The organism is Brevibacterium sp. K11IcPPYGO002 (assembly GCF_050920635.1).
In the GTDB taxonomy this organism is placed as follows: Bacteria; Actinomycetota; Actinomycetes; order Actinomycetales; family Brevibacteriaceae; genus Brevibacterium.
Genome location: NZ_CP131929.1, coordinates 3382326 through 3843698, shown reverse-complemented (window position 1 = coordinate 3843698; position 461373 = coordinate 3382326). Strand labels below are relative to the sequence as shown.

The window sequence follows — 461373 nt, the reverse complement described above, 5'->3', positions numbered from 1 at the left end:
GGCACCGTCGTCACCACGTACTACGGCCGCCTGGCCACGCAGTACCCGCGCGCCCGGATCACCTTGGCCGGAATGGTCATCGCGCTCGCCGGCGCGGGACTCACGCTCGTCGATTCGCTCGTGGTGATCATCATCGGCATGTCGCTGCTCACCGCCGGATTCTTCCTCGGCCATACGGGTGCCTCCGCGGCAGCCAGCGCGGCTCGGCCGGGGGTCGACTCGACCCGATCCGCGGCCATCTACCTCACCGTCTACTACCTGGGCACGAGTCTCGGCGCCTGGCTGTCTGCGGTCCTCTTCGCTCACTTCGCCTGGTCCGGGGTCGTCGGCATGTGTGCGGCGTCGCTGATCGCCGTGTCGGTCTTGACGTTGACGGGAGCTCCGATAGGGTTCAGGAAACGCAGCTGATCGCTCGTTCAGCGTCGCCGGGGCCGGCACCGCGGAGCCTGCGGTCGCAGCGTGTTCCGCCTCCGCCGGCTGCTGTCGCGCCGGTCACGTCTTCGAAAGGCCCCTCCATGTCCGAGACCACCAACTCGACCGTCGTCTACTCGATCACCGACGGCGTCGCCCACGTCGAGATCGACCGTGCCGACACACTCAATTCGCTCACCCGCGAGGTCTTCGAAGACCTCGTCGAGGCGGGGCTGGCGCTTACGGGTTCGAGCGAGGTCAAGGCCGTGGTCCTGTCCGGTCGCGGTCGTGCCTTCAGCGCCGGCCTCGACTTCACCGAGCTCGCCCGGATCGCCGAGGCGGGAGCCGCGACCCGCTCATCCGCTGAGGAAGCGGCCGCCGGGGAAGCGGCCGCCGGCGGCGGGGAGTCGGACTCCGTGGCCACCGCCGTCGGTCTCGGGCAGCGACTCGGGTCGGCCCGGGCGCTGGCACAGAAGGCCGTGCACGTGTGGTCGCTCGTCGAGGTTCCGGTCATCGCGGCGGTGCGCGGACCGGCGCTCGGCGGCGGACTGCAGATCGCCCTGGGCGCGGACATGCGGGTGGCCGGACCCGATGCGAAGCTCTCGCTCATGGAACTCAACTGGGGCATCATCCCCGATATGTGCGGCACCCAGCTGCTGCCGCGCCTCGTCGGACCGGCTCAGGCGAAGAAGCTCATCGTCACCGCCGACACGATCGGTGCCGAGGAAGCTCTGCGCATCGGCCTCGTCGACGAGGTCGTCGAGGACCCTCTGGCTCGTGCTCTCGAATTGGCCGAGCAGATCGCCGGCCAGTCTCGGTCGGCGCTGGTGTGGGCGAAGCGTCTCGTCGACCTGTCCTATGACTCCGACCTCAGCACCGGACTCGATGCCGAACAGGAAGCGCTGGCCGAACTGCTGGGCACCGACGAGCAGAAGCAGGTCGTTGCCGCTCGCCTGGCCGCGATGAAGGCTCGCGCGAAGGCATGATGTCGGGAACTCCCGCGTCCTGCTGAGAGCTGCGGGATGCGGGACTCAGACGCGGGCAGCAGGACTCGGGCGAAGAGGCGAACTCAAGAACCGCGGTTGGAGGGGAACTCCGGGCGGACGGGGTCGATGATCCTCTCGGCGGCAACCACCTCGGCGACGGTGGAGAACCCCGCGAGCTCACGCAGCAGCACGAACGTCGGACGCATGAGCTTCAGCCGTCCGGCCCCCTCATCGGTGAGGATCCCGGTCACGGAGCGCCACTCGCTCGTGTGTGCCTCCGTCGTCTGATGCTGGGCGGCGGCGGGCTCGGGAGCCGCGATCGTATAGAAGTACGTGTCGAAGCGCCTGGGCCGACCCACCGGAGTCACCCAGTTCGCCCACGGTCTGAGTCCGGCCGGGTCGAGGACCGCGCCCGTCTCCTCCTCAACCTCACGCACAGCGGTGGCCAGCAGTACGCGCCACCCCTCGGCATCCTCGGCGATGGTCGATGCCGACCATGCGGAGGTGTGCACCTGCGGATCGGGGACGGTGATGGTCGGTGCGATCGTGTGATCGATGGGGTCGACGCGACCGCCGGGGAAGACGACGACGCCGGCGGCGAAATCCATCGTCGACACCCGGTGCTGGACGAACACCTCGAGTCCTCCGTCCCCGTCGCGGAGCATGAGCACGCTGACGGCGGGTTTGATGGGGACCGCCTCGGCGTCGGCGATATCGGGACCGCGGCTCGCGCTGTCGGCGGTATCCGAACGGTCGGAACCCTCGGGGTTGATGTCTCGAATCACGTTCAGCACCTTCGCTCTCAGCAATTGATGTCACCGTCCAGTATGCCCGGGATCGGTCAGGCGGCCGACGGCGGGGTGGGCCGGATGGGCCCGGGGCGGGCAGGATACGATGGGGGACAATCTGACATCCTCCAGCGGAGGCCGAAAACCCAAGCTGTGACGAACAGGGCGGAGCTGAACGGGCACTATATGAGCAGTTTCGGGATCTATCCGTTCTTCACGATCGACCAGGCGTGGCCGAACTGGCTGATCATCATCCTGCTGTTGATCGACCTGATCATCCGCATCATCGCGCTCGGCTGGATTCCGCACAATCGCAGGCCGTCGGTCGCGCTCGGCTGGCTGCTCGCGATCTTCCTCATCCCCTATGTGGGCATCGCGGCGTTCCTGCTGCTGGGTTCGGCGAAGCTGCCGAAGCGACGGCGGGACAAACAGTCGAAGATGAACGATCTCTTCCGCGATCAGACCCGCTACCAGGCGATCGTCGGGCGCAGCGACCATATGCCCGAGCCGCTGCGCACGGCTGCGCAGCTCAACTTCGACCTCGGTGCCCTGCCGATGACGCACGGCAACTCCTTCGACCTCCACGTCGACAACCATGCCTGCATGGAGGCGATGGCCGACGCCGTCGACCGAGCACAGCGATTCGTCCACTTCGAGTTCTACATCGTCGCCATCGATGACACGACGAGGCGGCTGCTCGAATCGCTGTTGAACGCGCACCGGCGCGGCGTGAGTGTGCGGATCCTGATCGATCATGTGGGTTCGCTGGGCTACCCGGGGTATTCGGAACTGGTGAAGAAGCTCGACGGCTCGGGCGTCAGCTGGCGCCGGGCCCTGCCGATTCGACCGTGGAAGGGCGAATACCAGAGGCCCGACCTGCGCAATCACCGCAAGATCCTCGTCGTCGACGGGGAGGTCGCGTTCACCGGTTCGCAGAACATCATCGACCGCACGTACAACAAGGCCCGCAATCGTCGGAAGGGCTTCCACTGGAAGGACCTGTCGGTGGAATGCCGGGGGCCGGTCGTCGAAGAGCTCGATGCCGTGTTCATCGCAGACTGGTATTCGGAGACCGATGAGATCCTCGACGAACCCGACAGCTTCGAACTCGAGGCCCCCGAGTTCGGCGGCATCCAGGCTCAGATCGTGCCGTCCGGCCCGGGTTTCGAAGACGAGAACAATCTGCGCCTGTTCAACCACCTCATCTACAACGCGAATCACCGGGTCGTCGTCTGCTCACCGTATTTCGTGCCCGACGAATCGCTGCTGCACGCGCTGACGACGGAGGCCAGATCCGGGGTCGATGTGCGCCTGTACGTCGGTGAGACGAGCGACCATTGGCTGACCCACAAGGCGCAGCAGTCCTACTATGACGAGCTGGTGCGGGCCGGGGTGCGGATCTTCATGTACCATGCTCCGACGGTGCTGCACTCGAAGTTCCTCATCATCGATGACGACGTCTCGATCATCGGCTCGTCGAATATGGACGAACGGTCCTTCGCGATGAACCTCGAGGTCACCCTCTTCATCGTCAACAAGGAATTCACCCAGCGCATGTATGACCTCGAAGCCGAACGCTACGCGCCGAATTCGGTCGAGCTCAATGCCGAGGAATGGGAGGCGCGACCGCTGCTGAAGAAGTATGTGGAGAACGTGGCCCGCCTGACGAGCTCACTGCTGTAGACGCCGAAGGGCGGCCTGCCGCGGCAGCTAATGGACGCGGGTGGACGCGCTGGTGGACGCGGGTGGAATCCGCGAACGGCACAGAAAAAGGTGAACAGCCCAGTTTCCAACATGGGCTGTTCACCTTTTTCTGGGCTGTTGCCGACTGACTCAGCCAGTCGGGCGCCTCTCAGTCGTCGTCGGCGACTCCGGCCGGGCCTTCGTCGTCGAGGTGACGCTCGGGATCGGCAATCGTGTCCTTGGCCTTCGGTGACGGCGAGTGCTTGGCGGCACCGCCCGATGCCTTCGCGCCGGCCGAATCCTCGTCACCGTCGAATTCGGAGACCGGAGTATTCGTGGCTGCGGCGGCATTGACCTTGTCGGCCGCGGTTTGCACGGCATCGGCGACGGCCGGCGACTTCTCGCGGATCGACTGGTTGGCTTTTTCCACGGTGTCCTGGACGCGCGGGTCGGTCCACAGTTCCTGAGCCTGGGCCTTCAGCCGTTCGTAGCTCTGGCGCCCGGTGCGTGATCCCAGGATGAATCCGACTCCGAGACCGGCCAGGAGAATCAATCTCTTCTTCATGGTCTTGCTCCTCTTCGCAACTCGACGTCACCGTATTCGGCTCTGCTGTGCGACACAGGTCCGGGCAACGATGTGGCCGCGCACGGGCACTGTGCCCTCTGGAACCACCTTATACCGAGTGGGGCCCGTACGGGTATGGATTGCGCCGCCAAAGCGGATTCCCCACGGCCACCGGGCCGGCACGCGGTGTCAGCGGCCAGAAGGCCTGCACGCTGCGTGAGCGGGAGCCGGCCCGGCACGCGGTGATTGCGATTGTGCCCTGTCCGGCTCAGCCGAGACTCGGCTGCTGCTGAGTGATGCAGTGGATTCCGCCGCCGCGGGCGAAGAGTTCGCGAGCATCGACCCCGACGACCTTCCTGCCCGGGTAGACGCGTTCGAGCACGGCAACCGCCTCGGTGTCCATCGGATCATCGAAAGTGCACGCGATGACCCCGCCGTTGGTGACGAGATGATTGACGTACGAGTAGTCGACCCATCCCTCCTCGTCGCGCAGCACCTCGGGAGCCGGGATCGGCACGACCTCGAACGGTGTGCCGTCGGCCGTGGTCTCGGCCGCGAACTGCTCCTTGAGTCCGCGACTGAATTCGTAGTCCGGATGCTCGGGATTGCGCTGATCGTGGACGAGCACGACGCCTGGGCTGGGCATCGCGGCGACGATGTCGACGTGTCCTCGGGTGCCGAAGGTCTGGTTGTCCCGGTGGAGTCCGCGGTCGAGCCAGATGACCTTCTTCGCCCCGATCGTGCGCGCGAATTCGGCCTCCACATCGGCCTCCGTCAGCCCCGGGTTGCGCCCGGGATCGAGTTGGACGCTGCGCGTGGCGAGCACGGTGCCCGCACCGTCGACGTGGATTCCGCCGCCTTCGTTGCGCAGATCCGAGGACACCACGGGAGTCCCGGCGAGGTCCGCGACGAATTTCCCGATGTGCTCGTCGTGATCCCAGCTCGCCCATTCCTGCGCACCCCACCCGTTGAACACCCAGTCCACCGCGCGCAGCGTGCCCGCATCGTCGATGACGAAGCTCGGCCCGATATCGCGCATCCACGCATCGTCGAGGTCGGCGTTGACGATCGTGATCCCATGGGTGATCCCCTCGCCGAGGTGGCGCTTGGCATGATCGGTCTGTGCCCTGGTCACCACGACCGTGACAGGGGTGAATTCGCTGGTGGCGCGGGCGACGGCCGCCCAGGTGGCGCGTGCGGCCTCGGCCTCTGCTTCCGTATCGCCGAGGGCGTAGCCCGACGACGGGAACGCCATCCAGACTCGATCCTGGGCGGCGGTCTCCGCCGGCATGTGCAACGTCATCGTTCGTCCCTTCGCTTGGCCGGTCACTGAGCCCGAGTGTAGCCAGAATCTCGCCGAGGCGGTCGACGGATTTCGTTGTCGACCCGTCCGGCTCTCGGCTCGTTTCCGCTCTCGCGCAACCCACAGTCCGGGGCAGCCATGTCGATTCCGTATAGTCAGGCGGAGAACAGACAAGTCGAACGTGCCAAGGGAGGCATCAGTTGTCAGCAGCGGACGCAGACGCAGCATTCGGTCGGCAGGGGACGGGGCCGCTGGCCGGAACCGTCGTGGCCGACTTCTCGCGAGTCCTCGCCGGCCCCTACGCGACGATGATGCTTGCGGACCTGGGGGCCACGGTCATCAAGGTGGAGGGGGAGACCGGGGACGATACACGTCATTGGGCGCCGCCTCGGCGAGGGGACGATGCGACGTATTTCCTCACGGCGAACCGGAACAAGCACTCCGTCGTCCTCGATTTCAAGGACGAGGACGATCTCGCCTTCGCGCAGCAGCTGGCCGCGCGTGCGGACGTGCTCGTGGAGAACTTCAAGGCCGGGGGGCTGGCGAAGTACGGCCTCGACTATGACACGGTCAGCGCGGTCAATCCCGGAATCGTCTACGCCTCGGTGACGGGTTTCGGCCGCGACAACCCGCAGCCCGGCTACGATCTGCTCATCCAGGGCCTGTCGGGATTCATGTCGGTCACCGGCTCCGAGGAATCGGGCCCGGTCAAGGCCGGAGTCGCCGTCGTCGACGTGATCACGGGGCTGCACACGGCCGTGGGCATCCTCGGTGCGCTCAACCATCGCAAGGACACCGGGGTCGGTCAGCTGGTGGAGACGAATCTGCTGTCCTCGGCGCTGTCAGGTCTGGCGAACCAGACCTCGGCGTATGTGGCCGGCGGCGTGGTTCCGCAGGCGATGGGCAACAAGCATCCGAGCCTCTACCCGTACCAGCCGATGCCCACCGCCGAGGGTCAGATCATCATCGCATGCGGCAACGACAAGCAGTTCGCCCGGCTCGCCGAGGTGCTCGGCCACCCCGAATGGGCTCATGATGAGCGGTTCGCGAACTTCGCCGACCGCAACGTCAACCGCGATGACCTCGAACCCGAGCTCATCGCCGCGCTGAGTGAGAAGACGAATCAGGAATGGTTCGACATCCTCACCGAGGCGGGACTGCCCTGTGCACCGATCAACTCGATCGCCCAGGGCGTGGACCTGGCATCGTCGCTGGGACTCGAACCCGTCGCCGAGGCGGGTCAGGGAGATCGCGTCATCCCCACAGTCCGCAACCCGATTCGGCTGTCCGAGACCCCGCCCAGCTACGAACTGGCCCCGCCGATGCTCGGCGATTCCACCGAAGCGGTCAAGGCGTGGCTGCGGGCCGGCGAATAGGCTGCGGCGCTCTGACGTGGGCCGTCCGCCGTGGGCTTGCGAGGCATGGTGCCTACGACCGCGCACGATGGGGCATCGTGCGTGCGGTGGTCGCGGATGATGGGTCATCGTGCGTCTGATGACCGCGAATGATTCTGCCGGCACCCGGGCGGGCAGCGCCACAGCTGAAGTACGCTATTGACTGTGCGTTGTCACCGAGGGAACTGCGAAACGACCAACGAGGCGCGGCACCTGCAGTGACGACAGTCGTAACCCCAAGAGAATTCCGGAACCGAGATGGACAATGAGCCGACCGAGGTCACGCCTCGGCGACGTTCGGCGGTGAAACGGACCCTGATGGTCATCGCGATGGCGATCACGGGGTTCCATATCTTCGCCAGCTTCCTGTGGATCGCACCTGCGTCGACGATGCGGGAGGTGATTCCCGGTGATCTGCTCTCCAAATACATGATCCCGCTGTGGGGACAGTCGTGGAGCGTGTTCGCCCCCGAACCGATCAACGGAGACTACTACTTCGATGTGCGCGCGGTGATCACAACCGACAGCGGCGAAGAGATCACTCAGTGGGTGCGGGCCACCGACGTCGAACTCGACCACTCCACCTACAAACTCTTCCCGCCGCGGTCGGCGGGACTGGGCATCGGAGTGGCCTCGGACATCAAGGGCTCGTGGGAGGATCTGCCCGACGACCAGAAGGCGATCGTCAAACTCGACTACTTCAAGGGCGATGACTCCGTCGACCGTCTGGAGACGAAGCTGAAGGAGTACGACGACCCGGAGAACGCGATCCCGGCCTACCTGGAGAGCGAACACCTGGCCACGGCCTATGCGACACAGGTGGCGAAGGCCATCTGGGGCGACGATGTCCAGCGCGTCCAATACCAGGCCGCCCGTCAGAACGTCGTGCCTTTCGCCGACCGCAACGACAAAGGCGCGAAACGTCCGAACATCCAGCCCGTGCCCGTGGGCTGGCGCGCCCTCGTCGTCGAAGACCATCAGTCCCAGGAGGTATTCACGAAGTACTTCTGCGCCTCGGACGAAGTGAGGTGCGTCGGTGAACAGTGACAACACGACCCGCAGGGACGATCGTGACGCCCAGGTCACGGACCAGCGGACCGGCACGACCGCCTCGGCGCAGGACCCCGCACCCGAATTCGGGCTCGTCCCGGTGACGACCCTCGTGCGGACGAAGCTCGCGCAGGGGTGGAACTGGCTCGAGGAGATGCTCACCGGCCGCTACCACGCGACCTACGGGCTGGCGGTGACGCGGATCCTCATCGGCCTCACCGGGCTCGGCCTCATCCTCACGAACTTCAGCGCCCGGCACTACGCCTTCGGTGTGGGATCAGCCTGGAACGGCGAGATCGCCGAACCGAAGAGCGACTTCCCGAACATCTGGCTGTTCTCCCTCTTCCATCGGGCGGTGACTGTGCCGCCGCTGTTCACCGCGATGATGATCGGACTCGCGCTGTTGGCGATCGTCATCATCCTCGGCTGGCGCACGCGCATCGTCCTGCCCTTCTACCTCGTGCTGTGGGTGAGCTTCATCGAGCTCAACGACGGGGCGGGGGATCAGGGCGACAACGCCTACCGGATGTTCATGATCGCCCTGCTCTTCGCCGATACGACCCGCCGGTGGTCCCTCGATGCCAGGCGGCGGGCGCGGAACCCGGAGTTTCCGGACAACGACGGCGGTCAGTGGCGCTGGGCGCTCATCATGGCCAACAATCTGGCGATCGTCGTGCTCGCGTTCCAGGTGTGCGCGATCTACATGTCGGGTGGTCTGTACAAGGCCGGAGGTGAAGCCTGGCAGCACGGTTTCGCCGTGTACAACCCGCTGCACACTCAGCAGTTCGGCACGTGGCCGGTGCTGTCGGACCTGATGACGGCGTGGGGGCCGATGGTCGTGGCGATCTCGTGGGGATCGATCCTCTTCCAGTGCGCCTTCCCGTTCATGCTCTTCAACCGCTACACCCGCATCATCGCGCTGCTGGGCATCCTGTCCTTCCATTTGGGCATCGCGCTGCTCATGGGCCTGCCGTGGTTCTCGCTGACGATGATCGCCGTCGATGCGATCTTCATCCGCGACCGTTCGTTCGCGAAAGTCAGCGCCTACCTGCGGCACTGGTGGACGTCATCGGCGCCGCGGGATGCTGGTGGGGCTTCGGGCGCTTCGGCGGGTGGCCGCGGCGGTTCGGCTGGTCGAGTGGCCGGTGGCCGCGGTTCCAAAGACACTGTTGCGAAGGCCGGCGGGAGTGCCAAGTCGAAAGCTTCTGCCGGGCCACGCAAGAAGTAGTCCGTGTGCGCGTCGACGCCGCAGGCAGCCGCGGCAAGTAAGCCGCGCACAGCCTCCAGCCCACGGTGCTCGGCGTCCAGCAGACGCAGAATGGGACATGTTTCTCTGAAACGCTCACCGAAGAAGGTGAGCGATTCGGAAGAACATGTCCCATTCGACTCTGTGCTCCGGTTCAGCGCCCTCGTGCTGTGCCGCCTGAGGGAACTGCGCCGCAACGACTGTCAGCCACTCCTCCTGTCGGCGCAGACATTCGCAGTTCCCGCGTTCGGCTGGCATCGGTAGGCAGAACAGCCCAGTTTGAGTTGGATAGCCCATGTTCAAACATGTGCTTTCCAACTCAGACTGGGCTGAACCCGCGTGACCGGGAGCCTCAGCGCTTGGGGCGCAGCTCCAGGCCGGTGGCCTCGGGATCCTCGGGCAGGTCGACGACCACGGTGTCCCCGTCGACGATGTCGCCGGCCAGCAGCGCGCGGGCCAGTTTGTCGCCGATCTCGCGCTGGACCAGCCTGCGCAGCGGCCGAGCACCGAACGCCGGATCGTAGCCTTCGAGGGCCAACCAGTCCTCGGCGCCCTGAGTGACCTCGAGCGAGACCCGACGGTCGGAGAGCCGGCGGGACATGTGCGCGATCTGCAGATCGACGATCGACGCGAGCTCGGTCTGGCTGAGCGCATCGAAGAGCACGATGTCGTCGAGGCGGTTGAGGAACTCGGGCTTGAACGTCGAATGCACGACATCGAGCACCTTGGACCTCTGCTCCTCGGTCGACAGGCTCTTGTCGACGAGGAACTGCGAGCCGAGGTTCGAGGTCAGGATCAGAATGGTGTTCCTGAAGTCGACCGTGCGTCCCTGACCATCGGTGAGCCGCCCGTCGTCGAGGACCTGCAGCAGGATGTCGAAGACACTGGGGTGCGCCTTCTCCACCTCGTCGAGCAGGACGACGGAGTACGGGCGACGGCGGACCGCCTCGGTGAGTTGGCCGCCCTCGTCGTATCCGACGTAGCCCGGAGGGGCACCGACGAGGCGGGACACGGTGTGCTTCTCACCGTACTCGCTCATATCGATCCTGATCAGGGCCTTCTCGTCGTCGAAGAGGAAGTCCGCGAGAGACTTCGCGAGCTCCGTCTTGCCGACACCCGTGGGGCCGAGGAACAGGAACGAACCGGTCGGGCGATCCGGGTCGGCGACACCGGCACGTGAACGGCGGATGGCATCGGAGACCGCGGCGACGGCGTTCTTCTGCCCGATGAGACGCTCACCGAGGATGCCCTCGGCTCCCAGCAGCTTCTCGACCTCACCCTGGACGAGGCGTCCGGCGGGGATGCCCGTCCACGAGGAGACCACCTCGGCGATGTCATTGCTCGAGACCTTGTCCGAGACCATCTGATCCGATTCCGTTCCCGCCTCGGCCTGGGCTTCGGCGGCTTCGGCCTCGGCGATCTCCTTCTGCACGGCGGGGATCTCGCCGTAGAGCAGACGGGACGCGGTCTCGAGGTCCGTGTCGCGCTGAGCCTTCTCGGCGGCCGAACGCAGCTCGTCGAGCTTCGTCTTCAGCTCACCGACCCGGTTGAGACCGGCACGCTGGGACTCCCAGGTGGCCTCGAGTCCGCGCAGCGCCTCCTCCTTGTCGGCGAGATCGGCACGCAGGGCACTCAACCTCTCGATCGAGGCGGAATCGGTCTCCTTCGCCAGGGCCATGTCCTCCATCTTCAGGCGGTCCACGGCACGGCGGAGCTCATCGATCTCGACCGGAGCCGAATCGATCTCCATCCGCAGGCGGGACGCCGCCTCGTCGACGAGGTCGATGGCCTTGTCCGGCAGCTGCCTGCCGGTGATGTACCGATTCGACATCGTCGCGGCCGCGACCAGGGCGCCGTCGTTGATCGAGACCTTGTGATGGGCTTCGTAGCGTTCCTTGAGCCCGCGCAGGATGGCGATCGTGTCCTCGACGCTGGGCTCACCGACGAACACCTGCTGGAACCGCCGCTCGAGGGCGGGATCCTTCTCGATGTTCTCGCGGTATTCGTCGAGCGTGGTGGCACCGATCATCCGCAGCTCACCGCGGGCGAGCATCGGCTTGAGCATATTGCCTGCGTCCATCGAGGAGTCCCCGCCGGCACCGGCACCGACGATCGTATGGAGCTCGTCGATGAAGGTGATGATCCGGCCGTCGGCGTTCTTGATCTCCTCGAGCACGGCCTTGAAACGCTCCTCGAACTCGCCGCGGTACTTCGCGCCGGCGACCATGGCAGACAGATCGAGGCTGATGAGCGTCTTGTCGCGCAGCGATTCGGGCACGTCACCGGCCACGATGCGCTGGGCCAGGCCTTCGACGACGGAAGTCTTGCCGACGCCGGGCTCACCGATGAGGACGGGGTTGTTCTTCGTCCGGCGGGAGAGCACCTGCACGACTCGGCGGACTTCCTTATCGCGGCCGATCACCGGGTCGAGCTTGCCTTCCCGGGCGACGGCGGTGAGGTCGATGCCGAACTTCTCCAGCGACTGCATCGTCTCCTCGGGGTTCTCCGAGGTGACCTTCTTTCCGGCGCGCAGCTCGGGCAGGGCCGCGAGCAGTGCTTCCCTGTTCGCTCCATTCGCGCGCAGTGCCTCACCGGCACCGTCCTTGCCGGCCGCGGCGGCCAGCAGCAGGTGCTCGGTCGAGACGAACTGATCGCCGAGTGCCGTCATCTCCTCCTGTGCGAGGTTCATCATCTCCAGGCCGGCGCGGGAGAGCCCCGGCTGGCTGACGGTGGAACCGCTGACGGTGGGGAATCCGCTGATCACGGATTCGATGGACCGCAGCACGGTCTGCGGGTCGGCACCGACCTTCGTCAGCAGGGTCGCGGCGAGCGAATCGGGCTGGCCGAGCAGGGCCGCGACGAGGTGGGCCGGTTCGATCTGGTTGTTCTTCCGGGCGACGACGTCATTGACCGCGGCCTGCAGCGCCTCCCGGGACTTGGTTGTCATCTGTGCGTCCATGTACGCAACTCCTTCTTGAATTCTGTGCTGATTTCAGCTCGCGAAAAGAACAACACCGACAAAGTTGAGTCTATTCCGCTCAACTTTGAAAATCGATAGGAAGTTCGCCGAGGCGGCCCGTCCGGATGCGGGTCAACGCCCGGATGCGTGGCGCCACCGGTCAGGGACCGGCCCGGAAACCCAACCGGGCCCGTTCCTACCGGGACCGGCCCGTTCCTACCGGGTGATGACGGACTGCAGGTCGAAGCGGTGGAGCACCTTGTCCGCAACCTCCGGATCGGTGCCGCGCTCACGACGGGCCTTGAGCACCTCGGCGCGGGCGGACTGCATGGCCTTCTTCTGCACGGCCAGCATCTGCTCCCGGTGTTCCTTGAACGCCATCGCCTGCTCCGAACTCGCCTGGTCATCGGTGGTTCCGCTGAGCTGATCGTGCAGGACTTTGAACCTCGCGCGCAGTGGTTCGATGATGTCGTCGGGCAGGCTGTCATCGTTCTTGATCTCGCGCATCGCGGCCTTGTAGGCGCGCAGTGCGATGTCCCTGGTCGCCTGATGTTCCTTCTCCGCTTCGTCGTCGATGCCGAGGACAGCGACGACTGTCGGAAAGCTCAGGCCCGCCAGCACCAGAGTGACCAGCAGGACCACCGCCGCCGCGACGACGACATAGGACCGCCCCGGGAAAGGGGCTCCGGAGGCCGTCGTAGCCGGGATCGACAGGGCGAGTGCCACGGTGGCCAGGCCGCGCATCCCGCCCCAGGTCATCAGTGTGGCATCGCGGACGCTCAAGGGTGCGGCGTCGGGATCCTCCTCGCGTCTCTTGCGTTCGATGAGTGTGCCCAGCAGCAGCCACACGAAGCGGACGGCGACGACCACGACGGCGATGAAGCCGCCGACGAGCAGCGCTCGCCCGAGGTCGGCATGCTCGGATTCGACGATGAGGCGCAGGTCGAGGCCGATGAGTCCGAAGGCGATTCCCGTAATGAGCATCTCGAGGACCTGCCACGTCGAATTCTGTGTCACCCGCTCCGCCGAGTTGCCCGCGACATCGCGGCGCCGCACCTCGAGGGCCGCAACGACGACGGCGATGACCCCGCTGGCGTGGAAGTGCTCGGCGACGAGGTAGACGCCGAAGGGCAGGACGAGCATCAGGGAGGACCGAGCGATCGTGTGATCGATCTTCTCCATCACCCACCAGGCGGCGAAGGACAGGACCAGACCGACGAGGATCGCCACGACGGCGGAGACGACGAACGACACGGCCAGATCGGCAAAGTCCACCTCGGTGCCGGCCAACACCGCGGCCATTGCGGTCTGGAAGATGACCAGGGAGGCGGCATCGTTGAACAGGCCCTCGCTCTGCAGGGTCGACATGATGCGGCGGGGGATGGACACGGTGCTGGCCACGGCTTCGACGGCGACGGGGTCGGGCGGGGCGAGCATCGCGCCGAGCGCGATGGCTGCGGCGATCGTGATTCCGGGGATGAGGAAGACCGCGGACCCGGCTACGGCGGCCACGGTCACCCCGACCAGGGCCACGGACATGCCGAGGATCGTGCGCCACCGGATCGCGAACAGCGCCCACGATGTCTTCTGAGCGGCGGCGAAGAGCAGGGGCGGCAGGAACAGGGGGAGGACGAGCTCCGGATCGATGGCCACCTCGGCGAAAGTGGGGATGAACGCGCCGGCGATGCCGATGAGGACCATGAGCGCCGGCCACGGAAGCTTGAGCTTCTGCCCCAGACCGACCACCACCGAGGTGGCGGCACCGAATCCGATGATCATCAGCAGTGTGGTCATGCCAGTCCTTCCGTGCCGCTCCCCTCGGGGCGGATGGGTCCGGAGGCGGGCGGAAATCGTCGGCGCAGATTCCGCGCCGGACCCGGCGGCCTTTGGCAGAATGAGGCTATGTCGGAATCAATTGTATTCGGCCACCTCGACGACGGGGTCGCGGCCGTGACGATCAATCGGCCATCCACGCGCAACGCGCTGTCGCTCGAGGTGATGGAATCCCTCATCGACACCCTCACCGAGGTGGCCGACCGCACCGATGTGCGCGCAGTCATCTTGTCGACCGCCGGTCATGTTTTCAGTTCCGGTCATGACCTCACCGAGATCCGCGGGGCGGATCTGGAGACGCAGCAGGTCACGTTCGATGCCTGTGCACGGCTGATGCAGCTCATCCGATCCATCCCGCAGCCGGTGATCGCGCAGGTCCAGGGCGTGGCCACGGCGGCCGGCTGCCAGTTGGCGGCGACCTGCGATCTGGCCGTCGCCGCCGAATCCGCCAGGTTCGCGACCCCCGGGGTGAAGATCGGGCTGTTCTGTTCGACTCCGATGGTGGCGCTCTCCCGTGCGGTGCCGGCGAAGCAGGCGATGCGGATGCTGCTGACCGGTGATTTCGTGACCGCTGACGATGCGCTGACGTTCGGTCTCGTCTCGGATGTCGTCGCCGATGCCGATCTGGAGTCGGCCACCTTGGAATTGGCTCGCAAGGTCGCGTCCGCCTCGTCGGCTACAGTTGCCCTAGGAAAGGCTGCGTTCTACGAACAGCGGGAACTGCCTGTGGCCGATGCCTATGCGCGGATGTCGCAGGTGATGGCGGACAACGCCGTCGCAGCCGATGCGCAGGAGGGGATCGATGCCTTCCTGAACAAGAGGGAACCGCAGTGGCAGCACCGCCGCTGAGGCGGAGGGTGTGACGATGAGAAGAGGACCGTCGTGTCGGTGATAGTGACCGGAGCCAGCGGCTTCATCGGTGGTGCCATTGCAAGGGCGCTCGCCGATCGGGACGAAACGGTCTATGCCCTGTGCCGGAGGGACCCCGAGATCCCCGGGGTGAACTTCCAGCACTGGGACATCACGGAACCCGCTCCCGCGTCGGTGACCTCGTTGGCCAAGAGCGTGACTTCGGTCTTCCACTGTGCCGGAATCTCTTCGGTCAGCGCCGATGACGACGATCTCTACGCCGTGAAGGTGACGGGCACGCGTCATGTCCTCGACGCCTTCCCGGTCGCCCGGATCGTCCACCTGTCCTCGACGACGGTGTACTCCGAGACCGAACCCCACACCGAGCTGTGGGAGGAAGCTGGGCCGAAGGACCCCAGCGAATTCGCCGACGCCTACTCCCGCACTCACGCTCTCGCCGAGCAGCTTGTCATGAGGATCCGCCCTGATGCCGCGATTCTGCGGCCCGCGTCGGTCTACGGTCCGGGGGAGACGATGCTCATGCCGTTCCTGTCGAGGCTGGCGAAGAAGGGTGTGCTGCGGCTGCCCGGCGGCGGTCGGCAGAAGCTCACCCTGACGCATGTCGACAATGTGGTGCGGGCCGCTCTCGCCTGCCTCGACGTGCCGTCGGCGGCGGGACCCTTCAATATCGGCGACCCGATTCCGTACCGGCTCAAAGAGGCGATAGTCACGCACTTCGCGCGGATGGGCTACGACCAGGTCGTCATCGAAGGCGTGGCGAAGGACAAGGCGCTGGTCGCGGCGAAGCTCGGACTCAAGATCAAGGGCGTGTTCAAGCGCGGGGACCGAGCGAAGCTCTTCCTCGTCAAGTACCTGCAGTCGGACCGGACCTACAACCTGTCGCGGCAGCAGCGGGTGCTCGGCATCTCCACCACGCAGCACCTCATTCCGTCCCGCCTGCAGTAGTCAGATGACCACTCCGCCGCCGGACCCGGCGGCTGAGACGCTCACCGCTTCAGCCCGTGCTGGGCGGCGACGATCTTCGATACGAGTTCGCGGGGAAGTGCACGCTGGAGCAGGAACGGCAGCGGCGCTCTGCTGCCGACGGCGTAGAACTCCCGCGGCCTCGGAGCGATGATCGCATCGACGATCGTGGCCGCGACCTTCTCGGCCGGAATGCCGCCGCGTTCGTTGGCGTCGAGGTGCTCGAGCATCGTCGTCACGTCCTGCGTATAGGGCGAACCCTCGTCGAGGTACTTCGTCCGCCGCAGCCCGATGCCCGTGGCGATCGATCCCGGTTCGACGGTGCTCACCCATACGCCGAAGGGTGAGAGCTCCTGCCGAGCCGCCGTGGCGAACGCGCGCAGAGCCGCCTTCGCCGCAGAATACGAACTGCGGTGGGCCAAAGGGAAGCTGGCGAGCATCGATCCGACCATGATGATGCGGCCCGCCCGCCGCGCACGCATCCCGGGCAGGACGAGTTGGCTCAGTCGAACGGGTCCGAACACGTTCGTGCGGAAGAGCCGTTCGATCGCCTCGGCCGGCAGCTCTTCGAACGGACCCGACTGGCTCTCCCCGGCGTTGTTGATGAGCACATCGATGCTCTCGAGCAGACCGAGCTCGTCGAGTTCTCCGGCCAAGCGGTCCGGACCGTCCGGCTCGGCGAGATCGAGCCGAAGATAACGGACGCCGGGGATCCGATCGGCAGGGGAGATGCGGTCCGGGTTCCGGCTGGTCGTCAGCACTGTGCAGCCTTTCGCCGTGAGCGTCTCGGCGACGGCTCGACCGATTCCCGAAGTGCCGCCGGTGACTAAGACTGTGAGGGCTGAACGCGCGCTGCCGGTCACGAGTGCGCTGCTTCGCCTCGTGCAGACCCGCTTTCCGGCCGCCCAGATGTCACCGCACGACTCGCCTCTGCGGCAGCGCGCCCGGCACGCAGGCCGGAGAAGATGCACCCGCCGAGGAACGTTCCCTCGAGCGCGTTGTACCCGTGCATTCCGCCGCCCCCGAACCCGGTGACCTCCCCGGCCGCGTACAGGCCCGGGATCGGCTCGCCGGATCCCGTCAGCACCTGCCCGTCGAGGTTCGTCTCCAGCCCGCCGAGGGTCTTGCGTGAGAGCAGGCTCAGGCGCACCGCGATGAGCGGGCCGTGCGTCGGGTCGAGGATCTTGTGCGGCTTGACCGCGCGCACGATCTTGTCGCCCAGGTAGGACCGGGCATTGTGGATGGCCTGGACCTGCGCGTCTTTCGAAAACGCATGCTCGGTCTGCCGGTCTCGCTGCCGGATCTGCTCAACGAGGTGGTCGTGATCGATGACCGGTCCGCGGGAGCGTTCGTTCATTCCCGCGACCAGTTCCTCGGTGGTGTCTGCCACGACGAAGTCGGAGCCGTACTTCTTGAAGGCTTCGATCGGTCCCGGAGCGTCGGAGGAGCGCACCCGATCGAGCGTGATCCGGATGTCCTTCTCCGTGAGGTCCGGGTTCTGCTCCGAACCGGAGAGCGCGAACTCCTTGCGGATGATCGACTCGTTGAGCACGAACCACGAATAGTCGTGCCCGGTCTCCAGGATCGTGCGCATCGTCCGATTCGTATCGAAGCCGGGATAGTTCGGCGCCGGGAACCGGTTGCCCTCGGCGTCGAACCACATCGACGACGGACCGGGAATGATCCGGATCCCGTGCCCCGGCCAGATCGGATTCCAGTTCTCGATTCCCTCCGTGTACGCCCAGATCCGGTCCCGGTTGATGAGGCTGGCACCGGCATCCTCGGCGATCTGCAGCATCCGCCCATCCACATGAGCGGGCACTCCGGCGAGCATCGTGTCCGGGAACTCGCCGAGGCGGTCGACCGGCCAGTACTTCCTCATCAGTTCGAAATTGTGTCCGATGCCGCCGGTGGTGACGATGACGGCGGGAGCCCGGAATTCGAAGTCGGTGAGTTCCTCGCGGTTCGATTCGACTCCGCGGGCCGTGTGGCTGGGCGCGAGTGAGTGCCCGCGGACGCCGACGACGGCCCCATCCTCGGTGATGAGCTCGTCGACGCGATGACGGAAGGCGAACCCGACGAGCCCGTCCGCCTCCGCGGTCTCGACGGGTTCGCGGAAGACCCGGACCACCTCGGGGCCGGTGCCCCAGGTGAGGTGGAAGCGCGGCACGGAATTGCCGTGCTCACCCGCACCGGAACCTCCCCGTTCGGCCCACCCGACGATCGGCGTCAGCCGCAGGCCCAGGTCACGCAGGTACTGGCGCTTCTCCCCGGCGGCGAACTCGAGGTAGGCCTCCGCCCACTTCCGGGGCCAATGATCCTCGTCCCGGTCGAAGCCCGCCGAGGTGGCCCAGTCGTCCTTCGCGAGCTCGAGCGAATCGTGGATGCGCAACCGCCGCTGCTCGGGGGAGTCGATGAGGAAGAGCCCGCCGAGGGACCAGAACGCCTGCCCGCCGAGGTTCGCACGGTTCTCCTGGTCGAGGATGAGCACGCGCTTGCCGGCCTGCGTGAGTTCATGGGCGGCGACGAGTCCGGCGAGTCCGGCCCCGACGACGATCGCATCGGGGGATGTGCGGCTGTCTGTGTCCATCATCGACTCCTCTGTCGTCTCCGCCGGTGTGTGAACCGACGTTAAGTGGGTTCAGATTGTCCGAAATGGGCCGGAATCTGACAATCTGGACCCACTTACCTACCAGTAGGTTTCAGTATTGCAGATTTTCCCGGCGAGAAGAGGTGCAGGCTGTCCGAAGTCGGGCGCAATCGTCGCGTGCCGCGACGGACAGCATGTCGCCTGTCGCACTCAACGGCGAATTGGGACGTGGGCCACCGGTCGGAATGCGTCAGCCTTCGAGGGTGCGCCCCAGCCAGTCGGCGGCTGCGGCGAAGGACTCGTCCGTCGTCGTCGGGTCGACCGGCACCACGGCTCCGTCGGAGCTCGGGTAGCTGCCGAGGAAGTGCAGTGTGAGAGCCGCCCGGTGAACGCCCTGCAGAGCCTCGGCCATCCGTGCTTCATGAATGTGCCCGAGCAGATCGATCGAGAACTGGTAGAGGCCCAACCCGTCACCGGTGGGACGGGACTCGATGCGGGACATATTCACCCCGCGGCTGGAGAACTGTTCGAGCAGTTCGAGCAGCGAACCCGCCCGGTCCGAGCGCAGGGCCGCGACGATGGTCGTCTTATCGGCGCCGGTCGGAGCGGGCAGAGGGCCCGGGCGGGTGACCACGACGAATCGGGTGACGGCATCTTTGCGGTCGCCGATGTCCTCGGCGACGACCTCGAGTCCATAGCGATGGGCGGCCAGCGCCGGGCAGACCGCGGCCATATGGTCACCGGCATCATTGGCCAGATCCCGGGCGGCCGCGGCAGTCGAGGACGTCGGCAGGTAGACGGCTTCGGGGAAGTTCTCGTTCATGAACGCCCGGACCTGCGCTTCGCCGTGCGGATGCGAACCGAAGGAGGAGATCTCCTCCCTGGTGGTGCCGGGTTTGACGGCGAGGACGAAGCGGACGGGCACGACCACCTCGGCGATGATCTGCAGACGCCCGTTCTCGGTGAGCGCATCGATCGTGGCGGGCACCCCGCCTTCCAGCGAGTTCTCGATCGGCACGACAGCGGCATCGCAGTCACCCTCGAGCACCGCATCGAGTGCCGAGGGGGCGTTGCGCATCGGATGCGTCGTGGCCTCGGCGCGCAGGTTCCGGGAGTCGAGGAAGCTGAGCAGGGCAGCCTCGGTGAAGGTGGCCTCCGGGCCGAGATAGGCGAAACGGTTGAGGCTCACTTGCCGGACTCCTTGTGTGGATCGGAGGAATTCTGGGTGGATTCGGAAGACCCGGAATCGGCTGACCCTGCGCCGCCGGCTGACCCCGAGCCGCCGGCTGGTACCCCGCCTTTCCGCTTCGCGCGGAGGCGGCGGACGAAAAGTGCACGGGCGACGTCGCGGTACTGCGCGGCTCGGTGCAGCTGCGCCTTGAGATCGCGCCCGGTGACGCGGTGGTGGAGGTCGCATTCGACCTCTTCGACGCGCAGACCGGCGCCCACGACGTCGATGGTCATGGCCGCCTCGACGCCCCATCCGGCGGCGAAGGGAAGGGCCGCGTCGAAGGCCTCCCTCGACAGGCAGCGCATTCCCGACAGCGGCTGGGTGGCGTCGAATCCGGAGAGTTCGGCGATGCCCTTCTTCGCCAGTCCGACGACGAAGCCGAAGCCTCCGCCCTTGCGTTTCTGGGCGGGCAGGATCGCGATCGTCATGTCCGCCCGACCGGCGAGCACGGGCTCGGCCAGGGGGGCGGTGTTGATGGCGGAGTCCTCGAGGTCGCCGTCGATGAACAGCAGCGCACGGTGGTGCGGGTCGACGCCCGGGTCCGCATCGGAGATCTCCCGATTGCGCACAGCGAAGGCCCCGGTCATCATGGCCGCGGCCTTGCCCTTGTTCTTCGGGTGGGTGATGACCTCGGCGCCGGCCCGGCGGGCCCGAGTCCCCGTGTCATCGGCCGATCCGTCGTCGACGACGAGGACCATGTCGACCCCGGGGATCCGCTTGGCCGCGGTGACGGTGGCAGCGATCCGCTGGGATTCGTTCATCGCGGGGATGATGGCGGCGACCGCCTCGGGGGAGGGGTGCGGCTGTGCGCTCATGTCGGTTCTCCTGTCCGTCACCGGCACCGAGGCGGGGCACCGTTTCCGGGGCCCGCCTCGGTGATGGGGGTGGTGACGGATATCAGTGGATGGTCAGCTGGCGGGACACGATGCCCGAGCGGACGCGGCGGGCCTCGGTGCTCATCGGCTCGGTCGTGTTCAGGGCGTCGTCGAGACGTTTGCCGAACGCGGTGATGGGCTCTTCGACGTCGTCGACCTGAGTGCCGAACTCGAGTTCCCAGACGGGGACGATGATGCCGTGGGCGCGGAAGTAGCCGAGGAAGGTGCCGATTCCGCCGAGGTCGTTGGCGTTCTCGGCCTGCAGGCGGGCCATCGCATCGACGACGCGGTCTTCGCCTTCGGGGCGGGCCCAGCGGACGTAGGTGCGGCCGGACATCTCGGTCCAATAGGCGGAGTCGACGGAGGCGAGCTTCTCGGTCGGGGCCACGGAGTCGTTGGCCTGCTGGAGGGCGGCGGCGACGTCGGCATCGGATTCGGCTTCGGGCAGGGCCCAGTAGTCGAAGTTCTCGAGCACGCGGACGTCGAACGGATGGGAGGTGTCCAGGATGTCCTGCAGGCGGGGGCCCTCACCGGGTTCGGTCGTCGCTTCGATGGAGGTGCCGGGTTCGGCGGCGACGGCTGCCAGGAGGCCGCGGGCGACATCGCGCGAGGCGTCGGTCGAGGACACAGGCACCTGCATTCCGGCCAGGATCTCACCGTCGTCGCGGCGCCAGGCCTGCCATGCGGCGGGCAGCAGGGACGTGATGGTCACCTCGTGGCCGCCGAATTCCTCGGTGAGCTTCGCGGTTGCGGTGGCCGCGGGTACGAGCTCACGCAGGCAGATGAGGTCGGCCTCGAACGGCAGGTCCGCGAACGGACGTGCGACGAATGCCGTGGCCTGCGCCCTGGCGAGGCGTTTGGCGATGAGTTCTTCCTTGGAGCGCTTCGACTTCTTTCCCATGGGACGCAAGTCTAGTCGGTGCAGTGGATGCTGGGCTGAAGGGTCCGCAGGCGGGTCTGTGGCGGCGGGATCAGGGCACGTCGAACGCGACTGAGCACAGTCTGTCCGAGCTGATGCGCGGCCGTTCAGCCCTCGTGGCCGACGGGGATGAAGTAGCGCGTGGTGTTCGACTCGTCCATCCGCACCTGCAGCTTGTCGCCGGGATGGGGGAAGGCCGAGCGCTCCGGATTGTCGGGAGTCAGCCCGAGCGTCTCGAGCCGGATGATGCCGTGGCGGCCCACCTCGTCGGCGGCGAGGACATAGGAATGGTTGAGTTCGCGGATCGTGACCTCGATGGCCGCATCGGTCGGTTCGTCCGCCTCGGCGAAGGCTCGCGGCGGCGCGGAATTGCCCATGCCCAGATACGCGCCGACGTCATCGGCGATCAAGCCGGCCACGGAATCGGCCTGCGCCATGAGCCCGGCGAGGATGACCGACAGCCGCTCCTGCTGGGCATCGGATTTCAGGGCCTGGCCGGGTTTGAACAGGTGCTCCTCGGCCAGCACGCACCACGCGTCCTGCATGATCGTGCGCAGCTGGAGTTCGACGAGGACGGAGGGTTCGGAGTCGAAAGGAACCTCGACGATGAGGTGGCGGCCGCGGTATCCCGAGGGTTTCGGGGTCGCGGAGTAGTCGCGCACCTCGGCGATGGAGAGGTTGGTGTCGTCACTCACCTCGGTGAGCAGGTCCCACAGGGCGGACTGTTCGCGTTCGGTGCGGCAGATGACACGGGCGCCGACGACATCGATGACCTGGTTCTCGACCTCGACGGATTCGTGGATCTCGTCATTGGCATCGGCGAGCTTGCGGCGCAGCTTCTCGCCCGTGCGCAGCCGATCCTTGATCCGACCGTCGACGACGCGGATTGGGTCCCCGGAGAGCAGTGCGGACGGAGCCCGGACGGACTCGACCCAGTCGTTGACCGTCTCGAGGGCGGCCCTCCAGGTGGACTCACGCCGGTCGTAGGCTTCGTCGACCAATTCACGGACAGTTGCTGACATCCTCGTCACCTTCCTAGCTCCTGATTCAACTTCACCAGAAGAGAGGGGAGATGTCTATGGCTTCGACGCTGAAGTTGCGCCGGGGTGCCGAAAGGTGAGACAGCAGTCCGAAATCACCGAGGCGGGAAGTCTCAGACGTCGAAGTCGACGATGACGGGAGCGTGGTCGGACGCGCCCTTGCCCTTGCGTTCCTCACGGTCGATCTCGCCTGCGGTCGCGGTCTTCGCCAGCGCCTGCGAGGCGAGCTGGAAGTCGATGCGCATGCCCTGCTTCTTCGGGAACCGCAGCTTCTGGTAGTCCCAGAAGGTGTAGACGCCGGGTCCGGGCGTGAACTGGCGGGTGACCTCGGTCAGGCCCGCGTCGAGCAGATCGTCGAAAGCGGCGCGTTCGGCTTCGGAGACGTGGGTGGCGCCGTCGAATTCGGCCATGTCCCAGACGTCCTCGTCGAGCGGAGCGACGTTGAAGTCACCGCAGAGGACGAGCTTCTTCTCCGGTTCGGCGCTCAGCTGGGCGGCGATATCGGCCGTCAGCGCCTTGTACCAGTCCAGCTTGTAGCCGTAGTGGGGGTGGTCGAGTTCGCGACCGTTGGGCACATAGAGCGAATAGACGCGCACATCGTTGCAGGTCACCGACAGTGCCCGGGCTTCGACGACGGGTTCTTCCGAGCCGAAGGCGGGGATGTCCTGGAAGCCGATCTCGGGATCGGACAGTCCTACACGGGAGGCGATGGCCACGCCGTTCCACTGGTTGAGGCCATGGAAACTGACCTCGTAGCCGCGTTCGGTGAACAGCTCCTCGGGGAACTGCGAGTCCTTGCACTTGAGTTCCTGGATGGCCAGGACATCGACATCCGAACGATCCAGCCAGGCCCCGATGCGGTCGTGGCGGGCACGGATCGAGTTCACATTCCACGTAGCGATTCTCACCCTCCCACCCTAAGCCGTCCGCGCCGGAGGTGAAAGCGGGGTGTCGACGGCTCGGGTGTCGACGGCTCGATAGGATGGGGACCATGCCTGACGCTCCCAACGAACACCTCGGCCACGACGGTGCCGCCTACCCGGATTCCTACTATGTGCGGCTGTCCGAGGACCGCCTCGTCTCGACTCTGCACAGCCAGGGCGCTTGGCAGCCCGGCGAGCAGCACCTCGCCCCCGCCTCGGGGATGGTGCTCGCCGAGATCGAACGTCGTCTGCCCAGCGACAAGCTCATCTCCCGGGTGACGTTCGACGTCCTCGGCGTCATCCACTCCGGTGAGTTCACCATCGACGTCGACGTCATCCGTCCGGGCCGGACCATCGAACTGATCGAGGCACGGATGCGCCACGGTGAGCGCACCAGCGTGACCGCTCGGGTGTGGCGACTGCAGGCCTCCGACACCGAGGCGGTCGCCGGCGACGAATGGTCGGCAATGCCGCCCGTGTCCGAAGTGCCCGAGATCCCTTTCACCAACCGTTGGGGCGGCGGCTACATCGCGTCGCTCGAGGGACATCAGGGAGCGGACGCCCATCCTGGTCGCGCCCAGTCCTGGGTGCGCAGCCCCTATCCTCTCGTCGACGGTGAGGCCGATCCGTCGACCGCGGCTTTCGTGAAGTTCGTCGACACCGCCAACGGTCTGGCCGTGCGCGAGGATCCGAAGACGACGTTCTTCCCGAACGTCGACCTCTCCATCCACCTCACCCGCGTGCCCGAGGCCGGCTGGGTCGGCTTCGACACCAAGGTGGCCTTCGGGCCGACCGGCTTGGGGCAGACGACGAGCGTGCTCAGCGACGCAGGCGGTCCCATCGGCACAGCCGTGCAGTCCCTGACCGTCCGCCGAGGTCAAGGCGCGGTATGAGTCCGCGGCCGCGGGCCCTCATCACCGGGGCGAGCTCCGGGCTGGGACGCGGCTATGCCCGCACCCTGGCCGCCGAGGGCTACGACCTCGTCCTCGTCGCCCGGAACGAGGCCCGGCTGAATGAGCTGGCCGAGCAGCTGCGAACCACGCAGAATATCCACGCCGAGGCGGCCGTGGCCGATCTGTCGACCCGTGACGGTATCGACGCGGTCAACGAGATCATCGCGACGCAGCCGATCGACGTGCTCATCAACAACGCCGGCTTCGGGCTGCGCGGGACGCTGTTGGATGCCGATGCTGCTGAGCTCGATGCGCTCGATCGGGTGCTGACCGGGGCAGTGAGGCAGCTGTCGCTGGCGGCGGCTCGGCGCATGCAGGCCCGCGGTCGCGGAGGAATCATCAACGTCTCCTCGCTGGCGGCGGTGACGACGATGGGACAGTACGCGGCCTCGAAGGTCTCGACCCTCGTCTTCACCGAGGCGCTCGCCGGAGAGCTCAGGGACTCCCCGGTGACGGTGACCGCCGTCCTGCCCGGTTTCATCCGGACGGAGTTCCACAGCCGCCTCGGCGTGGAGCGTCCCGGACCCGGTCTGATCTGGCTCAGCGTCGATCAGGTGGTGCGGGAGTCGCTGCGTGATGCGCGGGCGGGAAAGGTCGTCTCGATTCCCGGGTGGGGGTATCGTCTGGCTGCGCTCGTCGCCCCTGCGGTGCCGCGTCCCCTCATGCGCTGGGGATCGACCGGATTCTCCTTCGCCCGCACCCGCAGAATGTGACCTATATGCAATTTTCGGCAAGCGCGGCACAACTGAGTTGAGGATTGAACTACCTTGATCCGGGCCTGTGACCAGGTGTTTTATTCTGATCACTTATATGCTATGGAGCCCGACAGGATTCAAGACAGAGCGTGAGATTCTTTACAAGCGATACGAAAGTGTGGTCAAATTAATGTGTTCGCCCGGTGGGGATCGGGTGGACATAACGGACGTATGGGGATGCGTCCGGGTACTCGAGGGGAGTGCTGCGAGGACCCCGGGATGTCGCGATTACGCGCCCCGGGGTTCTTGTCATTCACAGCAACTTTCAGTGATCACCGACGTGCGGACTGCACCAGCGGGTCAAAAGTGTGGATGCAGTGATCTAGATCAGCACATATGCACTTCCGACCAGCTGATGCGGCGCGGCCGGCCAGTTCATGCGGCGCGGCCGACCAGCTGATGCGGCGCGGCCGGCCGGTTCATGCGGCGCTATTGGACAGCGAGACTACTGCACGCTGACGCTGCGCTGGCGGCGCGAGCGCGTGCGGGCGATGCCGACTTCGAGGGCCACCGCGCTCAGCGGGGCACCGAGTGCCACCGAGGCATTGCCGGCGGCGCGCTCGGCGACTTCGGCGATGACGGCATCGATGTCGGCGCGCTCATCGGCGTCGACATGGATGAGCAGCTCCGGACGTCGCGCGGTGCCCCGCAGAATCACCTGGGCTTCCGAGACTCCGTCGGTGGTTTCGAGGTCGGCGGCGACCGCCTCGGCGATGACTTCGGCATGCACCGTGGTCAGTCCCGTCCGCGCGTCGGCCTGCATCCGGAAGGGCTTCGCGAAGTCCTTGCGCGGGATCTGCACGCTCAGCCAGCGGAACCCGATGATCGCGAAGATGAGGGCCGCGACCACGGCGATCAGCGCCGCATAGGGCAGCGCCAGCACCGAGGCGACCGGACCGAGATCCGCTCCCGCCTCCAGGGCAGGGTCGATCGAGCCGGTGAAGCCGAAGCCGGCGGCAAGCACCGCCAGCCCGAGGCACAAGGCGATGAGGCCGATGATGATCAGTCCGGTTCGGTTGGCAGCGGCGGCCGTGCGTCTCATGACTGACTCCTTCTGGCCTGGACCTTCACCGTGGGGGTGCGGTCGAACGAGATCGAGGCGAAGCGGTCCGTCACGGCGGCTTCGACCTCGGCGCGGATCGGCTCACAGTCACGGATCGGCGTCGAGAAGGTCACGATCGTCGATGTCGCGTTCGACGAGGCCTTGACCCCGCTGACGCCGTCGACCCCATCGGCGGCCGCGGCCGCGATCTGCGACAGCGCCGAAGTGGGCATGGCGACGTCGAAGGCGCCGATGTGTTCAGCGCCTTGAGCACGAACACCGAGGATGCGACGTGTCCCGGGGGAGACGCCGAGGATGAGGGCGATGAGTCCGAGCAGTGCCAGGACGATGCCGACTGCGATGACGACCGCGGAATTCCAGTGCAGGTTCCCGGCCGCCTCGGCGACGGTTGTCCCGGTCGTCCCGGTCAGCGCGGCGGCCACGGAGCCGGTTGCGATGAATGCGGCGATGCCGGCCCAGCCGAGCCCCACGGCCAGCAGCAGCAGAATGAGTGCGACGATGACGGCCGGGCCGATGCGGGAGGGCCGCTTGCGCAGCAGGCGTGTGCTCATTGCAGGCGATTCCTTCCTCGATTCGCACCGGAGGATTCCGGGGCGAGCCACCGCACGTCGATGTCGACCTGACGGACGGTGACGCCGGTGAGACGTTCGACTTGGGTGCTCAGCGTGGAGCGGACGTGTTCGGTCGCCTCGGCGATGGGGGTGGGGTAGGCCAGGCCCAGCCGGACGGCGAGCGTGCAGCTGCGCCCCGACAGGGTGACATCCACGGACGGGCGGGTGTCCAAGCTGGAACTCGCACCGATGCCGAAGAGGCCCGAGCTCGTGCCGCCGACGCCGGGCAGGTCTTTCAGCACCTGCCCGGCGGTTCGCTCCACGACCTTGTCCGCGATCGTCAGGCCGCCTCGGCGAGCGGGAGCGTCGTCGAGTATCGGGGCCACGGCACTACCTCCGCGTGGTCGAGCGTGAGCTCAGTGCGCTCAGGTCGAGCCGCCCGTCGAGGACGAGGCCGACGACCAGGCCGAGTCCGCCGCAGATGGCGACGACGAGGAACGCGAGGAAGCCGCCGAAGTAGGCGACGATTCCCAGCGTCAGGCCGACGATGAGTCCGATGAGAGTTTTCGACATGGCATTCCTTCTGCCGAGGTGGTGCTGCGGATGAGGGTCAGTTGAGTTCCGGAGTGTCCTTGGCCGGTGCCTCGTCGTCGTCCTCGGGCAGGTGGACGTCGGTGACGTCGATGTTGACCTCGACGACCTGGAGCCCGGTGCCCTGTTCGACGGCGCGGATGACGTTGCGGCGGATCGCCTCGGCGACCTCGACGATGGAGGTGCCGTACTCGACGACGATGGTGAGGTCGATGGCGGTCTGCTTCTCGCCCTTCTCCACGGACACTCCGCCGGAGACGTTGGTCTGCGAACCGGGGATGCGGTCGGTCAGCGTATCGAAGGCACGGCGTGCGGCATTGCCCATTCCATAGACGCCGGGGACCTCGCGGGCGGCGATTCCGGTGAGCTTGGCGACGACGTTCTCGGCGATGGTGGTGGTGCCCATCTCGGTGACGAGCGGACTGCGCACGTCATCGTTCTGGGTGGTCGGGGCCTTCTGGGTCGAATCGGTCTGCTTGGGTTCCGGCATCGTTCTTCCTTTTCGTCGGAGGGGTGTGCGGTTCGCAAGTCCTTCGTGTGAAGGATGCTTACACAGGTACAGACGCAGGCCCGGACGAATCCTCACGCGGTGTTTCGAAGAAAATTTGTCGCCGAGGCAAATTCCTCGCCGAGGCGGATTCCTCGCCGAGGCGGCCGGCTGGTTCCGCGGCCCACGTGGCCGGTTCCGCGGCTCACGTGGCCTACGATGGTGATATGACAAGGGGAGATGATCGTTTCGACATCGTCACCCTGGTCGTGCGCGCTCGCGAGGGCGACATCGCCTCCTTCGAGGCCCTCGTCGACGAATACGAGCGGAAGCTGCTGCGCTTCGCCTGGCGCACACTGGGGGACCGGCAGGACGCCGAGGACGTCGTTCAGGACACCCTGGTCAAGGCGTGGAGATCATTGGATGCCTTAGCCGATCCTGCGGCCTTCGGCACGTGGATCTACCGGATGGCGTCGAACCGGTGCACCGATGTGCTGCGCCGCCGTTCCGCCCGGCCCGCCGACGCCTCCGACCCCGAGGACCTCGGCCATCACGTCGATGGCACCGCTTCGGTCGAACGGTCCGTCGAGGCGCGCACGGCACTCGAGCATTTCTCCGAGATCCTGCAGACTCTGTCCTCGGAGCAGCGTGTAACGTGGGTGCTCCACCAGATGGAAGGTCTCAGCTACGCCGAGGTCGCCGAGACCTTGGGTATCAGCGAAGGCAGTGTGCGCGGACGCATCCACCGCGCCCGGACTGCCATCGCCGAGGGCATGGAAGGATGGGTATGAGCGACGAGTCAGTCGACGCCACGGACGCCCACCTGCGCGGCATCATCGACGAATACATGGAGGCCTTCGAACCCGATCCCGAGGAAACCGTGGGTCTGCGCGAGCGCATCCTCCAGATCGTGCGCGAGGATGCGGCTCTGGCGCCGGCCACGAAGCTGACGACCGAACGCGGCAACCCCTTCCGGATCTCGACGGCCGAGGTGCGCGGCATCATCCGCGAGGCCGTCGATGCCGTGCCCGGTATCCGCGCCCGCAGCGTCACCGCGACCCCGACCGGCGATCCCGAGGGCAGCGCCGTCGACGTCACCCTGACCGTGATGATGAGCGCGGGGACGGCCTTCGTGCCCGCCGCCGAGGAGGTCCGCCGCAGCGTCGCCCGTGCCCTGACCGCCGAGCTGGGCATCCCCTCACTGCGGATCGACGTCACCGTCGAGGACGTATTCGTCGACGAGGAGGCCGCCGATGACTGAGAAGCCGATGGCTGAGAACGAGACCGTCCGCGGATTCGACGAGGCGGCCGTCTCGGCCCGCCTGACCGAATCCGTCACCGGAGTCGACGGCGTCACGGGGCTGGCGCCGGGGCTGCGCGACATGATCGCCAATGCGGCCGCACGAGTGATGCGCCGGACCGGGTCGGAGCCGCTGCAGGTCGAGGTCTGGCGAACGGGCAAGGATCTCCATGTCCGAATCGATGCGCACCTCGATGACAGCCGACCTGTGACCGAGATCGTCGATGAGCTCTTCGCCGTCATCGCCGTCGACCTGCGGGCCGCGGTGGACGGGCCCGTCGGGGAGATCGACATCGACGTGCGCATCGTCAGCCGCGGCCGCTGAGGTCGGTCCGTGCTGCGGCACGCGAACGGCACAGAAAAAGGTGGATAGCCCATGTTTGAAACTGGGCTATCCACCTTTTTCTGTGCTGTTGCCGACGGGCCGGCTGCGGGTGTGTCAGAGCGCAGCCGGGGCACCGCCCGAAGCGGTTCTCTGAAGTGAGCCGCGGCTCAGGCGGCCTTGGACTTCGAGCGTCCGGTGATGAGGCCCCAGACGATGAGTACGATCAGCGAACCGCCGATGGCACACAGCCAGGACGACAGCGAGAAGAACGAATTCATCTCTGCGCCGAAGATCATGCCGCCGAGCCAACCGCCGATCATGGCACCGATGACGCCGAGGATGAGCGTGGCGAAGAAGCCGCCGCCCTGTTTGCCGGGCAGGATCGCCTTGGCGATAGCTCCGGCGATGAGTCCGAGGATGAGATATGCGATGAAACCCATGTTGTTCACGTCCCTTCTGAGACAGTTTACCGGCAGGGTTGCACGGTGCTGTTGCCACTGTACAACCGAGACCCACCGTGAGCATCAAGTCCCGTTGATTCTTTATGACATCTCTACAGACGCAGCGCCGACCGGATCCTCACGCGGAGCACTGAACGCAGCCTCACACAGCGATCTGCACGGGTTCCTCACGCCGAGTCCCGCACGGGTTCCTCACGCTGAGCCCCCGCACGGGTTCCTCACGCAGTGCTTCGCCTCGGTTCCTTCCACGCAGCGCGCCCTCGGTCGCGGAGTTGCCGACTCGCGTCGGAGGCAGCCGCTGAGACGGTGCTGAACGGTCGCGCGCCGACCGCCCAGTAGACTGGAGTCCATGACCGACAGCGCTGACACTCGCCGACAACTGCTCGACCTCATCGACGAACTCGCCGTGGTGCGCGGCAGAGTGACCCTCTCCTCCGGCAAGGAGGCCGACTACTACCTCGATCTGCGTCGGGTCACCCTCGACCACCGCTCGGCACCGCTCGTCGGCGATGTCGTCCTCGATCTGCTCGAAGCTCATGATCTGCTCGACACGGTCGACGCCGTCGGCGGTCTGACCATGGGTGCCGATCCTGTCGGCACCGCTGTCATGCACCGCTCGGTCGTGCGCGGCACCCCGCTCGACTCCTTCGTCGTCCGCAAGGAGGCGAAGAAGCACGGCATGTCCCGGCGGGTCGAAGGCCCCGATGTCGCCGGCAAGCGCGTCATCGCCGTCGAGGACACCTCGACGACGGGCGGTTCCGTGCTCACCGCCGTCGACGCGCTCAAGGAAGCCGGCGCCGAGGTGGTCGCCGTGGCCGTGGTCATGGACCGTGACACCGGCGCCAAGGAACGGGTCGAAGCCACGGGAATTCCGTATCTGACCGCGCTGACGACCGCGGATCTCGGACTCGACTGAGTCCCGCCTCGGCGAGGTGGACCTGTGAGGTGCTGCCTCGGTGAGGAATCGGCTCACCGATCACGACCTGGGACTCGACTGGCAATTCTGTCGAAATCGAGGACGTGGTTTGAAACAAGTCTCTGATTTCAACACGATAGATGAGACACTCCCCAAGAACTGTTCGATGCAAAGGATGACGCGTGCTCACACTGAAAGAGGTTTCCCTGCGCAAAGGGAAGCGGACATATCTGGACGAGGTGAGTTTCACCGCCGAGGCGGGCCGGATCACCGCAATCGTGGGAACCCGATCGGCGGGCCGCACCGAACTGGTGCGCATCATCATGGGCCTCATCGCCGCCGATGAGGGCACCATCGAACTCGAGGACTTCGAACTCGACTTCGGGGACCGACAGAACTTCGGCTATCTGCCCGCTGAACGCGGCGGATACCCGAACATGCGCGTGCTCGACCAGATCGTCTACCTCGCCCGCCTGCACGGGATCACCCTGGGCGCGGCCGAACGGAACGCGCTGACCCTGCTCGGCCACCTCGAGCTCGCCGACCGCGGCTACGCTCCGCTGAAGAACCTCTCCGGTGCCGAGATCGCCCGCGTCGACATCGCCGCAACCCTGGCCGCCGACCCCGACGTCGTCGTCATCGATGATGCCTTCGCCGGCCTCGACGCCGCCTCGCTGCGCCTGGTCACGTCCCTGCTGCGGGCCCACGCATCCTCGGGAGTGCCCGTCATCCTGGCCACCGATGACTGGGAGGCCGCGCAGACCTTCGCCGATGACGTCATCATTCTGAACCAGGGCAAGGTGACCGCCTCGGGCAGCGTCGACAAGCTGCTCGGCGACCCGCACTACCGAGTCGAGACGACCGACACCGAGGCGGCCGCCTCGGCGCTGACATCCCGGACGGGAATCAGCGACGTGACGACCGCCGGACGTGAGGCCGTGAGCTTCCGCGCGAATGACGCGAGGACAGCCGCCGCTGCCGTGGCCGAGCTGAAGAATGTGAAGAACTTCGAAAGTGTCCGCCCGACACTGGCCGAGCAGTACAAGGAGGCTCTGTAATGGCGCGCAAGGACAACGATGCGAATGACGAGTCCCCGGAACCGCTCGTGTCCAAGGGCACGGCCGGCGAAGGCATCGACGACCTCGGTCTGCCCGTCGACGGCGATGTGATCGACGACGAGACCACCGCCGAGGAGGTCGACTCGGACGACGAGGCGACCGTCACTGGTGCGGCTAAGGGAACGGCCGCCTCGGCGAAGAAAGGCACCGACGCGAAGGGCACCGACGCGAAGGGCACCGACGCGCAGGACGCCGACGAATCCGGCGCGACTGCCGGCCTCGATGACGTTCCCTTCGAACTCGCCGAGGACACCCCCGACCCGGACGAACTGCCGGAGACCGGACTGGTCTCGGAATTCGTCGACGTCGGCAACCGCCAGGCCGCGTGGCTCGTGTCGAACCGTGAGTCCACCACCGCCATGCGCAGCCCGTACTTCCTGGTCACCGCCGCTGTGATCATCCTCGGCGTGCTGGCCGCGATCATCTCCGGAATCGTCGCCGATGTGCAGAAGGACTCGGGCACCCCGACCATGGCGATGGTCGGAGTCGGCGAGCAGGCTCAGATGTACGAACAGCAGCTGGGTGTGAAGATCACCGACGCCGAGGACGCCCCCGCCGCCGAGAAGCTCGTGCGTGAGGGCAAGGTCGACGCCGCATTCATCCAGGACCCGAGCGGTCAGGGACAGCCGACGATCATCGCGCTGGACAAACAGCCCGACGCACTGCTCGAGAAGCTCGCGCCGAAGACCGAAGCGACGCTGCTCGAGACGCCGGCCGTCGAGAGCGATGTGGCCACGCCGCTGCTGTGGGGAATGGTCGCACTGTCGCTTCTCGTCGTCGCCACTCTGGGCACTGCGCTTTACCAGAACCTGCGTCTGGAGAAGCGCAACCGGATCACCGAGATCATCGCGGCCACGATTCCGCCGCGCGCCTCCGCCTCGGGCCGGATCACGGGCATGCTGACCCTGGTCATCGTCCACCTCGTGGCCGCCGCCGTCGTCACCGAGCTCGGGCTCTCGCTGTCGGGCAAGACGTCCCTGGCATTCGCCATGCTGCCGGGCCTCGGCTGGTTCGCACTGACCCTGCTCCTCACCGCCTGGTCGGTGTTCGCGCTGCTCGTCTGGGCATCGACCGTCGTCGGAAACAAGGCGCGCGCCACCTTCGTCACGATCATCGGCGTCATCACCGTGGCCGGCGTCTTCGCCCCGGTCATCATCGGACCCACCGGGACTGTTGCGAAGGTGCTGTCGTGGACGCCGTTCACCTCGCCGCTGGGCATCGCCGGTCGCTCCTTGGCCGGTCAGGCCGAGTGGTGGGAGGGCCTCGTCGCCGCCGGCATCGCTCTGGTCCTCGCCGTCATCCTCCACGCTCTGGCCTCGGGTGCGTACGTGCGCTCGGTGCTGTCCGGAGGCGGACGCGGCGGCAAGACCGTGAAGATGAGCAAGCGCGCGCAGAAAGTCGGTGCCGCCGCCTCGGCGAAGGATGCGAAGAAGTCGGACTCGACCGCAGACGAATCGGATGACTCCGCCGGCGCGGAGGATGCGGACCATTCGGACGACGATGTGAAGAAGTCGGGCTCGACCGCAGAGTCAGCGGACGACGAGGACGCGAAGTCGGCGGATGATTCCCGCGACGACAAGTGACCGAAAGCGCTGAACCGCAGGTGGGGGTCGGTCCGTGGACCGGCCCCTGGCCTGTGGAAGAGCACTTCGATCCGGAGCTGCTGGCTGAAGGCGATCGGCGCAATGTCGTCGATCAGTATCGGTATTGGAAGCACGACGCGATCGTGGCCGACCTCGACGCCTCGCGGCACGACTTCCACGTCGGCGTCGAGAACTGGCAGCACGACCTCAACATCGGTTCGGTTGTGCGCACCGCCAACGCCTTCAACGCCGCAGCCGTGCACATCGTCGGCAGACGCCGCTGGAACCGTCGCGGGGCGATGGTCACCGACAAATACCAGCACGTCATCCACCATCCGAGCGTGGACGACCTGCTCAGCTGGTGCGCCGAGAACGACGTGCCGCTGCTGGGCATCGACAACTTCCCGGACTCCGTGCCGCTGGAGACCTATGATCTGCCCAGGCGCTGCCTGCTGCTGTTCGGTCAGGAAGGGCCGGGACTGAGCGAGGAAGCGCATCAGGCCAGTCGAGACGTGCTCTCGATCGCGCAGTACGGGTCGACGCGGTCGATGAATGCCGCAGCCGCCGCCGCGATCACCATGCACTCCTGGATCCGCCGCCACGTCTACGACCAGCCCGTGAACTGAGTTCGCCGGCAGCGGGGGCCTCCGTCTGGTCTGTATGGTCTGTGGGACACCGGCCGGGACGCAGAGACGACGAAGCGCCGAGGCGGCACGACGTTGATCGTGCCGCCTCGGCGCTTCTGTGCTGCCGGGACCCGGCCGCCTCGGTGGGTGCCGGCGAGCCTCGACGACGCAGCGCCGCACGCTCGGGGTCGAACGTGCGGCGCTGAAGTGCCGCTGCCTCAGCTGAGGTCGGCGGCCTTGGGTTCGATGAGTCCGCCGAGTTCCGCGAGCTCTGCAGTCAGCGAATCCGAGTCGTCGAAGGTGCGGGTCATGACCGTCAGGCGCTTGGCATAGTGGCCGATGGGGTATTCCATGGTCATGCCGATGCCGCCGTGCATCTGGATCGACTCCTGGCTGATGTTCCGAGCGGCCCGGTCGACGATGATCTTCGCGGCGATGACGTCGCGGTGACGGTCCTTCTCGGCACCGGGGACCTCCGAAGTGACGGCCAGGCGCGAATACAGGGCCATGCTGCGTGCGTACTCGAGCTCGGCGTAGAGGTCTGCGGCGCGGTGCTGCAGAGCCTGGTTCGCACCGATCGGAGCACCGAACTGCTCACGGGTCTTCAGATACTCGGCGGTCATCGTCAGCGAGGCTTCGAGTGCGCCGACTGCCTCGGCCATGATCGCGGCGTTGCCCAGGTCGAGGACTTCGGAGAGCACGGCGTCGGCGTCGGCGGCGTCGAGGCGCTGGGCGGCGGCACCGTCGAGCTTGAGGTTCGCACTGCCCAGGCCATCGGCCTGACGCTGAGCCACACGGGTCAGGCCCTCGGCATCAGCGGCGACGAGGTAGAGGCCGAGTTCGCCGTTCTGCGTGGCGGTGACGACGAAGTGGTCGGCGACGTCTCCGCCGAGCACGTTGGTCTTCTCGCCGGTGAGGGTGAAGCTGCCGTCTGCACCGGAGACCTGGGTCTGCGGGGCGTCGACTGCGTAGCGCAGTCCGGGCTCGAGTGCGGCGAGAGCGAGGAAGGTCTGTCCCTCGGCAACACCGGGCAGGATGGCCTGCTTCTGCTCCTCGCTGCCGCCGAGCAGAACGGCGTTGGCGCCGAGGACCGCGGTTGCCAGGAACGGTTCGAGGACGAGGGAGCGGCCGAACGCCTCAGCGACCACGGCCACCTCGTTGAAGGTCATGTCCGCGCCGCCGTAGGACTCGGGGATCGCAAGCCCGAGCAGTCCCATCTCGGCGAAGGCCTGCCACTTCTCGCGGGAGATGCCCTCGTCGCTGCGAAGGATCTCTTCGCGCTTGGCGATGTCGTACTCGCTGCGCAGGTACTTGTTCAGTGTGCTGGCGAGTTCTTGCTGAATGTCGTTGAGTTCAAGATCCATTGTTGTCCTTCTTGGGAGATCGGGTGAGCATCGGTATCTCAGAGACCGAGCAGTGCCTTCGAGATGATTCCGCGCTGCACCTCGGACGAACCGCCGTAGATGGTGACCTTGCGGGTGTTGAAGTAGCCGGGCAATGCGTCGACGGCGCCGTTGGGCAGGTCGGACAGACCCTGGCCCTGCACGCGGTCGGAGACGAAGTCGAGACCCTGCGGACCGAGCACGTCGACGAGGAGTTCGGAGATGTCCTCCTGCAGCTGGGAGCCCTTGAGTTTGAGCACCGAGGAGCGCGGATCCGGCTTGTCGGACCCGGCGGCCTGAGTGGAGAGGATCCGCAGCTGGGTCATCTCGAGCGCGGTGAGTTCGGCTTCGATCTTCGTCAGGCGAGCAGAGAACAGGGGGTCGTCGAGCAGAGTGCCGCGAGCGGTCTTCGTCACCGCGGCATAGGCCTTGGCACGGGCGAGGTTGACCTTCGAACCGCCGATGCGGGCGATTCCGGTGCGCTCGTTGCCGAGGAGGAACTTCGCGTAGGTCCAACCCTTGTTCTCTTCGCCGACGAGGTTCTCGACGGGCACCTCGACATTGTCGAAGAAGACCTCGTTGACCTCGTGGCCGCCGTCGATGAGCTGGATCGGACGGACGGTGACGCCGGGGGTCTTCATGTCGATGAGCAGGAAGGAGATGCCGGCCTGCTTCTTCACATCCGGATCGGTGCGCACGAGGTTGAAGATCCAGTCGCCGTACTGACCCAGGGTCGTCCAGGTCTTCTGACCGTTGACGATGTACTTGTCGCCCTGGCGCACCGCCGTGGTCTTGAGCGAGGCGAGGTCCGAACCGGCGTTGGGCTCGGAGAATCCCTGCGACCACCAGATGTCGATGTTCGCGGTGGCGGGCAGGAAGCGCTCCTTGATCTCCTGCGAGCCGAAGGTGGCGATGACGGGGCCGACCATGGAGACGTTGAACGGCAACGGCTGCGGAACGCAGGCCAGCTGCATCTCTTCGAGCCAGATGTGACGCTGCACGGGGGTCCAGTCCTGGCCGCCCCATTCGACCGGCCAGTTCGGCACGGCGTAGCCGTGCTCGTTGAGGATCCGCTGCGAGGTGACCATGTCTTCCTTGCTCAGCTCCTGGCCGGTGGCGACCTTGAAGCGGAGCTCCTCGGGGATCTCCGTGCGGTAGAACTGACGCATCTGCTGCGCGAAATCGCGCTCTTCTGCATTCAGTAGTGTGTCCATGCGAGCTCCTTATAGATCGTTCAGTAACTTTCCTTCAATGGTACGGTCCGGTGTTCGGGCTCACAAGTGGGCGATGAGGGATATCCTCGCCGAGGCGGCCCCCAGTGGGGGCGGACGTTGATGTCACAATCGCCTAACTTTATTTCAAAAATGTATTACTACAGCTATCGCAAGTGGTAATACTGTTTGTGGAATTTCTTCGTTGATTCCGAGACGTGAGCCTCTCCGGACCGAACCCCGTGCCGCTGGGCTCCGCATTCCCCGCCGCAGAAGATCCCCAGGGGTACGGAAAGCTGAGTGACGTGTCAGGCAGGACCACACACATCCCCCCGGTCGCACCCTCGCGCCGGCTCTTCGGATACGAGTCCGAACTCTCGACGGTCGTCGACGCGCTCTCCGGGCAGAAGCATCTGGGCGCACTCATCATCGGCGCGGCGGGCGTCGGGAAGACCGCGTTGGTCAACACCGCACTCTCTCGTCTCGACCCCGATCTGTCGGTCACCCGTCTGCGCGGCTCGGAGAATGCGCGGGCCAGAAACCTCGGAATCTTCGAAATCCTGCTGTCACGGGAGGGCATCGACACGGACCTCCCACCCGGTCGAGCGCTGTCGGTGATCGGTGACCTGTTCGAACGCAGAGCCGCGGGCGGGCGCTCTCTGGTCGTCGTCGACAATGCCGATCTCGTCGACGATCATTCCCTCGCAGTGCTGGCTCAGCTGACGGATGCACGCAGGATCACGCTCGTCATCGCCGCCGAATCCGCACGCCCGCCGGTCGATCTCATCGCCGGCCTGTGGCTGGCCGGAAACGTCGTCAGGATCGATCTGGACGGTATCGACGAGGCGGATGCGGTGGCGATGATCACCAGCATCGGACTCATGGAGACCGAGACGAGATCGGTCTCGGAGCTGACCGCCCTGGCCCATGGCAATCCGCGGCTGCTCGAGAGGCTGCTGTTCGGACGGAGCCGGACCAGCGGGGTCGAAACCGCGATCGCCCGGGTCGATCAGTCCAGTCGAGAGGTCATCGAAACCGTCTCTCTCATCGAAGCGGTGCCCTATGACGTGCTCGTCGGACTCACCAGTCCGCAGACGATCGACGCTCTGGCGGAGGACGGTCTGCTCTCGATCTCGAAAGGGCGAGGGGGAGAGGTGAGCATGCACGAACCCGTCACGGCTGAGAATGTCCGCGCCGCGGTTCCGCCTTCTCGCAGTCTCGAACTGCTCACTCGGTTCGATTCCGTGGTCGACCGTTCGGCTCTCCATGGTCGGGCGCTCTTCGGCTGCGCCGCGTGGTCGATCTCCTTGGGGCGAGTGCCGCCTCCCGAACAGGTGCGGGAGGCCGCGGGCTGGGGGAACGCACAGGGCAGGTACCTCGAAGCCGCGGAGATCGTCCGGACCAGCGGCTACCGCGGCTCCGAAATCGACCTCGAGCTCGCCCGCTGCGAGTGGGGAGCAGGCCGTCTCAGGCAGGCCAGGGAGATCATGGAACCGCTCGTCTCCGAAGCATGTCTGAATCCGGATGCCTCAAAGCACGAGTACCTGTCCCGACTCGCCTCCATGGAACTGAGGCTGGTGGACCCACGGAGGCCCGAGGATCTGCGGCTGGACTGGGTCCGGGACACGCTTTCGCTGCCGATCGACATCGGCCGCCTGGACGCGACGCGTGCTCGATTCGAACTCAAAGGGGGTCGGATCGCCGCTGCCTGCGCTCTGGCCGAAAGCGTCTATCTCAACCACGCGTGTTCGGTGCGCCACCGTCTCAGGGCGTGTGCGTTCCTCGGCGTGGCAGAAGTGATGGCCGGGCACATCGAACTGGGGCTGAGCTATATCGCCCAAGCCCGGCTCATGTTCGGACTTCCCGGGCCCGAATCGTTCGAACGGGAAGATGCCGTCCCGCAGTTCTTCGTGGCGAACTTCATCGCCGGCAACTGGGCCGAGGCGCGAACGGCAATGGATGAACTGACGTCCAGCCGACGGCTGACCAGACTGACGAACGCGCTCATCGACCTGCGTACCGGCAACGCGGCGAAGGCTCACCGCATCTTCAGCGAACTCAACCTCGGTGCCGACCCCTGCGACATCGTCGATATAGCGGGAATGGCCAGGTCGGCGCTGTCTTTCTCCGCGGTGCTGACACATCAGCGGAGCGAAGTCGTCCCGATCGCCGTCGACGAGGGCTCCGACGCCAGTCGGCACTCGTGGTGGGCGTCCTTCGAAGCCAGACTCTTCGACCTTCAGGCATTGGCGCAGACGTCGCCCGGGCCCGCAGGCCCGCAACTGTACGAGCTCGGGGCCTGGGCGGACGAGCACGGCGCGCACACTCTTGCCTGCCTCGCCTGGCTCGAAGCCGGCCGGCTCGGACATGAGCAGGCCATCGGCTGCCTGGCGGCGTCGGCCGGCAGGGTCGATGGTGCCCTCGGTCGCCTGCTGCGTGCTGTGTCTCATGCCTTCAGCACAGGCGATCTGCAGGCGCTCATCACCGCGGCCCGTGAGGCGCTGCTCTTCGGCGCCGTCGTGCTCTGCGCCCAACTGTCCGGCGAGGCCCGACAGCGCGCCGTCGCCGAAGGCGATGCCGCAGCCACCAAAGAAGCCCGGATCCTGCTGGGGCGGAGTCGGCGCGAGCTCGACTTCGGCAGTGATGGAAAGCTGTTCCATGAGAACTTGACCGAGCTCGAAGAAGCAATCATCACCGGTGTCGTCGACGGCCGGACGAGCGCCGGGATCGGAGTGGAGCTGCACCTGTCGGCCCGAACCGTCGAATGGCACCTCGGCCGTCTCTACCGCCGAGTTCACGTGGCCAATCGGCAGGAGCTGCGAGAGGTGGTGACGGAATGGCTGAGGAACTGACCACAGCAGCCGCCTCGAGTGCTCCTGACGGAACAGAGATCTTCGGACGCAGAGGCGAACTCGACCTGATCCGTCAGTCATTGCGCTGTTCGGAATGCTCCGGCATCCTCATCGAAGGTGAGATCGGCGTCGGCAAGACCCTCCTGGCGAGAACTGCCTTCGCGGATGGGAACGACGGAATCTGGATCCGCGGGGACCGGGTGCACCAGAACACCGAGTTCGGCGTCTTCGGTCTGCTCGTCGACCTCGATGGCGACCCTTCCGCGCTGCTGGGGCGAATCGTGTCCCGGCTCACCGTGACTCGAACTCCCCAGGCGGTCTTCGTCGACGATGCCCACCTGCTGGACTCCCGCTCGCAGGAGATCCTGGCCGACTTGGCCAGCGTCGGTTCGATCAGGCTCGTTGCGATGTCGCGATCCAATCCCGAGAGCGGGGTCATGCCGTTCTCGACTCTGGTCGAAGACCGTGTGCTCCAGCATCTCGTCCTCGGCCCTCTGCCGCTTGAGGACTATCGGTCGATGATCGAACACCGCCTCGGTCACATCGTGTCCCAGGCCGTGGTCGACATCGTCGACTTCCATTCGCAGCGCAATCCGGGCAAGCTCATCGAACTCCTCGAATACACCTCACGACGTTCGCGCTTCCTCATGCGCCGAGGAGTGTGGATCCTCGACGGACTCGACACCGACTACGATGCGCGTGCCCGCGACTATGCACGGATCGGTCTTGCCGACCATTCGCCGCAGGAGACGGAAGCCCTCGAGCTTGTCGTCCTTGCGGGAGAGGTGGAACTTGCGACACTGCTCGAGGCGGGACTCGGGGAAGCCGCGGATGCGCTCGTGGCCGCCGGCGAGCTGAAGATCGACGCGCAGCGGTCCCATATCTATAGGGCGGTCGAGAACCACGCCTCGGACACGATCAGGTTCACAACTCCGACCGGTCAGAGCAGAGAGTGGTTCGAATTCATCGACGCTTGCGGAGATGCGCCTTCGGAGTGGTCGCAGGTGGTCAGGACCGAATGGGGACTGATCTGCGGAGCAGAGGTCAGCGAGTCGAAGACCATCGAGGCCGCACTGGCCGCCGCCCGCCTCGGAGACTGGCATCGGGCCATGCGGCTGATCGGGCAGATCCCGACAGAGCGGATGAGCCCGCACGAGCTGCTCTCGGTCGCTCTGCTCTACTGCGGATGCAATAAAGCTCCGCTCGGCCTCGACTTCTTGGCCCACGCGGTCCGCACCGCATGCTGCGCCCAGCTGGTCGTGGACTCACTCGTGGTGTGGATGAATCGCGCTCTCAGCTCCATGTCGCCCGCTCTGCGGCTTGCGGATTTCCGCACCGCACTGGAACGGCTGCAGGACGACGGTGACGGACACCCCGGAGGGGGAGTGGACGCAGAGTTCGGGCTCAAGCTGTTCGACCGAGTCGCTGCGGTCATGGCCGAAGAACGACCGGTCACGGTGGATGTCTTCGAAGGACTCTCCCACGAGAGCGTCGCGCCAGGCAGCTTCCACCTTTTCGACACGATGCTGCATGCAACATTTATGCTCGACTCGGGCCTCACCTTGGAAGCGCTCGCCCTCCTCGAATCCCTGCAGGCCGAATTCCACTTCGAAAGCACGGCAGTGCTCCACGTGGCCATGCTGCGGGGGCGCACTCTGCTGCAGCTGGGTCGGGTAGCCGAAGCGAAGGAGCTGATGACAGCGCTGCCGACCCATGACATCGCGTATCTGTCAGCCCGTTCGGGACCGACTGACCTGCTGTGGGCGCAGACCCACCTGCTTGAGGGCAACCTCCCGGGGGCGATGAAAGCGCTGCGAGCCGCGATCGAATCGCTGACCTATTGGAACTTGGGCACGCAGCTTCCCATCGCATTGGCAGAGGCCGAATATGCGGTGTCTCGGGTGGGAACTGCGGCTGAGGCCGATGATCTGCATGCCCGCTTCGATGAGCTGCCCGTGGCTGCTCCCTACCATGAATATCGGCGGGCGCTCGTGCTGCGGACGACTGCACGTGCGATTCGGACAGGGGAGCCCAAGCACGAACACGAGCTGCGCCGCATGTTGGACGAAGCCGAAGCCGATGGGGCAGCAGCGATCGTCGTCCTCATCCGCCTGCATCTCTTCCTGCACTTCGACGAGATCGCACCCGAGGCGATGTGTGAAGCGGCCGCGCACGGAAGCGGGCGTGAGTTCGACATCGTCGGCCGCCTCGGCGCTGCTCTGCGCGATCATGATCGTGCTGCTTTGACGTCGCTTGCGGAGGAATACGGCCCGTCGATGCCGGACCTGGCGGGCAGATGTGTCGCATTGTCTGCGCGGTTCGGAGCCGGCCAGAGCCGCGGACCGGGCGGGCAGGTCACGGGTCTGACTGCTCGGGAGAAGCAGATCAGTGTGCTCATCGTCGCCGGCCGATCGAATGCGGAGATCGCTGCGGAGCTGGGGGTGCGGGTGCGAACGGTCGAAGGACACACGTACCGGCTGTTCCGAAAACTCGGCATCGAGCGCCGCGAACAGGTTGCCGAGGCGGTGCGGGATACCGAAGGTCGACTGCGCGCCTGAGCTCGAACCGAGTATGCGCGACTGCGGGATTTCGGACACGAGTGAGTACTCGCAGTGATGCTCCAGTGGTGACCTGCCGGTGACTGAGTAGTGACCTGAAGGGTATTCCCGTATCGACCACCTGGTCCGAGGCGGCTGCCGGCGAGCAGTATCTGAGTATGGACATCACACCTCAGCCTCCTCTGCGAACCGATCCCCGCGCCGTGCGAATGGCAGCGGCCGTCCCCGTGCCGGGACTCCCTCTCGGAACGATCTTCCCGAACCCGACGACGGGAGGCGGATCATGCGTCAGGTGATTCGTCGCAAGGAAGTCGGCGACCTCCGCTCCCTCCTCTCCCGACACCGTGCCGCTGCCCTCACCGGCGGCTTCGGGTCCGGAAGGCGTTCGATCCTGCGAGCACTCGAGTCGGAGTGGGACGGGACGGTCATCAGGGTCGCATCGAGTCCGCTTGACGAGGACACGCCCTTGTCCGGGTTAGGCGGTCTGCTCGCCGCAGTCAGCGCATCCGCGAACGGGCCCTCCGACCCGGCGGAGCTCGCCGCCGATGAGATCGTGCCGAGGATGATGGCGGCTCTCCGATCGATCCCCGGAGAGGAGGACACGCTCATCCTCGTGCCCAATGCCGATGACATGGACATGGACTCGCAGCGGGTGCTCGGTCAGGCGCTGCGCCGGTTGAAGTCAGGACGTCTGCAAATCGTCATCACGGTTCGGTCGATCGACGATGATGGTCCGTTCGCCTCGGTGCCGGAGATCGAACTCGCGGATCTCGGCATCGCCGAGCTCATCGAGCTCGCCCGTGAACTCGCTTTGGCCCGCTTCGGACACACGAGGATCGCCGAGGAGGCGGCCCAGGTCGCCGCCCACGCCGCAGCCGGTCGTCCCCTGGCCGTCTGTCACATCCTCGAGGAGATGGCGCCCAGTGAGATGCGCGGGGAGATCGCGCTGTCGATCCCGGTGCGAGTGGGACCGGCCAGCCGCCCGATGATCGCCGACTACGTCGAGGGGCTGAGCGATGGCGCCGATGCGCTGCTCAGATGCCTGTCGCTGTCCCCGCTGACTCCGCTGCGGCCCCTGGCCAGGAGGCTGCCCGGGTTCTGGGAAGCCGTCGACGAGTTGGAATCGCGCGGCACGATCGAACGTCGGGGAGCGTTTCTGCGGATACCGCACGGATTCGTCCGTGCCATGGTGCAGCAGTCGATGGGGGCGAGCGAGCGACGCCGAACCCACCTCGTCCTGGCCGAGGACTGTGCCGACACATGGCCGCAGATCGAGGCATGGCATGTCTCGTTCATCGACCCGGGTGAGGAGACCGCGCAGCTGCTGGCGGCGCACGCTCTCGGCCTGGTGCGCCGCGGACTCACTGCCGGAGGTGCCGAATTCGCCGAACGGGCCATCCGAGTCTGCGACGACATCGAGGAGCTGCGCGGTCAGTTGGTCGAGATCGCCGAGACACTGTCCGATCACGGGCAGTTCGCCTTCTCGCGCCGCTATGTGAGGATCGCCTCCCGGTCGAATCGGGCCGCGGTCGTCGTCCGGGCTCGGACGCTCGAGGTCCGCAATGTCTTCCTCGAGACGCAGACGCTGCCGTCCCCGTTGTTCACATCGTGGAGCAGTCGCGAATCGGAGCAGGCGCCCGCCGAAGTGGCGCGCCTGCAGCTGACTCTGGCGCTCTGCCATTGTGAACGGGGCGAATTCGCCCGAGCGCAGGAGCTTCTGACCCTTGCCGAAGCTGTCGTTGAGCACGTCCGCGACAGCGAGCAGCAGCTTGTCCGCGCCGTGCGCATCCTGCTCGACAGCAACAGTGGGGAGGACAGGTCGGCGCTCGCGGGATTCGCGAACCTGCAGGAACATCAGGATTCGATCAGACCGAGCTTCGGACTCGCCGTGGCCCAGGGGCTGGTTCTCACCGAGCACTATGAAGCCGCGACCGCCGTACTCGATCACATCGGTGAGACCTGTGCAGCGACCAGGGTCTGGAAGCGGCAGGTGGATTGTGTCCGTGCTGATCTGAACATGCGCCTCGGCCGGATCAGTCAGGCCGTCGAGGTCATCGACAAGGTCATCGCGGAATCGGAGGCCGACAAGCGCAGAGGACTCGTCGTCGTTCGGCAGGATCGGATCCTGCTGCTGCACTCCTGGAAGCTGCTGCTGACCGGACGCACCGGCGAAGCAGGGCTCGTCGAGGAACAGACGGCGGTCTGGGCTTCGGCGACGAACAACCACCGCCTGCTGGCCGAGCTCAATGCGCTTCAGGGCAGATACCTGCTGCGCACCGACTGTCCGGCCGAAGCGCTCGGGCACCTTCGACGCTGCGAACAGCTGTCCGTGGACGAGGCCAACCCGAACGTGCGTCGAATCGACGGCGACCTCATCGAAGTGTTGGTGGGTGTGGGCAGACGCGAGCATGCGACTCTTCTGCTGCAGAAGCTGCGTGACCGCGCGAAGGCGTGCCCATCTCGGTGGACCGATCTGGTCGTCGGTCGGAGCGAAGCGCTCCTGGCCGCCGGGGAGACAGCCACCGAACTGTTCGGGAGAGTGCTGCGGCAGTCCGGCAGCACTGAATTCGTCTTCGAGAAGGCGGTCGCTCATGCGGCATTCGCCTCGAGACTGACCGACAACGGCTCGAAGCTGAGAGCACGCGAACAGAGGCTCGCCGCTGCCGCGCTGTTTCGCGAAGTCGGGGCCGATCGTTTTGCCGACCATCTCCGCACCGGTCAGATCGTCGACGAGCCGGAGGCGCCGACGATGCCTGAGATTCCGCGCCTCGGCGAGCTCAGCGATGAGGAGCTCAAAGTCGTCGAGCTGGTCCGTGCCGGGCTGAAGAACAGGGAGATCTCCGAGCGGATCTTCGTCTCCCTGCGCACCGTCGAACTCCGCCTCACGGCTGTCTACCGCAAGCTCGATGTCGGGTCGCGAACAGAACTCGTGTCTCGTTTGGCGGGCAACCCGCGTCTCGCCGCGGTCTGAGCTGGTGTCCGTGCGGAGCGTAAGCCGCAGACGGTTCGCGCCGTCTGCGGCAGAACGCCCCGCGGAGACCCGCACCGCAGTCGCGGATGACCGCAGTCTCCTCTCCGCAACCACCAGAACAGAGTCATCGCACTCCTAGCGTGAAGTCGACGCATTCCGCAGTTGGAAACGCAGCATCGCCGGCTCTCACCGACGATGCCCGGCCGCCACAGTGACGGGGCCGGAAGAGTCGAACATGGGAGATCACGATGACTGTGTCAGAACATCCGAATCCACTCACCCGGACAGGTGCGGTGGGCGCGGCTCCGCCGGCTCCGGTGCCCGCCGGTGCACCCCGGTCGGCGCGGCTGGCGATGCGGATCTGGAGGAACAAGACCAGATTTCAGCTGGTCTTCGACGTCGGAGCATGGGCTGTTGCCGGACTGCTCGCATCGGCGGTCATGGGTGCGGGTGTCGTCGGCGCAGCTGAACTTGCCTCCGCAGCAACGACCGCAGTGGTCCTGCAGCTGCTCCTCGGTCTGCTCATCGGGCTCTACCGCAGTCGCTACCACTACGGCAGCTTCGCCGAATACGGCGGCATCGCGATCATCGCCCTGATCAGCGCGTGCGGTCTGATGGCTGTCACCTTGGGGGATTCCCCATTCGTTCTGCTCACCGTGTTCTCCGCCATCATCTTCATGACCGGCAGCCGGTACCTCGTCCGCTGGTCCCACCAGATCGCGACCCGTCCGCTGCAAGGGGAGCGAGTGCTCGTCGTCGGCGCGGGTGCCGCGGCTGAGTCCCTCATCCGGCAGATGCTCTCCGACCCCGACGGTGCGTATCTTCCCGTCGGTCTCATCGACGACGATCCGCACAAACGGCAACTCAGCATCCATGGGGTCCGTGTTCGGGGCACGAGTGAGGACATCGCCGAGGTGGCCGGATGGCTCAATGTCTCCGGAGTCATCGTTGCGATCGCCGATTCCGAAGCGGATTTCCTGCAGACCTGCCGTGATCGTCTGCAGCCGACAGGGAAATGGCTGAGGACGATCCCGCCCCTGGCAGAGATGGTCAATCGGAAGGTCGAGATCGGCGATATCCGCGATATCAAGGTCGAAGACCTCATCGGTCGTGCTCCGGTGCACACCGATCTGGCGGAGATCGCGAAGAAGGTGGCCGGCAAGAGGGTGCTCGTCACCGGAGCCGGAGGATCGATCGGCAGCGAGCTCTGCCGACAGCTGTTCGCTCTCCACCCAGAGAGTCTCGTCATGCTCGACCGGGATGAGACCGCGCTGCATGGAGTCGAACTCACGCTCTACGGTTCTGCACTGCTGATGTCGCCGAACACGGTGCTCGCCGATATCCGTGACAGGAGCGCCCTCGACCACATCTTCGCCGAGGCGCAGCCGCAGATCGTCTTCCACGCGGCGGCACTCAAGCATCTGCCGATGCTGCAGCGGTTCCCCGAGGAAGCCTGGAAGACGAATGTCCACGGCACCCTCAATGTCCTCGAAGCCGCGCATGCTGTCGGAGTCGAAACCTTCGTCAACATCTCGACGGATAAGGCCGCTGCCCCGACGAGCGAACTCGGTCGGAGCAAGCGGATCGCCGAACGACTGGTCAGCGGATTCGCAGCGAAATCGCCCGGAACCTACCTCTCTGTCCGCTTCGGCAATGTTCTGGGCTCCCGCGGATCGGTTCTCCTGTCGTTCCAGGAGCAGATCAGACAGGGCGGCCCGATCACGGTCACCGACCCTGAGGTCCGGCGCTTCTTCATGACGATTCCGGAGGCCTGCCAGCTGGTGCTGCAGGCAGCGACGATCGGCGAAGACGGCTACGTCATGGTCCTGGACATGGGAGAGCCCGTGCGCATCGTCGACATCGCCCGAAGCCTCGTGGCGATGTCGAATCAGAACACCGAAATCGTCTACACCGGACTGCGCGAAGGCGAGAAGCTCGACGAGGAGCTCTTCGGTGACTACGAGGGTACGGTCATCCGCATCCACGACAAGATCAGCCGCGTGGAGGCGCCAGAACTCTCTTCTGTCGATCTGCCCGTCGTCATGGCCGAGCGAAGTGTCATCGACGAATTCTGCAGTCGCAGTTGCCGGACTCAACCGGACATCGGCCGCCCAGGGGCTCCCCGAGAGGAAGTCGGTCATCAAGCGCACCGCCGAGAACCCGTCGGTGGACCTGCCTACCTGCCAGCGCCGGTCAGGCTGGTCAAGGATGAGGTCAGGCCATGACGATTTCGGATGCGGTGCCGACGAAGCCTCAGGTGGCTGCTCCGTCTCAGATCATCCCGGCTGCCAAGCGGATTCTGCTGTCAGGACCAGATGTCGGAGATCTCGAAGAAGAATATCTGCTCCGTGCTTTCCGCAGCGGATGGATAGCTCCAGTCGGCCCCGACCTCGAAGCCTTTGAGAGGGAACTGGCAGACAAGGTGGGAGTCGCATACGCAGTCGGACTCTCGTCTGGTACAGCAGCTCTGCATCTCGGACTGCTGGGCCTCGGAGTGAAGCCGGGAGACCGAGTGATCACGTCGACGATGACGTTCGCAGCGACGGCGAATGCGATCACCTACTGCGGGGCCGAACCCGTGTTCGTCGACTGCGTCGACGACGGGAACATGGATCCGATCCAACTCCATCGGGCACTGAAGGACTCGATCGTGAGCGGAACGAAGCCTGCAGCAATCGTCCCGGTCGACCTGCTCGGACGGCCTGCCGACTACGGTCGGATCCTTCCGATCGCAGCCGAATTCGACGTTCCTGTGCTCGTCGATGCCGCGGAATCGCTGGGATCGCACTATGGGGACCAAGCCTGCGGCAGCCTCGGCGAGGCTGCGGTGGTGTCCTTCAACGGGAATAAGATCATGACCACCTCGGGCGGTGGAGCACTGCTCACGGACGATGTGAATCTTGCGGAATACGCCAGGTATCTGTCGACTCAGGCCAGGGAGCCTGTGGCGCATTACGAACACAGAGAGGTCGGCTTCAACTACCGTCTGAGTAATCTGCTTGCCGCACTCGGGCGGGCACAGCTGGCCCGACTCGAGGGGCTGGTCGAACGGCGTCGGGAGATCCGCGGCCGTTATCGCGACTCGATCGTCGCGGCGACTGACGGGGTCTCACTTTTCGGTGACGTCAACGAACACGGTGACAACGCTTGGTTGTCGGCGATCCTCGTCGATGAGAGTCGTACGGGCTTTACTGCCGGCGAGCTCGGTGCATGGTTGGCCGAACACAACATTGAGACGCGGTCGCTGTGGAAGCCGATGCATCTGCAGCCGGTCTTCGCGGGGGCGCGGACGTACGGGGGAGATGTCTCCGAAAGGCTCTTCAGCACAGGACTGACGCTGCCGAGCGGATCATCGATGAACGAAGCAGATGTCGAGCGGGTCATCGCGACCATAGCGGCTTTCCTCCAATCGCGAGTCGCGCCGCGCATCAGGCAGGCCAACCAACGAAGTCTCTTGCCCGAGTGAAGCCGACTCGGCTTCTGAACTGCATCAACGCTGGAAGAAATCGGAATCCCAAACAGGAGAAGTGAATCGCAATGTTGTCCACAGCTCGCAGATATGCGGCGCAGATGCTGCCGAACGGAGTGTCGTCGGCCGTCGTCGATGACGTCTATTCGGCGCTGACGAGTCCTACTGCTCACTATCGTCACGACGCACTTGAACGGATTGCGCAGCACGCACGTACCCATGTGCCCTTCTACCGACGGTTGCCGGGACAGGGGTTCGAATCATTGCCCGTCGTCACGAAACCGATGATGGTGGCCGACCGCTCGCAGTTCTTCGACAGGCGGGCGGATCCCGACCGACTCACCACCAGATTCTCGTCGGGCACATCCGGAATCAGCTATGTTTCCTACTTCGACGCCGACCGGATTTCCCATCATCGGGCCGAGATGGTTGCGGTCCACAGATACCTGGGAGCCGACCCCTTCGCAACGGTAGTTCACGGCACCTCATGGCTTGACGTGTCGGCTCGAACCAAACTGGCGTTCTGTCTGCAGGGCAAGAAGATGTACACCGGCGAGAGTGACGAGCGAAGCATCCGGACGATTGCGAAATGGCTGCGGCGCCGACGCGGCACGATCATCGTTGCCCTCTGCTCTTACCTGGATGCTCTCTTCGAGGGGTTCCGTGAGTTCGACATCGTGTTCGACGAAGGGGTCATCGGGGCCGTTCTCGGCATCGGCGAACCGGCAACGAGTTCGCTGAAACAGTTGGTGAGTACTCATGCCGGAGTCAGTCTCTTCATGCGGTACTCCAATACCGAGAACGGGATCTTCGGCATTTCGAACGGTGCGCTGACCCGCTATACGCTCAACACTTCGACTTTCCATTTCGAGATTCTTCAGCTGGATTCGGACGAACCCGTCCGACCCGGTGAGATCGGTCGGATTGTGGTCACCGATCTGCACAATCGGGCATCTCCCTACCTCAGATACGACACCGGTGACCTCGGGCGTTTCGCCTTCGATGAGAACGGTGCTGCGAATCCCGCAATTCTGCAGGAACTCAGAGGGCGAAAGCGTGATTTCCCGATCGGGGGGACTGCAGAAGCACCGCGCAGGCTGCTCTACATGGAAATCCTCGAACCTGTTGACCGGATGCCCGACATCCGACAGTTCCAGCTGCGTCAGAACGACTTCGGCAAATTCACTTGGGTGCTCAATGCGCCGCGGTCGGTCGAGATCGAGGCGCGGCTGCGCAAGCTTCTCGACGAGAGCGTGGGAGACATCGTCAGCTGTGAGTTCTCGTATGACTGTGAAGAACTGATCGTGGGTTTCGGCAAACGCCAGCACTTCATCAATGAAATGCCGGATCCGGAACTGTACTTCCGCTCCGGATCATTGCGCTGAGTCGGGCAGCGATGCCGATTCCCGCGCTGTGACGCGGACGCTTTCGTACTTCGCAGACACCACCCCTGGCTCATAGCTGGCCCATTCCTGACCGACGTCTCTGCCGAGGGCCTGAGCCAGGCAGTAAAGAGGCACGTCGGCCCCAGCCAGATGCACGAATGGGTAACCGCCGCCGAACCGCGGATTGATGTCGATGACGGTACTCAGCCCATTCTCGTCGAGGAACATATCGACATCGATGAGTCCGGTGAGCCCGGACGCTTCTGCAATGAGTGCCGAATTGGCTGTGAATGGCGCAGGATCGACCGAGACCGCCTTGTCCGTCTCACCTGCCCGCATCCGCATCTTGCGTCGAGCGAGGACCCCGGCAAGTTCACCGGGCGCACGAAGCGCACCGACGATGTCGATTCCGTGTTCGACTCCGGACAGACGTGGTTGGACTACGACGTCGTCGGGACTCGGAGGGCCGCCTGTGGTCGTCGGTGCAGACAGCAGCGACTCGGATACGGCCTCCGCAGCTTTCTCAGCGGGAACGATCGCCAGGCCGGAGGAACCGCTGCCGAATCGGTGTTTGACCACGACGTCATCTGAACCAGCCATGAGAGCGGAGAGTCCGGCGCTGTCGCCGCCGGCGACTGTCGGTGCTGTCCGTACGCCGATTGCGGTCAGCATCTTCGCCATTTGCAGCTTGTCGGCACAGCCGCGCTGCCATTCGGCGGACACGCCGGGGACGAGCACGCCCGACTGTCGCATTCGGTCTGCGAGGTCCGTGGTCACATGGAGATGAAGGAGCTCATAGTCATTGACGGAGATGAACAGCAGTGGTTCGAGGTCGGCGATGAGGTCCAACAGGGCGGACTCGTAAGCGGAGTCCCCATAACTCGGCAAGATTCTGCAGATGTCGCCATAAGTCGCGGAAGAGCTCGTCTTGTCGTTCTCGGTCACAACCACTCGACCGTCGACACCGAGAGTGTCGAAGGCCTGCCGGAACCAATCGATGAGATAAAGGCGGCGGCCGGCTGAGCCGATCACGACCGTCACTGGAATCGACGACATGTGGTCCTCCTGCGATCAACCAGCGGAGTGCGGACTCTGTGAATGCATTTCCTCGGCGCGAAGAAGGCTGACGCCTTTGAACGGCGGTCTTCGGCCCGTACCCAGAAGCTTATCCGCCTCTCGGACGCCGAACCAGGATGCGCTCCGCTCCAAGCTCGTTCGAGCGGGTCACCGCAGGGTCACTGCGGGTCACCGCAGGCTCATGTGTCGGCTGGTTCCGGTCGCCGTGTGCGCCGGTAGCGTGAAGCCCGAATAGCCGAGCTCGCCGAGCAGGCCAGCACGGTGCAGAAGAGTCTCAGAGCGCTCACCGATGTCCATCGGTCCCCACGGTCGACAGCGGTCCTGCGCGCAATCATCTCGCAGTTCGAAAGGACACGGACATGGTCACGGTCGAAGAGGATCCGCTGCCGACGGGAACCGTTGGCAGAAGAGAGACGACGCTGAGAACGGACGAGCAGTGACAGCACAGACGTTCGACGTGCTCACTGTCTGCACCGGCAATATCTGCCGGTCGCGTATCGCAGAGCTGGTGCTCGCACAGAGGTTCGTCGACGTCTCCGAGATCCGTCTGCGCTCAGCCGGCACACGAGCCGCCTCAGGGTGGCTCATCCCGGAGGAAGTGCGGGAGATCGCCGGACATCTGGGCGTCGACGAAATCCGGACCCGCCGCACGAGGCAGGTGAATGAACAGTCGCTCGGCGACGCCGATCTCATTCTCGTGATGACGCGAGAGCACAGGCGGGAAGTGGTCGAACTCAACCCGCGGATCGTCAGGAGGACCTTCACGATCCGCGAACTCGCCAGCCTTGCAGCGGTGACCCGGGATGTCGACATCGTCAGAGAGGGTGCCGCCGCCACAGCAGATCGGGCCGCGCGCCTGCGAGCTGCGGTTGGGGCTGCGGCCCGCAGACGCAGCAGGCGCAGGTCTCCGAGTCTGGCCGCAAATGATGACGTCATCGATCCGTTCGGCGGAAACCGCGATGTCTACTCGCGTTCGGCTTTGCAACTCGCTCCCGCAGTCGAGGGGGTTGCTGCTCTGTTCCAACGTGCGCTCAACCTCGGGGAGGGGGAATGATGGGCGAGTTCGAACCGACAACGCCGAACCGGCGGCAGGGCGGCCCGAAGGCTGCGCGCCGCCAGCGATCCTACGACAGGGTGAAGCGGACGATCGATGTCTGCGCCAGTGCGCTCGGACTCATCGTGACGGCACCGGTGCAAGCGGGGGTCGCCGTCATCGTCCTCGTTGTGCACGGCAGGCCCGTGATATTCCGCCAACCTCGTCCGGGACGTGACGAGGAGATCTTCGACATCCTGAAATTCCGGACGATGCTCCATCGCGACGACGCCCACGTCACCGACGGCCAGCGTCTGACTCCGCTCGGACGGTTTCTGCGGGCCTCGAGCCTCGACGAGCTTCCGTCGCTGTGGAATGTCCTCCGGGGCGATATGAGTCTCGTCGGACCTCGGCCGCTGCGGGTCGAGTACCTCGAGCGCTACACCGAAGAGCAGTCGAGACGGCATGAGACTCTGCCGGGCATCACCGGTCTGGCACAGATCAGAGGCCGCAACGACCTCGATTGGGACGACAAGTTCCGACTCGATGTGGAGTACGTCGACCGCCGGTGTCTGCGCCTCGATCTGCACATACTGCTGCAGACGGTGCGGACGGTGCTCGGCAGGAAGGGAATCAGCAAAGGCGGTTTCGACACGATGCCGACGTTCACCGGAGGGGAGGACCCAGCCGATGGGCGTTCCTGAGCGATTCGGCGGTGCCAAACTCGCCGCTGCCGTGCTGGTGGCGTCGCAGGTGTTGGCCGCAGGAGGCGCCGTTGCCGTGAACCTGTTGGCCGCATTCGTGCTGAGCCCTTCCGGCCGCGGAGACCTCGCATTCGCCCTGCAGCTCGCGTACTTTCTCTCCGTATTCGCGATCATGGGGCTCGAACGACCTTTCATTGCGGCACGGTCCGGAGGATTCGGCACCGAGTACCGAGTCTTCGCCCGGATGGTGACGCCGGGAACTCTCTGCACCCTGCCGGTCGTGATCCTTGCGGTCGTGCTCTCGCCGTTCAGCACTGATTGGGTGTGGATGGGCCTCATCGCGATCGCCGGGTATGTCGCACTCAACTCCCTGGTACGGGCGTTGCGCGTTGCGTATGTCTGCAGCCGCGAATGGAAATGGTTCACGGCCAATGCCGTCGCCACTCAGGTCATCATCGTCATCGGCGCAACGCTGCTGGTCCTCCTGGATGTCGACGATCCGGTGCTGTGGATGTGGACGTACACCGCCTCAGCGCTGCCGGCTGTCGCGCTTCTGTTCCTCGCGCCGAAGACGTGGAAGTCGTCGGTTCCGACCCGGGATGAGAGCCGGGGACTGCGTCGTCGTGGTCTGGTCCTGCTCGCTTCGGATTTCAGCAACACCGCAATGCTGCGCTCGGACCGACTGCTCCTGCCCATGTTGAGCAGTTCGGCAGCGCTCGGTCTGTACGTCACAGTGGCCACTGTCCTGGAGATGGCCACGTGGCCGGTGCAGCAGTGGGTCGACGCTTCCCTGCGGAGCTGGTCGACAGCCTTCTCATCCCGTCCGCTCCCTGTCGTTCGTCTCGTCGGCGGCAGCCTGCTCCTGCTGGCAGTCTTCGCGGGGCTGCTGGGGTCGGCAGCGTGGGCCATGATCACCTTCGTCCTGCCGGAGTCCTATCTTCCAGCAACCGCGGTGATCATTCCCCTCGCGATCTCTGCCATCGTGTTCGGTCTGACTCGCGTCCAACAGGGACTGCTCATTGCCGCGGACGCACCGGGAACGGTGTCGATCGTCGAGATCATCGGCACCGTGGCCTCGATGCTTGCCTACCTCACCCTGATCCCGTCCTTCGGGATGCTCGGTGCGGCATACGGATCGATCATCGGCTACAGCGTCTGTGCTGCCGCCGGTGCGATCGCGCTGACCAGGGTGATGCGCGGCAGAACAGCCGAGCCGAATCGACGAAGGCCGTTGGAACGCGCCCAGATCGGGGCAATCCGTGAGCCGGTCAAACCCGCGCTCATGGCGGTGGCCGATGAACCTGCATCTGACACCGGGGGTCGAACCCCGGACGAGACGAGGAAGTGAACCCATGGACATCCTGATGATCGCGCATTTCACCGGTGGCGGGACACAACCCAATGACCGCTTCGACGCATTGGCGCGGATCCTCGTTCAACGTGGAGCACAGGTGGAGCTGGTCACCTCATCGTTCCACCATCTGTCGAAGCAGCAGAGGGACACCGGGCTTATCCGAAACCCGCTGTACACGACGACCTATCTGACTGAACCGGACTATCGGGGGAACATCTCAATCGGGCGTCTGCGCAGTCACCGTGCGCTGGCCAAGCGGCTCAGCGAGTACCTGCAGAAGCGCAGTGCGCCCGACGTCGTCTACTGTGCCGTCCCCTCACTCGAAGTCGCTCAGGTCGCTGCAGAGTACGCCGAACGCCGCGGGGTGCGGTTCGTCGTCGATGTCCAGGATCTGTGGCCAGAGGCGTTTGAGATGGTGCTCAGGCCGCAGTGGGCGGGACGATACCTGTTCGCGTCACTGCGCCGAGCGGCCGAGCGTATCTATCGAGCGGCCGACGCTGTCATCACAGTTTCAGAGACCTATTCGAATCGAGTCGCCGCCGCCCGCGGCGACGATTCGGCAGTCACGACCGTCTACCTGGGAACGGAGCTCAGCCGTTTCGACCGGTACACAGCAGAAAGACCGAGCGACGAAGGATACGTCGAACTCGCCTATATCGGGACGCTGGGCCACAGCTATGATCTGCCCACGGCCGTCGGCGCCGTCCGCAGTCTGAAACGCGAAGGCCTTCGTCTGCGACTGCACGTGATGGGCACCGGACCGTTCGAAAGCCGATGGCGTCGCGACTCGGCGGATCTGCCGGACGAAGTCGTCTTCTACGGAAGGCTCGAATTCCCGGAGATGGTCGCGCGTCTGCGCGGCTGCGATATCGCGATGAACCCCATCGTGGCCGGGGCCGCGCAGTCCATCACCAACAAGATCGGGGACTATGCGGCGGCAGGTCTGCCCGTGGTCAACTCACAGGAGTGCAGAGAATACCGCGACCTCCTCGACGGATACGGCGCCGGGATCAGCTGCGATCCGACGGTCGAGTCCATGTCCCGAGCCTTGGTGGAGATGGTGACCGACCAGCGGCTGGCCGAACTCGGTCGCGGATCCCGCCGCATGGCCGAGGAACGATTCGACCGCGCCGTGACCTATGACCGGCTGAGCGAGGTGGTCCTCGATGCCAGCTGAAACCCAACTGGCCGGCATGCGTCGCCGGCCGCCTGTCCGGAACTCAACTGTAATCCCGCAACACTCCTTCGACGGAAAAGGCCGATCATGACTGTTCAGCGTTATCTCACAATTCTCCGTGAGCGGTGGCTTGCCGCAATGTCGACGATTCTCCTCGTATTGGCCGTCGTCGGTGGGGTGACTGCACTGCAACCGCCGACGTACGAAGCCTCGGCGAACGTCTTCGTGCGTACTGACCCGGGAAGCTCTGTCACTGACCGCTCTGCTGCCGCCGACTATGCACGTCAGCAGATCTCCACCTATGCCGATCTGGTCACCACGCCGATCGTTCTCGATACGGCGATCAAGTCTCTCGGACTCGCCGCAGACGCAGGCGAACTCGCGAACCGAGTCTCAGCTGCCGTCCCCGAAGACACGCTTCTCATTTCGATCACGGCCAAAGCCGGCGATGCTCAGTCCTCAGCCGAGTTGGCGAATGCGGTGGCAGGCAGTCTCCGGACTCAGGTCGCCGAGCTCGAATCCGCCAGCGGACCGGCGACGGTTCAGCTGACGATCGTCACACCCGCGACGGCGCCGAGCAGCCCGGCTTCCCCGAACCTGCTGCAGAACTTGGTCCTCGGTCTGATGGCCGCACTGCTCGCCGGCTTCCTCGCGGCATTGCTGCGTGACCTCCTCGACAACAAGATCCGCAAGAGCGAAGACGTTGAGGCTCTCACCGATGCAGCAGTGATCGGCACCGTCGCCCGAATGACTGCGGGCCAAGACCACGCCTTCGTCTCGGAGCACGGAACTGAGAGCGACCAAGCTGAGTCTTACAGGGAACTGAGATCCAATCTGCGGTTCCTCGAATTGGGCAATACGAGTCGATCACTTCTCGTCACCTCATCGGTGAAGGGCGAAGGGAAGTCGGTGACGTCCATCAACCTCGCCGCCGCGCTTGCGCGCGCCGACTGCAGAGTTCTTCTGGTCGACGCAGACCTGCGAGATCCGTCGCTGCACAATTACCTCGGCCTTGAAGGCGGGGCAGGACTGTCGACCGTGCTCATCGGCGATTCCGATTTGGACGATGTGATCCAGCCACTGGAGATGACGAATCTCACCGTTCTCGCCAGCGGACCGATCCCGCCCAATCCGGCTGAGCTCCTCGACAGCGAACAGATGACGGCTTTCCTCACCGAAGCCGCTGCTCAGTACGACGTCGTCCTCCTCGACTCGGCCCCGCTGCTGGCTGCCACCGACGCAGCCGCGCTTGCTCGGCGTGTGTCCGGGACGATCTTCGTTGCGGGCAGCGGAACCGTCCGTCGGACGCAGATGTCACAGGCTCTGCGGAAGCTGCAGCTTGTGGACGGTCGACTTCTCGGCGTGGTGCTCAACGGAATGCCGAAGACTGACAGCACTGTCTATGCGCAGGTCTATCAGGACTCCTACGCTGCACCGAGCCGTCAGCGCGAGGCACGACCAGTGGAACGACGTCGTTCGCGCAGAAGTGCGCACTCGACGGAACACGGTGAAGGTATGCCGTCCTACGCCGTGGCCGCTCCTGCTGACGGGGGTGAACAGACCGATAACCTGGCGGGAAGAAGCCGGAGCCGCCATTCGGCAATGCACGGGCTGTGGGCTGCCGGCGATGACTGAGCATCCGGCAGTCGACACAGCTGAGAGAACGGCCGGGGGTGAACGGCCGTGACTCTGACAGCGTTGGAACTGCACCGACCGGCCGCCAAGCGGTCTTCGGCACCGCTTCCGCCCGTCCACCCTCCTCACTTCGTCATGACCTTCACGGCCGCGTGTCTCCTCGTCGTCATCGTCGCTCGGCTGTGGTTCTCGACAGACGATTCGGCAGTGAATCTCTCAAGCCAAGTGCTGTCGGTCGTCTCGTTCGTTCACGGTATGACGCTGTTCGTGATTCTCGGCCGTGATCGCATCACGATGCCCGGATATTTCATGGCTTCGAGCGCTGCCATCGTCGGGATCAGCGGACTGCTCGTCATTCCCGACCCCTATTTCATGGAAGGGGCCCACCCCGAGGTCTACCTCAATACGGCGCTGTTCGTCAGCGTCCTGACGCAGATCGGGATCGGGGCGCTCTGCCTGCGACTGGACTCGACAGGGCGACCGAGCCCGGTGATCCTGCCGCCGCGAACGGTGCGATGGTCACAAGTCGCCGGAATCCTCATGCTCATGATCGCCGCGGTCCTCGGCGAACGCCTCGAGCCGGTCCTCGACGGAGTCGGCTTCTCAGCAATCCTGCTCATCTGCGTTGCGACTCTGCTGAGCCCGAAAGGGCTGCAAAGCATATGGAACACCGCTCTCGTCCTGGGTGCCCTCGTGGCCTATCCGACGCTGATCATCTCGGGTACCGGACGATTGCGTGCGATCGCTCTCATCCTGGCGTTCGCCTACGTCTTCTTCCTCCGCTACGGACAGCGATGGCTGAAGACCGTGGGGGTCATCCTTGCCCCCATCCTGCTGGCGGCGCTGGGTGCCTGGCGGAAGGAATACGAGGTGTCGTTGAGCGGGGACTACGGCAACGACACCGGCCTGTCGTCCATGTTCGTCGCCATCGGCAACTTCGGCTCGCTGATTCGCGACTCCGAACTGGGGCGCCTGCCGACCCTCGGCGCATCACTCCTCTCACCGGTTCGGTCGGCACTGCCCGATGATCTGGTTCCGCACTGGATTCCCGACGCTATCGGCTACGAACTCGCGGCTCTCACCGACCCCGAACTCTACGGAACCGGGTTCTCCACAGTCGCTTCCATCTACGGTGACCTATGGTGGAATTTCGGAGCACTTGGGCTGATCCTCGGAGTGCCCCTGCTCGGGTTCATGCTCGATCGCATCGACGCGTGGACAATCCGCGGCTATCGGGCGGCAGCTCAGGGCTCGCGCGGACTTCTGTACTTCGTGTTCTTTGCTGCGTTGCTGGGCGGGGTCGGGGACATCGTCTGGGCAGGATTCCATACTTGGATCGTGCGCATGTACGCCCGGATCGCAGCGCTGCTTCTGCTGTGGGTGGTCAGCTTCTATTCTCCGATTCAGGTCTTCCCGACCTTCGTCTCTTTCAGGGAACCGAAGTCGCGAGCACCGAGCAGCGATCTGAACCCGCGAATCTCGAATCCCAGCGCGTGAAGGACCTGACCATGCCTGCTGCCAAGCATCTCAAGATCGCCATCGCCTCCGCCGCACATCGAGCGCACTATGTGGACTGGTTCAAGGAAGCACTGCTATCACAGGGCGTAACCGGCGAAGTGATCGCCCTCGAATACCGAGCATCGGCCCCGACACTGGCGTATGCGGACGCGGCCGTGATCATGCCCGCATACAATTCGCCTGAGTACCGCGGGGCAGTGGTGGAGTGGGCGCGAAACGCGTCTCCTGACTTCTTCATCTCGCTCAATGACTATGAATTGCAGATCCTTGCGGATGGTCTCGCCGACGATCTGAGGGAACTCGGGTGCACAGTTGCCGCCCTCGACTCGGCGGCCCAGAGCGCCGTCCTCGACAAGCACCTCATGGCTGCAACGTTGCATCGCTGCGGAATTCCGACACCCACGACGTGGCTCGGCAGTGAAACAGCGCAGGTGATCAAGGCGAACCCCGGCGGAGCATTCGTCGTCAAACATCGATTCGGAAGCGGTTCGGCGGGGTTAGTGTTTGCTTCCGCGCAGAATCTGCGGACTGCCGTCTTCGAATCGGCGGAACTCGCCAAGGCCGGTGACGGCAGGGCGAGTGTCGACGGGCTCGACGCAGTGATCATCCAGGAGCGGCTGCCCGGAACCGAGTTCGGTGTCGATGGAATCTTCTCTCTGCGCGGAACCGGAGAGCTGCGCGGTGTGCTCGCCCGTCGAAAAGACCGCATGAGGAGCGGAGATACGGACGTCGCCACGACAGTGGCGGCTGATCGCTTCGCAGGTTCCCTGGCCGCTCTCGGCCGGATCCTCAAACCGGTGGGAGCCATCGATGTCGACTTCAAAGAGTCAGCCGATGGATCGCCGCTCATCATCGATGTCAATCCGCGATTCGGCGGAGGTTATCCGTTCTGCCATCTTGCCGGAGCCGACGTCCCCGCTGATATCGTCAGAATGCTGGCCGGGCTGGATGACGATCGGTCTCTGCTGAATTGCGAACCCGGCATCACCTCGGCTCGGCGAGAGGGCTTCGCGCTGCTCGGTGCTGCCGTCATCGGTCGACCGCCGCTGATTTCCGCGACACCGGCCGAGGAGAGCAGCCGTCGGCAGGCAGTGGGAATTCGACCCTCAGCCTGAATGGTCTGCGGAGCCGACTACGCAGACTCCGACCATGTATTGCCCCGCAGGAGGTCCTCTGCGGTGCCCTTCCTCCTCACCTGCTCCAGCGACTCTCCGCGTCTCACATAGACCGCGGGCGGAAACTCGATGAAGGTCGAACGGTAGGACATGGTGTAGGCGCCCACCCGCTCGAAGACGATCCGATCGTCTTCCCTCAGCAGCGGAGCCTTTTTGAGGACGGTCAGTCTGTCGTTCTCCATACAGGTGAATCCGCAGATCACCTGCTCGGGAACCGACTCGGTCGATCCGGTCTCCACATGCAATCGGTAGTCCTTCTCCCGCCGAAACTGCGGATCGATGTCCGTTCGGCTGATATCGGTGATGACAAAGCGTTGGTTGTCGACCTCCTTGACGTCGATCACCTGCGCATGGAGCTCGACGGGAACGGCGATGAGCGCTCCTCCGGGCTCGACGATCAGCTGAGTCCTCCCGATGTCGAAGCTGCCGGCGAGCTCTTCGCGGATTGCCGATATGTATTCATCGAAGGTCGGGGTCCCGCCGGGACTGCTGAAGAATCCTCCTCCGATATCGATCCAGTCGAGCCGAAGCTGATGCGATGTGGTGATTTCAGCGGCCACCGCCGCTGCGGCGCGGAAGACCTCCAGGCTCTGTGTTCGTGAATTTCTGTGCATATGGAGCCCTGCCACCCGGACTCCGGCGGACTCCAGCATGGTGATCGCCCGACCGAGTTCGCCGTTGTCATCGTTGAATCCGAATCGGCTGCTGGACCCCGGCAAGGTGCTCTCGCCCGCGCAACGGGCTTCGAGGTCCCAATTCACGCGCAGCCCAGCGCGGAGTGCGAGATCCGGCCTCTCTGCTGCCAGTTCGGCGGTCCAGCGGACCTCTCGCTTCGAATCCAGATTGATGATGGAACCGTGGAGGAGCGCTGAGCGAAGGCACTCACGACTCTTGACGGGACCGTTGAACACAATCCGGTCAGGGGCGAAACCGATCGCCAACGCCAACTGATACTCGGAATCAGAGACCACTTCGGCCCAGACCCCTCGTCTCTGCATGTACGACAGCAGCCAGGGCAGAGAGTTCGTTTTGAAGGAGTATGAAAGGACCGAGTTCGCCCAGTGGCGGTCGAGCGCATCGCGGAAGCCGCTGACCACGTCGTCGAGAGCCGGGAGGTCGACGACGAAAGCCGGAGTCGGAGGCTCGTCCGGTCGGATCACGCGCGTCAATGCTTCAGACATGATTCTCAGTACCTCATCTCTGTGAACGAGAATGCCAAGTGAGCGCACTCAACTGCGGAAACTCGACTTTCGCCGGGTCCGAGTTCGCTGTTGCCGAACAATGAGTCGATTTCAGCAACAGCGTGGTCATCTCCGCGAAGGGGATCGGCTTCCTGGGCAGACATGAGAACAGCGGCTGTGACACAGCAGTACGGGCACAGCTTGCGCCGATTTCGACGATACCAGGATCGCTGAATTCCGGCGGTTCGTGCACCCGCAATCCCATGGCGGACTACCGCAGATCAGGCACTGTGAAGCACTCAGTCGTCTGCTGAGAGGGCACATTGGAAGTCCGAGGTGGTCCGCAGCCGATATGCAGACTGACCGGAAGGTGCAGGACGGTGAGGCGAGGGGGCTGAGATGTACGTCGACGAACACGACACGGGCTTGATCCGCCGAGGTGAAGGACGGGTGACCATGAGCTCGAGCGTCGAAGGCGAGACGCGGGATCCTCGCCGCAGCCTGGGCGATTTCATTGTCGAACTCCAAGCAGCGGAAACCGGCACTGTCGACTCAGAACTCCTCCGGCGGCTTTGGCTGGGCTGCGCCGGCCGAGCCCGTTTCGCCGCAGCGGTGCTCCGCGCGGCAGCCGATGCCGGCGTCAGTGTCGAGACTGAATCCACGACATTCGCCGACTGGGTGGCGGAGCTGTGCCCGCCCCTGATCTTGGCTCTGGGGACCGGCGATGCAATGGCGGCGGCCGCGTTGGCCCAGCTGAGCGCGATGTCGGAGACCACCGCTCTGCGGGCCCTGACTGCAGTCTCCGATGACCTTCTCGGCGGGGCCGGGATTCACGACCCGGAAGGCGTTATCGACAGGCTCGAGTCCAATGGGATTCTCCTCCGCGTCGACGATTCCCAACGCGGATCGCTGCTGCAGGTTCCGACTCTCACAGCAGCCAAACTGCGGCACGATTTTTCCGGATTGCGCGGCCCCGGTCAGGTGGTTGTCTCGGTGCTCGACGTACTCATCGACCATATGGAGTCGGCGGGAACCATCGACTCGGATCTCCTCGGGGATGTGCTGCTCCTGGCCCGTCATGGCGGGCACTGGTCTCTGCTGCAACGGGTGACCGAGGCCGTGGGGATTCCCATGTTCCTGCTTGCCCCCCGCGCCACCTGCTCAGCGTTACGGCTCCTGCCGCCAACCGTCCGTGCGGCGGAGCCGAGTCTCGAGTTCTTCGGAACGCTGGCCGAGGACATCGTTTCGACTGTGACCGAAACGAGTGAAGCAGAGATACGAGCCGCGGTCTTGAAGAGGACGGGCCCGGGACTGCTGCGGTCACGGATGCGCGGAGACCACGCAGAGGCAGTCAGGACCCGCGGTGGTCTGACGGGTTCCGCCCCGTCCGCGGACGCATCATACGATTCGCCGCAGGAGAGCCGACCTGTCTACTCCATCGGCACAATCAGCACGATGATCCGGCTCGCCGATGCCGGGCGTCACGGCGAAGCTGCGGAACTGGGCATTCTCGCCTCAGCAGAGATGCGCAGTGCGCGTGCACGATCCGTCGTGCGTCTCCTCACCGCGATCGCACTTCACCACGCAGCTGAACCTCGGCGGGCTCTGTCCGTGCTCAACGAAATCGAGGGCCCCGCCCGAGCCGGTCACGTGGACGGTGACTTTCTTCTGCCGTCGATCATCGCTTGGACCGCCCTCATCGCAGCGGTCAGTGGTGACCATGAGCGGGCCGACGCGCACCTGGCGGAGTCCGATGCCCCATCGGGGATCAGCCGCGCGGGTTCCGAAGCGGATCCGGCAGCCGCACCTTCGGATGCGCCCCCAACCGTCATCATCGATGAACTGGTGACTCCGCCCCTGCGCATCGCCTCGGCCCTCAGGGCTCTGGACCGACTCGATCTTGAGCGGGCCGAGGCAGAGTTCGGCGCCCTCTCCGCCTACCCTGAGATGCGGACGCTGTGGGTCTATCTGCCCCTCATCGCCCGGACCTTGGCGGTGCTGTCCGCGGAAGCGGAATCCGGTCTGCTGTTCGTCAACGATGATGCGGAGCGATTCCAGGACAGCGGTGTCCTGTCAGACGCGGAGAAGGACCTGATCGCACTTGGGCGCAGCACGGTCTTCATTGCTCTGGGGCAGCTGCGGTGGGCCGAGATCGACCGCGATCGGCTCTCTCCCGCCTGCGACGGCCGTATTGTTCTCGACGTTCGTTCGAAGCTCGTCGCCGGTCGAAACGATGAGGCGATCTCATGCGCAGATACCTGGTTCTATCACCACTCGCTGAGCCCGCGCAGCCGGGCTGAGCTCGTCGCCATCAGAGCAGCAGCCAAGCTGCGCACTGGGGACGAGGCTGGAGCGCAGAGTGATTTCAGGATGGCTGTAAGTCTCTCGACCTGGGTGAGCTCGCTGCTGCCGCTTGCACTTCTGCCGCTGCCCGATCGCAGTCGGCTCATCGACCTCACAACTGACTCGCCTGTATGGGCGGAAGCTGCGAACGAGTTCTCCGCGACCTTCGATTCGCCTGCGAAGCTTGTGGAGCGGCTGCGCAGTATCGGCCCGGTTTCTGTGGACATAGCAGAAACGCCACAGCTCAATGCCGGCGAAGCCCAACTCATCGATCTTCTGGCACGGGGCCTGTCCGTCGCTGAGATCGCTGAGGAACTCAATCAGGTGACGGGCACAGTGAAGAACCGTCTCTCTGCCCTCTACCGCAAATTCGGAGTCTCGAACCGGGCGGACGTGCTCATACGGGCCCGATCCTTCGGTTACCTCGCCTAGCGGCACAACCGCAGAACCCGGCGTGCAACCAGGACCGAGCGGATATCCAAACCCGCTCTCGAAGCAGGGAAGAGGCCATCGCCGAGGGTCCCCAACGCCATCGCCGAGGCGAATCCCTCACGCCGTCACGAGATCCCGTCTCCGGAACCCGACCATGCCGGCTCCGACGAGAACGACCGTGATCGCCAGGAACGTCAGCACCGCCTCGGCGGAGATGTCCTCGGCCGGGTACTGACCGATGTGGTTGAACACGGAGAGGTCGAGGACGGCATCGTCGAGTTGGAGGAGTCCGCCGAACAGAGCGAGCACTGCGGAACCGGCGAAGACGATCCAGGTCAGACCCAGCAGTCGCGGCGCGAATCCGTACAGCAGGCAGGCGAGGCCGATCAGCACCCACACGGCGGCCGACTGCACGAGATGGCCGAGCACCGTCGGGCCCAGCAGGGCCCAATCGTCCAGCGAGGCGGCCGCGCCGATGCCCTCACCGATACCGGCCAGCAGCATCAGCCAGCCGGATCCGAGCAGCGTCACCGTCACCCAGGAAGCCATCCACCCGCCCCGTGAGACCGCGGTCGCGAGGACGGGCTCGGTGTGGAAGTCCTGTTCCTCGGAGCGCAGTCCCCCGACGGTGATGAGCGCGAAGGCGGCGACGATCATGGCCATGTAGAGCGCCATATAGCCGAGATAGCCGTCGACGATTCCCCGCGGCCCGCCCATGAGCTGCGTGATCTGTTCGGGCATGCCGTCGGCGCCCTCGGCCATCGCTCCGGCGAAGGATCCGAAGATCGCAGCCATGACGAGGATCCCCAGCGACCACCAGATCAGCGTCGAACGCTGCAGGCGGAAGGCGAGTCCGAACGCGGTCGACAGGCCGCGACCTGCGTGAGCCCGTCCGGGCCGCCCCGCAGTGATGCCCGCGCCGAGGTCGCGGCGCGACTGCACGGCCAGACCGATGACCAGGAGGACGACGAAGGCGGCGACGGAGTACAGCAGCGGCCACCAGCGGTCGAGAGTGAACGGAGCCGTCTGCTGAGACCATCCCAGAGGAGACAGCCAGGACAGCCAGTCGAGGTCGCCGCCGGCGACGGCGGACATGTCACCGAGCCCGCGGACGACGAAGCTCAGCGCCAGCACGGCTCCGGCCATTCCCGAGGCCGCCCGCGAGAACCCCGTCAGCTGCACCGTCACGGACGTGACCCCGACGAATACGCAGCCGACCGCCGTCATCCCGGCGCCGAAGAGCAGACTCGAGGTTGCCGGGTCGGGGTCGGCCTCCGAGAACTGAAGCGCAGCGGCCATGAGCGCCCCTGCCACGACGTTCATGATCACCGTGAGGATGACCGCAGCGAACAGCTGGGCATGTCGTCCCGTGACATTCGCTCGGATGAGCTCAGCCCTGCCCGTCTGCTCCTCGGCGCGGGTGTGACGGGTGACGGTGGTGATCGACATCAGGCCGATGCCGATCATGAGGAACACGGCGTACATGCCGACGATGAATCGCGGCACCGTGATGTCATCGAGTCCGTAGCCGGGTCCGGTGATGAGTCCCATCACCGGATTCTTCGCGAACACGGTCATCGTCTGCAAGGTGTCCGCATCCATGACCAGGGCGATCGCATTCGCGAAGTAGGCCGTGAGTGCGGTCAGAGACAGCACCCAGATCGGCATTCGCAGCCGGTCGCGCCTGAGCATGAACAGCAGCAGGTGTCCCACCCCGGTGAGGCCACCCCCGCCGAGGCGGCCGTCGGCTCCGCGGGCACGGACCCTTCGGTGCGCCTGACGTCGGTCGGCGGTCGCGTCCCCCGAGCCCGCTTCGGTCGATGCCAGCAGATTCATGATCCGACCTCCTTGCCGTAGTGGCGCAGCAGCAGCTGCTCGAGCGTCGGCGGCGTGGCCGTCAGCGACTCGACGTCGTGCTCGCCGAGGGTGCGCATGATGTCCGGCAGGTGAGCGGCGTCGGCGCTGAAGTGCAGCTGCGCACCCTCGCGGACGAAATCGTGGACTCCGGCCATCCGAGTCAGAGCGGGGATGTCCCGCTCGACCTGAACGGTGATCGTCGTCCGCGACAGGTGGCGCAGATCGGACAGAGTACCGGTCTCGACGATGCGGCCGGCCCGGATGATCGAGATCCGGTCGGCCAGCGCCTCGACCTGGGCGAGGATATGGCTCGAGAGCAGCACCGTGCGACCGTCCTCCTTCGCCTCGCGGATGCACTCCTGGAACACGGCCTCCATGAGCGGGTCGAGGCCCGCGGTCGGTTCGTCGAGCAGCAGGAGCTCGACATCCGAGGCCAGTGCGGAGATGAGCGCGACCTTCTGCCGATTGCCCTTCGAGTACGTCCGGCCCTTCTTTCTGGGGTCGAGGTCGAAGCGTTCGATGAGTTCGTCGCGCTTGCGGACATCGACTCCGCCGCGGAGCCGGGAGAACAGGTCGATCGCCTCACCGCCGGTCAGCCCCGGCCACAGCTCCACGTCCCCCGGGACGTAGGCGAGTCGCCGGTGGAGTGGGACCGCATGCGACCACGGGTCCTCGCCGAGGAGGCGGATCCGTCCCGCATCGGCGCGGAGGATCCCCAGCAGGATGCGGATCGTCGTCGATTTGCCGGCACCGTTGGGGCCGAGGAAGCCGTGGACCTCCCCGCGGGCGACCTCGAGGTCGAGGCCGTCGAGGGCACGTGCGCGACCGAAGGATTTGACCACCTCGGCGAGGGTGATCGCGGGTGCCTCTTCCCCGGTTCGTCGGCTGCGGGTCGTCGGAGCTGTCGTCGTTCTCATCGTTTCTCGTCTCCTTCGTCGGTGCGGTGTGCTGTCGATGTCTCGGTGCGGTCGGAAGCCGCAGAGTCCGCGGATGCGGTGTCGGGGGCGGCGGTGATGACGCCGTGGAAGTAGAGGTCGTAGAGGTGGGGGGCGAGCCGGGACATCGTCTCGGGGAAGTCCGTGGTCCCCAGCGCCTTCTGCAGGCGGGATCCGAGGATCGACGGGGCCAGTGCGAGGGCGGCGATCGTCGCCGCCTGACCGCGGACGTCGGTGTCGCTGGTGCGGAATTCGTAACCGGCGAAGCCGCGTCGGATATAGCCCTCGACGAGGTCGACGTAGTGATCGAAATAGCGCTGACCATGATCCGAGGGATCGAGCAGCGACTTGGTGAGGTAGTCGATGTTCAGCGACATGTCGCTGCTGGCGAAGATCTCTCGCACCGCCTCCGTCGCGTAGTCGGCATTGGCCGCCTTGGCGTCCGCGATCGCCGAGAAGACGAAGTCATCGCAGGCGCGGCGCAGTCCGTCCTTCGACCCGAAATGGTGGATGACGAGCCCGGGGGAGACGTCGGCGGCGGCGGCGATCGCACGGATCGTCGACTTCGCGAAACCACGTTCGGCGAAGGTCTCGATCGCAGCGGAGCGGATCCGGACCGCGGTCTCCGGGGACGAATTGGGTGATCGGTTCGCACGCGAATCCGAAGAGGTTGAACGCATGTTTAATATTAAACGCGTGTTCAATCATCGATGTCAATGATTCGGGCTCGGAAAGTTCATCCTCCACTATTTACATACAACCAGTTGGTTGTATGATTGGGTGCATGAAAGCCGTTCTCGACGACGAAGTCGATGCGCTGTTCCAGGCATTGGCCGACCGCACCCGGCGCGATATCGTGCGCCGAGTCGCAGGAGAGGGGCTTTCGGTGTCCGATCTGGCAGCCGGTTACGACATGAGCTTCGCCGCAGTGCAGAAGCACGTTGCTGTCCTCGAACGTGCAGGACTGGTGACGAAGCGCCGAGTCGGCAGACGGCAGATCGCCCACGCAGAGGTGGGTCCGCTTCGCACCATCAGGAGCATGCTCGCCGAACTCGAAGACCAGTGGGTCGAACGAGTGCAGAGAATCGACGACCTTCTGGCCGGGGACGAACAGGCCGGGTCGTGAGGAAAACCACCGCAATGCTTAAGGAGCAGCCATGCCGGTCATCGACACATTTCATGACGAAGAGACACTGACGCTGACGATCGTCGCCGAATTCGCAGCGCCGCTCGAACGAGTGTGGGAGGTCTACGCCGACCCCCGACAGCTCGAGCAGATCTGGGGGCCTCCGACGTACCCGGCCACCGTCGTCGACCATTCGCTCGCACCCGGCGGCAGAGTCACGTACTACATGACGAGCCCGGAGGGCGAGAAGTTCTGCGGGCTGTGGGAGCTGACCGCCGTCGATCGTCCCACACGTTTGGAGTTCCGCGATTACTTCGCCGATGAGGACTTCGCGGTTGTCGAGTCGATGCCCGGAAGCAGCTGCGTCTACCGCTTCGAGGCAACCGAGACCGGGACACGTGCCACCTATGAATCGGTCTTCGACTCGGTGGAGGGACTGCGCACCGTCCTGGAGATGGGTGTCATCGAAGGCTCGACCGGGGCGATCAACCAGATCGACGGGCTGCTGGCTCGCAGCGGAACCGCCAACCGTGCGAACTCGCAACCGAGCGAGCTCGCATAGGGCGATTCCGCGGGAGAGGAATGTTGATTCTCGCCGCTGAAATCAACATTCTTCTCCCTGAGAACGGCGCGCAAGTTCCGCATCAGGGTCGGGCTAAGCCTTCGCGCGGGCCTGCATGGAGTGGACCGGGGCGTCCGGGCGGACGGGGATGATGAGCGCCAGACCGACCGCCAGAACGATGAGGATGCCCAGCGTTCCCGCCCGCTGGAAGCCGAAGATCGTGATCGCCAAGGCGAACATCGCCGGGCCGAGGAAGCTCACGGCCCGTCCGGTCGTGGCGTAGAGGCCGAAGTTCTCCCCGGCCGACTCCGGCGGAGTGATGCGGGCCAGGAACGACCGGCTCGACGCCTGCACCGGACCGACGCAGAAGCTCAAGATCAGGGCGCAGACCCAGAACACGGCCGCCTCGGCGCTGAAGAGGATCGGCAGACCACCGGCGATGATGACGATGAGACCGGCGATGATGACGGGTTTCGGCCCGAGCCGATCGTCGAACCACCCGGCAATCATCGCACCGGCACCGGCGGCGACGTTCGCTGCCACACCGAGGATGATGATCTCCGAGGCGGAGAACCCATAACTGCCGGCGGCAAGGACGCCGGCGAAGGAGAAGATCGCGGCCAGACCGTCCCGGAAGACCGCCGAGGCGATGAAGAACCGCAGCGTCTGATGCTCGGTCGACCACATCCGGACCAGACGACGCACAAGGCTCGCATAATCGGAGACGAACGCGCGGATCGGGTGTCCGCCCGAGGTGCCCTTGACCTTCGCGCCGGGAGCCGAAAACAGTGTGGGAAGCGCGAAGATCGCAAACCACACCGCCGCGAGGACAGCGACGATGCGGAACCGCAAGCCTTCTTCGTCGCTGGCGCCGAGGAAGCCGACCTCGGGTTGGATGACGAGGACGAGGAGGATGACGAGGAGGACCAGCCCTCCGACGTAGCCCATGCCCCACCCGAATCCGGAGACCTTGCCGACATTGTCGGGGGTCGTGATGCGGACCATGATGCCGTTGTAGGACACCTCGGCGAATTCGAAGAACACGCTGCCCACGGCCAAGAGCAGCAGACCCAGCCAGAGATAGTCGGGGGAGTCGCGGACGAAGAACAGGCCGAACATCGTGAGCACGACGATTCCGGTGTGCACGCCCAGCCACAGGCGATGCCGACCCCCGGCGTCGGCCCGAGTACCGGCTGCCGGAGCGATGACGGCGATGACGAATCCGGCCGCAGCCATCGACCAGCCCAATGCCGAGGAGCCGGCTTCCTCGGTGGCGGCGACGGACTTCGTCAGGTACGGAGCGAACACGAAGGTGATGATCACGGCATTGAAGGACGCCGAACCCCAGTCCCACAGCGCCCAATTGAATATGCGCAGGCGGGTTGCTGCTGGTGACGGCGGGGATGCGGACATGGTGTCACTGTACTGAATCGCTGCCCGATCGGGATGAAAACTACGAAAATAGCAGGGTAAAGCTGAATGCGACGTTGAAGCAGTCCGTGAATTGCGGCAGAGTAGATAGACGGATCTGAACTCGAAGCGAAGGGCATTATGAGCGACCCCAACGCGGACGACGGCTCCGCGACCGGCCAGCAGGCCGGCGCGACCGCCGAGGCGGACTCGGCACCAACAACCGGTGCCGACGATACGACCGCCTCCACACCGTCCGAAACCGAACATTATCTCATCGGCGAACCCGACCCCGTAGCGCTTCATCTTCCGGAGAAGCTGCATATCGGCGAAGGCGACTCCGATGCGGAGATCACCGAGAAGCTGCGCCGCCAAGGCGTGCGCATCGGCAAGGGCATGATCGCCCCGGCCGTCTTCTGGCCGGCGCTGATCATCATCGTCGGAGTCGCCGCATTGGCGATTGCGCTCCCAACGTCGACCGGCGACGTGATCTCTGCGATGCAGGGCTGGGTCGTCGCCGACCTCGGCTGGTACTACATGCTGGTCGTCGGGCTGTTCGTCGTCTTCGCCATCGTCGTCGGATTCTCCAAGTACGGCAGAATTCGGCTGGGCAAGGATGGCGACCGACCGGAATTCAACATCTTCTCGTGGTTCGCGATGCTCTTCGCCGCGGGCATGGGCATCGGCCTCGTCTTCTACGGCGTCGCCGAACCGCTGACCTACGCGACGACCGGGGCGAAGCCGGGATGGCCCGACAGCGAGATCGACGACGCGAAGCTGGGCATGGCCCAGACCTTCGTCCACTGGGGTCTGCACCCGTGGGCGCTCTACGCAGTGCTCGGCATGGCACTTGCCTATGCGATCCACCGCCGTGGTCGCCCCCTGTCCATCCGCTGGGCCCTCGAACCGCTCCTGGGACGTTTCGTCAAGGGGTGGGCCGGTGACGTCATCGACGTCATCGCGATCTGCGGCACGGTCTTCGGCATCGCTACCTCTCTCGGGCTCGGCGTGCAGCAGATCTCGGCCGGACTCAAACACATCGGGGTCGTCGGCGAGTACGACAACATGTTCCTCGTCATCCTCATCGTCATCATCACCTTCCTCGCCACCGCCTCGGTGGTCTCGGGCGTGGGCGCCGGCATCAAGTGGCTGTCGAACATCAACCTCACGATGGCCGGCATCCTCCTCATCACGGTTCTCGTGCTCGGGCCGACCCTGTTCCTGTTCCAGAACTTCGTCGAGTCGATCGGCGTGTATCTGGCCAATGTCTTCGACATGACGTTCGACATCGGTGCCTACACCGGTGACGAAGGCGCGGAGTGGAACTCCTCCTGGACTCTGTTCTACTGGGGCTGGTGGATCTCCTGGGCACCCTTCGTCGGCGTCTTCATCGCCCGCATCTCGCGTGGCCGCACCGTGCGCGAATTCATCGCCGGTGTGCTCCTCGTGCCGTCGATCGTCGGCTTCTTCTGGTTCTCCGTGATGGGCGGCACCGGCATCCACCGTCAGATCTTCGGTGCCGGCGACCTCGTCGACCCGGAGGAAGGCGTCGTGGCCGAACGTGTCCTCTTCGACGTGCTCGGAGACCTGCCGCTGGGTGCGGTGCTGTCGGTCATCGCCATCATCCTCGTGGCGATCTTCTTCATCACCTCGTCGGATTCGGGTTCGCTCGTCGTCGACATGCTCGCCTCGGGCGGCCACCCGAACCCGCCGCTGTGGTCGCGTGTACTCTGGGCGCTGATGGAGGGTGCGCTGGCGATCGGTCTGCTCATCGCCGGTGGACTCGGAGCGCTGCAGGCCGGGTCGCTGCTCACGGCGCTGCCGTTCAGCATCATCCTCGTCCTCGTCTGCGTGTCCACGCTCAAGGCCTTCGGCAAGGAAGCGCAGCGGACGGCGGCGATCGAGCGTGCGGCGCGATTCCGTCAGGTCGGTGAGCATCTGGCCGATGACTTCGACGAGTACCTCGGTGACAAGGTCGATGAGCGCATCGACTACCGACTCACGCGCAGCCGCGGCATCGGCGATCGGATGAAGTCGCGCTCCGGGGGGACTCGGGAGCCGCGCAAGCCCGGCCGCGACAAGGGGACGTCGACCCCCGCGGACTGACACGGCACCGTCGACGGCCGGTGCGCCGCCGACGGATCGAGGGCCCGTGTGACCGACAGCGAGTCGGTCACACGGGCCCTCGTCGTACCAGATCTCGTCGCACATCGCGGACGCCGCTGTCGACGGCTTCTGCGGCGCAAGGCGGAACGAGTAGGCTGGTGGCGGACGAGTACACCGACCCATCGACCAAGGAGCGCACATGCCCATCGCCAGCCCCGAAGTGTATGCCGAGATGATCGACCGCGCGAAGACCCAGGGCTTCGCCTACCCCGCGATCAACTGCACCTCCTCGCAGACGATCAACGCCGCCATCCGCGGCTTCGCCGAGGCCGGATCCGACGGCATCGTGCAGATCTCCACGGGCGGCGCCGAATACATGTCCGGCCCGACGGTCAAGGACCGCGTGCGCGGTGCCATCGCGTTCTCCGTCTTCGCCGCCGAGGTGGCCAAGAGCTACGACGTCAACATCGCGCTGCACACCGACCACGCTCCGAAGGACGCCGTCGAAGCCTGGGTCAAGCCCCTGCTGGCCGCATCGACCGAACGCGTGAAGAACGGCGGCGAGCCCTACTTCCAGTCGCACATGTGGGACGGTTCGGCGGTTCCCCTCGACGAGAACCTCGTCCTCGCCGAGGAGCTGCTCGAGCTCTCTGCGGCCGCGCACTCGATCCTCGAGATCGAGGTCGGCGTCGTCGGCGGCGAAGAGGACGGCGTCGAGAACGAGATCAACGACAAGCTCTACACCACCGTCGAGGATGGGCTGGCCACCGCGCGTGCTCTGGGCACCGGCGAGAAGGGCCGCTACCTCACGGCTCTGACCTTCGGAAACGTCCACGGCGTGTACAAGCCCGGCAATGTGAAGCTGCGCCCAGAACTCCTCGGTGAGATCCAGGAGAAGGTCGGCGCCGAAGTCGGCAAGAAGGCGCCGTTCGATCTCGTCTTCCACGGCGGTTCGGGATCGAGTGCGGAAGAGATCGCCGAGGCGGTCCGCCACGGAGTCGTGAAGATGAACATCGACACCGACACCCAGTACGCCTTCACGCGCCCCGTCGTCGAGCACATGTTCCGCAACTACGACGGAGTGCTCAAGATCGACGGTGAGGTCGGAGACAAGAAGCTCTACGACCCGCGCTCCTTTGGCAAGGCAGCGGAGAAGGGCATGGCCGAGCGCATCGTCGAAGCCTGCCAGAACCTCGGCTCGGCCGGCACCAGCCTGCAGAAGTGATCTGAGCTGCGGCAGCTGCTGGCTGCCCCACGCACCGACAGCGGCCGTCGCCCGATTCCGGGCGGCGGCCGCTGCGCATGCTGAACCGTCGAGAAACGGGCCAAGCGTCGAGAAACGCACGTGGACACCCGTGTCTCGACATTCAGCCCGTTTCTCGGCGAGATGCCACTGTGAATGGCACGAGGCCCGGGACGCCATTGTCCCGGGCCTCGTATCGTCCCGCGGAGCAGCGGACGAGTTGTCTGTCGACCGGACTGCCTGCCGAGTGGCCTGCATCCCGATCGCGCTTCGCATCAGCCTTTCGGCACCGCCTCGCCGGCCTTGAGCCGCGCCACCCGCTGATCCCAGAAGTCGGCGTTGCGCACGCCGATCTTCTCGGGCTCGAACACCGGGTCCAAGCCGAGCTTGGTCTGGCGTTCGAAGTCGCGCAGGAGCTTGAACGCCGGCTGCTGCAGGATGAGGATGCCGATGATGTTCAGCCAGGCCATGAGGCCCACGCCGATGTCACCGAGCGCCCAGGCGCTGCCGGCCGTCGACATCGCACCGACGGCGACGGCGACGAGGATGAGCAGCTGCAGCACGCGCTTGCCGACCGCGAGCACCATGGTGTTCTTGGCCTTGCCGAGCAGATACACGAGGTTGGTCTCGGCCATGTAGTAGTAGGCGACGATCGTGGTCAGCGCGAAGAGGAAGATCGAGATCGCGATGAACCCGGCGCCGAGACCGTGGATCATCGAATCGAGTCCCGCCTGCGGCCACTTCTCGCCCGGGGTCGCCGCGATCTCCTCGGCCAGTTGGCCGCGGCCGGTGCCGATGATCGTCGTCCCATCGGCGTCGAAGACCTTGTACATGCCTGTCGAGAGGATCATGAACGCCGTCGCCGAGCACACGAAGAGGGTGTCGATGTAGACCGATCCGGCCTGCACGAGTCCCTGCTTCGACGGGTGGGAGACCTCGGCGGCCGATGCCGCGTGAGGCCCGGTGCCCTGTCCGGCTTCGTTCGAGTAGATGCCGCGCTGGACGCCCCACTGGACCGCCATGCCGATGATGCCGCCGAAGGCCGCTTCCGGTCCGGCGTCGATGCCGAAGGCCGAGTTGAACATCAGCTGGAGGACCGGAACGATCTGATCAGCATTGATGATGGTCACGGCGATGGCCGCAATGATGTAGATGACGGCCATGAAGGGCACAGCCAGCGAAGCGAAGTGCGCGATGCGCTTGATGCCGCCGACGACGATGAAGCCCATGATGATGACGAGAGCGATTGCGGTGCCCCAGGTCGGAATGCTCCAGGCGTTCTCGACGGCGCCGGAGATCGCATTGGACTGGATGCCCGGCAGCATGAACGACATGGCGATCACGGTCACGGCTGCGAAGACCATGCCGTAGACCTTGAACAGGCCACGGGCCTTGGTATGGCGGTAGGCCTTCTCGATGTAGAAGGCGGGGCCTCCGCGGTACTCGCCGGTGCGGGGGTCCTGCTCCTTGAAGATCTGTCCCAGGGTGGATTCGACGTAGGACGTCGAGGCGCCGAGGAGGGCCGAGATCCACATCCAGACGACGGCACCGGGGCCGCCGAAGCCGATGGCGGTGGCGACACCTGCGATATTGCCGACGCCGACGCGACCGGCGAGCGAGATCGCCAGAGCCTGGAAGGACGAGACGCCCTCATTCGAGCTCTTTCCGGTGAACATCTGCTTGAAGATGGCGGGGATCTGGCGGATCTGCACGACGCGTGAGCGGATCGTGAAATAGACACCCGCGCCGAGGCACAGGTAGACGAGGGCGGACGACCACACGACCCCGTTGAGCCAGTCGATGAAAGCGGACACGCTTCTCCATTCGTTCTTCCGTGCCGGGATCGCCGACACGGTGTTGCTTATCTAGCGTCTGTGCCAGAGCGCCGGCCAGCTATTGAGCGACCGGATTCACGAGAGTTTCCCCAGCGTTCTCTGTGATGCACCTCATAAGTGAAACCGATTGTGACCTGTCGCGCAAATCGAAATCCGGCAGCCGCCCCATGTGCGGTTCTGCTGGTCGCCTCGCTGGTCCCCGCGCTGCGGCAAGGGAGGTTTCGCTGTGTCGGGCAGGACCGCCTCGGCGAATTGTTGCGAAGTCATTGCGAAGTGGATCACTTCATGTGCGTCAGTTCACTATTTGGGACGGGAACCGTATGATGTGGTGCGGATCTCTTCGAGCAAAGACGACACGAAGAGCACATCTGTAACGACAGGAACACCATGAAACGACGAACTGGCGCTAAGGCCGTGGCCATCGCTGCGGCGGGCGCTCTGCTCCTCTCCGCCTGCTCGACCTCGACGACCGGAGGCGGCGGCGGAGACGACGAAGGCGGAATGCTCACGGTCGGAACCACGGACAAGGTCGTGGCGCTCGACCCGGCTGCTGCGTATGACAACGGAAGCTCCCTCGTCGAACAGCAGATCTACCCGTACATCCTCGCCTACAAGCCGGGCACGGCCGAGCTCAACCCCTCGATCGCCGAATCGGCTGACTTCACCGAGCCGACGAAGTACGAGGTCAAGCTCAAGGACGGGCTCAAGTATGCCAACGGCAACGAACTGACCTCCTCCGACGTGAAGTTCTCCTTCGATCGGCAGCTGAAGATCCAGGACCCCAACGGGCCCTCCTCGCTGCTCGGCGGCCTGAAGTCCGTGGAGACCCCGGATGAGAAGACCGTCATCTTCAACCTCAAGCGCAAGAACGACCAGACCTGGCCGGGTGTGCTGGCCAGCGCCGCCGGACCGATCGTCGATGAGGACGTGTTCTCGGCCGACAAGGTCACGAAGGACCAGGAGATCGTCGACGGCAAGGCCTTCGCCGGTCCGTACACGATCGACGGCTTCAAGTTCAATGAGCTGATCACCTACAAGGCCAACCCGGACTACACGGGCTTCATCGAGCCCGCGAAGACCGAGACCGTGCAGATGAAGTACTACTCGGACGCGAACAACATGAAGCTCGACGTCCAGGAGAGCACCATCGACGTGGCATGGCGATCGCTGTCAGCCACCGACGTCGAGGACCTCGGCAAGAACGAGGACCTCAAGGTCCACAAGGGCCCCGGCGGCGAGATCCGCTACATCGTGTTCAACTACGACACGATGCCCTTCGGCGCGAAGACCGACGACGCCGACGAGAAGAAGGCGCTCGCCGTTCGTCAGGCCATGGCCGACTCCGTCGACCGCCAGGCGATCGCCAGCCAGGTCTACAAGGACACCTTCACCCCGCTGTATTCGCACGTGCCCGACGGGCTGCCCGGTGCCGACGAACCGCTGAAGTCCGAATACGGCGACGGCAAGGGCGGCGCCGATGTCGCGAAGGCGAAGAAGGCGCTCAAGGACGCCGGAGTCAAGACCCCGGTCGAACTCAAGCTGCAGTACAACCCGGACCACTACGGTCCCTCCTCGGGCGACGAGTACGCCCTGGTGAAGGACCAGCTGGACAAGACCGGACTGTTCGATGTCAAGCTGCAGTCGACCGAGTGGGTGCAGTACTCGAAGGACCGCACCGACGACGTCTACCCGATGTACCAGCTGGGCTGGTTCCCGGACTACTCGGATGCCGACAACTACCTCGTGCCGTTCTTCTACGACACGGACGAGACCCCGTCGTTCCTCGCCAACCACTACCGTGACGAGGCGATGAACAAGGAGCTCAACGCACAGTCCTCGATCGCCGATGAAGGCAAGCGCGAAGAGGCCCTGAAGAAGATCCAGGGTCAGCTCGCCGACGAGCTGCCGACTCTGCCGCTGCTCCAGGGCAACCAGATCGCCGTGTCCGGCAAGGACGTCAAGGGCGTCGACGACACCCTCGACCCCGCTTTCCAGTTCCGTCTGGCACTGCTGAGCAAGTGATCACCCACACGAGGTGCAGGTGAGCCGGTCAGGCCGCCTGCACCTCGTGGCGCGTTCGCGGTCAGCTCCGTACACCTGCAGTGACCCTCACCGAGGTGTCCACTGTCCGTCCCTCGGCCGCGAGCGCATCGAAACACATCCCATAAGGAACACATGTCTGCTGCCATCAGCGAACCAGGGGCTGAGGCCGCCGAGACTTCGGTCGCGGTCAAGAAGCCCACTGGGGGCGGACTGGGACGCTACGTCCTCATCCGCTTCCTCCTCATCATTCCCACCATCTTCATTCTCACCACTCTGGTGTTCTTCCTCATGCGCATCACCGGTGACCCGATCACCGCAGCGCTGGGCGGACGCCTGACGCAAACGCAGCTGGCCGAGCGCGTCCACGCCGCCGGCTACGACCGGCCCATCCTCGTCCAGTACTTCGAATACCTGGGCAATCTGCTCAAGGGCGACTTCGGCACCGCGGTCTCCGATGGGCAGCCGGTGTCGTCGATCCTGCTCAACTACGGGGCAGCGACCGTCGAACTCGTCTTCTACGCGCTCATCGTCGCGTTCATCCTCGGCATCCCGCTGGGCATGCTCGCCGCCTACCATCGTGACAAGGCTCCCGACGCCGCGCTGCGTGTGCTCGCGATCCTCGGCTACGCGACCCCGGTGTTCTTCGCCGGCATGATCCTCAAACTCATCTTCGGAGTCTTCCTGCCGATCCTGCCCGTGGCCGGTCGCGGCACCACGGAGACCGAGTACATCATGTCCGGTGTCGTCGGGCCCACGCACTTCTATCTCATCGACGCCCTGCGCATCGGAAACTTCTCCGTCCTGTCCGATGTGCTCGCTCATGCGGTGCTGCCGGCGATCGCCCTCGGCGTGCTCACCGCAGGAGTGTTCCTCAGGCTCGTGCGCACAAACCTCATCGGCACGCTCGAACAGCAGTACATCGACTCCGGCCGCTCCCGCGGGATCTCCGAATACCGTTTGGTCACCAAGCACGCCTACCGCCCGGCGCTGATCCCGATCATCACGGTCATGGGCATGCAGATCGCGCTCATGCTCGCCGGCGCCGTGCTCACCGAGACGACGTTCGAGTGGAAGGGGCTCGGCTTCAAACTCGCCGAGTACCTCACCGCCCGCGACTTCGTGGCCGTCCAGGGAATCGTCGTGTTCCTCGCCGTCATCGTCGCGGTCACGAACTTCCTCGTCGACGTCATCGCCGCGTTCATCGACCCGAGAGTGAGGTACTGATGTCCACTCCAGACAACCCGCAGAACAACGTGCCGGATGATCCGACCCAGACCTTCGCCGAGGCGGCTCCCGGCTCCGGAGCACCGGTAATGGCGTTCGACGACAGAGCCAAGAAATCCTGGTTGTCCCGCCTGCCGATCGTCTCCCATCTGCGCCAGTCCGTCGGCCTGCAGCGCGGAATGCTCATCACCGGACTCATCCTCAGCGGAATCGTCATCATCTGCGCGATCTTCGCTCCTCTCATCGCCCCCTACGGCTTCAACCAGCTGGGCACCTCCGAAGGCAACTTCGGATCGAAGCTGCCTCCCGGCGGCACCCATATCTGGGGCACCACGGTCGGCGGCTACGACGTCTTCTCCCGCGTCGTCTGGGGCGCGCAGACCGCGGTCGCCGTCATCGTCGTGGCCGTGGTCATGTCCCTGTTCGCCGGTGTCATCCTCGGGCTCATCTCCGGCTACATCGGAGGCTGGCTCGACCGCATCCTCGTCGTCATCGCCGATGCCGTCTACGCATTCCCGACCCTGCTGCTGGCACTGGTCATGTCGATCGCCATCTCCGGCGGACAATCGAGTGCCTGGGGCGGAATCGCGGCGGCCGCGTTCTCGATCACGGTCGTCTTCATTCCGCAGTACTTCCGCGTGGTGAGGGCCGAGACCCTGCGCCTGAAGGCTGAGCCCTTCGTCGAATCGGCGATCGTCCTCGGTGCCTCGAAGACGCGCATCATCTCCAAGCACATCTTCCGCAACGCAACACGGACCCTGCCGCTGATCTTCACGCTCAACGCCTCCGAGGCGATTCTCACTCTCGCCGGGCTCGGGTTCCTGGGCTTCGGAATCGAACCCACCTCGGCGTCGGAATGGGGATACGACCTCAACAAGGCACTGCCGGACGTCACCTCCGGCGTGTGGTGGACGGCGGTGTTCCCGGGTCTGGCCATCGTGCTCACCGTGCTGGGAATCACCCTGGTCGGTGAGTCGATGAACGACCTCAACGACCCGCGTCTGCGCGTACGGCGCAAAGCCAAGGTCAAGAACACCAAGCCCGCGGAGGTCACAGCATGAGCAAGCAGAAACACGAGCAGACCGCCTCGGCGACGGGCAGCATCCTCGACGTCGACGGCCTCGACGTCACCTTCTCCACCGACGGCGGGGACGTCCACGCCGTCAAGGACGTATCACTGTCCGTCTCACCAGGTGAGGTGCTGGCGATCGTGGGCGAATCGGGGTCCGGCAAGACCGTGACCGCCCGGTCCATCCTCGGCCTGCTGCCCGAGACGGCGCAGCGCTCGGGCGCCGTCGTCATCTCCGGTGCGAACGTGCTCAGCGTCTCCGCCGAAGAGCTGCGAGCCATGCGCGGCCGCGATGTGGCGATGGTCTTCCAGGAGCCGTCGACCGCGCTCAATCCCGTCTACACGGTCGGCTGGCAGATCGCCGAAGGCCTGCGCGCGCATGATCGGAAGGCGAGTAAAGCCGACCTCAAGGCGCGCGTCGTCAAGGCCATGCGACAGGTCGGGATCCCCGATGCCGAAAGCCGTTTCGACTACTACCCGCACCAGTTCTCCGGCGGGCAGAAGCAGCGCATCGTCATCGCGATGGCCTTGGCCCTGGGGGCGAAGCTCATCGTCGCCGACGAACCGACCACCGCCCTCGACGTCACCGTGCAGGCGGAGATCCTCGACCTGCTGCGCGAACTGCGCGACGAGACGGGCACAGCCATCGTGCTCATCACCCACAATATGGGCGTCGTCGCCGACCTCGCCGATCGAGTGGCCGTGATGCTGCGCGGCGACCTCGTCGAGGTCTCGTCGGTCGAACAGCTCTTCAGCGATCCGCAGGAGCAGTACACACGCGAACTGCTCGCCGCTGTGCCGCGGATCGGGTCGACCGTGGCCGGCAGTCGCAAGGCGGCCGCCGCCGAGGCGGGTGAGACCTCGGCGGGGACCGCCTCGGCGAAGGAGAGGGACGCGCGCGAATCGATCGTGACCGCCCGCGGTCTCGACATCGTCTACCCGGGCGGCATCGGCAAGTCGGACTTCCACGCGGTGAAGAAGGTCAGCTTCGACATCAAGGCCGGCGAGGTCTACGGACTCGTCGGTGAATCGGGGTCGGGCAAGACGACGATCGGACGTGCGATCGCGGGCCTGACCAGGGCCAGCGGCGGCAGTCTCGAAGTGCTCGGGCACGAGATGGTCGGGTTCAAGGAGCGTGAGTTCTCGAAGATCCGGCGACGGATCGGGTTCGTGTTCCAGGACCCGGCGGCGTCGTTCAACCCGCATCTGTCGATCGGGGAGTGCATCGCCGAACCGTTCGCGATCCACCGGCGGGAGATGAGTGCGAACGACCGGTCGCAGCGAGTGCTCGAACTCCTCGATTCCGTGCAGCTGCCGAAGGCGTATGCGGCGCGGTATCCGCATGAGCTCTCCGGTGGTCAGCGGCAGAGGGCGTCGCTGGCGCGCGGTCTGGCGCTCGATCCGGAGCTGCTCATCGCCGATGAGCCGACCTCCGCGCTCGACGTGTCCGTGCAGGCGAAGGTGCTCGAGCTCTTCGTCGAGCTGCAGAACCGCTTCGACTTCGCGGCACTGTTCATCAGCCACGACCTCGCCGTCGTCGATATGCTCTCCGACCGCATCGGGGTGCTCTTCCACGGCGAGCTGGTCGAAGAAGGCACGGGTGAGCAGGTGCTCGGATCACCGGACAACGACTACACGAAGCGCCTCATCGCCTCGCTCCCTGTCCCGGACCCGGTCGAGCAGGCGGAACGCCGCGAGCTGGCAAGAACCCTCCGCCCGTAATTACTACCTGACGGCGGCCCAGCAACCTCGCGCCAGGTTGCTGCGCCGCCGTCAGGTAGTAAGGGGGTCAGTTGGTGTCGGCGATGAAATCGAGCATTCCGGCCTGGTTGACCGGCAGGGCCAGCAGGCGGTCGAGTTCGGCCTCGTCGGGGTCGATTCCGAGGATGCGCATCGAGTACTGAGTGAAGTCGCGCTCGATCATGTCGGGAGTCAGGTCGCCGGTCGGCCGGTACCACAGCGAGAGCGAGTTGCAGATCGAGTGGATGGCGCGAGTGGCCAGAGCCGCACTGCTGACACGGAACGTTCCTGCGTCGATGCCTGACTGGACGATATCGCCCATGATCTCGCGAGCCTCTCGCTGGAGACCCTTGACGCGGATGGCGTTGTCGCCGGTGAGCCGTTCGGTATCGCGCAGCAGCACGGTGGAGACCGAGACGTTCTCCATTCGGTAGCGGGCGAGGTAGCGCACCGCCACGGCCAGCTGGTCGACAGGATCGTCATCGACGTCGTTGATGACCGCCCGGCAGTGTTCGACGTACCAGGTATACGCTGTGTGGACGAGTTCGTAGAGCGCTTCCTGTTTGGACGGGAAGTAGTAGTAGAGCGCAGAGAGGCTCAGACCTGCTGTCTGCGCGATGTCGCGGATGGACGCGCCGTCGAATCCTTTGTCCGCGAAGGTGTCCCTGGCCGAGCGGAGAATATTGTTACGGCCGTTGGTTGAGCGCACGATGACCGGACTCCTTGCCTAGTTTTCCGTCGAAGCCGACTTTTTAACGAACAGTCTTTCACTTGCCCAACGACCTTACACGACAGCCACCCCGTTCGGGCCCGATTTCACGGGGAATTACGGTATCACCGTTCCCGGAACCCGATCCGACCTGAGCTCGGTGTCCGATCCGACCAGTGACCAGCATCCGACCCGACCGTTGTCGGGAATGGTGACCATAGTCACTTTCGATCCGGGAATGATTGAGCGTTCAACAATGTTGGTGACGGTGGAGCTGCACGCGATCCGGTTCGCCGAGGTCGCAGGCTCCACCCGTGAACTCGACCGCCACGGCCGCCCGGCCGGTGGACACCGCTCAACGATTTGAGGACGCATATGCTCAACATTGCCATCATTCCCGGAACTTCCCGCCCGCAGGCGCTCAACCCGCAGATCGTGACCTGGGTCGAGCAGCAGCTGGCTTCCAATGATGACGTCCGCGCCGAGGTCGTCGACTTCGGCAGCTTCGACCTGCCTCTCCTCGACGAGGTGATCCCCGCCGGTGCGAAGATGTACGCCAACGACCACACGAAGGCTTGGGGCGCGAAGCTCGAAGAGTTCGACGCCTTTATCTTCGTCACCCCCGAGTACAACCACTCGATCTCCGGCTCGCTGAAGAACGCCCTCGACTTCGTTGCCACCGAGTTCAACCACAAGGTCGCCGGCATCGTGAACTACGGCGCCGACAAGGGAGTGCGCGCCGCTGAGCACCTGCGCCACATCCTCGCGAACTACAAGCTCGCCGTCGTCCGCGACCAGGGGTCGTTCTCGATCTTCACCGACGTCGCCGACGGCACGTTCGCCCCGACCGAGGTCTCGGCCGCCCCGTTCGCCTCCATGGTCGACGACATCGTCGCCTGGGGTGAGGCCCTGAAGTCCGTGCGCGAAGCCGGCGCCGAGGAGCAGGCCGCCTGAGTCGGCCCGCACAGCTGAGACAGGCCCGCCGGTCACCCGACCGGCGGGCTTTGTCGTCCCCGCGTCGACCGACACCGTCCCCGCAGCGACCGTCGCCGTCGTCAAAGTAAGCCCTCACCGAGGCGGCCCCACCCGACCGTGCACAGTGACCGTCCCCACACTTGCGTTAGAGTCGCAGTGATCAATCGTTCACTCTGCGATGCAAAGGACACTCATGGATCTCACGAACACCGTCGCCCTCGTCACCGGCGGAGCCTCCGGTCTCGGCCGTGCCACCACCGAACGCCTCCTGGCCGCCGGGGCCCAGGTCGTCATGGTCGACCTCAACGCCGAGGTGGGACAGCAGGTCGCCGCCGAACTCGGCGATTCCGCCCACTTCGTCACCGCCGATGTGACGAACGAGGAACAGGTTCAGGCCGCCGTCGACACCGCCACCGGGCTCGGCGCCCTGCGTGTCGTCGTCAACTGCGCGGGCGTCGCGACTCCCGGAAAGCTCGTCTCCCGCAAGGGCCCGCTGCCGCTCGAGGCATTCCAGAAGGTGCTGAACATCAACATCGTCGGCACCGTCAACGTCTGCCGCCTCGCCGCCGCAGCCATGCAGAACCAGGAAGCGCAAGGCGAAGAGCGCGGAGTCATCATCAACACCGCATCGGTGGCGGCCTTCGACGGCCAGATCGGCCAGATCGCCTACTCGGCGTCCAAGGGAGCCGTGGCCGCGGTGACCCTGCCGATGGCCCGCGAGCTCGCCGCCTCCCTCATCCGCGTCGTCACCATCGCCCCCGGCATCTTCGAGACCCCGATGATGGCCGGTCTGCCCGCCGAGGCGCAGGAATCCCTCGGCAAGTCCGTGCCGCACCCGGCCCGCCTGGGCAAGCCCGCCGAGTACGCCCAGCTCGTCGAATCGATCGTCGCCAACCCGATGCTCAACGGGGAGACGATCCGCCTCGACGGTGCCATCCGCATGGCCCCGAAATGATCGACTAGGGAGGCTCAGCGGCGGGCGTTGACGAGCAGCGCCAGCTGCACCCGCGAGGTCACCTCGAGCTTGTCGAAGATGCGCGCCAAGTGGGTCTTCACCGTCGCCGTCGAGACGAACAGCGACCGCGCCACCTGTGCGTTCGTCATGCCCTGAGCGACCGCCTCGGCGATCTCCCGTTCCCTGGTCGACAGATTTGCCAGCGGATCCTGATCCGGCGCCGAGGCGGCCGGACGGGACGACATCAACGTGGCCAGAGCGGTCGCCGACAGGGTGCGGGTGCCGTCGGCAGCTGCGCGAACGGCGTTGATGAGCTCTTCCGGTGGGGTGTCCTTGAGGATGTAACCGGCAGCCCCGGACTGCAGGGCGCGGTGGATGAAATCGTCGGTGCCGAAGGCCGTGAGCATGAGCACCTGCGGGTGTTCGGGCTCGGACAGCAGTGTCTGTGCGGCCTCGAGTCCGTCAAGCCGGGGCATCCGGATGTCCATGAGCACGAGATCGGGACTCAGTCGACGGGCGAGGTCGATGGCTTCGACACCGTCGACCGCCTCGGCGATGACGTCGATATCGGTCGCGGCGCCGAGGAGGAGCCTGAGGCCCGAGCGCATGAGCGATTCGTCGTCGGCGATGAGAACCCGAATGCTCATGGCTGCGTCTCCTGCTCGTCGGGGGAATCGGTCGATTCGGTCATACCCAGAGCGTCGCCGTCGGTGACGATGTCGGCATCGACAGGGATGCGGGCGCGGAGGGTGAACTCCGGAGTGGTCGTCACGGTGAGATCGCCGCCCATGGCCTCCATTCTCTCCCGCAGGCCGAGCAGTCCCAACCCGGATCCGGAGACGAGCTGCTGCGCTCCCGCGCGGAAGGCCGGGGCCAGACCTGTGTGCGGATTGCTCGCGACGAGCACGAGGTGACCGTCGGCCTCATCGAAGCCGACCTTGATCGTCACCGTCTGGCCTGGTGCGTGCTTCACCGCGTTCGTGATCGCCTCCTGGACGAAGCGGTAGATCGTCGTCTGCTCGAGCGCCCCACACCGGTGGAGGGCCTCGGCGGTCACCGGTTCGAGGTAGCGCAGTTCGGCGGTGTCGCCCCTGGTCGCGACGAGGCGGTCGATGTCGGGGTCGATGACCGTGCCCTGGTCATCACTGCGCAGCATCGTGAGCACCTCACGCAATTCGACTCCGGAGCGACGGGCAGCATCGGCGATGAGGCGGGCGCTTTCGCGGACCTCGTCGGGGTCGAGGTCCTGCCGCACGGACAGGGCACCGGAGTACATCGCGATGACGGAGAGATGGTGGGACAGGGAATCGTGCATATCGCGGGCGATGCCGCGTCGCACCTCGGCGATGGCGCGGTCCTGCCGGGAGCGTTCGCGCAGCAGGGTCTGCGCTGCGGAGTCGATGAAGCCCTGCTCGCGGGCACCGCGGATGACGCCGACGATGACGATGACGGCGTACATCGTGCCGCCGAAGACGAACACTGGAAGATCGAAGGCTCCCGCTGCCTGCGGAGTGAGCACATAGGTCGCTGAGAAGGCTGCCAGTGTGGCGGCGAGTGCGACGAAGTCGAGAGCCCAGCTGCGCCGGGCCGACAGTGAGATGAGCATAATCGAAGCGGCGAAGGCGCCGAGGATGCTGACCGTGCCCAGGAGGATGCCGATGATCCCGACGGTGACGGGAATCCAGCCTCCCGGACGTCGTTGAAGGGATTCGACGGATCCGTCGGCTGCGAGGAACTCATCACCGCCGTGCCCGGTGACGGTGAGGAACTCGCGCAGCTTCTCCGAGGCAAGGACCTTCGGACGTAGCTGTTGGCGCGGAATCCGGCGTCCGTCGAAGAGGAGCACGATGGGCAGACAGACGAAGGAAACGAGCCCGAATACGATGTGGACGAAGATCTCGGCACTGAGCGCGTCCGTCTCAGCCGCGGTGGAATCAGGATCCGGCCATTGCTGCCCGATGACGATGAAGAGGATGAGCACGCCGACGATCGCGGAGATGCCGGTCCAGAGGAGGGCATGCGCGAGCGGGCGGCGGGCGGGGCGAGGTGTCACCCTTCGAGCCTACCGGTGAGACGGCGGATGGTCTGTCGCCCAAAAGGATGAAATCGGTGCGGACTCGCAGTCGCAGGCATCGGGCCGACGGCCATCTGACGTGCGCATTCACCCGATCGAATGACAGGAATCATGCCCTTGACCGATGGTGGGCGGCCGCCGGTTTCGAAAGGGTGGAGACATGAGAAATCAACCCCACACCCCGCACTATCATCGTCAGTTCGCCGCGCTGCCGGACAACAGGTGGTTCAAACCGATCCTCGTGGCGCTCCTGACCCTCGTGTTCTACCTCATCGCCATCGTCGTCCTGTTCGTCGGCTTCTTCGTCTGGGCACTGTTCGCCCTCGGCGCCGACGGTGACTTCAACGCATGGTCGGACCAGCTCATCGACATGAACACGACCACCGGCGTCCTCTTCGGACTCATCAGCGTCATCCTCATGTGGCCGGCCACCGAGCTGGCGACCCTATGCATCTACCGGCGCTCGTTCTCCTCGATGATCTCGCTTCGCGGCGGCATGCGATGGGGGCGGCTCGGCCGGTATCTGCTGGTCGGCGCTGCCGTATGGGTGGTCTGCGCGATCGTCATGGTCGCTTTCTCCGACGGAGCGATGGGCAGCCTGACCTCGGGAATCGTGTGGAACAGCCAAGGGCTCGCCATGCTCGTCGCCATCATCCTCCTTGTTCCGTTCCAGGCGACGGCGGAGGAGGTCGTCTTCCGCGGCTTGGCCATGAATATCATCGGCTCGTGGTTGCGTCATCCCGCATGGGCCGTGCTCATCCCCGTGCCGTTCTTCGTCGTCGGCCACGTCTACGACCTGCCGGGACTCATCGACGTCGGGATCTTCGCCGTCATCGTCGGCACCCTGACCATCATCACCGGCGGCCTCGAAGCCGGAATCGCGTTCCACATCGTCAACAACGTCTTCGCGTTCGGTCTGGGTGTGCTCGCCGGAGCCGACCTCAATGCGACGAGCGCCCCCACGGTCGAGGTCGTCGTGTCGATCGCGGCTCCGATCGTCTTCGGCATCATCGTCGTCCTCGATCATCGCCGCCGAAGAGGATCGTCCTTTCGCTGAGGCGGCCCTTCGAGCCGTGAAATGCTCCGTCCCAGCGGGGACGGCCCAGAGAACGAGGAAACCGCGGTGGACAGCGACGTGAATGCGGACACCGAAACGAAAGCGAACCTGTCATGAGCTACTACAGCGAGCTCGCCCAGAACCTGCGCAAGCGCGGGTGTGAAGAAGACCAGGTCCTCACCGTCCTCCACGAGGTCAAAGACGCGGCGGAGGCGGCAGGGACGACACCCGAGGCCGCGTTCGGCACCCCTGAAGAGAAGGCCTCAAAGCACAGTGGGAAGCGCGCACGGTCCACGGGCCAAGCGACGCTCAACGTGTTCTGATTCGCTGGAGTGTGCTGTGTGGTCGTCTACGCCATCTGGCCGGGACTGTTCGACTTCACGAACCCCGTGCTGTCGAACTTCGCCGGCATGATCGCGCTCCTCGTCCTGCTCGTCATCGGCGCTTTCGTCGCAGGTTTCATCGACTCTCGTCTGCCGAAGGGGTTCGAGGCTCCGCGGTCAGAAGCCGATCGATGAGCTCGTCTGCCGTGATGCCCTCGGCCCGCGCGGCGGCGTCGATGCGATCGAGCGTCGTCGGAGACAGATCCTGCGGCGGTTGCGCCGATCCGGCCGGCGTCTCCCCGGGGTCGTCGGCGCCTGCAGGCTTTGCCCCAGCCTTGAGCAGAAGCGAAGTCAGTGGCACGATGACGACACCGAGCGCGGCGAGAATCCACACGATCCCGTTGACGCGGGTCAGCCACTCGAGTCCCCACGCCGATTCCACCCAGATCGTGACGAGCACGAGGCATGTGCCGAGGGCAAGCAGGCCGAGCGTGATCGGCAACCCGATCCGCACCAACCAAGTCCGGGACGTCAAGAGCAGTATGAGCGAGAAAATCGAGGCGACACCGGTGACGAGGGCGAATGAGGACAGCACCTGGTAGAAGATGTCGCCAAGAGTCATGCCGGTGGAGCCGGGGGCATGGCCGCCCCACGAATATGGATCGCCCCACAGGAACACGACGCTCAGCAGCAGGGTGACGAATGCCAGCAGAATCGTGACGCTGCCAAACCATTGGACTCGTCGACCAATGAGCGTCGCTCCACAGAAGGCGGCGACGCTGCAGATGCCGGTCACTGCCGTCGTCCCGATGACCTGGAACGTCGCTTCGGACTCGACGTCGCCGAGGAGGACGCTGATTCCGCCGGCCGCCGCTATGCCAAACGCCACGACGATGATGATGGCAATCGTACGCCGGAGATCCCGGACGAACTGCGACTGCTTTTGCGGAGCCGGAGAGGCTGAGCGATCGGATGGGGATAGTTGTGTCAAGGTGGCCTGCCCTTTCGAGGGGGATTCTGAGAAACAGGATGCCTTGACCAATTATGTCATCAATCCGTTCGCGCTCACTCCACCGGCAGCGACGCTCTGACCTCGAAACCTCGGTGTTGAGTCGGCCCCACCTGCAGGCTCCCGCCCAGGGCTTCGACACGTTCGCGCATTCCCTTGATGCCGAAGCCTCCGCCGAGGTGGCTGTGCCCACCCGCATCCGACCCGCCGTCGGGTTCCCCATTGAGCACGGAGATCTCGAGCCGGGAGCCGATGGCCGTGACGGTGACCGCCATGGGGGCGCCGGCGGCATGCCGCAGCGCATTCGACAGACTCTCCTGAACCACGCGGAACGCCGTGAGGCTCGTCGTCGGCGGCAGCGACATAGGCTCGGTGGGGAAGTCGAGATCGACGACTGCACCGGAGCCGCGCGTGACATCGACGAGAGCGGGAATGTCGTCGATGGTCGGCTGCGGTGCCAAGTCGGCATCCCGGCCACCGCGCAGGATCGCCAGCAGTCCGCGCATCTCCGTCAGTGCCTGCCTGGCCGATGAGGCCATCGAGTCGAATTCGCCGAGGCTGCGCTCATCGAGTCCGGGCAGTCGGTACTTCGCGGTGGTTGCCTGCACGCTGATGACCGACATGCTGTGCGCGACGACATCGTGGAGTTCCTGAGCGATCCGGTTGCGCTCTTCGAGCTCCTGTCGCTTCGCCAGCTCTGCGGCACTGAGTTCGCGTTCGGATTCGAGCTGTCTGCGACCTCTGATGAGCAGGTTGCCGATGATGCCGATGATCCCGGCACCGGCGGCGACGGCTGCGGTGGTGATGACGTTCGACAGGGCCCCGGGCAGTTCGCCGGCATGCGGCAGGACCAGGGCGAGCACACCGATGAGCGCACTGCCCGACCACAGTGCGACGAGGTGGATCCAGCGGTGACGCAGACCGATGATGAGGTGGAGGAAAACGAGAGCCAGCAGCGAGGTGACCGCGAACGGTCGGTTTGCTCCCGAAACGTCCGAAGTGAGCAGAATGCCTGCCAGCTGAGCGACGAGGCCGAGGCCGATCGCCGGGATCGGCCAGCGCACGGCCAGCAGGAGCGCGGCACTGAGGCTGAAGGCAAGAATCATCGCGAAGACCGTCGGGACACCGTAGAGGACGGTGGTCACCGGCCAGGCGACCGCGACGAGCACGATCCCGACGAATGCTGCGATGAGCCAGAACCACCCCTGACCCTCGGCGAGGGTCGACAGTGCTGATGACTGCGCCGGACGAGTCGGCTGCTCCGGGTGGGTTGACTGAGCGAAGACGGACAGGTGTGAGCCCGGGGCCTCGGCCGGCCGCGCCGGCTGTATCGCGGAAGCTGCACCATCGGTCGACAGGGCAGCGCGGATCGAAACGATCTCGAGCAGCGCCAGAGCGTGGAGGACAAAGGGGAACGTCAGCAGCAGGACGATGCCCGTGACGAATTGGAACGTCGCCTCGGCGGAGAACCCGAGGTCAGTCACCGGAGAGTTCGTCACCCACGCGACCACCCAGTCGACAGTGTCCCCTTCGTCTTCGGGGAGAAACCTGCCCCAGACGAAGAACGTGGCCCCGCCCAGACCGCCTGCGAACCAGGCAACGGCGACGGAGAACGTGAACAGCCGAATCGGCAGGGCGAACACGGCCTCGAAGAGCAGATCCAACCAGGCACGGGCATCGGACAGCGGAGCCAACCACCAGCGGAGTCCGCGTCCACGAGGACGGGGAGCCGCCTCGGTGATGGGCGCGCCCCACGCACGGGCACGGGCCCGGGAGAGGTTGCCGAATGCGCGGGCGACGGTGAGCGTCAGCGGCAGGAGGAGCACGCCGACCCAGACGATGACCGTGGCGATCGAGACCGAGAACAGGACGACGAGGACGGGTGCGGCGATGACGGAGATGACCAGGCTCGGGGCGACGAGGCCGGCATCACGGCCGAGATTGCGCCACAGCCTGGCCCACCACGAACGCGGTGCGGTCGCGGCCGAAGAGTCGGTGGCCGCCTGGGTGTTCGGGCCGATCTGCGGAGGCTCTGCTGGGCGGGGCACGTCTCCAGCGTACGTGTCGGCGGGTGCGGGGGAAGTGAGATCGGGGGAATGGTTCACAGCGTGATTCCTTCCTGTGCTGTGTGCGGGGCAGTCGGGGCGGTGGCGACCGCAGTGTCAGTGCGGGCAGCGGTGCGGGATTCGAGGACCTTCGGGTGGAAGCGCGAGAGCATCCACACCCCGCCGACGCCGACGACTGCGGAGGCGAGCAGACCGAGGGTGGCAGTCGGCGTCAGACCCGTATATTCGCCGAAGAATGCGGCACCGATGATGACGGCGACGATCGGGTCGATGACGGTGAGGCCGGCCAGCACCGTCTCGGCGGGGCCGCAGGCGTACGCGGTCTGGACGAGCCAGAAGCCCGCCGCCGAGGCGAGTCCGACCGCGGCCAGCAGCGCCCACCAGCGCAGACCGAACATATCGAGTCCGGGCAGTCCCGACATGACGACCGACCGGGCGAGGACGTGCGTGGCCGCGGCGACCGTGCCGAAGACGATCCCGGTCATGACGACCCGGGGGATGTGGCCGGCGGAGCTGAACGAGAACAGCCCCGCGAAGAGGGTGAGGGCGATGAGCACGGCGAGCAGCCAGGTCACCGACTGTGCGTTCACGGAGATGTCGTGGGCGAACCTCGCCGAGGTGGCCACGAAGGAGACTATCCCGACGAGCGTGACCGCGATGCTGATGAGCAGCGGAGCACCGAGGCGGAGCCCGAAGTACCGCCGGCCGATGAGGACGGCGACGACGAGAGAGACCGCACCGATGGGCTGGACGATGGCGACCGGGCCGAGGCCGAGGGCTGCGACGTTGAGCATCGTGACCAGCCCCATGAGTCCGAGCCCGGTTGCCCAGGTGGCGCGGCGGCGCAGGCCCGGAGCCATGGTGGCCACGGCATGCTGCTGGAAGTGGGTGCCCACGGCCAGGCAGAACGCTGCTGCGGTGGCGAGGATGACGGCGGAGATGATCATGACCGTCACGCTAAGGAGGCGGTCGGTTCGAGCACATCATACGAGCGGGTGAACCTCTGTCCCCCGAGGTGATACTTGCGGGTGAATATCGCGGATCAGGGGACATCGGCGGCATGTTCCCGGGGTTCTTCGGGGTTACCGACCGTGAACGTCGGGTAGCGTGGAGCCATGCCGGAAGCAGAAGGAACGGGTGGCGGGAATGGGGGAGCCGCCTCGGCGAGTGTGCCGCCTCCGTCGGAGACGACGATCAGGGTCGCCATCGTCGACGATCAGGCGATGGTGCGGCAGGGGTTCGGGGCGCTGCTCGACGCGCAGTCGGACATGCAGGTCGTCGGCAGCGCCGATGACGGATCCGCCGTCGTCGACCTCGTCCGCCGCACCAGTCCCGATGTCATCCTCATGGACATCCGGATGCCGACGCTCAACGGGCTCGACGCCACCCGAGCGATCTTCAGCATGCCCGGGAACCACCCACGGGTCATCATGCTCACCACGTTCGACGCCGACGAATACGTGTTCTCGGCACTGCGGGCCGGGGCCAGCGGATTCCTCCTCAAGGACGCCACCGCCGAAGACATGATCACCGCGGTGCGGGTCGTCGCCGGCGGGGAATCGCTGCTCGCGCCGTCGGTGACCCGCCGGCTCATCGCCGAATACGTCGCCGGTCCCGCCGTCGCGAAGGACACCGCGGTGCTCGGTCAGCTCACCGACCGGGAGATCGACGTGATGACCCTGGTGGCGAAAGGGCACGCCAACGCCGAGGTGGCCGAACAGCTCTACCTCGCCGAACAGACCGTGAAGACCCACGTCTCGAGGATCCTGTCGAAGCTGGGACTGCGCGACCGCACCCAGATCGTCGTCGCCGCGTACGAGTCCGGGCTGGTCGTCGCCGGAAGCTGAGGGGCGCGGTCAGTGACGGTTGCGCGGGCGTTGCCCGCCCGCCTTCCGACTACTCGCGGGCGAAGCCGGCGCCGAGGTCCTTGACGATGGTCTCCGCCGATCCGTCCTGGGCGCTGCGGTAGCCGGTTCCGGCCCACAGGTGCAGACCGTGCGGGTCATCGGCCTTCTTCGCCGCGGCCCGGAACTCCTTGGTCAGATGGTGCACCGCAGGGTAGGCGTCGACGGCGATCGAGTCGAATGTCCGCACGAAGTCATTGACCAGCGCACGCGCTGGCCGTCCCGTGAATGCCCTGGTCAGCTGGGTCTCTGTGAACTCGTCGGCGGCGAGCGCGGCCCGATGCGTCGGAGCCGTTCCCGCCTCGTCCGAGCGCAGCAGCAGGGTGCCCACGACGACGGCGCTCGCCCCCGCGCCGAGGAGGTCGCCGACCATGGCCTCGCCGTCGACTCCGCCTCCCGCCGCCACGGGCAGGTCCACCTCGGCGAGGATGTCACGGACGAGATCGACTGTCGCGCGATCTTCGATCTCGCGCGTCGGATCGGCCGTGCCCGAATGCCCGCCGGCCCGCGGGCCTTGGACGATGAGACCGTCGACGCCGACTTCGGCGGCCGCTCGAGCCTCGGGAACCGAGGTCACGGTGGCGACGACCTGAGTGCCGACGGCGTGGAGGCGGTCGACCGCCTCGGCGGTGGGCAGATTGAACGTGAACGAGACCAGGGGAACGGGGTGCTCGGTGAGCCAATCGAGCTTGTCGTCGAAGTGGTCATCATCCTCGACCGGTTCGGGATCGAGCGTGACCCCGCGGGCGGCTGCGGCCGGTTCGAGCGCACTGACGAAGTCGGCGAAGGCCTCGCGATCAACGGGAACGGGATTCGGGGCGAAGAGGTTGACGCCGAAGTTCGAGGTCGTCTCCCGCATTCGCGTGATAAGCGGAGCGAGGGCCTCGACGGTGAGGTAGCCGCCGGCGACGAAGGGGAATCCGCCGGCCCGGGCGACGGCTTCGGTGAGTTCGGGTGTTGTCGTCCCACCGGCCATGGGGGCGCCGATGATGGGCAGCGGGGTCTTCGCGAAGGCGATCGTCACGGTTCTCTCCTTGTATCGGCCGGCACCTGACTCGGTGTCTGATTCCGAGCGAGGCGGCCGCGTGGTCGGGCGTGCTCATCGCCATTCTCACACGATCAGGCGAGGTGAGTATGAGGTGGTCGGTCGACGGTATCCCTCGGAAGTATCGGTCGGCGGGGGAGAGGTGGGCTCTCCGGCGTGATGTGGAAAGGCCGACGCGGTTCCTAACTTCGGTGTCATCGCCCCCGATCGCATGTGATCGGCACTGAACGACCCGGAAAGGGAACCACCATGACACTGGCACTCAACGACCCGCTGCCGTCCGATGATCGCCAAGAGAATACGCGGCTCGCTGCCAGGCCCACCCCGAACGCAACGCCCGCGTCGCCGCGCAGCCAGACCGAGTCCGACCAGTCCCCGGCCAAACCCGACCGCGACCGGGCCATCGACCTTCTGCGCTTCGGCTGCCTCGTCGTCGTGGTCATCCTCCATTCGATGATGAGCGCGGCCGTACTCGGACCCGACGGCACCGTGGAGCCGGCGGTCGCGCTGTCGACGACCGCCGGATTCGCCGCCGCATCCTGGTTCTTCCAGATCATGCCGCTGTTCTTCATCATCGGCGGGTACGCCGGCATCACCGGCTGGCGCCGCACTCGCGCAGCCGGCGGCTCGTGGACCGACTATCTGCGTGCCCGCCTGCGCCGGCTCGTCGTGCCTGTGACTGTGCTCATCGGCCTCGCCGGCCTCGGGCTGTCAGCGGCCGGTGAACTCGGCGTCCCGTCCGACCTCATGACCGAAGCGAGCCGTCGGATCGGCCAACCGCTGTGGTTCCTCGCCGTCTACGTCGGCCTCACCGCTTTCGTGCCGGTTGCCGTGCATTTCCACGAAACCGCGCCGAGGCGGTCCCTGGCAATCCTCGCCGGTGCCGTCATCGTCGTCGACGGTCTGGTCGCAGTCACGGGTGTGACCGGGCTCGGCTGCCTGAACTTCCTGCTTGTGTGGCCGCTGATCCAACAGCTCGGGTTCTTCTTCGCCGATGCTCTCGACCGTCCCGTGCGCATGCCTGTCACCTGCTTCGTCCTGGTGGCCGCGTTGCTGACCCTGGTCGGGCTCGTCGCCGCCGGTGTGTACAGCCCCAATATGCTCGTCAACCTCAATCCGCCGACCGGTGCCCTCGTCCTGCTCGGAGTGGTGCAGATGTGTGTGCTGCGCCTCGTCCACTCTCGGCTGGGCCGAATGCTCAACGCCGCGGACGCGAACATGCACGGCTCCACCACCGAGGCGGCTCTCGAGCCGCGAGCACTCCTTGCGCAGATCTGGGGCCGGGCCATCGCCTGGGGCAATCGGTACGGAATGTATGTCTATCTCTGGCATATGAGCATCGTCATCGTCCTCATCGGCGGGCTGGGTGCGCTCGCTCAGGCGGTGTCCTTCGTGCCCGGAGCGTCCGGGCTCGTCCTCCCGGAGATCGGATCGTCATGGTGGTGGGCCACGCGTCTGCCCTGGCTGATTGTCGTGATGGCGCTGTCCGGTCTGGTGGCCACGGCTGTCGAACGGATGCCGTTTCCGTCGGAACAGCGGCTTGCCTCGGTCGGGCGAACGATCGTCGAGCTCGCCCGTGAGATGCGTGGGCGCGAAGCGGCAACTTCCGGTGCAGGAACCGGCGACGATGCTCCGACTCTCGGCCGTCCGCGGCTGCGGGCCGCCATCGCAGTCGGTACAGCCGCAACCGGCATCGCCATGGCGCTGCTCATCGGCATCGCCCCGTTGATCTGGACGGTCGCGGCGGCCGGCCTGCTGATCGGTTCGCTCATCCTGTCGGCCGGGCTCACTCCACCGAGGCGGCCAACTGGTCGGTGACGGTGCCCCACCCGTCGAAGAAGCCGAGCTCCTCATGCCGGACCCGCTGCTCCGGGCTGCCGTGCCGCACGACGGCTCGGTAGTCGGTGCCGTCGGGGTGGTCGCCGAGGATGATCTCCGTGGTCATCGCAACCGGATCGGGCAGGGCCGGATGCCAGGAGCTGCTGACCGCATTCGTGAACACGAGGCGGCTGCCCTCTTCGATGACGAGGAACACCGCATCGACATGCGGGTGCCACTCGGTGGCGTCCTCGCTCATCCGGGTGACGAAGGCACCGCCCGGAGTGAGCTCGAGAGAATCCACGCGCAGACTCAGCGGCGCCGGGATCCACCACTTGGCCAACTGATCCGGCGTGGTCCAGGCATCCCAGATCGCCTGCTTCGGGGCGCGGATAGTCCGTTGGATGCTGAGGTCGAGGTCTGGATTCTGATTCCGGGTGCGAGAGAGATGGGTGGTCATGATTCCTCCTTGGCAGTGGGGCCGTCGGAGTCGACGGAACCCGTGGTGACGAACTGCTCGAGCCGATCGGTGCTCTCCTCCCAGATCCTCCGCTGCTCCTCCAGCCAACCAGAGAGCAGATGGAACCGATCCTGGTTGAGCGCACAGGTGCGAACTCGGCCGGACTTCTTAGTCCGGATGAGGCCGCACGATTCGAGGCTGCGCACATGTTTCATGAACGACGGCAGCGAGATCGACAACGGCTCAGCAAGCTCTCCGACGCTGGCAGGTCCCCGCCCGAGACGCGCGATCACGCTGCGGCGAGTGGGATCCGCCAGCGCCGCAAACATCGCGTCGAGCTCGTCGGACTGAAGTTGATACTTAGCCATATGGATAAGTATTACACCCCGAGGAATCGGCTGGGAAGAGGGGGAAGGGGAGAATCGCGTCGAAATATGACATTCATCGGCGACATATGACATGACGTGACCAACCGAGACGGCGCGTTCGCGCGAGCACATCTGCGCCACTCACACTGAATCACACCGCAGATGCAGCGGTGCCCATCAGTGAAGGAAGGATCCGCCGTGAGTTCACCCCGTTTCGAACCCACCACACCTGCCGGAATCTCGACCCGATCGGTGCACTCGGGAGCCATGCCCGAGGCGCACACCGGTTCGGTCGTGGCCCCGATCTTCCAGACCTCCACCTTCATGATGGACACTCCGGGCGAGACCCGCGCGGGCTTCGACTACGCGCGCACGGGCACGCCGAACCGCAGCGACCTCGAACAGGCTCTGTGCGAATTGGAAGGCGCGTCGTTCGCCGCGGCCGTCAACTCGGGAACCTCGGCCGAGGTGGCCGTGTTCTCCTCTCTGCTGCGTCCCGGCGACGAGGTCATCCTGCCCCGCGACGTCTACGGCGGGACCTTCCGTCTCCTGCAGAACGAATACGTGCGTTGGGGCGTGGTCATCCGCACCGTCGATCTCACCGACACTGCGGCGCTCGCCGCCGCCATCAACGACAACACCGCGATCATCTGGGTCGAGACCCCGAGCAATCCCGGGCTCGACATCATCGACATCGCCGAGGCGGCCCGCCTCGCCCACCGAGCGAACGCGCTCCTGGCCGTGGACTCGACCTTCGCGACCCCGGTGCTGCAGCGTCCGTTGGATCTCGGCGCCGATATCGTCGTCCACTCGACGACGAAGTTCATCAACGGACACTCCGATGTCATCTGCGGGGCGGTGCTGGCCGGTGACGGGACGAGCTGTCCCCGCGCCGCCGAGGTGGTCGACCGTCTCGAAAGCCACCTCGCGTCCGTCGGGCTGGGCATCTCCCCGTTCGACGCGTGGCTGACCCGGCGCGGAATCAAGACCCTGCCGGTGCGGATGAAAGCGCACTGTGCCAACGCACAAGCGGTGGCCGAATGGCTCGAGACCCGCGACGAAGTGGCCGACGTGATCTATCCGGGCCTGCCCTCTCACCCCGGGCATGAGGTGGCGAAGCGGCAGATGAGCGGGTTCGGGGGAGTGGTGTCCCTGCGCACCGACACCGAGGAGCGTGCGCTGTCCCTGGTGGCGAACACGAAGCTCATCACTCTGGCCGAGTCGCTCGGGGGAGTGGAGTCGCTCATCGACCATCCGGCGACGATGACGCACCTGTCCGTGGCCGGCAGCGAGGTCAGCGTCTCGGGCAGGTTCATCCGCCTGTCCGTGGGCATCGAGGACATCGACGACATCCTCGCCGACCTCGCTCAGGCCCTCGACGCCACGTCCGGTGATGCGGGCACGAGTTCTGCCGACGGCGCCGCACATACCGCTCCTGCAGGACAGCATCACGTCTCGTCTCCAGCGGCTGTGGTCCCCGTATAGCCGACGGCATCACGTACCGGGAGCGGCACTTCCTCCCGGTGCTTCGGCATCCCTCACCCTTAGTGGGAAGCCACCTCGTTGCAGTGGGGTGATTCGCCGCGAAGGGTGAGGGATGTGCGGTTGGTGTCCGCGGTCACAGGGTGTCGGGAAAACCCGACGTGGGGTCGGAGGTCTTCGTGCTGTTCGCGGCCCTGCGGCTCCCGTAGCGTTATTGCTATGAGTGAGAAGACCCCCGAGAACCCGCAGGATCAGGAGCCGTTCGGCCCCGACCCGCAGGAGACTCGCACGCCTGAGCGCGAAGAGTCCATCAGCGCCGCAGACATCGTCAATGCACCGCCGACCACCGAGGTCGATGCAGAAGCGGTCGACGAACCGACCGCACGTGAAGCAGGAGAGTTCCGGACGAAACCGGTCGATCCCGCCGTGCCGTTCGCGACGGGCTCGACTCGCGTGATGGGAACCGGCGATCAGGCCCAGAGTCCTGGCCACCCGCTGAACTATCCCGCCCCACCCGGCTACGCCCCTCAACCCGGACCGGCCCCACACCCCGGCCAGCAGTTCTCCGGGCCGGCTCCCACCACATACCCCGGACAGCCCGCACCGAACGCCCGGCCCTTTCCGGCCGCACAGCCGATGCCACGCCCGCCTCGGCGAGTGAAGCCCAAGCGCGACCCCGTCGCCTATGCCCCGGTCACCGGCTCACTGCCGCTCAGCCGTGAAGACGTCACCGAGATCCCGGCCGACGGGCCGATCACCTGGCCCAAACGCCCCACCGGACTCATCGGTGTTGCCAACCTCGTGCTCTCCGCCGTCCTCGCCGTGATCTGGGCATGGATCCCACTCGGACTGCTGTTCACCGGAATCGGCGGAATCTTCGCCCTCGGCCTCGGCGTCCTCGCCCTCCTCGTCTGGGTCCTCGTCCAGCAAGGCGCGAACAACGCCGAACGCTACCGGGCCGAACTCATCTACTCCGATAAGATCCCCGTTCCGAAGATCGAAAGCAGCAATCGCGACCCCGGCTTCGGTCGGTTCCTCCACAACCGCTGGCTGCAGGTGAAATCCGGCGCCTTCTGGCGCTCGACCGCCCACCACTACATCAAGATGCTCCTCGGTGCGATCGTCGTCGCCGGCACCCTCGCAGGAATCTGCGGATCGATCTTCGGCATCTTCGCGGCCATCAACCCGCACGGAGTCAACACCTTCTTCATCGGCGAATCCATCGACGGGTCGGCCCGCATCGGTGTGGCCATCGGCTCCGTCATCGTCCTCGCCAGCTCCCTGGCCATCCTGTGGTTCGCCCCGCTGCTCGACCGCGCCCTCGACCGGGCCCTGCTGGCACCGGCCCGCACCGTGGCGCTGCAGGCCGAAGTCACCGAACTCGACCGGGCCCGCATGGCCGGCCTTGAGGCGGCCGCGGCGGAACGTCTGCGCATCGAACGCGACCTTCACGACGGAGCCCAGCCCCGCCTCGTCGCTCTGACCATGACCTTGGGGATGGCGAAGACGAAGATCGACTCCGATCCGGAGAAGGCGAAGGAACTCGTGGCCGAAGCCCACACCGAAGCCAAGGGCATCGTCAACGAACTCCGCCAGCTGGCCCGCGGAATCCACCCCGCCGTCCTCACCGACCGCGGACTCGACGCCGCCGTGTCCGCCCTGGCCGGACGGTCGACGATCCCCGTCGACGTCGATGTCCGTCTCGAAGGCCGGATCGGGCGCGAAGCCGAAGCCGTGTCCTACTTCGTCGTCGCCGAATGCCTGACGAACATCGCCAAACACTCCGGCGCCACCCGTGCCAGCGTCTTCATCGCCCCGATCGAGACCGGTGTGCAGATCGTCGTCACCGACAACGGCCACGGCGGTGCACGCGTCGACCGCACCGGCCGTCACACCGGGATCGCCGGTCTCATCGACCGGGTCGAAGCCGCACGTGGCACACTGAACCTGACCAGCCCCGCAGGTGGGCCGACGACTGTAGTTGTGGAGGTGCCATGCGCATCGTAATCGCTGAAGACTCTGCCGTCCTGCGGGCCGGACTCGAAAGGCTGCTCGCCGACGCCGGACACGAGGTCATCGCCGCCGTGCCCGACGCCAACGAACTCCTCGCCGTCGTTCACAACGATCCGCCGGACCTCGCCGTCATCGACGTGCGCATGCCGCCGACGTTCACCGATGAGGGCATCCGCGCCGCCGTCCTCATCCGCAAGCAGAACCCGGACGTCAAGGTCCTCGTGTTCAGCCAGTACGTGGAGGAGCAGTACGCGTCCGAACTCATCGCCGAGAACACCGGCGGCTTCGGCTACCTGCTCAAAGACCGTGTCGCCGACGTCGAAGACTTCCTCACCGCTGTCGATGAGGTCGCAGGCGGCGGCACCGTCCTCGACCCGGAGGTCGTGTCCCAGATCCTCGTGCGCACACGCAAGAAGGACGGACTGTCGACCCTGAGCCCCCGCGAACTCGAAGTCCTCCAGCTCATGGCCGAAGGCAAGTCCAATGCCGCGATCGCCCGCACCCTCTACCTCAGCGCCGGTGCCGTTGAGAAGCACATCTCCTCGGTGTTCACGAAGTTCGGCCTCACCGCCGACACCTCGGAGAACCGCCGCGTCCTCGCCGTCCTCACATTCCTCGGAGCTTAGAATGCCTGCCACAGTCCGCATCAGCGAATCCGCCCGCGTCGGTCTGCGCGCGGTCCTGATCATCCTCGCCGCCGTCGTCCTCCTCATCCCCGTCATCGTCAGCACCGCCCATAGTGCCTCCCGCCTCGACTACGGGCGGATCGAGTCGTCCGAATCGCTGCCGAAGGCGATGAAGGAACTCAAGATCGGCCTCGATTCCGGCGGTGCCGTCGAGATCAAGACCGCCGACGTCGCCGAGGCGATCGTGAAGATCACCGGCACCGGTCCCCGCGACAGCTCCGCGAACCTCGAGGTCGACAGTCGAGCCGATACCGCCGAGGTGGCGGTGAAGAACGGTGGGAAACTCGAGAACACCCGGCTGACCGTCACCATCCCGACCACAGAGGCGAAAGACCTCGCCCTGGACTTCGACGGCAACTACGGCCGGTTCGATGTCACCGGTGACTTCGCTGAGATCAACGCCGACACCGGCGGTGGGACCGCGAGTGTGACCGGTTCGGCACAGAAGGTGCGGACCACGAGCGATTGGGGTGCCACCTACCTGGACGGAGACTTCGGGACGGTGTCGGCCAAGACCGGAGTCGGTGCCATCGAAGGTGAGAACCTCACCGTCAGCGACCGCATCGACGTGGTCAGTTCGACGGGAACCGTCGACCTCGACTTCACCAATCAGGCGATGCCCGCCGGCGGAATCATCGCGAAGACGGAAGAAGGCTCGATCGAGCTGCGGGTGCCGAATCTCAAGCTCACCTCGGAAGAGCTGGATGAGGACTTCTTCTACCGGATCAACGCGAAGTCCAATGACGGCACCGTCGACCTCGCCTCCGATCTGAAGAAGTTCGATGTGGCGGATGACCCGAAGGAAGCCAAGGGCAAGACCCTCGTTCCGATCTCGGCCACAGCCGATACTGGTAGGGTCACGGTCAACCAGAACTGAGAAACGACCGGCGCACGGGCGGGCTCGACTACGGGCCCGCCCATGTGGCGTCTGAGGGGCCGACGATCATGCAGATCACCGTCTATGGAGCCACCGGTACCTTCGGCACGCAGCTGGTGGGCCGACTGCGCGAACGCGGACACACGGTCATCGCTGCTCATCGCGGGAGCGGGGTCGACACGGTGACCGGGCGGGGAGTCGCCGAGGCGGCCGAGGGCAGCGATGTCCTCGTCGACTGCGTCAATCAGCTGACGATGAGCGCCCGCAAAGCCATCGATTTCTTCTCCCACAGCTCCCGTTCGATCGCCGAGGCCGCTGCCGAGCAGCCCGGCACCACCGTGGCCGTCCTGTCGATCGCGTTCCGTCCCGAGGCCGCCGAGTCGCGGATGATGGGCTACTACCAGGGCAAAGCCACGCAGGAGCGCATCTTTCGTCGGCTCATCCCGGAGGAACAGCTGCTGATGTTCCGATCCGCCCAATGGTTCGAACTCGTCGACACGATGACGATCCAAGCCGGGCCGCTGCGTTTCGTGCCGAAGATGCGGGTGCAGGCCCTGGCCGTCACCGAGGCGGCCCGCATGATGGCCGAAGCCATCGACGCACGCGAGCGCGGCACCATCGAGGTCGCCGGTCCCGAGATCAGCGACTTCGCTGAGATCGCCCGCAGACTCGCCGCGGTGCGCGCCCGGAAGTCAGGGACGAGACGTGCGAAGGTCGTCGGCATTCCCCTGCCCGGGCCGATGGCCCGTGACGGACTCATCCCACCGTCACCGAGGATGTCCGATAAGACCGTCGACGAATGGCTGCGCTCGGTCTGAGATCCGGGGCGGGCCGCCTCGGTGGCGGTATCATCCGTTCCGGAGGTTCTCATGGATTGGATGGAATTCGGGCTCGACGGGGTCGACGCGGTCAGGGTCGTCGTCTCGTGCGTCGTCTTCTACGTCGGGATCATTCTGCTGCTGCGCATCTTCGGCCAGCGGACGCTGTCGAATCTCTCCAGCTTCGACCTGGCCCCGGTCATCGCCATCGGGGCGATCATCGGCCGGGCCATCCTCGGTGACACTCCGACCCTCGTCGCGGGCGTACTTGCGCTTGCCACCATGCTCGCCCTGCAGGCGCTGAGCGGGTACAGCCGCCGTTTCGGAATGCTCGCCAAAGTCGTCTACTCACCGGCAGTCGTGCTCATGGCCGGGTCCGAGATCCTCACCGACAACCTCGCGAGGACCCATGTCGATCACGACGAACTCGTCGCGAAGCTGCGCTCGGCCGGGATCCGCAATTTCGGCGAGGTCGCCTGCGTGATCCTCGAATCGACCGGTCAGATCAGCGTCATCCGCCGCGGTGCGCCCATCGACGAGGAGATGCTTGCCGACGCCATCGGAGCTCACCGTGTGCCCCGTGAGGGGTGAGATTCAGTCGGGCTCTTGTGATCGGTCGAGCCCGAGCATCTTCGCGCCGTTGGTCCACAGCACCGAACGCATCCAGTCGTCGCCGAGTCCCAGGGCGGCCAGACCTGCGATCTGGTCGACGTACGGGTAGGGGATGTTCGGGAAGTCCGAGCCGAGGATGACCTTGTCCTCAAGTCTGGCCAGGCGTTCGCGGTAGGCGGGGGTCACCTCGGCGGGGTCGGAGAAATACCCGGACGCGAACATCGTCGTGTCGAGACAGACATTGTCGAAACGTTCGGCGAGATCGGCGAACTCGTCGTACTCGGGCATGCCCATATGGGCGATGACGAAGGAGAGCTGCGGAAAGCGCTCGAGGACGTTGCCCACTGCGTGCGGACCGGTGTACGTGCCCGGCAGGGGAGCGGATCCAGCATGGATGACGATCGGCACCCGGGCCTCTTCGAGGGCTCTCCACGCGGGGTCGAGGACCGCGTCGTCGGGAGAGAACACACCGACCTGGACGTGGACTTTGAACAGCGTCGCTCCGGCCGCCAGCGCCTTCGGCACATAGTCGGCGCACTCGGGTTCGGCGTAGAGGGTGCCGCAGTGGATGACGTCGTCGTGGGCGGCGGCGAATTCGGCGTTCCAGTCGTTGAGCCACGCGGCCATGCCGGGCTTGTGCGGGTAGGTCAGCGCCGGGATCGCGCGGATGCCGAGCTCGCGGACGATGCTCAGCCGGGTGTCCGTGTCGAAACGGTAGGTGATCGGCCAGTCGCGGCCGTAGTTGTCGGCGGCATTGTCGAAGTACTGCCACACCTTGTCGAGCACGTTCTGCGGCAGGAAATGGACGTGGATGTCGGCGAGGCCGGGCAGGCCGAGGGCGCGGACGTAGTCGGGAACCTCGGCATCGGTGCGCGGGGGAGCGGTCATCGTGTCGGGCACCTCGAAGACGTGACCGGCCGTGGTCTCGGGGACGTTCATGGCCCCACTCTATGACCTGTCGCCCCACGCGTCCTCAGCGGCCGTCCATGCCCGACACATAGACTGCCCGCATGAGCCTGCGCGATCCGTTCACGATCCCCACCCCGCCCCAGGTCAGACCTGTGGGGCAGGCGCCGTTCTGGACTCCGGGGCAGACCGTGACGTGGACGTTCCGACGGTTCGACTTCGACCGCGACCTCGCCGAGGTGGCCCGACCGATGCGTGTCGTCGCCGACGGGCCGTCCGGTTCTGTTCTGTGGTTGGCCGGGGGTACGCCGACGCAGGAGACCCGCATCGTCGGGTGGGAGAACACGAACGCCCACGATGTGCCGTTGAAGGCGCGGTTCCGATCGCTCGCCGAGGCGCCCACCAGGATCAATGTCGAGGGCACGTGGTGGGGCCGCGGGGTGCTCAAGATCGTTCCGCCGAAGGTTCCGTTCTCCGTGTGGGTGCTGCTCAAAGATGCTGTGGACGGTGTCGATCGTACTGAGCCCGGCGGTGTGCGGGCCGAGTGGTACATCAATCTCGAGGCCACGCACGTACGCAGCGATGATGCGCTGTTCACCAGCGATCACATCCTCGACATCACCTTTCCGACCGCCTCGATGCCCCTGCACGCCGCGGACGGTCGGCTCGATCCGACCGGTGCCGTATTCAAGGACGTCGACGAGCTCGCCGCGGCGGCGAACTTCGGGGCGTGGCCGAGGGAGTGGTCGGAGGTCATCCGGGACAATGGCAGCCACCTGCTCGACCACCTCGGCGATTTCGATTGGGCCTTCGACCCCGAGTGGGAGACCGTGGCCCGCGACCTGGTGGGGAAGGCCCGATTGGGGGCCGCCTCGGTGTCAGAAAAATCGTTCGATCAGGAACATCGGCGACCGCAGAATGGTTGTTATGACCGACAGCATCGGTGATCGTCGCGGATGCACCTGTCGCCCCACTGAAGCACACAAGCGAAGAATGATCTGCTGCTGAAAGGAACCGTCTCCATGACGACCAACCATCGGATTCGCCTGAACTCGCGCCCCGTGGGCGCTCCAACTGCGGAGAACTACCTGCTCGACGAGGTGCCTGTGCCGGCCCCGGGCGAGGGGCAGGTGCTGTTGCGCACGCTCTACCTCTCGCTCGACCCGTACATGCGCGGGCGGATGTCGGATGCGAAGTCCTACGCGAAGCCCGTCGAGGTCGGCGATGTCATGGTCGGCGCCACTGTGTCCGAGGTCGTCGAATCCAATGCCGAGGGCTTCGCCGCCGGTGAGATCGTCCTCGGCTACGGCGGGTGGCAGGAGTATTCGGTGGAGTCGACCGGGCATCTGCGCAAGATCGATCCGGAGCTCGCACCGATCTCCACCCACCTCGGTGTGCTCGGCATGCCCGGATTCACCGCGTATGCAGGTCTGCTCGAGATCGGTCAGCCGAAGGACGGCGAGACCGTGGCCGTGGCCGCCGCCACCGGACCCGTCGGGTCCGTCGTCGGTCAGATCGCGAAGATCAAGGGGGCGACCGCCGTCGGCATCGCCGGCGGCCCGGACAAGGTTGCTCACCTCGAGGAACTCGGCTTCGATGTGGCACTGGACCACCGGAGCGGGAACCTGCGGCAGGAGCTGAAGGACGCGGTCCCGCAGGGCATCGACGTCTATTACGAGAACGTCGGCGGCGCCGTGTTCGACGCTGTGCTGCCCCGGCTCAACACCTTCGCTCGCGTGCCCGTGTGCGGACTCGTCGCGAACTACAATCTCACGTCGCTGCCCGAGGGCCCGGACCGTTCGGGTGCGCTCATGGGCAACATCCTGACGAAGTCGCTGCTGGTCCGCGGCTTCATCCAGACCGAGTTCGCCGAGCGTCTCACCGGTCAGTTCCTCGAGGACATGAGCGGCTGGCTCAAGGAGGGCAAGGTCCGCTTCCGCGAGGACATCCGCCCCGGTCTCGACAAGGCTCCCGAGTACTTCAACGATCTGCTCACCGGCGGGAACTTCGGCAAGATGGTCGTCGCCGTGGGCGCCGAGAGCTGAGGCTGTCGATTCATCTCAGTTGTCGCACAGAGGAGGCGGCGTCGGCCAGTTCTGGCCGACGCCGCCTCTTTTTGTTGGTGAAGCTCCTCTGGTCAGCCCGGCAGGTATTCGGTGACCGGGAACGAGGCTCGTACTAACTGCCGCAACTCGCTCAGATTCGAATTCTCATCGACCTGACCGACGGCCCGGGCCTGGATGAGCAGGTTGCCGATCGCTGTGGCCTCGACGGGTCCGGCCAGCACGCGCCGACCCGACCGTTGTGCAGTGAGCCGGCACAGCAGAGTGTTCTGTGAACCGCCGCCGACGATGTGGATCGTCTCCACGGTCCGGCCCGTCAGCTCCTCGGCGGTTGCAAGGGTCTGAGCATAAGCGGTGGCGAGCGATTCGAGGATCGATCGGACCACCTCGGCGCGGGTGTGCGGAGGTTCGACGCCGTGCTCATTGCACCACTCGCGGATGCGGGTGGGCATGTCTCCGGGTGGGGTGAACCGGTCGTCTGACGGATCGAAGACGGCCACCGGGGTCGTGATTGCGGCTGCCTCGGAGAGGAGCGTCTCGAGATCCGAACTGCGCTGAGCGTCGGTGGCGTCATGCTGCCACTGTCGCATCGATTCGCTCAGCAGCCACAGGCCCGAGACGTTCTTGAGGAACCGGATCGTCCCGTCGACTCCGCCCTCATTCGTGAAATTCGCCCGGCGGGCTGCCTCGGTCACGACCGGGTCGTCGACCTCGAGTCCGACCAAGGACCAGGTGCCGCTGGAGATATAGGCGCAGTTCTGCCCGTCCATCGGCACGGCCACCACCGCCGAGGCCGTGTCATGGCTGCCTACGGCCGTGACCTGGATCGGGTCGACCGCACCGATCCGCTCAGCCACCGGTGCGCTGAGGGCGCCGATGCGCTCACCAGGAGCAATGAGATCAGGCAGCAGATCGGCAGGCAGTCCGAGCAGTCTCATGAGTTCTGAGTCCCAGCCGCCGTCATGAACTGACAGCAGACCGGTCGTCGACGCGTTCGTCAGCTCCGTGCGTTGCTGACCGGTGAGCCAGAAGGCGATGAGATCGGGGACGAGCAGTGCCCGGTCGGCGAGTTCGAGGAACCCGGACTCGGCTTCGACCGCAAACTGGAAGACGGTGTTGAAGTCGAGGTGCTGCAACCCGTTGTGGGTGAAGAGCTCATCAGGGGCGACGTGCTCGTGGACGAGCTCAACTCCACGCAGGTTCCGTCCGTCCCGGTAGTGATGCGGAATCCCGAGCAGGTCTCCATCGCGCAGCAGCCCATAGTCGACGGCCCATGAGTCGATGCCGATGCTCACCAATCCCGGGCTCCTGAGGAAGGCCTCTCGGAGGCCCGTGCTCAGTTCAGCGAAGAGCGACTGGATATTCCAGTGCATGCTCTCGCCCAAGAACTGCGGCACATTCGCAAACCGAGCCACGGGCTTCATCCGCAGCACACCGTCGCTCACCCCGCCCACGATGACCCGGCCGCTCGTTGCGCCCAGATCGACCGCGGCGAGAGTGAGACCGGCAGCAGAATCAGTGATGTCCATGTGTGTGATGATCTCCGTTGGAACGCGGCTCACCGCAGGAATGCTGCGGCGACACCGGCATCGACGGGCACGTGCAGGCCGGTCGTGTGTGAGAAGTCCGAGGTGCACAGCGCATAGACGGCGTTGGCCACATTCTCCGGGACGACCTCGCGGCCGAGGATCGTCCGCTGTGCATAGAACTTGCCCAGGTCCTTCTCCTCCACGCCATAGGTCTTCGCGCGCTGTGCGCCCCAACCGCCCGCGAAGATTCCCGAACCGCGCACCACCCCATCGGGATTGATGCCGTTGACGCGGATGCCGTGTTCGCCGAGCTCGGCGGCGAGCAGGCGCACCTGATGAGCTTGGTCGGCCTTCGTCGCCGAATAGGCGATGTTGTTCGGTCCGGCGAAGACGGAGTTCTTCGAGGAGATGTAGACGATGTCACCGCCGAGTCCCTGGTCGACGAGGATCCGGGCGGCATTCTTCGACACGAGGAACGAGCCCTTAGCCATGACATCGTGCTGGAGATCCCAATCGGCCTCGGTCGTATCGAACAGTGACTTCGACAGCGACAGTCCGGCGTTGTTGACGACGAGGTCGAGCCCGCCGAAGGCGAGCACCGCTTCATTCAGTGCTGCCTGCACTCCGGTTTCATCGGAGACGTCGGCTGCGACACCGATGGCGACATCGGTCGACCCGAGTTCGGCCGCGACCTCCTGCGCCTTGTCCCGGTCGAGGTCGGCGATGACGACGCAGGCGCCTTCGGCGACGAGGCGAGTGGCGATGGCTTTGCCGATTCCCGACGCCGCGCCGGTGACGAACGCGATGCGACCGGCCAGCGGCTTAGGTGCAGGCCTGCGCTGCAGCTTGGCTTCTTCGAGAGCCCAGTATTCGATGCGGAACTTCTCCGCCTCGCTGATGGGAGCGTAGGTAGACAGCGCTTCGGCTCCGCGCATGACGTTGATGGCGTTGACGTAGAACTCACCGGCCACCCGTGCCGTCTGCTTGTCCGCACCATAGGAGAACATGCCCACTCCCGGAACAAGGATGATCGCCGGATCCGCTCCGCGCATGGCCGGTGTTTCGGCGTCGGCGTGGCGGTCGTAATAGGCCGCATATTCGGCCCGGTAGGCTTCGTGCAGTGCGGGGAGTGCGGCGATGATCTCTTCCACCGAGGCGGCCGCCGGCAGGTCGATGACCAGTGGCTTCACTTTCGTGCGGAGGAAGTGGTCCGGGCAGCTCGTGCCGAGTTCGGCCAGAGCGTTCAGCTTCTCCCCGGCGAGGAATTCGAGCACGGCCGGTTCATCGGTGAAGTGCCCGACCATCGTTGTGTCCGCCGAGGCGAGCCCGCGCAGTTGGGGTGCGAGGGCCGCGGCCTTGGCGCGACGTTCGTCCTCCGGCAGGGCCGAGTAGTCGGAACGGGCAGGACCGAAGGGCTCGGGGCGGCCGTGCTCTTCGATGTAGCGGGCCGCGGTGTCGATGATCCACCGTGAGTTGGCCTCGGACTCCGCCGAGGTGGCTCCCCACGCCGTGATTCCGTGACCTCCCAGGATGGTGCCGATGGCCTGCGGGCTCTCTGCTTTGATGGCTGCAATGTCGAGGCCGAGCTGGAACCCGGGCCGACGCCACGGCACCCAGACGACTGTGTCGCCGAAGATCCTCTTCGTCAGCTCCTCACCGTCTGCCGCGGTGGCGATGGCGATTCCGGAGTCAGGGTGGAGGTGGTCGACGTGGGCGGCATCGACGAGTCCGTGCATGGCGGTGTCGATCGAGGGTGCGGCACCGCCCTTGCCATGCAGGGTGTAGTCGAAGGCCGCGACCATCTCGTCCTCGCGGTCGACTCCGGGGTAGGTGTTCTCCATCGCCCGCAGCCGGTCGAGGCGGAGGACTGCGAGACCGTCGGGAGTGAGCGTTCCGAGATCTCCGCCGGAGCCCTTGACCCAGAGCAGTTCGACGTCGTCGCCGGTCACCGGGTCGACATCGGTGCCTTTGGCTGACGTATTGCCGCCGGCATAGTTCGTATTGCGACGGTCGGCCCCCAGCGAATTCGAGCGGGTGATGAGGTCGTTGACGATCGGGTGGGTCATGGTTCTCCTCGAACGATGGTGCAGGTGAGTAAGGATGCGGGGAGGGTGTCTCAGGCGCCCCAGCCGGCCTGGGTGCCGCCGATGCGATCGGCCGCGATCTGCTCCTGATAGCCGGATTCGCGGAAGGCGCGGATGGGGTCGGCCGGCAGTCCGCGGGAGACGCGCCAGTCAGCGAGGTCGCCGCGCACATCGGTGTAGAACGCATCCATGAAGATGTCATTGGCGCTGATGACATCGCCTGCGCGCTGAGCTGCAGTGAGCGCCTCGGTGTCGATGAGGAGTGCTCGTGCCGTCATCTCCTGAACATTGAGCACCGAGCGGATCTGACCTTCGATCTTGTTCTCGACGTTGTGGCACTGGTCGAGCATGAACGCGATATCGGGACTGTTGAGGCCGCCTCCGCGGATCACTTCGTGGATGATCCGGAAGAGCTGGAACGGGTCGGCAGCACCGACCATGAGGTCATCATCGGCGTAGAACCGCGAATTGAAGTCGAAGGAGCCGAGCTTGCCGAGGCGCAGCAGCTGCATGACGATGAACTCGATGTTCGTGCCCGGAGCGTGGTGGCCGGTGTCGAGGCAGACGAGCGCCTTGTCGCCCAGGGCTGCGACCTGGGTGTAGCTCGTTCCCCAGTCGGGCACATCCGTGTGATAGAACGAGGGCTCGAAGAACTTGTATTCGAGCACCATCCGCTGTTCCTCGCCGAGGCGGTCATAGATCTTCGACAGCGAATCGTGGAGTCGGTCCTGACGGCCCCGCATATCCGCCTGACCTGGGTAGTTCGACCCCTCGGCCAGCCAGATCTTGAGGTCTCTCGATCCCGTGCGATCCATGACGTCGATGCACTCGAGATGAGCGTCGATGGCCTTGGTGCGGATGCTCTCGTCCTCATGGGTGAGCGCACCGAACTTGTAGTCATCGTCCTGGAAGGTGTTCGAGTTGACCGTGCCCAAGCGCACGCCGAGTCCGGCGGCATGGGCAGACAGTTCATCGAAATCGCAGAGGTCCCACGGAATGTGCAGAGCCACCTGTGGAGCGAGTCCGGTGAGTTCGTGGACCTTCGCGGCATCGGCGATCTTCTCGAACGGGTCACGCGGAGTGCCCGGGGTGCCGAAGACCTTGAACCGAGTGCCGGAGTTCCCGAACGCCCAGGACGGCAGTTCGATCTCCTGCGCAGCGAGCTGGTCGGTGATGTCGGCGAAAGTGGGGCGAGTGCTCATGAGAGTCGGTGTTCCTTACTGTTGCTGTGGTGCTGAGAACGCGGTGAGGCTGACAGGTCAGCGGGACGCTGGATCGGAGGCCGTGCTCACTTCGGGTGAGCGGCCGCTCGGGTCGTGGTGAGCTGGTCTTCCAAGTGGAAGACCTCGCGCAGCCGTTCGGAACCCGCGTCGAAGGATCCTCCGGCGGCGAAGAACGGTGACATCGATTCCTGCCAGGCGGCGTTGATCTCTGTCAGCTCCATTCCCTGCTGAGCGGCTTCGTAGTCGTCTGTCTCGAGATAGCCGATGACCATGCCGGACGGATCCGCGAACAGTGAGTAGTTGCGCCACCCGGTGGATTCCAGCGCCTCGAGCATGTCCGGCCAGACGGCCCGGTGGGCCGCGATGTACTCATCCAGACGGGCTGGGTCGACCTGCATGCGGAAGCACACCCGCTCCATCTCAGCGTTCCCTGACTGCGGTGGAATCGGTCGAACCGGACGCCGCGGTTCCGTCGGTGCGGATGTTGCCCGCGGCCGCCTCGGTGGCATGATCGGCGTCGAGGAGCCGACCGTAACGTTCGATCTCGATCTCCTCGAGTGTCTTGTTCTGGGTCTTCGGTGCCCAGATCATGCCGATGAGCAGGGCGGCGACGAGGAGTCCGACGATGAGGACGCCGACCCCGTGGATGCCGGTCGTCTCGAGCATGAGCGGGAACCACAGGGAGAGGACACCGACCATGACGCGCACGATCATGAACATGAAGCCCTGAGCAGAGGCACGGTAACGGGTGGCGAAGAGCTCGGCCGCCCACAGTCCGTAGAAGGCCTGAGCACCCAGTCCGGACGAGATGCCCCAGCCGATGGCGAAGACGAGCAGAGAGAACCAGCCGGCGGGTCCCCAGATGAGCACGGCCCACGCGATGACGCCGAGGCCCGCACCGAAGCCGTAGAGCCAACGGCGGGAGACCTTGTCGCCGTAGCGCATGAAGCCGAAGAACGTCGCCGCGCTGGTCAGACCCCAGACAAGGACCTGAAGCAAGTACTGGGAGCGGGCATCGGTGAGTCCGGTCGCCTCGTAGATGCGGGGCTGGAAGATTCCGGCCTGACCGGCCACCGTGTTCCACAGGCCATAGACGCCGATGAGAAAGAGGAGGGCGGTGATGTTCTTCTTGTTGGTGAACATCTCGAAGATTCCGCGGTAGGTCCCGACGTTGTTCGGGTTCGCGTTCTTTTCCTTCCAGCGTCGCGATTCGCTCAGTCCGCGGCGAACCCACCACGTGATGAAGGCGATGACGAAGAGGTGGGCGAAGATGATGCGGGAGCCGAGCAGGCCCATGGGTTCGAGCAGCGCAGCGAGAAGGAAGCCGATCATCGGTCCGATCGACCAGGCCAACTGCGCGACGCCGACGTGGCCGGCCCGGCGTCCGTCAGGGGCCTCCTCGGCGATATAGGTCCACGCTGCTGTGACTCCGGCGCCGACGGCGATGCCGGTGAGGACGAATCCGATGAGCAGGGAGGCGAAGTTGAACGCAAAGACTGCGAACAGCGTGCCGAACATGTACAGGAGGAGGTCGTAGGTGTAGATGAATTTCCGGCCGTAGCGGTCACAGAGCGGTCCGCCGATGGCAGCGCCGATCGCGGCGCCGAAGGCATTGGCGCTCAGGGCGGACAGCAGGCCGACTGCCAGGCTGTCGAGGCCGAATTCGGTCTGCCACAGACTCATGCTCGTCGCGATCGCGATGATCGAGCCGGCTTCGATGTAATTCGACATGGCCACGGCGACCGTGGCCTTCCATTTGGACGACGTCGTTGTGTCCTTCATAGGTTCCTCCAGGGTGACTCGGTGATCGCGGCTTCACGAACCCGGTTATGAATTGAAACGTTTCAATATGGTGATGAGAACGCTAGCATGTCATCGAGGTCACATCAAGACGGTGGCCGGAAGCTGTCTGAGCGACGGTGATTGCGACGGCCGGAACTCCGCGGTGTCAGGCACAATGAGACATGCCGTCGGCAACGAGTCGTAGGGCAACAGCACTGATCACAGAGGGAGACTCATGGCGAAAGTGAGTATGCGCGAGGTCGCGGACCGAGCCGGAGTCTCGGTCGGTACCGTTTCGCATGTGGTCAACGGGTCATCGAAGGTCGCCGAGGCGACGGCTGCGAAGGTCAACGCCGCCATCGAGGAGCTCGGATTCGTTCGCAATGCTGCCGCCCGACAGCTGCGTTCGGGGCACAGCAGCAGTCTCGGCCTCGTCGTGCTCGACACCTCGAACCCGTTCTTCGCTTCCGTTGCGCATGGTGCCCGGCAGGCTTGTGACGAGGCCGGACTGGCCCTGCTCATCGGCGATTCGGGCACCGATGAGCAGCGGGAGGGGAAGTATCTCGACCTCTTCGCCGAGCAGCGGGTCAACGGTCTGCTTGTGACTCCGACCGGCTCTGACCTGTCGCGGCTCGAAGCGATTGCGGCCCGGGGTACGCCTGTCATGCTCGTCGACCGGGGCTCGAACGGCTATGCCCTGTCCTCGGTGACGGTGGACAACATCGCCGGGGGACGGATGGCACTCGACCACATCATTGCCGGAGGCTGCAGGCGTCCGGCCTTCATCGGGGGGCCGCAGTCGCTGCCGCAGGTGTCCGATCGCTTGGCCGGAGCCGCAGAGAGGGCACGCGAGTCCGGACTCGAACTGCCTGTCTACAGCACCCCGGAGCTGACGATCCTGGCGGGGCGCGATGCGGGCGAAGAGGTCGTCGGTCAGCCGGCGGACCAGCGACCCGACGCGGTCTTCTGCGCCAATGACCTGTTGGCGGTCGGGTTCATGCAGGCGGTCATCATGTTCAGCGACCTGAGGATCCCTGACGACATCGCGATCGTCGGTTATGACGACATCGACTATGCGTTCTCGACGATCGTTCCCCTGACGTCAGTTCGGCAGCCGGCGGAGCTGTTGGGACGGACCGCGGTGGAAACGCTTCTGCACGAGAACGCATCGGCTTCAGACGATCATCATGATCGCCGGTTCACGCCCGAACTCGTGGTGCGGGGTTCGACCCGGCCGGTGTGAGCCAGACTCACGCGAAGTGAGCGAACACCTCGGCCGGGTCGAGTCCGAAGCTCAATGCGAGGCTGAGCACGATGCGGGCCTTGCGGACATCGAGGATTCCGGCGGGAACGAGCCCCGCCTCGAGCAGGCCGATCTCTCCGCCTGGGTAGCCGTAGGTCCGGCGCAGGCTGACGCCCGACCCGGTGCGGGAGGCGAGCACCACGGGCATCGCCTCCGTCAGACGGGTCACGGCAGGCAGCAGGTCCTCGGGGACATGCCCACCGCCGACCCCGGAGATGACGGCGCCGTCGAACCCAGACCCCGCGATGAGATCAAGGGTCTCTGCCGGTTCGCCCATCCCCACCTCGGCGAGGGCGACCTTGCTCAGCTGGGACGGACGGGACAGGCCGGCGAACGGAGACGTCGAAGTCTGGGGTGCGTGCGGAAGGTGGAGGTCATCCTCGCTCAGCCACCCGATCGCCCCGAGGACGGGCCCGGAGGAGAACGCCGCGGTCGAGGTGGTGTGCGACTTCGACACGAACCTCGGATCGTGGACCTCGTCGTTGAACACGAGGGATGCAGGCAGGTTGCCGACCTGGTCGGACAGGGCGGTGAGCGCGGCCGCCCGGACGTTGGCCGGGCCGTCGGCTCCGGGCAGAGTCGGATTGCGCATGGCCCCGGTGGCAGCGATGTGCGTGCCCGAGTCATTGAGCAGCCACAGACCGAACGCCGACTCCTCGAGGGTGTCGGTGCCCTGGGTCAGGACGATGCCATCGGCCGTGGACGTGCGGGCGAGCTCGACGACGTCGAAGAGCATCTCGAGGGTGACATTCGCGCTCGAGACCTGAGCGACCTGAGTGAAATCGGCCTGCAGATCCGGCCAGACCTGGTCGAGGCCCGCGGCCGCAGCGATCTCGGCTCCGCTGAGCGCTGGGGCAACCCCGCCTGATGCATCGGCGGTCGATGCAATGGTGCCGCCGAGAGCGGCCAAGAGCAGGTGAGGGGCGGTGCGGGGTGTGGTCTCAGGCATGGTTCGAGTCTATCGTCAGTTCGTGCGGAGAAACCGTCGTCGGTTCTGCGTCAGTGCCGTTTGCTAATCTCCACGCATGGATCCCGATACCGTGCTCCGTCTGGCTCACGAGCAGGCCATGCAGTACCCGTCTGTCGAGATCGACTATCCCTTCGGTCCGGACAACGCTGTCTACAAGGTGCGAGGGAAGATGTTCATGATGGCCTATGAACTGCGTGGGATCCCCAGCCTCAACCTCAAGATCGATCCCCTCGACGGTGAGGTGCTGACAGACGCCTATCCGGAGATCTCACCCGGATATCACATGAATAAGAAGCACTGGATCACCGTGGCCGGGGATGGAGACGGTGCTGGCGGCGACCGGCTCGATGCCGAACTGCTTCAAGACCTTGTCCTCGAGTCCTACTGTCTTGTCGTGGCCAAGATGCCCAAGCGGGACCGCCCTGTTGACCCGGACACCTTCGGCGGGCGCGGCGATGACTGAGAACGTGCGGGAGGCAGCCGCGACCCAGCCGCCATTGCGCCGCCACCAAGACGAAGCGCTCGCGACTCTGCGCGACGGATCCGCTGCCGATGAGCGCCGATCCTGGATCGTCCTGCCTCCCGGTGCGGGAAAGACCCGCGTCGGCATCGACTACGCGACTCACCTGCTCGATCGGAAGCTCGTCGACCGCGTCGTGGCCTTCGGCCCGAATACGGCGATCCAAGGTCAATGGGCCAAGGAATGGAACCGCCTCGGCGAGGGGCGTCCTCCTGCCGGAGGCTCACGCGATCTCACTCAGACCTTCACCGCTCTGACCTACCAGTCCCTTGCCGTCTTCGACACGGATCGGGAGACGTCCGATCGCGAGGGGGACACGCGCACCACGGACCGCGACCTTGAGGAACGCGCAAGCGATTCTGTCGCCTCCGGGCCGAGCAGCAGCCTGCTCGACTCCCTGGCCACTGGTGGCCGGGCCCTTGTCGACAACCTCGTCGACGGTGGTCCGACACTGCTCATCCTCGACGAATGCCACCACCTGCTCGAGGTCTGGGGACGTCTGCTGTCGGACCTGCTCGCCCTGCTTCCCGACGTATGGGTGCTCGGACTCACCGCCACCCCACCAACGACGATGTCGACCCGGCACCGGGAACTCGTCGCCGACCTCTTCTCCTCCGTCCGCTACTCCGCGTCCATCCCCGCCCTCGTCAGAGAAGGCGACCTCGTGCCCTTTGCGGACCTCGTCTGGGTCACCGAACCCACCCGGGAGGAACAGGACTGGCTGTCGGCCCAGGCCGAACGGCACACCGAGTTCATCACCGGCATCCTCGACCCCGGCCAGGGCACGATCGGGCTGCTCGAATGGGTGGACCGACGATTCCTCGGCGACCGTGCCGAATCGGTGGATTGGCAGACGATGAGTCGGCAGCGACCCGAACTCTGCGATGCGGCCCTGCGCCTCCACCACGCCGATCTGCTGCGCCTGCCGCCAGGCGCCCGACTCGGCGAACAGCACCGCCGCGACCCCGACACCGACGACTGGGCCCGACTGATCGAAGACTGGATGCGTCACCACCTGCTCGTCTCCGATTCCACGTCCGACCAGGACCTCGCCGAGGAGATCCGCCGCAGGCTGCCCGCGATCGGCTGCCGCTGGACGCACCACGGAATCGCCGCCGGGCGGTCTCCGACCGATCGGGTCCTGTCCCATTCGGCGTCGAAGCCGCGCGCCTGTGTCGACATCGCCGCTGTTGAAGCGGCAACCCTCGGCGACCACCTGCGGATGCTCGTCCTCTGCGACTTCGAGTCCGCCACCGCGACCTTGGCCGCCGACGTCCGCGAGGTCCTCGACGAACGGTCCGGATCCGCAATCCTGACCCTTGAGAGCTTGGCCGCCGACTCTCAGACGGCACATCTGAACCCGCTGCTCGTCTCCGGGCGCACCGTAGCGGGACCACCGGACGTGCTGCGCGCGCTCATCGACTTCATCGCCGTCGACGACGCCGACCTCGCCGCCCGGCTCAGCGTCACCGATCCCGTCGCCGGTGTCAGTCGCATCGACGGGCGCTGGACGAGCCGTAACTGGGTGCCGTACGTGACCTCGTTCTTCACTTCCGGGGCAGCACAGGTGCTCATCGGCACCCGGGCGCTGCTCGGCGAAGGTTGGGATGCACCGGCCGTGACCGGACTCATCGACCTCACCACCGCGACCACCCCGACCGCCGTGACGCAGACCCGCGGCCGGGCGCTGCGCGAAGATCCGAACTGGGCACAGAAGGTTGCCCTCAACTGGACCGTCGTGTGCATCAGCCCAGACCACCCGCGCGGAGAACAGGACTGGGGCCGACTCGTGCGCAAGCACGACGGCTTCTTCGGCACCGATTCAAGCGGCGAGATCGTCGACGGCGTCGCCCATATCGACCGCGCGTTCTCGCCGTTCCACCCGCCCGAGGACGATATCGACGCCATCAATGCGCGGATGATCACGCGTGCACAAGCCCGCTCCGAGGTGGCGCAACGGTGGAACGTCGGCGCGGACTACCGCGACGAGGAGCTGCGGTCGGTGCGGATCGTCGCCGATCATCCCCGGCCCGAGATTGCACCGACGGAAATCACCTCCGACGGCGCTCGTGCCGCGGCCGATGCCGCTGCTGGTGCTGAAGGCATCATCCCGAGGCCGCGGCACCGCGACGGCGACCCCGGAAAGATCCTCCCCGTCACTCTTCGCATGCCGATCGTCATCGTCTGGGCAACGGTGGGTCTCCTCATGGCGGCGACAGCGGTGCTGAGCAGCGGAGCCGCGGCGTGGATCCTCGGCATCATCGCCGTCGGACTGCTGCTGAGCCTGCCCCTCGTCCTCACCATTGCCGGCGGTCGCAGGCACCGCATCTACGGGGTCACCCCGACAGTCGCGCAGATCGCCGGTGCCGTCGCCGAGGCGCTTCATTCCCTCGAGCTGAGCAGTTCCGGAGCCGACGCGGTGCGGATGAGGATCGATGCACGCGGTGACCTGCGGTGTCACCTCGACGCGGATCCCGCGTCGGCCGAGGCCTTCGCTCTCGCCCTCGACGATGCGGTGTCACCGATCGGTGACCCGCGGTATCTGCTTCCGTGCTGGCAGCTGCCGAGGCGCGCCCATGGGCTGCGTGGGTGGTGGACGCAGCTGAGGTGGGGGACCGGCACCGCCCAGAAGGCCGACCCGATCTGGGTGGGCGTGCCCGCCGTACTGGGGACGAAGAAGGAACGCGCCGTGGCCTTCGCCGCCGCCTGGGACACCTGGATCGGAGGAGGTGAACCGATCTACACCCGCAGTCCCGGCGGGGCCGGCATCCTTGCAGCCGTGCGCGGAGGCGATCCTTGGTCGATGACCTCGGTGCTGCGCATGCGCTGGCGCTGAGCCGCGAATTGGCGCGGACCCGCCGGTGCATCGAGAATAGTTGCTATGTCCGCCCTGTCCTCCGCACTCGCCTACCGGCGACTGCTCGAATCGAATGCCACCCTGCGCATGCTCCGGGCCGACAACCTCGCCGTCATGGCCGGAACCCTCGACGCCCACCTCGGCAGGCCCGGCACGAGGATGAACACCGAGGATCTGCACGAAAGCATCGATGCCGACCTCGAAGAGCTCCGCGACCACTTCGACCTCTCGCTGCGGACCGCGAAGGCCTACTGTGATGACTGGCGACGCGCGGAGATCCTCGTCCGCCGGCCCGCCACCGGGGCCAGAGGCGAGACCTACGAGCTCTCCGCCGCCGGCTTCGACGCCATCCGCATGCTCGAACAGCTGCGCACACCTCCGCAGACCGCCACCGAATCCCGGCTGGTCAGCCTCGCCCAGTCCGTGCGTCAGCTGGCCATCGACACCGACCCGGACAGCTCCCGTCGACTGGCTGCTCTCCGCGCCGAACGCGACCGCATCGATGCCGAGATCGCCCGCGTCCGTCGCGGCGACCCGCGTTCGGTCGTCCTCGACCGCAGGCGCGCAAACGAACGCGTGGGCGACATCCTCCAACAGGCACAGGGTCTGCCCGCCGACTTCGCCCGCGTGCGTGCCCGCTTCGAAGAGCTCAACCAGGAGCTGCGGATCTCGATACTGGCCGCCGAGGACTCCCAATCACAAGTACTGGACGAAGTCTTCCGCGGCGTGGACCTCATCGAGTCCTCTGACGAGGGCCGCACGTTCTCGGCGTTCTCCGCACTCGTCCGTGACCCCGAACAGTCCGCCTCCTTCGACGACGACATCGCGGCCATCCTCGACCGGGACTTCTCCGCCACCCTCTCCCTTGCCACCCGTCGCTCCCTGCGCACCTTGATGCGCCAGATGAAGGACGGCTCCCACGAGGTCTCGGACATCCTCACCGAATTCGCCCGGGGCCTGCGTCGTTACGTCCACTCCCACGAATTCCAACGCGACCGCGTCATGCGCACCCTGCTCCAGGAGGGCCTCGCCGCGGCCGCGCCCGTGTCGCAGGAGCTCAAGCCCTACGATGAGATCGGCATCGACCTCGAACTCTCAAGCGTGTCGCTGGGCAGCGTCGGTGAGGTCATCCTCCACGACCCCGAGGAGTTCGATGCCGGAGCGGAACTCGGCGAGGCCACTGACTCGGAGATCGACTTCGCCGAACTCATCGCCGTCGCTCGCGAATCGGAGATCGACTTCGCCGAGCTCACCGAAAACATCAACTCCTCACTCACCTCCACCCATGAAGCCTCCGTCGCCGAGGTGCTCGAGACCCACCCCGCGACCCAGGGCCTGGCCAGCGTCGTCGGGTTATTGTCCCTGGCCAGCACCTATGGCCACGTCGATGTCGGCAACCGCGAAATCCTCACGTGGACCGGCGTCGACGGCATCGCCCGCACCGCCGCGATCCGCCGCCACTACTTCACCGAAGGCATCACCCTATGAGCCCCACCGACCACGACAACGACACAGCCCCCGCCGAGGTGGAAGCCCGCAATGGTGCCCACCGGACCTCACCGGCAGATGAGCGCACATTCGGCGCCGAGGCGGGAGCCGCCTCGGCGAGGGAATCCACCGATTCTGTCGCCGAGTCGACCACGACATCCGCGGACGGTTTCGACCACAACCCCAGTGGACTGTGGTCCGGAGACACAGGAACGCTGGGAGAGCGCACCCGCCGAGTGCTGCTCGAACTGCTCAAGGGACCATACGTGTCCGGCACCCAGGCCCCGCAGCTGTGGGCCGCGCTCGTCGCCGACGAAAGCCTCGTCCGCTCACGCCTGCATGACCTGTTCCTCGACCTCGTCATCGACCGCGTCGACGAATTCGCGTTCACCCGCAAAATCGTCACCGACGAAATCGACGCCCCCGCCGCAGTGCGCAGCGAACGCCTGACCTTCCTCGACACGGCCATGCTGCTCGTGCTCCGACAGCTGCTGCTGGCCGCACCGGGGGAGAAGCGCGTCATCGTCGACCGCGAAGAGGTCTACGAGCGCCTCGCTATCTACCGCACCGGCGACGAATCGACGTTCCAACGCAACCTCAACGGCGCGTGGTCGCGGATGAGCAACCGGCTGCGGGTGCTCCACAAAGCCGGCGAGGACCGCTTCGAGATCTCCCCGATGGTGAAGTTCCTCATCGACGAGGATCGCGTGCGTGAGCTCATCGCCGTCTACGAACGCATCGCCGCAGGTGAGACGGACGCCGGAGAGGAACCCGAAGTCGATGCCGGCGCCGAGGCGGGGGAGGAGCCCGACGACGGTTCCGTCGCCGCCACCGAAACCGATGCAGACACCGTCACCGAGGAGGACGACGCGTGACCGAGGCACTCTTCCCGCTCGACGCGGCGTTCGTCGCCGATCAGGCGCGCGCCCGCGGAGCGAACCGACCCGACGTCGGCAGCCAGTGGCGGCTGAGCGAGATCCAGATCGCGAACTGGGGCACCTTCGACTCGGATATCCACCGGATCCCCGTCTCCCACAAAGGCCACCTCATCACCGGTCCTTCCGGTTCCGGCAAATCATCGCTGCTCGACGGCATCGCCGCCGTCCTCACCCCGGACAAGTGGCTGCGCTTCAACGTCGCCGCTCAGACCGCGGGTGCTCGTCTCGACCAGCGCAGCCTCGTCAGCTACGTCCGCGGGGCCTGGACCCGGACCGCCGACTCCGAAGAAGACCGCGTCGTCAGCAAGTATCTGCGGCCGCGCGCCACCTGGAGCGGAATCATCCTCCGCTACGACAACGGCAGCGACAGACCTCTGTCCTTGGCCCGGCTCTTCTTCATCAAGGGGTCGGCCACGAAGGCGACGGACCTCTCCGACGCCTGCGTCCTCGAGCGTGCCGACCTCGACCTCTCCGACCTGCAGCACTATGCCCGGTCCGGCCTCGAGACCCGCAAACTCAAGGCCGACCATCCTGATGCCGTCATCACCTCGAACGGATCCCACGGGAAGTTCTATGCACGGATGCGCAAGACCTTCGGCATGGCCGACGAGTCCGCCCTGCAGCTGCTGCACAAGACCCAGTCGGCGAAGAGCCTCGACAGCCTCGACCGGCTCTTCCGGGAACATATGCTCGAAACCCCGGTGACCTTCGACCTCGCAGACACTGCCGTCGCCCAGTTCGGTGACCTCAAGGACGCTCACGACCATGTCGTCCAGCTGCGCAAACAGCGCGACCACCTGCTCCAGCTGCGTGAAGCCGCCTCCCGCTTCGAGACCGCCAATGACATCGCCGCGAAGTCGATCGCCCTGAGCGAAGCCCTGCTGCCGTACCAGAAACGGCGTGAGCTCGACATCCTGCGTGCCGATCTGTCGGCGCTGACGCGGCAGATCGTCGAACTCGAAGTCACCGCCGACCGCGCGAAACGCGAGTTCGATGCCGCCGTCGACGAATACGACTTGGCCAGGCGAGCCACTCTCGAACTCGGCGGTTCCGAGGCCGAACACCTGCAGCAGCGCATCGACACAGCCGAGACCGAACGCCGCGCCATCGCCGAACGCTGGGCGTCACTGGCCCGACAGCTCGAACAGGCCGGCATCGAGCACGCCCCGACCACGGCCGCCGAATTCGCCGAACTCCAGGCCCAGATCGCGTCCAGCCTCGACGACGACACGCAGGTCGCCGGGCCCAGCCACGCCGACCATGACCGGTTCTCCCAAGCGAGGGCCAAGGTGCGCGAACTCGAAGGTGAGATCGAATCGCTGCGCCGGTCCGGATCGACTGTGCCGAACAACCTCCTGGCGATCCGCTCCGAACTCGCTGCCGGCACCGGTCTGAGTGAGAAGGCGCTGCCGTTCGCCGCCGAACTCATCGAAGTCGACCCCGACGAGGCCCGGTGGACCGGCGCGATCGAACGAGTGCTGCGCCCCATGGCACTGACCGTCCTCGTCCGGGCGGAGAACCTCTCGGCAGTGCGCACCTGGGTCGACGCCCATCGCATCCGCGGCCGACTCGTCTTCGAGGAGATCCCGCACTCGGTGCCGAGCCCTCGGCCCGTCGGCAGTGAGAAGTCGCTGGTGACCAAGGTGCGTGTCTCCGACACCGGCTTCGGCGACTGGGTCCGGACCACCTTGTCCGAACGATTCGACTTCGCCTGCGTCGACTACCCCGACGAACTCGACGACCACCCGCGCGCCGTCACCGTCAAAGGACAGATCAAGACCTCACGCACCCGCTACGAAAAAGACGACCGGCGGGCCATCGACGATCGCAGCCAATGGGTCCTCGGCGACCGCGAAGCGAAACTCGAAGCCCTCGTCGAATCCCTCAAAGAGGCTCAGTCGGAACTGGCCGCCGCCGAACAGGTGGTCGCGGCCGCCGACGCCGAAACCGCACAGGCTCACCGCCGCCGCGGCATCCTCGCCGGCATTCGCGAACAGTCCTGGCGCGACGTCGACCGCGACGGTGCGGCCGAGAGAGTCACGACTCTCGAACGGCAGCTGGCCGAACTCGAAGACGCCGACGGCGATCTGCAGCAGGCGATCGGCGCCGAACGCGAGGCGAAAGCAGTCAAGGACACGGCCGAGACCGCGAGGTCCGAAGCCGACTATGCCCTGCGCCGAGCGAACGAAGAATCGACGGGTCTGCGCTCGAACATCACCCGGATCGAAGACGACGTCAACTCCGGTAGCATCGCGGAGGTGGAGGGCCACCTCGGCGAACAGCTCGACGAACGCTTCCGGAAGATCCAACGCAGCATCAAGCGGGAGAACCTCGCCGAGGTGGGCCAGCAGGTCTCGCAGGTGCTGCAGGAGGAGAAGGACCGGGCACAGGCCGAAGCAAGCCGGTCGGGGCAGTCCGTGACGCGACTGGCCGCCGAGTTCAAGGCCGCATGGCCGTCGGTATCGTCCCAGCTCACAGCCGAAGTCGATGATCGTCGGGCCTATCTGGCGATGCTCGATGAGATCGAAGCGCACGGCCTGCCCGACCATGAGAACCGTTTCCGGGATCTGCTTCAGCAGCGCTCCCGTGACCTCATCGGCGAACTCCTCAACGAGATCCACGCCGCCCCGCGCGAGATCGAGGATCGGGTCGCCCCGATCAATTCGTCCCTGCTGCGCTCGCAGTTCGACGAGGACCGGTACCTGCGGCTCAAGGTCAAGACCCGCCGCTCCGAGACCGTCAACGCCTTCATCGCCGATCTTCGACTCGTCGCCAGCGGTAGCTGGGGCGAGGACGATATGGAGACCGCGGAGAAGAAGTACGACACCCTCGCCGAGGTGATGCGCCGATTCGCCTCCAGCGAGCATGTCGACAAGGTGTGGAAGACCCAATGCCTGGACACCCGTCTGCACGTGAGCTTCCTCGCCGAGGAGATCGACGATCACGGGCGCGCGCACGCCACCTACGATTCGGGCGCTGCGATGTCCGGTGGCCAGCAGCAGAAGCTCGTGATCTTCTGCCTGGCGGCAGCGCTGCGGTATCAGCTCGCCGACCCGGACGAGGCGATCTCGAAATACGGCACGATCATCCTCGACGAGGCCTTCGACAAAGCCGACACCCGCTACACCCGGATGGCTCTCGACATCTTCATCGAGTTCGGGTTCCACATGGTGCTCGCCACCCCGCAGAAGCTGCTGCAGACGATCGAACCCTACGTGGGAGCGGCGACCTCGATCGAGAATCCGAGCCGGCAGAAGACCCTGACCTCGACGATGGTGTGGGACGAGGCCGTGCGCGGGGAGGCTTCCGGAACGGAGTCGGGCTCGGAGTCGGATTCGGCTGATGGCGCGGGCGAGGAGTCGGTCGGCGCTGGTGGGACAGGTGATTCCACGGGGTCGGACAACTCCGAGAGCGTCCGTGTGGACGGTGAAGTCGAGCTCGAGTTCGAGGAGTCGGACGCCCAATGACGATGCTCTCCGTCGCCGAGGCCCGAGCGAAGGCGCGCAAGCGCCTGACGTCGTCCATGGCCGCCTGGGCGGCGGAGCACGTCGAAGAAGTGCGAGTCGAGATCGCCCTCCACCCGCCGACGGAGAAGCAGGTGCTCACCGATCAGGCTGCCGCCGCGAACTGGGCGGCGAATTGGCGGGCGCTCGAAGGCAAGGCAGGGGATACCGCGGGATTCACCATTGATTGGGACGACTGCAACTGGACCCGCGTCGGCCGTCAGCAGGTCCCCGTCCGGCTGCGACTGACCACGCCCGCCGAGGTGGCCGCTTTCGTCGGCGGCGACACCGCCCGAGACTGGCGGATCCTACGCGACCGGGCTCAGCTGATCCGAGAACGTTTGGGACCCGCATCGAACGGCACCGAAGCGATCGGTGACGCAGATGCCGAGGCTGTTGAAGACGGGGCCTCCCTTGCCGCGGCGATCCGGTCGCAGGCGAAGCGAATCCTCTCGTTGTCCGCCCCCGCCTTCGCGACGGTCGTCGACGTCGTCGACTGGCTGGGCGCTCATCGACTCGGTTCGCTGCGGCCGAGGCAGCTGCCCATCCGCGGAGTCGACTCGAAGTGGTTCGAGACCCACCGCAGCCTCGTCACTGCTCTGCTGACCGGGATCGGCCGCGCGGATGCGGTGACCGTCCTCGATGCCGAACCGCGACTGCGCATGCGCATCCTCGATCCGAGGCTCCTCGACGTCCCACTCGAGGACGTCACCGCACCGATCTCCCAGCTCGGACGACTGCCCGTTTCGCCGCGGCTGGTCTTCGTCTTCGAGAACCTCGAATCCGTGCTCGCCATGCCGGAATGGCCAGGCGCCGTGGCCGTGCACGGGTCCGGTTATGCCGTCGACGGGGTCGCTCGCCTGGACTGGATCGCCGGAGCGCGCGTGATCTATTGGGGCGACCTCGACTCCCACGGATTCGCGATCCTCAACCGCCTACGCAGCCACCTGCCGAAGGTCGAATCCGTGCTCATGGACGAAGCGACCCTGCTCGCCCACGCCGACCTGTGGGTGCCGGAACCGACACCGACGACGGGCGCCTTCAGCACCCTCACCGGCACCGAGGCGCGGACCCTCGAACGGCTCCGCGCCGAAGGCAGCGTCAGGCTCGAACAGGAACGCATCCCGTGGGATACGGCACTGCACTGGTTGCGGACCGCGGCCGGGGCGGGGACGTCGGGCCACCTCGGCGGGGGTGCTGACGTCGACGGCGTTCGCTCCCCTCTCGATCCGCACCACCTCGGCGAGGTCACCGATGACGACCGATAAGCCGCGCGGAGGACTGGCGGCGCTGTGCGTGGCCGAACTCGTCTGCTGGGGACTGCTCTACTACTCGCTGCCGGTCGCGGTCACCCCGATCTCGGACGATACGGGCTGGAGCCACACGACGGTGACGGCGGCGCTGACCGTCGGGCTCATCGTCTCCGCACTGGTGGGACCGAGCGTCGGGCGTCTTCTCGACGTGCACGGACCGAAGCTGATCATGGGGACCGGAACGGTCATCGGGGTCGTCGCGCTCGCCCTCGTCGCGATCGCACCGAACCTTCCCGTGTTCTTCCTCGCCTGGGTCCTCGCCGGCTTCGCCCAAGCCGCGACCCTCTATCCGCCGGCGTTCACCGTCGTCACCCGCTGGTACGGGTCCGAGAGGACGAAGCCGCTGACGACGATCACGCTCGTCGGCGGGCTCGCCTCGACGGTGTTCGCCCCGATCATCGCGTGGCTCATCGACGTCTGCGGGTGGCGCGGAACCTACTGGGTGCTCGCCGGTCTGCTTGTGGTCCTTGCCCTGCCGATGCATCTGTTCTTCCTCAACCGGACCTGGACGGACGAGGCAGCCGCGTCGCTGGTGAAGCCGAGCCGGGACGAACTGCGCCAGGTCACGCGGCACCCGCGCTTCATCACCCTGCAGATCGCCGTCGCGATCGCCACGTTCACCCTCTTCGCGGTGACGATCAACATCATCCCGCTCATCATCGAACGCGGTGCCGACTACAGCCTGGCCGCCATCGCGCTCGGGCTCGTCGGCTTTGGTCAGGTCGCGGGACGATTCGGCTATCCGAGCCTCGAGCGGCACACGTCGACGCGGGCGCGCACGGTCGTCCTCTTCGCCTCGGGAGCCGTCGGCCTGTGGCTGCTCGCCCTGATTCCCGGACCGATCTGGCTGCTCATCGGCATCGCCATGCTCGGCGGCGGAGTGCGCGGCTGCATGACTCTGCTGCAGGCCACGGCGGTCTCCGACCGGTGGGGCACGAGGAACTTCGGGGCCGTCAACGGGGTCTTCGTCGCCCCGATCACCGCCGGTACGGCCCTGGCACCGGTTGCCGGTCCCGCACTGGCCGGGGTACTCGGCGGGTACCCGATGATGGCGGTGGCCATGGCCGGGCTGCTCACCCTGGCGACCGCGCTGTCGGCGCGGACCTGAGGGGTGGAGCGGGTGCGTGAGGGGTCAGGAAGGTCGGGACAGCACCTTCAGCAGTCGTGAGTTGATGAAGAGGCGGTCTCTGCCGACTTTGACGGTCTCCAGCATTGACTGGGATACGAGCTCGTTCAGCCATTTGGAGGCAGTCGGCCGAGAGACTTCACTGCGTTCGATGACATCGACGATTCGGCAGTAAGGGCGTTCGAACAGCAGGTCGAGCACGTCGGAATTGGCGCCGACTGTCGTCTTCGCTCTCATCTCGGTTCGGAAATCTTCCTGCAGTGCTTGAATCTCGTCGATGAGACCGAGAATCAACTCTGCCGTTTGCCGCACTCCTTCGAGCATGAAGAGAATCCACTCCTCCCACGCCGAATTCTTCGTGACTTCGAGCAGCAGCCGATAGTACTCGTTCTTGTTTTCGATGATGTACCGGGAGAGGTAAAGGACCGGTTCTCGCAGAAGATCGGACTCGATGAGCATGAGGATGTTGAGTATTCGCCCAGTGCGTCCGTTCCCATCGGGGAACGGGTGGATTGCTTCGAAGTGATAATGAGCTGCCGCCATGACTACCAGGGGATCGAGCTCGTGCTCCCCGTGGACGAAACGTTCCCAATCGTCGAGTTTGTCGGCAATGACGACGGGGCCATCCGGTGGGGTGTACCGAACAGTGTGTGCGACGGGGTCCCCGATGAAAGTCCCCGGAAGGTCGCGGATCTGCATGTCTCGACCATTGACGCTCGAGCAGACCTGCGTGGCAGTAGTGGTCGATAGGGGCCGAGAATTCAGCGAAGCGATTCCTGTGTACAGTGCGGTCCTGTAGCGGAGGGTTTCTCGGGTAGCAGGATTGGCATGGGTTCCCTCGACTGATGCGAGTTGAAAGAGTTCGTCTGTGGTCGTCACGATGTTCTCGATTTCCGAGCTTGCCTGTGCTTCGAGAAGTGTGACCGCATTGAGCAGAATCGACGGATTGGGCAGGCGATGCACCGCCTGGTCAAGAGCGGCCAACCCGGCTCGCGCCTCCGTCGTCGACTTGAGAACGTCCCTGGATTCGAGACTCGCAACGGGCGGTTTGCGCAGTTCGTTATATGGCTCAGTCGGTGTCCACATGTGATAAGTCTATTGCCACGTTCACGAAACATGTAAAAAAATCGCCGAATTTTTTACACGTTTCGCAGATATGGAAAATTGCTTGACACATCGGCTGGGTTCTCCTGCGGGCCTTCCGGCGGGCACCTCGGCGGAGGTTTCCGCACATGTGAACCCATCCGTCAGGGCCGCCTCGGCGAGGTTCTTCCCTGACCGATCAGGGAGATATTCCCGCATCGGAGGGTGAGGAATCGGACAGCGTCGGCCGGGGAGCCCGGGATTAGACTGAAAGCGCGGTCACGGCCCCGAGCGCGGGGCAGCCCCTGCCGGGGTACGCACCAGCGCATCCCCGGCGTTCGTGTTTCAACGGAAGGAAGTCAATGCCCACCGTCGCCAGAAACATCGTCGATACCCTTGTCGCCAGCGGAGTCAAGCGCGTCTACGGCATCCCGGGAGATTCGCTCAACGGGTTCACCGATGCCCTCCGCGTCAACCCGCAGCTCGAATGGGTCCATGTCCGCCACGAGGAAGCCGCCTCCTTCGCCGCCAGCGGCGAGGCCGCCCTGACCGGTGAACTCGCGGTCTGCGCCGGCAGCTGCGGACCCGGCAACCTCCACCTCATCAACGGACTCTTCGATGCCCAGCGTTCGCGGGTTCCCGTGCTGGCCATCGCCGCCCAGATCCCCAGCGACGAGATCGGCTCGAACTACTTCCAGGAGACCCACCCGACCGAACTGTTCCGCGATTGCAGCGTCTACGTCGAAAACGTCTCCTCGGCCGAGCAGATGCCCCGCCTGCTGCGCATCGCCATGCGTGAGGCCATCGAGAAGCGCGGTGTCGCCGTCCTCGTCATCCCCGGCGATATCGGCCTCGCCGACATCGATGCCGCCGCCGAGGTGGTCAAGGCCTACCCGTCGCACATGATCCCCGCAGCCTCCCAGGTCGAAGCCGCGGCCAAGGCGCTCAACAAGGGCAAGAAGACGACGATCCTCGCCGGTGCCGGCACCGAGGGCGCCCACGACGAGCTGCTCGCCATCGCCGAGAAGCTCCAGGCCCCGATCGTCCATACGATGCGCGGCAAGGAATTCGTCGAACCCGACAACCCCTACGACGTGGGCATGACCGGTCTGCTCGGATTCTCCTCCGGCTACGCCGCACTCAAGGACTGCGACACCCTGCTCATGCTCGGCACCGACCTGCCCTACCAGCAGTTCTACCCCGAGGACGCCACCGTCATCCAAGTCGATGTGCGCGGATCCCAGATCGGGCGGCGCACGAAGGTCGACATTCCGCTCGTCGGAACGGTCGCCGACACCGTCGAAGCGTTGCTGCCGCAGATCAAAGCCAATCGCATCAGCACTCATCTGAAGTCCCTGACCAAGCACTACCAGAAGACCCGGAAGGACCTCGACGAACTGGCGACTCCGTCGAAGCGGACGATCCACCCGCAGTATCTCACCCGCCTCCTCGACGAGATGGCCGATGACGACGCCGTCTTCATCCCCGACGTCGGCTCACCGGTGGTGTGGGCGGCCCGGTATCTGAGCATGAACGGCAAACGCCGCCTCATCGGCTCCTTCAGCCACGGGTCGATGGCCAATGCCCTGTCCCAGAGCGTCGGCGTGCAATCGGCGTTCGACGACCGTCAGACCATCGCGCTCGCCGGCGACGGCGGACTGTCGATGCTGCTCGGTGAGCTCATCACACTCACGCAGAACAAACTGCCGGTGAAGACGGTCGTGTACAACAACTCCTCGCTCAACTTCGTCGAGCTCGAGATGAAAGCGGCCGGTTTCGTCACCTTCGGAACGGACCTCGACAACCCCGACTTCTCGACCATCGCCGAGGCGGTCGGGATCAAGGGCTTCCGCGTCGAGAAGTCCAAGGACCTGCCGAAGGTCGTGCGCGAGTTCCTCGCCTACGACGGACCTGCTGTCCTCGACGTCGTCACCGAACGCCAGGAGCTGTCGATGCCGCCGTCGATCACCGCCGAGCAGGCCAAGGGCTTCGCGCTCTACGCGATCCGCACGGTGCTCTCTGGCAAGGGTGACGAACTCATCGACCTCGCGCGGACGAACATCCGCCAGCTCTTCTGACGAGCACGCGCCGAGAAACGGGTTGAGCGTCGAAACACGGGTGTGGACACCCGTTTCTCGACGCTCAGCCCGTTTCTCGATGAAGATGAGCGCAGCTCAGCCCTGCGTGTAGGGCGCCAGGGCCTGGGCGGTGACGAGGGCGGCGGTCATCGCCTCATGCCCCTTGTCCTCGACCGACCCCTCGAGTCCGGCACGGTCGAGTCCCTGCTGTTCGGTGTCGCAGGTGAGCACGCCGAAGCCGACCGGCTTGCCCGAGTCGATGGCGACCCGATTGAGGCCGTCGGTGGCCGCTTGGCAGACGTAGTCGAAGTGCGGGGTGCCGCCGCGGATGACCACGCCGAGGGCGACGACCGCGTCGAAATGCGGTGCCAGGCGCGCGGCGGCGACGGGCAGTTCGAAGCTGCCGGGCACGCGGATGAGCGTGGCCTCGGCTCCGGCCTCGGCGGCGGCGCGCTGGGCTCCGTCGACGAGTCCGTCCATGATCTGGGTGTGCCAAGAGGCGGCGACGATGGCGACGCGCAGGTCAGCGGCGTCGACGGTGAGTTCTGGTGCTCCGGAATGAGCCATGAGTGTGTCCTTTGTTCGAAGGCTCCGAAGAGCCTGGTTCGTGTTCTGAGTAGGGTCGGCCAGAGAGGCCGGGCCCGGTTTCAGCTGGCGACGGCCCCGGCGGCACCTGCACCGTTGCCCGCGCCCGTGCCGACGGTACCCGTGCCCGCGCCGGCTGTGCCCGTGACCTCCGGCAGCGAGAGCACATGGTGCATGCGTTCGCGCTTCGTGGCCAGGTAGTGCGTGTTCTCCGGCCGCGCCGCGACCTCGAGCGGAACCACAGCTTCGACCGTGATGCCCAGCTCTTCGAGAGCCGAGGTCTTCGCCGGGTTGTTCGTGAGCAGGCGGATGCGAGTCAGCCCGAGCGAGCGCAGGATGGTCGCCGCGGCACGGTAGTCGCGGGCGTCGTCGGTGAACCCGAGGTCCCGGTTCGCATCGACGGTGTCCCGCCCCTGATCCTGCAGAGCGTAGGCGCGCAGCTTGTTGCTCAGCCCGATTCCGCGACCCTCGTGACCGGTCAGATAGAGCACCGCCCCGCCGTGTTCGGCGATGAGTCCGAGCGCCAGGTCGAGCTGCTCGCCGCAGTCGCAGCGGTGCGAACCGAAGACGTCCCCGGTCAGGCACTCAGAGTGCAGCCGCACGAGAGGTGCCGGACCCGCTGAGTCGGAATCCGGGGACCCCGCAAACACGCCGAGGTGGTCATGCCCGTTGATCGTGAACGCGCGGGCCCGCAGGCTGCCGTGCTCCGAAGGCAGAGCCACCTCCGCGGTCGCCTCAACCGGTTCGTCCCCGCCGGGTGCACCGGCGATGTTCACCGAGGCGGCCGCCTCGGTGCGGGAATCGTCCGCAGTCGACGACACGGCTGAGGTCGGCGACACAGCCGGGGCCGATGGAACTGCCGCCGCGGAGTCGCTCGACGCACTCTCGTCACCCCGCTCGAGGTAGGCGATGAGCTGTTCGATGGAGACCATGACGAGGTCGTGGGCGTCGGCGAAGTCGCGCACCGCGTCGAAGCGCATCATCGACCCATCGTCGTGGACCACCTCGGCGATCATCGCCACCGGCTGCGCACCGGCCAGACGCGCGAACTCGACCCCGGCCTCGGTGTGGCCGGGACGTTCGCGGACCCCGCCGTTCTTCGCGACGAGCGGGAAGATGTGCCCGGGCCTTGAGATCGCCGCCGGATCCGGATCGGCGGCGGCGAGGACTCGACCGGTCTCGGCGCGTTCGGCGGCGCTGATTCCCGTGGTCACCCCGACTGCGTCGCAGCTGATCGTGTAGGCCGTGCCCTTCGGATCCTCGTTGTCGGTGACCATCGGCGGCAGACGCAGGGCGGCGGCCCGGTCGGCGGTCATGGGTGCGCAGATGACGCCCGAGGTGTGCCGGACGAAGAAGCCCATCGTCGCGGCATCGGCGAACTCGGCGGCCATGATGAGGTCGCCCTCGTTCTCCCGGTCCTCGTCATCGACGACGAGGACGGGCCGGCCGGCGGCGACGGCTGCGATGGCCGCATCGATGGGATCGAGGCGGCTGGCGTGAGCGATGGGATCAGTCATGATCGACTCCTTGCTGGGTGGTGGTGCGGAAGGACAGGAGGCGCGCGGTGTACTTCGCGAGGACATCGACCTCGATGTTCACGGCCGCGCCCACCGGCAGCTCGCCGAAGGTCGTGTGGGTCAGGGTGGCCGGAATGAGGCCGACCTGCACCCACGCCGAGGATGCGCTCGGTTCGGACACGGCCGTCAGCGTCAGGGAGACCCCATTGAGGGCGATCGACCCCTTGACCGCGGTCAGCGGGGCGAGTTCGGCAGGGATCCCGATGCGCAGGGTCGACCAGTCGGGACGGTCGATGCGGTCGAGGAGTTCACCCCGGCCGTCGACATGTCCTTGGACGACATGTCCGTCGAAGCGACCCGAGGCGGGCGTGCAGCGTTCCAGGTTGACGCGGTCGCCCGTGGTCAGGGTGCCGAGTCCGGTCAGGCGGAGGGTCTCGCCCATGACCTCGGCGGTGAAGAGGCCGGGGCGCTGTTCGGTGGGCCGCCTCGTCGAGGTCAGGCAGACTCCGTTGACGGCCAGCGAGCCGCCGAGTTCGAGGTCGGCGACGAGGGGGCCGGCGTCGATGGTGATCGCGGCTGAATCGTTTGTGCGCTCGATGGACTCGATGGTGCCGAGTCCTTCGATGATTCCGGTGAACATGTGACTCCAGATTCTCAAGAGGTAGTCGGTGATGGCTGGGGGTCTGCGGCGGCTACGTGCCTGATCCGAGGGTGCCGGGTTCGGTCGGTTCCGGATCAGCCGTTGCGAAGTGCAGTAGGAAGTCCGGGCCGAGCCGTGAGACCGCCGGAGTCTCCGTATCGTCGGGAACCAGTCGCAGTGCATCGGACAGGGTGCCGATGTCCAAGCCTTCGACACTGCTGCGGCCGGGGCCGATGAGCAGCGGAGCCTGATAGCAGAAGACCTCGTCGACGACCCCGGCGGCGAAGAACGCGCCGAGCACCGTTGGTCCTCCTTCGACGAGAAGATAACGCACCCCGTCGGCGTGCAGTTGGTCCAGGGCGTCCCGGACATCATGGGTGCGCAGATGCAGCGTGTTCGGGTTGAGGGCGAGAAACGAGGTGACCGGCAGCTCGGAGGTGCCGAGCACGACGGGCCGCGGCTGATCGTCGAGCGCGATTCCGTCATGACCGCGGGCGTTGAGACGCGGATCATCGGCCACTGCGGTGCCGGTGCCGACGAGGATGGCGTCGACTCGGGACCGGACTTCGTGAGCGTGTGCGCGAGACTCCGCCGAGGTGATCCACTGACTGGTTCCGTCAGCGGCGGCGACGGCCCCGTCGAGGCTCTGCGCGATCTTCGCCGTGACGAAGGGGCGGGCCTCGGTCGTCGACCGAACCCAGCGGGCATTGAGAGCGCGGGAGTCGGCTTCGTACAGTCCCGAACGGACCGTCAGCCCCGCCTCGGCGAGGGTCTTTCCACCGCCCGCGGCCAGGGGGTTCGGGTCGGGGGAGGCGAAGACGACGGAGGGGATTTGAGCGTTGATGATCGCCTCGGTGCAGGGGCCGGTCCGGCCGTGGTGGGCGCAGGGCTCGAGCGTGACGAACAGCGTCGAGGTGGTCAGATCGATGTCGAGATCGTGGGCGGTGGTGATCGCGTCCACCTCGGCGTGGGGCGTTCCGGCACCTCCGTGGTGACCGGTGACGATCTGGCCGTCGGCTGTCAGGATTGCCGCGCCCACCAGCGGATTCGCTCCGCGAACTCCTTCGCGGGCCGCATTGAGAGCGGCGGCCATCGCCGCGGATTCGAGGTCCGTGAATTCCGCGGCCTCGTCTGGCTGCGTGCCCATGAAAAAACCTCCCGAGCCTTCGCCGGGAGGGAGGATATTGCGGGTGCAACCATCAGGGCGTCTCAGTCGCGTGCGACGGTGCGGTCGAATGCACCGAACACAGCGGCCGAGGCCACCATGCTCCTCCCATCCAGACTCTGACTGTCGGTTTCGGAATTTCACCGAATCAACCGCCTGCACGAATGCGAGCGGGTCGCGGACTGTGACCGCCGGTACGGATTTTCACCGTCCCCGGAACATGTGAGGCCAGGTTAGCACGACCGTCACCGAGGCGGCCGTGAGGTCCGTCACATGGTGACATTCGGGTGGGGCTGATTTGCCGAAATGCATAACCTGGGTATATAAATAAGTTATGGATGATGTGGATTCGGCCGAACTCGTATCTCGGCTCGTTGTCGTCTCGTCGCGCCTGACCAGAGCGTTTCGACGAGTGATCGGCAACGAGAACTCACTGGCGGCGCTGCGTGCGCTCGCCGTCGTCGAGCAGTATCAACCTGTCCGCGTCGGTCATTTTGCGCAAGGGTATCTCAGTTCTCAGCCCGCGGCGACGAAGCTCCTCGCCAAACTCGAGGAAGCCGGGCTCGTCGTGCGCGAGCCCAGCCCCACGGATGGTCGCGCTTCGCAGTTCTCGCTCACCGATGCCGGTCGGGCGCGGCTGGCGGAGAACCGGGCGATCATGATCGAGCAGATGCAGCCGTACTTCGAGTCGCTGAGCGTCGAGGAGCGGCAGAGCGTCGATCGTGCGCTGGGACTGGTATCGGACTTTCTCAAGGACCGCCACCCGGTCGACGGCGTCGACGAGCAGATCGAGCAGATCGAGGGCCCGGATTCGGACTCGGACGCGGGCTAGCCGCCGAACACATCGCAGTTTTTCAACCACGCTTCCGGAACTGATTTCGAAGCGGACGCACCACAGGAAAGGGGACGCGACCAGCAGATGAGAGCGTCAGCAGACAACGAAACAACAGGGGACGAAACGCCCGGCGATCCCGGGGCGGGAACGTCGATCCTTCGCCAGCCACGAGCCGTGTGGGCGGTCGCGTTCGCCGCGGTCATCGCCTTCATGGGCATCGGCTTGGTCGATCCGATCCTGCCGGCCATCTCGGCCGAGCTCGACGCCAGCCCCGCCCAATCGATGCTGCTGTTCACCAGCTACCTGTTCATCACCGGCGGAATGATGTTCTTCACGAGCTTCCTGTCATCCCGCATCGGCGCGAAGACCACGCTGCTCATCGGTCTTGTGCTCATCGTCGCGTTCGCGGCTCTGGCCGGATTCTCCGGTTCCGTCGACCAGATCATCGGCTTCCGCGCCGGTTGGGGTCTGGGCAACGCACTGTTCATCTCCACCGCTCTGTCGACGATCGTCGGCGCCGCGTCCGGCGGTGCGGAGAAAGCGATCATCCTCTACGAGGCGGCTCTCGGCGTCGGCATCGCCACCGGCCCGCTGCTCGGCGGACTCCTCGGGGGCATCTCCTGGCGCGGACCGTTCTTCGGCACCGCAGTCCTCATGGCCATCGGCTTCATCGCGATCATCGTGCTGCTGCCGGGCGGCACGAGCTCGACAGGGGCTTCGGCGGAGCCGATCAGGCTCAGCGCCACGTTCCGAGCGCTCGCTCGTCCGGGGGTGGCCATCCTCGGCGTCTCCGCTCTGCTGTACAACTTCGGCTTCTTCATTCTGCTGGCCTACAGTCCGTTCCCCGTCGAGGCGGCCGCCGCGAAGCTGGGCATGGAGGACTTCGGCGCCATGGGCCTCGGCTACGTCTTCTTCGGTTGGGGCATCTGCGTGGCGATCACCTCGGTGTTCGGCGCTCCCGTGCTGACCAAGCGGATGGGGCGCCGTCGCAGCCTCATCGTCACTCTCGTCGCGCTCGCCGTGCTGCTGGGTGTCATGTCCTTTCTCGTCGAATCGCTGGTCGGGATCGTCGTCTGCATCATCGTGGCCGGCATGCTTCTGGGTGTGCTCAATACGGTGTTCACCGAATCGGCGATGGAGGTCAGCGACCTGCCTCGTCCGGTTGCCTCTGGCACCTATTCGGGTGTGCGTTTCATCGGCGGTGCCGTGGCGCCGATCGTCGCCGGTGCGGTATCGGAATCCATCAGTGCGGGATCTCCGTACCTCTTCGGTGCCGGGGCCGTGCTGCTGTCGGTCGTCGTCATCTCGCTCGGGTGGAAGGCACTGCGTCGCGTCGACGGGCATATCGATGAGACGCCGGTCGACGAGGCCTATGCACTTACCGGCGGCGACGCCTGAGGTGGCAGCGAATCGCTGATGACGGCGCCCGAGGAGGCAATCCTCGGGCGCCGTTTCCGTGTCCGGACCATGACAAATGGGTGAATCATGAGCTGTGTTGCAGATCTGAAACCGGTTCGACACATGATCGATGGAAAGCCTGGTGCAGAATAGATTCTGCGCTTCCTGAAGATCGGCTGAGAAATCGCGACTCTTCGATGGCGGAACGCGATCAGAATCGTCACCTACAAGCGAAGGTCATCATGTCCTACGACGCGAATGCAGCATACAACTCCGGCACCCCCGGTCAAGGGGCACCAGGAGCCGGAGTGCCGGCCGGCCAGGGCTATGGAGGGCAGGGCTTCGGCGGAGCGCCACGCGGTGCCGCCAGCCCCGATGACCTCTCACTGCCGCTCTACGGCGCATCCTTCGGCCAGGCCGTCAAGCGCTTCTTCAAGAACTACGTCAACTTCAAGGGACGCGCCTCGCGCAGCGAATTCTGGTACGCCTACCTGTTAGTGATTCTTTTGGGAATCATCCCCGGAATCATCTATGGAATCGGCACAGGAATGGTCGCCGCAGCCGCCGCTTCCGATCCCTACGGCATGTCGACCCCGCCGACCGGAGCGTTCGCGATGCTCGGAATCGGCGGCGTCCTGGGCGCCATCATCATGCTCGCCACGATCCTTCCGTTCATCAGCGTCGGAGTGCGCCGACTCCACGATGCCAACTACCCGGGACCGATGTTCTTCCTCTGGCTCATTCCGGGAGTCGGAGCAATCATCGTGCTCATCCTGATGATCATGGAGTCCAAGCCCGAGGGGCAGCGCTTCGACGTCTGACTCTCACGGCCTGTGACTCGCTGATGGTCGGCCGGCATTTTCATCAACATCGACACCGATGAGATGATCGGCTGGCCGACCATTCTTGTACGCGATCACTATTTGAGAGTCACTATGTCCTACGACGCGAACGCAGCATACAACTCCGACTCCGACGTTCCGGGCCCAGGAATGCCGGACCCCGGAATGCCTGGCGGACACGGCTACGACGGGCTCGGATATGGTGGAGCACCCCGCAGTGCTGCCAGTCCCGACGACCTCTCGCTTCCGCTCTACGGCGCGACCTTCGGCCAGGCCGTCAAACGCTTCTTCAAGAACTACGCGAAGTTCTCTGGGCGGGCTTCGCGCAGTGAGTACTGGTTCGCATACCTGTTCACGATCATTATCGGAATCATTCCCTACATTCTGGGAATTGCTGGGGGTACGATCAGCTCGCTCTCGGCGCCGGCAGACTCCTACAACGCAACACCGCCGGCCGGCGCGACGGCGCTTATGGCGACTGCCGGAATCCTGTTGCTGGTTGCCCTTTTGGCCACAATAGTTCCAACTCTTGCAATCACCTGGCGGCGTCTGCACGACGCCAACTTTGCGGGCCCTTTCTACTTCCTCAACTTCATCCCATTCGTCGGGTGGATCATCGTGATCGTGCTGCTGGTCATGGAATCGAAGCCCGAAGGGCAGCGCTTCGACCGCTGAGTTCGGCGCCGGTCTCGGCGCAGATATCTGTGTAAGCATCACGCACAGCTGCTGACACGTCCTACAGCTGCGCGGCCATCACGCCCCGTCAGTGGCATCTCGCACCATTGCGCAGGTGCAAGATGCCGCCGGCGGGGCGTTGTGCTGCGACGAGGGCGTATCGCGAGGCCCGAGCCGAACCGCGACGGGCGGTGAGAAATGCGCTCAGCGGTGTGCGATGCGCGTCCGGATTCCTCGCCGAGGCGGCCCGGGCAATCAGGGGCGGCGGAGGGTTCTGACGAACGACAGGACCATCGAGACGAAGACGAACGCCCACACCGTCAGGGCGATCCAGTACCAGTGGAGCCCGATCCATTCGATCGCGGGCACATGATCCGACCGGCCCAGGTCGATGCTCGCCACTGCGTACATGCCGACAGGGAACACCATGCTCCACAGTCCGGCCGCATAGGTCATCGGCACCCGGTGGACGGCATGCCTCCAGATGCCCGCGGCGACGAGCGCCGGGACGAGCCACGTGGCGATCGCCCACAACAGCGCCGAGGATGCTCCGACCAGTACGCGTGTCGTCTCGAGCAGGGGAGTCTCGCCGAGATCGAGGATCCGCGAACCCGCCACGATCGTGATCGCCAGTGCGCCCATCGTCACCCAATACGGGGCATCGAGGTCCTCGGGCCCGAACCGATGCTGGAGAATGCGCATGCCGATCGCAATCAAGCACACGACATAGAGCGCCAGGCCCACGGCCCACATGACCACAGCTGTGAGCGCGAGGAACGAGACCAGACCGCGATCGGCGTCCGGAGTGTGCGGAAGTTCGATCCCCAGGCTCGCGGCGACCACCGCCACTGATTGAGCTGCCACCGCCCATACGAGCCACGTGCCATTCACCCCTGCCGACACCGGCCGTGTGCTCGACCCGAGGATCGCGGTGAAGGGAATCCCGTACCCGAGCACCAGCCAGAGCAGACCGCCGAGAACGAAGAGGGTGAGCGCAGGCGGAATCATCCCCAGGCCGACGAAGCCCGTCGCCAGGACGTTCGTGCCGGCCACGGCGGTGAAGAAGCCGAACGCCCGGGAGGGATCATGCAGGTCGGCGCGAACAGCATCGGGATATCGGAGGATCCGCACCACGGTGAGTACGGTGAAGAACACGTACAGGGTAACGGCAAGCCAGAACAGAGTCACTGACAGCAGATGCAGCCCTGCGAGCTCGGCACCGATCGACACGATCCCGGTCGCCATCACCGAGGCGAAGCACCCGGGAGCCAGTGTCGACGGGCTCAGTCCCCACCGTCCGTGCAGGCCGGTGAGGTCGCGATCGGCCGTGTTCATTCGCTCCCCATTCTCGTTGCAGTGTGTCGAGGAATATCGACGTGTTCGATACTACGGCTCCGCTCTCTGTCATCGCGTTGCGGCTCCCGCCCTGCGAAGCCGTGCTGCGATTCCCATTGAGCGGCGACCCGAGCGGCCATCCGAGCGGCCGCCCGGGGAGCCGCCCGAGGGCCTCTGCGCGAAAAACCGATGTGCAATTCGCGACATCTGAGAGTTCTCGGCTCACGATCCCATCATTTTCATGAGAGAATTCACTGGAGTTACCAATGGGTAACTTCACGTGGAGTCGCCCGCTCCACGCTCCCGCGTGCCGGTGGTGGCGTAGTCTGCAGTCACCTGCGCGGTGCAGAGATCTCCGGCACGGACCGGATCGACGAGGGCACAGACGATTGGGAGCGAAGGCTATGGAGAGCACAACGGACACTCTCGCCGAGGACGCCGGCATCGACGCGCCGGCGGTCTCGCTGCACGGTTGGTCCCTGTCCGGAAAACAAGGCGACGTGTTCACCGATATCGACCTTGAGGTGCCCACCGGCGGCGTCGCCGTTGTCCGCGGTTCAGCGGGCAGCGGAAAGACCTCCTTCCTCCTGTCCGTGGCTGGACGGATGCGGGTCTCGGCGGGGGAGGGCCGCCTCGGCGATATCGATATCCGCAAACGGGCCCGCACCGTGCGCGGACAGGTTGCGGTCGGACATGTCGGTGGACTGACGGACCTCGAGGACGATTTCACGGTGGCCCAGCACGTCGCCGAACGACAGATCATGCTCCAGCCCTGGTATAAGCCGTGGGCGTCGAAGTCGACATTGCGCGAGGTCATCGGCCTCATCCGGGACACTTTCACCATGGCTGCGGAGATCATCGACGAACTCCCGCCGGGGACGTTTTCGAAAGACGACGCCCAGCGCGCGGACTTCCTCATCGACGATGACGGGCAGGTGTTCGTCTCCGAGCTGAGTGAGCTGCAGAAGTTCTTCCTCGAGTTCGGGCTGGCGAGCCTCAGCCGCCCTCCCGTCGTCGTCATCGACAACATCGACTACCTGCGCGAATCCGCCGACCGAGCCCGAGCCTGGGCCGGGATCCTCATCTACCAGCAGCTGCGCCGATCAAGGGATCCCGAGGACCCGCTGACGGTCATCGTCTCCTGCGAGGACTCGAGCGAACTTGACATCGCCACCAGATCGCTGGGCTCCCGCGCGGAGCCGTCGTTGGTCGAACTCGAGCTGCCGGCACGCCCTCCCGCGTCTCGCGGATCCAAACACTGAACGTCCTGCCCTACGTACACGAATCCGAGGAGATTCCCGAATGTTCTCCCTGCCCTGGTTAGAACTCTCACGATTCAAACGCCACACGATCACCCGACTGGCGATGATCGTCATCATCGTCATCCCGTCGATCTACGGCGGACTGTACCTGGCCTCGAACTGGAACCCGACCGAGCACCTCGACAAACTGCAGGCGGCAGTCGTCAACGAGGATACGGGTGCGGAGAAGCCCGATTCGGACGGGGAGAAGCTCAACGCCGGTCGGGAACTCGTCGACGAGATCACGCCGAAGGGCGAGGGTGGATTCGACTGGCAGGAGACCAGCCAGGAAGAGGCCGATGAAGGGCTTGCCGAGGGGAAGTACTTCGCGGTCCTCGAGATCCCCTCGGACTTCTCCGAGATGCTCGTGTCGACAGGCGGTGACGATCCGGAGCAGGCAGGGCTCAAGCTGCGCACCGATGACGCCCACAACTTCATCGTCGGACAGGTGGCCGGGACCATCCTCTCCGAGATCAAGGGCGGGCTGAGCGAGACCACGACTGCCGAATACGTCAACCAGGTGTATCTCGGATTCAACGACATCCATTCGGAGACGGAGAAAGCTGCAAACGGCGCGTCCGACCTGCACGACGGAGCGGGCCGCCTCCACGACGGGACCGGAGAGCTCGTCGACGGGGCGACTAAGCTCGACAAAGGAATCGGGACGCTGCACTCCGGACTCATCGACCTCGACGACGGTGCGGGCGAACTGAAGAAGGGCAGCGGCGACCTCGCCGACGGGGCCGATACCCTGGCGAAGTCCACCACCGAGGCGAAGAACGGTTCGAAGAAACTCGCCGACGGTGCCGGGCAGGTCGCCGACGGCACCTCCGAGCTGCGCGATACCGCCGATGAGGCGACGAAGAAGGCCGAGGACGTCAAACGCAAGGCCGATGACGTCGTCGACGGGGCGCGGCCGAAGCTCGAGCGCGCCGAAGGCGACTTCGACGATGCCCGGACCACAGTGCGCGGGGACATGGACGAGCGGATCAAACAGCTGCAGGAGGACTATCCGGACGACCCGAACGTGCAGAAACTCGCCGAGGATGCCGACGGCCTCGGCGAGGACCTCGATTCCGCACACAAGCGCGCCTCCGATGCCACGGATGAGGCGAAGAGCCTCGAGGACAAGCTGACCGACGCTGTTGACGGAGTGATGGACAAGATCCGCGCTGCCGATAAGAAGATCGGTCAGCTCGACGACGGCGCACAGAAGGTCGCGACCGGTGCCGATGACCTCCACTCCGGGCTGATCAAACTCGACGCAGGAGCGGGGAGGCTCGCCAAGGGTGCCGGTGACCTCCATGACGGTGCCGTCCAACTCAAGGACGGCACGGCGAAGGCCGAGGACGGAGCCGCTGATCTCAAGGACGGATCGGAACAGCTCGTCGACGGCGCGACCGAACTCGACAAAGGCGCCGGCAAGCTCGATGACGGCTCTGGGGAACTCGCCGACGGTCTGCAGAAGGGGCTCGAGCAGATCCCGACCTATGACAAGAACGATCGGGAGAACCGGTCGGATGTCGTGGCTGTTCCCGTCGATGCGGACAAGGTCAAGGACAATGCCGTCGATGCCTATGGCGAGGGACTGTCCGCGTTCTTCGTCTCCTTGGCCCTGTGGATCGGCGGAATGATCACCTACATGGTGCTCAATGCGATCCCGTACCGGGCATTGTTCTCATCGGCCCCCTCATCGCGGATCGCGTGGGCAGGCTATGTTCCCGGGCTGCTCTTCGGTATCGCCCAGGTCGCGGTCCTCTACGCGATCCTCACCTTCGCCTTGGACTTCTCGGCCGGAGCGTGGGTGTGGACCCTGCTGTTCTCGATGCTCGTGGCGGCCTGTTTCCACTCCGTGCACCAGTTGTGTGTCGCGGCGCTGGGAGGGGTCGGCAGACTCGTCGCCCTGGTGCTGCTCATGCTGCAGATCGCTTCGGCAGGCGGAACCTATCCGGTCGAGACGGCGCCGAAGATCTTCCAGGTCATCTCGCCGTTCCTGCCGATGACGCACGCGGTCAGCGGTCTGCGCACACTGGTTGCCGGTGGTGACATGTTCATCGCGGCCCAGGCGGCCGTGGTCCTGCTGCTGATGACCGCGCTCTGTCTGGTGGCCACGATCGTGGTCTGCAGCCGCAAGCGCATGGTCACACTCACCCAGCTCCATCCGAGCCTGAGCCTGTAGGCCCGGGGCGGGTGCGGCTGTGCTGCTATCCCAGCGCCAGCCGCACGGCCAGCGCCACGAGCACGACGGCGATGATGACGTCGAGGATCTGCCAGACCCGTGGTCGGCCCAGGTAGCGGGAGAGTCCGCGGGCGCCGTAGCCGATGACGAGGAACCAGGTGATCGAGCCGACCATCGCCCCGAACGTGAACGGCCATACCCCGTCGGGGCCCTGCTGGTTCGCGAGATTGCCGAGCATGACGACAGTGTCGATGTAGACGCCGGGGTTGAAGAACGTCAGCGCCAAAGTGGTGAGGACGATGGACTTAAGGGTCCGCTGGTGGGTATCGGCCTTCAGGCCGGTGGCGTCGCGCGCCGATCTCAGGCTCGTCCACGCGAACCACAGCAGGTAGGCCACTCCCAGCCAGCGCAGAATCTCGAGCGCCCAGGGCGCCAGCAGCACGATCGCCCCGATCCCCACCGTGCCCGCTGCGATGAGCAGGACGTCGGCGACGATGCAGATGGTGACGACGACGCCGAGGTGCTCGCGCCGGATCCCCTGCCGCAGCAGGAGCGCGTTCTGCGGGCCGACGGCGATGATGAGCGACCAGCCGGTGAGGAGTCCGGTGACGAGATGAGTGAGCACGGACCCAACAGTAGAGACCGGCTGACCAGAAGAAAAACAACAGAATATGCATCTGATGCACAATTGCTTCATGAACATCGATCACGTCAAAGCGCTCGCTGCCGCTGTCGACGAAGGTACCGTCGAGGGGGCGGCCTTCGTCCTCGGCATCACCGCCTCGGCGGCGAGTCAACGTATCCGCACGCTCGAGTCCCGCCTCGGGCAGGTCCTCATCCGACGAACGAATCCGATCACCGTCACCGAGGCGGGGCAGGCCATCCTCCGCTACGCTCGGCAGGTCGAACTGCTCGAATCCGAGGCGCTCGCCCGGCTGCACGGCATCGACGCCGACTCCCTCGGGGCGGGCGGATCCGGCGACCGGGGTCGTGAGCCCACCGTGCTTCGGGTGGGGGTGAATGCCGATTCGATGGCGACGTGGTTCCGCCCGATCTTCGCCGAGGCGGCCGCCTGGGACGATGTCGTCCTCCGCATCGAGATGGTCGACCAGGACAAAGCGCTGCCGCTCTTGGCATCGGGGGAGGTGCTCGGCACGATCACCTCGACGTCGACCGGCGGATACGGGACGACGGTCGCCGAGCTCGGGGCGATGCGCTACACCGCCGTGGCCGAACGCTCCCTGATTGATCGGCATTCCACCGGCACCGAGGCGGACCTTGAGAGGCTGCCGACGGTGAACTTCGGCCAGGATGACGATCTGCAGTTCGAGTTCCTCCGCCGCTGCGGAGTCGTCGGGCGGCCGCCGATGTCGGTCGTGCCGGGGTCGGCGGAGTTCGCGGCCGCAGTGGGGGCGGGCCTCGGTTGGGGGATGGTGCCGGTCATGCAGCTCGACGGTCTCAACGCCGACCTCGTCGAGATCGGCACGGATCCGCATATCGACGTCCCGCTGTACTGGCACCACTGGGCGTTGGCCTCGGACAAGCTCTCCCGACTGACCGAGGCGCTTCGCCGAGCGGCCGCCGACATGCGGTGATTCGGGGGCGGAGCTGAATTGCCCTCCGCTGGGCGGATCACGAGCTGAGGAGCTTGTCGATCGTCCACTTGACCTGCTCATGGGCAGCGTCGACTGTCATGGTCTCGGGCGAGATGATCGAATGCAGCGCGATGCCGTCGATGGTGGTGAAGAGCGCTGTGGCGGTCGGAGCCACCTCGGTGGGGTTGAGGTGCCCCTCCTCGGCGAGCAGATTCAGCCAGCGATGCAGACTGTCATAGGTGACTCGGTGGCCGTGTTCGAGGAGACGCCGGGACACTGCCCGCTTCTCGGCGCCGAGAGCGTGCAGGTGCATGGAGAACCAGGTTTCGAGCTGCACATCCCGATGCTCATGGGTCGGCAGAAACTGGGCACAGCACTCATAGAGCCGGTCGGCTGGGGCGCGGGCCGCATCGTCGATGGAGAAATCCTTGACGACGGTGTCGATGGAACGCAGCGCGACCGCCTCGTGGAGGTCTGCCTGGGTGGGGAAATAGTGTCGCAGCGTCGACGGTCCGACCCCTGCTTCCTTGGCCACGGCGCGCACGCTGAGATTGGCCTCGCCGGGTCCCGACCGTTCCGCCAGCCGGATGGCCGCGGTGATGATGTCGTCTCGCTTCGACAACCGAGCTCCTTGCGTCATTGACATCGGTGCTTTGCTTCAGTGTATAGTACATTGTACTAGTACGGTGTACTAAAGCGTTGAAGCGACGCGGCAGGAACAGTGTGCTGACCCGACCAGAGGACCCCAACGGAAGAAGAGAGAGCCCTCATGATCGACAGTCTGCAGGAATTCGCCGGAAGTTTCCCCGACTGGCTGCAGTGGGCGGGCGTTCTGCTCGTCTCCGCTATCCCCTTCGTCGAGTCGTACTTCGGCTCCGTGATCGGCGTGGCAATCGGCTTGCATCCCGTCGTCGCAATACTGGTGGCCGTCATCGGCAACGTCGTCTCGATGCTCGCCTTCGTCTACGGAGCCGGCGCGATCAGGGACAAAGCGACGAAGAACAAAGAGGTCGAGGAGAAACCGAAGCGGCAGCGGCTCAAGCGCATGTTCGACAGATTCGGCGTGCCGGGAGTCTCGTTGCTGGGCCAGACACTGCTGCCCTCGCAGATCACCTCATCGGCAATGGTCGGATTCGGTGCGAATCGCAATGTCGTGGCCGTCTGGCAGATCATCTCGATCATCCTCTGGGGCATCCTCTTCGGTGTGCTCGCCACCCTGGGCGTCGAGTACGCCCTGCGCTGAGCCGAAGGTGGTCCTGATCGAGCCTCGTATCGATGTGCTGACCACATTGTGATGCCGGGCGGGGGAACGGCCCGCGGTGTCAGTGCCTCCACCTAGACTGGCCCCATGACGGAATCCACCCCGACATCCCCACCCGTTGCCGACTCTCCCGGCACGACTGACGGCTTCGCGATCGAGGCGCAGCGCATCCTCGCCGAGCTCACCGCGAACCCGACCGCGCGGTTCCGCGACGGCCAGCTCGAGTCCATCCGCGACCTCGTGCAAGGCAAGAAGCGCGTCCTCGTCGTCCAGCGCACCGGGTGGGGCAAGTCGGCCGTGTACTTCGTCGCTACCCGCATGCTCCGGGCCTCGGGCACCGGGCCGAGCCTCATCATCTCCCCGCTGCTGGCGCTCATGCGCGACCAGATCGCCGCAGCCGAACGCGCCGGAGTCCGCGCCGCCAGCCTCAACTCCTCGAACGTCACCGAATGGGACTCCGTGCTCGAGGACCTCAGGGCCGGCAGCCTCGACGTCCTCCTCGTCTCCCCGGAGAGGCTGAACAATCCGCAGTTCCGCGACGAAGTGCTGCCGCAGCTGCTGGCCTTCCTCGGCCTCATCGTCGTCGACGAAGCCCACTGCATCTCCGACTGGGGCCACGATTTCCGCCCCGACTACCGCCGCATCGGCCGGATACTGTCCGAACTGCCGCGCGACACCCCGGTACTCGCGACGACGGCGACCGCAAACTCCCGCGTGGTCACCGACGTCGCCGAACAGCTCGGCGACGACACCACCGTGGTCCGCGGCGAACTCGCCCGAGATTCCCTGCGCCTCGGCGTCCTCCCCGGACTCGACGCCAGTGCCCGAATCGCCTGGCTGGCCTCGCACCTGAACGACTTCACCGGGTCCGGAATCGTCTACACGCTCACCGTCTCTGCCGCCGAGGACATCACCCGAATGCTGCGCGAACAAGGCCACGAGGTCCGCGCCTATACGGGCCGGACCGATGCCGAAGAGCGCGCCGAACTCGAACAGCAGCTCAAGGACAACCGCCTCAAGGCACTGGTGGCCACTTCGGCGCTGGGCATGGGATTCGACAAACCCGACCTCGGATTCGTCATCCACATCGGCGCACCGTCCTCGGCTGTGGCCTACTACCAGCAGGTCGGTCGTGCCGGCCGCGCGACGGACTCCGCCGACGTCCTCCTGCTGCCGGGCGCAGAAGACGAACAGATCTGGGAGTACTTCGCGACCGCGTCGATGCCGAACCAGGACGACGCGAATGCTGTGCTCGCGGCCCTCGCCGAGGCGGACGGCCCCCTGTCCGTGGCCCGCTTGGAGACCTTGGTCGGAACCAAACGCTCCCGGTTGAATTTGCTGCTCAAGACCCTCGAGGTCGAAGACGCCGTGACGAAGGTCAAAGGTGGGTACGTTTCGACCGGGCTGGGGTGGACCTATGACCGGGATCGCTATGAGAAGGTCGCAGCTGTCCGAGCCGAAGAGGCCCAGGCCATGCTCGATTACGAGGCAACCGGGCAGTGCCGGATGGAATTCCTCATCCGTCAGCTCGACGACCCCGACCCGCAGCCGTGCGGTCGCTGCGACAACTGCGCCGGAGTGTGGTACTCGGCCGAGATCTCCGACGAACAGCGCCAAGCCGCGGCGGGGAACCTGCACAAGATCGGTCTGCCCATCGAGCCGCGCAGCACCTGGCCCAGCGGTATGGCCAATATCGGTGTCCCGCTCAAGGGCCGGATCCCGGCCGAAGAGCTCGCCGAGGAGGGGCGTGCGATCGCGCGTCTGTCCGACCTCGGGCAGGGGCAGACCCTCCGGTCGTTCCTCGCCCCCGATGCTCCCGATGCCGAGGTGCCCGGTCAGATCGGCAAATGGTGCCTCGACGTGCTGGCGCAATGGGATTGGAAAACACGGCCCGAGGTGGTCGTGTCGATTCCGAGTGCCCGACGTCCCGTGACGGTGCGGTCCCTGGCCGCGAATCTCGCTTCTGCCGGTCGTCTCGTCGACGGTGGTGAGCTGCTGCAGGTCGGCGACCACGGCACACCTGATGTCAACAGTGCCTTCCGCGTCAAGGACCTCTATGAAGCCTTCGTTGTTCCTCCCGACGTCGAGGAAGCGGTGGCCGGGAAATCAGTGCTGCTCGTCGACGACGAGGTCGTCTCGCGGTGGACGATGACGGTCTGTGCACGATTGCTGCGCAAGGCGGGAGCCTCCTCGGTGCTGCCATTCGCCCTTGCGCTGCGGGCCTGATCAGTCCTCACGCGCGACGCAGGTCCCGGACCAGCCTCGGAGTCGACCTACGTCCGACCTGCCTGGCCCACGTTGACCAGGGGTAGGAGAGTCGGACGTGGAAGTAGTTGATGTACTCGGCGACCGCGAACAGCCACACGGCAATGATGAGGACTGCGCTGAGTGAAGCGCCGGGCCAAGCGACGACGATGCCGATCCCGGAGGCGACAAGCACGAGCGGGTTGATGATTCTCAGACCCCGATAAAGGCGGGATACCGCGCGGGGTACGGGCTCGGGCAGGTGATGCCGGGCGAGCAGCCAGTAGATCCCAGCTTGGACGAGGATGAAGAGCAGCGGGAACAATGCGCACCACAGAGCGGTCTCGGCACCGTCGGCGGCGATGAAGGCGAGCCGTGTCGGGACGACAGCGAAGACCGTTGCGGCGACGATCTCTCCGAGCCCAAGGCTGAGGAATCGCCGCCGTAGCGGTTCGAAACGGTCGGTGGCGGTCACGGTCGGTTCAGCGGCTGCCGCAGTGCAGTCGTGCGGAACAATGTCGGACCGCCTCCGTGACGGTCACAGATTCTGCTGCAGCTGGAACGTCGCCCCCTCCGGATCGGTGACCGTGACGATGCGTCCGTACGGGGAGTCTTCCGGACCGGCGAGCACTGTGCCGCCGAGCTCGGTCACCTTCGCTGCCGCGGCATCGGCATCTTCGACGTTGATGTAGGTGCGCCAGTAGGAGTTCTGTGCCCACTGACTGGCATCACAGATTCCGGCCACTGCCTCGTCACCGTCGCCGTGCGTCGAGTACGGGAACCCCTCCATCGGGGTGATGTCGAATGAGAAGACCTTGGCATAGAAATCATTGGCCGCCTGATAGTTCGTCGTCATGAGTTCGAACCACACGGGGGTTCCCGGAGTGAGCGGAGTATCGAAGCCCGCGAACTCACCGGGCTGCCACATGCCGATGGGTGATCCCGTCGGGTCGACGACGACGGCCATCTGGCCGAGCGGGCCGACGGGCATGGGGCCGACGACTTCGGCGGCTCCGGCGCCCAGCGCAGCCTGATAGGTTCCGGCGATGTCGCCAGTGTGCAGGTAGGTCGACCAGGCTGTGGGCATTTCCGGGCTCGGGGTGCCGTCCATGTTCATGGCTCGCATGGCGCCGCCGACGTTGCCTCCGTCCTTCGTGATCATGTTGTAGTGGACGAAGTCCTCACCCATGTCGGTGAATTCCCAGCCGAAGAGCTGAGTGTAGAAGTTCTGGGCGGCCTCGAAGTCCTGGCAGACATAGTCGATCCAGATCGGCTGGCCTTCGCGGGGGTTGGCAGGCATTGCGTCTCCTCTTGTGGTGGGGTGGAGGTGAGTTGCAGTGAATGATGCCGACGGCAGGGGGATGACCCTACTGCCAAGCGCGCGTGAAATCCGCGAAGCAGTCGGTCAGCGCCGCCTGCAGAAGCGGACCGAAGGTCACGCGCCCGACCCCGAGTTCAGCGAGCTGAGAGAGGTCGAGTTCTTCGGGCACCGCGCCCTTGATCGGGTGCGCGGTGACATTGAGCGGCAGAGTGATCTGCGCGAGGATCGACTTGAGCGTGCCCACATCGGGCAGACGGACGGGGTAGACGGAGTCCGCGCCCGCGTCGGTGCACAGACGCAGACGCCGGACCACCTCGGCGGTCGGGTCGTCGAAGTCGCCCGGATACTTGAACACATCGGTGCGGGCGTTGATGACGACGTGGACCCGCTGCGCTTCGGCGGCTTGGCGCAGGCTCCAGATGTATTCGGCGTGCTCCTCGGGGCTGCGCATGCTGCCCCGGCTGTGGACCGTGTCCTCGATGTTCACACCGACCACTCCGGCGTCGAGGAGACCGGCGATGAGCTCGGGAGCGGGGGTGTCGTACCCGGACTCGAGATCCGCGGTGACGGGAACATCCACCGCCGAGGTGATCCGGGAGATCCCCTCGAGCGCTTGCTCAAGGGTCATCTGCTCACCGTCGCCGTGGCCGAGCGAATCGGCGAGCGGGTGCGACCCGATGCTCAGCGCATTGAAACCGACGTCGACCATCGCACGAGCCGACCAGGCATCCCAGACGGTCGGCAGCACGAGGGGTTCGTCCTGGTGATGTCCCTGCAAGAGGGTGAAAGCGCGTTCGGCGAGAACCGTGTAATCGACCATGGTCAATACTTTTCCACTGTTGTGCCTCGACACGCCAGGGGCCGGACCGGTTCACCAGAAGGTTTCAGGCAGGCGCGGTGATACCGTGACCACCATCCGATGTCGCCGTACGGAGGAGCAGGGGTGGCCGGTTCGGGCACCATCCGCGTTTCGCCCAAACCCGAGCGGGTGTGGGCGCTTCTCGCCGTGCTTGCCGGCCTCGCCACGATCCTCATCGAGATCCCCGCGGCACTGCTGTCCGAAGGCGGCTACTCGTTCGCACAGCAGCCCATCAGCCATCTGGGGATGACCGGATGCGGGGACTGGGGAGACGCGGAAACCCCGATCGAGGTCTGCTCACCGGCCCATCCCTTCGTCAACGGCGTCTCCATCATCGCCGGATCGATGCTCGCGATCATCGCCTTCATCTGGCACGACTGGATCGCTCCGACTCGCTGGGGCCGGTGCGGGTCCTTTATGCTCGCCGCCGGCGGAATGCTGCTGGCCGGAACCGGGATGGTCCCGGCAGACATCGATCCGAGACTGCACGCCGTCTTCGGAATCGGCGGATCCGTGATCCAGAACCTCGGCGTGCTTGCCGCCGGCATCGCCATGATCCGATGGCCCGAGAAACGCCGGATCGGTCCCGCCGAATTCGGCGGGCTCACGCTCGGACTGGGCGTATTCGGACTCACCGGTACCTTGTTCTTGGCTGCTCCCGAGACCTGGGACCTGCCCGACGGCATCGTCGAGCGAGCCGCGTCCTACCCTTTCCTCATCTGGTTCATCCTCGCCGGATGGATGCAGCTGCGCGACGCCTCGAGGCGAAAACGCGAGATCGCCTCCGGACCGTGAAGTCGGCGAGCGAGTGAGCCGGCGCAGCTGCCGCGTGTCTACAGCCGCGGAGTCCGCGGCGGCGCCTGCCGGCGCTCACCTGTCGCCTCGAACGCAGCGGCGATCTCGATGAGTGCGGAATCGTCCCAGCCGCGACCGGCGATCGTCAGGCCCACGGGGATACCGGTGTCGGCCATTGTGCCCATCGGCACCGTCACCGTCGGGATGCCGAGGTGGCGGGGCACGAGGTTGCCGTTGGCCACCCACGTGCCGTTGCGCCACCCCAGGTCCGCAGACGCTTCGTTGACGTCCATGTCCGCCGGTCCCACATCGGCCATCGCCGGAAAGATCACCGCATCGAGGCCATGCTCATCCATCCACTCCTCGAGGTCGACCCGGCGAGTCTCCTCGAGCCCGCGCACACCGGATGCGAGCTCGGGGATCTCCGTGACCGAGGCATAGCGATTCGTGCGCACCTGCTCCGGGTAGGTCGCGATGTCATCGTCGAAGCCGACGTATCGATCGGGAAGCGCACCGGGTGGGTGGGGGAAGATCATGGCTCCGTCCACCTCGGCGAGGGTGGAAAGGTTCGGGTCGCCGTTCGCGGCGAGGAAATCGTCCCACCCCCACGACGAGAGGTCGTTGATCTCCCGATCGAGGTAGTCGGCGGTGACGAACCCGCGCGTCGCGATCGTCGAGGCACCGGGGCGGTCGCCCTCGTAATTGCTCACGACCGGGAAGTCGGTCTCGACCACCTCGGCGCCTGCGGATACGAGATCGGCTCGCGCCGCCTGCCAGGCCTCCATCACCGAGGCGCGAGTCTCGACTCGGTCTCCCGTGGGCCCGCCGATACCGCCGTCCGGGTTCGTTCCGGCCTCGTCATCGGCGTTGATGTACATCCGCGGAACGCCGAGGCGCTTACCGGCCAACACCGTCTGTGCCGCCGCGAGCGATTCCGGCAGCAGCGCAGCATAGGAGTCAGGGCGGACCGCGCTCACCTTCGGGATCTCCACCCAGGGCTGGACGCGCCAGAAGTCCCCGCGAGTCTGCTCGTCGTCGGCGACGATGACGTCGAGAACCTCGGCCAGGTCGGCCATCGTGCGAGTGTGGGGGACGACGACGTCCATGGTCGGCACGAGCGGCCAGTTCCCGCGCACGCTGATGACCCCGCGCGAGGGGGTGTAGGCGATGAGCGCATTGTGCGACGCCGGTGCGCGACCCGAGGACCACGTCTCCTCGCCGAGGCCGAAGGCTGCGAAGCTCGCCGTCGTGGCCGTGCCCGAACCGTTCGAGGACCCCGAGGCGAAGGCACTGGTCAGCCAGTCGGCGTTGTACGGGCTTTCGGCCCGGCCGTAGAGTCCGCGCTGCATGCCGCCGTTGGCCATCGGCGGCATGTTCGTCAGGCCTAGGCAGATGGCACCGCCGGCACGCAGCCGTTCGATCGTGAACGCATCTTTCTGCGCCACGAGGTCGGCGAAGGCCGGTGACCCGGAGGCCACGGTGAGGCCCGCGACCATATAGCTGTCCTTCGCGGTGTACGGGATCCCGTCGAGGGGACCGAGCGTCTGGCCGGCTGCGCGCCGTTCGTCAGAGGCGGCCGCCTCGGCGAGGGCTTGCGGGTTCTTCACGATCACGGAGTTGAGCTTCGTGTCGGTGTCGGGGCCGTCGAACGCTGCGATCCGGTCCTGATAGGCCTCGACGAGCTCCACCGAGGTGGTGCGGCCGCCGGCGAGGGCGGCTCGCAGATCGGCGATGGACGCTTCGACGACATCGAACTTCGACATGATCTTCCTCCGGGCACTCGACGGTGCGCGGCGCACTCGACGGTGCGTGCGCGAGGTGGGTGTTCTCGGTCCCCAGACTAGCGTTGATTCGAGACTGATGGGCTGCGGAATTCGTCGTCCGCGGGGTGCAGAACGTGGAGTTCGCGGTGGGTACGATCGAGGTATGACGGTCAACGCGATCATTCTCACCGGCGGTCGTTCGCGACGTTTCGGAGGTGAGCACAAACCCGGCGTCGAGGTGGCAGGACGGTCGACGATCTCCCGAATCCTGGAGAGCATCCGCGGTGCGGCAGCCGACGCCGAGGTGTGGGTGGCCGGACCCGCAGACGGACTCTCGGAGGCGGAGCAGAAAGGCGTCCGCGTGGTTCGGGAAGAACCCGAGTTCGCGGGCCCGTTGGCCGGGATCGCGGCCGCAGCGGAGGCGATGCCGCCTGAGACGGATTTCCCGGCCGAGACGGCCGATGTCACCCTCGTCCTGGCCGGGGACATGCCGATGGTCACGGCGGGCCACCTCGGTGAGCTCATCTCCACGTGCCGGGCCACCGGACGCCCGGCCACGGGCACCGACGATCGGGGGAAGACGCAGTTTCTCTGCGCGGCCTGGCCGACCGGGCTCCTGCGTACTCGTCTGGCCGAACTCGGTGACCCCACGGACGGTGCGGTGAAGCTGCTGTTCAGGGGGCTCGAACCGGCTGTGGTCGTCGTCGCCCCTGAGGTGGTGCGTGATTTCGATACGGCAGCCGAGCTCGAAGCGATTCGCGCCCGACTCAGCCCTGGCGGGCCTTGAACCGAGGATTCTTCTTGTTGATGACGTAGACGCGGCCGCGGCGGCGGACCACCTGCGAACCGGGCTGGGACTTCAGCGATCGCAGAGAACGGCGAACCTTCATGAGCGTGACTCCTTAGTGAGAATGAGTATCATTACGATCAATACTATGTTCTCGATCGAAGGGAAGCGAATGCGGGGATCAGCCGAAGGTGATCGGAGTTCCATCGTCGACGGAATCGAAGCGATCGCCGTCGTCGGACTCTGCGCGGCCGAGCGCAGGAGGTATGCGATGGGTCTGGCCAGAGATCGCGGATATGTCTTCGTGCCGGCGGAGCAGACGGAACAGGGCATCGAGGCGATCGACCGCCTCGTCGAACTGGTGGGCATGACCTCCGGGGTGCACGGGTTCGTCCTCGAATATGGGGAAGACGCGGACTGTGCGGAGATCATCGGAGCCCTGAGCGCCCCCGACACGCGAGCCGTGCTCACCGATCTCGTCTGCGTGCTCGACCTTGCCTGCCTGCACAGCGACCTCGATTCGGAAGTTCGCGCCGGAGCCCTCGTTGCGCAGATCGAATTCGCCTCGACTCTGGCTCTGCTGGAGCCCGAGCCTTCCGATTCGGATGTGGTCGAGGCGGCGATCGGGCTGATCGCGCATCTGGCACCCGAGGCCAGGCGATTCCTGCTGCGCGACGGCGCGGTGCACGAGCCCGTGTGCTGGCAGTTCGGGCATCGGCCTCCTGTCGCAGGGTGGACGGCGATACTCAACTCGGAGTTTCGGCCCCCGGCCCGGTCGGGCGGTGTCCGCGCCTGCCGCTTCGAGCAGGTGCGGCCCTTTCACCCGCAGCGACTGCAGGCAGTGCTGGGTGCGGCGCTCGGCGAAGGCTGCTGGGGGCGCATCGTCCGTTCTGCCGGTTTCGCGAAGCTCGCCTCCCGACCCTATGTGACCGCGCACTGGGATCAGACGGGCACTCTGCTCACGCTCTCGCCGCTGACCGTCGATCCGCTTCCCGGCGGGGGTGCGGAGCTGCTGGCGCTCGGTCAGGATCTCGCGTTCATCGGCGTCGACCTCGACGAGGCGGGGCTGTGCGACGCGCTCGACCGGGCCGTTCTCACCGATGCTGAGCTGTTGGCAGGTCCGATGGCCTGGCTGGGGTTTCGCGACGAGTTCCCCGCGTGGGACTCCGCGCGTCGAGGCTGACGCCGGCAATTCCCGATGCCAGCTTGGTGAAACTGCAGCGGCTTGGTGCAGGGCCAGGCTGCTGCAGTTTCACCAAGCCGAAGCGTCAGCTGCCGGCGGCTGACGCCCGGCAATCGGCGCACAGGCCGAAGATCTCGAAGACGTGGTGAGTGATCTCGAAGCCGTTCGAGGCCGCGATCTGGCGCATCCAGTCCTCACTCGGCGGGTCGATCTCGACGGCAGTGCCGCAGCGTTCGCAGACGAGATGGTGGTGATGCTCGGTCTGCGCGCAGGCGCGGAAGAGCTGGGTCTCGGCGATGGTGATCGTGTCGGCGTCGCCGCTGCGCGCAAGCGCATTGAGCTGTCGGTATACGGTGGCCAAGCCCACGCTGGCCCCGCCGTCCTCGAGGCGGCGATGGAGCTGCTTGGCGGAGACGAAGCGGGTCTCGGTCTCCAGGGCAGAGCGGATGAGCGCCTTCTGCGCGGTGCTGCGCGTCTTCTTCTGCGGAGCTGCCATGGCCAATCCTCCCTTGTCGTCGCAGTCGATCTCATCGTCCCTGTTGTCAGGGGCATATGCGTGAACGCGCATATGCGAGAGAAATAATGAAACACGTTACCATTAACGGGCGGTTCAACCACACCGACGATGGACTCCGAACTGAGAACGGGCCCGCACGCCCAGCGGAACCTGCGCAGTCGGACTGTCGGACACACACCCGAGGAGGCACTATGAGCGGACCCCAACGCAGACCGGCGATCCCGGTCATTCTCCTCACCGGCTACCTCGGTGCCGGAAAGACGAGTCTGCTCAATCACCTCCTGCGCCACCCCGACGCCCGCATCGGCGTCATCGTCAACGATTTCGGCGACCTCAACATCGACGCCGGACTCGTCGTCGGCCAGGTCGACGAACCGCTGTCGATCTCGGGCGGGTGCGTGTGCTGTCTGACCGATGATTCCGAGCTCGAGGACGCGCTCGTGGCGATGACGAACCCCCAGCTGCGCCTCGACGCGATCATCGTCGAAGCCAGCGGATTCGCCGAACCCCTGACCCTGGCTCGCATGATCACCCGCATGGGCCACCACCGATTCCACCTCGGCGGGGTCATCGACGTCGTCGACGCCACCATGTACTTCGACACCGTCGATACCTCGAATCTGCCGCCTCTGCGCTTCGCCGCGACGACATTGGTGCTGGTCAACAAGCTCGACCAGGTGCCGGCGGCCGACCGCGAGAACACGGTCGAGGCCGTGCGTGCCCGCGTCCACGCACGCAATCCGCGCGTCATCGTCATCGGCACCCATCACGCTCGCCTCGACCCCACCCTGATCTTCGATCCAGGCGTTGGAGAGCGGGACTCACGCCGAGGCGGCTCCGACGTCGGCGAGGACCCGGTCCAGCCCGAGTTGCCGATCCGGGAACTGCTCCGTCAGGCCTACGCCGAAGCGGCCGCCGACGAGATCGGCGACGACGAGGTCGAGGAGGGATCCCTGCCCCACCGCCATGCCCAGTCGGTGACCGTCACCGGAAGCGGTCCTGTCGATCCGGATGCGGTGATGGATTTCGTCGAAGACCTCCCGCCCGGGGTGTATCGCGTGAAGGGCACCGTGCTCGCGGTCGAGGGATCCCGCAGGCGCAGCTTCGATGTGCAGGCGGTGGGCCCGAACGTCTACGTCGCCGAGGCGGCCCGACCCGCCCCGAAGATTCCGTCCTCGAGGGCGGGGGACGGTGATCGGCCGGACGCGGACAGCGTCCTCGTCGTCATCGGTGAGGACTTCGACACCGAGGCGGCCGAGGCCGCTCTGACAGCCGCCCTCAACAGCGACGCGGCTGCAGGCCAGGATGTCGCGGCATCAGGCAGTGACCGCTCCGAACGCTTCCTCCACCACGTCCGCCTCCACACCTAATTGCTACCTGACGGCGGCCCAGCAACCTCGCGCGAGGTTGCTGGGCCGCCGTCAGGTAGCAAGGGGAGGGGATCCTCCGGTTTCCCTCCGTGTTTCCTGAGGGTGGTCTGGAGGTCAACTCCCGTGCCGGGCACCCGTGACCGCTTCTAGGGTCGGAACGTGCCCCACCGAACGGTCATGATCGACCTGCCGGGAACAGCAGTGAGAATTCATCCTTTTGGGGGACACCGTTGCCTACTTTCGGGCGATCCGCTGAGGCGATCCGCTTGGAAGACTGACCGGAGCGCCCTGCTCACACCCCCGAACCCGGAGGACCCCTGTGCACCTGATCACCCGGATGAGTCTGAAGAACCGCCTCATCGTCGGATTGCTCACCCTCGTGATCGCCGTCTTCGGCATCGTCGCGACCACCTCACTCAACCAGGAGACGATGCCCTCGGTTGACCTGCCCGGCACTTCGGTGCAGGCCACCGTCCCCGGCGCTTCTCCGGAGGTCATCGAGGAGACTGTGACCAAGCCCCTCGAAACCGCACTCGACGGGGTCGGAGAGCTCGAATCGGTGACCACCTCCACCTCGTCGGGGATGATGACCGCCGAGGTGACTTGGCCGTTCGGCAAGGACTCCGAAGAGATGACCGACGCCGTCCGCTCGGCCGTCGACGGAGTGAAGTCCGACCTGCCCGCCGATGCGGAAGCCGAGGTGCTGTCCTATCAGATGGATGAGGTCCCGGTGACGATGTTCGCCGTCTCCGGCGGAGACTCCGCCACCCTCGGCGACCGTCTTGAGACCGACCTCGTCCCCGAGCTCCGGGCTCTCGACGGAGTCTCGAACGTCGAGGTCACCGGCCAGGACGAGCAGCGAGTCTTTATCACGTTCCGCCCCGAGGACGTGGCGGAGAAGAACGTCGTCGAATCCTCCGTGCCCGATGAGCTCGAAGCCGCCGGCGCTGTCGTTCCCGCTGGCCAGAGTTCACAGGGCGACACGTCGATGGCTGTCGAGGTCGGCACCGAGGTCGACGCCGTCGAGCAGATCGAGAAGACGCCCCTGCGCACTGGGGACGGCACCGTGCTGCTGGGTGAGGTCGCCGACGTCGACCTCGACTCGGTCGAGAAGACCTCCCTGTCCCGTGCCGACGGCAGGGATTCCGTGACTGTGTCGGTGACGAAGGACCAGGACGCCAATGTCGTCGATGTCTCCCACAAGGTCGCCGACACCCTCGACAAGGTCGGTCCGAAGCTCGGCGAGGACACGGAATTCTCGACGATCTTCGATCAGGCCCCGGAGATCGAGAAGTCGATCCACGACCTCTCAGTCGAAGGCGGACTCGGCCTGATCTTCGCGATCTTCGTCATCCTCGCCTTCCTCGGCTCGTTCCGATCGACCATAGTCGCCGCGATCTCGATCCCGATGTCGCTGCTCATCGCGATGATCGGCCTCATGGTCGGCGACTACACGCTCAACATCTTCACTTTGGGCGCCCTGACGATCGCCGTCGGCCGCGTCGTCGACGACTCCATCGTCGTCATCGAGAACATCCGGAGACGCCAGGGCACAAGCGACCTGACGGTCGAAGACATCGTCGCCAGCGTCAAGCAGGTCGCCGGTGCCATCACTGCCTCGACTCTGACCACCGTCGCCGTGTTCCTACCTATTGCGTTCGTCGACGGCATCGCCGGACAGCTGTTCCGGCCCTTCTCCGTCACCGTCTCCCTGGCACTGCTGGCCTCCCTCGTCGTGGCGCTGACGATCGTCCCCGTGTTCAGTTACTGGGTCCTGCGCCGCAGCCCCAAACCGCTCTCGCCCAAACGGCAAGCCGCCACCGACCGCAGCTATGAGCTGTGGGCGGCCAAGCAGCAGCGCCGCTCGGTGGCCCGTGCCGAACGCCGGCAGAAGACGATCGAGAAGAAGAACGCCAAACGCGCGGCTAAGGGCAAGGACCCGCTGCCGGACGCGACCGTCGAACCCGTCGTCGCTCCCGCTCCCGGAAACGGTGAAGCCTCCGGCCGAGTCGATCGACTCCAGCAGCGCAGCCTGCCGGCGATCATCTCCGCCCTGCACCACCCCTGGAGGACCATCGCCTTCTCCGTCGTCATCTTCATCGTCACGATGATGTGCGCGACCTTCCTCAAGACGGACCTGCTCGGATCGGCCGGGCAGAACTCCGTGTACATCACGCAGACGCTGCCCGCCGGCGCTTCGCTCGAAGCCGGTGACAAGGCCGCGAAGCGCGTGGAAGCCGTGCTCGGCGATGATCCGGACGTCGACACCTACTCGACCACGGTCAATGGCCCGGAATCCGGAGCGGAGAACCAGTTCAACGTCACCCTGGCCGAAGACTCCGAGGCCGACGTCGCGACGAACCGCCTCCGCACCCAACTCGACGACCTCGGGAAGGACGCGGGCGAGATCGACGTCCAGGACGCCGGCGGCTCCGTCAGCGAGGATGTCGAGGTCACCCTTTCGGGCACCGACCTGGGTGCGCTGCGAAAGGCTGCCGATGAGGTGACGAAGACGATGGCGGACACCGACGGTGTCAAGTCCGCCCGCAACGACCTCGCCGCCGACCAGCCGGTCATCGAAGTCGATGTCGATCGGGAGAAGGCCGCCGACTACGGTTTCAGCCAGGCCGAGGTCGGCCAGGCCATCGCCGCCGCACTCCACGGCGTCGAGGCCGGCACCATCACCCTCAACGGCCAGGAGCGCGACATCACCCTCGCCCCGACTCATCCGGATGCGACCCCGGACGAGATCCGTGCTCTCGAACTGCCCGTCACCGAGGTGCAGACGCAGAATGCCCAGGAGGATGCGACCGATCGGGTCGAGGAGAAGACCGATGCCCGCGCCGAGGAGGCCAAGCGCAAGGCCGCTGACGAATCGGCCGAGCAGCTTGAGTCTGCCCGTGAAGCTCGTGACAACGCGGCCGACCAGCTCGAACAGGCTCGAAAGGCTCTGCGCGATGCCGAGAATCCGCCGCCGGCTCCGAGCCCGGGCGACATGGCTGCCGACCAGGTGGAACAGGCCCGCGAAGGGGTCGAACAGGCAGAGAAGGGGCTGAAGGAGGCCAACGACGCCATCGACGACCTCGTCGACGGCCAGCGTGAACAGGAGCAGAGCCAGGAGGAGGAAGAGGCGCTTGCCGATGAGCAGGCCGCCATCCCCGACATCAAGGGTGAGCCGATCACCGTCGACGAGATCGCGGAGGTGAAGAAGACCGAGACCCCGGCGACGATCGACCGTGCCGACGGCGACCGGAAGGTCACTGTGTTCGCAACCCCGTCCAGCGGCCAGCTAGAAACGGTCACCGCCGCGGCCACTGACCTGACCGAGACCATGGATCTGCCCGACGGAGTCAGCTTCGACGTCGGCGGTGCCAGTCAGGAGCAGGCGGAATCGTTCGGTCAGCTCGGAATGGCGATGGCCGTGGCGATCGTGCTCGTGTTCCTCGTGATGATCGCGACATTCCGCAGCTTCGTCCAGCCGCTCATCCTGCTGGTGTCGATTCCGTTCGCCGCGACCGGAGCCGTGCTGCTCCTGCTGGCGACCGGCACACCATTGGGCATTCCCTCACTCATCGGTCTGCTCATGCTCATCGGCATCGTCGTGACGAACGCGATCGTGCTCATCGACCTCATCAACAAGCTGCGTGAGGACGGACTTGACCTCATGGACGCGATCGTCCACGGCACCCGACTGCGCCTGCGCCCGATCCTCATGACCGCGGCCGCAACGATCTTCGCCCTCGTGCCAATGTCGCTGGGGCTGACCGGTGGGGGACTGTTCATCTCGCAGCCCCTGGCGATCGTCGTCATCGGCGGGCTCACCTCGTCGACGGTGCTCACGCTCATCCTCGTCCCCGCTCTCTACCTCCTCGTCGAACGGCGCAAAGAGGTCCGGGCGGCACATAAGGAGGAGAGGCGCGCCAAGAAGCGGGCGGAGAACCAAGCGCGGATCGAGGCGGAAACCGCCGAGGTGGCCCTGCGCTCCGACGATCACTGACCACCCTCAATTACTACCCGACGGCGGCCCAGCAACCTGGCGCCAGGTTGCTGGGCCGCCGTCGGGTAGCAAGAGGAGGGGATTTGTCAGTCGGGGGAGAGGCCGGGGAGTTGGGAGGCGGCGAAGCGGATGTGTTCCTCGGTGACGCGAGCGGCCTCCTCCGGGTGACCGGCGACGATGGCATTCATGATTCCGTGGTGTTGAGATTGCAGCGTCGCCATCAGTGCCTGCTGGTCGTCGACGCGGCTGAATGAGGAGAAGATCGATCTCCGCAGGGAAGTGCGGATGGCCCCGGTGAGATCGGAGAAGAGCTGATTGCCCGCCGCCTGAGCGATGGCGATGTGGAAGGCGGTGTCCGCGTCGTTGAAGACCTCGAGGCTGATCCCGGGGGTGTCCATCATCGCCAGCTGCGCATTCACCTCTGCCAGCGCGTCCTTGTCGGCACGGGTCGCCGCAAGGACCGCGCTCGAGCGTTCGAGCTGGATGCGCGTCTCCGTCACGTCCTCGATGCTGAAGTTCGTGAGCGCGACATGAAGGCGGAGGAAGCGGGTGAGCGCGGCCGAGGGCATCGCGGCGATGAACGTGCCGGCGCCGCGCCCGGACCCGCCCGAAGACCGAACGACGCCGAGGCTGTCGAGCACGCGCAGCGCCTCGCGGACGCTGGCACGACTGACGCCGAGCTTCGTCGCCAAGTCGCGTTCGGCCGGAAGGGGGTCTCCGACGCTCAGCGAGCCGGCCATGATCTGCTCTTCGACGGCGTCGATGACGAGCTCATAGGTGCTCGCGCGGGTCACCGGTTTCCACTCGGGTCCCGCAGCCGCCTCGGTGCTGCCGGTCTGTTCCGGGCGGAATTCGTTCGTGTCATCACTCATGGTCGTCTCCACCGCGCCATCATGTCATGCCATTCTTCGCGCTGCTCGCGGGCGTGACCAGAGCGCCCGAGGACATTTGACGCAGATCACACCTCCGTCCTATGCTCACTTTAATGGTCTGACCTCATAAAGGCCATACTAAAAAATGTGATCATTCGAGCTCGGAGCGCGTTCACAGGGGAACGGACCCGTCGTGGGCATGCCCGGCCGTGTTGGAGAAGCCATGTACACACCCGAAATTGCGCCGGTGGCCGACAGCCTTCTGCGGTCGTCTCTGCTGGCGATCCTGCCGCTGCTGACGATCTTCATTACCCTCGGCGCGCTGAAGTGGAAGGCCCACTGGGCCGGACTGACCGCCGTCGGCGTCGCTCTCATCGTCGCGATCGCCGCCTACGGAATGCCCGTCGGGCTCGCCGCGCTGTCGGCGACGCAGGGGTTCGCCTTCGGACTGTTCCCGATCATGTGGATCGTCATCACCGCGATCTGGCTCTACGAACTCACCGTGCGCTCGGGCCACTTCGAAGACCTGCGGCTGGTCATCAACGTCATCTCAGATGACCCGCGCATCCAGGCGATCATCGTCGCTTTCTGCTTCGGCGGTCTCCTCGAGGCGCTCGCCGGATTCGGCGCCCCTGTGGCGATCACCGGTGTCATGCTGGTCGCCGTCGGCTTCACCGCCATGCGTGCTGCGGTCGTTGTCCTCGTGGCCAACACCGCGCCCGTGGCTTTCGGTGCGATCGCCATCCCGATCATCACCGCCGGCACCCTCACGGGAATCGACTACCAGGACATCGGCGCCATGGTCGGCCACCAGACCCCGTTCCTCGCCGCGGTCGTGCCGCTGTTCCTCGTCCTGCTCGTCGACGGGCGTCGCGGGCTCCGCCAGATCTGGCCCCTGGCCCTCGTCGTGGGCATCGCCTTCGGCCTCGCGCAGTACGTTTCGGCCACATTCCTCTCCGTCGAACTCACCGACATCATCGCTTCCCTGGTCGGCCTCGCCGCCGTCGTCATCATGCTCCGGTTCTGGAAGCCGAAGGGCGGACAGGAGGCACTCGACCGCATGGCCGACGAGCGCGAACACGAAGGCGCCGCCGCCCCTGACGCCGGCAGCGCTTCCGCAGCTGTGGCCACCGATGTGAAGAAAGAGACCGCACCGCTGACCGGGTCCCGGGTGTTCCTTGCGCTCTTCCCATACCTGCTGGTGATCGTCATCTTCTCCGTGGCCAAGCTCGTGCCGGCGCTGAACAACTGGCTGGCATCCACGGATGTGAAGATTCCGTGGCCCGGACTGAATGGGAACATCCTCGATGCCGCTGGCGAAGTCTCGACGAGCACGATCTACAACTTCCAATGGCTGTCTTCGCCCGGAACTCTGCTGCTCATCTCCGGTATCATCGTCGCGATCGTGTACAAGATGTCGGCGAAGGACGCCGTCGATGTCTTCATCGTCAACGTTGTGAAGATGAAGTTCTCGATCCTCACCGTCGGATCGGTTCTCGCACTGGCCTATGTCATGAACCTCTCGGGCCAGACGATCGCCATCGGCACCTGGATCGCCGGCACCGGTGCCTTCTTTGCCTTCCTCTCGCCGATCCTCGGCTGGCTGGGCACTGCTGTCACCGGTTCGGACACCTCGGCGAATGCACTGTTCGCCACTCTGCAGCAGACCGCCGCGCACGAGGCTGGACTCAATCCGCTGCTGCTCGTCGGCGCCAACAGCTCGGGTGGAGTCCTCGGTAAGATGGTCAGTCCGCAGAACCTCACCATCGCAGCCACCGCCGTCGGCCTGCTCGGCAAGGAGTCCTCGATCCTTCGCCGCGTCATCGGCTGGTCGTTGGGCATGCTCGTCGCCATGTGTCTGCTCGTCGGACTCCAGTCGACGGTGCTGTCCTGGATGGTGCCCTCCCACTGAGGCCCCCTCGCTGCCGTGGCGGCGACCGGACCGTCCGCACGAATCATTTCTCACCAACCACTGCCAAACAGAAGGAGCGATAAACATGGTCAAGAGGCAGATTCCTCAGCCGTCCGAGATCTTCGAACTGATGAAGTTCAAGAAGTTCGAACTCGACCCGAAGAAGCGCCGCTTGGAGAGCGCACTGACGATCGAGGACCTGCGGACGATCGCGAAGCGCCGGACCCCGGCCGCCGCGTTCGACTACACGGATGGTGCCGCCGAGGGTGAGATCTCGATGGAGCGCTCGGTCCAGTCCTTCCGCGATATCGAATTCCACCCCTCGATCCTCAAGGACGTCACGAACGTCGACACCTCGACCCAGATCATGGGCGGCAGCTCGGCCATGCCCTTCGGCATCGCCCCCACCGGGTTCACTCGGCTCATGCAGACCGAAGGCGAGACCGCCGGCGCCGGAGCCGCCGGGGCCGCAGGCATTCCGTTCACGCTCTCGACGCTGGGCACGACCTCGATCGAGGACGTGAAGAAGGTCAACCCGCACGGGCGCAACTGGTTCCAGCTCTACGTGATGAAGCAGCGCGACATCTCCTACGGTCTCGTCGAGCGGGCGAAGAACGCCGGATTCGACACCCTGTTCTTCACCGTCGACGCCCCCGTCGCCGGTGCACGCCTGCGCGATACGCGCAACGGCTTCTCCATCCCACCGCAGCTGACCCCGCAGACGATCCTCAACGCGATCCCGCGCCCTTGGTGGTGGTGGGACTTCCTGACCACTCCGAAGCTCGAGTTCGCTTCCCTGTCGGAGACCGGCGGAACGGTCGGCGAACTGCTCGACTCGGCAATGGATCCCTCGATCGATTTCGACGACCTCGCCGAGATCCGTGCCATGTGGCCCGGCAAGTTCTCCGTCAAGGGCGTGCAGACGCTCGAGGACGCGAAGAAGCTTGCCGACCTCGGCGTCGACTCGATCGTCCTGTCCAACCACGGCGGACGTCAGCTCGACCGGGCACCCGTTCCCTTCGAGCTCCTCCCCGAGGTGGCTCGTGAGATCGGCAAGGACGTGGAGATCATCATCGACACCGGAATCCGCAACGGTGCCGACATCGTCGCCTCCCTGGCGCTCGGTGCGGACTTCACCCTCATCGGCCGCGCCTACCTCTTCGGTCTCATGGCCGGCGGTCGGGAAGGCGTGGACCGGACGATCGAGATCCTCGGCGAGCAGGTCGAGCGCACCATGCGCCTGCTCCAGGTTGCCGATGTCTCCGAGCTCAACCCCTCGCATGTGACCCAGCTGCGTCAGTTCAATCGTGATGAGCGGGCCGAGATCATCAGTTCCCGACCTGCGAAGGGCTGATTCGCCGAGGCGGCTGACCGTCATCGCAATCCGCGGAGTGCAGGGGCGCCCGGGTAGGGCCAAGATCCCTGCCGGGTGCCTCTGCCATCTCCGCGAAGACGCCCGTTGCCGGATTTCATTCGTCCGCCTCTGGCTGCTCGCTGCGTGTCAACAGCGGCATTGGTTAGGGTAGGCTCATCTGTGTGAATCTGACGTTGAAGAATCGGGCGGTCGCAGCGGCCGCCTCCGCACTGACTCTTGCCCTGCTCGCCACCGGCTGTGCTGCCGAGGACGACAAAAGTGCCGACGGGGAGGCTGGCAACAAAGATGTTGCGACCGGAGGTGAGGCCTTCGGCACTGCTGATGAGGAGACCGCGAAGCTCGGCAGTGATGCCGAGGCCGGGGTCTTCCCGCGAACGGTCACGCATGCCAACGGCACGACCGAGATCGAGAAGAAGCCCGAGCGAGTCGTCGTTCTCGATACCGGAGAACTCGACGATGTCCTGTCGCTGGGCATCACGCCCGTCGGCATGGTGACGACCGAGGGCGCCAGTCCGGTGCCGAGCTACCTCGAAGACCAGGTCAAGGGAGTCGAGACGGTCGGCACGATTCAAGAGCTTGATCTCGAGAAGATCGCCTCGCTCGAGCCCGACCTCATCCTCGGCAGCCAGCTGCGGGCCGACAAGCTCTACGACGAGCTCGACTCGATTGCTCCGACGGTGTTCTCCATCCGCCCGGGATTCCCGTGGAAGGAGAACTTCCGCCTCGTCGGTGAGGCGATGGGCATGGAAGACGCGACGACGCAGGAGCTTGAGGACTACGCTCGTGAGGCCGGTGAGCTCAAGGACTCTGTCGACGGAGACTCGACGATCTCACTTGTGCGCTTCATGCCTGAGCGTCTGCGCCTCTACGCGAACCAGTCGCTCATCGGAGTCATTCTGAACGACGCGGGATTCAAGCGCCCGAAGAATCAGGACGTCGATGAACTCGCCGTCGAGATCTCACCGGAGAACCTCGACCGAGCCGCCGGAGACTATGTCTTCTACACCAGCTACGGCGACCCGGAGGCGACCGGGGAGAAGAAGGCGCTCGAGTCGAGCCAATGGAGGGGTCTCGACGCGGTCAAGGACGGCAAGGCCATCCGCGTCAACGACGATGTCTGGTTCCTCGGACTCGGACCCACCGGAGCCGGTCAGATCCTCGACGATCTGGAGGACCACCTCGGCGAGTGAGCGCAGCGCCCGCCCGAAACAAGCTGGCGTCCCCGGGTCACGCCAAATTGATGAACCCGCAGTCATTGCACCGAATCGTCATGATTCTCAAGTGGTTGCTCCGACAGATGTCATCTCGCCCACGGCTGCTCCGCCTCGCTCCGTCTGGTTGATATTGAGGTGATCTGGGCGGCACGGCGGCCTGCTTCTTCGGAATCGGCAGCCGATGTCTCAACGTGCCGCCGGCCAGGATGAGTGTGTAGGGGTGGATCTGTCGTTTTCAGCTGCGCAGCAGACGCGCAATAGAGTCACGAGCACGGAAAGTGCCGAGATGTGTCGAGCGGTGCTCAGTCAGTGCTGCTTCTGGCCGAGACGGTGTTGGCACCCGAGCATTCAAGGTAGGTCTCTACTGCGGCTCGGCTTCGAGTGAGGCATGCGATCTTCTCGTCAATCGTGTCGAGTTCGATGTGAAGCAGTCTGGCGAACTCGAGGTCACAGGAGTTGCCCCAGTTCGCGGGATCGTCTTGCGCGGTGAGAATGGCATAGATCAGTTTGGTTGGTACCCCGGATCGGATGAGGCTGGCGATGGAACGTGCCCGTTCGACATCGCTTGTGTCAAACGCGCGATACCCATTTGTGGATCGTTTCGCCTTCAGGAGTCCCTGGGATTCGTAATAGCGAAGCATCCGTGTCGACGTTCCGGACAGCTTTGCGAGCTCTCCGATTCTCATGCCGTCCTCCGTTGCTTGACATTGACATTGACGTCAAAGTTTAAGTTCGAGGCATGTCTGAATCAACTAGCACCGTCCTGCCCCTGCTGGCGTTGAGCGCGGCGACCTTCACGACAGTGAGCGCGGAGATGATGCCAACGGGCGTCCTGGACCAACTCAGCACATCGCTGTCGGTGGCGAACTCGACAGCGGGCCTGCTCGTGACCGTCTGGGCGATGACGATCGCGGTGACGGGAGTACCGTTCGTGCGCGCGACAATCAGGTGGCCGCGCAGAAGACTGGTCCTGGTCTCTCTCGGAACCATGAGTACGGCAAACGTCCTGACCGCCGTGGCGCCTCACTTCGCGTTCGCTCTGGTCTCGCGCGTAATCGGCGCAATGGCTCATGGAATCTTCTGGGCCGTGATCGTGGCATTTGCCGCAACTCTCGTTCCGCATGAGAGAGCGGGGAAGGCCCTGTCTGTCGTCTTGGCTGGTCCGACACTGGCGAACCTCGTCAGCCTGCCTGCTGGGGCGGCAATGGCGCATTCCATCGGATGGAGGGCGACCTTTGTCGTTTTGGCCGTCGCATGTGCAATGTGCGTTGTTGTCATCGCCCTTGTCATCCCTCCAGAATACCGCTGAGTCACGCTTGCGAGAAGATCTGAAATACGTGCCTGAGCAGTGTGAGCCTGAGCCCTGGTTTCGTTGGATACCCCGGTTCGAACACTCAATGGGGAACTGGGGCGCGCGAGTCGTTGCTCCACTCGCCACGGGGTGTAGGAACCCATTCGGAACCCGACTTCGCGAAACAAGGCTGCCGGTGAGACACCGAATCGGGAGGCTATGCGTGCCCACCAGCTCGAGAGGGTTTCATCGGGCTCAATGGGCAGTGCCAGTGGCCACGCGTCGAGGTCGTAGCCAGAGGTGATTCCTCGCAAGCGCGTCGATGCGCACTTGTCGTTAGGCTGTGCGGGCGCTGGTTTCGGCTGCATTGTCGATCGTGACCGCAGACAGAATCTCCGGGGTAATGGTTTCGACTCCGGTGGTGATCGCGAGGTAGCTAGCACGGTCGAGTAAGTTCGTCAGGGAACCAATGTGACCTTGTGTGCGACGATGGAGCTCCGCAGCCTGACGCACCAACATGCCAGGTTCTCCGTCGACGAGTAACAGGTGCTCTTCGAGCTTCGTCAGCAGGTGCGACCACGCGCGAGTTCCGGCATTGGTAGTGCGGTTAAACGGTGCGACCGGGACGCGGGTCGAACGGCGTGATGTTTGCGCATATGCGGCATCTTCTCCTATTAATCCTTCGTCGAAGAATCGCTTCTCAGCCAAACGCACACCCACATAGACGAACGTCACCGGCATCTCGTTCGCCAGGCCTTTCAGATGGTTGCTGACCTCGCGTCCATGGCGATGTTTGAAATCGATGAAGTGCAGATCGTCGATGACAATGAGCTGGGTTTCACAAGAGCGCACGCAATCGACCGCCAGTGCGCCCAACCGTGCGGTCGTCGCGCGATTGGCGCCTGGATGACCGTAGAAGGCGAGGATTTTCTGGTTCAATCCCTTGAGCGTGACACCCGCATCCAACGGGATGAACGCCACCGGCAACCGCTGATGACCGGCACCAGTCTTGGCACCGAAACGACGCAAAGTCTTGCGATGGTATTCCCTTGCGAAACGAGTCGCGATTGTGGTCTTGCCCAGTGCCGGGGCGGCATCGATCACGATCGATCCCCGTAAACGATCTCCATCGCGTCTGTTCGAGGCCATCACCTGGTCCATTACCGAGAACGCGCTACTCAATTGGACGGTCTTGACTGCCGGAGGATTCGCGTTCCACACCAACCGTGCTTCGTCGTAATCTTCTCGTTCCTCATCGCTCAGCCGATTCAACTCCGTTCGCGACAACTGTTCCAACTCCGGACGTGGGGCAGATTGAGCGAACGCGTCCCAGCCCTGTTTGGTCGCCATGTTGAAACGCTGTGGCTGATGCTCCCGCAACCACCGGGCCCACCGATTCGTCATTCGTCGAACACCTCAAAACCGTCCTGGTCAGGATGCTCTTTGTAATAGCGGGCAAATACATCGTCGAGATCATCAACGAGGTCCAGCTCATTTGCTTTGCGGTTCTTTCGGGCTTCGAGCAGATCGATCACCGCCGGCACAGACGCCGTCTCGCGTGCTTCGTGATTGTCGTCTTCGGTTGTGGACACGCCATGACTGCGGGTAGTGCTGAGGCGTAGAGCCAGCGACTTATCCCGGCGCGCTGTCACAGTGCCTTCATTCCATGAGTTCAGCAGGTCTTGGACGGCTTGGGTTGGGTCCACATGGCGATTGGACCGTAGCGCCAACCTCTTCGTGTACTTGGCCGCCTCCAGGGAAAACGGCTGGTCGAGCGCTGGTGCGTGCTCCCACTCCAACGGTTCAAACTCAAGAGTGTCTGGGTTCTGGAACCACACCCGTCGAACATCTTGAGCATCAACGAACAACGGCCACTTCCCAGCATGAACCCCCTTGTACGGGGACTTGGAGTTTCGATGCATATTCAACGCGGCACCGTCGTACCGGCGTCCGTCGATCTCGACACCATAGTGCTGGATCGAACGCCACGCGACGTCAAGAAAACTAAACGCCAGGTCCGGCGAACTCGGTACCAACACTCCGCCAGCCTTCGCCAGACCAATTTCGAACATCTCCGCAGGCGAGAACTCCGCGTTTGGCACCTCCGGAACGCTTAACCCTCGGTGCTTGGTGTAATGGTGGACTTGGCCAACCCATTCGCGAATGATCTGTTCAAGCTCTGCTACATAGTAGAAGGCTTGATCCTCGATGTCCGCTCCACGGTTGTAGACGTCCGGGCCCTTGTAGCCGGGAAGATGCTGCAAGAGGCCCTCGCGCAATGTCTTGAAGAACCGCTCGACTGTTGGCTTATCGGTGGGTTTGTGAGGAATTGCCGGCTGAATCGTGATGCCCAGCCGCGCGCAGGCCGAGGTCACATGCGACGACAGGTAGACCTTGCCGTGATCGACAACGATCGCTTCCGGCAAGCACGCCGGCAACCCAGCGACTCGTTCTTGAGACACACCATCCGGCTCTTCGGTACCGACGAGCACATTGCGCGGGACTCCATGGAACGGCCACGCACCGTCATCATCACCGTTCGGTTGTGGAGTCACACATTGGTACAGCGCATTCGCGACATCTGCTGCGGTCGTCGAGACAGGGGTCAATCGAAGACCCAGAATGCAACGAGTGAACAGGTCCTGAGCAACAGTCAGTTCGACAGGCACCCACCTCAAAGTGACCGGTTCCATCGCGAACACGTCTAGCGGCGTCGTATCCAGAACCACATACTCACCCGGCCGTGTCGCCCGTAACCTGCCATATGGGCCCCGGGGACGATCGGCAACTGACCGCCGCTGTTTACCACTTCCGAAAGCATGTCGACCCTTCGACAGCTCCTTCAGTCGACGATACGCACTAGACCGAGACGGAGTGCCCACCACTCCCGGCCCGTGCTGCTCGTCAACCCGTTGCTGGATCTTGTCTAAGACAACTCCCATCGTTGGAGTCGACCGCGATGTATATTCCGCCAAAACCTCGGCGCAGGCGGCATCCCACCGCGAATCGATACCCGTGGCGTAGCGTCCAGTCATTCGACTATCAGCAAGACCCGCCAAACCGCCGCTACGATAGCCGGTCATCCAACGCTCCAACGTGCGCGTCGACACCTGCGCCGAGACCGCAGCCTCTCGCAGTCGCTGCTTCAACGAGACATCACCGTCATACTCCAACAACGGGCGCACGACCTCAGCACGCTGATCCAACTTCGCCCGCTGAGCCGGACTCAAATCACTCAACACAACATTCGATGCAGGCTGAGACCCCTCATCTTCTGCAGCCTGAGTATCGTCACCGATGATTTTCGCGCCATCTAACAGCGACAGCGTCGCCACCGAACGGAACTTGTCGCCACGAGACAGTTGTGCGGCGGCCGCAGATATGGAAGCGATTTCCCACATTTCGCCTTCGAACCACACTTGTTTGCCCACCGAAAGTTCAACAACCGACGCCATCGGCGATCTCCTCAAATATTGCTCATACACGCTGGGATGTCCCCATCGCGGCATCGAGGCTTACCTCGTTTTCCCCTGACCACGCCCGAAAGCGGTCACCAAACGACATGCCGCCAGCTCCGTCGAATTCTCGTACATCCTGTGGCCCGAACATTTGGAGACGGCGACTTGCTCCGAGAGCCTTGATGTTCGCCAAACGGCGGGGATCGTCACCGGACCACACTTCGTATCGCCACCCTGCCGCTTCGCAAACCTGTCGTGTCCATGCGAATACAGTCGCGACTTTCGGCCGACTGACGAATTCGGCCGGTTTCACATCGACTACGGTCAATCGACCATCCGAGCCAGTCAGCAAGAAATCAGGTACGTGCCGACGAACCGCTTCACCGTCGCAGCCGCTCAACCACATCGGTTGGCCGGAGATCCAGACAACCCGAGGGTCGAAGTCCGCCACCCACAGTCGGTCAAGTTCCAACCGGCTCTCGTACGGTACGTGGCCGCCCGTAGTCGCAGACCAGAACAGACCCGGGTAGTGACGCTGACGTGCATAGGATCTGGGCGATCGGACCGGTAGACCCTTCGAAAGCCGGGTCTTATCTACAGCTCCCACAGTCGTCGTGACCGAGGAGCCCTCCTCGGTGCGATAGATCAATTCCGTCTCTAACAACGACTTCGTTGTCATACCTCCAGCTTCCTCGCTCCGACACGAAATTGAGAACTCCGACACGCCACCGACACAAAATTGAGATTCCGACACGAAAACCGACAACCTACAGGAGGGTCACTTCAATAATCTCTTCCCGGCCGGAATAAAACCGTCCTCATTAAAGTTGAGTCTGGTGTACGCAACTTTGATGAGGTCGACTTGACGGTCGAAACCTCGAAGAGAATACTTGAGTCCAGTTGGCTCAATGTGTGCGGTCGAGTGGTTCTGACTCAAGAACCGGAGCCGCCCGATCGCACACATTCGAGTCGCAGGAACTCACGAACAAAGGAGAGAACACTATGGCACGTGCAGTCGGAATCGACCTCGGAACCACGAACTCCGTCGTCGCCGTCCTCGAGGGCGGCGAGCCGAAGGTCATCGCAAACGCCGAGGGCGGTCGCACGACCCCGTCCGTCGTCGCGGTCAACAAGAACGGCGACTCCCTCGTCGGTGAGATCGCCAAGCGCCAGGCCGTCACGAACATCAAGAACACCGTCGCATCGGTCAAGCGCCACATGGGCACCGACTGGTCCACCGAGATCGGCGGCAAGAAGATGACGGCTCCCGAAGTCTCGGCCCGCATCCTCCAGAAGCTCAAGCACGACGCCGAGGAGTACCTGCAGGAGAAGGTCACCGACGCGGTGATCACCGTTCCCGCATACTTCAACGATGCTGAGCGCCAGGCGACGAAGGACGCCGGTGAGATCGCCGGCCTCAACGTCTCGCGCATCATCAACGAGCCCACCGCTGCCGCTCTGGCCTACGGCCTCGAGCGCGGCAAGGAAGACGAGCTCATCCTCGTCTTCGACCTCGGTGGCGGTACCTTCGACGTGTCCCTGCTCGAGGTTGCCAAGGACGAAGACGACTTCTCCACCATTCAGGTCCGTGCGACCTCCGGTGACAACCGCCTCGGCGGTGACGACTGGGATCAGCGCATCGTCGACTGGCTGGTCGAGCAGGTCAAGAACAACTACGGCGTGGACCTGACCAAGGACGCCACCGCTCTGCAGCGCCTCAAGGAAGCCGCTGAGCAGGCCAAGAAGGAACTGTCCTCGGCCACCAGCACGAACATCTCGCTGCAGTACCTGTCGATGAGCGAGAACGGCCCCATCCACCTGGATGAGACCCTCACCCGTGCGAAGTTCGAAGACCTGACCAAGGACCTCCTCGAGCGCACCAAGGCTCCCTTCCACGCAGTCATGAAGGACGCCGGCGTTTCCGTGTCCGACATCGACCACGTCGTCCTCGTCGGCGGTTCGACCCGTATGCCCGGCGTGACCCAGGTCGTCACCGAGCTCACCGGAGGCAAGGAGCCCAACAAGGGCGTCAACCCCGATGAGGTCGTCGCCATCGGCGCCGCGGTGCAGGCCGGTGTTCTCGTGGGTGAGCGCAAGGACGTCCTGCTCATCGACGTCACCCCGCTCTCGCTCGGACTCGAGACCAAGGGCGGCGTCATGACCAAGCTCATCGAGCGCAACACCCCGATCCCGACCAAGCGCTCGGAGACCTTCACCACCGCTGAGGACAACCAGCCCTCCGTGTCGATCCAGGTCTTCCAGGGTGAGCGTGAGTTCACTCGCGACAACAAGAACCTCGGCACCTTCGAACTGACCGGCATTGCTCCGGCTCCGCGCGGCGTGCCGCAGATCGAGGTCGCCTTCGACATCGACGCCAACGGCATCGTCCACGTGTCGGCCACCGACAAGGGCACCGGCACCGAACAGTCGATGACGATCACCGGCGGTTCCGCACTGCCGAAGGAAGACATCGACCGCATGGTCCGCGAGGCCGAGGAGCACGCAGAAGAGGACAAGAAGCGCCGTGAGGCCGCCGACGTCCGCAACAACGCGGAGAACCTCGCCTACCAGACCGAGAAGCTGCTGACCGACAACGCGGACAAGCTGCCCGAGGAGCTCAAGACCGAGATGCAGGGCGATGTCGACGCCGTCAAGGAAGCCCTCAAGGGTGAAGACGACGACGCCGTGAAGTCCGCCTACGACAAGCTCGTGGAGAACCAGCAGAAGATCGGCGAAGCCATCTACAGCCAGCAGGGCGGTGCCGAAGGTGCCGAAGCTGCCGGTGAAGGTACCGCCGATGCAGGCGCAGACGACGATGTCGTCGACGCCGAAGTCGTCGACGAAGAGGATGAGGAGAAGAAGTAATGACTGCCGAGGGCAACGACAAGTCGTCCGAGGAGCCAGGCTTCACCTTCAGTGACAAGCGCCGGGTCGATCCGAACACCGGTGAGGTCCGTCCCGAGGCCGACGCTGAGGCGGCCTCGGCCGGGGCCGGCGAGGAGCCGACCGCGGATCCGAACGCCGAGCAGGCAGCTGACGCCAGCGACCTCGGTGTGGACATCCCCGCCGACGCCTCGGGGCTTGAGGACATCGAGCCGGAGGCCGAGCCCGAACCGGGCTCGGACGCGGCGGGCTACCTCGCCGACCTCAAGCGCATCAACGCCGAGTATGCGGCCTACCGGATGCGCGCCGACCGCGAACGTGAGCGTGCGGCGCTCGGCGGCACGATCAAGGCCGTCGAGGCCCTGATCCCCGTGCTTGACGAGGTCAAGCTCGCTCGCGAGAACGGCGATGTCAGCGGGCCTTTCGAGACCCACGTGAACAAGCTCGTCGAATCGCTGAACAAGATCGGCGTCGAACAGTACGGGGAGGTCGGCGACGAGTTCGACCCGAACATCCACGAAGCACTCATGCAGCAGCCGTCGGATGAGGTCGAGAATCCGACGCTCTTCCTGGTCATGCAGCCGGGCTACCGAATCGGGGAGCGCATCATCCGCGCCGCCCGCGTCGGTGTCCAGCAGCCGGAGGACTGAACGACAACGATCGCCGAGGCGGCCGCCCGCCCCGTACGCCGGTTCACCGACGTACGGGGCCGGGGAACCGCCTCGGCGGCGGTCCGGATCTTCGGGGCAGTGCCCCGGGGATGCGGATTGTGAGAGGACAAGTGAATACCGTGATGACAGGATTGATTGGAAGGAAAGGAGGTGCCAGGTGAATACCGGACCTCAGAATGATTGGTTCGACAAGGACTTCTACAAAACCCTCGGCGTCTCCAAGGACGCTTCCGATGCCGAAATCAAGAAGGCCTACCGCAAACTCGCGCGCAAGTACCACCCGGACGCCAATCCCGGGGATGAGAAGGCCGAGGAGAAGTTCAAGGAGATCGGCCAGGCCCATCAGGTGCTCTCCGACAAGGAGTCCCGGGCTCAGTACGATCAGGTCCGTGCCATGGGCGGCGGTGCCCGGTTCAGCGCCGGTTCCGGCGGACCCGGAGGGGCTGCCGGCGGCGGATTCGACGACGTGTTCTCCGACCTCTTCGGAGGCGGCGGACGGACGCGAACCCGCACGACCTACGGCGGTGGGGGAGACGTTCCCCCGGATCTGGCGGATCTGCTCGGCGGATTCGGCGGAGGTTTCGGCGGTGGCGGCGGATACGGCGGCTACCAGCCTCCGGTCAAGGGCGGCGACATCAAGTCGAGCACGACGCTGTCGTTCACCGAAGCCATCGACGGTGCCTCGGTGAAGCTGAACATGCCCGGCGGGAAGCCGCTGACCGTGCGCACCCCGATCGGGGTCAAGGACGGACAGAAGATCCGCCTGGCCGGCAAGGGCAAGACCAGCCCCAACGGCGGTGAGCCCGGTGACGTCATCCTCACCGTGCACGTGAGCCCGCACCCGGTCTTCACCCGCGACGGTGACAACCTGCGGATGGACCTGCCCATCAGCTTCGACGAGGCGGCCCTCGGCGCCGAGGTCAAGGTGCCGACCCTGGGCGGAATGCCCGTCAAGGTGAAGGTTGCACCGGGGACGCCGTCGGGACGGACCCTGCGCGTGCGGGGCAAAGGTGTGAAGACGAAGAAGGGCACCGGCGACCTGCTGGCGACAGTCGAGATCGTGGCGCCGCAGAACCTGTCCAAGGAAGCCAAGCAGGCGGTCGAATCGTTCAGGGCCGCCACCGAAGGTGAGGATCCACGCGCCGGCTTGCTGGACAAAGCCAAGGCCAGTTGAGGTGGTGAATCACAATGCACATTTCATCGAGTGCGGCGGTGTATGTCATCTCGGTGGCCGCGGATCTGGCGGGCATGCACCCGCAGACGCTGCGGCAGTATGACCGCCTGGGTCTCGTCATTCCGGAACGCACTGCGGGCCGAGGCCGGCGTTACTCAGGGAAGGACATCGCCAAGCTGCGACTGATCCAGCAGCTGTCACAGGACGAGGGAGTCAACCTCGTCGGGATCAAGAAGATCATCGATCTGCAGAATCAGGTCGATGCGCTCAAGAGCCGCAATGAGGAGCTCGAGGACGAGGTTCGAGCACGCCGGTCGGCGCAGGAGCGCGATGCACGTGTCTTCGCGGCCGGCACCGCGGGCGGGGATGTCGTCTCGATCTCGAGGGGACGTCGCCCGCAGGGTCGTCCGGAGCCTGGAGCCCTGGTGCTGTACAACCGGTACCGGCGCGGCTGAGTCGGCAGTCGCCGGTCAGTGTCAGAGCGATCGGATCTGAGGCGGAGTGCGAACCCATCTGGGTATTCGCGCTCCGCCTCTTCGCATCTGTCCGAGGATTCTGCCTGTTTGCGGCGCAGAAGAGGACAGGTGCTGTGCGACACTGACTCTGTGGACGAGAAAGAGAAGGTTCGACAGGTCGCCGACAGCGCTGATTCGGCGGCTCAGGAAGCCGCAGACAGCCGCTGGTTCGAGCGGGTGGCCCGAGCGGGATTCATCGCCAACGGATTGGTCCACGCCATCCTCGGCGCGACCGCTGTGACGATCGGGCTGGGGCAAGGCGGCGGCGACGCCGACCAGGCAGGAGCTGTCGGCCAGATCGCTGCGCAGCCCTTCGGCATGGTGCTCATCATCGTCTGCTTCCTCGGCTGTGCGTTGATGGCTTTGTGGTGCCTGGTCAACGCGTTCTTCGGCTCAGCATCGCTGCGTGGCGCTGGTACTCGGGATCCGCAGGAGAAACAGGGGAGGAAACAGTGGACCGACTTCTTCACGGTGGTCGGTTCTGCCATCGCCTATGTAGTCGTGGCGGCAACCTTCTCCCAATTCGTCTTCGGCGGAGGAGCGGATTCGGGTAAGTCGAGTTCACAGGCCTCGACGACGGTGGCGAAGGTGCCGGGTGGACTGTATATCCTCATGGCCGTCGGCGCCGTGATTGCGATCATCGGCATCGTATTCTGTGTCAACGGTCTGCGGCGGAAGTGGAAAGACGAGCTGCGTCGGCCGCGCAGCGCGTTCACTCGCTTCCTCGTCGGCTTCACAGGCATCGTCGGGTATCTGGGCAAGGGCGCGACGCTGCTGTCGGTGGGCATCCTCATCGTGGTGTCCGCGGCGACCGGTGATCCGGAGGAGTTCACCGGAATCGACGGTGCGCTCAAGGGCATGCGCGATCAGCCGTTCGGGCCGTATCTGCTGTTGGCTGTGGGTCTCGGCCTGGTCCTCTACGGAGTCTTCCTCGCCCTGCGCTCGAGGTACGACCGCATGGAATGAGCTGTCTTCTGCCCGGCATCGCTGAGACGACGAAGGGCGCGAACCCGATCGGGTTCGCGCCCTTCGTCGTCTCACACCTAGCTCAATCGAGCCCGGGCGAGCTCAGGTCAGTCGCTATCAGATCTCAGCGGGATCCTGGGCGACCTTCTTGCGGCGCATGGTCATGGCGACCGCGACTCCACCGATGAGGAGGAGGCCGGCGCCGCCGACGAGACCGGTCAGCTCGGTACCGGTGCGAGGCAGGTCCCCGCCGTTGCCGGCATCTCCGTTGTCGCCATCGTCGTTGCCGTCTTCATCGCCGTCGCCGCCACCGGCGTTCGGGTCGTCCTCGACCGAGAAGTCACCGGTCAGTTCGTCATCGCCGCAGGTGACGGTGACGTCGTAATCGCCGATGTAGGCCGAGGCGTTGGAGGCGCTGGTGCCGTAGACGTTGACGTTGGCCTTGCCTTCGTCGTCAGCCTGGACGGTCTTGTCGAAAGCGGTGACGCTCGACTCGCCCTTCGGGTTGACGAGGAAGCGGACGTCTTCACCGGGCTCGCAGTTCTCGACGGCGAGGGTGACGCCCTTGTCGTCCTTGACGAAGTCAGCAGGAGTGATCGACTCGGGGGAGACGGTCAGCTTGGCTTCTTCAGCAGGAGTGGAGGGGGCTTCGGTCTCGTCTTCGGTGATGGTGAAGTCCTGAGCCGGGGAGTTGGTCTCGGACTCCTGGTCGACACCCCAGACCGAGTAGTCGCCGGCCGGGAGTTCGCCGTCGCCCTCGAACTTCAGGGTTGCGGAGACCTTTCCTTCGTCGTCGGCTTCGACTTCCTGGGTCGCAAACGGCGACGTTTCGTTGCCGCCGACGACGGTGACCGTGCCGTTCGGGGTGAAGCCCTCGCCGGTGACCTTGATGCCGTTGTCCGCGAACTCGCTCTGTGTGAACTCATCGGCGTTGAGCGAGACCGTCGGGTCGACCTCGGGAGCCTCGGGCTCGTCTGCGTCGTCGACGACGGAGAAGCTCAACCCGTCATAAGTGCGTTCTTCGTCGTCGCGAGTGATCGTGACGGAGAAGTCAACCGTACCGTTCTCGATGTCCTCGGCGGGCTGAGTGGAGTAGATGTTGTATTGGAAAGTATCGCCTTCAGCAGTTCCGGCTTCGCCAGTGAGCGAATCCGAGATCTTGTCTCCGGCCTCAAGGTCGGTGATCGTGACGACGATTCCCTTTTCCTTGTTGGCGAGATCCTCGGCGGTGATTTCCTTGGGGGAGGTCGTCACCTTCGCCTCGATAGCCTGCGCATCAGCCTCAGGTGACTCAGACGGAGTGCTCTCCTGGGCGTCGCCGGAGTTCTTGACGACAGTGTGTGAGTAGCTGCCCGAGTTAGGGGCAGCGATGACTGGGGATGCGGCCAGGCCGGTGATGGCGATGGCCACCGCGGGTGCGAGGGCGAGCTTCTTCATGTATTTCCTTAGAAAATTACAGCTGGGTGTGAAGTATTACGAATGTAACAGTAATGCAACATTCACCACACGCATAGTTGTGGTCGTTTTGTTCAGCTCTGAGTTCGGTTCTGGCGCAGAGTTCATTCTGCATTCATCCGAGCCGCCGATATCTCACGGGCTGCGCGACAGGCAGAGGGGCGGCTCAGCACACGCTGAGCCGCCCCTCTGCCTGTCGTTCTAGGCTGACTGCCTGTCTCGGATCAGAAGCTCGTCGGAGTCTGTCCGAATTTGTTCTTGCGGCCGGTCAGCGCGATCGCGGCACCACCGACGAGGAGGAGCAGGGCGCCCGTCGTCAGTCCGCCGAGGTCGGCACCGGTGCGCGGCAGCTGGCTGCCGTCGTCTCCACCGTTTCCGGCGTTCCCGTTGTCGCCGCCGTCCGAGCCGCCGCCGTTGGCGCCTTCGGTGACCTTGAAGGAGTCCTTCATGGTGTCATCGCCGCAGGTTGCAGTCGCGGTGTAAGCGCCGACGTAGGCCGAGGCGTTCGAGGAGGTGCCGAAGACGTTGACGGAGGCATTGCCTTCGTCATCAGCCTTGACGGTGTTCTCGTAGGCCGTGACGTTGATGCCCTTCGGATTGACCTCGAAGTGGACATCTGCGCCCGGTTCGCAGTTCTCAACGGCGAGGGTGACGCCCTTCTTGTCGTTGGCGAAGTCCGCGGCCTCGATCGTCTTCGGCGAGACCTTGAAGGTCGCCTCGGCGGGAGCCTCGGTCTCACCATCGTCGTCGCCGACAACGTTGATGTTGCCGTTGAGAGTCTCCGACTCGCTGCCTTCGCGGTCGATGGTGACGGTGAACGGAACCTTTCCGACCTCGAGGTTGTCGGGGTTGCCCTCGTACCAGAGGTGGAGCTTGTAGTCGCCATCGGCATCAGCGGTCTCGCTCTTGCCGCTGAGCGAGTCGGTGATCGTGTCGCCCTTCTTCACGCCGGAGACGGTGACGGTCACGCCCTTGTCCTTGTTGGCGAGATCCTCGGCGGTGATCTCCTTGGGGTCGACCTTGAGCGAGGCGTCGATCGGATCGACGGCGTCGTCTTCGGTCACAGTGATCTCGACGGAATCGGACTCTTCGCCGGACTCGTCGTCGACGAAGGTCAGCGAGTACTTGCCTGCTTCGATTGACTCGGGTGCGATCACGGCGCCCTCGACATTGCCGTCCTCGTCGGCACGAAGCTCATCGGCCTGAGTGGCTGCGGCACGCTGGGCCGAGACGGCTTCGCCCTTGACGCTGACGGTCCCATCCGGAGAGAAGCCGGTTCCCCTGAACTTCAGTCCGTCCTTCTTGAAGTCCTCGAGGGAGATCGTCTTCGAGTCGACCTTGACGGTCGGGTCGACGTTTGGGTCTTCATCAGCGTCCTCGACGACGTTGATTTCGCCATTGAGTTCAGCTGAGTCGGTGCCTTCGCGTTCGATCGTGACAGTGAAGGGAACTTTGCCCTCTTCTAGGGTATCGGGGTCCTTCGTGTAATAGACGCTGAAGGTGAAGTCGCCGTTAGCGGACACAGTCTTTGTCTTATTGGTCAGGTTGTCGGTGACTTTGTCGCCCTCTTTGAGGTTGGTGAGAGTGACCTCTACACCCTTGGACTCATCAGCAAGGTCCTTAGGGGTGATCTCATCCGGCGATACCGAGAGGTCTGAGTTGATCGGATCGACCGTCTCGTCCTGGAGTAGTGAAACCTCAGAATTTTCAGTGGTCGACGGGACGCCTTCCCGCTGCACCTGGACGGAGAAGCTCACAGACTCCTGCGTGACTTCCTTGGCAGAGCGCAGCTTCAGAGTCGCGGACGAACCCTGAGCGGTCGTGGCAGGGCCGGTCAGGCCGGACTTGGCTGAGACCTTGTCGCCCTTCTCGAGGCCGGAGACCTTGACGGTTACGCCGTCCTCGGCGAGTTCTTCCGCGGTGACCTCACCCGAGGTGACCTGCACGGAGGCGTTGATCGGGTTGGCCTTGTCCTCGGACTGGTCATCGTCCTCGGCACCCTTGTCCTCGTCCTTGGGTGCAGGAGCGGGCTTCGGATCGACCTTCTTCGGAGGCGCCTTCGCCTCGTCCTTCTCATCCGCCTTGTCCTCGGCGGCCTTCTTCTCGTCCGCCTTCTTCTTGTCAGCGGCCTTCTTGGCGGCCTCGGCTTTCTCCTTGGCCTTCTTTTCGGCAGCCGCTTTCTCTGCCGCTGCCTTCTTCTCGGCTTCGGCCTTCTCAGCTGCGGCCTTCTCGGCCTCTTCCTTCTTGGCTTTGTCGGCTTCGGCCTTCTTCTGCTCGGCAGTCTGCGTCGATGCCGACTGAGCGGACGTCGATTCCGCGGCGGCGACCGGGCTCGCGACAAGCCCGGTGAACGCGAGCGCGACTGCCGGCGCGAGGATGATCTTCTTCATGGGTGTGCCTTCAATCTCTGTGGCGAGGGGTGTGATACGGCACTCATCCTAGGTTCTGAGGGTTTTCCAAACTATTTCTGTACGTTTTGTTCAGGTGTAATTGCTGTAACGCTTAGGTGAATTCCTTTTACCGTTTCGTGACCTACTGGTCGGTAAAGGAATGACTGTCGGGGCCGCCTCGGCGAGAGGAATCGGCGCCCGCGCCAACTCAGCGGTTCCGGGCTAGACCGGCCATGCCTCGGCGCGGATCTGCTTGCGCTGTTCGACGGTCGGCACACGGACGGTCAGAGCCGCGGGGGCGACCTCCATCTCGAGGTACGACGACTGACCCAGCGGATCCCCGTCGAGCTGGATATCAACGTCGTCACCGGCTTCGATGACGACCTTGCGGCACTTCCGGATGTTCGTGTGCAGCCCGCGTGAGGCCCGACGGCCGGCGATCGATGCGAGCACGCCGACCCATTGGCCGAGGTTCTTGGGGCTGACGATGAGCACATCGAGCATGCCGTCGTCGATGACTGCCTGCGGCAGCAGCTGGATGCCTCCCTGCAGGCGGCCGCAATTGCCGCCGAGCACCGAACGGACCCTCGCAGAGACCCGATATTCGTCGTCGAACGTGACTTTGACATGACTGGGCTTGCCGGTGAGTTTCCGTGATCCGGCCTCGACGTAGGCGAGCCAGCCGAGGCGAGCCTTGAGGTCGTCGCTGGTGTCGGCCATGACCGCGGCATCGAAGCCGAGCCCGGTCATCACGGTGAAGATATGGATATCGCCGTCCGGATCGGTCTTCGCCGTCCCCACGTCGATCTCGCGATTGCGTCCCCAAAGGGCGATCCGCAGCGCCCACTCGGTCTTGTCGAGGACGAGGTCGATATTGCGGGCGAGCAGATTCCCGGTCCCCAACGGCACGATCCCCATCGGGGTCGAGGTCCCCGCCAGCGCCGAGGCGACAGCGCGGATGGTGCCGTCCCCGCCGGCGGCGATGACGACGTCGACCCCCTCGTCGAGGGCGCGGACCGCGGCCCCTTCCCCGGTGTCCTCAGGGGTGGTCTCGAGCACGAGCGGAGGGTTCCATCCCTCGAAACGGCAGATCGCCTCGGCGGTGGAGGCCAGGTTGTGCACATCGGTCTTCGTGGGGTTGACGATGAGCGCGGCACGGTACCGGGCGGCGTCATCGACCACCTCGTCGGAGAGATTCGCCGGGTGGGCGCGTCTCATCGTGCTGAGCGTGCGTCGCACGCCGGTGCGACGGCCGATGAGGAACACGGCCGCGAGCACAGCGAGTGCGCCGACGATGATGACCCAGGTCATCAGGGGATCCAACTCGATGATCATGGCCCAAATGTACAGTGCGGAACTCAAATGCGAGCTGAGGGTCGAATATCGAAAACACGCCCGGCCCGTTAAGCTGAGAGGGTGATCGATCTAGCGCTTCTCAGAGACAACCCGGCCCTGTTCAAGGCATCGCAGGAGGCTCGCGGGGCATCCGTCGAGCTCATCGACGAAGTCATCGCCGCCGATTCCGCTCGTCGTGCGGCCATCACCGCGTTCGAAGACGCACGTGCGGATCAGAAGTCCTTCTCCTCCCAGATCGCGAAGGCGTCGAAGGAGGACAAGCCGGCACTCATCGCCGAAGGCAAGGCGAAGTCCGAGACCGTGAAGTCGCTGTCGGCCGAGTCGGAAGAAGCCACGTTCGCCTTCGACCAGCTCGTGTCGAAGGTCCCGAACCTCATCATCGACGGCATCCCTGCCGGCGGGGAAGAGAACTTCGTGACGCTCAAGACCGTGGGCGTTCCCCGTGATTTCACCCCGGACGGCTTCGAACCGCTCGACCACCTCGAGATCGGTGAGAAGCTGGGGGCCATCGACACTCAGCGGGGAACGAAGGTCTCCGGTTCGCGTTTCCACTACCTCACCGGCTTCGGCGCGAAGCTGGAGATGGCTCTGCTCAATCTTGCGCGCGATGTCGCCGAGGAAGCCGGGTTCAACCCGACCATCACCCCGACCCTGGTCCGCCCCGAGGTCATGCGCGGCACCGGGTTCCTCGGTGAGCACGCCGACGAGGTCTACCGTCTCGAAGCCGACGATCTGTTCCTCGTCGGCACCTCCGAGGTGCCGTTGGCCGGCTACCACATGGACGAGATCATCGACCTGACCGACGGTCCGCTGCGCTACGCCGGCATCTCCTCCTGCTACCGCCGCGAGGCCGGCTCGTACGGGAAGGACACCCGCGGAATCATCCGGGTCCACCAGTTCCAGAAAGTCGAGATGTTCGCCTACGTCCCGGTCGAGGACGCCGAAGCCGAACACGAGCGCATGCTGTCGCTGCAGGAGAAGATGCTCGGACTGTGCGAACTGCCCTACCGGGTCATCGACACCGCTGCCGGCGACCTCGGCGATTCCGCCGCCCGCAAGTTCGACTGCGAGGCCTGGGTGCCGACTCAGGGCACCTACCGGGAACTGACATCGACGTCGAACTGCACGACCTTCCAGGCTCGCCGCCTGCAGATCCGCGAACGCCGCGAGGGTTCGACCCGCCCGGTCGCCACCCTCAACGGAACCATGGCCAACACCCGCTGGTTGGTGCCGATCCTCGAGAACCATCAGCAGGCAGACGGCTCGGTCACGGTGCCCGAGGCACTGCGGCCCTACCTCGGCGGGATGACCGCGCAGGGACCGGAGGGACCGCGCTACTGAGGCCGGACCCGGTCACGGGGCACTGACCGTTTCGGGGGACTCGGCGGGACTCGGCTCTTCTCGGTTGGGTTTAGCCGCCTCGGCGCCGGGAAGAACGACGACAAGAAGATTGACGCATACGTTGGGAGACACCTTGACCCCGCACCTCATCGCACTCGATGTCGACGGCACGATCGTCGGTTACGACGGATCTCTGTCGGAGTCGGTGAGGCAGGTGCTCGATCGGCTCGCCGAGGAGGGCCACCACCTTGTGATCTCCACCGGTCGTGCCCTGCCGGGCGCGCTCGAGGTCGTCCATGCGCTCGACCTCAAGCACGGTTTCGTCGTGTGCTCGAACGGATCCGTCGTCGTCCGCCTCGACCCGGAGCTGCCGCTGGGGTGGGAGCTGCACCATGTCGTGTCCTTCGACCCGAAGGATGCACTCGAACAGATGCACGCGGGACTGCCGACGGCGCTGTTCCTCGTCGAGGATCCGGACCTGCACCGGTGGGCGTCCGGAGCGTTCCCGGTCGGTGAGCTCGCCGAATCCGACACGCTCGACATCGTCGACTTCGACGAGCTGCTGACCAAGCGGGCCACCCGCATCGTCATGCGCGAGGTCAATGGCACCGCCGAGGAGTTCGCGGCCGCCGTGGACTCGCTCGGACTGCATGAGGTCAGCTACTCGGTGGGCTGGAGCAACTGGCTCGACATCGCGCCGGACGGGGTCTCGAAGGCCAGCGGGCTGGAGATCGTGGCCGACGAGCTTGGGATCGAGCACGCCCACACTGTGGGCGCCGGAGACGGGCTCAACGACCTCGAGATGATCGAATGGGTCGAGCACGGAATCGTCATGGGCCAGTCGAAGGACGAGCTCAAGGTGCTCGCGAGCGTGGTCACCGATTCAGTCGCCGACGACGGCCTGGCAGTGGCGTTGGTCGACTACTTCGGCATGGACACTGCGCTCCTCGAAGCAGAGGGCACCACGAACACCCGCCCCTAATTACTACCTGACGGCGGCCCAGCAACCTCGCGCGAGGTTGCTGGGCCGCCGTCACGTAGCAATAAGGACTAGTTGGGGCGGGCGTCCAGGACGGCGTCGAGGTAGCGGGCGACTCCGTCGTCGTCGACTTCGTCGGTGACCGCCGCGGCGATCGCCTTGACCGATCCCAGTGCATTGCCCATCGCGACTCCGTGCCCGGCCCACGACAGCATCTCGATGTCGTTGGGCATGTCCCCGAACGCCATCACCTGCGACCGCCCCACGCCGAGGTGGTCGCACAGGTCCTCAAGCGTCTTCGCCTTCGTGATCCCGAACGGGGCGAGTTCGACGAGCCCGTTGTCCGGTTCGGAGAACGAGGCATGGCAGGTGCCGTCGACGAGCGGATCGATGAGGTCGTGCATCGCCTGCGAATCGCTCGTCGCCAGACGCACCAGCACCTTGACGACGTCTTCGCCGGCGAGTTCGGAGACATCATCGATGATCCGGGCCTCTCGCGGCCGCCCGGTGACGAATTCCCGGTCGATGAAACCGCCGTTGAGGGTCTCGTAGGCGAACCGGGCCTCGGGATGGTCGACGCGCACAGCCGCGATGATCTCCGTCAGCGACTGTGCGTCGATGGTGTGGGCGTCGACGACGGACTGAGAGGCGATGTCATAGACGACCGCTCCGTTGACGCACACGACGCGTCCGAGGTCGGGGATCTGCTCGGCGATCGGCGCCAACCACCGCATGGGCCGCCCGGTGACGAGGACGAAGGGAATTCCCGCGTCCTGGCAGCGGTGGATCGCATCGATCGTGGCCGTCGAGATCGGCTTCCAGTTCAGCAGCAGTGTCCCGTCGATATCGCTGGCGACGAGGCCGAGGTCGAAATCGTCAGGCGGCAGGATGTCGGGGCTGATCGGAGGTCTCATGATGCCTCTACCCTAGCGAGAATCTCCTGCGCCCGCCCCAGCAGCTCCTCGGCATCCGAGATGAATCGAGCCGTGGCCTCGGCGCTCGAGCCGATCGACCGGCCCGTCGGCCCGTCCGACCGTGCCATCGACGCCGCAAGCACCGCCTCACCGACCTTCGACGAGGCCTTCGTCAGCAGCTCCGGCACGTCGCCGACGACCTGCCGAGTGGGCCCGGGCACCACCTGACCGGTGACGGGGCAGCGGGCGTGGAGGGTCGCCGTCAGGTCGTCGACGACATCGACGAGTGCGTTGAGCCGGTGGGTGCCGTCGACGATGACGTCGATCGGATCTTTCGCCGAGGCGGCCGTGGCCCCGCCGTCGGATGTGTCCGCCGAGGCGGCTGACGAGGTGGTGCTGTCACCGGTGCCCCGTGCTTCGTGGAGGGCCACCGCGGTGGTGTAGTACCGGTCGACGGCGCGGATGAAGCGGTCACGGTTGTGCCGCCACAGACCGGTGCCGAACCGGTCATCGTCCTTGACCGCGGTCGGCGCTTTCCTGCGCAGACCGGAGAAGAAGCGCTTCACAGATAGTTGCCGGTGCCGTGGTCGTCGCGATCCGACTCTTTCTTCTCGCCCGACTGCCCGTCGGCCGGTGTCATCCCGGGCGGGACCATTCCCGGAGGCAGCTGACCGCGACCGGCCATCTGCTGAGCCATGGCCTGCTGAGCCACGATCGCCGTCTGGATGCCGTGGAAGAGACCCTCTAACCAGCCGACGAGTTGGGCTTGGGCGATCCGCAGCTCCGACGTCGTCGGGGGACCGTTGGCCGAGTCGAAGGGCAGGTCGAGGCGTTCGAGCTCCTCGATGAGATCCTTCGACAGGCCCTCTTCGAGTTCGTCGATGGACCGACGGTGGATCTCGGCGAGACGTTCGCGTCCCTTCTCATCGAGCTCGGTGCCGCGAACCTCGTCGAGCAGCTGCTTGACCATGGTGCCGATGCGCATCACTTTCGCCGGCGACGAGACATCCGCCTGATCCTGTTGCGCCCGCGCCAGACCGGACTGCACACTGTCGGCGTTCGCCGCACCGTCTGTGTTCGCAGCATCCTCGGTGCGCATCTCACCCGCGGAGTTCCGGACGCCCTCGGCGGAGTCGGGAGTCTCACTCATCGGTCATGCACCTTCCTCATCGACGATGAGCAGAACCTTGCCGATGTTCGCCCCGTCCTCGAGCGTCTGATGGGCACGGACAACATCGGTCAACGGCATGGCTTCATGGATGATGGGGCGGATGTCTCCTGAGATCACGGCCGGCCACAGCTGATCGGCCACCTCGGCGACGATGGCGATCTTCTGGTCCTTCGGCCGCGCCCGCAGGGTCGTGGCGGACACGGTCTTGCGCGGCTGCATGAGCCAGCCGAGGTTGATCTCGGTCTTCGTCCCGCCCTGCATACCGATGATGATGAGACGGCCGTCGGTGTTCAGCGCCTTGATATTGCGCTCGAGGTACTTCGCGCCGATGATGTCGAGGATGACATCGGCGCCGGTCGACCCGTCGTCGTGGGTGCAGATCTCACGGACACGGTCGACGAAGTCCTCGTCGCGGTAGTTGATGACGGCGTCGGCGCCGAGTTCGCGGCAGAATTCGGCCTTCTTCTCGGAGCCGACGGTCACGACGATCTTCACGCCGAGGTGGCGCGCGATCTGGATGGCGGCCGTGCCGATTCCGGACCCGCCGCCGTGGACGAGCAGCCATTCGCCGGCCTGCACCTGCCCGCGGCCGACGATGTTCGACCAGACGGTCGACAGCACCTCGGGCAGGGCGGCCGCCTCGGTGAGGTCGAAGCCGTCGGGAACGGGAAGCAGCTGACCTGCGGGAACGGGCACGTATTCGGCGTAGCCGCCGCCGGAGAGCAGAGCCGCCACCCGGTCGCCGACGGACCAGCCGGTGACATCGGCGCCGAGCCTCTCGATCGTGCCGGAGACCTCGAGTCCGGGAATCTCGGTGGCCCCGGGTGGGGGATCGTAGAATCCGCGTCGCTGCAGCAGGTCGGCCCGATTGACCCCGGCGGCATGGACGCGGACGAGGACCTCATCGGCGGCGATGTCGGGAGTCGGTTCGTCGGTGACCTGCAGGACCTCGGGGTCACCGGGGGAGGAGATCGTGATAGCGCGCATGCGTCCACTCTAGTAGCTGGGCGCGCGAGAGGGCAGGGGCACCGGGGCGCGGGAGCCGTTCGTGCTCATCGCTGCTGCCCGGCGAGTTCTGCGTCGGCGCTGTCGGACTCCGGCGGCTCCTTCGCCGCGCGACGCATCGCCGCGATTCCTTCGATCGAGACGAGGACGCTCGAGCCGATGATGACGATGTCGATGGCCAGAAGCAGCCAGTCCGGGCCTGCCGGGTCGGCGAACGAGACGAGCTGTTCGATCGCCGCCCAGAACGAGAGGACGAAGACGAACGCCAGCGGGATCAGAGCGGGCCAGGGATTGCGGCGCTTGCGGATGAGGACGACGGCGATGATGATCAGCGTGAGCGCGGCCAGCAGCTGATTGGTGGTGCCGAACAGCGGCCAGATGCGCATGCCGCCCTCTCCGCTCATTCCCTGCGAGAAGGTCAGACCACCGCCGAGGACGAGCACCACGAGAGTGGCGGGGACCTTCGGCAGTCGGATGTTCATGTTTCCGCCGATCTCTTGGACGACGTAACGCATCAGTCGGACCACCGAATCGAGCGTGGTCGCGGCGAACAGAACCGCCATCGTCGCCAGGACGGTGGCGCTCAACCCTGCGGGCAGTCCGATCCCGGTCTCGAGCAGCATGCCGCCCCCTTCGACGAACGACTGGACCCCGGCATCGCCGAACTTGCTGTAGACCTCTTCCCAGTCGGCGACTGTGCGGTAGCCGCCGGCGATCGCGAGAATGGCTCCCAGCGCCAGCATTCCCTCTCCGACAGCGCCGAAGTATCCGACGAATCGCGCATCGGTCTCCGAGTTGAGCTGTTTGGCGGTGGTCCCGGATGCGATGACCCCATGGAAACCCGAGATGGCTCCGCAGGCGATCGTGACGAAGAGAAGGGGGAGGATGCTCGGCGTGCCCGCGGGCAGATCGGTGTTGATGGCGGGAGCGACCAGTCCGTGTCCTGTGTCGAAGAGCGCCGAGGTGATGACGGCACCGTAGAGGAGGATGAGGGCGATGAAGAGCTGGACGCCGTTGATGTAGTCGCGAGGCTGCAGCAGCACCCAGACCGGCAGGACGGAAGCGATTCCGCAGTAGACGAGCAGGACGATGATCCACAGGGCCGTGGGTTCGAGCCCGAGGAAAGAGTCCGGCATCGACACCGGGAACCGGTCGCCGAGGAGGATGAGCGAATAGAGAGCGGCAACACCGACGATCGTGACGGGGATGAGAGGCCACCGTAGCCTGTAGATCGCAACCCCGACGAGCAGCGCCACGCCGATGGCACCCCAGGAAGGGATCACTGCAGAGGGCAGGGCCACGAGCAGGTCGGTGATGACCACGGAGAACGCGGCGATGACCATGAACCCGAGAATGAAGATGACCAGGAGGAAGAGCGCAGCTCCGCGTCTGCCGATGTAACGAGCCGACAGTGCCGCAATGGTCTGTCCCCTGTTCCTCGTTGAGGCCCACAGGGAGCCGAGGTCGTGCATTCCCGCGAAGAAGACCGTGCCGATCGTGACCCAGAGGAATGCGGGCAGCCATCCCCAGATCATTGCGATGGCGGGCCCCACGATGGGAGCGGCTCCTGCCACGGAGGTGAAGTGGTGGCCCCAGAGGACGAATCTGTTGGTGGGGACGTAGTCGACGTTGTCGCGCAGCTCATGCGCCGGCGTTGTGAATCGGCTGTCGAGCCGGTAGATCCGTTTCGACAGGAACTTCGAGTAGAACAGGTATCCGAATGCGAAGATCGCGATTCCCAGCAGGAGAAGCAGAACGGGACTCATCGTTGAATTCCTTTCGGAGACTGGGCGACATCAGCGTCCTCGCCCTTCTGCAGGCGAGTTGTGACCCGGTCAGGGGACGGTTCTTAGTAGAATCCTAACAAGCGTTCTCTGTTCTGAACTCCCTCATCGCCGTCGAGGGTCTCCGGCGTCGGCCCGCCGCCCGGCCGCCTCAGGCGAAGAGGCGGAACATCGGCGAGTTCTGGTGCACGCGCTCGACCTCGATGTTCGAGGCTTCCATCCGCTCGAGCAGATTCGGCAGGTCTTCGGCATAGCCGAGCTGGATGCCGACGAACGCCGGTCCGGTCTCCCGGTCGGAGCGTTTGACGTACTCGAACATTGCGATGTCGTCCTCGGGCCCGAGCACCTCGTTGAGGAATCGGCGCAGGGCTCCGGGCTCCTGCGGGAAGTCGACGATGAAGTAGTGTTTGAGGCCTTCGTGGACGAGTGAGCGCTCGAGGATCTCCGGGTAGCGGGAGATGTCGTTGTTGCCGCCGGAGACCAGGCACACCACGGTCGATCCGGGTTCGATCGTGATCGGTTTGTCCGAGTCCGGTCCGCCGATCCCGGCGGAGGCCAGAGCCCCAGAGGGTTCGGCGATGATTCCGTCGACCTGATACATGTCGAGCATTTCGGTGGCCACCGCACCCTCGGCGACGGGGCGGATGTCGAGGCCGAGTTCGGCGATGACGTCGTAGGTGATGGCGCCGGCGCGACGCACGGCCGTGCCGTCGGCGAAGCGGTCGATGTTCTCCAAGGTCACGGGGTGGCCGGCCTTGAGTGCAGCGATCATCGAGGCGGCCCCGGCGGGTTCGGCGCCGATGATCTTCGTGTTCGGCATCCGTTCGGCCGCATAGGCGGCGATTCCCGCGAGCACTCCGCCGCCGCCGACGGGCACGATGATGTAATCCGGGTCGGTTTCCAGCTGAGCGTGGATCTCAGCGGCCACGGTGCCCTGACCTGCGATCGTGCGCATATCGTCGAAGGCCGAGACCAAGAGTGCCTGATTGCGTTCGGCGAACCGGTGCGCCAGCGCCGAGGCGTCATCGTAGGTGGAGCCGGCGATCTCGATCGTCACCTGCTCCCCGCCGAAGTGGCGGACGCGTTCGATCTTCTGCTTCGGCGTCGTCTTCGGCACGAAGATCGTGCCCTGGATGCCCAGTTCCCTGCAGGCGCGGGCGAAGCCCTGGGCATGGTTGCCCGCCGAGGCGCAGACGACACCGCGTGCGCGCTGGTCGGCATCGAGCTGGAGCATGAAGTTGAAGGCGCCGCGGATCTTGTAGGACCGCACCATCTGCAGGTCCTCGCGCTTGAGGTAGACCGTGGAACCGGTTGCGGTCGTCAACCGCTCGCAGATCTGAAGTGGCGACAGGATGACGGAATCGGAAATGCGCAGCGCAGCCGCCTCGACCTCGCCGGCGAGTGTGAGCTTCTGGGGAGTCATGTCTGTTTCAACCACCAGACTATTGTGCGCCCTTTGTCTTGCTATTTGGCAATTCGTATCGATATGAGGACCGTCGCCCGGTCATTGAGAACCGGCCCCGTGCCCGCCTCGCGTCCACCTGAGCCCCGTGATTCGGCTCGCGACTTCGGGGTTTCGGGTGCGCCCTGGACCGCGAATACTCCATATCATGATTGGATGGAGGATGCCCGTAATCCCTTCTAGGAGACGTCATGGCCATCAGCAGTGAGCTCGAACAACTGTTAGCCAGCTGGATACCCCGACAGCCGTGGTTCCCCAAGCTCGCAGCAGATTTCGGGACCGACCCCGACATCACCCCCATGTCGGTGGCCCGTGCGTTCACTTACACCGCCGAGGAGCTCGGTGGTTTTGCGGGTCTCGTGACCGTCATCTCCGTCGGCGACGGCCCCACCCTGCGTCGCCTCAACATCCCCCTGACCCTGCGCGGTGCCGAGGACATGCACCTGCGCCACGCCCTCATCGGCCGCATCGACGACCTCGCGCTCGGCACCGTCTACGTCTACGACGGCGCCGCCGATCCCGTCTTCGTCAACCTCATGGCCGACGCGATCACGAAGCGCAAGGTCTTCGACGGCGGGCAGCTGTCCACCGAGTCCCTGCGCCACAGCCAGGAGAAGACCGAGGCTCGGGACCGTGCGCCGATGCCGTTCCCGGTGACCGCGAACGGGGCGGCCGCCTCGGCGAATGGATCGACGAACACCGCCGCCGAGGCGGTCCCGCCGAAGCCGTCGAACGGTGACCTCACGGTGGGGGCGGAGGACGTCATGCCTGTCGAGATCCGCCCGATCGAGGTCTCGGACTCCGGCCTGCACAAGTCGACCGTCATCATCCACGACGAATACGAGCCGATGGAGCTCTCGTTCTTCCGCGTCCTCGAGAACGGAATGCCGTCTTCGCTGACGATCCCCGTCCTCCTCACCGAGGCGGGGTCGCGCAGCGTGCCCGAGGTCATCGGTTGGGGCTCGGGCCGCTGGTACGACATGTTCGAAGTCCAGGAGATGGAAGCGCCGATGGCGCTGCTCTCCCACGTCGATGTCGATGCCGAACCCGCCTGGCGCGAGGCCGTGAACACGGTGTGCGCCGTCGACTCCGGTTCGATCGGGTCCTACAACGCCCACGCAGCGGAGATGGGGCGGCGCATCGGTGAACTCCACACCGACATGGCCGCTGAGTTCGGTGTCGTCGAAGGCGCCGGCGAACCGACGAAGCAGCTCGTGCAGAAGTGGGTCGAACGCATCGATTGGGCGCTGGGTCGGGCTCCTCTGGCCCTGGATTCGCTGGTGCCGGAGCTGCGCGGCCACCGTGCCAAGCTGCAGGGACTCGAGACCATCGGCACCCTGCAGAAGATCCACGGCGAGCTGACGCTCGACCATGTGGTCAGCTCGTCGACCGACGGCTATTCGGTCGTGAAGTTCACGGACTCGACGAATTCGGATCCCAAGCCGGCCGCCTTCGACCTCGTGGCTCTGCTGCGCAGCATCGACTACGCCGCCGGATTCGCTCGTCTCCAGCGCACCGACGCGCTGGACTCCGAAGACGGCTCGCTGGTCGTCAGCGGCTTCGGCAATGATCCGGGGGCGTTGCGCGCGATCTTCGATTCGCCCGAATACCTCTGGGCCTCGCAGGTGCAGAACTCGCTGCTGTCCGGATATTCGCGGGCACGCGGCGACAGCATCGGGCTGAGCGATCCCGTGCTGCGAGCAGCGCTGGTCGACCGGCTTCTCGTTGAGGTCGTCACCGAGCTGCGCAACCGCCCGAACTGGCTGTCCGTGCCGCTGGCGACGCTCACCCTCGTACTCAAGGGCAAGCCGTCCCGCACCGAGGAGGCCGCCGAGACCCGTCCCAGCTGGGCCGAATCCGGCGAGACGGAGTCCGAGGCAGCCGAGGGCTCAGCTGCATCCGGCGACGCAGCCGGTGCTGCTGGTGCCGAGGACTCGGATGCGGCCGCCGAGGGCTCGGACACGGAGGCTGAGTCGAGCGACTCGTTCGCCGTGGCTCCACCTGCCGACGAGTCGACCGCTGCCGATTCGGAATCGGTCGCTGCGGCACCCCGCGGAACCTCCGGCGCCGTCGCGGCCGCGATCGCGAGCTCGGACGCCGAGGACTCCGACTCCGGAGAATCGGGCTCCGAGGACTCCGAAGCCGGCGCCTCCGAAGCCGATGAAGTCGAAGTCGCCGATACCGCGGAGAACACCGTAGACGCTGTCGCGGATCCCGACATCGACGATGTCGAGGACTCCACCGTGGTTCCGCCCCAGGACGATGCACCCGAAGCGGCTCCAGCTCCGGCTCCTGCTGACGACGAAGAGTTCGTCGACGAAGAAGAACCGGAAGCTCCGGTCCGACGAGTCCCGGCCTCGTTCGCGGCGCGCGGCGCCACCTCGGAGGACGCTGACAGCACCGGACACGAATCGCAGCCGGCCAAGCCCAAGGACGCACCGAAGCTCGGTCACACATGGAGCGAACGCGCGCAGGCTTCCGACAGTGATCGCGGCACCTTCGGCGAACCGCTGTCCGACCGATCGGATCAGAACCGCAGCGACGCTGAGACTCAGACGAAACTCAGTGACGCTGGGGCACAGTCCGCGGGCTCGAAAGACCGGTCCGACGACGATTCGAAATCGTCCAGCGGATCCGTGTTCGATGACCTTTTGGGCACCGAACGCAAGCGGAACCGGATGAAGAAGCGCAAGAAGGACTGACCGCCTCCGCGGACTCGTCGCCTCGATGCCGGTCGTGCCCACTCCGGTGAAGTCCGTGCGTGGCCCGAACCGGTGAAGTCCCTGCGCGAAACGGCCAATTGGCAGATGCTGTTGCGGTTGTGAGAAACTATGGTGGCTCGACCTCGCGCCGAGCAGGCCGGGTTCGCTCCATCTCTGTCACAGTCATGGAAGAACCGAGGGAAGCGTGTCCGAGCGGCCGAAGGAGACGGTCTTGAAAACCGTTGTGCGGCAACCCCGCACCGTGGGTTCGAATCCCACCGCTTCCGCCCAGTGAAGAGCCCCCGAACTCATCGTCAACAGCGAAGAGTTCGGGGGCTTTCACATGCCCGCGATTCGGCCGCGCCAGCACCCGCGGCTTCGAAATTCATACGCCCTGATCAAGATCACCGCATATGAATCTTGAGGCCGCTCATGCACACAATCCGGCCGATAGCGCGCCGGAAGCGAAGGCTCAGTCGCGGACCGGCGCTCCCGGTTCGGGGCCGCTGGAACCAGCGTGTGTCCCAGCGCCTTCGCCGGCCTCGGGCACCTCGGGCTCGGACATCTCGGCGTCGGCCTCGGGGTCGTCGAAGCTGCGCACCGAACGTTTGAACCCGCGGGTGAGCACGGCCAGGTAGATGATGCCGATCGCCAGCCACACCAGGCCGCCGATGAGTGCGGTTCCGTGCAGGCTCGCCCACAGGATTCCTGTGAGGACCGCACCGATCGCCGGCATGACGATGAAGCTGAACGCCGACTTGAAGTCCTTGACCTGCCTGGTCCGGAACGCATAGTGAGCGATGACCGTGAGGTTGACGAATGTGAAGGCGATGAGCGCACCGAAGTTGATGAGCGCGGAGATGAGCTCGAGGCTGAACGACATCGCCAGCAGGCACACCGCACCGACGAGCACGATGTTGAACACCGGGGTGTGCGTCTTCGGGTTGATGTATCCGAAAGCCGCGCGCGGCAGCACGCCGTTGCGGCCCATGACGAGCATCATTCGTGACACCGACGCGTGCGAGGCCAGCCCCGAGGCGACGGTCGCAGCGAATGCCGCGGCCACGAAGAAGAGTTGGAACAGGTGGCCGCCGGTGATCATGCCGATCTCCGGCAGCGGATCGTCGACGATGGTGAACTGCGAATTGTCGGGGAAGAGCAGCTGTGCGAAGTAGCCGGCGACGAGGAAGATGAGGCCGCCCGCGAGAACGGTGAGCATGATCGCCTTCGGCATGAGGCTGACGTGCTTGGCTTCGTTCGTGTACATCGTCACGGCGTCGAAGCCGATGAACGAGAAGCACACGACGGTCGCACCGGTGAGGACCGCGCCGAGGTGGACGCCCTCATGGATGAACGGCTCCGGACTGAACACGACTCCGGCCCCTTCGCCGGCGTTGAGCTGCATGACGGCGAGCACGCAGAAGGCGGCGACGAGGACGACCGCGAAGACGAGGAGGATGCCGTTGATGTTCGCGGTGCCCCGCATCGAGGACAGCACGATGCCGGTCATGACGATCGTATAGACGACGACCCACACCCACGCAGGCGCATCGGGCACCATCGACTCCATGTAGAGCCGGATGATGAGGCAGTTGACCATCGGCAGCAGCAGATAGTCCATCAGCGACGTCCACCCGACGAGGAAGCCGAGCGCCGGTGACATCGTCTCGCGCGTGTAGGTATAGGCCGAACCCGCGGTGGGGAAGACCTTGACCATCTTGCCGTAGCTGAAAGCCGTGAAGATCATGACGATGAGAGCAACGAGATACGCCGCCGGAACAGCACCATTCGTCTGCTCCGAAACGATTCCGAAGGTGTCGAAGACGACCGTCGGCGTCATATACCCGAGCCCGAGTCCGACGATGGACCACAGCCCGAGGTTGCGCTTCAGTGAGCCAGAGGCAGCCATATCAATCCTCCCCAATGAGATTTGCCGCCCACCGGGCCGTCGATGCCGACATCGATGACCGGCCCGGCAGTGATGTGCGTCATGATCTTAACGCCCAAAGCACTGAAAGCGAAACCTTCGCCGAGGATTCCCCCGAGTATCAGTGCTAAAATGCAACGTTTTCGATGAAAAACGTCAAATCAACGACGATATCGGTAGTCCCGACAGAAACCGGCATGTCCGGTGATCGAACGAACTGTCAGTGCCGACGCGAAACAGAGTAGATTGCAGTCAACGGACATTGTGGCCCCCACGAGAGATGTGAGAGAAGTATGGCGATCGAAACACTCAGTCCCCAGCAGTCGGCGGCGTGGAAGGACCGCGTCCTGCCTCCTGTCGAACAGGTCGCCGAGGGAGTCTGGGCCCTGCCGGTCCCGATTCCGAACAACCCACTCGTCTACACCTACTGCTACGCCATCGCCGACGGTTCCGGCGTCGTCCTCATCGACCCGGGCTGGGACGGCAAGGATCAGTACCTGGCGCTCACCTCGGCACTGGCCGACCTCGGCTTCACGGTCGCCGATATCCACGGAATCGCGATCACTCACTATCACCGCGACCACATCGGGCTCGTGCCCGCACTGCTCGCGAAGAACCCCGACGCCTGGGTCGCCATGCACGGCGAGGACCTGCGCGCGATCAAACGCTTCTACACCAACACCGTCGACCTCGGCACCGGCATCGACCCCAACCTCAACATCGCCCGCGCCTACGGAGTCCCCGAGAACCGGTGGGCCGAAGTCGAAAGCCTGCAGGTCGGATCGAGCAAGGGCGGAAGCAAGAGCGACTCGATGAGCCTGTACAGACAGGCCATGAGTCGACTGCCGGAGAACATCCACGTCCTCGACGACTGCGCCGAACTCCCTCTCGACGAGGGCCGGGTAACAGCTATGTGGACGCCCGGACACACCTACGGGCACTCAGCGTTCGTCCGCGACGAGGACAAACTGTTCTTCTCCGGCGACCACGTGCTGCCGACGATCACCCCGAACATCGGCCTCGATTCCGGAGCGATCACGCACAGCCTCGGCGACTATCTGCGGTCTCTGGAGAAGATCGGCGGGCTCGCCGAGGACGTGGCGGTGCTGCCGGCCCACGGCTTCCGTTTCACCGGTCTCCACGACCGCAAGGTCGAACTCGTCGAGCACCACCACGAACGACTCGGTGAGATCCGCGCCCGCATGGAGGCCACCGACGACCACAGCGTCTACTCGATCGCGGCGGGCCTGCACTGGTCTCGCGGCTTCGAGAGTCTGCACAACTTCAACCTCTTCGCCGCCCTTGCCGAAACCGCCGCGCACATGCATTATCTCGGTATCGACATCGGCGTCGGCTCGCTCGTCGGCAGAGACTGAGCCGGGCTCGGTCGTCAGAAGAGGGACAGCAGGGAGGAACCAGTATGAGCACCGAATTCGTCCCCGCCGCCGAGGTGCGGGCCGTGACCTTCGCCGTCCGCGCGAACGACCACATCGAGCGCGGTCACCGCCGCGGTGAGGAGCTGCGCACGGGAATCGCGTCCACCCTGGACGCGTATCGGCGCTACTTCTCGCACCTGTCCATCACCGAGGCGGCCGTGGAGTCCGCGGCTGTGTCGAGTTGGCGGCAGCTGCAGGCTTGGTGGCCGACCGGCGCCGAGGAGGTCGAAGCCGTCGCCGCCGGGGCCGGAATCGCCGTCACCGAGCTCATGGAGATCATCGCCCGCACCGAGATCATGACCCAGGCGGCGGCCGCGCCGACAGAATGCTCGACAGTGAGTCACACCGGCCCGGGGGCATCCGTAGCCGCGCAGAACTGGGATTGGGCGGCGGACTTCTCCACACTGTGGCACTTCAATGACGTCGGTTCCGTGCCCGGGCAGCACCGGCATGTGGGCATCGCCGAGTTCGGAATGCTCGGCAAGATCGGTCTCAACGAGGCCGGCGTCGGAGTCCTGCTCAACATCCTCAAGCACGCCGGCGACGAGGCCGGGGGAGTGCCCATCCACATGATCCTCGCACGGGTCCTGGCCGAAGCGGACACCCTCACCGAGGCGCTCGAGATCATCGGCTCGGCGCCGACGTCTTCGTCGTCGGTCATCACCGTCATCACCGCCGAGGCGGCCGTCCAGGTGGAGATCGCCGGTGCACTCAAGCGCGAACGGCGGGCGCGAGCGGCTCGCGGGGCCGACGGGGAGACGGGGGAGTCCGGATTCCTCCTCCACACGAACCATTTCCTGCACCCGGATCTGCTCGACGGTGCGCTCGAGCTGCGCCCCGATTCGACCTCGCAGGAACGGTACCGTCACCTCGCCGAGGCGGTCGTGCGCTTCGAAGCCGAACGTGCCGCCTCGTCCGGTGACGCTGCAGAACCGGCAGCCGTCACGGTCGGAGACCTGACGAAGCTGCTGACGACGGGACCGGGAGAGGCGCCCGTGTGCTGCACTCCGGCGCCCGGTGCCACCTACGGGAATCGTTCGGCGACACTCGTGAGCGTGCGCATCGATCCCGCGCGCAAACAGATCGACCTCGCCCCCGGGTCACCGGCCGACGGTCTGCACGGAAACCGCCGCTTCCAGCTCTGAACCGGCGGCGGTCGCTCAGTCCTCGTCTGCTCCGTCCGTCGCACTGGCGGAATCATCGGAACTCTCGTCCGCCTCGGCGGCTTCCTGCTCGCGCATCTCGATGACTGCGTCGAGGGCCGACGCGATTGCATCGTCGTCCTCCAGTGCGGCCTGGATCAGCCGCCACGGCACGAGGTCGAGGTTCTGGTCGCCGATGACGAAGCGGATGAACGGCTGCTTGCTGCGCGGATCATCGGCTTCGAGCCCGGCGCCGTAGCGCCACTGACCGAAGGCGATGCGGCGCACCGTCTCACCGATGAAGCGCATGGCGCCGGCGGTGAAGGGGGTCTCGTCCTCGGCGATCATGTCGTCGGGACCGTCGTAGCGGACCGCGACCTGCTTGCCCAGACGGGCGAGGCTCTCCCGGTCGAATCCCCACGAACTCGGATCGGCCTGCTCCTGCGTCCAGGCCGCGATGCCCGGTTCGACGGTGCCGATGAAACGGGTGAGGAATTCGACCTCCTCCTCGCTCGAGTTCTCGGCATTGAGCACACCGAGGGAGAGCCCGGTGCACTTGCGGCGCGGTTGGCCGTCCCCGCCGAGGAGCTCCCGTGCCTTGTCGAGCACGGCAGTGAAGACTTCGGCGCTGCGCTGATCGACGGCGGCCAGCACGATGCCCACGAGCGGGATCGGTTCACCGGCGGCCGGGCCGTCGGCGTTGTCGGGGCGGATGAACGGCATCCCGTTGCCCGTCGACTCGTCGTGGTCCCAGACCCCGCCGATCGCCCGCAGGTAAGTTTCGCCGAGGTAGCGGATGAGTCCTTCGAAGAAGCGACGGTGCTCCGGCTTGAGGATCTCTTCGGTGGTCGGGAACTTCGAAAGCACGAAGAGTTCGAGCATCGGCAAAGATTTCGGCCCGAAGTCCTTCGGGAACTTCACGGTCTCCCCGTCCTCCTTCTCGAAGGTTTCGGGGAGGTCGGCGAGGACGAACGCGCCGAGGCGGACGTCCATATTGTTGATGAAAGCAGAGAATTCGCGCTGGAGTTCGTTCACGGGCACCACCTTAGTGCCTTGAGCCGCAGCGTCGAGTCTGTGCCGTTCGCCCGGTGCGATCAATCCCCTGGCGAGGGCGGCCGGCTCAGCTGTCGCTGTCGGGGCAGAAATCGATGAGGTGCATGAGAACCTCGACGATGAGGCTCGGATCGATGTCAACGTGCTCGTCCATCTTCTTCCCGGCCGCCGCAGACAGGGCGATCCGGTTGAACACGGAGATGATGACGGTGAGGAAGTCGCCGATCGGCTGCTTCGTCGTCGCCCCGGCGACGTCGAGGGCCGTGGTCACGAGGGCGGCCAGCCGGTCGAGCTGAGTGGCGTTGAGCTCGACATAGCGCGCATGGAGATGCGGGACCCGCAGGCAGTAGAGTTCGATCTCCTGTTCCGTGATCGTCTCGGCCACGGTCTGCTTCTTCTCATTGAAGACATCGTCGATGAACTGCGTCATCAGGGCTTTGATCTCCGGTGCCTCGGTAGTGGCCATGAGCTGCTCGGACCACCGCTGGATCGTGGCATCGAGGCGATCGAGATTCTCCGAGATGCGCATCTCGATGATCGCGAGCACCAGATCGTCACGGCTGGAGAAGTTCGAATAGAACGCCCCACGGGTCAGGCCTCCGGCCTCGCAGATCTCTTCGATCGAGGCGCCGTCGATGCCGCGCACGGCGAAGACCGAGGTGCCGGCCTGCACGAGGGTGGATCGGGTCTGGCGTCTGCGCGGACTGAGTTCGTCTGTGTTCATCGTCATTTCGTTGAAGTGGGGGGTCGGCGATGGCCGAATGGTGCAGTCTGCCGTGCCGGCGTCAGAGCCGGCCGCAGGAGGGTCGGAGGTTGGGGCGGCTGAGCATCTCATGAGAATCATCGCTCAACCTGGGATCCATTTGCATGGAGGGTGGGTATTGCACAACAATACAATACTGTATCCAATACACTTTTGTATCGAGGTTTTCGTGTCAACTTTCCTCTACGCCCTGGGGCGTCGTGCGTATCGGACCCCGTGGCGATTCATCGCCGCGTGGCTGCTGATCTTCGTCCTCGTCGGAGCCGGAGTCGCCGCCTTCTCCAAGGACTTCGACAACGACTTCACGCTCCCGGGTTCGGAGGCGCAGACCGCTCTCGACTCGATGAAGTCGACGTTCCCCGAAGCCGCCGGTGTCTCCGCCTCGGTGATCGTCGTCGCCGATGACGGCGATTCGGTTGAGGATGCCAAGTACAAGGACGCGATCGAAGACGAGATCGACCGCATCGAGGACCTCCCGCACGTCGACACGGTGACCTCCCCGTACTCCGACCTCGTCGAGGGCGCCATCAGCAAGGACGAGACGGCGGCGATGATCTCCGTCCAGTACGACGGCACTCAGCAGGACGTCGGCGAGGACGCCGGCGACAACCTCATCGACGCCCTCGACCCGCTGCGCGACGCCCTGCCCGGAGCGCAGGTCGAAGGCGGCGGCGAACTCTTCCAGATCACCGGTGTCGAGATCTCCTGGGTCGAAGGCATCGGCGTCGTCATCGCCTTCATCGTCCTCCTGCTCACCCTCGGTTCCTTCCGTGCCGCGGGAATGCCGCTGATCACCGCGCTCATCGGCGTCGGCATCTCCGTGCTCCTCATCGTCGGGGCCACCGCGTTCGCGACGATCAACTCCTCGTCGATCATGCTCGCGCTCATGCTCGGTCTGGCCGTGGGCATCGACTACGCCCTCTTCATCGTCTCCCGTGCCCGCGACCTCCTCGCCGAGGGCCACGACCCCGTCGAGGCGACCGGACGCGCCGTCGCGACCGCCGGATCGGCAGTCGTCTTCGCGGGCATGACCGTGATGATCGCACTCCTCGGCCTGTCCCTGGCCGGAATCCCCTTCCTCACGATCATGGGCATCGGGGCCTCCGGCTCCGTCGCCGTGGCCGTGATGATCTCCCTGACGATGGTCCCCGCCCTGCTGGGACTCGCCAAATCCAAGATCACTCCGAAGCCGACGAAGCGCTACCGCAAGGCCTACGCCGCGGCCGCTCAGCGGGCGACGGCGGGCACGACCGCCTCGGCGCAGGGATCATCGACCGACACCGAGGCGGGCGACGGTTCCACAGGAACCCCCGCCGAGGCGGCCGACCCGGCACTGCGGGAGAGGATCGCCGACGAGGCGCGCGCCGAGGGCGGCGACCCGTACCCGCCGACGATCATGAACAAGTTCTTCGCCGGGTGGCTCAAGGTCGTCACGAAGATCCCGCTGCTGACGATCGTCGTCATCGTCGGCGGGCTCGCGCTCTTCGCGATCCCCGCTACTCAGCTCCAGCTGTCCCTGCCCACCGCGGGCGACCAGGAGCAGGGCACCCCGGCGCGGGCGACCTACGACCTCATCGACGAACACTTCGGCCCCGGCTACAACGGGCCGCTGGTCATGACCAGTCAGATCGTGACCAGCGACGATCCGCTTGCAGACGTCGAGGAGATCGAGAAGCGCATCGAGAAGGTCGACGGCGTCGAACAGGTCATCATGGCCACTCCGAACCGCGACGCGACCGTCGGACTCTTCCAGATCATTCCGACCACCGCCTCCGATGATCCGGCGACGCTGGACACGGTCGATCGGCTGCGGGACCTGAGCACGGAGATCGAGGACGACTACGGCTTCGACACCGCTGTCACCGGTGCCACCGCGATCCAGATCGACGTCTCCGACCAGCTCGGCAAGGCTCTCGTGCCGTTCGGCATCTTCGTCGTCGGCCTGTCCATCATCCTGCTCATGATGGTCTTCCGCTCCGTCGCGGTGCCGATCAAGGCCACCGGCGGGTTTCTCCTGTCCGTCTTCGCCTCCTTCGGCACGGTCGTCCTCGTCTTCCACGACGGACTGTTCGCCGCACCCTTGGGCATCGACTCGACCGGGCCGGTGATCAGCTTCCTGCCGATCATCGTCATGGGCATCCTCTTCGGCCTGGCCATGGACTACGAGGTGTTCCTCGTCTCCGGCATGCGGGAGGCCTATGTCCACGGCTCCTCGGCCAAGGACGCGATCAGGGCCGGCTTCGCGTCCTCCGCCCGAGTCGTCTCGGCCGCGGCGATCATCATGTTCTCCGTCTTCGCGGCTTTCGTGCCCGCCGGCGAACCGATCATCAAATCGATCGCGCTCGCCCTGGCGTCGGGTATCTTCGTCGACGCCTTCCTCGTGCGCATGTCGCTGGTGCCGGCCATCATGCAGCTGCTCGGCGACAAGGCCTGGTGGCTGCCGAAGTGGCTCGATAGGATCCTGCCGCGCCTCGACGTCGAAGGTGAGGGCCTCGCCCACGAGGTGGCTCTGCGCGACTGGCCGGAACCGAACTCGGACTTTTCGGTGTACGGACGCGGAATCGGCGTGTACTCCGGTGACCGCGGCTTCGCCCGCGTCGACATCTCCCTGCTGCCCGGACAGATCCTCGTCGCCAGCGGCACCGCCCGCCGAGCTCTCCTGCTGGCCGTGTCCGGCCGTGTCGGACTCACGGCCGGGGAGATGAAGATCGGCCAGAACGTTCTGCCCGAACACGCCGGACGGGTCCGCCGCCAGGTACCCTTCCTCGACCTCAGCCGGGGCGAAGCCGACCGGACGATCAGTCCGCGCGATATCTCTCGGATGGCCGCCTCGGCGCCGGATCTGCTCGTCATCGACGGTGCGGAGAAGCTCGCGGACGGAGCACGGGACTCGGCCGGACCGGCACGAGACCTGCGCGACCTGCTGCCGCAGCTGATCGCCGACGGCACCACCGTCATCCTCGGCCTGCCCGATGCGGACGTGACCGGGATCTTCAGTCCCGAAACGAACTACCTCCACCTCGACCTCGACGAGGCCCGACCCGATGAGCGAGGCGGAACCGACAGCGAATCCGACGGCGATCACACCCACGCCGTCGACAGCACCAACATGGAAGGTGTGCAGTCGTGAGACTCGAACGTGCGAACTCGAAGAAGCCGGTGAACTGGCTCTCCCTCCTCGGCCTGGTTCTCATCCCCATCATCGTGGCGGCCGGATTCATCCTCGCCACGTGGAAGAGCGGCGATCGTCTCGAGACCATCGAAGCCGCCATCGTCAACAACGACGACGGGGCGAAGGTCGACGGCAAGACCGTGCCGATCGGACGGCAGCTGACCAGCGGCCTGGTGGGTGAGGACGAGAACAACATCCACTGGGTCATCACCGACGACGAGGATGCGCAGAACGGGCTGTCCGACGGCACCTACGCCGCGAAGCTGACGATCCCCGAAGGCTTCTCCCGCGCTGTGACCTCGGTCGACGATGCGAAGTCGGCGACGCAGACGCAGCTCGACGTCGACGTGTCCGGGACCGCGCCCGCGCTGGACACGCAGATCTCCCGATCGGTCGCCGAGGTGGCCCGGACGACGTTCAACACGCAGATGACCGAGACCTACCTCGACAACATCTACCTCGGCTTCAACAAGATGGGCGAGCAGATGAAGGACCTCGGCGACGCCGCCGGGGAACTCGACAAGGGCGCCGAAGGGCTCAAGGAAGGCACCGGACAGTCCGCCGAAGGTGCCGGCGAGCTGTCCACGGGGATGCAGCAACTCAGTGACAACGGTGGAGAGCTCAAGTCCGGAGCCACGGAGCTGTCGAAGGGCGCCGGCGATCTGTCCAAGGGCGCCTCCGAGATGTCCGGGGGCCTGAACGAGCTCGACAAGAAGACCTCGAAGCTGCCCGAGAGCACGCAGAAGCTGGCCGACGGTTCCGGTGAGCTCTCCGACGGCGTCGACGAGTACACGAAGTCCATCGACGAGATCATCAAGGGCTTCGCCGGTTCCGGAGACTCGGGTGAGGGCGGCCTCGGCGACATCACGAAGGGCGGCAAGGAGCTCGAAAAAGGCGCCGAGGGTGTGTCCACGGGGGCCTCCGGCCTCTCCGACGGACTGCACCAGTACCGTGACGGGCTGAAAGACGGTGCCGACAAAGCCGATCAGCTGGCCGGGACGAAGCCGGACCTCGACGGGCTCGTGGCCGCCGGCATCATGACCGAAGGCGAGGCCGAGCAGGCACGGGCTCAGATGTGCCCGACCGGCACTCCCGACCAGGTCTGCCAGGGCATCGAACAGGCCTATGCGCAGGGGCTGCTGAACGGCACCTCGGGTGGGCTGAACAAGGCCGTCGACGGGCTCGAACAGGAGCAGAACGGATCGTCCCTCCTCGGCGGGTCCGATGAACTCGCCAAGGGCGCATCGGAACTCTCCGACGGGGTCACCAAGTTCGTCAAGGGACTCGAGGACGGCCTCGGAGACCTGACGAAGGGCATGGAGGACATCTCGAAGAACGCTCCGAAGCTGCTCGAGGCCTCGAAGGGTCTGCGCGACGGAGCCGCCGGAGTCGCCGACGGCAACCAGCAGCTCGCCGACGGAATGCCGGCCCTGTCCAAGGGCATCGGCAAGGTCGCCGACGGATCCTCGGAGTTCTCCGACGGTGCCGGTCAGCTCAGCGATGGGCTGAGCGAATACAGCACCGGCGTCGGCAAATACACTGACGGCGTCTCCGAAGCCGCGACCGGCACCTCAGAGCTGGCCGCCGGTCTCGACAAGCTCGATGAGGGCACGGGCAAGTACGCGAAGGGCGTGAGCAAGTTCGCCGACGGCGTCCAGGACGGTGCCGACGAAGTGCCGTCCTACACGGCACCGGAACGTGACCGCTTGGCCAAGGTCGCCTCGGCGAATATCGAATCCCCCGACACGGACAGCGTGACGAATGTGCTGGCGGGATCGACGATCGCCCTGCTCATCATGCTCGCCCTGTGGATCGGCGGACTGGTCACCTACACGGTGCTCAAACCGATCCCCGCATGGGCACTGCTCTCAACGAAGTCTTCGCTGGCCGTGTGGGCGCGCGGACTGCTGCCCGGCCTCGTCGTCGGCGTGCTGCAGGCGCTCGTGCTTTCGATCCTCGCGGTCACCGTGATGGACATCGACGCGATCCAAGGCTTCGACATCGCGGTGCTCACCTTCGTCTCGGCGATCGTGTTCATGATCCTGAACTTCGCTCTTGTGGCGTGGTTCGGAGGAGTGGGCAGGTTCCTCTCGGTCATCGCCGTGGTGCTGGCCGTGGCCGGGCGGACGATCGGGGCGGTGCCGCAGTTCTTCGATTTCGTGGCGCCGATCCTGCCGCTGACTCCGTCGATGAACGGCTTCGCTGCGATCGCCGCGGGCACCAGCGGACAGGCTGCCGCGTACGGCGGACTGCTGGCCTGGGCGGTCATCGGCATCGTGATGTCGCTGCTGGCCATCGTCCGGGCGCGGACCACAAAGCCCGAAGCCGCCCTCGAAATGGCGTAGTCGCGCTTCGTGGCCGCGGCGCCACGTTTCCGGCCCGGCGCCACGCGCCACGTCGCCTCTGCGAATAGCCCAGTCTGAGTTGAATAGCCCATGTTCGAAGCAGGGCTATTCAACTCAGACTGGGCTGTTCGCGTTCGGTGGGCGGTGTCTGGAGCGCAGCAAAGACGTGCCGGGCCTCAGAGGAGGTCGAGGATCGCTTCGGCAGCGGCGTGCGAATCATTGAGGGTCGCCGCATTCGTGCCCGGGTTCGCTGCGATCGCCAGCCCCCACTGCTTCGACGACAACTGGATCGACAGCGCGAATCGGCGCGGGTGGACATTGCCTTCGACGTCGATCGTGCGATAGGGCCGAGGAGTGAGGGCGAGCCCGTTGAGGAACTTCTCGCGACCGTCGTCCAAGGTCAGGCGGGCCGGGGTGAGCTGGCCGCGCTCAAGCATTCCGTACAGCAGGACATCGGCGGCACGCGAGACCGAGTTCGTCGGTGAGGCGGCATCGATGACGACGCTGCCCGTGATCGCTCCGGCGGCCTGCGCCGAGGTGACCGTGAAGATCTCCGGCCGCGGTCGCTGCGCCTCAGCTGGGAACCCATGCGCGTCCCGGTTTTCTTCGATGCGCATATCGGGGCCGATGAAGGATACGATCCCCGCCTCGGCGAGGGCGATGAGTTCGGCGATCCGCTGCGGGGGAGGACCATCGCAGATGCCGGAGACGAAGCCCTCGAACCAGCCGAGGATCTCCATGTCGATGCTCACGCGGTCGATGTGACCGGCGACGATGAGGTCCTTGAGCAGCAGTCGGGACTGCCACAGCACGGTGAACAGCGCCTTCTCCGGACTGCCGGTGGGACCGGCCAGGGAGCTGCGTAGGTCGGTGCGCAGGAAGTCGAGCATCCACTCGTGCAGGGACCCGGGCTCGCCGGGTTCACGGCTGGTGAAGAGCTCTCCTTCGAGCGGATTGAGCAGGGTGTGCAGGGACATGCGGTCGGCGGGATCGGGCACGAGCGCCTCTTCGATCTCCGACCAGGCGAAGGCCTCGCGGGTGACGCGGCCCTGGCGGGAGGCCTCCTCGGTGGTCGCGGCGCCGGCTGATCGTGAAACGCTGCTCGTGCTCGCGGCGCCGGCTGTCCCTGCCGCGCCGGCCCCGTCCCCGGCACGAGTGGTCGCGGCGGCTCCGTCCCCGGCACGAGCGGTCGCGGCGGCCCCAGCCTCGGAGGCGCCGGCATCGCCCGCCTGCTGCGGATGGGTCTCCTGCCAGGTGCGGCGGGTCAGGTGGCGCGAGACCGCCTCGCCGATGGCCTCGCGCAGCTGGCCGGGATCATCGGTGAACGCTTCGGGACGGACCTGGGAGAGCGTGTGATAGTACGCCAGGCGCAGGTCGGCGAGGATGAGCGGCCACAGCTGATCATTGAACCGGGCGCCGGCCCTGCGCTCCCCATCGAGGTTCTCGAGGCCGGCCAGCAGCGCGATGTTGTCCTTCGTGAAGTACCGCAGCGGCCAATCCCGCCGAGGATGTTCGCGACAGATCGGTTTGCTGCGATACGGGATTCCGCGTCGTGATCCCAGCGCCAGGCGCGGTTCGTCGCCGCTGGGCACATAGCGCAGCCGGCCGCCGGATTCGGGTTCGAACCGGCCTCCGCGCTCATGGGTGAACAGGGTCTGCAGGTCGAAGTAGTTGAGCCCCATGCCGCGGACGATGACCCGCTCACCGGGGGCCACCTCGGTGACAGGGGTTTCCGCAGGCAGACCCTGCGGCAGGTAGAGACCGCCGCCCAGCTCGGCGAACGCGGCGAGCCGGGCGCGCTCCTCCGGCTGGGCGCTGGGAATATGACCGACGGCCAGGACGACGGCGCTGGCGACGATCGTCGTGCCGTTCTGGCAGCGCACGAGCTGCTCGGGGACGGTGGCCCGTGACCCCTCAGCAGCCGATTGAGGGAGGTCCATGGTGGGCAGATCGATGACGGATTCGGCCTTCGTCGGGTGCTCGATGATCTCGACGAAGTCCGGTGCGCTTGCGCGGATGCGCCGGTACGCATCGCGGAGGTAGCGGCCGTAGAGGCTGCGGCTGGGGAAGGTCGAGTGCAGCGGTTCGGTGCCGCCGTTGTCCAGGTACCACTCGGCCATGGACGGCCCGGCCGGTGCTTCGTCCGGGCCGAGGAAAGTGCAGCTGGAGTCGGGGAAGACGGTCTGTTCGGCGATGGTGGTGTTCATCAGCAGAGACTCGGGCTGGTCGGTGCGCCACACGATTCCCGCTCCGGGCGGATACGGGTCGATGAGGTGGATGCTCAGCGCGGTCTCGGTGGTGCCGGCGAAGCGCTTCGCCGCCAGTGCCACGAGCCTCTCAAGAACCGTGAGACCCCGCGGTCCGACACCGATGATCGCGACCGCGGGGACGGGAGTCTGTCGGTCCTGACTCACCCCTGCTCGCCGGTTCCGCCGTTGGGTCCGGGGTAGCCGGGGAAGTCGTCACCGGGCTTGTAGCCCTTCGGGTAGCACTTGCCTTCGGCGTTGGGCTCACCCGGCGTCGTCGTTTCGGTGGCGTCCGCCTCGGCGCCGGCCTCATCCGTGGATCCATCCGCGGAATCGGCCGGTTCCTCGGTGGCGGTGTCTTCCGAACCGCCCTCGGCCGAATCCGCGCTGTCCTCGGACTCCTGCGACGTGCTGCCGTCGTTCGTCGGCTTCGGGGTCTCCTCGCCGTCGGATGCACCCTTGACCTCGCCGAGGATCCACTTGTGGAGGACGTCGAAGTCGGGGTTGTAGGTGGGGGTGACGTCATTGTTGATCTGCACCGAGGTGACATCGCCCTTCTGCATCATGAGGGCGAGTTCGATGAACGCGGGGATCTCGTTCTGCGGGATCGACGTGGCGATGTTCCGTGTCGCGGAGTTCGCGAGCTTCGGATAGGCCGTGGCGATCTCCTGCGGGTCGACCTGCTCGAGAGTGGTCTTGAGCATCCGTTGCTGACGGCACATGCGGTCGTAGTTGTCGCTGCCTTCGCGGGAGCGGACGTACCAGAGTGCGTCCTTGCCCTTGAGCGTCTGCGGGCCCGGATCGACCCAGCCGTAGACTTCGTTCTTCACCCCCGACATCGACTTTCCTCCGCCCATCGGGATCGGTCGTTCGACGTCGATCTTCACTCCGCCGATGGCGTCGACGACGTCCTCGAATCCGGCCATGTCGACCGATGCCCAATAGTCGAGGTTGAGGCCCAAGGAGCCTTCGACGGCCTGCATCGTCGTCCACATGCCCGGTTCGAGTCCGTGCGCATTGCCGATCTGGTCGGGGTTCTGCTCACCCCACTGCCACACGGCGTTGATGAGGTCCTCGGACGAGTCGCCGGAGGGCCGGAATCCATCTGGCCAGGCCTTTTCGAGTTCGCTGCCTTCGGGGAAGATCGGGAACGCGAGGTTGCGGGGCACGGAGATGAGTGCGGCGTTGCCGGTCTTCGTGTCGATGGAGGCCACGAGCATCGTATCGGGACGAGTGCCTTCGCGGTCATCGCCGTTGTCGCGGCCCATGAGGAAGACGTTGATATAGGGCTTGTCCGCCCAGAGGTCTTCGGCGCTGTGGGCCTTGCCGGTGCTGTCGCCGAAGAGGCTGGCCACGGTGTCGGACTGGACGCGGGCGAAGACGGAGCCGACGCCCAGCGGAATGCCGATGATGAGCGCCAGGGAGACGACGAGGACGCCGGCCAACTTGTTCTGCCAGGGCCGGTATCGGTGCCCGCGCCGCAGCCCCAGGTGGGACACGACCATCACGAGGATCCAGATCACGGCCACGAGCACGGCGGCGATGGCGAGGAAGTTCAGCAGCGAGGGGCTGGCGATGATCGTGGCGATCGCGCGCACGGGTCCCTTGACCAGCAGGTAGACCAGCCCGACGAGCAGAGTGAGGACGAAGAGCCCGAACACGATGAGTCCGGCGGGCCGGAAGCGTGTGCGCAGCAGTCCGACTCCGGGCAGGAGGGTGCTCAGTGACGTCCAGCCGACGAGGCTGGGGAACGTCTCACCGAGGCGGGAAGAATGGCGGCGAGCCCGTCCCGGTCCGTGGCCGGTCGGCTTCTCCTCGCGGGCGGCGTCGTCGGCGTCGGCTCCTCTCGCGGCAGATGATGCGCCGGCAACGGCCGTCGTGCCGCCCGCACCGACCGCGGCTGCGGCTGGCGCATTGCGCGCTGCTCTGCCGCCGGAGGGCGTCTTCCGGCCCCGGCCGCGGGATTCGGCTGCGTGGCGCTCGCGGGCGTCGCGGCGCGTCCTCGGAGCGGAGTCAGTGTCGTTGTCCGTGCGGTCGAATTCCCGGGGATCCCCCGCCGAGGCGGCCGATTCGTCCTGTGCGAAAGTGCGCGGGGCATCGTGGGCAGAGTCGCGCCGTGATCTGGTGGTCGGATCGTCCTGGGTGTTCGAGCTTGCTGCGGCGGCCACCCCGGCCGCGGACGCTCCGCTGGCGGCGGCTGCGCGCAGCATGCGGGCTTCGCGCCGCGTGCGCGGAGCGACCGGCCGCGGAGGCGGAGCATGCGGGGAGCGGGACGATGATCCTGCGTCACGGTTGCTGTCGCCGAGTCGGTTGTCCGACGGATCGCCGGATGAGCGGGAGCTTGTGCGGAACGAATAGTCGGATCGTGGATCGGTTGACCGATCGGAGTTCTGGTCCGAGCGCTGATCGGAGCTCGTGTGGGACCGGCGAGGGTTCACTGCCGAGGCCGGCTGCTGTGAGTCCGTGCCCTGGGAGTTCGAGCGCTGGGCGCCCGAGCGCTGAGGCTGCGACGACCGAGAATTCTGCTGCGGCGAGTTCGACTGCGGTGTCGAGTCATTGTCACTGGCGGCGGTGTCGCCGCGGAATCGGGGGCGAGAGGAGGCGCGGAGCCGACGACCTGTCGTCTGGGAATCGGGGTCGCTCCCATGCGGTCCGCGCTTGTCAGGGGGAAACTCTGGCAAGTTGTCTACTCCTCAATAACTGTCTTCTCGTGCAGTACGGCCCGCTCGCCGTTCTCGTTTCCGGCGCAGGGCACACCTCGGCCATCGGTTTTCCGACCGGTGTTGCTGCGAGGATCCGAGACCAGACCGCAAAGCACATCACGCCGATTTTACGCCTGGACATTGATGAATGCTGGAATTCCGGTGTGGGGGAGCGGTGCAAAGGGGACGTTCGGCCCGGATCAGCGCCGCTCACCGGTCGGCCCGACTATGACGAAGCCCACTCTCTGCGGCTGCGCTTTGCCCTGGATGGCTCCTTTCCCTTAGGCTGTATCCCGTAGTGCTGGAGGGTCTGTCGCCGGGCATTTCGCCGGAGCGGATCGCCGCATTGCCGATGGAGTCGTGGCTGAGCGGCCGAAAGCGTCACCCTGCTAAGGTGAAGTCCTCCAATAGGGGGACCGTGGGTTCAAATCCCACCGGCTCCGCAGAACGGGAAACCCCCGCGTACCGCTGGAACAAGCGGAACGCGGGGGTTTCCTCATTCCGACATTGCCGCCCACGAGCGGCTTCAAAATGCATGTGTGGTGATCTGGATCAGGGCGCATGATTTTTGAACCCGCGTGTGCTGAGAACTGTGTTCGTCTCGACTTACGTTCGATGTAGTGGAAGTTCACCTGTTCGGGGTACGGTAATCCCCGTCCGCCCCGCGCCACCGGAGCTCACCAGCAGAGATGCTGCTCCGGCGACTACTGAGGAGAACTCCCATCGCTATGCCCCTGATCCGCAGGACGGCTCTGTCCGCTGCCGCCGCTGCTCTTGCGCTGACCATGACCGCCTGCACGTCCGGAGACGACGCAGAGGACCCGAACCCCGAGGGTGCCGAGACCCAAGAAACCGGCCAGGAGTCCGGTGAGGCCGCAGGATCGACGGAAGAATCCGGATCCGCCGAGGCGGCCGGCCTCGACCCGAATGATCTTCCCGATCCTGTCGCCTCCCGGGAGATACCCGCGACCGTCGAGGGCGATGACACGGCGACGATGACCGTCGAGCTGTTCCCGCTGAAACGTCAGGGCGAAACCGTCGTGGCGCAGTTCGCGTTCACCGTGAATTCGGACAAGACAGACGAAGACGACGACGGCGACGATCTCTACGGCTACCTCGGCGGCAATTGGACTCCCTTTCTCGTCGACTCGCAGAACCTGCGCAAACACAACGTGTTGGACAAGTTCCCGCAGCGGGCGCAGACGAACATCCAGCAGACGACGTTCAAACCCGGCCAGACCCACTACGCGTTCGCTGTCTTCGCGGCTCCGCCGCCGGACGTGAACGAAGTCGAGGTCTCCGTCGTCGACGGAATGAACCTCGTCACCGGAGTGACGATCTCATGAGGCAGGCAGTCGCCGGTCCTGCAGCGGTGATCCTTTCTGCCGGCATTGTCATCGCCGGCCCACCCGCATTCGCGTTCGCAGACTCCGTGACGTCGCAGGATATCGCCGATCGAGATGCCCCGACGCCGGATGACTTCACCGATCCCGACCAGTCGCAGATCGACAAGAGCATCGTCGAACTCGACTCGCAGATCTATGACCTGGAGAAGGGAATCGAAGACGTCGAAACGACGAAGGCCAGCGGCGGCGACACCGTGGTCACACTCGACACCGATATCCTCTTCGATTTCGACTCGTCCGACCTGAGCGACGCCGCGACGAAGAAGATCAAAGACCTCGTCACGGATCTCCCGACCGACTCCGAAATCACCGTCGGCGGGCATACGGACTCCAAAGGCGACGACGATTACAACAAAAAGCTCTCCGAAGATCGTGCCAAGGCAGTCGCCGAGGTGCTCACCTCCGAGAACTCGGACCTCGACGTAACAGCAGAGGGATTCGGCGAGTCCGAGCCCGTTGCGTCGAATGAGAAGGGCGGCAAGGACGACCCCGAAGGCCGGGCGAAGAACCGCCGCGTCGAAATCCGCTACGAAGACTGAGCCCGTTCTCAGCTCGGTCGGGAAGGGCGCTTTCTCTCTTCATCGATTCGTCAGGCGTTCGAAGAGCGCCTGACGAATTCAGTCATTGACGAACCCGGCAGCACTGCATAGCGTCTCTTCCAACAGATGGTCATCCACAAGGCCGCTTCGGTGACGTCGGCTCGGGCCAGGTGACGAAACCGCAGATTCGGGGAACCAATGGAGGGCAACCGGATGAAGACAGTCATCATCGGAGGCGGCGTGGTCGGTCTGACCACGGCCTACGAACTGGCACTGCGTGGGCACAACGTCACCGTCATCGAAGCAGGTCGCTGCGGTGCCGGTGCCTCCCACGGGAACGCCGCGAAGGTCGCCATCGCCGAGAGCACCCCGGTGCCTGGCCCCGGGGTGCTGCTGCAGGGGATCCGATGGATGCTCAAGCCCGACAGTCCGCTGTCGATCCGACCGTCCTTGGCACCCGGCTATCTCACGTTCCTGCTGCGGATGGCCGCACACTGCAACGCACGTGACTTCGATGCCGGGCTGGAACTGCACCTGCGCCTCGGCGAGGACGCGAACGACCTCTTCGACGAATACCAGACTCAGGGCATCGACTTCGAGATGCATGACCGCGGTGTGCTGCTGGCCTTCGAGACCCGGGAGCGCTTCGACGAGCACTGCGCAAGCCTGCCCGCATTCGAGGCTGCCGGCCACCGACCGCAGCGGCTGCACGATGACGAAGTCCGCGAAGCAGAACCGGCGCTGAGCGACCGGATCCGCCACGGTCTCTTCTTCCCCGCCGACCGACAGATCGAACCCGATTCCCTGACTGCGGGCCTCCTGGCGAAACTCTCCGCTCTCGGCGTCGACGTACGCGAGCACACACGAGTGCAGCGCTTCATCCGCACCGGCGAGTCCGTCACTGCTGTCGTCACCTCCGATGCGGAAGTCATCACGGCCGATGCCCTAGTCATCTCCGCCGGAGTCCCGTCCGGCGCCTTGGCCGCGCAGCTCGGCCGGAACATTCCGATCCGCTCGGGCAAGGGCTACAGCATCGACTACTCACCGGCCCCGATCCGACTGCGCACATCACTGACCCTCGAAGATGCGCGCGTCGCCGTCACTCCGCTGAACGGCATGCTCAGATTGGCCGGCACGATGGAGTTCGGAAGTACGGACGACGACGTCAACGAGGTGCGCGTCGGCGCGATTCGCCGAGCGGCGCAGGAAGCTTTCCGTGAGTGGGGCGACGGTCGGGGAGAACTGGCTCCATGGGCCGGGTCGCGCCCCATGACCCCCGATGGCCTTCCCGTCATCGGACGCCTGGACTCCGTGGCGAACGTCTACATCAACTCCGGACATGCGATGCTCGGCCTGACCCTGGCACCGGGATCCGCCCGACTGCTTGCCGGGCTGATGACCGACGGAGGCTCGACGTTGCCCGACGACCTGCTCGCCCGTGTGTCCCCGAACCGATTCTGATCGACCCTCGCCGGCATCATACATTCCCGCCGACACTCATAGCCCATGCGAGAAGAGGAGAGGTCCATGACCGCACCACACGTCATCGAAGCCGAGGACTGAGGCTCGAGCAGAGAGGAAGGACCGTGAGGAACAGACAGCTCATCCAGGCCGTCGATGTCCACGCGGCCGGCGAACCCGGCCGCGTGCTCATCGGGTCGGGACTGCGGGTCAAAGGGGCGACGATGGCCGAGAAGCTCCGCTACTGCGAAGAGCACCTCGACGACTTCCGGCAGCTCATCCTCCACGAACCCCGCGGCTATCCGGGCCTGTGCTCGCCGATCGTCGTGCCTGCGACAGATCCGAGCTGCGATTTCGGAATGATCGTCATGGAACAGGGTGGGTTCAAGCCGATGTCGGGGTCGAACCTCATCTGCACCGTCACGGCGCTGATCGAGACCGGATCCGTCGACGTCAGCGAACCGGTCACCGAGCTGTGCATCGATACCGCCGCCGGCATCGTCTCGGTCCGCGCCGAGGTGGAAGCGGGCCGAGCGACGTCGGTGACCTTCGACAACGTCCCGGCATTCGTCCACGGACTCGACCTGCCGCTCGAGGTGCCGGGGTATGGGACGATCCCCGTCGACATCGTATTCGGGGGTCAGTTCTACGTGCAGACTGCGGCGGACAGCCTCGGCGTGGATCTTGATCCGGGCAATGCCGAGGAGATCATCAGAGCGGCCAGCGTGATGCGGCAGGCGGCGAACGAGACCTTCGAGGTGAGGCATCCCCTCATCCCGGAGATCGACTCGATCGGTCTGCCGCTGATCTACGGGCCCGCCCGCACAGCGGGCACCGACGGACGCAATGCGGTCGTCCTGCCCAACGGCATCGTCGACCTCGACGATCCGAGCACGTGGACGGGGACGTTCGACCGTTCGCCCTGCGGCACCGGCACGAGCGGCCGAGTCGCCGCCAAGCACGCCCGCGGCGAACTGGCCGTCGGGCAGCGATTCGTCCACGAATCGATGATGGGAACGACCTTCACTGCCGTGGTGAAGGAAGAGACCACGATCGGCGGACTGGCGGCCGTGATCCCCTCGATCACCGGGCGCGGATGGATCACCGGATTCCAGCAGCTCGTGCTCGAGTCCGACGATCCGTTCCCGATCGGCTTTACCGTCGGTGACATCTGGAGCGGCGGCATGAGCGCTGCGGAGCCGGCAGACGAGAACTGATAACCGGCTGACGAGAACCGAGGAACGGACAAGGAACCGCAGGGCCGATGACCGATCGAACGATAGTCTGCTGGGTAAGGGCAGTGGTCGACGCCGACACGATCAGTCGCACATGAGGAGCACACAATGACGAATGAACCCGACCGAATCTCTTTCGACGACCTTGTCTCGGCCATCGAAGCGAAGCTCGTGGCCGCCGGCGCTTCGCCCTCGGTGGCCGAAGTGCTCGCGACCAACTGTGCCACCTGTGAGCGCGACGGCACTCTCAGCCACGGAGTCTTCCGGGTCGCCGGCTACCTCGATTCGCTGACCCGCGGCTGGGCGGACGGGGCTGCGGAGCCGAACATCGACGTTGTCGGCCCCTCCTATATCCGCATCGACGGACGCAACGGCTTCGCCCAACCCGCACTCGCCGAGGCGCGCCCGACGATCGACGAGGTGCTTGCCGAGTCCGGCGTCGCTGTCATCGCCCTGCGCAGCACCCATCACTTCAGTGCTCTGTGGCCCGACCTCGAAGCCTTTGCCCGCGAGGGGCGGGTGGCGATGGGCATGATCGCCAGCGGCAAGCTCGCCGTCGTTCCCGAAGGGGCCACGCGCCCGGTCTTCAGCACCAACCCGTTCGGCTTCGCCACTCTCGTGGCTGGTGCGGACCCGATCGTCTTCGACTTCTCCACGTCGTCGATGTCCCACGGGGACCTGCAGCTGCTGCGGGCCGAGGGCCGGGACGTTCCGGCCGGGACCGGGGTCGACTCGACCGGCGCGGACACCACGGATCCCAGCGCCATCCTCGACGGCGGCGGCATCCGCCCCATCGGCGGGCACAAGGGTGCACTGCTGTCGTTCATGATCGAAACGCTGGCGGCCGGGCTGACCGGCGGTGCCTTCACCTACGAGATCGACGCCGAGGCCCCCGACGGTGCCCACACCTTCCGCACCGGTCAGCTCTTCATCGTCATCGACCCCGAGCGCGGCGGCAACGACGCCTACCTGGGCCGAGTCCGCGAATTCGTCGATATGCTCCGCGACGCGGGCATGGACCGTCAGCCCGGCGATCGTCGCTACGCCAACCGCGCCGAGGCGGCCGACCGAGGAATCCCCGTCACGGACTTGATCCGCTCCCTCTTCGAATGACTCACCGACCGGGTCGCCGGAGCCACCGCGGGCTCACTGACCCGGCCGCCGCGGTCTCACCGCGGTCTCACTGACTCGGCCACCGAGGGCTCACCGGCACCGCCCCTCAGCCGTGCATCCGCCACCACAGCAGCGCCACATGCAGTGCCGTGCGCGACTCCGCATCATCGAGTGAGACGCCGAGGCGGTTCTGCAGCTTCGTCATTCGTGCGTAGAGTGCGGGTCGGGACAGATACCCGGCCCGCGCCATCGCCGAGATGTTCCCACCGTGGGCGAGGTGGAGCTCGAGGAAGTCGAGCAGACCCTCATCGGCATGGGAACGACGGTTCGCATCACTGCCACTTGCCGTTGCGCTCGGGGTGCGGCCGGGGGCGTCGCCGAGCAGGGGGCCGAGCTCGCCCTCGGCGAAGGCACGCATTCGAGAGTCATCGGCGAAGAGCGAGAGCAGGCCCCGGAGCCGGACGTCGGAGGAGCGGTAGAACGAGCGCTCGCGCACATCGAGCGTCGCCGCCACCTCGGCGACCTGCGATGCGGAGTCGAGCCCGGCGACCGCACCGCACAGTGATGCGCTGCCGCGCCCGACGCCGACCACCCAGCTGGACGCATACTCCTCGACCTCATGCAGGAGACCGGCGAGGAGCTGCTCGGCTTCCGAGCCGCCAGACGTCTCCGATCGGCCCGACGTCTCTGTCCCGCCCGGCCGGCCCGAACGCCGTCCGCCCGATCCGGCCCTGGTGCCGGCCGCAGCGAGGACGAACCCGAAGACTCCCGACTGCAGGCTCGTCACCAGACAGGCGGAGCCCACGCGTGTCGCGGCGGCGACGACCTCCTGCGTCAGCCCGCGCTCCTGCAGCTGAACGCGCGTCGGGTCGGTGTCGGAATCCCGGTCGAGGCGGACGACGACGGGAAGAAACTCGGCACCGGGCGTCGGAGAGAACCCCAGCGACCGAGCGCGCTCGAGGGCCGCACGGTCGTCGAGACCGTCGGAATCCGAGATCTCCCTGATCAGACCGCTCTGCGCCTGCAGCAGCAGATCCTGTTCGTCCCGATCGGCCATGCGGGTCAGCGTCAGTGCCTCTCCGGCCCGTTCGATGATCTGGTCGAGGGCCGCCGTCGACTCGGCCGGCCGGGGCACGACGAGCCGCCCCCACCGTCGTGCCCGCATCCCGACCGGCGTCTGCCGCCAATCCGCCGCGGCCTCCACCCCGGGCTCGGTGCTCGTCCCGGTGACGAGGCCCACCCACTTCTGCGCCAGCGTCGCCGACCCTCGCCCCGCATGAGCGAGCACCCGGTGGACGACATCCTCGAGGATCACCGGAGTCCCCAGCAGCTCGGCCGTGCGTTCGACGATCGTCTGCGCCCCGGCCCGATACAGACTCAGCTGGGTGTAGGTCTCGTGGATCTCCCGGGCATGTTCGAGCTGGGAGATCTGCTGCGCGAGGAGACGTCGATGGGCGAACTCCGTGATCTTCACGAACTTGACCCGGTGCGGGAGCACCACGACGGGCAGCTCTCTCGCCGAGGCGGCCTCCCGCACGATCGTGCCCGCCGCCTCGTCGAAGGCCGAGTCCTCGTCGACGAGCTCGATGATCGTGCCCGCCGCTGCCGCCCGCTCGAGCTGGTCGAGGAACTCGGACATCGCCTCGGGGCGGTGGCGAAAGGCCATTGCTGTGGTGAGCACGAGCTCCCCGCCTTCGAGGAACCGTTCGACGTGTTCGGAATCGGCGATGTGGACCCAGCGGATCGCCCGATCGAGACGTGCGTCGCCGGCGAGCACCTGCGGGTCGGCGACGCTGATCTCCTCGAACTCGAGCAGACCGGCGATGCTCAGAGACGACCCACCCGAATCCATCGCAGTATCCATTGACACAGTGTAAAGCCTGAGCGAAAAAGTCTGACACTCTGACACTGTTGAGATCGGCGGTGCCGACCGAGGATGGACTCAACCGACGTACCGACGACGCAGAAGGACACCACATGGCAACGCTGACCCATTGGATCAACGGACAGACCGTCACCGCAGACACCGACACCCGCCTCGGCGACATCACGAACCCCGCCACCGGAGTCGTCAGCGGCCAGGTGGCACTGGGTTCGAAGGCGACCGTGGAATCGGCGATCGCTGCGGGCTCGGCCGCCTTCCCCGCCTGGCGCGACACGTCCCTGGCCAAGCGGACCGCTGTCCTCTTCAACTTCCGCGAGCTGCTCAATGCGCGCAAGCAGGAGCTGGCCGAGATCATCACCGCCGAACACGGCAAGGTCGTCTCCGACGCCCTCGGCGAGGTCGCCCGCGGTCAGGAGGTCGTCGAATTCGCCTGCGGCATCGCCGGCCACCTGCGCGGCGGTCACACGGAGAACGCCTCGACGAACATCGACGTCCACTCCCTGCGCCAGCCGATCGGCGTCTCCGCGATCATCTCGCCCTTCAACTTCCCGGCCATGGTCCCGATGTGGTTCTTCCCCGTCGCCATCGCGACCGGCAACACCGTCGTGCTCAAGCCCTCCGAGAAGGACCCGACGGCGGCGAACTGGCTCGCCGAGCTGTGGAAGGAAGCGGGCCTGCCCGACGGCGTGTTCAACGTCGTCCACGGCGACAAGGAAGCCGTCGACACGATCCTGGGCAGCCCCGACGTCGCCTCGGTGTCCTTCGTCGGGTCGACCCCGATCGCACAATACGTCTACGAGAACGGCACGGCCGCCGGCAAACGCGTCCAGGCACTCGGCGGAGCGAAGAACCACATGCTCGTCCTGCCCGATGCGGACCTCGACCTCGCCGCCGACGCCGCCGTCAACGCCGGCTACGGGGCAGCCGGTGAGCGCTGCATGGCGATCTCCGTGGTCGTCGCCGTCGACTCCATCGCCGATGAGCTCGTGGCGAAGATCGCCGAACGCACCACGACCCTGCGCGTGGGCGACGGGGCGACCGAACCGGACATGGGGCCGCTCGTCACCGCGGCCCACCGCGATAAGGTCGCCGGCTACATCGATGCCGGCGCCGAGGCGGGAGCCACGGTCGTCCTCGACGGTCGCGAGAACGTCCCGGCCGAGGGCTTCTTCCTCAACCCGACTCTGTTCGACGACGTCACCCCGGACATGTCGATCTATCGCGATGAGATCTTCGGCCCCGTACTCTGCGTCGTCCGCGTCCCCGGCTACGACGAGGGCCTCGACCTCATCAACGCCAACCCGTACGGCAACGGCACCGCGATCTTCACCAACGACGGGGGAGCGGCCCGCCGCTACGAGAACGAAGTCGAGGTCGGCATGGTCGGCATCAACGTCCCGATCCCCGTGCCCGTGGGCTACTACTCCTTCGGCGGATGGAAGAACTCGCTGTTCGGCGACACCCACGCCTACGGCGACGAAGGCGTCCACTTCTTCACCCGCGGAAAAGTCGTCACCTCCCGCTGGCTCGACCCCAGCCACGGCGGACTCAACCTCGGCTTCCCGACCAACGACTGAACAGACCACCACGGACGTTCGCCCCGATCACGGGGCGGGCGTTCACGCAACGACGAACCACCTCGGCGAAGGAGCAGCCATGACCACCACCGCGGATTCCCCGCTCACCGAATCGCACCTCGACGCTGATCGCACCGGCGCCGACAGGATCGGCCCCGACCGTATCGAGGCCGGGCGACGTGCCCACGAACTCGACCGGGCGCACGTCTTCCACTCCTGGCAGGCACAGGGACCGTTCGACCCGATGACGGTCATCGACGCTGCAGGCTCCTATGTCTGGGACGGTGAGGGCCGAAAGCTGCTCGACATGTCATCGCAGCTGGTCAACACCAATATCGGCCACCAGCACCCGGCCGTCGTCGCGGCCATCCAGGAGCAGGCGGGCCGGCTGTGCACGATCGCGCCGCAGCACGTCAACGACGCCCGCTCCGAGGCGGCCCGACTCATCGCCGAACGCACCCCGGGCGACCTCGACCACGTGTTCTTCACGAACGGGGGAGCCGACGCCAACGAGCACGCGATCCGGATGGCCCGGCTGCACACCGGTCGGACGAAGGTGCTCTCGGCCTACCGCAGCTACCACGGCGGCACGCAGCTGGCCGTCAACGTCACCGGCGACCCGCGCAGGTTCGCCAACGACTACTCCGCTGAGGGCATTGTCCACTTCATGCCCGCCTACCCGTATCGGTCGTATTTCAACTCGACGTCCGAGGCCGAGGAGACGCAGCGGGCGCTGGCCCACCTCGAAGACATGATCACCCTCGAGGGGCCCGGCAACATCGCCGCACTCATCCTCGAGACCGTGCCTGGCACCGCAGGGATCTACGCCCCACCAGCCGGTTACCTCGCCGGCGTGCGCGAGCTGACGGCGAAGTACGGGATCGTCTTCATCGCCGACGAGGTGATGGCCGGCTTCGGCCGCACCGGTCGCTGGTTCGCTCTCCACCGTTGGGACATCACCCCGGATCTCATCACCTTCGCCAAAGGAGTGAACTCCGGATATGTCCCGCTCGGCGGGGTCGCCATCTCGGACGCGATCTTCGAGACCTTCCGCGACCGGGCCTACCCGGGCGGACTGACCTATTCGGGACATCCTCTCGCCTGTGCGGCAGCGGTTGCGACGATCGCCGCCATGGAGGATGAGGGAATGATCGCCAACGCCGACCGCCTCGGCGAGGACATCATCGGCCCGGGTCTGCGGGAGATCGCTGGGCGTCACCCCTCGGTCGGGGATGTGCGGGGGATGGGCTGCTTCTGGGCGATCGAGCTCGTGAAGGACCGGACGACGAAGGAGCCGCTGGCAGCCTACGGCGGCAGCTCGCCGGAGATGAACGAAGTCATCGCAGCTCTCAAGGCCGAAGGCGTGCTGCCGTTCGCGAACTTCAACCGAATCCATGTCGTGCCGCCGCTGAACACCCCAGATGAGGATGTCAGGTTCGGGCTCGCCGCCCTGGATCGGGCACTCGACGTCGCGGATCGGTACGTCACGGAGCAGATTCGTCACGCGTGACCGAGGCGTCGCCTCGGCGATGTGCTGCCGCGGATTCCGCGGGTGGGTCGGCCACGGTTTCCGCGGATGACAGCGGGAAGCGGGGAGCCGCCTCGGCGAGGGAATTGCGGTGTTCGGGCCCCGTTCGGAATGTGAGTGCTATTGCACTCACATTCCGGGCGGGGCCCGTTTGCGCACGTCAGAAGTGAACAAAAGGTGAATGAGGTGGAGTAGGGTCGAATTGCGGGTGAAGAGCAGTTGAATCTGTGGGTAGACTTCTGCGGGATAGTGATTGCTGGCCGTCAGCTGCATCATCCACGGTCCGAATAGTGTCTACACCCAAGGTCGATTAGTGGAAATCATCTTCGTCGTCGTGCTCGTCATCGCACTGGCACTGTTCTTCGACTTCACCAATGGCTTTCACGATACGGCCAATGCCATGGCCACTCCGATCGCGACCGGGGCCATCAAACCCAAGACCGCGGTCACGCTCGCTGCGATCCTCAACCTCGTCGGCGCCTTCCTCTCCACCGAGGTGGCCAAGACCATCTCCGGCGGCATCATCAAAGAAGGCGGCGGGGGAGTCCAGATCACTCCCGACTTCATCCTCGCCGGTCTCATCGGCGCCATCATCTGGAATATGGCGACATGGCGCTTCGGCCTTCCGTCCTCCTCGTCCCATGCACTCTTCGGCGGCCTCATCGGTGCGGCCATCGTCGGTGCCGGACTCAACTCCGTCGACTACGGCGTGTTCCTGTCGAAGGTCGTCATCCCGGCTCTGGCCGCCCCGCTCATCGCCGGCTTCAGCGCCTACCTGTGTACGAAGATCGCCTACGCGATCACCCGCCGCAACGAGGAAGGCAAGACCGCTCGCCGGGCACCGTTCAAGTACGGGCAGATCTTCTCGTCCTCGCTGGTGGCGCTCGCCCACGGCACGAACGACGCGCAGAAGACGATGGGCGTCATCACCCTCGTCCTCGTCTCCGCGAACCTGCAGGAGCACGGCACCGGTCCGCACATCTGGGTGATCACGGCGTGTGCTCTGGCGATCGCGTTGGGCACCTACGTCGGCGGTTGGCGCATCATCGACACTCTCGGCACGAAGCTGACGACGGTCAAGGCCGCGCAGGGCCTGTCGGCCGAGACGTCGACGGCCGCGGCCATCCTCGCCTCCTCGCACCTCGGCTTCGCTCTGTCGACGACGCAGGTCGCCTCCGGCTCGGTGCTCGGTTCGGGACTGGGCCGCAAGGGCGCCGATGTCCAGTGGTCGACGGCCGGACGGATCGCCTCCGGGTGGCTGCTGACGATTCCGGCCGCCGCGATCGTCGGCGGGCTGGCCGCCGGCATCGCTCACCTGGGCACGATCGGCGTCGTCATCGACACGGTCATCGCCGTTATCGTGGTGCTCTGGATCTACCTCAGCTCCCGTCAGGTCGAGGAGACGGACATTTCGAACTTCGACACCGTGGGTGAGGCCGTCAACATCCGCGGCCGCAAGCGGAAGCTGCGCAAGGACCGCAACCGCAAACGCGCTCAGGAGAAGCGGGAGGCCCGGTACGAGGCCTGGGCAGAGAAGCAGGCGGCCAAAGAGAAGCGCCGGGCTCATCGTCACGCCAAGAAGAACGGGGCCGTTCCCGCCGAGGCGACGACAGGATCGTCGACCGGTTCGGCGTCCGGCTCGACCTCCGGACCGGCGTCCGGCGCCGATTCGGGGCGTGCCTCGAACACCGGAGCCGATGCGAGTCGGGCAGATGCGAGCGATCAGGGAGACGCGAAATGATCGAGTGGAGTTCCTTCGCCATCGTTGCGGCCGCGACATGGGTCTCGGCCATCATCGTCATCACGCTGTTCTCCGTTGCCGTGCGCATGCGCGCGACACATCTCGATCGGGTCGACGAGGGCCGCAGCAGCGCAGGGCTGCCGGTCGCCTACTGGACGGTCTTCGGAATCTGCGGAGCAGTCGTGCTGCTCGGCGTCTACCTCATCGTCCCGGCTCTCCACGGCGCCTGACGACTCGGGCGGCGATCGCCTGCCGTCGGCCACTGCCTGCCGTCGGCAGCCGCTTTGAGCGACCATCACGCACCGGCAGCGTCACGTCCACCCTTTAGCGCGCCATCCTTCACCCTTAGCTGCAGCGCATACAACTGCAACGGTGCACTGTGACGCTGCGACGACGTTTTGCTTCCACCGGTGCTCAGCGACAGCAGCGGTGAGGGATGCTTCGTGGTGAACAGGCACCTATCTTCGTGCCTTGGGAGTAACTGCGACCGTCGGCACCAAAGGTGAGGGGTGCAGGCCCCCCCAGCTGTCACGGAATACGACGATCCCCCAACCACCTCGGCGGCGGTTGGGGGATCGTCGGTGAACGGGCGGCTCAGTCCGTCGGCAGATCAGCCTAGCGAAGCAGCCAGACTAATCCGCCAAGCGAGGCAGCCAAACTATTCAGCCCAGCGAAGCAGCCAGACGGCTCAGGCAGCCTGCAAACCAGCCGAACGGCTCAGGCGAGGCCGAGGCGCTGGCGGAGGTTGTCGACCTCGGCGCGGAGCTCGGCCGGAACCGAATCGCCGAGTTCGGCGTACCATTCCTCGATGAGGCCGAGTTCGGTCTCCCACTCTTCGGGCTTGATGGCGAGAGCCTTGCGCAGCTGCTCGTCGGTGAAGTCGAGCCCCTCGGTGTCCAGGCCGCCTTCGACCGGGGTGAGGCCGAGCGGGGATTCCTGAGCATCGGCGGTGCCGGTGACGCGTTCGAAGACCCATTTGAGAACGCGCGAGTTCTCGGAGAATCCGGGCCACAGGAACGAGTTGTCGTCGTCGCGGCGGAACCAGTTGACGTAGAAGATCTTCGGCAGCTGGGCACCCTCGGTGTTGCCGATGTTGATCCAGTGCTGCAGGTAGTCACCGACGTTGTAGCCGATGAACGGACGCATCGCCATCGGGTCGCGGCGGACGACGCCGACGGCACCGGTGGCAGCTGCGGTGGTCTCCGAGGAGAGCACCGAACCCATGAACACACCGTGGGTCCAGTCCTGGGTCTCGGTCACGAGCGGCATCGTGGTCTTGCGGCGACCGCCGAAGAGGATGGCCGAGATCGGCACACCGTTCGGGTTGGTCCACTCGGGAGCCAGGGTCGGCACGTTCGCGATCGGGGTGCAGAAGCGCGAGTTCGGGTGAGCGGCCGGGGTGTCGGACTCGGGAGTCCAGTCGTTTCCCCTCCAGTCGGTGAGGTGGGCAGGCGCCTCGTCGGTCTTGCCTTCCCACCACACGTCACCGTCGTCGGTCAAAGCGACGTTGGTGAAGATGTTGCCGCCGGCCTCGATGGCGCGCATCGCGGTGGGGTTCGTCGTGTAACCGGTGCCCGGGGCGACACCGAAGAGCCCGAACTCGGGGTTGACGGCGTAGAGCTGGCCGTCTTCGCCGAAGCGCATCCATGCGATGTCGTCACCGAGGGTCTCGGCCTTCCACCCGGGGATGGTCGGTTCGATCATGGCGAGGTTGGTCTTGCCGCAGGCCGACGGGAACGCGGCGGCGACGTACTTGACGACGCCTTCGGGGTTCGTCAGCTTGAGGATGAGCATGTGCTCGGCCAGCCAGCCTTCGTCGCGGGCGATCGCCGAGGCGATGCGCAGCGCGTAGCACTTCTTGCCCAGCAGGGCGTTGCCGCCGTAGCCGGAACCGAAGGACCAGATGGCGCGATCCTCGGGGAAGTGGGTGATGTACTTGGTGGTGTTGCAGGGCCAGGCGACATCGTCCTGTCCCTCTTCCAGCGGAGCGCCGACGGAGTGGACGCACTCGACGAACTTCGCGTCCTGGGCGTCGATCGCATCGAGGGCGTACTTGCCCGAGCGAGCCATGACGAGCATGGAGAGGACGACGTAGGCCGAATCGGTGACCTCGATGCCGAACATCGGCTGGTCCGCCTCGGCGTGGCCCATGACGAAGGGGATGACGTACATGGTGCGTCCGCGCATCGCGCCCTCGAACAGCGGGTTGAGGGTTTCCTTCATCTCCGCGGGAGCGACCCAGTTGTTGAGCGGACCGGCGTCCTTCTCGTCTTCGGAGCAGATGTAGGTCCGGCCCTCGACGCGGGCGACGTCCTCGGGGTCGGAAGCCGCGTAGTAGGAGTCCTTGGTGCCGTTGACGCGCTGGATGGTGCCGGCCTCGACGAGCTTCTCAGCGATCTCGTTCTTCTGTGCTTCGGAACCATCGATCCAGACGATGTCGTCCGGGGTGGTCAGGGCGGCGATCCGGCTGACGAACGAGAGCACCGACTTGTTCTCGGTCGGTGCGTTCTTCAGCTGGTCAGCGACGACATCATGGTCGAGGACAGTCATGAGTGGTCTCCTGGTGGGTCGTGTGTGGGGTTTCGTCTCCGGCGGCTGGCGTCCGTCGAGCGGTTGGTACATATCCACCGTAGGATGGGAGCGGAAGCGAAAAACGCGCGTTTCGGTCACTCGAAGATGTGCATTGGATCACAGCCAGGGTCCGATTGACGCGAACGCAACAATTCAATGACGTGTTGTTTCAATTGTTTGATGTATTCTTTCAGCGATGATCGACCACTGAAATCTGCGATTTCATCCCCTCTCGCCGAGGCGGCTCTGGCCCTGAGTGCGAATGTGGCCAAGCGCACGTGGAGACGATTTGAGCTTCGGTGAGGCGGGTGTGTATAGTTGTTCGAGTTGCAGGGCGAGAGTCCGGGCGACATGCGCCACTAGCTCAACGGATAGAGCATCTGACTACGGATCAGAAGGTTGGGGGTTCGAATCCCTCGTGGCGCACCGAAAGAAAGTCCCTCACCAGGCAGGATAGCTGGTGAGGGACTTTTTCGTATGCCCACGGTGAGGGTCTTGCCTGTCGTGCAGCGTGTTGGTGTACGAGCGTTTTGGCCGACTTCTGATCCGAAGGTCGGGGTTCTGTCGGATTCGTCGATGCGGAAGTCCTGTCATCACAGTCGGGAGCTCGGCGGGGTCGTTGAAGCCTATGCCGACCGTCCGGGGCCGCAGACCATAACGGCGATCAAGGCCATCACCCGGGTCGCCTAGCCGCGAGCACGGCCTCGCGCTGTTCGAGCGAGAGTCGTTTGACGGCTTCGCGGATCGTCACCCCGGAGGCGCGGTGGGCGCGCGGGAGAATCCAGTCGAAGGCAAGGTCGGGGCGTGTGCGTGCGGTGTCGCGCAGAACCCAGCCGATGGCCTTGCGGATGAAGAACTCCTTCTCCTCGAGCATCGCCTCGGCGAAACGGGAGAACCGGTCGAAGTCGCCGCGGCCCTGTCGCAGCGGAACCAGGTGCGCCAGCAGGGCCGAGCGGCGGATCCAGAAGTCCTCATCGCTCGCCCAGCGCTCGAGAATGGGGTCGAAAGCAGCATCCCGCTCGCTCAACGGCCCGACGAGATCCCCGGCCAGGGGGTCGACAAGGGCCCACGTCTTCGCTTCGCGCAGCAGGTCTTCAATGAAGTCCGCATCCCCGGCGCCGAGGCGGTCCTGCAACTGGATGAGCACCATCGTGGCCGCGGCGCGACGCTCGTGGACGGGTGGGTGGTTCCCGGTTGAACCGCCGTCCGTCAGTTCGGTGCTGCTGGCTGAGTCATCTGACGACGTCGGCGCGGTCCAGAGGAGCCCGGCGAGCTCGATGACCTCGTCGTGATCGAGCGCCGTCCCGCGCAGTGACGTCCGCACGATGGCTCGGGTGTCCGGGACGCTCACTCCGTAATGGCGGAGTTCGCTCTTGAGGTAGGCCTTTTCCTTCTGGGCGCGTTCGCTGCCGCCTCGGGCGCGCAGTTCTCGGTCGACCGCCTCGGCGAGAGTCTGGAAGTTGTGCCGGGAATCGGAGGTCATGGAACGAATCATTCCACGGTCGCACCGCACCGCACCGCATCGTGCGGGCGCGGACGCGGGCACTGCAGCTCGCGGTGAATGCGAAACGGCCGGCAGGCGGACTCCGTCGATCACATTGATCGGGGAGCCGTCTGCCGGCCGTTCTCTGTTCTCAACCGGAGGCCGCGAGTCTCATGCTGCGCAGTGTCTCCGGAAGTCTTTCACCATCCGGTGCGGACGGGGCTCAGCCCGACCGGCACCGGCGTCGGGCGCGGGCCTCAGTCCGTTCCCGCGTCGAAGGCGGCGGACAGGCCTGCGCGGTCGCTGGCCTCGTCGACGTCGACGGTGGAGTTCGCGATCTCGTCGGCGCCACCGGCCTCCAGCGAACCCACGAGCTCCGAGGTCGGACCGGACACGATGCCCATGGCCGCGTACTGCTCGAGGCGGGCGCGCGAATCGGCGATGTCGAGGTTGCGCATGGTCATCTGGCCGATGCGGTCCTCGGGGCCGAAGGCGGCGTCGCCCACGCGCTCCATCGACAGCTTCTCCGGGTGGTAGGACAGGTTCGGGCCTTCGGTGTTGACGATCGTGTAGTCGTCACCGCGGCGCAGGCGCAGGGTGACCTCGCCGGTGATCGCCGAGGCGACCCACCGCTGCATGGACTCGCGCAGCATGAGCGACTGCGGGTCGAGCCAGCGTCCCTCGTACATCCGGCGACCGAGGCGGCGGCCCTCTTCGTGGTAGAGGGCGATGGTGTCCTCGTTGTGGATGGCGTTGAGCAGACGTTCGTACGTCACGTGCAGCAGGGCCATGCCGGGGGCCTCGTAGATGCCGCGGGACTTCGCCTCGATGATCCGATTCTCGATCTGGTCGGACACGCCGAGTCCGTGGCGGCCGCCGATCTCGTTGGCCTTGAAGACCAGGGCAACGGGGTCGTCGAAAACTTCGCCGTTGATGGCGACGGGGCGGCCGGCCTCGAAGCGGACAGAGACCTCTTCCGATTTGACCTCGACGTCATCGCGCCAAGCGGCGACTCCCATGATCGGCTCGACGATGTCGAGTCCGGCGTCGAGGAACTCGAGGGTCTTCGCCTCATGCGTGGCGCCCCAGATGTTCGCGTCCGTCGAGTAGGCCTTCTCGGCAGAGTCCCGGTAGGGGTAGCCGTGCTCGACGAGCCATTCGCTCATCTCCTGCCGGCCGCCGAGCTCGTCGACGAACTCCGAGTCGAGCCAGGGCTTGTAGATGCGCAGCTTCGGGTTGGCCATGAGGCCGTACCGGTAGAACCGCTCGATGTCGTTGCCCTTGTAGGTCGAGCCGTCGCCCCAGATGTCGACGCCGTCTTCCTTCATGGCGCGCACCAGCATGGTTCCGGTGACGGCGCGGCCGAGGGGAGTGGTGTTGAAGTAGGTCTTGCCACCGGAGCGGACGTTGAACGCACCGCACTGGAGGGCGACGAATCCTTCTTCGACGAGCAGGCGCTTGGCGTCGACGAAGCGGGCGATCTCGGCGCCGTATTCCTTGGCGCGCTCGGTCACCGATTCGAGGTCGGGCTCGTCGTACTGGCCGATATCGGCCGTGTACGTGCACGGGATGGCCCCCTTGTGGCGCATCCACGCGACCGCGCAGGAGGTGTCCAGTCCGCCGGAGAAGGCGATTCCAACGTGCTCACCGACTGGGAGCGAAGACAGTACTTTCGACATGGCACCAGCGTAACGGCATTCCCCGCCGAATGTCGAATTGTTATGCATTGGAATGTATTTTTATGTGCTCAGGGTGGGTGAGGCGATGGAATCTCGCCGAGGCGGCCCCGCCGATTGCTATCGTGAGCAGGTGACGAATCCTCCCGCACCTCAGTTCACCGTCCGCCCCGAGACATCCGGTGACATCGACGCGATCCACGCACTGACCGCGGCCGCCTTCGGCCAGGTCGACGAGGCGGAGCTCGTCGACGCCCTCCGCGCATCCGGCAATGGACTCGAGGGTCTGTCGTTCGTCGGCGTTCTCGATGGTGAGGTCATTGCCCACGCCATGCTCTCCCGGTGATTTGTCGGCGAGGCTCCCGGGGTCTGCCTCGCGCCCTGTTCCGTGTGGCCCGAGCATCAGCGTACCGGTGTCGGCACCGCCGTCATCGAGGCGCTGCTGGCCGAGGCTGCCCGCCGCGGGGAGGCATTCGCCGTGGTCCTCGGCCACGCCGAGTACTACCCGCGCTTCAGGTTCACACCGGCCTCGGGCTTCGGCATCACCCTGCACGTCGAGGTTCCCTACGAGGCGCTCATGGCGATGCCGTTGGCCGGCGAGGTGCCTGCGGGCGCTTTGGCCTTCGCGCCAGAGTTCGGGGTCTGAGGCAGAGCAGGCGGCGCGACGGTGCTGGCGGCCGCTATCCGGTCTGCTGCCAGCGTGGTACCTCCGCTCGCGGTATCTGCCGACGAAGCTGGCTTCACCCGAAACAGCAGGTCGCAATTGGATACTTGCGCGTAGATATAAGTCAGCATCGGACACTAGTGGCAGAACTTAGGTCAACATCGGACACTTTTCGACGCCAGAAATGTCCGATGCTGACCTACATTTTTCACTGCAGTCCGAGATGTCGGCGGATGTCGCGTTCAAGTTGACGGCGATTGGTCGACTTCGTTACTCGCAATACCGTCCAGCCGGCGGCTTTCAGTGCGTTGACTCGGTCGATATCAGCGGCCCACTGTCCCTCTGATGTCCTGTGAAAGTCTCCCTCGTACTCCAATGCGAGTTTCTCCTTCGGGTAGCCGAGGTCGGGATGCAGGGTCCGGTCGATCGTCGGGCAGTAGACGGCGGGGTGGACGGCAGGTTCCGGAAGGCCTCGGGACACGGCCCACAGGCGGAGGTCTGTCTCCATCGGCGAGTCGACATCTTCCCGAATGAGTTCAACAGCGGCCTTGAGCTTCGATCTGGCCCTGAGGTGCCTCGTCTCGGCGACGTGCTCGACCAGAGACAGCAGTGTGAATTGCGGTGGGCTCTTCCAGTCGCCGATCGCCGCGTCTCCGATCTTCACCAGCGACTCCACGGAGCAGACGGAAGCAAACTGACTGAATACCTGCAGTGGACTCAGAACCGGAAGACCCAGGAAACCGGTTCGTCTGAGGCTTCTCATCCGATGAAGCGTCACGCCTCTTCTGCGAATGCGTTTGTTGATGTCCGACGTCGCCAGACGGAGAATGTGTCGGTTGCTGGAGCCTGGCACCGGCCACCCGAACAGCCGTGCTGCCGTTTCACGGCATGCGACGACTCCCGGGTGCCTGTGGGCCATGGCGAGCAGCAGTTGAACTTCATTGATCCAGTCATCATCTGCCCAAGTCGGAACCGGAAACTCAGTGGGGGCGGTGTCGTCGAAGCGAAGTCCCCAGGCAGCTGGCGGGAACTTGCGGCCGGAGCGAATGTCGTAGTCGGAGGCGCCTCGTGCACGAGCTTCGGAGACCGAGACGATTGCTGGATAGTCGGCATAATTCAGAGGGTGCTTCATGCACAGATCGTTCACTGGGGCTCACCGTACGGGAAGTCCTGCATGAGGCGGCTGTGGGCAACCGTTCTGCATCCACAGCCCGTATGCGCCTGAGCCCGGTCATTGTCCACACTCAGATGAGGCGGAGTCGGTTGCGACCTTCGGCGACCCCAGAGAGTCAAGGAGCAGCTTCGCGTGTCCCGGCGACGGCTCGAATGAAACTCTGCACAGGAGTGTGTGTGCGAGTGGACTCAACGAGACGCGTAGTCAGGGCGGCATAGGGTGTGCGCGAAATAGTGGTCACCATCGGACTTCCGGGCTAGAGAATTAGGTCACCATCGGACATTTATCGAGCCAGAAAGTATCCGATGGTGACCTGAATTCGAGCACAGTGTCCGTTTGTGACCACTATTCGGGGAAGCGGCCACGCCCGCCCCCGCGCCACCTACTGCTTCGCGCGGTGGGTGCGGATCGCCTCGGCGACGGCGATGGCGTCACCTTCGGGGGCGTCGGACTTCCGATCCGGACGTGCCGTGAACAGGTAGATGAATCCGGCGACAAGCACGACGACCAGACCGATGAGCACGATCCAGTCGGCGAAGAACGATCCGGAATCGCCGGGAAGCGAGAGCAGGACCATCGCGAAGATGCCGTACGCCAAGGCCGCGATGTTGACGACGATGCCCCAGCCTCCCAGCGACCACGGCCCCGCCGGCTTCCACCCCTTGACCCTCTGACGCAGCGCCCCGAGGACGACCATCTGGAAGGCGAGGTAGATGCCGAGGATGGCAAACGAGGTCACAGCGACGAGGATTCCGTCGTTGAACCAGATGAGCACGCAGATGAGAGCGGGTGCCGTGCCGGCGACGATGAGAGCGTTGTGTGGGATCTTCGTCCCGTCGGTGACCTTCGACAGCCACGTGTGCCCGGGCATCATTCCGTCGCGGGCGAAGCTGAAGATCAGCCTCGATGCAGCGGCCTGCAGGCTGAGCACACACGAGATGAACGCGAGGATCGCAACGAGCAGGAAGATCTTCGCACCGGCATCGCCGAGGCTGCCGGCGAGGATCGCGGGAATCGGGTCGGCGACCTCGCCGGCGACGATCTCCTCGAGATTCGGTGCCGCGAGCACATACCCGCCGAAGGAGAACAGCGCAGAGATCGCCCCGACGAAGATCGTCATGAGCATCGCCTTCGGAATGCCGCGGGCCGGATTTGACACCTCCTCGGCGACGTCACCGCACGCTTCGAAACCGTAGAAGAGGAAGAGCCCGGCGACTGCGGCTCCCATGAAGACGGGCAGGTAGCTGCCGTCACCGGCGGTCCCCATGGTGTCGAAGAAGACGGAGAAGCTGTGCTTGCGTTCGAAGATGAGCAGGAACAGGCCGAGCCCGATGACGCCGATGAGTTCGGCGAAGAGGCCGATGCGCGCGATGCGGGCCAACCATTTCGTGCCCGAGAAGTTGATCGCCAAGGCGAGGACGAGGAGTCCAAGGCCGAGGAACAGAGTGGAGTTGCGGCTGAGTTCGAGGCCGAAGAGGCTTGCGAGGAACCCGGCACCGAACTCCGCCACCGAGGTGATTGTGACGATGAGCGCGCAGATGTAGATCCATGCGGCCATCCAGGCATACCGCTTGCTCCACAGCCGCCTCGCCCATGGGTAGATTCCACCGGCGATGGGGAACTGGGAGACGACTTCGCCGAAGACGAGGGCGACGAGCAGCTGCCCGCAGGCAACAATGACGATCCACCAGATCGAGGGCGGACCACCGGTCGACAGTGCGACGGCCAGCAGCGAATACACGCCGACGAGCGGTGAGAGATAGGTGAAGCCGAGAGCGAAGTTCGCCCACGGGCTCATCGACCGCTCGAACGAGTCACCGTAGCCGAGGACGGCGAGGTGATCGGAATCGGAGAGATGGCCGTCGGCACGATTGCCGGCGGAGGTGTGAGCGCCCGCGGGATGGTGGGCATTCGAGGGGAGATCGGACATGATGCAGTTCCTTCATTCGAATCGTCGTTGATCCTGTGCTGTTCGCATCGTATCTCCGATTCTCACCTGCGGAAGCGTTCTCGTCCGAGCGGCTGATCGCGATTTCCGCCTCGCGGCGGAGGTGCCGGGCGACCGCGAGTCATAGCGTGGAATCACAGGCACGGATCACCGTCGAACCGGTGGACACAGTGCAGGAACGAGGAGGAACCGTGAACACGCAGACGCACACTCAGGCAGGATTCGCCGAGGCGACCGGACCGACCGCCGAGACGCCGGGTTCGAATCCGGCTGAGTCGGGCCCGGCCGCAACTTTGGCCAACCGGTCCACCCCCACTGAGTACCCGTCCGACCGGTCTGCCCCCACCGAGAAGGTCGACGCGAAAGGGCGCCCACTCGCCGTCGTGCCTTCCCGGGTGCCGTGGCTCGAGATCGGAGTCTTCGCCGTCATTGCCTTCGGCCTCGCGTGGCTGGCCTGCTTGCCGCTGTGGACTTCGGGCGAGGGCATCAGCGACCCGCTCGCCGTGACGGTCTTCGGCGGACTCATGATGTTCACACCTCTGGTTGCCAGCATCGTCGCCTCCATCGTCCAGCGCCGCCGCGCCCGTGCCAGGGGAGAGGTCTTGGCCAGCGCTCCGCGCTACTTCGGCTTCTGGCCGTTGCGTCCCTTCGGTCGAGTCATCGGGGTGACCGTCGCGGCCTTCTTCGGCATCATGGTTCTCGTCGTCCTCGGCTATCTGGTCAGCGCTGCGTTCGGTTGGCTCACGCTCGACCTCACCGGGCTGTCCGCGTTCAAGGAACAATTGGCCACACTCCCGGGTATGGAGTCGGTGCCGATTGCGGTCGCTATCCTCGGTTATCTGCTGCTCATGCTCGCAGGCTCGGTATCCAATTGCTTCGTCACGATCGGTGAGGAATTCGGCTGGAGAGGATGGCTGCTCACCAGCCTCCGCCCCCTGGGCACCTGGCCGGCTCTGCTCATCGTCGGTGTCGTCTGGGGTCTGTGGCACGCACCGCTCATCCTGCTCGGCTACAACTTCAACCGCCCCGACATCACCGGCCTGGGACTCATGGTCGGCGGCTGCATCATAGTCGGCATCCTCTTCGGGTGGCTGCGCCTGCGCACCGGATCCGTGTGGCCGGCCGTCTTCGCCCACGCCGCACTCAACGGATCCACCGGCATGTTGCTGGCCTTGGTCATCGATGCGGGGGCCTCGACTCCCGACCCTGCGCTCATGACTCTCCTCGGGGTTTCGGGTTGGATCATCTCCGCCGTCGTCATCGCCACACTCGTTCTGACGGGGCAGTTCCGGAAGCAGCCGGAGCTGGGGATCAAGAAGGCTACCCCCGCCGCACCTGATCCCCGGCAGACCGTCTGATCACCATCGAAATATGACGCCGGGGCCGGCCTCGAAATTGAGGCCCGGCCCCGGCGTCCGTTAGGCTCAGAAACCCCATAGACCTAAGGAGTCTTTTGTGATTTTTGGCCCATCATTGATGCAGACGGCAGGACGCATGCTCACCGCACCGATCTTCATCACCGGCGGACTCTCGGCTGTGAAGGATCCTGCGGGCAAGGCGGCGATGGCCGAATCGACCCTGGACGCCATCCGCGAATACGTGCCCGGACTTCCCGACGACAACGAACTGCTCGTGCGCATCAACGGCGGAGTGCAGATCCTCGCCGGTGCCACCCTGCTGCTCGGCATCAAGCCGAAGCTTTCGGCACTGGCGCTCGCAGGCTCCCTCATCCCGACCACGCTGGCCGGACACTCCTTCTGGGAGATGGAAGGCGGAGACGCGAAGGCCCACCAGACCCAGTTCTCGAAGAACCTCGCCGCACTCGGCGGACTGCTCCTCATCGCCGGAGACAGTGACAACACCAAGGCCATCGAGAAGGCCGCCAAGAAGGCCGCGAAGAAGGCCGAGAAGCGCGCCCTCAAGCAGGCCTGAGGCATGACGCACTCGTCCGCCGATGATTCCTCCGAGTCGGAGGTTGCGGACGGTGTGCCCGCCGAACCGATGTCAGCTTCGAATGCTGACATCATCACCTTCAACGACGTCAAGGATCCGAACCTCTGGGTGCGGCCGACTACTTCTCCGGCCACGATCGAGATCATCGACCACGATCCCGCTTGGGCCGACCATTTCGCCGAGGCGGCCCACCGGATCCGTCGGGCACTGGCCCCGAGCGGTTCGGTCGTCGGCATCGACCACGTTGGGTCCACCTCGGTGCCGGGGTTGCCGGCGAAGCCGATCATCGACATCGCCCTCGTCGTCGCCGATCTCACCGCCGAAGAGGACTATGTCCCTGCGCTCGCCGAGGCAGGATTCGTTCTCACCATCCGTGAACCCGCCTGGTACGAGCACCGGATGCTCAAACGACTCGATCCGGAACCCGGGCAGCTGGACTGCAATCTCCATGTCTTCGGACCCCGGTGCGCGGAAGTAGCGCGGATGCGGCTGTTCCGAGATTGGCTGCGGGAGCATGAGGACGAACGCGGGATCTACGAGTCGGCGAAACGCACCGCGGCCGAGGAATCGAACGCGGTCGGGGAAACGGTCATGGGCTACAACGCCCGCAAGCAGGCCGCGGTCCGCGGCATCTACCACCGCATCTTCGAAGCCCGAGACTGGGTCTGAATCCGCCGCATCCCTGGAAATCGGCCGGGAAACGCCTATGCTCGAGGCATGGCCAAGGCACTCCTCATCGTCGATGTCCAAAATGACTTCACCGAAGGCGGCGCGCTCGGTGTGACCGGCGGCGACGCTGTCGCCGAAGGCATCAGCGCCCACCTCGCCGCACATGCCGGCGACTATGACGCCGTCATCGCCTCCCGCGACTGGCACGATGCCGACAACGACAACGGCGGCCACTTCAGCGACTCCCCGGACTTCGTCGATTCCTGGCCCGTCCACTGTGTCGCCGGCACGACTGGCGCCGAATTCGACCCGCTGCTCGACACCTCGGCCATCACCCACGAGGTGCGCAAGGGCCAGGGCAAACCCGACTATTCGGCGTTCCAGGGGATCACGGACACGGGGAGCCGCCTCGGCGAGCTTCTCACCGAACTCACCATCACCGAGGTGGACGTCGTCGGCATCGCCACCGACCATTGCGTACGCGCTTCCGCCCTCGATTCGCTGAGCGCGGGACTGAGCGTTCGAGTGCTCACCGACCTCATCGCGGGCGTCGGAGAAGACTCGAGCACGGCGGCACTCGCGGAGGTCGAAAAGGCAGGGGTCGAGCTCGCCTGAGCCGCTGACTCTCCACCCGTGCCGTAACCTCAGCCGCAAGCATCACTCCAGGTCAGCGCGTTTTCTCCATCGAAAGTTGCAGGCCGGAACCGAACTCACAGGCGATGTGTGTGACTCCTCAGATTGATGGACTGGAGTCATGAACTCACCACTGGCGAAAACCGCACATACGCTGACATCGAAGCGCGGTTCGTGGCTCGTCCTCGGCGGGGTCGTCGTCCTCGTCGCACTGCTCTTCGGACTCCTGTCCGGGGCAGGGGAGGACCGACCCAGCGAAACTGCTCCGGCCGACTCCGAATCGACTCAGGCCCAGACAATCCTCGATAAGTTCCCCGAGGCGGACAAACAGTCCGTCATGGTCGTGGCTTCGAACGAGGACGGATCCGAACTCTCCGCCGACGACCAAGCGCAGCTGAAGAAGCTCGGCAGTTCGCTCGGCGATTCCGTCGGCGACGAATCCACTGCGGCCGTCACCGGGCCGATCCTCAGCGACGACAAACAGGCCGCGCTGCTCATGGTGCCGATCACGGTGGGCCTGACGAACTCCGACACCGCTGAGACCGTCGACGACCTGCGCACCGCCATCGCCGATGACCAGACCGCCCAGTCGCTCACCGGCGACGGCATGTCTCTGCTGGTCACAGGCGGCCCCGCGATCGGCGCCGACATCGCCTCGGCGTTCAACGGTGCGGACTTCACCCTGCTCATCGTCACCGTCGTCATCGTCGCCCTGCTGCTCATCATCACCTACCGTTCGCCGGTCCTGTGGCTGTTGCCGCTCATCGTCATCGGCACCGCCGACGGACTCGCCTCGACCGTGACCGCGGCCGTCGGCGACTGGCTCGACCTGCAATTCGATGCGGGCATCATCAGCGTCCTCGTCTTCGGCGCGGGAGCCAACTACGCACTGCTGTTCATCTCCCGCTACCGCGAGGAGCTGCGCCGAGTCACCGACCACCGCACCGCCCTCGCCGAGGCGTGGACCCACACCGCGTCGACGATCCTCGCCTCGAATCTCACGGTCGTCCTGTCCCTGCTCAGCCTCGTCTTCGCGATCATCCCCGGCACCCGCGGCCTGGGCATCACCGCGGCCGTCGGCCTGCTCATCTCCGCAGCCGCCGTCCTCTTCGCGCTGCCGCCCGTGCTCGCGATCTGCGGCAAGACGATGTTCTGGCCCTTCATCCCGAAAGCAGAAGCGACTGTGGATGAAGAGCTCACCCCCGCCGAGGCGGCCGCCGCCACCCGTGCCACCGCACCTGCGAGTGTGGCCAAGCCTTCGATCTGGCGCACGATCGCCACCCGCGTGGTCCGCAGACCGGGGCTCCACCTCGGTGCCGGGATCGTCATCCTCGGTGTCATGGCCACCGGGTTCATCGGATCCTCGATCGGTCTCGACCAGACCGAGAAGTTCCGGGTCCAGTCCGAATCGGCTCAAGGCCTCGACGTCCTCGCCGACCATTTCCCGCCCGGGGAATCCCAGCCGATCTGGATCGTCGCCGATGCCGACCATGCCGATGACGTCGTCGATTCGGTCAGCGATATGGACGGCGTCGTACGCGCCTCGGCGATCGAGGACACGACAATCGACGGCACTTCCGTCACGAAGATCATGGTCACCGGTGAGTTCGAACCCGACAGCGCCAAGGGACTCGACCTCGTCGAGGACATCCGCAGCGATGTCCACGCCATTGACGGTGCGAACGCCCAGGTGGGAGGGGCCGCGGCCACGGAGCTCGACGCCCGCGACGGCAACCGGACGGACTTCGTCACGATCGTCCCGATGGTCCTGGCGATCAGCTTCATCATCCTGCTCGGCATCCTCCGCGCACCCATCGCGGCGTTCACTCTGCTGCTCGTCAACGTGGTGTCCTCGGCCGCGGCGATCGGACTCGGGGCATTCCTGTCGCGGACGATCTTCGGCCAATCCGCGCTCGATGCGCAGGTGCCGATCCTCGCGTTCCTCTTCCTCGTGGCACTCGGCATCGACTACTCGATCTTCCTCGCCCACCGTGCGAAGAAGGAGTCCGTCTTCCACGGCGGACGCCAGGGTATGGTCGAAGCCGTCGCCCACACCGGTGGAGTCATCACGAGTGCCGGCATCGTCCTGGCCGGAGTGTTCGCGGCACTGGGCATGCTGCCGCTGATGGTCCTCGGCCAGCTCGGCCTCATCGTCGGAGTCGGCGTGCTCGTCGACACGATCATCGTCCGCACCGTCATCGTGCCCTCGATCTTCGGGCTCGTGGGCAACAAGATGTGGTGGCCGAACAAGGCGATCACGCACTTCCACGAGCATGCGGCAGTTGGTGCGGCTGACGGTGACGAACACTCCACCCATCTGCTCGCCGAGAAGGAATTCGCGGACTCCGGTTCCGGGATTCACCACGGCAAGCACTGAACCGTCACGCTGGGTGGGCCCGGGCGACGACGCAGATCGTCGCCCGGGCCCACTCGGTTTCCGCACCGGACGGCGCAGATGTCATACCACCGGGGTTCCGGATGTGATTGAGTTGGCAGGGAGATCATGACAGCACTGGATCACCGTTTCGGCACGTTCGTCGCCGAGGCCGATCTGCAGGAAGGTGGCAGCGTGGGCGCACGCAAATGGACGGAACGGACGATGGAGATCGGCCAGCACGCCATCGCGCTCGTCCTCATGCTCATCTCCTGCATCCGCGCGATCACCACCGGCGCCCCGATGCTCGCCGCGATCGCAGTGAGCATCGTCTTCCTCGCCTGGTACGCCCTGGGCGCGGTCCGCGCCGCCCGAACCGGTGCGCTGGTGCTGGCGAAATGGTGGCTCATCGTCCTCGCCGCAGCGTGGCTGTGCACCCTGCTCGTCTCCGCCGAGTTCATCTGGGTCGCCTTCCTCCTCTGGCTGCTCGCCGGCCACCTCTTCTCCCTGCGCATCGCCATCGTCTTCACTGCCCTGACCTATATCGCGACCATCGTCGCGCCGCTGGCCCACTATGGTCAGGTGCTCCCGCCGAGCATCATCGGCTCGCTCATCGGTGCCGTTTTCGCCCTCGGGCTCTCCCGCGGCTACATCGAACTCCTCCGTGAAGGTCGTCGTCGGGAGGAGCTGCTGCGTTCCCTCGAGCTCGCCCACCAGAACCTGCTCGACCTCCAGGACGAACTCGCCCTGACTCAGCGGCATGCCGGCGAGATCCAGGAGCGCACCCGTGTCTCCCGCGACATCCACGACACGATCGCGCAGTCGATCTCGTCGATCCGCCTCATCGCCCACGCCGAGGCGGAGCGCACCACCGATAATCACGCCGGGCAGGTGCTCGCCCAGGTCGAGGACCTCGCCGCGCAGAGCTCCCGGGATGTCCGCCGCATCATCGCCGCCCTTGCCCCGGCCGAACTGGAGGACGGTGCGCTGACCGCGGCGATCCGGCGGCTGCTCGCCAGGCTGGAGGAGGACAGCTCGATCGCGGGCCGCCTCGACGTCGACGAGACCCTGCCGACCCTGTCCGCCGAGGCGGAGGTGGCGCTGCTGCGCACCGCGCAATCGGCTCTGGCCAACGTTCGGCAGCATTCGCAGGCCACGAGAGTGATGGTCAGCCTCATGGACCTCGACGGGGCAATCAGGATGGACATCGTCGACGACGGGGTCGGAATGGCCGATCCGCACAATCGACAGAGGAACCCCGATTCGGGATTCGGCCTCGACTTCATCGGCTCGAGGATGCGCGAACTCGGCGGGGAACTCGTCATCGAATCGAGTCAGGGCTCAGGGTTCGCGATCTCGGCGACCCTGCCCGGCCAATCCCAGCTGCACACCCGGGGTGAGGGACTCGGCACCGCTGATGAAGAAACGCGCACCGACACAGGAGAGAACGCATGAGCATCCGAGTCATCCTCGTCGACGATCACCCGGTCGTGCGGGCGGGTCTGAAGTCCGTCATCGACGCACCGGACCACATCGCTGTGATCGGTGAGGCCGGCAGCGGAGAGGAGGCGCTGACGATCGTCGACGAACTCGACCCCGACGTCGTCCTCTGCGACCTGCGGCTGGGGGAGGGGATTGACGGCATCGAGGTGACGAAGCGGCTGCGCGCGAAGGCGAACCCGCCGGCGGTGCTCATCCTCACCACCTTCGACCTCGACTCGGAGATCATCGCCGCGATCAACGCCGGGGCCTCGGGGTACCTGCTCAAGGACATCGACCCGGGGGACATCTCGACGGCGATCGAGAAGGCGGCGAAGGGGGAGACCTACATGCCTCCGGAGATCTCGTCGAAGGTCTTCGCCGCGATGCGCAATCCCAGTCCGAAGCTGACCCGGCGCGAACGTGACGTCGTCAGACTCTTGGCCACCGGGGCGTCGAACGCGCAGATCGCGCAGGAGCTCTTCGTCACCGAGGCGACTGTGAAGAGTCACCTCGTCAATGTGTTCACGAAGCTCGGCGTGGATTCCCGTGCCCGCGCCATCCGCGTCGCCGAGGACCAGGGGCTGGTGTAGAGGCAGCGCCTCTCGCGGCCTCCGCCGAGAAACGGGCTGCGTGTCGAAAAACGGGTGTGCACATGCGTTTCTCGACGCTCAGCCCGTTTCTCGGCGATTCTCTGGCGATTCTCACACGCTGGCCGAGCTCGCTTACTCGTTCGCGAACCGAGTGAACTGCGCTTCATCGTTGACCGAGGTGCCTCGGTATTCCTGTTGCTGACCACTTGGCACCAGGTCTTGGTAGTAGCCGAGCCGGTTGCCCCAGGGATCTGTAAAGTCCACAAAAGCGACGACCTCCGGCAGCTGTGACGGTTCGGACCGCATTATCCCGGAGGAGTCGAGGAACGACAATGCCTCGCTCAGATCGAGTACGCGAAAACGTACTCTGTTGAGCAATGGGGATGCTGGGTCTTTCCCCGACACCTGATACCAGCATTCCTGACCAGCGATCGGCGACCACTCGAAGAAGTCGTCGTGCGGCTCGAACTCCGGCTCGCGGCCAAACAGCGAACTGTAGAACGAACGCGCTGCGGCAGTCTCGTCGGTCGGCACGTAGACCTGCAATGTGAACCCTGTGGTCGTCACAGCAGAAACTCCCGCATCATTTCCCATGGCTCTTGTCCTCCTCGCAATCAGCTGTGTCGTGTGTGTCTTCGAACCACGCGAGTGAAATGGTGTCCGCCATCCTCGTGACATCGTCGACCAGCAGCACCGGACCGGGCCCAAGCGCACGTTCAGCCGGATCATCTTCGACCATCACGCAGGCGCGGTCGTTGACTCCTAACAACGCAGTCCGCGGATCGGGCCGCCAATAGACGTTGAGCCCGCCCGCTACGTGGGCGGAGACAGCATCGAAGAGGTCATCCGTGGGGACCATGGTGAAAGCGTGCGCGAGAATCTTCATAGTTCTGTCCTCATCATGTTGACCAGGAAATCGGCGTTGACATCCCAGTTCTCGCCGTCATTGTACGCTGAGGCGATTCACAGTTCTCGATGAGTGACCGATGGGCCACTCACCACACCCGAAGTGCCAATGCGATTACCGCCGCATAAGATCGAGCTATGAATCGGGTACGAGCAGGAGAGACGCATCATGAAGCGGATGTGGGCGGCGGTCGTGGCAGCAGGCTTGGTGGCCCTGAGCGGGTGCAGCAACGACGGCGGTGAACCTGCAGGCACACCGTCGCCGACGACTACCCCGACCCTGGCCGAACCGGTCGAGCTCGACTACTACGCCACGCTGACAGTCGACGATGGTGCCGGGCATGCGCTCGTCACCGACTGGGTCGAAGAGAAGCTGCGGGCGATCGACCCCGCAGGCAAAGAGCTGTGGAGCATCGACGCTTACGTCAATGACGAAGGCGGAGGCTCAGTAGCCTATTCCGCGGGAGACCTGGTGATCGTCAACGACTACTCGGGAACGGTGACCGCCTACACCTGGGAAGACGGCGAAGAAGCCTGGTCATTCGACATTCCCGGCCCCGACGATGCGTGTCATGAGCAGATGGCGTTCGGCTCTCGGTCGACAGGTCTCGGCAATCGCCTTCGCGAGGATGATCTGCTTCTGCTCGAATACAGCGGCATGCGAATGGACGGAGACTGCGCGCCCACCTCCGAAGCCGGCAATGCGGTGATGTTCGCCCTCGACCCATCCACAGGGACCGAGGCTTGGCCGTCGCTGTCGATTGACGATGACGGTCGCACTTTCGGCGGCAAGCTGACCCACCTCGCCCCGGACAGGAAGAGCGCGGTCATGTCGTGGAAGTCCGGCGAGGACTCCATGATCACCCGGATCTCATTGGATGACGGGCGCCATGTCACCGTTCCCATCACTGACGCTCGCTCGATCGATGACACAGGAGTCGACCACTTCGACGTCTTTCCGACAAGCGATGAGACCACGCTGACTTACCTCTTCGGAGCCGAGGACCCCGATGACCCGATGCGCCAGGCGTTCAGCAGAGCAGCTGAGCTGACCCTTCCTGCTGGACTCAAAGAGACCGACAGCGCGACATTGGCCGCCGACTCCGGCCCCAACGCCGCGACGATGGAGGACACGACCGTTCCGATGTGTTCGACCGACTTCACCTTTACGCCGGAAGGCCGGGCCGCGTGTCTGCAGCTGCAGCTGTTTGCATCGGCGGTCAAATATCAGGGCTCGGACGGGTCGCCGGAAGGATGGTTTGCGGATGCACCCGAGATGGCTTTCGACACCGTTCTCTACTCGGGGGCTCCCAGAACAGTGCCTTTCGACAGCCGCGGTAAGGCTGCGGTACTCGCGCCCGGTCCCGACGGAGGCGTAATCGCGATCGACGCGGCGACCGGGAAGACGGCGTGGAATGCTGGCGACTACAGATCGACGACTCCATGGGGCGGCGAGGGAGTATTGCCCGACGTCGGGCTGGTCGTACTCACCGACAACAAGAAGACGAGTTTCTACGACTCGGATACCGGCAGACTCGTCGAAGAGCACAAGGCTGACCAATACGATGAGCTGACCTCCGGCTACAGCACCGTTCTCGTCGCCGGCGAGAAGTCGACGACGATGTGGGCAGTGGTCGACAAGTGAAACGCTGAGCCGTCGTTGCGGGCCGAGGTGGCGCCCGTGAGTCGGGAACCGAGCGCGCCGCATCGGCACCATGACCAACTGTCAGGTGAATAACTGATTGGTAATGATCTGCGGTGTCGCGCCTGGTGAGGGAGCCGGACCTTCACTCTGGTGTGTGCAGCGTTGCCCGAATCGGCCCGCTTCGACTACGGAGTTTCACCTCCTACCGGTAGTCTGTTCCCTGCACATCGGGACGGCCGCGCGCATGCGCAGCGCAGTCCAGGTCGAGACAGCGGAGGTGACATGGCAGGCGAAGACGAGACTCTTCTGCCCCGCCCGGCGACCCCTCCGAACCGTCGCATCGGCGCACTGTCCGGCAATACCAAAGGCATTTCCACCACTGCAGATACCCCCGCCGAGGCGGCGCCGGGCGTATCGACGAACGCGAACTCCGACCATAATCACGACCCTCGGTCCGCACCTGCTGGACTGTCGGAGGAGAACGCCGTAACCGCCTCGGCGCCGGATATCACTCTTCCGCATGTCGGGGAACTCGAATCGGCCAGCGAAGACGCCATCGTCGACCCCTCCGAAGCGGTACTCGAGAGCATCGACCTCGATACCTGGAAATGGCCGGAGTTCTTCGCCTTCGCCCTGACCCGGATGCAGGAGATCTTCCCGACCGGCGGTATCCCGCGCGGCATCGGACCTGTGCGCGAATACGTCACCGACGACAACGACTTCCGCCCGCTGACCATCGACCGCGAGAAGTGGCCGGCGATCGACGAAGATTGGACCACTGTCGGCGACGTCCTGGCCAACACCCACACCGACGCCTGGCTCGTCACCCGCAACGGGATGGCACTGGCCGAAGAATACGCCTGGCCGATGAAGCCGGCCCGCCAGCACATGCTCTTCTCCGTGAGCAAGTCCATCGTGGCCACCGTCATCGGAGCGCTCGCCGACGCCGGGCTGCTACGCCCCACCGACCTCGTCACCACGCATGTGCCCGCTCTGGCGAAGAGCGGCTACGCGGGGGCAACCATCCGCGACCTGCTCGACATGCGCTCGGGAATCAAGTTCTCCGAGGAATACCTCGAGAAGGATTCAGAGATCCGTGCCCTGTTCGAAGCCGTCGATTTCGCGCCGCGGACGGCAGCCTCGGCGAACGGGATCAAGAACTTCCTCACCGGACTGACCAGCGAGCGTGACCACGGATCGGCTTTCGTCTACCGCAGCTGCGAGACCGATGTGCTCGCCTGGATCGCCGAGGCGGTCACCGGCCAGCCGTTCTCCATCGTCACCAGCGAATACGTGTGGTCGAAGATCGGTGCCGCCCACGCCGCCCAAGTCTGCCAGGACCGGTGGGGCGGATCGATCGCCGACGGCGCCATCAGCGCGACCTTGCGCGACCTCGCCCGCTTCGGCGAGATGATCGCCCGCGGCGGCACCACCGAAAACGGCGAACGGGTGCTCTCGGCGGAATGGGTCGACGACATCTTCACCGGTGCCGAGGACTCGGCGAAGATCTTCGCCGCATCCCCGTCGGGGCGTTCCTATCCGGGCGGCATGTACCGCAGCCAGTTCTGGTTGCCTTCGGCCAGCCGGGACGTCGTCATCGGCATCGGCATTCATGGCCAGATGCTCTACATCGACCGCGCCACGCAGACCGTCGGTGTCAAGCTCTCAAGCGACCCTGAACCGGTGAGCCTGGCCGCCCAGCACGGCACCTTGGCCATGTTCGAAGCCATCGCCGAGGCGATCCCGACCACCGGTCGGACGCCTACCGATCCTGCCCCCACCGAGGCGGCTCCCCGAAACGCTGCACCGGGCACCGCGCCAGCAGCGCCGAGCGCAGCGTCGCCCGCCGACCCGAGCATCGGCAGTCCCGAAGCGGAGAGCGCCGAGGCGCTGGCCGCAGCGTCGATTCCGGCGGCTGCGTCACCAGCCGACGCGGTGCAGGCGGCCGCGAATTCCGTCGAATCGGTCCCCGCAGACACCCTGCCCGCACCGGCAGAGGCCGCACCGGTGGCTCCGGCTCCCGCCGACCCGACATCCGCAGCGCCGGCAGCTGCAGACCCTGCATCTGCAGTGCCCGTGCCTCCGCTGCGTGAAGCGGCGTCTGCTGCGGTTGTACCTTCTGAGGCCTCGCCTCCCGCAGCCGCACCTCAAGAACCGCCTCTGCCGGGAACTCAGGCGGCTCCTCTCGTCAGCCAGAACACGCTCTACTGAGGCCGAGCGATTCGCGTGTCTCCTGCGGACGGATCCACCTCGAAACAGCGCGGATAGTCGAGACGGATCCACCCGCAGAAGACAGCGGTTGTCATCATTGGGCGAAACCCGTGCGGCCGAGGAGCGAAATCGGTAGCGTGAGGATCGGAATGACACCGATCACAGGAGGCAGCACGATGTCAGATTTCTTTGACCGCGAGACCGACGGCAAGTACGACAGGGCCTACAAAGAGACCACTCCCGACATTCTCAAGGCCTTCGGCGAGTTCAACAACGCCGTCTTCGCCGCAGAAGGCCGCGAGATCCCGCTGAAGTACCGTGAACTGATCGCCTACGCCGTCGGCTTGACCACCCAGTGCGCCTATTGCATCGACGCGCACTCGAACGCCGCGGTCAAAGCCGGTGCCACAGAGACCGAACTGGCCGAGACCGCCTGGACCGCCTCGGCTCTCCGCGCCGGTGGAGCATATGCCCACGGTCGTCTGGGCTTCAAGCTCACGGGGGTCCACGAGCACTGAGTTCGCACCGGGGCGAGTCCCGATTGCCTAGACTGAGAGGCGATCATGACTGACGAGCCCCGCACCCTTCCGCGCAGAACACCCCGTTCCCGCCCGCACCGCATCCTCGTGCTGGCATTGGACGGGGTGTCTGCTATGGATCTCGGCGTCCCCGTCCAGGTCTTCGGCCGCGAGTCGAACGCCGCCACCGACCGCACCCGCACCGAGGTGGCTCCCCGCTCCCAGCCGAACCCGAGCGGTGAGGCGGCTTCCGCCGTCCCCGGTGCACGAACGACAACCGTGCCCGCGGGCAGCTGGCCCTATGAAGTCGAGGTCTGCGGCATCACCGCAGGCAAAGTGGCCGGATCGGACGGGCTGGACTATTCCGTCGATCGAGGTCTCGAAGCGTTGGAGACCGCGGATACGGTCATCCTGCCCGGTGCCACCTCGGCCGTGGCAGAGGAACCACCCGCTTCGGTCATCGGGGCCCTGCTCTCGGCGTTCGAACGCGGCGCGCGGATCGCCGCGATCTCCACCGGCACGTTCGTCCTCGCGCGCACGGGACTGCTCGTCGGGCGACGCGCCACCACGCACTGGTCGACGGCGAAAGAGCTTGCTCGACGGTTCCCCTCGATCAAGGTCGACGAGAACGTCCTCTTCATCGACGAAGGGCAGCTGCTGACCTCGGCCGGAGCCGCCTCGGCGATCGATCTGTGCCTCCACCTCATCCGCAGCGACCACGGCGTCGGCCTGTCCAATCAGGTCGCCCGACGCCTGGTCGCCGCCGCCTACCGGAGCGCGGGCCAGGCACAGTACGTGCCGCGCAGCGTGCCTGATCCTCTCGGCGACGACTTCGCCGACACCCGCGAATGGGCACTGCAGCACATCGGGGAGAAGATCACCCTGCGCGATCTCGCCGCCAATGCCGGAGTCTCCGTGCGCACCTTCTCCCGCCGATTCGTCGAAGACACCGGCTACACCCCGATGCAGTGGGTTCTCAGGGCCCGAGTCGATGTCGCCCGAGAGCTGCTGGAGAATTCCGACCTGGGCATCGAACAGATCGCTGACCAGGTGGGACTCGGGACGGGGGCGAATCTGCGGATGCACTTCCAACGCATCCTCTCGACCTCACCGAACGACTATCGCCACTCCTTCCAAGGCTGAACACAGGCCGAACCCGGGGGCGAACATAGGCCGATTCACACGCTGAGAACCGGGCGCTTTCGGGGCTGAGGCCAGGGCGCATTCTGTCGGATTTCAGTGCCCTGGACCACACGAAAACTGCCTTGGCGAGAAACTTTCGGCATCTGGCAATACAACTGGCAGGAACCTTACGCAGATTGACTGTCTGGCCACTGTTGCCACGCGTGGAAGTCGCCCATGATGGAGATATCAAGACGAATCCCGTGTAAAAGGAGTGACATTGACTCGCATCGCCATCAATGGTTTCGGTCGCATCGGACGCAGCACCCTGCGGGCCCTGATCGAGCGCGGCAGCGAGCTCGAGGTCGTGGCCATCAACGACCTCGGCGCCGTCGACGATCTCGCTCGGCTGCTGAAGTTCGACACCACCCTCGGACGCTTCAACCACGACGTCGAGGCCACCGAAGATTCCCTCGTCATCGACGGCAAGACCGTCAAGGTCTTCGCCGAGAAGGATCCGGCCAAGCTGCCCTGGGGCGAGCTCGGCGTCGACATCGCCCTCGAATCGACCGGCCGCTTCACCAAGGCCGACAAGGCCAACGCCCACATCGCCGCCGGCGCGAAGAAGGTCCTCGTCTCCGCTCCCTCGAAGGGTGCCGACGTCACCCTCGCCTATGGTGTGAACAGCGAGGCGTATAAGCCCGAGCACACCGTCATCTCCAACGCCTCCTGCACGACGAACGCCCTGGCCCCGCTGGCCAAGGTCCTCGACGACCTCGCCGGAATCGAGCAGGGCTTCATGACCACTGTCCACGCCTACACCGGTGACCAGATGGTCCAGGACGGCCCGCACAAGGATCCCCGCCGTGCCCGCGCCGCCGCCGAGAACATCATTCCCACTTCGACGGGAGCGGCCAAGGCCATCGGCCTCGTCCTCCCGCAGCTCGACGGCAAGCTCAGCGGTGACGCCATCCGCGTGCCAGTCCCGGTCGGCTCGATCGTCGAGATCAACACGACCGTGTCCCGTGACGTCACCCGCGACGAGGTGCTCGATGCCTACAAGAAGGCCTCCGAGGGCGAACTCAAGGGCATCCTCGACTATGAGGACGAGCCCGTCGTCTCCTCCGACATCGTCGGCCAGCCCGCTTCGTCCATCTTCGACTCGGCGCTGACCCGAGTTGACGGCAAGCATGTCAAGGTCGTGGCTTGGTATGACAACGAGTGGGGCTTCTCCAATCGTGTCGTCGACAACCTCGAGTTCATCGGCAAGAACTGACGTTCCCCGCTGATGTTTCCCGGCGCTCGACGCCGGCGACATTTCGGCGCCGAGGTGGTCCCTCGATGCCAACGGATGCAACTGTGGCCTCGAATCTGCTCAATGCAGATTCGAGGCCACAGCCTTTTTGATGGTTCAAGCGCCGGATCTGCACTGAAGATGCCTGGGCGCTCAGAAGCCTTCGGTGGAGGTCTCAGACGTCATCGGCGCCGGGGGTGCCGCCTTCGTCCTCCCAGCGTTCGATGGCGCGGACCTTCGCGCGGCTGAACTTCAGGCGGACGCCGTAACCGCCCTCCGATCCGTCGGGAATGAACCGCGCGCCGTACTCCTCGAGGGCGAGGATGAGACGACGCTCCTGCTCAGCGGTGAGGTCCGCGATTCCCTTTTCGTAGTCCTTGAGTTCGGACTTCTTGATCTCAGCCTTGTCTGCCACATGCTTGGCTGACACCTGGCAGAGGATCCGCGAGGCGCGTGCCAGGGGGCCGTCGATGATGATCTCTTCTGTGCTCATGGCTCCACCTTGCCAGAGCCCGTCAGGAGTGCCAAGGCAGAGGGACTCTTATGAGGGTGGCGGTTTCCCCCTGGTGAGACGGTGCGTGGCACGACGTCGTCCAAGCAAATGCACCTCTTGCGATTTCATATGAATGATTCGTTCTATTCTGCTCCGATCAAGGTATGTCAGTGCCTCCGGATAGTGTTTCATCATGCCTCCGACAGCGGAGTCAGAGGCGCCGCATCGCAGGGTGCGATGCATGACGGAAGGTCAGAACAATGGAGATCACGACCAGCAGCATCAGAGAATTGGCGTGGAGCTGTGAAGAGTTCCTCGATGACCAAGGGGGGCCGCGATCAATCAGCTATCCGGGCAGTCTCGCTCTGTGCATTCTCGACGCGCTCTATTCGACGGGGTCGCACCCGACGGCAGTCGACAACGTCACCGATCGCTATATCGCCCGGCACGGTGAATCCGATGGGGCGAAATCACTGCGGTATTCGATTGCAGAGGCCGGCGGGCCCGAGGTGTGGGCGCGGGAGGTGATCTGCAACGTCAAGCCCGCCAACGTGCAGCCGGGCGCCATGCTCAGGGCCGAGGTGGTCGACCGCGCCACTAGAGTGATGGCTGATCACGGTATCGACACCGTTGAGCACCTGCTTGCCGCGGTCAAAGAAGAACCGTGTATCGGGCCGCATGCCAATGTGGTGGCAAAGGCCTGGAGAGCGCTCCCCAGTCAGAGATCGGGGTTCTCGTGGCGCAATCTGCTCATGATCGCCGGCTCCCCTCATTTCGATATCGACTACCGCGTGAAGGGCTATTTCAATCAGATTGTCGGGTGGTACCCCATAGCCACGGACGAGTATGTGCTTGAACTGATCGGCACTGCCGCTGATTTCCTCGGTGTTGAGGAGCACGAGATCCGGCGAATCGTCTGGCAGGTCTCGCGCCGTCGGCTTCGGCCGAATCCTCGACGCGAGATGTGCCCTTGGTCGTACGGCCTCGAGCTCGAGGCAGGCGAGGACGTCGACGATGAGTCGTGGGAGTCGTCCTTCGGCTTCGAAGGTTCGGCGATCAACTCGAGCGACTGGTCTGGTATGGAATACGTCGATCCACGCGGGAGCGCTGCGCCGTTCTGAGCGGCTCCTGCTCCGCGCTGACCGGGGATCGCCTGTGGGGACTCGGCACTTCAACTCTCCGTATTGCGCCGGTGTTGAGCGGCCAGCCGCACCGGCGCGTTCGGAGCGCCGAAGCCGCGATAGCCGGTACGGCGTTCGACCATCTCGAAGAAGACCGAGCCGATCGTCGACGTATAGAAATGGAGGAACTCGCCCTCGTCGTCACGGTCGTAGAGGATATTGTGCTCGCTGAGCCGATCCAGCAGCTCCGGTGCGAGGTCGAAGCGTGCGGCAAGGTCTTCATAGTAGTTCTGCGGCACTTCCAAGAACTTCAGGCCTCGCGCGACCGCGGTCATCGCGGCAGTGAAGATGTCGTCGCAGGCGATGGCCACATGCTCGGGGTAGGTCTCTGCGGTTGAGCCAACACCTCGGCCCAACGCGTTGGGACTGTGGTCGGGGGAGACGTTGAGCGGCATCCTCACTGCCCCATCGGCGCTCGACATCACTTGGGAGCGCACAAGACCGGAGGGGCTCGGCACGTCCTGGGACGGCAGTGCGGTCAGAGCGAGGAGGGAGGTGTAGAAGAGCACTGCTTCGTCGTAGTGGTGAGCAGGCTGAGCGAGGTTGATGTGGTCGATCGCCGACTGCCGGTCGTCCGGGACGGTGCCGAACTCGTCGGTCCACTGCGGATCCTCACCATCGCCATCACCGAAGAAGACCTCTGATCCGTCGGGTGCGAAGACCCCACGCAGCACCTCTTCGTCGTGTGCCTGATCGCGGGGGACTTCCGTGGCCGAGAGCAAGAGCGCACGTTCCATTGCGGCGTCGGCATTGTCGACGGCGAAGCCGATGCCGCGCAGAAATGTTCCGGACCCGGTGGAGTCTGCTGCCAAGGCGGCGGCTTCTTCAGCCGGGTCGGTGGTTTCGTTGGTCACGGTGGTGAATTCGTCGCACGGGCCGGCGGGCTCAGTCACGACGATTCGAGCCTGACCGCGTTGCCACAGCTGCACATGTGGTTTCGTGCGGTGGAAGCCGACGAACCGGAAGCCGAGCTGGTGGATCAACCGGGTGAGCGCGCCCAGGTCATCGGTGTTCAGTTCGACGTAGTCGATGCCTCGCGGCTCCGCGACCTGCGGCAGCGGCTGCAGGTCGAGCCCCACATGAGCGCCGTCCGTGCCGACGGCCGACACATTGGCTTCGAGCCATCGCAGAGAACGCAGTCCGTCGACAGCGGTGCGCTGAGTGTCGGCCTGCCGGAAGGAATCGTTGAAGACCTCGAGCGACACCGGTCCGGCATAACCGGTACCGGCGACGCGAGCGAGGAAGTCGGTGAGATCCCACGAGCCTTCGCCGGGGAAGACTCGGTGGTGACGGGACCAGCTGAGCACGTCCATCGACAGGGACGGAGCGTCGGCGAGCTGGAGGAAGAAGATCTTCTCTCCCGGGATCTCGGCGATGCGTGACAGGTCCGTGCCACGGGAGAGGATGTGGAAGCTGTCGAGGCAGGTGCCGATGCGCGGATGGTCGGCGGCCTTGACGAGATCCCAGGCACGATCATATTCGGAGACGAACCGGCCCCAGGCCAGAGCCTCATAGGCGACGTCGATGCCGTATCCCTCGGCCAGATCGCCGAGGCGGCGCAGCTGATCGACGACGACGTCATCATCGTCGACGGTTGCGGTGGCGACGTTCGAGCAGAGCAGCATCGTGGTCATGCCGAGCCGCTTCATCAGCTGGAACTTCGCCTCGGCCCGAGCCATGTTTGCAGCGAACTGCTCCTCATCGACCCCTTCGAAATCGCGGAAGGGCTGATAGAGGTCAAGACGCAGTCCGAGCTCTGCGGCCAGTGCGGCGGTCGCTTCGGGGGAGTTGGGGGAGACGATGAGATCCTGTTCGAAGATCTCGACTCCATCGAATCCTGCCGTCGCGGCAGCCTGCAGCTTCTCCTCGAGCGTGCCCGACAGGCACACCGTGGCAATCGAAGTTCTCATCGTGACCTTTCCTCGTGGATGACATCGATCTCTTCCAGGCTCAGTCCCTTCGTCTCCTTCGCCGTCATCGCGACCAGGCCGACGACGATGCAGACGCCCGCGGTGAACGCGGCGACCGAGACCCAATTCTCTCCTCCGGCGCCGGCGACAGCGGACGCGAGGACCGGAGCCAGACCGCCGGAGACCGCGAATCCGACCTGTGTGCCCAGCGCCAGACCTGTCACTCGTGCCGTCGTCGGGAACATTTCGGCATAGAACGAGGGCCAGATGGAATTGGCCAGCGAGTACGCACAGCCGGACATGATGGCGCCGAAGACGAAGATGAGCGGCCAGTTCCCGGCCGAAACCGCACCCAGGTACGGGAACATCATCAGACCCGACCCGACGGCCCCGGTGATGAAGACCGGCTTCCGGCCGAACCGGTCGGAGAGCAGCGCGGCGGCCGGGATCGCGAACAGAGCGACACCGTTGGCGATGACCGAGACGAGCAGCATGGTCGAACGCTCGAGTCCGACGATCGATGTGGCGAACGACAGCGACCAGACGGTGAAGACCATATTCACGGTGTTGACCATGGCGCATACGGCCACGCGGACGACCGCGGCCTTGTGCCACCGGAAGACCTGCATGAGAGGTGGGTTGTCGGCGCGTGCCTCCTTGAACGCCGGCGGCTCCTCGAGGCCACGACGGATGAGCCAGGCGGTGAGCACGACGAGCGCCGACAGCCAGAACGGTACGCGCCAACCCCAGCTGAACAGTGCTTCGTCGGGCAGGAAGGCAGTGAAGGGGATGAACACTGCGGTGGCCAGCAGAGTCCCGGCCTGAGTGCCGTGCAGGGTCCAGCTTGTCGTCCACGATCGTTTCTTCTCGGCCGAATGTTCAAGGGAGACGGAGATTGCGCTCGCCTGCTCGCCAGAAGCGGACAGGCCCTGGACGATGCGGCAGAGCACGAGGAGGATCGGGGCCAGCATGCCGACCTGTTCATAGGTCGGTAGGCAGCCGACGAGGAAGGTCGAGACGCCCATCATGAACAGAGTGAGCATGAGGACGAATTTTCGACCGAAGCGGTCACCGAGCGGTCCCATGATGAGTGCGCCCAGCGGGCGCACGACATAGGCGACTCCGACTGTGCCCATCGCCAAGAGGATGGCGATTCCCGGTGCGGTGGTCTCGGGGAAGAACAAGGTATTGAGCACCAGCGCCGCAGCGGTTCCATAGACCGCGAAGTCGTAGTACTCCAAAGCGGAGCCCGTCCAACTCGACAAGGCCGCGCGCAGCGGTGTCTTCTTCGTGGGGCGAGCTTCCTCGATCGCGTTGCTCATGCTTCCTCGCATTTCTGACTCTCAGGGACATGGCGGCAGTCTCGGCGCTGTCGAGCGTTCATCGGACCGGCACGGTATTGCCATAGTGTGGCAATACTTGTTACATTGTGGTTTACAGTGTGATTGAGATGACATAGCCTGTCAACGTGGAACTCGGGAATTCTGCTTTCCGGACTCACGAACCGCCCGCACACACTGCCCCGACACCATCGAACAGCCACAGCAGCGCAAGGAGGCGAAGCATGCCGCCCAAGGGCTCGAACTCGGTGACGAAGACCTTCGAGATGCTCGAACTCCTCGGTGAATCGCCCGAGGGGATCAGCGCCGCCCAGGCCGCCGAGACGACTGGCTACCCCTTCTCGACCGCCTACCGCCTCCTCGGCGGGCTCGTCGAATCCGGGTATGCCAGCTTCGATGCGCGTACGAAGATCTACACCCTCGGGATGGAGGTCTTCCGCTTGGCCCAGAAGGTCGCGCACCGGCAAGGGCTGTCCGGAGCGACGAGGGACCTGCTCCAGGAGCTGACGGCCTCCACCGGCGAATCGAGCATCCTCGCCATCCGGCGCGGCAATGCCGCTCTCACCGTGCTCACCGTCGACGGCCCGCAGTTCCGCACGACCACCGACCCGGGGGACGAATCACCGTTGCACACCTCCGCGATCGGCCAGGCTCTGCTCGCCCATGATCCGCAGGTCGATGCCACCGTCGACGCTCTCGACCTCGTCGCCCGTACTCCGAACTCGATCACCGACCCGGCACAGATGCGCACACGTCTCGAACAGATCCGCACCGACGGGTGGGCGGGACAGTCCGAAGAGAACGACATCGGCATGAATGCCCTGGCCGTACCCGTCTTCGACCTCGACGGCACACTGCTGGCCTCACTCGCGCTCGCCGCACCCGTCTTCCGCCGCAGCCTCGACGAGCTAATCGAATTCGTTCCCCAGCTGACCGAGACCGCGGCATCCATCGCCGCCCGATTCCCGAGGTGACCATCGTCGAACCGCGCATCGAGACCGAAATCCTCGTCCTCAACGGACCCAACCTCAACCTGCTCGGGGAACGCGAACCGGAGATCTACGGCCGCACCACGCTGGCCGATATCGAGGCCATGTGTGCCGACACCGCCGCCGAGGCGGGGCTGGGCGTCCGCTGCATCCAGAGCAACCATGAGGGCGGGCTCATCGATGCCGTCCACGACGCCCGGCACTCCACTGTCGGTGCGATCATCAACGCCGGCGCGTACACGCACACCTCCCTGGCCCTGCACGATGCGCTGAAATCCTACGACCACCCGATCATCGAAGTGCACCTGAGCAACCCGCATGCGCGGGAGGCCGTGCGCCACCACTCCTACCTCTCACCCGTGGCTGTGGCCGTCATCGCCGGAGCCGGTGCACAAGGCTACGTCCACGCGGTCGAGATCCTCATCGACCTCCTCACGAATGCGAAAGCGAGACTATGACCTCATCCCTCCTCCTCGGCCTCATCGGCGACGGCATCTCCGCATCCCGCACCCCGCGGATGCACGAGAACGAAGGTGCCGCGCACTCCATCCCCACGATCTACCGCACCATCGACATCAGCAGCCCCCACCTCGCCGAGGCGACACTGACGGAGCTGCTCACCGCAGCGATTCGCCTCGGTTTCGACGGGCTCAACATCACCCACCCGTTCAAGCAGCAGGTCATCGGCCTTCTCGATGAGGTCGAACCCGTGGCCGCGCGCATCAACTCGGTCAACACAGTCGTCATCGACGATGCCGGTCGGACGACGGGATACAACACCGACGTCACCGGTTTTGCCGCCGGATTCCGTGCCGGACTGGACGGTGCCGCCACCGAGGCGGTCGTGCAGATCGGTGCGGGCGGTGCCGGCCGTGCGGTCGGGTTCGCCCTCGCCGAACTCGGAATCGGCGACCTCATCATCGCCGACACCGATGTGCAGCGAGCCGAAGGACTCGCCGCGGACATCGTCGAAACGTCATCGGTCGGAACTCGGGCGCGAGCGATCGGGCTCGATGAGCTGGAAGGGGCGGCCGCCTCGGCGCAGGGGATCGTCAACGCCACCCCGGTGGGAATGAAGGCGTATCCGGGAACCCCGGTCGACACCTCGGTGTTCGGGTCGGAGACCTGGGTGGCCGACGTCGTGTACTTCCCGCTCGAGACACAACTGCTTGCTGAAGCCAGGGCCAAGGGGTGCCGCACGCTCGACGGATCGGGAATGGCGGTCAATCAGGCCATCGACGCGTTCGAGCTCTTCAGCGGCCAGAAGGCGGACCCGCAGCGCATGCGCGAGACTTTCCTGTCCTTCGGAGCCTGATGCGAGACACCTGACCGGGATCCGAGCGAAGCGACTCGACGCAGTGCCTTCCCAAGCTCGTCGCAGCTCAGCACCCGCCGCGCCAGATCACATCTTCCGAGTGGAGCTCGTTCGGCAGAGTTTTTCTGGCTGAGATATCGAATGTCAAAGGGCTATTCCCAATGGACACATGCCTATTTAGAGGCCGGCACCCTCGATCATGAAGAACCCGGAATGTGGCAGAGCTGGAACAGCGCATCGACTCTCGTTGCATGCCTCCTGACTACGATTCAATCAGAACACGCCACGTCAAGTAGAGGAGCGACATGAAACTCAGACAAAGAGCCGCCGCCACTGGTCTGGCAGTATCGGTTATGTTCGGTGCAGGTTTGGTGACGGCAACGGCTGCCCAGGCGAAGGTCTCACATCAATACCTGGACAACTCCGTTTTTGTATCGGCAACGACGTTCGCAGAGTGCAACAAAGAAGTGAACAAAATTGCGAAGGAAGCGCGTTTGGCCGGTCTCCGGCCTGTCATAGGCGAGTGCGAAAGCATGCCTCAGGCGCCGAAGGACAAGCGCTGGTTTGGAAGCGTGGATTATTACAAGAGTTGAGGGCAAGCATGGACGCTGGCGGCTAACCGCATCCAGCTAGAAGTTCGCGTGTTCGAGCACCTAGCCGTCAAGCAATCGCCGAGGGGGGAACATCACTCGATGTTCCCCCTCGGATTTCGTTGCTCAGACGAAGAGCGTCCTAAGGATCTCGCAAGCGGCGTGAACACCGTTCAAACAGAATCCCCGGAACGCCCGCCCGGCAGCGAAGAAATCTTTGGCCGAGACTCTCAGATACTGGTCCGAGAGTCTCTTGAGGATGGCGGCTTCCGGTCGGGTGCGAATGGTCAGTCCTCGGAGGTGTCGCCTGCGGCTTCGGCTTTCTTCTGTTTGCGGTATTCCTTGAAGAAGCTGAGGGCGAAGATGCCGACGATGAGGGCCAAGGTCAACCACAGTGCGTATTTGTCGATGACCTTGAGGATGTCGACGGCGGCTTCGCCGAGCTGATAGCCCAGGAACGTCCAGATGAGAGTGAAGAGGAGGCAGCCGAGGAGGTCGGCGACGAGGAACAGCGACAGACGCATCCGCGTCCACCCGGCGACGAGGTAGACGAGCGTGCCGGGGATTCCCGGGCAGCGGGCGATCAGCGTCATGAGGAACAGGGCCCAGCTCGGGATCTTCTTCAGCTGGTTGATGCGTTTGAGCTGTCGCCCGTTCTGCGCGAAGAGCCGGAGCACACCGTCACCCCAGCGGCGACCTGCCAGCCAGAACGCCCAATCGAGTTTGGCCATGCCGACGAAGCCTGCGACGATGACCAGCCACAGCGGAATCTCACCGACCCGGGCATAGGCGGCGGCAGCGACGACCGAGGTCTTCGCGCCGTTGATGAATTCCTGGACGACCGGGGCATGGACGAGCATCCACGGTCGCAGCGGCATGAGGCCGAGGTAGATGAGCGGGACGCCGATGATGATGAACAGCAGCAGTTTGTCGATGCCGGCCGCCTTGCCCTGCCACGGTTTGATCGCCGCCCACGGATTCTCCTTGGGCTCGGCCTCGGAGCCGGACTCTGCCTCGTCGCGGTCCGCGCGATCGTCGCTCATCGGTGGGCTCCTGCGGGTCGTCGGGGCGGTCGGCGCTTACGGTATCACAGGCGTCCGAACATCCCGCTTAAGAAGACTCTCATCGCCTCCGGCTCGACTTTGCCGCAGGCCTTGGGCAATGTGGTCGTTATGGGTGGACGATCGAAGATCCTCGGCTGGGTTGTGGCTGGTCTCGTCATCATGCTCGCACTGCTGACCGTCCTCATCGTGCGCAATACCGCCCAATCCGAACCGCCGGATCTCAGCCCGGTGGAAGTCACGCCCGAACCGACGGAGACCTCCGAGCCGACGAAGCCCGATCCAGACGCCGACAGCTCTGCCGAGGCAGACTCCGGTGGCAGCGCCACCGACGGCCGCACATCGGACGGCAGAGAGTCCGGAGATGCGGACCCGCAGGAGATCGAGCACTCGTACGAACCGGTGCCCAACCCGCCTCGCGAAGTCCCCGACGACGATGATGACGGGGACGACGACGCCGACGATGACGGCGACGACGGGGACGACGACGATGACGGGGACGACGATGACGACTGAGCGTCGCGTCGGGCTGACCGTTCAGAACCGGCTGACCATCACCGTCGCCGCGCTGTCCGTACTCACACTCTCCATCGTCGGCCTCATCCTCTACACCGTGGAGTCGAACAACGTCTCCAGCCGGACCACTGCCTCGATGTCCCAAGAGGTCGACGAGATGCGGACGTTCTCCGAGAACGGAATCGATCCGCAGACCGGCAGACCATTCGCCTCCGTCGATGAGATCCTCGGCAATTTCCTCGCCCAGAACAGGCCGGACGAGGACGAGGTGCTCTTCGCCTTCCTCACCGACGGCAGAGTGCTCTATCAGGGCGAACCGAAGGACCTCCTCGGCAGTTCGAGCGCGTTCGAGAAGGCCGTGGCCGGTGCGGCCGAGAAAGGCGGGGAGATCCGCCTGACCGTCGGCGACGTCGAGTACGAAGGCTTCGTCCTGCCCATCACCGGCGCCGAGGCGGGAGCCGCCACGACCACGGACACCCAGACCGCGCCCACCGATTCGACGACCCGGACGAAGGGCGTCGGCGAAGTCGCGGGCGGAACGGCCGCGACGAACGGGGCGGGAGCCTTCGTCGTCGTCCACAACGTCTCGGCCAGCCACGCCGACCTCGTGCAGATCATGCAGATCTATGTCGTCGTCGCGCTCGCCGCCACCCTGCTCATCGCCGGTCTCTCCTCACTACTGGCGCGACGGCTGCTGTCACCGGTGACCGAGCTGAGGCGGACCGCACAGTCGATCTCGGGCGGTGACCTCAGCAGTCGCCTGAAGACGAAGGGCCATGACGATATTGCCGAACTCGGGCACACCTTCAATGACATGCTCGACCGTCTCGAGGCGGCTTTCGAAGCTCAGCGGCGGTTCCTCGACGATGTCGGGCATGAGTTGCGCACCCCGCTGACCATCCTCGGCGGTCATCTGGAGACGATGAACGCGGAGGACGTCAGCGATGTCGAGGAGACTCGGGCGATGCTGCTCGATGAGACGGATCGGATGGGCCGCCTCGTCGAAGAGCTGCTCCTGCTGGCCCGTGCCCGACGCCCTGATTTCGTGCGTTTCGCCGAGGTGGATCTCACTGTGGTCGTGTCCGATTCCCTGGCGAAGGCCAAAGGACTGGGAGATCGGGAGTGGGGCCTCGAGGTGCCCGAAACGCTGAGTTTCCACGGAGACAGACAGCGCCTGACACAGGCGCTTCTCCAGCTGGCGTCCAATGCCGTCGAGCACACCGAGGACGGTCAGGTGATCGTCTTCGGTGCCCGTGACGACTCCGAATCCGTGCACATCTGGGTCCGCGACGAAGGCAAGGGTGTGCCCGACGAGATCGCCGAGGACATCTTCGACCGTTTCTGCCGCGGGTCGACCGACGGGGCCGGCTTCGGGCTGGGGTTGTCAATTATTTCCGCCATCGCCGAGGCGCACGGAGGGACGGTCGTCCTCGACCGGGTTTCCATCGGTGCACAGTTCCGCATGATCCTGCCGAAAGGACAGAAGTGAAGAGCATTCTCGTGATCGAGGACGAACAGCGGATCTCCGCCTTCATCTCGAAGGGCCTGACCGCCGCCGGATTCGGTCCGCAGACCGCCGCCGACGGCCTCACCGGGCGAGATCTGGCACTGGCTGGAGACTTCGCACTCGTCATCCTCGACATCGGTCTGCCCGGACTCGACGGATTCAGCGTGCTGAGACATCTGCGCGAGCGACGCCCCGAACTGCCGGTGCTCGTGCTTACCGCCAGGGACAACCCGGACGACACGATCTACGCTCTCGAGTCAGGGGCGGTCGACTATATGATCAAGCCCTTCCGGTTCGCGGAACTGCTGGCTCGGGTCCGTCTGCGGCTCAAGGAGAGTCCGCAGGAGCAGGAGGTCACGGAGCTCGTTCGCGACGAGGTGCGCATCGACCTGCTCAAGAGGCAGGTGTGGGTCAAAGACCGTCTCGTCGAGCTCTCCGCTCGGGAGCTGTCCCTGGCCGAGATCCTGCTGCGCAACCGCGGCAACGTCCTCTCCCGCGGACAGCTGCTCTCCCATGTGTGGGGATTCGACTTCGACCCCGGCTCGAACGTCGTCGACGTCTATATCGGGTACCTGCGCAAGAAGCTCGGCTCCGATTTCGTCACCACCGTGCGGGGCTTCGGATACCGCGTGGACTGAACCTAAGATCTTTCTCATCCGCATCTTAACTTCATCTTAAGCACAGCCGACAAGCTGAGATGTATGAGAAGACGCTTGAGAGTCGCACTGTTCTCCCACGACTCGCTGGGACTGGGCCACATCCGCCGCAACCGGGCTCTGGCCTTTGCGCTGGCCCGGGACCTGCCGGCACTGACCGGCCGTGAGGTCTCCGGTCTGCTCATCGCCAGCAGTCCCGAGGCCGCGCGATTCGACCTGCCGGATGGGTGGGACTGGGTGATCCTGCCCGGAGTCACTCCCACACCCGGCGGCTACGTGCCCCGGGCGCTCTCCTCCTCGATGCAGGGGCTGAGGGCACTGCGGGCGGCGGCGATCTCGGCGATCCTCGATCAGCAGCGGCCCGAGCTCTTCATCGTCGACCGGCACCCCTTCGGCATCGGCGGCGAACTCGCCGAGGCCATAGACCGGGTTCGGGGCCACGGCTGCCGCACCGTCCTCGGCCTACGCGAAGTCCTCGACACCCCGTCCGTCATCGCTGCCGAATGGGAGAAGGTCGGAGGGCCCGCACGCGTGGCCGAATCCTTCGACACAGTCTGGATCTACGGTGACCCGGACGTCTACGATCCCCGGTCCACCGGGGAAGTGCCGGCTCCGCTCGCGGCCAAGGCCGTGACCACCGGCTACCTGTCACAGGGCCGCCCCGCTGACGGCGGCCCACTGCCAGTGGGCGCCGACGCAGCGAGCGCCCAGCCGGTCGGTGCCGAAGCAGCCGACACCGCGGAGGCAGAGTTCGGTTCCGAGCGGTTCCTCCTCACCTGCCTCGGCGGGGGATCCGACGGCGGAAGCCTCGCCTCCATCGCCGTCGCCGCCGATCCGCCCGACGGCCACCGTCACCTCATCGTCACCGGTCCGCAGATGGCCACCGAGGAGTTCGACCGACTGCGTGCACGTGCTGGTGGGGCCACCACCGTCATCCGCCACTGCGACGACATCCCCGGACTCGTCGCCTCCGCCGAGGCGGTCGTGTGCATGGGCGGCTACAACACTCTGGCCGAGCTCATGGCCACCGATACCCCCGCGCTTGTCGTCCCCCGCAAGGGTCATCGGGCCGAGCAGCCCAGGCGGGCATTCGCCCTCTCCGCAGCCGGAGCGGTCGATGCCCATACGATCGAGCGCCTCGACGCCGATGTGCTCAGCGAATGGTTCGCCGACCGGGTCGGGCGACCCACAGACCGCTCCCATATCGATCTCACCGGATTGGCCACCGTTCCTCTCCTGGCGGCCGAACTCATCGCAGATGACCGCGCCGAGGCAACGGCACTCGCATCCGAACCGGCACCGACGACGGCGACCCCGCCGATCTCTGCGACCGCACCGACCGTGACCGACACAGCACCGTCCGCCCGTCTGTCCATCACTCTGGAGGAGACCAGCCATGCTGTCTGAACAGACACCAACCATTTCGACGCCGACCACGCCGACACCGGGTCCACCGGCAACCACGACCGCTCCGACGGAAAGACATCCCGGTCGCCGCGCCTATGTGCTCAAGATGTACCCGCGGTTCTCCGAGACCTTCATCGTCTCCGAGATCCTCGCCCGCGAAGCCGCCGGAGAAGACCTCGTCATCTTCTCCCTGCGCCCGAGCACGGACACCCGCTTCCACCCCGAACTCGCCCGCGTCCGCGCCGAGGTCATCCACATCGACCGACCCTCGAGTGCCCGCAGCTTCTGGCAGACCTTCGCCGAGGCCGCCTCGGAACCGCGCGTGGCCGCAGCAGTGCCGGGCCACCTCGGCGAGCTCCTGGAATTGGGCCACGATGATGCGATCCAAGCTCTCACCCTCGCCCGGTTGGCCCTCGACCACGAAGTGACGCACCTGCACGCGCACTTCGCGTCGGTGGCGACGACCGTGGCCCGGGCCGCCTCGGCGCTGACGGGGATCCCGTACTCCTTCACCACGCATGCGAAGGACATCTTCCACGAAGATGTCGTGGTCACCGATCTGGTCCGCAAGACCGCGGACGCCGACCATGTGATCGCGATCAGCGAATACAACCGCCGCTATCTGTCCACGGTGCTCGGCCCCGAGCTGGCCGACCGGATCGTCGTCGTGCGCAACGGCCTCGAAATCGATCGCTTCCCCTACCGGCCCAATCAGGGCGCGACGGGAGCGGTGCCCTCACTGCTGGCCGTCGGCCGCCTCGTCGAGAAGAAGGGATTCGCCCACCTCCTCAATGCGCTCGCCCGCCTCCGGGCCGACGGCACGAGCTGCCGTCTCGACCTCGTGGGCACCGGCCCCCTCGAGGAGGAGCTGCGGACCCAGTCCCACGCACTCGGACTCGACGACCTCGTCACCTTCCACGGAGCGCTGACCCAGGCAGAGGTCCGCGACATGCTCACCGACCACGACGTCCTCGTCTCCCCGTTCGTCATCGGCTCCGACGGCAACGCCGACGGCCTGCCCACCGTGCTGCTCGAGGGCATGGCCACCGGAATTCCCTGCGTCGCCGGGGCCGTCACCGCCGTGCCCGAGGTCATCGACCATGCCCGGACCGGGTGGCTCGTCGACGGCACCGATGAGGCGAACATCGCCTCCACCATCGCCGAGGTGGCCGCCGCCCTCCGCACGGATCCCGCCGGTATCCGTGCCGTCACCGATGCCGCCCGTAACCGGGTGTGCCGCCTGCACGACTCGGCCGTCCAGGCCGGTCAGCTCGCGAGCCTGTCCGACGCTGCGGCGGTGCCTGGGGCAGTCCCTGCCGTTCCGACCGTCCGTGAAATGGAGTCAGTGTCATGAGAATCGCCTATGTCCTCCTCGACCCCGGCATCGGAGTCTTCGGCACGAAAGGTGCCAGCGTCCACGTCCAGGAGGTCGTGCGCACCTTCCGAGCACTCGGCCATGAGGTCAGCGTCTTCTGCACCCGCACCGATGACGACGTGCCCGCCGACCTCGTCGACCTCGATGTCACCCGGCTCGAGGTGCCGCGCGGTCTCGACCGCTCCCAGCGTGAGATCGCTCTGCTGCGACTCTCCGACATGCTCGCCGACCTGGTCACGGACACGGCGGCCTCCTCGGGGCAGGGGTTCGACCTCGTCTACGAACGGTATTCTCTGTTCTCCACGGCCGGTGCCCGGATCAGCCAGCGCCTCGACGTGCCTTTGATCGTGGAGGTCAATGCGCCTCTGCTCGACGAACAGCGGACCCACCGCGGACTCGTCCACGCCGAACACGCCGCCCGTGCCACGGCGGCAAGTTTTGCCGGAGCCGCACGCATCGTGTGCGTGAGCGAACTCGTCGCCGACTGGGTCCGCACTGACTATCCCGGCCTCGACGACGTCAGCGTCGTCCCCAACGGAGTGAACACGCAACGCATCACCCCACGGTCAGATCACGGCCGCCTCGGTGGGGAAGGAACCAGGGCACCCAGCGGTGACGCGCTACGGGAGGACCGCCTCGGTGATGGGGGCCCGGAGGACCGCGGTCCGGTGCGGATCGGGTTCGTCGGCACGCTCAAACCCTGGCACGGCACGGATCGGCTCATCGCCGCCTGCGCCGGATTGGTCGGGGACTTCCGCGTCGACATCGTCGGCCACGGCCCCGAATCCGAGGCGCTCGAGAACCAGGTGCGTACGCTCGGGTTGGACGGACGTGTGCACTTCCACGGTGCCATCGCCCCCGAAGCCGTGCCGGAGGCGCTGCGAGAATTCGACATCGCGGTCGCCCCCTACCCGGCGGGGGAGAACTACTTCTCGCCACTCAAGGTCTACGAATACCTGGCCGCCGGACTGCCCGTCGTTGCATCGAGCGTCGGTGCGATCCCCGGCGTGCTCGCAGGAACCGGAGCCGCGATCCTCACCGACCCGGCCGACACCGCTGATCTCACCCGCGCCCTGCAGAGACTCATCGACGATGCTGAACTGCGCATGACGATGGGAGCACGCGCCCGCGCAGAGGCCCTGACCCGCCATTCCTGGTCCCGTCGGTGCCAACAGATCCTCGCACCGGTGACGGGAACCGCCGGCGACACAGCCGCCGGAGAAACCGCCGCCGTCGATGCCGGTGCCGCCCCCATCGAAAAGAGGATGCCGGTGTCAGGACGGCACCCCGCCTCGGCGGTGATCTCATGAGCGGCGAGAAGCTCACGGCCTCGGCGCTGCGGCGGACCCTGCGGATCATCCGTCCGCATCTGCGCCGGCACACGTGGCTGATCATCGGCGGGATGGCCGCACTGCTGGCCGACGTCGTCTTCCGCATCCTCGAACCCTGGCCGATCAAGATCGCAGTCGACGCCGTCACCGCGGCCCTGGGCGCCCAGATCGCTCCGACGTTCGGTCTCGACGCCGGAGTCGGCACGACGCTCGCGGTCGTGGCCATCGGCCTGGCCGTCATCGTCGGCGGACGGGCTGCGGCGAACTACGCCTCGACGATCTGCTTCGCTCTCGTCGGCGCACGCGTGGCCACCCAACTGCGCTCACGCGTGTTCGACCACGTCCAGTCCCTGTCGCTGCGCTACCACTCGAAGGCCTCGATCGGAGACACCTCACAACGACTCGTCGGTGACATCGGACGGCTGCAGGAGGTCGCCGTCACCGCCGGGCTGCCCCTGGTCGGCAATGTCATCACCCTCGCCGTCCTGCTCGTCGTCATGGTCATCCTCGACCCCGTGCTCAGCGCGATCGTGCTTGTCACGGCGGCGGTCTACGGACTGCTGTCGAAGGCGGCGACCCCGAAGATCACGAAGGCCTCCCGGTCCACCCGCAAGGGCGAGGGCCGACTTGTCGGATCCGCCGCCGAGGCGCTCGGTGCCATCCGCGTCGTCCAGGCCTACGGACTCGAGAAGACCGTGGCCCGCGACTTCGCCGACGGCAACGAACGCGCACTCAAAGCTGGGGTTCGGGCACGCCGTCTGGCCGCCGGGCTCGAACGCTCCACGGATGTCCTCGTCGGCATCTCGCAGGCCCTCGTTCTCGCCTTCGGCGGGTGGCAGGTGCTGCGCGGGGCGATGTCCCCGGGCGACCTCGTCCTCTTCCTCCTCTACCTCAAGATCGCGATGAAACCGCTGCGGGACATGGCCAAATACACCGGCCGGATCGCCCGCGCGGCCGCCTCGGGGGAGCGGATCGCCGACCTTCTCGACGAACCCGTCGAGATCGCCGACGCCCCCGACGCAGTGTCCATGGGCCCGGTCTGCGGCGACGTCGTCTTCAACCGCATCACCTCGGCCGACGGGCACGGCAGGCCGCTGTTCGATGAGCTGGACCTGCTCATTCCGGCTGGACAGAAGATCGGCATCCTCGGTGCCTCCGGGGCCGGCAAATCGACCCTCATGAGCTACCTGCTGCGGCTGTCTCAACCGGACTCCGGTTCGATCTACCTCGACGGCTACGACACCCACAACGTCACCCGCGCCTCCCTGCGGCAGAACGTGTCCGTCCTCCTCCAGGAGTCCGTGCTCTTCGCCGCGAGCGTGCGTGAGAACATTCGCTACGGTCGGCTCGACGCCACCGACGCCGAGGTGGTCGCCGCCGCCCGTGCGGCCCGTGCCGATGAGTTCATCCGCACCCTTCCCGAAAGCTACGACACCGAGCTTGGCAACCGCGGAGACACGCTTTCGGGCGGGCAGCGGCAGCGCCTGGCCATCGCTCGGGCGCTCGTTCGCGACGCCCCGGTCGTCGTCTTCGACGAAGCGACGACAGGGCTCGATCCGCAGACCCGCGCCGAGGTGGCCGACTCAGTGTCCGCGCTGACACAAGGCCGCACGAGCATCGTCATCAGCCACGACGTGGCGATGATCCGCGGACTCGACCGTGTGGTGTGGCTCGAGGACGGGCGGATCGTCGAGGACGGAGCGCCGACCGAGCTGGCCGCAGCTGCCGACTCGCGCTTCTCCCGGTGGATCCGCTCGCAAGCCGACGAATCCGACAGCGTGCCGGGGCCAACGGTGGGGGCGGAGCCGTCCACGGTCGCGGGACCACGTCCGTCCGAACCGCCCACCGTCGGCAGCGCCCCCACCTATGCAGGAGCCTCATCATGACCACAGCGATGTCCGACCCTGTGCACGGCCTCGTTGACACGAGGTTCGCCCTGCTGCCCTATATCGACGAACTGCGATCGGCAGAACGGCTCTCCCGACGCCTCGGCTTTGCCGTTCGACCCCGCCGGATCCGCGTCAAACCGGGGCGCAGCTCGATCGTCGCATGGCAGCGGGAGGAGCCCGGCCACCTCGGCGAGTTCGCGGATTGGGGTTTCACCGCAGTGATGACGGGTCCGGACAAGCTCGCCAATGCGCGGCGGCGGGCCGCTCGGCACGGGCAGGAGCTGATCGTCCACGAGGCTGCCGACCCGCGTTCGGCTGGCGCGACCGGTGCCGTGCTGGTCAGCGGCGGCGTGCTGGCCGACCCCAGGATCGGCAAGCATATTGCGCGCACCCTCGACCACCTCGGCGGGGATCTGCGGATCATCGGATACAACCCCGCCAGGCGGCTGCTGCTCAAGCACACCCCGGCCGATGGGGCGCCGGAAATCGTGCGGATCGCCGCCGATCCCCAGGTCCACCTCGCCGAGGCGGCCGACCGTTGGCAGCGCGCGCAGCTGCCGAGCCTGCCGGTTGAGTTCGTCGGCGGACGTGACGCCGTCACTCGTTCGCCGTGGTGGGGGACCGGTGACCTGAGCGATCGTCCGGATCCGATTGTCGCCGAAGAGGTCGGCGTGATCATCGCCGAACTGCACAGAAGCAGTGTGCCTGATACACGTGCACTGCCGGACGACGAAGGCGATCCGGGAGAATCCGCGGGCGTGCAGGCAGACACAGCTGGCGCTTTGGCAGGGGAGGACGGGCGCGTGCCCGGCTCTCCTCTCGACCAACTCGAGACCGCCAGTCGGTCGTTGGTTCGTCTGCTCCCGGAACGAGAGGCTGACATCGTCGGACTGCTCTCCGAACTGAGCCGACGCCTCGGGCCGAAGCGGGAACTGCGGGAAATCCACGGGGACCTCAGCCCCGACCAGGTGCTTCTGGCGAATTCCGAGTGTCGGATCATCGACCTCGACCGGTCCGGATACGGGCCGATCGGGATGGATCTGGGGCGATGGATCGCGGCCTGCCGCATCGATTCCCGGTTGCACGAGCTCGAGCGCCCCTTCACCGACGGCTACCGTTCCGCAGGCGGCGAAGCGACCGACCTGGGCGCATGGACGGCGTGGGCGATGCTCGTGGCCGCGCTCGAACCCTGGCGCAGCTGCTCCGCGACCTGGAGGGACGAGACGATGCGAAACATCGACCTCGCGCGCACCGCTCTGGAAGAGAATGACCCGACGACGGAGGTTGCACCATGACCGTGCCGAAGCAGATCGTGACGAATCAGATCGTGACGGAACAGTCTGCGACGAAGTGGGGCGCAGCCCTGCACATCCCCGACGCAGTCACGATCGACGGACAGGACTGGTCTGTGCGCCGAGCCTGGCCCGCAGGAGACAGTCGAATCGCGTGGGAGGCTTTTCTGCCAGGCCAGGGGTTCCGGGTCGGCTATCTCGACGAACACGGGGCGACGGTTCTCGATGCTGACCGTGACCCGAAGCTGCCGGGACTCGCCAGGCTGCTCGCAGACGGAGGCCGGCTGGTTTCCCACCGGCCGGGCAAACGCGCCGTCGTCCGCCTGCCAGACGGCAGCTTCGCCAAATGCGTGCGCGACGGAAAGGCCTCCGACGTCATCGCGGGACAGCGTCGAGCGATCGGGTTCCTTCCCGGTTTCGCCCTCCCGCAGGTGCTCAGTTCGGACTCCTCGACCGTCGTGCTCAGCGTGGTGCCCGGAGTCGAACTCCACGACCCTGCGAGGCTCGGAGCGGAGTGGTCACGCGCCTGGGCCGAGTCCCTCGACGCCTGGGCTCAGGCAGAGGCACATCCGACCAGTACCGTGGCAGCGGCTGCGCCGGAAATGCCGACCGCGATGCCGTTTCATGGGGCCGCGGACGAGGTCGAAGTGCTCCGAACATGGCGTGAACGCGCCCGTCCCCTGCTCGAGACCGCGCGGAGTGTGCGAGGGGAGACTCTGCTCGCCGACGTGGACGAACTCATCACAGAGGTCACGATCTCACTCGACGACGGGACCGCCTCGGCGAGGGACGGATCGATCGGACTCATCCACCGGGATCTGCACGATAAACAGATCATGTGGGATCCGATCTCCGGACCGGGACTGCTCGACGTCGATACGGCGAGCCGGGGCGAACGGGCACTCGACCTTGGCAACCTCCGCGCACATGCCCGGTGGCGCACCGAGCAGGGACTGTGGACCCCCGCCGAGGCGGCCGTGGTCATCGATGAGATCGCCCGGGTCGTGCCGGCGTCAGGGATCGACCCCGCCAGGGTGAGCGTGTACGAACGAGCCACCCTTATTCGGCTCGCCTGCGTCTACGCTTTCCGGCCTGCCTGGATCGACCGGATCGGGTGGCTGATCGAGGCGGCGCACGCAATGTGAGAGTGCGACACTTGAGCCTTGCGGCGGCCCGCCGACCTCACTCCGCGGTGCTGCGTCGCGCGTCTCCCCAGATGTCGACACCGGAGTCGACGGCGAATTCGTCGATTGCCGTGAGCTCTTCATCGCTCAAGGGTGCCGCGTCGAGAGCCGCGACATTGTGCTCGAGCTGTTCGACACGGCTGGCCCCGATGACCAGCGAGGACACTCGCTCATCCCGCAGCGCCCAGGCCAGGGCGAGCTGTGCCAGCGACTGGCCGCGGGCGGAAGCGATGTCGCCCAGTGACCGGATCCGGGCGAGGTTGTCGGCGTTCAGGAACCCGTCCTTGAACGATGGCTTCGCCTTGCCCGCCCGCGAATCTTCGGGCACTCCGCCGAGGTACTTGTCCGTGAGGAGGCCCTGGGCGAGCGGGGAGAAGCAGATGACGCCGAGCCCCTCGTCAGCGGTGGTGTCGAGGAGCCCATCGTCTTCGATCCACCGGTTGAACATCGAGTACGACGGCTGGTGGATGAGCAGGGGAGTGCCCAGGTCGCGGGCGATCTGCGAGGCCTGGGCCGTATCGGCGGCCGAGTACGAAGAGATGCCGGCGTAGAGGGCTCGACCCGATCGCACGGCGGTGTCGAGTGCGCCGATGGTCTCCTCAAGCGGGGTCGAAGCATCGGGGCGGTGGGAGTAGAAGATGTCGACATAATCGAGGCCGAGACGACGCAGGGACGCATCGAGGCTGGCCAGAAGGTATTTGCGGCTGCCGCCGGGGCCGCCATAGGGGCCGGGGTGCATGTTCCAGCCGGCCTTCGTCGAGATGATGAGCTCATCGCGGTAGGGGTGGAGGTCTTCGCGCAGCAGCCGACCGAAGTTGATCTCGGCCGAGCCCGGGGGAGGTCCGTAGTTGTTCGCCAGGTCGAAGTGCGTGATGCCCATATCGAATGCCCGCCGGACGATGTCGCGCTGGTTCTGGAATGCGACGTCGTCGCCGAAGTTGTGCCACAGTCCCAGCGACAAGGCGGGCAGGACGAGTCCGGATCGGCCGACCGGGCGATAGGTCATCGAGTCGTAGCGGTTTTCGGCGGCTAGGTACACACGGACTCCCTGGAGTGAGTGGAAGAGGTCGGGTCCCAGCTTACGGGCGTGCGGCCAGCGTGCACACGCAGGCGCGATTGCCGTCGGCATCGGCGAGGACGGTGAATGACGGTGCGTGAGACTCGTCGACGATCGTGCCTCCGGCGTCGACCGCGGCCTTGATGCGATCCGCGGCGACTGCGGCCGGCACGGAGACGTCGACGTGCAGACGCTGGTGCGGAACCTCGTGTTCTTCGCAGTCCTGGAACCACAGCAGCGGCATCTGGCCGGCAGGGTCGACGACGTCGGGTCCGGAGACGTTGCTCGCATCCCCGGTCAGGAGGGCCGCCCAGAACGGGGCGATGGCCTCCTGATTCGCGGTGTCGAGGCCGAGTTCGAGAAGTGCCGGGATGGTCGGGTCCGCCTTCACGCCCGTTGAGGCGGCCAGCTCGCTGATCTGCCCGGCGAGGTTGAGGTCGCGTTCGGTCACGGCACCGGTGTCGTGGCTGGTCAACCTGATGTCGACGTGCGGGAACGTCAGGGTCACATCGGGATGGTGGCCGGCCTCCTCGGCGGCTGCACCGATGCGGGCGACGAAGTCGAGTCCGGTCGCGAAGTCGCCGGTGAGGAACCGGGCGCCGATGCAGTCCGGCAGCCCCTGCCAGTCGCCGAGTCCTTGGGAGTCGAGTGCGTCGAGCAGCTTCTGTCCGGTATATGCAGTCATGGCTTCATGCTAGGGACTTCTCCGTCCCGCGTGAACCCCTCGTTCCCGGATCCTGCAGGCAGGGGCGTAACGTTGCCCCGGTGATTGGCTCAACCGCATACCTCGTGACGCTTCTCTTCGCGTCGATCGCGCTTCTCATCTTCCTCATCAACTGGAAGACGAAGCTGCATCCGTTCCTCGCTCTCCTCATCACCTCCGCCGTGACGGCCCTGGCCGCCGGTGAGGAGATCGGCAAGATCCCGGAGACGATCGCCGCCGGAGCCGGCGACACCCTCGGCGAGACCGGCGTCGTCGTCGCCCTCGGAGCGATGCTCGGACGGCTTCTGGCCGACAGCGGCGCCATCCAGCGGATCGCGAACCTCGTCATCGAGCACTCCTCGCCGAAGGCCGCGCCGTGGATCATGACGGGTGTCGCCTTCATCATCGGCATTCCGATGTTCTTCGAGGTCGGTCTCGTCGTCCTCATTCCGGTCATCTACGCGGTCGCCTCGCAGCTGGAGCAGAAGACCGGGCAGAAGAAGCTGTGGTACCTGCGGATCCTCGTTCCCGCGATCGCCGCGCTCGCCTGCCTCCACGGCATGGTTCCGCCGCACCCGGGTCCGCTCATTGCCGTGTCCGGGCTCGACGCGAATGTCGGAATGACCATCGGCCTCGGGCTCATCTGTGCGATTCCCACCGTCATCCTCGCCGGCCCGGTCTACGCCCGCTGGATCGCCCCACGGGTCAAACTCGAACCGACCGCCGATCTCATCGACCAATACACCGGGGCCCGCGCCGAGGCGGACCAGAAGGAACTGCGAACGATCCCCGTCTGGCTCGCCTTCGTCACCGTCCTCGTCCCCGTCGTCCTCATGCTCGTGCACACCGTGGTCCAGCTCGTGGCGCCGGAGTCATCGTTCGAACCCATCGCCGAGGTGGTCGGCAACCCGATCATCGCCATGCTGGCCGGAGTCGTCTTCGCCGCGATCGCGCTCGGGTGGACCTCGGGGATGGGCGGCGAGCGGATCCGCAGCTCCTTCGGCGGCAGTCTCAAGTCGATCGCCGGAGTCATCCTCATCATCGGCGGCGGCGGTGCCTTCAACGAGGTGCTGGGGGACTCGGGCATCGGCGATGCTGTCGTCGGCGCGACCTCTCACCTGGAGATGAACCTCATCCTGCTCGGCTGGTTCATCGGCATCCTGCTGTCGTTCGCCACCGGATCGGCGACCGTCGGAATCACCTCGGCCACCGGCATCGTCGCACCCCTTATCGGTGATCACTCCGGGGCCTACGTGTCGCTGGTCGTCATTGCGATCGGCTCGGGATCGATCGGTCTGAACTGGGTCAACCATGCGGGATTCTGGTTCGTCAAGGAGAGCTTCGGCATGACGATCGGTCAGGCGACGAAGACCCACATGATGGTCCAGACCCTCGTCAGCGTCTTCGGGCTGATCTTCGCCTTCCTGCTCTCGCTGCTCTTCGTCTGACCGCCTGCCCAGCCTCCACCTGCCCGACCTCCACCTGCCAGGCCTCCACCGATCCGACAGGGCCGGACGGCACAAAATAGACCACTGGTCTTGATTTAGTGGTGTGTCCTGTGCCTCAATGGTGGTGTGACGAAATTCCACGCCATCCGCGACCAGCTCCTCGACCGCCTCGAGAGCATGGCCGCCGGTGAGCAGTTCCCTCCGGAACGACAGCTCGCCGAGACTCTCGGCATCTCGCGGATGACCCTGCGCCGCGCCATCGACGAACTCGTCGCCAAAGGCATGGTCCGCAGACGTCACGGCACGGGAGTCTTCGCCCTCGGCCCGAAACTCGACCAACCGCTGGCGGCCAGCTCCTTCACCGAGGACATGCTCGCCCGCGGAATGCGTCCCGGGTCCCATATCCTCAGCTTCGACACCGCCGAGGCGGGCGCGCACGTCGCTCGCCGACTCCACATCGCTGAAGGCGACGAGGTCATCGCGATCCTGCGCCTGCGCCTGGCCGACGACGAACCGATCGCCCTCGAAGAACTCCATGTCCCCTCGGCTCTCGTGCCGGGGCTGAGCGCCGACGACCTCGAGGACCAGTCCTTCTACGAACTGCTGTGCCGGAACTTCGGCATCCGCCTCAACCACAGTGTGCAGACGATCGAACCGACCCTCCTCGACGCCGCTGAAGCGAAGCACCTCGGCGTCGAAGAGCTCTCACCGGCGCTGCTGTTCGAACGCATCTCCAGCGGAGCCGATGACCGCCCTTTCGAGTTCGTCCGCTCCGTCTACAGAGGCGACCGTTACAAGGTCCGCACCGAACTCACCGTCCCCACCCCGGCCGCAGCCGAAGCCGTCCCCGCCCTGGCCGCAGCCGAAGCCGTTCCCACCGACACCGTCCCAACCGGCACCGCTCCCACCGCCGTTCCCGACCACAGAGGAGGAGCGCAGCCATGATCATCGCCGGACTCATGACCGGAACCTCCGCCGACGGCCTCGACCTCGTCATCGCCGAATTCCGGCCCGACCCCGTCAACGACACGGAACCCACCCCCACCTTCGACCTCGTCGGCGCCGACCCCACCACCCTGACCGTGCGGATCCTCGCCGAACGCGAAACCCCATTCGACGACCGGCTCTCCGCCGACATCCTTCGCCTTCTCGAACCGGCAGAGCTGCCGTTGTCGCTGGTCAGCAGCGTCGACGCCCGACTCGGACGGTTCTGCGCCGACGCCCTGTCCGAACTCTGCGCCGACCACGACCTGACTCCCGACCTCATCGTCAGCCACGGTCAGACGGTCCGCCACGACATCACCGACGGACACGTCACGTCGACCCTCCAGCTCGGGCAGCCGGCGTTCATCGCCGAACGACTCGGCGTGCCCGTGCTCTCCGACGTCCGTTCCCGTGACGTCGCCGCTGGGGGACAGGGCGCCCCGCTCGTCGGGCTGCTCGACTCCCTCCTGCTCTCCGACGCCGAGGCTCCGACCGCGGTGCTCAACCTCGGCGGAATCGCGAACATCACCGTCATCACTCCCGGCCAGGATCCCATTGCCTTCGACACAGGCCCGGCCAACGCCCTCATCGACATCCTCGCCCGCCGCATCACCGACGGCCGGCAGAGCTATGACCGCGACGGTGCGCTCGCCGCTGCCGGCACCGTCGACGAGGATCTGCTCGCCGCGCTCCTCACCGAACCCTTCTACGCACGCCCCGCCCCGAAATCGACGGGCAAGGAACTCTTCCACGCCGCCTACCTCGACTCATTCCTCGAAGCCCACCCCCACCTCGGCGAGCATGATCAGATCGCCACGGTCACCGCGCTGACCGCGCGCACCATCGCCGAGGCGGTCCGAGACCACAACGTCACCACCGTCATCGCCTCGGGAGGTGGGACGAGGAATCCGGAGCTGATGCGCCGCCTCGGCGAGGAAGTGGGTGACGGTGTCACCCTCACGAGCACGCACGCTGCCTTCGGGCTGCCCGAAGGCAGCAAGGAAGCCCTGCTCATGGCACTCCTCGGATGGCTGAGCTGGCACGGGCTCGACGGCACACAGCCCAGCCTGACCGGAGCGATCGGGCCGCGCATCGCGGGTCGGTTCACCCCCGGTGACGGACCGCTGCGGCTGCCCGAGCCCCTCCACCGACGACCCGCTCGGCTGAGACTGACCGACTGAACCGGGGCCGGCACCGGCAACGCCCGCGCGGCCACACAAACGAACGCACCTCCTGACCACCGACCACCCGACACACTCCACACCCCTAACAAGGAGAGACCAATGCAGATCATCGACCTCCTGGTGATCATCGCCTATCTCGTCGCAACGGCGTGGCTGGGACTGGCACTGAGCGGCAAGCAGAGCAGCCTCAAGGGCTACTTCCTCGGCGGGCGCGACCTGCCGTGGTGGGCCGTCTGCCTGTCCGTCGTCGCCACCGAGACGAGCGCTCTGACCGTCATCGGCATCCCCGTCATGAGCTACCTCGGCGACCTCAACTACCTGCAGCTGGGGCTGGGCTACATCCTCGGCCGCGTCATCGTCGCCTACTTCATGCTGCCGCGCTACTACGACGGTGAGATGATCACCGCGTACGCCTACCTGGGCAAACGTTTCGGCCAGTCGACGCAGACCACGGCCGGCGTGACCTTCCTCTTCACCCGACTGCTCGCCGACGGCATCCGTGTGCTCGCCGCGGCCATCCCGCTCAAGGTCATCCTCGACGGGCTCGGCGTGCACACGAACTACTTCGTCATCATCGTCGTCCTCTCCCTGGTCACGATCGTCTACACGTTCATCGGCGGCATCAAGGCCGTCATCTGGGTCGATGTGGCACAGATGATCCTCTACGTCCTCGGCGGGATCCTCGCGATCATCATCATCTCCGCCTCGGTCGGAGGCGGCTGGTTCGCCGAGGCGGTCGAGGCCGGGAAGACGAACATCTTCGTCTTCGAGGGCAATCCGATCAACGCGGCGAACTCGTTCATCCCCTCCCTGCTCGGTGGCGCGGTGTTCGCGATGGCCTCACACGGTTCCGATCAGCTCATCGTCCAGCGACTCCTGTCCTGCCGATCGAAGGTCGAGGCGCAGAAGGCGCTCATCACTTCCGGATTCGTCGTGGTCGTCCAGTTCGCGATCTTCCTGCTCGTCGGACTGGCGCTGTGGGCCTACTACGATCGCGCGCTGCCGGCCGATCTCGGCCTGACCCGTGACGACGAGATCTTCCCGCACTTCATCATCGAGGGCCTGCCCGCCGGCATCTCCGGTCTGCTGTTGGCCGGCATCCTCGCCGCGGCGATGTCGACCCTGTCCTCGTCCCTGTCGGCGCTGTCGTCGTCGACGGTCAACGACGTCTACGCGAGACTCAAGCGCACGCCGATGACCGACGAACAGGGCTTCAAGGTCGGACGTTGGGCGACGATCGGCTGGGGCATCGCGTTCATCCTGCCGGCGACGATCTTCGAGTCCGACTCCGGCAACATCGTCATCCTCGCACTCGGAATCGCGGGCATCACGTACGGCGGTCTGCTCGGGGCGTTCGTCTTCGGCATCGTCAACAAGCGGGCCCGGGCGCTGGATGCGAACATCGCGTTCGCCCTGGCCGTGGCCGTCAACGCGTTCTTCTTCGTCATGGAGAAGTACGTCACCGGTGAGGTGTGGGTCGCCTGGCAGTGGTACCCGCTGCTCGGCGTCATCGTCACCTTCATCGTCGGCGGCCTGCTCGGTCTGCGCCACAAGACGAAGGTCGTCGAAGACCCGATCCTCGCCGAGGCGGAAGGAAGTCCCCGTCCATGACCTCCTCCCAGCGCCCACTCTCACCGACCGAGCAGCGCAATCCGGCGAGCTCCGGACTCGACGACCTCGACACCCTTGGGGTGCTGCGAGTCCTCAACGCCGAGGACCACGCCGTCATCGACGCGGTCGCCGCAGCCCTGCCGCAGCTGGCCGAACTCGTCGACATCGCGGCAGAACGCATGCGCCGAGGCGGCCGCGTCCACTACTTCGGCGCAGGCACCTCGGGGAGGTTGGGCGTCCTCGATGCGAGCGAACTCTTACCGACGTTCAACCTCGAACCGGGCCGGGTCATCGGGCACATCGCCGGCGGCCAGGCGGCATTGGTCAACGCGGTGGAGAACGCCGAGGACTCCGGGGCCGACGGATCCGCGGCCGGTGCGGAGCTCGGACCCGACGATGTGGCCATCGGCATCGCCGCGAGCGGGTCGACCCCGTACGTCGGCGGGGCGCTCGACGCGGCGCGGGCCAACGGCGCTCACGCCGTGCTCATCTCGAACAACCCGCACGCCTCTCTGGCCGAGACGGCCGATGACCACATCGTCCTCGACACCGGCCCCGAGGTGATCACCGGATCGACCAGGCTCAAGGCCGGCACCGCCCAGAAGCTCACCCTCAACGGGTTCTCGACCGCGCTCATGGTCGCTCTCGGCCGGACCTGGGACAACCTCATGGTCTCGGTCGTTGCGACGAACGCGAAGCTGCGCGAACGCACCGTGCGCATCCTCCGCGAGGCCGCGGACCTCACCGATGCCGACGCCAGGGCCCTGCTCGAGCGCTGCGACGGCGATCTCAAGACCGCCATCGTCGTCTCCTTCACCGAGGCGGCCCCCGCCCTGGCATCCTCGACCCTGGAGTCCCATGACGGATCCGTCAGGGCCGCGATCGCCGAGCTCGTCCGGGCAGGTGCATCGTCCGATGACGGATCCGGCTCCGGACCGGACGATTCCGGCCAGGATAACCCTGGGCCGGGTACCGTGGGCGCATGAGCCTGATCCTCGGCATCGATATCGGCGGCACCGGCAGCCGCGCCGCACTCGGTGACGTCGGCGATGCTGCTGACCATCGTGGCAGTGCCGTTGGCGGACCGGGCATCGCTGACGGCGTGGGCTTCGTCCCACGTATCGCTGACCAGATCGCCGGACCGCGCATCGAGATCGGGCCGGGCGGCAGCACCGTCCTGCATGTGGTCCGGGACCTCGTGAGAACCGCGGAGGAAACCTGGCCGGACCGTTTCTCCGAGGTGGGCGGCATCGGCATCGGTGCGTCCGGCATCGCTTCTCTTGCCGAGGATCCTGCCGAGATTCTCGCCGAGGTCTCTTCCTTGTTCGGAGTGCCGGCCGTCGCGGCCATCGATGCCGTGACCGCCCACCTCGGTGCGCTGGGCGGTACCGGAGGAGCGATCACCGTGCTCGGCACCGGAGCGATCGCCATCGCCCATCCGGGTCCGGACGATGCCGGCCACTGGTCAGCCGAATGGGCACGAGCCGATGGCTGGGGACACCTCTTCGGCGATCGCGGGGGAGGGGCATGGCTGGGACGTCATGGTCTCGAACTCGCCCTGCGCACTCATGACGGTGTCGACGAACACGGCCGTGCTTTGCTCGAGGCAGCCACCCGACGCTTCGGACCACCGGCCTCCTGGCCGGGACAGTTCTATACGCGCAATGACCGGGCAGGACTGCTTGCCGAATTCGCCGTCGACATCGGCGAGACTGCTCGAGCCGGCGACACAGCCTCGGCCGACCTGGTCCGCGAAGCTGGTCAGGAAGCGGCCCGCAGCGCGCTCGCCGCAGCTCGTTCCGTGCGAACTGACACTGACTCGTCAACGGTAGCCACCGAGGCCTTTCCCACTTCCAACTCCGCGACCCGCATCGCTCTCACCGGGGGAGTCGCGGCCGCGGGCGATCACCTCGTCGAGGGATTCCGCACCGAAGCCGCACGACTGGATCCGACCATCACCATCGTCGAGCCCGCAGGCGGACCGTTGGATGGGGCACTCACGCTCGGTCACCTCGGTGCCGGTGGGAAACTCAGCGGCCAGGACAGGGTCATCTGGATCTGACGGGCCGTCAGGTGTCGCGATCCTCAGCCCGGGCCTCTCGCACCATCCGCACCTCGCGCACCCCGTCGTACTCGTCGGTCTTGACCGTGCCGTCGGCGACGAATCCATTCTTCGCATAGAACGCCTGAGCGCGCGGATTCGGATCGGCAACCCACAGCGCAGTCGTCACGGTCGGATCGACGACCGCATCGAGGAGGTTCTGGCCGACGCCAGTGCCGTGCATGGACCGATAGGCGTAGAGAACGTAGAGGTGCCGGTCTTCGACGCTTCCGTCGGTTTCCGGCGGTCCGGACATCGCGATGCCGACGATGTCACCGTCGGATTCGGCAACGGCGCTGACGTATTTCTGCGGGGCCGCCTCGGCGAGAATCTGCGTCCACATCTGTCGGCGTCGATCGATGAGGTCGGGAGCATCGAGGAGTTCGTCGGGCATGATCCCGCGGTAGGTCTCCTCCCAGCTGTCGACGTGGACTCGCGCCATTCCGGCGACGTCGGCGATGACTGCGGGACGGACAGCAGATATCATGAACCGACTCTACCTCGGGTGCCGAGCGTTCGCCTGGCCTACGACCATTCACAGCACATGCTGGAGCCCCGGTCGCCGGCACGAAATATTCACCTGACCTGCATCTGCACACAAACAGCTGTCCAGCCGGGACGCCCAGGATCGAGAGAGTGAGAGCGAACCGCGAACCAGTCACCGCCGTCGAATCATCACCCTCAGCCCACCCACTTCATCGCCGGTTCCGACCGTCATCGCCCGGTGCTCGGAACTCGGGCACAGGAGACGTCTCGTTCGGGTCGGCGGCGCCACCGCCCGCCGACCTCGAACTGCCGATGGGCCCGCGCACCCGGCTGTACCGATTCTTCGAGGCCATGCCGGCGGCGATCAGCTTCACTGCGGTCGGGCTCGTGTTCGTCCTCCCGTTCGTCGACGCGATGCTCGGAGCGGTCTACGTGCTCTCCATCGTCGGGCTGATGTTCGTGCGGGCGATGCTCGGGGCGATCGACGTCGCTCGCGGCTTCCTCCGCTACCGCCGCAGCGCCCGCGTCGACTGGGCGGCACGCCTGACCGACCTGGAACGGGCCCTGGACGGGCGCCCCTCCTTGGCGCATCCTCGGGGCGGGTTCCGTGCTGCCGACCACGCCGCGACCATCGAACAGGTCAGCCGCAACCTGGACTCGATCGTGCGTCCCTCGACCCTGCTCCACGCGGTCGTCGTGGCCGCGTTCAACGAGCCTTACCCTGTCATCGCCGACACCATCCGCACCCTGCTGCACACGTCGACGAAGCCCGAACAGCTCCTCGTCTTCTTCGCCCATGAGGAACGCGGCGGACCGGTGATGGCCGAGACGGCTCGGCGGCTCGAAGCCGAGTACGGCCACCGCTTCGGGGCCTTCGTCCTCGTCGAACATCCGGCCGGATTGCCCGACGAGATCGCCGGCAAGGGAGCGAACATCACATACGCCGGACACCGCCTGGCCGAATGGGTCCGTGACCAGGCCATCGACCCACACCGGGCGATCGTCACGAGTCTCGACTGCGACAACATCCCACACGAGTCCTACTTCGACGCTGTCGCCTACGAATACGCGATCGCCCCGGACCGAGAGCGGCTGTCGTTCCAGCCGATCAGTCTCTACATCACGAACATCTGGGACGTGCCGGCGCCGTCGCGAGTCGTCGCCAGCGCGAACTGCTTCTGGAACCTCACGACCACGGTCCGGCGGCTCGCCCTACGTAACTTCGCCTCCCATGCGCAGCCGCTGACTGCTCTGGTCGAGATGGGCTTCTGGTCGAAGCGGACCATCGTCGAGGACGGTCACCAGTACTGGCGCAGCTGGTTCCACTTCGACGGCGACTACCGGGTCGTGCCCGTCCATGTCCCGATCTTCCAGGACGCCGTGCAGGCCGGGACGTTCAGGGCCACGATGGTCGCCCAGTTCAAACAGCTCAGCCGCTGGTCGTACGGTGCCTCCGACGTTCCCTACGTCGGGGTGCGCGTGTTCGGCCCTGGGGCCCGCGCACCGTTCTGGCCGGGAGTGCTCCGGTTCTTCTCCCTGCTCGAGGGGCACGTCAGCCTCGCCTCGATCTCGATCATCATCGCCATCGGCGGCTGGATCCCCTTCGTCGTGGCCACGCAGACGGGACAGGCCACCTCAGTGGTGGAGCGCATGCCGATGACCGTGGGCATCATTCAGCAGATCGGCATGATCGGTCTCATCGTCTCCGTCGTCGTATTCAATGCGCTGCTGCCGCCCCGGCCCATCCACGTCCCGCGCGAGCGCCGGGTGACGATGTGGCTGCAGTGGCTGCTCTATCCGCTCACGCTGCTCGTGTTCAATTCCTCGACCGCACTGTACTCGCAGTGGTGCCTGATCACCGGCCGCTACCGCGAACGCTTCGATGTCACGGAGAAGAGGGCCAGCGGAGCGTCCCGGTAAACCGCTGACCCGCTGACCCGCTGACCGAGGGCCACCACACCAACTGCCACCACACCAACTGCCACCACACCAACTGCTTCAAAGTGTGAGCGTCCACCCCTAAGGCTGCACTCCTGCACATTGAAGCAGTTATCACCTCCGCCACCGAGGCAGTCGGCCGACCGCCCAGAGCGAGCACCCCATTTCCGCCGGCCGATTCGAGGTCTAGGCTGGGAACCGAGCCCTACTGCCCTTCGGACGCTGGCGCCCACCGCGCTCCAGCGCTCACCGCGCACCAGCCCCACCGCCCCAGTGCCCACAGGACCCCAGTGTCCGCAGAGTCAACGGCGCCGCCGGTTCCCAGCGCCGCAGCGCATACCAGCCGAGGAGAGCGTCATGCCCGACACCGACAGCCCACACCCCACCCGCCACGACAGCGAGCACGTCGATTGCATCATCAGCGGCGGAGGCCCCGCCGGGATCGTCGCCGGCCTGCTGCTCGCCCGCGGCGGGGTGAAAGTCGTCGTGCTCGAGAAGCACATGGACTTCTTCCGCGATTTCCGCGGCGACACCATCCACCCGTCGACCCTGCGACTGCTCGACGAACTCGGGCTCTACCACGAATTCGCCCGCATCGCCCATCGCCGCGTGGAAGGCGTGACCCTGACCGGGCGAGGCGGCGAGGACGTCCTGCTCGCCGACTTCACCCGCCTCGACCTGCCACACCCGTTCATGACGATCGCACCCCAGTGGGACTTCCTCAACCTGCTTGCGAAGGCGGGGGAGGACGAGCCGAACTTCGACCTGCGGATGGGGGTCGAGGCCACCTCGTTGATCTGGGATGACGATCGAGTGGTCGGTCTCCGTGCCCGGAATTCGACCGTCGCCGTCCCGGCCGCGTCGACCGCGCCCAGCGTCACCGAGGCGGCCCCACCGCCAGAAGACACCGACGTCCACGCCGGGGAACGAACCGACAGCGCTTTCGATTCTTCCACCCCGGCCACCGTCGAATTCCGTGCACCGCTCGTGATCGCCGCCGACGGCCGGTGGTCGCAGGCCCGCGCCGAGGCGGGTCTGTCCGTGAGACAGCTGTCGTCGACGATCGATGTGTGGTGGTTCCGCATCGATACCGAGGCGGTCCTGCCCGATTCCGTGGCCCCACGAGGCGGGAACGGCAAGGTGTTCGTCGCAATCCCCCGCGACGGACACGTGCAGATCGCCAGACTCATTCCGAAGGGTGCGGACGAGCGCCTGCGTGCCGAAGGCATCGGAGCGCTGCGTGACGCCGTCGCGGAGACCTACCCGCAGCTCGCGGCGGATGTCGGTCAGGTCGAATTCGACGATGTGAAGCTCCTCGATGTCCGCCGCAATGAGGCCAGACGATGGTTCACCGACGGTCTGCTGTGCATCGGCGATTCCGCACACGCGATGAGCCCGCTCGGTGGGGTCGGGGTCAACCTCGCGGTGCAGGACGGAATCGCCGTCGCCCGGACACTGGCCGAACCGCTGCGTGCCGGGTCGGTGCGGACCGCAGAGCTGCGGCGCCTGCAGCTGAGACGACTCCCGACCACGCGGGCCGTCGAACTCCTGCAGTCAGGAATCCACCGGATGGTCGAACCCGCTGTCCACGGGCACCGGCCCATTCGCCCACCTGCACCGGTGGAATGGCTGCTGACGACATTCCCCGCGCTCACCCGCATACCGGCGCGCATCCTCGGCGTCGGCATCACTGCCGAACACGCCCCGGACTTCGCCCGGCGTGAGGAACCGACCTTCGAAGGAACACAATGACCGAAATCCTGAGCTTGCGTCCATTGCTGCCCACCGATGAGGCGGAGCTGCGCACGTTCCATGAGCAGCTGCGTGCCGACGATTTCGAATTCCTCCAGGCAGAGGGAACGTGGGCCGATATCATCGCCACTCACGAGCGCGAGGCGAAAGGAATCGAACTCCCGCCGGGGCGAGTGCGTGCGGAGTTCCTTGTCGCCGAGGTGGACGGCCGACCCGTCGGTCGCACTTCCATCCGGTACGAACTCAATGATTTTCTGTTCACCCTGGGTGGTCACGTCGGCTATGCGGTCGCTCCTGAATTCCATCGCCGAGGATACGCCCGGCAGATCCTGTCACTTTCGATCGAACGACTGCGCTCGGCCGGTGTCGAGAGCGTGCTCGTCACCTGCGATGAGACGAACACCGCCTCGGCGAGTGTGATCGAACAGTGCGGGGGAGTCCTCGAGGACGTGCGCGAGAACGGTGGCGGACCACCCAAACGCCGCTACTGGATCGGCGCAGATTCCGGTTTTCCTCAATCGGCCTCGACGGCCAACACCAGTGCCGCGGTGACGGCGGATCCGTAGAGTCGAAGACATGAACTCACTCTTCGACTCCATCCGCAAACTCGGTTTCCGTCGCGGTCCCGACCGCATCCTCGGCGGTATCGCCGGAGGCCTCGCCGAGGTGACCGGCATCAACGTCTGGATCATGCGACTCATCGTCCTCGCCTCGTTCCTGCTGCCCGTGCTCGGTATCGGCGCCTATCTCGTCGCATGGATCCTCACCCCGTGGCAGGACGAATCGATCCCGCTGCAGCAGATCTTCGGCGGTCGCTCGATCGAGTGACGACACCTGAGCCGATCAGCGTTCGCTGTCCAGCTGCGCCATGAGTGCACTCGGGTAGCGATCGCCGCGCACCTCGGTGCCGGAGAGCACCTCGTCGATCTCGGCGAGATCATTCGGGCTCAGCACCACCTCGGTGCTGGTCAGTGTCGCGCGCACCTGCTGGACGGTCCGCGAACCGACGACGGGGACGATGTCCTCGCCTTGGGCCGCGACCCAGGCGATCGCCAGCTGGGGCAGTGTGATCCCCTTCGCCGAGGCGATCTCACCCAAGGCCGTGACGATCGTTTCGTTGTGGGCGAGGTTCTCCCCTTGGAAGCGGGGGAACATCGCCCGATTCCCGCCGGTCTTGCCGGCGAACAGCCCCTTCGCCAGCGCCCCGTAGGCAGTGATGCCGATGCCGAGGTCGCGGCAGGCGGCAAGGATCCCATTGGACTCGATGGAACGGGTGAGCAGGGAGTACTCGATCTGCAGGTCGCTGATCGGCGCGACGGCTGCCGCCCTGCGGAGCGTCTCCGCCCCGACCTCGCTCAATCCGATCGACCGGACGTACCCCGCCTCGACGAGTTCGGCGATCGCGCCCACAGTTTCCTCGATCGGGACATCCGGGTCCAGCCGGGCGGGCCGGTAGACGTCGACATGATCTGTCCCGAGACGGCGCAGGGAATAGGCCAGGGAGTTGCGGACTGCGTCTGGGCGTCCGTCGAATCCGATGAACGCGCCGTCGGGGGAGAGCACGGCACCGAACTTCACCGACAGGACGACATCCTCGCGGCTGCGAGTCCGCAGAGCCCTGCCGATGAGCATCTCATTGTGTCCGGCTCCGTAGAAGTCCCCGGTGTCGATGAGGGTTCCCCCGGCATCGAGGTACGTGAGGATCGCGGAGACTCCTTCGTCATCGGTCGTCGGCCCATAGGCGCCGGACATGCTCATGGCTCCGAGCCCCGGCGACGTGACAAAGGGTCCGGACGCTCCGAGGCGGCGGTGGTCAATGGTCTGTGCTTCACTGTGTGTGGTCATGACTGAGAGTCTGGTCGCAACGCTCGCCATCGGGAAGGGCCGATCGAACCAGGGACAACCTGTGCCTGGAAACTCAGCGTCCGCGGGCGGACAATGGGCGGATGACCGATCGATCCGACCTCGCCGATTTCCTCCGCCGACGCCGTGAGCAGCTGCGACCCGAGGAGATCGGTGTGGGCAGCACGGTCCGCCGGCGCACGCCTGGGCTCAGGCGTGAGGAGGTGGCGATGCTCGCGGGCGTCTCCGTCGACTACTACGCGCGCCTGGAACAGGGCAGGGGAGCGACACCGTCCGCCGGTGTCGTCAACGCTGTCGCCCGGGCTCTGCAGTGCGACCGGGATCAGAGGGATCATCTGCTCCATCTGGCGGGGCATCCGGTGCCGCCGCACAGTTCGGACGGGCACATCCGACCCGGACTCATCGCCGTGGCCAACCGGCTCGTCGATGTGCCGGCCGTCATCGTCACCGACCTCGGCGAGGTCGTCTGGCAGAATCCGCTGGGGCGAATTCTGTTGGCTGACCTGCCGGAGGAGCCCGGACGAGGACGAAACCTCATCTGGAGATGGTTCGAGGACCCCCGGTCACGGCCGATGCCGGAAGAGGACTGGTCACGGATCTCGGCATCACATGTGAGTGACCTGCGGGCGACGTACGCCCGCAGGTCCGGAGACCGACGAGTGAGAGAATTCGTTGCCGACCTCATCGCCATCAGCGATGAATTCGCAGAGCTGTGGGCACAGCACGAAGTCGCTGTGCGGCGTTCCGACATCAAGGTCTTCACCAGCAGGGAACTCGGTCGGCTCGAGTTCCGGTGCGAAGTGCTGCTCACCGCGGACGATGACATCTCGCTGCTCGTGTTCTTGCCGCTCGAAGGCACCGAGACCGCGAGTCGGTTGGAGCTGCTCAGCGTCGTCGGGACGCAGAAGCTGACTTCGGAATGAGCCGCGCGACGAGTGGGCCGATCGCGGTTTGCAGTCGACCCGCAGAATCTATCTGGCCCGCGGTGTTCTGCAGAAGACCTTGATCGGGACGGAATCGAAGGTTGGAGCGTCGAGAAACGTCCACAGGACGGCGAGAACGGTGATCGGGAAGAACGCGACAGCGAGGTAGCGGCCCATGCCTCTCCAGAAGCCGACGCGTCGACCGAAGTCGGCCTGCAGCGACACGACCCCGCACAGCGCCTGGCCGGGGGAGACGGTGCAGCCGTAGAGGGCACCGAAGACGAGAGCCATGAGCGGGTAGCTGGCGAGGCAGACACCGGTCGCGGCATCGAGTGAGATCAGACCTACTGCCGAGAGTGCCAGAGCGATGCCGATGACGACCCCGGTGAAAACGAGGACGAAGACGGCGTCGAGGATCCTCGCCCACCAGCGCCTGCCCGTCGGCGCCTGCTGCAGGAGCACGCCATTGCGCAGCGTTCCATTCGCGTGGTCGTACATCCTGGCACGGACGTGGGAGCCGTAGTTTGCACTCATGATTCGATTAGACCAGCTATTCTTCCCGACTGCGAGCCGCGGGCTCGGCCATCGGCTCGTCGGATCAGGACGCGGGAACGTCGAACTCGGAGCGGAACTCAGGAACCTTCTTGTCCTCGCCGATGACCTTCGCTTCGGGGCGGACGTAGGCGCCCTTGAGGGAATCGGCAGTCTTGCTGATGTAGATCGGCACGTATCCGGTGTGCTCTCCCTCGCGACGCGGAGCCGAGTCGAAGTACTCGTACCCGGCCTCTTCGACCTCGTCATCTGCGCTCGCCGCATAGTTGACCTCGTCCCCGCCGTCGTCGAGGTAGAAGTCCGAGGCACTGATCGTTCCGCCGTATTCCTTGCCGGGAACGACCTTCACCTCGAGGTAGACCATCTCTCCATCGGGGTTGTCGCTCGCTTCATAGTATTCGGTGGGGTTGTTGCGCACAGCCGAGACGATGGTGATGACGTCGCCTGTCTCGTCGTCGGTGAGCTCGGTTCCGACCCTGACCTCGGTGCCCTCACCGGACGTTGTCGCGTCCTCGGTTGCTGCCGCCTCCTCGGCTTCTTCGGTCTCCTGCTCGAGCGCAGCCGAATCGGTCTCTTCGGTCTGTTCCTGCTCGCTGGAGTCTGCCTCTTCGGCGGTGTCCGGCTCGTTCGTTCCGCAGGCTGAGAGAGCGAGCACCGAGGCGACCGCGACCGCGGCTGAACGGGTGAGCAGTGTGGTCGGGCGGAGTCGGATGCGGTTCATGGTTCTTCCCTGCTTTCGAGTGGCGGAGCCGACCGCGAACAGTGTCGGCGGCGTCCGTGAGTAGCTGACGACCTCGACTCTATGCGGGTCCAAGCCCGCAGATGGTGCTCGATGGGGCACATGATGTGTCAGTTCTGCGACAACTGCTGTATTGAACCCGGCTCGGTCGACGCCGAGGGTCCCGTCTCTGATCCTGTGCTCGTTGGAAATCTCTTGAAAACAGCGCAGCCCCGAAGCGATGAGCTTCGGGGCTGCGGCGTATTGTGCCTGGTCAGGCTGGGTGGGCCCCGTGGGGATCGAACCCACGACCCGCGGATTAAAAGACCGCTAATAGACCCTTATAAATACAGGGATGCAGGGGTCTGAGTGCAAGTTGAATGCAAGTTTTGTCACCGATTCAACTCTAGCCGCGCCGCGTCCAGAGCCTCGGCGGCGATCCTTCCGAGCGCTTCGGCAACTCCTGTCAAATCATCCGCGAACAAGTGGCTGTAGGTATCTAGGGTCATGGCGGCTGAAGCGTGACCTGCGAAGCTCTGAGCGAGCTTCACGTTCGCACCAGCACCGACCACGAGAGAAACACACGTATGCCTGAAGCCATGCAAGCTGAAGTCATCAGGGAAGTCCGAGTCCTGCCGATTGAGCGTGTAGCCGTGGGCGGCGTCGGGCAGACTCAGCGCCTGTCGCGTTTCAGGGTCGGCTTCACCTGTGACCGGCAGGCCGTGAGCCTGCTGTACTTGCTCGACCGCTCTGGTTGTCTCGGGGCCGTAGACATGGAAGTCCCCGCTATATTCTTCTTCGGCCATGTTGAGAGCATTCTGCAAACGTTCAACGGCTGAAGCCGCAATCTTCACAGCAGGCTTCAGTGCCCGGTTGTTGACATTCTGGTTCTGCAAGTCGCCCCCGCGCGGGGCGGTAAACAGGTGGTCATCCCGGCCCCGGCGGCGAGCCTCGGCAATATCCAAAGCGATCTGAGTAAGCGGGATCGTTCGGCGCTCGCCACCCTTTGTCACCTCGGCGTAGCTGATTCTGTTGTCGATAGTCCTCTGAGTCCTGCGGACCCTGAGAACACCGTTCTCAACATCACGGCCGCGGAGAGCCGCAAGCTCCCCAAATCGCAGACCAGTCAATGCGAGGAAAACGAAGATCGGAGCAAAGTGCTCCGACGAGCACGCTGCGATCCTATAGACCTGCCTCATGCTGAGGCTGTAGCGCTCCACGTCGGAATCCTCCGACTTCGGCAATTGCTTGAGATAGGCCTTAACCGTGTTTGCCGTGACATACCTGCCGACCGCATAGTTCATTAGGCGACTGAACTGACGCACGCCCTTAGCCTTATTGCTGGGCGAACTGAACTTTCCTTGTTCCACCCACCCGCGGACTGCCTTGTCCGTGACCGTTGCCAACGGTGCGCCGCCCCACCGTGGTTCGATGACGGACCGGTAGATTTCGTCATACCTGTTCAGTGTGTTCCCGGCTGTGCCGGTGTTCTTCCGCCCACCGGTACCACGCAGATACTGCAACCACTCCTGATGAAGCTGATCTACCGTCATCTTCTCAGCCTTAGACTGATCGACATTCGAAGACGAACCCAGCTTCGCATAAGCCTTACGGTCGAACTCTTCAGCCTCGCGCTTCGTCCGAAACTTCTTACGCTTATACTTCCGCTGACCCCCGGCCATGACAGGATATAGACACTCCCACGGAAGCTTGCCCGTGCCCAGATTCTTCACGCTCATAGAGCAAGAATACAACTAAAAGTCCGCGCGTCAGCGAGACGGTAGCCACAACAACACCGTGCCCCGTATCCTCGGCGTCATTGACGCGTCCGCGACATGCCCACAGGAAAAATTCTTGTCTGTGGAAAGAGGTGGATGAACGTAGTGGATCGGATGCCAATGCGCTAGTTGGAACCAGGCGCAGCCTTGACAAATCAAGGGGAACGTGCTTGGCCGCAGGCTGTGGACGATTGTGGACGGCAGGCGCACGGGGTGTGGAACCTGCAAATGACACTGGTGTAACACTGGATATAGGGGTAAGGTCGTAGACGAGCACAAGATGATGTGTTTGTCAAGCCCCCGAGGGCAGATGACACAACTCTTGAACGCCCCTTAGTGCCCGGCCCTGAATGATCAGCGCGGCTGCGAGAGCACGAGGGGCGGATGCCAGCCCCACGGGGGTCTGAGTAACACAGGCGACAAGTACACCAAGACAGCTTGTGTCTACCTTGAAACCGAACTGAGGACACACCTATGCCTAGCGCCACCGAAACGAACAGCCCTGCAGATCAGGGCGTAGCCCTGATCGCGGAGATTGAAGACCACCTCAAGCAGCAAGCGCAGCCGCGAACGGCTGTCATGAACGAGTATCAAGCCGCCGAATATATCGGTTGCTCAGTGTCGTGGCTGAGGAACAACAGGCGAAGCCCGGCAACGCCGCCATTCGTCAAAGTCGGGAAAAACGTTCGATACAGGATCGAATCGCTAGACACCTGGCTGGAGCAGCAAGAAGTGAAGCACTAGACGCTCATTCCGCTACGGCTCCATGAGCCAAAAGCAGGGCAGTCAAGCGGGCAGTCCAGCAGGGAATGACCCCGTGTGAGTGGACGGTAACGAGACGAATGGAATGCAGTTCTTCCCGCCCAGAAATAGCGGGGGCGGCGACATTGGGAGGGAATGAGTGCCGGAATCAACTTTACAACTGACCAATCGGTCGGGAAATAGAAGGAGCCGCGTAAAGCGAAAGCACGACAAGTGCCAATTCTGGGATATGAAAACGGGAGGTTGCGACTCCGATGGAGTCTCGACCGTCCGATACACAAGCGGAGGAATCAAGTATTCCTATTGGGTATGCGCAAAGCATTACAACAAGAAGCGCCGCTTGATCTACGGAGTCTGCTCTTACCGAGTGCGCCGCGAAGACGGCAGTCTCTACAACTGCACGTCAATCCGAGACACGAACAGAGGAAAAGGCCCAAAGAAGCGCGGCTATTGCCGCAGGCATGAAGACCAGTACCTCAAAGAAGCGAAGCCGGGAGCCGTTCAAAGTGCCCTCGACCGCCTCGCCGGAATTATCACTTCCGACAGTTTCACTGGTTGTTGGTTAACACCGGCAAAGAAGAGCAGCACCAACGGGCGAGCCCAGATCGGTTGTGCGGGGCTGACCTGGACAACCTACCGTCTGACCTATGTCCACTTCTTCGGGCCACATGCCAAGGGACTGGAGTTATCGCATTCATGCGATAGAAAGCTCTGTTGCAACCCGCTTCACGTCATCCCTATGACTAAGAAGAAGCATGAAGTGCTGACCCGCGACGAGCAAGCTACAAACATCTGGCGGATCGCTCAGGCGAACCGCGAAGCGCCAGTTGGCCTGCTGACATTCGCTGAGACCCACGGCCTACCGCTGTATGGCACCGGGACACGGTTCGCTAATGCCTTTTTCGGCGCTGACTACTTGCTCGCGGATAAGCGAGTCGCCCGCGCCGTCTAGCCCGGCCACTACGCGAACTGTGTAGCAATTCAGTCGATACAACTCTCGACACACCCAAAGGAGGTGAACACCCATGCCACCGAGCAAAAGGCTCGGCCCGAGAGTTAGAGAGCATTACAGATGGATCAAAGCAATCTGGAATACATCAAGGTCGGAGATCTTGAGCCCGGTGACTTCTTCACTCTTGGAGTGAATAGTCCCCTGACGTTTGTCGCCCGAGGCCACCATTTGACGATGCACGGCAGTGCCCAGCTGGACGCATCGTGCCTTGCTGGCATGCGCGACGGAGCCGCCTACACGAGCACGTTCTACCGCCCGGCGCTAGAAGTTCTCCTTGTCCCCGAAGACGTCGTGGGGGAACGAGTTGCCGCTGCTGTCGAAGCATTCAGTGACCGACAGTTCCGAGGCCATGAACGAATCGAACTGCCCTCCGGTGTCTGGCCTTGGGCGGACGCAGTAGTGACCGGCGGCGAACCGGAGGTCGCGGCTTGACGAACCTCAACGCCCAAGTCCTCCACAACTACGCGAACTACCTAGAACGCCGGTTCGACCGGCTAGAGCTCAAAGAGCTGCGCGCGCCCGACTCCCGCCGTGAGCAGCAGATGGAGCATTACCTCAACGAGCTGGACGTGGTGTTGGAACTCATTAACCAGATCGAAAGCGAGACCAAATGAACATAGGAGACCAAGTGACCGTAGACGGCAAAGTCGCCGAGGTTGCCAAACTGCGAATATCTGTACCCGTCGCCGTGATCGAGTTCGGGGACGGCGAACGCGACCTGTACTGGTACGGGGGCGCGGAAAGCAACAGTGGCGATTCGGGGCTGGTGCGCGGCCCCGAGACGGGGCCGGGCGGATTCGCTGACAAGTGGATCGGAGCTCAGGCACTAGCGCCCATCAACGGTGGGCCCAGCTCTGACGACTTGGCCGATTCGTGGGGGTTAGGCCCGCTGCCCACAGAGCCGCATGAAACTAGGGCTTCTACGCGACCAGCAGACATTCCCGAACATTCCCCCTCGCAATCTACCTGGTCGCCTGAAACGCCACGACAGGCAGAGAAATGGTCGCGAGTGAGGTCCTGGTACTACCGCGCAGGGCTATGCCCGCGCTGTTCCAGTCAGGGCGCATGGGGGCACCAGCTTGGGTTCTCAAACGTGAAGCCGCCCTGTTTACCTTGCTCTCGGATCGTCTCGAAGTTTCCGATCCTTGCTGTCAACGGCTGGTGCAGGCTCACTCAGTACACGGCACCTCAATACGCGGTCTCCGCTGTCGCGTGAGGGCTTCTACCCGACCTGGAGTCAACGGTGCACCAGTTGGATGCCCTGGCTCCCCGGTCATCTAAAACACACCAATCCAATACGAACAGGAACGAATTTGAACATCACTCATGAGAACGAATACCAGCACCGTCCAGCCGCCGAAGCAGCCGACTCCAAACTTGCCAAGGCCCGGGAGGCTTTAACCGAAGCTCAGGCGGAACTCCAAACGGCTCGCCAGAACCTCGCAGACCATGAAGCCAAAGCCGAGACGGCCAAGTCGAAGCCGAAGAATTGGGCGCATGACGGAGCCGAACTTACCGCCACGATCACCTGGTATGAACGCATGGTCGCCTAACGATCTTCAGCCGTCGCGGAAGCCGAGACTGAAGCCGCCGAGGCGAACCGGGCGCTCGCCCTTGCTCAGATGCAAGACCGCGCCGAGGCTATACGTGATTTCGACCGGAACGCTTTCATCCGCCGATACGCGGCGAAGCTTGCGCCTATCGCTGCCGAAGCATGGGCAGAGCTGAATGCCGTCACCGTCCTTAAAGGCGAGATAGCCTCAATTGCACGCGGTGCCGGTATCGACAACTCGCACCCCCGATATTCGGAGCCGTCCGGCGGCATGGGCGAACACGTCTTCGACGGCATCCGTCTCGACCCCGTCGGGCTAACGTCCTCGACCGTCGAAGAAGCTTTCAGAGTTCCCGATGACCCTCGGGTCGTCGCACGCCGCGAAGCACACGCCGCCGAAACTGCGAAGCAACGCGAAGCTGACAGTGAGGCCAAAGCTCAAGCGCAGGCCGAATGGGAAGCCGGAGCCGCCCATCGCGAAGCCTACGCTCGGTTCAAGGTCGCCCACGACAACTGGACTGCAGAACGCTTCCGCCGCGTCCGCGCTTTCGAGACCACGGCGACAATGCCGCCCGAACCCGTATTCGCTGATCCGGCCACCTGGTGAAGTGACGCGGGTGACTCACCTGACGAACATCTGAACTGAGAACGCCCCTCGGCTTAGGCCGGGGGCGTTCTTGTATTCACGGACTTCTCTGAACTTCTGAAATTTTTTCGTGACCCACACGCCATAGGAATAGGTGGGGGCCGATTTTTAAGGCCCCCACCCCTCGACCGAACACGCCTTGACCACCCACTAGTCGAGTCCCCTTAGTTACTCCTGGATGGGATCGAGTAACAACTACGGGCTTCTGAAGTGGGAGCGTCCATTCCTGCTATGACCCACCGGTGGAGTTAGTGGCCGGGGGGAGGGGTGGTGCCCCCTCTGCAATCCTTGTTCTGGTCATCCGTCGACTCGTTTTGATTCGGTTCAACCGCTGGCTCATTGCCGTTGTCTGCCAACTCTTTGCCGCTCTGGCTATCCGCCGGCGCGTTGGCATCCGGGGCATTCGTCGGGTTGCAGGGGCAGCCACTGGCCCTGTATTCATGTACGGCGGCCGCCGCTTCTGTCGCTTCTATGCCTCTGGAGATGTACAACTGGTGCGTCATGAACGCTCCAACCCCAAGCACCGCTGCCACGCCGAGCCAGGCAAACCATGCCACTATTTCAGCGGAAGCGATCGCTGTCGATAGGCCAAGGGCCGCTGCCGGTATCGCGAGTCCACCCAATTGCTTTGACTTCCTCTCGGAATACGCGCGCATCCAAGAGGCGCGGGCAATGCCTTGCTCTTTCTCTGTCAGTTCCTGCTTCCCGCCCTGCAGCTGGCCTGTAACTGCCTCGTCTGAGTACCCCGGCCCATTGTCCAAGAATGGCATCACGACTCCCTTTCGTTTGAGTAAGCCCAAATGTAGTTCATGCTCAACCGATTCGCTCTATCGAGCTTGATAAATCAGCTGCGTGTCGCCTTGTGTCTGTCAAGGGAAGTGTACGTGCTCTGACGCGATCAGGCGATCCCTGGAGCCGCCAAAACTGAAGTCTAGGGAAGTGCATCGTAATTTCTTTGACACGCATTCCAAGGAGTTCTAAAGTTGCCTTGACACGATAGTAGATTAGGAAGTGACCATGAACGCGCACACCGTCGCCTACGTCCGAGTCAGCTCGGCCGACCAGAACGAAGCCCGCCAGCTCGAAGCGCTCGACGCAGCAGGCGGATACGACAAACTGTTCACCGAGAAGATCAGCGCCAAAGATCGCAAGCGCCCCGCGCTAGGGGCCATGCTCGGACACGTGCGCGAGGGCGACGTGGTGAGAGTCAAGTCGATTGACCGTCTCGCACGGTCAACCACCGACCTGCTCTCCATCGTCCAGGAACTCAGCGACAAAGGTGTCAGCGTCGAGTTCATCGACACCCCCGACATGAACGTCAAGACCGGGCAAGGTCGCTTCATGCTTACAGTAATGGGTGCATTCGCCGAGCTGGAAAGGACGACCATCCGAGAGCGACAGGCCGAGGGTATCGAGATCGCCAAGGCTCAGGGCCGTTTCGCCAAGAAGAAAGCGCTCACCCCCGAGCAGGTGGAAGAAGCCGCCCGGCGGCGCGAGGCAGGCGTGCCAGTTTCCGACCTAGCCAAAGAACTAGGCGTATCAAGGCAGACTCTCTACACAGCCTTTAAGGGTATCTGAGCCATCGAAACCACTAACGCCCCGACCCATAGAGCCGGGGCGTTCGTTATATCCCTGGTATCGACAACCTCATAATGCGTGGCTTTACTTGTTTCATGGACAGCGAACAGTACATGGATGACTCGATATTCGACGCGTACGCCCCGATGATCCGCGAGTGGGACGAACGCACTAAAGTGCCGCCGGATGTTCTCCCGGGTTGCCAACTTTCGCGAGACGTCGAAGCGCAAACACCCGAACTCGCTTGGACTGCCTTGGTCGCGTCGGTCGATAACCTGGCGGCCCTACTCAAGCTCTATGAGCATGAGTCGCAGGAGTTTCACGAAATGGCCACATTCGTGATAGCTCGCGCACCGATCCTTGCTGCTAGCACTGCCTATTGGCTGTTGTCTCCGACCAAATATCAACGTCGTATAAGCCGGGGGCTAAGCTTGCTGGAAAGCAATTTGACCAATATCGAGGCCTTTCAGGCGCCTCTGCTGAAGGATAACGATCAGACCAGCATGCAGCTCGAGCATGAGATCAATCGCGAACGAACCCGCATTGCCGAGCAGCGCAAGAAGTTTGGACTGGTGCCCAAGGAAAAGCCCACAGACACCTGGATTGTGGGCGACGTGTCGCGAATTCTGGAGAAAGACGATCGTTGCAGCCATATGCAAGTACTGGGCCTCTGGCGTCTCTGCAGTGGACACGCGCACGCAATGCGTTGGGCGGCGAAGATGCCTAAGCCCGCGAATCCATACACCGCGATGAACGACCTCATGGGCGTCGGTGTTGCGCTGACCCACGCTACCTTCGAACTTTGGGACCAGCGTACCCACGTACCTTCCTAGCTCCGCAAGCACTCTGCAAGTCATTGCCAATGTCCGGAGGTGAAGTTCAGGTACTGAACTGGTCTGAACAGGCGCCTTCGGGTACTTCCCGGTGAAGCCTAATGGCGGATCAAATCCGCCGGGATGCAGCTTCCTGCGGCCAAGCATGAAGTGACTGGCGATATTCGGTTGCCTCAGCATCTGCCGAGAACTCAAGAATGTTTCCTACGCGTTCCAGGAGAACGTTACGTACTTCCTCTGGCGTGGCGAAGAAGAACTCTTTTCGGGCGTTGGTCTGATTCAATGCTCGTGAAGCGAAGTGGTGGTGCAATTCGTTCTCCAACGTCACTGCATCCTCTGAGAAGAACAGGGCGTGTGTATCGAACCGGAAGGGCACGGACGCGCCGCTTAGCTCGGAGATTCGTTCGGTCGGCTCGAGCCTGCGAGTCAGGCCAATCTTCACCACACCGGGGCCGAACGCGCCTTCGTTAGAAATTACGTAGATGTATCCAGCCCGAATATTTGCGGCTCGGTAATCATTCTGCTCAATTGCCTCATCGATAAGACCGAGCCGGCGTTTTAGTTCCTCGTCTGATTTTCCCTGAGCTTGGAGTGCCTGAAGAGCGTTAAGCAGATGCGCGTGCTCCTTATCTAGCCGAGCGCGCTCTTCTTCTAGCTCCTTCTGCACGCGACGTTCTTCGCGTAGACGAGCTCGTTCTTCTCGCGCCGCTTCGCGTTCTTCCTGTTTCTTCATCAGCCAATCAGCGGTCAGTTCAATTTCCTCAATTCGAACTGCGTGGAACTCATCGGTGATGTGCATTTCCATAAGCTTGCCGAGTTTCGCGATTGAAGTTCTCGAAGCCTCAACGCGCTTCTTAGCAGTGAGGACGTTGCCAGCCTTCAACGACCGTACAGCATTATCGACCTCTGAGTTATAAGCTCGCAACATTAGCCGGCCAAGATCGTTCGAAAGCTTCTTTCCCTGAGCCAGTGAATTATTGAAAGTGAAAAGCTCCGACTTTGCAATCGCGCGATTAGAGCGAACCAGTTCTGCGGCCTCGCCTTCAACCTTCTTCAACTGTTCCTGGTAATTGGCCGCAGTTTCAAGAGGATGGTGATACCGGTAGATGCCAACGGCCTGCAAAACATGTGCGTCATCGAGCTCGATTACAGACTCACTCTGAAGCGTTGAGAGTTGTGCTTTCAGGCGTGCGTTCTCAGCTTCCAGTATTGAGATTCTGTCATCGGGTGCCGAGACGGATGATGTAGGAGGCTCCGCAGGTCTTTTGGGAAGTACGGGAGGTGCCGGCGGTTCGGGTGTCGAGAGATCGGCCTTGGCCGAGGGCTCGTTCTCCTCGATCCAAAGCTTCCAACCAGTAGGCGGCTCAGGCCAAGAGGGGTCAGGTGACCATCCCTTTGGGGGAGTCCAGCCCCGAGGCGGCCGCGGCCATCCTGGGGGCGGATTGAATACTAGTTTGCTCACTGCGCGCGCCTGACGCCGCTTCCATCGACGCCGATCAGACCGTATGGGTTCTTTGAGACTACGGCTCCAAGGTGTGAAAGGGCGGCCGAGGGGATCACTCCCGACAGATCTAGCGATTCAAAAGTTTCACGACTCGAAGCCACCGCGACGAACGGGATGAAAGTCTCGTGACCAGTCGCCGGGTCCGTGGTGTTAGTCCCGAGCTTCAGCGAGATAGATTGAATGAGTCCGCGTCGGTCAGCTTCAAATACTTCGTGCAGGCTTCGCAAGGCAACTGAGCACACGATACCGAGGTATCTATCCTTCAGAGCTTTCTGAGATAGCTGAGACTCGGACAACGAGTCTGACGACTTTACATACCTAAAGGCTTTTGTGGTCGGGATCGATTCAGGCGCAAGGATTCCGACATCAAGTTTCAACTCCGCAGTTGCAGGGTCAAAGGCCGAATCGTGAGTTACAGGAAAATCGTCTGGGTAAACGGAGTTTGCTAGGACGATTCCAACGTATTCCTGGACCGCGGAGACCGTACCGTACCCAAGCCCAGCGATCAGTTCGTCCAGGGCTGCGTTCTGTTGCTGAACCTTCAGCTCTCGTTCGGCACACTCATGCTGGTATTGGGCCAGTTCTGCTGCGAGTCTTTTCTGGCGCTCATTCTCAGCAGCGTTGTACTGGGCCTCTTGATCGGCACGAAGCTTCGGTAGCGAATTTACGTATGCCTGCCATTGTGCGTAGCGCTGAGCATTTTCCGAGTCCGCATCGGCCTGAGCCCTTGCAAGCTTCTTCTTCCGACCAAATATGCCGGTAGGCTTCACCGGTTCAACCTGAGTCGGTGGCTGAGGCGTGGGGATGGGGTCGGGCCGTGGAACTGGATTCCGTAGGGCTTCGTGTTTGAACGGAGGATGTTTGACGACTGTGCGGAGCTTTTCGAGATCGACGTAGTCATCCACCTGCAGCGTCGCATCCAGCAGCGTGTCCAACTCTTTGTAGTACTCATCTAGCCGGACATTCATTGAATCAACTTGAGCTTGCATTGCGGCTACCCGAGCCGCAGCAGCTTCTCGTTCCATGCGCTTCTTGTCTGCTTCGGCTGCGCGCTGTGCGGCTGCCTCGGCTCGGGCAGCGGCACGCTTTGCTTGCTCGGCTTTCCTGGCGGCGGCTTCGCGTTGCCGATTCGCCGCTCGCTGCCGCTGCTCTGCCAACTTCGCTTGATGCTGCATTTCCGCGAAGAACCCCCGCTTGCGCCCCACTGCTTCCTCCAACTGCGTGATGCGAAATATTGCCTTATGACGAATATAGTTCACTCGTCTTCATTGTGGGGAAGCGGGTTAGACCTGGGGGGTGACTGCCTGCTGTTTGCGGTCGGGACCGGCTACTGAGTCATGGTTCGTTAATTTGACGCTGCAGGTCACTCGGTGGATCGTTCGACGTTCGCAAGCAAGAAGAGAAGTCCTGAAGCTGAGTTCTCACCTTCGCAGTGGCGTTCGGCGGCAGTCCGAGTGTCTGTGCTGGCAGGCGACGCGTCTCTGCTCACCAGAATGCAAGTTTAATGCAAGTCTTCATAGTGATTGGGGCTGAAACGGGGGTAAATTTGACAGATCCTGCAGTCCGTGCATGAGAACGCCTCACCGGCATAATGCCTGGTGAGGCGCTGTTTTCTCAGGTGGGCCCCGTGGGGATCGAACCCACGACCCGCGGATTAAAAGTCCGCTGCTCTACCAACTGAGCTAGAGGCCCCGCCCCATCATCACTGCAGGACACCGGCCCGCTGACACATGATGGAGACGAACTAATAGTAGAGGTTCGCGCCCGAATTACTCAAACCCGCAGCCCGCTCTCGACGGGCCTTGGCCGGCAACCGAAAGTCGGAACCGGCAACGGGTTGATCGGTCCCAGGCGGCCCTACTTCTCCAGTCCCCGACGATCCTCTGCGGTGTACGTGCGAGGCACACCGTCCGGCGATTCGAGCTCTTCGGGCGCAATGGGTTCGATGACCTCGGACTCGATGGCTCTGTCCTTCTTCAGCTTCCCGGCCAGGGCACGGACATTGCGCAGCCCCGCGAGCAGCTTCCGGTCCTTCTTCGGCGCGACATATTCGGGATCGGTCTCGATGGGGAAGATCGTCGGCGCAGCACCGAAGGCCTCCTTCGATTCCGCAGAGACCTTCCGCGCCATCTGCGCGTTCACCACGGCACCGATGACCGCCCCGACGCCGAAGGGCAGCAGCCGACCGACGAACGACCCTCCGGCACGGGCGGCGAACTTGCGGATGAAGGTCTTGCGCAGCTTGCGCACGAGCAGATCGACCAGCGGAGCCGGCAGCTGCTTGGTCACGGTGGCGCCCCAGCTGCCGAACATCGACTCCACGCCGCCGTTCTGCTTGCTGAACTTCTGCACGAGGTTCTTCCCGTCCTTGCCCAACATGAGGCCGAGGACCAGGGCGTTCGCCCGCTTGGCGTCGGCCACCGGCAGACCATGGATCTCCGAGATCGCCTGCGCGAACAGCGCCGTGCCCTCGAGGAATCCGGCGGTCTCCGCCCCGGCCACACCGAGTGCAGCCGTCGTGCCCAATCCCGGAACGGCCGCGGTCGCGCCGACTGCCGCACCTCCCGAGGTCGTCAGGGCCAGGTAATGCCGACGAATGATCGTGATGAGCTCTTCGGGGGTCGCGTCAGGGTGTCGGCGGCGCAGACTGCGCACATAGGCCAACGCGACGGGGCGCTGCACGGACAGCAGACGCGACAACATCGACTGGGCGCGGGGATTGAGGGTGCCGTCGTCGTTGACTGCCAACTTCGCAGCCTTGTCGAGGCCCTTCTTCGCCACTGATGATTTTGCCACGAGAGTTCCTCCTCGTTTCGGTCACTCACGGCTGCGGGTCGCAGTCACGAATCATCCTCAAGTTTAATAGCGTCCGTTGTGAGTCCCGCGAGCAGAACCTGACCGTGCGGAGAAAGCCCGAATGTGCTCCACGTCCTAGTCCGCGCACCCCGGCAGGGACTAAACTGCCCTGACCATGTCACAGCGCGCATTCCACCGTCCCGTTCTCCTGGCCGACCTCGACTCCGTCGGTGCCGTCGACGATCCCGTCGCCCGGTCGGAGACCTCGCACGCGACCGCAGCATTGCTGCTCGGCGATTCAGAAGGCAACCGCGACGAGGCTGCCACCAGGCGCTTCGTCGAACTCGCCGATGACATCGGCTTCGAGGTCATCGCCGAGATGTGGTCCGCCGCTCCCGCCGTCTCCGCACCCGGCGCACTGTGGCGCCTCTACGCCCTGCGCCAATGGATCAAGTCCTCGCCTCGCGAACTCGCCGAGATGTTCTCCGACGGCCAACGTCGCATCACCGAGGGCATCGGCTACGACGAGATCCTCGCCGGCGTCGAACTGCCCGCCGGCCCCGACGAGGTGGCCCACGCCATCGACGAGATCCTCGTCGGCGCCTTCCGCGGCGACGTCGTCATCGCGCTGCTGCGCGCCGCCGCCTTCGTCGGCATCTGCGCGGCGGGCACCGACGACCACGCCACCGGAGCCCGCCTGCGCCAGCTGTCCCAGGACCTGTCCGACGCGGCCGTCGCCCATCGTCGAGGCGGTCTCGACTGATACTCGGCCCGCCGGGAATTCCCTCCCCGAGGCGGCCCCGCCCAATGAAATGAGCGCGTTCCCCGTCGGGACCGGATATTCCCACCCGACCACGACATCGACTGTGAGATTGTCAACGGACGAAGAGCCGCCTCGGCGGTGGACTCATGAGCACGAACGAGTATCGTAGGGGGTGGCCTTCGGGCCACCGGACGCTGGATCGCTGAAGCCCCGGGCTCCAAATTCAGCCGCTTCGAGCGGCCTTCCGCCGAGAGGCGCTCTCGGTTCAGCGTCCGGCACATATCATTGAGGCATCATGCATATTCGTCCGGCTTGTCCGGGCCCCGGGCAGGAGGAGCGCATGCGGCTCAAGCGGGTACCGCAGGACAAGGTGTTCTATGAGCGGTTGTCCGATCTCGTCTCTCAGATGCGGCAGTGCAACCTGGTGCTCGCCGAACTCTCCGGAATCGAAATCAGCGAACGACGCGACGTCGCCGACCGTCTTCGCGAGATCGGGGACAGGGCCGATGAGGACATGGGCGCGATGCTGCGTGCGCTGCGCGAGAACTACATCACCCCGTTCGACCGCAATGACCTCTACCTGCTCAGCCACCACATGCGCGAGATCTGCCACCGGCTGCACGGAGTCGGATACGTTCTCGCTTCCGGAGCCTTCGACCCGTTGCCGTCCGGCGTCCCCGAGACCCTGGCCGTGCTGTCGAACCAGACGGACCACACCTCGCGGATGATCACCAGACTGCCCGGCAAGCTCGACCAGTGGGACTATGTCGACGCGATCAACCGGCTGACCTACCAGGTCGAGAGCCTGCAGTGGCGGATGTCGGACGCGGTGCCGAACTCCAAACGGGGACTGACCTACATGGCGGCGGTCTCCCAACTCGGGCAGGCCTTCGTTCGGGCCGCCCACGGGTTCACCGAACTCGGCAAAGTCGTAGCAGCCATCGCGATCAAGGAGTCGTAATCCGTGGAGCTGCTCCTGGCGGCAGTCGTCATCGCCGCGGTGATCTTCGCCGGCTCGAATGGATTCCACGATGCCGCTCTGACTGTCGGCAATGCGGTCGTCGGCCGAGCGATGCGTCCCGGGTGGGCGCTCAGCCTGGCTGTCGTCTTCAACTTCATCGGAGCCCTCCTCGGTGAGGGAATCGCCATCGTCGTGGCCAATCAGATCGTGCTCTTCTCGGGTTCGGCCGAACTCATCCTCACCAGTCTGATCATCGCCTTCGTGGCGGCGACGACGTGGAGTCTGTTCACCTACTATCTGGCGCTGCCGGTGTCGTCGACTCACTGTCTCATCGGCGGTCTGCTCGGTGCGGGGATCGTCTTCGGCTTCTCCGTCAACGCCGAGCATGCGATGAACAACGTCGTGTGGCCGCTGGTGCTCTCACCCATCCTCGGGTTCATCCTGGCATGGGTGCTCACGCTCATCCTGTCGAAGTCACTGGCTTCGACCCCACCGAAACCGCTGTTCCGGGGCGCACGCATGGTCGATTCGGTGCTCACTGCGTCGCTGTCGCTTGTCCACGGAGTCCAGGACGCGCAGAAAGTTGCGGCCCTGGTCATGGTCGGGATCCTCGCCGTCGAGGCGACTCCGCACGACGGTCTGTCCATCGTCGAGATCTCCTGGCCGGTGCGCCTCCTCATCGCCGCGGCACTGGCTCTGGGCACCGGACTGAGCGGATGGCGAGTGGTCCAGACGCTGTCCGTGCGCATGGTCGGCCTCGACCCACTCAAATCCTCCATCGCCGACGGCGCGGCCGCGATCCTCATGTACACCGCAGCGCTGATCATGCGGGTTCCGGTGTCGTTGACCTTCGTGCTCGGCTCATCGATCCTCGGCACCCAATACGCCGGACGCAGAGGTCACGCCAGAGCGAGATACTTCCTGCCGATGTTCGGCGTCTGGCTGCTGACGATCCCGGCCGCCGCGCTGCTGGCCGTGGTGCTCGGGTGGATCGTCAAGGCGGCCGCTGGGCTCTGACCCCTGCAGAGGGTTCGGAGCCCAGCGACCGCCTTGACGACAGATCGGTTCAGCGCTGGTTCACGGACGCGAACGACGACCGAACACGATGCCGGTTGTCACCATCGCCACCGCAAGGACGAAGTGCAGCCAGTTGTCGGCGGTGTTGAGCGGCACGAAGTTGCCCATCGATTCCATCGGCACGATGAGACCGTAGATCCACAGCACCGCATAGATGATGCCGCCGACGATGAGATAGCTCTTCGCCAGTCCGCGCGATCGCAGAGCCAGCAGACCGACGACTCCGAAGAGCACGTGGACGACGTTGTGGAGCACGGAGACCTGGAAGATCCCCAGCAGCGCCGCTTCGGAATGATGCCCGGCGAACATGATGGTGTCGAAGTTCGCGGTGATTCCCGGGATGAAGCCCAGGATTCCGACCAGGAGGAACACGGCGCCGAAGACGCCGGCGACGAGTTGGACCGGGGTGCGTCCGGCCGAGGGCTTCGCGAGCAGCGGCTCGGAGTGGGAGGCGGAGTCTGGCGTGGTCATGACAGTCCTTTCGACGAGATGTTCTCTTTGCTCGTCGATTCGGAGCCGGGCCGTCGCCGGATGGGTGTTCCGAGCAGAAATTCTTCGCGGCAGGCACGCTCGATGCCGTTCCGGGGTGCCGTGAGGTCAGCCGGGGAACGGACCGTAGGTGGCCAGCAGGTTGCCCTTGCTGGTCCGCTGCACATCCTTGAGGACCAACCGTGTCGTCGTTCCTCCCTCGAAGAGGGACCTTCCGCTGCCGGCGACGACCGGGTGGATGGCCACGGTCAGTTCGTCGACGAGGTTCGCTTCGACGAGCTGCCGAACGATCGACATCGATCCCTCGACGGCGATCTTGCCGCCGTCGCCGGCTTTGAGGTCGCGGACGAAGTCGACGAGGTCCCCCTGGATGAGAGTCGAGTTCTCCCACCGGAGGTCGGCCTGCGACAGTGTCGTCGAGGCGATGTGCTTGGGAGTCGAGTTGATGAAGTCGGCGAACGGTGCGTCCTCGCCTTCTGTGTGGTTCGGCCAGTAGCCCTCCCACTCCTGATAGGTGACGCGACCGAGGATGCAGTCATCGACGCCACCGATGGCAGTGGTCATCCACTCGCCCATCTCTTGGTCGAAGGAGTCGAATTGGAAGTTGAACGGATCGGATGCGATCCCGTCGAGTGACTGGAACAGTGCGGCGAGGACGGTGCGGGGCATGGTGATCTCCTCATTGAGTGTGGTGCGGGCCGTTGAGTTTCGTGCGGGCCGGGGCCCTCGTAGTCCACAAGAGTTCAAAAAGTGAACCGTAGTTTCAATAGTGAACTGCTATTGCTATGCTGTCAACCATGAGATCGTACGGACAGTACTGCGGGCTGGCTCGGGCAGCCGAGGTGTTGGGGGAGCGGTGGTCACTCATCCTCCTCCGTGATCTCCTCGTCGGTCCGAAGCGCTTCAACGACCTTCGGCAGGGAAACCCCGGTATCCCCTCGAACCTCCTGACCACGCGATTGCGCGAACTCGAATCTGCCGAGATCGTCGAACGCAGCATCGATGGGCGCAGCGTCGTCTATCGCCTGAGCGACTACGGTTCGGATCTCGGTCCGGTGCTCATCGAGCTCGGCCGCTGGGGCTCACGCCGCATGGACGCTCCGCGGGAAGGCGAGATCCCGACAGGCAGTTCCTTGGCGGCCGCGCTTCTCACCTCTCGAACCGAGGTGGAAGTGCGCCCGTTCAGTGTCGAAGTGACGGCAGGCCCGGCAGTCGCCCACGCTGAGGTGAACGAGTCGGGAGTGAGCGTGGGCGAAGGCGCCGATCCGGCCGCTCAGCTCTTCATCGGTGGGCCTGGCCTGCGTGGACTCCTCGCCGACGGCGACGCGGAGGCGGCCATTGCGGCCGGGGCGGTGACGGTCGACGGCGAAGAGTCCTTGGTTCCAGAGTTCGTTCGTGCTTTCCGTGCTCCCCTCGATGACAGCGTCGGCGACGCACCGCCCGAGATCTGAACAGCCCGAGCAGCCTGCCCCTCCCTTCGATGACATGGCGAAAGGCAGGACGCTTCCAGTCAGGCGCCTCCGGCAGGAGACCTGACCACGGACCTTCAGTCGACAGGGAGTCCAGCCAACGACACAGCCCCGGCGCACCCACTCAAGGGTTCGCCGGGGCGTTCGCCGCGCCTTCAGATCATCCGAAGCGACCGGAGATGTAGTTCTCGGTCTCTTCCTTGTCAGGGTTCGAGAAGATCGTCGAGGTCTCGTTGAACTCGATGAGCTTTCCGGGCTTGCCGGTGCCGGCGATGTTGAAGAACGCGGTCTTGTCGGACACGCGAGCGGCCTGCTGCATGTTGTGCGTGACGATGACGACCGTGTACTTGTCCTTGAGGTCGTTGATGAGATCCTCGATCGCCAGGGTCGAGATCGGGTCGAGGGCCGAACACGGTTCGTCCATGAGCAGGACCTCGGGTTCGACGGCGATCGCGCGAGCAATGCACAGACGCTGCTGCTGACCGCCGGAGAGACCCGAACCGGGCAGGTTGAGTCGGTCCTTGACCTCGTTCCACAGGTTCGCCCCGCGCAGGGCGCGCTCGGTGAGATCGTCGGCTTCGGTCTTCGACAGGCGCTTGTTGTTCAGACGCACACCGGCGAGCACGTTCTCCTTGATGCTCATCGTCGGGAACGGGTTCGCCCGCTGGAACACCATGCCCACCTCGCGGCGGACGTTGACGGGATCGACGCCGGCGCCGTAGATGTCATTGCCGTCCATGAGGACCTCGCCGGAGACGCTGGCGCCGGGGATGACTTCGTGCATGCGGTTGAGCGTGCGCAGCACCGTGGACTTGCCGCAGCCGGAGGGGCCGATGAAGGCGGTGACGGAGCGCGGCTTGATCTGCATCTCCACTCCGTCGACGGCTCGGAAGTCGCCGTAGAAGATGTCGAGATCCTTGATGTCGATCTGCTTGGACATTGTGTTTCCTATCCTTGGAAATGGGTGAGTCTGGACGTCTGTGGGCAGTCGCCGGTCAGCGGCCGGCCTTCGGCGCTAGCACCTTCGCGATGATGCGGGCGAGCAGGTTGAGCACCATGACCAGGGCGACGAGCACGAGGGCTGCTGCCCAAGCTCGTTCCGAGCTGGCCAGGGCGGCGGCTCCCGGCGAGACCGGGCGCAGCTGCGAGTCGTAGATGAACGTCGGCAGCGTCGACATCCAACCGGAGAAGAGGTTCCAATTGAGTGTCTTCGCGAACCCGGCGGTGACCATGATGGGCGCGGTCTCACCGATGACGCGGGCGATGGCGATGGTGACACCGGAGAGGATTCCCGACACCGAGGTGGGCAGAACGATCTTCACGATCGTCTTCCACTTCGGCACGCCCAGAGCGTAGGACGCCTCGCGCAGGTCCATCGGCACCAGGCGGAGGATCTCCTCGGTGTTGCGCACGACGATCGGGATCATCAGCACCGACAGTGCCACCGCCGCAGTGAAACCGGTCTTCGCGATTCCCGCGGAACTGGGCATGAGCACATTCGCGATCGTGGAGAACAGCGCGAAGGCGAAGAGACCGGCGACGATCGAGGGGATTCCGGTCATCACGTCGACGAGGAAGGTGATCGCCTTGCCCAGACGGTTCTTGTTCGAGTATTCGACGAGGTAGATGGCGGTGAGGACGCCGATCGGAATCGAGATGATGCAGGCCGCGAGTGTGATGAGCACGGTGCCGACGATGGCGTGGTAGAAGCCGCCGGCCAGAGACGCCTCACCGGCGACGTACTGCTGATCGAGGACGCCCTTCATGCCGAGCATGGTGCGGGTGAGCAGGTCGCCGCTGATGGCGGACCCGCCCTTGGACACCGTCAGCCACAGCAGTGAGACGAGGGGAACACATGCGAGGACGAACGTCGAGGTGACGATGGTGGTCGCGATTCGGTCGACGGCCTTGCGGCGGCCTTCGTAGGAGGCGGAGACCGCGAAGACGGCGACCGCATTGATGAGTCCGGCGAGGACGGCCACGATGGGGATGTTGAAGCCGCCGAATGCGATGTAGCTGATGATGATCGCCACGATGATCGCAGCGATGGCGACGATCCACGGGGTGGCCTTCGGCAGCTGCTTGGAGGTCAGCTTCGCCGGTTTCGAGGCAGTCGCCTCGGGGGTGGTGTTCATGGTGGTCATTGGTCTCAACTTCCCTTCACCGAGGTGCGGGCGACAATGGCGCGGGCTCCCATGTTCACCAGCAGGGTGATGACGAAGAGCACGAGGCCGACCGTGATGAGCTCGGACAGGCGCAGTCCCGCGGCTTCGGGGAAGTTCTGCGCGATCTCGGAGGCGATGGTCTGGTTGCCGCTGACGACGAGCGACGCGGTGAGGACACCGGGCGAGAGGATCATGGCCACGGCCATGGTCTCACCGAGGGCGCGGCCGAGACCGAGCATCGTGGCCGAGACGATTCCGGACTTGCCGAAGGGCAGAACGGCCATACGGATCATCTCCCAGCGGGTGGCGCCGAGGGCCAGAGCCGCCTCTTCCTGCAGACGCGGGGTCTGGAGGAAGATCTCGCGCGTCAGGGAGGTGATGATCGGCAGGATCATGATCGAGAGCACGAGCGAGGCGGTGAGCAGGGTGCGGCCGGTCTGAGACACGGATCCGTCTGCGGCCGGCGCGAAGATCGGAATCCAGCCGAACCACGTCGACAGCCACAGATAGAAGCCGGTGAGGTTGCCGGCCAGTGCGATGCCCCACAGGCCGTAGACGACCGAGGGGATGGCCGCGAGCAGGTCGATGACGTACCCGAGCACCGGAGCGAGCCTGCGCGGGGCCATGTGCGTGGTGAACAGCGCGATGCCCAACGAGAACGGAGTCGCGACGATCAGCGCGATGGCTGCGGAGATGAGCGTGCCGATGACCAGCGGCCAGACGTAGGAGAAGAAGCCCTTGCCGCCCGTGATCTGCGAGGGATCGCTGATCTGCGCGGCGATGGTGTCCTTCGACTGCGCCAGAAGGAACAGGGCGACTCCGGCGAGGATCACCAGGATCAGGATGCCGGCGATGAGTGTGGCGGCGGAGAAGATGCGGTCGCCGGGCCGGACGACGGCCTTCTGCTGCCGAGATGCGGGGGTCTGCGGCGGCTTCTGCCCGGACTCGGACGTGGAGCCCGGCCCTGTGGGGCCCGACTCAGTGGTCTGTGTGCTGATCGGCACAAGTGCTCCTCATGTGACTTGTGGTGAAACCGGGGTGGTTCCACAGGCGCGGAAAAGCGGCGCAGGGATTCTGCGCCGCTCCCGACTGGCTATTTCTCCAGGTCAGAGGCTGAACTCAGCCTTCAACCTTGATCGAGTCGATGACTTCTTCGATCTGCGTGCGCAGGTCGTCCGACAGAGGTGCGGACCCGGCGGAATCGGCAGCGGAGTTCTGTCCCTCTTCCGAGACCACGAACTTCTCCCACGCCTTGACCATGTCCACGGTCTCCTGGTCCTTGTAGGACGAGCAGACGAGGTGGTAGGACACGAGGACGATCGGGTAGGCGCCGGACTCGGTGGTGTCGCGAGCCAGGTCGAAGGCGAGGTCGCCTTCGCTGCGGCCCTCGACCTTCTCGGAGGCGTCGACGACCTTCGAGGCGGCTTCCGGGGAGAGTTCGACGAATTCCTCGCCGACCTTGACCTTGGCGGTGGAGAGCTCACCGACGGCCGAGGCATCCGCGTAGCCGATGGCTCCGTCGGTGTCCGAGACGGTCTGGATGACACCGTCGGTGCCCTGAGCGGCCTCGCCGCCGTACTCCTTCGGGAAGTTGCCGTCGACCTCGGCGTCCCAGTCCTTCTCGGCGGTGGCCTTGAGGTACTCGGTGAAGTTCTCCGTGGTGCCCGAGTCGTCGGCGCGGTGGACAGCCGTGATCTTGAGATCAGGCAGGTCGGCGTCCGGATTGTCGGCCTTGATGGCCTCGTCGTTCCAGTTCGTGACGTCGCCCTTGAAGATCTTCGCGATCGTTGCGGGGGAGAGGTTGAGCTCATCGACTCCCTCGACGTTGAAAGTCACGGCGATGGGGGAGATGTAGACGGGGAACTCGTAGGCTCCGTCGGCGCCGCAGGCTTCCTCTCCGGCCTTGACCTCGTCGTCGTCGAGGTGGGCGTCGGAACCGGCGAACTGCGCGTTGCCGGCGAGGAACTGTTCACGACCGGCACCCGATCCGTCGGGGGAGTAGTTGACGGTCACACCGGAGTTCTGCGAGGTGAAGTCCGCTGTCCAGGCATCCATGGCGGCCTTCTGCGAGGAGGCGCCGATGCCGGTCAGGGTGCCCTGCAGGTCGCTGTTGCCGCCGGAGGCCTCTTCACCGGTTGCGGACTGGCCGCCGCAGGCCGAGAGGGTGATGGCGCCGACCGCGAGGATCGCAGCGGAGGGGGCGAGATGCTTCATCTTCACGAAGATGCCTTTCATGTTTGTGGACACAGCTCGAGAGTTCTCGATTGCTCGTCATCCACGCTAAAGACCACGCGTGAAGTGCAAGGAGTTCGAACATGAATGGGAAGTGAATGAGCGGAGAAGGGTTGGAGCCGCCGTGAGTGCTCGATCACAGGCCGTATCAGTTTCATGAAAGGATCATTGTCGGGACCGGCAGTCCCTCACCGAGGCGGTCCGCCGTGGCTGCGAACCCCGATCAGCTGTCGATGGGGCGGACGCGTTCGATCTCGACGATGCGCGGCACCGGCCCGGGACGCACATAGGCGATGAGGACCTCGCCGGGTTTGAGGTACGGATCGTTCTTCGGCAGCTTGGCTTCCACGCGCTTCGGGGCGTGAGCGGCGTAGACGGCAAAGATCGTCGGCAGCACCGGCCGGTGCGTGCAGTAGATGACGGGTTTGCCCTTCGCCAGCAGCTTCTCGATATAGCGGGCGGCCTTGTCCGGGTTCGCAGCGGTCGCCTTCTCGCTGAGCGTCGACACCTTCTTGATCGACTTGCCCGTCGCCGCCGACAGCGGAGTCAGCGTCGCCATGCACCTCTTCCACGGACTCGAGACGAGCTTGCGGACGCCCCAGGCTCCCAGCAGTCCGGTCAGCGCCATGGCCTGTCGGGTGCCGAGTTTGAGCAGCGGCCGCACATGCTCGGTCTCGTACCACTTCGCCCGCGGGAACGCCTTCCCATGGCGGACGAGGATGAGCGGCCACGCCCGCAGAGCATCCGTCTGCGCGAACTTCTCGAGTGCGTCGAGCTGCTCCCGATCCGCGAACGACGTCAGCTTCGAGCGGGCCTGGTCGACGGGGAACCAGCCGGCAGTGTCGACCTCCCGCTTGTTGACCGGGGCGAAGGCGGACTGGTCCTTGACCTCGGCCGACCAGTAGAAGACCTTCTTCTGCGTGTTCTTGCCGACCGTGTATGCGGCGGAGGGAAGAGGAATGCCGAGGCGGATGTCGAACCCCGTCTCTTCCTTGACCTCGCGGATCGCGGCTTCCGGCAGGGTCTCTCCCGGGTCGACCTTGCCCTTGGGCCATGACCAGTCGTTGTATTTCGGGCGGTGGATGAGCACCACCTCGAGACCTTTCGGACCGTGTCTCCAGCACACGGCCCCGGCGGCCAGGACATCGGCCGTGACACGTGATGACGCCTGCGCCGAGGAGACCTCGGACGGGCTCACGCCTCTTCCCCGATTCGCCGACGGGTCCGGTGCCGACGGATGAGCTCCGTCTGGTAGTCGCCGAGGAGGTTTCCTTCGTCGTCGTGGGTCCGCCGTGTCCATCTGCCGTCGCCGGCCAGGTCGAACGCCGAGGTGGTCGGAGCGAAGACGAGGTCGAAGAGTTCGATGATCTCTGCCCGGTGTCCGTCGTCGACGATCTGCACGAGCGCTTCGACCCGCCGGTCGAGGTTGCGGTGCATCATATCGGCTGAACCGATGTAGACGATCGGGTCGCCGTCGTTGCCGAAGACGAAGGCGCGGGAGTGTTCGAGGAAGCGTCCGAGCACGGAACGCACGGTGATGTTCTCGCTCAGGCCGTCGATGCCCGGGCGCAGGGCGCAGATCCCGCGGACGAAGACTTCGACGGCGACCCCGGCCTGGGAAGCCCGGTAGAGGGCATCGATGACGGCTTCGTCGACGATCGAGTTGACCTTGATCCGCACCTGCCCCGCTCCGCCGGACTGTGCGATCGCGATCTCGGAGTCGATGAGGTCGATGAGTCCGGTGCGCACAGTGCTGGGGGCGACGAGGAACCGTGAGTATTCGGACTTCGGCGCATAGCCGGAGAGCTGATTGAACAGCTTCGTCAGGTCATCGGCGACGGCCCGATCGCGCGTGAGCAGCCCGAAGTCCTCATAGCCGCGGGCGGTCTTCGGGTGGTAGTTGCCGGTGCCGACGTGGCAGTACCTGGCCAGCCCGTCGGCCTCCTGGCGGACGACGAGGGAGAGCTTCGCATGCGTCTTGAGCCCGACGATTCCGTAGACGACGTGAACGCCGGCGCGCTCGAGCTTGCGGGCCCACGTGATGTTGGCCTCCTCGTCGAACCGGGCCTTGATCTCGACGACGGCGAGCACCTGGATTCCGGCCTGCGCGGCGTCGACGAGGGCGTCGATGATCGGCGAGTCTCCGGAGGTCCGGTAGAGCGTCTGCTTGATCGCCAGCACGTTCTTGTCCGCGGCGGCCTGTTCGAGGAAGGCCTGCACACTCGTGGAGAACGAATCATAGGGGTGGTGCAGGAGGATGTCCCGACTGGCCACCGCGTCGAAGACGTCGACCTGGTCGCTGGACTCCCGCAGCGACAGATCCTTGTTCATCTGCGGGACCATCTTCGGATAGTGCAGATCATCGCGCGGGACATCGGCGATATCGGACATGCCGGACAGATCCAGCGGGCTGGGCAGGTGGTAGATCTCCGAGTCGTGGATGCCCAGTTCGTCCTTGAGCATCTCGAGCACGCGGGGGTGGATGTTCTCCGTGATCTCCATCCGCACGGCCGGTCCGAAACGCCGTCGCAGGAGCTCCTTCTCCAAAGCCTTGAGCAGGTTCTCCGCATCGTCCTCTTCGACCTCGAGGTCTTCGTTGCGGGTGACGCGGAAGGTCGAATGGTGGACGATCTCCATGCCGTCGAACAGAGTCCCGAGGTGTTCGGCGATGATGTCCTCGAGGGCGACGAAGCGGGCTGGGACGTCGCGTCCGGCGGGTCGGTCGGTCGCCTCGGCGACATTGAAGAACCGCGGCAGGCGCGGGGGAACCTTGACCCGGGCGAAGAACTCCTTGCCCGTCTCCGGCGACCGCAGGAGCACACCGAGGTTGAGCGAGAGACCCGAGATGTAGGGGAACGGGTGCGCCGGATCGACGGCCAGCGGGGTGAGGACGGGGTAGACGTGGCCGAAGAAGAATTCGTCGACGCGGTGGCGCTCATCCTCGGTGAGGTCTTCGACCTGGACCTTCGTGATGGATTCCGCGTCGAGGCGGGGACCGATATCGTCCTTGAGCAGCGCGGCATGCCGGCTCATCAGCTCGAATGCGCGCACACCGATATCGTGCATGACCTGCGCGGGCATGCGCCCGGTAACGCTGGGCACGGCCAGACCGGTGTTGATGCGGCGTTTGAGGCCGGCGACGCGGACCATGAAGAACTCGTCGAGGTTGGTCGCGAAGATCGAGAGGAACCGGACGCGTTCGAGCAGCGGGATCTCCGGATCCGAGGCGAGGTCGAGGACGCGTTCGTTGAAGGCCAGCCAGCTGAGTTCGCGATCGAGGAAGCGATCCGCCGGGTCGGGCAGTCCCAGCTCATTTCCTGACGCTGCGATGTCGTACAACGATCTGCTCCTTACTCGCTCGACGCCGTGCTCGCCGAATCAGTGCCGGTGACCTCGGTGGAGGCCGGTGCATAGGCCACGTGCGCGACCGCGACATGGAATCCCAGCCGCTCGTACAAGCCTAGCGCCGGGGCGTTGTCCGATTCGACGTAGAGTTCGATCGTCTCGGCACCGGCGGCCACCATCCGCCGCATCCCCTCGACCGTCAGCGCCTTGCCCACGCCCTTGGCATGGATGCGCGGATCGACGCCGACGACATAGACCTCGCCGAGGCGACCCTGATCATCCGTGTCCGTGATCTTCGTCTGATGGAAGCCGATGACCTCACCGCCGCGGGCGGCGATGATGAAGGTGTTCGGGTCGAAATCCGCAGGCGTCACGACGGCGTCGATATCGGCCCGGGTCTGGCCGCCCTGTTCGGGATGCCAGTCGAAGGCGGAGTTGTTCACGGCCAGCCAGCCGTCCTCGTCACCGGGGGCGAAGGACCGGATCTCGACCCCGTCGGGACTCCGAGTCTCGGGGAGGGCGTCGAGACTCAGCCCGATGTCCGTGCGCATCTGATAGAGCACCCGGTCACGGCCGAGACCGTACTTCTGCGCGAGGTGGGCCGCAGCCGGATGGTCACCGTGCGACCAGCACCAGGCTTCGGGCTCTTCGTCGAGGATCGTTCTCAGCAGCCGCTCACCGAACCCCTGGCCGCGGTGGTCGGGGGCGATGAGGAACTCTGCGGCGTGACGATCGCCCTGCAGGGCCCGGATCCCGAAGCCGATGAGAGTCTCACCGTCGAACACGCGCCACATGCTCGACGCGGTCTGCGCCGCGTGGGCGGTGTCCTCGCCGGTGGCGACGGCCATGAGCCCGCCGGAGACCTCCGGGGCACCGTCGGTCGCTGCCACGTCCTCGAGTAACGTCAGCTCATCCTCGGTGAGGGGGTCGATCGAAGTGGAGGCGATTGCTCCGCTGGCCTGGATTCTCATGCCGTCTCGTCCTCTGAATCTGTGTCTGTGACGCTGTCGGCGCTGAAGCGGTAACCGACGTTGCGCACGGTGTGGATGGCGTTCTCAAGGTCTTTGCCGAGTTTCGCACGGAGGCGGCGAACATGCACGTCAACGGTGCGAGTGCCGCCGAAGTAGTCATCGCCCCAGACCGCGAGCAGGATGTCGTCGCGGGTGAAGACGCGTTCGGGGTGCATGGCGAAGAACTTCAGCAGAGCGAATTCTCGGTAGGTCAGATCGAGACTGCGTCCGCTGAGCTCGGCGGTGAACGCCGTCTCGTCGATGCGGAGGTCTCCGGTGACGACGACCATCGGCTCGCCGTCGGCGTTCACCAGTTCCTCGTCCGCGTCGCCGAGGCGGCCGGACAATTCGAATCCGCTCTCTCTGGACGTGCCGACGGTCCCGCGGCCGGTGCGCACCGGCCGCCAGCTCCCGGCGCCGCCCTTCGCCCCGGCACGGCCGGCCCCGGCATGCATACCGCCGAGGAAGCCGCCGCCGGAGTGGGCGGCCGATGAAGCGATGTGACGATCACGAGCCACGCGCAGCCGCGCTTCCACCTCGGCGGGGCCGGCCGTGGTGAGGATGAGGTCGGCCACGTGCCATTTCGCCGAGGCCGTGGCGAGTCCGCCCTCTCCGAGGACGACGATGATGGGGGCGGTGATCCGCGCCTCGGCGAGGAGTTCGGCGATGCGCGGGGCCAGGGACAGATCGAGACAGGCGTCGACGATGACGACGTCGACCGCAGCGGAGTCGGTCCGACGGCCGGGCAGATCCTCGACGCCGCACCGGTCGATTCGGTGGCCGAGGTACTGCAGGGATTCGGGAGCCAAAGGGGCGTCGAGCCTGGCCGTGGGGCAGATGTGCAGAATCCGCATGTGCTGCCTCCACCTCCTCGGCGCCCGTCTTCTGAGCCCGTCGTCTGAGGAAGATTATAGCGATGCCCTGGCCGGTGCTGCTCCGACGCGCAACCACCGGTGGTTACCGTGGGTGTCATCGGATAAGGCACGATAGTGCTGTGATCAGATGGATTCGAGTAGCCGTCGCCCTGGTGTTGGTGTTGGCCCTCAGCGCCTCCGTGTACTGGGGCTATACGCTCTTCCTGCTGGCGACCGGGCTCATCGTCTTCGGCGTCGCCTACGGTTGGCCGCGCCTGACGGACTCCCCGCAGCCGCGGGCGACGTCGATCATGCTCGCCCTCTTCGGAGTCGGCGGTCTCTACGCCGCCTGGCACGACTCCACGGCTCCCTACCTCGACTGGCTGCCCGTGCTGGCGGGCCTGGGTCTGCTGTGGACCTTCGTGCAGAACCTCACCCGCGGAATCGGCGCCTCCTACGCCGTGGCGAACGTGTCCGCGCAGGTCTCCGGCCTCGTCATCGTCCTGTCGGCGAGCACTTGGGTCGCTGCGATCACGATCCCCGGTGACAAGGAGGCCATCGTCATCGGCCTCGCCTCGCTGATCGTGGCGCAGTGCATGACCGCGCTGCCGTGGCCGGCGATCTACACGTCGCCGCTGGCCATCGCCATGTCCACGGCCGTGGCGGGGATCCTGTCGGTGCTCGTGTTCGCACCGGCGCTCTCCCTGGCCACGGCGCTCATCCTCGGCGTCGTCATGGGTCTGCTCGTCGCGGCGGTCGATCGGATGCTCGGGCTCGTCGCCTATGCGAAGTTCCAGGCCGCCAACCTCGAGGCCTCGCAGAACATCGAGGTGAAGAAGAACGTCGAGAAGGCTCGCAGCTTCGCCGTTCAGCTCGCCCTCGGTGCCGCTCCGATCGCTCTCGGCGGAGTCGTCGTCTACGCGATCGAACGCGTCGCTTCCTGACCTGCGCGCCGATCCGCACGACCGGGGTTCGCGTCGTTGCATGACCGGGGTTCGCGTCGCTGCACGACCGGGGTTCGCGTCGTCGGGCTGAATGCACATCGCTTTGCCGGGAACTGTAGACTGAGGGCATGGAAAATCTTGTTGCTCTCGAAATCGTCTTCTCCGGCCTCGTCGGCATCGCCGCTCTCGGCGCCCTGGGTGTCGGAGTCAAGGTCGTCACAGCGCTGTTCAAAGACAACCGCTGATCCCTCATGGTGATCGAACTCGATGACTCGGTCCATTCCGAGCTCGTCCCGCTGTCCTGGCTGATCGGGTCGTGGGAAGGCGTCGGTGTCGTCGGCTATGCGGACACTCCTGAGAAGCAGTTCGGCCAGCGCATCGACTTCGTCGCCCATCAGGGCACGCCCTTCCTCCAGTACACCGCGCATGCGTGGCTGCTCGGCGAATCCGGTGAACTCGACTCGACCCTGACTCTCGAGACCGGTTTCTGGCAGCTCGTGCGTCAGCACGACGACGGGGACGTCGGCCCGGGAATGATGGTGCCGACCGAACCCCAGAGCTTCACTACGGCCGCCGCGGTCGAGACCCTGCGCACGAATGACGACGCCTTCGAGATCGAAGCGGAGATCGTTCACCCGCACGGAGTCATGGAGCTCTATGCCGGCACCGTCAAAGGCCCGCGCATCGATCTGGCCACCGATGTGGTGGCCAGGACCAAGACCGCGAAGGAGTACACCGCCTCGACTCGGATGTACGGCCTCGTCGGCGGCGAACTCATGTGGGCCTGGGACATGGCAGCCATGGGCCACGAACTCGCCTCCCACTCCTCTGCCAGATTGAAGAAGCTGTCTTAAGATGACTGATCCCGTGTCGCCGAATTCTGATGTCAACGATTCGCCGTCGCCGGAGAACACCCCTGCCGAGGCGGTTCGTCGCTCGTCGCTGGCTCGCGGACTGAGCTCGACCGCGGTGCTCGGGGCCGGCGATCTCGCCGAGACTCCCATCCACTACGGAGCTCCCCTGCGTGAGCAGCGCGTGCTCGAAGAGAAGGACGGTCTCGTCGACCTCGCCCATCTCCGCGTGCTGCGTCTGAGCGGACCCGACCGTCTGACCTGGCTGAACTCGATCACCACGCAGAAGATCGACACCCTGGCCCCCGGTGTGTCCACCGAAACCCTCGTACTCGACCCGAACGGTCGCATCGAGGGCTGGCTGAAGCTCGTCGACGACGGTGAGGCACTGTGGGCCATCAGCGACCTTCACACCGACGCGACCCTGGACTTCCTGCGCAAGATGGTCTTCATGATGCGCGTCGAGATCGAGGACCTCAGCGAGGACTATCAGTGCTTCGGCGCCATCACGTCCCTGCCGGAAGCCCTGCCCGTCACCCGAACCTGGTCCGACCCGTGGCCGCATATCGGAAGCGGATCGGCCTCCTATGCGCAGATCGACATCGGCCAGGACGTCGCGGGCACCGACCACCCCGGTCTCGAGACCCCGTTCGTCATCGGCATCGTCAAACGCTCTGACCTGCAGGGACTGTCGGCGAACACCTTCGATATGGCCGGCTTCGACGCCTGGGAGGCGCTGCGGATCGCCGCCTGGCGGCCGGGCCGGAACGAAATCGACCACAAAGCCCTCGTCGGCGAACTCGACCTGCTGCGCACGGCCGTGCACCTGGCGAAGGGGTGCTACCGCGGGCAGGAAGCGGTGGCACGCGTCCACAATCTCGGTCAGCCGCCCAGGCGTCTGACCTTCGTCCACCTCGACGGGTCCGGCCACATCGCCCCGGATCCCGGCACCGAGGTGCTCGCCGAGGTCCGCGGGTCCGAACGTTCAGTGGGCACCCTGACCTCGGTGACCGTGCATTGGGAGCTCGGACCGATCGGTCTGGCCGTGGTCAAACGGAACCTGGCCCCCGAGTCGCGGCTGAGCTTCGAAATCGGCGACGGAGAACGCGTCGTCGGCGCTCAGGAGACGATCGTCGTGCCGATGCGCGAGCACGAACGCGTGCTTCCGGAACGGAACAGGGACGTCGACGCCCGCAGTCAGAACCGCTGATTCCCGGGAGCGTCGGGGACCACCCGGCGCTGTTTCCGCCTTCGCTGTCGGCCATCCGCAATGAGGATTCGGCCGCCGGCACCCGACAACGGAATCCGTACCCGATCAGCGCCGAATCCGCGGGGTCGTCTCTCCGCGGCGAGCGGTTCTGCCCAGCCCTCGGACGGCAAGTGACAAAAAGCGTCGATTGCCCCTATTCTTCCCCTTATGACAGCTTTGGAGATTGGCGGCGAAGCTCTGCCGCAGGAACGTAAGATCGTCACCGAGATTCCGGGACCGAAGTCCCGTGAGATCGAGGAACGTCGCAAGTCAGCAGTGGCGACCGGTGTCGGTTCGAGCCTGCCCGCCTATGTGGTGGCGGCCGGGGGCGGCATCCTCAAGGACGCCGACGGCAACCAGCTCATCGACCTCGGATCCGGCATCGCCGTGACCACGGCCGGCAACGCGAACCCCCGCGTGGTCGAGGCCGCGAAGGCCCAGCTCGAGGCCTTCACCCACACCTGCTTCATGGTCAACCCCTACGAGAGCTACGTCGAGGTCGCCGAAGCCCTCAACCGGCTGACCCCCGGCGACCACGAGAAGCGCACCGTGCTGCTCAACTCCGGTGCCGAGGCCGTCGAGAACGCCGTGAAGATCGCGCGCGCCCACACCGGCCGCGACGCCGTCGTCGTCTTCGACCACGCCTACCACGGCCGCACCAACCTGACCATGGCGATGACCGCCAAGGCTGCCCCCTACAAGGCCGGCTTCGGTCCCTTCGCCGGTGAGGTCTACCGCGCACCCATGTCCTACCCGTACCGCGACAACGATGCGGCCGGCACGAAGATCAGCGGTGAGGACGCAGCCAAGCGCGTCATCACGATGATCGAGAAGCAGATCGGCTCCGAATACGTCGCTGCGATCGTCATCGAACCCATCCAGGGTGAGGGCGGCTTCATCGTCCCGGCCGAGGGCTTCCTGCCCACGCTCGTCGACTACGCCCGCGAAAAGGGCATCGTCTTCGTCGCCGACGAGGTGCAGGCCGGATTCGCCCGCACCGGAAAGATGTTCGCCTCCGAGTGGGAGGGCATCGTGCCCGACCTCATCACCACGGCCAAGGGCATCGCCGGCGGTCTGCCGCTGTCGGCGGTGACCGGTCGCGCGGACATCATGGACTCGGTCGGACCGGGCCGCCTCGGCGGAACCTACGGCGGCAACCCCACCGCCTGCGCCGCCGCCCTCGGTGCCATCGCCGCGTACGAAGAGGACGGACTGGCCGATCGTGCCCTGGCGATCGGTGAGATCATCGTCGACCGCCTCACGAAGCTGCAGTCGAAGTACCCCGAAGTCGGCGATGTCCGTGGCCGTGGAGCCATGGTCGCCGCCGAGTTCGTCGAGCGCGATTCGATCGAGCCGAACGCGGACCTGGTGAAGAAGATCGCGGACTACTGCGCGAAGAACGGCGTACTCGTGCTCACCACGGGAACCTTCAGCAACATCCTGCGCTTCCTGCCGCCGCTGACGATCTCCGACGAGCTGCTGAACGACGCCTTCGACGTCATCGAAGCCGCCCTCGCCGACCTCCTCAGCTGAAATCCCCCTAATTACTACCTGACGGCGGCCCAGCAACCTCGCGCAAGGTTGCTGGGCCGCCGTCAGGTAGTTCGGGGGGGTGCAGTTGTAGCACAATAGGGGCCATGACATCAGAGATCGACGGCGCGACCGGCACGTCAGCGAGTGTCCCGGCTCGAGTGTGGCACTTCCTCCGGGGACCGCGCTTCATCGATCTGCCGATCCGCCTGCTGGCCCTCATCATGGGGCTGACGATCCTCGTCCCCGGCTCCTTCGAGATCACCGAACCCCGCTACGCAGGCCTGCTCATCCTCGCCTACGGACTCATCGTCTTGGCCGCGTTCCTGCCGCTGAGCATCGTCGTCGCCACGACCGGTCTGGGCATCGGATTCTCCATGCTCTACCCGGACCTGGAGAACATGTTCCCCGAGGCGCTCATCCTCGCCATCGCGGTCCTGATCAGCCGCCGTCGCTGGATCGGGTTTGCGCTGGGAACCCTCGGACTGGCCGTCTACCTCGGCGCATCGACCCGACTCGGATCCTATGACGCCGGCTTCGAAGGACTCACCGACCTCGGGTACGGCTGGCTGACCTATTCGATCCTCGGCCTGTGCGCGTCCTTCGTCGAGGCCCGAATCCGAAGTGAGATCGACCGCCGCGAACGCGCCGCCGTCGACCACCAGAAATCACTCGACGCCATGCGCGCCCGGTTCACCAGCGATATGCACGACACCATCTCGCACTCGCTGACCACCGAATCCGCGATCATCCGCACCCTCGCGAAGGAAAGCGACTCCGAGACCGCCGACCGCCTCGTCGCCGAGTTGGCGCTGGTCAACGCCGAAGCCACCAAACGGCTCCGGCAGCTGGTGACGAGCCTGAGCAGGTGGGAGACCGAGAGCTGCACCGGGGGCTCCGGGACCTCCCGGATCCGATTCCGCGCCGAGGCGGAGCAGCTGGCGACCGCGATCGAAGACGGGTGCGCGGCCGGGTCCGTTCCCCTGACCACCGAACTCTCCCCGTTGCCGACCCATGCGACCGGAACGCTGTCGCACCATTTCCGGGCCGTCATGCTCGAGCTCGCCACGAACGTCATCCGCCACTCCGTCCCCGGCACCCCCGCCACCCTCGTCGTCGAAATGCGAGACGGCAGCGGCAGCCGAGCCGAACTGCTCTGCCGCAGCACGAACGCATCCCCGACCGCGCTGACCCGGGCCCCGCGGTCTCTGTCCCGCCGTGCCACGGCCATGGGCGGCGTCTGCCGGGTGGGCGAGGACGAGACGAAGAGAACCGTCGTCGAGGTGGCCCTGCCGATCCGTTTCATCTCCCACTCCGCATCGGCATCCTCGAAATCGGATACCGCGCGGTCTTCCTCGAACGCAGACATGATCGACGTCGTCGATGACGACTTCGACATGAGCGCGGACACACCCGTTGCGGACGCACCCGCAGCGGGGACATTCGCAGCTGGGGTACCCGCAGCTGGGACACCATCGGCGTCGACCACCGGAATCGATCGCGGTGCCGCTTCAGGGTCGGCCGGCGGTGCCGCTTCACGACCTGGCACGGGTGATGCCGCCGCGGCGAAAGCCGCCGACGATTCCACCCCCGAAGGTGCGGCCGGCAGCCACAGCAGGAACCACCGCAGCCAGGGGCAGCGCACGAGTGACCGCGACAGGATCGACGCCTGATGACGGCGCACACCTACCCGGCCCCGCACCGGACCTCGGAGGCGACCCCTCACGTGAGACCGGAGGCGACCACGCCGCAGGCCGACCACGACGTGAGCCCTGAATCCGCCGCGCGCACCTCCGTCCTCGTCGTCGATGATGATTCGTGGACGACACGAGCGGTGGCCGCGGCGCTGGAGGATGCGGGTTCCTTCCGTGTGCTCGACCCCGTCCACTCCGGCGAGGAGGCCATCGCCGCCTTCGACGCCGAGCGTCCCGACCTCGTCCTCATGGACGTCAACATGCCGCCGGGAATGAGCGGCGTCGATGCGACGGCGGCGATCATCGACCTCGACCCCGACGCCCGAGTCGTGCTCCTGACGACCGTGTCGCCCGGGCCCGGAATCGCCCGCGGACTCGAAGCCGGCGCATTCGCCGTGGTCAACAAGACGGCAGGGGAGAGGGAACTCGTCTCGATCGTGCGGGCCGCCTCGGCAGACGAGAGCCCCGAACTGCTCAGAGGCTTGGCCGAGGACATCGTCATCAGCGGTGACCAGCTGCCCGACGCCCTCGACGCGGCACCGCAGCTGACCGCGCGCGAGATGGATCTGCTCACCCTGCTCTGCCAGGGACACGGCTACGAAGAGATCGCCGACGCCCAATCGGTGGCCATGTCCACCGTGAAATCGCACGCCCGCAACCTCCGCCTCAAACTGGGCGCACGCAACCTCGCCCAACTCGTCGTCCGTGCCCTCCAGTTCAAGTTCTTCTCCCCGGAATGACCCATCCCGCCGAGGCGGCTGACCCGTCCGGTCCATCCCGCCCCGCCGAGGCGGCTCGTCCGGTTCCTTCCGCCCCGCCGAGGCGCGCGGTCCTGACGACGCAGACCCTCCCGGCCGCAGCCGACCATGGTCGGCCGTTGACTACAGTGGGAGCATGACCGACACCGCGATCCTGCGACTGTCCCGCCTGATCCGGGACACGGAAGGGTTCCTCCTGCCGCTGACCGAGATGGCCGGCGACGTCGTGGTCGCTCGAGTCGAATTCGGCTTCGACCTGCCGACGACTCCCACGCAGACGTCGGCTGCACCGCACGCCGTCCAGCGAACTGCACCCCACTCCGGCCCGCCCACTGCTCCGCACACCGGCTCGCCTGCCGGCCCGCCCACCGAGGCGGTCGGCCACGCCTCCCTGACCGGGACCGTCGTCCTCGTCACCGAACCGGTGAGCAGTCCTGCCGGACTCGAGGCGGTGCTGGCAGGCTATGCGGGCGCCGCCGCCCTCGTCGTTCCGCCCGGAACGCACAGCCACCTCGGCGACGGGGCCGAGCTGCGGGGGAGCGAGGGCCGGGTTCCGGTCCTCCTCGAACGCTCGCCGCATGTGACCTGGTCGGAGATCCTCGTGCATCTGCGGCAGCTCACGGAGGGCGCGACGAGCGCCCTGGCCTGGCCCGATGTCGACGACCTCAGCGCACTGGCCGCCGTCATCGCCGAGACCACGGGCGCATCGATCACGATCGAGGACCCGGCCTCGCGTGTGCTCGCGCATGCCAACCTCGGCGGCGAACTCGACGAGATCCGACGCGCGACGATCCTGTCCGGAGCCATTCCCGACTGGCGGATCGCCGAGCTCGAGGCATCCGGGTTCCTCGACACGATCCGCCGTTCGACCGACGTCGTCGAACGACCCGCCGAAGGCACATCACCGGCCCGGTCGGTCATCGCACTGCGCAGCGAAGGCGAACTCATCGGCACGATCTGGGCGGCCTACCCGGCTGAGGTCGACCCCGAACCGCTGCGCGAGGTGCTGCGCGACGCCGCCCGCGCGGCCCTGCCCGTGATGCTGCGGACCCTGCGCCGGTCGCCGTTCGAGAAGCGCATCCGTCGGGAGGCGCTCGGTGCGATCCTCGCCGGTTCGGCCGACCTCGGTCCGTCGGCGACCCTCCTGTCACTGCCGTTCTCCGGCAGCTTCTGCGTCCTCGCTTTCACCGAGGCGGCCCCCGACCGAGAGCCCGTCCTGCGGTTCCATCTCCGGGCCGCCTTCGCCGATGCGGTGCTCTCCCGGATCGAGTCGAGCACAGGCACACATCTCGCAGCGCTCGTGCAGATGAGCGAGCCGACGGATGCGGCGCAGATCCGCGACCACGTGCTCTCTGCCCTGCGGCGATCGCTGCCGAGCGACGAGGCGCTCAGCTTCGGTGTCGGCTCTCCCGTCGACCGCCTCGACGAAGTGCATCGCTCCTGGTCCGAGGCCGTATACGTCGTCGACGCCGTGCACGGCAGACGGCGCGTCCTCGGCGGCCGAGGACGGGGTGCCACGAGCGGAGGCCCTGCGAGCGGCGGCGACGAGGAATCCCCGACCATCGTCGGAGCGACCGTCGAGGATGCGGCCGCCGAGGTCATCGGACTGCGCGTGGCCGATACGCTGCTGGCCGTCGAGCGCGACGCGCACGGCGCAGAACCTGCTGGTCGCAGCGGCGATATCGGCAGCGTCGCACGGCCGGCTCGGGCGCTGGCCCGGCATGACGCGCAGCACAACGGCAGCCTGCTCGAGACGCTGCGGGTCTATTTCGCCACGGTCGGCAACTCCGCCGAGGCGTCCCGTCGGCTGCACGTGCATACGAATTCGCTGCGGCACCGCCTGGGGCGGATCGAGGAGATCACGGGTCTGTCGACGGCCGAGCCGGCCGAGAGGCTGTGGCTCGAGCTCTCGGTGCTCGCCCACGATCGCGCGGGCGGCTGAAGGCTCGAGCAGCCACGTCGTGGGAAACCGACAATCGATCCCCGGGAAGTTTGGCGAATTATTGTTCGTTCATCGAGGTCGGCCGTCCTAGAGTGACACCAGATCACGAACAGAGGACGTTATGCCCAACAGCCACCACTCGATTGCCGACGGTCGAGCACAGTCGATCAGAGCGATCGCCGAGAACAGCCAGCCCCTCACCGACCGCACCCCTGCCGTGGCGGGGCGAGTCAACCGCACCGACGACACCCCTGCCGAGACGCGCGGAGTCGATCGCACCACCGTAAGCGGTTCCGCTCCCGCGGGCGTGCCCTCCCTGTCGGAGGGCGTGCCGGCGCTCTCGGATCGGGAGCCCGTGCTCGGGCTCATGGATCTCGATGCCATCGATACCGCGTTCGAGCGGCTCACTTCGGCGTTCGATTCGGACCATGAGGTGCTCCACGCGGTGGCCTGCAAAGCCGTGCCGCTGCGTTCGCTGCTCGAGCGCTATGCACAGCAGGGCGCCGGATGCGAAGTCGCCAGCCCCGGCGAACTCGAACTCGCCCTTGCCGCCGGGTTCGCTCCCGAACGGATCGTCTTCGACTCCCCGGCCAAGACCTGGACGGAACTGCGTCGGGCCGTCGACCTGGGCGTGTCGATCAACGTCGACAACTTCGACGAACTCGCCCGCCTCGACCTGCTGCTGGAAAACAGACGACCGACCGTCGACGAGGCACGGATCGGCATCAGGATCAATCCGCAGTCGGGCACAGGCACGATCGGGGCGCTGAGCACCGCCACCGAGACGTCGAAATTCGGCATCGGACTCGCTGATCCCGGAGCTCGCGAAGCCGTGATCGAGGCGTACCTGGCGCGTCCTCGACTGAATCAGATCCACGTGCACTCGGGTTCGCAGGGCATCAGCCTCGAGCGCGCCGCCGTCGGAATCCGCGCCGCGGTCGACCTCGCGCAGGAGGTCAACACGCGTGCCGGGACGCGGCAGATCACCCGCATCGACATCGGGGGAGGCCTGTCGGTGAACTTCGACGGCGAAGACATCACCCCGACCTTCGCCGACTACCGTGCGGTGCTCGAACAGCAGGTCCCCGACCTGTTCGACTTCGACATCGTCACCGAATTCGGGCGTGCACTGCTGGCCAAGGCCGGCACCGTCCTCACCCGCGTCGAGTACGCGAAGACCAGCGGCGGGCGCCGCATCGCCATGACTCACGCAGGCGTCCAGGTCGCCACCCGCACCGCCTACGCTCCGCACGACTGGCCGCTGCGGATCCTGCCGTTCACCGCTGACGGGGAACCGAAGATCGCCGAGGCGGTGCCCACGGACGTCGCCGGGCCCGCGTGCTTCTCCGGGGATCTGCTCGCTCGGGACCGCAGGCTGCCGCGCCTCGACGTCGGCGACCTCGTCGCCGTACCCGAGACTGGTGCCTACTACTTCTCCAACCCCTTCTCCTACAACCTGCTCCCGCGCGTGCCCGTCTACGGGTACCGCACCGCGGAGGAGGGCGACATGCACTTCGTCCTCATCCGAAGGGGCCAGACGATCGACGAGATCCTCGCCGAGGCGGGACAGCGGTGGTGATCGGCACGGACCTGTGGTCTTCAGTCGACGCTCAGGCAAGGCGGCTAACAATTCAGCAAACTTTCATGAATGACCTGTGCGAGAGGGTATCGTGCCTTTAGTCTCGACAGCAGGCGACTGAACTCTGAGCAGCTCGCCGAAGTATCTTGACCCCCGAAGAGGAGATCAGAAGATGAACATCAGACGGATGACAGTTGCGGCAGTCGCCGCCGTGGCGCTGGCGCTGACCGGGTGCGGCTCGGACGGCGGCAGCGGTGGAGGCGGTGAGACCACCGACGACCTCACGCTCGGCACCGGCGGCACATCGGGCACGTACTACCCTCTCGGCGGTGAGCTCGCTTCGATCTTCGAGGACAACGTCGACGGCGTGACAGTCAACTACGTCGAGTCCGGTGCCTCGGCCGAGAACCTCGGCAAGATCTACCAGGGCGAATGGCAGCTCGGCTTCACGCAGAGCGATACGGCCAACACCGCGGTCAACGGCGAGCTCGAAGACCTCGACGGGACGAAGATCGACAACGTCGGCTGGCTGGCCTCGCTCTACCCTGAGGCCGCTCACATCATCGTCCGCGAAGACTCGGGAATCGAATCGGTCGAGGACCTCAAGGGGAAGAAGATCGCGGTCGGCGACGCCGGTTCGGGCACGCGCGCCATCTCCGATGCCATCCTCGACGCCGCGGGCATCGGCGAATCCGACTACACCCCGGAGATCACCGACTTCGGCGCTTCGACCGACATGCTCGCCGACAAGCAGATCGATGCCACGATCTTCGTCGTGGGCACCCCGGTGGCGGGGCTGACCCAGCTGGCCGCGACGACCGACGTCAAGCTGCTCGGACTCGACGACGATACGACGAAGACGATCGAAGAGGGATCGGGTGCGGAGTCCTACGACATCCCCGCCGACGCCTATGACTTCCTCGACGAGGACGTCCCGACCGTTTCGGTGTTCGCCTCCTTGGTGGCCTCGACCGATCAGGTCAGTGAGGACACCGCCTACAACCTCACGAAGGCGCTGTTCGAGCACACCGACGACATCACTCTCGACGTCGGCAAGCTCATCACGAAGGACTCCGCGATGCTGGGAGTCGGCGACGTGCCGCTGCACCCGGGCGCTCAGAAGTACTTCGAAGAAGAGGGCATCGAGCTGCCGTGAGCGAAGATTCGACACCGACCCGGCCGTCCGCTGCGACGGCCGGGCCCGGCGCCGATGAGGTGGCAGCCGGAGAACGCGCATCGGCCGACGTACTCGCAAAGCATGACACCTCCAGCCGCTATCGCAAGGATCTCGGCTGGTGGGTCTGGGTGGTCGGCGGACTGTCCATCGCCTTCACCGTCTACCACCTCTATGCCGCACTCGAACGGCCCTTCAACACGTGGATGCACACATCGCTGCATCTCGCGGGCGCCACCGCGCTCATCTTCTTCCTCTACCCGCCGAGCCGCCGTCTCCTCGATGCACCGGCGACGGGCAACCGCGTCGCCGACGCACTGATCGGGCGCGGCAGCCGCATCCCCTGGTACGACGTGCTCCTCGGCTTCGCCGGACTCGGCTGCAATCTCTACGTCTTCGTCGAGTACTCGCGGCTGGTGAGCAACTCCGTCCAGATCCTCGGCTATTCGAACCTCGACTACTTCGTGGCGATCCTCGGCGTCCTGCTCATCCTCGAAGCCACCCGCCGGTGTGTGGGCCTTCCCATCGTCATCATCGGCGGCATCGCCATCCTCTACGGACTCTTCGGCAACTACAGCCCTGTGTTCACGCATTCCGGGATGAGTCTCGAGGACTTCGCGACGACGATGTTCCTGTCGAACGGATCGGGCATCTTCGGCACTCCGATCCAGGTCTCGGCGAACTTCATCTTCCTCTTCCTCTTCTTCGCCGTGATGCTCGTGCACACGAACATCGGACAGTTCTTCAATGACCTGGCCTTCCGTCTCACCGGCCGATTCACCGGCGGTCCCGCCAAAGCGGCGGTCGTGGCCTCCGGTCTCCAGGGCATGGTGTCGGGTTCGTCCGTGGCCAACACCGTCGCCTCGGGGTCGTTCACCATCCCGCTGATGAAGAGGTCGGGCTTCAAACCCCACTTCGCCGCCGCCACCGAGGCGACCGCCTCGACGGGTGGACAGCTGATGCCCCCGATCATGGGCGCGGCCGCGTTCATCATGGCGCAGAACGTCCCGGACCTCGAATACAACGGACTCATCGTCATCGCGATCATCCCGGCGATCCTCTACTTCCTCGGGGCCTTCCTCTCGATCCACTTCGAGGCGAAGACCGACGGGATCCTCGGGCTGTCCAAGGCGAGCCTGCCTGACGGCAAGGAGCTGCTCAAACGCCTCGACCTCCTGCTGCCGTTGGCCGTCATCATCCTCACCCTCCTGTCGGGGATGTCGCCGATCCGCGCCGCGCTGTTCGGCATCGGCACCGCGTTCTTCCTCAGCTTCCTGCGGAAGTCGACGCGGATGGATCCGCGCGGATTCGTCACGCTGCTCGTCGAGGGCGCCCGCACGGCGCTGCCGGTGATCGCGGCCTGCGCGACGGCGGGAATCGTGGCCGGCACGGTCACGGCGACCGGACTGGGCGGACAGCTCGGCAAGGGGCTGGTCGATCTCGCCGGAGGCAACTTCTTCATCGTCCTGGTCATGGTCATGATCGCCTGCATCGTCCTCGGCATGGGCCTGCCGACGACCGCGAACTACGTCGTCACGGCCACTGTCGCCGCACCGATCCTGTACAACAACTTCGATGTGCCGCTCATCGCGGCGCACATGTTCGTGTTCTTCTTCGGGATCCTCGCCGACATCACCCCGCCGGTCTGCCTCGCAGCCTATGCCGGCGCTGGCATCGCCAGGGCCAATCCGATGCGTGCGGGTGTCACCGCCGTGCGGATCGCCATCGCCGGTTTCCTCATCCCCTACGTGTTCATCCTCGAGCCGGCTCTGCTGCTCCAGGGCACGTGGCAGGAGCTCCTGTTGGCGCTCGTGACCGTGATCCTCGGCATGATCGGAGTGTCCTCGGGTCTGGCCGGGTACTTCATGGGTCGGGCCAACATCGTCGAGCGGGTGCTGTTGTTGGCCGCCGGGATCACCCTGATCTACCCGAACATCTGGGTCTCTCTCGTCGGTCTCGTCGTGCTCGTCGCGGTCGCGCTCATCCAGCGGCTGCGGAAGGCCACGACCACCACCGAGATCGCCGCCCAGAGGGCCGCGGCCACGGCCTGATTCCCTCGTCGGTCCGCGAGCCGTGCCGAGTGCACGGCTCGCGGACCGTTGTCATGTGATCCGAGTCGCCTGCGCGTGCCCGACCGTCGTGTGCGAGCGCGTTCCGATTGTGCGGATCGCACAAGGCGACACGCCAGAAGTTGTGAGCTGGTGCTGCGGTTTCACACCCGTTCCGGCATAGAGTGACAGACAACACATTTCGGCGGTCGCAGGCGGAGAAATCATGACCACGGTCCGGCCGCCGCAGGCAGGAGCCGCCTCCGGCGGCCGGAACCGAAGGGGTCCAATGGTCACTCAACACTCGCTGCGCCGCACCGTGCGCGTGAGCCTGCGCCGATGCCTGGCCGGCATCGCGGCGCTGGCACTCGCCGGATCGATGGCCGCCTCCCCGGCACAGGCCGCCGACTCGGAGGCTCCCGCCGCTGAGAACGTGCTGCGGATCGCCACCGACGGATTCATCGACTCCTTCAACCCGTTCACCTCCTTCTACCTCGTGCCGACGAACACCTTCCGGTACATGTATGAGAACCTCGTGGCCAACGACGCCAAGGACGGGTCGGTCACCGAGGGACTCGCCACCGAATGGAACACGGACTCCGACGGCAAGGTCTGGACCTACACGATCCGCCCGGACATGAAATGGTCCGACGGGGAACCGCTGACCTCGAAAGACGTCGCCTGGACCTATAACCAGATGATGGACAACGACGAGATGGCGGTGGCCAACGGCAGCCTCGTCGAGAACTTCGCGAAGGTCGAGGCCCCCGACGATTCCACCGTCAAGATCACCCTGAAGAAGGCGCAGGCGAACAACCCCGGCCAGGAGATCCCCGTCGTGCCGGAACACGTGTGGTCGAAGATCGACAAACCCGGCGAGTTCAAGAACGACGAGAAGTCCGTGGGTTCGGGACCCTTCCAGCTCGACAGCTATGAGGCGAACAAGTCGATCACGCTCAAGGCGAACCCGAACTTCTGGCGCGGCAAGCCGAAGCTCGACGAGATCCAGTACCGCTACTACACGAACTCCGATGCGCAGGTGCAGGCGATCCGCTCCGGCGAGGTCGACTTCATCACCGGCCTCAGCCCGGATCAGTTCACGGCACTGGAGAACGCGGACAACGTCGAACTCAACGACGGCAACGGCCGCCGCTTCAACGGAATCTCCATCAACCCGGGTGTCGCCGACGCCGACGGCAAGGAATTCGGAACCGGCAACGAGGCGCTGAGGGACAAGAAGGTCCGCCAGGCCATCCGTGCCGGCATCGACACCGAGACCCTGCGCAAACAGGTCATGCAGGACTATGCGCAGCCGGCCACGAGCTTCATTCCCGCCGTCTACCCGGACTGGGCGCTGAGCCCCGACAACCCGGTCGTCAGCGGATTCGACATAGACCGCGCGAAGACGCTCCTCGACGACGCCGGTTGGAAGGAAGGCTCCGACGGCATCCGCGAAAAGGACGGCGAGAAGCTGCAGCTGCGTTTCCTCACCGATGCCGACGTTCCGACGGAGCAGAGCACCGCGAAGTTCCTGAAGCCGTGGATGAAGGACATCGGCATCGACCTGAAGAACGAATCGACCGATGCCGACACCGAGTCCGAACGCACCACCAAGGGCGACTACGACATGTACTTCTCGGGCTGGTCGATCAACCCTGATCCCGACTACCAGCTGAGCATCAACACCTGCGGTCAGCGCCCTGACGCCGAAGGCAACGGCGGCACCAGCCAGGACGGCTGGTGCAACAAGGAATTCGACAAGCTCTATCAGGCCCAGCACGTCGAGCTCGACCAGGCCAAGCGTCAGGAACTCGTGCAGAAGGCACTGGCCATCCACTATGAAGAGGCCCCCTCGGTGACGCTGTGGTACCCGAACCAGCTCGAGGCCTACCGCTCCGACCGGTTCGAGAACTTCACCAAACAGCCTTCCGACGGCGGCGCCATCGCCAACCAGGTCGGCTACTGGGGCTACTCCTCGGTCGAACCCGTCAGCGCAGGGGAGGCCACCGGCGGCGGAATGGGCGCCGGCGGTTGGATCGGCATCGGAGCCGCGGTCATCGTCGTCCTCGGCGGAGGCGGCTGGCTGCTCAGCCGCCGCAGGAAGTCCGACGACCGCGAATAGTTCCCGCGCCCACAGTCCGGGTGCTGCGCCACCCGCGCCATCTACGGCGCCCGGACTCACGGGCCTCTGTCCTCATCACCTGGAGCACCACAGTGAGCACACCCACCCACGATCCCCATTCCGGGGATCGCCCTGACCGGGGAACGGACACGGCGACCCCGGGCACCGACCCCACCAACCCCGGCCCCGCCTCGGCGCAGGGAACTGCCGACACCGCCGACCCGAACCCTGCCGACGTGCACCCCGCCGACCCGAACCCTGCCGACGTCGACATGGACGAACCTCCGGCCGGCGGATCGTTCGCCCGCTACTTCCTGCGCAAGCTCGGCGGGGCCGCGACCTCGATGATCCTGGTCATCGTGCTCGGCTTCTTCGCCTTCCGCATGCTGCCCGGCGACCCCGTGCTCAAGATCGCGAAGGAACGGCCGATGTCGCCGGCGCAGATCGCCGAGCTCCGCAGCCAGTACGGACTCGACAAACCCGTCATCGTCCAGTTCTGGGACTACCTCGTCGGCATCGTCACCGGAGACCTGGGCGAGTCCTACGTGTACCGGAAATCCGTGTCCTCCCTCATCGGCGACTACCTCGGCCCGACCCTGCTGCTCACGGGCACCGCGGCCGTCATCGCCATCGCCCTGGGCCTGTGGCTCGGGCAGCTCTCGGCCTGGCGGCGCAATTCCCTGTTCGACAAACTCGCGTCCTCGACCTCGCTGATCTTCTGGTCCGTGCCGACGTTCTGGCTCGGCCTCATCCTGCTCATGATCTTCGGCGGCACCCTGCAGTGGCTGCCCACCGGCGGCATGATCACCCCGGGGCTCGACCCCTGGTCGCCGGCCGGGATCATCGACGTCATCACGCACCTGATCCTGCCGGTCGTCTCGCTCGTCGCCGTCGTCTATGCGCAGTTCCTCATGATCATGCGCGCCTCCCTGCTCGAGGAGATGAGCGAGGACTACCTCACGACGGCCCGCGCAAAAGGCCTCACCGAGGATGAGGTCCGTCGCCGTCACGCCGTGCCCAATGCTCTGCTGCCGACCGTCACCGTCGTCTTCCTCCACATCGGCGGGCTCATCGCCGGTGCGGTCACCGTCGAAGCCGTGTTCTCATGGCCGGGGCTGGGCAAACTCACCTTCGAAGCCATCCGCGGCCCTGACCTGCCGCTGCTGCAGGGCACCTTCGTCGTGTTCTCGGCGCTCATCATCGTCATGAATCTCGCCGCCGATATCGTCTACCGATTCCTCGATCCCCGCGTCAGGAGGGTCTGATGAGTGCGAACACCCCCGTCGTCGACGGCGCGAAGCTCGTGCGCGAACGTCGGCTGAACAATGCGAAGAAGAACTGGGCGCTCTTCCGCTCCGATGTCCCGGCTCTCATCGGCGCCGTCGTTCTCCTCTTCTTCATCGTCATCGCGATCGCCGCTCCGCTCATCGCGCCGGCCTCGATGCTCGACGTCACGAAGCAGCTCGACGTGCCCCGCTACGCCCCGCCGAGCCTCGACCATCCCCTGGGCACCGACGACCTGGGTCGGGAGATGTGGGTGCGCATCCTCTGGGGAGCGCGAGTGTCGATCCTCGTCGGTGTCGCCGCGACCGTGATGTCGATGCTCATCGGCACCATCATGGGCCTGGCCGCCGGTCACTTCTCGGGACTGTTCGGCGGCATCATCATGCGCATCGTCGACTTCTTCATCGTCCTGCCCTCCCTGCTGTTGGCGATCGTCCTGTCGTCCGTGCTGGAACGCGGAGTCTTCACGATCGTCGTCGCCATCGGACTGACCTCATGGGCGTCGACGGCACGGATCGTGCGGTCGCAGACCCTCAGCGTCGAATCCCGGCTCTACATCGAAAGGGCGCGCATCCTCGGTGCCGGTCATTCCCATATTCTGTTCCGGCACCTGCTGCCGGCGGTGATGCCGCTCGTGCTTGCGAACACGACCCTGACCGTCGGTGGGGCGATCATCGCCGAGTCGACGCTGTCGTTCCTCGGCCTCGGCGATACGTCCAAGGAATCGTGGGGCACGATCCTGAAGAACTCGATGGACGTGTCCGCAGCGACCTCCGGCTACTGGTGGTACGTGCTCACCCCGGGTGTGGCGATCCTGCTCGTCGTGCTCGCGTTCACGATGGTCGGGCGCGCATTCGAGGCCATCATCAACCCCGCCCTGAGGAGCCGCTGATGACCGATCTGCAGTTCGAGAACGTCTCGATCACCTACCGGTCCTCCTCGGACCGCGGGGACGTCGTCGCCGTGCAGGACGTCAGCCTCGACCTGCCCTCCGGAGCCACACTGGGCATCGCCGGGGAGTCCGGGTCGGGGAAATCGACGTTGATCATGTCGGCCCTGCGGCTGCTGCCGAAGTCGGCGCGCCTCGACGGGCGGGTCCTCCTCGGCGGGCAGGACATCCGAGAGCTGAGCTTCGGCCAGATCCGCGCGGTCCGGTGGGCACAGGCCTCGATCGTCTTCCAAGGCGCCCTGCACTCGCTCAACCCCGTCCGCGAGGTCGGGAGTCAGATCATCGAAGCCCTCGAACACCACTCGAAGGACACGTGGACGACTCCGCAGAAGCGCCGGGATCGGATGTTCGAACTCCTCGCCGAGGTCAATCTCGAAGCAGCGAAGTCGAGTGCATACCCGCACGAGCTCTCCGGCGGGCAGAAGCAGCGGATCATGATCGCCATGGCGCTCGCCTGCGAGCCGGATATCATCATCGCCGACGAGCCGACGACGGCCCTGGACGTCATCGTGCAGAAGCAGATCCTGACCGGCCTGGCCCGCCTCGTCGCCGAACGCGGGATCTCCCTGCTGATGATCAGCCACGACCTCGCCGTGCTCTCAGCCGTCTGTGCGGATCTTGCGATCATGCGCCACGGCCGCCTCGTCGAATACGGACCCAGCGACGACGTCTGCCTGTCCCCGCAGGAGGATTACACGCAGCAGCTCGCCGGTGCGTTTCCGCAGATCGGGGACCCCGAATCCCGGTTGAATCCCCGGACGCGGAGGCCCGCCGAGGTGGCCCGGGCCGAACCGTTCACCATGACGGATGAGGTGGTGCTCGAGGCGAAGGACCTCAGCGTCTCCTTCGACACCCGGCGGGGCCGCGAACGTGCGGTGCGCGGGGTGGATCTGCAGCTGAAGAAGGCGGAGATCCTCGCCGTCGTCGGCCAGTCCGGTTCGGGGAAGACGACTCTGGCCCGGTCGCTGCTCGGGCTGCAGGAGGTGGAGGCAGGTTCGCAGCTGTTCTTCGCCGGCAAGCCGCTGCCGCGGAAGGCGAAGGAGCTGCGGGCCTTCCGGCGGCAGGTGCAGATGATTCTGCAGGACCCGGCCGGATCGCTCAATCCCAAACGCAGCGTGTATGAAGCCGTGGTCGAAGGCCTGAAGGTGCAGGGGATCAAAGACCGTGAGTACGAGCGGGTTGTCGGTGCCCTTGCAGCCGCCGAACTCACCCCGGCCGAGGACTATCTCGAATCGATTCCGCAGGAGCTCTCCGGCGGACAGCGGCAGCGCGTCGTCATCGCCGGTGCCCTGGCTCTCGACCCGCAGGTGCTCATCGCCGATGAGCCCGTGGCGTCGTTGGATGCGTCCGTGCGCGGGGAGATCCTGTCGCTGTTCCTCGCGCTGAAGAAGAACCTCGGCATGAGCGCGCTCATCATCACCCATGATCTCGGACTGGCCTGGAACATCGCGGACACGGTGGCCGTGATGAAACGAGGGGAGATCGTCGAATACGGTGAGGTCGAGAAGGTGCTGTCCGATCCGCAGCACGAATACACGCAGGAACTGCTCGCAGCGGTTCCCCGACTGGGAAGTCAGAGTCTGGTGAGGAATGAGTAGGCAGGATTCGGCCGGAGCCGTCGGTGCAGGCGGTGCTGCGCCGGCGGAAGACCGCGTGGGACGCCCCGCACCGAGCCCCTATCTTCGCACCGCGCCCCTGGCCGCCGGAGACACCGTCCGACTGATCGCGCCGTCGGGACCCACCGACGAGGAATCACTGCAGCGCGCCATCGCTCAGCTCGAATCCTGGGGTCTCACCGTCGTGCCCGGTGGCAACGTCCGCGGCCGGCACCCGCGGGTGACGTACCTGGCCGGCACCGACGCCGAGCGTCGCTCCGACCTCGTCGATGCCTGGTGCGATCCGGACACGGATGCGGTGATCGCGCTGCGCGGAGGCTTCGGGGCCATGCGGCTGCTCGACGGCATCGACTTCGACCTCATGCGCAGGCATATGCTGCGCCGGGACGGACGCCCCAAACTGCTCACCGGGTCCTCGGACATCACCGCCCTTCACCAGTCATGGGAGCACCACCTCGGGGTGGCGACTCTGTTCTGCCCGATGGTCGGCAACGACCCGTTCAAGAACTCGACGGTCGTCCCGGACGAGGTCGCCTCGTGGCTGTTCCAACCGTGGGGCGGCCGCGAACTCGGCTTCCCCGCTGATATCTCGGCGGGGGCTGCCGCTGACGCCTCTGCGGACGAAAATAGGTCACCATCGGACATTTCAGACGCCGAAAAGTCTCCGAAAGCGACCAACTTTCTGCCGGACACCGCTGTGGAAGACGCGGCACGCCCGCTCAGCCGGGCTCAGACGTTGGTGCCGGGTGCGGCGAAGGGGCGCCTCGGCGGGGGAAACCTCAGTCTCATCGCCGCTGGGATGGGCAGTCCCGAGCTCAGCGACGTGCGAGAACGACGCGAGCGTCGGGGCCCGAGCATCCTCATGCTCGAAGACGTCGACGAGGAGCTGTACCGGCTCGACAATCTCATGGTGCAGCTGGTCCGCGGCGGGTGGTTCGCCTCGGCAGATGCGGTGGTGCTCGGGTCGTGGCAGGACTGCGCGGACGTCCACGAGGTGGAGGCGCTGATGATCGACTACCTCGGCGGGCTGGGGGTACCGATCGTGTCGGAGATGGGGTTCGGGCACGATCCCGATGCCCCGAGTGCCCCGCTCGGCGTCGATGTCACCCTCGAGGCCGAGCCCGGGGAGGGGCCGCGGCTGTGGGTGGATGCGCCGGCGAAGACGACAGCAGAAGGAGAGACTCGATCATGAGCGAACTGAGATTCGATGGACTGCCCGGAGTGCGCTTCAGCGCTCTGGCCTTCGACGTCGACAGCGGGGAACGGGTGTTCGCCCACAACGAGAACGACGAACTCGACACCGCCAGCATGGGCAAGGTCTTCCTGCTCCACACTGCCCTGCAGATGTCGGTGGACGGGACCCTTGACCTCGAGGAGCGACTGCATCGACGACCGTCGGAGAGGGTCGACGAGTCCGGGGTCTGGTACCTCATGGAGCAGGACGAGCTGAGCATCTTCGACGTGGCTCTGCTCATCGGCGCGTTCAGCGACAACTTCGCCACGAATGTGCTCATCCGCCGGGTCGGACTGGCGAATGTCGCAGATCAGGTGGTCGACCTCGGGTACCGGAACTCGGGTCTGCACGACTTTCTGCGCTGGCCGCGTCCGGCCAAGGCGCCGCGGACCCTGTCGACGGGCACGGCCGCGGAGCTCAGTGATTTCATGGCCCGGCACGCCAAGGACGAGTTCTGGGACAAGTCGACGAACGAGATCTTCCGGCGCTGGTTGGGAGCGGGCGCGGACACCTCGATGGTCGCCTCGGCGTTCGATCTCGACCCGCTCGCTCACTACAACTACCAGCGGGATGTGTGGGTGTGGAACAAGACCGGCACGAACGGGACGATCAGGGCCGATGCCGGGATCGTGATGACGCGGACGCGTCGCGTCGCCTACGCGGTGTTCGCGAACTGGGAGCCGGGCACCGACCGCGTCGTCGACGTCATGCCGGTCATGCGTGAAGCCGGCGACGCGATCCACCGATTCCTCTGAGCGTCCACTGAATTCGACTGCCGCCGATGGGAGCTCGCCTTTCGCCTGACGAATGCCCCCGGCAGCAGTCGTCGCCTGCCGGGCGACTCTCGGCCGCTCTGAGAGCGCCCCGACTGCTTTCGGACCGGTCTCGGCGTGGAGAGCCGTGGGGTAGTCTGGTGGGCGATGTCCGACACGATCTACCTCACAGGCGAAGCGAAGGCTCCGTCGAACAACCCGATCACCAGCCAGTTCGGGCTGTTCTACGTGGCGTTCGAGATCGCACCGGACACCCACCGAATCCTCGATGTGGACTGCACGGCGACGTTGGCTCTGACCCGGAACTTCATTCGGAGCCTGTTCGTCGATGCCGACATCACGGACCCCGGTCGACTGATCGAGCGCATCCAGCGCCGCTACCACGGATCCTCGCAGAAGGCGCTGATCACAGCTGTGAACAACGCCGCGAAGAAGTATCGCGAGGTCGCCGCCTAGGCAGCACGTCCGACCACCCCGATTGCCCGGGCCCTCACCGGACCGGATCCGATCGACAACTGCACATTGCTCCATCCCGGAGGGCATCCTCGGTGCTGCCCGTGGCCCTGCCACCGGCTCATCCAGTGCTGCTGCCACCCGCGCCGATTGCGGCGCCACCAGCGGCGCCACCAGCAGCGCCACCAGCGGCGCCGCCACCGTCGGCTCTACCGCGCCCGGGATGGACTTATTCAATGAGGAAGTGTCGTAAGTGATCACGGACGGTTTTCTATTCATCAGCCTGCTTCTGGCGATCTCCGCAGCGCTCGTCGTCGCGGACCGGAGCGGACGCTTCAAGCTCTTCAAGTATGTGCCCGGCTTCGTCATCCTCTATATCGTGGCGGCGCTGCTCAACACCTTCGGCGTCTTCGACCATGACGGCGGGGACATCACCGCCGTCGGTGACACTCTGCGCGAGGTGATGCTGCCCGCGATGATCCTGCTCATGCTGTTCAAATGCGATGTCCGGCAGATCATCAAGCTCGGACCGAAGCTGCTGCTCACCTTCGCCGTGACCGCGGCGAGCATCATCGCAGGCTTCATCATCAGCTACCTCATCCTGCACTCCAGCCTCGACCCCGAGGCGTGGAAGGCCCTCGGCGCCCTCAACGCCTCCTGGACGGGAGGTTCGGCGAACATGGTCGCGGTGCAGGAGGTCCTCCAAGCGCCCGAGAACGTGTTCGGCTACGTCCTCATCGTCGACACGGTGCTCTACTCCTTCTGGCTGCTGCTCGTCTTCTCCTCCGTCACCGTCTCCGACAGGTTCGACACGTGGACGAAGGCCGATATGTCGAAGCTCGACTTCACTGACACGATCGCCGCTGAGGACGAGAAGCCGATGACGCTGCCATCGATCTTCGGACTCATCGGATTCGCACTTCTGGCCTCGGCCCTGGCGATCCGCCTCGGCGGACTGCTGCCCGAGGTCGGAGCGGTCATCGACGGCACAGCGTGGACGATCCTCATCGTCAGCGTCCTCGGCCTGGCCATCGGATCGACTCGCTTCGGCAGGACCGCCGGATCCAACGAACTCGCGACGATCCTGCTCTACCTCATCATCGGCATCATCGCCTCCGGCTCGGACTTCACCTCCCTGGCCGAAGCGCCGCTCTACCTGGTGGCGGGAATCATCGTCCTGGTCGTCCACATCGTCATCATGCTCATCTACGCGAAGCTCACCCGCACCGAGCTCTTCAGCATCGCCGTGGCCAGCACCGCGAACATCGGCGGAATCGCCTCGGCACCGGTCGTCGCGGGCGCATTCAACCGACAGCTCGTCCCCGTCGGCGTGCTGTTCGCGCTCATGGGCACGTTCCTGGGCACGTTCCTCGGCCTGTGGTCGGCGCAGATCCTGTCCGGGCTGGCATGATGAACGGATCGAACCCACCTCGCCGAGGCGGCCGACCTCCCCACCGTGGGCGTGCCGCTCCGGGCGCGCACCGTGTATGCCGTGTCCGGTCCGACCGTCTCGACGGCCCTGACAGTTTGCACATGCCCGCCGCGGTAGCTCGCATCCGCCCGCTCCGGCGGCCTGCATCCGTCCACCCCCGCACCGACCCAATCCGCCCGACCGGAAGGACCCGACCATGACCGCACCCAACACCGAATCCGCATCTAGCACCGAATCCGCACCCACCACCGAATCGGCAGCCAACGCCGAATCGGCAGCAGCCGCAGCATCCGCCCCTGCCGTCGACGTCTTCGACGGCCACAATGACCTCGCCTGGTACCTGCGTGAGGAACGCGACTACAGCGTCGAGGGGCTCAACGATCCGGCCGTCTCTCCGTTCACTACGATGGATCAGCTGGCGGCCGGACACGTGGCCGCGCAGTACTGGTCCGTCTACGTTCATTCCTCGATCACCGGTCCTGATGCCGTCAAGGCCACATGGGAGCAGATCGACGCGGTCCAGCGCGTCGTCACCGCCTACCCCGAACGACTCGCCTTCGCGCGTACTTCCGCCGATGTCCGCGCCGCCCGCGCTGCCGGCAAGGTCGCCTCGCTGATGGGCGTCGAAGGCGGTCAGCAGATCGACGAGTCCCTGGCCGTGCTGCGGTCCTACGCTCGCGCAGGGGCCCGCTACATGACACTGACCTGGTCGACCACTCATTCCTGGGCGGACTCGGCCACGGACGAACCGGTCCACGGGGGTTTGAGCGCCTTCGGTCGCGAGGTCGTCGCGGAGATGAACCGGATCGGGATGATGCTCGACCTCTCCCACGTCGCGCCCACCGTCATGCACCAATCGCTCGACCAGAGCACGCTGCCGGTGCTCTTCACCCACTCCTGCGCGTTCGGTCTCAACCCGCACCCGCGCAATATCCCCGACGACGTCCTCGACCGCGTGCCGGGCAACGGGGGAGTGGCGATGATGACCTTCGTGCCCTCGTTCGTCTCGAACGCCCGCCGCGAGTGGGTCGACGCCGGAGAACAGGGGACCGCCCCCGAGGTGACCGTCGCCCAGGTCGCCGACCACTGCGATTACGTGCGCGAGCGGATCGGCATCGACCACATCGGACTCGGCGGCGACATCTGCGGAGTCGATGAGCTGCCGACCGGACTCGGGGACGCCGGCCAGTACCCGACCCTGTTCGGCGAGCTCGCTTCGCGCGGATGGTCGCAGAGCGACCTGCGCAAGATCGGCTTCGACAATGCGATGCGCGTCCTCGACGCACACGAGGACGCGTACACGGCATTCCTCGGCTCCGCAGACGACGCACCGTCCGCGGCAAACGGCCCGACCGCCTCGGCGGGGGATGACGGCGTCGGCAACACCGGTCATGCACACCACGCTGCTCCCGCAGGCAACGGCCCGGCCGCCTCTGCGGGTGCGGAATCATGACGCGGCTGCTCGTCATCGTCAATGACATCGATTCCCAGCCGGGGCTGCTGACACGGTGGATGATCAGCGAGAACGTCGAGTTCGATCTGCGCATCGGCGGGGTCTCACCGCTGCCCGGGCCTGCCGAGCTCGATGCCTATGACGGGCTCATCATGCTCGGCGGCGGGTACATGCCCGATGAGACGGACCGTGCGCCGTGGTTGGCCGATGAGGCCGCACTCGTCCGCCGTGCGCTGGAGCTGGATCTGCCGCAGTTCGGGATCTGCCTCGGCGGGCAGCTCATCGCCCATGTCATCGGGGGTGATGTGCGCGCGCAGACCGGTGCGCCGGAGAAAGGGTACACGCAGATCGACACCACCGCCGAGGCGGCCGCGGACCCGGTGTTCTCCGCGATCCGGCCACGGACGTCGTTCGTCGAAAGCCACGTCGACCGCATCGTCGCCCTCCCCGAGGAGGCGACCCTGCTGGCCACGAGCGCAGCGTGTGAATTCCAGGCGTTCCGAGTCGGTCAGGCGTGGGGAACGCAGTTCCATCCGGAGTCGACGCGGGTGAACATCGAGCGCTGGGATGCGGAGAAACTGCAGACTTTGGGGTTCGATAAAGATACCCTGTTGGAAGAAGCGAAGGAGCTCGGGCCTGAGAGCGAACGGGATTCGCAGGCACTGTTCTCGGCGTTTCTCACGGTGGTTCGGAACTGATGCCTGTGTGTGAAGCTCGTGTCTGAGGCATACTGGGCGAGGCTCTGACCACAGTCAGGGCTGCCAGGTATGCGGCACGGCTGCCGCATTGGACACGGAGGAATCGTGAGCGACAAAGAACCCACGACGACGATCGACCCCGGTGACGGCCACCAGCCCGAGACCCTCAAGCGGGTCATGGGGCCGAAGCTGCTGCTTCTGTTCATCGTCGGTGACATCCTCGGAACCGGCGTCTATGCCCTGACCGGCAAGGTCGCAGGGCAGGTCGGCGGTGCCGGTTGGGCGCCGGTGATCCTCGCCTTCCTCATCGCGCTGATCACCGCGTTCTCCTATATGGAGCTCGTGACGAAGTACCCGCAGGCCGCGGGTGCCGCGCTGTACACGCACAAGGCGTTCGGGGTCCACTTCGTGACGTTCCTCGTCGCCTTCGCTGTGCTCAGCTCCGGAATCACCTCGGCGTCGACGGCGTCGAACGTCTTCGCCGCGAACCTCGTGGCCGGATTCGGCTGGGACGTCTCCGGCACAGGGGTGATGTGGATCGCTCTGGCGTTCCTCACCCTCATCGCGCTGATCAACCTCCGCGGAGTCGGGGAGAGCGTCTGGTTCAACGTCGTCCTCACTCTCATCGAACTGAGCGGTCTGCTGCTGGTCATCGTCGTCGGGTTCTTCGCTCTCGGCGCGGGCGATGCCGACTTCTCACGCGTGATGATCTTCGAGACCGAGGGCGACAAGAGCGTCTTCCTCGCGGTCACCGGCGCCACTGCGCTCGCCTTCTTCTCCATGGTCGGCTTCGAGGATTCGGTGAACATGGTCGAGGAGACGAAGGATCCGCGGATCTTCCCGAAGATCATGCTCTCGGGCCTGACTATCACCGGCATCATCTACGTCCTCGTCTCCCTCGTCACCGTCGCGGCAGTGCCGATCGGCGTGCTCACCGAGAGCGAGACACCGCTTCTGGAGGTCGTCCGCGAAGGCGCTCCCGGCCTGCCGATCGATACGATCTTCCCGTTCATGACGATGTTCGCCGTCGCGAACTCGGCGCTGATCAATATGCTCATGGCCAGCCGTCTGCTCTACGGTATGGCCAAGCAGAACGTGCTCCCTCCCGTGTTCGCGAAGGTCCTGGCCGGCCGCCGGTCGCCGTGGGTGTCGATCATCTTCACGACGCTGATCGCCTTCGCGCTCATCTTCTTCGTGACCTCGATCCTGCCCGAGACGGTGACCGCCTCCCTGGGCGGCACCACCTCGCTGCTGCTGTTGGCCGTGTTCGCCGTCGTCAACGTTGCGGTGCTCATCCTGCGCAAGGACAAGTCCGGCAATGCCGAACACTTCAAAGCACCGACGGTTCTGCCGTGGATCGGTGTCATCACCTGCGTGTTCCTCGTCGGTCCGTGGGCCCGCCTCGATGAGCTCATCCAGTATCAGATCGCCGCGGCGCTCGTCGGCATCGGTGTCGTCCTGTGGGCCGTGACCTGGTTCTGGAACCGATCGACGAAGGGCACGAGCACCCGATTCCGCAATCCCGAAGAGCTGACGTGAGCTCATCCCCTCGCCGAGGCGGTGCCGTCCCTCCCCGGAACGGTGCCGCCCTTCCCGGGAACGGTGCCGTTCTTCCCCGGAACGGTGCGGTTCTTCGCCGCGTCAGTGCGTTCTCTCGCCGAGGCGGCCATGCCGTCTCGGGCGGACGTGCACCGCAGCTCCGGTGCGCTCGGGATCACCCACCGAACCATGTCCGTATCGCTCGATATGCTTGAACGGCGGGTTCCCGACCTGCGCACTCGGATCTGTACAGCTCAATCCAATGAAGGTGAAAAATGACAGTACTCGTCGGTTATGTCAACAATCCCGCCGGACACGCTGCTCTCGATGCCGGCATCGCGCAGGCGAAGAAGGACGGGAAGGAGCTCGTCGTCGTCAACGCGTCACGATCGGCGCAGCGCAACGACTCCTACCGCCTCGGCGAGGGGGAACTCAGGTCGGTCAACGACTACCTGACCCGGGCGGACGTCGAGTTTCGCGTGCTGACGTCGGGCAGCGAATACGACCCGGCCGAGCAGATCCTCGACACCGCCACCGAGGTGGGGGCCGAGCTGATCGTGCTCGGAACCCGGAAGCGCACCCCGGTCGGGAAGTTCCTGCTCGGGTCGACTATCCAGAAGGTCATCCTCGACGCAACAGCTCCGGTGCTGTGCGTCAAAGCCGCGCACTGAGGGCTCGACGGCAACGGCCGCTGCGTGCTTCACTCAGCGGCAGTGGCCGTTGCGTACGTGCCTCAGCGGCAGCGGCCGCTGCGTACGTGGCTCAGCGGCAGCGGCAGCGGCTCTTGCGTACGCGGCTCAGCCGAGCCGCTCCATGATGAGGTCGGCGTTGACATGCGCGCCGGCAAGCACGCCGCTGGCGGTGCTGGCCACGACCATCGCTGACACGTCGGCGCTGTTGCCGACCGCCCAGACGCCGGGCACGTCGGTCTGTCCGGCCATCTGCGTGGGGATATAGGTGCCCATCCCGCTCGGGTGGGCAACGACCTCGCCGCCGAGCTGGGCGAACAGTTCGGCGTTCGCCCGCGCATATGCACCGACGGCCAGCGCATCGAAGGTGCGAGCGTTCGCGCCGTCCGCGGATTCGTCAGCCGTCAGCGAAACGACGGTGTCGGAGTCGGTGCGGGCCACCTCGGTGACGGTGGAATCGATGTACTCGATGCCGAGCGTCTCGAGCATTGCCGCCTGCTCGGAATCGGGAGCCGGAGCGGCGTGGCGGATGAAGCTGACCCGGTCGCTGAGCTGGGAGAACAGCATCGCCTGGTGGTACGACATGGCCGTCGTGCCGATGACCCCGATGCGCTGCCCGCGCACTTCATAGCCGTGGCAGTAGGGGCAGTGCAGGACGGTATCGCCCCACCCCTCGGCCAGGCCCGGGACGTCCGGAAGTTCGTCACTCAGACCGGTCGCGATGATGATGCGGCGGGCCCTGACATCGACCCCCGCCGAGGTGGTCAGTTCGAATCGATGTCGCGGAGCCGCCTCGGCGGAGTTGGGGTCGGAATCGATCGTGCGCGCGTTCTGCACAGTCGCATCGATGAAAGCGACGCCGTATTCCGCGGCCTCGGCGCGGCCTTTCGCCACGAGATCCTGGGGTCTGATGCCTTCGTGACCGAGGACGTTGTGTGCGTGCGGGCTCGAGGAATTGCGCAGTTGGCCGGCGTCGATGACGACGACGGATCGCAGCGAACGGGCCAAGGCGATGGATGCGGCGAGGCCTCCTGCGCCACCGCCGATGACGGCGACATCGAAGGAGTTCTGCGCGGATTCGGCGGATGATGCGAGTGTCTCGGACGGGGAAGGTCGTGAACCTTCTGAAGAGGAGGGACGTGAACCTTCTGATGCGGAAGGTCGTGAGTACTCGGGTGTGGATGGGGCAGTCATGATTCTCCTGTGTGCGGATGAGTGGATGTGCGGATGTGCGGTCGGAACGTGGATGGTGCTTTTGTGGCGAGCCGGTGCCGGACCGGTGGGATCCTCGGCGATGATTCGAGTGTGCTCCTTGTGCGTGTGAATCCGCAAATACATTTGCAGAAACAGCAAATTCTGTCATGCTGAGGGCATGGGAGAATCAAGGGAGTCGGCGGAGAGCGCTGCCCATTCGACGGATCGAATGTCGGGGATGCTTGCTGACGGGGCCGCCCCGGTCGAGGCGCAGGAAGCCATCAGGCAGTCGTTGGCCGGCGTCGGTGCCCGGCTGCGGAGTCTGCGGCAGGAGCAGAACCGCACCCTCGATGAGGTGGCCGAGCTGGCCGGAATGTCGACGAGTACGCTGTCGCGGCTGGAATCCGGGAAGCGCAAGCCGAGCTTGGAGCTGCTGCTGCCGCTGGCTGGGGTCTACGGCCTCCCGCTCGATGAGCTTGTGGGAACCCCGCCGATCGGGGATCCGCGCATACACATCTCGCCGCGGAAGTTCCATGACCAGACCATCCTGCCGCTCAGTCGCGGAGCGATCGGTGTGCAGGCCTTCAAACACATCGTCGACGGGCGGCAGACGCCGAAGCTCGGTGCGCTGAAAACCCACCCGGGATTCGAATGGGTGTATGTGATCCGCGGTCGGCTCACTCTCATCCTCGGTGATCGGACGATGATCCTCAGCGCAGGTGAGGCCGCCGAATTCGATACTCGGACTCCGCACTGGTTCGGGGGAGCCGACGACGATGGCGTCGAATATCTCAGTCTCTTCGGCCCGGAGGGGCAGCGGGTTCACATGAAGAGCTGACTGGAGCTGCGAGCCGGAGCGGGCGCTCGTAGGTGTGGTGGGCCGGTGGTTGTGCGCGCTCGAGTGCGGCGGGATGCGAGTTCCTGCGTGACTGTGGTGAGGCGCTGGTCCTGCGCGCTTGACTGCAGCGGGGCGTTGGCTCTGCGCGCTCGCGTCAGTGGCGAGAAGTAGTCTTGGTCCACTTCGTCGACGGTTTACGAGAAACCTCTCGTCTGACCGTCGCCGGCGATCATGGTCAACCACCGCGCATCGGTTTCTATCTTCATTGGACCACCATAAATCGTACAAAATAGGATCTCGAGAAAAATATCTCGAAGAAATCGTACAAAACTATGGACTCTGTTCTATTGACGAATTAGAATAGGGGCAAGCCGAAAACATCAACGATGATGAACGGACACAGAGAATATGGCTCTCATCCCCGACCGAAGGTACGACGAGCACAGCGAACGCGAGGCAGGAAAGGCTTCGCAGGCACCACCCCCTCAAGGTTCACCGCCCAGTGGCCTCCCTCCAACTGCAGCTGGCTCTTCTGTCTGTTCTGCCGACGGCGACTCCTCCAGGTCGACCTACCGGGAGCTGCTCGCTGAGGCCGGATTCGATCTGACCGGTCACCCTCTCGCCGACAGATTCGACGCGATCGCGGACAACCTGGTCGACGGCGAGGCAGGCGCCGAAGTGAGCACGGCCGTCGAAAGAGTCGCGGCTGTCGAAGGCGTCGCAGCCGTCGAAGGAGTCGAGGCTGTCGAAGGGGTCGCAGCCGTCGAAGGCGGCAGCCAACCGGCCGCTGTTGAGGGCGATGCAGATGATTCGCCTCTCCCGGGCGGCGATATCCGCGCCGGTCAGGGGCTCTGGACGAGTCGGACGACGATGCCGGAGACCGAGGCAGAAGTTCAGGCATGCATCAAAGAGATCGAAGCACGCCAAAGCGCGTGGATGAAGGTTAAGCGCGAAGAACGCGAGGCACAGAAAGCTGCGGAGCGTGAGGAATTCCTGCGGAAGAACCCGCAGGCTCGCGCAGAGGACGAGGAGCTCGCGCGGGAAAGAGCGGAGTGGAACGCCCGCGTTGAACGGTACGAGGCGAAGAAGCGAGCGCAAGAAGAAGCTGAACGTATCGCTGAGGCGGAACGCACGGAGCGACACAAGGCCCTCGCCGAACACTATGACTCCGAAGCTGACGCGCATCCCCTACTCGACGAATTTCGCTGGTCAGACCTGAAGCACGCAGCCCCAGAAGTCACAGAAAGCATCTGCGCTCTGCAGGGCCTGCTCGACGGGCTCCACGACTTCACCCGCCCCATGGGGCCGGATGACGCGGTGACTCTTCTCGACGGTCTTGAGACCTTGAACCGTCTGACAGAATCCCTGTCGATCGTGACGCTCTCCGTGTTCGAACGTGTCGGCACGCCCCGTGACTACGGCGCGAAGACGACGAAGGCGCTGGTCCAACATCGCCTGAACCTGTCCGCACACGAGGCTCAACGCCGCACTCAGCTCGCCGAGTGCCTGGGAAAGCGGACCAGCATCAGCGGGGAATCGATCGAAGCGCAGTTTCCGATTCTCGCAGCGGCCCTTCGTGAAGGAGTGCTCTCGGCAAACCAGGCGTCGACGATCTCCAAATGCTTGAAGAACCTGCCGGTGAACGTATCCGAAGACGACAAGATCCAGGCCGAAAGCCTTCTTGTCGAAAAGGCTCAGGCTGTTCGTGTCTGCGATATCCATGCACTCTTCGAAGAGATTCTGGGCTGGATCGATCCCGACGGCCAGGAACCGAAGGAAGCGGCGGATCGGGACAGCTTCGCTGTCAACCTGCGCCAGGCGAAGGACGGAACGTGGACCCTCAAAGGTCGACTCGACGAGGAGACCGGGGGGATCCTCAACGGACTGCTGACCTCACGCATCAAGACTGACTCACCGTCAGGTGAAGAGGGCTGCGACGATACGGCAGCCAGCGGGGCCGACCGTGACCGAGAAATCGTTGACACCTTCTCGGAAGTCCTACGCGGCGACCGCTCGGACTGTCTCGACCCCTCCCTCGACTTCGCTCCTCCGCAGGTCGGCGAGAATGGAGAGATCCCGCAGGGAGCCGGTGTGAAACAGGACGGCACTCTGGTGGCCATGGCCGCTGAACAGCCGAGTGTGCGCCGTCGCATCTACGAGCGCTTCTCCAGCGTCATCGGCAGCATCGAGATGAATCGCATCAAGGCCGGAGCGGCCTACGCATTGGTCGTCACGGCCAAGGCTGAAGATGTGGCGAACCAGACCGGCAAAGCCGTGACCGGGGTAGAAGCGCCGTTCCCGATCGACGCCGCGGTTCTGGAAGGGCTGAATGGTTCGGTCTTCTTCCACCTCATGGGCGAGAAAGCGAAATCGATGGCACTGGCGACAGAACGACGCTTGGCCACCGAGAAGCAGCTGGCGATCCTCGCCAGTCGCGACCAGGGGTGCACATTCCCCGGGTGCGACACTCCTCCCGGCTGGTGCGAAGCGCACCATATCGTCCCGTGGGCCGAAAACGGAAAGACCGACGTCAACAACCTCACCTTGGCCTGTTCCGCGCACCACCACCTGCTTGATTACACCGAGTGGGACTGCAGAATGCTCATCGACGGTCGGCCCGCGTGGGTGCCACCGGCGACCATCGACCCAGCACAGGAACCGGTGCTGCACGCACGGTTCATCGCGCGGGAAATCGGAGAGACTCTCTTCGGCTGACCGTCAGGCCGGCCACCTCCGGTTGATCGCCAGACCGGCTCACTTCGGCTGACCGCCGGATGGACCCTCTTCGGCTGACCGCCGGATGGACCCTCTTCGGTCGATCGCCAGGTCGGTCGGGATCGGAATGTTCCGCTCGCACGCACTGTTGCCTCGGTATGAAGCTTTCGATCCTCGACCTCATCCCCGTCCGCACAGGACAGACGACAGCAGACTCCTTCGCCGCCTCGAAGCAGATCATCGACACGGCTGACAAGCTCGGATTCACTCGCTATTGGGTGGCCGAGCACCACAACATGCCGTCGATCGCATCGACGATGCCTGGGCCCGAACTCATGTACCTCGGCCAAGGAACTCAGCAGATCCGCCTCGGTTCCGGTGGGGTCATGCTTCCCAACCACGCTCCGCTGGCCGTCGCCGAACTCTTCGCCCTCCTGTCGGCGGTCTACGGCGACCGCATCGATCTGGGAATCGGGCGCGCACCGGGGACGGACCCGATCACCTCGGCGGCAATGCGAGGCCACCTCGGCGAGGGACGGATGGTCGACGGCGAAGGGCGAGCAATCGATCCCGTCGAACAGTTCCCCCAACACGTGATCGACACGCGCAGCCTCATGCAGCCCGAAGGGATGCGAGTTCCGCTCCACGGCGGGCGCGAACACGTGCTCAAGGCGACCCCCGCGGCAGTGCCGGGAACGCAGCCGCTGCCGTGGCTACTCGGATCGTCCGGCTACTCTGCGCGGCTGGCAGCTGAGCTCGGCATGCCCTATGTCTTCGCCAACCACTTCGCATCCGGTGCCACCACCGGAATGAAGATCTACCGCGACAATTTCACTCCGGGCGCCTATGGTGACACGCCGCAGACCTTCGTCACGGCCAACGTCGTCGCAGCACGAACCGAGGAAGAAGCGCAGCTGCGCTCGGAACCCTTCATGCTGCAGATGGCTCGACTGCGCACCGGCGGACCGATGGAGAAACTGCACCTGGCCGGCGACGACGTGCGATCCGTGATGACCGACCAGGAGCGCATGGTCGGCGAAGAGCTCTCCGGCAACTGGATCATCGGCGACACGGAATCCGTGTCCGCGCAGCTCGAGGAGCTCGCAGAGCGGTTCGACGTCGACGAGATCATGATCCAGCCGATCGCCGGCGCCATGGAAGGCGAAGACGTACGCGAAGACCCGGGACGGATCCAGACGATCGAATTGCTCGCCGCAGAAGTCCTCGGTTCCACCACAGCTTCCGGCGTCGCTGTTGCAGGTACCGATAAGTGAGAGCTGGTGCAGGAGAGCTGGTGCAGGCACCGATATGTGACACCTGACTGTGGACTGTCTCCGGTGCCGCTGGCCGATATCGGTCGGGGCCGATATCAGCCAGCGGCACCGGGTCGAAGTCTCAGCTGAGCATCGATTCGAGCAAGTGGACTTCAATCCATGACCAGTCCGCGTTATCCTGTCACGGTGTCATGAATACCGACAGTCGTGTGACAGCCGGTAGAATCGACACCGTGCAGAACCTCGTTTCCGGCGAGGCCGCTCCTGACGGAGAGGCCGAATCAGAAGCGAAGACAGTACGCCGAATGCGCTTGCGCACCTTCGGAGACTTCCCCCACGCGGGCCTGTTGCCCGCAGACCGAAAGAGAAATAATGCGTACCAAAATTGCTGTTTCGGCAGCACTTGGGGTCGGACTGGTTTTCGGCGCCGGTGCTCCCGCACTGTCGAGCAATCTGTCCTCGACCGACGCCGCTAATACGTCCGGCATCTCCGCTGGTGTCGTACCCGGCCAAGAGCTCGAACGAATCACCGACGGCAAGATCGAGAAGGGTGAGACCGCCTACGTCGATGTCACGGTAGCGACGCTGTGGACCGACCCGAAGGCCCCGCGCAAGGTGGATAAGCCTGCGCTCCAGCACCCCGTCGACCTCAAGAAGTGGAACAAGAATCTCGAATCCACCGATGTGCGCCGCGGACTGACTGGCAAAACCGAGACCCAGGCGACCTACGGTTCGGAAGTCTCCGTCCTCGATATCAAGGGCAGCTGGGCCAAGGTCGCCGTGACCGACCAGAAGACCCCGAAGGACAAGAAGGGCTACCCGGGCTGGCTGCCCAAGAAGCAGCTGGTCGAAAACGACCGCTTCGGAAAGCTCCGCGAGGACCAGCCCCGCGCCGTGGTCACGAAGCCCAAGAGCGAACTCGAAGGCATCGAATTCACCAAGGACACCGGTGCCGACGTCAGCTTCAACGTCGACCTGCCCCTCATCGCCCAGGACGTCGATGATGTCCGCCTCGCACTCCCCGGAGGCGGAGCCGCCTGGATCGATATCGACGATGTCGATGTCTACGATGTCGGCGGCAAACCCGAGAAGCCCAGCGGCAAAGACCTTGTGAAGACCGCGAAGCAGTTCGACGGCCTGCGCTACCTGTGGGCCGGAGTCTCCGCTTACGGATTCGACTGCTCCGGATTCACCTACTCCATCTACAAAGCCCACGGCATCGACCTGCCCCGCGACTCCGGCGAACAGGCGAAAGCCGGCAAGGCAGTCTCCTCGTCGAACCTCAAACCCGGTGACCTGCTGTTCTTCTCGACCAGTTCGGGAACGGTCCACCACGTCGGCATGTACGTCGGCGACGGCAAGATGATCCACTCGCCGAACGCGTCGAAGGACGTCTACGTCACCGACTGGAAGAAGTGGGATTCCGGAAACGAATTCTCCGGAGCCCGCCGGATCCTCTGACCCGGACGGAGCCGGAGCGGCCCGGACGGAGCCGGAGCGACGACCAGCCTGTTCACCCGGATACAGCTGCGAGCCGACACTCTGATGGCCGGTGCCCCAGGAAGGGTGCCGGCCATCAGCGATTTCAAGTGAGTCCTAGCCGGGGGAGCCCCGCCAGGGGAGCGGCGCTCGCCGAAGCCGGTATCGAACAGAGTCGACCGGGACGACCGTCGGCCCGGTTTCACCGGTACTCGTCCGCCGAAGCAACTGCTGAGCGGATTCGCCCAAGGTCCCCTCGCCGAGGCGGCTGCGGAGCTGATTCGCTCAAGCCCCTCGCCGAGGCGGCTGCGGAGCTGATTCCCCCAGGACACCTCGCCGAGGAACCCTCCGGTCAGTGACGTGAACTCTGAGTCGATTTCAGGAAGATGGCACGGGCCAGATCATCCCGTCGTTCGATGACCAGGCGGCGCAGGGCCGCGGGCGCATCGACGTTGGCCGCCAACCACGCGTCGGTCTTCTCGACCACGGCCTCCTCGTTGACGGACCAGCGGGGGTAGAGGCCGAGCACCAGGCGACGGGCGATCTCGATCGAATTGTCCATCCAGAACCCGAGCAGACCATCGAAGTACTCATCGACATACTCCTCGATGAGCGGCATCGCGCTCGGCGCGATGAATCCGGAGATGATCGCCGACAGCACATCATTGCTCAGCGCGCCCGCCTCGCAGATCGCCTCCCACGCCCGGATCTTGACGATCGGCAGAGGCAGGGCCGCACTGGCTGTCTCGGCGTGAAGTCGGCCCGAAGAGCTGGGATCCGAATGATTCTCCCGAGCGATATCCGTCTGATCGGCCCACCCGAGGCACACGAGCGCCGTCAGCGCGTTCCACCGCAGCGCATGGTCATTGATGAGGCCGCGGAACGGCAGCGTCGCCGTCGAATGCTCGGCACCTCGACCTGCGCGGGCACCGCCGGACGCTTCGACCGACTGATCTGCCGAGCCAGCCTGATCCGCCGCGCCGGTCTGATCCACTGTGCCGGCCTGATCTGCAGAATCGACTCGCCCGGCCTGCCCGGGGGCTCCGGCATACATCCGGTCGACCTCCTCGCCGACGGGCACCGCAAGGATCTGACTGGCGAATCCACGCCCCATGGCCACCGCGGAACTGCCAGCGGCGCATCGCGCCGTCCGCGAGGTCAGCGCCAACACCAGATTGGCCAGATGCAGCTGCGCATCCGACCCGGCCTTCGCCGCAGCCAATGCATCCAACGCCGCTCCCAGCAGCCCCATGATCGCGGCATCGAAGTTCCGGTCCGCCACCCACTGATCGATGCAGGTCAGAGCGGTCTGACTGAGCCCCGCCATGATCCCTGCGTGGCTCTCCTTGCCCAAGCTTCGGGCATAGGCGGTGAGATACTTCTGGACCGGCATGAGCCCATCGCGGACCGCATTGTCCAACGCCGACCACACCAGCGCCCGCGACAGCGGGCCCGTGATCCGCGACGCCGAAGTGACCGCCGCCTCCATCGATTCCGGATCCAGGCGCACCCGCGCATAGTCCAGATCGTTGTAGTTGAGCAGAGTGATCACGCCGGCACTGCGGCCGATCAGCTGCTCGACGTCGGCCGACTCGGTCGAGAACTCGAAACGGAAGGAATCGAGGGGAACGATCGCCCGCCCCGACCGCCCGAGCGTGGCGATCTCGATCGTGTGCGGCCGCAGCAGAGCCGCGCCCTCGGCCGAATCGGCCTGAGTGATCGTGGCACCCGTGACATTCTCCGACCCGGACCGTCGCCGAGGCGGCTGAACACTGCCGCTGCCCCCGGACCCGGCCGCATGAGCGGCTCCGGTCGCACCGTCGACGCTGTCGTCGACCGCATCCGGACTGCGCAGTCGAGCTCCCGAGCTCGAAGCCACGAGTCTCCCGCCTCCAGCGCCCCGCGAGGCGGCAACGGAATCCGTCTGTGCTCCGCCGCTGGCGAATCCAGCCGACCCGGCCGCTCCCGCTTCCGACCCGGCGAATCCAGCCGCCCCGGCCGCTCCCGCCGCCGCCCCGGCCGCTCCCGCCGCCGACCCGGCCGATCCCGCAGCCGACCCGGACGAAGTCCCAGCTGCACCATCCGAGGTGGTCAGCTGCAGGGACAGCTCCGAGACTCCGGACGTCCCCAACCACGCGGCCGCCCAGTTCGCGATGTCCCTGTCGGGAGCCGCTTCGGCGAGGCATTCGAGGAAATCCGCGAGCTCGGTGTTGCCGTACTCGAACCGTTTGAAGTACAGCCGCGACCCGGCGAAGAACGCCTCCCGGCCGACGAACGCGACGAGCTGCTTGAGCACGGATGCGCCCTTGGCATAGGTGATGCCGTCGAAATTGAGCTTCGCGGCCTCGACGTCGGGGATGTCGGCGACGATCGGGTGCGTCGTCGGATACAGATCCTGTGTGTACGCCCACGCCTTGCGCCGCAGCGCGAAGGTCACCCAGCCGTCGGTGAACCGGGTCGCCTCGGCCAGCGCGAGCCCACCCATGAAATCGGCGAACGACTCCTTGAGCCACAGATCATCCCACCACTTCATCGTGACGAGATCGCCGAACCACATGTGCGCCATCTCGTGCAGGATGACATTGGCACGTGATTCGTAGTTCGCGTCCGTGACCTTGTCGCGGAAGATCAGATTGTCCGTGAACGTGACCAGACCGGGGTTCTCCATCGCGCCGAGGTTGTACTCGGGAACGAAGATCTGATCGTACTTGCCCCACGGGTAGGGGTAGTCGAATTCGGAGGTGAAGAAATCGAGCCCGGCCTTCGTGATGCCGAAGATATCGTCCGCGTCGAGGTGATCGACGAGGCTCGCCCGCGTCCATGCGCCCAGCTGCACGGTCTGTCCGGTGCGCGGGTCCGTCCACTCATCCGTCGCCCCTTCGTATGGGCCCGCGGTGATGCAGGTGATATAGCTCGACTGCTTGAGCGTCGGTTCGAAGTGATGGGTGACCGCCGAGGCGGCCCCCGCCGCTGCCTCGGCCGGTTCCGTCCTCGCTTCGGCCCGGTTCGACAGGACCTGAAAATGCGCGGGAGCCGTGACCGTGAAGATGAACTCCGCCTTGAGGTCGGGCTGGTCGAAGTTCGCGAACACGCGTCTGGCGTCGGTGGGCTCGTACTGCGTATAGAGGTAGGTCTTGCCGTCGGCAGGATCGGTGAACCGGTGCAGCCCCTCGCCCGAGGTGGAATAGCGTGCCTGCGCTTCGATCGTCAGGGAATTGCGGCCGGCGCGGACGGGGAACGTGACCCGGGCGCCGTCGAACACCTCGGCGGGGGAGAGGCTCTCACCATTGATCAGCACGGACGTCACGGAGTCGGCGATCAGGTCGATGAATATCGAATCGACGAAGCGGGCGGTGAAGTCGACGACAGTGCGAGAAAGATAGGTGTCGGCGTCGGTTTCAGCGTTGCTGACGTCGATATGGACTGAGTAGGAATCGACCTCGAGCAGCTGTGTTCGACTCTGCGCTTCGCTTCGGGTGAGATTCGTTGTCATTCAATAGCCTCCTCGGCGGACAGACTTTAGCATGCCACATTTCCGGTATTCTGAGTACAGGACCAGCAAGCGGCAGAGGGGACTGATGGCGGAGACTCGGGTCAGCGAACTGCCTCGGCGGGGGTTCAACGTCGTCGCCCACCGCCTGCGCTTGGGACTCAAGCGGGTGTGGGTGAATTCCGGTCAGCTGATCCAGATCCCCATCGCCGCGACCGCCGCCTACTCCTTCTGCGTCTATGTGCTCGGCCACCCGTATCCGTTCCTTGCCGCGGTCGCCTCGGCCGTCGGCATCGGCCCCGTCGTCGACCGTCGTCTGCGCCGCGCCCTCGAGATCGGCTTCGGGGCGACGTTCGGGGTGCTCGTCGGCGAGATCCTCGTCAACCTCTACGGCTCCGGCATCTGGCAGCTCGCCCTGACTCTGATCATCGGCCTGGTCATCGGCACGATCCTCAACTCCGGCGGCATCTTCATCACTCAGATCGCCGTCCAATCCGTCTATGTCGTCGTTGTCCCCGCCAGCGCCACCACCCTGCCGTTCCCGCGCACTCTCGACGCGCTGACCGGATCCGTCTGCGCGATACTGCTGGCCCTGCTGATCCCGCGCGACGCCCGAAAGGTTCCGCGGCGTTTGGCCGCAGACATGCTCGAGGAGATCGACGCCGTCCTCCGGATGATGAAACGCGCCCTGCGCGAAGCCGATGTGACCATGGCCGGGCGGGCCCTCGAGCGTGCTCGCGAAACCCAGGACATCATCGACTCCTGGGGCTCATCCCTGCGGATCTCCCGCGAGGCCGCGAAGATCAATGCGCGGGCCCGACGCCATGCCGCCGAGGTGACCCGACTGTCCCGCGCCCACACCTTCTCCGACCGAGCCATGCGGACCATGCGGGTCATCGCCCGTCGTGTCGTCGGCGTCACCGAGCTCGGCGTCGGCAAGCCCGTCATCGCCGATTACGTCGGATCCTTGGCCGACGGTGCGAAGAAGCTCGAGATCGCCTTGCGTCGTGGGACCGATCGATCCCTCGCCGAGGCGGCCCTGTCCGAGGCAGCGGGAGCTCTGGATCCGCGGGCGAAGTCCGATTGGGACATCCACGACGAGTCGATGGTTCTGCTCCTGCGCACGGTCGCCGTCGACCTGCTGCAGGCCGCGGGACTCACACGTGCCGAAGCCCAGTCGCGGCTTCCGCCGCTGGCCGAGAACGCCGATGACGACGACGGCCCGGCCGCCGAATAGCTGTGGAGGCAGTCAGCTGCTTTCGACGACGAAGACGGCGTTCGTGCCCGGTTCCAGAGCCGTGAAGCGATGAGGCTGATCGCCCGGATGGGTGAGATAGTCGCCGACGCCCAGGTCATAGGACTTGCCGAGCACTTCGATGCGTGCGGCCCCGCGGCCGAGGATGACATGTTCGATCGTGCCCTGGGGATGCGGCTGAGATTCTCTGGGCTCGCCCGGTTCGGCTTGGATGAAGTAGACGTCCCGTCGGGCATTCGTCGGCGACGGTGAGAGCAGGGTGGCCACGTAGTTCGCGGTCGTCGACGGCAGGCTGGGCATATCGCCGACATGCTGGAAGGCGACCTCGTGCGGGGGAGGGTCGAGCAGGCGGGCGAGAGGGATGTCGAGCGCAGCGGCCAGAGCCCACATCGTCTCCAAACTCGGATTCCCGCTTCCGGTCTCGAGCCCGGACATCGTCGACTTGCCGACGCCGGCCCGCCGGGCGACCTCGGACAAGGAGAGCCCGGCCCGCAGCCGTTCACGCTTCAGGGCCGCAGCGATCTGCTGACTCGGTGACAGCGACGGGCCGGGCGCAGCGGCGTCGGCGGCAGAGTCAGCGGCGGAGCCGACGGCGTGCTCGACGGCCGCCTCGGCGGGCGGGACGGGGTCGGAGCCGTCCTGAGCGTCATTCAGCGAATCATCGTTGCTTCGAGAAGTCATGAGTTCACTATAGCGGTTAAGTCGTTCGGGTTGACGAACGATTGCCGAGGGTGCACTGTATAGAACATGAGTTCATTATTTCGCACGACTGATCGGGTGCTGCCTGGTTCGATGTATCGCGCGGTGGCCATCGTCACCGTCACGATCATCGCCGTCGCGCTGTCGTACGGTGCGATCTCCGCGGTCTCCGGATTCGCCTGGTGGCAGACGCTGCTGTTGGCGATGTTCGCACTCGGCGGCGCCGCCGAATTCACCTTCGTCGGCGTCATCGCCGCCGGCGGCGCACCGATCCTTGCGGTGCTCGCAGGACTCCTCGTCAACTCCCGGAACTTCGCGTTCGGCATTGCCGTCGGCCCCTTCTTCCCGCAGGACTGGCGTGCACTCATCGCCTCCCATTGGATCAACGACGAATCCACCGCGATCTCGCGTACCGCGCACAATGACCGCGCGAAGTGGCACGCATTCCTGCTCATGGGAGCGGCGATCGCGATCATGTGGCCCGGCGGTGCCATGGTCGGACAGTGGCTGGGCAACGTCATCAATGCGGACCTGCTCGGCCTCGACGCGGCTTTCCCCATCATCCTCTTCTGCCTCATCCGGGGGGTTCTGAAGAACCGGGTCACACTCTCGCTGACCGTCATCGGCATCCTCATCGCCGTGGGACTGACCCCGCTGCTGCCGCTCGGCCTGGGGGCAGTGACCTCGCTGTCCGTGTTCGTCTTCGTCGCCGCCGGCTGGGCGGTGCGCTCGTTCCTCCGTCGCCGCCGGTCCGGAGGCAGCGATGCGGACCAGCACAGCGCCGACCACTCGCAATCCGCGACTCGAGGGGAGGGAACGCGATGAGCGCCGTCAGCTTCCTCATCGCCCTGGCCGGGCTCAGCCTCGGAACCTATCTCATGCGCTTCGCCGGGGTGAAGGTGGGAGCGGCCATCGCCACGAAGGGGCGTCGGCGCACCCCGACGGCCGCCTCGGTGGGGACTCTGCCCTCCGAATCCGCACCCGCCACGCCCGCTGAGACTGCCACGCCCGTCGAGCCGGGTACACCCGTCGAACCTTCAGATCCCGCCGACTCGACCGAACGCGTGACGATGTGGATGGACCGGGCCACGGTCGTGCTCATCGGCGCCGTATTCGCCACGACCGCGGTCTTCGACGGCACGGACATCGCCGATCCGGCGCGCCTCCTCGGGGTCGGCGCCGGCGTGCTTGCCGCGATCCTGCGTGTGCCGATGCTGCTCGCTGTGGTCATCGGCATGGCCGTGTGCGCGCTCATCCGCACGACCGGGATCCTCTGAGCAGGGGCGGCGGCACCCGCTGACTGCGGTCGCGAGGAATCGAGCCGCCACCGCAAATGTGGGACGGCACCTGCCGACTGCGGCCTCGAGGCAGCGCCCACCCACTGTGAAAGCCGTGGGATGCGGGTGGGCAATTGCCGAGGATCTCCCGCCCGGAACTGCCCCGACAGCCCGAGATTGCTAGGCTGGGACCATGGAATACCTCGCGGGCTTTCAGCGTCTCGTCTTTCTGGCACTGACGGTGGCCGCATTCATCGTCCAACTCTGGGCGTTCATCGACTGCCTCCGCTTCAAGGACGAGAACTACCGCGCCGTGGACAAGCAGAGCAAGAAGTTCTGGGTCATCCTCCTCGGCGTCGGACTCGCGCTCGCCCTCATCGCCCTGCCGCCGATGGGCATGAGCATGATCTTCCTCAACATCATCGCCCTCGTCGCCGGCATCGTCTACCTCACCGACGTGCGCCCGAAGGTCCGCGCCGTCGACCCGCGCTACCGCAAACGCTGACCGGCTTGACGCCGCAACGGGCTTCGCGGACCCGATCGGCAAGCGCCCAGCACACGCTGACTAGACTCGCCCTATGAGCACCGACCTCAACCTGCCGGGCCCCGAATCCGGCTACATCGCCACGTTCGGAACCGGCGACCCGCACACCCTCTTCGGCCACGGATTCGCCGGCGCGATCCGCGACACCCGCCCCTTCGGCACCGGCGTCACCGGCACCCGCCACTTCCTCCACCTGCCCGGACACGGCGGCCGACCCTCACCCGGCCCCGGGTGGACCTACCCGCAGATCGCCGAAGTGCTCGCCGACGCTGTGAGCGCCACCTCGGCGAGCCGAGCGCTGGGCGTGTCGATGTCCGCCGGCGGGCTCCTCCACCTGCTCAGCATCGCCCACCCCGTGACCCGCGACCTCGAGAAGGTCGCCCTCGTCCTCCCCGCCTCCTTCACCGGATTCCCCGCCGAGGTGGCCGCCGCCAACCGCTCCTACCTGGAGAGACTGCGTCGCCTCGTCGCCGATGAGGACATCGACGGCATCGTTGAACTCATGCTCTCCCGCGAGCCCGCCGAGGTGGCCCAGATGCTTCCCGCCCGGGCCTGGACGAAGGCGAAGGCCGAGAACCTCGTCCGCACCGACATGTCCGACGGGCTCGGACTCGGCCTCGAAAACGCCGTCGCGGACACCGACGTCGCCGCCGAGAATCTGCGCTCCTTCCCCGGCGACGTCCTCGTGCTCACCCACGAAGACGACCCGGCGCACCCGGTCGCCGTCGCCGAGGACATCCACCGTGCGATTCCGACCTCCCGACTCGAGGTGCTCCCCGCCGGATCGATCCTGTGGCGCGGACGACACGACGTGCGGCGCATCCTCGGCACCTTCTTCGATTAGGCGCCGGCTTCGGTGAGGGACTGGCTTCGGTGAAGGGCTCGCTTCGGTGAGGGACTGGCTTCGGTAAAGGACCGGCTTCGACTGGTCACCCGGCCGAGGTCGTTGGCTAGACTGTCTCCGTGCGCATCTCCGTCCTCTCCCTACACACCTCGCCCGTCGCCCAACCCGGCCAGGGCGATGCCGGAGGGATGAACGTCTATGTCGACCAATCCGTGCGCGCGCTCGCCGCGGCCGGACACCCAGTCGACGTATTCACCGCCGACCCCGGCGGGCTCGACGGCACGGGAGCCAGCGCGGACACGAAGCTGGAGATCACCGAATCCATCACCCTCCACCACCTGCCGGTCGGCGCTGCGACGAAGGACGAACTCGCCGATGCGATCGACGAACTCGCCGAACTGCTCACGGTCCACCCCGACTTCTGCGCCGCCGATCTGATCTGGACCCACTATTGGATCTCCGCCGAGGCGGCCCTGCGCGCCCGTGACATCGCCGACGACTCCGACCCCGAGTTCGGCCCCGAGTTCGGCCCCGAGTCCGCTGGCGTGCTGGGGCAGGGCAGAGCAGTGCGGGCGCCGATTGCGGTGAGCATGCACACGATCGGTGCCGTGAAGAACCGCGATTCTGAGACCAGCCACGAACGGCCCCAGAGACTCGACGCCGAAGGACGCATCGCCGCGCAGGCCGACCTGCTCGTCGCGGCCACCCCTGCCGAGCGCCGCGACCTCGTGACCGAACTCCACGCCGATCCCGACTCGGTCGTCGTCGCCCGACCAGGGGTCGACCATGCCCTATACACACCGGGCGCTCAGGCGGACGCGCGCGAGCGTCTGGGATTCGCCGCGAACGAGGCGATCGTCCTCTACGTCGGGCGGATGCAGTTCATCAAGGGCACGGACGTCGCCGTCGACGCCCTGGCCGAACTGCGGGAACGCAACCCCCACCTGGCTTCTCGAACCCGCGGAATCCTCCTCGGCGCCGCCTCGGGGGCAGGTGTCGAAGCAGGCGGAGGAGCGGTCCGCCCCTCCTCGGCGTATCTGCGGGAGCTGACCACGGCGATCGGGAACGAACCCAGCGTCGAGGTCCGCCCGCCCGTACCCTCCCGCATCCTCGTCGACTACTACCGGGCCGCGGACGTGCTCATCGTCCCCTCCCGCAGCGAATCCTTCGGACTCGTGGCCGCCGAGGCAGCCGCTTCAGGGCTGCCGGCGATCGCCTCGGCGGTGGGTGGACTCCCGGAGATCGTCGAACACGGACATTCGGGACTGCTCATCGCCGATCACAACCCCCACCACTGGGCGACGGCCATCGAAACCCTGCTCGAGGACACGCAGCTTCGGGCGGATCTCGCCGGTCACGCCGTCGACCGCGCCCAACGCTTCGATTGGGGTCGGACCGTCGCCGTCGTCCTCGATGCCGTGCCGGAGAGCTCCGGTGCATCATCTCGGAAGTCGGACGCGCTGGGAGCGTGCTGAGGGACTAGAGTCGGCGGTGAGCACGAGAGCCGAGCGAAGGACGTGAGAGCATGAGCACCGACACCGAGGCGATCCTGACCGGAGTGCGCAGCTGGGCCGAGAACAACGAGGTCCCCGTGGACTCGATCGAGGACACGGAGATCGTCGTCACCCTGCCGGGGGAGAAGAAGCTCAAGACGAACGTGGCGATCAGCGTCTTCGCTCGCACCGCCCATCTGCAGGCTTTCGTCATCCGTCATCCCGATGAGAACTCGGCCGAATTCAATCGGTGGCTGCTGCAGAAGAACCTCAGGCCCGGGCCGGTGTCGTTTGCGATCGACAGCCTCGGCGATGTCTATCTGCGGGCGAGCGTGCCACGCGAGCATCTGCTCGATGAGCTCGACGGGCTGCTCGGTGCCATGCTCGCCACGGCGGATTCCTCGTTCAACGAACTCCTCCTCATCGGATTCCTCACGGGGATGAAGAAGGAATGGGCCTGGAGGGTCGGTCGGGGTGAGTCGACGCGCAACCTTGCGGCGTTCGAGAAGGTGCTCAGCGGGGAGGACAACGAATTCATCGGCACCTTCGGCGACGCCGATCCCGAACCTCCGGCGGTGTCGGCCGATCGGGAGGGTCCTGAATCTCCGGCGGCGTCGGCCGATCGGGAGAGTAAGGGAGAGTAAGGGCCCGAGCTCATGAGTGCGGCGAACTCAGTCGAGCGGGCGCTTCATTCCCTCATGGCTGGCGACATAGCCGAGCCGGTCATAGAAGCGCTGTGCGTCGGTGCGTGACTTGTCGGTTGTGAGCTGAGCGAGTCCGGCGCCGAAGCGACGTCCGCATTCGTGAGCCCATTCGAACACCGCTGTCCCGAGCCCCACTCCCTGAGCCGCGGCACCGATGCGCACCGCTTCGATCTGCAGACGAAGAGTACCTTGGCGAGACAGGCTGGGCAGCAGACTCAGCTGCAGGGTGCCGACGATGGTCGAGTCGGCGTGGATGTGATCCGTAGGATCGGCGTGCCCCGCAGTGTCGGCTTGTCCAGCGGAGTCGGGCTGGCCCACGGCTTCGGCCTGACCTGCGGAGTCGGGCTGGCCAGCGGCTTCGGTGACGGCGACGAGGAGTTGGTTGGGATCGGCATCGATGAGTGCGAAGGCGCGAGCATAGGGGTCTGTCTCCTCGGCGCCGGGGGAGGCAGGGGCGGAACCAGACGCGGCTCCCGCACGGCCGACCGCAGCGGCGCCGGTCTCGCGGGCAGCTCCGGTCTCGCGGGCAGCTCCGAGGACGTCATCGCGCAGCAGTGCCACAAGCGCCGGCACATCGGCCTCGGTGGCGCGGCGGATGGTGAACGTCCGGCCGGCCGACACCAGGGTCTCCGGGGAGAAGCCGTCGAAGCCTCGGCCCGATCGGCCCTCGTGCGCGGTCGCCTCGGCGGTCATCGGCCCGTGGTTTCCGCCGATGACGCACTCGCGGCTGCAGGATCATGGTCGGGCGCATCGACCGGCGGCTTGCCGTAGGGGCGACGAGCGAAGAGGGAGGCGACCACTGCGCCGGAGACGTTGTGCCACACGCTGAATACCGCCCCGGGCAGTGCGGCGAGCGGCGAGAAGTACGTGGTGGCCAACGTCGAGGCGAGACCGGAGTTCTGGAGTCCGACTTCGAAGGACAGCGCACGTCGCGTCGGGGTGTCGAGACGGCAGGCCGTGGCCACACCGTAGCCGATGCCCAGTCCGAGCAGATTGTGTGTGACGACGGCCAACAGAACGAGCACACCGGCTGTGGCGATCGAACCCGCCGAGCCGGCCACGACGATCGCGACGATGTAGGCGATGGCGATCGAGGCGAGCCATGGCAGCACGGGCGAGATCGTGTCGACGAACTTCGACGCGAGCACTCGGACGAGGACGCCGACGATGACCGGCACGAGCACGGTCTGGCAGATCGAGACGAACATCGACCAGAAGGGCACGTCCATATACGAGCCCGCCAGCCACAGGGTCAGCAGCGGGGTGAGCACGGGAGCGCACAGCGTCGACAGGGTCGTGATCGACACCGACAGCGCCGTGTCGCCCTTCGCCAGATAGGTCACGACGTTCGACGCGGTGCCGCCGGGCGCGCAGCCGACGAGGATGACACCGACGGCGATCTCGGGAGGAAGTGAATACACGGTCACGACGAGGAGGCCGAGCAGCGGCATCGCCACGAACTGAGTGACGACGCCGAGCACCGCAATCCACGGCCGCTTGGCGATGCGAGCGAAGTCGGGCAGCGTCAGGGTCAGCCCCATGAAGAACATGACCACGCCGAGCGCCCACGTGATCGACGGGGCCAGCGGCGTGAAGGCATCGGGCAGCAGGAACCCGAGCACCCCCGCAATGACGACGAGGACCGGCAGGGCCGTGACAGCGATGATCGAACTGCGGTCGGCGGCGGGAGCGGCAGTGCCCCCGGAAGCCTGGTGTGCTGGCGTGTGTGACATGGGTACAGACTACTCCGCTCATATTGTCATGCGAGACACATGCCCAGACATTGAGACCCTGTCTGCGGCCTGACAGACCCTGTCTGCGGGGAGACATGACCTTGTCTGCGGCCGGACAGCGAAGACTGTGTCTGCGGGGAGAGGGCCGCTGGCGACGACGGTCGCCGGCGGCCCCATCGGAGCGGTCGTGTCAAAATGGAGCCATGACGTATAACCTCATCCTGCTGCGCCACGGCGAAAGCGAATGGAACCAGAAGAATCTGTTCACCGGATGGGTCGACGTGACCCTGACTGACAAAGGCCGTGCCGAAGGCAAACGCGCCGGTGAGCTGCTGCGGGAAAAAAGCCTCATCCCCGATGTCGTCTATACCTCGCGGCTCAAGCGCGCGATCCTGACTGCGAACATCGCGCTCGAAGCCGCCGACCTGTCCTGGCTCGACGTCCACCGCAGCTGGCGGCTGAACGAACGCCACTACGGCGCACTGCAGGGCAAGAACAAGAAGGAGATCCGCGACGAGTTCGGCGAAGAGCAGTTCATGACCTGGCGCCGCTCCTTCGACACCCCGCCTCCGGCACTGGCCGACAGCTCGGAATTCTCGCAGGCCGGTGAAGCCCGCTACGCCAACCTCGGCGATGCGCTGCCCCGCACCGAATGCCTCGCCGACGTCATCGACCGCCTCCTGCCCTACTGGTACGACACCCTCGTGCCCGAACTCACCGTCGGCAAGACCGTGCTCGTGGCCGCCCACGGCAACTCGCTGCGCGCACTGGTCAAGCACCTCGACGGGATCTCCGATGCCGACATCACGGGGTTGAATATCCCCACCGGCATTCCGCTGCACTACGAACTCACCGAGGATTTCACTCCGGTCACCCCCGGCGGCACGTACCTCGACGCCGAGGCGGCCGCGGCAGCGATCGGCCAAGTCGCCAACCAGGGACGCTGAGCCGGACACAGACGCTGAGCCGGACACAGACGCTGAACCGGACACAGTCGCTGAGCCGGACACAGACGACGATCGCCGAGGTGGAAGAACCACCTCGGCGATCGTCGTCTGCGCGGTCTGCCCGGTCTGCGCGTGCGTGCGCGAGTCCGTGCGACGCGGGCCTCACTTCTTCGACAGGTAGGGCTCCCAGTTGCCGGTGAGCAGGTACTCGACCTTCTGCGACACGGACACCGCGTGATCACCGAAACGTTCGTAGTAGCGCGAGAGCAGGGTGACATCGGCGATATGGCGGGGAGCCAGCGAACCGGCCGGAGCCTCGCCGAGCTTCCCGAACACGCTCAAGTGGAGTTCGTCGAGCTCCTCGTCGATGGCGTTGATCGTGGGCACATCGGTCAGTCCGGGGTTCGAGAGCAGGCTCTGCGTCGCCTCGGCGATCTTGTCACCGGATTCGCCCATCCGCGAGAACACGGATTCGAAGCCTTCGGGGATCGCGGACTCCGGATAGCGGATGCGCACCTGCTGGGCGATGTGACGGGCGAGGTCGCCCATGCGCTCGAGCGATGCCGACATCCGCAGGGAGCCGATGACGGCGCGCAGATCCGCAGCCACCGGAGCCTGCAGGGCAAGCATCTCGGCGGCCTGCTGATCGAGGGTGAACTGCATGTTGTCGATGACGGAGTCGGCCTCGATGACCTGCTCGGCCAGCTCGAGATCATTCGAATGCAGCGCCTGATTGGCCAGGCGGATGGCGTCGAGGACCTTGGTGGACATGCCGACCAGCTGGGTGGCCAGATCATCCAATTCGTTTCTGAAGACTTCGCGCATGAACTGCGGTTCCCTAACTCTTGATCGTGACAATCGGGAGTGACTGTCGGCGGTGCTTGGCGGCCTGTGGGGTGCCCGCGATTCCGGTCCGCACCCTCAGCGGGGGAAAGCAGAGGGCAGGAACGACGGGGAACGCAGGCACACAGACGTCAGCTTCGCATGATCGAGTGAACGACTCCAGACGAGAAGGTGAATTCCTCGGCAAATACTGTCAGCAGAAGTGAATTCGGTGCGCCGGGGCGGTGGACACCGCCTAAGCTTGAGGCTGTGGATCTGTTAGTCGTGGCGGTCCTGACCGGCGTCGTCGGCCTGGGCCTGGGTATTGCGGGAATTCTTGCGTTCCGATTCAGCGAACGCTCCCGCGATGCTGCCGATCTGCATTCGGAGGACGACCTGCCCGAGGGAATCGCCGAGGTGCTCGCCGTTCTGTCCTCGGCCGCCATCGTCATCGACGCCGGTGACGATGTGGTCAAAGCCTCCCCGGCCGCGTACACGTTCGGCCTGGTCAGAGGTCATTCGCTCGCCTCGCCGGAGATGCTGAGAGTCGTCGGCCGCGTGCGCGCCCGCGGTCTCATCGAAGAGATCGACCTCGAGCAGACACGGGAGAACTCCGAATCCGTGCTCCGCTACCTCCACGCCCGCGTCGCGCCCCTGGGAACCTCCTTCGTCCTCGTCCTCTGCGACGACCAGACCGAATCCAAACGCGTCGACGCCGTCCGCCGCGACTTCGTCGCCAACGTGTCCCATGAACTCAAGACGCCGATCGGTGCGATGGCTCTGCTCGCCGAGGCTGTCACCGACTTCGCCGATGACCCCGCCGCAGTCGAGCGCTTCGGCGGGAGAATGCAGCGGGAGTCGAAGAGGCTGACTCAGCTGGTGCAGGAGATCATCGACCTCTCCCGCGTCCAGGACCACGCCGCTCCCGCGACGACCGAGAAGATCTCCGTCGCCGAGGTGGTCGACGATGCCGCTGACCGTGCCCGGACCGGGGCGGAGGGCAAGAACATCCACATCGAGGTCTCCCCGCCGAGCGACCTGCTCATCGAAGGCAACTACGAACTGCTCGTCAATGCGGTGCGCAACCTCATCGACAATGCCGTGAACTACTCGCCGGAGGGCACTCGAGTCGGCGTCGGAGTCGACCTCGTCGACGAGCGCATCGAGATCGCCGTGACCGACCAGGGCATCGGCATGACCGCTCAGGACACCGAGCGCGTCTTCGAACGCTTCTACCGGGTCGACCCGGCTCGCTCCCGGATCACCGGAGGCACGGGGCTGGGCCTGAGCATCGTCAAGCACATCGTCGCCACCCATGGCGGTGAAGTGCGCGTGTGGAGCCGACTGAACAAGGGATCGACGTTCACGATCGTCCTCCCGCTGGCCGGAACCGCAGCCGATGCCGCCGCCACCGATTCGGCACCGGCCGGGGTGCTCATCGAACACTCCGCAGATTCGACCGGAGTCGCGTCGACAGGGGAGGACGGGACCGCCTCGGCGGATGACGACGGGCACGGCACCGCCTCGGCGGGTGACGACGGGCACGGCACTGCCTCGGCGGGTGACGACGGGCACGGCACTGCCTCGGCGGATGACGACGGGAGCGGCACCGCCGCCTCCGATGCGGACGACCCGGCCGACGACAGCGGCAAGCCCGCCGGTGATAATGGAGACGGCGGGGCGACCGCCGACCCATCCAAGGATCTGACCGAAGAAAGCGAACAAAGGAAGCTCACAACGTGACTCGTATTCTGCTTGTCGAGGACGAAGATTCGTTCTCGGACCCGCTGTCGTACCTGCTCGGTAAGGAAGGGTACGAGGTGACGGTCGCCGATGACGGGCTCAAGGCTCTGGCGGAGTTCGACCGCACCGGCGCCGATCTGGTCCTGCTCGACCTCATGCTGCCCGGCGCGTCCGGCACCGAGGTGTGCCGCGAACTGCGGGCGAAATCCAATGTGCCGATCATCATGCTCACGGCCAAGGATTCGGAGATTGACAAGGTCGTAGGGCTCGAGCTCGGCGCCGATGACTATGTGACGAAGCCGTACTCCTCACGTGAGCTGCTGGCTCGTGTGCGGGCGGTGCTGCGACGCAATGTCGAGACCGAGGAGTTCGAGGACGAGTCCGTGCTCGAGGCCGGGGGAGTGCGCATCGACGTCGAACGCCACGTCGTATCTGTGCGCGGTGAAGAGCAGTCCATGCCGCTCAAGGAGTTCGAGCTCCTCGAGATCCTCGTGCGCAACTCCGGCCGCGTGATGACCCGCGGTCAGCTCATCGACCGGATCTGGGGCGAGGACTACGTGGGCGATACGAAAACGCTCGACGTCCACGTCAAACGACTGCGCGCGAAGATCGAGGAGAACCCCTCAGAACCGCGCCTGCTCACCACGGTGCGCGGACTCGGGTACAAGTTCGAGGCCTGAGGAAACCGACCGGCGAAGCCTGAGTTTCTGTGCAGGCGAGGCCGGGCGCAGCCGGCCGGAATCGTGAGGCCCTGTGCCGGCGGGGCTGGGATCGTAAGGGTCGGGACCGCGGGATCGTGAGGTCGGGACCGACCGGCCGGACATGAGCACAGAAGGAGCCGCTCACATCAAGTGAGCGGCTCCTTCTGTGCTTTCTGTGCTCTCGCGCTGTGTGTGCAGAGAGTGCTGATCAGCCGTTGGCCGCTGCGGTTCCCTCTGCTGCGCCGGCGTCCTCGCTGGGCATATCGGACGGAGACTCGGACGGCGCATCCGACGGCACGTACTCGTCGTAGTACGGCAGGACATCGGTGAGGAGCTGGGTCTCGATGACCTTCTCCTCACCGCCGTTCTTGACGGTGATGTCGACGAGATCGCCGGGCTCCGCCTCAAGGCTGTCGACGGTGACGACTTCCTTGGACGACGTCTCGGGGCTCATCGGGTCCTGGACGAAGGTGTCGCCGGCCTTGATCGATTCGCTCACCGTGGTGCCTGCGACCTCGATGGACACCTTGGCGGTGGAGTCACCCTTGTTGATGAGGGTGAAGAACAGCTGCGCCGGACCGGAGCTTTCCTTGTCCGTGATGAGCATGAGCCCACGGACCTCGACGTCGCCGACGGCTCCCGAGGCTCCATCGCCGCCGTTGTAGTGGTATTCGGCGGTCTGATGGGGAGACAGCAGGCTTGCACATCCGCTGACGGGGATAACGAGAGCGAGTGCGGCAACGGCGAGAGCCGCGCGGTTGTGCCGTTTCATTATGCTCCTTGAAGTGGCAATACAAGATCAGTCTGTATACTACCCGGTTTTTGACCCGCTGTAGAACCGGGCGGTCGGAGACGCAGAGGTTCTGCATCGCCCGGGCGCGTCGCGGCTGAAGATTCGGTGAAGAGCGAGCGACGTCCCTCCCGCATCGCAGTCGGTCGAGGTCCATGTTCGAGCATGAAGGCACTGCGTCCTCTCCCGATGTTCTCGCTGACAGAGGCGGCAATGGGCTCGATCGCAGTGCGAGTCAGGGGCGGAGCCTAGCATGAAGAATCGCTGCCCTGAACGATTTCTGTGGCGAGCCTCATGGTAAACTGGGATTCCGCGAAAGGGGTTTGAAGAGAATATGAGTTTCCAGGTCGGCGACACTGTTGTCTATCCACATCACGGTGCAGCGACAATCCAAGAAATCAAGAAACGTGCCATCAAAGGTGAGGAGAAGCTGTATCTCAAGCTCCAGGTCGCGCATGGCGATCTCGTGATCGAGGTCCCCGCAGAGAACTGCGATCTGGTCGGTGTGCGAGACGTCGTCGGTGAAGAAGGCGTTGAGAAGGTCTTCAACGTCCTGCGTGCCGAATTCGTCGAAGAGCCTGCGAACTGGTCCCGCCGGTACAAGGCCAATGTTGAGAAGCTGCAGTCCGGTGACGTCATCAAGGTTGCCGAGGTCGTCCGCGATCTGTGGCGTCGCGAGCAGGACCGCGGCCTGTCGACCGGTGAGAAGCGCATGCTCTCCAAGGCCCGCCAGATCCTCGTCTCCGAACTCGCACTGGCCGAGAAGAAGGAAGAGTCCGAGGCGGAAGCTCTGCTGGACGAAGTGCTCGCATCCTGAGCACCTGTGTCATCATCCCGGCCGCAGGGTCGGGATCTCGTCTGGGCAACAGTGAGCCGAAGGCCTTCGTCCATGTGAATGGACGGACAGTTCTGGCTCGCAGCCTTGAGACGGTCATCTCCTCGGGAGTCGCCTCCACAATCGTGGTGGTCGCTCCCGAGGAGTTTCTTATGCGCGCACGTGAAGAAATCGCCGAAGTGGCAGCAGAACAGAAATGCGAAATTTCAATTACAGCCGTAGCAGGAGGAGAGGATCGCATTTCCTCAGTGCAAACGGCCTTGAAACGTGAGCGTGTCGCGGACTACGTTCTCGTTCATGATGCGGCGAGGTGCCTGACCCCGCCCGATGTGTTCGCCCGAGTCGTTGCCGCGCTGCGATCCGGCGCCGAGGCGGTCGTCCCTGTCCTGCCGATGATCGATACCGTCAGGCAGGTCGTTTCGGACCCGGCGGCGGGTGTGAGGCCGAATGTGGATGGCGCTTCCGAGGGGATTGTGAGGGCTGTGAGCAATGGTGCTCATGCAGTGGTGCGGGGAGATCTGGACCGGGCCGAGCTGCGACGGGTTCAGACGCCTCAAGGATTCCGCGCCGAGGTGCTCCGGCGGGCCTATGCCAAGTTTGCAGCCGAAGGCTCCGGCACTGCGGAAGGCTCCGGCACTATCGATGACCATGGCTCGACCGATGGCGCCCACCCAACCGATGGTGTCGGCCGGGTGGGCAGTGTGCTTCCGACGGACGATGCGGGGCTGGTGGAACGCCTCGGTGTCGACATCGTCGCCGTCGACGGTGACGACGAGGCGCTGAAGATCACCTATCCGCTCGACCTCGTCCTTGCGGAACAGCTCGCCCGAATGCGTGACGGAGCTGCGGTCCCTGGAGCAGATACGTTGGATTCGGCGAAGGAACCACGATGAATCAGATCATTCCCCGCATCGGTACCGGCGTCGATGTCCATGCCTTCGCTGTCGACCCCGCACGCGCGCTGTGGGTTGCGGGACTGCTGTGGCCGGGCGAGACCGGACTCGAAGGACACTCGGACTCCGACGTGGCCGCCCACGCGTGCTGCGACGCTTTGTTCTCCGCCGCGGGGCTCGGCGACCTCGGTGAGCACTTCGGCGTCGACCGCCCGGAATTCGCCGGTGCCTCGGGTTCGGCGCTGCTCGCCGAGGCGGCCCGCATCGTCCGCGAGGCAGGCTTCGAGATCGGAAACATCTCCGTTCAGGTGATCGGCAACCGGCCGAAGATCGGCACGCGTCGTACAGAAGCCCAGCAGGCACTGTCGGCGGCAGCAGGCGCACCGGTATCGGTATCGGGCACCACCTCGGACGGCCTCGGGCTGACCGGCCGCAGCGAAGGAGTCGCGGCCATCGCCACCGCGCTGATCCACCCTCGCTGATCTGCCCGATCCTATCTATTCGACCTGATCATTCGAACTGAGCCACGAGAGCTGAGTCACGAGAGCTGAATGAGGAGAGCCAGCAGTGAGAGTCCTCTTCCAGGGAGCCGGTGCCGTCGGCCTCGCCGGAGCCGCGCTCTTCACCGACGCTCACGAGGTCGCCGTTGTCTCCCGCTCGCCCGGCGCCGACGGGCGGGCGGCCTTTCCGCGACGCGTGAGCATCGCCGATCCGACCGATTCGGGCCAGGTGGGCTCCCGACGCAGCAGCTGTTCGGGAGGACGCGGGCGAGCCGATGGCGGACGAGCGAGTTCGAGCGATGGCTGGTCGGTGACCCGCGTGGCCGCGACTCGGCGGGTGACGATCACAGACTGGATTGCTGCTGCCGCTGATGGGATCTGGGACCTCATCGTCCTCACGACTCGACCGGGTGATCTCGACGCTGAGGTGGTCGCAGCGATTCGGGATATCTCACCCGCGTTCATTGCGACGACGAGCCAGGTCGAAGGAGACCTCGAGCGAGCACAGGCCGTTTTCCCCGGTGCCCAAGCCGTCATAGTCGGACCCGCGTTCCTGTCCGAACGACTGGACCCGGGTGTGCCGGCTGACGTTATGCGCCCAGCCGACAGCGGTGTGCGCCCAGCCGGCAACCGGGTTGGGGAGGCCGACAGACGTGTGCGGCCAGCCGACAGCCGGGCCGGGGAAGTCGACAGAGGTGTGTCCACAGACGGCGGACGCGACGGAAGGGGCAGCAGAAGAGCCGAACCCGGGCACGAAGTGAGGTTCTGGGCACCGGCCGGCGCACCGCGTTTCCTCGTCGCGGGACCGAGGGGCGCGGTGCGTTCGCTTGTTCGCGGGCTGGGCCGCCTCGTTCTGCCGGTGCCGATGGAGGCCGTGGTGCTGCCGCCGACGGTGTTCATTCCCTTCGTCGCCGAACTCAGCATCCGCGACGGCGACTGGGCCGCACTGAAATCGCATCTCGGCCGACCCGCTGATGCCGCGACCGAAGCCGTGCGGAGCCGCCTCGGGGTGCCGGCTGCCGTGTTCGGCACCGCCGCACACGTTGTGCTCGCAGCGCTGGAGAGGATCGTGCCGATCGACGTCACGAACTATGCGGGCAGGCACTTCAACCGGCACGTGGGCCAGACGAGGGACATGCTCGCCGGCTGGGCGGGATCGGCAGATTCGGCTCACGCCCTGCAGGAACTCATCGCCGCGCTGGACGCGAATGGAACGTGAGGCTCGACGGTTCCAGATGGCCGCATTGGACGACGGCTGCGACTGAACATCGGTCGCGGGAGACTGTCGCGGTCCGGGCACGGAAGCCGACAGCCGCCTCGGCGGCGGTGATGGGCGGTCTCAGCCCTTCGCGTCTGGGTAGCGCTTCGTGACGACGAGGCCGATGAGGTAGAGCGCGACGACGAAGATGAGCGTGCCGACGATCTGGAAGCGCACGGATTCGACGGTCAGGCCGAGCCCGATGATCACGGCGATGCCGGCCAAGGTGACATACGACAGCCACGGGTAGCCCCACATGCGCAGGGGCAGGGACCGGCCGGCCGCCTCGGCGCGACGACGCAGGACGATCTGGGAGACGAGCGTGACGACCCAGGTGACGATGAGCGTCGAGCCGACGATGTTGAGCAGGACCCCGAGGACCTCGGCTGCCCAGAAATAATTGAGTGCGACGGCGACGAAGCCGAACGCCGAGGTGGCCAGCACCGCAGGCACGGGCACACCGCGGCGATTGGTGCGGCCCAGCGCTTTGGGAAGCATGGACCGCTGTGCCATCGAGAACGACATCCGGGATGCCCCGTAGATGTTCGCGTTCATCGACGACAGCAGCGCGATGACGATGACCGCGGCCAGCAGCGAGGCGATGAACGGCAGCCCTGCGGACTCGAGGACGGCGACGAACGGGGACTCGGCCAAGCGGTCGTCCGTCCACGGGAGGACGAGGACGATGATCGCCACGGACCCGATGTAGAGGAACAGGATGCGCCACACGATCGTCTTAATCGCCTGCGAGACGCTGCGTTCGGGGTTCGCGGTCTCGGCCGCGGCAACAGCGACGATCTCGATGCCGCCGAAGGCGAAGGCGACCACGAGCAGACCGGCGGCGATACCGGAAATGCCGGTGGGCATGAACCCGTCGGCGAAGATCTGCGCGGGCGGTTCGGCCGGGGTCCACCCGAACAGGTACGCGGCACCGAGGACGACGAAGAGAACGACGAAGGCGACCTTGATGAGCGAGAACCAGAACTCGAACTCACCGAAGCTGCCGGAAGTGGTGAGGTTGATCGCGGTGAAGACGAGCATGATCGCCAAGGCGATGACCCACTGGGGGACGGCCGGAATATAGGAGGCCGCGATCTGTGCGGCGGCCGTGGCCTCGGCGGCGACGACGAGGCACAGCTGCACCCACCACAGAGCACCGACGGCGAAGGCCGCGGCCGGGCCCATGGCCTTGCCCGCATAGTGCGAGAACGCACCCGGATTCGGATCGGCGGCGACGAGTTCGCCCAGGGCCCGCATGACGAAGATGACGATGAGGCCCGCGACGATGTAGGAGATGAGCACGGCAGGACCCGCGGCCTGCACACCGGCACCGGAGCCGACGAAGAGACCTGCGCCGATCGCCGAGCCGAGGCTCATCATCACCAGGTGGCGGGGTTTCATGCCCACCTTGAGGCCGTTGGACGTGGCGGCGATGTCGCTGGTGGACGGCGCCGAGGCGGACTCGGCGGGCTGCGAAGACTGTGATTCAGGCACCCGAGAAGTCTATCCGTCGGGGCCGGAGAGCGCAGACGCGGGTCGCGGACCCGTAGGGGTCGCGACCCGCGTCTGCGAGGTGCATTGCGCGCACAGCTGCGACTCAGCGCTTGGGCTGCGGCGACTCAGTGGCCGATCAGTGGCCGCGCTTGATCCAGTCCTCGAGGGCCGGACTCTCGGCACCGATCGACGTCGAGTCACCGTGTCCGGTGAGCACGACTGTCGCCTCGGGCAGCGGGAAGAGCACGTCGCGGATCGATTCGATGATCGTCTCGAAGCTCGAATGCGACCGGCCCGTGGCTCCGGGGCCGCCGTTGAACAGGGTGTCGCCGGAGAACAGCACCGGACCGACCGCCCGACCGGCACCGGCCGATGCCGGAGCCGGCAGACCGGTCTCGACGAAGAAGCACGTCGAACCGGGGGAGTGGCCGGGGGTGTGCAGAGCCTTGAGTTTGATTCCGCCGACGGTCCAGGTGTCGCCGTGGGCGATCTGTCCATCGGGACGGTAGTTCTCGAAGGTCATGTCCCAGAGCACATAGTCATCGGGATTGAGGTACACGGTGGGGTTGCCCACCCGCTGGGCGAAGTCGCGGACGACGCGCACGTGATCGTCGTGACCGTGCGTGAGCAGAATGGCCTTGACCTCTCTGGATCCGACCGCCTCGGCGATCGCATCGACATCATGGGCCGGGTCGATGACGATGACCTCGGAATCATCACCGATGATCCACACATTGTTGTCGACGTTGTGCGTCTCCCCATCCAGGGAGAACGTACCCGACGTGACGAGATGCTCAATAGCTGTCATTACAGTTCCACCACCGATCGCAGGACTTCTCCCTTGGCCATCTTCTCGAATGCGGATTCGACATCGCCGATGCCGATGCGTTCGGACACGAACTTCTCGAGCGGGAAACGTCCCTGCTGGTAGAGGTCGACGAGCATCGGGAAGTCGCGGTCGGGCAGGCAGTCGCCGTACCACGAGGACTTGAGCTTGCCGCCGCGGCCGAATACGTCGAGCAGCGGAACGGTGAGCTCCATCTCCGGAGTCGGCACGCCGACGAGCACGACGGTGCCGGCGAGGTCGCGGCCGTAGAAGGCCTGCCGCCAGGTGGCGGGGAGTCCGACGGCGTCGATGACGACATCGGCGCCGAAGCCTCCGGTGCGCTCCTGGATCGCGGCGACGACCTCGTCCTCGCTCATGCCCTTCGTGCTCACGGTGTGCGTGGCACCGAAATCGTTGGCCCAGGACAGCTTCTTCTCATCGATGTCGAGCGCGATGATCGTGTTCGCTCCGGCCAGAGCCGAACCGGCGATCGCCGCGCAGCCGACACCGCCGGCGCCGATCACGGCCACGGACTTGCCGCGGGTGACCTCACCGGTGTTGATGGCGGCGCCGATTCCGGCCATCATTCCGCAGCCGAGCAGACCCACGACCGCCGGGTCCGCCTCGGGGACCTTCGTGCACTGTCCGGCGGCGACGAGCGTCTTCTCGGCGAACGAGCCGATGCCCAGTGCGGCTTCGAGCTCGGTGCCGTCGGGCAGGGTCATCTTCTGCGAAGCATTGTGGGTGTCGAAGCAGTACCAGGGTTCGCCGCGCTTGCAGGCACGGCAGTCTCCGCAGATGGCGCGCCAGTTGAGGATGACGAAATCGCCGACCTCGACCTCGGTGACCCCATCGCCGACTTCGGAGACGAACCCGGCGGACTCGTGGCCGAGCAGGAACGGGTAGTCGTCGCTGATTCCGCCTTCGCGGTAGTGGAAGTCCGTGTGGCAGACGCCGCACGACTTCACATCGACGACGACCTCGCCCGGGCCCGGATCCGGGATGACGATGTCGGTGAGTTCGACTGGGGCTCCCTTGCTGCGGGAGATGACGCCCTTGACCGTCTGTGGCATTGCGTCTCCTTTGTGTCTTCGGCAGCGGGTGTCCGCGGATACGGAACCCGAAGTGGACCTGTTGCACCCCGGCAGGGGTGCTCACACCCCCACCCTAACCAGGCCGGACGTCCGCGACCAGTGGGTGATTCAGGAGTGAGACGATGCGTTCGACCTGGGTGGGGTGAGGGTGGATAGGCGAAGGCGGCCCGATGCTTGGATTGCATCGGACCGCCTCGGCGAGGGTGAGCCGATCCGCGTCGCCGAGGCGGTGCTGCGGATCCGACTCAGCCGGTCGTGAACGGGGTGGGGTCCACCCGGTCCGTCAGTCGGCGACGTCCTCGTCGGGGTGCTTGCGCAGGTGCAGCATTGCGGCTCCCAGGCCGCCCCAGACGGTGACCATCGCGATGACCATCATGACGATTGCTGAAGTGCCCATGTCAGACTCCCTTGGTCTCGTTGCGGAGGTTCTCTTCGGCCACGGAGTCGGCGATCGCCTCGTTCATGTCGTCGATCGTCTTCTTCGGCCATCTGACCAGTGTGAGGACGATGGAGGCGACGACGAGCAGGGCGATCATGCCCCAGCCGTAGGTGCCGATGATGACGGCCGGGTAGTCCTCGTAGCCGTCGGTGGCGTAGGCGATGATCTGTGTGACGAGCATGTAGGCGAGCACCACACCGGTGATCGAGATGAGGATCATCCAGGTCCACCCGAGCTTGAAGCTCGAGACTGCGTTGAGGTGACGCTTGAACACCGGCAGCTTGCGCAGCAGCCACGCGACGACGACGATCGCGAGGACGGCCGAGCCGACGATGCCGATGTTGTTCGCCCAGGCATCCATGGTGTCGAGCGCGTAGAGTCCGGTCACCGTGGGCATGAGCACCAGCGAGACGATCGCCATCGCTCCGCCGACGGTCGCCGTCGAGGTCTTGTTGCTGAGACGGAACTTGTCCCGCAGAGCCTGGATCGGCACCTGCACGATCGAGATCAGCGAGGTCAGACCGGCGAAGACGAGGCAGGCGAAGAAGACGAATCCGAAGATCGCCCCGCCGGGCATCTGGGAGATCAGCGTCGGGAAGCCGACGAAGGCCAGGCCGATGCCCGACGATGCCACCTCGGAGACCTCGACGCCCTGCGCAGAGGCCATGAACCCGAGGGCCGCGAAGATTCCGATGCCGGCGAGGATCTCGAACGCCGAGTTCGAGAAGCCGACGACGAGTCCGGAGCCGGTGAGGTTCGTCTTCTTCTTCAGGTAGGAGGCATAGGTGATCATGATGCCGAAGGCGATGGACAGCGAGAAGAAGATCTGACCGTACGCCGCGATCCACACCTTGTGATCTGTCAGCGCCGAGAAGTCGGGAGTGAACAGTGCATTCAGTCCCCCCGCAGCGCCGGGAAGGAACAGCGACCGGACGACGAGGGCGAGGAAGAGGACGATGAGCAGCGGGATGAAGATCTTCGAGAACCGTGCGATGCCGTTCTGCACACCGAGCAGGAGGATGCCGAGGACGATGGCCCACACGATGATGAGCGGGATGAGCACGCCGGGAACGAATTCGAAGGAGATTCCGGGGTCTCCGAGCTTGAGGTACTCGCCGAAGAGGAAGCCCTCCGCGTCATCGCCCCAGGCCTCAGTCAGCGAGAAGAACATATAGGAGCCGGCCCAGCCGATGATGGCGGCGTAGTAGATGCCGATGATGATCGCGATTCCGGTGGCGAACCAACCGATGGGCTCGGCGGCACGGTGAGTCATCCGGTAGGCCAGCGGAGCCGATCCGCGAGACCGGTGGCCCATCGCGTAGTAGAAGAACAGCAGCGGGATGCCTGCTGTCAGCAGAGCGACGAGGTAGGGGATGAGGAAGGCGCCGCCGCCGTTCTCGTAGGTGACATACGGGAAGCGCCAGATGTTGCCGAGGCCGACCGCCGAACCGATGGCCGCGAAGATGAACGCGCCGCGGGAGACGAAGACCTCCCTCTGGGGTGATGACTTGGGTGACATGATGTCCTTTCTTGTCCGGTCGCGGACCATCGTGACCGAGTGGGGCCACCGAAGTTTCGTCTGTGAGATCGGTGGTCCGATGTGAAGTCCGTGATGTGAGAAATGATCTCTGCTGCGGCTTCATTGCATGGCTCCAGTTTACTGTGAAAACGCTGGGCAATGTGCCCGCCGTCACGTGATGCGCATAACAGTCGTGTATCGAATAATGGGAAACTGGGAAATCTTCCACGCCCGGTAGACTTGGGGGCGTGACTATCTCGCTCTACAACACCGCCAGCCGCACGACCGAAGAACTGCGCCCCGTCAACGACGGTCAGGTCGGTATCTATGTCTGTGGCGCCACGGTGCAGGGCGAGCCGCATATCGGCCACCTGCGCTCGGCCTCGGTGTTCGACACTCTGCGCCGCTGGCTGCTCTACAGCGGTTACCGGGTGACCATGATCCGCAACGTCACCGACATCGACGACAAGATCCTGTCGAAGTCCGTCGAGGAGGGTCGGGAATGGTTCGCTCACGCGTATAAGTACGAACGCGCCTTCACCGCCGCCTACGATGCGCTCGATGTGCTGCCGCCGAGCAGCGAACCGCGCGCGACGGGGCACATCACCGAGATGATCGAACTCATCTCCCGCCTCATCGAGGCCGGTCATGCCTACCCTGCGCTCGACGGCAGCGCCGATGTCTACTTCGACGCCGCCTCGTGGAGCGAATACGGGGCACTGACGAACCAGAAGCTCGAGGACATGGAACTGTCCGAGGGGGCCGAGCTGCGCGGGAAGAAGGACGCCAGGGACTTCGCGCTGTGGAAGTCGCACAAGGACTCGGAGCCGATCACCGCCTCGTGGCCGTCGCCGTGGGGACGGGGCCGGCCGGGCTGGCACATCGAGTGCTCGGCCATGTCGACGAAGTACCTGGGGTCGAACTTCGACATCCACGGTGGCGGACTCGACCTGCGCTTCCCGCACCACGAGAACGAGCTCGCCCAGTCCCGAGCGGCCGGCGACCAGTTCGCGAACATCTGGATGCACTCCGGACTGCTCAATGTGGGCGGGGACAAGATGTCGAAGTCTCTGGGCAACTCTGTCTTCGCCTCCGACCTGTTCGACACGTTCAGCCCGCTGGCCGTGCGCTATTTCCTCACCGGCGCCAGCTACCGGTCGATCCTCGACTTCTCGAACGAGGCGATGGAACGCTCGGCGGCCTCGCTCGAACGGCTTCAGAACTTCCTCCAGCGCGCCCGCCAGGCACTCGGAGCGGACGCGCCGGCGCTGCCGGACGTCAGCGACTCCTATGCTTCACGCAGCGTCGACGTTCCAGCCGAATTCGCCGCCGCCCTCGACGACGACCTCGGTGTGCCGCGGGCGCTGTCCGTGGTCTTCGCGTCCGTGAGCGAGGGAGCGAAGCTCCTCGACTCCGGCAGCGACCGGGCGGGACTGGCGCGAATCGTCGCCGAGGTGGAGCTCATGCTCGACATCCTCGGAGTCAATCCCAGCGCCGCTGTCTGGGCCGGATCGGCGACCGATGCCAAGGCGGAGTCCGCACTCGACTCCCTCGTGGCCACCATGGCCGCACGGCGGGCCGAGGCGAAAGCGGAGAAGGACTTCGCCACCGCCGACGCCCTGCGTGACGAACTGGCCGCGGCCGGCGTCATCATCGAGGACACGGCCGACGGGTACCGCTACCACCTCGGCGAGGGCTGAGGTCGACGAATTTCGGTCACGGGCATGAGCTCGTGACCCCAACGCACCTGATAGGAAATACATGGCTTCCAATCCCCGCTCCGGCGGATCGAAGAAGGGCCCGACCAAGGGGTCGGGCGGCAAGAACAGGCGCAGCCTGCGCGGCAAGGGCCCGACGCCCAAGGCCGAGGACCGCGTCTATCACAAGGCGCACAAGGCCGCGCAGCAGCGAAAGAGCTCGAACGCCTCGGCGCAGGCGAAGCGGAAGAAGAAGGAGCTCGGACCGAATATGGTCGCCGGACGCAATTCGGTCCTCGAGGCTCTGCGCGAAGGTGTTCCGGCCACCGCGATGTACGTCTCCGGTCGCATCGACTCCGACGACCGGGTGCGCGAATCCATCACTCTGGCGACTCAGCGCGGCATCTCGATGCTCGAAGCGAGCAAGCCCGACCTCGACCGGCTCACCGACGACGCGATCCACCAGGGCATCGCCCTGCAGGTTCCGCCGTACGAATATGCCGACCCCGCCGACCTGCTCGAATTCGCGGCCGAACGAGCCGAGACTCCGCTGCTCGTGGCCCTCGACGGGATCACCGATCCGCGCAACCTCGGTGCCATCGTCCGGTCGACGGCGGCCTTCGGCGGTCACGGTGTGATCATCCCGGAGCGTCGCGCCGCCTCGATGACGGCCGCGGCGTGGAAGACCTCCGCCGGTGCCGCCTCGCGCATCCGCGTGGCACAGGTGGTCAACCTGGCCAGGGCGATCGATGAGCTGAAGAAGCAGAATGTCTTCGTCGTCGGCCTCGACATGGACGGTGACGTCGAGCTGCCCGAACTGACCTTCACCCGCGACCCGCTGTGCATCGTCGTCGGTTCCGAAGGCAAGGGTCTGTCGCGGCTCATCTCGGAGACGTGCGACCAGATCGTGTCGATCCCGATCGCGGCGACCACCGAGTCGCTCAACGCCGGCATCGCCGCAGCGGTCTCCCTCTACGAGGTGGCACGAGCCCGCCGCCCCTGAAAACCCCCAATTGCTACCTGACGGCGGCCCAGCAACCTCGCGCGAGGTTGCTGGGCCGCCGTCAGGTAGCAATCAGAGGGTGGTGCGGTACGTTGCCTCGTCCATGGCCCCGACCGTTGAGTGGCGGCGGCTGTAGGTGAGATAGACGATGGCGCCGACGACCATCCACACACCGAAGACGATCCACGTCCGCCCGCCGAGGTTGACCATGAGGAACGCACACGCCACGGCTCCCAGCGCGGGGACGACCGGCCCGAACGGAACCTTGAACGAACGGTCGAGGTCGGGGCGCTTGAACCGCAGGTAGATGACGGCGATATTGACCAGGCAGAACGCGAACAGGGTGCCGATGCTCGTGGCATCGGCGAGTTCGCCGAGCGGAATGAGCGCCGCCGTGACGGCCACGAGGCCGCCGACGATGAGAGTGCCGATCAGGGGAGTGCCGGTGCGCTGGGAGACGACCCCGAAGATCTTCGGCACCATGCCGTCCCGCGCCATCGTCAGCAGGATCCGAGACTGACCGTAGAGCACGGTGATGACGACGGAGAAGATCGCGAGCACCGCGGCCACGGCGAAGGCCAGCACCGCGATATTCGACCCGGTGATCTCCTCGACGATCTGCACCAGGGGAGCATGAGCGCCGTCGAACCACTGCCACTGCCGCGCCCCGATCGCTGTGACGGCGACGAGGACGTACATCGAGGTGACGATGAGCATGGAGAAGATGATCGCCCGCGGCAGGTCCCGGCGCGGATTCTTCGCTTCCTCACCGGCCGTGGACGCGGCATCGAAGCCGATATAGGAGAAGAACACGCTGGAGGCGGCCGCGGTGACACCGGCGGCACCCATCGGCAGCATCGGCGCGAAGTTGCCGGCCTTGAACGCGGTGAAAGCGACGACGGCGAAGAAGACGAGGATGCCGATCTTGACGAACACGAGAATGGTGTTGGCGACACCGGATTCGCGGGCGCCGCGCATGAGCAGCACGGTCGCCAGGGCCACGACGACAAGCGCCGAGACGTTGATGATCCCATCCGGATTCTCGGCGAGGCCCGGTCCCGTGGTCAGAGACGCGGGCAGCTCGAGGCCGAAGACGCGCAGGGTCTCGTTGACATAGTCGGCGGCGCCGACGGCGACCGCGGCGACCGAGACCGCGTATTCGAGGACGAGGCACCAGCCGCAGACCCACGCGACGCCCTCACCCAGAGTGGCGTAGGAATACGAGTAGCTCGACCCGGACACCGGCACCATTCCGGCCATCTCGGCGTAACTGACCGCCGACAGCAGCGCCGTGATTCCGGCGAGGACGAAGGCGAGCCAGACGGCGGGGCCGGCCACAGGCACTGCCTCGCCGAGGATGACGAGGATTCCCGTGCCCAAGGTGGCCCCGACGCTGATCATCGTCAGCTGGAAGACGCCGAAGGTCCGCCGCAGCCCACCCTGCTGCGCGGACTGGGCATCGGTGTGGGCCTCGGCGGTCATGGCGCTGATCGACTTGCGTCGTCCCAACTGCCGCAGCACTCCTGTGGGAGTGTGCGTCGGCGGGGTGGACGGTGTGTGCGAAACGGTCATATGAATATTCTTGCATGGCCATGAATATTGTCTCGCCGGGCTCCCCCGTGATCACGGGCGAATCCGTCCTGCGGCGTCGTCGATCTCACACAGCAGAGGTCTCACTCGGCAGAGCCCGCGCAGAACACAGCAGAGGTCTCACACGTCGGGGGTGAATCGGCCGTCCTGGGCCATCCATCCGCCGTCGACGAGCTGCGAGTGCCCGGTGACATAGCTCGAGGCGTCCGAGGCGAGGAAGAGGACGGGCCCGGCGATCTCGTGCAGTCGACCCCACCGGCCCAGGGCGGTCTTGTCCGCGTACGCGTCCCACCATTTCCCCTCGGCCTTGATCTGCTGGGTCAGGGGAGTGTCGAAGGGTCCGGGCAGGATCGCGTTGACGCGCACGCCCTTGCCTCCGAGCTCGCTCGCCATCGTCTTCGTCAGCTGCACCACCCCGGCCTTGGCCGCCGCGTACAGTCCCTGCCCGGGTTCGATGGCCAGTGCCCGGAACGAGGCGTAGGTGACGATCGAGCCGCGACCGCGCTCACCCATCTCACGGCCGAATCCGCGCATCAGTCGGTAGGTGCCCTTGAGGTTGATGTCGATGACCCGGTCGAACTCGTCATCGGAGGTGTCCGTCAGTCGTTTGCGCACATTCGCCCCGGGAGTGATGACGAGGACCTCGGCATCGGCCCAGGCGTCCACGAGCGCGTCGACGGACGCCGTGTCCGTGATGTCCACGGCCACCGCCGAGGCGGACCCACCCCCAGCTCCGCTATCGGCGGCTCCGTGCGCAGCCGATCCCGTGCGACGGGCGGCGATGAGTGCGGCGGTCGCCTCGGCGCCGGCGAGGTTGAGATCGGCGGCGACGACGTGTGCCCCTGCATCGGCCAGCCCGATCGCGCTGGCCTGCCCGAGTCCGGAGCCGGCTCCGACGACGACGGCCGTGCGGCCGCTCAAGTCGAACAGGGACGGGATCGACGGGTTGTTCTCGTTCGTGGGCATCGGCTCGTTCGTCGACATCGGGAGTCCTTCCGGGCGGGGTTCGGTTCCGGAGCGACACCGGTGTCGACTCCGCGGACTTCCAAGGTATGCCCGCCGAGGCGGCCCCGCCGTTCCCGTTTCACCTTGTGGAACATCGGCTGAGGTGGGAGCGTCAGAACTTCTCGCTGTCGACGTAGCGGATCTCGTCGGGGAGGTTCGCCAGGTAGTCGACGATGAAATAGGCGATGGCCTCCATCGTGGGGATGTCGCGTTGGCGGGCGCGAGCCATGGTGCGGCGGTGCTCGGCGAACTCGTAGAAGATCTGCCCGGGTTCGAGTTTGCGGGTGAGGTTCTCCGGGATCGCCTGGATGAGGGGTTTGTACACTTCGTCGAGCCAGCGGCGGGCGGCCTGGGATTCGTCGAGTTCGTCGACTTCGGCGATCTCGGGGGCCGAGCGGAACGAGTCGAGGTCGTTGAGCATCGCCCGCGCCTGGTTCTCGTTCGCACCGATCCCGGTCAGTCGCAGCAGACGCCTCGAATGGTGGTTGGGTTCGACGACCTTCGGGGACACGAGCAGGCTGATGCCGTCGATATCGGTCGTCACGGTCAGTTCGCCGAGGTCGAAGCCCAGGTCGTTGAGGCGGCGGATACGTTCGTCGATGCGCCAGCGTTCGCTGACGCTGAATTCCTCGACCCGGGTCAGCTCCGCCCACAGGGCGTTGTAGGACTCGCACAGTCGCTCACCGGCCGCGAGCGGATCGGTCTCGGGAGCGACGAGTCCCGCGGCCTGCAGATCGAGGAAGTCCCCGGCGATGTTCATCCGCGCGATCCGCAGGTCCATGTTCCGCTGCCCGTCGGAGAGCTGGTCGTGCAGCTCGCCGGTCTCGGCGTCGACGACATAGGCGGCGTAGGCGTCGGCGTCGCGGCGGAAGAGCGTGTTCGACAGGGACACGTCTCCCCAGTAGAAGCCGACGAGGTGAAGGCGGACGAGCAGCACCGCCAGAGCGTCGACGAGGCGACCGCCGGTGTCCTCGGCCAGGTCCCGGGAGAACAGTGCGCGGTAGGGCAGGGAGAATTCGAGATAGGCGGTGATGAGGGCGCCCTTGAGCGCCTCGCCCGATGCGGTCCGGCGGCCGCCGACGACGGCGCGGGCCTCGACGAGGGGGACGTCGAGGTTGCCGAGCGCACCGAGGATGTCGAACTCACGCGTGGCCTGCGCATCGTCGGTCTCCTTGATCGCGAGCACTTCGTCTCCGATCTCGACATAGCGCACGACGTGGCGGGAGATTCCGCGGGGCAGACCGCCCAGCAGCGTCTCCGGCCACTGAGCCAGCGGCAGATGCCAGGGGAGTTCGGCCAAGGCCGCATGATCGGCGTTCCGGACCGTGTGGATCTCCGGTGAGGGAGCGGCCGCGCCGACCGATGCGGCCGCGCCGACCGATGCGGCCGCGCCGACCGATGCGGCCGCGCCGACCGACGTCGACGCCGACGGTGCAGGGTGTGAGGACGGGTCCGGCGGGGGCAGGGTTCCCGGCACGGTTCAGGAGTCCGAGTCGGAGACCGAGGCCACGAGCGCCTCGGCGAGGTCGGGTGTCTCCACCCCGATCAGCCGTCCGTGGTCGAGGAACGCGATCCGGTCGCCGAGGACCTTCGCGTCCTCGAGGTCGGAGGTGGCGTAGATCGTCGTCAGCCCGAATTCCTGCTGCAGGTCCTTGATCAGCGACAGGGTCTCCGTCTGCTGTTCGGGGACGAGGTTGACCACGGGCTCGTCCATGATGAGCACCTTGGGCCGGCGGACCACGGCGCGGGCCAGGGCCACGGTCTGGCGCTGCAGCTGAGTGAGGTCGCCGGGAACCGAGTCGAGGATGTCGCTCAGTCCGATCTTGTCCATCACGGATTCGACGCGCTCTTGGATCTCATCGGCGGGCAGACCGTCGACGCGCAGCGCGAAGCCGAGATTGTCGCGCACGCTCAGATGCGGGTAGAGCGCGTAGCTCTCCAGCGCCAGGGTGACATCGCGGTCGTTGACGGCGGCGTGGGTGATATCGGCGCCGTCGATGAGGATGGTGCCGGTCTTCGGGGTCTCCAGGCCGTGGAGCATCCGCAGGATCGTCGACTTGCCCGACGCGGCGGGACCGTAGAGGACGAGGAACTCGCCGTCATCGACGAAGAGGTTGAACGGGTGAACGGATTCGGACGTCGTGTTCTCGTAGACATGACTGAGGCCATTCAACGACACCGTTGACATAAGTCCTCCTAAAACTTCTGAATAACTCCGTGAGCAGCTGGTCGTCGGTGACCTGGCAGGGATGCTCAGTCACTCTCATCCTAAGGGGTGGAGGGTTGGGGTGCTCTGTGAATTCGACAAAGCGTAGAGTGATTCTCAGCACGATGGCTGTGCGCCGACGCATACCGCAGCGTCCACCCCGCCGACTGCGCCGACGTATACCGCGGCGCGAAAGTAGACTGACGTCTATGAAGGTCACGTTGGACGAGGTCGCCGCCCGGGCCGGAGTCTCTCTGGCCACGGTCTCCCGGGTGCTCGGCCGCCGCGGTGCCGTCGCCGAGTCGACCCGGGCGAAGGTGCTGGAGGCGATGAGCGAGCTCGGCTATTCGCGTTCGACCCTGCTCCATGATGCGCCGAGGCGGCTCGTGGCCGTCAGCGCCCCCGGCAATCCCGAACATTGGCAGGTCCAGGTCTGCACCCGCGTGACCAAAGCCCTGCAGGATCACGATCTCCTCGTCACCCGTCCGCTGGTCGAGACCGATCCGGAACCGCTGCAGACCGCGATCGACGCCGGCGCCGTGGCCCTGGTGACGACGACGATGACGAGCCTGAACACGGAGATCCCCTGTATCCGCGTCGCCGAACAGTCCGCAGCCGAGGAGGCCGACACGGCCGGGACTGAAGTTTCCGTGGCGGGTACGCCCGGAACCGGGCAGGGCAGTGCCGATGTCATCGCAGCGCGGCTCGACCTCGGCGGGGGGATGACCACAGCATTCGAACATCTGCGGGCGATCGGACACCGGAGGATCGGGCTGATCTGCAATGACAGCGGTGAGCTGGCCGTCCAGCTCATCCGCCGCTTCTTAGCCGAACATCCCGCCAGGAATCTCGGGCTCCACTTGGAAGACTGGATCTCACAGGTGCCGAAATCGTTCTCTGGCGGGTCGCGTGCGGTCCTCGAGCTCAAGGACGCGACGTGCACAGCAGTGATCGTCCAGTCGGCTCTGCAGCTGCACGGCGCTCTCCACGGTCTGCGGAATCGGCATCTGCAGGTGCCGCGGGACATGTCGGTCGTCGGGTTCGGCGATTCCCCGACGATGAAGTTCACGGGCCCTCCCGCCACGGTGCTCGGCCTCGACGTCGAGGGACTGTCGAACGCCCTCATCGCGGCGACCCTGCAGACCCTGCGGATCTCGACGACGGGTTTGCCCTCGGTGCCGCCGGTGTTCCGTCCCCGACTCGTCGCCCGGACCTCGACGACGGCGGCCCGCCGATGAGCGATCACCTGCCCGAGCACCGGCACGTCCGCCTCGCCGAGATCGCCGGCACCGCCGGGGTCTCGAAGGCCACCGCCTCACGGGCCCTGCGTGATCCCGAATCGGTCTCGGTCGCCTCTCTCGCGAAGGTGCGGCAGGCGCTGGCGATCCTCGGCGCCACCGGGCAGGCCCCGACGACGGGTGCCGGGGACGGTGCCGGTTCGTCGCTCATCGCGCTCATCAAACCCGCGGTGTCCGCGGGCAATGTCGACCCGTATTCGCGGCTGGCGGAGATCCTGACGAACCGGATGTTCGGACTCGGCATCGCCGTCGTCCACATCGAGGCCATCGCCGAACGCAACGAGGCTCTGCTCGAGACCATCCTCGGCAGCGAACACGGCGGACCGAGGATCTCAGGAGCCATCGTCGTCGGCGGTGGTGCCGCCGGTGTGCTCGCGGGAATGCTCGCCGAACGCGGGCTGCCGCTCATCCGCATCTCGAATGCCCGCCACGACGACGGGATCTCGCGAATCTACCTCGATGCGACCGGCGGAATCGAGACCGCCGTGGCCCACCTCGTCCACCTCGGCCACAGACGCATCGGACTCGCCGTGCTGCGCGATTCGGCGGCCCCGGCCCGGATCGCCGGCTTCCGCAGATCGATGGCAGGGATCCTCCACATCCCCGCCACCCGTGATCAGGCCCCCGTCGTCGAGGCCGCCGGCGGAGCCATGGCCGGAGTCGCCGCCGCCGAGGAGCTGCTCGACCTGCGCTGCACCGCCGTCATCGCCTGCGCCCCGTCCCTGTCCTTCGGCCTGCTCGAAGCCGCCCAGCGGCTGCGGCTCGACGTGCCCCGCGACCTGTCCCTGCTCACAGTCGGCGATGTCCCCGACGCCGATGTCGTCCAACCGCCGCTGTCGCAGGTCGTCTACGACTGGGCGACCGTGGCGCAGTCGGCGATCGACGAGATCCGCGCGATGATCGCCGCCGGGCACGCGCGCGTGCACGTCGACTACACGGTCGACCCGGACCTCGTCCTCCGCGCCAGTGCCGTTCCCCCGCAGCGCCGCTGACCTCGGGGTTCATTCGGATTCACTCGCGCCGAGGCGGCCCGACCGAAGCGTCGGAGCCGGACCATCCTCGCCGAGGCGGCCCTGTCGTGACGTGGATCCGTCCGGTGAGTCGGATCGAGCGGAGTGCGCCGAGGCGGCCCGACCGCGGCCGTGGACGGCCCTCAATCGTGGACGGTGCGGAGGAAATCCGTGCGTTCGGCAACGAGGCGACCGAGCAGGTCGGCCACAGCGGCAGGGTCGGCGATCCGCCACGCAGCGCGAGTCTGCGCGGACCCGACCTTGACGGTGAGACCAGCGTTCAGAGCGCGGGAGTCCGTGAGTTCGTCGAGTGCCGCGAAGGCGTCCTCATCGGTGACATCATCGCCGAGGTAGCCCATTGCCGTCGGTTCGCCGGCGCGGGCGAGCAGCCGGATGCCATCGCCTTTCGTCGCCTGCTTGACGGCGAGTTCGGTGATGTCGTGGCCTTCGATGACACGGATGTCCGGGAACTCCTCGACCACCTCGGTGGCGTGCTCGTGGAGGGCCGCGGCGGCCTCGGGGGCGAGTCCGCGAGTGTGGACCGTCCGCGAATAGGGTTTGGACTCGATGAGGAAATCCGAGGCACCGTCGGCATCGCCTGAGCCGTCGGTGCCCGGAAGCGTGTGTTCGAATGCGTCGAGATGAGCATCGATGGCGGCGAGTCTGTCCGCCTCGGCCGCGGTGAGTTCGGGAGACCGGCCCACTGCGGAGTCGGGATCGCGATCAGCGTCGCTGCCGAGTTCGGCCTCCGCGCCGTGCGAACCGATCAGCCACGCCGAGTCCGGGGCTGCGGACAGCCGGCGCAGGGTCGCGATATCGCGACCGGACACCAGCGCCACCCGCGTGCGCGGCAGGCCGGCGAGCGCCGCGACGGCCGCAGCCGATTCGGGGACCATCCGGGAGGTCGACGGATCGTCTTGCAGGGGCGCGAGCACCCCATCGAAATCCAAGGCCAGCAACAGCGATTCGGCGGTGGCGAGATCACGCAGGACCACCTCGGCGGGGGTGGAGCGGGCAGGACCGAGCACGGTCGGCTTCGATGTCACTGTGCTTCTCCTAGCGGGCGGTGGAGATATCGTCTGTCCACTCGGCATCATCGGGTCGCTCGGCGCGATCGGACGGGGCCGCCGGCACGTCCGGCGGCGGTGCGGTCCGCTTCTTCTGCACCACGGGCTGTTCGGGGACGATGGCCTCGGGATTGTCCTTGATGTGCTCGAGCTCGGCGAGGAAGTTCTTCGACCACCGGCTCACGGTGTCGGTGGCGACCCTCTTGCGCATCTGCTTCATCCGGCGTGTGCGAGTCCTCTCGTCCATCTGCACAGCTTCGAGGATTCCCGCCTTGAGGTCGGCGATGTCGTGGGGATTGACCATCACCGCGCCCTTGAGCTGTTCGGCCGCTCCGGTGAATTCGGAGAGCACGAGAGCGCCGTCGTCGCGCCTCCGGCACGCCACATACTCCTTGGCAACAAGGTTCATTCCGTCGCGCAGAGCGGTCACCAGCATGACATCGGCGGCGAGGAAGAACGCCGTCATCTCATCGCGCGGGTAGGAATGGTGGAGGTAGCGCACGGGGATCGACCCCACGTCGACCTGCTCTCCGTTGATCCGCCCGACGGCCAGTTCGACGTCGTGGCGGATGATCTTGTACTGCTCGAGCCGCTCCCGCGACGGGGTCGCGATCTGGATGAGCACAACATCTTCGACATCGAGTCGGCCTTCGGCGAGCAGCTCCCCGAACGCCTTGAGTCGGTGGCGGATGCCCTTCGTGTAGTCCATCCGATCGACGCCGAGCATGACGACCCGCGGATTGCCGACCTCCTCGCGGATCTGCTTCGCCCTCTCGACGATCTTCGGATCGCGGGCGAGCTCCTCGAGATAGGGAGTGTCGATCGAGATCGGGAACGACTCGGCGCGGACGAGGTGGGCCGGGAGGAAGTCGCCCGGCGGGACCGATACCGTCGACCCCTTCGTCGCATATCCCAGACGTCCGCGGACGGCGCGGCGGAAGTTCGCTGCGTCCGCCGGCCTCTGGAACCCGATGAGGTCGGCGCCGAGGAGCCCGCGGAGGATCTCGTCGCGCCACGGCAGCTGAGCGAAGAGCTCGTAGGGCGGGAAGGGAATGTGGTTGAAGAACCCGATCGCGAGGTCCGGGCGCAGGCGTCGGACCATCTGCGGGACCAGCTGGAGCTGATAATCATGGATCCACACGGTCGCGGACTCCGCGGCCACCTCGGTGACCTTGTGCGCGAAGCGCTCATTGACCCGCACATACGCATCCCACCAGGTGCGGTGGTACTCGGGCGGGACGATGACGTCGTGGTAGAGCGGCCACAGCGTGGCGTTGGAAAACCCTTCGTAGTACCTGAGGACATCCTCACTTGTCAGGGTCACCGGGGTCAGATGCATGCCGTCGATCGTGAAGGGCTCGAAGTCCTCGTCGGCGACGCCCGTCCAGCCGATCCACGCCCCCTCCTGGGCCTTCATCACGGGAGCCACCGCGGTGACCAAACCTCCTGGTGAGGTACGCCATCCGTGGTTCGCATCATGAGGATCACGGTCGACGGGCAGGCGGTTGGCCACGACGACGAAATCGCTGTCGCCGAAGGGGGTGTCGGTGCTGGGCTCGGCAGAGTCGACGGTGCTCATCTGCGCCTCCTCCTGTGTCGGTCCTTGGAATGAACTCTACTCGCTCGACTAGGCTTGGCCAGGTGATGGATCAGGAACTGGGAGGCTACCGCCTCATCGAGGAGCTCGGCTCGGGCGGCATGGGTGTCGTCTACCTCGGTGTCGACGGCGGAAACCACCCGGTCGCCGTCAAGGTCCTCCATCCGCACATCGCCAATGATGAGACCGCACGCAAGCGTCTGGCCCGCGAGACCCGCACCCTGCGGCGGATCCGCCACCCCCGCATCGCCGAGGTCCTCGACGCGGAGCTCGATTCCGCGCAGCCGTTCATCATCACCGAATTCGTCGACGGGCAGACCCTGTCCGACGATGTCCGTGACAACGGCCCCTTCGCCGAGGATGAGCTCGTCCACTTCGGCCATGCCCTCCTCGACGCCCTCAACGCCGTCCACGATGCCGGCGTCATCCACCGTGACCTCAAACCCGCGAACGTGATGATCATGGACGGCGAGCCCATGGTCATCGACTTCGGCATCGCCCAGGTCGCCGACGAAGTGCGCGTGACCGCCACCGGTCTGGTCATGGGCACCCCCGGCTATCTGTCCCCGGAGATCGCCGACGGCAAGACTTCGAGTGAGAAGACCGACTGGTGGGGGTGGGCCGCGACGATGGCGTTCGCCGCCACGGGCCGCAACCCCTACGGGGCCGGACCCTTGGAAGCCGTGCTCGGTCGTGTGGCCATGGGCAAATTCGACCTCGACGGGGCGCCGAAGAACTTCGCTCCGCTCATCTCCGCCTGCCTCGATCCGAAACCCGAACGCCGTCCGTCGGGGCAGATGATCCTCGACGCTCTCGTCGACATCGAGTCCGGGCGGATGCCGCAGCTCGGGTCGGGGCCCAGCGGCGGAGCCGGTCCGGGTGGTCCGCAGCGGTCACCGAGCGGAACCGCGGTCATGCCCGCCGTCGATGACGGCGGCGGTCGTGGCGGTGCCGGTCACGGTGGAGCCGGGGCCGCTGGGGCAGCGCTCGGGGGTGCGGCTATCGGCGCAGGCACCGGCTATCCGGGAGCCGGACCGTCCGGAGGCGGGCAGCCGCAGTACCCCGGATCCAGCCGGCCCACCAGTCATGCCGGGTCCGGCCACGGTGCAGGGCCCGGCCACAGTGCGGGGCCCGGCCAGGGTGCGGGGCCCGGCCAGGGTGCGGGGCCCGGCCAGGGGACGGGCTATGGCTCCGGGCGGATGCACGGGCAGCCCCCGCAACAGGCGACCGCCCCGCCGATCAGCAACCCCAACGGCGGCATTCAGGCAGGTCCGGGATCGCCCATGGCCGGCGCGGACCTCGGCCGTTCCGGCTTCGTTCAGCCCGGTCAGGGGCAGAACCTCGTCGGGCCGAGCGGTCCCGGTGGTCCGCATGGTCAGGCTCATCAGGGGCAGTGGGGCGACCAGGCCGGTCACGGCGGGCAGCTCATGGGGCCGGGCGGGCAGCCGACGCAGCCAGGCGGGCAGCAGATGCAGCCCGGTGGACAGCCGTTGCAGCCGATGGGATACCGACGGGTGCAGTCGGGCGGCTGGGTCGTCTTCGGGCTCGTGGCTCTGGCCGTCGCCGTCATGCCCCTCGGGCCCCTGGTCATCTGCCTCGTCTCTCTGATCTGGTCGGTGCTCGCCCGCACCGGCACGCGTCTGGATCGGAAGGTCCAGCGGTATCGGTTCGAGCGCGGAACCGATTCGGGCGGATTCTTCCGGGCGCTCGCCTCGGCGCCGGGGGCCGTGCTGGCTTCGACCCTGACCTCGGTGGCCTCGCTCATCCTGCCGGCGATCGCGGCCGCCGCCGCGCTCGTGCTCACCCGGCTCGACATCGCCGGGATCGTGCCCAGCGGGTCGTCCGAACAATGGTCGGTGTGGGCCGCGGGCGCTGCCGGTTCACTGGTGCTGTGGGTCGGACCGGGAGCCTCGAGCCTGCGCTTCGGTTCGCGGCTGCTCGTCTCGGGAGCCACTCGCAACCAGCTCGGCCGGCTCATCGCCTTGGCCGTGATCGCGCTGCTCGTCATCCTCGCCGTCATGGTCATCCAGTCGGGGGCGGCCATGTCCTGGTGGCCGCTGACGATGAACCCCTTCGACTACCTGCCCGGACCGGTGTGAGGCGACCGGTGTGGCTGCCTGGTCCGGTGCGTGCCGGAAGCTACCGGCGCAGTGTTGAGGTAGTTGAACGTTGTAGTTGAACCTTGAATGTTTCTGGGAGTCGGCGCAGCACCTGTTTCGGTACAGTGGTGCCGTCGGGTCGCGGAAGCCGTCCCGCACCGTTCGGGCCACAGGCCGCACCGATGTCAGACGATCCAACGTGAGGAACAATGGCGAAGAACAACTCCGCGGACGACAAGCGGAACCGCGCACGCGAGAACGCCCGGCAGATCGCGGCGAATCAGGCGAAGAAGGAGAAGACCGCGAAGACGATCCTGTACACCGGGATCGCAGTGGTCGTCGTCGCTGTGCTGGCCGTGGTCGCCGTGCTGGTCTTCCAGCAGAGCAAACCAGCTGTCAGCCCCACGAACTATGTGTCCGACGGAATCACCGTGGGCAAGGACAACACGCTCGTGCAGCCGCTGAAGATGCCCGAGGGTGAGGAGTCGGATCTACCGGCTCCGACCGAGGAGGGCGCGAAGGAGGGGGCCGCTACGGTCACCGTCTACCTCGACTTCCAGTGCCCCGGCTGCAAGGCCTTCGAGGAAGGCAATGCGAGCATGCTGCGCAAGCTCGCCGACGAGGGATCGATCGTCGTCAACTACAAGCCGGTGTCGTTCCTCGACCGCATGTCCAGCGGAAACGAGTACTCGACCCGCGCTGCCAACCTCTCCGCCTGTGTCGTCGACAGCCAGCCCGAGGTCGCTATCGACCTGTTCGACGCGCTCTACGCCCAGCAGCCGGAGGAGGGCACCGAGGGCCGCACCGATGAGGAGCTGCTCAAGGTCGCCGAGGACGCCGGTGTCGACACTTCGAAGAAGCTCCAGGCCGATCCCGAGCAGACCGTGGAGTCCTGCGTCACCGACCGGACCTTCGACAAGTTCGTCGAGCAGTCGAGCCAGACCGCTCTGGACGACGGAGTCGAAGCCACCCCGTGGGTGCTCATCAATGGCGAGCACACCGACAAGACCAGCGACTCGCAGGCACTGGCCACCGAGATCCTCAAGGCCACCGGAGAGTTCAAGGGCTGAGCCACTGAGTTCCTGACCGGGTGCTGGCCGAGGCCGGAACCGGAATCAGACCAGCACAACGCTCGGCTCGACAGAGCACGATCGAAGGCCGGACCCCGCCGAGGTGGGGTCCGGCCCTCTTCGTCCCCGGCGGTTTTGTGGCCGGGCCCGGCCATGGACTACTATCGTGTAGGCGCGCACGCTCGGTGCGCACCACGCCTCCTTAGCTCAGTTGGTAGAGCACCGCTCTTGTAAAGCGAAGGTCGTCAGTTCGAGTCTGACAGGGGGCTCACCTGACCAGGGCAGACACTCGATTGTCTGCCCTGGTTCTTTGCGTGATGACACGGTTATGACACGTGAACCGTCAGAACCAGCGGTACGCGGGGCTTCTTCTTGCCCGGGCGAGGACGGAATCAACACTGCGGTCGCATTCCCACGGGGCATCGCCCTTTTCGCTGCCCGGCTCCAGCTTCGTCCGCCCGGCTCCCGAGTTCCGGACGATCCGTGCGGACTTCGGCCACGAATTCCCGCACGGATCGTCCGGAACTTCACCAGCGACTCGCTCCGACTGAGGTGTGACTCCCAGCAGCCGGACTAGCCGGAGCGCTCACGGTAGGCCCACAACGGCGCAGTCTCGGCCGGCCAGCCCACGTCGGAAGACGGGCTGTGCAACCACGATTGCGCCGGACGCCCGAAAGTCCAGCCGCCGACACTTGAATGAGGGGCGCGACAGCGGAGTGGCGAAGGCCGAGTGGCAACGGTGGAGGTCGGTGGACGGGCGCAGCGACGGTCGAGTCGCAGGCTAGCTCTGGCCGTCGCGTCTGAACACGAGCATGAGGGAGCGCATGCTCAGCACGAAGCCGCCGAAGAGCAGCACGAAGCCGAAGAACGAGTACAGGTGGATGTCCTTCGTCAGCAGCGGACCCTCATCGCTGGTGATGAGCATGATCGATCCCACCACGGCGGCCCCGGCGAGGACGGCGACGATGAGCTGTTGGAACAGGCTGGTGAGGAAGCTGCGGTCGGACGGATTCTCGAGCACACGCATGTTCATCGAGAAGCGGCCCTGCTCGAGATCCTCGGTGATCTTGTTGATCCGGCGCGGCATGCGGTCGATCATCGGCATCAGCTGCAGGGCCCGGCGCTGCAGCTCATCGGTGATCTTCGTGCCCTTGAGCTTCGACCTCACGAGCCTGTTGCCCTCCTTCCGGGACACGGCGACGACGTCGAAGTTCGGATCGATCGTCAGCAGCGCACCCTCCACGGAGGCCATGGCTCGGAAGGCGGTGCTGATCGGCGCCGGCACGGAGAAGCGATGAGCGAGCACGAGGTTGAACAGATCGTCGAAGAGCTTCTGGCCCTGCGTCGCGCGGGTGCCGCCGCCGTAGCGCAGCAGGAGTTCGCCGACGGCGCGCTCGACCTCCCGATCATCGAGCCCGTCGGGACGTCCGAGGAGTTCGATGAGGGCGTCGGTGGCCCCGGCACTGTCGTTCTGGTCGATGGAATAGAGCATCAGGCCCAGCGACGTCTGCGTGGCCGGGTCGAGTCGTCCGACCGCACCGAAGTCGAGCAGCCCCAGCTTCCCCTCGGGAGTGATGAAGATGTTGCCGGCATGCAGATCGGCGTGGAAGATCCCATCACCGATGATCTGCTCGAGCGTGGCACCCAGCAGAGTGGTCGCCAACCGGGAGCGTTCGGCATCGCTGAGCCCGGTCAGCAGCATCCCCGCACGCGAGACCGGCTGTCCGGGCAGCCGGTCCATCACCAGCAGGCGTTCGCCGCTGAGGCCCGGATAGCCGTGCGGAACGGTGACGTCGAACTTGCCCGACCGTGTCAGTGAGGCCTCGATGCTGGCCATGTTGTCCAGCTCGATCCGATAGTCGAGCTCCTCCTCGAGCGTGTTCGCGAACCCTGCGGCCAGCGACTGCACACCCAGGTCTCGACCCCACGTCGTGGTCGTGTTCAGCCAGCCCGCCAACCGCAGGATGATATCGAGATCCTGCGCGACCTGATTGAGCGCCTTCGGTCGCTGCACCTTGACGATGACCTCTGTGCCGTCGAGCAGAGTCGCCTCATGGACCTGCGCCACCGAGGCGGCCGCCAGCGGTGTGGAGTCGATGCGCGCGAAGATCTCTCCGATCGGCCGACCGAGCCGCTCGGCGATGGCCGGCTCGATGACCGACCACGGTTCGGGGGTCACCTGCGTCTGCAGAGTCTCGAGTTCACGGACGAACACCGGCGGGAGGATGTCTCGCCGGGTCGAGAGCATCTGTCCGAGTTTGACGAAGGTCACCCCCGCCTCGGCGAGGGATTCCTTGAGCGCTCGCGCGGTCTTGACCTCCCGGCCCGGCGAATCCCCGCCGAAACCGCGCAGCTGGGAGCCGAGCCCGTGCCGCACCGCAATGGATACGACCTGGGCATAGCGGCGGGCGCGGCGACGTCGGGACCTCCACCCGAAGAACAGCGACTGCGGGCTCGGCAGGGATCCGGTCGGAAAGGCCGCTTCGAGCATGACGAGGGCGCCGACGCCCAGGGCGAAGATCCACCCGAGGGCGAGCACTATGAACAGCACCGCCACTCCGGGGGAGACGTCGAGTCCGTCAGTGTTCTGCCCGGTGCCGGCCCGGTAGAGGTACTGGACGGTCACAGCGACGACGGCGCTCATGACGAGGCCCACGGCCAGTGTGCGCGGCCAGCCGGTGGGCACACCGACGACGCGACGGACCACGGTGGCGGCGAACCATGACTGGAGGAAGAGGAAGACGAGTGCGGCCAGGCTCACCAGCACATATCCGCCGACGTCCAGTGCTTCCATCGATGACTCTCCTGATCCTGGTCGGACTCTCAGCTGTGGGCCGGCCCCTGCGGGCCTTCGGCTCCGGCCCGCCGGCACCTGCGGGCCTTCGGCTCCGGCCCGCCGACCCCTGAGGGCCTTCAGCATCGTGCTGTCAGCCGAACCTCGTCGAATCGGTCGTCTCCAGCCTAGTCCGTCGGGTCAGTGCGTGCGTGAGTGTGGGCCGTATGCGCGGAGACGTGAGGAGCCGCCCGGAGTCAGTCCGTGCGTGGCGGGTCGAAGCGCCTCCTGCGGCCGGGCAGCCCCACCTGACGGGCCCAGATGAGGATCCACACCGCGCCGAGGAGGGCGAGCAGTCCCGGGAAGAGCACCCCGAATCGCAGGGTGGTCACGGTGATGATGAGGGACAGCAGCGTCGGTCCGCCGAGTTTGCCGCCGTTGTTGAAGATCGCCCAGATGCCGAGGAACCGCGGCCGGCCGACGGCGGGGGAGAGGTCCGCCCCGATAGTCATATTCACACCCGCCCCGAGGCCGTTGCCGAAGGCCATGACCGCGGCGGCGATGACCATCCCGGCCAGATCCGGCTTGGCGACCATGATGATGAACCCGGTGCCGAAGATGGACAGACACGCGACGAGGGTCGCGACCCGGCCGAGGTGATCCTTGATGTAGGCACCGAGGAACATGACGATGAGCTCGAGTCCGGCGCCGAAGGCGATGATGAGCGAGATCGAGGACTTGTGCAGCCCGATCTCGACGCCCCACAGCTGGACGACGACCGGCTGGGCGGCTCGGGCCGCCGCCAGTGTGATGATCGTGACGCCGGTGAGGACGACCGATCTCCACCGCAAATCCAATGGCGGCCGACGATCCTTCTTCTTTCCGCGCCGAGGATGGTGGTCGTCTCCGTGTGGGGGATCGTTCGCTGGGGCGGGGTCGGCCGCCTCGGCGGGGTGAGGAACATCGGAGGGGGAGGGATCGTCATCGTCGGCACGTGAGGTCGGGGCCGCCTCGGCGCGGTGGGGATGGCCGTCGAAACCGGGGATCTGCGCGATCGGCAGGGCCATGATCGCGATCGCTGCGACGGCGGTGAGCCCGGAGAAGACGAACACGGACCAGATCGGGAACACGAGCATGAGACCGGCGCCGATCATCGGCCCGACGAGGTTGCCGACCCGCTGCGTGCCGCCGAGCGCGGTCATCGCCTTGGCGAGATCGGCCGGCGGCATCACCTCGGCGACGACGGCCTGCCGGGCCAGGCTCCACACATCGGAGACCGGGCCGAAGACCATCAGCGCGACCGTGTAGACGAGCAGCGAGTACGGCGAATCCCAGATGAAGGCGGCGACGATGGAGCCGAGCACCACGATGGCCGCGCAGGTGGCCACGGTCATCGCCCGGAAATCGCCGAGGCGGTCGATGAGGATCCCGGCCGGCACCGTGGCCATCAGCGACACGGCCCCCATGATGCCGACGATGGCGGCGGCGAAGGCCTGTGTCGACCCCAGCGAGAGCGCGCCGAGCACGAGGATCGGCATGATCGCACCCAGGCCGACGGCGAAGAGGGCGAACGGTACGAGCACCGGCCACAGGATGGGTTTGAGCACGTGACAAGTTTAGTTGAGGTCGCGGCGGGCCGCCCGCCGCGGATGTGCAGGGTTCCCTATCGGTTCGTCGCCGGAAGTGGCACGCTGGAGTCATGGTCTCTCACAGCGTCGTCCCATTTCACAACGTCTTCCCATTTCACAGTGTCGTCCCGCCCTATCTCCTCGATGCGATCGCCGAGCGCGGCACCGAGCGGTTCCCGAGGGCCGCGGCCGCCGCGGCCAGCTGTCGGATGTCCGATGAGAGCTGCCGCAACCTGCGCCTGGCGGGTCTGCGGTACACGCCGCCGGCCGATCTCGGCAAGGACGAAACCGCGCTCGCCGCCCCCGGATCGGCAGGGCTGCAGCGCCTCATCCACGATGCGCAGAACACCGAGGTGCTGCCCGGCGAACTCGTCCGCTCCGAGGGCGAAGAGCCCGTCGGCGACGAACCTGTCAACGAAGCCTATGACGGGCTCGGCGCTTCATATGCGCTGTTCTCCGAGGTGTTCGGGCGCGATTCGCTCGATGGCGCGGGAATGCCGCTCATGGCCAGCGTCCACTACGGCACGGACTACGACAACGCGTTCTTCGACGGCCGCCTCATGGTCTTCGGCGACGGCGACGACGAAGTGTTCACGGGGTTCACCGGTTCGCTGTCGATCATCGGTCACGAACTCTCCCACGGCGTCATCAGCCACACCGCCGACCTCGAATACTTCGACCAGCCGGGAGCACTCAACGAGCACTGCGCCGATGTCTTCGGGGCACTCACCCAGCAGCACGATGCCGGACAGAATGCCGAGGACGCGGACTGGCTCATCGGCGCCGGAATCTTCACACCCGAGGTGACCGGACGTGCCCTACGCTCCATGATCGAACCCGGCACGGCCTATGACGACGACGTCCTCGGCACGGATCCGCAGCCGGCGCATATGAACGACTTCGTCACCACCGACTCCGACAACGGCGGGGTCCACCTCAACTCCGGGATCCCGAACCGCGCCTTCGCGCTCGCCGCCACCGCCGTCGGCGGTCCGGCCTGGGAGAGCGTCGGACAGGTCTGGTACTCCGTCCTCACCGGCTCCGAGATCACGCAGCGCACCGATTTCGCGGAGTTCGCAGAACTCACCATCGCCGAGGCGGCCGACCAGTTCGGCGCCGGATCCGACATCCACGATGCGATCGTCTCCGGGTGGGAAGCCGTGGGCATCTCCCACTCCGGATCGGCGCGCGGAAACCAGGGGAGCAGCTGGTGAACGAGAAGCCTGCGGAGGGCTTCGGGCGTCTGCTCGTCGAACGCTCGGGCGGGATCGGCGGGATGCTGCTCGTCTGGGAAGTCGACATCGACGCGAGCAGTCGGCGCGATGACCTCGGCCCGCGCATCGCCGATCTTCCCTGGTCCGACGGCGGGCAGAGTGATGATGCGCCGCAGTCCACGGGGGCTGACCGTTTCGCCTATCTCATCGAAAGCCGGTTCGGGCGAGTGCGCTTCGGCGAGTCCCAGATGCCGCCGGAATGGAAGCAGCTGGTCGACGAGGTGCGGGACGTCGCCGAACCGCAGAGGCGGCAACCCGGCTGACCCCTATGCTGGAGGTCATGACCGACACCAACTATGACCCGGGCAGCGACGCTCGGACGACGGCCGAGAAGAACGAACGAGACCTCGAAGCCGGGGTCCACACCGACCTCAAGGAGTCGATGACCTACGGGTCGTATCTCGACCTCGACCGGCTCCTGGGCGCCCAGCACCCCGTCAGCAGTCCCGAACATCACGACGAGCTGCTCTTCATCATCCAGCACCAGACCACGGAGCTGTGGTTCAGGCTCGTCATCCACGAGCTCCTGGACGCCCGGCGCCTTATCGCCGACGATGAGCTGCAGACCGCGCTCAAACGCATCGCCCGCGTCAAACACATCCAGAAGACCCTGACCGAGCAGTGGTCGGTGCTCGCCACGCTGACGCCGAGCGAATACGTCGGGTTCCGCGACCAGCTCGGCCGAGCCTCCGGCTTCCAGTCCTGGCAGTACCGGGCCGTGGAATTCCTGCTCGGCAACAAGAACCGCGCCATGCTCCCGGTCTTCGACGGAGAACCTGAGGCACGTGCGGCTCTCGAACAGTACTTGGAGGAGCCGAGCATCTACGACGAGTTCCTCGCCTGTCTGGCCCGGCGCGGACTTCCGGTGCCGCAGCGGCTGCTCGATCGGGACAAGTCGGTCGCCCACACCTTCGACGAGGAACTGTGCGATATCTTCCGCATCATCTACGAGAACCCGCAGAAGTACTGGCAGGAGTACGAGAGCTGCGAAGAGCTCGTCGACCTCGAGGAGAACTTCCAGATCTGGCGCTACCGGCACATGCGCACGGTGCTGCGGATCATCGGCATGAAACGCGGAACGGGCGGCTCGAGCGGAGTCGGATTCCTGCAGAAGGCGCTCGATCTGACGTTCTTCCCCGAACTCTTCGATATCCGCACCGGCATCGAGAACGGGCCGGGCATCAGCCCCAAAGGGGTCTGAACGCCGCCCTTCAGCCGAGCAGCAGGCTCCTCACCTGCGGGAAGAACGGAGAATCGGGGTCGATGACATCGGCATGGTTCGCCCCGGCCAGCTCGGTCAGGGCGGCGGGGAAGACGCGGGAGAACTCGATGTCGACGGTGGCATCGGCATCCCCGTGGATCGAATGCACATCGACGCGTGCCGGGATGCAGACCGCGCGCGAACGCGGATCGTGGCGCAGATACGCCTGCCGATCATCCTCGGGGCGCACCCCCATATAGTCCAACACCGCTCCATCCCCGAGGCCTGCCTCGACTTCCCGCAGCAGATCGGTCACCGGTGCCAGAGGGCGCAGACGGATCCGCGGTCCCTCCTCGGGCAGATGCGAGGCCCAGGCGAGGACGAGGCAGCCACCGGCCGAGTGGCCCGAGACGATCAGATTCTGCCTCGCGTGTTCGCTGACTCCCCAGCGCGGAAGTTCGGCGCACACCGAATCGATGCCCGCGGTGACATCGTCGAGCAGGAGCGGCTGACCGCCGAGTCGTCGATACTCGACGGAGGCGACGAGCACCCCGGACTCGGCCAACGCCCGAGCCAACGGCCGGGCATGGGCCAGGTCGGTGCGGGGCCGGAAGTAGCCTCCGTGGACGAAGACCACCGTCGCCGAGGCGGCCGCCGGGTCACCGAAGACCTCGACGAACTGCTCGGGGGAGTCCCCGTAGACGTGGCGGAAGGACGGCGCCATGGCGGCCCCGGCGGCTGAGAGTTCGGGAATGCGCACGGACTCGACGCTCATCGGTCGGAATCCCGAGGGGCGTTCATCCCGCCGATGCCGGTCTCGTCGGCGCGAGTTCCGCCTGAGTCGGTCAGGTCGGCGGCGTCCGACCGGCCGGCAGCGTCCGCCGCGCCAGGCACGTCGGCCCCACCGGTCCCACGTGCGCGGTCGACCTCGCGCGAGCGTTCGACGAGGTCGCGGACGCGGGTGAGTTCGGGCAGCTTCGGGTCGAGCGTGTCACCGGAGGACTGTCCACGCAGTCGGCGACCGACCCATGGGGCCAGGTACTCACGGGCCCACCGCGACTCCTCGCTCATCACCTCGCGGATCGCCCGCGTCGGACGGGCGGGAACGCCGAAGCCCTTGACCGGCAGGGAGCGGCCGCTCTCCAGGGTGGCCAGAGCCTGCTCGGCGACGAGGTGGTGGCCCTCCGTCGACAGGTGGATGCGGTCATCGGCCCACATCTGCGCGGCATAGAGCGAACGCAGCCCCCACAGATCGACCATATGGCAGCCGTGACGCTGCGCGATCGACCACAGATGCGCGTTGTAGACTCCCACTCGAGGACGCACGGCACGGATGAGCGGGGTGCTGAACTCGGTATCGAAGCCGTTGCACATGAGCACTTCGATGCCGGCCTCACGCAGGGCGATCACAGCGCGTTCGAACTTCGCGGCCAGGGCATCGATATCGGCCTTCGGGCGCAGGCAGTCGTTGCCGCCGGCGCACAGGCTCACGAGGTCCGGCTTCATCTCGAGAACCTGCGGCACCTGGTCATCGACGATGCGGTCGAGCAGCCGACCTCGGATGGCCAGATTGGCATAGGACAGGTCCGGGCTGCCCACCGCGGACTCGGTGAGCATGAGCGCGAGCCGGTCGGTCCACCCGCGGTACCGGTCCTCGACCCGTGGGTCGGGATCCATCAGACCCTCACTGAACGAGTCTCCGATTGCGACGTATGAGGTGATCGGCTCAAGCATCAGGGATCCTTCTCTCTTCGGACGATGCATCCAGACTATACGCCGCGCCGGACACGGACCCGTCCGCCCCCAATTGCTACCTGACGGCGGCTGAGCAACCTCGCGCGAGGTTGCTCGGCCGCCGTCAGGTAGCAATTGGGGAGGGAAGAGGGCGGGAACTCGGCCTGCCGGAGGCCTCCCGTCAACGCGGCGAACGGCCCCGAGGTCACCGTGTCCACACATCGAGTGGCGTAGACTCGAGACCGCACAGACGTCGTCGCCGACCCCCTCGCTAGGAGCAGAATGTATCGCTCAGTCCCGGTCCCCGCAGCCACAGATTTCGTCATCACGAACGCGCGGATCGTGCCCGTGGCAGATGCGTCCGGCAACCGCGCCGAGGCGATCGGATCGGGCACGCTCACGGTCCGGGACGGTCGCATCACCGAGGTGGCTCCCGGCCCCGTCGACACCTCTTCCCTCCCAGCGGACACCGAGGTCATCGATGCCGGCGGACGCTGGGTCCTGCCCGGTTTCATCGAAGCTCACGGTCACCTCGGCGTGCATGAGGACGGCGAGGGCTGGTCCGGTGACGATACGAACGAGATGACCGATCCCAACGGGGCGGGCCTGCGCGCGCTCGACAGCATCGATCCCACCGACCTCGGATTCAAGGATGCGCTGCGCGGGGGTGTCACCTCGGCGCTCATCAAACCCGGTTCCGGCAATCCCATCGGCGGTCGCACCGCCTTCCTCAAGACCTGGGGCCGCATCGTCGACGAGATGCTCGTGACACAGGACCTGTCCGTGAAATCCGCGCTCGGCGAGAACCCGAAACGCGTGTACGGGGAGAAGAAGGTCACCCCGTCGACGAGGATGGGCACCGTCAAGATCATCCGCGACGCCTTCGTCGAGGCGCGGAACTACCAGGCCAAACGCGCCCAGGCGGAAGCCGAGGGCACCCCGTTCGACCGTGACCTGGTCAAGGAGACACTGGCCGACGTCCTCGACGGCAAGCTCGCGTTCGACCAGCACTGCCACCGCGCCGACGACATCGCCACCGCCATCCGGCTGTCCGAGGAATTCGGGTACCGCCTCGTCATCAACCACGGGACCGAAGGCCACAAGATCGCCGACTTCATCGCCGCCAAGGGCATCGACGTCATCCTCGGACCTCTGATGACCTCCCGGTCGAAGGTCGAACTGCGCGACCGCACCCTGGCCACCGCGGCCTCGCTGGCCGAGGCGGGGGTGCGCATCGCGCTGACCACCGACCATCCGGTCATCCCGATCAACTTCCTCATCCACGAAGCCTCCCTCGCGGTGAAGGAAGGCCTCGACCCGGTCGTCGCGATCGAAGCGCTGACGATCAACCCGGCCGCGATCTTCGGCCTCGAGGGCCGCCTCGGCTCCTTGGCCGTGGGCCGCGATGCCGATCTCGTCATCTGGTCGGGAGACCCCCTCGATCTCAACTCCCGCGCCGAGACCGTCTTCGTCTCCGGCCGTCGCGTCTTCGACTATGACGCCGCCTCAGGAACCGCGCACGTCGCCGACCCGCTCGGCCCGACACTCATCAGCGAGCCGTGAGCGACAGAGAACTCGAAGACGCCACCACCGCCGAGGTTCGGGTCGAGGATCCGACCGAGCCGGGTCCTGTCCGCGGCTCGTCCCCGGCTCCGGTCTCCGGCGGCAACCCGGAGGCCGGATCCCAGGCTCTGCGGGAGCTGCTCGAACGCACCCGACTGCAGCGCCTGGCCGAGCTGCGGGAGTCCTCGCCGGAACCCCAGCCCGACGACGTCGCGAAGGCCGCGGCCGCGAAGGCCGCGAAGCCCGAACGCAGCGGCGGACGGTCGAAGCCCCGCACCGACCACCTCGGTGCGTCTCAGCGCATCGCTCAGAGAGTCGCTCGGCGCACCGTCGGCAAACTCGTCTCGGGCACAACGGAGAACACGCAGCCGGTGCCGATCGTCACCGCGCTCAAGGGCACCCCGTACCAGGCGCCCGTGCAGGCGCAGGAGCCGACCGAAGACGAAGCCCGGATGATCCTCGACCTCGCCGCCGATATCGCGGCGATGATGATGCGTGCCGGCGCCGGCACCAGCGATGTCGAGGTCTCCGTCATCGCCGCCTGCACCGCGTGCGGTCTGGCCACCGTCGAGGTCGATCTGACCTCGAACACTCTCGTCGTGCACTATTCGACCTCGGACGGACGTCTGCTGACGGTGATGCGGGTCAACCGCGGTGAGTCCACGCATTTCGCGAAGCTCGCCTCGGTGCACAAGCTCGTCACCGACCTCGTCGACGGACGGTTGGAGTTCCATGAGGCACGCAGCCGTCTCGACGCGATACGGACGCAGCGGCGACCGTTTCCCGAATGGTTCACCACCGGTGCCTGGGGCTTCATGGTCGGTGCCCTCGTCCTGCTCCTCGGGGGAGGCCCTGTCGCGATTCCCCTGGGTATCACGATGGCGATCGTCGTGTTCCAGTTCGGCAAACTGCTCGGGCGCACCCACCTGCCGTCGTTCTTCATCACGGCGCTGCAGGCCGCCTCGGCGACCCTCATCGCCACCATCGCCGGCGATGTCGGCATCATCGCCTCACCGCAGTACCTCGTGGCAGCCGGCATCGTCCTGCTGCTGCCGACGCAGTCGCTGTATTCGGCGGTTCAAGACGCGCTGACGAACTTCCCGCTGACCGCAGCCGGGCGGGTGGTCGGAGTGTTCATGACTCTGGCCGGCATCGTCTCCGGCATCGCCCTGGGAATCGTCTGCGGTCAGGCCATCGGGCTCAGCCATATCGAAGTGCTCGTGCCGAAGACGAGTCCGCATGTGGTCACGGCGATCCTGTCGATGGTCGCAGCGGCCGTGGTGTCGATGTCCGGGGCAGTGGCCATGTCGGCCAGACGCCGATTCATCCTTCCCGCCGCGCTGGTCGGACTCGCTTCGCACATCACGATGATGTCGCTGACGCTGTTGGACATCGACAATGTGCTCGCCAGTCTGCTGGCGGCCACCGTCACCGGTTTCCTGTCGCGGCCTCTGGCGCTGCGACTGGGAGCGCCGGCGATCGTGCTCATGATCCCCGGCATCTACACCCTGCTGCAGGGTTTGTCGATCTTCACCGCCGTCTATCAGATCGCATCGGAGTCGGAGAACGTCTCCTTCGCTGTGGGTCTGTCCTCGCTGTTCACCGCGATCCTGGCGAATGCGGCACTCGCAGTCGGTGCCGTGCTCGGCAGCTATCTGGCGCTGCCGCTGAAGAATCTCAAGAGTCAGAGTTCGGCCGAGGAGAAGGTCGAGGAGGTGCGCAGCGGCGAGCCCGCGACCGCAGTCATCGACTCGGTGCAGCCGGGAGGGGCGAAGACCCAGTCGAGTGGGCCCGGAGGAGTGAGGGCCCAATCGGGTGAGCCCGGAGGTTCGGGAGCCTCAGACGCGACCGAGACCGGCCCGATTCAGATCTGATCGGCAGCCAGATGCGACCCGGACTCACGTCTGCTTCGGGCTCAGGCCCGATTCGGACTCAGTTCAGATCCGGCAGAGCCCATTCGATCGGGTCGATGCCCTTCTGGGCGAGCAATTCGTTCGTGCGCGAGAACGGGCGGGAGCCGAGGAATCCTCGGCGGGCCGACAGAGGCGAGGGATGCGCGGATTCGATGATGGCCACCTCGGCGGTTCCCGAGGTCAGCAGGGGAGCGAGGTTCCTGGCATCGCGGCCCCAGAGGATGGCGACGAGCGGCTGATCGCGTTCGATCAGCGCAGTGATCGCTCGTTCCGTGATCTCCTCCCACCCTTTGCCGCGGTGGGATGCGGGTTCGCCTGGGGAGACGGTGAGAGCACGGTTGAGCAGCATGACTCCCTGGCGTGACCAGGCGCGCAGGTCTCCGTGCTGGGCCGGCGGAATGCCGAGGTCGGATTCGAGCTCCTGATAGATGTTGCCCAGCGACCGCGGCAGGGGGCGGACATCGGGGTCGACGGCGAATGACAGTCCGATGGCGTGGCCGGGCGTCGGGTAGGGGTCCTGACCGACGATGAGGACCTTGACCTCGGACAGCGGCTCGGCGAAGGCGCGGAAGATGAAATCCCCGGAGGGCAGGTAGGCGCGGTCGGCGGCGATCTCGTCGCGGAGGAAGTCGCCCATCGAGTGGATCCGCTCCTCCACTCCGGCCAGGGCGCTCGCCCAATCGGGGGACATGATCTCGGTCAGCGGAGGCGTCGACGTCATGGGCACGAGTGTAGCGATGCCAGGCCGCAGGAGTCGCGCTGGGACGACAGAGCCGCCTCGGGGAAGGCCGATGATAACGTCAGCGCCGCCTCGGCGAAGGCGCTGCGCGCATGTGCACCGAGCGCAGATCGGGTGTGCGCGATCGCCTATCGAACGGGTGTATTGCCGCCCAGTGCCACGCGTTATGCTCGGCCTAAGGAGTTCATCGTTGAACGAAAGGACCGAAATGTCGGAATTCCCAGAGGCCAAGAACTGGAAGATGCTCATCGGCGGTCAGTGGGTCGACGCCGCTGACGGCGACACCACCGATGTCATCACCCCGATCGACCGCAACGTCGTCATCGCCAGGGTGCCCAACGGCAAGGAGGCCGATGCCGACCGCGCCGTCCAGGCCGCGCGGAAAGCCTTCCCCGAGTGGGCGGCCCTGCCGTTCAAGGAACGCCAGAAGAAGCTTCTGGCCTGCGCCGATGCTCTCGACGCCGCCTCGGAGGAGCTCGCCCAGCTGACTGCTCTCGACACCGGCAACGCGATCCGCACCCAGGCTCGCCCTGAGACGATCACGCTCGCCGACCTGTTCCGCTACATGGGCGGGGTCGCCGGTGAGGTCAAGGGCAACACCCTGCCCGCCGGAGACAAGCAGCTGCAGTACACCAAGCGCGTGCCGCTGGGCGTCGTCGCCGGCATCCTGCCGTGGAACTCGCCGTTGATGATCGCCGCCTTCAAGACGCCTGCCGCGATCGCCGCGGGCAACACGATCGTCCTCAAATGCGCCGAGGATGCTCCGCTGACGATCCTCAAGATGGCCGAGATCATCGCCGACATCCTGCCTGCCGGCGTGCTCAACGTCGTCACCGGCAAGGGGTCGGTCATCGGTGAGGCCCTCAACGTCCACCCGGACGTCGACAAGGTCTCGTTCACCGGATCGACGAGCGTCGGCCGGCACGTCGCCGAGGTGGCCGGCGGCCGTCTCGCGCATTCGTCGATGGAGCTCGGCGGCAAGTCCCCGAACATCATCTTCCCGGACTCGAACGACGACGACACCCTCGAGCAGGTGCTGCTCTCGACCCGCTTCGCCCGACAGGGGCAGTCGTGCACGATGGGTTCGCGACTGTTCCTCCACGAGGACATCTACGATGACTTCCTGGCCAAGCTCGTCGACGCGGTGTCGAAGATGAAGGTCGGCGACCCCCGCGATGAGTCCACCGACATCGGCTGCATCATCAACGAGAAGCAGTTCGACCAGGTCGCCAGCTACATCGAGATGGGCAAGTCGATGGACGGCGTCGAGATCGCCTATGACGGCTCCGATTCGCTGACGGTCGGCGAGCCCGGCTTCTACCACGCACCCGTGATCTTCTCGAAGGCGAAGAACGACTGGCAGACCAGCCGTGAAGAGATCTTCGGCCCCGTCCTCTCGGTCATCCCGTGGAAGGACATCGACGAGGTCATCGACATGGCCAACGACTCCGACTTCGGTCTCGCGGCCTTCGTCTTCACCAAGGACGTCGACGCGGCCCTGACCATGGCCAACCGGATCGAATCCGGCTGGGTCCAGGTCAACCAGGGCGGCGGTCAGCTGGCCGGACAGTCCTACGGCGGCATGAAGACCTCCGGTTTCGGACGCGAGGCATCGCTGGAGGGTATGCTCGAGGGCTTCACCCAGATCAAGCAGGTCAACATCCGCATCCGCTGATCGGATCCGCCGAGGCGGGCCTGTCCTCGCGGTCGGATACGGGGTCGGTCCGATCCTCGAGATCGGGTCACTCGGTTCGCCGAGGCGGCCCCGCCTCGGCGAAGGTCGTTCCCCTCACCCCGTCGTCACGGTCACCGATCCGGTGTCATGCGGCGGGGTGATGCGGTTGACTCGGCGCTGACGTGGGCCGTTCGGGGACCGACCTCACATCCGCGGCGGCGCGCCGGAAATTTCGGTACCGTCGATCGGGCGATAATATAGAAGCACAGACACCTCTCGAAGGAGCACAACCTCTATGCCGCCGAATGACGACACCTCAGAACTGAGCGAGCTCGAGGTGGCCGTTTTGGAATTCGAGCGGCGGTGGTGGAAATACGGTGGCGCCAAGGATCACGCGATCCGTGAGCGCTTCGACATGTCCGCCACCAGCTACTTCCAGATACTGAACTCGCTTCTCGACAACCCTGCAGCACTGGCCAGCGACCCCATGCTGGTCAAGCGCCTTCGCCGAATCCGCAGCACGCGGCAGAGCGAACGCGCCCAAGCCCGCGTCTCGAGGTAGACATGACCGACGAATTCGACGAGATCGAGCCCGGCCGGCGCAGCGGTGCCCATCGACAGGAATCCGCGGCGTCGTCGAACATCGGTGCCATCTCGCTGGTCATCATCCTCGCCCTGGTCGCGGTCCTGCTGGTCGTGGCCGCCATCAACATCATCTTCTCCTCGATGGGCAACCCCGAATCGAAGATCGCCGATCCTCCGGCTTCCGAATCAACATCGGCCGAACCCTCGCCGAGCGAGAGCGAAGTCAGCGTCGCAGACGACTCGATCACCGTCGACGTCCTCAACGGCTCCGGCGTCTCCGGCGCTGCGAAGAAGTTCTCCGAGGCGGTCGAAGAGAAGGGCTGGAAGCTCGGCCAGGTCGGCAACTACTCGACGAATCTCACGGATTCGACGGTGTACTACAACGGCGAAGAGAACGCCTCGCAGGCCAAGCTCGTCGCCAAGTCGCTGGGAGTCTCGGCCACGGAGGCCTCGTCCGACTTCGAAGCCGATATCACCGTCGTCATCTGTTCGGACATCGCCGACCGCGGACCCGAGCCCAGCGAAGGCGGGGACTCGGAGTGACCCGACGCGATTCGGTCGCGCGGCAATGAGACTGCGTCGGCTGGATCGGTTCGGTCTCGATCGCCTCGGCGATGGGGGTATGAGACGGGGACGCCTCGGTCGCGGTTGGGCATAGGGCGGTCGGCCGTCTCGGCGAATTCCTGACCGAACGGTCTGATTCCATTCTTAGCGATCCCCGCTGTGAACAGGGCAGAAACCCTTAGATAACGAATCTATAACAGTGCTGAACCGCTCTAGGTGGGATGCGCGCCTGCGGTAGAGTTGCAACAGCTAGGCAAGCACAGCACCTTGTGTTCTATTCGTGCTTCACCGAGATAATTCTCTAGAGGTCAATGAGAGAAGTCGCGGGGTCAGTTGAGTTTTACTAGCTTCCGTATCTCAGGTGGGGTCATCTGACCGCGGCTGCGATGCGGGATTTCAATGGCACTGCACTGTATGGAGAAGTAATGGCACAAGGTACCGTCAAGTGGTTCAACGCTGAAAAGGGCTATGGTTTCATCACCCTCGAAGGCGACAACCAGGACGTGTTCGTTCACTGGAGCGCAATCCAGATGGACGGCTACCGCTCTCTCGAAGAGGGCCAGCAGGTTCAGTTCGAAGTAGGAGAAGGACAAAAGGGTCCTCAGGCGGAGTCCGTCACCCTCCTCTGAGACTGGCTGCTGTCAGCACAGTTTTCTGATCCGCTGCGGCGGGTGGTCGGAACGGCTTTCGGGCCAACCGGCACCAACCGCACGGGGGAAGCGCCGAGCAGGCAACTGCTCGGCGCTTTTCAGTGCCCGCGGCTTCGAAATTCATATGCGCCGCTCAAGATCACCTCGTATGAATCTTGAAGCCGTTCATGCGAACTGCTCGGGGCTGCAGGGCGTTTCGCGCTGGGCCGAAATGACCTCTTCGCCTTCCTCCGGCGCCCAGAACTCGTGGCTCGCACCTTCCCATGCCCGTCATGGCCCGTCTTGGCGGGCAATGAATATTTGCACTCGCATGGGGAGAGTGCTAAATCTAGTACTGGTGAAAACCGATGGGTTCCCACCAGTCGTCTCGAGAGCGTGGTCCATATGTGGAATGGAACATGCGGACACACTCTCTGCCGTCGCGGGCGCTGACGACTGCTCTGGATTCCCACTCCACTCCATCAGGGAGGATCTAAGCCGCTATGGCAAAGATGATTGCATTCGACGAAGAAGCTCGTCGAGGACTCGAAGCTGGCCTCAACCAGCTTGCGGACGCGGTCAAGGTGACCCTTGGACCCCGCGGTCGCAACGTCGTGCTCGAAAAGCAGTGGGGCGCACCGACCATCACCAATGATGGCGTCTCCATTGCCAAGGAGATCGAACTCGAGGACCCCTACGAGAAGATCGGCGCTGAGCTCGTCAAGGAAGTCGCCAAGAAGACCGACGACGTCGCAGGCGACGGAACCACCACCGCTACCGTGCTCGCACAGGCTCTCGTCCGCGAAGGCCTGCGCAACGTGGCAGCCGGTGCTGATCCGCTCAGCCTCAAGCGCGGCATCGAGAAGGCCGTTGAGGCCGTCACGAACGTCCTGCTGAACAACGCCATCGACATCGAGACCAAGGAACAGATCGCCGCCACCGCAGGCATCTCCGCCGGAGATCCCGCCATCGGTGAACTGATCGCCGAGGCCATCGACAAGGTCGGTAAGGAAGGCGTCGTCACCGTCGAGGAGTCCAACACCTTCGGGCTCGAACTCGAACTGACCGAGGGTATGCGCTTCGACAAGGGCTACATCTCCGGTTACTTCGTCACCGACACCGATCGCCAGGAAGCTGTCCTTGAGGATCCCTACATCCTCATCGTCAACTCCAAGATCTCGAACGTGAAGGACCTGCTGCCCGTCCTCGAGAAGGTTCAGCAGTCCAACAAGCCGCTGTTCATCATCGCCGAAGACGTCGAGGGCGAAGCCCTGGCCGTCCTGGTGCTGAACAAGCTCAAGGGCACCTTCAAGTCCGTGGCCGTCAAGGCTCCGGGCTTCGGTGACCGTCGCAAGGCTCAGCTCGCCGACATCGCCATCCTCACCGGTGGCCAGGTCGTGTCCGAGGAAGTCGGGCTCAAGCTCGACAGCGTGACCACCGACCTGCTGGGCACCGCCCGCAAGGTCGTCATCACGAAGGACGAGACCACCATCGTCGAGGGTGCAGGAGACGCCGAGGAGATCGCCGGACGGGTCGCTCAGATCCGCGCCGAGATCGAGAACTCGGACTCCGACTACGACCGTGAGAAGCTGCAGGAACGTCTGGCCAAGCTAGCCGGCGGTGTTGCAGTCATCAAGGCCGGAGCCGCCACCGAGGTTGAGCTCAAGGAAACCAAGCACCGCATCGAAGATGCCGTGCGCAACGCCAAGGCTGCTGTGGAAGAGGGAATCGTCGCCGGTGGCGGCGTCTCGCTCATCCAGGCGGGCAAGGCCGCTTTCGCGGACCTCGCACTCTCCGGAGACGAGGCCACCGGTGCCAACATCGTCAAGGTTGCCATCGAAGCCCCGCTCAAGCAGATCGCCACGAACGCCGGCCTCGAAGCCGGTGTGGTTGCCGACAAGGTCGCGAACCTCGAAGCCGGATTCGGTCTCAACGCCGCAACCGGTGAGTACGAGGATCTGCTGGCTGCCGGCATCAACGACCCGGTCAAGGTGACCCGCTCTGCCCTGCAGAACGCCGCCTCGATCGCCGGTCTGTTCCTCACCACCGAGTCGGTCGTCGCCGACAAGCCCGAAAAGGCCGCCGCAGGTGCAGACGCAGCTGCCGGCATGGACGGCATGGGTGGAATGGGCGGCATGGGCTTCTGATAGCCACCGCTCGTTCGATCGGCCGTGCCGGTGCCCACAAGGGTGCCGGCACGGCCGTTTTCGTGCTCGGACTCCTGGGCCCCGGCCCGACGGTCAGATCGTTCACGCGGACGTGACCGCTCGTCGTGAGTCGGCGACCGTCATCGCCGAGGATACCCACCGACCCGTTGTTCAGAATCCTCCGCCCGCATAGGCTGTCGGTATGACCTTCACCGGCACCGATGCCTGCGGAAACAGTCCGAAGAACGTCTTCGTCGCAACGTTCGAAGAGAATCTCTTCAACGGCGACCGAGACGCGCTGACCGAGGGGATAGCCGACGACTGCGTCCTCCAGATCGTCCACCCCTCCGAGGTCGAGACCCACACCGGTCGGGGAGCCGTCGTCGAGGCGCTGCTGAAACTGTCCGCTCATTCGCCGGAGGTCGGCCACCTCGAGGCGGCGATCACCCACGGCAAGGCCGCAGCGGCGTGGGGATACTGGCAGGCCGAGGCGGACGGCGACGACCTGCGGCACTTCTCGCACACCATGTGGTTCACCACGCACAAGGCGCAGGACTTCGGGCAGCTCCGGATCTTCCAGGTCTGAGCCGGAAGATCAGGGCCCGTCCAGCCTGAGCCAATTCAGAAGGGAACCGACCTGCAGTCGTCAGCGCTCAGTCCCAGGGGTTGTCGCGGCGATGACGGCGCTGCCCCCGGCCCCGGTCCCTCTCATCGCGGCGGGAGATCTGCCCGGGAGAGTACGGCGGATGAGACGGATGCGGCGGCTGCAGGCCCGTACCGAAGTCGGCTTCGTAATCTCGCTCGGGAGGTTCGCCCTGGTCGAGCTGTCGTTGGGCCTCGGCGTCGCCGAGGTGCGCCCGGGCTCGACGGGTGAGCTCCTTCTTCCGATTGCGGATGATCTCGTCCTTGTGCGCGATGCGCCCCAACCCGCCGAACAGCATGGGCACGATGACGAAGATCGGCCAGAAGAAGATGAACTCACCGCGCGCGATCGACGTGAACGCCCAGATCGCCAGCACGATTCCGACCGGACCCGCGACGGCTCCGAGCAGTGACTGGCGCACCCGATCTCGGTAGTACTTCTGTGCCGCAGCATCGATCTGCTCCGGCGTGATCGGCACCCGATCTTCCGCGAGTCGCGCCAGTGCCTGCGCGCGCCCCTCATCATCGAGACGGCCCGGTTCGACGTCGGCGGGGTCGGCAAGGACGAGGTCGTCGATCAGCGCTGGGATCTCACCGAGCGTTTTGATCGCCGCGGCCGCCTCGGTGCGTTCATCGAATTCGTCCACGTCGAGCTGACCGAGGGCATAGCCTTCAGAGAGGACATCACTGACGACCGCGCGATCGGCATCCGAGGCCCGGACCTGCCCATACGATCGCGGATCTGCGCTGAACCTCGACCAGAGGGGACTGGCGTTCATGGTGAATACTCTAACCCCGCGGTCAGCGGTGAGCCTGAGGATCAGCCGGGAATCGGGCTGGACTAGACTCGACCGCGTGGAACCCGTCGTCGTGCTCATCCTCTTCGCCGTGTTCCTCGGCGCATTGTCCCAGCGCGTCACCGGGATGGGATTCGGCCTGGTCAGCGGTCCATTCCTCGTCCTCCTCCTCGATCCGTTCAGCGGCGTCATCCTCGTCAACATCTGCGGAATCGTCGCCTCATTCTCCGTCTTCGTCCGCACCTTCGCCGAGGCGGAATGGCCGCCGTTCCGACATCTTGCCTTGGGCGCGGTGATCGGCACCGTCCCCGGCGCGCTTCTCTCGTCATCGATGCCGACCCCACCGCTGCAGATCCTCATCGGCGCACTCATCATCGTCTCCCTCATCAGCTCGCTGACCTTGGGAAGGCTGGGCCGATCAATCCCCGCGAACCTCGGCACACGGATGACGGCCGGGCTCTTCTCCGGGGCGATGTCGGCCGCAGCCGGCGCCGGGGGACCGGCGGTAAGCGCCTACGCAGTGCTGACGAATTGGGAACAGCGGTCGTTCGCGGCCACTCTGCAGCCCTTCCTCGTCGTCGGAACCGCCTCGGCGGTGGTGATGAAGGTGATCGTCGACGGAGGAGCCTGGCCGCATCTGGAGTTCGGAGTCTGGATCGGGCTCGGACTCGTCCTCGTGGCAGGCCTTGTCGGCGGTGATCGGCTGGCCCGTCACATCGACGTCGGCGTCGCGCGGATCGGGATGCTCGTCCTCGCCTTCGGCGGCGGAATCGCGGCCTTGGTCAAGGGCCTCCTGTCGCTCGTCTGAGGCGATCGCGCACGGCGCGAGCGACGGTGCCGCATGCCCGGTGCGAACCGGATGTTGATCGCCTGCGGGTGAGTCGTCTTCGATGGTCTGGAACTGAGCTGTCGTCGATGGCCCGGGACTGAGCAGATGTGGGGCACAGGCTCAGACGCCTGTCAGTTTCATCGGGCATACTGTTCGAGGACAAAGCTAGCCTGGGAGGCATGGATCGTGACTGAAGTATTTCTGTTGCTGCTCGTAGTTCTCGGGGCCGTCTTCTTCATCGGCCACCGCAAGGAGAAGAAGCGGCAGCAGGAATTGCACGCCGCCGAACTTCAGCAGGTGAAGAAGACCGCTGAAGAGGACGTCACCTCATTCGGCGAAGAAGTCGCCGAACTCGACGTCATCACCGCGGGAGTCGACCTCGACACGGGCGGAGCGCAGGACTACAAGCAGGCGCTCGACTCGTACGACGTGGCCAAGGAGACGCTCGAGAAGGTCTCCGAACCCGCTGACATCCGCCACGTCACCGAGGCGCTCGAAGACGGCCGTTACGCCGCCAAGTGCGTTCGCGCCCGGGTCGAAGGCAAACCCCTGCCGGTGCGTCGTCCGCCCTGCTTCTTCAACCCCCAGCACGGACCCTCGGTCGAAGACATCGACTGGGCTCCGGCCGGCGGTCAGCTGCGCCCGGTTCCCGTGTGCGCCGCCGATGCCGAACGCGTCGCCGTCGGTGCAGATCCGCTGGTGCGCAAGGTCGTCACCGGAGACGGACACACTCGTCGCGCCTACTGGGAGGCCGGACCGGCCTACGCCGAATACAACCGCGGCTATTTCAACTCCTATGCCGGTTCCGGCCTGCTGCCCGGCGTCCTCATGGGTGCCATGATGTTCGGCGGTATGGGCGGCGGCTGGGACGGTGCCTACGGAGGCGATATGGGCGACGCCGGTGGAGACGCAGGTGGAGACATCGGCGGCGACGGCGGTGGCTTCTTCGGAGGTGACGGCGGCGACGGCGGCGGCCTGTTCGACGGATTCGGAGACCTGTTCTGATGGACACGATCGAGATCCGCGGCGAGTCGATCAGACTCGGCCAGCTGCTCAAACTCCACGGAATCGCCGAACACGGCGCCATGGCCAAGGACATGATCGCCGACGGCGAGGTCAGCGTCAACGGCGAGGTCGAGACTCGCCGTGGTGCCACGATCCGTCCGGGCGACCGCATCGAGGCCCTCGGCGAAGTCATCGAGGTGGCCGCCGAAGAAGGCTGACAGCCTCAGATACGAGTGGAGGGCGTCCCCGCGGGGACGCCCTCCATCCGTCTGTCCGGACTGAACTGCCCTCTGTTCCGACTGAACTGCTTTCTGTTCGGTGTCTGAACTGCCTACTGCAGCTCGGGAGCACCCGGGGTGTCGTTCATGCCCGGGGCGTCCCACAGCGCCGACCAGTTCGACGTGTCCTCCTCGAACGGCAGCTCGCCGGAGAGAACGCCCTTGACCTGGATCTCCAGGGGGTTGTCCCGCTGCTTCGGTCCTGACTGCACGAACGGGTAGAAGGTTCCGCGCTTGTACTGATAGACCAACGCCATCCGACGCCCATCGGGATGGACGAAGTACACGGTCGTGCACAGCAGCATCGTGTCGAAACCCTGATTGACCAGAGCCGAGTTCACGGCGTGGATGTTCGTGACGAGGTTGACCACCTCGGCGTTCCCATCGGCCACGACCTGCCAGGTGAACCCGAAGCCGTCGTTCTCCTGCCGCACCGAGGCGGCCGGGTCGGAACCGATGAGGGCGACGCTTTCGGACTCGGCGGACTGGAACGCGGCACCCTCGACCTGGCGGAACGCGACGGCTCCGACGCCCGTGGGAGTGAAGCCGGTCGCCGCCTGCAGCGTCAGAGCCGCCGGCGGCAGGGCGAAGAGGTCGTCGAGGTTGGCCCGTTTCGGCTTGGACCGGCCGAGCAGTGCGTCGAAGAATCCCATGGAGCTCCTAATTCGGTGGTGCGCAGTTCAAAGGGTGCGGTGGGTGCTCACTCTGGCCGGGAGAGCTGGGCGGAGATCTTCGCCAGCTGATCCAGGCGCTTCTCGAGCGAGGGGTGGGTGGAGAAGAGCTGGCCGAATGCGGCCTTTCCGCTGATGGCGGGGATGAGAGCCAGGTGATTCGCCGAGGCGGACGACCGCAGGTCCTTCTCCGGGATCTTGGCCATGTCCCCGCTCAGCTTCGTCAGCGCCGAGGCCAGGGTCGACGGTGCGCCGGTGAGGATGGCTGCGGCACGGTCGGCGGCCAGTTCACGATATCGCGACAGCGCGCGGATGAGGACGAACGAGAGCCCGTAGACGACGGCTCCGACGAGGATGAACAGCAGCTGGATCGGAATGCCGTTGTTATTGTTGTTCGACCGTCCGAAGCTCATGTAGTACCCGGCGCGCATCATCAGCGCGGCAACGACTCCGGTGACGCCGGCGACGGTCATCACGGTCACGTCCCGGTGAGCAACGTGGGAGAGCTCGTGGGCGAGGACGACCTCGACCTCATCGCGGTCGAGCTTCTCGAGCAGACCACGGGTCACGCACACCACCGAGCGCTCGGGGGAACGACCGGTGGCGAAGGCATTGGGGATCGGAGAATTCGAGACGGCCACGCGGGGTTTCGGCGCATCGGCCAGCTGGCAGAGCCGGTCGACGATCGTATGCAGCTCCGGAGCCTCCTCGGGGGAGACCTCCCGGCCGCCCATCGCACGCATGGCGATCTTGTCGGAGAAGTACCACTGGAAGAAGAACGCGCCGGCGCTGATGAGGACGGCGACGATGACTCCTCCGACGCTCTGCCCGATGATCCACCAGATCGCGAGGATGAGCACGACATAGATGAGGCCGTTGAGGAAGATCGTCCATCCCATCCGCATGGTCAGTCCGTTGTCTTTGACGAAGCGATTCTTCATCGTGGTTCCTCTCTGGCAGTGGCAGAACCGGCCCACTGTCGAAGACAATGGGCCGGGTGCATTTCGGTACTCTGTGGTTTCAGGCCGGGTCCGGGATGAAACCCTCGCCGGTGAGCAGTTCGGCGATCTCGGCCAGGGTGGCGTCGGCGAACGGAATGACGACATCGGAGGACCCGAGGTAGTCATCGGCGACCGGCTGGCCGTTGGCCGTGACGTAGTCGTGCAGGGACGTCAGCGCGGTCCGCACTGCTTCCTCGTCTCCGGCATTGACGGCGTCTTCGACCTGGTTGTCGTATTTCTGCAGCAGATCCTGGTCGACGTCGGCGACGTCGAACTGACCTTCGCCCATGATGCGGATGATCATTGCTGATCCTCACCTTCGAGCGACTTCTGGTCCTTCGCCTCGGAGCCGGCAGGCAGGGACTCGCGCATCCGCTGGAGTTCCATCTCGACATCATTTTCGCTGGAGAGGGAGTCGAGCTGGGCGGTGATGTCGTCCTTCTGGGTTCCCGTGACATCGTCGAGGGCCCCTGAGGCGAGAAGCTCGTCGACGGCCCCGGCGCGCGCCTGCAGATTCGCGGTCTTGTCCTCGGCGCGCTGGACGGCGAGTCCGACGTCGCCGAGCTCTTCCGAGATGCCCGAGAACGCCTCGCCGATCTTGGACTGTGCGTCGGCGGCGTTGTACGTGGCCTTCAGCGTCTCCTTCTTCGTCCGGAAGGCGTCGACCTTGGCCTGCAGGCGCTGCGAAGCGAGGGTGAGCTTCTGCTCCTCACCCTGCAGTCCTTCGTGCTGGGTCTGCAGGTCGGTGATCTGCTGGGTCAGTCCGGACTTGCGGGTCAGAGCCTCACGGGCGAGGTCCTCACGACCGATCTGCATGGCCTTCTCGGCCTGACCGGAGAGCTTGTTCTGCTGCTGTTCGAGCTGGTTGATCTGCAGCTCGAGGCGCTTGCGGCTGGTGGCGACATCGGCAACACCACGACGGACCTTCTGCAGCAGCTCCAACTGCTTCTGGTACGAATAGTCAAGGGTTTCGTTGGGGTTCTCGGCCTTGTCCAGAGCTTTGTTGGCCTTGGCACCGAAGATCGTCGCGATCCGTTGGAAGATACTCATCCGTAGTCGACTCCTGCATTGGTTTGACCCGACGCTGCCAACCCGATTCACCCCGGTCCGGAGATTCTTGGCCAACACCGCCGCGAACTATCGTTCTCAAGTCTACTGAGAAAGGCTGATAGTTTGCCAGACGCCGACTACGAGAACGGACAGATCCCGGCCGTGGTATCTCGGGGGATACGCGACCGGGGCCTGTGACCCTCGGCGGGTGGGACTCGATCGGCTCAGGGGGCGAAGAGCCGCGAGTTCGCCGCCTCGACTTCGGAGTACTGCCGGGCGGCCGTGTGGAGTGCACCGTGGACGGAGTTGAGCGATTCCATGAGCTGCTTCTGCGCGCGCTCCCACTGGTTGACCACGGCCTGGAAGTTCTGTGCCGCGCTGCCGCGCCAGCATTCCTGGAGGGCGAGCAGATTGCGCATCATCGTGTCGGATTCGGACACGAGATTGCGGGAGGTGTTCGCAGCGGCGGTGGCGGCGGACTGGACGCGTTCGGCGTCGACTTCGAAACTCATCATCACTCCTCTTGGTCAAGATCGACCCGCCACGGTCGGGCGAGACGACTTCAGTGTCGACGCCCGGGGCAGAAGAGCGGAAGGGCACGGAAAGAGGGTGTGGACAGCGTTCGGCTGTCCACACCCTCCAGGTGGCGCAGTCACGACCGGATCCCCAGGCAATGACGCGCGAGTCGTTGACTCGGGAATACGCTGACGCGCGAGTGTGCTGATGCCTGGGTCGCCGACGCGTGGGTCGCCGACGTGTCAGCCGCGCACCTACTGCAGCACGAGCGTGACGTCGAGCTTCTGTTCCTTCCCTCCGCGGACCACGGTGACTTCGACCGGGGTGTTCACCGGCTGCGCGCGGACGAGGGCGCGCAGGGCGATGGCGTTGTTCACCTTGGTTCCGGCCACCTCGACGATGTCGTCTCCGTCCTTGATTCCGGCCTTGGACGCCGGGGATCCGCCGGCCACGGACTGCACCTTGGCGCTGCCGCGGCTGATCCCGCCGCTGTTGATGTGCCCGTCGGTGAGGGTGATGCCGAGGAACGGATGCTGGGCCTTGCCGGAGGAGATGAGCTGATCGGCGATCATCACGGCCTGGTTCGCAGGGATCGCGAACCCGATGCCGATCGATCCGGACTGTCCTCCCTCGCCCTGACTCAGCGATGCCGCCGCCGAGTTCACGCCGATGAACTCGCCATCGCCGTTGACCAGCGGTCCACCCGAGTTGCCGGGGTTGATCGCCGCATCCGTCTGGATGGCGTTCGTGATCGTCATCTCCTTCTCCTGTGAGGTCGCATCCTCGCCGATGTTCTCCGTCGACACCGGGCGGTCGAGCGCGGAGACGATGCCGGTGGTCACGGAGTCGGCCAGGCCGAGGGGGTTGCCCAGGGCCATCACCGGGTCGCCCACGCTCAGCTTCTTCGAATCGCCGATGACCAGCGGTTTCACACCGTCCGGGACCTGCTCGAGCTTGATGATGGCGATATCGGTCGAGGGATCGCGGCCGACGATCTTCGCCTCGGTCGTCTCACCGTTCTTCATGGTCACGGCGATCTCGCCGTCGGGGGTGTCCGCCGGTGCGACGACGTGGTTGTTCGTGATGACGTGGCCCTGATCGTCGTACAACGCGCCTGAACCGAGTCCCTGGACCTGACCGCCTGTGCCGACCTGGATCGACATCACACTGTCCGAGGTCTTCTCGGCGACCTGCGTCCAGTCCGGGGTCTCGATCGTCTCCTCGGCGACCTTGCGCGGCTCATCATGCTGCAGTGACGAGAGCGCATAGTTCCCGCCGAATGCGAGAGCCCCACCGAGGAGGGCGGCCACCAGGCCGATCGCGATCGTCGCACCCCAACCGGGTCCCTTCTTCTCTCGCCGAGGCGGCTGCTGAGCTCCGTACGGACTGAACCCGTCCGGTCCGCCCTGCCCGCCAGGCCCACCAGATCCGACTGGCCCACCGGGTCCTGCCGGTCCTCCCGGTCCGGGCTGTGAACCGACGGCCGCGAATTCCGAAGAATAGGGACCCGGCACGGGCGCCGCGGAATAGGAGTTCGAACCGGTCGGCTGCCCCGGAATGTTCTGCTGGCCGGGACCGTTCTGCTGCCCCGGATACGACTGGGATCCACCGTGCTGGCCCGGATACGGTTGGGAGCCACCGTCTTGGCCCGGATACGGTTGGGAACCGTCCTGCTGAGGCTGACCGTACGCGGAGTGGTGCTGAGGCTGAATCGGCTGGACATTCTGCTGACCCGGCTGCGACTGGTCGCCGAAATTGCCCTGCGCGCTCTGATGCCCTTGGTAACCCGGCTGACCTGTCTGCTGTTGGCTGCCCGGCTGATACGGAGAGGACTGCTGCCCGTTCGGTGGATACGGCGACGGCTGCTGGGGCCGTCCCTGCTGTCCCGGCTGGCCCGTCTGACCGATTGGCTGGCCGGGCTGTTGCCCGCTGGTCTGCCCGCCCTGCTGCCTACCGGGCTGGGAGGGGGAGGACGGCTGGGAGGGAGAGCCGCCTCGGTGAGGGGAACCGTCCACAGGGTTCTGCGCATGAGTCGGCGACACATCGGGGCGCCGCTCGGGAGGTGCCACCGGTGGACTGACCCGGGCAGGGCCGTTGGACTGAGAGGGGAATGTGCGCGGAACCTCGGCACCGGACCCGCGGTAGCCCCCGGCCGACGGGCTGCGACGCCCCTCGGCGGCGGAACCGCTGTCCGGACTCACCGACGGGCGCTGAGTCTGATCGTCCGATCGGGCGCTGCGGGACACCTCATCCGGATTCTGGGAGTCGTTGTTCTCGTTCATCGCTCGTCCTTTCGTGTGTCCGCAGTGGTTTCGCCGTTGTCGGAGATGGGCAGGTCGATGCGGAACGTCGCACCGCCGCCCGGAGTTTCGTGGACGGAGATCGCACCATGGTGGTTCTCCACGATCGCCTTGACGATCGACAGCCCGAGCCCCGAACCGCCGGTGTCCCTGGTCCGGGACACGTCGAGACGGTAGAAGCGCTCGAAGATGCGCGGAACCACCTCGGGGTCGATTCCGTCGCCATGATCCCTGACCTCGAAGCGAACCCGGCCATTGGGGAATCCTCGCAGCGACTCATCGACCGTGATCGACCCGGCCGCAGTGACATCGGGGACGATGTTGGCCGCCTCGGAGCTGTCGGCCCGATCCTTCGACTGCTGGTCGGGTTCCGGACCGGTCGGCAGGTCCGTCTGCGCTGTGCCCTGTGCGTCTGCCTGCTCCTCGGGCTGAGGCCCGGTCTGGGGGGTGGGCTGGGTGTCGGCTTGATCGTTTCCGGCAGAGTCGCCTCGGCGGAATATCCGGACCCCACCGGTGACGAACCCGCGCTCACGCGGTTTGTCCTTCGCGCCGTTCTTCCCACCGTTTCGACCGTTGTGACCTCGCGCGCCGCCCTCACGGATCTCGCCGGTGTCCGCAGAGTCCGGGTCGACCTGCTCGGGGAGACCGACGACGCCGACGGCGAATTCGATCGCGGTGTGCTCAGGCGTGTGGCGCACGGCATTGCCGGCGAGGTTGACGATGACCTGGCGGATCTTCGACTCGGAACCGCGGATCATCGGCACCGGCTGAGCATCCTCACCATCGAGTCCGATGAAGCTGATATCGCGGTCCGGGGCCTGTGCCGCAGCATCGGCGGCGGCATCGCGGACGACCTTGTGGAGGTCGATCGGACCGATCTCGGCGGCACGCTGCTCGTCGAGGCGGGCGAGGACGACGAGATCGTCGACGAGGACACCCATGCGCTTGGCCTCGGACTCCATCCGCTCCATCGCGTTGGCGATGTCATCGGACTTCGTGATCGCACCCTGTCGGTACAGCTCCGCATATCCGCGGATCGTGACCAGGGGAGTGCGCAGCTCGTGGGAGGCATCGGAGACGAACTGGCGGATGCGCTTCTCCGACCGGGTCTGCCCGTCGAAGGAGTCCTCGATGCGTCCGAGCATCGTGTTCAGCGCCGCCGACAGACGCCCGAGCTCCGTATTGCGCGGATAGCTGGGCACACGTTGGGACAGGTCGCCGGCGGCGATGCGGGATGCGGTCTTCTCGATATCGCGCAGCGGTCGGAACGTGTTGTTGATCGCCCAATAGCCGACTCCGGCGACCATCGCCAGGGCCAGCAGGCCGATGCCGATCATCGTGTTCCGCGCCCGTTCGTTGATGTTGTCGACCTCGCGGTCGAAGGGCACCGCGATGGACACGAGCACGTCGGTGTTCTTCACCTTCATCGCCCGCGCCCGCCACTGCGAACTCGTTCCGGCGACGGTGAAGGGCTCGCCGCCGCGGGAATAGACTTCCTTCTCATCGATCTTCGGCAGGATCGGATGGTTCTGCGGCTCCGGAGCGACGGGGTCGCGGATCGGATCCCCGTTCGTGTCGTAGAACTGCACATAGAACCCTCCCGGCAGCAGGCTCTTGAGCTGATCCCAGGAATTCGAATCGATCGTCGTCGACGACGGCGCCTCCTCGGCGTCATCGTCCCCGGACTGGAGTTCGGCCGGTTGGAACACATCTTGGTAGGCCTGCTTCGCCAGGGTCTCCGAGGCGCTGATGAGTCGCTCATCGGTGCGCTGGACGAGGCTGTCGCGCAGGTTCTCCAACACCCACGCGCTCGTCCCCGTGAGGACGAGCAGCATGAGCAGCATCATGATGGCCAGCAGCTTGGTGGTCAGAGACCATTCTTCCCAGAAGCCGGGACGGGAGGGACGGGATTCTATCGGCACGTATGTAATCTATCGCCCTTGCATGGACGACTACTTGGATTCCGGTGTGCGCAGCATGTAGCCGACCCCGCGCTTGGTCTGGATCATCGGCGTCCACTCCATCTCGACAGGATGGCCGGCGGCATCCGTCTCCGGGGTGACGTCGATCTTGCGGCGCAGGTAGGAGATATAGGACTCGACGATTCCGGTGTCACCGCCGAAGTCGTACTCCCACACATGGTCGAGGATCTGCGACTTCGACAGGACGCGGTTCGTGTTGAGCATGAGGTAGCGCAGCAGCTTGAATTCGGTGGGGGAGAGGTCGATGAGGATGCCGGAGCGGCGGACCTCATGGGTGTCGTCGTCGAGTTCGAGGTCGCCCGCCACGATGACGGCGTTCTCTTCGTCCTCGAGATTGCGGGTGCGGCGGAGGACGGCGCGGATGCGGGCGACGACCTCTTCGAGGCTGAAGGGCTTCGTCACGTAGTCGTCGCCGCCGACGGTCAGTCCCGTGATCTTGTCCGAGGTGTCATCACGGGCGGTGAGGAACACGACGGGGGCGTTCATGCCGATCTGGCGCAGACGGCGGGTGACGGTGAAGCCGTCCATGTCCGGGAGCATGACGTCGAGGACGAGGAGGTCGACGTCGGTCTGCTCGGCCAGGCGCAGCGCCTCGGCACCGTTGGCAGCGGAGACGACGTCGAAGCCGGCGAAGCGGAGACTGGTGGACAGGAGTTCGCGGATATTGGGCTCATCATCGACAACGAGCAGGGTGGCTTCGATGTCGATGTCGTTCTGTGCTGTAGTCATGAATCCAGTCTGAGACCCGTGTCTGGGAGTCAGCTGGAGACTAGCTGAATGCGAATGTGATGTGCGCCACTGAAAAACTCTCAGGAAAGTCGTTTTGGACTCCGGGTCGGGTTGTCGTTCTCAGGAACGAAAGCCTGATTTCAGTGAAATATGCGTCTGCGATCAGTTTGTGTTCAGAAATGCTCGCCGAGGCGGGGGTGGGTGGGTGGCTTCAGCTCAGTTCGGCTGTTCGGCTGTTCGGCTGTTCGGCTGCTTGGCCAGCGTGGCCGTGGTCAATTCAGATCCGGCCGGGTGGGCGCCCCTGGGTGAAGCTCGAGGCCTTGTCCGGTCGATGGCGATCGTATTGCACCTGCCCCATCGTGCCGAACGTCGTGGGGTTGCGTCTGACGACATGACGGACGAACCTGGGCCGGCCGGATTCGTCGGCGAAGCGGATCACGGTGAGGCTCGGTGCGGCGGCGCCGGGTATTGCTCCCGACCAGTAGTCGACGACGACGCCTTCGGCCAGGCCGATCCCGGGGTGGGCCGGCGTTGTCAATGGCTGGCGCCGATCGCCGCGGAAGGCGAGAAGTGAGACGGCGACGAGGGTGACTCCCGCGGTGATGGAGAGGATCCACCAGATCGGCGCGGCCTCCAGCATCGCAGGGAGGAAGCCGAGGCCGAGCCCACCTCCGACTCCGAGTGCTCCCAGCTGATAGCCGAAGAAGCGCGTGAGACTTCCTCTTGTGCGGAATCGACCGAGAGCTGCGCGCATGAGCAGCTGGCTGACGACGACGAAGGCGGCAGAGGCGAGGAGCGCGAGAGCGTGGAAGAGAAGCTTCGAACTCAGGGGTTCACCGGGGCCGGTGGGCAGGAACGTGAGCGCGGTGACGGCGCATCCGGCGGCCATGCTCGTCGTCGTGAGGATTCCGGCGAGACCGGCGGCGAACTTCGTTCCGCCGGTGAGGCGCAGCGGTTGTAATGACATGGTCGGCCCGATCTGTCAGGGGGCGGAGACGGGCATCAGCCGGCGGTGTCGGCGTCGGAGTGGCGGGCGCGGAAGGCCGCGACGTGCGTGCGGGTGGCGCAGCTGCCGGTATCGCAGAAGCGCTTCGAGCGGTTGCGGCTGAAGTCGGCGAGGTAGGCGCGGCAGTCCTCGGCGGCGCAGCGTCCGAGTCGGTCGAGGTCCCCGCAGCGGATGAGGTCGATGAGGACCAGGGCGACATCGGCGGCCACTCGGTCGGCCAGGCTGGCGTGAGCGCCGGTGGCGTGCAGGTGCCAGTCCCAATGGTCGTGTTTGACCAATTGCGGCACGGACCCGGAGTCACTCAGTGTGAGATTGATCTCATCGACGACCGCAATCGTGCCCGCTTCGAGCTCGTCGTCGGTCTCGGCGTCGATGCTCGAGTCCAGAGCTGCGGCGAATCTGCGACGCAGTTCCACGGTCTCATCGACATCGCTTTTGGTGGCGGTCAAGGGGCCGGAGAAGTCGTGCCGGGCCGCGAATTCGCGGAGTTTCGCGGTTGTCGTCAGCTCGTCGCCGCTGTCTGCGATGTCGCCGGAGGTGTTGAGGAGGTCGACGAGCATCGTGAGGTTCGCGCGGATGTCGTAGATGAAAGCCATGATGAACAACATTCTGCCACAGCATGTAAGGACCAAAATGCACTTGACCCATTTCAATTCCAGGGCCGATACTGAAATCGGACAATCCGCGGGGCACGCCGAGGCCCTGCCGGACCCGACGACGTGCAGACCCGGCAGAACGACGAATCGGTCAGGCCGATGTCGACGTCGGGCCACCTCGGTGAGGGGATCTGACCATCGTCGGGTCGCCTCGGCGAGGACATGATCCGGTACCGCACCACCAACTCAACACCGCACCATCACCTCGGGGACGTCTGTCCTCGTACGCCACTCAACGTTTCACCACATCAGGAGGTCAGGAATGAATCGCACCGTCATCGCAGGGTTCCTGCTCACTCTTGCCTCCGCATTCTTCTTCGCGGTGTCGGGGCCGATCGCGAAGACGATGTACCAGGTCGGGTGGACGCCGGGCGCGGTGGTGCTCATCCGCCTGGCCGGATCCGCGGTCCTGCTGCTCATCCCCACCCTCATCGCCCTGCGCGGACGCTGGGGCGAAGTGCTCACGCACTGGCGCACCGTCGTCACCTACGGCCTGGTCTCGATGGCCGGCGTCCAGGGGTTCTACTTCGTCGCCGTCGAACACCTCACCGTGGCCGTGGCGCTGCTGCTGGAGATGACCGCGCCGATGCTCATCGTCTTCTGGATCTGGGCGCGGACACGGACGCGGCCGGCGACCGTGACATTCATCGGGGTCGTCGTCTCGATGATCGGGCTCCTGCTCGTGCTCAACCTGCGCGGATCGTCGATCAGCATTCTCGGCGTGGTCATGGCCATGGCCGCCGCGGTCTGCCTGGCCAGCTACTTCCTCGTCTCGGCGAAGGACACGATCACGATCCCTCCGGTCGCGCTGACCGGTCTGGGCATGGGCATCGGGGCGCTGGCGATGTCGGTCATCGTGCTCGTCGGGGTCATGCCGTGGAACGCTGTGACTGAAGACGTCGACTTCGGCGGGGTGCCGATGTCGTGGGTCGTGCCGATGGCGATGATCGTCGTCTTCACCGTCGGCGCGTACATCACCGGGATCCTCGGTCTGCGCTATGTCGGGGCGACGGTCGGATCGTTCGTCAACCTCGTCGAGGTCCCGTTCTCCGTCATCGTCGCCTGGTTGGTCCTCTTCGAGATGCCTGCCCCGATCCAGCTCTTCGGCGGAGTCTTCATCCTCGGCGGCGTCGGCTTCATCAAGTGGGGCGAATCCCGCCTCGCCCGCCGCGTCGCCCGCCGTGAGGTCGTCGTCACCTCCGACGCAGACACCCTCATTGCTACGTAATTACTACCCGACGGGGGCCCAGCAACCTCGCGCCAGGTTGCTGGGCCCCCGTCAGGTAGCAATTGAGGGGAGTCAGCGGACTTCGATGCCGTAGCTGTAGCCCTGTTCGGTGAGGAAGCGCCGGCGCTGAGCCGCGAAGTGCTCATCGACGGTGTCGGCGGCGACGACCGTGTAGAACGTGGCCGAACCCTGGTCTTCCTTCGGGCGCAGAATCCGTCCGAGGCGCTGGGCCTCCTCCTGCCGGGACCCGAAGGCTCCGGAGACCTGGATCGCCACCGAGGCGGCCGGCAGATCCACGGAGAAGTTCGCGACCTTCGAGACCACAAGCACGGGAATCTCCCCGGACCGGAACTCGCGGAAGAGCTCCTGGCGCACCGATTCAGGGGTCTGCCCGGTGAGCACGGGCGCACCGAGTTCGGCTCCGATCTCCTCGAGCTGATCGAGATACTGACCGATGACGAGGATCTGCGCATCCGGATGATCGGCGACGAGTTCGGAGACGATCGGAAGCTTCGCATCCGATGTCGCGGCCAGCCGGTATCGGTCCTCGCCGTCGGCGCGGGCATACGCGGTTCGGGTTCCGCCGTCGAGGCGGACGCGGACTTCATGACAGGCGGCCGAGGCGATATACCCGAGCCGTTCGAGTTCCTTCCACGGCACTTCGTACTGCTTGGGTCCGATGAGGGAGAACACCTCGTCCTCGCGTCCGTCCTCGCGCACCAGAGTTGCGGTCAGGCCGAGGCGACGACGTGCCTGGAGGCTTGCGGTCAGCCGGAAGATCGGTGCCGGCAGGAGGTGCACCTCGTCGTAGATGACCAGGCCCCAGTCCTTGGCATCGAGGAGTTCGAGGTGGAGGTACGAGCCCTTTCTCCGGGTGGTGAGCACCTGGTAGGTGGCGATGGTGATCGGGCGGATCTCCTTCGTCGATCCCGAGTACTCGCCGACCTCGTCTTCGGTCAGGGTGGTGCGGCGCAGGATCTCGTCCTTCCACTGCTTCGCCGAGACCGAGTTCGTCACGAGGATGAGCGTCGTCGTCTGCACCCGCGACATCGTGGCGACGCCGACGACCGTCTTCCCGGCACCGCACGGCAGAACGACGACCCCGGACTCACCGGACAGCGACTGGTCGATCGCCTGCTTCTGATAGTCGCGCAGATGCCACTGGCCGCCGTGGGCATCGTCGGACAGTGAGATCTCGTGGGCTTCGCCGTCGACATAGCCGGCGTGGTCGGACACCGGGTGTCCCAGCTGCAGCAGTGCGTGTTTGAGTTCGCCGCGCTCGGAGGGGTGGACGAGGACGGATTCGGCATCGATGCGTTTGCCGAACTTGCCGACGAGATCGGGCTGACCGACAAGCTCATCGAGCAGTCCCGTCTCCGTCGAAGTCAGGGTCAGTCCGTGGATCGGGTGGTCGATGAGGGTGAGCACACCGAACCGGTCCATGATGTCGACGATGTCGACGAGGAGCTCATGCGGGACCGGGTACTTCGCGAATTCGAGGAGCACATCGACGACGGATTCGGCATCATGGCCGCTGGCGCGCGCGTTCCACAGTCCCAGCGGGGTGATCTCATAGGTGTGGATGTACTCCGGGGTCCGCGACAGCTGCGCGAACGGGGCGATCGCCACGGCCGCCTCGACGGCCATCGGATGTCCCGATTCGAGCAGCACAGTCCGATCGGACTGCACGATCAACGGACCATTCATTCAATACTTCCCTTCCCGAAGTGTGATGACACCAGAGGACACAACACGTCCATCTCCCCGATTGTTCCCGCTCCGAGCTACCTGACGGGGGCCCAGCAACCTCGCGCCAGGTTGCTGGGCCCCCGTCAGGTAGCAGTTAAGGGGAGGGGGAGGGGTCTACGGAGACGATGCGGGCGACGGACAGGGACGCCTCGGCGCCGGTGGTCGTCACCACTCCGCGGACGCGGCCGGCGTTGAGGGTGGCCGGCAGCATCTCGATCGTCCGCTCCTTGCCGTGGGAATCCGCGATCTGAATGAGCACGCGCTGCTTCGTCTCCGCCGCTTCCCGCAGACGGTCCATATGACCCAATGGCTCATCCGTGCTCACCGGTGCGGCCGTCGCCGGTGCGGACCGCAGGATCCGAATATATTCGCCGAGGTGGCCGTCACTGACCCGCGGACGTCGCCTGACGCTGACCTCGGGTTCCGATTCGGTGATCACCCGGCGTTTGCGCACGGGACCGGCCGCCGAATGCAGCAGAGCGTGATGATCGGAGGCCTCGAGCAGATGCATCGTCCGCTCCGGGCCCAGTTGGGCGATCGCCACGGTCGGAGCCAGACGTTCGAGTCCGGCGGGCATCATCGCCTGGTCGGAGAGGATGACATCGAGGTCGACCGGATCGTCGACGATGAGCACCGACCGGGCACCGGCCACTCGCACCCGGCGCAGCTTCGATGCCGTGTTCTGCACGAGGAACTCCAGCGTCGACGGCAGCTCTTCGGCACTGATCTCGGCGAGTTCGGCCAACGCCTCCTCCGGGGTGAGCCCGGCCTGCATCGTGTCCTCGATGGTCTCGGCGTCGATGCGATAGACGGTGCCCTGACCGCGGGCCTCGACGACGGCGTACTTGCGCAGAATATGGTGGACCCGCGGTTCGATCGGTCCGGTGGCCACCGCGGTGAGATCGGACTGGATGAGCACTGTGTCGACCTCGGCTCCGAGCCCCTCGGTGACTGCGGCGATGACATCCCCGGGCACGGTCAGGGCCTCGACGGACACGCCCAGGGGCAGGATGGAGGGGTCCTGTGCTGCATGCTCGGCCATCGCCCGATCCAATCCGGCGGCCAGGCGGAGACCGAACCGGCTCGGTCCGAAATGCTCCGGCTGCTGCAGCGGTGTCGTCGCCAGCCCCACGGTGACGCACGTGTGGAGAACGGCCTCGGTCATCGCGAACTCGTGGGCCGGCAGCAGCGGATGACGACGCAGCACCTCGGCTTGGATCCACCCTGCCGACCGTGCCGTACCCAGGCCGATGTCGTGCAGGACCGAGAGCACGGCGAAGCGCAGCAGCGGCATCGCCGGCACCGACAGCCCGTACCCCTTGAACAGGGACTTCTTCGGGGCGGCGAGCACGGTCAGCCGTTCGTTCTCACTTGCGCCGGCCGCCAGCTGAGTGACATCGAGCAGGTCGCGCAGCCAGGCTCCGACCAGGCCCGCCCACAGGTCGGCACGATCACCGGCGAGGGCGGAGTCGGCATCATCGGCGGCCGTCCACTGCGGGTCGAGCGCATCGTCGAGGACTCCGATGAGGTGCAGCGACTTCGCCGCCTGCAGCAGGGTGATCGTCTGCTCGAGACTCAGTTCAAGGGTGCGGGCGAGTCGGGAGACATCCCGTTTCGAGATGCCGCCGCTGGTCAGCCGGGAGATCGGGGAGGCGGCGAGCTCATCGACGAGCCCGCGCAGAGATGAGATGACCTCGGCCACGGCGGCCTGTTCGCTGTTGTGGATGAGCGGCTGGCCGATCGCGGCCGTGCTCGAATCGATCGACGACTCATCGATCTGCCACGGATGGGCCCGGGAGGATTCGGCTGCCGAGGTCGGCAGCAGGGTGATGGCCTCGGACTGGATCTTCCACACGCCCCCGACCGCAGACCCAGCAGACTCAGCAGATCCCGCAACCGCAGACCCAGCACTGTCCTCGTCCCCACCGACCGGCCATGCCAGGCCGAGGTCGCGCAGTCGGGGCAGGGCCGCCTCGGCGAGGGCAGGATCGATATGCGGAATGCCCGCGACGTCGATCTCCGGCGTCGTCCGGGCCGCCTTGGCCAAGGCGATGAAGACCTCGAGCGTGCCCGCGTCGAGGGCTTCGATGCCGCGGGAGACCCCGATGCGTGAGGACGCGGCCGCGGCCAGGGCCGCCATCGTCGGGGACTCGGGTTGGAGGAGGTCGCGTCGCGTCCGGACGAAGGACTCGAACTCGGCATCTGCACTGTGGGACAGCCACTGGCTGAAGGTCATGGACATCGCAGATCAGTCTATCGCGAGGGGTACAATGGAGGGGCAGATTACGGATCAGAGATCGGACGGAAGGACGCGCATTGTCAGCCACTCGAGTCGACACAGCCATCGTCGTCGCCGCGGTTGCCGCCGCAGCCATCGGGGCGCTCGGTCTCATCGGCGTCCTCGGTCAGGCCTGGATGGGACTGACCCCCAGTTCGCTGCTGACCTATCTGCCCATGATCCTCGTGCCCATCGCCGTCATCCTCGCCTGCGTGGCCATGATCCGAGCCGCCATCCGACGCAGACAGACCGGGGTGGGCCACCGCTGATACCACCGTTCATGCCGCTCACCTCGCAGGTTCGGGGACGGGCATGAACCCCGTCCGCACAGTGTGATCGAGGCGGTGCGACCCCCCCCACCTCGCCGAGGCGGCCGACCACCGGGTCGCGCATGTGCCCGTGATCTCCCGCCGCCGATCAGGCGCTCACCAGCACGGAGTTCACGGCCTCAGTGGGTGAGCGAGCCGGAGATCTCATCGCCGATACGATGCCCTCGGCCCCACGGACGGCACCGCCGGCCGACGGCCATCAGGGCACTCGATCACACCGACCTGCAAACTCGCACTGACCTGCACACTGACCCACCATCCGACCAGCTTCCCGGCTGCGGAATCCGATTCCGCGGCCGACCGACACACAGCCCGCACCAGCGGGCACCGTATGATCAGCCCGCCACCGCGGGTACGACCAGACAGAAAGGACATCATGCCCACCGGACGCGTGAAATGGTTCGATGCCGAGAAGGGCTTCGGCTTCGTCATCGCTGAGGACGGCTCGCAGGCCTTCCTCCATTCCTCCGTGCTGCCCGAAGGGGTCGACGTCACCAAGGGCACCCGACTCGAATACGATGTCGTCGATTCCCGCCGCGGAGCGCAGGTGCTCAAGGCCCGTCCCCTGACCACTCCGGCCAAAGTTGCCAAGGCCCGCCGACGCCCGGCCGAGGACATGGCAGTTATGGTTGAAGATGTCATCAAAGTACTGGATGACCTCAACAACGGACTGCAGCACGGTCGTTACCCCGACCCCACCCATGGGAACAAGGTCGCCAGCCTGCTGCGGGCGATTGCCGACGATTTGGAGTCCTGATGTCATCACTGTTCAGTGATTGGCTGGCCCGGCAGACCGCCGCGCCCGTCGAGAACGACGCCGAACAGACCACCGAGGCGACCCCGGGCGCTGATGCGCCCGCCGCAGCGGTTGAGCCGACCGCCGCGGCAAGCGCGGTCGCCGCGGATTCCGCCACGACCGCCTCGGCGAAGGGGGCGAAGACCGGGCGCACACGCTCGGGCACGGAGAAGGTCGTCCTCGACACCCAGCTGGCCGCGGCGATCGACATCGCCCGCACCGCCATCACCGAGGTGGCCGGCACTGCCGTCGTCGGCGAACACCTGGGCACGGTGGCCGAGGCGACCCGTCTGGTCACCCATTACTTCGTGTGCACCGACCCGACCTATCGCGGGTGGCGGTGGGTGGCCGTGCTCGCCCGCGCACCGCGAGCGAAGAAGGTCACGGTCTGCGAAACCGCGCTGCTGCCGGGACCCGACGCCCTCGTCGCCCCCGAATGGGTGCCGTGGGAGGAACGGCTCGAACCCGGCGATTTGGGTCCGCGCGACACCCTGCCGAAGCTCGACCAGGACCCGAACCTGCAGCCGGGCTTCCAGCAGACCGAGGACAATTCCGCAGACAACATCGACCAGATCGCGAACTTCGAATTCGGTCTCGGCCGTGAACGCGTGCTCTCCTCCGACGGGCTGAGCGCGGCGGCGAGCCGCTGGGCGGAATCCGATGCGGGCCCCGACAGCGAGTTCGCCTCACGCGCGGCCGGACATTGCGGCAGCTGCGGCTACCTCATGCCGATCGCGGGATCGCTGCGCCAGAAGTTCGGGGTCTGCGCCAATGCGTGGTCACCGTTCGACGGGCGTGTGGTCGGACTCGAATCCGGGTGCGGGGCGCATTCGGAGACCGATGTGAGACGGCCCAACAACGAGCCTGCCGAAGCCGTCGTCGACGACTACTCCGGCGAGCTCGAGTTCCAGGAGGGCTGAACCACTCGATGTCCCAGATGTTCCGGTCGCTGTCGGAGCCGAACTACCGGCACTGGTTCGCCGGTGCCCTGATCTCCAACACCGGGACATGGATGCAGCGCACGGCGCAGGACTGGATCGTCCTGACCATGCTCACGGACAACAACGCATCAGCATTGGGCATCACCATGGCTCTGCAGCTGGGCCCGCAGCTGATCATGTTCCCGTTCGCGGGCAACCTCGTCGACAAGTTCGACAAACGGCGTCTGCTCATGGTCACCCAGGCGCTGCTGGGATTCATCGGACTCGTCCTCTTCGTCCTCACCATCACCGACGTCATCGTCCTCTGGCACGTCTACGTGCTCGCGTTCACGCTCGGGATGCTCACGACCCTGGACAACCCGGCCAGGCAGGCCTTCGTCTCCGAACTCGTCGGTGAGAAGCTGCTGCCCAACGCCGTCAGCCTCAATTCGGCGTCCTTCAACGGCGCCCGCATGATCGGTCCGGCCGTGGCCGGTGTGCTCACTGCTGTCATCGGTCCCGGTCCCGTCTTCCTCATCAGCGGGCTCGGCTTCGCGGCGACTCTGACCGTGCTGCTGCGGTTGGACCGATCGAAGCTGCATCCCTCTGGTCGGCGCGGTGCAGGCGGGGTGCTCGGCGGACTGAAATACCTGCGCAGGCGCCCGGACATCACGGTCGTGCTCGTCGTGCTGTTCATCATTGCGACCTTCGGATTCAACTTCAACATCTACACGGCGACGATGGCGAAGATCGAGTTCGGCAAGGACGCCAGCGGCTTCGGTCTGCTCAACTCCGTCATGGCCATCGGGTCCGTGACCGGAGCACTGGTCTCGGCCAGGCGGGAGAAACCCCGGCTGCGCTTCGTCTTCGGCGCCGCAGGCGGCTTCGGAGTGGCGGTGGGTGTGGCATCGCTGATGCCCGACTACTACCTCTTCGCCGCCTCGCTCATGTTCGTCGGTTTCTCGTCACTGACGATGATGACCTCGGCGAATGCCTACGTGCAGACGACCACCGCACCGAACTACCGCGGGCGTGTGATGGCGATCTACGCGGCCGTCGTCATGGGCGGCACCCCGATCGGCGCCCCTTTGGCCGGCTGGGTCGCCGATGCCTTCGGACCGCGGATGGCGCTCGTCGTCGGAGCCGCCTCGGGGATCATCGCCTTCGCCGTGGGACTGCTGTGGATGATCACGGCCAAGGAGCTGCGACTCCACCGGGACCCCAAGTCGCGGATCCGGCTGCACCTGAGTTACCACGGCCGGCCGCCCGGCGGCAGCGCACACTGAGGGCACGAGCGGGCGGGCTGCTGCTCGTGGGGCGGCATCGGCAGGAGCTGGCACTCGGCTGGGCGGTGTCGGGCGGAAGTCGGCACTCGGCGGGGTAGGCACTCGGCGGGCCCGGAGGTTCGTGTCATAGAATTTCGGTCGACCGCCTCGGCGAGGGATTCGAGGGTCGAGCAAGGGAAACGGACGGACTGTGACAACTGACATCATCACCTCGGTGCTCGTCGGCCTGGCGATCCTCGTCGGGTGCCTGGGCATCATCGTGCCGGTGCTGCCCGGATCGATCCTCATCGCCGTTGCGGTGCTCATCTGGGCGATCATCATCGGCGGGCCGGCCGCGTGGATCATCTTCGCCATCGTCGCCGTGTTCGTCGCGGCGGGGATGAGTGCCTCGCTCGTGCTCACCGGGCGCAAACTCAAGTCCATGCAGGTGCCGAACTCCTCGGTGCTGCTGGGCGGGGTGCTCGCCGTCATCGGCTTCTTCGTCATTCCGGTACTCGGCTTGCCGATCGGCTTCGTCGCGGGCCTCTACCTCGCCGAGTATGCCCGCCTCAAGGACGGGAAGACGGCGTGGAACTCCAGCTGGGAGTCGATCAAGGCGATCGGCATCGGCGCGGGCATCGAATTCATCCTCGCCATGCTCGCCGGAATCACCTTCGGCATCGGCGTGCTCATCCACTTCTTCGCCTGAGGCACAGCGCCGAGCACGATTCGCTCCGAGCAGTCTGTACGTCCCCCACACCTCGCATGAGGGTCGGCGCATGCATCCCTTAACCATTTGTGGCAGCTTGCACCCGTAGCGGCTTCTCCTACGGCTGCTGGGGCATCTGTCACCTTTAGCGCCAAATCGCCTCGTTGCAGTGGGGTGTTTTATTGGGAAGGGTGGGGGATGCCCCAGGTTCCGCCCGTGGCGCATGCATCCCTCACCGTTGGCGGCAATATGTCCGCGGAGTGCCTTCTCCTACACCTGCCGAAGCATCCGACACACTGAGTGCCATAACACCCCGGTGCAACGGGAGGTTATGGCACTGAGTGGAGGAGTTGCGCGGACGGCGCGCTGCTCGTTATTTGAGGGCGTCGATGACGAAGTCGATGCAATTCAGCAGTGCCCGCACATCTGCCGGGTCGACGGAGACGAAGGTCGCGATGCGCAGCTGATTGCGGCCGAGCTTGCGGTACGGTTCCACGTCGACGACGCCGTTGGCCCGCAGCACCTTGGCCACGGCAGCCGCGTCGACCGAGTCATCGAAGTCGACGGTGGCCACGACCGAAGAACGATCGGCCGGGTCGACGACATAGGGGTGGGTCGCCTCGGCGGATTCCGCCCAGTCGTAGACGAGCCCGGCGGACTCAGCGGTCCGTTCGGCCGCCCAGGACAGGCCGCCGTTGCCATTGATCCACTCGATCTGCTCGGCGAGCAGCAGCAGGGTCGACACGGCCGGGGTGTTGTAGGTCTGATCCTTGGCCGAGTTCTCGATCGCGGTGACCAGGTCGAGCGAGGTCGGGATCCAACGTCCGGAGTCCTTGATCTCCTGTGCCCGCGCGATCGCCCGCGGCGACATGATCGCCACCCACAGGCCGCCGTCGGAGCCCATGTTCTTCTGCGGGGCGAAGTAGTAGACGTCGGTCTCGGCGATGTCGACGTTGAGGCCGCCGGCACCGGAGGTCGCATCGATGACGACGAGGGCATCCTCGGCGATCCCGGCCGGACGGGCGATCCGAGTGGCCACACCGGTCGAGGTCTCATTATGCGGCCAGGCGAAGACGTCGGCGGCGGATTCGCCGGCGGCCGCCTCGGCGGGGGAGCCCACGAGACCCGCGGCAGCCAGGGCCTCAGGCGTCGGGATCGCGGCGGTGCCCGGTTCGGCGTTCAGGATGAGCGAGGACTTCAGGTGCGGAGCGGTGTCGGTGGCCTTCGCGAACTTCTGACCGAACTCGCCGAAGGTCGCGTGGGCGGCCCGCTCGCGGACGAGACCGAAGGCCGCGACGTCCCAGAACACGGTGGACCCGCCGTTGCCGAGCACCACTTCATAACCCTCGGGCAAGCTGAACAGCTCGGCCAGTCCGGAACGGATGCGGCCGACGAGGTTCTTCACCGGCGCCTGGCGGTGGCTGGTGCCGAGCACCTCGGTCGCGGCCGAGGTCAGCGCCTCGATCTGGGCGGGGCGGATCCGGGCCGGGCCGGACCCGAAGCGTCCGTCGGCGGGCAGGAGGTTCTTCGGGATCTCAATATTCGTCGCAGTCACGCTCGACATTCTACGGCGAGCCCGTCCGCCGCCCGGGACCGGTCCGTCATGTGACGGAAGGCGGACGTCGCCCCGTCACTCCCTGCGACGAATGCACGACATCGCCCGCCTCGACCGCACCCGCCGAGGCGGGACCCGGCTGACTCGTGTCCGTGCCGCGTCGTAGAGTGAAGACATGAGTGAGCCCGTCGATCGTCTTCCGCAGACCCGGAAGTCCTATGACTCTGCCGTCTTCGAACACCCGGATACCGCACCCCTGGACCTGCTGCGCCAGTGGTACGACGAGGCGGCCGACCATGTCCGCGAACCGAATGCGATGACCGTCTCGACCCTCGACGAATGGGGCCCGAGCTCGCGCATCGTCCTGCTCAAAGGCCTCGACGAGCGCGGACTCCTCTTCTTCACCGACTACGACTCCGCGAAGGGCCGGGCGCTGCAGGCCGATCCCCGCATCGCCGTGAACTTTCCCTGGCAGGACATGGAACGACAGGTCCGCATCCGCGGCCTCGCCGAGGTGGCCGCCCCCGAGGACTCGGACGCGTACTTCGCCGTGCGCCCCCGTGGATCGCAGATCGGGGCGACCGTGTCCAAGCAGTCCCAGCCGGTGACCAGTCGCGAGCAGATGCAGGTCGAATACGATGCCGCGGCGGCCGAGCTCGAGGGCCGTGACGTGCCGCGTCCCGATCACTGGGGTGGATTCCGCGTGCGCGTCTTCGAGATCGAATTCTGGCAGGGCCAGCAGAACCGATTCCACGACCGGTGGGTCTTCCGGCGGGCCGACGGCAGCCACGAAACGGCCGGCCTCGACGACGCCTCGTCCTGGGAGGTCGTGCGCCTCTACCCCTGAGGCCCGACGATCTCTACCCCTAGGCCAGACGATCACCGGCGCTCACCGACGAATACGCGAATACGAAGGAGTATCGATGACCTCGACCCATACCTCTGCTCAGTACGGACCCGACGCGGTCTTCGACAACCTCATCGGCGGCAGGCGGGTGCCGAGTGAGGACCGAACGACGAACACGAACCCGTCCGACCCCTCCGATGTGATCGGCCGCTTTGCCCGCGCGGACGCCGCCACGGTCGCCTCGGCGATCGATGCCGCCCGTGCGGCCGCCCCCGCCTGGGCAGACCTCGGCTCACAGCAGCGCTTTGCGATCCTCGACAAGGCCGGCAGCCTCATCGCCGACCGCGCCGACGAACTCGGCGACCTCCTCGCCCGGGAAGAGGGCAAACAGTTCGCCGAAGCCAAGGGCGAGGTGCTGCGCGCCTCCCAGATCTTCAAGTTCTTCGCCGGTGAGACCATCCGCAACACCGGCGAGATCGTCGACTCCGTCCGCCCCGGACTCATCGCCGAGATGACGCACGAACCCATCGGCGTCATCGGCATCATCACCCCGTGGAACTTCCCGATCGCCATCCCGGCCTGGAAGATCGCCCCGGCGCTGGCCTTCAGCAACACGATCGTGTTCAAGCCTGCCGAACTCGTCCCCGCCAGTGCGTATGCGCTCACCGATATCCTCGCCGAGGCGGGACTGCCCGACGGAGTCCTCAACCTCGTCATGGGGCCCGGTTCCGTGGTCGGGGACGCCCTGACCACCTCGGCGAAGGTCGACGCCGTGACCTTCACCGGGTCCGTCGCCGTCGGACGGTCCGTCATCGCCTCGGCCGCGGCCCACCAGATCAGGGTGCAGTGCGAAATGGGCGGGAAGAACCCGCTCGTGGTGCTCGGCGACGCCGATCTCGAAGCGGCCGCCGACGCCGCGATCAATGGTGCCTTCTTCTCCACCGGTCAGCGCTGCACTGCGTCCTCCCGCCTCATCGTCACCTCCGATGTGCACGACGAATTCGTCGCACTGCTCAAGGAGAAGATGGCGGCACTGACCGTCGGCGACGCCCGCGCCGCGGGAGTCGCCATCGGACCCGTGGTCTCCCGGGCTCAGCTCGACCAGGACCTCGACTACATCGCCACGGCCCGGGCCGAGGGTGGGGAAGTCACCGGCGGTGAACTCATCGAATCGGGCACGGGTGGGTACTTCCTCGCTCCGGCTCTGGTCACGGGCACGAAGCCGGGCGACACGATCAACGTCGACGAGGTCTTCGGCCCGGTCGCCTCGGTGATCGAGGTCGCCGACTACGACGAAGCGCTCGCGGTCGCCAACGACACCGAGTTCGGGCTCTCGGCCGGCATCTTCACGACCTCCCTGAAATATTCGACCCACTTCAAGCGTTACGCCCAGGCCGGGATGGTCATGGTGAACGCCCCGACGGCAGGCGTGGACTACCACGTGTCCTTCGGTGGACGGAAAGGGTCGAGCTTTGGTCCCCGCGAGCAGGCTCGGGCGGCACGCGAGTTCTTCACGGTGCACAAGACGACCTACACGAATGCGGGCTGAGCGGGTCGGTGCGCATTCCTGCGCGGGCGGGCCGAAACCCATGCAGCCTGAGCCGTCCGGCGGCGGGCGATGTCGTGCGCGGACCCGGGCGATTCCTCGACTCACGGGATTCGCTGAACGCACGATAGGATTGGTCCAGATCGCAACGGCCGCGAACGGGTTCGCCTGTGCGGGGCGGGACAGGGTCGCAGCGACCCGAATTGGTGACAGCGCCTGAAACGGTCGAAACGACCTGAAGACGAAGAGTGGAGTGGCTGGTCAGAAGTGAACGACCTCATTGATACAACCGAGATGTACCTCAAATCGATCATCGAGCTCGAGGAACAGTCGATCGTGCCTTTGCGTGCCCGCATCGCCGAGCGCCTGGATCATTCCGGTCCCACCGTGTCACAGACCGTGGCGCGGATGGAGCGCGACGGTCTGCTCCACGTCGGCAATGACCGTCATCTCGAGCTCACTCCGGAGGGGCGTCGGATCGCCACCGACGTCATGCGCAAGCACCGTCTGGCCGAGCGCCTTCTCTCCGATGTCGTCGGACTCGAGTGGGAACTCGTCCACGACGAGGCCTGCCGCTGGGAACACGTGATGAGCGAGCAGGTCGAGCGCAAGCTCGTGAAGCTGCTGTCCGAGACCTCCACCGGGCCCTACGGCAACCCGATCCCGGGCCTCGACGTCATCGGCGGCGAAGCCTCGACGGCCACCGAGGTCATTGACCTCGCCACGGCGGTCGGCCGGGACGGCGCGAAGAAGCTGACGATCGCCTGGCTGGCCGAACCCCTGCAGGTCGATATTCACCTGCTTCAGCAGTTCCAGGTCGCCGGTGTCCTGCCGGGCAGCGACGTCGAGATCTCGCGCAACGGCGAATACATCACCGTGCAGGTGCCCGGCGCGCAGGACGTGCTCGACCTGCCGGTCGAGACTGCCTCGCACGTCTTCGCCTACCGGAGCTGAGGCGTACAGAAGTCTCAGTCCGATAGCGACGGGACTGGAGCTCCGCAACATCGAGGCAGTGGCTCGATAGCGGCAAGGCTGGAGTTCCGTAGCGTCGAGTCTGGAGTTCCGTAACGTCGAGGCGGTGGCTCGATAACGACGAGGATGAGCAGCGGTAACGAAAGAGCGGGTGCCTGAGCCCCGATTCGTTACAAATCACTGTGATCTCCGACCCAGGGAGCGGTTCTCCGCCCTCTGGGTCGCATCGTATAACGAGAAAATGTTACGAATATTTCAAGCCATTTCAGGCCTCTGACCTGCACGTTTATGGAAAACATCACGGTTTCCCTCCGGTGGTTGTGACAAAAACGTGACAATCAGTCACCGATTGGTTACAGTTGTTGAGGTCGTTCACGCACTGACGACTTCGCAGCGAGATCCGAGCGCCGCGCTCGCTGCGAGATACCAAGGACCGATAGCGGCGGTTGGCTGAGACAGCCAATAGGAACGAGAGGGAAAACGTGGCAACTAAGCAGCATGGCCGCCGCGCCGCCGATGCCAAGGTCAAGACTCCACTGACCGAACTCACTGAACTTCTGAACGCCAATTCGGGCGTCTTCGGCCGTCGTGCAGCTGTTGTCGCTGCCAGCGGTGGTCTGCTGACCGCCGCAGTGATGCCGGCCGCCGGCCAGGGAGCCGACGACCAGAACAAGGTCTCCGCAGAAGCCGAGACCACCCAGAAGGTCGACTTCGAGAACCAGACCGTCACCATCGGCGACGACTCGAACAGCAAGAAGGACGACAAGAAGTCCGACTCCTTCGGCGTCGAGAGCAAGGCCATCACCGCCGAGGCTGCCCCGAAGCCCGAGCCCAAGCCCGAGCCTGCAGAAACCTCCTCCGCTGACTCCGATGAGTCGGCCGGAACCTCCGACGACACCGCCAACAGCGGATCGTCCGATTCGGGCGAGTCCGACTCCAAGGGTGCCGGATCCATCGACGGATCCAAGGCCGAGCAGGTCCTCGCCTGGGCGGCCAAGGGTGTCGGAACCCCCTACGTCATGGGTGGAACCAGCCAGAGCGGCTGGGACTGCTCCGGATACACCTCCTGGGTCTACAGCCACGTCGGCGTGAACCTGCCCCGCACCTCCGGTGCCCAGAAGGGTGCAGGCCAGATCGTCTCGCAGTCCGAAGCCAAGCCCGGTGACCTCATCTGGCACCCCGGCCACGTCGGCATCTACGCCGGTGGCGGACAGATGTACGATGCCGGTTCGCCGAGCTCGGGAACCTCGAAGCGCAGCTACAGCTGGATGGGCAACGTCACCTTCATCCGCGTTCTCTGATCTTCATCACCGAAAAGCTCCCCGCACGACTCGACGGTCCTCGAGTCGCACGGGGAGCTTTTCGTATGCCCGGAAAGTTGAGTCCGCGCACCGGCAGTGTGTCAGCATTCTCTGGTTCGAAATTCATACGTACTGATCAAGATCACCACATATGAATTTCGAAGCAGTGCATGTGCTCCATTCGGCCGACAACGTCGCCGAGGCGGGCCGACTGCCCGTGCGCCCGCCGGCCCGCTTGCGCCCGACAACCTCGCCGAGGCGGGCCGACCGCCCGTGCGCCCGCCCGCTTGCGCCGGCCCGCGTGCGCCCGGTCCGGTGAGTGCGCTGAACTCCCGGTTCGGTGAACGCAAGCCGAAGTTTCCGTGACGCGAGCCGTATGAATTGGGTCACGGGCGCGCGCGGCGTTACTCTGGAGAAGATTGAGTTCCATGATAGGTGGGCACCAAATGGTGTCGACCGCTGATTCGAAGGAAAGCAGATGGGGCATAGTCGAATAATTCGAATAGCCGCTCCAGTCTCTGGCGCGGAGCACATATCTGTCTCCGTGCCCTCTTTCCCAGGCGTCGTGCCCATGAGCACGGCGCCTTTTGTGTTCCCTGGGGCCGGGGCAGCCGGTTTCGGCCCGGAAGAGAAGAAGATGAGGGGCGAGATATGAAGACTCTCGTGCTGAACGCCGGTTACGAACCGCTGTCGATCGTTCCGTTCACACGGGCCGTGGTGCTCGTGCTGACCGGAAAGGCAACAGTCCTGGCCGCAGAGGACATTCCGGTGAGATCCGAGCACATGAGTCTCGATCAGCCCTCCGTCATCCTGCTCACCCGCTATGTGCGCCCGCCGAGCAACCGTCGCGTCTCGCTTTCCCGCAGGGGAGTCCTGCGCCGGGACGGCCACCGCTGCGCCTACTGCTCCAAACCGGCATACACAGTCGACCACGTGCTCCCACGCTCCCGTGGGGGAGCGAACACCTGGGAGAACCTCGTCGCCTGCTGCCGCGAATGCAACAACCGCAAAGGCAACCGCACCCTCGGTGAGATCGGATGGAAGCTCAACTTCCTCCCGCAGGAGCCCCGCCTGGGGCAGCTGTGGATGCGTGGGATCGACAGACCCGTCGAGAAGTGGCGCCCGTTCCTCGAATACTCCAGCGCCGCCTGACAATCCGGCATCGTCCCAGATAGGGAACGGTGTTGTCCGAATGCTGACGGAATTCGGATAACGATGTGACATAGGCGAAGTTCTCACAGTCATTGTGATTTAGGGTGGACGAAACAGAAGTTCGCTTCGACCCAAGGAGCTTGCGATGAGTGAGCAGGATCGCCCCCAGAATCCCGACCCGGCCCCGGCCGGCGAGACCGAAGCCGTCATCGTCGGAATCGACGGTTCTCCGCCGAGCCGCAACGCCCTGGCCTGGGCGATCCAAGAAGCACGTTCCTTAGACCGTCCGATCCGCCTCGTCGGTGCCTACACGATCCCGAGCGTGGCGGCTGCCGCGATCGACGTGTCCTATGTGCCCATCGACGACAGTTCGATCCGTGCGGCCGTGACGAACACGCTCAAGGAGGCGGCTGCCGAGGTCAAGGCGGCCGGAGTCCCCGTCGAAGCCGTCATCGAGATCGGCGATGCCGCCGGCGTGCTCATCGACGAATCGAAGACCGGCTGCCTCACCGTCGTCGGGTCCCGCGGTCGCGGCGGTTTCGCCGGTCGTCTCCTCGGGACGGTCTCGAGCGCACTGCCTGCGCACTCGGCGTGTCCGACGGTGGTCGTCCCCGCGTGCTGGGACAACCAGGCCGAGCGTCCCGCGCATCCGACCTCGTCACGGCCGATCCGGCAGGACGGCGTCGAGGTCGAAACCCATGACCCCGATGCCGAGTCGATCGACGGTCTGCGCTTCGACGGCAAGGTCGTCGTCGGCGTCGACTCCCTCGGTGCCGAGTCCCCGGCGCTGTGGAAGGCTGCCCGACTGGCCGTGCGCCGCGGTTCACCGCTGCACATCGTCGCCGTGATCACCACGACGGTCATCGGCCCCGAATGGCTGCCGAGCACCGCCGATCTCGAACGACTCGTCAACGAGGGGGCGGACAAACTCGTCGTCGCCAAACAGCGTCTGGCCGAGGAGTTCCCGGATCTCGACGTCACCTGGACGCTCTTCGACGGCCAACCCGCCGAGGTGCTCGTCCGAGCCTCTGACACAGCCGAGGTGCTCGTCATCGGATCGCGCGGTCGCGGTGGATTCGCCGGTCTCCTGCTCGGTTCCACCTCGCAGTCGGTGCTGCCGTACTCGCAATGCCCGACGATGGTCGTCCGCGTCGCCCGCGATCACGGTCGCCGCAAGCACAACGAGGCCCCGCCGGAGCCGGGGCTCTAGACTCCGTCCGGGCCGGGGAGGCCCAAGTCCGCGACTCGGATCTGTCCGATGGTGCGGACGCAAATCGCCGAGGCGGCCGATCAGATCGATCGGCCGCCTCGGCGAGGGTGGATCCTCGGTGATCATGGGTCAGGACGACGTCGGAAACCGGTGTTGGCTTCGTCAGGTGATTCTGGCGCCCCCGGCGCGATTCGAACGCGCGACACCGGCTTTAGGAGAGCCGTGCTCTATCCCCTGAGCTACGGGGGCCAGGTGGTCATCCTCAACCACGATCACCCAGTGTAGCGTAGAAGAAACCTCACTGTTCCACGGTGTGCCAGCACCTATTATGGACAGATTCTCGTTAGGGTCGAATTGTGTCGGATTCCGTTAGAGACGAACAGTTCCCAGAACTCGGAGATGTCTTCGCCGAGTGGAAGAAGCAGGCCGCCCATCTGGGCGGTCGCGACACCATGCTTCATTTCCGGGACTCCCGTGACGGCAGCATCGACCTCTCCGGCGCCCACCCCTCCGGCCTGGCACAGCTGCTGGCCGGACGCGCCACCCGGCTCTCCAGCCTCATCCGCGACCACGACATCCTCACCGATGCGCGCCGTCGCGCGAAGTCCATCCGCTCGAAGGCGGAGCAGCTCGACAACGAACGCGGCATCCGCACCGCACACCTGGCGATCGGATTCGCCTCGTGGACGGAGAAGGACGCGAAGTACAAGTTCAACGCCCCCGTCGTCATGCGCCACATCACGCTGGTGCCCCGCGGATCCCGCGTCGAAGACTACGAGATCGTGCTCGACAACGAGATCACGATCAACCCGGCGCTCGTCCAGCACCTCGGAGAGGAATACGACCTCGAGGTGCCCGTCGATGACTGGGTCGACGCGACCGGTGGCCCGCACGGCTTCGACCCGGGACCGGCCCTCGACCGCCTGCGTGATCTGGGGCAGAGCGTGCCCGGTCTGCGGATCAACCACCGCCTGATCATCTCGACGTTCGCGAACATCGCGAGCCCGTTCTCCACCGACTACCTGCCCACCCAGCACCCCGTGCTGCGGGCGCTGGCCGGCGACGAAGAGGTGCGTGCCTCTCTCGGCGGGCCCTCCTATGTGCCGCAGCCGGGAGTCCTCCCCGACGAGAAGATGGCCGCGGCAGAAGAAGCCGAGAAGAAGCGAGCCGAAGCGAAGAGAGTCGCCGGCGCCGTCGACGAGACAGAAGCCGACGGTGCATCGGACGCGGCCGAAAGTCAGCCGAAATCAGCGCCTGAGGCGAAGGACACCGACGCCGAGAAGACCGAGGCAGAAGGCAGCACCGCCGAGGCGTCTTCCGAGTCGGCAGAGGTGTCCGCAGGCGAGTCGACGACCGGCGGCGACGAGAAGGCGGGCGAGAAGACTTCGGCCGACGCGGACGCCGCTGCCGCTGCCGGCACCGATCCCGCTGCCGGCACCGATGATGACGAGGACTACGGTCAGCCGACCGTGCCCATCACCGACGAACCCCTCGATGCGGCAAAGCCGAGCGCCGGCACCCAAGCCGCCGGCGACGAAGCAGCTGGCACCGAAGCCGCCGGTGACAAGACTGCCCGTGACACGTCGGCCGACGGCGAGGAGCCGTCGACAACCCACGCCGAGGCTGCTCCTGCAGTCGAGTCCGAGAAGAGCGCGCCGGCGATCGATGCTGCCGCAGGCACAACGCCCGATGCTGCGGCCACAACCCCCGGTGCTGCGGCCAAGGCCGATTCCGGCTCGGAGAAGTCCGAGTCCGACTCAGCTGCAGACGGCGAGGCGACAACAGCATCTGCGACCGGCGCCGACGGCGAGGACGTCGTTCCCGCCGCGCTCCAGGAGCCGATCACTCCGCTTCCCGACAGGAAGCCGCAGGAGGAGTTCCTCGTCATCGACGTCGACGGAGACCAGCAGGCCGTCGTCGATGCCGCCGTGTCCGGTCACTCCGTCGTCGTCGACACCCCGCCCGGTACCGGCGCCACCCAGGTCGCCGTCGCCGTGGCCACCACCCTGGCACACACCGGCAAGAGCGTGCTCTTCCTTGCGCAGACTTCCGATGCGCTCGACGATTTCTCCGCTCGCCTCGGCGAGGTCGGACTCTCCGACTTCGCCGTCGACACCCGCGCCGGCTCGGAAGACATCCGCAAGCAGCTCATCGGTCTCATCGCCTCGGCGGAGAAGTCCGAACGCCCCGACCTCTCCCGTCTGCTGACCGAACTCAACGAACAGCGCGCGACCCTTGCCGACCATGTCTCCTCCCTGCACCGCAGGCGCAAGCCGTGGGACGTCTCCGTCTACGAAACCATGCAGCACCTCGCCGAACTGACCTCCGGCGACAACTCCCCGCAGACGCCGGTGCGCTTCGACGACGACATCCTCGGCGCCAGCGACGACCGCCGGAACATCCTGCGGGGCAAGCTCGGCGAGCTCGCTCGACTCGGCGCATTCACCCTCGATGTCGAGGACACCGTGTGGTTCGGAGCCGACCTCAAATCCGTCGAGGAGGCCGAAGCCGCACGCACGGTGGCCGAACGCATCGGTCGGATGATCCCCGACCTCATCGCCGCGACCGAACCGGTGCTGCAGAAGGCGAAACTCAATCCGCGCCGCAATATCGACGACTGGTCCCGCGCCATCCGCGTGCTCCTGCGCGTGCGCAAGACGCTCGACAACTTCGCCCCCGACATCTACGACCACCGTCTCGACGACCTCATCGCCGCCACCGGCACACCCGAATACCGGGTCGAAGTCGGCGTCGAGATGGGCATGATGCAGCGTCGTCGACTGAAGAAGTCGGCCGCGGAGTTCCTCCGCCCGGGCGCCGAGGTGGCCGACCTCCACGAGGCCCTCATCGATGTCCGCGCCCAGCGAGTCATCCTCTCCGACCTCGCCGGGCACGACGGTCGCCCGCAGATTCCGCGCGGCGTCCTCGAAGCCGATGAGATCCTCCAGAGCGTCGAAGCAGATATGGCCAAGCTCGCTCCGATCCTCGAGACCACCCCGGACGGCGGCGACCTCGGCTCGATGCTCATCGAGGAGCTTCAGGCACGTGCCGAAGCGATGGGCCGCGATTCAGAGAACCTCGCCGAACTGCCCGAACGTTCCCGCCTGCAGCGTGAGCTCGACGGTGAGGGCCTCGGCGACCTCATGGCCGATCTGCGCCGGCGAAAGGTCGACGAAGCACTCGTCGGCCCAGAATTCGACCTCGCCTACTGGGCCTCCGTGCTGCAGACCATGGCCGGCGAAGATCCCGCGATCGGTCGCCATGACGGTGCCGCTCTCCACCAGGTGGCCGAAGGCTTCCGCGAAAACGACCGCGCCTTCGTCGCCGCCGGTGCCTCCCGCCTGCGCTATAACCACGCACAGGCATGGAAACGCGGAATCGACTCCGACCCCATCGCCGCCGGAGTCATCAAACAGGAGCTTCTGTCGAAGCACACCTCGGTCAACCGGATCTCCACTCAGGCACCCGAACTGCTGACGACTCTGGCACCGGTGTGGATGGGCAGCCCGTACACGGTGCCCGAACTCTTCTCCGCCCTGCCGCTCTTCGACGCGGTCGTCATCGCCGACGCCGGACGACTGTCGGTCGCCGATGTCGTTCCCGGAATCACCCGCGCCCGCCAGGTCATCTCGCTCGGCGACTCCCGGCTGCTCGGACCGCGCCCGTTCTCGGTCGCCGTCGATCGGTTCGGCATGGACGATGGGAAACATCCACGATCGGTGCAGGACCGCCTCGGCGAGTTCCTGCCGCGGATGCGGCTGTCGAATTCCTATCGACTGTCCCCGGTCGGGCTCATCGACCTGGCCAACCGGCATTTCTACGATTCGACGATTTCGACGCTGCCGACCGCGCACACCGGTGAGGGCAGCGGCCTCGAATTCTCCTATGTCGCCGACGGCCGAGGTCCCACGGACATCGGCACCGGTCGGGTCGAGAGTCCTGACGCCGAGGTCAAACGGGTCGTCGACCTGGTGCTCAAGCACGCGCGGAACCGGTCGCGAGAGTCGCTGGCCGTCGTCGCGCTCACCCCGCATCACGCTCAGCGGGTGGCCACGGCGATCTCACGGGCGATGAAGGATCTGCCGTATGTGGCGGCGTTCTTCAACGACTCGACGAAGGAGCCGTTCGTCGTCACCGACGCCGAACGCGTTCAGGGCATGTCGCGCGATGCCGTGATCTTCACCCTCGGCTTCGGCCGCACCGTCCACGGTCGCGTCATCCACGACTTCGGACCGCTGTCCGGGACGGACGGGCGACGCATCCTCGCGGCCACGATGACGCGAGCCCGGAAGCGGCTGACGCTGGTCTCGAGCATCGAGGCCGAGGACTTCGACCGCAGCAAACTCAACGGGGGAGCGGTCATGCTGCCGCGTCTGCTCGAAGAGATCGCGACCGGCGGCGTCCACCAGCCCGGGCCGCACGGCGAGATCTACGATCCGCTGATGGGTGACATCGCCGACCGGCTGCTGCAGCTCGGCGTCGTCGCTCACGAGCACTACAACGGCATCGATCTGGCCGTGGCGAACTCGACCGAGGATGAGCACGGAATGATCATCGCCGTCGCCGGCGACGGACCCGAATACGCTTCGATGCGCAGCCTGCGCCAACGCGACCGGGTGCTGCCCGAACAGCTGACCCGCCGCGGTTGGAAGTTCATGCGCGTATGGTCCACCGATGCGTTCGTCGACCCGCAGACCGAGACCGAGAAGATCTTCGAGGCCTGGCGAGCGACCGTGGAGACGATGAGCCCGCAGGCCGTGCTCAATGCGGCACGCGCCGCATCGGTGGTCGTCGGCCGCACCGGCAGTCGCCCGAAGCTCGTCCCCGGTCTGCCGATGCACAAGTACTCCGCCGAAGGCCTCGACCAGATGATCGACTGGATCCAGTCGGATGCGGTGGTCCGCGGCGACGGCGAGATCAAGGATCTGCTGCGCACCGCTCTGGCTCAGAAGGGCAATTCGAGCCGAGGCGACTCCCAGCTGCAGGCCGCCGTGGATCGGTACCGCGAACGCCATGCTCAGGCGAAGAAGGTCACGGGCGCTGAGGTGTTCATCCCGCGGTCGAACTCCGCCGGGCCCGTCGAAGACGACATCCTGCCGACCTTCGACACCGGCAAGATCCGTGCCGATGAGCTCCGGTCGGCCGGACTCGTCCAGACCGCAAGCAACGACCAGGTCCCCGAGGCGGCCGATGACTCCGCCAGCACCGAATCCGTTGGTGCGGGGGCCGACGGCACCGATGACAACGGCGCTGGTTCGGCTGAGACCGAGCGTGGCGGGGCCGCCTCGGCGAAGTCGGGGCCGAAGAACGACGATGCCTGACCGGCCCTCCGGCGACGAGGATGCTGATCGGGACCGAGAACCGGTCGACAGCGATCGAGAACCGTCTGATTCCAGCGACGACGGGGCCCCCACCGATCCCGACAGTACGCCGTCAGGTGATGACGATGCCGAGGCCGACGGGTCTCGGAAGGCCCGGATAGAAGCGGCGAAGCGCCGATACCGCGCCACTCTGCGCAATGAAGCCGATACCAATGGTGGCGGCTTCAGCGAGGACTTCTACCGTTCACAGAAGCCCCCGCACTGGTCGTAGAGCCGTATCCGGCGATAGCTCCGGCGCTATCTGGTCGTAGCGTTCTATCCGGTTGCAGGCCGCCCAACAGGTTTCGGATACGCAGAAGGCCCGCTCTCAAGGGAGAGCGGGCCTTCTGCGCCATCAGCTGGTGATCAGTGCCGCGGAGGCTGGTTCGGATCGACCGGGCCGTCGGTAGCAGGACCCTCGGCAGGTCCGGCAGCGGAAGCGGTCTGGTTGCGCAGGATCTCGCGGATGTCGCCGAGCAGGTCCTCGGTGGTCGGAGGAACTTCTTCCTCGGGTGCACCACGCTTGCGCAGTTCGTTGAGCTTGTTCATCGGCACGATGATGATGAAGTAGACGATGGCTGCAACGATGAGGAAGTTGATGGCCGCAGTGATGACCGCACCGAGATCGATGGTGGTCTCGGGGACGTTCTCCTTGATCCGGAACGCCAAAGCTGGTCCCTCGGCGCCGCCGACGGCGGCGATGAGCGGGTTGATGATCTTGTCGGAGAAGGCGGTGACGATGGCGGTGAATGCGCCGCCGATGATGACCGCGGTTGCGAGTTCGACGACATTCCCCTGGAGAATGAAGTCCCGGAATCCCTTAAGCATTAGAGAAACCCTTTCGGTGTGTGATCACTGAAATGCTGTTGATGAATAGCTCAATTACGTTCCAATAGTACACATCAGTAACACATTGTCAGCAGAAATGTTCTGCGAGTCTGACCACCGTATTGATGTGTCAGGAAATCGAAATGCAGAGGCGAAAGCAGGCTCGGAATGGGCATCAGTCTCTTAGCACTGCGGTTCAGCAGGGTCGATGATCCGAATTTGGCAGGATGGCGGCGGATCAGCGGGGGAGGATCGCAAAGCTGATCGGAAGCCCGGCGAACTCGGCGACACGCCTGGCATCGTCTGCGGAGAGGATGACGGAAACAAGCTGGCCTGACTCTGCGGCAATTCCTTCGGGTTTGTCGACGAGGCGGGCGATTGTCACCTCTTCGACGACGATTTCCGATCCGCCGTCGGGAAGGGACGAGAAGACGCGGATCTTCTGCCCGGGTTGGAGCAGTGCGGCCGAGGCGTCATCGGCCAATCGAATCGGCATGAGAAGGTCACGGCTGCCCTTCGGCAGCGCCTGCTGATCGAGCACGGTCGACGAGGTCAGCGGTGATCCCTTCGACAATCCCGCCGAGGTGGCCCGCCCCTTCACCTCATCAACAGACCGGAATGCCTTGTCGGGGACCACGTCGGACGGGAACTGAGTGAGGGTGAGGTCGTCAGCCTTGAGCTCGGTTCCCGGTGCCAGATCCGACTTCGCGACGACGATCGCTGTTCCACCGTTGTTCGGCGTGAGTGTCCACACGGTCAGCGCGCAGGCGCAGGCCAGGCAGATGGCGGCGAGAACGCGCTGGGGCCGAATTCGCGACGATCGTGTCCAGCCGGGAGGCGAGGTTCGGATGCGGTGGAAGAATCCCATGCACCGAGCCTGCGGCGCCATGCAGCCGGCGGCAAGGGTGCGGAAATCGCCTGTGGACAGTTCGTGCCGTCCACAGGCGATCGGTGTCTGAGTGCCGAGGGCCGGAGCGGTCAGCTCGCGGCTGGAGTGCTTGCCGCCGAAGAGCTGCTCGACGATGAGTTCGACGTCGAGGAGGTCGAGCTTTCCTTCGCCGACGAGCTCGAGGACTCCTTCGAGGAGGAGTCAGAACCCGAGGAGCTGACGGTGCTCGACTTGCTCGAACGGGAGTCGGTGGCGTAGAAGCCGGATCCCTTGAAGCTGATGCCCACAGCGCCGAAGACCTTCTTCAGGCGGCCCTGGCATTCCGGGCAGACGGTGAGCGAGTCATCGCTGAAGTCCTGATGAATATCAAAGGCGTGACCACAGCTCTTGCAGGCGTAGGAGTAGACGGGCATTCGAGACCTTTCTTCGACGACAAGATTATAGTGCACACCGGAACCTCCCCGGAGCACCGGTCCGCGGTATGCACAAGGTTATCCACATATCAACACGCGCGAGTGGGTGCGGATTCCCGACGATCAGGCCCTGAAGACATGTGTTCCCTCCTCGGTGACGGCCGCAGGGATGCGCAGGTCCCAGTCCTCGGCGAGAAGGCCCGTCAGATCGAGCTCCTCGGCGAAACACACCCCGAAGATGCGGGGCTCCGAATCGGGAGCTCCCGAACCGTCGGGGCCCGAACCGAGAGGCTCCTCCCCGTGTGGGCCGAAGGTCCTGTCGTAGAAGCCGCCCCCATTGCCCAGGCGGGCGCCGTCGACACCGAAGCCCAGGGCGGGGACGAAGATGAGGTCGAGGCCGACCGCGGGGGAGAGCAGCTGAGCGGCGGTCAGCAGCGTGCCGTCCTGGGCCGGCTCGCGGATTCCCCATCTGCCCTGCGGTCTCAGGCTGGTCATCGAACCAGTGACCCGGCCGAACATCAAAGGCTCGCCCACTCTCGTGACGACCGGCAGGTAGACGGTGCCGCCCGCGGCGAGAAACCGATCGAGCGCCGGGTCGAGGTCCGGCTCTCCGGGCAGCGCCGCATAGGCAAGAAGCGAGCGAACCGGTGCATTCCGAATGAGGTTCCACGCGGCGTCGGCCACGGAGCCTGCCGATGCCACGGTGTCCGGGGCCGCCACGGGCCCCGGGTGCGGGGTCGAGTTCGGGGCCGCCTCGGTGGGAGTAACCTGCGGCGACGCCATCGTCGTTGACGACGATGCGGCGGGAGTCGCCTCGGCGAAGGGTCGTCTGGCGCGAGCGGCGCGGATGCGGGACCGCAGCTGCGCCTTCGAAGTTTCTGGGTCCACGCATTTCAGACTAACCGGGGTGGGCGGATTCGTTAAGATGACTTCATGAGTGATGAAGCGCAGCGCACCGTTCGCAAGGCCGTGATCCCCGTCGCCGGTCTCGGAACTCGGTTCCTCCCCGCAACGAAGGCCACCCCCAAAGAGATGCTCCCCGTCGTCGACAAGCCGGCGATCCAGTACGTCATCGAGGAAGCCGTCGATGCCGGTCTGCAGGACGTCCTCATGATCACCGGCCGGAACAAGCGTCCGCTGGAGGATCATTTCGACCGGGTCGACGGGCTTGAGGCAGCACTCGCTCAGAAGGGCGATGACAAGAAGCTCGCTGCCGTGCGCCATCCCTCTGAACTCGCGGATATCCACTATGTGCGCCAGGGCGATCCCAAAGGACTCGGGCACGCCGTTCTCAAGGGACGCCAGCACGTGGGTAACGAACCGTTCGCGGTGCTCCTCGGTGATGACCTCATCGACGAGCGCAGCCCGATCCTGCCGAAGATGATCGAGGTCGCGGAGAAGACCGGCGGCAGCGTCGTCGCGCTCATGGAGGTCCCGTCCGAAGCGATCCACCTCTACGGCTGCGCGGCCGTCGAGACGACAGCTGATGACGAGGTCGTCAAGGTCACCGGCCTCGTCGAGAAGCCCGCCACCGAGGATGCTCCCTCGAACTTCGCCGTCATCGGCCGCTATGTGCTGGCTCCGGAGATCTTCGACGTCCTCGAGACCACGAAGCCGGGACGCGGCAACGAAATCCAGCTCACCGACGCCCTCCAGGAACTCGCCGGAGACGACGAGGGCCACGGCGTCTACGGAGTCGTGTTCAAAGGCGCTCGCTATGACACCGGCGACAAGCTCGACTACCTCAAGGCGGTTGTGCAGATCGCGTGCGACCGGGAGGACCTCGGCGACGACCTCAAGGCGTGGCTGCGCGACTTCGTGCCGACACTGGACTGAGTGCCGACACAGGGACGAGCCGACCGTCCTGGTGCGGCCCGTCCGAGCCGACCGACCTTGAACCCGAGAGCGAGGGCAGCCGCGTGTGGCCTGTCATCCTGACTGATCGACAGTCCGATATCGTGCTGCGACCGCTGCGCCGCCGTGACGAAGAGGCGTGGCGAGAGGTTCGCCGTTTCAACCGCGACTGGCTGCGCCCATGGGACGCGACCCTGCCCGCACCGGGCCAGGAGCTGCCGGGCTTCCGCATGATGGTGCGGATGCAGGACAAACAGGCCAAACGTGGTCAGACGGTGCCGTTCGCCATCGAGGTCGACGGGAGCTTCCGCGGCCAGATCACCGTGTCGGGACTGAGCTGGGGCTCGATCCTGTCCGGGCAGATCGGGTACTGGATCGACTCGCGCGTGGCCGGACGCGGAATCACCCCGGTCGCTGTGGCCATGGCCGCCGACCACTGCTTCTTCGCCCTCGGACTCCACCGAATCGAGATCAACATCCGCCCGGAGAACACAGCGAGCCTGCGCGTGGTCGAGAAGCTGGGCCTGCGCGACGAGGGCCTGCGCGAGAAGTACATGCACATCGACGGACAGTGGTGCGACCACCGCACGTTCGCCCTCCTCGCCGAGGAGGTCCCGCAGGGGCTGCTCGCCGCATACCGACACGGAACCGGTGGGTGGTAGGAGCGCCGGTCGGGCATGTTCAGCCGCCACCTGGGAATTCGGTGAACTTCACTCTTGTTTGACCGACACACCTCGCGCCTTCACGACTTCCCCGATGCCTGCAATTTAGGGTGGCATTGTGGACACCAGCATCATCGTCGTCATCGCCATCGTCGTGGTCTTCGCCGTTGCTGTGCCCGCAATGATTCGGAAGTCCGCGACGGATCTCTCGCGCGTCGAAATCGACACGGTTCCGGACAACGCCGCCGTCGTCTCCGCCGAGACAGCCATCCCCGGACACGACCATTCGGAACGCATCCAGGTCTTCCACGACAAGCCCCGGAAGGTGCCGTCGGTTCCGACCCAGGGCATCTCGCAAGAAGCCGAGGCGCCGAAACTGAGTCTCTCGGCTTCCAGCCCCGAGTTCGCCGTCATCGACGGTCACGGCGAAACGCACACCGTCACCGACGCTGCTGAGCACGCCCAGCTCAACGTCCTTCCCGTTGCGGTCGGTGACACCTCCTCCCTGTCCAGCGACCACGGTGTCGGCGGTCGCGTTGTCGGAGTTCCCAGCGTAGGCGTCGGCACTGACACAGGATCTGGTGCAGGAACTGCCGCCGACAACGTTCGACTGCTCCACCCCGCCGTCCACGCGGTCTTCAACGACAGCGGCCGCTCCGCCGGGCGGTCGGACCGACGGGGCCGTCCACCTCAGGCACATCCGCCGCACGCGAGTGGCGTCAGCCGCGACGCGCCGGCGAACCGGGCCGGGTCGTACAGCGCCGGTCGGGCCCCTCAAGGAGGCGGACCACGCGAGGACCGGTCCCGGACGGGACACGGCGGCCACCTCGGCGAGGAGACGGCCAGCACCCATGGACACGACCGACAGATTTCCAATCCGACCATCGGAACCGATGAGGAACATGCGATGACTGAGCAAGCCACGACCCTGCGGGAGTCACTGAAGTCGCTGAACACCATGGTCAGGGGCTTCTCCCTGGTCTTCCTCGCCTTGGTCTTCGGCGTTCTTGTGTCGAGTGTGCTCGCGGCCTTCTCGGTCGTGCACATCGCCTTGGCCGGGGTCTTCCTCGGTCTTGCGGTCTTCGCACTGTTCCTCGTGCGCACGCTCAACCTGCGGAAGCGGGACACGAAGAAGAAGCTGCGACGCCTGCAGGAGACCGCGCGGTCACGGACGTCGGCCAAGCCCGCCCGCGTCGCCGAGCCGGAACGTTCCTCCGCGCCGGTGCGCGCCGGCCACCAGGACCGCGCCACGCGGCCGGAGCGTGTCACCAAGTCTGAGCCGACGGGGCAGCCGACTGCCACGGCACGACCGAAGACGAGCGGTGCGCCTGCAGCCGAGACGCAGACACCAGCCCGGACAGGTGCGAAGTCGCAGACCGTTGCCGTCAAACGGCAGCCTCGCACGGCACCTGCACCGACCTCGAGCGGAACCGCTGCCCGGATCGCCGCAGCTGCTCAGGGCACGAGCGCGGCGGCGAAGGCCGCGCAGGCACGCGCTGCGATGAACCGATCCGCCGAGGCAAAGAAGTCCCGCGAAGAGGCCGACACCGGCGAGATCCCACTGGTGCGCATCCGCAAGGAAGCCGGCGAGGGCCACACCACACGCCAGGTCCTTCTCACCGGACCGATCCCGGTCGTGAAGGAGAACGCCACCGGGGACAGTGACTCCACCTCTGCCGAGGCGACCGCTGACTCCGAGGCCGAGTCGACTTCGCATTCCGCTGTCACGGCGGCTTCTACCCAGACGGCTGAGACCAAGCCTGAGCCGACGGACACCACGGCCGATGGCGAGAACGATGCCGGAGCCACCTCGGCGAAGTCCGCGGAGAAGGTCCGGGCCGAAAGGACCGGGGTCCCGGTCTCGCTCGGAGCCGACCTCGTCGCTGAGCCCGACACAGACGCAGCCGACCGGAAGGACGCCGACGCGGATGTGCACGCTGCGCTGAACGCGGCGACTCGCACGGTCGATGACCCGTTCATGCAGCGACTGAAGTCGCGCGACGGATGGTCGCCGACCCCGTTGCCCGTTCCCAGCTACGTCGACGCACCCGAAGCCGAGCATCCGGTGCCTTCGGCATCGGCGGCCGATGCCAGCTCGTACGAGACCGAGGCTCGCAGTCGTGAGGACATCGCCGCTGAGTTCGCCGAAGAGCTCGGCTACCGGCCGGAGCTCAGCGACTCCGCCCGCGAGGACGGTCCGCTCGGCCACGGACGCAAGGCGATTCGCACGACGAAGGCCGCCGACCTCGGCGCCGTCAACGACGTCCTCGCTCGTCGTCGCGCCTGATGCCCCGAAGCAATTGAGTTTCAGGCGGCACGGAATTCGCGATGCAGACGCAGAAGCCCCGCACAATGGCGGGGCTTCGTCACGCCAGGGGTGATGGTGTCCAGTGTATGTCGCGGGCAGCCCAGTTCACGACAGATAGCATCCGTTTGAAAGCGTGCTATCTGTCGTCGATGGTGCTGCCGGCGATCAGGCGCTGAAGGCGAACCAACAGATCGCGTTGCGCCGCACCTGATCGTCCAGTACGAGTTCGCGGACGTCGGTCGGCAGCCGCTCGCGCTGCCAGTCGCGTTCGGCGCAACCGGCCGTGAGGTCTTTGCCCGACCGTCCGCGGGCCGCTTTGATCGCGTAGGCCGCTGCCCCGAGGTCGTGTTCGGCGACGTGTCCGACGCAGGCCGCCTGCCCCGCCGCATAGGCGGCGAACCGGGCGGGTCCACGCAGGGGTCGTGCGGCACCCATGGCATGACCACCGAGGGCACGAGCCTCCATCATCGGCATCTCACCGGCTGCCCACGCCCGTGCGGCGGCAATGGCGCTGCGTGGTCGCTCATCCTCGGGGCAGGCGGATTCGAAGTACGGCAGGACGTGTTCCGCACAGTCGGCGGCCCACAACGCGAGAAGCCGGTGGTCGGCATCGGTCAGCAAGCCGCCTCGGCGAATCGTGATCATCCGCGGATCGCGAACCTCCGGCAGGATCATGGGCGCCGACCGACCACGGACGGCGGACGCAGGCGATGAAGCACGCGGACGTTCACAGTTGCCGATTCTAACGCCCCCACCGACCGGGCCGGTCTGGGGAAGGTCGGAACCGCGGCACGAACCTGCCTGGGGCTGTGTGTTCCCCTGCTGGACACGGCCGCCTCGGCAGTCTTTGACCGTGCTAGATTGCTCACCGTCGACCACGCGAGGGCGGTCGGCAGGGAGCAGAGCCAGCGTTCAGAGGAGGAACCGATGGTCGGTATCGAAGACCGGGTCAACGCCGACAGGGTCGGGGTACGGCGCGCCCGCCGCGCGGCAGCCGGGTCGTTCATCGGCGCCGTCGTCGAATGGTACGACTTCCTGCTCTACGGAATCGTCGCAGCGTTGGTCTTCGGCGAACTCTTCTTCCCCGGCTACAGCGAGCAGGCCGGAACGCTCGCCGCATTCGCGACCTTCGGCGTCGGTTTCATCTTCCGCCCGCTCGGCGGCATCATCTTCGGCCACTTCGGCGACCGCCTCGGTCGCAAGTCCATGCTCGTGTGGACGATGACGATCATGGGTGTGGCTACCGCCCTCATCGGATTCCTGCCGATCTACCAGTCCGTCGGCTGGCTCGCTCCTGCCTTGCTGGTGCTGCTGCGTTGCATCCAGGGCATCGCCGTCGGCGGGGAATGGGGCGGTGCCGCGCTCATGGCCGTCGAAAGCGCACCGTCGAAGCTGCGGGCCTTCTTCTCCAGTGGAGTCCAGATCGGCTATTCGTTCGGACTGCTGCTGGCCACCGGGCTCGTGGCACTGCTCAGCAGCAGCTTCTCCGCCGAGGCCTTCCTCGCTTGGGGCTGGCGCATCCCGTTCTTCTTCAGCGCCGTCCTCGTTCTCGTCGGGCTGTGGATCCGTGCCGGTGTCGAGGAATCCGAGGAGTACGTCGAGCGCGTGAAGAACGTGAAGACGGACAAGACCGCGAAGTTGCCGATCCTCGAGGCTTTCAAGCGCTATCCCGCACAGATATTCCAGATCGTCGGCCTGCGCTTCATCGAACTGCTGACCATGTACATCGTCACGACCTTCGCCCTGTCGTATTCGACCGAGCAGCTCGGCCTGGACCGGCAGATCATGCTCAACATCACGCTCCTTGTCGGCGGTCTCGGCATTGTCACGATCCCCGCCTTCGCGTACCTCTCCGACCGCTACGGACGGCTGCGGGTCTACCTCACCGGCGGCGTCATCGGCCTGATCAGCGCCGTCCCATTCTTCCTCGTCCTCGAGGCCGGGAACATCGTCGGCATCGTCATCTTCGCCGTGCTGCTCATCAACATCGCCCACGATGCCGTCGTCAGCGTCCAGCAGCCGCTGTTCGCCGAGATGTTCAGCCCCGAATTCCGTTACAGCGGAGCGGGCGTCGGATACCAGCTCGCCAGCGCGATCGCCGGCGGCTTCACCCCGTTCATCGCGACGTTCCTCGTCGGACTCGGCAACGGGACTTGGTACCTCGTGGCGGCCTACCTTGGCGGCGGCTGCCTCATCTCGATCTCGATCGCCATGTACCTCGTGCGCAAGTGGCAGGTCGGCCGCCGCGCCGAGCGCTCCACCGCCGACACCGCACGGGTCGTGTCCGCCTGATCGTTCGGCTGAGCGGACTCAGGTCTTGTGTCAGCTGCGGGGCAGGGCCACGTACTTGACCTCGAGGAACTCGTCGATGCCGACGCGTCCGCCCTCGCGGCCGAGGCCGGACATCTTCACTCCGCCGAACGGCGCAGCCGGGTTCGAGACCAGGCCGGTGTTGAGCCCGACCATGCCGACTTCCATCTTGTCGGCGAGTCCGAGGGCACGTTCGACGTTCTCGCTGAACAGGTAGCCGACGAGGCCGAACTCGGTCTCATTGGCCAAGGCGATGCCTTGTTCGTCCGTGTCGAAGGTGACGATGGGGGCCACGGGGCCGAAGATCTCCGTCGTCCGGATCTCGGCGTCATCGGGAATGTCGGTCAACACTGTCGGGGTGTAGAAGAAACCGTCGCCGTCGATCCTGGTTCCTCCGGTGAGGACCTTCGCTCCCTTGGCTACTGCCTCATCGACGAGGCCGGCGACCTTGTCGAGGGTGTCCTGGTCGACGAGCGGGCCCATCTCGGTTCCTTCGTCGAGGCCGTTGCCCACCTTCATCGCGCCGATGCGTTCGGCCAGTCTCGAGGAGAACTCCTCGGCGAGAGAGGAATGGACGAACATGCGGTTCGCTGCGGTGCAGGCCTCACCGCCGTTGCGCATCTTCGCGACCACCGCGCCTTCGACGGCCTTGTCGATATCGGCGTCGGCGAAGACGACGAACGGCGCGTTGCCGCCGAGCTCCATCGACGTCTTCATGACGTTGTCGGCGGCCTGCTTGAGCAGGCCCACCCCCACCTCGGTGGACCCGGTGAATGTGACCTTGCGGGCGATGCCGGACTCCATCCAGGCAGTGACGACGCGGCGCGCGGAGTCGGAGGTGACGAGGTTGAGCACGCCGGCAGGCAGGCCGGCCTCGACGAGGACGTCGACGAGCATGAGCGAGGTCAGCGGGGTCAGCTTCGCGGGCTTGAACACCATCGTGCAGCCAGCGGCGACAGCGGGTCCGATCTTGCGGGCGCCCATGGCCAGCGGGAAGTTCCACGGAGTGATGAGAATGCAGGGTCCGACGGGCTCGCGCGAGATGAGCATGCGATTCTTGCCGTCCGGTGACTGCGAGTAGTCACCCTCGATGCGCACAGCCTCTTCGGAGAACCAGCGGAAGAATTCGGCGCCGTAGGTGACCTCGCCCTTGGACTCGGCGAACGGCTTGCCCATCTCTGCGGTCATGACCGCGGCGATGTCGTCGGCGCGGTCATGCAGCAGTTCGAAGGTCCGGCGCAGGATCTCGGAGCGTTCGCGCGGCGAGGTGGCTGCCCAATCTGCCTGTGTGTTACCGGCGACCGCGATGGCCTCTTCGGCATCGGTGGCGGAGCCGTCGGCCACGGTGGTGATGATCTTGCCGGTTGCGGGATTGCGGACGTTGATGGTCTTGCCGCCCTCGGCCTCGCGCCACCGGCCGTTGATGAACAGGCCGGTGCCAAGTTTGTCGATGATCGGGGTGATGTCCACGACGCGTCCTCCTTGAGTGTCGTCGGTGCAGAACCGCGTGGTCGGCGTGAGAACGTCCCCGCCGCAGTACCGGAACGCGGCCGCTTCCAGTCTAGTGCTCTTCGGCCCGAAGCGTCGTGGGGAATTCGCTGCCGACACCCGTCACGCGGGGGACTCCTCAGGCGGGGGACTCGTCGGGCCCATCGGCTGCGGAGCCACCGTCGGCACTCGAAGCGCGGGCGATTATCGACAGTGAAGCGTGGGCGAGTGCACTGATCGCGATGAGCTGACGCCCTCGACACTGAGCGATGCCGGCCCAGTCACTGCGACGTGACGAGACCAGGCAGGGAACTGACGAGACGGAATCGGGCCCTCAGGCGACGAATTTGTCGAACTCGTCGTTCTTGGCCAGGAAATTCTGCACATAAGAGCACGTGGTGCGGAACTTCAGCCCCGCCTCGGCGCTGGTCTCGAGGGCATAGCGCACCAGCTTGGCCGCCAGGCCGCGACCGCCCCACTCGGGCGAGACCTCGGTGTGGGTGAAGGTGCGCACCGGACCGTCGGCGGTGTCATCGGCACTCGCCTCACGGTCGATGTAGTCGGCGAGGCCGATGACCTTGCCCGCATGGGAGACGGTGAAGCGTTTGGCGGCGGCATCCTCGGCGATGGTGAAGGTGTCTCCCGAGATGTCGATGTCCATGGTCGTTCCTCCCGAATGTCGGTGCCCCGAATGTCCGTGTCGGCGGCACTGCGCGATAGTCGGCGGCGATCGGCTGACGCTCGTCGCCGTCCTGACAATTGACACTATAGTTCTGTTTCTGAGAAAGCGACTAGCCTGGTCAGACGCAGCCGCACGGACGATTGTGAAGGAGTCCCGCCTATGACCGCACACCCCTCGGCGTCCCCGGTCGACGCGCACCGCCAGAAGCTGCGCGATGCCGGATTCGAGGTCGCCGAACTGAGGTCTGCCGACATCGCCGACTATGTCGAGCTCGTGTCCTCGGCCTACCGTGGCGAGGGGTCGAAGCAAGGGTGGACGACCGAGGCTGACCTGTTGGGCGGACAGCGACTCAACGGCCCGATGGCCGAGGATATGCTCGCCGAGGCGGACTCCCAGATCCTGCTCGCCCGCGATGAGCAGGGCCGCGCCGTCGCCAGCGTCTACGTGCGCGAACCCGAAGACGGAGCCGCCTACCTCGGCGTGCTCGCCGTCTCTCCGCCTGGGCAGGGCAAAGGTGTGGGGTCCGCGCTCATCGGCCTCGCCGAGGCATGGGTGGCCGAGCACTGGGGCGCGACATCGATGCGGATGAGCGTGATCAACAAACGCGAGGAACTCATCGCCTACTACGAACGCCGCGGCTACTCGCGCACCGGAGAAGTCGAACCCTTCCCCTACGGCGACGAACGCTTCGGTCTGCCGAAGGTCGACGACCTCGCGTTCGTGATGCTGTCCAAGCCCCTGGGCTGAGGGGCGGCTGCGCCGAGAAACGGGCTGAGCCTCAGAACATCATGGCGGGAACGACGAGGCCGCCGACGAGTACGACCGGCCCGATGACGACCATCGACATGCCGAACTTCACGAGGATGCGCGTCAGGCGCGGCTTGTCCTCGACCGGGGCGGTCGCCACGACCGTGGCGCCCAGCGTCGAGAACGGTGAGACGTCGACGACGGCCGAGCACACGCCCAATGCCGCGATGAGGGCCCAGCCGGGCACACCACCGGCGGCGATGAGCGGCAGAGCCAGCGGCACGAGGGCCGCCAGGATACCCGTCGTCGACGCGAACGCCGAGACCAGGCCGCCGACGATGCAGAGGACGAAAGCCGCGATGAGCGGCGACCCGATCGCCTCGGCGCCCTCACCGAGCAGGTCCACGGCGCCCATGTTCTGCAGCACGCCGACGAAGGTGATGATGCCGCCGACGAGCAGCACGGTCGGCCAGTCGATCTTCGGGATCGCGGCCTTGCCCGTCTTCGGATCGACGAGCGAGAGAATCGCGCCGAACATGAAGCACAGCAGGCCGATGTCCGGTTCCTGGCCGAGGGCCGCGAGCACGACCACGGAGCCGATGAGACCGACCATGAAGACCACGGTGAGGATCTGCACGAAGGTGAACGGCGAGGAATCACCCGCCTCGTCGGTGGTGGAGGAGTCGAAGAGGGCTTCGTCCTCGTCGTCCTCACCGAAGGCCACACTCGACGCCGAGGCGGAACCGCGGGAAATCGTCGACTGCGCGCTTCCGGCGTGCGCCCCGGCCGAAGCATGCGCGGAGGCTGCCACCGTGGTCTTCGAGAACAGCGACCGTCCGTACATGAAGTATGCGACGGCGAGCATGACGAGGTAGACGGCCACGGCGATGCCGAAGAGCAGGAAGGGGGAGAGGTCGATTCCGGCATCGTGCGCGGTCGAGTACGTGACGATTCCGTAGAGGCTGGTCGGGGCGAAGCCACCGGCGCCGATGGCGAAGCAGATCGCCAGGCCCATGAGCGCATAGTCGACCCCGTACTTGCGGGCGACCTGCATGCCCACCGGCATCATCACCAGCCCGGCCAGCGGGGCGCCCATGGCCGCGATTGCGCCGGTGATGAGGAAGAACACGACCGGCAGCAGCACCGCCGAGGATCCGACGCGTTCGAGGGCCCAGTCGATGATCTTGTCGACGGTTCCGTTCTCCTGCGCGATCGCGAAGAAGTAGGTCACGCCCGCCAACAGGATCATGATGCTCAGCGGGAATTCAGCGACGATGTCCTCGACCGCCATGTCGGTGAAGAGGAGCCCGGTTCCGGCCGCGCCGACGAGCATGAGCACGCCGATCTGCACCCCGCGGACCGCGCCGATGGCGAATAGGGCGATGAAGATGAGCAGAGCAATGATCTGAGTGAGCATGATGTCCTTGCGAAGGCTGAAGCGACGCTGAGCATCGCTGGCTGATTCGCTGAGAGACACTACCAGTGTTACCGGCGGGTACCGCCGAGGCGTGTCCGACCTGTCGGAAAGTCCCGATAGACGGAAAATCCTCGCCGAGGCGGCCCGTGGGCAGGGGGAGCCGTCTCAGAACTACCTGACGGCGGCTGAGCAACCTCGCGCCAGGTTGCTCAGCCGCCGTCAGGTAGTAATTGGGGGGATCAGGTGAGGAGGAGGGCTCCGCCGAGGGCGATAAGGGCGACGATGATCGTGACCAAGGCGGCCAAAGCGATCGGTCGGGCACCGAGGTTCCTCAGCGACCGCCACTGCACTCCGCGACCGAGGGCGAACATCGCCATCGCCAAGCACACGGTCTGAATCCAACTGAGGCCGGTGACCGCGAACTCCGGCAGCAGACCGAAGGTGCGCAGAGCCGCCATAACGAGGAACCCCACGACGAAGAGGGGCACGATCGGCGGGCGCTTGCCCTGAGCCGGAGCCTGCTTCGTCGTGGTCGACACCGACCCCGCGGTCGGCTCGGAACCGGAGGCTGCCGCGGAACCCGCGGCCGACCCCGCCCTCGCAGAGGTCTCGGCGGCACCGGCCGCCTCGGTGCCGGAGTTCTCCACCGCCCTGTCCTCACTGCGGCGCACGGCATAGCTGAACACGGCGACGGTGGGGGCGAGCATGATGACGCGGGCGAGCTTGACGAGGACGGCGATCTCGAGGGCCGCGGGGCCGATGATGCCGCCGATCGCCACGACCTGGGCGACCTCATGGGTGGCGGCTCCGCCCCACATTCCGGCGGCCTCCGGGGACAGACCCAGGGCGGTCGAGAGTCCGGGCACGATCGCGATCATCAGAGTGCCGAAGAGGACGACGAGGCCGATCGCGGCGGCGACATCCTCTTTCTTCGACTTCAGGGTCGACTCGACTCCGGCGACGGCGGCGGCACCGCAGATGCCGAAGCCGCTGCCGATGAGCACGGCCAGGGGACGGTCGACCTTGAGCGGTCCGGCCAGGGCCAGGGCGGACAGGATCCCGACGGCGACGATGACGGCGGCGAGGACGAGGACGAGCCAGCCGAGATCGAGGATGTCGCCGAGCACCACCTGCGCACCGAGAGCGACGATGCCCAGGCGCAGCAGCGGCTTCGCCGCGAAGTTGAGTCCGGGCATGAACGCCTCGGGGAGGTTAGGCACGAGATTGCCCAGGAGGATGCCGAGCACGATCGCCACGAGCAGCGGTGAGAGCACGGGGGCGAGCATGGAGATCGGCCACGCGACGGCCGTGGCCACGGCGGCGACGGCGAGTCCGGGTAAGAGGGAGGTCAAGCGGTTCATGGCTTCAGTCTGTCAACGCCTGCGCAGTCGCAGTAGACGGTGATTTCGACGCAACCCATATGGATCTGATATGCCATGATGGGCATATGCACGCTCTCGGCAATATGAAGAACTGGCCCGAGCTTCAGGCTCTGGGTCTGCTGGTGGCCCTCAGCGGCAACGCCCGATCGATCGGCCAGGCCGCGGCGAAACTCGATCTCGCCCAGCCGAATGCCTCGCGCAGCCTGCGCAACCTCGAACGCGACCTCAAAGTGCCGCTGCTGCGGCGCTCGCCGCGGGGAACCGAACTCACCGTCGAAGGCCGGGCCGTCGCCGAATGGGCCTCGAAGGTCATCGAAGCCTATGACACCCTCTACGCCGGTGCCCGCGCCATCCAGGACGCCCGCGCCGGAACCGTCAAGGTCAGCGCCTCGCTGACGGTCGCCGAATACCTCATGCCCCACCACCTCACGACCTTCCGTGCCGCGCATCCGACGATCGACATCGGTCTGTCGGTGGAGAACTCCGCGACCGTCATCGACCGGGTGCGCCGGCAGACCTGCGACCTCGGGCTCATCGAGTCCGTGTCCCTGCCCCAGGACCTCAACGCCGAGGTGGTCGGCCGTGACCGACTCATGATCGCCTGTGCCCCGGATTTCGCCCACGCCTGGACGACGCCGATCACCGCCGAAGGGCTCGCGCAGGTGCCGCTGCTGGTGCGTGAGAACGGCTCCGGCACGAGGGAGACCATCGACGCGGCGCTGCTCGGCGCGGGCGGGGTGCGCGTGGCCGGCGAGTACGGATCGAATTCCGCCCTGCGCATCGCCGCCGCCACATCCGTGGCCCCGGCCGTTCTCTCCGAGCTCGCTCTGCGCGATGACTTCCGGGCCGGGCGGCTGGTGCCGCTGCTGGTGGGCGACGACGTCGACCTCACCCGCGAACTCCACGCCGTGTGGGCGAAGGGCAGGCGGCAGTCGCCCGGAGCGCGCCTGCTGCTCGAGCACATGATCGACAGTCTCGAGTGATGGAATCCGGACGGCTCGGCACCAGCGGCGATCGCGCCCGTATATTGGGGACATGACACAGCCTGAGCCTGCCCCCTCATCCGCCGCTCGTTCCGAGTACGCTGCCGACACCATCGTCGTCGAAACCGGGCGCCCGCAGCGCACCGACGGGGCTTCCGTGAACCCGCCGATCGAACTGTCCTCGACCTTCGTGGGCGCGGGCGACATCTCCGCATCGCCCTACGCCTATGCCCGTTTCGACACCCCCGCATGGACGCCCTTCGAAGAGGCGCTCGGTCAGCTCGAACATGCCAGCCTGCCCGGACTGGTCTTCGGCTCCGGTCTGGCCGCGATCTCCGCCGTGATCAGCCTCGTACCCGCCGGCGGCACGCTCATCATCCCGACTCACAGCTACCAGGGGGCGCTCGCCTCCGCGGAGCAGATCGCCGGGCGGCAGAACTTCGACCTCGTCACCGTCGACATCTCCGACACCGAGGCGGTCATCGCCGCCCTCGATCGAGCGGGGCACGCCACGACAGGTCAGGCGGACACGGACGGGACGGCCGCCTCGGCGGGGGACACGGACGGGACGCCCGCCTCGGCGAGTGCCGGCGCAGCCGGATCCCCGGGGATGCTGTGGATCGAATCGCCGACGAACCCGATGCTCGAGGTCGCCGACGTTCCCGCGCTGGCCGCGGCCGCCAAGGACCGCGGGTTCCTCGTCTGCGTCGACAACACCTTCGCCACCCCGCTGCTGCAGACTCCGCTCGATCTGGGCGTCGACATCGTCGTGCACTCGGTGACGAAATACCTGGCAGGCCACTCCGACGTCGTCCTCGGCGCGGTCATCACCGGCAACACCGAACTGCGCGAGGAGCTGCACACAGAACGATCCATGCGCGGCGGCATCGCAGGACCCTTCGAGGTCTGGCTGGCCCTGCGCGGACTGCGCACCCTGGCGGTGCGCCTCGACCGCGCGCAGGCCAACGCCCAAGCCATCGCCGAGCGCCTGGCCGCCCACCCCGCCGTCGTCGAAACCCGCTACCCGGGCCTGCCGGACGACCCCGGCCATGCCCGCGCGGCCGCGCAGATGAACGGGTTCGGCGCGATCATCTCCTTCACCGTCGAATCCGCGGACAAGGCCACCGCCATCGCCGAGGCGGTCCGACTGTGGACGCCGGCGACCTCCCTGGGCGGGGTGGAATCCCTCATCGAACGTCGCCGACGGCACCCGTCGGAACCGGCGACCGTGCCCGAGGGACTCATCCGTCTGAGTGTGGGCATCGAGAACCTCGACGACCTGTGGGCCGACCTCGAGGCGGCCCTGGCCTGATGGGGCAGACGCCCGACTACGTGCTCGACCGGCCCAGCGTCGACGACGTCGACCAGTTCTTCGCCGTCGACTCCGACCCGCGGGTCTGGACTCACCTGCCCAGCGGACGCCTGACCGATGAGGAGGAAGCCGAAGCGATCCTCGTTCGGCTGGTCTCCCAGTGGGAGCTCGACGGAATCGGGCCGTGGATGGTCCGGGAGACTCCGGGTGGGGACATCCTCGGCCATTGCGGATGCTCGCTGCGCGGGGTCGCCGGCCCCGGCGCCTCCCGCGGCACGCCGGGAGCGTTCTGGAACCTCGGATACCGGTTCCGCCCCGAGGCGCAGGGGCGGGGACTGGCGAGTGCGGTCTCGCGCGATGCGATCGCAGCGGCCGGGGACGTCGACCCCGAACTGCCGGTCGTGGCGTATCTGCTCGAAGTCAACACCGCCTCGGCGGTGGTCGCCCGCAAGCTCGGTCTTGAACTCGTTCACCGCGCACCCGATGTCGGCAATCCCGACCCGGCTGCCATCCGGCTGGTCTTCGCCGACCGGGAGCTCACCGCCGACCAGCTCGACGCAACACTGGCCTGAGAACCGCCCAGCTCGACGCGGCACTGGCCTAGGAGCGGCGGAGCCGCGACCATCCCCAACAGCCGCCTCGAACGGATGACGTCGTCGCGCATGAGGCGTACGGTGGTCACCGAACCAGATTTCTACGTCACGTAGAAATGAGATGACAGGGGGTGGCCGTGCAGGAGCAGAGTATGAGCGGGGTGATGTGGCACCCGAGTCTGCCTCCGACCTTCTCACGAGTCATCGACTGGCATCCGCAGCCGATCCCCGTCATCGTCATCCTGGCCGCGGCCGGTCTGCTGGTGTACGCCTTCTGCGTGTGGCTTCTTCACCGTCGTGGCGTGCGCTGGCCGATCTCCCGCCTGATCTGGTGGTGCTCGGGCATCGTCACGGTGATTCTCGTCGACGGCACAGCACTCAACGGCTACGGCATGGAGCTGTTCAGCATGCACATGATCCAGCACATGATCCTGTCGATGCTCAGCCCCATCCTGCTGGTCCTCGGCGCGCCGATCACACTGATGCTGCGCGTTCTTCCGGCCGGGTCGGGACGGTGGAATCTGCGTCGCATCATCCTCGCCGTCGTCCACAGCCGTCCGATGCGCGTGCTGACGAACCCGATCGTGACGACCGCTCTCTTCCTCATGAGCCTCTACGGCCTCTACTTCACTCCGGTCTTCGACCGGCTGATGTCGACGATGTGGGGTCACAATCTGATGTTCATCCACTTCGTGGCCATCGGCATGCTCTATTTCTGGAACATCTTCGGCGTCGACCCGTCCCCGCGCACCGACGGCAAGCGGAGGCTGGGCATCGATCCGACCGTCGTCCAAGTCTTCGAGGTCGTCGCCACCGTGCCGTTCCATGCGTTCTTCGGAATCGTGGTGATGATGTCGAGCACCCTGCTGACCGGTTACTACGGTATGGCGCCGTGGGGCATCGACCCGTTGGACGATCAGTTCGTCGGTGGGGGCATCGCCTGGGC

393 protein-coding genes, 7 tRNA genes, 3 pseudogenes and 1 riboswitch (2 of these 404 running past the window's edge) are annotated in these 461373 nt (G+C 65.5%); of the genes and pseudogenes, 243 read left to right on the top strand and 160 right to left on the bottom strand.

Features of this window, described 5'->3' with window-relative positions:
• Together QYM46_RS17590 and QYM46_RS17585 are read left to right on the top strand one after the other, a co-directional pair.
• Positions 1-408, top strand: the 3' portion of a protein-coding gene (locus QYM46_RS17590) for an MFS transporter (RefSeq protein WP_432790001.1). 939 nt of this gene lie to the left of the window's left edge; the window shows 408 of its 1347 coding nt (coding positions 940-1347); its start codon lies beyond the left edge, outside the window; it ends in the stop codon at positions 406-408.
• A 107-nt stretch (positions 409-515) separates the two neighbouring features.
• Positions 516-1397, top strand: a complete 882-nt coding sequence (locus QYM46_RS17585) for an enoyl-CoA hydratase-related protein (RefSeq protein ID WP_432790000.1) — start codon at positions 516-518, stop codon at positions 1395-1397.
• An 83-nt stretch (positions 1398-1480) separates the two neighbouring features.
• On the opposite strand, the gene QYM46_RS17580 is transcribed toward QYM46_RS17585, so the two are convergent.
• Positions 1481-2182, bottom strand: a complete 702-nt coding sequence (locus tag QYM46_RS17580) for an NUDIX hydrolase (RefSeq protein ID WP_432789999.1) — start codon at positions 2180-2182, stop codon at positions 1481-1483.
• Between the two features lie 189 nt (positions 2183-2371).
• Between QYM46_RS17580 and cls the strand changes: the two genes are divergently transcribed.
• Entirely contained in the window at positions 2372-3868 is a 1497-nt protein-coding gene (gene cls / locus QYM46_RS17575) for a cardiolipin synthase (protein ID WP_432789998.1), read from the top strand.
• A gap of 169 nt (positions 3869-4037) precedes the next feature.
• Here the strand turns inward: cls and QYM46_RS17570 are convergent, their stop codons facing one another.
• A complete protein-coding gene (locus tag QYM46_RS17570; RefSeq protein ID WP_025779019.1) occupies positions 4038-4433 on the bottom strand; it encodes a hypothetical protein in 396 nt (131 codons plus the stop codon).
• A gap of 268 nt (positions 4434-4701) precedes the next feature.
• A complete protein-coding gene (locus QYM46_RS17565; protein ID WP_432789997.1) occupies positions 4702-5736 on the bottom strand; it encodes an agmatine deiminase family protein in 1035 nt (344 codons plus the stop codon).
• A gap of 200 nt (positions 5737-5936) precedes the next feature.
• On the opposite strand from QYM46_RS17565, the gene QYM46_RS17560 reads away from it, so the two are divergent.
• From QYM46_RS17560 to QYM46_RS17550, 3 genes are all read left to right on the top strand, one after another.
• Positions 5937-7112 carry a CaiB/BaiF CoA transferase family protein gene (locus QYM46_RS17560; RefSeq protein WP_432789996.1) on the top strand — a complete coding sequence of 392 codons (1176 nt, stop codon included), beginning with the start codon at positions 5937-5939 and terminating at the stop codon, positions 7110-7112.
• Between the two features lie 276 nt (positions 7113-7388).
• Positions 7389-8177, top strand: a complete 789-nt coding sequence (locus tag QYM46_RS17555; RefSeq protein WP_432789995.1) for a DUF5819 family protein — start codon at positions 7389-7391, stop codon at positions 8175-8177.
• Positions 8167-9408 (top strand): HTTM domain-containing protein, encoded by a 1242-nt coding sequence (locus tag QYM46_RS17550; protein WP_432789994.1) that lies wholly within the window; start codon positions 8167-8169, stop codon positions 9406-9408. Before QYM46_RS17555 ends, QYM46_RS17550 begins: the two co-directional genes overlap by 11 nt.
• A 370-nt stretch (positions 9409-9778) precedes the next feature.
• Here the strand turns inward: QYM46_RS17550 and clpB are convergent, their stop codons facing one another.
• Both clpB and QYM46_RS17540 read right to left on the bottom strand, forming a co-directional pair.
• Positions 9779-12385: an ATP-dependent chaperone ClpB gene (gene clpB / locus QYM46_RS17545; RefSeq protein ID WP_432789993.1), complete on the bottom strand. Its 2607-nt coding sequence runs from the start codon at positions 12383-12385 to the stop codon at positions 9779-9781.
• 216 nt (positions 12386-12601) lie between these two features.
• Positions 12602-14179, bottom strand: a complete 1578-nt coding sequence (locus QYM46_RS17540) for a Na+/H+ antiporter (RefSeq protein WP_432789992.1) — start codon at positions 14177-14179, stop codon at positions 12602-12604.
• A gap of 108 nt (positions 14180-14287) precedes the next feature.
• On the opposite strand from QYM46_RS17540, the gene QYM46_RS17535 reads away from it, so the two are divergent.
• Positions 14288-15067 (top strand): enoyl-CoA hydratase, encoded by a 780-nt coding sequence (locus tag QYM46_RS17535; protein WP_432789991.1) that lies wholly within the window; start codon positions 14288-14290, stop codon positions 15065-15067.
• Positions 15068-15100: 33 nt separating this feature from the next.
• Complete coding sequence (locus QYM46_RS17530; RefSeq protein WP_169253484.1) at positions 15101-16033, top strand: NAD-dependent epimerase/dehydratase family protein; 933 nt, start codon at positions 15101-15103, stop codon at positions 16031-16033.
• 41 nt (positions 16034-16074) lie between these two features.
• Here QYM46_RS17530 and QYM46_RS17525 read toward each other — a convergent pair whose 3' ends face one another.
• The 7 genes from QYM46_RS17525 to QYM46_RS17495 all read right to left on the bottom strand — a co-directional run bounded on the left by QYM46_RS17525 (position 16075) and on the right by QYM46_RS17495 (position 23614).
• A complete protein-coding gene (locus tag QYM46_RS17525) occupies positions 16075-16914 on the bottom strand; it encodes an SDR family NAD(P)-dependent oxidoreductase (RefSeq protein ID WP_432789990.1) in 840 nt (279 codons plus the stop codon).
• Positions 16911-18641 (bottom strand): FAD-binding dehydrogenase, encoded by a 1731-nt coding sequence (locus tag QYM46_RS17520; RefSeq protein ID WP_432789989.1) that lies wholly within the window; start codon positions 18639-18641, stop codon positions 16911-16913. The genes QYM46_RS17525 and QYM46_RS17520 overlap by 4 nt, the downstream gene beginning before the upstream one ends.
• 250 nt (positions 18642-18891) lie before the next feature.
• Positions 18892-19830 carry a prephenate dehydratase gene (gene pheA / locus QYM46_RS17515; protein ID WP_432789988.1) on the bottom strand — a complete coding sequence of 313 codons (939 nt, stop codon included), beginning with the start codon at positions 19828-19830 and terminating at the stop codon, positions 18892-18894.
• Positions 19827-20687, bottom strand: a complete 861-nt coding sequence (locus tag QYM46_RS17510; protein ID WP_432789987.1) for a glycosyltransferase family 2 protein — start codon at positions 20685-20687, stop codon at positions 19827-19829. The genes pheA and QYM46_RS17510 overlap by 4 nt, the downstream gene beginning before the upstream one ends.
• A gap of 82 nt (positions 20688-20769) precedes the next feature.
• Entirely contained in the window at positions 20770-21648 is an 879-nt protein-coding gene (locus QYM46_RS17505) for a DUF5926 family protein (protein ID WP_432789986.1), read from the bottom strand.
• Positions 21649-21773: 125 nt separating this feature from the next.
• A complete protein-coding gene (locus QYM46_RS17500; RefSeq protein WP_432789985.1) occupies positions 21774-22688 on the bottom strand; it encodes a GTP pyrophosphokinase in 915 nt (304 codons plus the stop codon).
• Between the two features lie 131 nt (positions 22689-22819).
• On the bottom strand, positions 22820-23614 hold the full coding sequence (locus QYM46_RS17495; RefSeq protein WP_432789984.1) for an exodeoxyribonuclease III: 795 nt from the start codon (positions 23612-23614) through the stop codon (positions 22820-22822).
• Between the two features lie 83 nt (positions 23615-23697).
• On the opposite strand from QYM46_RS17495, the gene QYM46_RS17490 reads away from it, so the two are divergent.
• Both QYM46_RS17490 and QYM46_RS17485 read left to right on the top strand, forming a co-directional pair.
• A complete protein-coding gene (locus tag QYM46_RS17490; protein ID WP_432789983.1) occupies positions 23698-24522 on the top strand; it encodes a thioesterase family protein in 825 nt (274 codons plus the stop codon).
• The gene (locus QYM46_RS17485; protein WP_432789982.1) at positions 24519-25295 is read left to right on the top strand and encodes an SDR family NAD(P)-dependent oxidoreductase; all 777 of its coding nucleotides are present in this window, start codon (positions 24519-24521) and stop codon (positions 25293-25295) included. The genes QYM46_RS17490 and QYM46_RS17485 overlap by 4 nt, the downstream gene beginning before the upstream one ends.
• A 487-nt stretch (positions 25296-25782) precedes the next feature.
• On the opposite strand, the gene QYM46_RS17480 is transcribed toward QYM46_RS17485, so the two are convergent.
• From QYM46_RS17480 to QYM46_RS17460, 5 genes are read right to left on the bottom strand one after another with little or no spacing between them, the layout of a single operon-like run.
• Positions 25783-26379 (bottom strand): alkaline shock response membrane anchor protein AmaP, encoded by a 597-nt coding sequence (locus QYM46_RS17480; RefSeq protein WP_432789981.1) that lies wholly within the window; start codon positions 26377-26379, stop codon positions 25783-25785.
• Positions 26376-26951: a DUF6286 domain-containing protein gene (locus QYM46_RS17475; RefSeq protein WP_432789980.1), complete on the bottom strand. Its 576-nt coding sequence runs from the start codon at positions 26949-26951 to the stop codon at positions 26376-26378. The genes QYM46_RS17480 and QYM46_RS17475 overlap by 4 nt, the downstream gene beginning before the upstream one ends.
• Complete coding sequence (locus QYM46_RS17470) at positions 26948-27337, bottom strand: Asp23/Gls24 family envelope stress response protein (protein ID WP_248279013.1); 390 nt, start codon at positions 27335-27337, stop codon at positions 26948-26950. Before QYM46_RS17470 ends, QYM46_RS17475 begins: the two co-directional genes overlap by 4 nt.
• A 4-nt stretch (positions 27338-27341) precedes the next feature.
• Positions 27342-27524: a hypothetical protein gene (locus tag QYM46_RS17465; RefSeq protein WP_169253472.1), complete on the bottom strand. Its 183-nt coding sequence runs from the start codon at positions 27522-27524 to the stop codon at positions 27342-27344.
• A gap of 37 nt (positions 27525-27561) precedes the next feature.
• Positions 27562-28032, bottom strand: a complete 471-nt coding sequence (locus QYM46_RS17460) for an Asp23/Gls24 family envelope stress response protein (RefSeq protein WP_169253471.1) — start codon at positions 28030-28032, stop codon at positions 27562-27564.
• Between the two features lie 224 nt (positions 28033-28256).
• Here QYM46_RS17460 and QYM46_RS17455 point away from each other — a divergent pair, with 224 nt between their 5' ends.
• From QYM46_RS17455 to QYM46_RS17445, 3 genes are read left to right on the top strand one after another with little or no spacing between them, the layout of a single operon-like run.
• Positions 28257-28820, top strand: coding sequence for an RNA polymerase sigma factor (locus tag QYM46_RS17455; RefSeq protein ID WP_432789979.1), 564 nt, complete (start codon positions 28257-28259; stop codon positions 28818-28820).
• Positions 28817-29290 carry an alkaline shock response membrane anchor protein AmaP gene (locus QYM46_RS17450; RefSeq protein WP_248279012.1) on the top strand — a complete coding sequence of 158 codons (474 nt, stop codon included), beginning with the start codon at positions 28817-28819 and terminating at the stop codon, positions 29288-29290. The genes QYM46_RS17455 and QYM46_RS17450 overlap by 4 nt, the downstream gene beginning before the upstream one ends.
• Complete coding sequence (locus tag QYM46_RS17445; RefSeq protein ID WP_432789978.1) at positions 29283-29654, top strand: hypothetical protein; 372 nt, start codon at positions 29283-29285, stop codon at positions 29652-29654. Before QYM46_RS17450 ends, QYM46_RS17445 begins: the two co-directional genes overlap by 8 nt.
• Positions 29655-29821: 167 nt before the next feature.
• On the opposite strand, the gene QYM46_RS17440 is transcribed toward QYM46_RS17445, so the two are convergent.
• The gene (locus QYM46_RS17440; protein ID WP_169253467.1) at positions 29822-30094 is read right to left on the bottom strand and encodes a GlsB/YeaQ/YmgE family stress response membrane protein; all 273 of its coding nucleotides are present in this window, start codon (positions 30092-30094) and stop codon (positions 29822-29824) included.
• Between the two features lie 370 nt (positions 30095-30464).
• Here QYM46_RS17440 and pyrE point away from each other — a divergent pair, with 370 nt between their 5' ends.
• From pyrE to QYM46_RS17420, 4 genes are all read left to right on the top strand, one after another.
• On the top strand, positions 30465-31031 hold the full coding sequence (gene pyrE, locus QYM46_RS17435) for an orotate phosphoribosyltransferase (RefSeq protein ID WP_025778981.1): 567 nt from the start codon (positions 30465-30467) through the stop codon (positions 31029-31031).
• Between the two features lie 182 nt (positions 31032-31213).
• Positions 31214-32089 (top strand): ABC transporter ATP-binding protein, encoded by an 876-nt coding sequence (locus QYM46_RS17430; RefSeq protein WP_432789977.1) that lies wholly within the window; start codon positions 31214-31216, stop codon positions 32087-32089.
• Positions 32089-33732, top strand: a complete 1644-nt coding sequence (locus tag QYM46_RS17425; protein ID WP_432789976.1) for an ABC transporter permease — start codon at positions 32089-32091, stop codon at positions 33730-33732. The genes QYM46_RS17430 and QYM46_RS17425 overlap by 1 nt, the downstream gene beginning before the upstream one ends.
• Positions 33729-34358, top strand: a complete 630-nt coding sequence (locus QYM46_RS17420) for a TrmH family RNA methyltransferase (protein WP_432789975.1) — start codon at positions 33729-33731, stop codon at positions 34356-34358. The genes QYM46_RS17425 and QYM46_RS17420 overlap by 4 nt, the downstream gene beginning before the upstream one ends.
• A 218-nt stretch (positions 34359-34576) precedes the next feature.
• Here the strand turns inward: QYM46_RS17420 and QYM46_RS17415 are convergent, their stop codons facing one another.
• Together QYM46_RS17415 and QYM46_RS17410 are read right to left on the bottom strand one after the other, a co-directional pair.
• Positions 34577-35722 (bottom strand): acyl-CoA dehydrogenase family protein, encoded by a 1146-nt coding sequence (locus tag QYM46_RS17415; RefSeq protein ID WP_432789974.1) that lies wholly within the window; start codon positions 35720-35722, stop codon positions 34577-34579.
• A gap of 38 nt (positions 35723-35760) precedes the next feature.
• The gene (locus tag QYM46_RS17410; RefSeq protein ID WP_169253461.1) at positions 35761-36954 is read right to left on the bottom strand and encodes an acyl-CoA dehydrogenase family protein; all 1194 of its coding nucleotides are present in this window, start codon (positions 36952-36954) and stop codon (positions 35761-35763) included.
• Positions 36955-37169: 215 nt separating this feature from the next.
• On the opposite strand from QYM46_RS17410, the pseudogene QYM46_RS17405 reads away from it, so the two are divergent.
• The 7 genes and pseudogenes from QYM46_RS17405 to QYM46_RS17375 form a co-directional block, all read left to right on the top strand.
• Positions 37170-37643: pseudogene (locus QYM46_RS17405) on the top strand (hypothetical protein); the annotation flags it as partial.
• 1410 nt (positions 37644-39053) lie between these two features.
• Complete coding sequence (locus QYM46_RS17400) at positions 39054-39803, top strand: helix-turn-helix transcriptional regulator (protein WP_432791760.1); 750 nt, start codon at positions 39054-39056, stop codon at positions 39801-39803.
• The gene (locus tag QYM46_RS17395; protein WP_432789973.1) at positions 39788-42361 is read left to right on the top strand and encodes a LuxR C-terminal-related transcriptional regulator; all 2574 of its coding nucleotides are present in this window, start codon (positions 39788-39790) and stop codon (positions 42359-42361) included. The genes QYM46_RS17400 and QYM46_RS17395 overlap by 16 nt, the downstream gene beginning before the upstream one ends.
• 283 nt (positions 42362-42644) lie before the next feature.
• Positions 42645-45332 carry a helix-turn-helix transcriptional regulator gene (locus QYM46_RS17390; RefSeq protein WP_432789972.1) on the top strand — a complete coding sequence of 896 codons (2688 nt, stop codon included), beginning with the start codon at positions 42645-42647 and terminating at the stop codon, positions 45330-45332.
• A gap of 248 nt (positions 45333-45580) precedes the next feature.
• On the top strand, positions 45581-47557 hold the full coding sequence (locus tag QYM46_RS17385; protein ID WP_432789971.1) for a polysaccharide biosynthesis protein: 1977 nt from the start codon (positions 45581-45583) through the stop codon (positions 47555-47557).
• Positions 47554-48798: a DegT/DnrJ/EryC1/StrS family aminotransferase gene (locus QYM46_RS17380; RefSeq protein ID WP_432789970.1), complete on the top strand. Its 1245-nt coding sequence runs from the start codon at positions 47554-47556 to the stop codon at positions 48796-48798. The genes QYM46_RS17385 and QYM46_RS17380 overlap by 4 nt, the downstream gene beginning before the upstream one ends.
• Before the next feature lie 71 nt (positions 48799-48869).
• The gene (locus tag QYM46_RS17375) at positions 48870-50186 is read left to right on the top strand and encodes a hypothetical protein (protein WP_432789969.1); all 1317 of its coding nucleotides are present in this window, start codon (positions 48870-48872) and stop codon (positions 50184-50186) included.
• On the opposite strand, the gene QYM46_RS17370 is transcribed toward QYM46_RS17375, so the two are convergent.
• Entirely contained in the window at positions 50175-51242 is a 1068-nt protein-coding gene (locus tag QYM46_RS17370; RefSeq protein ID WP_432789968.1) for an ATP-grasp domain-containing protein, read from the bottom strand. The two genes, QYM46_RS17375 and QYM46_RS17370, sit on opposite strands and share 12 nt — an antisense overlap.
• A 457-nt stretch (positions 51243-51699) precedes the next feature.
• On the opposite strand from QYM46_RS17370, the gene QYM46_RS17365 reads away from it, so the two are divergent.
• The 7 genes from QYM46_RS17365 to QYM46_RS17335 all read left to right on the top strand — a co-directional run bounded on the left by QYM46_RS17365 (position 51700) and on the right by QYM46_RS17335 (position 59799).
• On the top strand, positions 51700-52317 hold the full coding sequence (locus tag QYM46_RS17365) for a low molecular weight phosphatase family protein (protein WP_432789967.1): 618 nt from the start codon (positions 51700-51702) through the stop codon (positions 52315-52317).
• Complete coding sequence (locus QYM46_RS17360) at positions 52317-53000, top strand: sugar transferase (protein ID WP_432789966.1); 684 nt, start codon at positions 52317-52319, stop codon at positions 52998-53000. Before QYM46_RS17365 ends, QYM46_RS17360 begins: the two co-directional genes overlap by 1 nt.
• Positions 52987-54348 (top strand): lipopolysaccharide biosynthesis protein, encoded by a 1362-nt coding sequence (locus tag QYM46_RS17355; RefSeq protein WP_432789965.1) that lies wholly within the window; start codon positions 52987-52989, stop codon positions 54346-54348. The genes QYM46_RS17360 and QYM46_RS17355 overlap by 14 nt, the downstream gene beginning before the upstream one ends.
• Positions 54349-54352: 4 nt before the next feature.
• Positions 54353-55531, top strand: coding sequence for a glycosyltransferase family 4 protein (locus tag QYM46_RS17350; RefSeq protein WP_432789964.1), 1179 nt, complete (start codon positions 54353-54355; stop codon positions 55529-55531).
• An 87-nt stretch (positions 55532-55618) separates the two neighbouring features.
• Entirely contained in the window at positions 55619-57166 is a 1548-nt protein-coding gene (locus QYM46_RS17345) for a polysaccharide biosynthesis tyrosine autokinase (protein WP_432789963.1), read from the top strand.
• 135 nt (positions 57167-57301) lie between these two features.
• Positions 57302-58663, top strand: a complete 1362-nt coding sequence (locus QYM46_RS17340) for a hypothetical protein (protein WP_432789962.1) — start codon at positions 57302-57304, stop codon at positions 58661-58663.
• 11 nt (positions 58664-58674) lie between these two features.
• Entirely contained in the window at positions 58675-59799 is a 1125-nt protein-coding gene (locus QYM46_RS17335) for an ATP-grasp domain-containing protein (RefSeq protein ID WP_432789961.1), read from the top strand.
• 17 nt (positions 59800-59816) lie between these two features.
• On the opposite strand, the gene QYM46_RS17330 is transcribed toward QYM46_RS17335, so the two are convergent.
• Entirely contained in the window at positions 59817-61040 is a 1224-nt protein-coding gene (locus tag QYM46_RS17330; protein WP_432789960.1) for a hypothetical protein, read from the bottom strand.
• A gap of 456 nt (positions 61041-61496) precedes the next feature.
• On the opposite strand from QYM46_RS17330, the gene QYM46_RS17325 reads away from it, so the two are divergent.
• On the top strand, positions 61497-63815 hold the full coding sequence (locus QYM46_RS17325; RefSeq protein WP_432789959.1) for a response regulator transcription factor: 2319 nt from the start codon (positions 61497-61499) through the stop codon (positions 63813-63815).
• Between the two features lie 117 nt (positions 63816-63932).
• Here the strand turns inward: QYM46_RS17325 and QYM46_RS17320 are convergent, their stop codons facing one another.
• Genes QYM46_RS17320 through QYM46_RS17310 form a run of 3 tightly spaced genes read right to left on the bottom strand, consistent with a single transcriptional unit; the run spans position 63933 to position 67287 of the window.
• Positions 63933-65651, bottom strand: a complete 1719-nt coding sequence (locus tag QYM46_RS17320; protein ID WP_432789958.1) for an ABC transporter permease — start codon at positions 65649-65651, stop codon at positions 63933-63935.
• Complete coding sequence (locus QYM46_RS17315; RefSeq protein ID WP_432789957.1) at positions 65648-66589, bottom strand: ATP-binding cassette domain-containing protein; 942 nt, start codon at positions 66587-66589, stop codon at positions 65648-65650. Before QYM46_RS17315 ends, QYM46_RS17320 begins: the two co-directional genes overlap by 4 nt.
• Positions 66586-67287 (bottom strand): TetR/AcrR family transcriptional regulator, encoded by a 702-nt coding sequence (locus QYM46_RS17310; RefSeq protein ID WP_432789956.1) that lies wholly within the window; start codon positions 67285-67287, stop codon positions 66586-66588. The genes QYM46_RS17315 and QYM46_RS17310 overlap by 4 nt, the downstream gene beginning before the upstream one ends.
• Before the next feature lie 104 nt (positions 67288-67391).
• On the opposite strand from QYM46_RS17310, the gene QYM46_RS17305 reads away from it, so the two are divergent.
• Together QYM46_RS17305 and QYM46_RS17300 are read left to right on the top strand one after the other, a co-directional pair.
• Entirely contained in the window at positions 67392-67733 is a 342-nt protein-coding gene (locus QYM46_RS17305; RefSeq protein WP_432789955.1) for an ArsR/SmtB family transcription factor, read from the top strand.
• Between the two features lie 31 nt (positions 67734-67764).
• Entirely contained in the window at positions 67765-68295 is a 531-nt protein-coding gene (locus QYM46_RS17300) for an SRPBCC family protein (protein ID WP_432789954.1), read from the top strand.
• 93 nt (positions 68296-68388) lie between these two features.
• On the opposite strand, the gene QYM46_RS17295 is transcribed toward QYM46_RS17300, so the two are convergent.
• Complete coding sequence (locus tag QYM46_RS17295) at positions 68389-69708, bottom strand: MFS transporter (protein WP_432789953.1); 1320 nt, start codon at positions 69706-69708, stop codon at positions 68389-68391.
• Positions 69709-69846: 138 nt separating this feature from the next.
• On the opposite strand from QYM46_RS17295, the gene QYM46_RS17290 reads away from it, so the two are divergent.
• Together QYM46_RS17290 and fbaA are read left to right on the top strand one after the other, a co-directional pair.
• Positions 69847-71811, top strand: coding sequence for a BCCT family transporter (locus QYM46_RS17290; protein WP_432789952.1), 1965 nt, complete (start codon positions 69847-69849; stop codon positions 71809-71811).
• Between the two features lie 199 nt (positions 71812-72010).
• Positions 72011-73036, top strand: coding sequence for a class II fructose-bisphosphate aldolase (gene fbaA, locus QYM46_RS17285; protein ID WP_169253439.1), 1026 nt, complete (start codon positions 72011-72013; stop codon positions 73034-73036).
• A gap of 293 nt (positions 73037-73329) precedes the next feature.
• On the opposite strand, the gene QYM46_RS17280 is transcribed toward fbaA, so the two are convergent.
• Positions 73330-74868 (bottom strand): alanine/glycine:cation symporter family protein, encoded by a 1539-nt coding sequence (locus QYM46_RS17280; protein ID WP_169253438.1) that lies wholly within the window; start codon positions 74866-74868, stop codon positions 73330-73332.
• 408 nt (positions 74869-75276) lie between these two features.
• Between QYM46_RS17280 and QYM46_RS17275 the strand changes: the two genes are divergently transcribed.
• The 4 genes from QYM46_RS17275 (at position 75277) to QYM46_RS17260 (ending at position 80947) form a co-directional block, all read left to right on the top strand.
• Positions 75277-76911, top strand: a complete 1635-nt coding sequence (locus tag QYM46_RS17275; RefSeq protein WP_432789951.1) for an ABC transporter substrate-binding protein — start codon at positions 75277-75279, stop codon at positions 76909-76911.
• A gap of 153 nt (positions 76912-77064) precedes the next feature.
• A complete protein-coding gene (locus tag QYM46_RS17270) occupies positions 77065-78156 on the top strand; it encodes an ABC transporter permease (RefSeq protein ID WP_432789950.1) in 1092 nt (363 codons plus the stop codon).
• An 89-nt stretch (positions 78157-78245) separates the two neighbouring features.
• Positions 78246-79217: an ABC transporter permease gene (locus tag QYM46_RS17265; protein ID WP_432791759.1), complete on the top strand. Its 972-nt coding sequence runs from the start codon at positions 78246-78248 to the stop codon at positions 79215-79217.
• A complete protein-coding gene (locus tag QYM46_RS17260) occupies positions 79214-80947 on the top strand; it encodes a dipeptide ABC transporter ATP-binding protein (RefSeq protein ID WP_432789949.1) in 1734 nt (577 codons plus the stop codon). The genes QYM46_RS17265 and QYM46_RS17260 overlap by 4 nt, the downstream gene beginning before the upstream one ends.
• A 67-nt stretch (positions 80948-81014) precedes the next feature.
• Here the strand turns inward: QYM46_RS17260 and QYM46_RS17255 are convergent, their stop codons facing one another.
• On the bottom strand, positions 81015-81674 hold the full coding sequence (locus tag QYM46_RS17255) for a TetR/AcrR family transcriptional regulator (RefSeq protein ID WP_025778909.1): 660 nt from the start codon (positions 81672-81674) through the stop codon (positions 81015-81017).
• Between the two features lie 160 nt (positions 81675-81834).
• Between QYM46_RS17255 and QYM46_RS17250 the strand changes: the two genes are divergently transcribed.
• The 3 genes from QYM46_RS17250 to QYM46_RS17240 all read left to right on the top strand — a co-directional run bounded on the left by QYM46_RS17250 (position 81835) and on the right by QYM46_RS17240 (position 83604).
• Positions 81835-82041: a hypothetical protein gene (locus QYM46_RS17250; RefSeq protein ID WP_432789948.1), complete on the top strand. Its 207-nt coding sequence runs from the start codon at positions 81835-81837 to the stop codon at positions 82039-82041.
• A gap of 8 nt (positions 82042-82049) precedes the next feature.
• Positions 82050-82628: an NADPH-dependent FMN reductase gene (locus QYM46_RS17245; protein ID WP_432789947.1), complete on the top strand. Its 579-nt coding sequence runs from the start codon at positions 82050-82052 to the stop codon at positions 82626-82628.
• A gap of 214 nt (positions 82629-82842) precedes the next feature.
• Positions 82843-83604: a 3-hydroxyacyl-CoA dehydrogenase gene (locus tag QYM46_RS17240; RefSeq protein ID WP_169253432.1), complete on the top strand. Its 762-nt coding sequence runs from the start codon at positions 82843-82845 to the stop codon at positions 83602-83604.
• A gap of 14 nt (positions 83605-83618) precedes the next feature.
• Here QYM46_RS17240 and QYM46_RS17235 read toward each other — a convergent pair whose 3' ends face one another.
• Both QYM46_RS17235 and QYM46_RS17230 read right to left on the bottom strand, forming a co-directional pair.
• A complete protein-coding gene (locus QYM46_RS17235; protein WP_432789946.1) occupies positions 83619-84251 on the bottom strand; it encodes a response regulator in 633 nt (210 codons plus the stop codon).
• Complete coding sequence (locus QYM46_RS17230) at positions 84248-85657, bottom strand: sensor histidine kinase (RefSeq protein WP_432789945.1); 1410 nt, start codon at positions 85655-85657, stop codon at positions 84248-84250. The genes QYM46_RS17235 and QYM46_RS17230 overlap by 4 nt, the downstream gene beginning before the upstream one ends.
• Positions 85658-85838: 181 nt before the next feature.
• Here QYM46_RS17230 and QYM46_RS17225 point away from each other — a divergent pair, with 181 nt between their 5' ends.
• From QYM46_RS17225 to QYM46_RS17215, 3 genes are all read left to right on the top strand, one after another.
• Positions 85839-86735 carry a lysostaphin resistance A-like protein gene (locus QYM46_RS17225; protein WP_432789944.1) on the top strand — a complete coding sequence of 299 codons (897 nt, stop codon included), beginning with the start codon at positions 85839-85841 and terminating at the stop codon, positions 86733-86735.
• 113 nt (positions 86736-86848) lie between these two features.
• Complete coding sequence (locus tag QYM46_RS17220; protein WP_432789943.1) at positions 86849-87058, top strand: hypothetical protein; 210 nt, start codon at positions 86849-86851, stop codon at positions 87056-87058.
• Between the two features lie 18 nt (positions 87059-87076).
• Positions 87077-87253: a hypothetical protein gene (locus tag QYM46_RS17215; protein WP_432789942.1), complete on the top strand. Its 177-nt coding sequence runs from the start codon at positions 87077-87079 to the stop codon at positions 87251-87253.
• Here the strand turns inward: QYM46_RS17215 and QYM46_RS17210 are convergent.
• From QYM46_RS17210 to QYM46_RS17200, 3 genes are all read right to left on the bottom strand, one after another.
• Positions 87195-87947 carry a hypothetical protein gene (locus QYM46_RS17210; protein ID WP_432789941.1) on the bottom strand — a complete coding sequence of 251 codons (753 nt, stop codon included), beginning with the start codon at positions 87945-87947 and terminating at the stop codon, positions 87195-87197. The genes QYM46_RS17215 and QYM46_RS17210 overlap by 59 nt on opposite strands.
• A gap of 176 nt (positions 87948-88123) precedes the next feature.
• Complete coding sequence (locus QYM46_RS17205) at positions 88124-90172, bottom strand: sensor histidine kinase (RefSeq protein ID WP_432789940.1); 2049 nt, start codon at positions 90170-90172, stop codon at positions 88124-88126.
• Positions 90169-91080 carry a hypothetical protein gene (locus tag QYM46_RS17200; RefSeq protein WP_432789939.1) on the bottom strand — a complete coding sequence of 304 codons (912 nt, stop codon included), beginning with the start codon at positions 91078-91080 and terminating at the stop codon, positions 90169-90171. Before QYM46_RS17200 ends, QYM46_RS17205 begins: the two co-directional genes overlap by 4 nt.
• A gap of 276 nt (positions 91081-91356) precedes the next feature.
• Here QYM46_RS17200 and QYM46_RS17195 point away from each other — a divergent pair, with 276 nt between their 5' ends.
• Complete coding sequence (locus QYM46_RS17195) at positions 91357-91980, top strand: response regulator (protein WP_432791758.1); 624 nt, start codon at positions 91357-91359, stop codon at positions 91978-91980.
• 49 nt (positions 91981-92029) lie between these two features.
• On the opposite strand, the gene QYM46_RS17190 is transcribed toward QYM46_RS17195, so the two are convergent.
• A complete protein-coding gene (locus QYM46_RS17190) occupies positions 92030-93061 on the bottom strand; it encodes an NAD(P)H-dependent flavin oxidoreductase (protein ID WP_432789938.1) in 1032 nt (343 codons plus the stop codon).
• Positions 93062-93331: 270 nt separating this feature from the next.
• On the opposite strand from QYM46_RS17190, the gene QYM46_RS17185 reads away from it, so the two are divergent.
• Positions 93332-94900 (top strand): acyltransferase family protein, encoded by a 1569-nt coding sequence (locus QYM46_RS17185; RefSeq protein ID WP_432789937.1) that lies wholly within the window; start codon positions 93332-93334, stop codon positions 94898-94900.
• Here QYM46_RS17185 and QYM46_RS17180 read toward each other — a convergent pair.
• Together QYM46_RS17180 and QYM46_RS17175 are read right to left on the bottom strand one after the other, a co-directional pair.
• Positions 94869-95360, bottom strand: coding sequence for an SRPBCC domain-containing protein (locus QYM46_RS17180; RefSeq protein ID WP_432789936.1), 492 nt, complete (start codon positions 95358-95360; stop codon positions 94869-94871). The genes QYM46_RS17185 and QYM46_RS17180 overlap by 32 nt on opposite strands.
• Positions 95357-95728 (bottom strand): ArsR/SmtB family transcription factor, encoded by a 372-nt coding sequence (locus QYM46_RS17175; RefSeq protein ID WP_432789935.1) that lies wholly within the window; start codon positions 95726-95728, stop codon positions 95357-95359. Before QYM46_RS17175 ends, QYM46_RS17180 begins: the two co-directional genes overlap by 4 nt.
• Before the next feature lie 198 nt (positions 95729-95926).
• Here QYM46_RS17175 and QYM46_RS17170 point away from each other — a divergent pair, with 198 nt between their 5' ends.
• The 6 genes from QYM46_RS17170 to QYM46_RS17145 all read left to right on the top strand — a co-directional run bounded on the left by QYM46_RS17170 (position 95927) and on the right by QYM46_RS17145 (position 102195).
• Positions 95927-97213 carry a trans-sulfuration enzyme family protein gene (locus QYM46_RS17170; protein WP_432789934.1) on the top strand — a complete coding sequence of 429 codons (1287 nt, stop codon included), beginning with the start codon at positions 95927-95929 and terminating at the stop codon, positions 97211-97213.
• Positions 97214-97429: 216 nt separating this feature from the next.
• Positions 97430-99217, top strand: a complete 1788-nt coding sequence (locus QYM46_RS17165; protein WP_432789933.1) for a histidine kinase — start codon at positions 97430-97432, stop codon at positions 99215-99217.
• A complete protein-coding gene (locus tag QYM46_RS17160; protein ID WP_101555324.1) occupies positions 99205-99849 on the top strand; it encodes a response regulator transcription factor in 645 nt (214 codons plus the stop codon). Before QYM46_RS17165 ends, QYM46_RS17160 begins: the two co-directional genes overlap by 13 nt.
• Before the next feature lies 1 nt (position 99850).
• Entirely contained in the window at positions 99851-100786 is a 936-nt protein-coding gene (locus tag QYM46_RS17155; protein ID WP_432789932.1) for a hypothetical protein, read from the top strand.
• A 68-nt stretch (positions 100787-100854) separates the two neighbouring features.
• On the top strand, positions 100855-101604 hold the full coding sequence (locus tag QYM46_RS17150) for an SDR family oxidoreductase (protein WP_432789931.1): 750 nt from the start codon (positions 100855-100857) through the stop codon (positions 101602-101604).
• A gap of 51 nt (positions 101605-101655) precedes the next feature.
• Complete coding sequence (locus QYM46_RS17145) at positions 101656-102195, top strand: DUF421 domain-containing protein (RefSeq protein WP_169253408.1); 540 nt, start codon at positions 101656-101658, stop codon at positions 102193-102195.
• Positions 102196-102198: 3 nt separating this feature from the next.
• On the opposite strand, the gene QYM46_RS17140 is transcribed toward QYM46_RS17145, so the two are convergent.
• A complete protein-coding gene (locus tag QYM46_RS17140; protein WP_432789930.1) occupies positions 102199-103155 on the bottom strand; it encodes an amidohydrolase family protein in 957 nt (318 codons plus the stop codon).
• 71 nt (positions 103156-103226) lie between these two features.
• On the opposite strand from QYM46_RS17140, the gene QYM46_RS17135 reads away from it, so the two are divergent.
• Together QYM46_RS17135 and QYM46_RS17130 are read left to right on the top strand one after the other, a co-directional pair.
• Positions 103227-104069: a DUF402 domain-containing protein gene (locus QYM46_RS17135; RefSeq protein WP_432789929.1), complete on the top strand. Its 843-nt coding sequence runs from the start codon at positions 103227-103229 to the stop codon at positions 104067-104069.
• Positions 104070-104144: 75 nt separating this feature from the next.
• Positions 104145-105167: an NADP-dependent oxidoreductase gene (locus QYM46_RS17130; protein ID WP_432789928.1), complete on the top strand. Its 1023-nt coding sequence runs from the start codon at positions 104145-104147 to the stop codon at positions 105165-105167.
• A gap of 92 nt (positions 105168-105259) precedes the next feature.
• Here the strand turns inward: QYM46_RS17130 and QYM46_RS17125 are convergent, their stop codons facing one another.
• From QYM46_RS17125 to QYM46_RS17105, 5 genes are all read right to left on the bottom strand, one after another.
• Complete coding sequence (locus QYM46_RS17125; RefSeq protein WP_432789927.1) at positions 105260-106714, bottom strand: rhamnulokinase; 1455 nt, start codon at positions 106712-106714, stop codon at positions 105260-105262.
• 29 nt (positions 106715-106743) lie between these two features.
• A complete protein-coding gene (locus QYM46_RS17120; protein ID WP_432789926.1) occupies positions 106744-108780 on the bottom strand; it encodes a bifunctional aldolase/short-chain dehydrogenase in 2037 nt (678 codons plus the stop codon).
• Between the two features lie 50 nt (positions 108781-108830).
• On the bottom strand, positions 108831-110000 hold the full coding sequence (gene rhaI, locus QYM46_RS17115) for an L-rhamnose isomerase (RefSeq protein ID WP_432789925.1): 1170 nt from the start codon (positions 109998-110000) through the stop codon (positions 108831-108833).
• An 86-nt stretch (positions 110001-110086) separates the two neighbouring features.
• Positions 110087-110419 carry an L-rhamnose mutarotase gene (locus QYM46_RS17110; protein ID WP_432789924.1) on the bottom strand — a complete coding sequence of 111 codons (333 nt, stop codon included), beginning with the start codon at positions 110417-110419 and terminating at the stop codon, positions 110087-110089.
• A gap of 22 nt (positions 110420-110441) precedes the next feature.
• A complete protein-coding gene (locus tag QYM46_RS17105) occupies positions 110442-111803 on the bottom strand; it encodes an MFS transporter (RefSeq protein ID WP_432789923.1) in 1362 nt (453 codons plus the stop codon).
• Between the two features lie 235 nt (positions 111804-112038).
• On the opposite strand from QYM46_RS17105, the gene QYM46_RS17100 reads away from it, so the two are divergent.
• Complete coding sequence (locus QYM46_RS17100; protein ID WP_169253401.1) at positions 112039-113046, top strand: LacI family DNA-binding transcriptional regulator; 1008 nt, start codon at positions 112039-112041, stop codon at positions 113044-113046.
• A gap of 7 nt (positions 113047-113053) precedes the next feature.
• On the opposite strand, the gene QYM46_RS17095 is transcribed toward QYM46_RS17100, so the two are convergent.
• Positions 113054-114055 (bottom strand): asparaginase, encoded by a 1002-nt coding sequence (locus QYM46_RS17095; RefSeq protein ID WP_432789922.1) that lies wholly within the window; start codon positions 114053-114055, stop codon positions 113054-113056.
• A gap of 76 nt (positions 114056-114131) precedes the next feature.
• Here QYM46_RS17095 and QYM46_RS17090 point away from each other — a divergent pair, with 76 nt between their 5' ends.
• From QYM46_RS17090 to QYM46_RS17060, 7 genes are read left to right on the top strand one after another with little or no spacing between them, the layout of a single operon-like run.
• A complete protein-coding gene (locus QYM46_RS17090) occupies positions 114132-114539 on the top strand; it encodes an MmcQ/YjbR family DNA-binding protein (protein ID WP_432789921.1) in 408 nt (135 codons plus the stop codon).
• Positions 114532-117432 carry a DEAD/DEAH box helicase gene (locus QYM46_RS17085; RefSeq protein ID WP_432789920.1) on the top strand — a complete coding sequence of 967 codons (2901 nt, stop codon included), beginning with the start codon at positions 114532-114534 and terminating at the stop codon, positions 117430-117432. Before QYM46_RS17090 ends, QYM46_RS17085 begins: the two co-directional genes overlap by 8 nt.
• A gap of 45 nt (positions 117433-117477) precedes the next feature.
• Positions 117478-118941, top strand: a complete 1464-nt coding sequence (locus tag QYM46_RS17080) for a DUF3375 domain-containing protein (RefSeq protein WP_127365028.1) — start codon at positions 117478-117480, stop codon at positions 118939-118941.
• Positions 118938-119816, top strand: a complete 879-nt coding sequence (locus QYM46_RS17075) for a DUF4194 domain-containing protein (RefSeq protein ID WP_432789919.1) — start codon at positions 118938-118940, stop codon at positions 119814-119816. Before QYM46_RS17080 ends, QYM46_RS17075 begins: the two co-directional genes overlap by 4 nt.
• Entirely contained in the window at positions 119813-123346 is a 3534-nt protein-coding gene (locus QYM46_RS17070; protein WP_432789918.1) for an ATP-binding protein, read from the top strand. Before QYM46_RS17075 ends, QYM46_RS17070 begins: the two co-directional genes overlap by 4 nt.
• Positions 123343-124650: a Wadjet anti-phage system protein JetD domain-containing protein gene (locus tag QYM46_RS17065; protein WP_432789917.1), complete on the top strand. Its 1308-nt coding sequence runs from the start codon at positions 123343-123345 to the stop codon at positions 124648-124650. The genes QYM46_RS17070 and QYM46_RS17065 overlap by 4 nt, the downstream gene beginning before the upstream one ends.
• On the top strand, positions 124637-125803 hold the full coding sequence (locus QYM46_RS17060) for an MFS transporter (protein WP_432789916.1): 1167 nt from the start codon (positions 124637-124639) through the stop codon (positions 125801-125803). Before QYM46_RS17065 ends, QYM46_RS17060 begins: the two co-directional genes overlap by 14 nt.
• Positions 125804-125827: 24 nt before the next feature.
• Here QYM46_RS17060 and QYM46_RS17055 read toward each other — a convergent pair whose 3' ends face one another.
• The gene (locus QYM46_RS17055; RefSeq protein ID WP_432789915.1) at positions 125828-126907 is read right to left on the bottom strand and encodes a Fic family protein; all 1080 of its coding nucleotides are present in this window, start codon (positions 126905-126907) and stop codon (positions 125828-125830) included.
• Positions 126908-127266: 359 nt separating this feature from the next.
• On the opposite strand from QYM46_RS17055, the gene poxB reads away from it, so the two are divergent.
• Positions 127267-128982, top strand: coding sequence for a ubiquinone-dependent pyruvate dehydrogenase (gene poxB, locus QYM46_RS17050; RefSeq protein WP_432789914.1), 1716 nt, complete (start codon positions 127267-127269; stop codon positions 128980-128982).
• 96 nt (positions 128983-129078) lie between these two features.
• On the opposite strand, the gene ribH is transcribed toward poxB, so the two are convergent.
• From ribH to ribD, 4 genes are all read right to left on the bottom strand, one after another.
• The gene (gene ribH, locus QYM46_RS17045; RefSeq protein ID WP_101555311.1) at positions 129079-129549 is read right to left on the bottom strand and encodes a 6,7-dimethyl-8-ribityllumazine synthase; all 471 of its coding nucleotides are present in this window, start codon (positions 129547-129549) and stop codon (positions 129079-129081) included.
• Between the two features lie 80 nt (positions 129550-129629).
• Positions 129630-131084: a GTP cyclohydrolase II gene (gene ribA / locus QYM46_RS17040; RefSeq protein ID WP_432789913.1), complete on the bottom strand. Its 1455-nt coding sequence runs from the start codon at positions 131082-131084 to the stop codon at positions 129630-129632.
• Positions 131077-131724, bottom strand: a complete 648-nt coding sequence (locus QYM46_RS17035; RefSeq protein ID WP_432789912.1) for a riboflavin synthase — start codon at positions 131722-131724, stop codon at positions 131077-131079. The genes ribA and QYM46_RS17035 overlap by 8 nt, the downstream gene beginning before the upstream one ends.
• Before the next feature lie 52 nt (positions 131725-131776).
• Positions 131777-132871, bottom strand: a complete 1095-nt coding sequence (ribD, locus tag QYM46_RS17030) for a bifunctional diaminohydroxyphosphoribosylaminopyrimidine deaminase/5-amino-6-(5-phosphoribosylamino)uracil reductase RibD (protein ID WP_432789911.1) — start codon at positions 132869-132871, stop codon at positions 131777-131779.
• 114 nt (positions 132872-132985) lie between these two features.
• A riboswitch (FMN riboswitch) is annotated at positions 132986-133114 on the bottom strand.
• Positions 133115-133223: 109 nt separating this feature from the next.
• Between ribD and QYM46_RS17025 the strand changes: the two genes are divergently transcribed.
• The 4 genes from QYM46_RS17025 (at position 133224) to QYM46_RS17010 (ending at position 136639) form a co-directional block, all read left to right on the top strand.
• Complete coding sequence (locus QYM46_RS17025) at positions 133224-133721, top strand: MarR family winged helix-turn-helix transcriptional regulator (protein ID WP_169253388.1); 498 nt, start codon at positions 133224-133226, stop codon at positions 133719-133721.
• Positions 133722-133808: 87 nt separating this feature from the next.
• The gene (locus QYM46_RS17020) at positions 133809-135122 is read left to right on the top strand and encodes an MFS transporter (protein WP_169253387.1); all 1314 of its coding nucleotides are present in this window, start codon (positions 133809-133811) and stop codon (positions 135120-135122) included.
• 242 nt (positions 135123-135364) lie between these two features.
• Positions 135365-135943, top strand: a complete 579-nt coding sequence (locus QYM46_RS17015) for a DUF805 domain-containing protein (protein WP_169253386.1) — start codon at positions 135365-135367, stop codon at positions 135941-135943.
• A 63-nt stretch (positions 135944-136006) separates the two neighbouring features.
• Positions 136007-136639 (top strand): DUF805 domain-containing protein, encoded by a 633-nt coding sequence (locus tag QYM46_RS17010; protein WP_432789910.1) that lies wholly within the window; start codon positions 136007-136009, stop codon positions 136637-136639.
• 255 nt (positions 136640-136894) lie between these two features.
• Here QYM46_RS17010 and QYM46_RS17005 read toward each other — a convergent pair whose 3' ends face one another.
• Complete coding sequence (locus QYM46_RS17005; RefSeq protein WP_432789909.1) at positions 136895-137974, bottom strand: tellurite resistance/C4-dicarboxylate transporter family protein; 1080 nt, start codon at positions 137972-137974, stop codon at positions 136895-136897.
• Positions 137975-138378: 404 nt separating this feature from the next.
• Between QYM46_RS17005 and QYM46_RS17000 the strand changes: the two genes are divergently transcribed.
• Together QYM46_RS17000 and QYM46_RS16995 are read left to right on the top strand one after the other, a co-directional pair.
• Positions 138379-139236: an ATP-binding cassette domain-containing protein gene (locus QYM46_RS17000; protein WP_432789907.1), complete on the top strand. Its 858-nt coding sequence runs from the start codon at positions 138379-138381 to the stop codon at positions 139234-139236.
• A gap of 40 nt (positions 139237-139276) precedes the next feature.
• Positions 139277-141454 carry a YhgE/Pip family protein gene (locus QYM46_RS16995; RefSeq protein WP_432789906.1) on the top strand — a complete coding sequence of 726 codons (2178 nt, stop codon included), beginning with the start codon at positions 139277-139279 and terminating at the stop codon, positions 141452-141454.
• Positions 141455-141479: 25 nt separating this feature from the next.
• Here QYM46_RS16995 and QYM46_RS16990 read toward each other — a convergent pair whose 3' ends face one another.
• Positions 141480-142079: a LysE/ArgO family amino acid transporter gene (locus QYM46_RS16990; RefSeq protein ID WP_432789905.1), complete on the bottom strand. Its 600-nt coding sequence runs from the start codon at positions 142077-142079 to the stop codon at positions 141480-141482.
• A 70-nt stretch (positions 142080-142149) separates the two neighbouring features.
• Between QYM46_RS16990 and QYM46_RS16985 the strand changes: the two genes are divergently transcribed.
• Positions 142150-143049, top strand: a complete 900-nt coding sequence (locus tag QYM46_RS16985) for an ArgP/LysG family DNA-binding transcriptional regulator (RefSeq protein WP_432789904.1) — start codon at positions 142150-142152, stop codon at positions 143047-143049.
• Between the two features lie 37 nt (positions 143050-143086).
• On the opposite strand, the gene QYM46_RS16980 is transcribed toward QYM46_RS16985, so the two are convergent.
• A complete protein-coding gene (locus QYM46_RS16980) occupies positions 143087-143671 on the bottom strand; it encodes a TetR/AcrR family transcriptional regulator (RefSeq protein WP_432789903.1) in 585 nt (194 codons plus the stop codon).
• 147 nt (positions 143672-143818) lie between these two features.
• Here QYM46_RS16980 and QYM46_RS16975 point away from each other — a divergent pair, with 147 nt between their 5' ends.
• Both QYM46_RS16975 and QYM46_RS16970 read left to right on the top strand, forming a co-directional pair.
• A complete protein-coding gene (locus QYM46_RS16975) occupies positions 143819-144292 on the top strand; it encodes a hypothetical protein (RefSeq protein WP_169253380.1) in 474 nt (157 codons plus the stop codon).
• Positions 144293-144397: 105 nt separating this feature from the next.
• On the top strand, positions 144398-146536 hold the full coding sequence (locus QYM46_RS16970; RefSeq protein ID WP_432789902.1) for a RecQ family ATP-dependent DNA helicase: 2139 nt from the start codon (positions 144398-144400) through the stop codon (positions 146534-146536).
• A 7-nt stretch (positions 146537-146543) separates the two neighbouring features.
• Here the strand turns inward: QYM46_RS16970 and QYM46_RS16965 are convergent, their stop codons facing one another.
• The 3 genes from QYM46_RS16965 to QYM46_RS16955 form a co-directional block, all read right to left on the bottom strand.
• Positions 146544-147029, bottom strand: coding sequence for a hypothetical protein (locus QYM46_RS16965; RefSeq protein WP_432789901.1), 486 nt, complete (start codon positions 147027-147029; stop codon positions 146544-146546).
• A 63-nt stretch (positions 147030-147092) separates the two neighbouring features.
• Positions 147093-147854 (bottom strand): VOC family protein, encoded by a 762-nt coding sequence (locus QYM46_RS16960; protein WP_432789900.1) that lies wholly within the window; start codon positions 147852-147854, stop codon positions 147093-147095.
• A gap of 67 nt (positions 147855-147921) precedes the next feature.
• Positions 147922-148695, bottom strand: coding sequence for an isocitrate lyase/PEP mutase family protein (locus QYM46_RS16955; protein ID WP_432789899.1), 774 nt, complete (start codon positions 148693-148695; stop codon positions 147922-147924).
• A 99-nt stretch (positions 148696-148794) separates the two neighbouring features.
• On the opposite strand from QYM46_RS16955, the gene QYM46_RS16950 reads away from it, so the two are divergent.
• Complete coding sequence (locus QYM46_RS16950; RefSeq protein ID WP_432789898.1) at positions 148795-149529, top strand: DUF998 domain-containing protein; 735 nt, start codon at positions 148795-148797, stop codon at positions 149527-149529.
• A gap of 38 nt (positions 149530-149567) precedes the next feature.
• Here the strand turns inward: QYM46_RS16950 and QYM46_RS16945 are convergent, their stop codons facing one another.
• Entirely contained in the window at positions 149568-151292 is a 1725-nt protein-coding gene (locus QYM46_RS16945; RefSeq protein ID WP_432789897.1) for an amidase, read from the bottom strand.
• Positions 151293-151455: 163 nt separating this feature from the next.
• Between QYM46_RS16945 and QYM46_RS16940 the strand changes: the two genes are divergently transcribed.
• On the top strand, positions 151456-152079 hold the full coding sequence (locus QYM46_RS16940; RefSeq protein WP_169253374.1) for an NTP transferase domain-containing protein: 624 nt from the start codon (positions 151456-151458) through the stop codon (positions 152077-152079).
• On the opposite strand, the gene ykgO is transcribed toward QYM46_RS16940, so the two are convergent.
• Entirely contained in the window at positions 152060-152182 is a 123-nt protein-coding gene (ykgO, locus tag QYM46_RS16935) for a type B 50S ribosomal protein L36 (RefSeq protein ID WP_039212194.1), read from the bottom strand. The two genes, QYM46_RS16940 and ykgO, sit on opposite strands and share 20 nt — an antisense overlap.
• Positions 152183-152227: 45 nt before the next feature.
• On the opposite strand from ykgO, the gene QYM46_RS16930 reads away from it, so the two are divergent.
• Entirely contained in the window at positions 152228-153262 is a 1035-nt protein-coding gene (locus QYM46_RS16930; RefSeq protein ID WP_432789896.1) for a GTP-binding protein, read from the top strand.
• An 85-nt stretch (positions 153263-153347) separates the two neighbouring features.
• Here the strand turns inward: QYM46_RS16930 and QYM46_RS16925 are convergent, their stop codons facing one another.
• The gene (locus QYM46_RS16925; protein ID WP_169253372.1) at positions 153348-153758 is read right to left on the bottom strand and encodes a Fur family transcriptional regulator; all 411 of its coding nucleotides are present in this window, start codon (positions 153756-153758) and stop codon (positions 153348-153350) included.
• 212 nt (positions 153759-153970) lie between these two features.
• Here QYM46_RS16925 and QYM46_RS16920 point away from each other — a divergent pair, with 212 nt between their 5' ends.
• A complete protein-coding gene (locus tag QYM46_RS16920; RefSeq protein WP_432789895.1) occupies positions 153971-155149 on the top strand; it encodes a CobW family GTP-binding protein in 1179 nt (392 codons plus the stop codon).
• A 337-nt stretch (positions 155150-155486) separates the two neighbouring features.
• The gene (locus tag QYM46_RS16915) at positions 155487-159146 is read left to right on the top strand and encodes an efflux RND transporter permease subunit (RefSeq protein WP_432789894.1); all 3660 of its coding nucleotides are present in this window, start codon (positions 155487-155489) and stop codon (positions 159144-159146) included.
• 86 nt (positions 159147-159232) lie between these two features.
• Here QYM46_RS16915 and QYM46_RS16910 read toward each other — a convergent pair whose 3' ends face one another.
• Positions 159233-160018, bottom strand: a complete 786-nt coding sequence (locus QYM46_RS16910) for a FadR/GntR family transcriptional regulator (RefSeq protein ID WP_169253369.1) — start codon at positions 160016-160018, stop codon at positions 159233-159235.
• A 223-nt stretch (positions 160019-160241) separates the two neighbouring features.
• On the opposite strand from QYM46_RS16910, the gene QYM46_RS16905 reads away from it, so the two are divergent.
• The 3 genes from QYM46_RS16905 (at position 160242) to QYM46_RS16895 (ending at position 164495) form a co-directional block, all read left to right on the top strand.
• Complete coding sequence (locus QYM46_RS16905; protein WP_432789893.1) at positions 160242-161930, top strand: L-lactate permease; 1689 nt, start codon at positions 160242-160244, stop codon at positions 161928-161930.
• 85 nt (positions 161931-162015) lie between these two features.
• Positions 162016-163284, top strand: a complete 1269-nt coding sequence (locus QYM46_RS16900; RefSeq protein ID WP_169253367.1) for an alpha-hydroxy acid oxidase — start codon at positions 162016-162018, stop codon at positions 163282-163284.
• A gap of 188 nt (positions 163285-163472) precedes the next feature.
• Positions 163473-164495 carry an ABC transporter substrate-binding protein gene (locus QYM46_RS16895; protein WP_432791757.1) on the top strand — a complete coding sequence of 341 codons (1023 nt, stop codon included), beginning with the start codon at positions 163473-163475 and terminating at the stop codon, positions 164493-164495.
• 326 nt (positions 164496-164821) lie between these two features.
• Here QYM46_RS16895 and QYM46_RS16890 read toward each other — a convergent pair whose 3' ends face one another.
• Positions 164822-165205 (bottom strand): MerR family transcriptional regulator, encoded by a 384-nt coding sequence (locus QYM46_RS16890; protein ID WP_432789892.1) that lies wholly within the window; start codon positions 165203-165205, stop codon positions 164822-164824.
• A 53-nt stretch (positions 165206-165258) separates the two neighbouring features.
• Here QYM46_RS16890 and QYM46_RS16885 point away from each other — a divergent pair, with 53 nt between their 5' ends.
• A complete protein-coding gene (locus tag QYM46_RS16885; protein ID WP_432789891.1) occupies positions 165259-165828 on the top strand; it encodes an MFS transporter in 570 nt (189 codons plus the stop codon).
• An 83-nt stretch (positions 165829-165911) separates the two neighbouring features.
• Here the strand turns inward: QYM46_RS16885 and QYM46_RS16880 are convergent.
• From QYM46_RS16880 to QYM46_RS16865, 4 genes and pseudogenes are all read right to left on the bottom strand, one after another.
• A pseudogene (locus tag QYM46_RS16880) lies at positions 165912-166178 on the bottom strand (hypothetical protein); the annotation flags it as partial.
• Complete coding sequence (locus QYM46_RS16875) at positions 166147-167160, bottom strand: TniB family NTP-binding protein (RefSeq protein WP_415711862.1); 1014 nt, start codon at positions 167158-167160, stop codon at positions 166147-166149. The pseudogene QYM46_RS16880 and the gene QYM46_RS16875, both read right to left, overlap by 32 nt.
• Positions 167161-167210: 50 nt before the next feature.
• On the bottom strand, positions 167211-169265 hold the full coding sequence (locus QYM46_RS16870) for an integrase (protein ID WP_432789890.1): 2055 nt from the start codon (positions 169263-169265) through the stop codon (positions 167211-167213).
• 22 nt (positions 169266-169287) lie between these two features.
• Complete coding sequence (locus QYM46_RS16865) at positions 169288-169947, bottom strand: TnsA-like heteromeric transposase endonuclease subunit (protein WP_432789889.1); 660 nt, start codon at positions 169945-169947, stop codon at positions 169288-169290.
• 323 nt (positions 169948-170270) lie between these two features.
• On the opposite strand from QYM46_RS16865, the gene dnaK reads away from it, so the two are divergent.
• The 5 genes from dnaK to QYM46_RS16840 all read left to right on the top strand — a co-directional run bounded on the left by dnaK (position 170271) and on the right by QYM46_RS16840 (position 175477).
• A complete protein-coding gene (dnaK, locus tag QYM46_RS16860; RefSeq protein WP_025780753.1) occupies positions 170271-172133 on the top strand; it encodes a molecular chaperone DnaK in 1863 nt (620 codons plus the stop codon).
• The gene (locus QYM46_RS16855; protein ID WP_432789888.1) at positions 172133-172801 is read left to right on the top strand and encodes a nucleotide exchange factor GrpE; all 669 of its coding nucleotides are present in this window, start codon (positions 172133-172135) and stop codon (positions 172799-172801) included. Before dnaK ends, QYM46_RS16855 begins: the two co-directional genes overlap by 1 nt.
• Before the next feature lie 178 nt (positions 172802-172979).
• Positions 172980-173996: a DnaJ C-terminal domain-containing protein gene (locus QYM46_RS16850; protein ID WP_169253362.1), complete on the top strand. Its 1017-nt coding sequence runs from the start codon at positions 172980-172982 to the stop codon at positions 173994-173996.
• 14 nt (positions 173997-174010) lie between these two features.
• The gene (locus QYM46_RS16845; protein ID WP_169253361.1) at positions 174011-174451 is read left to right on the top strand and encodes a heat shock protein transcriptional repressor HspR; all 441 of its coding nucleotides are present in this window, start codon (positions 174011-174013) and stop codon (positions 174449-174451) included.
• Between the two features lie 150 nt (positions 174452-174601).
• On the top strand, positions 174602-175477 hold the full coding sequence (locus tag QYM46_RS16840) for a DUF1206 domain-containing protein (protein ID WP_432789887.1): 876 nt from the start codon (positions 174602-174604) through the stop codon (positions 175475-175477).
• A 117-nt stretch (positions 175478-175594) separates the two neighbouring features.
• Here QYM46_RS16840 and QYM46_RS16835 read toward each other — a convergent pair whose 3' ends face one another.
• From QYM46_RS16835 to QYM46_RS16825, 3 genes are all read right to left on the bottom strand, one after another.
• Entirely contained in the window at positions 175595-176914 is a 1320-nt protein-coding gene (locus tag QYM46_RS16835) for a lipoprotein 17-related variable surface protein (RefSeq protein ID WP_432789886.1), read from the bottom strand.
• A 242-nt stretch (positions 176915-177156) separates the two neighbouring features.
• Positions 177157-179322, bottom strand: a complete 2166-nt coding sequence (locus QYM46_RS16830; protein WP_432789885.1) for a hypothetical protein — start codon at positions 179320-179322, stop codon at positions 177157-177159.
• A gap of 222 nt (positions 179323-179544) precedes the next feature.
• Entirely contained in the window at positions 179545-180657 is a 1113-nt protein-coding gene (locus QYM46_RS16825; RefSeq protein ID WP_432789884.1) for a diacylglycerol/lipid kinase family protein, read from the bottom strand.
• Between the two features lie 81 nt (positions 180658-180738).
• Between QYM46_RS16825 and serS the strand changes: the two genes are divergently transcribed.
• Both serS and QYM46_RS16815 read left to right on the top strand, forming a co-directional pair.
• Positions 180739-182019 carry a serine--tRNA ligase gene (serS, locus tag QYM46_RS16820; protein ID WP_432789883.1) on the top strand — a complete coding sequence of 427 codons (1281 nt, stop codon included), beginning with the start codon at positions 180739-180741 and terminating at the stop codon, positions 182017-182019.
• A gap of 121 nt (positions 182020-182140) precedes the next feature.
• Positions 182141-183001 carry an HAD family hydrolase gene (locus QYM46_RS16815; protein ID WP_432789882.1) on the top strand — a complete coding sequence of 287 codons (861 nt, stop codon included), beginning with the start codon at positions 182141-182143 and terminating at the stop codon, positions 182999-183001.
• A 68-nt stretch (positions 183002-183069) separates the two neighbouring features.
• On the opposite strand, the gene QYM46_RS16810 is transcribed toward QYM46_RS16815, so the two are convergent.
• The 6 genes from QYM46_RS16810 to ilvA form a co-directional block, all read right to left on the bottom strand.
• A complete protein-coding gene (locus QYM46_RS16810) occupies positions 183070-183912 on the bottom strand; it encodes an HAD family hydrolase (protein ID WP_432789881.1) in 843 nt (280 codons plus the stop codon).
• Complete coding sequence (locus QYM46_RS16805) at positions 183909-184478, bottom strand: hypothetical protein (RefSeq protein WP_432789880.1); 570 nt, start codon at positions 184476-184478, stop codon at positions 183909-183911. The genes QYM46_RS16810 and QYM46_RS16805 overlap by 4 nt, the downstream gene beginning before the upstream one ends.
• On the bottom strand, positions 184475-185062 hold the full coding sequence (locus tag QYM46_RS16800; RefSeq protein ID WP_432789879.1) for a proteasome activator: 588 nt from the start codon (positions 185060-185062) through the stop codon (positions 184475-184477). Before QYM46_RS16800 ends, QYM46_RS16805 begins: the two co-directional genes overlap by 4 nt.
• A gap of 3 nt (positions 185063-185065) precedes the next feature.
• Positions 185066-186070, bottom strand: coding sequence for an NAD(P)H-quinone oxidoreductase (locus QYM46_RS16795; RefSeq protein WP_169253356.1), 1005 nt, complete (start codon positions 186068-186070; stop codon positions 185066-185068).
• Between the two features lie 65 nt (positions 186071-186135).
• Positions 186136-187854: a carbon starvation CstA family protein gene (locus tag QYM46_RS16790; RefSeq protein WP_432789878.1), complete on the bottom strand. Its 1719-nt coding sequence runs from the start codon at positions 187852-187854 to the stop codon at positions 186136-186138.
• A gap of 169 nt (positions 187855-188023) precedes the next feature.
• Positions 188024-189295: a threonine ammonia-lyase IlvA gene (ilvA, locus tag QYM46_RS16785; RefSeq protein WP_432791756.1), complete on the bottom strand. Its 1272-nt coding sequence runs from the start codon at positions 189293-189295 to the stop codon at positions 188024-188026.
• Between the two features lie 230 nt (positions 189296-189525).
• Between ilvA and QYM46_RS16780 the strand changes: the two genes are divergently transcribed.
• Entirely contained in the window at positions 189526-192036 is a 2511-nt protein-coding gene (locus QYM46_RS16780; RefSeq protein ID WP_432789877.1) for a maltokinase N-terminal cap-like domain-containing protein, read from the top strand.
• Between the two features lie 199 nt (positions 192037-192235).
• Positions 192236-192323 (top strand) — tRNA-Ser (locus QYM46_RS16775).
• Between the two features lie 185 nt (positions 192324-192508).
• On the opposite strand, the gene QYM46_RS16770 is transcribed toward QYM46_RS16775, so the two are convergent.
• A complete protein-coding gene (locus QYM46_RS16770; RefSeq protein WP_432789876.1) occupies positions 192509-193945 on the bottom strand; it encodes an APC family permease in 1437 nt (478 codons plus the stop codon).
• Positions 193946-194256: 311 nt separating this feature from the next.
• Between QYM46_RS16770 and QYM46_RS16765 the strand changes: the two genes are divergently transcribed.
• Both QYM46_RS16765 and QYM46_RS16760 read left to right on the top strand, forming a co-directional pair.
• Positions 194257-195339 (top strand): MBL fold metallo-hydrolase, encoded by a 1083-nt coding sequence (locus QYM46_RS16765; protein ID WP_169253352.1) that lies wholly within the window; start codon positions 194257-194259, stop codon positions 195337-195339.
• Between the two features lie 44 nt (positions 195340-195383).
• Entirely contained in the window at positions 195384-196544 is a 1161-nt protein-coding gene (locus QYM46_RS16760) for a C45 family autoproteolytic acyltransferase/hydolase (protein WP_432789875.1), read from the top strand.
• A 15-nt stretch (positions 196545-196559) separates the two neighbouring features.
• Here the strand turns inward: QYM46_RS16760 and QYM46_RS16755 are convergent, their stop codons facing one another.
• Positions 196560-197576, bottom strand: a complete 1017-nt coding sequence (locus QYM46_RS16755) for a hypothetical protein (protein WP_432789874.1) — start codon at positions 197574-197576, stop codon at positions 196560-196562.
• Positions 197577-197661: 85 nt separating this feature from the next.
• A complete protein-coding gene (locus QYM46_RS16750) occupies positions 197662-198318 on the bottom strand; it encodes a TetR/AcrR family transcriptional regulator (protein ID WP_432789873.1) in 657 nt (218 codons plus the stop codon).
• A gap of 208 nt (positions 198319-198526) precedes the next feature.
• On the opposite strand from QYM46_RS16750, the gene QYM46_RS16745 reads away from it, so the two are divergent.
• Positions 198527-201487 (top strand): MMPL family transporter, encoded by a 2961-nt coding sequence (locus QYM46_RS16745; protein WP_432789872.1) that lies wholly within the window; start codon positions 198527-198529, stop codon positions 201485-201487.
• A complete protein-coding gene (locus QYM46_RS16740; RefSeq protein WP_432789871.1) occupies positions 201484-203874 on the top strand; it encodes a YhgE/Pip family protein in 2391 nt (796 codons plus the stop codon). The genes QYM46_RS16745 and QYM46_RS16740 overlap by 4 nt, the downstream gene beginning before the upstream one ends.
• A 176-nt stretch (positions 203875-204050) precedes the next feature.
• On the opposite strand, the gene QYM46_RS16735 is transcribed toward QYM46_RS16740, so the two are convergent.
• Entirely contained in the window at positions 204051-206288 is a 2238-nt protein-coding gene (locus QYM46_RS16735) for an FAD/NAD(P)-binding protein (protein ID WP_432789870.1), read from the bottom strand.
• Entirely contained in the window at positions 206285-208330 is a 2046-nt protein-coding gene (locus QYM46_RS16730; RefSeq protein WP_432789869.1) for an LCP family protein, read from the bottom strand. The genes QYM46_RS16735 and QYM46_RS16730 overlap by 4 nt, the downstream gene beginning before the upstream one ends.
• A gap of 846 nt (positions 208331-209176) precedes the next feature.
• On the opposite strand from QYM46_RS16730, the gene QYM46_RS16725 reads away from it, so the two are divergent.
• The 6 genes from QYM46_RS16725 to QYM46_RS16700 all read left to right on the top strand — a co-directional run bounded on the left by QYM46_RS16725 (position 209177) and on the right by QYM46_RS16700 (position 214576).
• Positions 209177-209265: transfer RNA gene (locus QYM46_RS16725), tRNA-Ser, on the top strand.
• Positions 209266-209550: 285 nt separating this feature from the next.
• Complete coding sequence (locus QYM46_RS16720) at positions 209551-210168, top strand: hypothetical protein (RefSeq protein WP_432789868.1); 618 nt, start codon at positions 209551-209553, stop codon at positions 210166-210168.
• A complete protein-coding gene (locus QYM46_RS16715; RefSeq protein ID WP_432789867.1) occupies positions 210165-210767 on the top strand; it encodes an OmpA family protein in 603 nt (200 codons plus the stop codon). The genes QYM46_RS16720 and QYM46_RS16715 overlap by 4 nt, the downstream gene beginning before the upstream one ends.
• A 213-nt stretch (positions 210768-210980) precedes the next feature.
• Positions 210981-212228: an NAD(P)/FAD-dependent oxidoreductase gene (locus tag QYM46_RS16710; protein WP_432789866.1), complete on the top strand. Its 1248-nt coding sequence runs from the start codon at positions 210981-210983 to the stop codon at positions 212226-212228.
• A gap of 125 nt (positions 212229-212353) precedes the next feature.
• On the top strand, positions 212354-213445 hold the full coding sequence (locus QYM46_RS16705) for a proline racemase family protein (RefSeq protein ID WP_432789865.1): 1092 nt from the start codon (positions 212354-212356) through the stop codon (positions 213443-213445).
• Between the two features lie 126 nt (positions 213446-213571).
• Positions 213572-214576, top strand: coding sequence for an Ldh family oxidoreductase (locus QYM46_RS16700; RefSeq protein WP_432789864.1), 1005 nt, complete (start codon positions 213572-213574; stop codon positions 214574-214576).
• A gap of 106 nt (positions 214577-214682) precedes the next feature.
• Here the strand turns inward: QYM46_RS16700 and QYM46_RS16695 are convergent, their stop codons facing one another.
• Positions 214683-216440: a PucR family transcriptional regulator gene (locus QYM46_RS16695; protein WP_432789863.1), complete on the bottom strand. Its 1758-nt coding sequence runs from the start codon at positions 216438-216440 to the stop codon at positions 214683-214685.
• A gap of 113 nt (positions 216441-216553) precedes the next feature.
• Here QYM46_RS16695 and QYM46_RS16690 point away from each other — a divergent pair, with 113 nt between their 5' ends.
• From QYM46_RS16690 to QYM46_RS16675, 4 genes are all read left to right on the top strand, one after another.
• Positions 216554-218038, top strand: coding sequence for a CoA-acylating methylmalonate-semialdehyde dehydrogenase (locus tag QYM46_RS16690; RefSeq protein ID WP_432789862.1), 1485 nt, complete (start codon positions 216554-216556; stop codon positions 218036-218038).
• 79 nt (positions 218039-218117) lie between these two features.
• Positions 218118-219548, top strand: coding sequence for an aspartate aminotransferase family protein (locus tag QYM46_RS16685; RefSeq protein WP_432789861.1), 1431 nt, complete (start codon positions 218118-218120; stop codon positions 219546-219548).
• A 331-nt stretch (positions 219549-219879) separates the two neighbouring features.
• Positions 219880-221307, top strand: a complete 1428-nt coding sequence (locus QYM46_RS16680; protein WP_169253339.1) for an inorganic phosphate transporter — start codon at positions 219880-219882, stop codon at positions 221305-221307.
• Complete coding sequence (locus QYM46_RS16675; protein WP_169253338.1) at positions 221304-221537, top strand: hypothetical protein; 234 nt, start codon at positions 221304-221306, stop codon at positions 221535-221537. Before QYM46_RS16680 ends, QYM46_RS16675 begins: the two co-directional genes overlap by 4 nt.
• A gap of 487 nt (positions 221538-222024) precedes the next feature.
• Here QYM46_RS16675 and QYM46_RS16670 read toward each other — a convergent pair whose 3' ends face one another.
• Complete coding sequence (locus QYM46_RS16670) at positions 222025-223857, bottom strand: phosphoenolpyruvate carboxykinase (GTP) (RefSeq protein WP_432789859.1); 1833 nt, start codon at positions 223855-223857, stop codon at positions 222025-222027.
• A gap of 374 nt (positions 223858-224231) precedes the next feature.
• Here QYM46_RS16670 and QYM46_RS16665 point away from each other — a divergent pair.
• A tRNA-Arg gene (locus QYM46_RS16665) sits at positions 224232-224304 on the top strand.
• 247 nt (positions 224305-224551) lie between these two features.
• Here the strand turns inward: QYM46_RS16665 and QYM46_RS16660 are convergent.
• Positions 224552-225361 (bottom strand): DNA alkylation repair protein, encoded by an 810-nt coding sequence (locus QYM46_RS16660; protein WP_432789857.1) that lies wholly within the window; start codon positions 225359-225361, stop codon positions 224552-224554.
• A 257-nt stretch (positions 225362-225618) separates the two neighbouring features.
• Complete coding sequence (gene argG / locus QYM46_RS16655; protein ID WP_169253323.1) at positions 225619-227040, bottom strand: argininosuccinate synthase; 1422 nt, start codon at positions 227038-227040, stop codon at positions 225619-225621.
• A gap of 130 nt (positions 227041-227170) precedes the next feature.
• On the opposite strand from argG, the gene QYM46_RS16650 reads away from it, so the two are divergent.
• Positions 227171-227383: a GNAT family N-acetyltransferase gene (locus tag QYM46_RS16650; protein ID WP_432789856.1), complete on the top strand. Its 213-nt coding sequence runs from the start codon at positions 227171-227173 to the stop codon at positions 227381-227383.
• A 42-nt stretch (positions 227384-227425) separates the two neighbouring features.
• The gene (locus QYM46_RS16645) at positions 227426-227683 is read left to right on the top strand and encodes a GNAT family N-acetyltransferase (protein WP_432789855.1); all 258 of its coding nucleotides are present in this window, start codon (positions 227426-227428) and stop codon (positions 227681-227683) included.
• Positions 227684-227909: 226 nt separating this feature from the next.
• Here the strand turns inward: QYM46_RS16645 and QYM46_RS16640 are convergent, their stop codons facing one another.
• On the bottom strand, positions 227910-228365 hold the full coding sequence (locus QYM46_RS16640; RefSeq protein WP_432789854.1) for a hypothetical protein: 456 nt from the start codon (positions 228363-228365) through the stop codon (positions 227910-227912).
• Between the two features lie 892 nt (positions 228366-229257).
• Complete coding sequence (locus tag QYM46_RS16635; protein ID WP_432789853.1) at positions 229258-230805, bottom strand: APC family permease; 1548 nt, start codon at positions 230803-230805, stop codon at positions 229258-229260.
• A gap of 209 nt (positions 230806-231014) precedes the next feature.
• Here QYM46_RS16635 and QYM46_RS16630 point away from each other — a divergent pair, with 209 nt between their 5' ends.
• The 7 genes from QYM46_RS16630 to QYM46_RS16600 all read left to right on the top strand — a co-directional run bounded on the left by QYM46_RS16630 (position 231015) and on the right by QYM46_RS16600 (position 238524).
• Positions 231015-232181 carry a lysostaphin resistance A-like protein gene (locus QYM46_RS16630; RefSeq protein ID WP_432789852.1) on the top strand — a complete coding sequence of 389 codons (1167 nt, stop codon included), beginning with the start codon at positions 231015-231017 and terminating at the stop codon, positions 232179-232181.
• Positions 232182-232317: 136 nt separating this feature from the next.
• On the top strand, positions 232318-232755 hold the full coding sequence (locus tag QYM46_RS16625) for a DoxX family protein (protein WP_432789851.1): 438 nt from the start codon (positions 232318-232320) through the stop codon (positions 232753-232755).
• Between the two features lie 3 nt (positions 232756-232758).
• A complete protein-coding gene (locus QYM46_RS16620) occupies positions 232759-233445 on the top strand; it encodes a GrpB family protein (protein ID WP_432789850.1) in 687 nt (228 codons plus the stop codon).
• A 48-nt stretch (positions 233446-233493) separates the two neighbouring features.
• A complete protein-coding gene (locus QYM46_RS16615; RefSeq protein ID WP_432789849.1) occupies positions 233494-234060 on the top strand; it encodes an isochorismatase family protein in 567 nt (188 codons plus the stop codon).
• A 139-nt stretch (positions 234061-234199) separates the two neighbouring features.
• The gene (locus QYM46_RS16610) at positions 234200-236455 is read left to right on the top strand and encodes an MMPL family transporter (protein WP_432789848.1); all 2256 of its coding nucleotides are present in this window, start codon (positions 234200-234202) and stop codon (positions 236453-236455) included.
• A 126-nt stretch (positions 236456-236581) separates the two neighbouring features.
• On the top strand, positions 236582-237907 hold the full coding sequence (locus tag QYM46_RS16605) for a histidine kinase (RefSeq protein ID WP_432789847.1): 1326 nt from the start codon (positions 236582-236584) through the stop codon (positions 237905-237907).
• Complete coding sequence (locus QYM46_RS16600; protein ID WP_169253318.1) at positions 237904-238524, top strand: response regulator; 621 nt, start codon at positions 237904-237906, stop codon at positions 238522-238524. Before QYM46_RS16605 ends, QYM46_RS16600 begins: the two co-directional genes overlap by 4 nt.
• 132 nt (positions 238525-238656) lie before the next feature.
• Here the strand turns inward: QYM46_RS16600 and QYM46_RS16595 are convergent, their stop codons facing one another.
• On the bottom strand, positions 238657-239118 hold the full coding sequence (locus QYM46_RS16595) for a VOC family protein (RefSeq protein ID WP_432789846.1): 462 nt from the start codon (positions 239116-239118) through the stop codon (positions 238657-238659).
• Positions 239108-239410, bottom strand: coding sequence for a hypothetical protein (locus QYM46_RS16590; RefSeq protein WP_432789845.1), 303 nt, complete (start codon positions 239408-239410; stop codon positions 239108-239110). Before QYM46_RS16590 ends, QYM46_RS16595 begins: the two co-directional genes overlap by 11 nt.
• A 189-nt stretch (positions 239411-239599) precedes the next feature.
• On the opposite strand from QYM46_RS16590, the gene QYM46_RS16585 reads away from it, so the two are divergent.
• The 5 genes from QYM46_RS16585 to gap all read left to right on the top strand — a co-directional run bounded on the left by QYM46_RS16585 (position 239600) and on the right by gap (position 246202).
• Positions 239600-241075, top strand: a complete 1476-nt coding sequence (locus QYM46_RS16585) for a PQQ-binding-like beta-propeller repeat protein (RefSeq protein ID WP_432789844.1) — start codon at positions 239600-239602, stop codon at positions 241073-241075.
• 282 nt (positions 241076-241357) lie between these two features.
• Positions 241358-243286, top strand: a complete 1929-nt coding sequence (locus tag QYM46_RS16580; protein ID WP_432789843.1) for a serine hydrolase domain-containing protein — start codon at positions 241358-241360, stop codon at positions 243284-243286.
• Between the two features lie 176 nt (positions 243287-243462).
• Positions 243463-243804, top strand: a complete 342-nt coding sequence (locus tag QYM46_RS16575; RefSeq protein ID WP_432789842.1) for a carboxymuconolactone decarboxylase family protein — start codon at positions 243463-243465, stop codon at positions 243802-243804.
• Positions 243805-243849: 45 nt separating this feature from the next.
• A complete protein-coding gene (locus tag QYM46_RS16570) occupies positions 243850-244947 on the top strand; it encodes a GlxA family transcriptional regulator (protein ID WP_432789841.1) in 1098 nt (365 codons plus the stop codon).
• A gap of 259 nt (positions 244948-245206) precedes the next feature.
• Positions 245207-246202, top strand: a complete 996-nt coding sequence (gene gap / locus QYM46_RS16565) for a type I glyceraldehyde-3-phosphate dehydrogenase (protein WP_432789840.1) — start codon at positions 245207-245209, stop codon at positions 246200-246202.
• 193 nt (positions 246203-246395) lie between these two features.
• Here the strand turns inward: gap and QYM46_RS16560 are convergent, their stop codons facing one another.
• The gene (locus QYM46_RS16560; RefSeq protein ID WP_432789839.1) at positions 246396-246713 is read right to left on the bottom strand and encodes an XRE family transcriptional regulator; all 318 of its coding nucleotides are present in this window, start codon (positions 246711-246713) and stop codon (positions 246396-246398) included.
• Positions 246714-246973: 260 nt separating this feature from the next.
• Here QYM46_RS16560 and QYM46_RS16555 point away from each other — a divergent pair, with 260 nt between their 5' ends.
• The gene (locus QYM46_RS16555) at positions 246974-247834 is read left to right on the top strand and encodes a hypothetical protein (protein WP_432789838.1); all 861 of its coding nucleotides are present in this window, start codon (positions 246974-246976) and stop codon (positions 247832-247834) included.
• A gap of 50 nt (positions 247835-247884) precedes the next feature.
• Here the strand turns inward: QYM46_RS16555 and QYM46_RS16550 are convergent, their stop codons facing one another.
• On the bottom strand, positions 247885-249804 hold the full coding sequence (locus QYM46_RS16550) for a bifunctional sugar phosphate isomerase/epimerase/4-hydroxyphenylpyruvate dioxygenase family protein (protein WP_432789837.1): 1920 nt from the start codon (positions 249802-249804) through the stop codon (positions 247885-247887).
• Positions 249801-251126, bottom strand: a complete 1326-nt coding sequence (locus QYM46_RS16545) for an MFS transporter (RefSeq protein ID WP_169253306.1) — start codon at positions 251124-251126, stop codon at positions 249801-249803. The genes QYM46_RS16550 and QYM46_RS16545 overlap by 4 nt, the downstream gene beginning before the upstream one ends.
• Positions 251127-251368: 242 nt before the next feature.
• Here QYM46_RS16545 and QYM46_RS16540 point away from each other — a divergent pair, with 242 nt between their 5' ends.
• From QYM46_RS16540 to QYM46_RS16525, 4 genes are all read left to right on the top strand, one after another.
• Entirely contained in the window at positions 251369-252118 is a 750-nt protein-coding gene (locus tag QYM46_RS16540) for an IclR family transcriptional regulator (protein ID WP_432789836.1), read from the top strand.
• On the top strand, positions 252115-252591 hold the full coding sequence (gene aroQ, locus QYM46_RS16535) for a type II 3-dehydroquinate dehydratase (protein ID WP_432789835.1): 477 nt from the start codon (positions 252115-252117) through the stop codon (positions 252589-252591). The genes QYM46_RS16540 and aroQ overlap by 4 nt, the downstream gene beginning before the upstream one ends.
• Positions 252588-253448: a shikimate dehydrogenase gene (locus QYM46_RS16530; RefSeq protein WP_169253304.1), complete on the top strand. Its 861-nt coding sequence runs from the start codon at positions 252588-252590 to the stop codon at positions 253446-253448. The genes aroQ and QYM46_RS16530 overlap by 4 nt, the downstream gene beginning before the upstream one ends.
• A 305-nt stretch (positions 253449-253753) precedes the next feature.
• The gene (locus QYM46_RS16525; RefSeq protein WP_169253303.1) at positions 253754-254041 is read left to right on the top strand and encodes a hypothetical protein; all 288 of its coding nucleotides are present in this window, start codon (positions 253754-253756) and stop codon (positions 254039-254041) included.
• A 284-nt stretch (positions 254042-254325) separates the two neighbouring features.
• Here the strand turns inward: QYM46_RS16525 and QYM46_RS16520 are convergent, their stop codons facing one another.
• Positions 254326-255081: a DedA family protein gene (locus QYM46_RS16520; protein WP_169253302.1), complete on the bottom strand. Its 756-nt coding sequence runs from the start codon at positions 255079-255081 to the stop codon at positions 254326-254328.
• A gap of 129 nt (positions 255082-255210) precedes the next feature.
• Here QYM46_RS16520 and QYM46_RS16515 point away from each other — a divergent pair, with 129 nt between their 5' ends.
• From QYM46_RS16515 to QYM46_RS16475, 9 genes are all read left to right on the top strand, one after another.
• Complete coding sequence (locus QYM46_RS16515) at positions 255211-255615, top strand: hypothetical protein (protein WP_432789834.1); 405 nt, start codon at positions 255211-255213, stop codon at positions 255613-255615.
• Positions 255563-257104, top strand: a complete 1542-nt coding sequence (locus tag QYM46_RS16510) for an ATP-binding protein (protein ID WP_432789833.1) — start codon at positions 255563-255565, stop codon at positions 257102-257104. Before QYM46_RS16515 ends, QYM46_RS16510 begins: the two co-directional genes overlap by 53 nt.
• Positions 257101-257760 (top strand): response regulator transcription factor, encoded by a 660-nt coding sequence (locus QYM46_RS16505; RefSeq protein WP_432789832.1) that lies wholly within the window; start codon positions 257101-257103, stop codon positions 257758-257760. The genes QYM46_RS16510 and QYM46_RS16505 overlap by 4 nt, the downstream gene beginning before the upstream one ends.
• 63 nt (positions 257761-257823) lie before the next feature.
• Positions 257824-259185 (top strand): glycosyltransferase family protein, encoded by a 1362-nt coding sequence (locus QYM46_RS16500; protein ID WP_432789831.1) that lies wholly within the window; start codon positions 257824-257826, stop codon positions 259183-259185.
• A gap of 106 nt (positions 259186-259291) precedes the next feature.
• On the top strand, positions 259292-260539 hold the full coding sequence (locus tag QYM46_RS16495; protein ID WP_432791755.1) for a glycosyltransferase family 4 protein: 1248 nt from the start codon (positions 259292-259294) through the stop codon (positions 260537-260539).
• Positions 260536-261870, top strand: coding sequence for a glycosyltransferase family 4 protein (locus tag QYM46_RS16490; RefSeq protein WP_432789830.1), 1335 nt, complete (start codon positions 260536-260538; stop codon positions 261868-261870). Before QYM46_RS16495 ends, QYM46_RS16490 begins: the two co-directional genes overlap by 4 nt.
• Entirely contained in the window at positions 261867-263777 is a 1911-nt protein-coding gene (locus tag QYM46_RS16485) for an ABC transporter ATP-binding protein (protein ID WP_432789829.1), read from the top strand. The genes QYM46_RS16490 and QYM46_RS16485 overlap by 4 nt, the downstream gene beginning before the upstream one ends.
• Positions 263774-265075 carry a phosphotransferase family protein gene (locus QYM46_RS16480; RefSeq protein WP_432789828.1) on the top strand — a complete coding sequence of 434 codons (1302 nt, stop codon included), beginning with the start codon at positions 263774-263776 and terminating at the stop codon, positions 265073-265075. The genes QYM46_RS16485 and QYM46_RS16480 overlap by 4 nt, the downstream gene beginning before the upstream one ends.
• Positions 265072-266217, top strand: a complete 1146-nt coding sequence (locus QYM46_RS16475) for a phosphotransferase (RefSeq protein ID WP_432789827.1) — start codon at positions 265072-265074, stop codon at positions 266215-266217. The genes QYM46_RS16480 and QYM46_RS16475 overlap by 4 nt, the downstream gene beginning before the upstream one ends.
• Positions 266218-266254: 37 nt before the next feature.
• On the opposite strand, the gene mgrA is transcribed toward QYM46_RS16475, so the two are convergent.
• Positions 266255-267295 (bottom strand): L-glyceraldehyde 3-phosphate reductase, encoded by a 1041-nt coding sequence (mgrA, locus tag QYM46_RS16470; RefSeq protein WP_432789826.1) that lies wholly within the window; start codon positions 267293-267295, stop codon positions 266255-266257.
• Positions 267296-267335: 40 nt separating this feature from the next.
• Entirely contained in the window at positions 267336-267998 is a 663-nt protein-coding gene (locus QYM46_RS16465) for a 4a-hydroxytetrahydrobiopterin dehydratase (protein WP_432789825.1), read from the bottom strand.
• An 80-nt stretch (positions 267999-268078) separates the two neighbouring features.
• Here QYM46_RS16465 and QYM46_RS16460 point away from each other — a divergent pair, with 80 nt between their 5' ends.
• From QYM46_RS16460 to QYM46_RS16435, 6 genes are all read left to right on the top strand, one after another.
• Positions 268079-269464 (top strand): GntP family permease, encoded by a 1386-nt coding sequence (locus QYM46_RS16460; protein WP_432789824.1) that lies wholly within the window; start codon positions 268079-268081, stop codon positions 269462-269464.
• A 126-nt stretch (positions 269465-269590) separates the two neighbouring features.
• Positions 269591-270409 carry a GntR family transcriptional regulator gene (locus QYM46_RS16455; RefSeq protein WP_432789823.1) on the top strand — a complete coding sequence of 273 codons (819 nt, stop codon included), beginning with the start codon at positions 269591-269593 and terminating at the stop codon, positions 270407-270409.
• Positions 270406-271629: an anhydro-N-acetylmuramic acid kinase gene (locus QYM46_RS16450; RefSeq protein WP_432789822.1), complete on the top strand. Its 1224-nt coding sequence runs from the start codon at positions 270406-270408 to the stop codon at positions 271627-271629. Before QYM46_RS16455 ends, QYM46_RS16450 begins: the two co-directional genes overlap by 4 nt.
• A gap of 102 nt (positions 271630-271731) precedes the next feature.
• Complete coding sequence (locus tag QYM46_RS16445; protein ID WP_169253287.1) at positions 271732-273243, top strand: sodium:solute symporter; 1512 nt, start codon at positions 271732-271734, stop codon at positions 273241-273243.
• Positions 273240-274229, top strand: coding sequence for an N-acetylmuramic acid 6-phosphate etherase (murQ, locus tag QYM46_RS16440; protein ID WP_432789821.1), 990 nt, complete (start codon positions 273240-273242; stop codon positions 274227-274229). The genes QYM46_RS16445 and murQ overlap by 4 nt, the downstream gene beginning before the upstream one ends.
• On the top strand, positions 274226-275305 hold the full coding sequence (locus tag QYM46_RS16435) for a BadF/BadG/BcrA/BcrD ATPase family protein (RefSeq protein WP_432789820.1): 1080 nt from the start codon (positions 274226-274228) through the stop codon (positions 275303-275305). Before murQ ends, QYM46_RS16435 begins: the two co-directional genes overlap by 4 nt.
• A 7-nt stretch (positions 275306-275312) precedes the next feature.
• On the opposite strand, the gene QYM46_RS16430 is transcribed toward QYM46_RS16435, so the two are convergent.
• Positions 275313-275831, bottom strand: coding sequence for an N-acetyltransferase family protein (locus QYM46_RS16430; protein WP_432789819.1), 519 nt, complete (start codon positions 275829-275831; stop codon positions 275313-275315).
• Positions 275832-276142: 311 nt separating this feature from the next.
• On the opposite strand from QYM46_RS16430, the gene QYM46_RS16425 reads away from it, so the two are divergent.
• The 4 genes from QYM46_RS16425 (at position 276143) to QYM46_RS16410 (ending at position 280348) form a co-directional block, all read left to right on the top strand.
• Entirely contained in the window at positions 276143-277750 is a 1608-nt protein-coding gene (locus QYM46_RS16425) for a hypothetical protein (protein WP_432789818.1), read from the top strand.
• Between the two features lie 375 nt (positions 277751-278125).
• Positions 278126-279520 (top strand): FAD-dependent oxidoreductase, encoded by a 1395-nt coding sequence (locus QYM46_RS16420; protein WP_432789817.1) that lies wholly within the window; start codon positions 278126-278128, stop codon positions 279518-279520.
• On the top strand, positions 279517-280086 hold the full coding sequence (locus QYM46_RS16415; protein ID WP_432789816.1) for a GNAT family N-acetyltransferase: 570 nt from the start codon (positions 279517-279519) through the stop codon (positions 280084-280086). Before QYM46_RS16420 ends, QYM46_RS16415 begins: the two co-directional genes overlap by 4 nt.
• Positions 280087-280096: 10 nt before the next feature.
• Entirely contained in the window at positions 280097-280348 is a 252-nt protein-coding gene (locus QYM46_RS16410; RefSeq protein ID WP_432789815.1) for a PspC domain-containing protein, read from the top strand.
• A gap of 15 nt (positions 280349-280363) precedes the next feature.
• Here QYM46_RS16410 and QYM46_RS16405 read toward each other — a convergent pair whose 3' ends face one another.
• Positions 280364-281365, bottom strand: coding sequence for an aldo/keto reductase (locus QYM46_RS16405; RefSeq protein WP_432789814.1), 1002 nt, complete (start codon positions 281363-281365; stop codon positions 280364-280366).
• A 101-nt stretch (positions 281366-281466) separates the two neighbouring features.
• On the opposite strand from QYM46_RS16405, the gene QYM46_RS16400 reads away from it, so the two are divergent.
• Complete coding sequence (locus QYM46_RS16400; protein ID WP_432789813.1) at positions 281467-282306, top strand: helix-turn-helix transcriptional regulator; 840 nt, start codon at positions 281467-281469, stop codon at positions 282304-282306.
• Positions 282307-282354: 48 nt separating this feature from the next.
• Here the strand turns inward: QYM46_RS16400 and QYM46_RS16395 are convergent, their stop codons facing one another.
• The 4 genes from QYM46_RS16395 to QYM46_RS16380 form a co-directional block, all read right to left on the bottom strand.
• On the bottom strand, positions 282355-282840 hold the full coding sequence (locus QYM46_RS16395; RefSeq protein ID WP_432789812.1) for a hypothetical protein: 486 nt from the start codon (positions 282838-282840) through the stop codon (positions 282355-282357).
• Positions 282841-282904: 64 nt separating this feature from the next.
• Positions 282905-283579, bottom strand: a complete 675-nt coding sequence (locus tag QYM46_RS16390) for a hypothetical protein (RefSeq protein ID WP_432789811.1) — start codon at positions 283577-283579, stop codon at positions 282905-282907.
• 281 nt (positions 283580-283860) lie between these two features.
• Positions 283861-283931 (bottom strand) — tRNA-Lys (locus tag QYM46_RS16385).
• A 37-nt stretch (positions 283932-283968) separates the two neighbouring features.
• Positions 283969-285315 carry a peptidoglycan-binding protein gene (locus QYM46_RS16380; protein ID WP_432789810.1) on the bottom strand — a complete coding sequence of 449 codons (1347 nt, stop codon included), beginning with the start codon at positions 285313-285315 and terminating at the stop codon, positions 283969-283971.
• A gap of 513 nt (positions 285316-285828) precedes the next feature.
• On the opposite strand from QYM46_RS16380, the gene QYM46_RS16375 reads away from it, so the two are divergent.
• The 6 genes from QYM46_RS16375 (at position 285829) to QYM46_RS16350 (ending at position 289287) form a co-directional block, all read left to right on the top strand.
• Positions 285829-286098 (top strand): helix-turn-helix transcriptional regulator, encoded by a 270-nt coding sequence (locus tag QYM46_RS16375; RefSeq protein WP_432789809.1) that lies wholly within the window; start codon positions 285829-285831, stop codon positions 286096-286098.
• Positions 286099-286456: 358 nt separating this feature from the next.
• The gene (locus tag QYM46_RS16370) at positions 286457-287068 is read left to right on the top strand and encodes a hypothetical protein (protein ID WP_432789808.1); all 612 of its coding nucleotides are present in this window, start codon (positions 286457-286459) and stop codon (positions 287066-287068) included.
• 120 nt (positions 287069-287188) lie between these two features.
• On the top strand, positions 287189-287560 hold the full coding sequence (locus QYM46_RS16365) for a hypothetical protein (RefSeq protein WP_432789807.1): 372 nt from the start codon (positions 287189-287191) through the stop codon (positions 287558-287560).
• Positions 287557-287742 (top strand): hypothetical protein, encoded by a 186-nt coding sequence (locus QYM46_RS16360; RefSeq protein WP_432789806.1) that lies wholly within the window; start codon positions 287557-287559, stop codon positions 287740-287742. The genes QYM46_RS16365 and QYM46_RS16360 overlap by 4 nt, the downstream gene beginning before the upstream one ends.
• 699 nt (positions 287743-288441) lie before the next feature.
• Entirely contained in the window at positions 288442-288681 is a 240-nt protein-coding gene (locus tag QYM46_RS16355) for a hypothetical protein (protein WP_432789805.1), read from the top strand.
• Positions 288682-288951: 270 nt separating this feature from the next.
• Positions 288952-289287 carry a hypothetical protein gene (locus QYM46_RS16350; protein WP_432789804.1) on the top strand — a complete coding sequence of 112 codons (336 nt, stop codon included), beginning with the start codon at positions 288952-288954 and terminating at the stop codon, positions 289285-289287.
• 287 nt (positions 289288-289574) lie between these two features.
• On the opposite strand, the gene QYM46_RS16345 is transcribed toward QYM46_RS16350, so the two are convergent.
• Entirely contained in the window at positions 289575-290096 is a 522-nt protein-coding gene (locus QYM46_RS16345) for a hypothetical protein (protein ID WP_432789803.1), read from the bottom strand.
• A gap of 247 nt (positions 290097-290343) precedes the next feature.
• Here QYM46_RS16345 and QYM46_RS16340 point away from each other — a divergent pair, with 247 nt between their 5' ends.
• Positions 290344-290904 (top strand): recombinase family protein, encoded by a 561-nt coding sequence (locus QYM46_RS16340; RefSeq protein WP_432789802.1) that lies wholly within the window; start codon positions 290344-290346, stop codon positions 290902-290904.
• A 95-nt stretch (positions 290905-290999) separates the two neighbouring features.
• Entirely contained in the window at positions 291000-291737 is a 738-nt protein-coding gene (locus QYM46_RS16335) for a hypothetical protein (RefSeq protein ID WP_432789801.1), read from the top strand.
• 109 nt (positions 291738-291846) lie between these two features.
• On the opposite strand, the gene QYM46_RS16330 is transcribed toward QYM46_RS16335, so the two are convergent.
• The 4 genes from QYM46_RS16330 to QYM46_RS16315 form a co-directional block, all read right to left on the bottom strand.
• Positions 291847-292794 (bottom strand): DUF4041 domain-containing protein, encoded by a 948-nt coding sequence (locus tag QYM46_RS16330; protein WP_432789800.1) that lies wholly within the window; start codon positions 292792-292794, stop codon positions 291847-291849.
• 401 nt (positions 292795-293195) lie between these two features.
• A complete protein-coding gene (locus QYM46_RS16325) occupies positions 293196-294500 on the bottom strand; it encodes a hypothetical protein (RefSeq protein ID WP_432789799.1) in 1305 nt (434 codons plus the stop codon).
• 360 nt (positions 294501-294860) lie between these two features.
• Positions 294861-294933, bottom strand: a tRNA-Lys gene (locus QYM46_RS16320).
• Positions 294934-295098: 165 nt separating this feature from the next.
• Entirely contained in the window at positions 295099-296037 is a 939-nt protein-coding gene (locus QYM46_RS16315) for a hypothetical protein (protein WP_432789798.1), read from the bottom strand.
• Between the two features lie 175 nt (positions 296038-296212).
• Between QYM46_RS16315 and QYM46_RS16310 the strand changes: the two genes are divergently transcribed.
• From QYM46_RS16310 to QYM46_RS16300, 3 genes are all read left to right on the top strand, one after another.
• Complete coding sequence (locus tag QYM46_RS16310) at positions 296213-296800, top strand: hypothetical protein (protein ID WP_432789797.1); 588 nt, start codon at positions 296213-296215, stop codon at positions 296798-296800.
• 340 nt (positions 296801-297140) lie between these two features.
• The gene (locus tag QYM46_RS16305) at positions 297141-297761 is read left to right on the top strand and encodes a DUF47 domain-containing protein (protein WP_101554682.1); all 621 of its coding nucleotides are present in this window, start codon (positions 297141-297143) and stop codon (positions 297759-297761) included.
• A gap of 3 nt (positions 297762-297764) precedes the next feature.
• The gene (locus QYM46_RS16300) at positions 297765-298778 is read left to right on the top strand and encodes an anion permease (protein WP_432789796.1); all 1014 of its coding nucleotides are present in this window, start codon (positions 297765-297767) and stop codon (positions 298776-298778) included.
• A 60-nt stretch (positions 298779-298838) separates the two neighbouring features.
• Here the strand turns inward: QYM46_RS16300 and QYM46_RS16295 are convergent, their stop codons facing one another.
• Complete coding sequence (locus QYM46_RS16295; RefSeq protein WP_169253276.1) at positions 298839-299309, bottom strand: DUF4383 domain-containing protein; 471 nt, start codon at positions 299307-299309, stop codon at positions 298839-298841.
• 126 nt (positions 299310-299435) lie between these two features.
• A complete protein-coding gene (locus QYM46_RS16290) occupies positions 299436-299996 on the bottom strand; it encodes a dihydrofolate reductase family protein (protein WP_432789795.1) in 561 nt (186 codons plus the stop codon).
• A gap of 128 nt (positions 299997-300124) precedes the next feature.
• Here QYM46_RS16290 and QYM46_RS16285 point away from each other — a divergent pair, with 128 nt between their 5' ends.
• Positions 300125-300778 (top strand): winged helix-turn-helix transcriptional regulator, encoded by a 654-nt coding sequence (locus QYM46_RS16285; RefSeq protein WP_432789794.1) that lies wholly within the window; start codon positions 300125-300127, stop codon positions 300776-300778.
• Positions 300779-300956: 178 nt separating this feature from the next.
• On the opposite strand, the gene pstB is transcribed toward QYM46_RS16285, so the two are convergent.
• The 8 genes from pstB to QYM46_RS16245 all read right to left on the bottom strand — a co-directional run bounded on the left by pstB (position 300957) and on the right by QYM46_RS16245 (position 310402).
• Entirely contained in the window at positions 300957-301736 is a 780-nt protein-coding gene (gene pstB, locus QYM46_RS16280; protein ID WP_169253273.1) for a phosphate ABC transporter ATP-binding protein PstB, read from the bottom strand.
• A 55-nt stretch (positions 301737-301791) separates the two neighbouring features.
• Positions 301792-302931, bottom strand: a complete 1140-nt coding sequence (gene pstA / locus QYM46_RS16275; RefSeq protein WP_432791754.1) for a phosphate ABC transporter permease PstA — start codon at positions 302929-302931, stop codon at positions 301792-301794.
• Positions 302932-302945: 14 nt separating this feature from the next.
• Positions 302946-303836: a phosphate ABC transporter permease subunit PstC gene (gene pstC, locus QYM46_RS16270; RefSeq protein ID WP_169253982.1), complete on the bottom strand. Its 891-nt coding sequence runs from the start codon at positions 303834-303836 to the stop codon at positions 302946-302948.
• 244 nt (positions 303837-304080) lie between these two features.
• On the bottom strand, positions 304081-305181 hold the full coding sequence (pstS, locus tag QYM46_RS16265) for a phosphate ABC transporter substrate-binding protein PstS (protein WP_432791753.1): 1101 nt from the start codon (positions 305179-305181) through the stop codon (positions 304081-304083).
• Positions 305182-305416: 235 nt separating this feature from the next.
• Positions 305417-306391, bottom strand: a complete 975-nt coding sequence (locus QYM46_RS16260; RefSeq protein ID WP_432789793.1) for an NUDIX hydrolase — start codon at positions 306389-306391, stop codon at positions 305417-305419.
• Positions 306388-308532: an RNA degradosome polyphosphate kinase gene (locus QYM46_RS16255; RefSeq protein ID WP_432789792.1), complete on the bottom strand. Its 2145-nt coding sequence runs from the start codon at positions 308530-308532 to the stop codon at positions 306388-306390. The genes QYM46_RS16260 and QYM46_RS16255 overlap by 4 nt, the downstream gene beginning before the upstream one ends.
• A gap of 11 nt (positions 308533-308543) precedes the next feature.
• Positions 308544-309509 (bottom strand): mycothiol synthase, encoded by a 966-nt coding sequence (gene mshD / locus QYM46_RS16250; RefSeq protein WP_432789791.1) that lies wholly within the window; start codon positions 309507-309509, stop codon positions 308544-308546.
• Complete coding sequence (locus tag QYM46_RS16245; RefSeq protein WP_432789790.1) at positions 309506-310402, bottom strand: winged helix-turn-helix domain-containing protein; 897 nt, start codon at positions 310400-310402, stop codon at positions 309506-309508. The genes mshD and QYM46_RS16245 overlap by 4 nt, the downstream gene beginning before the upstream one ends.
• Positions 310403-310542: 140 nt before the next feature.
• On the opposite strand from QYM46_RS16245, the gene QYM46_RS16240 reads away from it, so the two are divergent.
• The 21 genes from QYM46_RS16240 to QYM46_RS16140 all read left to right on the top strand — a co-directional run bounded on the left by QYM46_RS16240 (position 310543) and on the right by QYM46_RS16140 (position 337724).
• Positions 310543-311346 carry an ammonia permease gene (locus QYM46_RS16240; RefSeq protein ID WP_432789789.1) on the top strand — a complete coding sequence of 268 codons (804 nt, stop codon included), beginning with the start codon at positions 310543-310545 and terminating at the stop codon, positions 311344-311346.
• 254 nt (positions 311347-311600) lie between these two features.
• Complete coding sequence (locus QYM46_RS16235; protein WP_169253979.1) at positions 311601-312200, top strand: FABP family protein; 600 nt, start codon at positions 311601-311603, stop codon at positions 312198-312200.
• A 1-nt stretch (position 312201) separates the two neighbouring features.
• Positions 312202-313407, top strand: a complete 1206-nt coding sequence (locus tag QYM46_RS16230) for a YgfZ/GcvT domain-containing protein (protein ID WP_432789788.1) — start codon at positions 312202-312204, stop codon at positions 313405-313407.
• Between the two features lie 207 nt (positions 313408-313614).
• Positions 313615-314979 (top strand): 4-aminobutyrate--2-oxoglutarate transaminase, encoded by a 1365-nt coding sequence (gene gabT / locus QYM46_RS16225; RefSeq protein WP_432789787.1) that lies wholly within the window; start codon positions 313615-313617, stop codon positions 314977-314979.
• Positions 314980-315083: 104 nt separating this feature from the next.
• Positions 315084-316649 (top strand): hypothetical protein, encoded by a 1566-nt coding sequence (locus QYM46_RS16220; RefSeq protein WP_432789786.1) that lies wholly within the window; start codon positions 315084-315086, stop codon positions 316647-316649.
• Positions 316649-317410: a response regulator transcription factor gene (locus QYM46_RS16215; protein ID WP_432789785.1), complete on the top strand. Its 762-nt coding sequence runs from the start codon at positions 316649-316651 to the stop codon at positions 317408-317410. The genes QYM46_RS16220 and QYM46_RS16215 overlap by 1 nt, the downstream gene beginning before the upstream one ends.
• Positions 317411-317564: 154 nt before the next feature.
• Complete coding sequence (locus tag QYM46_RS16210; RefSeq protein WP_432789784.1) at positions 317565-319370, top strand: PucR family transcriptional regulator; 1806 nt, start codon at positions 317565-317567, stop codon at positions 319368-319370.
• 121 nt (positions 319371-319491) lie between these two features.
• The gene (locus QYM46_RS16205) at positions 319492-320949 is read left to right on the top strand and encodes a diaminopimelate decarboxylase (protein WP_432789783.1); all 1458 of its coding nucleotides are present in this window, start codon (positions 319492-319494) and stop codon (positions 320947-320949) included.
• 187 nt (positions 320950-321136) lie between these two features.
• On the top strand, positions 321137-322105 hold the full coding sequence (locus tag QYM46_RS16200) for a TAXI family TRAP transporter solute-binding subunit (RefSeq protein WP_098731825.1): 969 nt from the start codon (positions 321137-321139) through the stop codon (positions 322103-322105).
• Entirely contained in the window at positions 322102-324174 is a 2073-nt protein-coding gene (locus QYM46_RS16195) for a TRAP transporter permease (RefSeq protein ID WP_169253260.1), read from the top strand. The genes QYM46_RS16200 and QYM46_RS16195 overlap by 4 nt, the downstream gene beginning before the upstream one ends.
• 286 nt (positions 324175-324460) lie before the next feature.
• Positions 324461-326293, top strand: coding sequence for an ABC transporter substrate-binding protein (locus QYM46_RS16190; protein WP_432789782.1), 1833 nt, complete (start codon positions 324461-324463; stop codon positions 326291-326293).
• A gap of 92 nt (positions 326294-326385) precedes the next feature.
• Positions 326386-327558, top strand: a complete 1173-nt coding sequence (locus QYM46_RS16185) for an ABC transporter permease (protein ID WP_432789781.1) — start codon at positions 326386-326388, stop codon at positions 327556-327558.
• On the top strand, positions 327558-328469 hold the full coding sequence (locus QYM46_RS16180) for an ABC transporter permease (protein ID WP_432789780.1): 912 nt from the start codon (positions 327558-327560) through the stop codon (positions 328467-328469). Before QYM46_RS16185 ends, QYM46_RS16180 begins: the two co-directional genes overlap by 1 nt.
• A complete protein-coding gene (locus tag QYM46_RS16175) occupies positions 328469-330124 on the top strand; it encodes an ATP-binding cassette domain-containing protein (RefSeq protein WP_432789779.1) in 1656 nt (551 codons plus the stop codon). The genes QYM46_RS16180 and QYM46_RS16175 overlap by 1 nt, the downstream gene beginning before the upstream one ends.
• Positions 330117-331334, top strand: coding sequence for a S66 peptidase family protein (locus QYM46_RS16170; protein ID WP_432789778.1), 1218 nt, complete (start codon positions 330117-330119; stop codon positions 331332-331334). The genes QYM46_RS16175 and QYM46_RS16170 overlap by 8 nt, the downstream gene beginning before the upstream one ends.
• The gene (locus QYM46_RS16165; protein ID WP_432789777.1) at positions 331331-332131 is read left to right on the top strand and encodes a serine hydrolase; all 801 of its coding nucleotides are present in this window, start codon (positions 331331-331333) and stop codon (positions 332129-332131) included. The genes QYM46_RS16170 and QYM46_RS16165 overlap by 4 nt, the downstream gene beginning before the upstream one ends.
• A gap of 165 nt (positions 332132-332296) precedes the next feature.
• A complete protein-coding gene (locus QYM46_RS16160; protein WP_035321156.1) occupies positions 332297-332605 on the top strand; it encodes a DUF3870 domain-containing protein in 309 nt (102 codons plus the stop codon).
• Between the two features lie 250 nt (positions 332606-332855).
• The gene (locus QYM46_RS16155; protein ID WP_432789776.1) at positions 332856-334013 is read left to right on the top strand and encodes a DUF819 domain-containing protein; all 1158 of its coding nucleotides are present in this window, start codon (positions 332856-332858) and stop codon (positions 334011-334013) included.
• A gap of 217 nt (positions 334014-334230) precedes the next feature.
• Positions 334231-335487 carry a dipeptidase gene (locus QYM46_RS16150; protein WP_432789775.1) on the top strand — a complete coding sequence of 419 codons (1257 nt, stop codon included), beginning with the start codon at positions 334231-334233 and terminating at the stop codon, positions 335485-335487.
• Positions 335484-336185: a type 1 glutamine amidotransferase gene (locus tag QYM46_RS16145; protein WP_432789774.1), complete on the top strand. Its 702-nt coding sequence runs from the start codon at positions 335484-335486 to the stop codon at positions 336183-336185. Before QYM46_RS16150 ends, QYM46_RS16145 begins: the two co-directional genes overlap by 4 nt.
• A gap of 105 nt (positions 336186-336290) precedes the next feature.
• Positions 336291-337724: an APC family permease gene (locus QYM46_RS16140; protein ID WP_248278984.1), complete on the top strand. Its 1434-nt coding sequence runs from the start codon at positions 336291-336293 to the stop codon at positions 337722-337724.
• Between the two features lie 2 nt (positions 337725-337726).
• Here QYM46_RS16140 and QYM46_RS16135 read toward each other — a convergent pair whose 3' ends face one another.
• A complete protein-coding gene (locus tag QYM46_RS16135; protein ID WP_432789773.1) occupies positions 337727-337903 on the bottom strand; it encodes a hypothetical protein in 177 nt (58 codons plus the stop codon).
• A 96-nt stretch (positions 337904-337999) separates the two neighbouring features.
• Here QYM46_RS16135 and QYM46_RS16130 point away from each other — a divergent pair, with 96 nt between their 5' ends.
• The gene (locus QYM46_RS16130; protein ID WP_101554655.1) at positions 338000-338395 is read left to right on the top strand and encodes a universal stress protein; all 396 of its coding nucleotides are present in this window, start codon (positions 338000-338002) and stop codon (positions 338393-338395) included.
• A 126-nt stretch (positions 338396-338521) separates the two neighbouring features.
• Here QYM46_RS16130 and QYM46_RS16125 read toward each other — a convergent pair whose 3' ends face one another.
• Positions 338522-339607: an NAD(P)/FAD-dependent oxidoreductase gene (locus QYM46_RS16125; RefSeq protein WP_169253250.1), complete on the bottom strand. Its 1086-nt coding sequence runs from the start codon at positions 339605-339607 to the stop codon at positions 338522-338524.
• 178 nt (positions 339608-339785) lie between these two features.
• Between QYM46_RS16125 and QYM46_RS16120 the strand changes: the two genes are divergently transcribed.
• From QYM46_RS16120 to QYM46_RS16105, 4 genes are all read left to right on the top strand, one after another.
• Positions 339786-340445, top strand: coding sequence for a helix-turn-helix domain-containing protein (locus tag QYM46_RS16120; RefSeq protein ID WP_248278983.1), 660 nt, complete (start codon positions 339786-339788; stop codon positions 340443-340445).
• Positions 340446-340853: 408 nt separating this feature from the next.
• The gene (locus QYM46_RS16115) at positions 340854-343160 is read left to right on the top strand and encodes a DUF222 domain-containing protein (RefSeq protein WP_432789772.1); all 2307 of its coding nucleotides are present in this window, start codon (positions 340854-340856) and stop codon (positions 343158-343160) included.
• A 158-nt stretch (positions 343161-343318) separates the two neighbouring features.
• On the top strand, positions 343319-344434 hold the full coding sequence (locus QYM46_RS16110; RefSeq protein WP_432789771.1) for an LLM class flavin-dependent oxidoreductase: 1116 nt from the start codon (positions 343319-343321) through the stop codon (positions 344432-344434).
• A 372-nt stretch (positions 344435-344806) separates the two neighbouring features.
• On the top strand, positions 344807-345895 hold the full coding sequence (locus QYM46_RS16105; protein WP_432789770.1) for an NlpC/P60 family protein: 1089 nt from the start codon (positions 344807-344809) through the stop codon (positions 345893-345895).
• Positions 345896-346265: 370 nt separating this feature from the next.
• Here QYM46_RS16105 and pepN read toward each other — a convergent pair whose 3' ends face one another.
• On the bottom strand, positions 346266-349406 hold the full coding sequence (gene pepN, locus QYM46_RS16100) for an aminopeptidase N (RefSeq protein ID WP_432789769.1): 3141 nt from the start codon (positions 349404-349406) through the stop codon (positions 346266-346268).
• Between the two features lie 85 nt (positions 349407-349491).
• Between pepN and QYM46_RS16095 the strand changes: the two genes are divergently transcribed.
• Positions 349492-350640 (top strand): FUSC family protein, encoded by a 1149-nt coding sequence (locus tag QYM46_RS16095; RefSeq protein ID WP_169253245.1) that lies wholly within the window; start codon positions 349492-349494, stop codon positions 350638-350640.
• A 12-nt stretch (positions 350641-350652) separates the two neighbouring features.
• Here the strand turns inward: QYM46_RS16095 and QYM46_RS16090 are convergent, their stop codons facing one another.
• A complete protein-coding gene (locus QYM46_RS16090) occupies positions 350653-351339 on the bottom strand; it encodes a helix-turn-helix domain-containing protein (protein WP_432789768.1) in 687 nt (228 codons plus the stop codon).
• Between the two features lie 66 nt (positions 351340-351405).
• Between QYM46_RS16090 and QYM46_RS16085 the strand changes: the two genes are divergently transcribed.
• The 6 genes from QYM46_RS16085 to QYM46_RS16060 all read left to right on the top strand — a co-directional run bounded on the left by QYM46_RS16085 (position 351406) and on the right by QYM46_RS16060 (position 356159).
• Complete coding sequence (locus QYM46_RS16085; protein WP_432789767.1) at positions 351406-352182, top strand: AzlC family ABC transporter permease; 777 nt, start codon at positions 351406-351408, stop codon at positions 352180-352182.
• Entirely contained in the window at positions 352179-352634 is a 456-nt protein-coding gene (locus QYM46_RS16080; RefSeq protein WP_432789766.1) for an AzlD domain-containing protein, read from the top strand. Before QYM46_RS16085 ends, QYM46_RS16080 begins: the two co-directional genes overlap by 4 nt.
• Positions 352635-352827: 193 nt before the next feature.
• The gene (locus QYM46_RS16075) at positions 352828-353139 is read left to right on the top strand and encodes a DUF2516 family protein (protein ID WP_432789765.1); all 312 of its coding nucleotides are present in this window, start codon (positions 352828-352830) and stop codon (positions 353137-353139) included.
• A gap of 73 nt (positions 353140-353212) precedes the next feature.
• On the top strand, positions 353213-354022 hold the full coding sequence (locus QYM46_RS16070) for an alpha/beta fold hydrolase (protein WP_432789764.1): 810 nt from the start codon (positions 353213-353215) through the stop codon (positions 354020-354022).
• A 119-nt stretch (positions 354023-354141) separates the two neighbouring features.
• Positions 354142-355497, top strand: a complete 1356-nt coding sequence (locus QYM46_RS16065; RefSeq protein ID WP_432789763.1) for a glycosyltransferase — start codon at positions 354142-354144, stop codon at positions 355495-355497.
• A 50-nt stretch (positions 355498-355547) separates the two neighbouring features.
• On the top strand, positions 355548-356159 hold the full coding sequence (locus QYM46_RS16060) for a YbjN domain-containing protein (protein ID WP_432789762.1): 612 nt from the start codon (positions 355548-355550) through the stop codon (positions 356157-356159).
• Between the two features lie 27 nt (positions 356160-356186).
• Here the strand turns inward: QYM46_RS16060 and QYM46_RS16055 are convergent, their stop codons facing one another.
• Together QYM46_RS16055 and QYM46_RS16050 are read right to left on the bottom strand one after the other, a co-directional pair.
• Complete coding sequence (locus tag QYM46_RS16055) at positions 356187-356912, bottom strand: GNAT family N-acetyltransferase (protein ID WP_432789761.1); 726 nt, start codon at positions 356910-356912, stop codon at positions 356187-356189.
• Positions 356909-357952, bottom strand: coding sequence for a bile acid:sodium symporter family protein (locus tag QYM46_RS16050; RefSeq protein ID WP_248278980.1), 1044 nt, complete (start codon positions 357950-357952; stop codon positions 356909-356911). The genes QYM46_RS16055 and QYM46_RS16050 overlap by 4 nt, the downstream gene beginning before the upstream one ends.
• A 203-nt stretch (positions 357953-358155) precedes the next feature.
• Between QYM46_RS16050 and QYM46_RS16045 the strand changes: the two genes are divergently transcribed.
• Positions 358156-358899, top strand: coding sequence for a phosphoglyceromutase (locus QYM46_RS16045; RefSeq protein WP_169253238.1), 744 nt, complete (start codon positions 358156-358158; stop codon positions 358897-358899).
• Between the two features lie 162 nt (positions 358900-359061).
• Here QYM46_RS16045 and phoU read toward each other — a convergent pair whose 3' ends face one another.
• Positions 359062-359724 (bottom strand): phosphate signaling complex protein PhoU, encoded by a 663-nt coding sequence (phoU, locus tag QYM46_RS16040; RefSeq protein WP_025779026.1) that lies wholly within the window; start codon positions 359722-359724, stop codon positions 359062-359064.
• A 267-nt stretch (positions 359725-359991) separates the two neighbouring features.
• On the opposite strand from phoU, the gene QYM46_RS16035 reads away from it, so the two are divergent.
• Positions 359992-361464 (top strand): sensor histidine kinase, encoded by a 1473-nt coding sequence (locus tag QYM46_RS16035; RefSeq protein WP_432789760.1) that lies wholly within the window; start codon positions 359992-359994, stop codon positions 361462-361464.
• A complete protein-coding gene (locus tag QYM46_RS16030; protein WP_039208435.1) occupies positions 361461-362144 on the top strand; it encodes a response regulator transcription factor in 684 nt (227 codons plus the stop codon). The genes QYM46_RS16035 and QYM46_RS16030 overlap by 4 nt, the downstream gene beginning before the upstream one ends.
• A gap of 229 nt (positions 362145-362373) precedes the next feature.
• On the opposite strand, the gene QYM46_RS16025 is transcribed toward QYM46_RS16030, so the two are convergent.
• On the bottom strand, positions 362374-362937 hold the full coding sequence (locus QYM46_RS16025) for a hypothetical protein (RefSeq protein WP_432789759.1): 564 nt from the start codon (positions 362935-362937) through the stop codon (positions 362374-362376).
• 352 nt (positions 362938-363289) lie between these two features.
• Between QYM46_RS16025 and QYM46_RS16020 the strand changes: the two genes are divergently transcribed.
• From QYM46_RS16020 to QYM46_RS16005, 4 genes are all read left to right on the top strand, one after another.
• Complete coding sequence (locus QYM46_RS16020) at positions 363290-363772, top strand: CarD family transcriptional regulator (protein WP_025779034.1); 483 nt, start codon at positions 363290-363292, stop codon at positions 363770-363772.
• On the top strand, positions 363766-364683 hold the full coding sequence (locus QYM46_RS16015; protein ID WP_432791752.1) for an IspD/TarI family cytidylyltransferase: 918 nt from the start codon (positions 363766-363768) through the stop codon (positions 364681-364683). Before QYM46_RS16020 ends, QYM46_RS16015 begins: the two co-directional genes overlap by 7 nt.
• Positions 364680-365165 (top strand): 2-C-methyl-D-erythritol 2,4-cyclodiphosphate synthase, encoded by a 486-nt coding sequence (gene ispF, locus QYM46_RS16010; RefSeq protein ID WP_432789758.1) that lies wholly within the window; start codon positions 364680-364682, stop codon positions 365163-365165. The genes QYM46_RS16015 and ispF overlap by 4 nt, the downstream gene beginning before the upstream one ends.
• An 85-nt stretch (positions 365166-365250) precedes the next feature.
• Positions 365251-366402: a hypothetical protein gene (locus tag QYM46_RS16005; protein ID WP_432789757.1), complete on the top strand. Its 1152-nt coding sequence runs from the start codon at positions 365251-365253 to the stop codon at positions 366400-366402.
• A gap of 120 nt (positions 366403-366522) precedes the next feature.
• Here the strand turns inward: QYM46_RS16005 and QYM46_RS16000 are convergent, their stop codons facing one another.
• The 5 genes from QYM46_RS16000 to QYM46_RS15980 form a co-directional block, all read right to left on the bottom strand.
• Positions 366523-367842, bottom strand: a complete 1320-nt coding sequence (locus tag QYM46_RS16000; RefSeq protein WP_432791751.1) for an amino acid permease — start codon at positions 367840-367842, stop codon at positions 366523-366525.
• 229 nt (positions 367843-368071) lie between these two features.
• Positions 368072-368743 (bottom strand): MBL fold metallo-hydrolase, encoded by a 672-nt coding sequence (locus QYM46_RS15995; RefSeq protein WP_169253232.1) that lies wholly within the window; start codon positions 368741-368743, stop codon positions 368072-368074.
• Positions 368743-369834: an S-(hydroxymethyl)mycothiol dehydrogenase gene (locus QYM46_RS15990; RefSeq protein ID WP_432789756.1), complete on the bottom strand. Its 1092-nt coding sequence runs from the start codon at positions 369832-369834 to the stop codon at positions 368743-368745. The genes QYM46_RS15995 and QYM46_RS15990 overlap by 1 nt, the downstream gene beginning before the upstream one ends.
• 304 nt (positions 369835-370138) lie before the next feature.
• Positions 370139-370252 carry a methionine/alanine import family NSS transporter small subunit gene (locus QYM46_RS15985; RefSeq protein WP_081770452.1) on the bottom strand — a complete coding sequence of 38 codons (114 nt, stop codon included), beginning with the start codon at positions 370250-370252 and terminating at the stop codon, positions 370139-370141.
• Position 370253: 1 nt separating this feature from the next.
• Entirely contained in the window at positions 370254-371813 is a 1560-nt protein-coding gene (locus QYM46_RS15980) for a sodium-dependent transporter (protein ID WP_432789755.1), read from the bottom strand.
• Between the two features lie 248 nt (positions 371814-372061).
• On the opposite strand from QYM46_RS15980, the gene cysS reads away from it, so the two are divergent.
• Together cysS and rlmB are read left to right on the top strand one after the other, a co-directional pair.
• Complete coding sequence (gene cysS / locus QYM46_RS15975; RefSeq protein ID WP_432789754.1) at positions 372062-373513, top strand: cysteine--tRNA ligase; 1452 nt, start codon at positions 372062-372064, stop codon at positions 373511-373513.
• 61 nt (positions 373514-373574) lie between these two features.
• Positions 373575-374513 carry a 23S rRNA (guanosine(2251)-2'-O)-methyltransferase RlmB gene (gene rlmB / locus QYM46_RS15970; protein WP_432789753.1) on the top strand — a complete coding sequence of 313 codons (939 nt, stop codon included), beginning with the start codon at positions 373575-373577 and terminating at the stop codon, positions 374511-374513.
• Positions 374514-374585: 72 nt separating this feature from the next.
• Here the strand turns inward: rlmB and QYM46_RS15965 are convergent, their stop codons facing one another.
• The 4 genes from QYM46_RS15965 to QYM46_RS15950 all read right to left on the bottom strand — a co-directional run bounded on the left by QYM46_RS15965 (position 374586) and on the right by QYM46_RS15950 (position 379296).
• Positions 374586-376085, bottom strand: coding sequence for an amino acid permease (locus QYM46_RS15965; protein WP_432789752.1), 1500 nt, complete (start codon positions 376083-376085; stop codon positions 374586-374588).
• A 138-nt stretch (positions 376086-376223) separates the two neighbouring features.
• Complete coding sequence (locus QYM46_RS15960) at positions 376224-377087, bottom strand: SDR family NAD(P)-dependent oxidoreductase (protein ID WP_248278978.1); 864 nt, start codon at positions 377085-377087, stop codon at positions 376224-376226.
• Between the two features lie 133 nt (positions 377088-377220).
• On the bottom strand, positions 377221-378585 hold the full coding sequence (locus QYM46_RS15955; RefSeq protein WP_432789751.1) for a DUF4032 domain-containing protein: 1365 nt from the start codon (positions 378583-378585) through the stop codon (positions 377221-377223).
• A gap of 3 nt (positions 378586-378588) precedes the next feature.
• Positions 378589-379296: an ABC transporter ATP-binding protein gene (locus QYM46_RS15950; RefSeq protein WP_432789750.1), complete on the bottom strand. Its 708-nt coding sequence runs from the start codon at positions 379294-379296 to the stop codon at positions 378589-378591.
• Positions 379297-379523: 227 nt separating this feature from the next.
• On the opposite strand from QYM46_RS15950, the gene QYM46_RS15945 reads away from it, so the two are divergent.
• Both QYM46_RS15945 and QYM46_RS15940 read left to right on the top strand, forming a co-directional pair.
• The gene (locus QYM46_RS15945) at positions 379524-380552 is read left to right on the top strand and encodes a LacI family DNA-binding transcriptional regulator (protein WP_432789749.1); all 1029 of its coding nucleotides are present in this window, start codon (positions 379524-379526) and stop codon (positions 380550-380552) included.
• Positions 380549-381604 (top strand): substrate-binding domain-containing protein, encoded by a 1056-nt coding sequence (locus QYM46_RS15940; RefSeq protein WP_432789748.1) that lies wholly within the window; start codon positions 380549-380551, stop codon positions 381602-381604. The genes QYM46_RS15945 and QYM46_RS15940 overlap by 4 nt, the downstream gene beginning before the upstream one ends.
• A 161-nt stretch (positions 381605-381765) precedes the next feature.
• Here QYM46_RS15940 and QYM46_RS15935 read toward each other — a convergent pair whose 3' ends face one another.
• Together QYM46_RS15935 and QYM46_RS15930 are read right to left on the bottom strand one after the other, a co-directional pair.
• A complete protein-coding gene (locus tag QYM46_RS15935) occupies positions 381766-382668 on the bottom strand; it encodes a trehalose-phosphatase (protein WP_169253224.1) in 903 nt (300 codons plus the stop codon).
• 10 nt (positions 382669-382678) lie between these two features.
• On the bottom strand, positions 382679-384268 hold the full coding sequence (locus QYM46_RS15930; RefSeq protein ID WP_169253223.1) for an alpha,alpha-trehalose-phosphate synthase (UDP-forming): 1590 nt from the start codon (positions 384266-384268) through the stop codon (positions 382679-382681).
• Positions 384269-384333: 65 nt separating this feature from the next.
• On the opposite strand from QYM46_RS15930, the gene QYM46_RS15925 reads away from it, so the two are divergent.
• From QYM46_RS15925 to QYM46_RS15915, 3 genes are all read left to right on the top strand, one after another.
• Positions 384334-386385, top strand: coding sequence for a serine/threonine-protein kinase (locus QYM46_RS15925; protein WP_432791750.1), 2052 nt, complete (start codon positions 384334-384336; stop codon positions 386383-386385).
• 209 nt (positions 386386-386594) lie between these two features.
• Complete coding sequence (locus QYM46_RS15920; protein WP_432789747.1) at positions 386595-387455, top strand: DsbA family protein; 861 nt, start codon at positions 386595-386597, stop codon at positions 387453-387455.
• Positions 387456-387651: 196 nt separating this feature from the next.
• A tRNA-Thr gene (locus QYM46_RS15915) sits at positions 387652-387724 on the top strand.
• 512 nt (positions 387725-388236) lie between these two features.
• Here QYM46_RS15915 and QYM46_RS15910 read toward each other — a convergent pair.
• Together QYM46_RS15910 and QYM46_RS15905 are read right to left on the bottom strand one after the other, a co-directional pair.
• Positions 388237-390249, bottom strand: coding sequence for an ABC1 kinase family protein (locus tag QYM46_RS15910; RefSeq protein ID WP_432789746.1), 2013 nt, complete (start codon positions 390247-390249; stop codon positions 388237-388239).
• Between the two features lie 236 nt (positions 390250-390485).
• Positions 390486-391835 carry an MFS transporter gene (locus QYM46_RS15905; protein ID WP_432789745.1) on the bottom strand — a complete coding sequence of 450 codons (1350 nt, stop codon included), beginning with the start codon at positions 391833-391835 and terminating at the stop codon, positions 390486-390488.
• A 92-nt stretch (positions 391836-391927) separates the two neighbouring features.
• Between QYM46_RS15905 and QYM46_RS15900 the strand changes: the two genes are divergently transcribed.
• From QYM46_RS15900 to QYM46_RS15890, 3 genes are read left to right on the top strand one after another with little or no spacing between them, the layout of a single operon-like run.
• Entirely contained in the window at positions 391928-393070 is a 1143-nt protein-coding gene (locus QYM46_RS15900; protein ID WP_432789744.1) for a M4 family metallopeptidase, read from the top strand.
• Entirely contained in the window at positions 393067-393393 is a 327-nt protein-coding gene (locus QYM46_RS15895; RefSeq protein ID WP_169253217.1) for a protealysin inhibitor emfourin, read from the top strand. Before QYM46_RS15900 ends, QYM46_RS15895 begins: the two co-directional genes overlap by 4 nt.
• Before the next feature lie 17 nt (positions 393394-393410).
• Complete coding sequence (locus QYM46_RS15890; RefSeq protein WP_432789743.1) at positions 393411-394331, top strand: tryptophan 2,3-dioxygenase; 921 nt, start codon at positions 393411-393413, stop codon at positions 394329-394331.
• Between the two features lie 10 nt (positions 394332-394341).
• Here QYM46_RS15890 and QYM46_RS15885 read toward each other — a convergent pair whose 3' ends face one another.
• Entirely contained in the window at positions 394342-395106 is a 765-nt protein-coding gene (locus QYM46_RS15885) for an alpha/beta hydrolase (RefSeq protein ID WP_432789742.1), read from the bottom strand.
• Positions 395103-396065 carry an SGNH/GDSL hydrolase family protein gene (locus QYM46_RS15880; protein ID WP_432789741.1) on the bottom strand — a complete coding sequence of 321 codons (963 nt, stop codon included), beginning with the start codon at positions 396063-396065 and terminating at the stop codon, positions 395103-395105. The genes QYM46_RS15885 and QYM46_RS15880 overlap by 4 nt, the downstream gene beginning before the upstream one ends.
• A 282-nt stretch (positions 396066-396347) precedes the next feature.
• Between QYM46_RS15880 and QYM46_RS15875 the strand changes: the two genes are divergently transcribed.
• Positions 396348-397628 carry an amidohydrolase gene (locus QYM46_RS15875; RefSeq protein ID WP_432789740.1) on the top strand — a complete coding sequence of 427 codons (1281 nt, stop codon included), beginning with the start codon at positions 396348-396350 and terminating at the stop codon, positions 397626-397628.
• A complete protein-coding gene (locus QYM46_RS15870) occupies positions 397625-399502 on the top strand; it encodes a threonine/serine ThrE exporter family protein (protein ID WP_432789739.1) in 1878 nt (625 codons plus the stop codon). The genes QYM46_RS15875 and QYM46_RS15870 overlap by 4 nt, the downstream gene beginning before the upstream one ends.
• Before the next feature lie 58 nt (positions 399503-399560).
• On the opposite strand, the gene QYM46_RS15865 is transcribed toward QYM46_RS15870, so the two are convergent.
• Positions 399561-400262 (bottom strand): uracil-DNA glycosylase, encoded by a 702-nt coding sequence (locus QYM46_RS15865; RefSeq protein ID WP_432789738.1) that lies wholly within the window; start codon positions 400260-400262, stop codon positions 399561-399563.
• A 226-nt stretch (positions 400263-400488) separates the two neighbouring features.
• On the opposite strand from QYM46_RS15865, the gene QYM46_RS15860 reads away from it, so the two are divergent.
• The 6 genes from QYM46_RS15860 (at position 400489) to QYM46_RS15835 (ending at position 406466) form a co-directional block, all read left to right on the top strand.
• On the top strand, positions 400489-401955 hold the full coding sequence (locus tag QYM46_RS15860) for an aldehyde dehydrogenase family protein (protein WP_432789737.1): 1467 nt from the start codon (positions 400489-400491) through the stop codon (positions 401953-401955).
• A gap of 295 nt (positions 401956-402250) precedes the next feature.
• On the top strand, positions 402251-402517 hold the full coding sequence (locus QYM46_RS15855) for a DUF3263 domain-containing protein (RefSeq protein WP_025780444.1): 267 nt from the start codon (positions 402251-402253) through the stop codon (positions 402515-402517).
• Positions 402518-402519: 2 nt separating this feature from the next.
• Positions 402520-403083: a LytR C-terminal domain-containing protein gene (locus QYM46_RS15850; RefSeq protein WP_169253209.1), complete on the top strand. Its 564-nt coding sequence runs from the start codon at positions 402520-402522 to the stop codon at positions 403081-403083.
• Between the two features lie 446 nt (positions 403084-403529).
• On the top strand, positions 403530-403733 hold the full coding sequence (locus QYM46_RS15845; RefSeq protein ID WP_025780447.1) for a cold-shock protein: 204 nt from the start codon (positions 403530-403532) through the stop codon (positions 403731-403733).
• Positions 403734-404236: 503 nt separating this feature from the next.
• Entirely contained in the window at positions 404237-405880 is a 1644-nt protein-coding gene (groL, locus tag QYM46_RS15840) for a chaperonin GroEL (RefSeq protein ID WP_169253208.1), read from the top strand.
• A 202-nt stretch (positions 405881-406082) separates the two neighbouring features.
• The gene (locus QYM46_RS15835; RefSeq protein ID WP_432789736.1) at positions 406083-406466 is read left to right on the top strand and encodes a hypothetical protein; all 384 of its coding nucleotides are present in this window, start codon (positions 406083-406085) and stop codon (positions 406464-406466) included.
• A gap of 67 nt (positions 406467-406533) precedes the next feature.
• Here QYM46_RS15835 and QYM46_RS15830 read toward each other — a convergent pair whose 3' ends face one another.
• A complete protein-coding gene (locus tag QYM46_RS15830) occupies positions 406534-407301 on the bottom strand; it encodes a DUF1707 SHOCT-like domain-containing protein (protein ID WP_432789735.1) in 768 nt (255 codons plus the stop codon).
• Positions 407302-407377: 76 nt separating this feature from the next.
• Here QYM46_RS15830 and QYM46_RS15825 point away from each other — a divergent pair, with 76 nt between their 5' ends.
• The 3 genes from QYM46_RS15825 (at position 407378) to QYM46_RS15815 (ending at position 409371) form a co-directional block, all read left to right on the top strand.
• Complete coding sequence (locus QYM46_RS15825; protein ID WP_432789734.1) at positions 407378-408127, top strand: TSUP family transporter; 750 nt, start codon at positions 407378-407380, stop codon at positions 408125-408127.
• Between the two features lie 207 nt (positions 408128-408334).
• On the top strand, positions 408335-409153 hold the full coding sequence (locus QYM46_RS15820) for a hypothetical protein (protein ID WP_432789733.1): 819 nt from the start codon (positions 408335-408337) through the stop codon (positions 409151-409153).
• The gene (locus QYM46_RS15815; RefSeq protein WP_025780455.1) at positions 409153-409371 is read left to right on the top strand and encodes an RNA-binding S4 domain-containing protein; all 219 of its coding nucleotides are present in this window, start codon (positions 409153-409155) and stop codon (positions 409369-409371) included. The genes QYM46_RS15820 and QYM46_RS15815 overlap by 1 nt, the downstream gene beginning before the upstream one ends.
• A gap of 113 nt (positions 409372-409484) precedes the next feature.
• Here QYM46_RS15815 and pspAB read toward each other — a convergent pair whose 3' ends face one another.
• From pspAB to QYM46_RS15765, 10 genes are all read right to left on the bottom strand, one after another.
• A complete protein-coding gene (pspAB, locus tag QYM46_RS15810) occupies positions 409485-410084 on the bottom strand; it encodes a PspA-associated protein PspAB (RefSeq protein ID WP_169253201.1) in 600 nt (199 codons plus the stop codon).
• Positions 410085-410131: 47 nt separating this feature from the next.
• Complete coding sequence (gene htpX, locus QYM46_RS15805) at positions 410132-411043, bottom strand: zinc metalloprotease HtpX (RefSeq protein WP_169253200.1); 912 nt, start codon at positions 411041-411043, stop codon at positions 410132-410134.
• A gap of 79 nt (positions 411044-411122) precedes the next feature.
• Complete coding sequence (pspAA, locus tag QYM46_RS15800) at positions 411123-411407, bottom strand: PspA-associated protein PspAA (protein ID WP_025780459.1); 285 nt, start codon at positions 411405-411407, stop codon at positions 411123-411125.
• On the bottom strand, positions 411404-412153 hold the full coding sequence (locus QYM46_RS15795) for a PspA/IM30 family protein (RefSeq protein WP_025780460.1): 750 nt from the start codon (positions 412151-412153) through the stop codon (positions 411404-411406). The genes pspAA and QYM46_RS15795 overlap by 4 nt, the downstream gene beginning before the upstream one ends.
• Before the next feature lie 224 nt (positions 412154-412377).
• Positions 412378-412665 carry a WXG100 family type VII secretion target gene (locus QYM46_RS15790; protein ID WP_035321190.1) on the bottom strand — a complete coding sequence of 96 codons (288 nt, stop codon included), beginning with the start codon at positions 412663-412665 and terminating at the stop codon, positions 412378-412380.
• Between the two features lie 258 nt (positions 412666-412923).
• Positions 412924-414951 (bottom strand): trypsin-like peptidase domain-containing protein, encoded by a 2028-nt coding sequence (locus tag QYM46_RS15785; RefSeq protein ID WP_432789732.1) that lies wholly within the window; start codon positions 414949-414951, stop codon positions 412924-412926.
• Positions 414948-416891 (bottom strand): sensor histidine kinase, encoded by a 1944-nt coding sequence (locus QYM46_RS15780; protein ID WP_432789731.1) that lies wholly within the window; start codon positions 416889-416891, stop codon positions 414948-414950. Before QYM46_RS15780 ends, QYM46_RS15785 begins: the two co-directional genes overlap by 4 nt.
• 30 nt (positions 416892-416921) lie before the next feature.
• The gene (locus QYM46_RS15775; RefSeq protein ID WP_169253198.1) at positions 416922-417680 is read right to left on the bottom strand and encodes a response regulator transcription factor; all 759 of its coding nucleotides are present in this window, start codon (positions 417678-417680) and stop codon (positions 416922-416924) included.
• Between the two features lie 277 nt (positions 417681-417957).
• Complete coding sequence (locus tag QYM46_RS15770; protein ID WP_432789730.1) at positions 417958-418647, bottom strand: hypothetical protein; 690 nt, start codon at positions 418645-418647, stop codon at positions 417958-417960.
• A gap of 35 nt (positions 418648-418682) precedes the next feature.
• Positions 418683-419282 (bottom strand): CGNR zinc finger domain-containing protein, encoded by a 600-nt coding sequence (locus tag QYM46_RS15765; RefSeq protein ID WP_432789729.1) that lies wholly within the window; start codon positions 419280-419282, stop codon positions 418683-418685.
• A gap of 322 nt (positions 419283-419604) precedes the next feature.
• Between QYM46_RS15765 and QYM46_RS15760 the strand changes: the two genes are divergently transcribed.
• Positions 419605-420570 (top strand): EamA family transporter, encoded by a 966-nt coding sequence (locus QYM46_RS15760; RefSeq protein WP_432789728.1) that lies wholly within the window; start codon positions 419605-419607, stop codon positions 420568-420570.
• A gap of 72 nt (positions 420571-420642) precedes the next feature.
• Here QYM46_RS15760 and QYM46_RS15755 read toward each other — a convergent pair whose 3' ends face one another.
• Both QYM46_RS15755 and QYM46_RS15750 read right to left on the bottom strand, forming a co-directional pair.
• Positions 420643-422277 carry a DNA repair helicase XPB gene (locus tag QYM46_RS15755; protein WP_432789727.1) on the bottom strand — a complete coding sequence of 545 codons (1635 nt, stop codon included), beginning with the start codon at positions 422275-422277 and terminating at the stop codon, positions 420643-420645.
• A 136-nt stretch (positions 422278-422413) separates the two neighbouring features.
• The gene (locus tag QYM46_RS15750) at positions 422414-424561 is read right to left on the bottom strand and encodes a helicase-associated domain-containing protein (RefSeq protein WP_432789726.1); all 2148 of its coding nucleotides are present in this window, start codon (positions 424559-424561) and stop codon (positions 422414-422416) included.
• 74 nt (positions 424562-424635) lie between these two features.
• Between QYM46_RS15750 and QYM46_RS15745 the strand changes: the two genes are divergently transcribed.
• From QYM46_RS15745 to QYM46_RS15725, 5 genes are all read left to right on the top strand, one after another.
• The gene (locus QYM46_RS15745) at positions 424636-424866 is read left to right on the top strand and encodes a hypothetical protein (protein WP_025780328.1); all 231 of its coding nucleotides are present in this window, start codon (positions 424636-424638) and stop codon (positions 424864-424866) included.
• A 436-nt stretch (positions 424867-425302) separates the two neighbouring features.
• Complete coding sequence (locus QYM46_RS15740) at positions 425303-425683, top strand: cold-shock protein (protein WP_101594737.1); 381 nt, start codon at positions 425303-425305, stop codon at positions 425681-425683.
• Positions 425683-426642 carry a DUF3027 domain-containing protein gene (locus QYM46_RS15735; RefSeq protein WP_432789725.1) on the top strand — a complete coding sequence of 320 codons (960 nt, stop codon included), beginning with the start codon at positions 425683-425685 and terminating at the stop codon, positions 426640-426642. The genes QYM46_RS15740 and QYM46_RS15735 overlap by 1 nt, the downstream gene beginning before the upstream one ends.
• An 8-nt stretch (positions 426643-426650) precedes the next feature.
• Positions 426651-427928 (top strand): MFS transporter, encoded by a 1278-nt coding sequence (locus QYM46_RS15730; protein ID WP_169253191.1) that lies wholly within the window; start codon positions 426651-426653, stop codon positions 427926-427928.
• A gap of 190 nt (positions 427929-428118) precedes the next feature.
• Positions 428119-428616 (top strand): DUF456 domain-containing protein, encoded by a 498-nt coding sequence (locus QYM46_RS15725; protein ID WP_432789723.1) that lies wholly within the window; start codon positions 428119-428121, stop codon positions 428614-428616.
• 373 nt (positions 428617-428989) lie between these two features.
• Here QYM46_RS15725 and serC read toward each other — a convergent pair whose 3' ends face one another.
• Complete coding sequence (serC, locus tag QYM46_RS15720; RefSeq protein WP_432789722.1) at positions 428990-430171, bottom strand: phosphoserine transaminase; 1182 nt, start codon at positions 430169-430171, stop codon at positions 428990-428992.
• Positions 430172-430346: 175 nt separating this feature from the next.
• Between serC and pdxH the strand changes: the two genes are divergently transcribed.
• From pdxH to QYM46_RS15690, 6 genes are all read left to right on the top strand, one after another.
• Positions 430347-431018: a pyridoxamine 5'-phosphate oxidase gene (gene pdxH, locus QYM46_RS15715; protein WP_432789721.1), complete on the top strand. Its 672-nt coding sequence runs from the start codon at positions 430347-430349 to the stop codon at positions 431016-431018.
• Between the two features lie 76 nt (positions 431019-431094).
• Positions 431095-432567, top strand: a complete 1473-nt coding sequence (locus QYM46_RS15710; protein WP_432789720.1) for an aldehyde dehydrogenase family protein — start codon at positions 431095-431097, stop codon at positions 432565-432567.
• Between the two features lie 264 nt (positions 432568-432831).
• A complete protein-coding gene (locus QYM46_RS15705) occupies positions 432832-433518 on the top strand; it encodes a metal-dependent transcriptional regulator (protein WP_025780343.1) in 687 nt (228 codons plus the stop codon).
• Between the two features lie 500 nt (positions 433519-434018).
• Positions 434019-434837, top strand: coding sequence for a C40 family peptidase (locus tag QYM46_RS15700; RefSeq protein WP_432789719.1), 819 nt, complete (start codon positions 434019-434021; stop codon positions 434835-434837).
• A gap of 651 nt (positions 434838-435488) precedes the next feature.
• Positions 435489-435989, top strand: coding sequence for an HNH endonuclease (locus QYM46_RS15695; protein ID WP_432789718.1), 501 nt, complete (start codon positions 435489-435491; stop codon positions 435987-435989).
• Between the two features lie 145 nt (positions 435990-436134).
• Positions 436135-437199, top strand: a complete 1065-nt coding sequence (locus QYM46_RS15690; RefSeq protein ID WP_169253182.1) for a universal stress protein — start codon at positions 436135-436137, stop codon at positions 437197-437199.
• Between the two features lie 173 nt (positions 437200-437372).
• Here QYM46_RS15690 and QYM46_RS15685 read toward each other — a convergent pair.
• Positions 437373-437448: transfer RNA gene (locus QYM46_RS15685), tRNA-Arg, on the bottom strand.
• Between the two features lie 107 nt (positions 437449-437555).
• On the opposite strand from QYM46_RS15685, the gene QYM46_RS15680 reads away from it, so the two are divergent.
• The gene (locus QYM46_RS15680) at positions 437556-442520 is read left to right on the top strand and encodes a DUF4011 domain-containing protein (RefSeq protein ID WP_432789717.1); all 4965 of its coding nucleotides are present in this window, start codon (positions 437556-437558) and stop codon (positions 442518-442520) included.
• The gene (locus QYM46_RS15675; protein ID WP_169253180.1) at positions 442513-442791 is read left to right on the top strand and encodes a hypothetical protein; all 279 of its coding nucleotides are present in this window, start codon (positions 442513-442515) and stop codon (positions 442789-442791) included. Before QYM46_RS15680 ends, QYM46_RS15675 begins: the two co-directional genes overlap by 8 nt.
• 134 nt (positions 442792-442925) lie before the next feature.
• On the opposite strand, the gene mscL is transcribed toward QYM46_RS15675, so the two are convergent.
• Together mscL and QYM46_RS15665 are read right to left on the bottom strand one after the other, a co-directional pair.
• On the bottom strand, positions 442926-443387 hold the full coding sequence (gene mscL, locus QYM46_RS15670) for a large conductance mechanosensitive channel protein MscL (protein WP_169253179.1): 462 nt from the start codon (positions 443385-443387) through the stop codon (positions 442926-442928).
• A gap of 238 nt (positions 443388-443625) precedes the next feature.
• Positions 443626-444255 carry an SAF domain-containing protein gene (locus QYM46_RS15665; protein WP_432789716.1) on the bottom strand — a complete coding sequence of 210 codons (630 nt, stop codon included), beginning with the start codon at positions 444253-444255 and terminating at the stop codon, positions 443626-443628.
• Here QYM46_RS15665 and QYM46_RS15660 point away from each other — a divergent pair.
• Entirely contained in the window at positions 444241-444534 is a 294-nt protein-coding gene (locus tag QYM46_RS15660) for a hypothetical protein (RefSeq protein ID WP_432791774.1), read from the top strand. The genes QYM46_RS15665 and QYM46_RS15660 overlap by 15 nt on opposite strands.
• A 62-nt stretch (positions 444535-444596) precedes the next feature.
• On the opposite strand, the pseudogene QYM46_RS15655 reads toward QYM46_RS15660, so the two are convergent.
• Together QYM46_RS15655 and QYM46_RS15650 are read right to left on the bottom strand one after the other, a co-directional pair.
• A pseudogene (locus QYM46_RS15655) lies at positions 444597-444689 on the bottom strand (FmdB family zinc ribbon protein); the annotation flags it as partial.
• Positions 444690-444812: 123 nt separating this feature from the next.
• Positions 444813-445577: a 5-formyltetrahydrofolate cyclo-ligase gene (locus QYM46_RS15650; protein ID WP_432789715.1), complete on the bottom strand. Its 765-nt coding sequence runs from the start codon at positions 445575-445577 to the stop codon at positions 444813-444815.
• A gap of 45 nt (positions 445578-445622) precedes the next feature.
• On the opposite strand from QYM46_RS15650, the gene galU reads away from it, so the two are divergent.
• The 3 genes from galU to QYM46_RS15635 all read left to right on the top strand — a co-directional run bounded on the left by galU (position 445623) and on the right by QYM46_RS15635 (position 449492).
• Positions 445623-446525, top strand: a complete 903-nt coding sequence (gene galU, locus QYM46_RS15645; RefSeq protein WP_432789714.1) for a UTP--glucose-1-phosphate uridylyltransferase GalU — start codon at positions 445623-445625, stop codon at positions 446523-446525.
• Positions 446526-446608: 83 nt separating this feature from the next.
• Positions 446609-447205: a GNAT family N-acetyltransferase gene (locus QYM46_RS15640; protein ID WP_432789713.1), complete on the top strand. Its 597-nt coding sequence runs from the start codon at positions 446609-446611 to the stop codon at positions 447203-447205.
• Positions 447206-447323: 118 nt separating this feature from the next.
• Positions 447324-449492 carry a hypothetical protein gene (locus QYM46_RS15635; RefSeq protein ID WP_432789712.1) on the top strand — a complete coding sequence of 723 codons (2169 nt, stop codon included), beginning with the start codon at positions 447324-447326 and terminating at the stop codon, positions 449490-449492.
• Positions 449493-449678: 186 nt separating this feature from the next.
• On the opposite strand, the gene QYM46_RS15630 is transcribed toward QYM46_RS15635, so the two are convergent.
• Positions 449679-450188: a putative immunity protein gene (locus tag QYM46_RS15630; RefSeq protein WP_432789711.1), complete on the bottom strand. Its 510-nt coding sequence runs from the start codon at positions 450186-450188 to the stop codon at positions 449679-449681.
• 252 nt (positions 450189-450440) lie between these two features.
• Between QYM46_RS15630 and shiA the strand changes: the two genes are divergently transcribed.
• Positions 450441-451805 (top strand): shikimate transporter, encoded by a 1365-nt coding sequence (gene shiA, locus QYM46_RS15625; RefSeq protein WP_432789710.1) that lies wholly within the window; start codon positions 450441-450443, stop codon positions 451803-451805.
• 30 nt (positions 451806-451835) lie between these two features.
• Here the strand turns inward: shiA and QYM46_RS15620 are convergent, their stop codons facing one another.
• Both QYM46_RS15620 and QYM46_RS15615 read right to left on the bottom strand, forming a co-directional pair.
• Positions 451836-453293: an NAD-dependent succinate-semialdehyde dehydrogenase gene (locus QYM46_RS15620; RefSeq protein ID WP_432789709.1), complete on the bottom strand. Its 1458-nt coding sequence runs from the start codon at positions 453291-453293 to the stop codon at positions 451836-451838.
• A gap of 352 nt (positions 453294-453645) precedes the next feature.
• Positions 453646-453972, bottom strand: a complete 327-nt coding sequence (locus QYM46_RS15615) for a GNAT family N-acetyltransferase (RefSeq protein WP_432789708.1) — start codon at positions 453970-453972, stop codon at positions 453646-453648.
• A 180-nt stretch (positions 453973-454152) separates the two neighbouring features.
• On the opposite strand from QYM46_RS15615, the gene QYM46_RS15610 reads away from it, so the two are divergent.
• Positions 454153-454740, top strand: coding sequence for a GNAT family N-acetyltransferase (locus tag QYM46_RS15610; protein ID WP_432789707.1), 588 nt, complete (start codon positions 454153-454155; stop codon positions 454738-454740).
• A 31-nt stretch (positions 454741-454771) separates the two neighbouring features.
• Here QYM46_RS15610 and QYM46_RS15605 read toward each other — a convergent pair whose 3' ends face one another.
• Together QYM46_RS15605 and QYM46_RS15600 are read right to left on the bottom strand one after the other, a co-directional pair.
• Positions 454772-456157 carry an SLC13 family permease gene (locus QYM46_RS15605; RefSeq protein ID WP_432789706.1) on the bottom strand — a complete coding sequence of 462 codons (1386 nt, stop codon included), beginning with the start codon at positions 456155-456157 and terminating at the stop codon, positions 454772-454774.
• 239 nt (positions 456158-456396) lie between these two features.
• The gene (locus QYM46_RS15600) at positions 456397-457518 is read right to left on the bottom strand and encodes a YeiH family protein (protein WP_432789705.1); all 1122 of its coding nucleotides are present in this window, start codon (positions 457516-457518) and stop codon (positions 456397-456399) included.
• An 86-nt stretch (positions 457519-457604) separates the two neighbouring features.
• Between QYM46_RS15600 and QYM46_RS15595 the strand changes: the two genes are divergently transcribed.
• From QYM46_RS15595 to QYM46_RS15580, 4 genes are all read left to right on the top strand, one after another.
• Positions 457605-458522, top strand: a complete 918-nt coding sequence (locus QYM46_RS15595; protein ID WP_432789704.1) for a LysR family transcriptional regulator — start codon at positions 457605-457607, stop codon at positions 458520-458522.
• A 52-nt stretch (positions 458523-458574) separates the two neighbouring features.
• Positions 458575-459834, top strand: coding sequence for a trans-sulfuration enzyme family protein (locus QYM46_RS15590; protein ID WP_432789703.1), 1260 nt, complete (start codon positions 458575-458577; stop codon positions 459832-459834).
• The gene (locus tag QYM46_RS15585; protein WP_432789702.1) at positions 459834-460406 is read left to right on the top strand and encodes a GNAT family N-acetyltransferase; all 573 of its coding nucleotides are present in this window, start codon (positions 459834-459836) and stop codon (positions 460404-460406) included. Before QYM46_RS15590 ends, QYM46_RS15585 begins: the two co-directional genes overlap by 1 nt.
• A gap of 173 nt (positions 460407-460579) precedes the next feature.
• Positions 460580-461373, top strand: the 5' portion of a protein-coding gene (locus QYM46_RS15580) for a cytochrome c oxidase assembly protein (RefSeq protein ID WP_432789701.1). It continues 190 nt past the right edge of the window; 794 of the gene's 984 nt are visible here — the first part of the coding sequence; the start codon lies at positions 460580-460582; its stop codon lies beyond the right edge, outside the window.

Coding starts and splice junctions, on each gene's coding strand:
- QYM46_RS17585 (WP_432790000.1), top strand. CDS start 516: ATGTCCGAGACCACCAACTCGACCGTCGTCTACTCGATCACCGACGGC.
- cls (WP_432789998.1), top strand. CDS start 2,372: ATGAGCAGTTTCGGGATCTATCCGTTCTTCACGATCGACCAGGCGTGG.
- QYM46_RS17570 (WP_025779019.1), bottom strand. CDS start 4,433: ATGAAGAAGAGATTGATTCTCCTGGCCGGTCTCGGAGTCGGATTCATC.
- QYM46_RS17565 (WP_432789997.1), bottom strand. CDS start 5,736: ATGACGTTGCACATGCCGGCGGAGACCGCCGCCCAGGATCGAGTCTGG.
- QYM46_RS17555 (WP_432789995.1), top strand. CDS start 7,389: ATGGACAATGAGCCGACCGAGGTCACGCCTCGGCGACGTTCGGCGGTG.
- clpB (WP_432789993.1), bottom strand. CDS start 12,385: ATGGACGCACAGATGACAACCAAGTCCCGGGAGGCGCTGCAGGCCGCG.
- QYM46_RS17540 (WP_432789992.1), bottom strand. CDS start 14,179: ATGACCACACTGCTGATGATCATCGGATTCGGTGCCGCCACCTCGGTG.
- QYM46_RS17535 (WP_432789991.1), top strand. CDS start 14,288: ATGTCGGAATCAATTGTATTCGGCCACCTCGACGACGGGGTCGCGGCC.
- QYM46_RS17520 (WP_432789989.1), bottom strand. CDS start 18,641: ATGGACACAGACAGCCGCACATCCCCCGATGCGATCGTCGTCGGGGCC.
- QYM46_RS17510 (WP_432789987.1), bottom strand. CDS start 20,687: ATGAGCGCACAGCCGCACCCCTCCCCCGAGGCGGTCGCCGCCATCATC.
- QYM46_RS17505 (WP_432789986.1), bottom strand. CDS start 21,648: ATGGGAAAGAAGTCGAAGCGCTCCAAGGAAGAACTCATCGCCAAACGC.
- QYM46_RS17500 (WP_432789985.1), bottom strand. CDS start 22,688: ATGTCAGCAACTGTCCGTGAATTGGTCGACGAAGCCTACGACCGGCGT.
- QYM46_RS17490 (WP_432789983.1), top strand. CDS start 23,698: ATGCCTGACGCTCCCAACGAACACCTCGGCCACGACGGTGCCGCCTAC.
- QYM46_RS17485 (WP_432789982.1), top strand. CDS start 24,519: ATGAGTCCGCGGCCGCGGGCCCTCATCACCGGGGCGAGCTCCGGGCTG.
- QYM46_RS17480 (WP_432789981.1), bottom strand. CDS start 26,379: ATGAGACGCACGGCCGCCGCTGCCAACCGAACCGGACTGATCATCATC.
- QYM46_RS17475 (WP_432789980.1), bottom strand. CDS start 26,951: ATGAGCACACGCCTGCTGCGCAAGCGGCCCTCCCGCATCGGCCCGGCC.
- QYM46_RS17465 (WP_169253472.1), bottom strand. CDS start 27,524: ATGTCGAAAACTCTCATCGGACTCATCGTCGGCCTGACGCTGGGAATC.
- QYM46_RS17460 (WP_169253471.1), bottom strand. CDS start 28,032: ATGCCGGAACCCAAGCAGACCGATTCGACCCAGAAGGCCCCGACCACC.
- QYM46_RS17455 (WP_432789979.1), top strand. CDS start 28,257: ATGACAAGGGGAGATGATCGTTTCGACATCGTCACCCTGGTCGTGCGC.
- QYM46_RS17450 (WP_248279012.1), top strand. CDS start 28,817: ATGAGCGACGAGTCAGTCGACGCCACGGACGCCCACCTGCGCGGCATC.
- QYM46_RS17445 (WP_432789978.1), top strand. CDS start 29,283: ATGACTGAGAAGCCGATGGCTGAGAACGAGACCGTCCGCGGATTCGAC.
- QYM46_RS17440 (WP_169253467.1), bottom strand. CDS start 30,094: ATGGGTTTCATCGCATATCTCATCCTCGGACTCATCGCCGGAGCTATC.
- pyrE (WP_025778981.1), top strand. CDS start 30,465: ATGACCGACAGCGCTGACACTCGCCGACAACTGCTCGACCTCATCGAC.
- QYM46_RS17425 (WP_432789976.1), top strand. CDS start 32,089: ATGGCGCGCAAGGACAACGATGCGAATGACGAGTCCCCGGAACCGCTC.
- QYM46_RS17415 (WP_432789974.1), bottom strand. CDS start 35,722: ATGGATCTTGAACTCAACGACATTCAGCAAGAACTCGCCAGCACACTG.
- QYM46_RS17410 (WP_169253461.1), bottom strand. CDS start 36,954: ATGGACACACTACTGAATGCAGAAGAGCGCGATTTCGCGCAGCAGATG.
- QYM46_RS17400 (WP_432791760.1), top strand. CDS start 39,054: ATGGCCAGGTCGGCGCTGTCTTTCTCCGCGGTGCTGACACATCAGCGG.
- QYM46_RS17395 (WP_432789973.1), top strand. CDS start 39,788: ATGGCTGAGGAACTGACCACAGCAGCCGCCTCGAGTGCTCCTGACGGA.
- QYM46_RS17390 (WP_432789972.1), top strand. CDS start 42,645: ATGCGTCAGGTGATTCGTCGCAAGGAAGTCGGCGACCTCCGCTCCCTC.
- QYM46_RS17385 (WP_432789971.1), top strand. CDS start 45,581: ATGACTGTGTCAGAACATCCGAATCCACTCACCCGGACAGGTGCGGTG.
- QYM46_RS17380 (WP_432789970.1), top strand. CDS start 47,554: ATGACGATTTCGGATGCGGTGCCGACGAAGCCTCAGGTGGCTGCTCCG.
- QYM46_RS17375 (WP_432789969.1), top strand. CDS start 48,870: ATGTTGTCCACAGCTCGCAGATATGCGGCGCAGATGCTGCCGAACGGA.
- QYM46_RS17370 (WP_432789968.1), bottom strand. CDS start 51,242: ATGTCGTCGATTCCAGTGACGGTCGTGATCGGCTCAGCCGGCCGCCGC.
- QYM46_RS17360 (WP_432789966.1), top strand. CDS start 52,317: ATGGGCGAGTTCGAACCGACAACGCCGAACCGGCGGCAGGGCGGCCCG.
- QYM46_RS17355 (WP_432789965.1), top strand. CDS start 52,987: ATGGGCGTTCCTGAGCGATTCGGCGGTGCCAAACTCGCCGCTGCCGTG.
- QYM46_RS17350 (WP_432789964.1), top strand. CDS start 54,353: ATGGACATCCTGATGATCGCGCATTTCACCGGTGGCGGGACACAACCC.
- QYM46_RS17345 (WP_432789963.1), top strand. CDS start 55,619: ATGACTGTTCAGCGTTATCTCACAATTCTCCGTGAGCGGTGGCTTGCC.
- QYM46_RS17340 (WP_432789962.1), top strand. CDS start 57,302: ATGACCTTCACGGCCGCGTGTCTCCTCGTCGTCATCGTCGCTCGGCTG.
- QYM46_RS17335 (WP_432789961.1), top strand. CDS start 58,675: ATGCCTGCTGCCAAGCATCTCAAGATCGCCATCGCCTCCGCCGCACAT.
- QYM46_RS17330 (WP_432789960.1), bottom strand. CDS start 61,040: ATGTCTGAAGCATTGACGCGCGTGATCCGACCGGACGAGCCTCCGACT.
- QYM46_RS17325 (WP_432789959.1), top strand. CDS start 61,497: ATGAGCTCGAGCGTCGAAGGCGAGACGCGGGATCCTCGCCGCAGCCTG.
- QYM46_RS17320 (WP_432789958.1), bottom strand. CDS start 65,651: ATGAATCTGCTGGCATCGACCGAAGCGGGCTCGGGGGACGCGACCGCC.
- QYM46_RS17315 (WP_432789957.1), bottom strand. CDS start 66,589: ATGAGAACGACGACAGCTCCGACGACCCGCAGCCGACGAACCGGGGAA.
- QYM46_RS17310 (WP_432789956.1), bottom strand. CDS start 67,287: ATGCGTTCAACCTCTTCGGATTCGCGTGCGAACCGATCACCCAATTCG.
- QYM46_RS17305 (WP_432789955.1), top strand. CDS start 67,392: ATGAAAGCCGTTCTCGACGACGAAGTCGATGCGCTGTTCCAGGCATTG.
- QYM46_RS17300 (WP_432789954.1), top strand. CDS start 67,765: ATGCCGGTCATCGACACATTTCATGACGAAGAGACACTGACGCTGACG.
- QYM46_RS17295 (WP_432789953.1), bottom strand. CDS start 69,708: ATGTCCGCATCCCCGCCGTCACCAGCAGCAACCCGCCTGCGCATATTC.
- QYM46_RS17290 (WP_432789952.1), top strand. CDS start 69,847: ATGAGCGACCCCAACGCGGACGACGGCTCCGCGACCGGCCAGCAGGCC.
- fbaA (WP_169253439.1), top strand. CDS start 72,011: ATGCCCATCGCCAGCCCCGAAGTGTATGCCGAGATGATCGACCGCGCG.
- QYM46_RS17275 (WP_432789951.1), top strand. CDS start 75,277: ATGAAACGACGAACTGGCGCTAAGGCCGTGGCCATCGCTGCGGCGGGC.
- QYM46_RS17270 (WP_432789950.1), top strand. CDS start 77,065: ATGTCTGCTGCCATCAGCGAACCAGGGGCTGAGGCCGCCGAGACTTCG.
- QYM46_RS17265 (WP_432791759.1), top strand. CDS start 78,246: ATGGCGTTCGACGACAGAGCCAAGAAATCCTGGTTGTCCCGCCTGCCG.
- QYM46_RS17260 (WP_432789949.1), top strand. CDS start 79,214: ATGAGCAAGCAGAAACACGAGCAGACCGCCTCGGCGACGGGCAGCATC.
- QYM46_RS17245 (WP_432789947.1), top strand. CDS start 82,050: ATGCTCAACATTGCCATCATTCCCGGAACTTCCCGCCCGCAGGCGCTC.
- QYM46_RS17240 (WP_169253432.1), top strand. CDS start 82,843: ATGGATCTCACGAACACCGTCGCCCTCGTCACCGGCGGAGCCTCCGGT.
- QYM46_RS17235 (WP_432789946.1), bottom strand. CDS start 84,251: ATGAGCATTCGGGTTCTCATCGCCGACGACGAATCGCTCATGCGCTCG.
- QYM46_RS17225 (WP_432789944.1), top strand. CDS start 85,839: ATGAGAAATCAACCCCACACCCCGCACTATCATCGTCAGTTCGCCGCG.
- QYM46_RS17220 (WP_432789943.1), top strand. CDS start 86,849: ATGAGCTACTACAGCGAGCTCGCCCAGAACCTGCGCAAGCGCGGGTGT.
- QYM46_RS17200 (WP_432789939.1), bottom strand. CDS start 91,080: ATGATCATCTCCGCCGTCATCCTCGCCACCGCAGCAGCGTTCTGCCTG.
- QYM46_RS17195 (WP_432791758.1), top strand. CDS start 91,357: ATGGTGCGGCAGGGGTTCGGGGCGCTGCTCGACGCGCAGTCGGACATG.
- QYM46_RS17185 (WP_432789937.1), top strand. CDS start 93,332: ATGACACTGGCACTCAACGACCCGCTGCCGTCCGATGATCGCCAAGAG.
- QYM46_RS17180 (WP_432789936.1), bottom strand. CDS start 95,360: ATGACCACCCATCTCTCTCGCACCCGGAATCAGAATCCAGACCTCGAC.
- QYM46_RS17175 (WP_432789935.1), bottom strand. CDS start 95,728: ATGGCTAAGTATCAACTTCAGTCCGACGAGCTCGACGCGATGTTTGCG.
- QYM46_RS17165 (WP_432789933.1), top strand. CDS start 97,430: ATGAGTGAGAAGACCCCCGAGAACCCGCAGGATCAGGAGCCGTTCGGC.
- QYM46_RS17160 (WP_101555324.1), top strand. CDS start 99,205: ATGCGCATCGTAATCGCTGAAGACTCTGCCGTCCTGCGGGCCGGACTC.
- QYM46_RS17155 (WP_432789932.1), top strand. CDS start 99,851: ATGCCTGCCACAGTCCGCATCAGCGAATCCGCCCGCGTCGGTCTGCGC.
- QYM46_RS17150 (WP_432789931.1), top strand. CDS start 100,855: ATGCAGATCACCGTCTATGGAGCCACCGGTACCTTCGGCACGCAGCTG.
- QYM46_RS17145 (WP_169253408.1), top strand. CDS start 101,656: ATGGATTGGATGGAATTCGGGCTCGACGGGGTCGACGCGGTCAGGGTC.
- QYM46_RS17140 (WP_432789930.1), bottom strand. CDS start 103,155: ATGAACGTCCCCGAGACCACGGCCGGTCACGTCTTCGAGGTGCCCGAC.
- QYM46_RS17135 (WP_432789929.1), top strand. CDS start 103,227: ATGAGCCTGCGCGATCCGTTCACGATCCCCACCCCGCCCCAGGTCAGA.
- QYM46_RS17130 (WP_432789928.1), top strand. CDS start 104,145: ATGACGACCAACCATCGGATTCGCCTGAACTCGCGCCCCGTGGGCGCT.
- QYM46_RS17125 (WP_432789927.1), bottom strand. CDS start 106,714: ATGGACATCACTGATTCTGCTGCCGGTCTCACTCTCGCCGCGGTCGAT.
- QYM46_RS17120 (WP_432789926.1), bottom strand. CDS start 108,780: ATGACCCACCCGATCGTCAACGACCTCATCACCCGCTCGAATTCGCTG.
- rhaI (WP_432789925.1), bottom strand. CDS start 110,000: ATGAGCACTCGCCCCACTTTCGCCGACATCACCGACCAGCTCGCTGCG.
- QYM46_RS17110 (WP_432789924.1), bottom strand. CDS start 110,419: ATGCAGGTCGACCCAGCCCGTCTGGATGAGTACATCGCGGCCCACCGG.
- QYM46_RS17105 (WP_432789923.1), bottom strand. CDS start 111,803: ATGAAGGACACAACGACGTCGTCCAAATGGAAGGCCACGGTCGCCGTG.
- QYM46_RS17100 (WP_169253401.1), top strand. CDS start 112,039: ATGGCGAAAGTGAGTATGCGCGAGGTCGCGGACCGAGCCGGAGTCTCG.
- QYM46_RS17095 (WP_432789922.1), bottom strand. CDS start 114,055: ATGCCTGAGACCACACCCCGCACCGCCCCTCACCTGCTCTTGGCCGCT.
- QYM46_RS17090 (WP_432789921.1), top strand. CDS start 114,132: ATGGATCCCGATACCGTGCTCCGTCTGGCTCACGAGCAGGCCATGCAG.
- QYM46_RS17085 (WP_432789920.1), top strand. CDS start 114,532: ATGACTGAGAACGTGCGGGAGGCAGCCGCGACCCAGCCGCCATTGCGC.
- QYM46_RS17080 (WP_127365028.1), top strand. CDS start 117,478: ATGTCCGCCCTGTCCTCCGCACTCGCCTACCGGCGACTGCTCGAATCG.
- QYM46_RS17075 (WP_432789919.1), top strand. CDS start 118,938: ATGAGCCCCACCGACCACGACAACGACACAGCCCCCGCCGAGGTGGAA.
- QYM46_RS17065 (WP_432789917.1), top strand. CDS start 123,343: ATGACGATGCTCTCCGTCGCCGAGGCCCGAGCGAAGGCGCGCAAGCGC.
- QYM46_RS17060 (WP_432789916.1), top strand. CDS start 124,637: ATGACGACCGATAAGCCGCGCGGAGGACTGGCGGCGCTGTGCGTGGCC.
- QYM46_RS17055 (WP_432789915.1), bottom strand. CDS start 126,907: ATGTGGACACCGACTGAGCCATATAACGAACTGCGCAAACCGCCCGTT.
- poxB (WP_432789914.1), top strand. CDS start 127,267: ATGCCCACCGTCGCCAGAAACATCGTCGATACCCTTGTCGCCAGCGGA.
- ribH (WP_101555311.1), bottom strand. CDS start 129,549: ATGGCTCATTCCGGAGCACCAGAACTCACCGTCGACGCCGCTGACCTG.
- ribA (WP_432789913.1), bottom strand. CDS start 131,084: ATGACTGATCCCATCGCTCACGCCAGCCGCCTCGATCCCATCGATGCG.
- QYM46_RS17035 (WP_432789912.1), bottom strand. CDS start 131,724: ATGTTCACCGGAATCATCGAAGGACTCGGCACCATCGAGTCCATCGAG.
- ribD (WP_432789911.1), bottom strand. CDS start 132,871: ATGGGCACGCAGCCAGACGAGGCCGCGGAATTCACGGACCTCGAATCC.
- QYM46_RS17025 (WP_169253388.1), top strand. CDS start 133,224: ATGGATGATGTGGATTCGGCCGAACTCGTATCTCGGCTCGTTGTCGTC.
- QYM46_RS17020 (WP_169253387.1), top strand. CDS start 133,809: ATGAGAGCGTCAGCAGACAACGAAACAACAGGGGACGAAACGCCCGGC.
- QYM46_RS17015 (WP_169253386.1), top strand. CDS start 135,365: ATGTCCTACGACGCGAATGCAGCATACAACTCCGGCACCCCCGGTCAA.
- QYM46_RS17010 (WP_432789910.1), top strand. CDS start 136,007: ATGATCGGCTGGCCGACCATTCTTGTACGCGATCACTATTTGAGAGTC.
- QYM46_RS17005 (WP_432789909.1), bottom strand. CDS start 137,974: ATGAACACGGCCGATCGCGACCTCACCGGCCTGCACGGACGGTGGGGA.
- QYM46_RS17000 (WP_432789907.1), top strand. CDS start 138,379: ATGGAGAGCACAACGGACACTCTCGCCGAGGACGCCGGCATCGACGCG.
- QYM46_RS16995 (WP_432789906.1), top strand. CDS start 139,277: ATGTTCTCCCTGCCCTGGTTAGAACTCTCACGATTCAAACGCCACACG.
- QYM46_RS16985 (WP_432789904.1), top strand. CDS start 142,150: ATGAACATCGATCACGTCAAAGCGCTCGCTGCCGCTGTCGACGAAGGT.
- QYM46_RS16975 (WP_169253380.1), top strand. CDS start 143,819: ATGATCGACAGTCTGCAGGAATTCGCCGGAAGTTTCCCCGACTGGCTG.
- QYM46_RS16970 (WP_432789902.1), top strand. CDS start 144,398: ATGACGGAATCCACCCCGACATCCCCACCCGTTGCCGACTCTCCCGGC.
- QYM46_RS16960 (WP_432789900.1), bottom strand. CDS start 147,854: ATGCCTGCCAACCCCCGCGAAGGCCAGCCGATCTGGATCGACTATGTC.
- QYM46_RS16955 (WP_432789899.1), bottom strand. CDS start 148,695: ATGGTCGATTACACGGTTCTCGCCGAACGCGCTTTCACCCTCTTGCAG.
- QYM46_RS16950 (WP_432789898.1), top strand. CDS start 148,795: ATGTCGCCGTACGGAGGAGCAGGGGTGGCCGGTTCGGGCACCATCCGC.
- QYM46_RS16945 (WP_432789897.1), bottom strand. CDS start 151,292: ATGTCGAAGTTCGATGTCGTCGAAGCGTCCATCGCCGATCTGCGAGCC.
- QYM46_RS16940 (WP_169253374.1), top strand. CDS start 151,456: ATGACGGTCAACGCGATCATTCTCACCGGCGGTCGTTCGCGACGTTTC.
- ykgO (WP_039212194.1), bottom strand. CDS start 152,182: ATGAAGGTTCGCCGTTCTCTGCGATCGCTGAAGTCCCAGCCCGGTTCG.
- QYM46_RS16930 (WP_432789896.1), top strand. CDS start 152,228: ATGTTCTCGATCGAAGGGAAGCGAATGCGGGGATCAGCCGAAGGTGAT.
- QYM46_RS16925 (WP_169253372.1), bottom strand. CDS start 153,758: ATGGCAGCTCCGCAGAAGAAGACGCGCAGCACCGCGCAGAAGGCGCTC.
- QYM46_RS16920 (WP_432789895.1), top strand. CDS start 153,971: ATGAGCGGACCCCAACGCAGACCGGCGATCCCGGTCATTCTCCTCACC.
- QYM46_RS16915 (WP_432789894.1), top strand. CDS start 155,487: ATGAGTCTGAAGAACCGCCTCATCGTCGGATTGCTCACCCTCGTGATC.
- QYM46_RS16910 (WP_169253369.1), bottom strand. CDS start 160,018: ATGAGTGATGACACGAACGAATTCCGCCCGGAACAGACCGGCAGCACC.
- QYM46_RS16905 (WP_432789893.1), top strand. CDS start 160,242: ATGTACACACCCGAAATTGCGCCGGTGGCCGACAGCCTTCTGCGGTCG.
- QYM46_RS16900 (WP_169253367.1), top strand. CDS start 162,016: ATGGTCAAGAGGCAGATTCCTCAGCCGTCCGAGATCTTCGAACTGATG.
- QYM46_RS16890 (WP_432789892.1), bottom strand. CDS start 165,205: ATGAGAATCGGAGAGCTCGCAAAGCTGTCCGGAACGTCGACACGGATG.
- QYM46_RS16885 (WP_432789891.1), top strand. CDS start 165,259: ATGTCTGAATCAACTAGCACCGTCCTGCCCCTGCTGGCGTTGAGCGCG.
- QYM46_RS16875 (WP_415711862.1), bottom strand. CDS start 167,160: ATGGCGACCAAACAGGGCTGGGACGCGTTCGCTCAATCTGCCCCACGT.
- QYM46_RS16870 (WP_432789890.1), bottom strand. CDS start 169,265: ATGGCGTCGGTTGTTGAACTTTCGGTGGGCAAACAAGTGTGGTTCGAA.
- QYM46_RS16865 (WP_432789889.1), bottom strand. CDS start 169,947: ATGACAACGAAGTCGTTGTTAGAGACGGAATTGATCTATCGCACCGAG.
- dnaK (WP_025780753.1), top strand. CDS start 170,271: ATGGCACGTGCAGTCGGAATCGACCTCGGAACCACGAACTCCGTCGTC.
- QYM46_RS16855 (WP_432789888.1), top strand. CDS start 172,133: ATGACTGCCGAGGGCAACGACAAGTCGTCCGAGGAGCCAGGCTTCACC.
- QYM46_RS16845 (WP_169253361.1), top strand. CDS start 174,011: ATGCACATTTCATCGAGTGCGGCGGTGTATGTCATCTCGGTGGCCGCG.
- QYM46_RS16835 (WP_432789886.1), bottom strand. CDS start 176,914: ATGAAGAAGCTCGCCCTCGCACCCGCGGTGGCCATCGCCATCACCGGC.
- QYM46_RS16830 (WP_432789885.1), bottom strand. CDS start 179,322: ATGAAGAAGATCATCCTCGCGCCGGCAGTCGCGCTCGCGTTCACCGGG.
- QYM46_RS16825 (WP_432789884.1), bottom strand. CDS start 180,657: ATGATCATCGAGTTGGATCCCCTGATGACCTGGGTCATCATCGTCGGC.
- QYM46_RS16810 (WP_432789881.1), bottom strand. CDS start 183,912: ATGAGACCTCCGATCAGCCCCGACATCCTGCCGCCTGACGATTTCGAC.
- QYM46_RS16800 (WP_432789879.1), bottom strand. CDS start 185,062: ATGAGTGAGACTCCCGACTCCGCCGAGGGCGTCCGGAACTCCGCGGGT.
- QYM46_RS16795 (WP_169253356.1), bottom strand. CDS start 186,070: ATGCGCGCTATCACGATCTCCTCCCCCGGTGACCCCGAGGTCCTGCAG.
- QYM46_RS16790 (WP_432789878.1), bottom strand. CDS start 187,854: ATGAGTCCCGTTCTGCTTCTCCTGCTGGGAATCGCGATCTTCGCATTC.
- ilvA (WP_432791756.1), bottom strand. CDS start 189,295: ATGACTCCCCAGAAGCTCACACTCGCCGGCGAGGTCGAGGCGGCTGCG.
- QYM46_RS16780 (WP_432789877.1), top strand. CDS start 189,526: ATGGCCATCAGCAGTGAGCTCGAACAACTGTTAGCCAGCTGGATACCC.
- QYM46_RS16770 (WP_432789876.1), bottom strand. CDS start 193,945: ATGGCTGCCTCTGGCTCACTGAAGCGCAACCTCGGGCTGTGGTCCATC.
- QYM46_RS16765 (WP_169253352.1), top strand. CDS start 194,257: ATGGCGATCGAAACACTCAGTCCCCAGCAGTCGGCGGCGTGGAAGGAC.
- QYM46_RS16760 (WP_432789875.1), top strand. CDS start 195,384: ATGAGCACCGAATTCGTCCCCGCCGCCGAGGTGCGGGCCGTGACCTTC.
- QYM46_RS16750 (WP_432789873.1), bottom strand. CDS start 198,318: ATGAACACAGACGAACTCAGTCCGCGCAGACGCCAGACCCGATCCACC.
- QYM46_RS16730 (WP_432789869.1), bottom strand. CDS start 208,330: ATGCTGCGCGCAGCCGCCGCCAGCGGAGCGTCCGCGGCCGGGGTGGCC.
- QYM46_RS16720 (WP_432789868.1), top strand. CDS start 209,551: ATGCCCCTGATCCGCAGGACGGCTCTGTCCGCTGCCGCCGCTGCTCTT.
- QYM46_RS16715 (WP_432789867.1), top strand. CDS start 210,165: ATGAGGCAGGCAGTCGCCGGTCCTGCAGCGGTGATCCTTTCTGCCGGC.
- QYM46_RS16710 (WP_432789866.1), top strand. CDS start 210,981: ATGAAGACAGTCATCATCGGAGGCGGCGTGGTCGGTCTGACCACGGCC.
- QYM46_RS16700 (WP_432789864.1), top strand. CDS start 213,572: ATGACGAATGAACCCGACCGAATCTCTTTCGACGACCTTGTCTCGGCC.
- QYM46_RS16695 (WP_432789863.1), bottom strand. CDS start 216,440: ATGGATACTGCGATGGATTCGGGTGGGTCGTCTCTGAGCATCGCCGGT.
- QYM46_RS16690 (WP_432789862.1), top strand. CDS start 216,554: ATGGCAACGCTGACCCATTGGATCAACGGACAGACCGTCACCGCAGAC.
- QYM46_RS16685 (WP_432789861.1), top strand. CDS start 218,118: ATGACCACCACCGCGGATTCCCCGCTCACCGAATCGCACCTCGACGCT.
- QYM46_RS16675 (WP_169253338.1), top strand. CDS start 221,304: ATGATCGAGTGGAGTTCCTTCGCCATCGTTGCGGCCGCGACATGGGTC.
- QYM46_RS16670 (WP_432789859.1), bottom strand. CDS start 223,857: ATGACTGTCCTCGACCATGATGTCGTCGCTGACCAGCTGAAGAACGCA.
- QYM46_RS16660 (WP_432789857.1), bottom strand. CDS start 225,361: ATGACCTCCGATTCCCGGCACAACTTCCAGACTCTCGCCGAGGCGGTC.
- argG (WP_169253323.1), bottom strand. CDS start 227,040: ATGTCGAAAGTACTGTCTTCGCTCCCAGTCGGTGAGCACGTTGGAATC.
- QYM46_RS16635 (WP_432789853.1), bottom strand. CDS start 230,805: ATGTCCGATCTCCCCTCGAATGCCCACCATCCCGCGGGCGCTCACACC.
- QYM46_RS16625 (WP_432789851.1), top strand. CDS start 232,318: ATGCTCACCGCACCGATCTTCATCACCGGCGGACTCTCGGCTGTGAAG.
- QYM46_RS16620 (WP_432789850.1), top strand. CDS start 232,759: ATGACGCACTCGTCCGCCGATGATTCCTCCGAGTCGGAGGTTGCGGAC.
- QYM46_RS16615 (WP_432789849.1), top strand. CDS start 233,494: ATGGCCAAGGCACTCCTCATCGTCGATGTCCAAAATGACTTCACCGAA.
- QYM46_RS16610 (WP_432789848.1), top strand. CDS start 234,200: ATGAACTCACCACTGGCGAAAACCGCACATACGCTGACATCGAAGCGC.
- QYM46_RS16605 (WP_432789847.1), top strand. CDS start 236,582: ATGACAGCACTGGATCACCGTTTCGGCACGTTCGTCGCCGAGGCCGAT.
- QYM46_RS16600 (WP_169253318.1), top strand. CDS start 237,904: ATGAGCATCCGAGTCATCCTCGTCGACGATCACCCGGTCGTGCGGGCG.
- QYM46_RS16595 (WP_432789846.1), bottom strand. CDS start 239,118: ATGGGAAATGATGCGGGAGTTTCTGCTGTGACGACCACAGGGTTCACA.
- QYM46_RS16590 (WP_432789845.1), bottom strand. CDS start 239,410: ATGAAGATTCTCGCGCACGCTTTCACCATGGTCCCCACGGATGACCTC.
- QYM46_RS16585 (WP_432789844.1), top strand. CDS start 239,600: ATGAAGCGGATGTGGGCGGCGGTCGTGGCAGCAGGCTTGGTGGCCCTG.
- QYM46_RS16580 (WP_432789843.1), top strand. CDS start 241,358: ATGGCAGGCGAAGACGAGACTCTTCTGCCCCGCCCGGCGACCCCTCCG.
- QYM46_RS16575 (WP_432789842.1), top strand. CDS start 243,463: ATGTCAGATTTCTTTGACCGCGAGACCGACGGCAAGTACGACAGGGCC.
- QYM46_RS16570 (WP_432789841.1), top strand. CDS start 243,850: ATGACTGACGAGCCCCGCACCCTTCCGCGCAGAACACCCCGTTCCCGC.
- QYM46_RS16560 (WP_432789839.1), bottom strand. CDS start 246,713: ATGAGCACAGAAGAGATCATCATCGACGGCCCCCTGGCACGCGCCTCG.
- QYM46_RS16555 (WP_432789838.1), top strand. CDS start 246,974: ATGGAGATCACGACCAGCAGCATCAGAGAATTGGCGTGGAGCTGTGAA.
- QYM46_RS16550 (WP_432789837.1), bottom strand. CDS start 249,804: ATGAGAACTTCGATTGCCACGGTGTGCCTGTCGGGCACGCTCGAGGAG.
- QYM46_RS16545 (WP_169253306.1), bottom strand. CDS start 251,126: ATGAGCAACGCGATCGAGGAAGCTCGCCCCACGAAGAAGACACCGCTG.
- QYM46_RS16540 (WP_432789836.1), top strand. CDS start 251,369: ATGCCGCCCAAGGGCTCGAACTCGGTGACGAAGACCTTCGAGATGCTC.
- QYM46_RS16530 (WP_169253304.1), top strand. CDS start 252,588: ATGACCTCATCCCTCCTCCTCGGCCTCATCGGCGACGGCATCTCCGCA.
- QYM46_RS16525 (WP_169253303.1), top strand. CDS start 253,754: ATGAAACTCAGACAAAGAGCCGCCGCCACTGGTCTGGCAGTATCGGTT.
- QYM46_RS16520 (WP_169253302.1), bottom strand. CDS start 255,081: ATGAGCGACGATCGCGCGGACCGCGACGAGGCAGAGTCCGGCTCCGAG.
- QYM46_RS16515 (WP_432789834.1), top strand. CDS start 255,211: ATGGGTGGACGATCGAAGATCCTCGGCTGGGTTGTGGCTGGTCTCGTC.
- QYM46_RS16510 (WP_432789833.1), top strand. CDS start 255,563: ATGACGGCGACGACGGGGACGACGACGATGACGGGGACGACGATGACG.
- QYM46_RS16500 (WP_432789831.1), top strand. CDS start 257,824: ATGAGAAGACGCTTGAGAGTCGCACTGTTCTCCCACGACTCGCTGGGA.
- QYM46_RS16495 (WP_432791755.1), top strand. CDS start 259,292: ATGTACCCGCGGTTCTCCGAGACCTTCATCGTCTCCGAGATCCTCGCC.
- QYM46_RS16490 (WP_432789830.1), top strand. CDS start 260,536: ATGAGAATCGCCTATGTCCTCCTCGACCCCGGCATCGGAGTCTTCGGC.
- QYM46_RS16485 (WP_432789829.1), top strand. CDS start 261,867: ATGAGCGGCGAGAAGCTCACGGCCTCGGCGCTGCGGCGGACCCTGCGG.
- QYM46_RS16480 (WP_432789828.1), top strand. CDS start 263,774: ATGACCACAGCGATGTCCGACCCTGTGCACGGCCTCGTTGACACGAGG.
- QYM46_RS16475 (WP_432789827.1), top strand. CDS start 265,072: ATGACCGTGCCGAAGCAGATCGTGACGAATCAGATCGTGACGGAACAG.
- QYM46_RS16465 (WP_432789825.1), bottom strand. CDS start 267,998: ATGACTGCATATACCGGACAGAAGCTGCTCGACGCACTCGACTCCCAA.
- QYM46_RS16450 (WP_432789822.1), top strand. CDS start 270,406: ATGATCATCGCCGGACTCATGACCGGAACCTCCGCCGACGGCCTCGAC.
- QYM46_RS16445 (WP_169253287.1), top strand. CDS start 271,732: ATGCAGATCATCGACCTCCTGGTGATCATCGCCTATCTCGTCGCAACG.
- murQ (WP_432789821.1), top strand. CDS start 273,240: ATGACCTCCTCCCAGCGCCCACTCTCACCGACCGAGCAGCGCAATCCG.
- QYM46_RS16435 (WP_432789820.1), top strand. CDS start 274,226: ATGAGCCTGATCCTCGGCATCGATATCGGCGGCACCGGCAGCCGCGCC.
- QYM46_RS16430 (WP_432789819.1), bottom strand. CDS start 275,831: ATGATATCTGCTGTCCGTCCCGCAGTCATCGCCGACGTCGCCGGAATG.
- QYM46_RS16425 (WP_432789818.1), top strand. CDS start 276,143: ATGGGCCCGCGCACCCGGCTGTACCGATTCTTCGAGGCCATGCCGGCG.
- QYM46_RS16420 (WP_432789817.1), top strand. CDS start 278,126: ATGCCCGACACCGACAGCCCACACCCCACCCGCCACGACAGCGAGCAC.
- QYM46_RS16415 (WP_432789816.1), top strand. CDS start 279,517: ATGACCGAAATCCTGAGCTTGCGTCCATTGCTGCCCACCGATGAGGCG.
- QYM46_RS16410 (WP_432789815.1), top strand. CDS start 280,097: ATGAACTCACTCTTCGACTCCATCCGCAAACTCGGTTTCCGTCGCGGT.
- QYM46_RS16405 (WP_432789814.1), bottom strand. CDS start 281,365: ATGACCACACACAGTGAAGCACAGACCATTGACCACCGCCGCCTCGGA.
- QYM46_RS16400 (WP_432789813.1), top strand. CDS start 281,467: ATGACCGATCGATCCGACCTCGCCGATTTCCTCCGCCGACGCCGTGAG.
- QYM46_RS16395 (WP_432789812.1), bottom strand. CDS start 282,840: ATGAGTGCAAACTACGGCTCCCACGTCCGTGCCAGGATGTACGACCAC.
- QYM46_RS16390 (WP_432789811.1), bottom strand. CDS start 283,579: ATGAACCGCATCCGACTCCGCCCGACCACACTGCTCACCCGTTCAGCC.
- QYM46_RS16380 (WP_432789810.1), bottom strand. CDS start 285,315: ATGAGCGTGAAGAATCTGGGCACGGGCAAGCTTCCGTGGGAGTGTCTA.
- QYM46_RS16375 (WP_432789809.1), top strand. CDS start 285,829: ATGCCTAGCGCCACCGAAACGAACAGCCCTGCAGATCAGGGCGTAGCC.
- QYM46_RS16365 (WP_432789807.1), top strand. CDS start 287,189: ATGGATCAAAGCAATCTGGAATACATCAAGGTCGGAGATCTTGAGCCC.
- QYM46_RS16350 (WP_432789804.1), top strand. CDS start 288,952: ATGGGCGAACACGTCTTCGACGGCATCCGTCTCGACCCCGTCGGGCTA.
- QYM46_RS16345 (WP_432789803.1), bottom strand. CDS start 290,096: ATGCCATTCTTGGACAATGGGCCGGGGTACTCAGACGAGGCAGTTACA.
- QYM46_RS16340 (WP_432789802.1), top strand. CDS start 290,344: ATGAACGCGCACACCGTCGCCTACGTCCGAGTCAGCTCGGCCGACCAG.
- QYM46_RS16335 (WP_432789801.1), top strand. CDS start 291,000: ATGGACAGCGAACAGTACATGGATGACTCGATATTCGACGCGTACGCC.
- QYM46_RS16310 (WP_432789797.1), top strand. CDS start 296,213: ATGTCACAGCGCGCATTCCACCGTCCCGTTCTCCTGGCCGACCTCGAC.
- QYM46_RS16305 (WP_101554682.1), top strand. CDS start 297,141: ATGCGGCTCAAGCGGGTACCGCAGGACAAGGTGTTCTATGAGCGGTTG.
- QYM46_RS16295 (WP_169253276.1), bottom strand. CDS start 299,309: ATGACCACGCCAGACTCCGCCTCCCACTCCGAGCCGCTGCTCGCGAAG.
- QYM46_RS16290 (WP_432789795.1), bottom strand. CDS start 299,996: ATGCCCCGCACCGTCCTCGCCGCACTGTTCCAGTCACTCGACGGGATC.
- QYM46_RS16285 (WP_432789794.1), top strand. CDS start 300,125: ATGAGATCGTACGGACAGTACTGCGGGCTGGCTCGGGCAGCCGAGGTG.
- pstB (WP_169253273.1), bottom strand. CDS start 301,736: ATGTCCAAGCAGATCGACATCAAGGATCTCGACATCTTCTACGGCGAC.
- pstA (WP_432791754.1), bottom strand. CDS start 302,931: ATGAACACCACCCCCGAGGCGACTGCCTCGAAACCGGCGAAGCTGACC.
- mshD (WP_432789791.1), bottom strand. CDS start 309,509: ATGAGAATCCAGGCCAGCGGAGCAATCGCCTCCACTTCGATCGACCCC.
- QYM46_RS16245 (WP_432789790.1), bottom strand. CDS start 310,402: ATGCGGATTCTGCACATCTGCCCCACGGCCAGGCTCGACGCCCCTTTG.
- QYM46_RS16230 (WP_432789788.1), top strand. CDS start 312,202: ATGACTGATCCCGTGTCGCCGAATTCTGATGTCAACGATTCGCCGTCG.
- gabT (WP_432789787.1), top strand. CDS start 313,615: ATGACAGCTTTGGAGATTGGCGGCGAAGCTCTGCCGCAGGAACGTAAG.
- QYM46_RS16220 (WP_432789786.1), top strand. CDS start 315,084: ATGACATCAGAGATCGACGGCGCGACCGGCACGTCAGCGAGTGTCCCG.
- QYM46_RS16215 (WP_432789785.1), top strand. CDS start 316,649: ATGACGGCGCACACCTACCCGGCCCCGCACCGGACCTCGGAGGCGACC.
- QYM46_RS16210 (WP_432789784.1), top strand. CDS start 317,565: ATGACCGACACCGCGATCCTGCGACTGTCCCGCCTGATCCGGGACACG.
- QYM46_RS16205 (WP_432789783.1), top strand. CDS start 319,492: ATGCCCAACAGCCACCACTCGATTGCCGACGGTCGAGCACAGTCGATC.
- QYM46_RS16200 (WP_098731825.1), top strand. CDS start 321,137: ATGACAGTTGCGGCAGTCGCCGCCGTGGCGCTGGCGCTGACCGGGTGC.
- QYM46_RS16190 (WP_432789782.1), top strand. CDS start 324,461: ATGGTCACTCAACACTCGCTGCGCCGCACCGTGCGCGTGAGCCTGCGC.
- QYM46_RS16180 (WP_432789780.1), top strand. CDS start 327,558: ATGAGTGCGAACACCCCCGTCGTCGACGGCGCGAAGCTCGTGCGCGAA.
- QYM46_RS16175 (WP_432789779.1), top strand. CDS start 328,469: ATGACCGATCTGCAGTTCGAGAACGTCTCGATCACCTACCGGTCCTCC.
- QYM46_RS16170 (WP_432789778.1), top strand. CDS start 330,117: ATGAGTAGGCAGGATTCGGCCGGAGCCGTCGGTGCAGGCGGTGCTGCG.
- QYM46_RS16165 (WP_432789777.1), top strand. CDS start 331,331: ATGAGCGAACTGAGATTCGATGGACTGCCCGGAGTGCGCTTCAGCGCT.
- QYM46_RS16160 (WP_035321156.1), top strand. CDS start 332,297: ATGTCCGACACGATCTACCTCACAGGCGAAGCGAAGGCTCCGTCGAAC.
- QYM46_RS16150 (WP_432789775.1), top strand. CDS start 334,231: ATGACCGCACCCAACACCGAATCCGCATCTAGCACCGAATCCGCACCC.
- QYM46_RS16145 (WP_432789774.1), top strand. CDS start 335,484: ATGACGCGGCTGCTCGTCATCGTCAATGACATCGATTCCCAGCCGGGG.
- QYM46_RS16130 (WP_101554655.1), top strand. CDS start 338,000: ATGACAGTACTCGTCGGTTATGTCAACAATCCCGCCGGACACGCTGCT.
- QYM46_RS16125 (WP_169253250.1), bottom strand. CDS start 339,607: ATGACTGCCCCATCCACACCCGAGTACTCACGACCTTCCGCATCAGAA.
- QYM46_RS16120 (WP_248278983.1), top strand. CDS start 339,786: ATGGGAGAATCAAGGGAGTCGGCGGAGAGCGCTGCCCATTCGACGGAT.
- QYM46_RS16115 (WP_432789772.1), top strand. CDS start 340,854: ATGGCTCTCATCCCCGACCGAAGGTACGACGAGCACAGCGAACGCGAG.
- QYM46_RS16110 (WP_432789771.1), top strand. CDS start 343,319: ATGAAGCTTTCGATCCTCGACCTCATCCCCGTCCGCACAGGACAGACG.
- QYM46_RS16105 (WP_432789770.1), top strand. CDS start 344,807: ATGCGTACCAAAATTGCTGTTTCGGCAGCACTTGGGGTCGGACTGGTT.
- pepN (WP_432789769.1), bottom strand. CDS start 349,406: ATGACAACGAATCTCACCCGAAGCGAAGCGCAGAGTCGAACACAGCTG.
- QYM46_RS16095 (WP_169253245.1), top strand. CDS start 349,492: ATGGCGGAGACTCGGGTCAGCGAACTGCCTCGGCGGGGGTTCAACGTC.
- QYM46_RS16090 (WP_432789768.1), bottom strand. CDS start 351,339: ATGACTTCTCGAAGCAACGATGATTCGCTGAATGACGCTCAGGACGGC.
- QYM46_RS16085 (WP_432789767.1), top strand. CDS start 351,406: ATGAGTTCATTATTTCGCACGACTGATCGGGTGCTGCCTGGTTCGATG.
- QYM46_RS16080 (WP_432789766.1), top strand. CDS start 352,179: ATGAGCGCCGTCAGCTTCCTCATCGCCCTGGCCGGGCTCAGCCTCGGA.
- QYM46_RS16075 (WP_432789765.1), top strand. CDS start 352,828: ATGGAATACCTCGCGGGCTTTCAGCGTCTCGTCTTTCTGGCACTGACG.
- QYM46_RS16070 (WP_432789764.1), top strand. CDS start 353,213: ATGAGCACCGACCTCAACCTGCCGGGCCCCGAATCCGGCTACATCGCC.
- QYM46_RS16060 (WP_432789762.1), top strand. CDS start 355,548: ATGAGCACCGACACCGAGGCGATCCTGACCGGAGTGCGCAGCTGGGCC.
- QYM46_RS16055 (WP_432789761.1), bottom strand. CDS start 356,912: ATGACCGCCGAGGCGACCGCGCACGAGGGCCGATCGGGCCGAGGCTTC.
- QYM46_RS16050 (WP_248278980.1), bottom strand. CDS start 357,952: ATGTCACACACGCCAGCACACCAGGCTTCCGGGGGCACTGCCGCTCCC.
- QYM46_RS16045 (WP_169253238.1), top strand. CDS start 358,156: ATGACGTATAACCTCATCCTGCTGCGCCACGGCGAAAGCGAATGGAAC.
- phoU (WP_025779026.1), bottom strand. CDS start 359,724: ATGCGCGAAGTCTTCAGAAACGAATTGGATGATCTGGCCACCCAGCTG.
- QYM46_RS16025 (WP_432789759.1), bottom strand. CDS start 362,937: ATGAAACGGCACAACCGCGCGGCTCTCGCCGTTGCCGCACTCGCTCTC.
- QYM46_RS16020 (WP_025779034.1), top strand. CDS start 363,290: ATGAGTTTCCAGGTCGGCGACACTGTTGTCTATCCACATCACGGTGCA.
- ispF (WP_432789758.1), top strand. CDS start 364,680: ATGAATCAGATCATTCCCCGCATCGGTACCGGCGTCGATGTCCATGCC.
- QYM46_RS16000 (WP_432791751.1), bottom strand. CDS start 367,842: ATGAAACCCCGCCACCTGGTGATGATGAGCCTCGGCTCGGCGATCGGC.
- QYM46_RS15995 (WP_169253232.1), bottom strand. CDS start 368,743: ATGACAGCTATTGAGCATCTCGTCACGTCGGGTACGTTCTCCCTGGAT.
- QYM46_RS15990 (WP_432789756.1), bottom strand. CDS start 369,834: ATGCCACAGACGGTCAAGGGCGTCATCTCCCGCAGCAAGGGAGCCCCA.
- QYM46_RS15985 (WP_081770452.1), bottom strand. CDS start 370,252: ATGGGCACTTCAGCAATCGTCATGATGGTCATCGCGATGGTCACCGTC.
- QYM46_RS15980 (WP_432789755.1), bottom strand. CDS start 371,813: ATGTCACCCAAGTCATCACCCCAGAGGGAGGTCTTCGTCTCCCGCGGC.
- rlmB (WP_432789753.1), top strand. CDS start 373,575: ATGGCTTCCAATCCCCGCTCCGGCGGATCGAAGAAGGGCCCGACCAAG.
- QYM46_RS15965 (WP_432789752.1), bottom strand. CDS start 376,085: ATGACCGTTTCGCACACACCGTCCACCCCGCCGACGCACACTCCCACA.
- QYM46_RS15960 (WP_248278978.1), bottom strand. CDS start 377,087: ATGTCGACGAACGAGCCGATGCCCACGAACGAGAACAACCCGTCGATC.
- QYM46_RS15950 (WP_432789750.1), bottom strand. CDS start 379,296: ATGTCAACGGTGTCGTTGAATGGCCTCAGTCATGTCTACGAGAACACG.
- QYM46_RS15945 (WP_432789749.1), top strand. CDS start 379,524: ATGAAGGTCACGTTGGACGAGGTCGCCGCCCGGGCCGGAGTCTCTCTG.
- QYM46_RS15940 (WP_432789748.1), top strand. CDS start 380,549: ATGAGCGATCACCTGCCCGAGCACCGGCACGTCCGCCTCGCCGAGATC.
- QYM46_RS15930 (WP_169253223.1), bottom strand. CDS start 384,268: ATGAGCACCGTCGACTCTGCCGAGCCCAGCACCGACACCCCCTTCGGC.
- QYM46_RS15925 (WP_432791750.1), top strand. CDS start 384,334: ATGGATCAGGAACTGGGAGGCTACCGCCTCATCGAGGAGCTCGGCTCG.
- QYM46_RS15920 (WP_432789747.1), top strand. CDS start 386,595: ATGGCGAAGAACAACTCCGCGGACGACAAGCGGAACCGCGCACGCGAG.
- QYM46_RS15910 (WP_432789746.1), bottom strand. CDS start 390,249: ATGGAAGCACTGGACGTCGGCGGATATGTGCTGGTGAGCCTGGCCGCA.
- QYM46_RS15900 (WP_432789744.1), top strand. CDS start 391,928: ATGGTCTCTCACAGCGTCGTCCCATTTCACAACGTCTTCCCATTTCAC.
- QYM46_RS15890 (WP_432789743.1), top strand. CDS start 393,411: ATGACCGACACCAACTATGACCCGGGCAGCGACGCTCGGACGACGGCC.
- QYM46_RS15885 (WP_432789742.1), bottom strand. CDS start 395,106: ATGAGCGTCGAGTCCGTGCGCATTCCCGAACTCTCAGCCGCCGGGGCC.
- QYM46_RS15880 (WP_432789741.1), bottom strand. CDS start 396,065: ATGCTTGAGCCGATCACCTCATACGTCGCAATCGGAGACTCGTTCAGT.
- QYM46_RS15875 (WP_432789740.1), top strand. CDS start 396,348: ATGTATCGCTCAGTCCCGGTCCCCGCAGCCACAGATTTCGTCATCACG.
- QYM46_RS15865 (WP_432789738.1), bottom strand. CDS start 400,262: ATGACGTCGACGCCTCCGCTGACCGAGATCATGTCCCCCGATTGGGCG.
- QYM46_RS15860 (WP_432789737.1), top strand. CDS start 400,489: ATGTCGGAATTCCCAGAGGCCAAGAACTGGAAGATGCTCATCGGCGGT.
- QYM46_RS15855 (WP_025780444.1), top strand. CDS start 402,251: ATGCCGCCGAATGACGACACCTCAGAACTGAGCGAGCTCGAGGTGGCC.
- QYM46_RS15850 (WP_169253209.1), top strand. CDS start 402,520: ATGACCGACGAATTCGACGAGATCGAGCCCGGCCGGCGCAGCGGTGCC.
- QYM46_RS15845 (WP_025780447.1), top strand. CDS start 403,530: ATGGCACAAGGTACCGTCAAGTGGTTCAACGCTGAAAAGGGCTATGGT.
- groL (WP_169253208.1), top strand. CDS start 404,237: ATGGCAAAGATGATTGCATTCGACGAAGAAGCTCGTCGAGGACTCGAA.
- QYM46_RS15835 (WP_432789736.1), top strand. CDS start 406,083: ATGACCTTCACCGGCACCGATGCCTGCGGAAACAGTCCGAAGAACGTC.
- QYM46_RS15830 (WP_432789735.1), bottom strand. CDS start 407,301: ATGAACGCCAGTCCCCTCTGGTCGAGGTTCAGCGCAGATCCGCGATCG.
- QYM46_RS15815 (WP_025780455.1), top strand. CDS start 409,153: ATGGACACGATCGAGATCCGCGGCGAGTCGATCAGACTCGGCCAGCTG.
- pspAB (WP_169253201.1), bottom strand. CDS start 410,084: ATGGGATTCTTCGACGCACTGCTCGGCCGGTCCAAGCCGAAACGGGCC.
- htpX (WP_169253200.1), bottom strand. CDS start 411,043: ATGAAGAATCGCTTCGTCAAAGACAACGGACTGACCATGCGGATGGGA.
- pspAA (WP_025780459.1), bottom strand. CDS start 411,407: ATGATCATCCGCATCATGGGCGAAGGTCAGTTCGACGTCGCCGACGTC.
- QYM46_RS15795 (WP_025780460.1), bottom strand. CDS start 412,153: ATGAGTATCTTCCAACGGATCGCGACGATCTTCGGTGCCAAGGCCAAC.
- QYM46_RS15790 (WP_035321190.1), bottom strand. CDS start 412,665: ATGAGTTTCGAAGTCGACGCCGAACGCGTCCAGTCCGCCGCCACCGCC.
- QYM46_RS15785 (WP_432789732.1), bottom strand. CDS start 414,951: ATGAACGAGAACAACGACTCCCAGAATCCGGATGAGGTGTCCCGCAGC.
- QYM46_RS15775 (WP_169253198.1), bottom strand. CDS start 417,680: ATGACTACAGCACAGAACGACATCGACATCGAAGCCACCCTGCTCGTT.
- QYM46_RS15770 (WP_432789730.1), bottom strand. CDS start 418,647: ATGTCATTACAACCGCTGCGCCTCACCGGCGGAACGAAGTTCGCCGCC.
- QYM46_RS15765 (WP_432789729.1), bottom strand. CDS start 419,282: ATGGCTTTCATCTACGACATCCGCGCGAACCTCACGATGCTCGTCGAC.
- QYM46_RS15760 (WP_432789728.1), top strand. CDS start 419,605: ATGAATCGCACCGTCATCGCAGGGTTCCTGCTCACTCTTGCCTCCGCA.
- QYM46_RS15755 (WP_432789727.1), bottom strand. CDS start 422,277: ATGAATGGTCCGTTGATCGTGCAGTCCGATCGGACTGTGCTGCTCGAA.
- QYM46_RS15750 (WP_432789726.1), bottom strand. CDS start 424,561: ATGTCCATGACCTTCAGCCAGTGGCTGTCCCACAGTGCAGATGCCGAG.
- QYM46_RS15740 (WP_101594737.1), top strand. CDS start 425,303: ATGCCCACCGGACGCGTGAAATGGTTCGATGCCGAGAAGGGCTTCGGC.
- QYM46_RS15735 (WP_432789725.1), top strand. CDS start 425,683: ATGTCATCACTGTTCAGTGATTGGCTGGCCCGGCAGACCGCCGCGCCC.
- QYM46_RS15730 (WP_169253191.1), top strand. CDS start 426,651: ATGTCCCAGATGTTCCGGTCGCTGTCGGAGCCGAACTACCGGCACTGG.
- pdxH (WP_432789721.1), top strand. CDS start 430,347: ATGAGTGAGCCCGTCGATCGTCTTCCGCAGACCCGGAAGTCCTATGAC.
- QYM46_RS15710 (WP_432789720.1), top strand. CDS start 431,095: ATGACCTCGACCCATACCTCTGCTCAGTACGGACCCGACGCGGTCTTC.
- QYM46_RS15695 (WP_432789718.1), top strand. CDS start 435,489: ATGAAGACTCTCGTGCTGAACGCCGGTTACGAACCGCTGTCGATCGTT.
- QYM46_RS15690 (WP_169253182.1), top strand. CDS start 436,135: ATGAGTGAGCAGGATCGCCCCCAGAATCCCGACCCGGCCCCGGCCGGC.
- QYM46_RS15675 (WP_169253180.1), top strand. CDS start 442,513: ATGCCTGACCGGCCCTCCGGCGACGAGGATGCTGATCGGGACCGAGAA.
- mscL (WP_169253179.1), bottom strand. CDS start 443,387: ATGCTTAAGGGATTCCGGGACTTCATTCTCCAGGGGAATGTCGTCGAA.
- QYM46_RS15665 (WP_432789716.1), bottom strand. CDS start 444,255: ATGGGATTCTTCCACCGCATCCGAACCTCGCCTCCCGGCTGGACACGA.
- galU (WP_432789714.1), top strand. CDS start 445,623: ATGAGTGATGAAGCGCAGCGCACCGTTCGCAAGGCCGTGATCCCCGTC.
- QYM46_RS15630 (WP_432789711.1), bottom strand. CDS start 450,188: ATGATCCTGCCGGAGGTTCGCGATCCGCGGATGATCACGATTCGCCGA.
- shiA (WP_432789710.1), top strand. CDS start 450,441: ATGGTCGGTATCGAAGACCGGGTCAACGCCGACAGGGTCGGGGTACGG.
- QYM46_RS15615 (WP_432789708.1), bottom strand. CDS start 453,972: ATGGACATCGACATCTCGGGAGACACCTTCACCATCGCCGAGGATGCC.
- QYM46_RS15610 (WP_432789707.1), top strand. CDS start 454,153: ATGACCGCACACCCCTCGGCGTCCCCGGTCGACGCGCACCGCCAGAAG.
- QYM46_RS15605 (WP_432789706.1), bottom strand. CDS start 456,157: ATGCTCACTCAGATCATTGCTCTGCTCATCTTCATCGCCCTATTCGCC.
- QYM46_RS15600 (WP_432789705.1), bottom strand. CDS start 457,518: ATGAACCGCTTGACCTCCCTCTTACCCGGACTCGCCGTCGCCGCCGTG.
- QYM46_RS15595 (WP_432789704.1), top strand. CDS start 457,605: ATGCACGCTCTCGGCAATATGAAGAACTGGCCCGAGCTTCAGGCTCTG.
- QYM46_RS15590 (WP_432789703.1), top strand. CDS start 458,575: ATGACACAGCCTGAGCCTGCCCCCTCATCCGCCGCTCGTTCCGAGTAC.
- QYM46_RS15585 (WP_432789702.1), top strand. CDS start 459,834: ATGGGGCAGACGCCCGACTACGTGCTCGACCGGCCCAGCGTCGACGAC.